This window comes from Bartonella sp. W8167 (assembly GCF_016100335.1).
GTDB classification, from domain to species: domain Bacteria; phylum Pseudomonadota; class Alphaproteobacteria; order Rhizobiales; family Rhizobiaceae; genus Bartonella; species Bartonella apis.
Genome location: NZ_JACFSQ010000001.1, coordinates 576,715 through 1,038,087, shown reverse-complemented (window position 1 = coordinate 1,038,087; position 461,373 = coordinate 576,715). Strand labels below are relative to the sequence as shown.

Here is a 461,373-nt window from a genome sequence, read left to right as displayed (position 1 = left end):
CAACAAGCCTGAAGACGATTTAATCGCGAAGTTTGCCATCTGATTTAAAAACCATTTTGAAAGCAGTTTTAAAAATGTAGTTTTTAAACTGGACAAAAATTATAAAGTTTAATGAAATCAATATATTAAATAAGTTTAAGTTTTAATTTTATCAATTCCATTCTATTTTCTGATGAAAAACAGAAGACAGGTTATGGCTCTTGATGAGAAACTTGAAAATTTCGTATTTTGTATTCATTTTCATTTGTATCGCGGTCTGGCTGGCAACCGGCGAATTCTACGGTATCAATAATGGTTATTTTGCTTTCAGGCGAGAAGCCATCCAACTCACTGGTCTTCTTGCCTTCGTGGCAATGAGTATTGATGTGGTGATAGCCTGTCGTCTTAGATTTATAGACAATGCTTTAGGTGGGCTTGATAAAGCCTATCGACTTCATAAATGGCTGGGCATCACCGCATTGGTTACGGCTATCGCGCATTTCCTTCTTACCAAGGGTACAAAATGGGCTGTGGGATGGGGGTGGCTCGAAAAGCCTGTTCGTCATCATGTCGATATAGCCAATTTGCCTCAAAAAGTTGGTCTTGAATATGTGTTCTCGATTTGCAGGAAGAATGCCGAGGTTTTTGGGGAATGGGCCTTTTATATAGCCGTTATTCTTTGCCTTGTTGCGTTGATAAAGCTTATTCCTTATAGGTTTTTTGCTCATGTCCATACAATTCTGGCAGCGGTTTATCTTGTTCTGGTTTTTCATGCCGTTGTGTTAACGAAATTTGCCTATTGGAACGAACCATTCGGTTTGTTGGTGGGGGTTTCATCAATTTTCGGTTCTGTCGCGGCAATTACGGTTCTGCTCAAACGTTTCGGCTTTGGCCGTCACATCGCGGCGACCGTTACGGACTATGCGATTGATAAAGCCAATGATGTTGTACGCTTGACTTTAAAAGTTACCAATAAATGGGCTGGTCACAAAAGCGGCCAATTCGCATTTGTTACATTGGATAAAGGCGAAGGCGCACATCCTTTCACAATAGCTTCCCATTGGAATCCGCAAAAACCCTTTTTGACGTTTTTTGTGAAAGGTTTGGGGGACTACACTGATAAACTCGTAAAACAGAATCTAACCGGCAGGAAAGCGCGCATTGACGGGCCTTACGGAAAGTTTTGTTTTAGCGACGACAAATCACACGAACAAATATGGATTGGCGCAGGCATAGGAATTACGCCATTTCTTGCAAGACTTGACGAGTTGGCTTCATCAAAGAAAAACAATAAAGCGCAAATAGACTTTGTTTATGTTGCCCAAACGATCAGTGAAAGCGAGAAACAAAAGCTTGTCGAATTGGCGCAATCGGCTGGTGTCAGGCTGAAAATTTGGCTAACGCCTGAAGAGGGAAGGTTCAATGGTTCTTTGTTGAGGCAGCTATTTGCGAACTGGAAACAATCATCAATATGGTTTTGCGGGCCTATAAAATTCGGTGAAACGCTGGAAGATGACATGGTTAAAAGTGGCTTTGCCCGTCAGCATTTTCATCGGGAATTATTTCAACTGCGATAGGTTCAATAGCTCCAAAAGGTTGTACAATTTTATTGTTGGAAAGGTGCAACCTTGTTCAGGAACGCCTTTAAATTGGATAGTTCAAGGCCGCGCTCTTTTTTCCGATTTTAGGGCACTATCAAGATTGCCTGTATTAAATCTGAAAAACTTTAACTTATGTCAGAGGGGAGAGCGCCTAATAGCATAATGTTGCGGGTGAAAAAAATTGGCGACAAATATAGATTTCGCCAAGCTTGATTCAGAATGGTTATTTGATTTCCTCCGGTCCGGTTTAAATTCCCCGAGGAGCTTTGACCCTAACCGGTGTCCTGAAGTCAATCTCCATCGCAAACTGCGATTAAAGCTAAGGAAGGTAGTGACTTCCGTACCAGACTGAAAATCGTGCTGGCCGCTTGGTGAACTTGACATACAGTAACCATCAAAATGCTAAACCCTGTTGATCGCCTCTAAAACGAGGTCCAACGCCCGTTCAACAGTCGCATGACGGATGTTTTCGCGACCAAGATCGCCAAATCGGGCTTCAAAATGAAGTGTCGGCTTATTCGTCAAAGCAACAGCCATATGGACAAGCCCCACCGGCTTTTCTGGGCTGCCGCCACCCGGTCCCGCAACCCCTGTAACCGAAACCGCAATATCGGCACCTGAGTGTGTGACACCACCTTTGGCCATTGCGATCGCGACCTGTTTCGATACGGCACCGAAGGCCTCTATCATATCGGAAGGCACACCGACGAGCCTATTTTTTGCTTCGTTCGAATAGGTAATGAAGCCACATTCCACAACGTCGGACGAGCCTGCAATATCGGTCAGGCTACCGATGATCAAACCGCCCGTGCAGGATTCCACAGTTGCGAGTTTCAAATGGTGTAAACGGCAGGCTTCAAGAACTTTTGTTGCCTTTGCTTCAGCAATAAGTGTCATTCTGGAACACTCCCCGGATAGATAACTGTCGCAGTTGCGATCGCAGCAATCCCTTCTTTACGCCCGACAAATCCCAATTTTTCGTTGGTTGTGGCTTTGACCGAGATACGGTCGGCGGATACGCCGAGCATATCCTTAAGTTTTTCGGTCATTTCCTTGCGGTGTGGACCGACCTTGGGAGCTTCGGCTATCAACGTAATATCCACATTGGCGATGCGCCCTTTGGCTTCTTTTATAATGGAGACCGCATGACGCACAAAAATATCGGACGAGGCACCCTTCCATTTCGGGTCGGAAGGGGGAAAATGTGTACCAATATCTCCGGCACCCCGTGTGGCAAGCAATGCATCAGTCAAAGCGTGAAGAGCAACGTCGGCATCCGAATGGCCGCTCAATTTCTTTTCATAAGCTATTTTTACGCCGCAAAGCGTTACTCCGTCGCCCGGTTCGAATGGATGAACATCATATCCGTTACCGGTGCGAACATCCGGAAGTTGGAAAGAAGCGGAGGTCTGATTTTCCTGATTTGTCATAGCTTCCCTTTTCATACGCAATTCGGCAATAGCAAGATCGGCAGGCCAGGTAATTTTCATATTTTCACTGCTGCCAGTGACAAGTTTTATACCGAACCCCGCCCATTCCGCCAAGGCGCAATCGTCGGTAAAACCGGTTAATCCGAGTTTCGCGGCTTCTTCATGCAACGCTAAAATTTTTAGAAAAGGAAACGCTTGTGGCGTTTGCGCCCCGAAGAGATGATCGCGCGGAACTGTCTCGACAACGATACCATTATCATCTGCACGTTTAAGTGTATCGGAAACGGCTACAGCAGGTAAGATTCCGAAATCTTGAGACAGCGCATCATTAATCCGTTCAAGAAGCGAATGTGAAACAAAAGGCCGTGCACCGTCATGAATAAATACATATTGAGGTTTGTTGGCTTCGCCCAAAGCATTCAACGCGCGGAGACCGCAAAGGGTCGATATCTGTCGTGTGCTTCCGCCATGAACAATAGTAATATGGTTTGCCAAATCGCCAATTGCTTTATGACAAAGCATTTCGTCATCGCGATGGATGACCAATATGATGGTTGAAAAGAACCCGCTATCTAGAAATCGCTTGAGCGTGTTAAAAATGACTGCGTGACCGCCGAGCGGTCGATATTGTTTGGGGCCATTTTCGGGCGAACCAATGCGTTCACCTCTACCAGCGGCTAATATGATGGCTGCGTTGGATATGATGCGCCCCCTTCACACACGACTATGACAACAAAACATCAAATTATAACGACAATACATGAAATGAAAACCAAATATCAGTTCAATACTTTCACGTTTTCATCATGCTCATGGATACCGAGACGCTCCCTGAAGGTTGGTCGTTGCAAATCAGCTATGGAAGTTGCCTTCAACACATCGAAAAAAGCTTTTAACGCCTTGCTCAAGGTCGCATTAAGACCGCACGAATTCACCAACGGACATTCGATGGCGCCATTTTCGAAACATTCTGCCATTGCAAAATTTTCTTCAGTGACTTTCACAACGTCGGAAACAAAAATCTGGTCTGCAGGTTTGGCAAGTTTGACACCACCGTTCCTTCCGCGCACCGTCTGCATCAAGCCGGCTTCCACCAGCGGGTGGAGAATCTTGAATAAAAACAGCTCAGATACCGAATAGGCCTTAGCTATTTCCGGCACGCGGCTCAATTCGCCTTCGTTAGCTGCGCAATACATCAACATCCGGATGGCATAATTCGTCTGTTTTGTGAGCCGCATTTCCGATCCTTTCAGTTTAAAAATATCTCTCTATAATTTAGAACGATTCTTAAAAATGTGAAGATGTTTTCTTTACTTTTTTGAGAAGGTTTTACTAAAGCATAACGGAAATGACTATTCCACCCCCCACTTCGAGGGGGAATCTAATAAAACAACGTTTTTTGCTTAAGCCGCTCAATTTTAACACCTTTCCGGTGTTTAATTGGCAATGCATTCATAGAAAGGCAAAATTCGGCTCTATAACTCCTCAATCGTTCACTGAGTGTGAACAACCAGAAATCAATCCGAACGGTAATTCAAAAATAGCTTGAGGAAGATTTTGACACGTTGCGCATGTGGCATCTGCGAGCGGTTTTCCGATGCACCATTAAGTCAATTTAACAAAGAGGAATGAAAATCTCTACCCATGAAATTATGTGCAAGCGGATAAACGTTTTTTATTCCAATTTAAATCCCATATAATTATAGAAAACCTAATTCAGGCGGGAAAGTTCCGTAATTGAAGGAGAGAGGTTCAGGGCATCATCAGGCCCAAGAATTCTCAAAACAGTTTGTTCAAATCCAATATCGCACTATTAATAAAACTTCTCTAACCGGTGTGCTGAACTTCCCAAATGCTTCCATGTTATTGTTCACAAGTAGAAAAATTTGATGATGACACGTAGAGAAGTGAATTGATTTGCCAGGTCAGGAAACAATCCCGACGCTCGGGAATAAAGATATAACGGCGTGCAAAAACTCCGTTTTCAATTTTGAAAACCGAAATTTGCGTATATTTGATGGTAGTTCGATTGTTTCTGTTGCATTTTCGCCACAAAGTGTTGCATCATTGATACGACAATTGCTCGAAACGGGAAGAATCGCAAATTGGCAAAGCCTGTAGAAAAAAGCGTATATAGCGGCAAGCGGCGCAATATGCACGCATTTTTCGGTATTATGGTCATTGCCTTGGCGCTACTGACAGCGGTCGTCTCTTTCACGATCATGTTGGGCTTTACGCCGATTATACCGAGTACTTTTGTTACTCTTGTTCTCATTGGCGTAAATAGCGTTTGGGTGCTCGGGCTCATAGCAATCGCCTGTTATGAATTGATGCCGATTATTCAGGCATGGCGGGCACGGCGGGCAGCTTCGAGACTGCACGTCAGAATTATTTCACTTTTTGCGCTGGTCGCGACACTTCCCGCCGTTGTGGTTGCAATTGTTGCCGGTGTCACGCTCAATCAGGGGCTTGATCGCTGGTTCGACACAACAACTAGACAAATTGTTGCTTCGTCGATTGATCTGGCGAATGGCTACGCTGATGAAACGCTACAAAATTTGAAAAATTCTTCATACGCTATGGCATTGGCACTCGACAATAGACAATTGCTTGCTTTGAATCCGACTGAATATCGTTTGCAACTGACCCGCCATGCAGCCGGTCGTGACTTGAGAGGCGCATTTTTGTTAAGCCCCAACGGCACGGTTTTTTTGCAAAGTAATCTCGGCGGCGAGGACAAGCTTCCGATCCCGCCAGCAAACCTTATTGTTCAGGCAACAAAAGGAAGTCCTTTTACTTTCCAACCGGGTGAACATGATTATTTCGGTATTATTCTGAAGCTCAATGATATTCCGAATACGTTTCTCTATCTGGTGCGGGATGTTGACCAGCGTGTTCTATCGGCTTTGCGCCTGACCGAAGCAAATACTGCCCGTTATCACGATCTTAACGAAAATCGTATTCCGACCCAGATTGCTTTTGCAGTTCTTTATTTGTGCCTTTTTCTGAGCTTGCTGATCTCGGCTATCTGGACGGGTATTGCGGTAGCTGACCGGTTGGTCCGGCCTATACGGCTGCTGATCGGTGCCGCCGATGATGTTGCATCAGGAAATATGGATGTCGTTGTTCCTGTAAGAGCAAAAGACGGTGATGTCGGCCAGCTGTCAAGAACGTTCAATTATATGGTGAGCGAGCTTAAAAGCCAGCGCAACGAGCTTATCGCTGCGCGTGACCAGATTGACGAAAGGCGCCGGTTTTCAGAAGCTGTGCTTGCCGGTGTTAATGCCGGTGTGGCAGGAATTGACGAAAATGGCGATGTGACAACGATCAATAGGGCTGCCCAGGTGATGTTCGATCTTGATCCGGAAAAGGTTGTCGGAAAAAGTCTGATGTCGCTCAATCCGGATATCGGACAGGTGTTTGAAGTTGCGCGTTCGTCAGGACGCAAAAACCATCGGGAACAGGTCACGCTTTCTCAAGACGGGCGCAACCGCGTCTATAATGTGCAGGTCACAATGGAGGAGAACGACGGGAACGGGCAGTCATGGGTTTTGACAATTGACGATATAACCGATCTCGTTGAAGCCCAAAGATCAAGTGCATGGGCAGATGTTGCCCGCCGGATTGCACATGAAATTAAAAATCCGCTGACCCCGATACAATTATCGGCCGAACGCATACGCCGTCGTTATGGTAAAGTCATTCTGGATGATCGGGAAGTTTTCGATCAATGCATTGATACAATCATAAGGCAAGTTGGCGATATTGGCAGAATGGTAGATGAATTCTCGTCTTTCGCCCGTATGCCTAAACCGGAAATGCACCTTCTTGATATGCGTGAGCCTTTAAGAGAAGCGTTTTTTCTTGTCGAAGTTTCACGCCACGATATTAAATTCGAGCGCGATTTGGGTGACACACCTTTAATGGGCGAGTTTGATAGCCGCCTTATCGGACAAGCCTTCGGAAATGTGATAAAAAATGCGAGTGAAGCAATTGATGCCATTGCAGCCGATAAGGTTGTCAAAGGGCATATACTTGTACGCTCTTACCGCGAGGGAGATAAACTCGTTGCCGATATTATCGATAATGGCAAAGGTCTTCCCAAGGAACAGCGGCAAAAACTATTGGAACCCTATATTACGACACGGGAAAAAGGGACAGGACTCGGACTTGCGATCGTGCGTAAAATTGTTGAGGAGCATGGAGGCTATATGGAATTACATGACGCACCACTGAATTTTTACAATGGACGTGGTGCCATGATTCGTATGGTCTTTCCGGCAGCAGAAACGGAAAAATCCGGTGCTGTTAAGGTAGACGTTGAGAAATAGGACGGTTAAGTGAGATGGCTTCAGATATTTTGATTGTCGATGATGAAGCGGACATACGCGAACTTGTCGGCGGAATACTTGAGGACGAAGGGCATGAAACGCGACTTGCGGCAAATTCCGATGAAGCGCTTCAGCAAATCGAAAATCGTGTACCAAGATTGATTTTTCTCGATATCTGGTTACAGGGAAGTCGTCTGGATGGCTTGGCTTTACTCGACAAGATCAAAACGCGTTATCCGGATTTACCGGTAGTGATGATTTCCGGCCACGGGAACATCGAAACGGCTGTTTCCGCAATTAAACGCGGTGCTTATGATTTTATCGAAAAGCCTTTTAAAGCAGATCGTCTGATTTTGGTTGCCGAGCGGGCGCTTGAAACGTCGAAATTGAAGCGCGAAGTTAGTGAATTGCGCAAACAATCGACTGTTACGCCGGAATTACTCGGCAAGTCGCTTGTTATGAATCATTTACGCCAAACGATTGAAAAAGTTGCACCTACAAATAGCCGCATAATGATTACCGGCCCATCGGGGTCGGGTAAAGAGACAACAGCTCGTGCAATCCATGCTCTTTCAAATCGTGCGAACGGTCCTTTTGTGACTATTAATGCAGCAACAATTACGCCGGAACGAATGGAAATCGAACTTTTCGGAACGGAAATGGATGGTGGTGAACGCAAAGTCGGCGCTCTTGAAGAAGCCCATGGTGGCATTCTCTATATTGACGAGATCGCTGATATGCCGCGCGAGACGCAAAACAAAATTCTGCGCGTTCTGACTGACCAGACCTTCGAGCGAGTAGGCGGGAGCAAACGCGTTAAAGTCGATGTACGTGTTATCTCTTCAACCGCCCAAAATCTTGAAGGTTTGATTGCCGAAGGGCGTTTTCGCGAGGATCTCTTCCATCGTCTGGCGGTGGTGCCGATTGCTGTTCCACCGCTTGCAAGTCACCGCGAGGATATTCCGGAACTTGTCCATTATTTTATCCATCAGATATCCGAACAGGCCGGTATAAAACCGCGCGAAATCGGCGATGATACGATGGCAATCCTGCAGGCTCACAACTGGCCGGGCAACATCAGACAGTTGCGCAACAACATTGAACGGCTGTTAATTCTTGCGCGCGGTGAAGGTGGAGATGGACCGATTACTGCCGAGCTTTTGCCTGCAGAAGTCGGGGATACTTTACCGCGAGCACCCACAGATTCCGATCTACATATCATGGCTCTACCGTTGCGCGAAGCAAGGGAGCTTTTTGAAAAAGAGTATCTTGTTGCACAAATCAACCGTTTTGGCGGTAATATTTCACGCACTGCAGAGTTTGTTGGTATGGAGCGTTCAGCTCTGCACCGTAAGCTCAAATCGCTCGGGGTTTCTTAAAATATGCGCGTAATCATTTGCGGTGCCGGACAAGTCGGCTACGGAATAGCAGAACGTCTTTCCAGTGAACAACATGATGTTACGGTTATTGATATTGAACCGAAACTGATCGAAAAAGTACGCGATACGCTTGACGTTCGCGGCATTGTGGGCCACGGTGCGCGACCGGATGTGCTTCGTTCTGCAGGTGCTGACGAAGCCGATATGTTGATTGCTGTCACATTATCGGATGAAGTCAATATGGTGGCCTGTCAGGTTGCTCATGCGCTTTTCAACGTGCCGACAAAGATTGCCCGCGTTCGCGATCAGTCCTATCTCGACCCGCAATATCAGGGGCTGTTCCAACGTGATGCGTTGCCGATTGATGTGGTCATTTCGCCCGAAATCGAGGTTGGCGAAATGGTGTTGCGTCGCATTGCATTACCGGGTGCATTGGACGTTCTCTATTTCAGTTATGACGAGATTGTGGCATTGGCTCTCGAATGTATGGAAGATTGCCCTGTCATCAACACACCGCTTAGACAGCTCACCGATCTTTTTCCCGACCTTTTGACGACTGTTACAGCTGTCAAAAGAGGAAAAAAACTATTCATTGCCCATGCCGATACCGAATTGAAAGTGGGTGACATCACCTATCTTGTGGCATCACGTACACAGGTTCGCCGAGCATTGGGGTTGTTCGGTCACGATGAGCAGGCAGCCAACCGGATTATCATTGCCGGCGGTGGTCATATCGGCCTTTATGTTGCCCGTGCTATGGAAAAGCGCCAACACAAAGCTCGGTTACGCATTATAGAGGCAGATAAAGCACGCGCTCTGGCAATTACCGACCAACTTGATCGTACGGTTGTACTGAATGGCAGTGCTCTTGACCCGGCAATTTTGCAGGAAGCGAATGTCGATCAGGCCGATCTTATTGTGACATTGACCAATCAGGATCAGGTCAATGTGCTGAGCGCGATTATGGCAAAAATGTTTGGCTGCAAGTCGAACATGGTGCTTATCAACAATATGGCTTTTCAGGAATTTACCAGAACTGTAGGCATCGATTCCCATCTTAATCCACGCAGCGTTACAATTTCCAAAGTGCTTCAGCAAATGCGCAGGGGGCGCATCCGCTCTGTCTATTCTGTCTCGAATGGAGAAGCCGAAATTATCGAAGCAGAAGCAATGCAAACTTCTCCTCTGGTGGGAAAACCTTTGTCCGAACTCGAACTGCCGGAGGGTTTACGTATCGGCGCGATTTATCGTGACAATACGATGATACGCCCGAAAGGGGATACGCGTGTTCTGGCAGGCGATATGGTCGTTATATTTGCAATGGCTGATGCTGTGCGTGATGTCGAACAATTGTTTCGGGTCAGTCTGGAATATTTTTAAAGGGGTTTTTGATGGACATCTGCACTTTTTGGTATGGAGACCGGTTGCGTCCCATTGATTGGCTATGTCTTTCTTCAATGGTGAAGACCGGCCAGCATGTCAAACTCTATAGCCACGGAAACGTTATGAATGTGCCTGAAGGGGTGGAACTTTTGGAGGCGGAGCCGATATTGCCGCTCTCGACACTTTATCGAATTGACCCAGCGTTCCCAGACTTCAAGCCTATCCGCACGATTGTTCAGCTTTCCGATTTGTTTCGGGTAAGATTGATGAAAAATCGGGCAGGGGTCTGGCTTGATACCGATGTTTATCTTGTCAAACAATTCCATCCGGAAGAAGGTAAAGTGTGGCTTGCGCGCGAAAATCGTTCGCGCGTTGGTGTTTCGGCGCTTTATCTTCCGGCCGACAATCCGATCATCAAAGAATACGACGACTATCTCGAGAGCGGCAAAATGGTACCGAACTGGCTCGGTTTCCACCGTGGTATTTGGCTTCCATGGCGTCTCAAAAGACAAAAATTGCCTGTTGTCCCAGGGCGTTTGGGAATTACGGTTTTTGGCAATGATGGAATTTCGCGCCTTGCAAAAAGATATGGCTTTTTCAAAGACGCAAAGGAAAAAGAAACATTCTATTACTGGACCGGACGCGACACCGAACGCATTTTTGATCCTGCTTATGGGCTTGAGCCATTGAACGATCCGCGTTTTATCGGCTTTCATGTTCACAAGAAAGAAAGAACGGCCGATCCGATAAAAGAGGGAAGCTTTTATGATTGGGCAACAAAAAGGATTCCCGGCTTTGACGGGATTCTTACGCAAGAAAAGGTGAAAACAACGATTTAAACGATGCCGGATTGGAACTGGTTCGTGGTGTTGTGAGTTTTTCAATTCGATATTCATTCATGCGAGGGGAGGGCGTTTGATAATGCAGCTTGTCCAACCTTGCGTTTCTGTCGATTTGGTCAATGTGAATGAAATATGTGAAATCCGCCACTGTTGATGAATTTGTATTTTATCACCACCCATTCAATTTTTTCAAAATCGGATGTTTATTTTGGAAAATAACGCATTTCAGATTAGAAAGTCACGCCACCAAAAAGATTGGAAAGACTTGAAGTCACAGGACTTGAAGCACATATGGTGGCTTCCCTTAACAATTTTAAAAATTGATGGTTTTGAAATAGCAGAAAAGTCGACTTTGTCGATTTTATGCGATTTCGAGTAAATCCGGCTCGAGACGCAAAACAACAATCTATTGATCTTCTAATAGTTTGATATTCTAGTTATAACGACATTTTAGGTCATAAACGACGATTCGTATGATATGGAAGTGAAAATGAGTGATCCGATCCAGACTGCCCTCAATCTTGTTCCGATAGTGGTCGAACAGACAAATCGTGGCGAACGGTCCTATGACATTTTTTCCCGCTTGTTGAAGGAAAGAATTGTTTTTGTCAATGGCCCCGTTGAAGACAATATGGCAATGCTTGTCTGTGCACAATTGCTGTTTCTCGAAGCAGAAAATCCGAAAAAAGAAATCAGTGTTTATATCAATTCTCCGGGTGGCGTTGTTACGTCCGGCATGGCGATTTATGACACAATGCAGTTCATTCGCCCCGCTGTTTCTACCCTTTGCATGGGGCAAGCCGCTTCAATGGGGTCACTATTATTGACAGCTGGCGCAAAAGGCCACCGCTTTGCATTGCCGAATGCGCGCGTCATGGTGCATCAACCTTCCGGCGGTTTTCAGGGGCAAGCATCCGATATCGAACGCCATGCCCAGGATATTATTAAAATGAAACGCCGTTTGAATGAAATTTATGTTCATCATACGGGTCAGGATTATGAAACAATCGAACGCACACTTGATCGCGATCATTTTATGACAGCCGAAGAAGCCAAAGAATTCGGACTGATCGACGAAGTGATCCAATACCGTGCCGAAGCGGAAGAAGAGAAAAACGATCAGGCATAAGATGTGTGATTGACGGCTATGAAAATGCACAAAAACGAGGTTCTTTTTTGTAGCCGTTTTTCGAGGTTTATAGAAAAATAACGTTTGGCATTTACGTATCGGAATGGGAAACAGTAGCGAGATAGATGATTGAACCTATTATTTGTGTTAGTTTCTTGGTGAAATGGTCTTGAAAAGTCTAACCGAAAAGGCAAAATATTTTATGCAATTCGGGCGAAAGGAAAGAAGTAATGAGCAAAATTGGTAATAACGGGGGCGATTCAAAGAATACGCTTTATTGCTCATTCTGCGGCAAAAGCCAGCATGAGGTGCGTAAACTGATCGCCGGACCTACAGTCTTTATTTGCGACGAATGTGTCGAGCTGTGCATGGATATCATCCGTGAAGAAAACAAATCTTCTGGTGTGAAGGCTCGTGATGGCGTTCCGACCCCTCAAGAAATCATGGCTGTTCTTGATGATTATGTGATTGGACAATCTCATGCCAAACGCGTTCTGGCTGTCGCTGTCCATAACCATTACAAACGTTTGGCCAATCAGTCGAAGAGCAATGACATCGAGCTGTCAAAATCGAATATTCTGCTGGTCGGGCCTACCGGTTGCGGCAAAACCTATCTTGCCCAGACACTTGCCCGTATCATTGATGTGCCGTTTACCATGGCCGATGCAACGACGCTGACAGAAGCCGGATATGTTGGCGAAGATGTCGAAAATATCATTCTGAAATTGTTGCAGGCCGCCGATTATAATGTCGAGCGTGCGCAGCGCGGTATTGTCTACATTGATGAAGTCGACAAGATCTCGCGTAAATCGGACAATCCTTCGATAACACGAGATGTTTCGGGCGAGGGTGTTCAACAAGCACTGTTGAAAATTATGGAAGGTACAATTGCTTCTGTCCCGCCTCAAGGTGGTCGCAAACATCCGCAACAGGAATTTTTGCAGGTTGATACAACCAATATCCTGTTTATTTGTGGTGGTGCTTTTTCGGGCCTTGAAAAGATTATTTCGGCACGCGGCGAGAAGACATCAATCGGCTTTGGCGCGACAGTCAAAGCACCGGATGAACGGCGTATTGGAGAAATCTTTCATGATCTGGAACCGGAAGATCTCTTGAAATTCGGTCTTATTCCCGAGTTTGTCGGTCGTTTGCCGGTTATAGCAACTCTGGAAGACCTTGATGTCGATGCTCTGGTTCAGATTTTGTCCAAACCGAAAAATGCTTTGGTCAAACAATATCAACGCCTGTTCGAGATGGAAGATGTCAAACTGACTTTCCATGATGATGCCTTGCGGGCCATTGCAAACAAAGCGATCGAGCGTAAGACAGGTGCACGCGGCTTGCGTTCCATTATGGAAAAGATTTTGCTTGATACCATGTTTGAACTTCCGACGCTTGAAGGCGTTCAGGAAGTGGTCATTTCGAGTGATGTTGTCGAAGGTAAAGCCCGTCCGCTTTATATTTATGCAGAAAGAGACCATCCGAAAGAAAACGCATCTGCGTGATCTTTCATTTGTCTCTGATATTGCATCAAGCTTCGGGCAGCTTCAAGTTTTCACCATTGAGTGGCTCTTGATTTATCAGTGGTCAATTACCACCTTATCTCTTTGTGCGTAGGCATTTGCTTCATGTAAGGAGTGCCCGCGTTGCAAACGAGCCTCAGGCTCCAGAAAGGAATTGTTATGCAACATGATTTAGAGAAGACGACGGATGTCGGCAAAAAGCTTTATGCCGTTTTGCCGCTTCGCGATATTGTTGTCTTCCCCCATATGATTGTGCCGCTATTCGTTGGTCGCGAGAAATCCATTCGTGCTCTTGAAGAGGCGATGGGTCAGGATAAGCAGATACTTCTGGCAACCCAGAAGAATGCCTCTGATGATGATCCGAAGGCCGACGACATTTATGATGTTGGTACATTGGCAAATGTACTTCAATTGTTGAAGTTGCCGGATGGTACAGTAAAAGTTCTGGTTGAAGGCGTGAAACGCGCCAAGATCAACGGTTTTTCCGATAATGCCGATTATCATCAGGCTTACGCAACGCCTCTTGATGAACCGGAAGAGGATAAAGTCGAAATTGAAGCGCTGATGCGTTCGGTCGTTTCGGACTTCGAAAATTATGTGAAATTGAATAAAAAAATTTCACCGGAAGTCATTGGTGCAGTTAGTCAGATTGATGATGCAACCAAACTTGCCGATACAGTTGCCTCTCATTTAGCTATCAAGCTTTCTGAAAAACAGGAAATGCTTGCGTTACTATCCGTTCGTGAAAGACTGGAAAAGGCGCTTGCCTTTATGGAAGGCGAGATTTCTGTTTTGCAGGTTGAAAAGCGCATACGCTCGCGCGTTAAACGGCAAATGGAAAAAACCCAGCGCGAATACTACCTCAACGAGCAGATGAAGGCTATTCAGAAAGAATTGGGCGATGGCGAAGATGGCCACGACGAAATTTCTGAATTGGAAGAACGTATTAAAAAGACAAAACTGTCAAAAGAAGCGCGTGAAAAGGCAGAGGGTGAAGTCAAGAAACTTCGCAGTATGTCTCCGATGTCTGCTGAAGCGACAGTAATCCGCAACTATCTTGATTGGCTTCTGGGTATACCGTGGGGCAAAAAATCCAAGATCAAGAATGATCTCAACTATGCTGAAAAAGTTATGGACGAAGAACATTTTGGTCTTGAGAAGGTCAAGGAACGTATCGTCGAATATCTTGCCGTTCAAAGCCGTGCAGCAAAGGTAAAAGGTCCGATTATTTGTCTTGTTGGACCGCCCGGAGTTGGTAAAACATCACTTGCACGCTCGATTGCAAAAGCGACAGGGCGCGAATATGTCCGTATGTCACTAGGTGGAGTGCGTGACGAAGCGGAAATTCGCGGTCATCGTCGCACTTATATCGGGTCGATGCCTGGCAAGATCATCCAGTCGATGAAAAAAGCGAAGAAAAACAATCCGCTTTTTCTTCTCGACGAGATTGACAAGATGGGGCAGGATTTCAGGGGTGATCCGTCCTCGGCGCTACTTGAAGTTCTTGATCCTGAACAGAACAATACGTTTATGGATCACTATCTTGAAGTCGAATATGATCTTTCGGATGTGATGTTTGTAACCACTGCCAATACGTTGAATATTCCAGAACCATTGATGGATCGTATGGAAATCATCCGTATTGCCGGTTACACGGAAGAAGAAAAGATGGAGATAGCCAAACGCCATCTTCTGCCTAAGGTCATGAAGGAGCATTCTCTTTCCAAGAAGGAGTTTGTTGTTAGTGATGAAGCGATCCGCTCGATCATCCAATATTACACGAGAGAGGCCGGTGTTCGCGGGCTCGAACGTGAGTTGATGAAACTTGCTCGCAAGGCAGTAACGGAAATTGTCAAGAAAGAAAAGAAAACCATCAAGGTTGACGATAGCAATATTGACGAGTTTCTTGGCGTCAAGATATTCCGTTACGGGCAGATCGAAGGTGAAGATCAGGTCGGCGTTGTTACCGGACTTGCCTGGACAGAAGTCGGTGGTGAGCTTCTTACCATTGAAGGTGTCATGATGCCGGGCAAAGGCAAAATGACTGTCACAGGTAACCTGCGTGACGTTATGAAGGAATCGATTTCGGCTGCTGCATCGTATGTACGCTCCCGTGCCGTAGATTTCGGAATAGAGCCACCTCTGTTCGAACGCCGCGATATTCACGTCCACGTTCCGGAAGGGGCTACGCCGAAAGACGGTCCGTCAGCCGGTGTTGCGATGGTTACCGCCATTGTTTCAGTCCTGACCGGTATACCTGTCCACAAGGATATCGCGATGACAGGCGAAATCACCTTACGCGGGCGCATTTTGCCAATTGGCGGTTTGAAAGAAAAACTGCTTGCAGCATTACGCGGCGGTATCAAGAAGGTTCTCATTCCGGAAGAGAATGCGAAAGACCTTGTCGATATACCGGATAATGTCAAAAACAATATGGAGATTGTCCCCGTAAGTTTTGCAAGTGAAGTTCTTGATCACGCGCTTGTTCGTCGGCCGGAACCGATCGAATGGGTAGAGCCTGCGACCCCGACGCTGACCGGCAATATGTCGGGCGAAGAGGATGGTGTCAGCTCTGTAGCACACTGAATCACGCAATAGGAAATGCTTAAAAAAGTTCTAGAAAAGGCGGTTTTAAGCCGCCTTTTCTTTTTATTTTTGTTTCGCTATCGGGGAATGTAGCATTTTTTCCGTTAATAACTGTGATTTTCCCCTGAAAACGGGCTTTTTTTAGTAAAATTGGCTTCTGTTTGCCATAGTTTTCAATAAACTCTCATCCAACCGGTTGAATCAATATTGTCCGGTGATAGAAAGAAAGGAATTATCCAATGAATAAGAATGAATTGGTCAGCTCTGTAGCTGAAAAAGCCGGCATCACAAAAACTCAGGCTGCTTCGGCCGTGGACGCATTCATTGCTTCCGTTACCGATGCTTTGAAAAAAGGCGGCGACGTTCGTCTTCCCGGTTTCGGTTCATTTGAAGTTTCCCACCGTGCAGCTACAAAGGGACGCAATCCTTCAACAGGCGCAGAAATCAACATTCCGGCTCGTAACGTTCCAAAGTTCTCGGCTGGTAAAGGCTTGAAGGACGCCGTCAACAACAAATAATAAATAGCTATTTAAAAAGCCCGACCTTTATCTTGAATGTCGGGCTTTTTATTGTCTCATTTTTAAGGTTGTCATCGGTTTTTCAAATTGACAAACGGCTTCAATGCGTCAATGAATTCCTGAAGTTCGTGAACATTTTTCGCGTGGTTATATTTTTGAAACCATTTGCGCACCGGAAAAAGTCCCGTTTCTCCAATTCCGTCAATCAATACAAGGGTCGGCTGACCATTCCTCGAGCTTAAAAGAATATTGTCGAATTTAAGATCGTAGCAAATAAAGCTCGTTGTCTTGACCCATAAAATAAAATCTTCGATTTCCTTGCGGTAATGCGGAATTTCGTTTTGGTAGACACCAAAAGGTTTTGCGTAGTTTCCAGACGAATCCCGTTCGGCTTTGACGAGTAATCCCCAACCGATATCTGTCGAGACGATTCCGGCAATTTGCATCAAATGTTTTTCATCCCGAGCCATATCCGGATCGGCAAAATGCCGCATATATTCCCGAATTTCACGGGTGTTGGGCGAATTGATATCAATTGCTTTTCTGAATTGTCTCAGGCGTGAAAATCCGGCAATTTTACTGCGCCAGGCCGGTGAGGGGACTTTTACAAGATAATCGGGATTTTGCTCGTCGATATAAACCGAGCGGGTCAACCCTTCAAATAAAGGCTTTTTATTCGATAAGGTAAGAATTTTATCCATTACGACTTTATCCCGCTTCCGTTTTTCCGACTAAACGCAGCTTTTTATCCTCGTGTTTTTAATTGATATATTTTGCTACAAGATCGGGGGTGAGTTCGTTGAAATGACTGATTATTTTTGTCGGATTGAAAGCGCTGACTGGTCTATCTGTATATCCGAAATCGACAGCTATAACCGGAATATCGGCGCTTTGTGCAGCAAGAATATCGGCTTGGCTATCACCTACCATCAGTGCTCTATCAGGGTTGCAACCGGCGCGTTCAATTGTGGAAAGGATGTGGCGTGCATCCGGTTTGTGATAAGCAAATGTATCACCGCCGACAATGGTTATGAACCGGCTGGCCTCACCCATGCCCTCCAACAGGTGGCGAGCCAGTTTTTCGTGTTTATTGGTACAAACAGCAAGCTTGTAACCGGCTTCCGAAAGTTTATCGAGTGCCAAATCAACGCCATCGAAAAATTGCGTTTTGCCAGGCATATTTTCTTCATAATGACGTAAGAAAGTTCCTAGCAACTTCTCTACATGCGCGTTGTCGGGGTTGATTTTCTGGAAAGTCAGCGCACGTTCTATCATGATGCGGCCACCCATACCGACGAGGCGGCGGATGTCATCGGGAGTGAAAGTTTTTAATCCGTCTTGTTTAAGAGAAAAATTGAGACTATCGAGCAAATCCGGTGCTGAATCGACGAGTGTTCCATCAAGATCGAAGATAATTATGGGCGAGATACTCATTGGATTTTCTCCTCGTTCAACCATGTTTTGCAATCGGCCAGTGCGCGCGCCGTTAGAGCTTGCTTTTTAGCCAGAATTTTTTCTTTTCCACGTAGACGTTTACCTTCTTTTTTCTCGACTTCAATAGGCGGGAAAAGACCGAAATTGATGTTCATCGGCTGGAAGGATTGTTTAGTTCCATCTTCAATTGCAATATGACCACGCGTTATGTGGTTAAGTAGCGCCCCGAAGGCTGTTGTAACGGGGGGTAATTTTTGTTCCAATCCTTTATAATCTGCAATCGCAAAGCGACCGGCCACAAGCCCCATCGCGGCCGATTCGACATAGCCTTCACACCCTGTCATTTGACCTGCAAAGCGTAACCGTTCAAGTTTTTTCAGCCTCAAAGTTTCATCGAGAAGAAGGGGCGAGTTGAGATAAGTATTGCGATGTATGCCGCCAAGGCGTGCAAATTCTGCATTTTCCAGTCCTGGAATTGAACGGAAAATGCGGGTTTGTTCGCCATATTTGAGTTTGGTTTGAAAGCCGACCATATTATAGAGCGTACCCAATGCATTGTCTTGTCTCAACTGCACAATGGCGTAAGCCTTTACAGTCGGATTATGGGCGTTTGTAAGTCCCATCGGTTTCATGGGGCCATGACGTAGCGTCTCGCTCCCGCGTTCAGCCATGACTTCAATTGGCAAACAGCCGTCGAAATAAGGCACTTTTTCAAAATCGTGAAATTCTGCTTTTTCACCTTCCATCAACGATTGTACAAAGTTTTCATATTGTTCTTTGTCAAGTGGGCAGTTGATGTAGTCTTTGCCGGTACCACCCGGGCCTACTTTGTCATAACGGGACTGGTACCAACAAATATCCATATCGATACTATCTTTATAGACGATCGGCGCGATAGCGTCATAAAACGACAGCGAGTGAGCACCGGTAATGCATGTTATCGCTTCAGCAAGACGGGGAGATGTGAGAGGACCTGTGGCAATGATCACGTTTCCCCATTCTTCCGGCGGCAGTTTCGCAATTTCTCCGCGGTCAACGGTAATTAACGGGTGGTTTTCTATCAGTTTCGTTATTGTTTTGGAAAAAGCTTCGCGGTCAACGGCGAGCGCACTGCCTGCCGGTACCTGATGATCATCAGCCACCTTCATAATGAGCGAGTGAGCAAGGCGCATTTCCGCGTGCAAAAGACCAACGGCATTGGTGGAAGCATCATCAGAGCGAAACGAGTTGGAGCAGACAAGTTCGGCAAGCTGCGAAGTTTTATGTGCCGGCGTTTGTTCAACCGGTCGCATTTCGTGCAAAATAACAGGAATGCCGGCTTCGGCAATCTGCCATGCAGCTTCACTACCAGACAGACCACCGCCAATAACGTGAAGCGGCTTCATTGAAAAATTCGACATCATCATTGTTTGCATCAAACCATAAAAATCAAGCGTGAGCCGGTCAATATCACCTTATGGTACAAAAAGCACGGAGACAATGACGGGTTTTCAGACTATTTATGCTGGTCTTCCAGATGATAAATCAGGCGCCTGAATGGTGATGATTTTTTTTAATATATGGCGTCAAAGGATTCATTTTTGAAAGCCAGATGTTTCCCTTGGACCAACTAACGGAAAACAGGCATAAGACGTATTTATATTTTTATCTCGTAATGGATAAATGCAATTATGACAGTCGGGAAAAGGGGCGAGACAGGTTAGAAGATTTGTTCTGCTTGACTGGCAACCTAGGTGTGACGACTGAACATCCAAACCGGCAATAATTGCTATGCAAGACTTCGCATGTTGCAATACAATGAATGGCCTTTTGCCGTTGTATTTAAATAACATGAAATCATTGAGTGAAGGAGGTAAGAACGTTTGGAACTGTTTATTCATTCCCGTTTTGATGGGGGGGCTTACCCAAGAATTTCCCCGATTGCTCTCTTTATAATTTTACGCATCAGGGTTTTGTTCTGTTTCTTTTTGCAAATATGGGTTAAAAATTGCACGAGTCGGCTTTTTTCCTTTGATTGATAGAAATTGAATGATATAGAGACGCCGCTTGCCTATGGTTTGTTGCAAACCTGATTATCAGGATTTGCGGATGTGGCGAAATTGGTAGACGCACCAGATTTAGGTTCTGGCGGGTAACCGTGGGGGTTCGAGTCCCTTCATCCGCACCACAGCAACGGCCTTGAATGCAAAGAGAATTTTTGCGGGGTTCCGCTTGAGGCGGAAGTCCGCTTCATGGTATTCTGACGCTTTAGTGTTAGAGCAGAATTGGTATCGGACAGGGCTTAAGTACTTGTCCTCAGAAAAAATGAAGGTTGTTCGATGCAAGTTACCGAGACGCTTAATAAGGGATTGAAGCGCGAGATCAAAGTAGTGGTCCCCGCTAAAGATCTGGAAGCAAAGTTGAATGAACGTCTTGACGACGCTAAAGACAAGGTCAAGCTGAACGGCTTCCGCCCTGGTAAAGTGCCTGTCAGCCATTTGAAAAAGATGTATGGCAAGTCCTTCATGGCTGATGTCATCAACGGGATTTTGAAGGATACACCGCGTTCAATTCTTTCCGATCGCAACGAACGTTCGGCTACACAGCCCGAAATCGATATGAGCGAAGACGAAAAAGAAGCGGAAAAAGTCCTGAACGGTGATGCCGATTTTGTCTTTACTCTCAAATATGAAGTTTTGCCGAAATTCGACCTTAAGGACGTATCCGGTATTGCTGTCACACGCGAAGTTGTTGAAGTACCAGAGGCCGATGTCGACAAACAGGTCGAGAGGGTCCTTTCGTCAACACGCACTTACACCGAAAAGAAAGGCAAGGCCGAAGATGGTGATCGGGTAACGATTGACTATCTAGGAAAGCTTGATGGTACACCTTTCGAAGGTGGTGCTGATAATGATGCACAACTTGTTCTTGGTTCCAAACAATTTATTCCGGGATTTGAAGAGCAACTCGTTGGCGTAAAAGCCGGAGACAAAAAGGTCATCACTGTAAAATTCCCTGATGACTATAATGCCAAGCATCTTGCAGGCAAGGAAGCAACTTTCGACATTACGGTGAAGGAAGTTTCAAAGCCTGACGAGCTTAAAATCGATGACGAAGCTGCAAAGAAGCTCGGACTCGAATCACTTCAGAAACTGCGTGATGTCATTCGCGAGCAGATCGAGAACCAGTATGGCACAATTACCCGTCAAAAAGTAAAACGCCAAATTCTGGACGCGCTCGACAATGATTATGATTTTGAAACGCCGGAACGCCTTGTAAACGTCGAGTTCAATAATATCTGGGCACAAATTACCAATGAATTGAAACAGGCCGGTCGCACTTTCGAGGATGAAGAGACAACCGAGGAAGCAGCGCGCGACGAATATCGCAAGCTTGCCGAACGGCGTGTCCGTCTTGGCCTTGTTCTGTCAGAGATCGGTGAAAAAGCCGGTATAACCGTTTCTGAAGACGAATTGCAGCGGGCTGTTTATGATCAGGTTCGCCAATATCCGGGGCAGGAAAAACAGATTATCGAATTTTTCCGCCGCACACCGGACGCCGTTGCCAATTTGCGTGCTCCGATTTTTGAAGAAAAGGTCGTTGATCACTTGCTGGGCAAGGTAAAGGTTACAGATAAAAAGGTAACTGCGGAAGAATTGGTAAAAGAGGAAGAAGACGAAACTTCTCCGAAAAAGTCGGCCACGAAGAAAAAGGCCGAGAGCAAGAAATCGGAAAGCAAAAAGTCTGACGATAAAAAAGCACCGGCCAAGGCTCATAGTGAGGAAAAAGCTTCCGCTAAAAAGACTGCAGCCAAAAAGACAACGAAAAAAGATTGATCGACTTTTTGAAGAAATAAACGAGGCCCGGTTTTACCGGGCCTTTTTTGTATGTATTGCACTCTTTGCTTGCACTTGACGCTTGTTTGGACTAGCCAATAGAAATAATTTTGTTTTTAAAGAGAATGATGGATTTCTAATGACACTCGTTGATGCCCGTACAGCTGACCCGAAACGTTTCATCTCCGGAGCTACCGGTGACTGGGAAGTCATTATAGGATTGGAAGTGCACGCTCAGGTAACATCCAATTCGAAGCTTTTTTCCGGCTCTTCCACAAAATTCGGGGCTGAACCCAATGCCCATGTTTCCTTTGTTGATGCGGCTATGCCCGGAATGTTGCCTGTTATCAACATTGAATGTGTGAAACAGGCAGTCAGAACCGGATTGGGATTGAACGCCAAAATTAACCTGAAATCCGTATTCGATCGCAAAAATTATTTCTATCCGGATTTGCCTCAAGGCTATCAGATTTCCCAGTTTGAACAGCCAATTGTGGGCGAAGGCAAAATTACGATTTCTGTCGGGCCCGATAAAAAAGGCGAGTTCGAAGATGTGGAAATCGGCATTGAACGGCTTCATCTTGAGCAGGATGCCGGAAAATCCATTCACGACCAACATCCGACGATGTCATTTGTTGACCTTAACCGCTCGGGTGTTGCGTTGATGGAAATTGTGTCAAAGCCGGATTTGCGTTCTTCCGATGAAGCAAAAGCCTATGTAACAAAATTGCGTACGATTGTTCGCTATCTTGGAACATGCGACGGCAATATGGACGAAGGTGCCATGCGTGCCGATGTAAACGTCTCCGTACGACGCCCCGGTGAAGATTTTGGCACCCGTTGTGAAATCAAAAACGTCAATTCGATCCGTTTCATCGGCCAGGCAATTGATTATGAAGCGCGTCGTCAGATAGCTGTTCTCGAAGATGGTGGCACAATCGATCAGGAAACAAGACTTTTTGATTCGGCCAAAGGCGAGACGCGGCCGATGCGCTCCAAAGAAGAAGCGCATGACTATCGCTATTTTCCCGATCCGGATTTATTGCCATTGGTTTTTGATCAGGCTTTTGTCGACGAGCTCAAGGCAGGATTGCCTGCATTACCGGACGAAATCAAATCAGACTTCATCAATGAAATGGGCTTGAGCGCTTACGATGCTTCCATTCTTGTAAGTGAAAAAGCGATTGCCGACTTTTTTAAAGAAGTAGCCAACGGCCGTGACGGCAAACTTGCAGCCAATTGGGTTATTAACGATCTTTTGGGCGCACTCAACAAAGCAAGTCTTGATATTTCACAATCTCCGATGAGTGCAAATCAGCTTGGTGGAATTATTGACCTCATCAAAGAAGGCACAATTTCAGGTAAAATCGCAAAAGATTTGTTCGAAATTGTCTGGAATGAGGGCGGGGATCCTGCAAAAATTGTTGAAGCGCGTGGCATGAAGCAGGTTACTGACACCGGAGCTATTGAAAAAACCGTGGACGAGATTATTTCTGCCAATCCGGATAAAGTGGCTAAGGCCAAAGAAAAACCGACATTGGCAGGTTGGTTTGTCGGACAGGTCATGAAAAAGACCGGTGGCAAGGCAAACCCGCAAGTCGTGAACAATTTGATAAAGGCAAAACTCGGGATTGAATAACGATCATGTGGATTCGCACTGCATCCAGGAATGATATCAATGCCATTCATGACCTTTTGGTCGAAACTTGGCATGCTACATTAGATGATCTTGTCGGGCGTGAAGAAGTAGATCGTAAAACCGCCCATGATTACACGACCGATATGTTGAAGAAAATGCTGAGCCGTCCGGCATCCGAATATGTTGTGGCGGACGACGGCGATATGCTTCACGGCGTGGCTTATGCTGCACAAGGAGCGGTAAAGGGCGATTCTGAGATAGCGCTTGTACTGCATTTATGCGTTAAACCTGAAAGTCGGGGACAGGGGATTGGTCAACGTTTGTTGATCGAACTTGAAGAGGCCTTTCCGGCAGCGCGGAAAATTCGTGTGGTACTCAATAAAAAAGATGTGCGGACACAAAAGTTCTTTGAAGAACAGGGGTATAAGCACCTCGGGAAAAGTGGTGACAACAAGTCGGATAATGATGTTGTCCTTGAGAAGACGCTGTTCTGATCACACGAATAATGACTTGCTTTTAATGCAGTTGGGCTGCATAACTGGAAAAGTGTATTTTTTCGTTTAAAGCTTATGGGCTGAATTGAAGGAGCTCGTACTGAAATGGCTGGTATCTGGAAACAGATTTTTACATGGTGGAATGGAAACACCATTAATACGCGGTTTTTTACGTGGCTCAATGGTAAGCGCGTCGGCGAAGACGAGTTCGGCAATGTTTATTACGAGGGTAGCCATCATAAAGATGGTTATACACGTCGTTGGGTAATTTATAAAAATTACTCCGAAGCTTCAACCATTCCTGCCGGTTGGCACGGTTGGATACACCATCGTACCGATACACCGCCGAGTGCAGAAGATTATCATGCACGTGAATGGGAAAAACCGCATATTCCGAATATGACCGGTACAAGCAAGGCCTATTCCCCGAAGGGGTCGATTGCTCACCATGGGCAGCGCCCGCATGTTACAGGCGATTATGACGCCTGGACACCCGGTAAATAACGAGTTCAACGGGAATGCATTCTGTTCTCCGTTGTAATGCCATAATTGTCAGTTAAGCGTGCAACCACTTTAAAGTCATTGTTGCGGTGCTATGAAATTTTTTAAACCGTTACCCACACATTGCCTGTTTGCTGTGGCCTGCCTGACTGGCTACCTTTCCGGTGTAAGTGCATCTTGTGCACAGGAAACAACGCGTCTGAGCAATCCTGTTGCAGTTTTCTCAGGTCTCGATAAAATTACCGGACGGATTACAACTTTCGATGTATATATCGGAGAAACATATCAGTTCGGGGCGTTACAGGTAACGCCACGTGTCTGCTATTCGAACTCGGCAGACGAGGCAACGCGCACGGATGGATTTGTCGAAGTCAACGAAATTACGCTGGATAAAAAAATCAAACGTATTTTTACCGGCTGGATGTTTGCCGACAGCCCTGGTCTTAATGCGGTTGAACATCCGATCTATGATGTCTGGTTGAAAGACTGCAAGCAGAAATCGAAAGTTCCGGCTCCCCAATAATCGTATTTAAAATTATATAGTTATATCGAAGGATGTCGCTGCAGCGTTGTGGGGCAATTCCGGCATTTGTGTTTGTTGAATTCTAAAAAAGATCTACCTTGGCAATCTTGAACATGATGTTTGTTGTTTGATTTTTACTCGGGCCTTCCCGATATTGAAAAAACTTTTCCGATAACAGTTCTTTTTCAATCCACCGGCAAAGGATTAACAGGATCATGCCCTTTTTGACCGCAATTTGCCGTCAAACCGTCTGGAATTTGCAACCGATATAGGGCCGGAAAAATCAAGTATCGGTTTGATTGGCGAAAATTTCATGCGACGGGTTGAAAACACGCAAAGATAACATCAGTCACAGCAAGACAAGGTTAAAAGTGTACTGAAAGTTTGTGCCTCACATGAATGCAGGCGGATATTGTCTCCCAAGCCTGTCGCGTTTTCCGGTTTTTTGCCGGATGTATGGACGATCTCGAAGTGGAGCAATATCTTTTTAAAAAAATTAAAGCTTCTCAAGCTTGGCGTAAGCATCGGGGGGTAATCTCGCCATTAATCAATCACAGTGTTGAAAGGCTGGATATGCCATCGCTTCGTCTGGTAAAAAGGATTTTATCCTGTTTGATTTTGGCTTCTTGTCTAACCGCTTGTCAGTGGACAACCGAACCGTCCACGACGCATGATTATTATACGCGTGTTACCGAGCTTAGTTCCAAAAGTTTCTATTTTACCAATAATCCGCTGATACAATTGGAAATGCAGGCGAAGTGGATTAGCAATCAGGGGTATGTGATCGATACAATAGCAACATCAACCAACAGCAATGATCTTGATATCAGTCTCGCATGGTCGCAAAAACGCAATTACCGCTATGTCGCGCGTGAAAAACTCAATATTGTATGTACTCTGGGATGCACAATGTCGGAAAAGGGACGCATCTTTATTCCTGAAGATGAATTTCGCCAATATGCAGTGAGCGGATTTATTTTCAAACTGGTTGGACGCGGAAATTATGTTGATGGTTTCCTTGATAAAAGAGCTTTCCAACAAGTTCTGGACCAAATGCAATCTATGCCAAAATATTAATCTTCACGATCATTTTATCTGATAACGAGTTAACGATTTTTTAACTTTTTGTTTCTTTTTTTCATCTTGACGCTTTAAGCTATTTCAGAAAATTGTTTGAAAATAGAGCGGGTGGGCTGAGATGTATTGGAAATTATCTTCTGTCTTAATTGAGGCGTTGTTTTTTTCATTTTCTGCGATGAATTTGGCTTCTGCCGACAATCTATTGGCTTTGGTTAATGTCTCGGATCAAACAATGACTGTTAAGAAGAATGGTAAAACACTCTATCATTGGAAAGTATCGACAGGGCGCAAAGGTTATGCGACGCCGAGCGGCACGTTCAGACCGGTCAGAATGCACAAAATGTGGCGAAGCCGCAAATATGACAATGCACCTATGCCTTATGCTATTTTTTATAATGAGGGCTATGCCATCCACGGGACGTCGTATGTAAGCAGGCTTGGTAGTCCGGCAAGCCATGGCTGTGTACGTCTTAATACTGCAAATGCTCAGATTCTCTACAAAATGTTGCAGGAAGAGGGGCTGGGGAACCTGAAAATTGTGATTAAATAATGGGTTACAAACGCTTTAATTGGCCAGATTTCTTCGAAAATAATCAAACAGTATTTTATACCGCAGCAATTTTTATTGGTATCGCTTTAGCCTGTTTTACGTCGATATCAAAGTTCTCCAATGCAGCCTTGAAACTCGTTTTACCCATTTTATTGTTCGTTACGTTTTTACAGGTGCCTTTTGCGTCTGTGATAAAGAGTTTCAGGAATGGACGATTTATAGTCGGACTGCTCATCGGGAATTTTGTTTTTATCCCGATTCTCGTTCTCGTGTTAGTCTGGCTCGGTCTGTCATTCTTGAATAGTCTGTTAGACATGCCGCCTTTGTCGAAATTAACAAGCGCCAACGGTCCATATCTTTATTTCACCGCATTCGGCGCCATGCTCCTTTGTGCACCTTGTGTCGATTATGTTGTATCCTTTTGTCGTTCGGGCAAAGGCGATATAGCAGCTTTGACTGCGGCACTTCCTGTTTTGTTGATCTTTCAATTTTGTTTGTTTGGATTTTTATTTGTAAGCCCTTTCGCGGGAACAAAACTTCCCGGGCTTGGTCACCAAAATTTAAGCATTTTGTTGCGTTCTGTTTTCGAGGTTCTGGTTATTCCTATATGCCTTGCTTGGTTTCTCCAGCGTTTTTCCTCTCGCAACCGAATGATTTCCGTTTCTACCTCCTTCATGAAAAACAGTGTTGTTATCGTCACATCGCTCACATTGGTGATTCTTGCCACTTATGCTTTTTCTCAGATTTTTTCGATATTCGGAGGTGATTGCCACGAGCTCACAACAGAAATGCCGTCACACAATGTTGTCGGTGGGCTAACGAACGGAGATTCGCTAACCACCCACACCGATGGTTTTGACGGGAGGTGTGAAAACCACAAACTGTTTGGCGCTCTTCTTTACGGCATAGTTTTCTATGGGATTTATGGGGGTCTTGCTCCATTTATCGGTTTTTTGGCAGCGAAATTGTTGAGGCTTCATGAAAAGCAGGCAATAGCGGTGAGTTTTAGTGTTTCGACGCGCAATTCACTCGTTTTGCTGCCACTTTTGTTATTTATCACACCCGCAAGTGCACAAACTTTGGTAGCGCTCGTTATTTTAACGCAAACTTGCGTCGAACTCGTTGCCGAAGTCTTTTATGTGCGCCTTATACCATTATTTGCAAAAAAGCATTTCAGGCATCAGGAGAGCGGATGTGAACAATGATTTTAATGACTATACGGGAAATCGAAAAACGCACACACCGCTGTTCAATATTCCTCCCGTTATCGTCACTATCGTTGCGATATGTGTATTGAGTTTTATTGTTCCGGAATATTTTTTTTCACCGCGACAATATGATATTTTTTACACTTACTTTTCGTTTGTTCCCGACTTCTTCCTGTCTGCTTTCATGAAATTCTGGTATACGCCGGTGAGCTACTCATTCTTGCACGCAAGTCTTATGCACGTAGCAGTCAATATGATGTGGCTTGTTATATTCGGCTCACCTCTTGCGAACCGGATCGGCAATATGAAATTTATTGTATTCTGGTTTGTTTGTTCGGCTGTCGCTGCATTTGCCCATCTTTATGTTTATAGCGACAGTTATGTGCCAATGGTCGGCGCATCGGGCGCAATATCCGGTATGATGGGGGCTGCTGCCCGCTACGGTTTTCGTCAGGTTCAAACCGTCGGACAAAACCAACGATCGGAATTTGCCGGGCCGATCCTGTCCATTTCCCGATCATTGACCTCGAAAAATGTGCTTGTCTTTATCGGTACTTGGATTGTTATTGATATCATCACAGGTGTTGCGACTCCTTCAATAGACGGAGAAGGGAGTACGATCGCCTGGGTTGCGCATCTTGGTGGCTTGGCGGCAGGCTTCTTTCTGATCGGATTATTCGATAGTCGCAGAAACCTCGAAATGTAAAACACGCAAAATCAGGCATCCCCGAAAAATCGTGCATGAGTTATGCTTTGGCCATCCGTCATGATATTTTGGAATCATTTTTTATCAAGATGATTACGTGCAGCATAAAGCGAAATAGCTGCAGCGTTGGACACGTTGAGCGATTTTATCGCGCCCGGCATATCCAGCCGTGCGAGCACTGAAACCGTTTCGCGTGTCTTTTGCCGCAAGCCTTTTCCTTCTGCTCCCAGAACCAAAGCAATATGGCCGCCTTTCAAACTTGGCTCGAGAGGAAGAGGACCTTCCGAATCAAGCCCGAAACTTGTGAAACCGGCTTTATGCAGTTCTTCCAGTGCCTCTGCGAGATTGCGCACGGTAATGTGGTCTATAAGCTCCAATGCACCGGAGGCTGCTTTTGCAAGGACTCCTGTCTCCTGTGCAGAATGTCTGTTTGTTGTGATAAGAGCACCGGCATTGAATGCAACGGCAGAACGCATGATAGCCCCAACATTATGGGGATCAGTGACCTGATCAAGCACAATGACAAGATCGGTATTCGAAAGCTCGTCAAGCGAACGCGGTTTCAACGCCTCTGTTTCAAGAACGATACCCTGATGCACGGCCTCGCTACCAACAAGCGAATCAAGCACTTTCGGGCTAACAATTTCCATCGGACAATTTATTTTTGATTCGTCGACGCCAAGCCGATCAAACGCATTTTTAGTGGCAAAAAGTTTAGTAAGCTTACGTTTTTTGTTCTGCAAAGCCGCTGCAACGGTATGAAGACCGTAAAGTCTGAGCTCTCCGGCACCGAAGGGGGACGGATCTACTTTTAACCGATTGGTTTTTTCCGCTCTTTTGCCAGTTCTGTCGCGATATTGACGGCGTAAGCGGGCATAATGGGAATCTTTGGGAGTTTTTTCATTCATGCTTTTCTATAGCCGATTGCGCGGCTTATCCGATACTAAAAAATGTCGAAAAAGACTTTTTTGTTATGAAATTGAAAAGAACGGAATTTAACCTGTTGACAGAGGCAATGGTAAACGGCATAACGCCCCACACAAACAGAACGAGTTCTTTATGTATTTGGTCTGGTTGTATATGCCTTATCGCGCAACTCCGCTAGGTATTTTTAATGGAGGGGTGCCCGAGTGGTTAAAGGGGACGGACTGTAAATCCGTTGCTTTATGCTACGTTGGTTCGAATCCAACCCCCTCCACCATTTACCGGAGCCGGAGTCAACGTGCGGGTATAGCTCAATGGTAGAGCAGCAGCCTTCCAAGCTGAATACGCGGGTTCGATTCCCGCTACCCGCTCCAGACGGTCGTTGGCGATAAAGCAATTAAAATGTGGGGTTGAACTCCATTGTGACCAGACGGAAGTTTCCGTCTTTTTAGATTTTAGCCGGTGTGAATTTTTATTCCGGCAATGTTCGGTTCTGAAGCCCCGGTTGGGGTGTAAACAAGACGAGAGATCGACGGCGATGGCAAAAAGCAAATATGAACGTACGAAGCCGCATGTAAACATCGGCACGATTGGTCACGTTGACCATGGTAAAACAACGCTGACAGCAGCGATTACAAAGTATTTTGGCGAGTTCAAGGCATATGACCAGATTGATGCTGCGCCGGAAGAACGCGCTCGTGGTATTACGATTTCTACAGCACACGTAGAATACGAGACAGAGAAGCGTCACTACGCACACGTTGATTGCCCGGGACACGCTGACTATGTCAAGAACATGATCACCGGTGCTGCGCAGATGGATGGTGCTATTCTTGTTGTTTCGGCAGCTGATGGCCCGATGCCTCAAACACGCGAGCACATTCTGCTTGCCCGTCAGGTTGGTGTTCCTGCAATTGTTGTTTTCCTGAACAAAGTTGATCAGGTTGATGACGAAGAGCTTCTCGAGCTCGTTGAACTCGAAGTTCGTGAACTTCTTTCGAAATACGATTTCCCCGGTGACGAGATTCCGATCGTTAAGGGTTCTGCTTTGGCAGCTCTTGAAGGCACCAATAAGGAAATCGGTGAAGATGCTGTTCGTTTGTTGATGCATGAAGTTGATGAATATATCCCGACTCCGAAGCGTCCGATTGATCAGCCCTTCTTGATGCCGATTGAAGATGTGTTCTCAATTTCCGGTCGTGGTACAGTTGTTACCGGTCGTGTTGAACGCGGTGTTGTCAAGGTTGGTGACGAAGTTGAAATCGTTGGCATTCGTCCGACGACGAAGACAACAGTTACCGGCGTTGAAATGTTCCGCAAACTTCTTGATGAAGGTGAAGCTGGCGACAACATTGGTGCACTTCTTCGTGGTATTGAACGTGAAGGTGTTGAACGTGGTCAGGTATTGGCAAAGCCCGGTACAGTTACTCCGCACACCAAGTTCAAGGCGGAAGCTTACATTCTGACAAAGGATGAGGGTGGACGTCACACACCATTTTTCACCAATTATCGTCCTCAGTTCTATTTCCGTACGACAGACGTTACCGGCATTGTAACATTGCCGGAAGGTACAGAGATGGTTATGCCGGGTGATAACGTAACGATGGATGTCACACTGATTGTTCCGGTTGCTATGGAAGAGAAGCTCCGCTTCGCTATCCGTGAAGGTGGCCACACTGTTGGTGCCGGTATCGTTTCTAAAATCATTGAATAATCTGATACAAGACAGACGTATCACTTTGTAATGCGTCTGTCTTTTCGTGAAGGGGTATAGCTCAGTTGGTAGAGCGGCGGTCTCCAAAACCGCAGGTCGTGGGTTCGAACCCTACTGCCCCTGCCATTTGCCTCGTAAAAACGATAGTCTATTTTTGAATCCGCTGGGGTGCGTTTTCTGTTTTGTGCGATTCTTAAAAACAGGGGACAGACAAAGCGGGATAGATAAAGTGTGCGGTCAAAGCAGATAGATTAGGTATGTTTCGGGTGATGCTATCTGTACTTATTTGCAGGTTTTACCCGGTGTCGGACATTTTAAGGCGCGATGTTTTTAACTCTGTGGAGCTTTAACTGAAGTTTTGGCTTGTGTTTTTATGAATAACGCTTTATTTAGTGTTAACAAGGAAATCGCGTGAGGCTTTATGAAAAGGCTTTTCGCGGTTTTGTCATGTTTAAAGTTGGCGTTGTGATTCGCGATAGTTTTTGAAAAATGATGTAGGAAAAGTGATGGCTGCCAAGACAAATCCCATTACCTTTATCAAGCAGGTTCGGGCCGAAACCGCAAAGGTTACTTGGCCGACACGTCGCGAAACTACAATTTCGACTATAATGGTTGTTTTGATGGCAGCGTTTGCAGCTGCATTCTTTTTTATCGCAGACCAGATTATGAATTTTGGCGTTTGGGAGAGCATTGATCTCCTGAAACGTCTTTTCAGCTAATAGTTCAAGGAAAGTAACCGTGGCTGCTCATTGGTACATTGTTCAGGCCTATTCCAATTTTGAGAAAAAAGTTGCAGAGGCTATTGAAAAAGAAGCGAAGCTGAAAGGCTTGGATCATCTGTTTGAAGAGATTCTTGTTCCGACGGAAAAGGTTGTCGAAGTTCGTCGTGGACGTAAAGTCGATTCGGAACGCAAGTTTTTTCCGGGCTATGTACTTGTCCGTGCTGATTTGACAGATGATGTATATCACCTCATCAAAAACACGCCGAAAGTAACAGGCTTTTTGGGTTCTGATTCTAAACCGGTGCCGATTACCGATCGGGAAGCCGAACAGATTCTTAATCAGGTGAAGCAGGGGATTGAACGGCCTAAGTCTTCTGTTTCATTTGAAGTTGGTGAGCAAGTTCGCGTTGCTGATGGTCCGTTTGCTTCCTTTAACGGGATTGTACAGGAAGTTGAAGACGAAAGGTCGCGACTTAAAGTCGAGGTTTCAATTTTTGGTAGAGCAACACCGGTTGATCTTGATTTCGGGCAGGTGGAAAAGCTCTAAAAATATTTTCCAATAGAACGACTTTAAATGCAGGAGTTTTTGGAATTTATAGTGGAAGGCGATTATAACTTTAGCCGGTTGTAAAAAGCCAGACCACGAAACTGCAAGGCCGGTTCTCCGGTCAATTAAACCGCCGGATTTCCGGCATAACAAAAGGCAGATTATTATGGCTAAAAAAATTGCAGGCCAGCTTAAGCTGCAGGTTCCAGCAGGCGCAGCCAATCCGGCTCCTCCTATCGGGCCGGCTCTTGGTCAGCGTGGCATCAATATTATGGAATTCTGTAAGGCTTTCAACGCGGCTTCACAGGAAATGGAAAAGAATTCTCCTATTCCGGTTGTTATAACCTATTATCAGGACAAGTCTTTCACATTTTCGATGAAGACACCACCAGTTTCCTATTTCTTGAAAAAGGAAGCAAATTTGAAATCCGGATCCAAAGAACCGGGCAAGACTGTTGCCGGCACGATTTCTCGTGATAAGGTTCGTAAAATTGCGCAAGCCAAGATGAAAGATCTTAATGCCAATGACGTCGAAGCTGCTATGCGTATGATTGAAGGTTCCGCCCGTTCAATGGGTCTACAGGTGGTGGGCTGAGATCATGACAAAAATTGCAAAGAGACTTAAGAAAATCCGTGAGGGCGTTGACTTTAATAAGTATTACGCTCTTGATGAAGCTGTTAAGATGGTCAAGGATCGCGCGATAGCCAAGTTCGACGAGACAATTGAGATCACAATGAGCTTAGGTGTTGACCCGCGTTATGCTGATCAGATGGTTCGTGGCGTTGTTAATCTTCCGAATGGTACCGGACGCAAGGTACGCGTTGCGGTTTTTGCACGCGGTGATAAAGCTGAAGAAGCTAAGGCGGCCGGAGCCGATATTGTCGGTGCTGAAGATTTGTTCGAAACAGTAAATGGTGGTACAATTGATTTTGATCGTTGTATTGCTACTCCGGACATGATGCCGTTGGTTGGTCGCTTGGGTAAGATTCTCGGGCCACGCAGCTTGATGCCGAACCCTAAAGTAGGAACTGTTACACCTGATGTTGCTGCTGCAGTGAAGGCTTCCAAAGGCGGCGCTGTAGAGTTCCGTGTTGAAAAAGCTGGTATTGTTCATGCCGGTGTCGGCAAGGCTTCTTTCAGTAACGAACAGATTGCTCAAAACGTAAAAGCTTTTGCTGATGCGGTTTTGAAAGCAAAGCCGTCAGGTGCAAAGGGTGATTATCTGAAACGCGTCGGTCTTTCATCAACAATGGGTATAGGTGTCAAGATCGATTTGGCTTCGGTTCGTCCCGAGCAATAAGAATTTAACCGGCTTTATGCCGGTGTACCAATCCGGGCTTTGAAAAGAAGCCCGGGTCATACCGGGGAAACCCGGAATGTCCTGTCCGAGATTGTGGGCGACACATTGAGTGTCTTAATAGAATTCGAGCCTGCATGAGACTGGGGTAATGACCTGGATGTTTTTAAGACTAAAAGGTTTGAACCAGCGTTGCCTTTGAGTGCTTTGAAAGCATGAAAAAGGGGACAGGATCCTCACTGATGATAGGAATGGTTCCTATTGTCGAAGGCAACCCGACGGGTTTTTAAATAAACCTGTTAAATGGAGAGAGACAGTGGATAGAGCGGAAAAACGCGAATTCGTCACATGGCTCAATGGGGCTTTAAAAGAGTCCGGTTCTGTCGTTGTGGCTCACTATTCCGGTCTGACAGTTTCACAAATGAACGAACTCCGTTCCAAAATGAGTGAAGCTGGCGGTTCCGTAAAAGTCGCAAAAAACCGTCTTGCCAAGATCGCTCTTAAAGGCACGGATTCGGAATCAATTTCAGGTTTGTTCACCGGACAGACGTTGATTGCGTATTCTTCGGATCCGGTGACAGCACCGAAAATTGCTGTCGAATTTTCTAAAGCTAATGACAAACTTGTCATTCTTGGCGGTGCAATGGGTACCACCAACTTGAACGCGGATGCTGTGAAGTCTTTGGCTTCATTGCCGTCGCTCGACGAGTTGCGTGCAAAACTGGTTGGAATGATTTCCACGCCGGCTACTCGCATTGCTCAAGTTGTCAAAGCACCTGCTGGTCAGGTTGCACGTGTCATTGGCGCATATGCCCGCAAGAGCGAAGCGGCTTAAGGCTGTTTCGCAAACCGATATTCGAAAAGGATAAAAATCGTTTTCAGTCGGTTCGCTGTTAAACAATTGGTTAAACCTTTTATTTGAAGGAATATAAAAATGGCTGATCTCGCAAAGATCGTAGAAGACCTTTCCAACCTCACCGTTTTGGAAGCTGCAGAGCTTTCCAAGATGCTCGAAGAAAAATGGGGCGTTTCTGCTGCTGCTCCTGTAGCAGTTGCTGCTGCTGCCGGTGCTGCTGCTCCTGCTGCTGAAGAAAAGACCGAATTTGACGTTATTCTTGTTGCTGGCGGTGCCCAGAAGATCAACGTCATCAAGGAAGTTCGCGGCATCACCGGTCTTGGCCTTAAAGAAGCCAAGGATTTGGTTGAGGGTGCTCCGAAGCCCGTTAAAGAGGGTGTTTCGAAAGACGAAGCCCAGAAGCTTAAAGAACAGCTTGAAAAAGCTGGTGCCAAGGTTGAACTTAAATAAGTTCGATAAACCGGTGGGGTTTTCCCACCGGTTCCACCCTTTAAGAGAGTGGAAATAAAACGAGTGAATTGAACCCTTTTCCTGACAGTTCGGTGGCTGTCAGGAAACGGGTTTAAACCGTTCAGGGACATGACAGTAGAATTAACGATTGGATGGTTAATCGTCGGTCTTTGAGAAAACAAGGCGCTCCGGTTGCATGGGGGTTGCCAATCTCCGTCCGGCTTTTCGGGTGGTAGATTTAAAATGAGTAAGATGTAGGTCATTTTTGATCTACTTGAACTGGTCTGCTTTATGCAGATTGATGATGTATTGCTCGTAAGGAGTGAAAGCTCCTGAAAGGCGCAAATCGAGGAGCGACGATGGCTCAGACCCTTTCATTTAATGGTCGCAGGCGCGTACGCAAGGTATTCGGAAAGATTCCCGAAGTGGCCAAGATGCCGAACCTTATAGAGGTTCAGAAAGCATCATATGACCAGTTCCTGATGGTTGATGAACCAGAAGGCGGAAGAAAAGACGAAGGCTTGCAAGCTGTATTTAAGTCGGTGTTTCCGATAACGGATTTTTCGGGTGCATCCATGCTCGAATTCGTCCGTTACGAATTCGATCCACCGAAGTTCGACGTTGAAGAATGTCGGCAGCGCGATCTGACTTATGCGGCACCTCTTAAGGTGACGTTACGTTTGATCGTGTTTGATATTGATGAAGATACCGGTTCCAAGGATATCAAAGATATCAAAGAACAGGATGTCTATATGGGCGATATGCCTCTTATGACAGATAACGGTACCTTTATTGTCAATGGCACGGAACGTGTTATTGTCTCGCAGATGCACCGTTCACCGGGTGTATTTTTCGACCACGATAAAGGAAAATCCCATTCTTCCGGTAAACTGTTGTTTGCCGCACGTATTATTCCGTATCGTGGTTCCTGGCTCGATATCGAATTCGATGCCAAGGATATCGTTTATGCCCGTATTGATCGGCGCCGCAAAATACCGGTTACGAGTATTTTGATGGCACTTGGTATGGATGGACAGGAAATCCTGTCAACATTCTACAACACGGTCACTTTCAAGCGTGTAAAAGATGGCTGGCGCATTCCTTATTCGGTAGAACGTTACAAAGGAATGAAGTTGCTTGCCGATCTTGTTGATGCCGATACCGGAGAAGTTGTTGCCCAAGCGGGCAAGAAACTTACGGCTCGTGCAGCAAAAATGCTTGCCGAAAAAGGCCTGAAAGAGATTAAGGCTACCGAAGACGATCTTTATGGTTCTTATCTGGCAGAAGATATCGTCAACTATCAAACCGGTGAAATCTATCTCGAAGCCGGCGATGAAATTGACGAAAAAACGCTTCAGGTTTTGCTTGACCAGAACGTTGACGAAATCAATGTTCTTGATATTGATCACGTCAATATCGGTGCTTACATCCGCAACACGCTTGCTGCCGATAAAAATCAGAGTAGGCAGGATGCTCTGTTTGATATTTATCGTGTTATGCGCCCTGGCGAACCGCCCACACTTGAAACAGCCGAAGCGATGTTCAATTCGCTGTTTTTCGATCCGGAACGCTATGATCTTTCGGCCGTTGGTCGCGTAAAGATGAATATGCGTCTTGATCTTGATTGCCCGGATACGATCCGTATTTTGCGGAAAGAAGATATTCTGGCAGTCGTCAAGACACTTGTTGAATTGCGTGATGGTCGTGGTGAAATCGACGATATCGATAACCTCGGTAACCGGCGTGTCCGTGCTGTCGGCGAATTGATGGAAAACCAGTATCGCATCGGTCTGTTGAGGATGGAACGTGCCATTAAGGAGCGTATGTCTTCTATCGAGATCGACACGGTTATGCCTCAGGATCTGATCAATGCCAAACCTGCTGCAGCGGCTGTACGTGAATTCTTCGGTTCATCCCAGTTGTCGCAGTTTATGGATCAGACCAACCCGCTTTCGGAAATCACCCATAAGCGGCGTCTGTCCGCATTGGGGCCTGGTGGTCTGACACGTGAGCGTGCCGGTTTTGAAGTCCGCGACGTGCACCCGACCCATTACGGTCGTATCTGCCCGATCGAAACACCGGAAGGTCCGAATATCGGTCTTATCAACTCGCTTGCAACATTTGCCCGTGTCAACAAATATGGATTTATCGAAAGTCCATATCGCAAGATCATTGATGGCAAAGTTACCCGCGAAGTTGTCTATCTATCGGCAATGGAAGAGTCGAAGCACTATGTTGCACAGGCAAACTCAAGCCTGACTGATGATGGTAAATTCGTTGATGAATTCGTCGTTTGTCGTCATGCAAATGAAGTGTTGATGGCTCCGCGTGAAAACATCGATCTCATGGACGTTTCGCCTAAGCAGCTGGTTTCTGTTGCAGCAGCGCTTATTCCGTTCCTTGAAAATGACGATGCGAACCGTGCTTTGATGGGCTCTAACATGCAACGTCAGGCTGTGCCTCTGGTTCGCGCCGAAGCACCGTTTGTCGGAACCGGTATGGAACCGATTGTTGCCCGTGACTCCGGTGCAGCAATTGCAGCCAAACGTGGCGGTATTGTTGATCAGGTTGATGCAACGCGTATTGTTATTCGTGCAACGCAGGATCTTGATCCGACAAAGTCGGGCGTTGATATTTATCGTTTGCATAAATTCCAACGTTCCAACCAGTCGACTTGTATCAACCAACGTCCTTTGGTTCGTGTTGGCGACCACATCGAGAAGGGCGATATCATTGCTGACGGTCCTTCGACCGATCTTGGTGACTTGGCTCTTGGACGTAACGTTCTCGTCGCTTTCATGCCATGGAACGGCTATAACTATGAAGATGCTGTTCTGTTGTCCGAACGGATGGTTGCAGAAGACGTATTTACCTCGATCCATATTGAGGAATATGAAGTCTCTGCACGTGATACAAAGCTAGGACCGGAAGAGATTACACGTGATATTCCTAATGTTTCGGAAGAAGCACTGAAGAATCTTGATGAAGCCGGCATTGTTTATATCGGTGCCGAAGTTCAACCTGGTGATATTCTTGTTGGTAAAATCACGCCGAAGGGTGAAAGCCCGATGACACCTGAAGAAAAACTCTTGCGAGCCATCTTCGGTGAAAAGGCTTCCGATGTTCGTGATACGTCAATGCGTATGCCTCCGGGGGCTTTTGGTACAGTCGTCGAAGTTCGTGTTTTTAATCGCCACGGCGTTGAAAAAGATGAGCGTGCTATGGCCATTGAACGTGAGGAAATCGAACGTTTAGCCAAGGATCGTGATGACGAACAATCCATTCTGGATCGCAGCGTTTATGCACGCCTTATCGATATGCTGAATGGAAAAACAGCTATTGAAGGGCCTAAGGGCTTCAAGAAAGGCACCAGCCTTAATGAAGCTGTCATGAATGAATTTCCGCGTTCCCAATGGTGGCAATTTGCCGTCGAGGATGAAAAGCTCCAGGGCGAGATAGAAGCATTGCGCAAGCAATACGACGAATCCAAGGATGCTCTTCAACGTCGCTTCATGGACAAGGTCGAAAAAGTCCAGCGTGGTGACGAGATGCCTCCCGGGGTCATGAAAATGGTCAAGGTTTTTGTCGCGGTTAAGCGCAAAATCCAACCGGGTGACAAGATGGCAGGCCGCCATGGTAACAAGGGTGTTGTTTCGCGCATTTTGCCGATTGAAGACATGCCGTTCCTTGCTGATGGTACACACGCTGATATCGTGTTGAACCCTCTGGGTGTTCCGAGCCGCATGAATGTCGGGCAAATTCTTGAAACCCACCTTGGTTGGGCTTGTGCCGGCATTGGTAAGCAGATTGGCGAATTGTTGGATGCTTATCGTAAAGGCGGCGATATCAAGCCGTTGCGTAAACGTATCGAGGATATTATCCCCGATAATGACCGTAACGAGCCGATCCGCGATTACGACGATCCGAGCATTGTTCGCCTTGCTGACCAGATGAGCCATGGTGTGTCGATTTCGACTCCGGTCTTCGATGGTGCACACGATGCTGATATCAACAATATGTTGAAAGAAGCAGGACTTGCAACTTCAGGACAGGTTCAGTTGTTTGACGGCCGTACCGGTGAACCTTTCGATCGTCAGGTGACAGTGGGCTATATTTATATGCTTAAACTGCACCATCTGGTCGACGACAAGATTCACGCCCGTTCGATTGGTCCGTACTCGCTTGTTACCCAGCAGCCGTTGGGTGGTAAAGCACAGTTCGGTGGTCAACGTTTCGGTGAAATGGAAGTCTGGGCACTGGAAGCTTACGGTGCCGCTTACACCTTGCAGGAAATGCTGACAGTGAAGTCGGATGATGTGGCTGGACGTACCAAAGTTTACGAAGCGATTGTTCGTGGCGATGATACGTTTGAAGCCGGCATACCGGAAAGCTTCAACGTTCTGGTTAAGGAAATGCGGTCTCTTGGGCTCAATGTCGAGCTCGATGATACTCGTGAATTATTGGCTCAGCAGCAAAACTTGCCGGATGCAGCCGAGTAATCGAGAGGGTGCGCCCGAAAGGGGCGCACCTCTATTGGCTTTTGTTAAGCCTAACCAAATAGATTTCTATTGAGATAGGTTTTTGTTCATCAATTGGCAAAATCGACTATCGCAACGGGTTTTTAGTAAAACCCCTGAAGGAGAACGGCATGAACCAAGAGGTCATGAATCTTTTCAATCCTCAGGCGCCTACACAGACGTTTGATTCCATCAGGATATCAATCGCCAGCCCTGAGAAGATTCTGTCCTGGTCTTATGGCGAAATCAAAAAGCCGGAGACCATTAACTACCGTACGTTCAAGCCAGAACGTGACGGGCTTTTCTGCGCGCGTATTTTCGGGCCGATTAAAGACTATGAATGTCTGTGCGGCAAGTACAAGCGCATGAAGTATAAAGGCATTATTTGCGAAAAATGCGGAGTTGAAGTTACCCTTTCACGTGTTCGTCGTGAACGTATGGGGCATATCGAACTCGCTGCTCCTGTCGCACATATATGGTTTTTGAAATCGCTGCCTAGCCGCATCGGTACGCTTCTTGATATGACCCTCAAGGATATCGAGCGCGTTCTTTATTTTGAAAACTATATTGTTACCGAACCGGGTTTGACCTCGCTCAAGATGCATCAGCTTCTTTCCGAAGAAGAATATATGATGGCTGTCGACGAGTTCGGTCCCGATCAGTTTACTGCTTTGATCGGTGCCGAAGCTATTTATGAGCTGCTCGCCGCGATGGATTTGCAGAAAATTGCTGCGGATTTGCGTGCCGAACTGGCAGAGACGACATCAGACCTGAAAATCAAGAAATTGATGAAGCGTTTGAAAATCGTTGAGAACTTCATTGAATCGGGAAATCGTCCGGAATGGATGATTATGAAAGTTATTCCGGTTATTCCGCCGGATTTACGTCCGTTGGTTCCGTTGGATGGTGGCCGTTTTGCGACTTCCGACCTGAATGACCTTTATCGCCGTGTGATCAACCGTAACAACCGTTTGAAACGTCTGATCGAGCTTCGTGCTCCCGGCATCATCGTACGCAATGAAAAGCGTATGTTGCAGGAAGCTGTTGATGCTCTGTTTGATAACGGTCGTCGCGGTCGTGTGATTACGGGTGCCAACAAACGTCCGCTGAAATCTCTGTCGGATATGCTGAAAGGAAAGCAAGGGCGCTTCCGCCAGAACTTGCTCGGCAAGCGTGTCGACTATTCAGGCCGTTCGGTTATTGTTACCGGACCTGAACTGAAATTGCATCAGTGTGGCCTGCCGAAGAAAATGGCTTTGGAACTGTTCAAGCCGTTTATCTACGCACGCCTTGACGCAAAGGGTTATTCCTCAACTGTCAAACAGGCTAAAAAGCTCGTTGAAAAAGAACGTCCGGAAGTATGGGATATTCTCGAAGAAGTTATTCGTGAGCATCCAATTCTTTTGAATCGCGCTCCGACCTTGCACCGCTTGGGCATTCAAGCTTTTGAACCAACCCTCATCGAAGGCAAAGCAATCCAGCTTCATCCGCTGGTTTGTACGGCATTTAACGCCGATTTCGACGGCGACCAAATGGCCGTTCACGTTCCACTGTCGCTTGAAGCCCAGCTTGAAGCGCGCGTTTTGATGATGTCGACAAACAATATTCTGCATCCGGCTAACGGCGCGCCGATTATTGTTCCTTCACAAGACATGGTTCTCGGTCTTTATTACCTGTCGATTGTCTGCGAACATGAACCGGGCGAGGGGATGGCTTTTGGTGACATGGGTGAATTGCAGCACGCTTTGGATAGCAAAGTAGTGACGCTTCACACAAAGATCAAAGGCCGTGTCAAGAGCCTCGACGCGGATGGTAATGTTGTGTCCAAAATATACGATACAACACCGGGTCGCCTTATCATTGGCGAAACTTTGCCGAAGAATCCGAATATCAAATTCGACATTGTCAATCAGGAAATGACTAAAAAGAACATTTCCAAGATGATTGACCATGTTTATCGTCACTGCGGGCAAAAAGAGACTGTCATGTTCTGCGATCGCATCATGTCTCTCGGTTTTGCCAATGCTTGTCGTGCCGGTATTTCGTTCGGCAAGGACGATATGGTTATTCCGGAAAGCAAAGCAAAACTGGTTCAGGAAACCGAGGCTTTGGCCAAGGAATATGAACAGCAATATAATGATGGTCTCATTACGCAGGGCGAGAAGTATAACAAAGTTGTCGATGCATGGGGTAAATGCACCGATCGCGTCGCTGACGAGATGATGAAACGTATTCAGGCGGTTGAATTCGATCCTGTAACAGGACGTCAAAAACCGATGAATTCGATTTATATGATGTCCCACTCCGGTGCTCGTGGCTCGCCGAACCAGATGAAGCAGTTGGGTGGTATGCGCGGATTGATGGCAAAGCCTTCGGGCGAAATCATCGAAACGCCGATCATCTCCAACTTCAAGGAAGGTTTGACCGTGAACGAGTACTTTAACTCGACACACGGTGCCCGTAAGGGACTTGCCGATACAGCTTTGAAGACTGCGAACTCCGGTTATTTGACCCGTCGTCTTGTCGACGTTGCACAAGACGCCATTATCTCCGAGGTCGATTGCGGAACAGATAAAGGCTTGACAATGCAGGCCATCGTCGATGCCGGTCAGGTTGTCGCCTCTCTCGGTCAACGTATCCTTGGTCGTACCGCGCTTCATGATATTATTCATCCGACCACGGGTGAAGTTATTGTTGAAGGTGGCCGCATGATCGAGGAAGCCGATGTTGCCAAGATTGAAGCTGCCGGCATCCAGTCTGTCCAGATCCGTTCGGCTCTGACTTGCGAAACCCGTGTTGGCGTTTGCGCCAAGTGCTATGGTCGTGATTTGGCACGTGGTACACCGGTTAATCAGGGTGAAGCGGTTGGCGTCATTGCGGCTCAGTCGATTGGTGAACCTGGTACACAGCTGACAATGCGTACATTCCACTTGGGCGGTACCGCACAGGTTGTTGATACCTCTTATCTGGAAGCATCCTATGAAGGTAAGGTCGAGTTACGCAATCGTAAGGTTGTTCGCAATTCGGAAGGCCATCTGGTCGTTATGGGTCGTAATATGGCCATTCTTATCAAGGATGAAAACGGCAAGGAACGCGCTTCACACCGCATTACCTATGGTGCTCGCATCTTTGTTGACGATGGTGACATCGTTAAACGCGGGCAACGTATTGCCGAGTGGGATCCGTATACCCGTCCGATCATGACCGAAGTTGAAGGTTATATCGGGTTCGAAGATATGGTTGACGGTCTATCTGTTACAGAAACGACCGATGAATCGACCGGTATTACCAAACGTCAGGTTATCGACTGGCGTGCTAACCCGCGCGGTGCAGATCTGAAGCCGGCCATTGTTATCTATTCTGATAAGAAAGGCAGCAAGATCGCCAAGCTTTCCAAGGGAGGCGATGCCCGCTACATGATGTCTGTGGAGACCGTTCTTTCGGTTGAACCGGGCGCTCATGTGAAGGCTGGTGACGTCATTGGTCGTTTGCCGATGGAAAGCGCCAAGACCAAGGATATTACCGGTGGTCTTCCGCGTGTCGCCGAGCTCTTTGAGGCCCGTCGTCCGAAGGATCATGCCATTATTGCAGAAATTGATGGCACCATCCGCTTCGGGCGCGACTATAAGAATAAACGGCGTATCACAATCGAACCGAATGACGACACGGTTGAACCGGTGGAATACCTCATTCCGAAGGGTAAACCGTTCCATCTGCAGGATGGTGACCAGATTGAAAAGGGTGATTACATCCTTGACGGTAATCCGGCACCTCATGATATTCTGGCAATCAATGGCGTTGAAGCCTTGGCTTCTTATCTCGTCAACGAGATTCAGTCAGTTTATCGTCTCCAGGGCGTCGTGATTAACGATAAGCATATCGAAGTTATCGTTCGTCAAATGCTGCAGAAGGTCGAAATTACCGATTCAGGTGATTCAAGTTATATTCCGGGTGACAATGTTGACCGGATAGAGCTTCAGGAGGTCAATGACCGGCTTATTGAAGAAGGTAAGAAACCGGCAAGCGGTAACCCCGTTCTGCTGGGTATTACCAAAGCTTCGTTGCAGACGCCGTCATTTATCTCGGCGGCATCTTTCCAGGAAACAACACGCGTGCTTACCGAAGCCGCTGTTGCCGGAAAGATCGATACGTTGCAGGGCTTGAAGGAGAACGTCATCGTCGGTCGCCTTATCCCGGCCGGTACCGGTGGCACAATTGCCCAAATCCGTCGTATTGCCACAGCTCGTGACGATCTCATCGTTGACGAACATCGCAAGGCAAGTGGTGGCGAAAAAGCAAATGCCATGTTGTCCGACATGACACGCCCGGCCGCTGAATAAGCTCATATTAAAATAAATAAAAAGCCCGGTTTTTGCCGGGCTTTTTTATTTTGGCATTTGAAACAAATAAGCGATTGCACCGCTTTTCAGATTTTAATGTAGATATTTATTGTAGATATTCTGAAATCTCGATAAAATTCAGATCCGGATCACGCACATAAACCGAACGTATTTTTCCTTTTGCACCGGTTCGCTCGACTGGACCTTCAACAATAGGGCAGTTGTTCTTTTTCAGGTGAGTAATGACTTCATCGATAGGAAGTTTTGATATGAAACAAAGGTCCAAACTACCTGGGACGGGCAGGTGAGCCTTGGGTTCATACTCTTTGCCATATTGATGCAGATTGATCTTCTGATTGCCGAAGCGGAGTGCAAAACGATTTTCCCCGAAAACTTCGAGCTTAAGCTCCAGAATTTCCGTGTAAAAACGCTTGGTTGCTTCGAGATCGAAACAAGTCATCACGATATGATCAATGTGATCTATGAACATAATGGGCCTTCGGTAAATTTGAAAATAGATAACAATGAATAAAATTGTTTCAGACGTTTTAGAAATATTACAATCTATTGTTTCAAGAAACATAAATTCGGTGTTTAAAATCTTTTACGAGTGGAAAATTTAGCGCTCGAAACGATGTAATGAATTGGAAAATTAAATATTTATATGGAAAATTGTATCTTTCACCTTCAAAAGAATGATTGAGTAACCGAAATAAATCGTTAAAAAAAGAACCTGAATTAATGGAAATTTTGACTGGAACCAATTGCAACAATTTTCCCTTCGGTTTTCCTGTACTTTTGCTACCCGAAAACGGTCGTTGTTTAATAGATAAGCTTGCGGGTGCTGGTTTCACGAGTGTTACTAGTAAAACGGTAAACGCATATCTTGCTAAAATTTGCGTGGCTTAGGGGCGTTTGAACAGTAATTGGCGTCATTCTCGCGGATGACCACCACTATATATATCGTTAAAAGTTCAATCATTTCGGAAATTCAAAGCGAAATAGTGATCTGTCGTCGCGAGGTTGAAAATCGTCGCATGGGTTGCGATTGGTTAAGTTTTGTCCCCGTCGGTATAGCTGCAATTAATGCTATTATGGGGACAGAACTTCCAAAAACGGATATCTGATGAAACTCTTTGCCGGAAAACGCTAGTTCTTGAACTTGGTGTATCGTTTCCCTTGATCGCAAAGAACGGCGACGACGACAATGATCGCCGAGCACATTAAAATTAAAGACACTGCGGATGTAGAATTGTTCGGTGAAGCTGCGACGAGCCCCAAGGCGCTCATTGGTGCCAAACCGCCTGCAATTGCTGTTCCGAGTTCACGACCCGTTCCGACGCCTGTGGACCTGGTTTCGACAGGAAATTGACGGCTTAAAAATGATCCTTGCGGCGCAAACATCATCGGCGCCAGGATACCTGTAGCGATAGCAAGTGCAAGGTAGATCAGAAGGTGATTGCCGCTTTCAAGCAACATCATGAAGGGATAAGCAAAGGCAATAGAGAGAATACCACCAGTAGCCAAAACAGCTTTGCTACTCCAACGATCGCATAACCAGCCGAATGCAGGAACGGAAAAAATGGCTATGAAGCTTGCAATTGTTATCGAAAGTGATGTGGTTTTCGCACTTACATGCTGATATTCGACAAGGTAAGCGAGTGAAAAAGTTTTAAAAATATAACTTAATGCATTGTATCCGATAGCTACGAAAAAGACGACTAAGAGACCTTTGTAACTATATTTGAATACGTCTTTTAAAGGCGTGTTGTGTTGGGTGTGTTCCTTTTTCATATCAACGAATTCGGGTGTTTCAGGTAATTGACTGCGAACCCATAAGCCGACAAAAACGAGTACAATCGACAACAGAAAGGGTATTCGCCACCCACCGGAGAGTAGAAAATCATCACCATGAATAGTTAGTATAAAGATAATTCCCGAAGATAGAAGAAGCCCGAGATTTAATCCTAAAGCGGGCCAGGCACCTTGCCTTCCACGTCTGGTCTTCGAAGCGTGTTCATATGAGGTTACAGCCGCTCCCGCCAATTCTGCACCGGCTCCAAGCCCTTGAATAATTCTTATTGCAACAAGTAGAACCGCACTCCAGATGCCCAACTTTTCATAAGACGGGATGAGACCAATCAGGGCGGTACATGTTCCCATCATACAAAATGTCACAAATAACATTTGTTTACGACCGTAACGATCTCCGAAATATCCAAAGAACATACCGCCGATTGGCCGAGCAAGAAAACCGATCGCAAAAGTGGCAAACGCTTTCAATGTGGCTGATTGTGTGTCTGAACTGTCGAAAAATACACGGCCGAATACGATTGATGCCATAGTTGCATACAGATAGAAATCATACCATTCCAACATCGACCCGACGATTGTGGCTGTCGCAACTTTTCTATTGCGCTTTTTTGCTTCAACTTCCGTTTCACCGATTATTACACTCATCTCAAGCTCCTCCCATACCGCGAACGTTGTCCTCTAGCGTGTGAATGGTATGCGCTGATGTAAAACGACCACTCAACTTTATCGCGATTAATATTGCCAGTTATCATGTTGTATGATAACTTGACAAGTCAATTTGATAATTATCAAAATGGAAAATCCGGTCAATTTTTCGGGAGGAAACAAGTGGCAGTTTATGATTTTTGTGTTGTCGGTGCTGGAATTGTCGGTTTGTCGACCGCTATGCAGTTATTGCAAAAATATCCGCAAAAGAAACTCGTCCTCATTGAGAAGGAGGAGGGGCCGGCATTCCATCAAACCGGGCATAATAGCGGGGTCATTCATGCAGGCGTGTATTACGCTCCTGGCAGTTTAAAAGCGCAATTTTGTAAAGAGGGATTGGCAGCGACTATCGCTTTTTGCAAGTCGCATGATGTCCGTTTTGAACAATGCGGTAAACTGATTGTTGCTACCAACCCGATAGAACTCGAACGGCTTGATGCACTCGAACAACGAGCAACTAAAAACGGTTTAAATCTCGAAAGAGTGGACAAGGGATGGATAAAGGAAAACGAACCATCTATTTCGGGTGTAAGCGGGTTGCTTGTTAAGGATACCGGTATTGTTGACTATCCCGGTATGTGTAAAGCAATGGCGAATGAAATTATTCGTTTGGGGGGAGAAATTCGCTACAATACGGCATGTTTGGCTATAGCAGAAAAAACCGATTGTGTCGTTGTAGGCAGTTCTTCCGGAACTATAGAAGCTCGATATCTCATTGTCTGTGGTGGACTGCAGGCGGATCGCCTCGCCAAAATGGCGGGTTTGAAGATAGATTTCCAGATTATCCCTTTTCGTGGAGACTATTTTCGTTTGTCATCGCGCTTAAAAAATTTGCCCAAACATCTTATTTATCCGGTACCTGATCCCGACCTTCCTTTTTTGGGGGTTCATCTAACAAGAATGATTAATGGTGCTACTACTGTCGGGCCCAACGCATGTTTGGCACTGGCACGCGAGAAATATTCCCGATTTGCTTTCAATTTTAAAGACGCCCTATCAATGGTGTCTTTTGCCGGTCTCTGGCACGTATTGTGGAACAATAGAAAGTCGGCTTTTTCCGAGCTGGAAAGCAGTTTTATGCCGAAACAATATCTCAAGTTGTGTCAGAAATACTGTCCCGAACTGAAAATTGAGGATTTGCAGCCTTATCCTTCAGGTATAAGGGCTCAAGCAGTTTTGTCCAATGGAGAAATGGTCCACGACTTCTTGATAAGACAGACAGCACGTATGATACATATTTGCAATGCACCTTCACCAGCAGCTACTGCATCATTACCGATCGGTCGGCACATCGTTTCTCTCGTTGAGAAAATGGATGTTTAAAACGATAAAATTATCTTCATTGAAAGTTTAAGCTCAAAATAAACGAAAGTATTTTGTATAAAAATTTATATTTGAAATATGACAAATATTATTTTTTAATTTCCAAAAAATCAGTTCCATCGCTTGAAATTGAAGGACAATATTGGATGTCGAAATATTTTTATGAAGTTTATTTGGAAAAATTATTGGAAGTAAAAATTCATTGTTGTTGAAATGCTCATTGGAAAAATGGCTAGAGTGAAGTCAATTTCCAGAGTCGTCAGACGGTAAATTCTTGTTTTGTTGAAAAAATTACGTAAATTGGAGTTGCAATGGCTATGTTGCAAGTTCTGGCGGGTGAACCAAAAGAAGAGTTTCGGGTGATGGACAAAAATAATTTAAAAGCCGCTACGACAAACGGCAAATCAAACGATACGACGAATTATCCACCAGTAAGAAGAAGAGCGACATTGGCAGATCAGATCGTTGATGTGTTGCGTTCCCGAATTACGTCCGGAAACTTGGCCGTTGGGGATCAACTGCCGACCGAACAACAACTTTCTGATGGTTTTCAGGTCAGCCGGGCAGTGGTGCGGGAGGCTATTGCACGTTTGAAACAAACAGGACTGATCAGAACACAGCAGGGCCGCGGAGCTTTTGTGATCAAGCCGAATAACTCGGCAGAATTTTTAAAACTCGATTTTCATTCGTGTATAGAACCCTCTCATGTGATGGAGCTAAGGCGTGTCATCGAAGTTGCCGCGGCCAGATTTGCTGCACAAAGACGTACGGATGACGATATTGCCCGTCTTGATCGCGAGATAGCAATTCTGGAAAATGCAGGTAACGATCTTGACCAGCGTGTAGAAGCAGATATTAGGTTCCACCAAGCTATTGCCGTAGCAAGTGGAAATCCGCTTTTTGTACTGGTTTTAGAAAAATTGCACGAAACAATGACGGATTTTTTGAAGCTTGCTCATGGGAACACAAGCAAAGTGGCCGGAGCGTTTCAAGCTGCGGAAAAGGAACATCGGGCAATTGCCGAGGCAATATTGAACGGCGATAAAGATAATGCGGGTAACGCTATGCTAAAACATTTGGAACGGTCGGCTATCAGGCTTTCCATTTTTAAATAATCTAGCTGATTTTTAAATTATATTTTTCATCAGATCAATGATTGTTCTCGTCGTGATCGTGGTCGCCGATCTCTATATTTGCGTCGTCAAGCGTGAGCTCGTGACGTTCGCAAGTTTCATACATCCAGTTGGTAAATTTCACTTTCAAACCGTTGAGAGAATAAAGGTCGGTATAGTAAATCCGGTTTGTGGCCATACACCATGGCACATCTTTTTCGTCGATGCCTGATTGTTTGTGAAGAAGCTCTGTCACATAAGCAATGCCTTCGTCGCAGCTCTTTGTACGACAGTAATTCTTATCTTGCGCAAATGCATAAAGTTCCGAGCGGCCAAGTTGGTTGACAAGGCTATCGAACGATAAAGGAATAGCGGCAATGATAACGACTACGACGATGCCAACGATCCATTTTTTTTTATGCATGATGGCACACCTCAGAAGGAGTGAATGATCAAACTTCGTAATTTTCATACATTAAACGGAATTCTAAACTTGTTGTAGAGCATAATTGCATCACTTTGGTTAAAAACGATGTGCCCATACTCCTATTGCTTGTCAAAAAGCGATCAATATTCACCCCTTTTTACTGATTGGAACAGTGGTCTCACTCGAACTATATATTGGAAAGCCGAAAGTATGATCGGGCATTTATTGCCCGACTGGCACTAGTCGTAAAATTATGACTGCTGTTTTCCGGCCGGAAGTTTTTAGCATATAATTGAACTTTGACGCGGTTTTTTATCGGCACTCTATTGCATCATTGCTTTTGGAAGCTATGGTAGAAGAAAAAGGGAAACATTTTGAGGCTCGACGAATTTACGACAATGCCTTGTCTGGTAAGCATATGCATGAATATTACTCGATAGGTGAACTCACACGGGAGTTTGGGGTAACAACGCGGACATTGCGTTATTATGAAGATCAAGGATTAATCGTTCCGATGCGTCGTGGTCGTACCCGGCTTTACACCGAGCTTGATCGTCATCGTCTTCAACAGATATTCAGGGCCAAGCGACTTAATTTTTCCTTGGCTGAAATTGCCTCGCTGCTCACTGTTACGAATGCGCCGCTTGACGACGCCATTGAAGTGGAGAATGTCCTTCAAGAGATTAAAGAAAAACGTGAGGATTTGCGACAGATGCGCCGTGATATTGATGATTCACTTCACGAGCTCGAGCGGATTGAAGAAATTTGTTTCGAGCGCTTGGCAGAACGTGATGTCAATCGCTAAGTGAACATTGTTTCACCGCGCTTGATCATAAATTTTACCAATGTTATTCCATTTTACCTATAATTCTTCCCCAGCATTCATTGACAGGCTTTTGTAGCCGGTCATCATCCTCGGTTATTTCACCTTTCGAGAAAGCCGGAATAAGGTTCTGTTCCTCTATTTTGTCAAATACGCAGCCACAAAAATTGGTACATAAGCGGTTATCGGGCTGGCTCTGATGACATTCGTTGACACAGGCATTTTCCATTGGTGCTCGCAATGCATCGGGTGAAGGAGGGAAGATGAGAGAAATGCAATATAAAACAGAAAGCAAGATTGGCTGGTGAACGAGATAGAATATCAGACTGTGGCGGCCGATCAGTTGAAGAAATGTGTTGAGCCAATGTGGAGCAATGCCGTTTTGCAAACAGGAAAGCAGGTCAAAACGATAGCAAATGCGTGCGACTGTTAGTCCGAGAAGTGCCGCAGCAAACCACGGAAAAACAGGAACATAGTCGAATGAAGGGCGGGGATAAGTCGAAAGTCCAAGCCACAAAAAATAGGGGGCATTGAATAGATCCGATTTGAACATCAATGGTAAAATTGCAAATATCGCAAGTGCTATAAAATTCAACCAGATTGGAGTGTAGAGAAAAAACAGCCCGATAATGCTTGCGAAAGCGATCTCGTGCAATATACCGAAATAGATAAAGCCTTGCGGCATTATAAAATAGGTAGCAAGTGACACAAGAAATGCAGCAAGAACAATAATAAGCAGACGACGGGAAAATGCCTTAGGATGGAGTTTTTTACCTTGGGCGAGGAACAGACTAAATCCCGAAATAAACAGAAAGCAAAAAGCAACGACGCGGGCGAGTAGACGTAGGCTGCCTTCGGCCGGAATTTGCGGCGCTAAATAGGAAAAATAGCTCAAATCCCAACTGAAATGGTAAATGACCATGCCGAGGAGAGCAAGTCCACGGAAGAGATCAACCTTTTGTAATCGCTTTTTAATCGTTTCAGGCTGGTTCATATTGGCATCCTTTGCTATCTATTTATCATAAAGTTCAAGCTTTGCTTGTCTGAAATAGAGTGGTTTACGCAATTTCCTGTGGGTGAAACGTTTAAAATGGCAAAGATCGAAAACTTTTATGATGTTGTGAAAAGCCGCAAATCAATTCGCGCTTACCTTGAAAAAGATGTCGACCGGAAATTGGTAGAAGAGATACTGGAGTTGTCTTCGCGCGCACCTTCCGGAGCCAATATTCAGGCTTGGCAAGTCATCGTGCTCCATAATGGAGCATTAATAAAGCTTGGTCGGAAACTTTTTGATATGTCGGTCGCAGGAATAAAAGAAGAGCCTGAATATCAATTCTATCCCAAATCATGGCGCGAGCCTTATCTGGCAAGGCGGCGCAAAGTTGGCTGGGATCTTTACCGTTCACTCGGTATAGCACGTGGCGAACGGAGCAAAATCGAACGCCAACAAGCCAGAAATTTTATGTTTTTCGGAGCACCCGTAGGTCTTATTTTTACGATGGATCGCGATATGGAGCTTGGAAGTTGGCTTGACCTTGGAGGTTTTATCCAAACAATCGCGCTTGTTGCCCGCAGTTTTGGCCTTGATAGCTGTATTCAGGCAGCGTTTTCGGAATATCACAAAACAATATCGAAAGAGCTTGATATTTCCCCGGAAAGGCAAATTATTTGCGGACTTGCTTTAGGATATAGGGATGAGAGTGCACCGGAAAACAACTTTCCTACAGAACGCGCGCCTTTGAAGGACTTCGTTCGCTTTATCGAGTGAATTATGTGGCGAGGATACCTTATTCTTAAGTCCGAAAGCTTGTTTGACCGCTAATAAAATTTTGTGGAAAAGAAAATTTTATTAATAATTTTTTATCGTTGTGTATTTCGCATTTCACAGTTATAGCATGCACCATTCACGACATATGTTGGTCATTTCACCGGCTTTGAAGGTGCTTTATGGATGAAATCATCGAAAAATCTTGTTGGAGCATCGCTATTAAAGCAACGATAGCTCTCGTTGCGATTATCCTGATTGTTTATCTGACTGTCGGTTTTTAAAGTAATCTCTTTCATTCAAGGTCACATCACTTTGAATGTTGATGTGTTCGTTTAATCCTATGTTTCTTTCAGTATTTGAACTTTTTAAAATCGGAATAGGCCCGTCGAGCTCTCATACAATGGGCCCAATGACGGCAGCCAATATGTTCCTTGAAGAAATTCTCTCGAATAATTGGCCGAAGCCGACCCATTCTTCAATTGTGCATTTGCGAGCGTCGCTCCACGGGTCACTCGCTTTTACCGGAATAGGTCACGCTACCGATCGGGCGGTTATACTCGGCTTACTCGGCGAAACGCCGTCGACCGTCAATCCCGATGCAATGGACGACCTTGTCCGGTCGGTTCGCGAAAAAAAGGAAGTCCATCCCGAAGGCCATCCCGCTTACCGGTTCGATCCTTCTACAGACTTGGTGTTCGATCGGAAAACACCTCTGCCGGGGCATACAAATGGCCTCGTTTTCGAAGGCCTTGACGAGTTGCAAAATGTTCTTTTGCGTCGCGTTTATTATTCGATCGGTGGCGGTTTTGTTTTGACCGAAGACGAGATAAACCGCGTTGAAATTACCAATACAAGTGACAACCGAGCAGTGCCTTACCCTTTCGCGAGCGCACGCGTTATGTTGGAAATGGCTGCAAAGTCGGGTATGACAATTGCCGAAATGAAACGCGCCAATGAAGAAACGCTTGTATCTCGTGAAAAGCTTGATGAGGGATTAGACAATATATTTTTTGCGATGAAATCATGTGTTGAACGCGGGCTCAGCCATGACGGAGAATTGCCGGGCGGCCTCCATATAAAAAGGAGGGCGAAAAAGCTTTACGAAAAGCTTGTTCATGATAGTAAAAATAACCAGTTAAGCCCTTTGGCTGCAAATGACTGGCTATCAACATATGCCATTGCGGTGAATGAAGAAAATGCCGCAGGAGGGCGTGTCGTGACAGCACCGACAAATGGTTCTGCGGGCGTCATACCTGCTGTGCTCAGCTATTATTTACGTTTTTGTGCAGGGGCGGGAAAGGGCGGCATTCGCGATTTTCTTTTAACAGCCGCGGCGATAGGCGGAATTATTAAATATAACGCCTCGATTTCCGGAGCAGAAGTTGGCTGTCAGGGGGAGGTCGGATCTGCCTCGTCGATGGCGGCAGCCGGCTTGACAGCAGCCTTGGGAGGTACACCGAAGCAGATCGAAAATGCTGCTGAAATCGCGCTCGAACATCATTTGGGAATGACGTGCGATCCTGTTGCAGGTCTCGTTCAGGTACCGTGTATCGAGAGGAACGCTATGGGAGCGGTCAAGGCGGTTACCGCTGCTTCGCTAGCTCTTCACGGTGATGGAAGCCACTTTGTTACATTGGATGCTTGTATCAAAACCATGCGGGAAACCGGTCATGATATGAGCGACAGATATAAAGAAACGAGCAAAGGCGGTCTTGCGGTGAACGTTACAGATTGTTAAATCATACAACATGACGCTTCACATGGTAAAATTATGCGTTGGTTGTTCTTCAATAGAGGAGCTTGCAGCCTGGATCGATTTTCGCTTTGGAGGGTTACGTGCGTCGAGCGAAAAGGAAGAACAATATCATATCACGCGTATGGTACCCAAAAGGATTGACGAACTTCTTGATGGCGGTTCACTCTATTGGGTTATGAAAGGCAATATTCAATGCCGACAAAGATTTTTGGATATACGGCCGTTTACTGATGATGAAGGTGTTCGTCGTTGCAAACTTGTGCTTGAACCGAAAATTGTCCCGACGGAATGGCAGCCAAGGAGGGCATTTCAAGGGTGGCGTTATTTAAAAGCCGACGATGCCCCGAAGGATGAACTCGACAATAGCAAAAATCGCATGCCTGCCGACTTGAAACAGGAGCTTGCCGATTTGGGGCTGTTATAGCCGCGACGCTGTTGTCTTCATCGTATATTTTCGTTCCAGCGGTGCCGGCATTCAAACTGTGCCGGTTTTTTTAATTATAGGCAGAGCATATTCAAATATTGGTAGATCCGAGGCGAAGTTTTACTCCGAATGATCCGCTAGGACTTGCCAAACGAAGGTGAATTCTTACCGGTGGTAATGCCATGCGACGGTTACGCTGGGTCTGGCAGATCAAAAGCCCCAAAAGAGAACGGGTGTTCAAACCGTTCGGGGCAGCTTTAAGGCTGTGCAATTTTAATGCCGCCTGTTGTAGCGACCGTAAAGTGAGGAGAGGGCTTTCAAAACCGTGAGAACGGAAGTTTGACGCCATATCAGTTGCATTTGCCATAGCTCGATTACCTTTTACGCAAAACTCAGACATTGTTATTGTGTTATCGCATAGCAGTTAAAATTTGCTTTCTTTAGAACGGCGCATGCGTCCCAAGCGGATTTTTTTGTATTAAAACCGACAAAACGGGCGCGATAGTAACGTTGCCCGTCTTTGTCGAAGATTTGGGTATAGGGTTTGGCATTCGAAAGGGCGGTGCGTGCGGCATCTGCTGCGCTGGAAAGCATATCGGTTGCCTGTTGCTGGTTAGGTAACGAACCGATCTGGATTGCCCAGCCATTTTGCCCGGAACCTGCGTTCGCAGGAGCCGATGCGGTAATGACCGGATCAATAGCGTTCGGCTCCGTTGATTTTTCTCGAGGTTTCGAAACGACCGCCTGATTGACTTGTTCGACAGCCGGAGCTGTCTTTGCAGAGGTATTGGCGAGCGCAGTCAAAACATCGGAACTTTTTGCAGTACTTTTGACATCCGACGAATTTTTAAGCGTTGCGATTTCATCTGTCTTGACGGCAGTTGTGTCGGATTTTGTAGGAGTTGCTACAGCCTTTGCATTGGCAACAATAACGGGCGCGTCGGCTTTAGCAGCAGGAATCGGAGCTTTATGTGCTTCCGGCAGATCATATTGCGTTGCAGCTATGAGAGGAGCACGCGTTTTTCCGCGACTGGCTTCCGGTAAATAGCGGCGCAAAAGTTCTGCCATATGCACGTCGCGCAAAGCTGACGAACGCCCACCCATGACAACTGCGACGATCGAACGCCCGTCAAGACGCATGGATGTTGCCAGATTTGATCCCGACATGCGTGTGTAACCGGTTTTAATACCATCGACGCCCTTCATATCGCGAACAAGGCGATTGTGTCCGTTGATGGTCTGTCCGCGAAACTGAAAACTTGTCGTCTTGAACCAGTCATACTGTTTCGGAAAATGTTCGCGTAAAGCAAGTGACAAAATGGCCAGATCGCGGGCGGTCGAATAGTTGTTTTCGTCCGGCAGCCCGGAGGCGTTGGCAAAATTGGTATTCATCATACCAAGTCGGCGTGCTTTTGCTGTCATAATCTGGGCAAAACGGGGCTCGGAACCGCCAAGATATTCACCAATTGCTGTTGCGACATCGTTTGCCGATTTTGTTATCAGTGCTTTCGCCGCAAGTTCGGCGGGAATTGTTTGACCGGGCCTGAAACCGATTTTTGTGGGAGGACGCGAGGCCGCGTAAGCAGAAACCGGAATCGGCGTGTTTGGCGTAACGCGACCGGATTGCATCGCTTCGAAAAGCAAATATAGTGTCATCATTTTAGTAAGTGATGCCGGATAGCGCCGGGCGTTACCGTTCACTTCAAACAGTGTTCGTCCGGTATTGGCATCAATTACGATGGCTGCATATTTATCGGCGTAGGCACTTTGCGGAGCAGCGTGTGCTACAGTAACCGAAAAAGAGAATACGAATGTTGCAATGGCGGCTTTTTTTATAAAGTTAGCTACTTTTTGGTAGGCTCTTTGCACTTTTAATAACCCTTGAATTCGCCAAACAGAATTTGCGCCAGAGTTATCCCCTGTCGCCTCGTTTTGCCGAACACTAGTCTGACAGCGTTACCAATTTATTTATAAGGGAATATTTTTTAACGAAAATTTGTCGATCAGGGGCTGCGGTTATTGGTGGAAAATGGTGTAAAGAGTTATCGAACTCGTTGGTCGAGGACTTATAATTTATAAAAAACCTATTACATAAAGTGCATCTCTTGGAAAGAAACGTTACGGTGGCAAAAGGTAATTTGGAAAAATTGAATGGCGGTCATAACGGGAAGGAAGGCGTGGATCAGGAGAGCTTTGAATCCGGAGTTGCGACAAAAACACTTCCGAAAGTAAAAAGGCCGGATTTTTATCGTGTTCTTCTGTTGAACGATGATTACACGCCTATGGATTTTGTTGTATTTGTATTGCAAAAATTTTTTCGCAAAAATCGCGAAGATGCAACACGGATCATGCTCAATGTCCACCACACAGGGGTCGGTGAATGCGGTGTCTATTCTTATGAGGTGGCCGAGACAAAAGTCGCGCAGGTCATGGATTGCGCCCGTGAAAACCAGCATCCTCTACAATGCGTTATGGAAAGAAAGTGAACGCCCATGCCCTCTTTTACAACCAGTCTTGAGAAGACTCTCCATAGAGCGCTTATGATAGCGAGCGACGCGCATCAGGAATATGCGACGCTCGAACATCTGTTATTGGCTTTACTCGACGACGTTGATGCAAAAGCAGTGATCGAGGCTTGCAACGTCGACATTGAACAATTGCGCTCGCGTTTAACGCAGTATGTACAGTCTGAACTTGATTCGCAAATCGGCGATGACGAGGATACGAAACCGACGAACTCGTTCCAACGCGTCATCCAGCGCGCTGTTATTCATGTTCAATCAGCAGGGCGCGATATTGTGACAGGGGCCAATGTGCTTGTGGCAATTTTTGCTGAACGGGAAAGTTTCGCTGCCTATTTTCTGCAGGAACTCGGAATGACGCGTTACGATGCCGTGAACTTTATTTCCCATGGAATCGCGTCGGAGAATGGAGCCGCCGGTTTTCCGCTTGATGATGCTGATGAAGAAGTATCCAATGCACAATCGGCATCGAAAGAAAACAGCGCGCTCTCGGCTTATTGTGTCAATCTCAACGATCGTGCGCGTCAAGGCAAAATTGATACGTTGATCGGTCGCAATAAAGAAATTGCGCGGACCATCCAGATATTATGTCGCCGTTCAAAGAACAATCCGCTTCTCGTGGGAGATCCCGGTGTCGGCAAGACTGCGATTGCCGAGGGGTTAGCCAAGCGCATAGTTGATGGTGAAGTACCGGAAGTTTTAAGCAATGCAAAGATTTTTTCACTCGATATGGGAATGCTTGTCGCAGGAACCCGTTATCGGGGTGATTTTGAAGAACGTTTGAAACAGGTTGTCAAAGAACTTGAAAATTATGACGGCGCCATTCTCTTTATTGACGAAATCCATACGCTCATCGGAGCAGGGGCAACGTCGGGCGGCAGTATGGATGCGGCCAATTTATTGAAGCCGGCACTCTCTTCAGGGTTAATCCGTTGCATAGGGTCTACAACTTATAAGGAATATCGCCAGATATTTGAAAAAGACCGTGCCTTGGCACGGCGTTTCCAGAAAATCGACGTGAATGAACCTTCTATTGACGATGCAATCGAAATATTGAAGGGTTTGAAGCCTTATTTCGAGAATTTTCATCAGATAAAATATACCGATGATGCGATGAAAGCGTCAGTCGAACTGTCGTCGCGTTATATGTCCGACAGGAGGCTTCCTGACAAGGCAATTGATGTCGTCGATGAGACTGGCGCAGCGCAAATGCTTTTGCCTAAAAACAAACGGAAAAAAACCATTGGCGTTAAAGAAATCGAGGAAACAGTTGCAACAATGGCGCGTATTCCTCAAAAAACGATTTCAAGGGATGATCGCAAAACTCTGGCAAATCTCGAAAAAGAACTGAAAAGCGTTGTTTACGGTCAAGATAAAGCGATCGCCGCACTGACGTCATCTATCAAACTTGCTCGTGCAGGACTCAGAGAGCCGGACAAGCCAATCGGAAGCTATCTGTTTTCCGGTCCGACGGGTGTCGGTAAAACCGAGGTTGCCAAACAGCTGGCGGCTTCATTGGGGATTGAATTGTTACGATTCGATATGTCGGAATATATGGAGCGGCATACCGTTTCGCGGTTGATCGGTGCACCGCCCGGATATGTCGGATTCGATCAGGGTGGTTTATTGACCGATGCTGTCGACCAAAATCCGCATGCGGTGCTTTTGCTTGACGAGATCGAAAAAGCGCATCCGGATCTTTATAATATCCTGTTGCAAGTGATGGATCACGGTAAACTCACTGACCACAACGGAAAACAGATTGATTTTCGCAACATCATTCTTATCATGACAACGAATGCTGGTGCAGTGGATATGGCAAAATCGGCAATCGGTTTTGGGAAAACCCAACGTGAAGGTGATGATGTAGAGGCGATCAATCAGCTGTTTCCTCCGGAATTCCGCAATCGTCTTGACGCTATCATTCCGTTTGCACCTTTGTCCGAACCGATTATCCATCAAGTTGTACAAAAGTTCATTTTGCAGCTTGAAGCGCAACTTGCAGATCGCGAAATAACTTTCGAGTTGAGTGAAGGTGCAACCAAATGGCTTGCTGACAAAGGCTATGATTCACGTATGGGAGCACGTCCTTTATCGCGGGTTATTCAGGAATATATCAAGAAACCGCTGGCTGAGGAAATATTGTTCGGAAAGCTCCGCCATGGTGGAACGGTAAAAGTCATGACTGATAAATCCGAAAAGAACAAGCTTGCTCTCGAAATTATCAGTAACGAACCGGATGCAAATAGAAAACCGGTAAGAGCTGCTAAAACAGCCAGGGCACGTGTGAAAAAACCGACACCGGCAGATTGAGCTGTTGATTATAACTCGTTATTCATATCGGGATTAGAGTTCTCCGGTTCAAATTGCCTATTAAAAAGCCTGTCTTAAAGTCCTTAAGACAGGCTTTTCCTGTTTTTATTGACGAGTGGATCTGTTTGTCAGATAGAAAACTCCGCGCTCTTTGAAATGTATTTAAAGAGCGGCACGAATTTTCGCTGCTGATTCTTCCAGTGTTTTTGTGTCAACCGGTTCGCCGCTATGCGGTTTTAGCGGTACATCGTTAAAGCGCGGAATAACGTGAAAATGAAGATGAAAAACGGTCTGTCCGCTTGCCGGTTCATTGAACTGCATAACTGTCACGCCATCTGCGTTGAAAGCTTTTTTCACAGCTTTGGCAATTTTCTGAACCACTTTGATAATTTTCGTAAGTGTTTCAGGATCTGCATCCAACAGGTTTCTCGAGCCTTTACGCGGGACAATCAAAGTGTGCCCTTTTCCCTGAGGCATAACATCCATAAAGGCAATGACATCATCATCTTCATAAACGCGAATGGACGGAATCTCTCCTCGGATCAATTTCGCAAAAATATTATTTTCATCGTAAACTTGCTGCATTTTTCTCCTCGCTTGATAAGTTAATAAAAATTTACAACTATTTCATTTTAAACACGAATTCATTGTTTCAAGGTTTGAAACTTTCAAATATCATCTGGTCGGCGTTGACTTTAGCCCGCTCCCATTCTGCCGGATTATGAATGGTCCATGCAAGCACAGGCATTGCAAGCTTTTCACGTGCAAATCTAACAAACGGGTTTGCCAACTGACGAAAATTGTAGGCAACGAACTCCATATCATGAGCAAACATTGCAAAGTGTTCCTCAATTTCGGATCGCCGGTTTCCTTCGGCTTTTATCCCGTGAGGAATTGCGTGATCGGCAAAACGCATGCGGCGCAATATATGGACATCTTGAGACATCATCGCCGAATTATTCGGATATGAGATCAAAAGCTCCGTCACCCGCGAGATAAGACCGGCATCTTCTCCGTCATTGCCTTCAAGATTTATGAGAACAGGCACTTTTCCCGATATATTTTGCAGAAGTTCTTCAAGTGTGAGAATGTGTTGCAAGTGCTTATCCGCACAAATTTTTGCAATTTCGGATGACCGCAAATCAATGATGCGCTTTTTTTGACCAAACAATTGTTCAAGCGAAGTTTCATTGAAGACCATGGGGACTCCGTCATGAGACAATTGGACATCACAACAAATGCTATAATCCTGAAGCGTTGCCAGCTCGAAAGCGGGCAGCGTATTTTCCAGAACCGACTTGTCAGTTCCATGAAGTCCACAATTTGCAAAGGGCCTTTTTGTTAACCAGTCAAGCCGCATCGCTCAGATTTCCAGAATTGCTTCGACTTCCACTGGAACGTCCATGGGAAGTGAAGCAACTCCGACAGCCGAACGGGCATGTTTTCCTTTTTCCCCCAAGACATTGACAAAAAGATCCGAGGCGCCGTTGGCAACTTGTGGAATGTCGGTAAAATTCGGATCGGTCGCTACAAAAGCGGTAACCTTTACGACTTGTTTGACTTTGCTCAAATCACCAAGCGCGGCTTTCGCTTGCGCGAGAATGTTGATTGCACAAGCTTCTGCAGATTTTTTTGCTTGTCCCGCATTCACAGTTCTGCCGACTTTACCAATTGCAACGGGTTTGCCGTTGCTCAGCGGAAGTTGTCCGGAAATATAAAGTTGGTTACCGGATTTTCTGGCTGTCACATAGTTGGCTACAGGTTGTACAGCAGCGGGAATTGTGATGCCAAGTTTTTGTAAACGGCTTTCAATCGTATCAGACATTTTTACCTCTTTTCCCGTTATTTATATTTTGCTCAATAACGCATTTCTTCGAACATGGAAATGCGATCTTGAAAAAAGAAATTTACTCGCTTTCAAACTAGCATATATGATAACCCCGAGCTTAAGTAAAAAACAGGAATATGCGGATGCCGAAATTTCTTTTAGCTATTATTTTATCTTTTATGGGGCTTGGCATTGCGCAGGCCGAAGATAAAATTCTTATGGTGCCGCATCTTGCCATCTATGATTTGCAGCTCGAAAATGCGTCGGATAAATCGGGCATTACCGGCCTGGTCGGTCGTATGGCCTATGAATTCAATGGCTCTTCTTGCGAGGGCTATACCACCCGTTTCAGGTTCGTGACGCGCATCAATATGGCCGATTCACCCGCCCGCTTGACCGACCAGCAGATGACCAGTTTTGAAGCGGCAAATGGCAAAGAGTTCCGTTTTGTAAGCAAAACGATTATTGATCAGGACGTAACAAGCGAAACGGATGGCGTTGCAAAAATTGCTAACGGCAATATGACCGTCAGTTTAAAGAAGCCGAAAGAGACAAAAGTCAAATTGAAATCGGCGGCATTTCCGACAATCCAGACCGAAGAGGTGATCCGTCAGGCAAAAGCCGGGCGCCATTTCTACCGTACAGTGCTATTTGACGGTTCCGATGATGCCGACCGATTGACAGAAGCCACCGTTGTTGTGGGGGATAAGGTTGAGGGAAAGCCCGATAATGAAACGAAAATGATGGGAAAACTCGGCAAAGAACCTTATTGGCCTGTAACTATTTCTTATTTCAACGATGATGAAAACCAGGATGGGCTGCCAGTCTATCGGACGAGCTTTTTTCTTTACGAAAACGGCGTGACGCGTGACCTTGTAATGGATTACGGAAATTTTTCAGTGAGAGGTAAATTACAAACATTCAAATTGTTCGACATACCGACGCAAAAAGACGGTTGCAAAGATTGAACGAATGTCAATTGCCTAACTGAAGCTGTTTAAATCAAGCGACGTTGTTTGAATTTTTGTCTCTTTTGACAGATAATTACCGGATTTTTCTGAAAAGACTTGAAACTTGTTTCGATATCACCTAACTAGCCAAGTATTCCACACACGGAAATAGGGTAATTGCGGGAGAAATCCGTAATTTTCCGCCGGTGGCAGGTTTTACTGCCTCATTCCGTGGAGGTTCAACCGGAAAGGATAAAGAAATGGCATTGCCAGATTTTACTATGCGCCAGCTTTTGGAAGCAGGTGTTCACTTCGGTCACCAGACACATCGCTGGAATCCGAAAATGGCTCCCTATATTTATGGGCAGCGCAATAACATTCACATTATCGATCTTGCACAGACGGTTCCATTGCTTCACAACGCTTTGAAGGTGGTTTCGGACACTGTTGCTCGTGGTGGTCGCGTGCTTTTCGTAGGCACCAAGCGTCAGGCATCCGACATTATTGCCGAAGCAGCAACCCGTTCGGCTCAATACTATGTCAATGCACGCTGGCTCGGCGGCATGTTGACCAACTGGAAAACGATTTCGAATTCTATTCAGCGTTTGCGCAAGCTTGACGGAATTCTTGCCAATGAAGCACAAGGGTTCACCAAAAAAGAACGCCTCAATATTGAGCATGATCGCGATAAACTTAATCGTGCACTTGGTGGTATCAAAGATATGGGGTCGGTTCCGGACCTTCTTTTTATCATCGACACAAATAAAGAGAAAATCGCAATTGACGAAGCCAAGCGCCTCGGAATTCCGGTGGTAGCAATTATCGATACCAATTGTGATCCGGATAATATCGATTATCCGATTCCCGGTAACGACGACGCATCACGTGCTATCGCACTCTATTGCGATCTTATTTCCAAGGCTGCACTGGATGGTATTGCCCGTCAGCAAGGTGCTATGGGCGTTGATCTTGGCGCTCAGGCGGAAGCACCGGCCGAGCCTGCTTTGGAAACCGAAACTAAAGAAGCAACTCCTGCCGCAGAATAAAGAATAAAACGGTGCCCTTATTAATAAGGGCATCTTAAATCAAAGATATTAGGTCGCGGGCGTGTTGAGGAATAATCCTTGCACGCTTTCGCTGTTATTAAGATTAAGAGGCAAATATGAGCATTACCGCAGCACAGGTGAAAGAACTTCGCGAATTGTCGGGCGCCGGTATGATGGATTGCAAGACAGCTCTGGCTGAAACAAATGGCGATATGGAAGCAGCTGTTGATTGGTTGCGCAAAAAAGGTATTGCCAAGGCTGACAAAAAAGCAGGACGTACTGCCGCTGAAGGTCTTGTCGGTGTCGCCTCTGATGGCAAAAAGGCCGTTCTCGTTGAAGTCAATTCGGAAACAGATTTCGTTGCGCGCAATGATGCATTTCAGGATATCGTTCGCAATATTGCGAAAGCCGCTCTCAAAACCGATGGAACGCTGGAAAAAATTTCGGTTTCCGTTTACCCGGGGTCGGATAAAACAGTTGCAGAAACTCTAAAAGATGCAATCGGGAAAATCGGCGAGAATATGACATTCCGCCGTTCAGCTGAGCTTTCTGTCGATAATGGTGTTATTGCAACATATATCCATAACGGCATCGGTGACGGTCTGGGCAAGATCGGCGTACTCGTAGCGATGGAGACAAATGGCGACAAAGAAGCAGCCGAACGTTTTGGCCGTCAAGTTGCTATGCATGTTGCAGCTACGAATCCTATGGCCTTGACAGCAGAAGAAGTGGATCCGGCTGCAGTCGAGCGCGAAAAAGCTATCTATTCAGAACAAGCTCATCAGTCTGGTAAACCGGCTAACATCGTCGAAAAGATGGTTGAAGGACGTATGCGCAAGTTTTACGAGGAAGTCGTTTTGTTGTCGCAGGCTTTTGTTATCAATCCCGACGTAACAGTAAGTCAGGCTTTGAAAGAAGCCGAAAAAGAAATTGGCGCTCCGGCCAAAATCAAGGGCTTTGTGCGTTTTGCACTGGGTGAGGGTATTGAAAAGGCTGAAAGCGATTTTGCAGCTGAAGTTGCAGCCGCTGTTAAGGGCTAATTTTGGACAAAATTCGGTTTATTTGCTTCAAAGCAGTGCTTTTAGCGTTGTGAGAAGCGGAAAAAACGTTGTAGAGAGGGCATCGCGTGACAATGCGGTGCCCTTCGTGTATCGAAGGCACAATGATCTATCATTCGGAGACTACTCATGACCAATAAGCCCCTCTATAAACGGATTTTGTTAAAAGCTTCTGGTGAAGCTCTTATGGGAGGGCAGAGTTTCGGTATTGACGTATCTGTTGTTGACCGTATTGCCAAAGATATAGCAGATGCCCATGATATGGGGGTCGAAGTTGGCGTTGTCATAGGTGGCGGAAATATTTTTCGCGGCGTTGCTGTCGCGTCGAGGGGCGGTGACCGTGTTACCGGCGACCATATGGGAATGTTGGCAACGGCAATCAATTCACTTGCTTTGCGCACATCGTTGACCAAATTGGGCGTCGAAGTGGTGGTCCTCTCGGCCATAGCAATGCCGCAGATTTGCGAGAGTTTTTCACAACGCAAAGCAGTCGGATATATAAGTCAGGGTAAAGTTGTTATCTTTGCCGGCGGAACCGGAAACCCATTCTTTACAACCGATTCGGCAGCGGCTTTGAGGGCCGCCGAAATCGGTGCAGACGTTTTATTGAAAGCAACTCAGGTGGATGGAATTTATTCGGCCGATCCGAAAAAAGATCCGAATGCGACGCGCTACGACCGTCTCACACATGAGGAAGTCATAAGAAAAGGTTTGGCTGTAATGGACACGACAGCCATTACTTTGGCACGCGAAAACCATATTCCAATTATTGTCTATTCCATCAGTGAAAAGGGTGGACTGGCAAATGTGCTGAATGGCACAGGAAGATATACAGTTGTTTCCGAATAATATCAGTTAAGTTGAAGGAGAATTAGCATGAGTGACGCTACAAATATCGACGATCTCAAGCGCCGTATGGAAGGCGCCATTTCATCATTCAAACATGAGTTGATGGGGCTGAGAACCGGTCGTGCATCGGCAAGCCTGCTTGAGCCGATTACGGTTGAGGCCTATGGTTCGACAGTTCCTCTCAATCAGGTTGCCAATATTGCGGTGCCGGAACCACGTATGTTGTCCGTTTCGGTTTGGGATAAGTCCATGGTGAACGCTGTTGATAAGGCTATCCGGGAGTCTTCCCTGGGATTAAATCCTATAACTGACGGCACGACTTTGCGCATTCCTCTTCCGGAACTCAATGAAGAACGCCGCAAAGAACTCGTCAAGATTGCCCACCAATACGCCGAGCAAGCTCGCGTTGCGGTGCGTCACGTTCGTCGTGACGGTATGGAAGGTCTGAAAAAAGCAGAAAAAGACAGCGAGATCAGTCAGGACGAAAGCCGGATCGCTTCGGATAAAATCCAGAAATTGACTGACGGAACGATTGGCGAAATCGATAAAATTCTTGCAGCCAAACAAGCAGAAATCATGCAAGTCTAAAGTTTATTGCGTTATACAGGTCGAGAATATGTTATATCCACGTCATATCGCCATTATAATGGACGGAAACGGCCGTTGGGCACGTGTTCGTGGATTGCCTCGTATTGCAGGCCATAAAATTGGCATGGAAGCCCTTCATCGGATTGTTCGCCATGCCAGTAGCAATGGTCTTGAATGGTTGACGGTATTTGCTTTTTCATCTGAAAACTGGTCACGGCCTGATGAAGAGGTCAATCATCTCATGGGGTTGTTGAAGCTGTTTATCAAACGTGACCTCGCGGAGCTTCGGGAAAGAAATGTGCGTATCCGGGTGATTGGCGAGCGCGCTGGTGTACCGTCCGAAATCGCTAAACTGCTTGACGAAGCCGAGAATACGACGAAACAGAATAATGGTCTCAATCTTGTTGTAGCTTTCAACTATGGTGGACGCGCCGAAATTGTCCGGTCGGCAAAAAAGTTGATAGAAGCGGTGCGTAGAGGCGATATCAAACCCGATGAAATCGATGAGACAAAATTTTCAAAATGTCTTGATACATATGATATGCCGGATCCTGATTTGATTATTCGCACCAGTGGCGAACAAAGGCTGTCAAATTTTTTGCTTTGGCAATCAGCGTATAGCGAACTTTATTTTGCCGCTTGTTATTGGCCTGACTTTAACGAAGAGCAGCTTGATATCGCGGTCTCCGATTACTGGTTACGTGAACGTCGTTTCGGGCGTGTTCATGAAACTGACAAACAAAACGGAGGTCGGTCTTGACCTTGCTTGATGCCTTCAATCCTGAAAGGTTAGGAAACTTTCGCCTGACAACGTCACCTTGGGAGTGGAAAATTGATGTCTAATCTTCTCATGAGAGTTCTGACTGCTGTCATTTTTGCGGCCGTGGCACTTTTTTTAACATGGGAAGGTGGTTTTCTATTTGCTTTCTTTGCATGGTGCGTTGGCGGCTTCGTGCTTTTTGAGTGGAGGGGGATTACCAAAAGCTGTTGGCGTCTTGTCGATGAAATTGTCGCAAGTCTGGCATATGTTATCTTTGGTGTACTCCTCGTTTTTGATTTTTCGGCGCCACTTGTTTTTAGTGTAATTTTTTTGTGTGCGATCATCCTCTCAATCATGTCGCTTAAAAATGCAGGATGGGTCGCAGGTGGCTTTATCTATGCAACGTTCCCAGTTGCCTCGCTTACCTTTATACGAGGTGAAGAGCCATTCGGTTTTGGAGCGATCATATTTCTCTTTGCTATTGTGTGGGGCACGGACATTGCAGCCTATTTCAATGGTCGTTCACTCGGTGGCCCGAAACTGGCGCCGAAATTTTCCCCCAACAAGACTTGGAGTGGTGCAATAGGTGGCGCTCTTGCCGGAACAGCGGGAGGGTGTCTTGTTGCATTTTATGCGCTTGATACTTCACCGGCTAATTTTTTTATTCCCGTCCTCTCGCTTGCATTGTCCATAATATCGCAAATTGGTGATATTTCTGAATCGTGGGTAAAGCGTAAGTTCGGGGTGAAAGATTCAGGCCATTTTTTACCCGGGCATGGCGGTTTTATGGATCGTGTCGACGGTTTGGTATTTGCTGCCATTTTACTCTATCTTGTCGGTGCAGTTGCTGCAGATATGGCTGTCCCTTCCAATATGTTTAATCTGATCTGAATGACGGAGTCTTTCTTGGAAACAACGAGTCTGATAACTGACATTGGTACACCGATATTGCGTATATTCGGTGTGATATGCGTCATTATGGTTATTATTTTTGTCCATGAGATGGGGCACTATCTTGTGGGGCGCTGGTGCGGCATCGGAGCAAGCACTTTTTCATTGGGGTTTGGTCCGGAAATTTGTGCCGTAACGGATAAACGCGGCACACGTTGGCGCATTGCACTGATACCTCTTGGCGGTTATGTAAAATTCATCGGGGATGAAGATGCTGCCGGTATGACGTCGAAATCGGATGCGGCAGCCCTTCCGGGCTCGTTTGCTGCGGCCAATGCATGGGCACGCGCGGCCACTGTGTTTGCAGGGCCATTTACCAACGCGGTTTTTACAGTTGTCGTTTTGTCATTCTTCTTCTTTTCTTATGGAAGAATAACAATTGAGCCGGTTATCGGTTCTTTGGTTGATGGCGCACCGGCAATGACTGCCGGATTGAAGCCGGGTGACCGCTTTATAGAGATGGACGGGCAGAAGGTCGAGAGTTTCGATGATCTTATCTCCTATGTTTCTCTTCATGGTGACGATCCGATCAATTTTTCCATGGAGAGAGCCGGTGCACCGTTTACGGTTACAATAACACCAAGACCGACTGAAAGAGACGACGGTTTTGGCAATAAGGTGCGCGTCGGTATGATTGGTGCAGGCGCTCCTGTTGATCCGAATAATTCGGGAAGGCTTGATCCGGCTTATGAAGGACATATCAGTTATGGATTATTTCCGGCAATTGGTGAGGCAATAGACAAGTCTGCTTTCATCGTCGTTCAAACTGTCCGCTATTTAGGACGATTGATTGAAGGAAGAGAAGATCGCTGCCAATTGAGCGGGCCATCAAAAACCGCAACGATTGCATGGCAGGTAAGCGAAACCGGTTTTATGTCACTCCTTAACTTTACAGCACTGTTGTCGATCGGAATCGGTTTGATCAACCTTTTTCCATTGCCTCCTCTTGATGGAGGGCATCTGGTGTTCTACGTCATTGAAGGAATTATCGGCCGGCCAGTTCCAAAAAAAATTCAAGAATCGATATTCACAATCGGCTTCATCGCTTTGATGGCTTTTATGTTATTTGCAATATCCAACGATTATTTATGCTGGTTCGGTTGATTTAGGTGTGTTAACAGTTTATCAAGTTGAGCGATGTTTCTTATTAAAAATGGTGTAAACTGTTTACCATATTTATGAAATGCCGTGGCATACATGCCACGGTGGGTAAAGAAGTAGGCAGAATTTAACGGAAGGCCTTGCTTGTATCAAAAAACCCGCTATTAGGGGTATATAAGCATTTTTGGATACAATGTGTCCGGAAACAAATAAACAAGGGTAAAGAAGCCAATGACGGCGAATTCGAAATTTCTTAGCGCAGCATCTGCACTGGCACTTACAGTAGCAATGGCCGTTCCGGCGACTGTAACTGTCTCGGTTCTGGGGATGGGAGTTGCACAGGCGGCTGTCGTTCACTCCATCGAGGTTCATGGTAACCAGCGCGTTGACGCACAGACGATTCGTGATAATACGGGCATCAAGGTTGGTAAAAACTTTTCCAATACCGATATTGACGAAGGGTTGAAGCGGCTTTTTGCAATGGGTCTGTTTTCCGACGTCAAGATGAAACAAATCGGAAGTACGCTTGTTGTTACCGTCAAGGAATACGAAGTCGTCAATCAGGTGCTCTTCCAAGGCAATAAAAAGGTCAAAGATCCGGATTTGCAGCGCGTCATCTCGCTCAAGCCCCGTGAAGCTTTCGATCCTGCCAAGCTTGCATCGGATGAGCAGGCTATTCGTGATGCCTATCGTTATGTAGGTCGCAATGACGCTGCAGTTTCCGCGCAGACAGTCGACCTCGGACAGGGACGTGTCAATGTTATCTTCAAAATCACGGAAGGTAAAAAGACCAAAATTGATGACATTACCTTCGAAGGAAATAAAGCCTTTGGTAACCGTCGTCTGCGTGATGTGATTGCTACAAAACGGTCGAACTTCCTTTCATGGTTGACACGCGGTGATGTTTACAGTGACGATCGTCTTCAGGCAGATCAGGAAGCACTCCGTCGTTTTTATTTCAATCACGGCTATGCCGATTTCCAGATTGTTTCGGCCGACGCAACCTTTGATGAAGCAAGCAATTCATACAAAATCAAGTTCGTTGTTGATGAAGGCGCCCGCTACAAGTTAGGCGACGTTCAGGTTGATAGCACGATCGAAGGTGTTGATACCCAATCAATGCAGAAAGTGCTGAAAACCCATGAGGGTGATGTCTATTCGGCAAAACGTATTGAAGACTCGGTATTGGCAATTAATGATAAAGTTGCTGATTCAGGTTATGCTTTTGCCAAGGTCGAGCCGCGTGGTGATCGTGATTTCAACAATCACACGATTTCCATCGTCTACAATATCGATCAGGGGCCTCGCGCTTATGTCGAGCGTATCGAGATTCGCGGTAACGATAAGACACGTGATTATGTCATTCGTCGTGAACTTGATTTGAACGAAGGCGATGCTTACAACCAGACAATGGTTCAGCGCGCCAAGCGTCGTCTTGAAGGACTTGGTTTCTTCCAGACAGTCAATGTATCGACGGCTCCGGGCTCAGAACCTGATCAGGTTATCCTTGTTGTTGATGTAACCGAAAAATCGACCGGTGAGTTCTCTATCGGTGGTGGTTATACAACCGGTGGCGATTCGCCGGGTGCTTCTGTTGAAGCTTCTATTACAGAGCGTAACTTTCTGGGACGTGGGCAATATGTTCGTATTGGTGCCGGTGCCGGCGAAGATGACGCACGTAATTATAACTTGTCGTTTACCGAGCCTTATTTCCTCGGCTATCGCTTATCGGCCGGTTTTGATATCTTCCGTCGCACATATCGTATGAATGACGATTATGATGTCAAACAAACGGGTGGTACAGTTCGTTTTGGCGTTCCGATTACTGAACAGTTGACCGGTAGCATTGCGTATAATTACGTTCAGGAAGAATATAATCTTGATCACAAGCATCGCTATGAAGATCGTGCGAGAGAGAACGGTACGACTAAAGAATATGAAGAGATGAGAGATTATTCGGGTGCCATTATTCAGGCTTCCGAAAATAGTCCGTGGATCCGGTCTTCGGTCAGTTACGGTTTGACCTATAACACGATCGACGACATGAAAAATCCGCATGATGGTCTCTTTATTCGTGGCATTCAGGAATATGCCGGTGTCGGTGGTGATGCCAACTTCTTGAAGACAACTGGCAAGGCCATGATGTACAAGACGATTTCCGAGACATACGATCTTGTCGGGTTGCTGTCTGTCGGTGGTGGTTATATCCACGAGATCGGTGATGACGGTGTCCGTATCTTCGATATGTTCAAGAGCAATTCGGATATGATTCGCGGTTTCAAATATAACGGCATTGGTCCACGTCAACGTTCTATGGATGGGGATAAGTACTTTCTTGGTGGCACAACCTACATGAATGCCACGGCGGAAATCCAGTTCCCGATGCCGGTTGTTCCGGATAGTTTGGGTATGCGTGGAGCATTCTTTGCTGATACTGCAACACTTTACGGCAACAAGTACGATCCGGTTTATGACTTTGAAAATGCGGTTACGGGTGATGACAGTGCATGGCGTGCATCAGCTGGTGTCAGCTTGATGTGGGCATCTCCGTTCGGTCCGTTGCGTTTTGACTATGCATGGCCTGTCGTAAAAGAGAGTGGTGATCGGACACAGAACTTCAACTTTGGTGTCTCAACCAAGTTCTAATTTTTCCTTTCTCCCGATCTTGACGGGTTGGGAGAGAAAGTGTTCTGATGGCGGATTCATTATTTTTTACGCCGTCCCGACAGTTGACTGTTGGCGAGGCGGCAGCTTTAACAGGTGCCGCTTTACGCAATCCTGAATTGAGTGGCTCGGTTATAGAGCATCTTTCCTCGCTTGATAATGCAGAGCCGGGTTCTCTGGTTTTTGTCGAAAGTAGAAAATTTGCAAAAGCACTTCGGGATAGTCGTGCTCTTGCAGTTTTCTGTTCGGAAGATGTCGCTTCCAAGGTTCCTGATAATATTGCTACGTTGGTTACGCCGTCGCCCCATCGCGATTTTGCGATGATTGGCCGGATTTTGTTTCCAACAGCTGCAAAACCTGCTCCATGGTTTGGCGAATATGGTATATCTCCTCAAGCCTTTGTTCATCCGGAAGCAAAACTGGAAGAGGGGGTTACCGTTGAAGCCGGTGCGGTTATCGGGCGTGGTGCGGAAGTGGGGAGCGGTACACTTGTTTCTTCGACAGCCGTGATTGGTGAAAATTGCCGCGTCGGGCGGGAATGTTACATTGCACCGTCGGTTTCAATCCAATACAGCTTCATTGGTAATCGTGTTCATCTTTATCCCGGTGTCAGAGTCGGGCAAGATGGATTTGGATATGTCGGCGGCCCGAGCGGAATTGAAAAAATCCCGCAACTTGGTCGCGTTATTATTCAGGATGATGTGGAAATTGGCGCCAACACTACTATTGACCGTGGTGCGCTAAAAGATACTGTGATCGGTGAGGGGACCAAGATTGATAATCTTGTCCAGATTGCTCATAACGTTCAAATCGGGCGCTATTGCCTTATCGCTGCACATTGCGGAATTGCCGGTAGTTCAACGATTGGTGATATGACGCAATTGGGTGGTAGCGTCGGTTTGGCAGATCACGTCAAAGTCGGAGCTCATGTTCAAATTGCTGCGGCTAGCGGCGTGATGAATGATATTCCGGACGGAGAAAAATGGGGGGGTAGCCCTGCAAGACCGATAAAGCAGTGGTTCCGTGAAGTTGCTGCACTCAGAAATATGACAAAGTTCAATAAGGAGAAATGACGAGATGAATGCTGCTGTTGAGAAAAACAGTCTGGATGCAGTTGATATACGCAAGCTCTTGTCAATATTGCCTCACCGCTATCCGTTCCTTCTTATCGATCGTATTGTTGATATTGATGGCGATCAATCGGCTACCGGTATTAAAAATGTGACAGTGAATGAGCCACATTTTACTGGCCACTTTCCGGAAAATCCGATTATGCCCGGGGTGCTTATCATTGAAGCTATGGCTCAGACCGCAGGAGCTATTTCTTTGCTCGTACAAGGTGATGAAAAACCGGGTGTCGTTTATCTCATGACCGTTGACAAGGCGAAATTCCGTAAGCCGGTTGTACCTGGTGATCAGTTAAAGCTTCATGTCAAGAAATTGAAACAACATGGCGGAATTAGAAGGTTTTCTTGCCTTGCAGAAGTTGATGGTAACCGTGTGGCAGAAGCGGAAGTCGCGGCCATGATTGCGGTTGCCGATAATAAAGAAGAATAGGGTTCCAGAATGTCCGGTGTTGAAATTCATCCAACTGCAATTGTAGAAAAAGGTGCAGAACTTGGTGCCAATGTAAAAATCGGGCCCTTTTGCACAGTAAGCGCCGACGCTGTCATTGGCGACGACTCACGTTTGTTGAGTCATGTCGTCATAATGGGTCCAACGACATTGGGTGCAAACGCTCTCGTCTATCCGAATGCGGTTTTGGGCGGCGATCCTCAAAATAATAAACACAAGGGTGGGCGTACCACTTTAGTCATCGGGAAGAATTGCATTATCCGTGAGGGTGTCACTATGCATCGTGGATCGGATACAAGTCGTGGAACGACGACTGTTGGCGATGATTGTGAATTTTTGGCGTACGCTCATGTGGCTCACGATTGTGCTTTGGGAAATCATGTTACATTTTCCAACAATGTGATGATTGGTGGCCACGTTGTTATCGGTGATTATGTGATTATTGGCGGCGGCGGTGCAGTTCATCAATTTGTTCGTGTCGGGCATCACGCTTTTGTTGGCGGTTTGGCGGCTCTGGTTGGTGATCTTATTCCTTATGGGTCTGCAATCGGCGTACATGCATGGCTTGGTGGCTTGAATATTATCGGCATGAAAAGATCAGGATTGCCTCACAGTGAAATTCATGCTGTGCGTCATGCTGTGCCAATGCTCTTTGACAGAACCAAGCCGATTGCCGAAAGGGCTATTGATGTGCGTAATGCCTATCGTGCTTCAAAAGCGGTATGCGATATTATCGATTTTGTTGAAGCTGATCACAAACGGGCATTTTGCACGCCAAAGCTGGATAAAACAAATAGCAGCGACGATATTGGATTTTGAATATGGGGAAGGGCGACATAAAACGTAGCCTTTCCGGTCGTACCGCAATTATTGCGGGTAGTGGTATTTTACCATTAGCAGTTGCCAAAGCAATTGAAGAAACAGCGGAAAAGCCTTTTCTTGTTCCGCTGAAAGGCGAAGCCGATCCGAGGCTTTACGCCTATGATCATTGTGAAATCTCGGTCGTACAGCTAGCAAAACTGATAAAAGCTTTGAAAAAAGCGAATATCACAAATGTTATATTGGCTGGTGGTGTCAAAAGTCGGCCCAATCTCGCTGATTTGCGCCCTGATTGGACGACTTTATCGGCATTGCCTAAATTGTTCCGTGCTTTAGGGCAGGGAGACGACGCACTTTTGAAAGCCTTCATTAGCGTTGTCGAAAAATATGGTTTTCACGTTGTGGGTGCCCATGAAGTCGTTCCGCAGTTATTGGCACCCAAAGGATTCAATCTGACAAAGAAACGCGCTGATGAGAAAAATTGGCGGGATATCATGCTTGCAGCAGAAGCGGCAGCAATTTTGGGAAAACTTGATATTGGTCAGGGAGCGGTTGCTGTAAAAGGGCGCGTTGTGGCAGTTGAAGGTGCGGAAGGTACCGATAACATGTTACGCCGTATTACCGAAATGCGTAATGAAAAACGCATTCCTCTAAAAGGTGGCGTGTTGGTCAAGCGAGCCAAAGAACAGCAGGATGAAAGAGCAGACTTGCCCACCATCGGGCCTGAAACAATTATTCACGCCAAACAATGTCATTTGGATGGTGTTGCAGTCGAAGCAGAAAGAACTTTTATCGTTTCTTTGAAAGAGACGGTTGAACAAGCGGATAAATGTTCGATTTTCATCGAGACCTTCGGAAAGAACGATTATGTCTGACGGTCCTATCAAAATTGCTATCGTTGCCGGCGAGGAATCGGGAGATTTGCTTGGAGCCGATTTGATATCGGCACTGGCCCGAAAAACCGGACGCAATATCAAATTGATAGGAGTTGGCGGTGCACATCTTGAAGCGTTGGGGCTTAAAAGTGTCTTCAATGTTGATGACATCGCACTGATGGGGCTCGGAGCAGTTTTGAAAAAACTGCCGAAACTTATCCTGCATATACATCGTCTGGCGCGTTATATTGCCGATGAAAAGCCCGATTGTCTTATCATTATCGATAGTCCGGATTTTACCCATCGTATTGCAAAAAAAGTACGGAAATTCGCACCTCGAATTCCTATTATAAAATATATCGCTCCTTCGGTCTGGGCATGGCGCCCCGAACGAGCCAAGGCAATGTGTTCCTATATTGACCACGTTCTCGTCGTGCTACCTTTCGAAAAAAAGGTTATGCATGATTTGCAAGGGCCCCCTGCAACTTATGTCGGTCATAGATTGTTGACCTATCCGCCATTGCTGACAATGGAAAAAATGCGATTGCGCCATTTGGAAGAGAAAAGGTCAGACCCGACAGTGGTCGTTTTACCAGGCTCAAGACATTTTGAAATTCGTGGCTTGATGCCTATTTTCGGGACGGCTTTGGAAATCTTGAAAAAACGGCAGCCAGCGATCAATTTTGTTTTGCCTACTCTGCCAAGACTTGTCGACAGTGTGCGTAAACTTATGAGTGAATGGCCGGTAAAAGTTGATATTGTCGTTGGTGAAGATGCAAAATGGGCTGCTTTTGCAAAAGCCGATGCTGCACTCGCTGCGTCCGGTACGGTTTCTCTGGAACTTGCACTCGCCAATATTCCGATGGTTCTTGGTTATAAGGCTGATCTTTTTTCAAAAACTTTCATATTGCCGCGGGTAAAAGTGTGGAGCGCTGCATTGCCCAATATCATTGCCGACCGACCGGTTGTTCCGGAATATTTTAATGAGTTTTTGCGTCCCGGTATGCTCGCCCGTCAGATTGAACAATTGGTTGTTGCGGGGCCGGTTCGTCAAGCGCAACTTGATGGATTTTCATTGATTAAAACGACCATGAAAACATCCGCACCATCCGGTGAAATTGCGTCGCAAGCCTTGTTGAAATATTTGAAGCTTCATTGAATAGTTTGCAGCTTATCAAGGCACTGGAGCTTCATCGAAGCAGGGCGAAATTGAAAACAACACCTGATCGAGTTCATTTTTTTAAAATAAACGCGTCTATGGCGTATATTTCTGCCGAAAATTCACAATTATCTACTTAATCAATTCCGGAATTGCTTGAGAGACTAAAATGCTTTGTGCTGAACGTTAAAATTTGTCGAAACAGGCGGATGAAACTGTTTCAGTCATCTTAGGGCGTAATTTCGTTGAAAAACGCCATTTATGACCCGGTTTAACATTCGAACATTAGTGCTTTATTTTTGCAAGAAAATCTTTAGCCCTTTGATTATCAGGGTTTGAGAAGAATTTATCAGGTGTTGTGTCCTCAAGAATCTTTCCATTTTCGAGAAAAAGAACACGTTCCGAAACTTCGCGCGCAAATCCCATTTCATGTGTGACGCAAAGCATGGTCATGCCGGTTTCGGCAAGCTTGACAATAACATCGAGAACTTCTCCGACCATTTCCGGATCAAGAGCCGACGTCGGTTCATCAAACAACATGACCTTGGGTTCCATGCAAAGAGCACGAGCAATAGCCACGCGTTGCTGCTGCCCACCGGACAACTGTGACGGATATTTTTCACTATGAGCTTCAATACCGACTTTACTTAAATATTTTATCGCGCGTTCTTTCGCCTCATCCTTTGTCAGTCCTTGAACGGTCATGGGAGCAAGAATGCAATTTTGCATGACAGTCATATGGGGAAAGAGATTAAAATGCTGAAACACCATGCCAACTTCGCGCAGCACCTTTTTCTGCTCTTGCGGTGCTGCACTCATGATATCGACACCATAAATTCGGATGCTTCCTTGTTCAGGCACTTCAAGCTGGTTTATGCAGCGGATAAGGGTCGATTTACCGGAACCGGATGGCCCACATAAAACAATGCGTTCTCCCGCTTTAACGTCAAGGGAGATATTATGAAGGGCCTGAAATTCTCCATACCACTTGTTCAATTCTTCAATGACAATGACATGTTCATCAGATTTGGCTTTATCGTTGTTCTTGTGCTGAACTGCCGCCATTGCTGTTGTTCTCCGTTTCTGGTTCTCAAAACCGTGTTAGACTGAAAGCATCAGGAGATGTCAATGGTTGTTCACCCGCCATTATCTCGGCAAGTAATTTTCCACTAACTGCTCCAAGCGTCAATCCATGATGCGCATGGCCGAAATTGAGCCAAAGACCTTTGTGTGCGGGAGCTTTTCCGATAATCGGGCGCATGTCCGAAAGACACGGGCGTTCACCGAGCCAAGGTTCGGTCTCGACATATTCACTAAGCGGAAAAATGTTTTTGGCAATTTTTTCAGCCTGCTTTAGTTGGGTCCAATAAGGCGGGGCTTTCGGACTTGCAAATTCGATTCCTGTCGTGAGCCGAATTCCTTGACGCATTGGCGCCAATACAAATCCGGCGACGGGGTCACATATCGAATGTTGAAGAACAGTCTTCTCGTCCACTTGGCGGAAGTGAATATGATAGCCACGTTTTACGGCAAAAGGAATATGACGATAGCCGAACTTGTTCAAAAACTGGATAGACTGGGGGCCAAGAGCAACAACAATTTCAGGCGCCCCGATTGATATGTCGTTATCGTTTATTTGCCAAAGTCCGTTATTATATTCGGTTTTCAAAGCATCGAGTGTCACGAAACTCCCACCTTGTTTGATGAAATAACGCGCATAAGCGGCGGTCAACCCGCCAGGGTCGTTGACAGTTTTCGGGTCAAGCCAATGAATACCGCCGACAAGCTGCGGACTGATAGACGGAACACGCCGGGTTAAAGCGTTCCGGTCGAGAACATCATAGTTGAGGTGAAAACGCTGAAGTGTAAAAAGATGGTTTTTCGCTTTATCAAAATCTTTATCGGTGCGGAATATCTCAAGCCAGCCCTTCGGCTCGATAAAAGAAGTAGCACCTGTTAATTCAGCTAAAAAATCATGTTCTTTGACGCTGTTTTCTATGAGTGGCAACAAAGCCAAAGTAGATTTTTCCAAATTCTTCGGTGATGATTGACGCCAGAACTTGAAAAGCCACGGTGCTATTTGCGGCAGGTAACTCCAGTCAAACCGAACATCGGTTTGATGATTGAACGCGTAAGCAACAAGTCGCGAAAATTCACGCGGAAAATGGTAAGGAATGACGCTTGATCTCTCGATCAGTCCCGCATTGCCGTAACTTGTCCCTTGTCCGGGGGCTTTTTTATCGACAAGGCAGACGTGATAACCTCTCAATTGTAGATGTAAACATGTGCACACGCCGACGATTCCGGCTCCGAGCACGATAACATCAAACTTTTTCATTTGAACGTAATCCTGCAATCCTCTTTTATTTGGCTGATATTAACGCAGATGACGCGTCAGTCTACGTTCTGTCATGCCGATTAAGCGTCGAACAATTTCAACGATAATCAGATAAAGTACAGCCGCCCAGATATAGACCTGAAAATCGAACGTCCGTGAATAGGCTAGTTTGGCAACGCCCATCAGATCATAGACCGTTACGAGAGATGCAACAGCACTGGCTTTGATCATAAGGATAAACTCGTTTCCCAAAGGACGTAACGCCATGATCATGGATTGCGGTAATATAACGCGGATGAAAGTGGTTTTCCGGCTAAGCCCCAATGCTTTGGCCGCTTCATATTGACCGGCGGGTACCGATTGCATGCTGCCGCGAAAAATTTCTGCCTGATAAGCAGAAGTATTCAGCGAGAAAATGAAGAGGCAGCACCACCACGAGCTTTGGAAAAACCACCACAAACCGACGCTTTTCCAAAAAACACTGAACGAGCCGATGCCGTAATAAAATAGAAATAGCTGTGCAAGAAGTGGCGAACCACGGAAGAAATAGATGTAAATACGCGCCGGTAAACTTAGCCACGAATGTTTCGAGCGCCACGCAAATGTTATCATGATGCTCAAGAAAAAGCCGACAGTATAGGAAAGTGCCACGAGCTTTATAGTGACGAAAAAACCGCCAATAAATTTCATGCCGTAGCGGCTCAAAATATCCGGATTGATGATAAAATGCAGGAAATCGGGTATCATCATGCGGATGCCTTTTCATAACAGGCATTGGCACGTTTTTCCATATGACGAATAATGGAAGAAGACACTGCCGAAAAGATAAGATAGATGACGCAGGCAGTCGAATAGAAAAACATCGGTTGTTTTGTTGCTGCAACTGCAAGATTCGTCTGGCGCATCACATCAACGAGCGCAATTGTGGATACCAGAGACGTATCTTTGAGAAGTGTCAGCCAATTATTGGAAAGGCCGGGCAGAGCATTGCGTGCGAGTTGCGGTAAAACCACGCGGAAAAATGTTGTCGCCGGCGAAAGACTTAAGGCTTTGGCAGCTTCATATTGTCCACTATCCAATACCTTGAAAGCACCAAGCCAGACTTCGCAGGAGAAAGCGGCAAAAACCATTCCTAGCGCCAACACACCGGCAAAAAAAGCATTGACAGAAAAGTTTGCCTCAATATCCAGATGAGCCATCAAAGATTGTACGAGGGTCTGCAATCCGTAATAGACAAGAAACAACGTCAATAATTCGGGTAATCCGCGGAATATTGCGGAAAATATTGTTGCAATGATCCGGAAAAATTTCACATCCGACTGAATCATGAGCGAGCAGATGAGACCGAGGGGAAGTCCCAAAGGTAGACAACAAAGCGCGAGTGACAACGTCACTCCCGCTCCGATGAGCATGACCATGCCCCAACCACCACTGCCAAATGACAGCAATGACAAATATTCGATCATCAATGAACGCTCCGGTTATTCGTTATCAATAGCCGATAGAAAAAATTTCAAAACGATTCAACCGGTTAATTAATAAATATCGGATTGAAAATATTTTTTGGCAATTTTGTCATAGGTACCGTCGGCACGAATATCATCAATTGCCTTATTCAGACGATTTTTCAAATCATCCGAGTTTTTTCGAATAGCAATGGAAATCGGCTCTCTTGTACCTTCAACTTCGCCAAGAAGTTTGCAGCAATCCTTGCCGTCTTTTTCAAGCCAGGTGAGAAGCGGGAATTTATCATGGATAATCGCGTCAAGACGGTGATTGATTAAATCACTATTGGCTTCCTCAGGTGTTGGATAAAGCTTCAGATTGGTTCCCTCGGGAGCATAATTATCTTCAGCATAGATCGCCTGTGTTGTACCAGCCTGCGCACCGAGATTTTTACCGTTGAGAGATTGCGGTCTTAGGTCCTTGATATCGGAATCCTTCGGGACAGCAACCGCAAGTGTTGTCGTATAATAGCGGTTTGTGAAATCGACTTTTTGTTTACGTTCTTCGGTCGGAACCATTGAAGCAATAATGGCGTCATATTTTTTTGCCAGAAGTCCGGGGATGATTCCTTCCCAGTCTTGCGCTGTAACGGTGCACTCGACTTTCATTTTGTCGCAAAGTGCATAGGCAATATCGACATCGAAACCATGAAGATTGTTGTTGGAGTCAACGTAACTGAACGGCGGATAGGCTCCTTCGGTTGCGATACGCAAGTTTTCAGCATGTGCGGAAAAGCTCATCATAAGGCTTCCTAAAACGAGTCCAGCTGCAAGGATTTTCATGTCGTACTCCTATTTTATTTTTTGTTTGAATGGTTCCACCTTGATAGTCTTAACGCTAAGTTGTGAAAAAGGGCAATTTAAAAACATAAATCCACCGATATATCCTTCAAAACCATCAACTTTTTCTTTCATGAAATGGCTATTTCTAAAGTTTTTTGCTTCTTCTAATTCTCCTAACATTGTCATCAAAAAGAGATGATAAATGAGCTAGCAGAACATTCCTCTTGCACCGACAAATCGGAACGCCCGAGAATACTTGCAGCCTAAGCCGGCCGTAATTGGCGATAAACGCAATCAAAGAGTCGTTGTCGCGCGTTAGAGCGTAGTTTTAAAAAGCAATGCTGACGCCTTAGCGCGTTGTCGTCGTAGGAACACGAATTGGGGGAACACGAATTGGGGGAACACGAATTGGGGCGGCGTTCTGTTAGGCGTGACTTCTGCCTGTTCCGTGATATCTCGCCTCATTGTGCAAAAAGCCGATATTTTTAAAGAGAGCATGGTGTAATGAAAAAGATATGTCACGAGTAGAAATTCAAGAACATACTCTACAGTATTTTTCTGAAAGCAGCTATTAGATGATCTGCCGGGATCAAATTCAACGATTATAGCGCTTTATTATGGTTTTGAATGTCTGAGCGGTTAAGGGAATTTTGCCGTTTTTTTACAAAATCGACCAAAAGTTGCAACGCTTCTTTTCTAATGGTTTTGCGATAGACAAACTCGAAATCGTATTGCCCGGAAAGTGATGGATGTTCATCAAGCCGAATTCCGACTGGGCAATTATAGCGCGAAATACTGGAAATGAACGTATAGCCAAGTCCGCTTAAAACCATTCCCAGACAGGCATTGAAATCGGTTGCACATGTAACAAGGCGAGGCCGGAAATTGGCCTTACGACATTCCGCAAATAGAAAGTCATAGAATTCCGGTGACATTTCTCGCGGAAAAAATAAACATTTTTGCTGTTCGAGCGAGTGCAGGTCTTTTTTGTTTTTAAAAATATTATTTTCAAAATTGCAGGCAATCAAAAGCCGGCATTTGTCAAGAAAAATACCTTCTTTTGTCGTATCTGCCTTGAGGCGCCAGGCCATGAAACCGGCATCAAGTGTTCCGTTGGTCAATCTTTCGGATTGACCAATAGCAAGCGTTGGTTCCAGAGAAAGATTTATGTCGGGATAGCACTTGCAAAAATCTCTGATAATTCCAACGACGATAGGATTCCATGTATAGGTAGGAGCAATGCCGATATGAAGCGTTTCCTTGATGCCGCTTGCTCTTTTGACATTCGTAATCGCAAGATTGAGTGCTTGTAAAATAGTTGAACTATCTTGCAAAAGTTGTTCACCGGCTTTGGTGAGTTCGATGCCTTTTTGACGTCTGATGAAAAGCCTCGCTCCCAGATGTCTTTCCAGTTCTTTGATCTGGCGGCTCAGCGCCGGTTGAACGATAAAGAGGTGTCTTGCTGCCTCGGAGATGCTGCCATATTGGGCAATCGCCTGAAAGTAGCGGATCTGTTTGATATCCAATATTGACTATCCCTTTTTATGAAATACTTACCCGATTAGCTTCGCAAAAATTAAAAGTCCATACCTTTTTGTTATGGTTCTTATCATAAAATAACAATCGAGGATTGTTTGTCTTTTCGTTACTCTACCTCAAGTATCCAGTTTCAAGGAGAATCCATGCAAAACGCCCAAGTTCAGGACGAACATTCGACAGGAAAAGAGACTAAAACCGTTTCGAGGAAAGTCATTATTGCTGCCGTTATGGGTGGCATGCTCGAATGGTATGATTTCGGTGCCTATGCACTTTTTGCCTATGTCATTTCCGACCAGTTTTTTCCGACCGGCAATGCAACGGTATCGATGCTACTCACCTTTATCACTTTTGCCATTGGCTTTTTGACGCGTCCGCTCGGCGCTATAGTTCTCGGTATCTATTCTGACAGAATTGGACGGAAATCGGCACTTTCGCTGACGATGATTCTGATGGCTATCGGCATGGGAATTATTGCAATATGCCCGACCTATGCTGAGATCGGCATATTCGCGCCGATCATTATTGTCATTGCCAGATTGATACAGGGCATCTCGGCGGGAGGGGAAATCGGTTCGGCATTATCGATCCTCGTTGAAACAGCACCGGCAAACAAACGGGGCCAATATGCTGCATGGCAACAGGTCAGTCAGACGGGTGCATTTCTTGTGGCTGGTATCATAGGCTGGGTAATTACGGCGTTTCTGCCGCGCGAAGATGTTGCACTTTGGGGCTGGCGCGTGGCATTTGCCTTTGGCATGCTGGTTGCTCCTGTGGGATTTTATGTTCGTCGACAAATTGACGAATCACCGGAATTTTTGGCCGAGCAGGGCAAAAGCATCAAAGAACATGTACCTTTTACCATTTTGCTCAAGAATAGCTGGAAGCCGTTATTGATAGGTATCGGCATTGTTATGATCTGGACGGTGACGAGCAAGACTGCAAGCTCCTTTATGGCAACTTATGCCATCAACAATTTGCATATGGCTTTAACGTCTCCTTATCTTGGTATGATCGTGGTGGGCGTTGTTTTATTGTTCTGTCCACTGGTTGGAGCATGGTCGGATAAGATAGGACGGCGTCCGATTATGATTGGAGCGGCCATCGCCATTCTGATTTTTGCTTACCCGTCATTCTGGATATTATCTGCCTATCCGAACCTATGGGTGCTTATCGGCCAACAATTTTTTTATGCAGTTCTGATGGTGCTTTATACGGCTCCCGCTTCAGCGGCCTTGTCGGAACTCTTCCCGACGGCTTTCAGGTCTTCGGGAATTGCACTTTCTTATAATATCGCGGTCACAATATTTGGTGGTTTTTCTGCAGCAATATCCACCGCTCTTATAGGCATGACGGGAGACAATCGTGCTATTGCCTATTATATCATGTTCGCTGCTTTTGTGAGTATCATTGCACTTTTATATTCTGGTAAAATATCGAAATTGAAATAGGAGAAAAATCTGGTGTGCCTCGCAAGAAAGGCACACCGGCTGTAATTGAAAATGATAGAAGATAGTCGTGAAGTTGCTGGTGCCATCAACGCTTATTTACCCGAGATGATGAAACTGAGGCATCAAATTCACTCCAATCCTGAAACCGGATTTGAAGAAAAGGCAACATCTGCCATCGTCAGCAAATTGTTGCAGGAATGGGGATTTGATGTTTCGCACCTTGCCGGAACCGGCATTGTGGCAACTTTAAAAGCGGGAAATGGCACAAAAACATTGGGGTTACGTGCCGATATGGATGCTTTGCCGGTTAATGAACAAACCGGCTTGTCCTATGCCAGTAAAAACTCCGGAAAGATGCATGCCTGCGGTCATGACGGGCACACGTCAAGCCTGTTGACGGCCGCCCGTTATCTGGCACGCACGAAACAATTTTCCGGTACAGTCAATCTTATTTTTCAACCGGCTGAAGAGGGCTTAGGCGGAGCCCGGCGTATGGTTGAAGAGGGAATTTTTGAAAAATTTCCATGTGATGCTATCTTCGGATATCACAATGTTCCGGGTGTACCGGCCGGAAATTTCTGCTTCATTCCGGGGGCTGCAACTGCGGCTTCGGATCGCGCACGGATTGTCGTCAAAGGAAAAAGCGGCCATGGTGCCCAGCCTGAAACAGCAATCGACCCGATTGTTGTCGGTGCTGCAATTGTCAGTTCATTGCAAACAATTGTTTCGCGTAATGTTACAGCGTTGAAGCCAGCTGTTGTGACCGTTGCAAGTTTCCATGCGGGTGAAGCTTACAATATCATTCCTGCAACGGCAGAATTGAAACTCACTATCAGAAGCTATGACGAAACAACGCGCAATCTTCTTGAAAAACGCGTAAGGGAAATTGCGGAATATCAGGCAAATGTCTTCGGGGCAAAATGTGAAATAGATTATTTCCACCTCAACCCTGCCTGCCAAAACAATAAAGAACTGACTGCTTTTGCCCGCAGTGTGGCCGAGGAGGCATTCGGTAAAGCTGCCATAGAAGACCGCTCGCAACCTTTCACGTTCAGTGAAGATTTTTCTTATATGCTGCAGAAAAAGCAGGGCTGTTATCTCTTTATCGGTAATGGAAATACTGCAAACCTTCACAGCGACCATTATAATTTTAATGACGACCTGTTGTTGCGGGCAAGTACCTTTTGGGTGCGTCTGGTTGAAAGTTATCTCTGCTAGAGCGAAAAGATTAGGTTGGTAGGCCCGTTTATTTTATGAGACCGGTCAAGTTTGTCACACCTTTTCTTGGAATTAATTAGAGACCCAAAAACCTTTCAAAATTTCGATTCCGACAGTTTCTTTCTAGCTACCGGAATCGAAAATAATGACGTGCCCGAACATTGCCGCCCGATCCCTGTCGAACGTGGTTATATCGGCAGTGGAAGCTCTAAAGCCGGAATTCTACGAAAGTCTGTTTTATCAGCGGATTTTTTTAAAGTCGTTAGCTTCCGGATGAAAGTTCTGAAAAAGCGTTTCGAATGAAGGTGTTATGGAACCTACATGATTCAACACTTGAAAATGTTTTGAAGTCGTGAGACAGATTAATCGTTAACAATATTCACCATACAGTGGCAACGGAATTCAGCCGTTCCAAAACGGAAAAATACACTTCTCTGACGTGATTTATTGTTGAAAGAGGCAAGTTCGGGGAGGCGACGGCTATTTCCTTGATCGCAAAGAATCTGTTAATGAAAAGCCATGAAAAATTATCTCGATCTTTTATCTTATGTTCTGGAACATGGCGTTGACCGGTCCGATCGTACCGGAACGGGAACGCGTTCGATATTTGGCTACCAGATGAGGTTTGATCTATCCAAAGGCTTTCCGCTTTTGACCACGAAGAAGCTTCATGTTCGCTCGATCATCTATGAGCTGTTATGGTTTTTGCGTGGTGACACCAATATCAAATGGTTGAACGATCACGGCGTTTCTATCTGGAACGAGTGGGCTGATAAAAATGGTGATCTTGGGCCTGTTTACGGGTATCAGTGGCGGTCTTGGCCGGCTCCTGACGGGCGTCATATCGACCAGATTGCCAAGGTTGTCGACATGATCGCCAAAACACCTTATTCCCGTCGACTTATTGTTTCAGCGTGGAACCCCGCATTGGTTGATGAAATGGCCTTGCCGCCATGTCATTGCATGTTCCAGTTTTATGTTGCCGATGGAAAATTGTCGTGCCAGCTTTATCAACGGTCAGCAGATATATTCCTGGGAGTGCCTTTCAATATTGCCTCATATGCCTTGCTCACCATGATGATTGCACAAGTCACAGGACTGAAGGCCGGAGATTTTGTCCACACTTTTGGCGATGCCCATCTTTATTCCAACCATTTTGAACAGGCAAAGTTGCAACTAACACGTAAACCATTATCGTTGCCGACGATGAAACTCAATCCGGATGTCAAGGATCTGTTCAAATTCGAATATGAGGATTTTACACTCGAAAACTATGTAGCAGCCCCGCACATAAAAGCACCGGTGGCTGTATAATGACAACGATCAGTCTCATTGTTGCTGTTGCCGAAAATGGTGTTATCGGTCGTGATGGTACGATGCCATGGAGATTGTCGACCGATTTGAAGAGATTCAAATCGATTACCGTCGGTCATCCGGTTATTATGGGGCGAAAAACATGGGATTCTTTAAAAAAACCGCTGCCGGAACGGGCAAATATTATCATCACCCGTGACAAGTCTTTTTCGCGCGAGGGCGCGATTGTTGCCCACTCTTTTTCCGAATCTCGAAAATTGGCCGAAGAAGAAGCAGTGAAAGCCGAAACGGATGAGATATTTGTTATTGGCGGTGGGGCAATTTTCAAAGAAGCATTGCCTTTCGCCGATCGTATGTATGTTACGGAAATATTGTCGTCGGTGGAGGGTGATACATTTTTTCCGCCTTTCAATCCGGAAAACTGGCGGGCATTATCCAGCGAAATGGTGCCGGAAGGGCTAAAAGACACATTTCCTACAAGATTTGTCGTTTATGAACGCCAATAAGCTTTAAAAAAAAGACAAAAGGTCGATCATTGCGTTGAAACGCGCTGGCGACATCCCTATAAAAGAGAAATTAAAAATATTGCGCAAGTGTTGCGTAGAGCAAGAGGTGATTATGCCCTGGAGCAATCAGAATGGCGGCGGCCCATGGGGAGGCGGCGGAAATAATGGTGGAAGCCCCTGGAGTAGTGGCGGAAACGACAACGGGAATAATAAAAATCCGTGGGGCAAAAAACCGCTCGGTTCGGGCGGCAATGGCGGCAGTAATAATGGTGGTAACGGTCCGGATATAGACGATATCTTGCGTAAAGGTCAGGATACGCTCAAGCAGTTCGGCGGTGGCGCTATCGTACTTGTTGTGATTATCGTCGCAATCATATTCTGGCTGTTCCAGTGTTTCTATATCGTCCAGCAAAATGAACAAGCCGTTGAACTGAGGTTCGGCGTACCGAAGCCCGGTATTATCAATGATGGCCTTCATTTTCATTTTTGGCCGATTGAAAATTATTTGAAAGTACCACTCACGGAAAAATCGATTGCCATTGGAGGTAAGCCCGGGCAGACACAACAGAGCGATGGTTTGATGTTATCAAGCGACCAGAATATCGTCTATGTCAATTTTTCTGTATATTATCGCATTTCCGATCCGAGCAAATATCTCTTCAATGTCAATGAACAGGAAGGCACTGTGCGCCAGGTTGCAGAAAGTGCCATGCGCGAAGTTATCGGACGCCGCCCGGTTGATGATGTTCTGCGTGACAAGAAAGAGGAAGTCGCCGATAACGTGAAAAAGATTATCCAGTCGACAGCCGATAAATATCAAGTTGGTGTACAAATCAATCGTGTTTCTATAAGTGAGGCCGCTCCGCCGACGAAAGTTGCTGCAGCCTTCAATTCAGTCCAGCAGGCTGAACAGGAACGTGGACGTATGATCGAAGAGGGTAATCGCGTACGGTTCAAGAAATTGGGGCAGGCCAATGGTGAGGCCTCGAAAGCACGCGAAGTCGCCAAGGGCGAAAAAGCCCAGATGATTGAAGAGGCAAAGGGGCGTGCAGAACGTTTTGAAGCGATCTCGCACGAGGCAGCTGTAGCTCCCGAGGCCAGCCGGTACCGTCTCTATATGGAAACAATAGGGAACATTCTCAATGCACCGGATAAATTGGTGCTTGACCAGAAGAACGGTGGACCCGTTTCCTATTTGCCTTTGAGCGAGTTGATGTCGGTTCAAAATCGGTCTTCAACAACTTCCACGGCGGCAAAGCCAACCCAATCTGGCGCTGATACCACAGGAGGGCAGCAATAATGCAGCAGAACCGTTTTTTCATTGTCCTTGGTGTCATTATTGTTGTGCTGCTAGCGATCTGGATGTCGGTATTTATCGTTTATCCTCGTCAGCAGATTGCAGTTAAACGTTTCGGGCAAATTGTCAGAGTCGAACAGGAACCGGGGCTCTATTTCAAAACACCTTTTATCGATCAGACTGTGATTATCGATAATCGTCTGTTGCGCTATGACGTTCCCACGCAATCAGTGCAAGTTCGCGGTGGGGCCTATTATGAGGTCGATGCATTTTTCATCTATCGGATAACCGATCCGAAATTGTTTTTGCAGCGCATCAGCTCGGGTCGTCCACAAGTTGCCGCAGAAGAAAACCTTGCGCCACGCTTCATTGATGCTTTGCGGGCCGTTTATGGAAAGCGCGAATTCAAAGCTGCCCTGTCGGATGAACGCGGAGCCATGATGGAAGAGGTTCAGCAGCAGTTTTCGGCTGACGCCGGTTCACTTGGCATTACCATTGTTGATGTCAGAATCCGGAAAACCGATTTGACAGATGCTGTGTCGGAAGACGTCTATCGTCAGATGGCAGCCGAACGTGAGGCAGCAGCAGAGAATATTCGCGCTCGTGGCCAGCAGGAACGGGATCGCATTGTTGCCGAAGCCAATCGCGAATACGAAGAAATCGTTGCAGCGGCCAAGCGTGATGCCGAGATTACCCGCGGTGAAGGACAGGCTGAAAGCATTCGGCTCTTGCTGGAAGCCAGAAAAACCAATCCGTCATTTTATGATTTCTGGTTGGCAATGGAAAATTATAAGAAGTTGAAATCGACGCCGATGGTCATCTCGCCTAATGAGGATTTCTTCTATTATTTCCACAATCCGCTAGCTACCGGTAAAGCAGTTTCACCGGCGAATAATTGATGAGCCTGTTTTTTACCGCGATTGGTCTTGTCCTTTTTATTGAGGGACTTGTTTATGCAGGCTTTCCGGCATTGGTAAAAAAGATGGCGTCACAAATACATGTGACGCCTGAACATGTTTTACGGGCGAGCGGTTTTTGCGCAATGGTTATCGGTTTGATCATTGTGTGGCTTTCGCATTCGTAAATGATAGGGTAAAACTTCGACATTGTGAAAAGGGGTAAAGTTTGGCCAGCTTCGAATTCTGCCGTTTCCCTTTGCAATGAAATGTTCTAAACCGTTTGATAACTTGGTTATTTTTGGTTGCTCTCGGATGGGATGATAATATGTTGTTCAGGCGCATGATGTTTGCTGTCTTTCTTTGCTCGGCATTCGGTTTTTTCCATTCCGAAAGCTTCGCAGAAGTGGCGCTTGAACATAAAGCTCCCGAGTCGGTTGCAAATTTGGCTTCCGGTCTGCTTGATGCAGTTGTTAATATTTCAACTTCACAGACTGTGAAGGGAACAGAGCAAGGTGATAAGACCGCGCTTCCCAAAGTGGAAGAGGGCGCACCGTTTCAGGAATATTTCAACGATTTTTTTTCTCCGAAAAATGATAAAGGTGAATTGAACCAGTCAAGAAAGGTTCAATCCCTCGGTTCCGGTTTTGTTATTGATGCTGAAAAGGGCCTTATCGTTACCAATAATCACGTTATCGTCGATGCCGATGATATCGAAGTCAATTTCACCGACGGTTCCAAGCTGAAAGCAAAATTATTGGGTAAGGATGCCAAAACTGATCTCGCTCTTTTACAAGTCGACTCGAAGGCAAAAAAGCTCACGGCCGTTTCATTCGGTGATTCAGAAAGTGCGCGCATCGGTGATTGGGTTATGGCAATAGGCAATCCATTCGGCCTCGGCGGAACGGTAACTGTAGGCATTATCTCGGCACGAAATCGCGATATCAGCGCTGGTCCTTATGATGATTTCATTCAGACCGATGCCGCGATCAATCGCGGCAATTCAGGCGGTCCGTTATTCGATATGAATGGTAAGGTTATCGGCATTAATACGGCAATTATATCGCCATCCGGTGGTTCGATTGGTATCGGTTTTGCTATCCCCTCCGATATGGCAACAGGCGTTCTTGACCAGTTGAAGGAATTTGGCGAGACCCGCCGTGGTTCTCTCGCAATTAGGATCCAGCCGGTGACGCAGGAAGTTGCTGATAGCTTGAAATTACCAAAACCGGAAGGTGCGCTTGTTGCCGGAAAGATTGACGACAAAACGGTCGATAATTCGCAGTTAAAAGACGGGGACGTTATCACACGCTTTGGTACTCATGCCATTAAAGACGCGCGTGAATTGCCGAGAATCGTTGCTGAAAGTCCCGTTGGTAAAATTGTCGACGTCACCATTCTGCGCAATGGTGAAGAAAAAACGGTGAAAGTCAAACTCGGACGTCTGAAAGAAAAGGAAGTTGCAAACGCGGAAACCGACGAGGGCGAGCACGAGGGAGAAGAGGACCAGAAAACCGAACAGGACAATTCCATCCATGCCATGGGCATGACATTGTCTACCATGTCTGACGAATTGCGAAAGCATTTCCATATCAAAGCAGGAATTGACGGTGTTGTTGTTACTTCTGTTACGCCCAATAGTGCGGCCGATGAAAAGCGTATCCGTGCGGGTGAAGTTATTGTCGATATCAACCAGCAACTTGTCAAAACACCTGAAGACGTTTCGAAGCAACTGGATCATTTGCGAGCCAATGGCCGTAAAAACGCTTTGTTGATGGTTGCCGGAGAAGATGGTGAATTGCGTTTTGTTACGCTACGCCTCGACTGATAGATAAATCGACATCATTCTGGTAGGATAACTGCTTTCGTCGTTAGCCTTTCCTTGAGGCCAGCCGTCTTTTTAAATTGTGATATTCAAATTGTATAAATTTAGAAAATCATGAGAAACTACAGAATGAACATTGGTTTGAAAGCAAATGCCCATCGTTTGTTTTAAAAAAATAATTCAGAGTTGGAAAATTAAAAAAACTGAAACGATCCTTGAAAACGACAATGTTTTAGGATGTTCGGGGAAAAATTTCGACATTTGCAACCATTCCGGTTTTTATCTAAAAAGCGGAATAATATTGTGAAAGCTGAAGCTTGTTCGGTTTCCGAACCCTTTCACAGAATGCCGGCTACAATGGTTCAAAAACCTCAAACGAAAATTGCTTCAGTTTCCGGCTGATTATGACTTTAAAAAGGCTCAACTGACGAAGTCGGACTTGCGGTATCCTTGCAAATAAAGAAGGGCCGTTAAATCGCCGTAATCAATGCGAATGGAGGCAGCTTCCGCTACGACCGGTTTGGCGTGCAGGGCGACACCAGAACCCGCTCGTTTTAGCATTGCGAGGTCATTGGCACCATCTCCAACCGCCATGGCGTCATCCGGCGAGATATTGAGCTTGTTACAAAGTGCTACCAGTTTTTCAACTTTTGCTTGTTTTCCCAAAATCGGCTCGTTAACGAGGCCGGAAAGATGATCCCCTTCGACGAGAAGTTCATTGGCATTGTGTTCGTCAAAGCCTATGGCACGGGCAATTTTTGAAGTAAATAATGTGAAACCGCCAGAAACAAGTGCCGTGTAAGCTCCATTTTTACGCATCGTTGCGACGAGTTCTTTTCCACCATTCGAGAGAGTAATGCGTTTTTCAATGACATCATCAATAATCGACAATGGCAGTCCTTTTAATAAAGCGACACGTTCGCGCAGTGCCGGTTCGAAGGCAATTTCACCATTCATTGCACGTCTTGTGATGTCTGAAATATAGTCTCTCAACCCCGCAGCATCAGCGAGTTCGTCAATACATTCCTGACCAATCATGGTTGAGTCCATGTCAGCAACAAGAAGTTTCTTCCGCCGCTTGTCCTGAATTTGGACGGCAACATCAACAGGTTCTCCCTGAAGGGCGATACGCAAAGCTTTTTGTGCTTCATCCGGACTGATTGTGTCATTGAGCGGAATGTCACAAGCAACGCCGTCACAAAGCCAATAGACAGTGCTTGCATTGATACTATGAGAGGCTTTATCAACGAGCTGTGGTGTTAAAACCGGTCTTTCAGGATTGGCAATCAACGTGGCCACAAGCAATTCACTTTGGGGCATGGAAAACTCCGCTCATGAAAAAAAGAACAATTACTTTGATAGCGGGACCGACGGCAAGCGGCAAGTCGGATTTTGCGTTAAAACTGGCGGAAGATAATGATGCCGTAATTGTGAATGCAGATTCAATGCAGATCTATGACGTTTTAAACGTTATTACAGCACGGCCGAGCGTAGAAGATATGGCACGTGTCCAGCATTATCTTTACGGTTATGTTTCTCCTGAAAAGCAATATTCTACAGGCAAATGGCTTAAGGATGTTGCAGAAGTCCTCAAAACGGTTGAAAGACCTCTCATTCTTGTCGGCGGCACAGGCCTTTACTTCAAGGCGTTAACCGAAGGGTTGGCAATAATCCCCGATATTCCGGAAGAAACAAGAAAAAAATGGCGCACAAGGTTGGAAGGAGAGGGGGCTCCAGAGCTTTATAAGTTGCTTCAGGGGATTGATTACGAACTTTCCCGCCGTTTAAGCGAAAAGGATGGACAGAGGATTATTCGGGCATTGGAAGTTCATGATGCAACCGGTAAAACTTTAAGCTATTGGCAAAACAAGAAAACAGAACCTTTACTTGAAACGGGCGATTTGAAAAAATTGCTTTTATTGCCGGAACGAGACGTCGTTTATCGTCGCATTGAACGGCGTTTTGATAAAATGGTTGAAAACGGAGCATTGGAGGAAGCTCGTGCTTTGGATGAACTGGGGTTAAATCCTTCAATGCCAGCAATGAAAGCTATCGGCATACCGGAATTTATAGATGTTCTGAAAGGCAAAAAGACAATCGGGGAGGCGATTGTCGAAGCGAAAACGAATACACGCCGTTACGCAAAACGCCAAATGACGTGGTTCAGGCATCAGTTAGGAGGGGATTGGGAAAAGATATGAGAATGCCGCTGTAAAAACAGAGAAAAATCATTTCCTGGAAGAGTGCGCTTGTCTTCAATTTTTTCACAACTTTAGATGGGAAGGTGTTCAGACCCTTTTGAAAGCTTTTGTATGAAACATCATGAAAGCCGATGTTTCATCCTGGCAAGAGGACAGTCACCGTCAAACTTGCCGGTTTCGTTTCCACTTTGTTACTCTAATTTTTCTATTTTGAATTTTTTAATATGAATAGCCAAGCCACTAACGGCCATAGCAGTTAAAAAAACGGCTCTTGAAAAAGAGCCGCTTTTAAAAATTATCAGATGTGAAAAGCAATCAGCTGCACCCGCTTGTTGCTCCGCAGGTATCGCATTTCAGGCAAGTGCCGTTACGTACCATTGTGAAGTTCTGGCATTCCGAACACATATCGCCAGTATAGCCTTGCATCATTGCTTGTTTTCTACGGTCGGAGTTAAGCTTTTTGGCTTCGGCAACTTCATTGGCCATTTCTGCTGCTTTTGCTTCAGCAGACGTATCGGCGTCGAATAAATTATCTATTTTGTTTTCTTCCTCGTTGAGATCACGTCTTAAAGCTGTGGCCCCTTGTGTTTCCAACGACGGAGCGGCTTTCGATTGAACCGCAGTAGCCGGTTTTAACGTGGTGACATTAGACTTTGGGGCAGCAGTTGCAATTTTTGCAACCGGTGCTTTTGGGTCAGCAAATTTCGGTTTGTAACCGCGTGTCCAACCTGTCGAAATCAGATTGGTTTTTCCTTCTTTCACACCTTTACCCAAAGCTGTGTTGGAAAAGTCCGATATATCGACATGGGCAAGATCATAGCGCCCGAGATACGAAACCGCGAGTTCACGAAATACATAGTCGAGAATTGATGTCGCGTTTTTGATTGCATCATTTCCCTGAACCATGCCTGCCGGTTCAAATTTGGTGAAAGTAAATGCATCGACATATTCTTCCAACGGCACGCCGTATTGCAGGCCAAGTGAGATAGCGATAGCAAAATTATTCATCATAGCGCGGAAAGCGGCGCCTTCCTTGTGCATATCAATGAAGATCTCGCCCAAGCGGCCATCACCGAATTCACCGGTTCTCAAGTAGACTTTATGTCCGCCAACGATTGCCTTTTGCGTGTAACCCTGCCGGCGATTAGGCAATTTCTCGCGTGCATGGACATATTTTTCGACAACTTTTTCGACGATCTTTTCAGTGACTTTTGCTGTACGCGCAGCCGCCGGTTGCTCGATAAGATTATCGACAGCATCTTCATCATCATCGTCAGCAATGAGAGAAGAGTTCAACGGCTGGGATAATTTGGAGCCGTCGCGATAAAGAGCATTGGCCTTAAGTGCAAGTTTCCATGACAACATGTAGGCATTGGCACAATCTTGAACAGTCGCATCGTTAGGCATGTTGATTGTCTTTGAAATAGCGCCGGAAATAAACGGCTGGGCCGCTGCCATCATGCGGATGTGACTTTCGACAGACAGGTAACGCTTGCCAATTTTACCGCAAGCATTGGCACAATCGAACACCGGATAATGTTCCTGCTTGAGGTGAGGGGCTCCTTCCAGAGTCATTGCACCGCAAACATGAAGGTTGGCAGCCTCGATATCTTTTTTCGAAAAACCGAGAGCAGGCAACATTTCAAATGAAACGTCATCAAGTTGTTCTTCGGTGAAGTTCAAAACATTTTTGCAGAAATCCTCGCCCAACGTCCATTTGTTGAAAACGAACTTGATATCGAAGGCACTTTTCATCGCCTCGTTCAGAACTTCGATCTTCTCATCTGTGAAGCCTTTGGCTTTCAATGTCGTCGGATTGATTGCCGGAGCCTGATTGATATTTCCGTGGCCGACTGCATAAGCCTCAATTTCAGCAATCTGGCTTTCCGAATAGCCAAGTGTCCGCAAAGCTTCAGGAACTGCACGATTGATAATTTTGAAATATCCGCCGCCGGCAAGCTTCTTGAATTTCACCAACGCAAAATCGGGCTCGATGCCGGTTGTGTCGCAATCCATAACAAGGCCGATTGTTCCGGTCGGAGCAACAACAGTGGCTTGCGCATTGCGATAGCCATAAAGTTTCCCGAGTTCCAGAGCTTTGTCCCAAGCTTTACGGGCCCGTTCAATCATTTTCTGGTCGGGACAGTCTTTGGCAATTAAAGCGACAGGATTGACTGACAGTCCTTCATAGCCTGAAGTTTCACCATAGGCCGCACGACGGTGGTTGCGAATAACACGCAACATATTCTCTTTATTAGGTTTGTAACCTTTGAAAGCTCCAAGTTCCTTTGCCATTTCTGCTGATGTTGCATAGGCAACGCCGGTCATGATTGCTGTTAATGCACCACAAATAGCACGACCTTTATCGGAATCATAAGGAATTCCCGATGTCATCAGCAGACCACCAATATTAGCATAGCCAAGGCCGAGGGTGCGGTATTCATAAGATCTTTTGGCAATTTCTTTTGATGGAAATTGTGCCATCATAACCGATATTTCGAGAACGATTGTCCATAGACGGACGCTATGTTCATAGGCTTCAAGATCATATGAACCATCGTGGTTGCGGTATGACAACAGATTGATCGAAGCAAGGTTACAGGCGGTATCGTCGAGGAACATATATTCCGAACAAGGATTCGAGGCGCGAATTGGCCCTTCGGCAGGTGACGTATGCCAATCATTCATAGTGGTGTTGAAATGGACCCCCGGATCAGCCGAAGCCCATGCAGCATAAGAAATCCGATCCCACAAATCGCGGGCACGCACTGTTTTATGCACTTTGCCATCTGTACGACGAATAAGGTTCCAATCACCATCCTTTTCGACAGCCCGTAAAAACTCGTCCTTCAAAGAAACAGAATTGTTCGAATTTTGCCCTGACACAGTAAGATAGGCTTCCGAATCCCAATCTGTGTCATAGGTATCGAATTCCATTTCGCGGAAACCTTGGCGCGCAAACTGGATAACACGTTGGATATAATTTTCCGGAACCTGATCTTTTTTTGCAGCGCGGATTTCCCGTTTCAAGGCAGGATTTTTATTGGGATCAAAACAATCTCCATTATCAGCTTCGCAATTAACGCAAGCTTTCATAATGGCTGTGAGGTGTTTTTTGACAATCTTGGAACCGGTAACCAGAGCAGCTACTTTTTGTTCTTCGTGCACCTTCCAGTCAATATAGGCTTCGATATCCGGATGATCGATATCAACGACAACCATCTTGGCTGCACGACGTGTTGTACCACCCGATTTGATCGCTCCGGCTGCTCTGTCACCAATTTTGAGAAAGCTCATCAAACCGGAAGACTTACCACCGCCGGAAAGCTTTTCGCCCTGACCGCGCAATTGCGAAAAATTCGAACCCGTGCCGGAACCGTATTTGAAAAGACGGGCCTCACGCACCCATAAATCCATAATGCCGCCCTCGTTCACGAGGTCATCGGCAACCGACTGAATAAAACAGGCATGAGGTTGTGGATGTTCATATGACGATTTCGATCTCGTTAATTCGCCGGTTTTCCAATCTACATAAAAATGCCCCTGACTTGGACCATCAATGCCGTAAGCCCAGAAGAGGCCCGTGTTGAACCACTGCGGACTATTTGGTGCTACGCGTTGGGTGGCGAGCATATAAGCAAGCTCGTCATGGAATGCTAAAGCATCACTCTCGGTATCAAAATATTTGCCTTTCCAGCCCCAATAGGTCCACGTTCCGGCAAGCCGGTCAAACACCTGACGCGCATCCATTTCAGAACCAAAGCGGCGGTCTTCGGCAATTTTTGCCAGTTCTTTTTCATCGGCGACCGATCGCCAGAGCCACGAAGGGACACCATTTTCCTCAACCTTTTTCAATGCAGCAGGAACGCCTGCTTTACGAAAATATTTCTGTGCCAGAATATCGGCTGCAACCTGACTGAATTGGCTCGGAACATCGATATTTTCGAGCCGGAAAACGATCGAACCATTAGGATTTTTTATTTCACTTGTAGCCTTATGGAATTCAATTCCTGTGTAGGGCGATTGCCCCTCCTTTGTGAAATGGCGTGCGATCTTCATAGCCTGTCCTTATTCAATATGTTGTGTTTGCCTCGCCTCCATAGCGGCAGCGTACAAACCTCTCTAAATCCTTTTCAACAAACAGAATGTATGGAAAGGATTTAACCCCTGATTTTTTTCGACGACACCGATCGGTGACAAATCGATAAAACAATCTGCCGGCTTCCGGTGCAAAAAAATGCATCTTTTTCTTAAAAAAGACGCGTGAACTATATCATGTGTATCTAGCCCCATTTAATACTACATATAGTAAATTTTCTATAAACACATAAGTTTTACACAACGTTTTTTGAACGTTTTTATGTGCATAAAACAACAAAAATGCGAGCCATAAATGCTCGCAATTACACCTGTTGACTGCACACAAAATTACGCATGATTACAAATCTGGAACGTAGTGCATTTTTCAATGCATCATCGTTTCAGCATAAAAGAACAAAACAGATTTGACGTCAAGGCGTCGTTTGTTCAAATCTTGAAACAACTAGATGTAGTAGTCGTGCCGGTGGACAATGTGTGAATAGCGGGGACTATAAAATTCAGCGCTTTATTTTTCCGCAAAATACGTGACTGTATTTGGAGCGAATTATAAACGGGATAAAACGCCGAATTTAAAAAACGTTGATAGAACGATAGGATAGGGAAATTACAAGAGCGAATCATTTAACCGGCGTAATTTTTTAGCCACGACTTCGTTAGCTGGATATTCTGCTCCATTAGCATGATGCACTCGTAAAAAGATGGTCTTAATGAGGGCGATAATCCAATAAAAGTTTTTTTAATTGCGGTTCGCCGACTCGGTGAGCCGCTTCTTCAGGGCTTACCCACTCAAAGATTCGTTGTCCGCGTTCTGGCCACTTTTTTTCTTGATGTGAATAGAGAACCGCAAATACGTCGACCGTAAAATCTCCATTCTCTCCGCCCGGCATGTCGGTTTTTGTATATTGATAGGATCCAATCGAAGCCGTTTCGGCAATACCTCGAACGCCAGCTTCTTCATATGCTTCCTGAAGTGCTGCCTGTGACAACGTGCGTCCAGGCATTGGCCAACCTTTCGGTATAATCCAGCGTCCGGTACCTCTGCTCGTAATAACCAGAAACTCGACAGCTTTTTTTTGCAAACGATAAACCAAAGCGCCAACTTGCAAAAAATGGTTGCCATCAACGACTATTTTTCTTTCTGCTGCAACGAGAGTACCATCGATTTCAGTTGATTGAGTCATATGTCTCCTTCTTTGAATTGCAGTGTCGTGGATTATCGACTTGGCTGTTCAAGGGGCTTTAAAGCCCGTTTATGCATATAAACATAATCAAGTTTCCGCTGGAAGATACCATCAAAGTTGCACCGGATAACGAAAGCTATCCGGTCTTATTTTATCGGCAATTATTTGAGCGAAGGGCAAAAACTTTTGGCAATCGCCCGAAACCCGTTTCCAGGATACATGCCTTCACGCATAAAAATATTTCTAAGAGGTGCGAAGTTTCGTAGCAGTTCGAGACCCGCACTGCGAATAAATTGGGCAGGTAACATATCGGAAAGAAGAGCTCTATTGAGTGCATGGACGGAACCGGTACGAACCCAGATATCGGTTTTGCGATATTTGTTATAATTCTCCATGACTTTATCGCTGCCGACGTCATGGCCGTCGCTATCGATTGCTTTGACCATATTGATCGCATCGCGAACACCGAGATTTAATCCTTGTGCACCAATCGGGGGAAACACATGGGCAGCTTCACCGACAAGAATTGTCCGTTTTGTTGCGAACGACTTCGGTACGATGCCCGATAATGGCCATGCCTGCGCTGGCGTAATGACTGTGACTTTACCAAGCATCGCTTGCATACGTTCTTCAATCGCTCGCCCAAGAGCTTCTTTACCCAATCCGAGAATTCTGTTTGCCCGCTCGGGATTGAGGACCCAAACCAGACTTGAATTGTTTCCAGGCAACGGGACTTGTGTGAACGGACCATCCTCGGTGTGAAATTCTGTTGAAATATTATTGTGAGGAAACTCATGAGCAAAACTCAGTATGACGGCTGTTTGTGGATAGTTCCATTGACGGCAATCAATTCCCGCAGCAATGCGTGCCTTCGAGTTTCTCCCATCGGCTGCAACAACAACGTTGACGACAAGTGATGAACCGTCATCAAGATTGATCGTTACATGATCATCGGAATTGACGATGGATTTTGCCGATTGATCCAGTCGCTTGATCAGTTTTGAGCTTGATACTGCATTATTGATTGCGTTGTTAAGCTCGACATTAGGCATATTATAGCCGAATGCTATTTCACCGATTTCGGAAGAGTGGAAACTTACGACCGGACTACGAATAAGTCTTTTTGTGCCATCAACGATTCGCATGGTTGAAAGCGCAGCAGCTTTATCCTGCAAATTTTTCCAAACGCCGAGCGAATCAAGAATTTTAATGGCGGGCATCATTAGCGCGGTGGTGCGAAGGTCATTCTTATTGGTATCAGGTCCGATGAGAAATGACCGATACCCTTTTTGTGCAGCTGCAAGAGCAGAAATCATGCCTGCCGGCCCCGCACCGATGATTGCTATTTTTGTATCATTTTCTTTTACCGGCGCTACTACCATAGCAAGACCTTTCTGATAGATTACATATTCAACCACCCGACGTTAAAGTTAGCACAATATGTGGATCAATCCAGCATTTACAAACAATTGTTTCAATTTTTGTTATCAGTGATAGAAAGAGCCTAAAAATTTACACACAGATGTGATAACGAGATTTGACAAGAGGGACTATTCAACTTTGAAAAACAATCTTGCCGGCAAAATTAAGAGTGGTGCGGAAAAGTTACGGCATAAAAAAGTAACAATGCCGCAAGCAAGGGCATTTTCTGTTCATTTGCTCACCGCGTCGGGATCATTTCTGGCCTTTTTGTCGTTGGTAGCAGCTTCTGAAAAACAATGGACAGCAATGTTTGGCTGGCTCGGTCTTGCATTGTTGGTCGACGGCATTGACGGTCCGATTGCACGTAAACTTCAAGTCAAATATGTTCTTCCCACATGGTCGGGCGAACTTCTGGACAATATTATCGATTATGTGACCTATGTTCTCATACCCGCATTCGCACTTTATCAAAGCGGCTTCATGGGGGAGGGGCTTTCGTTCCTGTCGGGAGCTATCATTGTGGTATCTTCTGCAATTTACTATGCCGATACAGGTATGAAGACCAAAGAAAACTTTTTTAAAGGTTTTCCTGTCGTCTGGAATATGTTGATTTTTACGTTGTTTATCGTAAAACCCGGCGAGTGGACTGCCTTTACCATTGTTGTGATTTCGGCTGTTATCTCGTTCCTGCCGATATATTTTCTACATCCCGTACGGGTAGCAAGATTGCGTCCGTTAAATCTCACGATTTTTCTTATATGGTGTGCATTGGGAGTTATAGGCATCTGTTACAGGCTTGATGCACCCGAATGGGTAAAAATCGGTATGACAATTTCCGGTTTGTATATTTATCTCATAGGGGCGGTTATGCAGCTATTTCCTCGTCTCGGCAGTCATGACGATCACGCCTAGAAATTTACCAAATATTAATTTTTAAGGGCAGCATCGGCTTCTATTTGGCAAGGTTGATTGATTTTACAGTCAATAATGATTTAAATAACGGCAACCTATCAGTGTTCCTAAGGAGTTTTGGGCGATGCAACTTGATTTTGGTGGCGGGAGCGAGGTCACGTTCTTGAAAGAAGGTCGCGCAGGAATTGTACGGCTGACACGCCCCGATGCCTTGAACGCGTTGAGCCTCAACATGGTTGTGGCAATTGAAAAAGCTTTGCGAAGTTGGGAAACTGATGACGATGTTCTGTGCCTAATCGTAGAAGGCGAAGGTCGATCCTTCTGTTCGGGCGGTGATGTCGTTTACGCTTATAAGGAAGGCAAGGGGGGGCGTCCGGCTTATGATTATTTTTCAGCCGAATATAAGCTCGACAGTTATATCGGCCGTTTTCCGAAGCCATATATTGCGATCCTCGATGGTATATGTATGGGTGGAGGAGCTGGTATTTCAGTCCACGGTTCCCATCGCATAGTGACCGAAAATACGCTTTTTGCTATGCCGGAAAGCGCAATCGGTTTCTTCCCCGACGTTGGTGCGGGTGACTTTCTGTCGCGTTTGAGTGGCCATTTCGGCATGTATATGGCTTTGACCGGAGCAAGGTGTAAATGGGGAGATTGCTTGCAAACCGGTTTGGCAACCCACGCAGTTGCTCAGGAAAATCTGGAAGATCTGCGCGCAAGTATTATTGAACAAGGTAATCCCCGTCCGGCGCTCGAAAAATATGCAGTTGAAGTCAACTACGAAACTTCTGCCGATTTGCGATCGTTGATAGCCGAGTGTTTCGGAACGGATTCGCTTGAAGCCTCTCTTAATCAATTAAAACAAAAAGCAGATGAGGGTAATGAATTTGCCAAGGAAACGCTGGACACTTTATTGAAGCGTTCTCCGACAAGTCTGGCGGTCATCTGGCGTTCAATGATGCAATGTAAGCCATTGGGCCTTGATGATTGTTTGAAAGTGGAAAACAGGGTTGCCCATCACATGATGGACAATCATGATTTTTACGAGGGTGTGCGGGCTGTTCTGATTGACAAAGACAATGATCCGCACTGGAAGCCCGACAGCTTGGCCGGTGTAACCGATGAAATTGTCGATTCATATTTTCAGCCGGTTGAGAAAGAATTGGAGATTTGATGGATAACCAGTTACGCCAAGTGGTTAAACCTGATCTGGTAGCATCGGCTTATTCAATTTTTCTTCATTGTCTTTCGATTGTGGCTCTGCTGTTTGCAATTTTTTATTGGATACGGCTTGTTGGCGTATTTCCCGGCGAGTTATGGCGTATTGACCGGATGCCATGGCTTTGGCAAGTTTTAACAGTTGTTCTTGCTGTTACTTATCCGATCGCGGCTCTTGGTTTATGGATGGGGTCGCTCTGGGGAATCATTTTGTGGTTTTTCGCGGCAATCACCGAATCTCTCGCTTTTACCCTCTATAGCTCCTATTTCATCCTGTTTCCGTGGCTCGCGATATTCCATTTTCTTGTCGCAATTCTTTTTGTCATGTTTCAAGTTATGCTTGTTCTCAAGAAAAACAAAAAAATACTATAGTTACATATTTTTAACGAGAAGCTCCCTATATATACCAGATGTTGAAGGTCGTTGTTTCTTTAGACATGATAAAGACACAAAATTGTATCAGTCTGGAAAAACACGATCATACTTCCATTGAATATTTTTTAGCATGACTGTCGATTTGCTATCGGCAAAGGCATGCCTGGAAAAATTGAGAATGACACATAAAAATATGACATCTGCCAAAAACTCGTTCATCGGCCGAAGGTTCTTTTTGCAATCATTGGCGACTGTAGCAGCTTTATCCTGTGCACCTCTGGTTGCCAAAGCAAATAATATGATGTTTGCCCAGTCAGGGAGAGCTCGCTGGGACGATCAATTTGATGCTGGTCCATCGGGTGGTGGAAAAGTTGCTTCAAACCAGCCGGTTTTGAGTTTTGCAACTGTGGAAGATACGCAACGGGCAATTGCCCAGTATGAAGATATCGTGAGCCGCGGTGGTTGGCAAAGGGTGCCGACCGAACAGGGGAAATTGCGAATTGGTGTAACGCATCCTGCGGTTATAGCACTTCGTCAGAGACTTGCAGCCTCGGGTGATCTTCAAAGCGGCGTCGGCATGTCTCAATCTTTCGATACTTATGTCGATGCCGCTGTTAAACGCTTTCAGGCCCGTCATGGTTTGCCGGCAGATGGTGTGACCGGTGATTCAACGTATAAATCGTTGAATGTCGATGCGCAGACCCGGCTTAACCAGTTGCATATCAATGTTGACCGTTTGAAACCGAAAGTAGACATGACATCGAAAGAACAACGTTTTGTCATGGTCAATATTCCGGCTGCCCAGATTGAAGCCGTTGAAAATGGTGTTGTTGTGCAACGTCATACTGCTGTTGTCGGCAAAATAGACCGGCAAACGCCTCTATTGGATTCAAAAATCAGCCAGATCATTCTCAATCCGTTTTGGACTGTGCCGAAGTCGATTATTCGCAAAGATATTATTCCGTTGATGCAGAAAAACCCGTCTTATCTTTCGGATAATAGTATCCACATATTCAACAGCCGTGGTGAGGAAGTCTCACCGGAAAGCATTGATTGGCATAGTGACGAAGCTGTAGGCATGATGTTCCGTCAGGATCCGGGCAAGATCAACGCGATGTCCTCTACAAAAATCAATTTTGCCAATCCTTATTCGGTTTATATGCACGACACGCCAATCCAGACGCTTTTTAACAGTTTGATGCGTTTTGATTCATCGGGTTGTATTCGCATTCAGAATATTCGGGATCTGAATGTCTGGATTTTGAAAAATACGCCGGGTTGGGATAGACAGCGTATGGAAGCCGTCATTGCTTCGCGGCAAAATACGCCAATCAACATTCCCGATCCGATTCCTCTTCATTTTGTGTACATTTCTGCCTGGTCAACGGGAGAAGGGGTCGTCCAATTTCGTGATGACATTTATCACATGGACGGGTCATCCCAATTGGCACTTGATACAGCCGGTTGACAGAATTGTTTTGATAAAAAAACCGCCTTTTTGGCGGTTTTATTTTGATTCTTTAAGGGGATAGTTACTCCTTCTGTTCTATCTGGATAATCATCGCTCTTTTACCAGTTGAACGGGAATGACAAGAGAAGCCGGAACGGACGAAAAATTCAAGTGTTTGAATCAGCAAAATATTATTTTGATTTTGCTGGCTACCGCATTTTGTTTTGTTCTCGCCGTCGCCTATTGTCTCTTGAAATCAGAGGTTTACGTCGCGACATTGGAATTTTCTGTCCAAAAAACAGACGGAACCTCTTTAGACGACAGCACCCGAAATAAAATCACATCCTTATTGCTATCCAGTTCGGCTACCCGGCCAATGGAAAGTTTGTCGGACATAAAACATAATGGAAAAAATTTCGAACTATTCAGTCGTTCATTTTCTGTAAAAGAATACCGCGATTATATCGAGCTAAGCTTTGCTGATAAAAATCCGACTTATGCGCAATCGTTTTTACAAAGACATTTTGATGACTTTCGGAATGATTTGTCAAAAGCTTTTCCGGATAAAACACAAAGTAAAATTGCTGCAATTCGCGAGAAGAGGAACAACCTTCTTCAGTCGGCTTTTGCTGATTTTGATCAATCATTCAAAAGTTCAAACCGACAGGAAACCAATTTCGAACTTTACGCTTCGCTTTTAAATGCAATAAATAATCGCATCGGCTTAGATGCATCAATCGAAGTCTTGAATGACTTGAAAATACACGACCAATCACCACTTGGGCTTGAATTTATCGCAAATGATCCTGCCGTTTTACGAACGACCGGCGAATTGGACAAATTGAACACAGACATAGCCCATATGGAAAACCGTTTGGGTAGCGTTCATCCTCAGATCAAAGCAATGAAGGCCGAACAAAACGAACTGAAGGATGAACTTGAAAATAACATAAATTTGGCGGTCAAACGGCTTTACACCGAAGCAAAACTTGCAACCAGAATTGAAAACAATTTGCGCGATGAATTGAAGTCGGCAGGCGAAGCGGGTCTTAAACCCGATCATCACATTTTTGAGAGGTTTGAAAAACAGCTGAAGTCGATTTGGAATGATTACGACAAAACAATAGAAGCTTCGGGGCTCATGAACGGGCAGGCTATTGTGGTTAATAGCCACCCGATCAGAATCGAAAAACAAGCATTTTTTAGCCGTTTCGGGACACCGATATCTGTGTTCACAATTCTGGTCTTTTTGTTTCTGTCGGTCATCACGCTGTTGGTTAGAAAACGCTTAAAGATCGCTATCCATGATAGAAAAATTGATGAAAAGCCGGTAGTGCAGGAAGGAAATCGTCCGATTCCGGCCGAACAGGATCCGTCAACTGAATATAACCATTTTGAAACACAAGAATTGGTGGAACGTTTACTCGAGATCAATGCGCAAATTGTTTCTATCGTCGGTAATGATGCAGCACAATCATCTGCACGCCTATCAATGGGGTTAAAGAAAAACGCAGCAGCCATTCTGCTTGTCGATGTTTCAACCAATGAAATCGGGAACCTGATTGGTCCACACCGTGGTTTTACCGATGTGTTAACGGGTGACGCGGATATTTCAGACGTGATCTACAATGATTATGACACAGGCGTTGATATTCTGCCTCAAGGCATTGCAAGTCTGCTTCGGGCCAGGGACTTTTCAAGAGATATTCCCGCTATGTTGAAAGGCTTGAAGGAGAAGTATTCTTTCATTCTGATCGCGATGTCGAAAGTTCCGGAATTCGGTGTGGAAGAGCTATTCCGGCAGAGCGACTGCCTTGTTATTTCTTCGGATGAAATAAAAGATCAAGAAAACTGGCGCAATTTATTTTCCGAATATTCCGTTCTGCCGGTTTTCACGCTTGTCGATAGTTGATAAAGACGGAAGACGCGACGGCTTGTCGCGGTCAACGCCCTTGTTTTCTTGGAAACATTGCTGCACCAATAGAAAAAAGAACCGGAAAATACCGGCGCATATTGTAAAGTGAAAGCGTCTCGTTATGACAATGACTGCAATTGATGAAACCGTGCCTAATGCCAGACAGGCGCGCAATCGCAAGATGATACAGATTTGGCTATATGCTGTTCTCATTCTGTGTTTGGCGATTGTCATTGTCGGAGGTGCCACACGTTTAACCGGCTCGGGTCTGTCAATTACTGAATGGAAACCCGTGCACGGTGTCATTCCGCCAATCGGAGAAGCCGAATGGCAGGATGAATTCGAAAAATACCAACAGATTGCCCAATATAAAGTTGTCAATCAGGGAATGACCCTTTCTCAATTCAAAGGAATATTCTGGTGGGAATGGGCGCATCGTCTATTGGCGCGTCTCGTCGGTGTCATCGCATTATTCGGTCTTATCTGGTTCTGGGCAACAAAGCGGATAGAAAAAACATTCCTTCCCCAGCTTATTGCCGTCCCCGTCATTATTGCTATTCAGGGGGCGATCGGTTGGTGGATGGTTGCCTCTGGTCTGGGAGCCAGTGATTTGACAAGTGTGAGCCAGTATCGCTTGGCAATTCACCTTGTTACTGCATGTATCGTTGTGATTTTTGTTACCTATGTTTCAAGAGGACTTGCCGATTATAGCGACAAACCTGCCAATCGAAGCATCCAGAAGTTTGCCGGTTGGCTTGTTGTGATGGTGTTGGTGCAGATTTATCTCGGTGCTCTCGTTGCAGGTTTACATGCTGGCAAAGTTTATAACACTTGGCCGCTGATGGATGGACAACTGGTTCCGGAAGGTTTGCTTGCCGATCAGCCCACATGGCGTAACTTTTTCGAAAACCGTCTCACTGTGCAATTTGTTCACCGTTGTTTTGCCTATCTTTTATTGCTGGCAGCACTTGTCCACGCTCTCAAAGTTGAAAAGCTCGCTTCCGGAACAACTCATGCAAGGCGTGCAATGCTTTTACTCTTGGCAATTGTAGTACAGGCAATCTTCGGCATTATCACACTATTGCTTGAAGCACCGATAAGCTGGGGATTGATACATCAGGGTGTAGCGCTTTTGGTGCTGGTTTTCGCAGTTGCACATTGGCGTGCTACAAAAGGTGCCTATCCTGTTGAAAAAGCATCAAAAAAGCTTTTAGACGAGAATTGATAACCGGTCGGTATAGCCGACCTCTCACGTTGAAAACCGAACCGGCCAGTAATCTAACCGGTCTTTCGTCAGGTTATTACCAGCTTTTTCAATCTTTACGGTTCTTGCCGATCATCAGGTCAAGATTTTGAACGGCCGCTCCAGAGGCACCTTTACCCAAATTATCGAGTACGGCACAGATATTGAAGAGACCATTTTTTTCGTCACCAAACACGAATATCTTCAATTCGTCTGTATTGGCGAGCAATTCGGCATCTAACCTTGCCAAACGGCTATTTTCTTCTTCACTTGCAACTTTCACGACTTTGCTTTCGTGATAATGAGCGTTAAAAATAGAGCGCAAATCAGTAAGCGAAACAGTTTTCTCGAGCAATTTATTGTGCAACGGAATGTTCACGATCATGCCTTGGGGAAATCGCCCGACGCTTGGTACGAAGATTGGCGATTGTGCCAGTTTTCCATGGACGCGAATTTCGGGCACATGTTTGTGCCTAAGGTTCAGACCATAGATGAAATAGTTTGCAGTAATACGGTCTTCACGAGATTGATCTTCCATTTGTCCAATCATTTTTTTGCCGCCACCGGTGTAGCCCGACACTGCATTGATCGAAACAGGAAAGTCTTCCGCCATGATACCCGCTTCACGTAATGGCCTGATAATGCTTAAAGCTCCTGTCGGGTAACAACCGGGATTAGCAACGAATTGCGCGGCTTCTATCCTCTCCGACTGACCTTTCGTCAATTCGGCAAATCCGTAAACCCATTGAGGACAAATGCGGTGAGCAGTCGAACTGTCAATAATTCGGAGTTTTTTATTGTTGGCGATGCTTTTTACCGTCTCGATTGCAGCATCATCCGGCAAACATAAAATTGCAATATCGGCAGCATTCAGTCGCTCAAGACGGGCGGTCTCATTGTGGCGGTCTTCCGCGGAAATCGAAAGAACTTCAAGATCGTTTCGTGATGCCAGACGTTTTCTGATCTGTAAACCGGTTGTGCCGTGTTCTCCATCAATAAAGACTTTTGTCCGCATTATCTTATGCCTATCGTTGGAATGTAGATTTTATCAAAAAATTGAATGCTTTTCGTTGTGAAAAAGCCAGAGAAAGAGAAGCCATGTAATCCGAAAAGGAAAGCGTTATTCTGCATGACCGCACAAAAAAATAAAGTTTTTTTTATGATGTCACAAAACTTAATAAAACAACGCAGGGGGAAGAGGTACAGGTTTTTCAGGCTTAGTCCGTTTCATTGGTAAATTTAAATTGGTTAAAACCGACTTTTTCCTGAAGATTTTTTCTGAGTTGTTGGCTATTCTATTGAAAGCGTTTAACATATCGCAACGCTGTGATAATCAATGAGCGGCTATTTTTTCTTTAATAGGACCTTTTTTCCCATGAGTGACCAACTGGATGCGACGCAAAAGCGTTTTTTTAATGACGATCTTGAAACAACTGATTCTGAAGTTTTTGATGCTATTCGCGGCGAGCTTTCCCGACAGCGTAATGAAATCGAATTGATTGCATCGGAAAATATCGTATCGCGTGCTGTGCTTGAAGCACAAGGATCGGTTCTTACCAATAAATATGCCGAAGGTTATCCGGGGAAACGTTATTATGGCGGTTGCCAATATGTTGATGTTGTGGAAAATTTGGCAATTGAGCGTGCAAAGAAGTTGTTCGGTGCTGCATTTGCGAATGTGCAACCGAATTCTGGCAGCCAAATGAATCAGGCAGTATTTTTTGCGCTGTTGAAACCCGGTGATACTTTCATGGGGCTTGATCTCAATTCCGGCGGGCACTTAACCCACGGCTCACCTGTCAATATGTCCGGCAAGTGGTTTCATGTCGTTTCTTATGGTGTGAGAAGGGATGACCAGCGAATAGATATGGATGAAGTCGCCCGTATCGCCCGCGAAAATAAACCCAAGCTTATACTTGCTGGCGGTACCGCCTATTCCCGTTTTTGGGATTGGAAGCGGTTTCGCGAGATTGCCGATGAAGTTGGTGCTTATCTGATGGTTGATATGGCCCACATCGCAGGTCTTGTGGCCGGAGGTGTTCATCCCTCGCCAGTTCCTTACGCGCATGTTGTCACTTCGACGACCCATAAATCATTGCGCGGCCCACGCGGTGGCATGATTCTGACGAATGACGAAGAGATCGCAAAGAAGATTAATTCGGCTGTCTTCCCCGGTATACAGGGCGGACCGCTTATGCACGTTATTGCCGCGAAAGCTGTCGCATTCGGCGAAGCTTTGCGTCCGTCTTTCAAGACTTACGCAAAAAATGTTGTTGCCAATGCGAAAACATTGTCGGCCCGTTTGATAAAGAATGGCCTTGATATTGTTTCCGGTGGCACCGATAATCATTTAATGCTGGTTGATTTGCGCCCTAAAAATGCGACAGGGAAACGCGCTGAAAGTGCTTTGAGCAGGGCTCATATCACATGTAATAAAAATGGCATTCCGTTTGATCCGGAAAAACCGTTTGTTACATCGGGTGTAAGACTTGGTACACCGGCAGGAACAACACGCGGTTTTGGCGAAAAGGAATTTGATGAAATCGGTGAATTGATTTCGGAAGTTCTTGATGGTTTGAAGGCCGCAAATTCGGATGAGGGAAATGCTGCAGTAGAGGCACATGTACGTGAAAAGGTTCAAGCATTGACTGAACGTTTCCCGCTATATCCTTATCTTGGCTGATTATTTGAACGGAGTAAAAAATGCGGTGTCCTTACTGTCAATCTGAAGATACTCAGGTAAAGGACTCGCGTCCGGCCGAAGATGGTTCGGTTATCCGTCGCCGCCGCATATGTCCCGTATGCGGCGGACGGTTTACTACTTTTGAACGTGTCCAGTTGCGGGAGTTAATGGTTACGAAGAAAAGCGGACGCCATGTCCCCTTTGACCGTGACAAACTGATGCGCTCGGTTGAAGTGGCGTTGCGCAAAAGAAATGTCGACCCTGAACGGGTCGAACGGGCAATATCCGGTATTGTCCGGCAGCTTGAGAGTTCGGGCGAGCCCGAGATACCATCCGAAGAGATAGGGCGCCTCGTCATGGAAGCATTGAAAGGCATTGATGACATCGCCTATATCCGTTTTGCGTCCGTCTATCGCAATTTTCGTAATGCCAGTGATTTTCACGATGTAATTGACGAGCTGTCAGATCGTAATGGCGAAAAAGAAAACACCAATAATGGCTGACGACAATACCGACCGTCGCTTTATGGCCGCGGCCATCCGTCTGGCTCATCGGCATATTGGTGAAACTGCCGAAAATCCTTCCGTCGGTGCACTTATCGTAAGCTGTGACGGCAAAACGATCATAGGTCACGGAGTGACAGCAATTGGCGGCCGGCCACATGCAGAAATGCAAGCGTTACAAATGGCGGGCGAGAATGCACGTGGCAGCACAGTCTATGTGACACTTGAGCCCTGTTCGCATTATGGGAAAACTCCGCCATGTGCAAATGCACTGATAAAAGCTGGCGTCAAACGCGTTGTCATTTCACTTTGTGATCCTGATAAAAGAGTTTCCGGACGCGGCATCAAAATGTTGGAGGATGCCGGCATTATTGTAGGAACAGGGCTGTTGGCGGACTATGCCTTTGAGGGATTAAGCGCTTATTTGGCAAACAGGAAACTTTCCCGCCCTGAAGTAACACTAAAAATGGCAATCTCCGCAGATGCTGGTATCGGGCTTTCTGGCAAACGGAACGTTTCGATCAGCAATGGAATATCGCATTCTGTCAGTCATATAATGCGTGCGGAAAACGACGCTATTATGGTTGGAAGCAACACAGTTATAACGGATGATCCGGAACTTGATTGCCGATTGCCGGGATTGGAAAAACGTTCGCCGGTACGCGTGGTTGTTGATCGGAGGCTTGAAATCGACGTCAACTGTCGAGTGGTTGAAACAGCAAGGCTTTTGCCAACTTGGGTGATTGTCGGAAAACACGCTGATCAAACAAAAATAGCAGCGTTCGAGAAAAAAGGCGTAAATATCTTTGTGTTAGATGACAGCAAAGGCTTGATAGCGCCGAAAGATATTCTTGCGGTCTTGTTTGATAATCATATTTCAAGCATTCTGCTTGAGGGGGGTACTCGACTTGCGTGTACCTTTCTGGATAAGCAGTACGTTGACAAAATTGTCCTTTTCCGTTCAACAATCGAATTGGGCAAGAATAGAATTCCCGCACCGGATTTTGAAAAATATCTCGGTCATTTTGACAAGGTCAACGAGGCCAGATTTGGCGAAGACATATATAACGAATGGAGATACCATCCTCAATGTTTACTGGAATAGTGACAGATATAGGAAAAATAGCCGGGATTGAACCTCTTAACGAAGGTTTACGACTAAAAATCGCGAACCATTACGATATAAACTCGATTGATATCGGAGCTTCTATCGCCTGTTCCGGCATATGTCTGACTGTGGTAGAAAAATCCGAAGACGCAAAAAATATGCAGTGGTTTGCAGTCGAAGCCTGGGAAGAGGCATTAAGGCTCACCAATATTTCAAGCTGGAAAGTCGGCCGGCATATCAATCTCGAACGGTCCTTGAAACTTGGCGACGAAATGGGCGGGCATCTTGTTTCCGGTCATGTTGACGGTTTGGCGGAAATAACCGACATAACCGATGAGGGTGACGCCAGACGTTTCAAACTCGAGACACCTCGGGAATTATCTCCTTTTATAGCGCGTAAAGGGTCGGTTGCACTGGATGGGACGTCGTTGACGGTCAATGCTGTCAAAGACAACATCTTTGATGTTCTGATTATTCGCCATACGCTCAACGTAACAACGTGGGGAGAACGTAAGAGGGGTGATTGTGTCAACCTTGAAATCGATCAGCTTGCGCGTTATGCGGCGCGCCTTTCCGATTTCAACAGGTAAGCTGAAAATAAATATTTTTCACTGCGGCATCTTAAGTCTTCAAATAACGTTCCAATGAAATCATTTTAGGAAAAGCAGCTTTCGCATTTTTGAAAACTGTTCTAAAGGGAATGATATTGGCTCAACCATTATGTTTATAATGGGCTTTGAGGGAAATAGAGTGTCAACCCTATTATTGAGTTATAGGATCAGATTATGACAAAGAAAAATGTGAAGAAGGCTCGTTTACTCATTGTAGAAGCCCGTTTTTATGATGAAATTTCCAACGCCTTGTTGAAAGGTGCAACAGAAACACTGAAAGCGGCAAATGCAGATTTTGATGTTGTAACTGTTCCGGGCGCATTGGAAATTCCGGCTGCGATTGCTTTTGCCGAAAAAAGTGAAAGAAATTATGACGGCTATGTCGCATTGGGATGCGTCATCAGGGGCGAAACATATCATTTCGAGATTGTGTCCAACGAATCATGCCGTGGTATTGCTGATTTGAGCGTGCGCAAGCGGCTGGCTATTGGCAATGGTATTATAACCGTTGAAAACGAGAAACAGGCTTGGGCTCGCGCGCTGCCGGATAAAAAGAATAAAGGTGGTTTTGCTGCCGAGGCAGCGCTACACATGATAGCGCTTAAAGCCAAGTTCGGAGCAAATCATTGAGTAATACTTCTGCCAATAATCATAATGGGTCGCGCCGTGCCAATAAACGTGGCGCGGCACGTTTGGCTGCTGTTCAGGCACTCTATCAGATGGACGTTGCCGGCACTGGAATTTTGGAAATAACATCGGAATACGAGACTTATCGATTAGGACAGGAAGTCGATGGCGAGCAATATCTTGAAGCCGATCCACAATGGTTCCGAGCAATTATAGCAGGTGTATTGGATGAACAACGGCTGCTTGATCCGATGATCCGCCAGCTTTTGCCCGAGGATTGGCCTCTGTCACGTATTGACTCGACTTTGCGTGCTATATTGCGGGCGGGCGCTTGGGAAATAAAAAATCGTAAAGATGTACCGATCGCAGTTGCAATAAGCGAGTATGTGGATATTGCCAAAGCATTTTTCGACGGTGAAGAGCCGAGAATGGTTAATGCTGTTCTCGATAAAATGGCAAAAGAATTGCGCAACTAATTAAGTTGCAAAAGCGGAAATTGCATTAGATATTTAAAAAAAGCTCTATCGAAAGATAGAGCTTTTATTTTTTGTCTGATGTTTTCCGGTCTTCAGTCACTGTAACGAAAGCTTTATTTTTTCATTAAAAACAGCTTCCCGGGCAGGAAATTTTACCTGCCCGTTTGTGGCAATTGCGGCACGCCTTTCGAGCCTTTGATGAGCTGTGACAGGAATGATTGGTCGTGACCACCCGTTGGTGTAGTCTGCGAAATGCTGTCGAAGACCTTTCCATCCTGCAAGCCATAATTTGCAATTCGTTCAACCTGTCCGTTTTTGTTGAAATAGATAGCAAGTATTTTACGATCAACAATTTTGGGCTTCATGAATTGCGCACCGCGATAACGCGTTTGAGAAATATAATAAAAAACTTCGTTGTCATACATCGCGGTCATAGATGGCGAACCAAGAGCAAGTAACACCTGATCGCGACTTGAGCCAACTGGTACAGAAGCAAGTGCCGACTCGTCGAGTACATAGCCTTCGTTATAGGTTTGGCTTGTCTTGAGTAAATCATGAGACTTACAGCCACTCATTGTAATTGCAGTAGCAGCCATTAAACCGATAAGTAACCCATGCTTAGCTCGGGTTTTAATGCGGATCGTGTGAAACAATGACATCTCCATCTAACGCATGGCAGGGAATTATTATTTTTCAATCTTTTTGCCTAAACCACCTTAAAGGCGTTTGCAATAGATTGCATCGCTGCCAAGTTGCAATTATTAACAATGACTGTGTTAAAATGTCTGAACTTTTGATGCGCTTCAAGTGCGGAACTTGGTGCCAAAAGTGGTAAATTGCACGGACAACCGAACCGACAAAGGCAGTCGAATTACAAAACGAGGTGCATTATGCACAATAATGACCACACAAGCGACAATGAACAACATATAATGAAGTTTGCAATCCATTATCCGGTTAATGTCCGTTCACTTCCGGTAAAAGGCGTGCGAATAAAGATCGAAGCTGATGAAAAAGAACGGCTGAAGTTGAAAGAAAATCATGGTCTTTTAGGTGTGGATTCTTTTCGTGCCGATGTTCACATCAGTCCATGGAAAAAACGTGGTGTGCGCGTCAAAGGCAAATTCGAGGCAGAAGTTGTGCAAGCCTGTGTCGTTACGCTTGAACCACTTCACAAGCATGTCGAGGAAGAAGTTGAGTCTGTATTTGTTCCCGAAGGATCAAAGCTTGTAAAATATGAAGAACTTGAAAATTCCGGAGAAGTTTTTGTCGACGCCGAAGGACCGGATACACCGGAAGTATTTCATGGCGACACAATAGATGTAGGTGCATTTCTTGAGGAGTTTTTCGAACTTTCATTAGACCCCTATCCACGAAAAGAAGGGGTTCATGGCGATTACATTGAAGATATGGAAAAAGAAGAGGAGCAGTCGTCACCATTTGCCGTTTTGAAACAATTGAAATGACCAACGCCACCAAAAAAACGATTTTTATAGTTGTATAATGGCTTAAAACCGGTATTTTCGGCTTAAAGTTTCACGAAGCATCGTCCTGAAACGATGCTTTTCTATATAAAATCAGAAACTAATAGGACATTTAAGAGTGATCAGAATTTCTGTGGATGCAATGGGCGGCGATTTCGGCCCGGAGATCACAATTGCCGGAGCAGCAATTGCGCAGAAACGTTTTCCTGAAATACGTTTTATTTTTTACGGTGTTGCAAGTGCAGTAGAACCGGTCTTGAAGCGCTATCCGGAACTTGCTTCCGCTTCGACATTCATTGCAACCGAAACCTATACCCGTATGGACGAAAAACCCAGCCAGGCATTGCGGAACGGCCGTGGAAAATCATCTATGTGGAAAACGATTGAAGCTGTAAAAAACGGTGAGGCAGACGCTTGCGTGTCAGCCGGTAACACCGGTGCGTTGATGGCAATGTCCTATTTTTGTTTAAGAATGATGGAAGAGGCCGATCGTCCCGGTATTGCAGGCGTATGGCCGACATTACGCGGTGAAAGTATTGTCCTTGATATCGGCGCTACAATCGGTGCTTCGTCAGATCAGCTTGTTGATCTTGCTGTGATGGGGGCCGGCATGTTCCGAGCACTCTATAATGTCAAACGTCCAACTGTCGGATTGCTCAATATAGGCGTTGAAGAGGTCAAAGGTCTTGATGAAATCAAGCAAGCAGGCATGATGTTGCGCGAAATCGGGCTGGATGGATTGGAATATAAGGGATTTGTCGAGGGCAACGATATCGGAAAGGGTACTGTGGATGTCGTTGTTACCGAAGGATTTTCTGGGAATATCGCATTGAAGGCGGCAGAGGGGACTGCCCGCCAGATGGCACAGATTTTACGCGTGGCAATGTCGAGTTCGTGGTTGACAAAACTGGGTTACCTTCTTTCGTTAAGTGCTTTCCGTCAGCTTAAACAGAAAATGGATCCGGGGCGCGTGAATGGCGGTGTACTGCTCGGACTTAACGGTGTTGTTATCAAAAGTCATGGCGGAACCGATGCGGATGGGTTTGCTTCTGCTTTACGGGTGGGCTATGAAATGGTTAACAATAAACTTCTCGAGAAAATCGCAGCCGATTTGAGGCATTTTCACGATAAAAAACCCGAGCTTCTTGAGCGTGGCACCCATGCAGGGCATGATTGAGAACGCAATTATACGTATGAACGACTGAATATTGATTCGCTGGTTGAGGATAGAACTGAATGATTCGATCTGCCATATGTGGCATAGGAAGTGCGCTGCCGAAAAAGAAAATGTTAAACAGCGAACTTGAAGGCATTGTCGAGACATCCGATGCATGGATCGTTCAACGGACAGGGATTCGCCAGCGTTATATAGCCGGAAAAGATGAAACAACTGTTTCACTCGGTGCCGCGGCCGCCCGGGCAGCGCTTGATAATGCGGGGCTTACTGTTGCCGATATTGATTGTATAATTCTTGCAACTGCAACGCCTAACCATACATTTCCTGCTTCTGCTGTTGAAATACAGAATGCATTGGGAATGTCGCACGGTTTTGCTTTCGATGTGCAGGCTGTATGTTCAGGCTTCGTTTTTGCAATGACAACTGCCGATCTTTATCTGAAAGGCGGCATGGCAAAGCGAGTTCTTGTAATCGGTGCAGAAACTTTTTCTCGTATCCTAGACTGGAATGACCGTTCAACTTGCGTACTTTTCGGAGACGGGGCAGGGGCCGTTATTCTTGAAGCAGTAGAAAATCAGAGCGGTACCAACAGCGATCGTGGCATCCTTGCATGTAAACAACGTTCTGATGGCGCATATGTCGATAAGCTTTATGTTGATGGTGGCCCGTCGACGACGCAGACAACAGGCCATTTGCGAATGGAGGGACGCGAAGTATTTAAACACGCTGTAGGCATGATCACTGATGTGGTCGATGAGTGCTTTTCCGCAACCGGTATTTCTCCTTCCGAACTCGACTGGTTTGTGCCTCACCAGGCAAATAAACGCATCATTGATGCATCTGCCAAAAAGCTCGGTATTGCGGATCATAAAGTTGTCATTACAGTGGATCAACATGGCAATACATCGGCTGCGTCAGTGCCTTTGGCGCTTGCGGTTGCAGTTAATGATGGTAGAATTAAAAAGGGTGATCTGGTCATGCTAGAGGCGATGGGCGGCGGATTCACATGGGGAGCTATTCTTATCCGCTGGTAACCTTACGGCAACTTGACCGGCAATGAATATTACGTATAAGTTTTTTAGCTTCAATTTTAAGAAGGCGATTGTTATGGCTGGTAACACAGTAACGCGTGCAGATTTGGCAGATGCCGTTTGCAGGAAAGTTGGCCTGTCACGTACAGAGTCGGCTTCGTTGGTTGAAATGATCCTTGATGAAGTTTGTGATGCAATTGTTAAGGGTGAAACTGTAAAATTATCTTCATTTGCAACTTTTCATGTTCGCAATAAAACCGAACGCATTGGCCGTAATCCGAAAACTGGTGAAGAAGTACCGATTTCACCCCGTCGCGTCATGACGTTCAAAGCATCGAATGTTTTGAAAAAAAAGATTTTGGATGGTCACCGTTCAAAGAAGTCCTGACCCGACACTATTGTTTTTCAGTTCTGTGAAAGTGTCTTTTATAAATGGCTGTTCTGTAATAAGAAATAGGTGAATTCACAGAGTTCGCCGAAGCACTTGGCAGCTTAACAGGATTCATTTGGAAGGGTTCAAGTTCAACATCGGGTTAGAGGTCGGTTTTAGTCGGCAAAGGTTAGAAAATGGATAAAAGTCCAGATGCTTTCCGTACAATTAGTGAAGTTGCTGAAGCGTTGGATCTCCCACAACATGTCTTGAGATTTTGGGAAACACGTTTTTCACAAATAAAGCCGTTAAAACGCGGTGGTGGTCGTCGTTATTATCGACCGGCAGACGTTGATTTGCTTAAAGGAATCCGACAACTTTTATATGAGCAAGGCTACACCATAAAGGGTGCACAGCGCTTGTTGAAGGAAAATGGCATTGCCTTTGTCATTGCACTCGGCAATGGCGACATCGCGGCGATTGATGCAATTACGCAGAAAAAAAAGGCCGAAGAAGAAGCCGAGAATACCCCACTGCCGGCAAAGCCGCAGCAATCAAAAGGGTTATTCAGCTTTATGAAATCGGATTCTGATGCTGAAGTGGGCGGAAGTAGCATCGGAAAAGGCAAAGACAATAAAACACTGCTTCAAGAGGCGTTATTCGAATTGATAGAATGTAAGAGAGTTCTTGATCGAGCCCGCTAAGTCAACGAACAAGATAATTTAGTTCATTGTGAGCCGATATTTAATTTATTGTGAGCCGATATATCGAGTATTGCTGTGTTAATCCGTCGCAAGTGTCAACCATGATGACTTGCTGTGGCAGTGAGATGGAGATTGTTTTTTCCTAGCCTTGGCATTTGTTATCGGCTCGATTTTTTCTATTTTTCTCTGTTGATACAATCCGGAGATTGAACAGAAATTGAAAGAGCGGCTTTACGACAATCTTTTCAGCACACAGAATTAAATTTTTGAATGTTAAATATCTCGATGAATCAATAAAATTTTGGGTTCTCTTATTTTGTAAAATTGATATTCAAAGGTTCCCACCCCGTGGATCGTTATCCCGATTCAAAGTGAATTTTTTAAGCTCATCCTACCGGATGTATAGGGATGAGCATAGGCCATTTTTTTAAAACTTAAACCGAACTCGTTGTGCTCTAATGAATGGGGGCAAGATTATTGGTAGTTTTCAACGGCATGGACGGAAAACGAAATTTGTTGATGCATTTCCTTGGAAGCGATTTTAATGATTTTTCAAGGCAAGTTCGCGGAACGGGAAAATTGATCGGCAACGCGGTTATCTTGTTCATGGGGTTCATTTTGTCGCATGCAGGGTGCTGAAATGGGCTCGTTATCCCAATGATTTTCATTTTATAAAAAATGGAGGAACGGTCCGCTTCCCGATTGACATGTTTGTCGCGTTTGAGTGAGAGCTTTCGGTCATTTCACCGGAACTGCGAACAGCGGCGTTCCGGAAACTGTGCCGTAATTGCAAGATGCTTGTTTTAAAGAATCGGTTTTTCAGGGTGTTAATTCCGGTTTTTCTCGAAGCCAAGTTTAATCCGGAATTAAAAGCGAAGTTTCAAACAGTTTTTGTTCAATGAGGCACACCGGAGAAAGGGAGGAACAGATGATCTCATGACCCCATATTGCCTCAAACAGATGCGAAGCATGAGTAAACGGTCTGGCTTTTAACACTCTGACCTATAGGCCGAAATTACCGGAAACCGGATTTAGACGGTCGGTTAAAAATATACCCTTTATTTGGAAAACAGATGGTGGGCGTGACAGGGATTGAACCTGTGACCCCTACAATGTCAATGTAGTGCTCTCCCTCTGAGCTACACGCCCATCTGACGTTGTTGCATACACCACAACAAAACCGTGAGGTCAATGCTTTTTTATAAAAAATAATCTAAAATTTGACGAAAATGATGATTTCAAAAACCGGTCTATCAAGCTGCAATCAACATTTTCTCGACTTCCGAGACAAGTTCGCGCAAATGGAACGGTTTGGACAAAACTTTTGCGTCACGAGGGGTGTTGCTATCGGAATTCAGCGCAACAGCGGCAAATCCGGTAATAAACATAACCCGCAAATCCGGATCAATTTCAGTAGCACGGCGAGCAAGCTCAATGCCATCCATTTCCGGCATAACGATATCGGTCAAGAGAAGTGAGAATGGCTCTTCTTGCAGCCGTTCATAAGCGCTTGCACCGTTATCGAAATCGGTAACTTCGTAACCGGCCCGTTCAAGGGCTTTTGCTAAAAAGCGACGCATGTCATTATCGTCTTCGGCAAGCAAAATACGTTTCATTATAGTGTCCAGCAATTGTTTATAAGAATTTGAACCTTATCTCTCTCTTATTCATACAATAAATCCAGTTGGTAAAAAAAGCGATAAACGCTGTTGGAGCGAGTTTGTTTTATATAATGGTTAATTCGTAGTTGCGAATGACGGGGCAGTCGGTTTACCTTTTTTAATAAATATACGATTGGTTTTAATAAAATTTACGATTGGCAGGTTTTTCAAATGGATTTAATGAGTGTCACAGCGTTCCAATATAGCGAGCCGGCTGAACTCAGAGTTCCGTTTCTGTTCAATTCCCCCCATTCCGGTCGCATATATCCGAAAAGCTTTTTGGAACAATCCGTTCTTGATAATTTCACGATCCGTATTTCTGAAGACAGCTACGTCGACTTGTTATTCAATGGGGTTGTCGGTCTTGGTGCAGCTTTTATGGCAGCAAATTTTCCCCGTGCATTTCTTGACGTCAATCGTGAGCGTTACGAGCTTGATCCCGATATGTTTTTTGAACCTTTACCGGAATCTGTCCCGAAGCCGTCCATGCGGGTTCTGGCGGGTTTGGGAACAATCCCGAAAATCGTAGCGACAGGTGTACAAATATATAATGGCCGAATTCATATTGATGATGCAATGGAGCGGATTGAAAAACTCTATGTTCCTTATCATGACCACCTTGCAGCCAAGCTTGGTACAATGAGAAATCGTTTTGGATTTGCAGTTCTTATCGACTGTCATTCGATGCCCGGAAAGTTGAAGTTTTTTGATGGAGGCGGGCAGCCGGATTTTATTCTGGGTGATCAAAATGGACAATCTTGTGCCAATGCGTTTGTGGAATATGCAGCCGAATGTTTGAGCCGAAAAGGCTATCAGGTCGCTCTTAATCGGCCTTACTCGGGTGGCTTTATTACCACCCATTATGGTCGACCATCCGAAAACATCCATGCTTTGCAGATAGAAATAAACAGAAGCCTGTATCTCGACGAGATTACGCGCGAAGCCAACACTAATTTCGATATATTACAGAGTGATCTGATTGCTTTTTCTGCCGACCTTATGGCCTTTCCTGAACAAGAATTGATGGTTTGTAAAGCCGCAGCGGAATAAATCCGAAGCCGTTGGAATTTGAGAAGTGGTGCTTTTGTTTTCGATTTATGTAAATTTTCTAAAAAAATTGCGGGAAACATATCACCGGATAATAACGCAAAAGACACACGTGATTATAAAAGCTGCTCTGATCGATGATTTTCCGTCTATCTTAAGCATTGAGAATTGGCACAAAAACGGGTTAAATGATTTGCATTGAGTTTTGTTTGAAATCAGGGTGGTCGAAAAAGCATGAGCAATCTTCCGGGGTTCGAATTTTTTAAAAAACTCTCCGATATCGTCGAGCACACTTCGCTCCCCTTTTTTCGACACCCGCTATCGATTGATAACAAAGACCTTAATGGTTTCGACCCCGTCACAATTGCTGATCGTGAAACCGAAATAGCATTAAGAGAATATATTCATCGGGAACGGCCTGATGATGGAATTTTGGGAGAGGAATTTCCAACGCTCGCGGGGCTGAATAACAATTTATGGGTAATTGATCCGATTGACGGGACGCGTTCTTTTATCACAGGTATGCCGACGTGGGGTAGTCTCGTTGGTTTGAAGACGGAAGGTAAGGCCGTTGCCGGTATGATGGCTCAGCCTTTCACACGCGAAATTTATTATAGTTGCGGCAAAGGCGCTTACCTTTACACAGAAAACGACGGGGATCACCGGAAACTATCCGTCAGCAATTGTAAATTACTTGATAAAGCGACAATGATGACGACTGCTCCGGAACTTTTCGACGGGAAAAATCAAAGCCGGTTTCAAAAACTTTCACAGAAAGTCCGTTTAACTCGTTACAGTGCGGATTGTTATGCTTTTGCGATGCTCGCGTCCGGGTTTGTCGACTTAGTGGTCGAGACAGACTTGAAGCCTTATGACATCACCGCGCTCATTCCGATTGTGGAACAAGCGGGCGGAATCATCAGACAATGGAACGGCAAAAAAGCTGAAGATGCCGGCAATATTATCGCTTCAGCAACTCCCGAACTTTTGGAGGCGGCCTTATCAATACTCAATGATTGATTTCATAGGCGTTGGTTCCTGGAATGAACGCGTCAAACAATGCCCAAAACTGTTTTTGGTAATTTTCTTTATCATTTAACAAGTCGTGTCCGGCGCCAATAAGTGTGATTGTATCGGCTAGCCTGACATTATGACAAAAGCGACGGACTTCGCTTGCATCGGTCAATCTGTCATTGTGTCCGGTGACAAACAAAGCGGGAAAACGAAGGTCATTTTTTTCAAGGCGTTCTTTTGCGTAAATTGCAGTGTCAAACACATGGGCAAGCCATCTCCTGTCAAGAACGGCGAAATCCTCTTCCTTATGATCGCCGCTGTCGGAGTAGCCTTTATTAAAGTGGTAACTTTGAAAAATCGATTTCCCTTGTCTCAACTTTATATGTCCGAGCCCGAAATCATTCATCATCTCACTGATCTTGTGTTCAAAACCACCGATCTTATGACCTAAAGGACTGAAGAAAGGTGAAATGCCGAGAAAGCGATTGCATTGGTTGTTGATAATATCAATGCTGGAGATCGCAATAAGACAGCCGATATCATAACCAAGAAAATAATAAGGCGGAGGGCAGTCCGCATAGACAATTTTGTCAAGAAATTCCTCAAGATCACCGATATGCCGGTTAATATCAAATGTGCGTTGAGCAGTTTCGCGCTCTTTTTCGTCGGATGGGATGGAAGCTCCTTGTCCATACCACTCAAACGATGCATAGGAAAAACCACGATCAACAAGTTTGGAAAACAGGTTTTTATACCGCCGCGAACTGTCGGCAATTCCTTGTAGAAAAATAACAGTTCCCTTTTGAAAATTATGTTTTCTTACGTTCTTGACGATGCCTAGACGCCTTTTATCAGACGTTTCCATAAACGACGAAAAGAGGAGAGCAGGTATCTTTTCGACTTTTGACGCGTTCAAGTGCAATTATTCAGGCTTTCTCTGTTACATGATAATTGGTCTATCCATTTAAATTGTAACATTTAAAAAAGCATTTCCTCAAGATTGAGGTATGACGAATAGTTCTAAAAATTGTCCGGTTCGTGAAGAAAAACCATTATGTGACGTCGCAACATGAGTGAAAAGGTGGAGGCGCAACACGTCAAAAGCTGACCTGTTGGTTCGGGAAGCGCAATTGGTAAAAAATGGTTTACTTCAATATTTTTAAAAGATTTTCACTGATGGGTTTTTCGGGATGGGGTTATCTCTTGAAAGATCAGAAAATAATAACCACATAAACTATGCGATCGCCGATACGGGGTCGCTGGTTATATGGGTCTGCCTTGAAGGAGATCGTAATAATCAAACATTCGTCGCTCTGAAGGAGGGCAATTATGATGCGTCAAGTAGATTTTTCACCATTATATCGTTCAACTGTCGGTTTTGACCGCTTGTTCAATATGTTTGATACAATGACACAGCCGGAGAGTGTTCAAGCTTATCCGCCTTACAATATTGAACGGTTGGGCGAAAATTCTTATCGGATTTCCATGGCGGTTGCCGGTTTTTCCGAAGATGAAATAGATATTGAAGCCCAAAGTCACCAACTCACCGTTAAAGGCGAGAAATCTCGTGAAGAAGAGAATGATGAAGGTGATTTTCTCTATCGCGGAATAGCTTCCCGGTCATTTGAACGTCGCTTCCAATTAGCGGATCATGTTGAAGTGGTCGGTGCACAACTACAAAACGGTTTGCTTCACATTGAACTCAAACGGGAAATTCCCGAAGAGATGAAGCCGCGGAAAATTGCGGTGCAGACATCGAAGGCTTCCAATACGAATAAACGTGTACAAAAACACGAAATGTCAAAACATGAAACGCCGAAACATGAGATGGAAGTCGAAGCGGCAGAATAATTATTCCCGAAAATTTATAACTATTGGCGTGGGACGCGCATGGAGGCGTGTCCCACGCTTTTTATTATTTTATATGCTTTTGCAGACTTTTCCACGGCTTTTATTGGCCTGATCATGCCGCTTTAAAAGTTGTGCGTTGTACAATATTTCAGAATATTGTTGTTGGCTTGAACGGTAAATAGAACCGTGAACTACGAGACACTATAGATAACTGTAAAAATTGTAAGACATCAGGGATTGAGTGCAATATTGCACTGATATCATATCGCTCTTAATGAGCGTATAAAAACAAATGAAATCAATAATATTCTCTAACGCAATAAACACAAAAAAAATTTAAAATAGTTGAAATAATATTTCATTTTTGGTTTTTGATGGTTGAAAACTTAGAACCTTTCTGACATAGCTTATAAAAAGTGAAATTTCACAGTGTTTCTTTTGCGACCGAAAGACTAGATGTTGTCGTTTTCTGTCGAAATTTCGGGTTTGGGTTTTGGAAAAAGGGCTTTCTAAATGTCGGATAGCGTAATTTCAGGTAATAAAATTACTCAAAACGGTTCGATAGCGTCATCATCGACAAATGAAGGTGTTGCTTCATCATATGGACTTCCTTCTGCTCAAGGGCTTTATAGTCCGCGTAATGAACATGACGCTTGCGGCGTCGGCTTCATCGCCCAATTAAAAAATGTGAAATCCCATAAAATTATTCAAGACGGGCTATTTATGCTTGAAAACCTCACCCATAGAGGTGCCGTCGGAGCGGATCCTCTGGTGGGAGACGGTGCAGGCATACTGGTACAGATACCCGATCGCTTTTTTCGCGAAGTGATGGCTGAACAGGGGGTCGAATTGCCAAAGGCCGGACAGTATGCTGTCGGTCATATATTTATGCCGCGCGACGAGGCAATGCGGGCTCATATCGAGCAGATTGTCAAGGAAGTTATTGCATCTGAAGGGCAGCATTTTATCGCTTTTCGTGATGTGCCGGTTGATAATTCCTCACTATCGAAAGCTCCTGCAATTGTTGCAACAGAGCCGGTTCATCGACAGGTGTTCATCGGGCGTGATCCGTCGATAAAGTCGGATGATGATTTTGAACGCCGTCTTTTTGTGCTTAGAAAAGTCATTTCAAACAGAATTTTTCATGAAACTGGCGGTCGTGATAACGGCTTTTATGTTGTGTGTCTGTCTTCACGCACGGTCATTTATAAAGGTATGTTTCTGGCCTTTCAGGTGGGTGCTTATTATAAGGATTTGCAGGATGAACGGTTCGAAAGTGCTTTAGCTCTTGTTCACCAGCGTTTTTCGACAAACACTTTTCCTTCTTGGAAACTTGCCCATCCATATCGAATGATCGCTCATAATGGCGAAATCAATACGTTGAGGGGAAACGTTAACTGGATGGCTGCTCGTCAGGCTTCAGTAGACTCGGAACTTTTCGGTAACGATATTTCCAAGCTTTGGCCTATTTCTTACGAAGGCCAGTCGGATACTGCGTGTTTCGATAATGCTTTGGAATTTCTGTGTCAGGGAGGGTATTCGCTTCCTCATGCAATGATGATGCTCATTCCGGAAGCTTGGGCAGGAAATAGTCTGATGAACGTCGAAAGGCGTTCATTCTATGAATATCATGCAGCACTGATGGAACCATGGGATGGACCCGCGGCAATTGCTTTCACCGACGGTCGCCAGATTGGAGCGACACTTGATCGTAATGGCCTTCGTCCGGCGCGGTATATTGTAACCGATAATGATTATGTCATTATGGCTTCGGAAGCCGGTGTCATTCCTGTTGAAGAAAAACATATTATTCGTAAATGGCGCCTGCAACCGGGAAAGATGTTGCTCATCAATCTGGAAGAGGGGCGCATTGTCTCTGATGAAGAAATCAAGTCGGAAATTGCGTCGAAGCACCCTTACCGGAAATGGCTTGATAATACCCAGCTTATACTGGAAGATCTTGCTCCCGTCGAACCTCGGTCGTTACGCAAGGATGTCTCGCTTCTCGACAGGCAACAGGCTTTTGGCTACACTCAGGAAGATAAGAAATTTCTGCTTTCGCCAATGGCAACGACAGGGCAGGAGCCTATCGGTTCAATGGGCGTCGATACGCCGATTTCTGCAATGTCCGACAAATCGAAACTGCTTTATACCTATTTCAAGCAGAATTTTGCGCAAGTTACCAATCCCCCCATCGATCCTATTCGTGAAGAATTGGTGATGAGTCTGGTTTCTTTCATCGGCCCACGTCCGAATATATTCGATTTGGTTGGAACCTCCCGTCGCAAGCGGTTGGAAGTGCGCCAGCCAATCCTGACCAACGGTGATCTCGAAAAAATCAGGGCAATCGGCCAGACAGAAGATCATTTCGATACAAAGACAATCGATATCACCTATTCAGTTCAGGAAGGGGCAGAAGGGCTTGAAGGTGCATTGGAACGCCTTTGTGAACGTGCTGAAGCCGCAGTCCACGGTGGTTATAACATTATCATCCTGTCCGATCGGCAGATTGGGCCGGATCGTATACCGATTCCCGCGTTGCTTGCGACAGCCGCAGTTCATCATCACTTGATAAGAAAAGGTTTGCGCACGTCTGTCGGCTTGGTTGTCGAAACGGGTGAGCCGCGAGAAATCCACCATTTCTGCTGCCTTGCAGGTTATGGCGCCGAAGCCATCAATCCGTATCTCGCATTCGACACTTTGAACGATATGTTCGAACGGGGTGAATTTCCAAAGGAAGTCGAAGAGCACGAGGTCATCTACCGCTATATCAAGTCGATTGGTAAAGGCATGCTGAAGGTCATGTCCAAAATGGGGATATCGACTTACCAGTCCTATTGTGGTGCCCAGATTTTTGATGCTGTCGGCCTGAAACAGTCGTTTGTCGACCGGTTCTTCACGGGTACAGCCACTACCATAGAAGGTGTCGATCTCGACCAGATTGCGACAGAAACTGTAAAACGCCATACGGCAGCATTCAGTAATGATCCTGTCCTTCTTCATTCGCTAGATGTCGGTGGTGAATATGCCTATCGTGTGCGTGGTGAAGCCCACATCTGGACACCCGACGCAGTTGCAAGTTTGCAGCATTCGGTGCGCACGTCCAATCCGGCGCTTTTCACCGCTTATTCACAGCGTATCAATGGAGAAACTGCGCGAGCCAAAACTATTCGTGGTCTTTTCAAGATCAAGAGTGCGGAAGAACGCGGGGCAAAACCGGTCGCAATAGAGGATGTCGAACCGGCAGCCGAAATTGTAAAGAGGTTCTCGACAGGTGCGATGTCGTTTGGCTCGATCTCTCGCGAGGCGCACACAACATTGGCTCGCGCCATGAATAAGATCGGTGGTAAATCCAACACAGGTGAAGGTGGCGAGGAACCCGATCGGCTCTATCCATTGCCGGATGGTTCTAAAAATCCGGAACGTTCGGCCATCAAGCAAGTCGCTTCCGGACGCTTCGGCGTTACAGCCGAATATCTCGTTAATGCCGATGTCATCCAGATTAAAGTGGCTCAAGGTGCCAAGCCTGGTGAAGGTGGACAATTACCGGGACACAAAGTCGATGCAATCATTGCGAAGACACGTCACTCGACACAAGGCGTCGGCTTGATTTCGCCGCCTCCGCACCATGATATTTATTCAATTGAAGATTTGGCTCAGCTCATCTTCGATTTGAAAAATGTCAACGAGTTTGCAGATATTTCGGTGAAACTTGTGTCTGAAGTAGGGGTCGGAACGGTAGCAGCCGGTGTTGCCAAAGCACGTGCCGACCATATTACCATTTCCGGTTATGATGGAGGCACAGGCGCTTCGCCTCTGACTTCGGTCAGAAATGCTGGATCATCATGGGAAATGGGGCTTGCTGAAACCCAGCAAACTCTAGTCCTCAACGGCTTGCGTTCTCGCGTTGCATTGCAGGTAGATGGCGGTTTACGTACAGGGCGCGATGTTATCATTGGCGCGCTACTCGGAGCCGACGAATTCGGTTTTGCAACGGCACCACTTATTGCTGCCGGCTGTGTAATGATGCGCAAGTGTCACTTAAACACATGTCCGACGGGCGTTGCCACGCAGGATCCTGTATTGCGCAAGCGCTTTAAAGGAACGCCGGAACATGTCATCAACTTCTTCTTTTATCTTGCAGAAGAAGTACGCGCGATACTGGCGCATATGGGGTTCAAAAAGCTTGATGACATTATCGGCCAGTCCGATTTGTTGGATAAGCAACCCGCAATCGACCACTGGAAAGCCAAAGGTCTCGATTTCAGCCGGATATTTTATAAACCGGATGCGGAAAAGAAACAGACAAGGCATACTGAACGCCAGCATCATCCGATTGACGATGTTCTTGACCGCAAACTGATCGAAAAGGCCGCACCGGCGCTGGAAAACAAAAAGTCGGTAGAGTTTGAAACGCTTATACGTAACGTTGACAGATCGGTCGGCGCAATGCTTTCCGGTGAAGTTGCAAGGCGTTATCGTCAGAAGGGACTGCCGGATAACACTATCAATATTCACTTCAAAGGTACCGCAGGCCAGTCGTTTGGTGCTTTTCTTGCCAGAGGTGTTACTTTTGATCTTATCGGCGACGGTAATGACTATGTCGGCAAGGGTCTTTCGGGAGGAAGAATCATTGTTCGGCCACCGGAAGACAGTAATGTCGTAGCCGAAGACTCGATTATTGTGGGTAACACTGTTCTCTATGGCGGCATCGAAGGAGAATGTTATTTCCGTGGTGTTGCGGGTGAACGTTTTGCAGTCCGCAATTCCGGCGTTGCTGCTGTCGTTGAGGGTGTCGGCGATCATGGTTGCGAATACATGACCGGCGGGGTTGTCGTGGTCATCGGCAAGACTGGCCGCAATTTTGCTGCCGGTATGTCCGGAGGCGTCGCCTATGTGCTGGATGAGGCAGGAGATTTTGCCCAGAGATGTAATATGGCAATGGTCGAGCTTGAACCGGTTCCGGAAGAAGATGATATGCTTGAGAAGCTTCATCATCATGGTGGCGACCTTATGCATAAGGGACGTGTCGATGTATCGGCCAATATGACCCATCATGATGAAGAGCGTCTGGCACAGATGATTGCAAATCATCTACACTATACGGGATCCGAACGGGCTAACGAAATCCTTGATAATTGGGATCAATACCGTCCGAAATTCGTGAAAATCATGCCGGTCGAATATCGCCGTGCTTTGGAAGAAATGGAACAGATGCGCATGGAAACGGCTGCCGAATAAAATCGGCAGTCCCAATCTCAAATGCAAAAGTCAGATACGGAAATAACAAATGGGTAAAGTAACCGGTTTTCTTGAAATAGATCGCCAATCTCAGAAGTATCAGCCAGCCTCTGATCGCGTCCGCCATTTTCGGGAATTTACAATCCCGATGTCCGAAGCAGAAGTTCAAAAACAGGCTGCACGGTGTATGGATTGTGGCATTCCTTACTGTCATGGTTCGACAGGATGTCCTGTCAATAACCAGATACCCGATTGGAATGACCTTGTTTATAAGGGCAATTGGAAAGAAGCTATAAGCAATCTTTTATCCACCAACAATTTCCCCGAGTTTACGGGAAGGGTTTGTCCATCACCTTGTGAAGAAGCTTGCACACTGAACCTTGAAGACGTGCCGGTAACCATCAAGACAATTGAACAAACGCTCGCCGACAAGGCATTTGCGCTCGGCTTTTTTGCTCCTCAGCCAAATGAGGCAAAGACGGGAAAGAGAGTTGCGGTTATCGGGTCGGGACCTTCGGGACTGGCTGCTGCCCAGCAATTGGCACGTGCCGGCCATATGGTTGATGTTTATGAACGGGAAAATCGCCCCGGTGGTCTTCTGCGTTACGGCATCCCCGACTTTAAAATGGAAAAACATCATATTGATCGCCGTGTCGAACAATTGGAAGGCGAGGGGGTAACGTTTTATTGCGGCGTCAATATCGGCGTCGATAAAGCTGTTGATGACCTTTTAGCCGAATATGATGCTGTTCTCTATTGTGGTGGTTCCGAAACTCCGCGCAAAATCGATATACCGGGTGTTCATTTCCACGGTGTACACGATGCTATGTGTTATCTTGTGCAACAGAATAAACGCGTTGGTCGTGAAAATATCGAGTCGGTTGGTTGGCCTTCACCATCTATCACAGCCGATGGAAAGCATGTTGTAGTCGTGGGCGGCGGTGATACTGCTTCGGACTGCATTGGCACGGCTTTCCGTCAAGGTGCTGTAAAAGTCACGCAGCTTGATATTCGCCCCCAGCCGCCGGCAAAAGAAGACAAACTTAGCGTTTGGCCTTATTGGGCATCCAAAATGCGTACTTCAACAAGTCAGGCCGAGGGGGCCGAACGGGAATTCCAGGTTGCTACCCTTGAGTTCATAGCTGAAAACGGCGAGCTGACGCATGTTAAATGCTGCCATGTTGACGAACAACGCAAACCGATTGCCGGAACTGAATTTTTTATCCGTGCCGATCTTGCTTTCATCGCGATCGGTTTTGCAGGGCCCTTCGAGACCGGCGTTTGCAGCGAATTGGGCGACCGGTTGAAGTTGCGAATCGACCGTCGTGGAGCTCGCTCTGTTCAGGCTGATACCAACAATTATAAAACCAGTGTGGATAAGCTATTCGCTGCCGGTGACGTCAGACGCGGTCAATCACTCGTCGTATGGGCAATCAGGGAAGGGCGCCAGGCTGCCCGCTCTATCGACGAATTTTTGATGGGTGAGACATTGCTCCCCCGTTAAATTGCATTACCAACGCGGGTAAGTGCCAAATTCTGCGTTTTAAAGCTCCGGATATTCCGGAGCTTTTTTGTTTACCTTGGCTTGGTTTAACGCCGGATACATCCAAAATATTCTGAAAAGTTATAAGATTTTTTAAATCTCAAAATTGCAGGTCGGCAGATGTCGTTTCCCAGCCTAACAATTGATGGACGCAACTTTGCGCGAACGCCTAAGATTTCATGCGAGTTAAACGGAAAAATTAGCAGAAGAAAAATGGTCGGAGCGGCGGGATTCGAACCCACGACCCCTTGACCCCCAGTCAAGTGCGCTACCGGACTGCGCTACGCTCCGAACCGTGAAGAAGGCCTAAAATACTAACGATATAAAGGCAAGTGAAAAATTTTTAAAAAAGGACAAAACAGCCAAAATTCGTTAGGTTTTCATCAGCCACGACGTGTTGAAGAGTTGTTTTATATACTTTAATTTTGCAATTTTTATTTGTTTTACGCTCGAGTCTGCCCAACATGGAATTCGATATAAAAAATTTTTGAATATCAATGTGTTGGACTGAATCGCATTGGCATTATGACACGCTACGATCTTATGAAAAGGAGGGCGATAAGTGCTTTTGGATTTTTTTGAAAGATGATTTTTAAGTCGTTACATTCAGTAGATTGCGATATTCATTTATCAATACCCCAATACGCCCTTGTGTGTGACCACAATCCCTATTCTTTAAAAAAATCAGGAAAAATAAAATGCCCTGTATCTTTTTTGATCTTCAATGAATTCGCACATTCCTTATTTTTTATCCGACTGAGGTAACACGGATTTTAAATATTCAATGAGGTCGTCAATATCCGAATCATTATTCAATCTGATTGATGCCATGCGCGTTCCTTTGACCAATCCTTGGGGATTATGAAGGTAGGTCATAAGTGTTTCTCGCGTCCAGATGAGACCATCTTTTCCGGCATTTACCATTGCAGGCGAATAGCGATAGCCGTCAAGTGACCCTGCTTTGCGGCCAATGATACCTTGAAGTGTCGGCCCGATACGATTATCGAGTTTGTCTGCATTATGGCAGGCTGCGCAACGTTTGAAGACGATTTTTCCATTTTCTATGTCAGCAGCATGTGTTGCAGACATGAGGGAAAAAAGAACAAAAATTGTGAAACTAAAAATATTGAATTGGCGCATTTGGATTTTTCAGATTCTACTTTAAGCTATCTATACGTAACAATTATTAGCACCAAATTCGGTGTTTTGGTATTCAAAGGCTGAATTCAATTCGCCTCCAATATAGAAGGCTAACTCTTGACGATAAACGTTCAAAATACCAAATTAGCCGAAAGAGTTTGAAGGATTATCTATTCCATGGCCGGATTTTCAGTAATTACAATGACCGACGCTGCCAAAAAACGTATTCGCGATATCATGCAAGATAACGATGCTTCTGGAATCATTGTAGGCGTGAAAAAAGGCGGTTGCGCTGGGATGGAGTACACTGTCGATCTTGCCAAATCTGCAATTGAAAATGCAGATGTAGCTGAAGATGGCGGTGCTCGCGTCTATGTGTCGCGTGAAGCAACTCTGTTTCTTTTGGGAACACAGATTGATTTCGAGGAAACGACATTGCATACCGGTTTCGTTTTCAATAACCCCAATCAGACATCTGCATGCGGGTGCGGTCTGTCAGTGGAAATTCGGCCTGTCGCTCAAGCCAAACTGGAGATGGCTCAAAAATAAGTGCGACCAAGGGCAATGGAATAGCATGTAGCTCCTTGCGGTCGCTTATTGCGTGTGTCTCCATTTCGCCGTTGAAAAACGTTTTACGCTGTCATCAATATGAACGTATTTAAGTTCTGCCGGTCCATTGCTCGATCAATGCTATTGTTCGCCTTTTTTTTCGGGCTTTTGATATTGTTCTAGCTTGGCTTCGTTCCAGAGATCTTCCATCTCGTCAAGGTTTGCGTCTTCCAACTTTTTGTTTTGTTTTGCCAAAGCCCCTTCAATAAAATTAAACCGATAGCGGAACTTGTTATTGGCCTGTTTTAATGCCTGCTCTGGCGTAATTCCAAGTCTTCTTGCGAGATTGAGCACGGTAAAATACACGTCGCCAAATTCATCACGTATATTTTCTTCGTTAACCGTTTCCAGTGCTTCTTTTAGTTCCAACAGTTCCTCATCAATCTTGTGAAAGATAGGTTTCGGCTCTGTCCAGTCAAAGCCGACTTCCGCCGCTCTTTTTTGTAACGCGACAGCTTCCTTTTCCACAGGCTGGGCAGTTTTAACCCCGGCGAGAAAGCCGGTTGGTGTATCATCCGGGAGGTTTGCTGCTTTGCGCTTTTTAAGCCGTTCGGCTTTTTCTTCTTTTTTGATCCGATCCCAATCGCCTTTGATAAGTCCCATTGCCCTCTGCTTTTCCGAACCGAAGACGTGTGGATGGCGGCGGATCATTTTTTTCGTTATTGCATAGACAACATCACCAAAATCGAAGCTTCCTTCTTCTTCGGCCATCTGGGCATAATAAACAACTTGCAAAAGCAAGTCTCCCAACTCTTCACAGAGGTCAAATTTATCGTTGCGGTCAATTGCATCGACGACTTCGTAAACCTCTTCAATCGTGTAGGGGATAATGGTTTTGAACGTCTGTTCTTTATCCCAAGCACAACCAGATTCAGGATCGCGTAGAGCTTTCATGATTTCGATTAGTCGGGTGATATTTTTGGATGGTTCCATTTTTATAAATCTTTCAGGCAGTAAAAAGCATTATAAAATATTATTAATCATGTCTTGTCAGTGATAAAGAATTCTTTCATAAAAGTTCCACATCTTGCGTTTTATAGGTTTTATTATGAATATTTTGGTAACGGGTGGTGCAGGTTACATTGGATCGCATTGTTGCGTCGCACTTATAAAAGCGGGTTATCGCGTCATTATTCTTGATAATTTCGGAAATAGTCATCCGGAAGTATTACGCAGGATAGAAAAAATTACCGGACGAGCACCGATTAACGAATCGGGCGATGTGAGGGACAGAAGTTTTGTCGAATATGTCCTTGACCATCATAAATGTGAGGCTGTCATCCATTTCGCCGGACTGAAATCGGTCGCCGAATCGGAAAAACAGCCTGATCTATACTATGATTGCAACGTTGTGGGTAGTTTAAGACTATTGCAGGCCATGAAATCGACTGGCGTCAAGAAAATGGTTTTTTCCTCAACGGCGACTGTTTATGGTGTACCGAAATATCTTCCATATGATGAAAGGCATCCGCTTAATCCCGTAAGCGTCTATGGGCGAACAAAATTGACGGTCGAAAATATGTTGCGTGATTTTTATGCGAGCGATCCGACCTGGGCTTTTTCGATTCTGCGTTATTTCAATCCGGTAGGGGCTGACGAAAGCGGATTGATCGGCGAAGAACCGAAAGGCATACCGAATAATCTTATGCCAATTATTGCACAGGTTGCATCAGGACGACGCGATAAAGTCATGATCTGGGGGAACGATTATGACACTGAAGACGGGACGGGGGTGCGTGATTATATTCATGTAAGCGATTTGGCAGAAGGGCATTTGCGAGCATTGAAAACACTGGATCACCCCGGTTGTGACGTCATCAATCTTGGGCGCGGACGCGGCTATAGTGTTATGGATGTCATCAAGGCGTTCGAACACATATCAAACAAAAAAATCAAATATGAAGTAGGACCGAGGCGTCCGGGTGATATTGGTGAATTTTTTGCCAACCCTTCAACGGCATTTGAAAAACTTCATTGGCGAGCGGAAAAAGATTTGGAAAAGATGTGCGCCGATATGTGGAATTTTCAGGTCAAGAACCCAAATGGTTATAAATAAACCATAGCTGAAAAGGAAACGTATGATGAAAATCAGTGCGCGCAATATTTTAAAAGGTAAAATTGTCGCTATTAAAAAAGGTGCAACAACAGCCCATGTCCAAATCGATATTGGTGGTGCAGTGGTAACAGCCTCCATCACGAATGAAGCCGTTGATGATCTCAAGTTAGAAGTGGGTGAACAAGCAGCAGCCGTTATTAAATCTTCCGACGTCATGGTCGCTGTTGCCGACTAGACTTGCTGACCAAAATAACTATTCGATCCATGCTGATCGCGCTAGCATCTTCTCAGGAATCTTCTTTATTTCGTGATAATTCTAACGTGATCGAGTGTCGCATAAAATTTGTAGAGTAAAACGTCATTTGGTTATTATGGCAATAACTCATATGTTTGTTCGTAATTGCTGGTCAATTGGGTTTTATACAAAATGCAGTTTGATGAGCTGTTAACCGAGAGGAAAAGGGGCGGAAATTCAACGCTATTACGCTTTTTTATGCGGCTAATCATTTGGCAGGATGCTGCCGATTGTAAGATTAAGCTAGGCGATCGGAATTTTATTTCATCCTCTGTCCGTTAAAACATTTTTTTGATCTGGTCTATTATAGTTAGTTCACGCCGCCGTAGGCCTAGTGACACCCCCACTTTTAACGGTGACTCCGACAATCCAAAAGCTGTTCACGTCAGTAAATTTCTTTCAAAGCTGTCTTGAAAAATTTATTCTCGGACCAAAACAGACTATACCAATCAATAGAAAGCCCGTCGGACGATAGCTATTCGGCGAATAGCTAAATAATAAGAACAGACCAGCAGATAGACACATTGACTGGACGTTTCATTGCCTTTTAACGCCCACAAAACCACAACAATTTAAGGCGCAGCTAACTCGTGATTAATGTCGGCTGATTAACCGCAATTTCTACAAGGTGGAAGGTTGTCACAATTTTTACTTGTGGGTAGCGGGAATAATCAATCGTCCCAACGTTTATGAAACCACATCCATTGTCCGGGATATTCACGCACCCATGCTTCAACCGTATCATTCAGCTTTTGTGCTGCTTTGACCTCATCAATATTACCGTCTTTATCTTTTGGCAAATCCATGCGTTCGTAAAGTTCAAGACGGTAACGCCCACCAGGCAAGCGGATAGAGCGGGCAGGGTAGACATCACAATCATATTGGCGGGCCAGTTTGATCAATAAGGGATTGGTTCTCACAGGTCTGCCAAAAAAAGTTCCCTTTATGCCGCGGCGGAATTTCTGGTCGACCAACATACCGACGTCTTCACCTTCGGCAAGCTTTCCTGCAAGTGCCCATGCCGCACCGGCTTTCGACGGGACGAGGTGCCCCATAGCAGTACGCCGTGCTTTCAAAACACGCTTCGCTATATAAGGGTTATTGGGAGGACGGAAAAGTGCCGTTACGTTAAGATCGAATGTCGCGGCACAAATAGGCAACAGTTCAAAATTACCGGTATGAGCTGTAAAAAATATGTGCGGTTTTTTTTCGTCCCTTAATCTGACAAAAATATCGATTCCATCGACTTCAACCAGTCCGGGCTTCTTCGCATTCGGGTCAAAGTCGAAAATTTTGTCAAGAAACACATATTCGGCAAACAGCCGCCCCATATTTTCCCACATTTCAAGAGCAGTTTTACGGATCCACTCGGGATCTTTTTCCGGATAGGCTTTTCGCAAATTATCCAGTGCTATTTGATGACGTGGGAGCAGAGGCCCGACAGTACGGGCAAACCATGCAAAAAAGCCGATGCCGGCTTTTGCAGGAAGATAGCGAATAAGCGACATCAATCCGGCAACAAAATGCGCCCACGACCAGTCCCACCAGTCTTTCAATTTTGTCCGGATACGAAAAACAATAAGCTTTACACGCAATTTCTGCATCAACTGATTTTCAGGATGATTTTACCGAACACGTCGCGACTTTCCATCCGTTTCAATGCTTTTTCAATGTCTCCAAAATCGACAATGGTGTCAACAACCGGATGAACGATGCCTTGCGCCATTTTTTGCATGGCATTCGCCATATTTTCCATTCGACAGCCGAACGAACCAAAAATTTTTAATTGCTGCTGGAAGAGTTGCATCAAATTCATCGAGGTTGACACACCCGATGTCGAACCACATGTAACAAGCCGACCGCCGCGTTTCAAACACAGCATCGAACCGGCCCAAGTGTCAGCACCGACGTGTTCAAAAACGACGTCGACGCCCTTTTTCTCGGTCAGTTTACGTACGACATGTTCAAAGCGATCGTCGCGATAGTTGATAACAACATCTGCGCCGAGAGCTTTTGCTTTATCGATTTTTCCATCAGAGCCGACTGTTGTAAAAACTGTACAGCCCATACGCTTTGCCAGTTGTATAGCAGCCGAGCCGATGCCGGATCCGCCAGCATGGACGAGAATTGTTTCACCGGGCTGAAGTTTTGCATTATCAAAAAGCATATGCTCGACAGTACCGAAAGTAATCGGAGCAACTGCGGCGTCAATCTCATCACAATCAAGCGGTGCCGGTACCAACAATCGGGCCGGTAAATTCACAGCTTCACAGGCAAAACCGTCAATATGAAAGCCGTGAACGCCACTGACATGCGTGCAAAGATTGTCCCGTCCTTCCCGACAGTTTTTGCACAGTCCACAGGTTTTCGCTCCATATATAGATACAAGCTGTCCCACTTGAAGATTACCGACGCCGGGACCGATTGATTGCACAATGCCGGATGCTTCTGCACCAATTGTAAGCGGTAATTTGCGTTTTGCAAAAGCCATGCCCCGCCAACCCCAAACATCGATGTGATTGAGGGCCACAGCCTTTATCTGAACCGTAACTTCACCGTTTCCGGGAGCCGGTGGCGGAGCTATTTCGGTTAATTCAAGACGTTTGTCGTCAAGCAATTGCAATGCGCGCATGACTATTCCTTCTTAAAAAAATTCGCCGGAAAATACTGCTAAACTGCGAGTTATCCGTTATACGCTCTGACAACAAGACTTTCGTTCTGTCCACCAAATCCGAATGAGTTCGAAAGCACGGACGTTACCTTCGCTTTTCGGCATTTGTTCGGCACCACATCAAGTGGAATTGCCGGATCCGGTTCGTCATAATTGATTGTCGGAGGCATAATCCCTGTTCTGATAGTCAGGAGTGAAAACACAGCTTCAATTGCTCCGGCGGCGGTCAAGGTATGACCGATCATCGACTTGTTTGATGAAACAGGAACTTTTTCAATATGGTCGCCAAACACATTTGATAAGGCCAGATATTCCATCTTTTCATTTTCTGGCGTCGAGGTTCCATGAGCGTTGATATAATCAACGTCATCAATACCGATGCCCGCATCTTCCAATGCTTTGCGCATAGATGCTGTAGCCGGAGACGCATCAGGTTTTGAACGTGTACGGTGAAAGTCGTCAGCAGTTTCACCACATCCTGCAAGAAATCCCAGAACCTTCGCTCCGCGTTTCAAGGCACTTTCAAGCGATTCAAGAACGAGTGCTCCCGAACCTTCTGCCATGACAAAACCGTCACGGCCTTTGCTAAACGGTTTTGACGCTTTTTCCGGAATCTGGTTTTGTGTAGACAGGGCAGACAACAACGAAAACCGTATCAGCGCTTCAGCCGAAACCGAACCATCTGTACCGATTGTCAATGCACGATCGGTTTCACCACGTCTTATTGCTTCGACGCCGAGTTGTATCGCCGTTGCACCTGAGGCACAAGCTGTTGACAAGGTAACCGGAAGGCCAACGGTTCCGAAACGGTCTTTCAAGCGTTCCGCAATATATCCGAATTGTGTTGTTTCAAAAAAACGTTGATGAGGATTTTTTGCACAGACTTCCAGAAATGCTTGATAAGACGGACTTTTTTGGCGATCAATTTCGTCATCAAGCGCAAAACGCGATTTCCAGTCAAGTTCAACGGGCGGTGCTGCCAGAAACAATGGCCCATTAAAGGCAGTTTCATCAAGTCCTGCTTCGCTGATTGCTTCATTTGCAGCAATGGTTGCGAGTTTCTCCGATAATGCCGAAGCACCAATGTGACTTTCTTCAAGAAAATCTACTGTACCGGCAATTTGCGTTGTCAAACCTTCAACCGGAAAGCGTGTGATGCGATGAATACCGCTCACACCATTAACAAGTTTTTCCCAGTTTTCTTTCTTTCCCTGACCGAGAGAGCTGATGACACCAGCTCCTGTAATTGCGACAAGTGGCCGCCCCAGATGATCGGTATATTTATCCATTACAAATCCTTTAGCCAGCTATAAGTCTTGCCATGCCTTCGGCTCTCGTCACACCGACAGTTGAAACGATAACGCTATCAATATCGTTGACCGGTTTCTCATCATCGCTCAATGCTTTGAAAGCTTGTCTTTTCTTTACTGCCATTGCACCCAATGCTAACGCGAGCGGAAATTGCGCTTCACGCCAATGGCCAAACAAAGTTGATACACCACGATAGGCAAGCTTGCTTTTATCCCAAAAGGCTTTTTCCGTTCCGGTTACGCCTTTTACGCCAGAAGCACCCGATACAACCAAGTTGTTTCTTTCTAAATTGGCTGTTTCGCCGGTTGTTCCATTGACATGTTCCAACATTGTTTCCAATGTCTTTTCGAGAGCTATCTTTTTACGGTTCGTCTGGTCTGCCACAAAATCTGAAATAATAGCGTAGATTTTTGCACCGCGTTTTTTGGCATATTCCAAACTCTCGAGCACCAGGAAAACGCCACCCGAGCCGGTTATAAGACCACCACCCTCACAGTTCTCACGCTGCCAGACAGGCGACCAGCCGTCCTGCTTCAAAAGTTGCCCTAATCCTTGCCCCAAAAGCATATCATAATGCTGGGCATTGTAAGAACCGCCGACAAGAGCATGTGTGCTCTGACCAGACCTAATCCTTGCAATTGCCACCATAAAAGCAGCAAGGCCGCTTCCTTCTTCCCCCATGAAACTGCGGGAAGAACCGATGACTTTGTGGACAATCGAAATATTTCCGGCCAAAAGATTGGATAATTGAGCAAGAAAAAGTGTCGGACGCAACTCAGTTGATAGAGTTTCATTCAGCATGACACCACGATCTTTTGTTGTGCGACCTTTGTTGAGTATTTCGACATCAACATTGATATCACGCTCACCGCCGCCTGCACCAACGATCATATCCATGGTCGAAGTTACATCCAGATCACCTTTGACTCCCGCATCTTCAAGAGCAAGACCGGCAGCATAAGTTCCCAACCTTTGCCAGGTTTCCATCTGTCGTTGATCGCTCCGCTTCGGGATTTGCTGACTCCAGTCAACTTCCCCCAGAGCATGAACAGTGTAAGGGGCAAAGTTCTCTGCATCAATATGCGGGGCAAGGGGAGATGTATTTAATAGCTCCCAGTGCTTTTCAACACCTTCACCCAGAGAACTTATGAGACCTATACCGGTGATGACGACAGAATGTTTTTTTTGCATTATACAGGATTATCCGGCGTTATTTTTGGCGGCAACAAGTTCGTCAATTTTGGCACAAAGATTTTTAAGGACAAAATATTCATCTGTCTCGACTTTGCCTTCGTTAACTTCCTGTGTCCATTGCTCTAGCGGTATTTTTATACCGAAAGCTTTATCTATAGCAAAAACAATATCCAGAAAGTCCAGACTATCAATACCCAGATCGTCGATGGTGTGGCTTTCCGGCGTAATTGTATTGCGATCAATTTCGCTTGTTTCAGCGATGATGTCGGCAACTTTGTCAAACGTAGAGGACAATGTGCAATTCCTTTTACTAGTTACGGCCATCAAGCGGCCTTCAGCGAATCTATCTAGCGTCTTTCTTGGTTAAAAAAAAGACTTAAAGCAAAGTTAGCATTTCTTAGTGCTTCCCGGAAACAAGAATCCATCTCTTCCACTGCTAAGCCGGTTCTATTTTTGCTTGTTTTTGGAAAAAGAGGCAAAATAACAACAAAAACAGATAAATCGGTTAAAAAACGATCGGTTTATCTCTATTTTCCGGTTCATCCTTGTTTAATGCGTTTCTGATTCTTTTTTGTATTCGCTTCAAGAACCGCCAATGCTGTCATATTGACTACACCACGAGAGGTAACCGATGTTGTCAGGATATGTGCCGGTTTCGCCGGACCTAACAATATCGGCCCGACGTGAAGTGCATCAGTCAGGTTTTTTACAACATTGAGTGTGATGTTGGCGGCATCAAGATTCGGGAATACGAGAAGATTTGCTTCGCCCTTCAAGCGGGAGCCCGGAAAAACACGGTCGCGCAAAATTTGCGAAAGGGCTGCGTCACCATGCATTTCTCCATCCGATTCAAGATCGGGATAACGTTCGGCAAGAAGTTCGGAAGCTCGGCGCATTTTCTTCGCCGACTCTGTGTCTTTCGAGCCAAAATTGGAATGTGAGAGAAGAGCAACTTTCGGTTCAATCCCGAACCCACGAACCTCTTCGGCGGCGAGAGCTGCCATTTCTACGATCTGTTCAGCGGTGGGGTCGGTGTTAACATAAGTATCAGTCAGAAACAGTGTTCCACGCTGCGAGATCAACAGGCTCAAAGCAGAAAATTGGCCAATATCTTTTTCAAGCCCGATAACCTGTTCTACAAGCTGGAGGTTCCTTCCGAATCTGCCGCCAAGCCCGCATATCATTGCGTCTGCCTCGTCGCGCATCACGGCAAGGGCTGCAATTGCTGTCGTGGAGGTGCGAACAATTGTTTTGGCCGCTTCCGGAGTAACACCACGCCGGCCGGTATAGTGAAGAAACAGATCCACATAATCACGATAACGGGGGTCATCTTGCGGATTGATAAGTTCGAAATCGACATTCGGTCTGATACGCAAACCGAAACGTTTCAATCTCGCCTCGACAACATCAGGTCGGCCAATCAGAATTGGCGTTGCGGTTTGGTCTTCAAGAACAATTTGTGCAGCCCGAAGTACGCGTTCGTCTTCACCATCTGCATAGATAACGCGTTTATGTTCGGCAGATTTTGCAGCAGCGAAAACCGGCTTCATAATAAGTCCGGAGCGGAAAACGAAACGGTTCAATTTATCAAGATAAGCATTCATATCTGTGATTGGCCGTGTCGCGACCCCCGATTTCATCGCCGCTTTTGCAACCGCCGGCGCAATGCGTAGGATGAGACGCGGATCAAAAGGAGAGGGGATAAGATAATTCGGGCCAAAGCTTAAAGCCTCGCCGGAATAGGCGCGGGCAGCGACATCGGAAGGTTCTTCTTTTGCCAAAGCAGCAATCGCATAAACAGCCGCTGCCTTCATCTCTTCATTGATAGCTGTGGCACCAACATCAAGTGCTCCGCGAAAAATATAGGGAAAGCACAATACATTATTGACCTGATTAGGATAGTCCGAACGCCCCGTGCAGATCATCGCATCAGGCCGTGCTTTTCGGGCATCTTCAGGCATAATTTCCGGTGTTGGATTGGCAAGAGCAAGGATGAGTGGCGTTTTAGCCATTTTTGCTACCATTTCTGGCTTTAGAACATTACCGGCAGATACACCCAGAAATATGTCCGCGCCGCCAATGATGTCGTCAAGCTTGCGGGCATCGGTTTTTTGCGCGTAGACGCTTTTCCAGCGATCCATTAAGGCCTCACGCCCTTCGTAAACCACTCCTTCGAGATCGCTCACCCAGATATTTTCTTTTTTTGCTCCAAGGCGGACAAGCAGATTAAGACAAGCAAGGGCAGCGGCTCCTGCACCGGAAGCAACGATTTTTACGTCTTCAATTTTTTTATGTGCAAGTTCAAGGCCGTTGATAACAGCAGCTCCCACGATAATGGCGGTGCCATGCTGATCATCGTGGAATACAGGAATGTTCATTTTTGCTCTGAGTTGTTCTTCGACCTCGAAGCATTCAGGCGCTTTTATATCTTCCAGATTGATTCCGCCGAATGTCGGCTCCAAAGCGGCCACTGTGTTGACGATATGGGGGATGTCGTTCGCTTTGATCTCGATATCAAAAACATCAATATTTGCGAATTTTTTGAATAGAACGGCTTTCCCTTCCATGACGGGTTTTGCAGCAAGTGGCCCGATATTGCCGAGGCCCAGAACCGCCGTACCGTTCGAGACTACGGCAACAAGATTGGAACGCGCAGTGTATTCGGCCGCAGTTTTTGGATCATCATGGATTGCTTCGCATGGAGCCGCCACCCCCGGAGAATAGGCAAGTGCGAGATCACGCTGGTTTCCGAGCGGGGTTGTGGGGTGTATCTCCAGTTTTCCTGGGCTTGGATAACGGTGATAAAAGAGTGCAGCTTCTTCGAGTTCTTCCTGACGAGGAGATTTAATTTTCTTTACCATTTTGCTAACCCAAATTTTAAAAAGCGCTTAAATAAGCACCGCCATCAATGATCAAATTTTGTCCGGTAATAAAACCGGATTTTTCAGAGCATAAAAAAGCACAAGCCTGCCCGAATTCATCGGGATTGCCAAATCGTTTTGCCGGATTCCGACTTTGTCTTTCTTTCATAATATCGTCTGTTGAAGCACTAATATGTTTTGAAGCAGCTTCAAAACTTTGTTTCAGCCGGTCGGTTAAAAACGGTCCGGGTAGCAGATTGTTAATTGTGACATTGTCAGCAACAACTGTTCGCGCAATTCCGGCAAGAAATGATGTTAAACCGGCACGTGCTCCGGACGAAAGATCAAGGCCTGCAATGGGAACATAGACAGACGTCGACGTGATATTGACAATACGTCCGAATTTTTTATCAACCATCTTGTCGATTACAGCTTTTATCAGTTCAATCGGCGTTACCATATTCTGCGTAACAGCGTCGATAATTGCTTTGCGATCAAGCTCGCGAAAATCGCGAAATTGTGGCCCGTGATTATTGGTAACGAGGATATCCGGATCAGGGCATTTATCGAGAATTCGTTGCTGTCCATCCGGCGTTGAAATATCACCGGTAACTTCAACTACTTTTGCACTTGTAAGTTTTTCAATTTCCAATGCTGTTTTATGAAGTTCATCAGCGTGTCGACCATTAATGACGACATCACATCCCTCGCGGGCCAGAGCTATTGCGCAAGCTTTTCCAAGACCTTTGCTGGAAGCACATATTATTGCTTTACGTTTGTTAAGTCCGAGATCCATGTTAAACTTTCATACAAATTAAAACGGTCAAATTAAAACGGAAAAAACAAATTTTTATATTTGTTTCGTTTCTTGCTTTAAATGCCCACGTTTTCTTTCGTCATATTTCGACTATAATCCAACGAAATGCTTGTGTCATGATTCACAGGAAGATGCATCTTACACGAATGTGTTATAGGCAAATATTTTATGGTTAATGACACATTAATCTTTCTGAATGATATTTATGATTGTAATGAAATGAATCGACGTTTCAACGGGTGACGGACGGGTTGGATGAGTGATCGCATAAAGTCGAAGGAAAAAGCACAGAAAAAACCGGCCATTGTGAAACACGATATTCACGATGGCATTTTGTCGGTTCTGTGTGGCGGCGTGTGGAACACTCATACCGTCTATTTAATCGACGATGATTTACGTGAGCTCGAAAGTGTCCAATGTAGCAAGGCAGTTCTCGACGCTTCCAGCCTTGATTCTCTTGATACTGCTGGCGCTTGGGTTTTGGAACGACTTTATGTCAAATTGAAAGAGCGCAACATTGACGTTGAACTGACAGGCACAAAAGAATCCTGGCATTCACTTCTGATCACCGTTGGAAAAAGTTTTTCTAACAAAGATGATACAATTAACGAACCGAAGCTGCCTGCATATATCCGCTTTTTTTCTACCTTGGGTGAACGGGTAATCAATAGTTACCACGATTTTTTGCTTGCGATGGATATTCTGGGTGCAACGATTCGTGGCTCACAGATGAAAAAGGGGCGGGGTTCCGGTGTAAGTTTACCGGCAGTTGTGACGCAGATTGACAGGATGGGCGTTGGTGCGGTTCCGATCATTGTTTTAATGTCTTTCATTGTCGGTGCCATTATTGCCCAACAAGGGGCATTCCAGTTGCGGCTTTTCGGAGCAGAAATCTTTGTTGTTGATCTGGTTGGTATTCTGGTTTTTCGTGAACTTGGTGTGCTTTTAACCGCAATTATGATCGCGGGTCGCTCGGGAAGTGCCATAACGGCCGAAATCGGTTCCATGAAAATGCGTGAAGAAACCGATGCATTGAAAGTTATGGGCCTAAACCCGATAGGTGTTCTAATTTTTCCGCGTCTTGTTGCTTTGGCAATTATTTTGCCATTGTTGACAGTGATTTCCGATCTGGCTGCATTGGTGGGAGCAGGAGTTGTTGCCAATCTTTATTCCAATATTTCTTATGAAGCTTTTATAACACGCTTGAACGACGCGGTTTATACAACTACTTATTTTGCGGGCCTTATCAAAGCTCCGTTTATGGCATTGATCATCGGCATTATTGCATCGGTTGAAGGTATGAAAGTTGGTGGAAGTGCGGAGTCATTGGGACAGCGTGTGACGAGTTCCGTGGTGAAATCGATCTTTGTTGTCATTGTTATTGATGGTTTTTTCGCTATCTTTTATGCTTCAATCAATTTTTAAGAGGTTTTTAAGGTGAGAAGAGCCAAACAAAACCACTCGACACTGGATCTTACGACCAACGAAATCATCTCGGTTCGGGATGTTACCGTGCAGTTTGGCAGCAAAAAAGTTCTGGATGGACTAAATCTTGATATCCACCGTGGTGAAATTTTAGGTTTCATCGGACCGTCAGGTGCGGGCAAATCGGTTTTGATGCGCACGATATTGGGGCTCAATAAAAAAGTTTCCGGCCATATAAAAATTCTGGGGCAGGATATTGATGAAATATCCGATCAGGAAAAGGTCGAAATTGACATGCGCATGGGAGTGCTGTTCCAGCACGGTGCGTTGTTTTCTGCATTAAATGTATTGGAAAATATTCAGGTTCCAATGCGTGAATATCTTGATTTGTCGCCAAAACTGATGGACGAACTGGCACGGTTAAAAATCTCGTTGGTCGGCCTTGAAGCCGATACCGCAGAAAAATACCCGTCGGAACTTTCGGGTGGCATGATTAAACGCGCTGCTCTTGCGCGCGCATTGGCTCTTGACCCGCATATTGTCTTTCTTGATGAACCGACGTCCGGTCTTGATCCGATTGGTGCAGCCGATTTTGATCTTTTGATTGAAGATTTACGCGACACAATGGGTTTAACCGTATATATGGTGACACACGACCTTGATAGTCTTTATGCAGTTTGTGATAGAATAGCAGTCCTCGGGCATAAGAAAGTTATGGTAGAGGGAACGATCGAGGAGATGTTGAAGTTTGACGATCCATGGGTTCAATCGTATTTTCGCGGCAAACGCGCGAGACAAATTGTTCCGCGTAATCGTCATCCAAAAACGTTAACAAAAGAGACGGCAGAGTAAGATGGAAACCAGAGCAGATTATGTGACAGTCGGTATCTTTACTGTGGTGACACTTATCGCCGCTTTTATGATCGTCTATTTCATTGCCAGAATGGGAGATTCGCACCAGCTTGAGCCATTGGATGTGCGTATTCCCGGTTCTGTCACCGGACTTGGTGAAAGCAGTCAGGTATTTTTTAACGGTATTCGCGTCGGAACAGTGCGCCGGCTTGTTCTTGATGACACAAACCCTAACATGGTTATTGCCAAAACGGAAATTAACGGCACGACACCGATAACCCGTTCAACAGTTGCAACGCTTGGTTTTCAGGGGCTAACCGGTCTTGCTTTTATTGAACTGAAAGGTGGCAGCCTTAAAGAGCCGAACCTTCTTGAAGAAGCAAAGAAAGAAGATACAGTCGCTCGTATTGATGCTGATCCGTCAACGTTCAATAACTTGCTTGCAACGGCACAGGATATTTTTGCGCGTGCCAATTCGACCTTGGGCGAGATGGAACAATTCATGAAAGATTCCCGTCAACCGCTTACCGAAACCATTAAAAACGCGCGGAATTTTTCGAATACTCTGAACAATAATACAGATAACATACAAAAAATTCTTGATGATACGCGACAGATGATGTCACGTCTCAATACAGCATCCGAAAAAGCCGATTCTATCATGGCCAAGCTCGACAATATGCTTTCTCCTGATAACCGGAACAGTGTGATTGTGCAGGCGCAACAGACATTGGCATCTATCCAGAAGGCTGCTGATACGATAAATGAGCATATCGGACCGATTGCCAATAATCTTGAAAAATTTTCCGGGCAAGGCTTGAGAAATGTCGAGGCTCTTGTAAGCGATAGCCGCCGCTCGGTGGATCGCATTGAAAGGGCAATTTCAGATCTGGAACGTGACCCTCAACGACTGATTTTTGGCGGGGCAGGGACTGTTCCGCAATATGATGGGAGAACTCGTCGATGATAGCCGAAAAGAACAAAGTGAGCAGAATTTTAGCTGCATCTTTCGGGCTTCTTTTTGCCTCCACTCTTTTATCAGCCTGTGGAGCTCCGGCACGCGACACTTATGATCTTTCCATTACAAATGTTACTGCAGCAGGAGCACCAAAACATCAAAAGATTCAAATTCTGGTAGAACAACCTGATGCGGTTAAGGCACTTGACGGACAAGACATTGTAATCAAGCAGGGCGGATCCATCGCCTATCTTAAAAAGGCCCAGTGGAGTGATCGCCTCCCTGATCTTGTGCAGGCACGCCTTGTACAGGCTTTTGATAATAGCAATCATTTTGGTGGCGTCGGTCGTCCGGGTGATGGACTGGCAATCAATTATCGAATTTTAACCGACATCAGATCGTTTGATGTAGCTATCGTCAATGGACATAATGTAGCGTCGCTCGAAATAGCCGTAAAAATTATGGATGACCGGAACGGTAATATAACAGCATCCAAGGTCTTTATAGCAGAGGCGCCTGTTTCCGGCACGGATAATAACCATTATGCCGCAGCATTGGATAACGCCTTCAAAAAAATAACCAATGATATTGTCAGCTGGACAGTTTCATCTATCTAAACTGCAATTCTTGTTGGATTTTGAAAATTATAAAGGCGTGAACTTTTCAACCTTAGGAACGGCGTTGTTTGCATGATATAATTTTGAACAAGCAGCTTGAAAATATTCCATTGAGATAGGTTGTAACAATTCCCGCACTAAGCGGTTATAGTAAATACTATCGCGACGATGCGGACAAATTTCCGGCATTTCAATCCGAATAACGGGATTCGCGGCGGCTATTTATCCTCAGATTTGCTCCGGGACACCAACAACATGGATTAGCCGATAAAGGCATCAACTTCGGAATATCAAATTATCTATTGGAAGGAAGAACATCCTTCTTCATAGAAATTCGATCTGAACGCCAGATATCACTGGAATATCTCTTTAAAAATACACCCATTTTTCATGTGTATTCACATGCACGCAAAATAGCAGGCATAGTCCGGATGCATCGGAGTTGAACAGTGTAGCAAAACCGGACAAAATAATTTCGCTATTTACCAGAGCTACAAAAAGTTGAGGATTGCGGCTGAATAAGAGAAGGCGTCTATTTGAGGTTTTCCGAATAGCAAGGAAAGCTTATTTTGATAAAGTGTCTCAAGACAAGGAAAAAGGGAGCTTCAAGCTCCCTTTTTTTAAATTACTGGATACGGCCGCTTGCGTGGGCAAGCATTGTATAAACTTTACCTGTATCCGAAGTCAGATATCTGCGGATTGTCTCGCGGTCTCCGGTTTCACGAGAGATATCCCTTAGCAATTTTTCAAAATCGGCAATATATTGGTTGACCGAACGGCGGAATTCACTGTCCGAAAGATATTTCTGCCGGATTTTTTCGAATGTTTTCTGGCCACTGATTGTGTAAAGGCGTTGAGTATAAATATTCCGTTGACCGCGGCGATAATGGTCCCAGAGCTGAACGGCTGCATTATGATCAATTGCACGGACAATATCGACCGACAACGAATTCAACGAATCGATGACGTGATTTGCCGGGCGAGGCTGCTCGACTTTCGTAAGCGTTGAAACATCCGGTTCGTCACCGCGGGAGGCGCGTGCCAGAAGGTTTGATACCCATCCGTCTCTCGACGCAGGTGTGGCTGCTTTTGCCGTCGCTACAGGTTTTACGGTAAATTCCGGCTTATAGGCGGGTGCCGTGCGTGGTCGTTCTGCATAAGATTGAGAAGCTGACAACGGGGGATTTACACTCATATTCTGTGTCGACGATGACAACGGGCGCGAAAAATTGTTGGTTTGGGCACTCTGTTGCATCAAAACCGACAGTTCTTGCAAAGCCTTTATCTGATCGGAAACCGCGTGGCGCATTTGGTCGGCAGATTCTTTTGTCTGCATCGGCAGCTGACGGATAGTCGAATTGAGACTCTGGCTTGTCTTTTCAAGTTCGGCTTTTATAGACTGCGTTGCACGTCGAATTTCATCTGTTGCATTGGAGAATTTGGAAGAGGCTACATCTACCATTTCATTCAGGCTCTGCTGGAGACGGAAAGCAGAATCACGAGCACTCTCGTCTGTTTCCTTCAAGGCAGATCCAATGGCTTGTTCATAATGAGCAATAACCTGATTGATTTCTTCCGATTTTGCCATCAATGCATTGCTCAATTGGGCCAGTGCATTCTGTTTTTCTTCAACTGTGCCACTGAACGAATTTTGTGATTGTTCGAGCATCTGGACAGCCTGAGTAAGGACGTTGGCATGCTGATTAAGGCTTTGGGACATCTGATTGATCTGTTCCAAAGTATTGCCGGATAGCCCCTGCAATAATTCAAAATTGCTGTTCAGCATCTGATTGGAATTATTCAGATTTTCAGCAATCTGATTGCTGTTTTGATAAAACGCGTTAGCCGTTTCACTGAATTGGCCGTCAATATTCTGGATTGATGTGATCAACGTGTTGGCATTGGCATTAATATTTTGCACCGATTGTTCCATTTGACCAAGCAATCCGGTTACATTGCCGACAAAATCATCCTTGACACCGGAAACAGCTTGCAAGGTTTCCGAAGTACGTTGTGCCAATGCATTCAACAATGCATCATTTTGTTCCTGCATACGTTGTCCGGCGTCTTGCGTTGCGGCATTCAACTGGTCATTGAACTGGGAGGCAAGGCTGCCAAGTGATTGAGTGGCTTGTTGCGCTGCTTGACCAAGATTTTCGGTAACACTTGTAAGTTGTTGAACGTCGCTCGCTATCTGGTTTGACACGTTGCCTACAACGTTATTAACGTTTTCACCAATGCTGTTTAGATGGTTACCGACGTTATCCTGCAATTGCTGCATTGTTTCGTTGAGTAGATTCGAACGGTCAGCCAAAGATTGTTCAATTGCCTGAGCCGATGTTTCAATAACGGAATTGAAGCGCTCTGCCTGTTGGTTGATTACGCCTTCGACTCTCGATATTTCGCTATCAAAGGACGTTGTAAGCGTCTGACCAGCTTCATTGAAGCGGGTCGCAGCTTCGTTGACCTTGTTATTGAGCGAAGAGAGAATATTATCGCCGGCGGTGGTCAACGCCTTGCCGATATTTTCCGATTGTGCAGTCAAGTTGGCGACAGCGCGTTGTCCGGAAGCTGATAGGACGCCTTCTGCTTTCACCGCAACATCGGCAAATGACGTTACGACTTCCTGACCGACGCCCATAATCTTTTCATGGACTTTATCGGTCTCGCTATTCAGTCTAGAAAGTATGCCATCGCTGATATCGGAAAGTGTGGATTGCAATTTGGTCGACTCGTCATTAAACGACGACAAAACGCGGTTTCCGGATTGAGAGAGCAGGGCAGAGGCTTTGTCAGCAACATCATTAAGGGAAACTTTCAACTCTTCATTGGAGTTTTCTAGAACCGATCGTGTTTTGCTGACCTCATCTGCAAGCGAAGTTGTCAAACCATTGCCGGTTGTTGAAATAATTTCCGAAGCTTTTTCGGTTGCGCTGTTCAATCCGGAAATGAGTTTGTCACTTGTTTCGTTCAATAAAGAGGTTGCCCTATCCGTTTCTGTAGAAAGATTTGTAACAAGGTTACCACTCGACTGAGAAATCAGTTCGGCGGCCTTTTTCGCTTCATCACTGAAAATCTCGGATGCAGCGGTGATATTGGTTCTAAGGTCGCCGGCAATTGAAACAGCCGAGTCTTCCAGTGCCGACTTTACATTATGAACACCGACTTCCAGTGCCTTTTGCATCGTCTGGGTGCGTTCATCCAATATGGCGGTCTGTTCAGAAAATGAGCGCTTTATGCCTTCGTTGTTTTCGGTAACAATATTTTTCAATTCGTTTGAACGTTGTCCGAGCAAGTTGCTTTGAACTTCAAGGGAGCGTGTTACTTCACCTAATGTATTTGTAAGGCTATTTTCCAGCTCTTTGGCCTGTTCGGTTATGGTATTGGAGCTTGTAGTTAAGCTTTCATTCATTGATCCGATACGTTCGTCGACAGATGCCAATAATGAATCATTCGAGGATGTCAGCGCTTTCTCGAGCAGTTCCGTATGGTTTTTCAATGTATCCAGATGGTTCGTAAACGTTGATTTCAACGATTCGCTGTTGCTCGTAATAGCGTCTTTAACAATCGCAACCTGATTGCCGACTGTTTCACTGAATGTCGCGTCTCCCTTTGCAATGACTTCTTTGATATAATCAATGCGTTCTTCAAGGACGCGTGCCTGATCTGCCAGAACTTCATTCAATGCCGAACTGTTAACAGTGAGCGAGTCTCTCAGTGCATCCGCCCTTGTTTCGATATTCTTTGTCTGGGTATCCATCAGCTCGTTAGCAGTTTCGAAGCTCTTTTCGATGGCTGCTTGCAATGAGCCGGTGCGTTTCTCAATCCCTTCAACATAATTTTGGGAACGCTGATCAAGCGTTTCGACATTCTTGACGAGTACCTGTTCGATGTTGCTTACATGCTGTGACAGGACATCGATTTGCCCCTTGACTGTTGCGGTAAGTTTATCGGTTTCGCCATCCAGCATGTTGGTGATGAGTTCACGACCTTCAGCGATCTGCGCTCTGAAATCTTCAGCCCGATTTTTGAGCATATCATTGAGCGAGATATCAAGACCGTTGATTTGATCGGCAAGCAGCTTCTTACCATCATCAACAGTCGTCAGTAAATTGTTGCGACCCGCAGTGAATGTATTGGCAATTTCGATCGTCCGCGCTTTAAGCGTTTCATTGATTTGCGTTGCTCTTGCATCAAGTATGCCACCGAGTTTTTCGGTGTTGTCTTCAAGCTCCTGAGCGCGCTTGATGAACGCATCTATAACTGTGTTGCCACGTTCGTCTAATGATTTATCAACATCGGCGAGACGCTTTTCGAATGCGGCAATTGCGGCTGTGGTCGCATTGTCAAAATGAGCCGATAATGTATTGGCATGCTCGCCCAGTTTGGACATTTTTGCGTCGAAATCCGATAGTGCACGTTCAGTTGCGGCCTGCATACGCTGGCTAAGCTCTTCGGCTCGTTGTTCGGCTTCCTCAGCCCCCTGATTAAAGCTTGTTGATATTTTTGCGCTGTTATTTTCCAGACGCTCGGTTGCAACATTCACACTTTGTTCAAGGTTGTTGTGCAATTCGGAATTTTGCCTCTGCAATTCCTCAGCTGTTCGACGGAATTTTTCTGCAAGATCGCCACTTACACCTTCACCGACCTTACCAAGGCGTTGAACCAGTTCTTCACCTTGTTGTTCAAGAGTTTTTGTAAGCGTTTTTGTGACGTTTTCGACGTTTGCAGAAATATTGGAGGTAATAGCCCCGAATTCTTTGCTTAATTCGTTTTGAGTTCCGCGGATAGTCGACTGGACGCGGTCGGCGTGACCAAGGATCGCTTCGCGTTCGGTGCTCAATTCGCTGATAAGATTACGAATGCGTGTTTCATTCTCGCTATAAGCCCGATCAAGATTTTGAACTTCACCTTGGATAAGAGCCTCGAGTTCGACAGCTCGCGAAAGGGTGCGTTCAATACCTTCGTTCATCGCCGACACTTCCTGACGGATTGTCTTACCAAGCGAAGCAGCATGTTCTTCCGAGGATTGAGGGTGGCTTAGACGTGAAGCAGCATCACTGACAGCCGCAGCAATGTTTTTGAGTTCGGTTGACCGTTTTGATAGTTGTGCAAATCCCCAGAACATCAAAATCGGAACAGCTGTTCCGGCGGCCACTGCCAAACCGGCCGGTGTCGCGGCAAAAGCGGCGAGGCTTGCCGGTGCCAATGTGTTTGCAACATAAGCACCACCCGCTGCCCAAAGTGCACTTAAAGCAGTTGTGCTCCAGTAAATACGTGAAGGTTTGTTTTTGTAGTTACCTGATGCATTAATCAGATTAAGGTCATCATTGGCGGGACGAGGCTGTTTTGCAATGAGGGTATCGTGAACTGTACCACCCGTCGATTCTCTAACCGGCTTTTTGCCGAATAGGCTTTCGGCTACGGATTCATCAACAGCAGGACCTTTGAGTTCGTCGCGCTTTGCTACCGGAGCGTTTTCGGCTGCAAGTTCTTCGGTTGCTTGTGCAATCTGTTCGGCAAGCTCGTCCAGATCTATCAGGCCATTAGTCGATTGTGCAGCACTGTCTTTTGTCGTGGCATTATCGAAATTAAAGTCCAAAGCCTGCTCGAGCGCTTCTTCAACTTCAACATCAATTTTTTCTGCCTTGGTTCTACGTGCCATCTTAGCCTCTTTACTCTATACACATTGAAAGACGGTGGTACTTTCAATAAAAGCGTGCCTATCCTAACCTTTAAGGAATTAGAAAGGAATACGTTCTTGGCTAAAGTTTGAAAAGTTTTAAGATAAAGTTAACGGCGCTTTGCCAAAGATGGAACATGTTCCATAAAAATAATAAAAAACAATAAGATAGGGTGAAACAAGTGGTAAATGTCTTATTCAAAAGTGAACGTGATAACCGGCAATTTGCTGTGGATAGCCCCTCAGGTATGACACTGATGGAGGCAGCATTGGACAATAATGTCCCCGGTATCGTTGCCGAATGTGGCGGCGCATGTTCTTGCGCTACATGTCATGTTTACATTGATGAGAAATGGCAATCTGCTGTCGGAGAGCCTAATCCGATGGAAGATGATATGCTCGATTTTGCTTACGATAGACGGGAAAATTCAAGACTTTCATGCCAAATTGTACTGGATGAAAGTCTGAATGGCCTTGTTGTCCATATTCCAGAACGCCAGAGCTGACAGTTAGTTTTTTGCCTGTTCAAGCCTTTGCAATCGTGCAACCAGCAAGTTGATAAACCGGTGATCGAAATTGACAGCTTCCGCCCGGTCAAACTGCCTTTGAGCATTTTCGTGGTCGGTCAATATATTATAGGTTGTTTTTTCGATATCCTGTTTTAACAGGTTGCAATCGGTTCTGTAGGGCAAGCTCTTGACCGCTCTCTCAATTTTCGATGCATGGGCTCTTGCAATCACAATGTGGCTTTCTTCATGGCGCTGGATGTCGCGCGACAATGTATCCCAAACGAGTGCCATCTCGATTGATTTTGTAGTTGCACGTTGTTTCCAGCGCGGCAGAGACATTTTTGCGTGCACGTCGACGCTAACAGAATCGACCTTGCAATAGCGTCCGTTCTGTACAAGCTTTAGCCGCGGATCAAAAGAGATAGTTGTGGCGCCGGGATGATGGCTTCCCGTGCTTTTGAGGTAGGGCCCCTTATGTGCAAGTGCTTTGTCGAGCTGGGCTGGAGTTGTACCCGACAAAGTGTAATAGCTGACAGTTTTGTAGATTTTTGCTGCATTGGCCGTCATAGAAAACGGGCTCAAGGAAAACGGTATCAAGAAAAAACATGTAGCAGCTAAAGTACTGATCGTTTTTTTGAACATTTTAATCTCTGTCGTTGGATATTATAAGTTATTCTAGACATTTACATGAATATGCTAAAAAACCGTCTACAAAATCGTATAATCTGGGTAGAAGCGAATTTTAACATGGAACGTTCCTGGTCGGTTGGCCATAATAAATCTATTTCTCTCGGCAAAACAGCAGTTTTAATGGGAATTTTGAATGTAACGCCGGACTCTTTTTCAGATGGGGGGGAACACAATTCTTTACAAGATGCCATCTTGCACGCACAGAAAATGTTCAGTGAAGGCGCAAAAATTATCGACATAGGGGGTGAGTCAACCCGCCCCGGATTTGACGAGATTACACTTCAAGATGAACAAGAACGCGTGTTGCCGGTTGTCAAGCAATTGAGTTTGATGGAAAACGTTTTTTTATCAATCGATACTTATCATGTAGAGACGGCGCGTCTTGCTCTGATGGAAGGTGCCAATATTATCAATGATATATGGGGGTTGCAGAAAGAACCGGAAATGGCAGCTCTCGTCGCCGAGGAACGGGCCGGCATCATCATCATGCATAATTCACGTCACCGGAATGTTCACCCCGATATTATCGAAGACCAGAAGTTCTTTTTTGATAAGTCTCTGGAAATAGCCAAAAAATCCGGAATACCAGATGACAACATCGTACTTGATCCGGGATTCGGTTTTGGCAAGGATTTTCAAACAAACCTTAAACTCCTTGATCGTGCTTCGGAGCTTGCTATGTTCGGCTTTCCAATGTTGGCCGCAACCTCGCGCAAACGATTTCTCGGGACTATAACGGGGCATTGTGAACCAAAAATGCGAGATATAGCGACATCGGCAACTTCGGTTCTTTTGAGAAAAGCCGGTTTTTCGATTTTTCGGGTGCACAACATCGCAGCCAATAGAGATGCATTGGCTGTTGTTGATGCACTTTCGGATGTTGAAAATAGTGTTATTTAAGGAAAGAAATGAACCGTGAAAAAGCCCTAAACGGGATATGGAAAAAAGCCTGGCTAGGAATGGGGGGAAATGTCGGAGATGTCATCGGAACGCTTGAGCATGCATTAAAAGATATCGAAAATTCGGCTGATGTCGAGCTCATTCGCGTGTCTTCATTTTATCGCACGCCACCGTGGGGAAAAACCGATCAGAATGAATTCGTGAATATCTGTTGCGAAATCAAAACCCGATTGTCTCCTGAAAAGCTGCTGCAAATCTGTTTAGCTATCGAGCAGAATTATGGACGTTTACGAAAAATCAAATGGGGCCCCAGAACCCTTGATATCGACTTACTGGCATTTGAAGATATTGATCAATATCATTCTCGGACTCTGACACTTCCACATCCTTTGATGACCGAACGTGCCTTTGTATTGGATCCTTTAAACGAAATAGCACCCGACCTCAAGATTAATGGAAGCACGGTCAAAGATTGGAAAAAAGACTGCAACGACGATGGTATTGTGGTACTTCCGACACACTTCGGGATCAGATGATGCCGATTTTTCATTATAGTGATGACGTGAGGGAAAAAAATCGTTAAAGGGCATTATAATTTGATAACTTTGCGAGCGTTGTCGAGAAGTCTAGCTGAGGTGGTCGTATGTCACGCGTTTTACTAAAATCCTTTTTTGCCGTTTCCGGTCTGGCACTTGTTTTGTCCGGTTGCACGACGACAACATCGACAAAACCGGCAACTGCGAATGCTTTGACAACTCCTGCGGCAAGCAATCCGGCGCCTAAGTTTCCTTCGTTTACCACACCCGCCCGCAGTGTCGCACCAGACCTTGCACAAGCATGTATCAACAGCGCCGCAAATAAATACTTTTTGCCGACAAGGGTTATCAAAGCGGTTGATTCTCGTAAACCCGGAGATGGTTCAACACAGGTTATTCTGAAAGTTGATTTACGTGACGCTGTCTGCACAGTCAGTGCAGGAGGTGTCGTGAAATCGGTTATTGATACGTCCCCGAAAAGTGCTGACCAGATAGCCGCAGAAGCACAAGCTGCTGCAGCTCCTAAAACAACATCACAAACAGCTACAGCAAATCCGGTTGCAAGAGCAACGCGGAAATCGGCATCTACAACCAAAACATCAAGTGGCGTTAAAAAGCGTTCACAAGCGACGGCTTCTTCAGGTCAATCGCTCTACTGACATTTTACTCAATAGTGTGATTAAGCGAATTGCGCGCTTATGAATTAGCGCCATCAGGATAAGAACGGGGCGTGTAGCACCATGATTTACCTGACTGTTGGAATGTGCGGGTTTGGCTCGAACCGATTATGACTACAGACCGGCTCGTCACGTCTTGAATATTGAAATCGGTAATTGTTGTCACCACTGTTTTCTCTCCAATTCGCCCGATATCTGTACCAATCATGATGATCCTGTCAGAAGGGCAAAATCGCTTTGCGATTTCGATTGCGTCCATAATTTTTGTGGGGCGCGCACGAGACACCGGATTATAGAGAGCTAAAACCATATCTGATGTTATTGCGGCGATTAATCGTTTTTCGATGATTGCCCAGGGTTTCAGATTATCAGATAACGAAATAATCGCGAAATCATGTCCCAAAGGTGCGCCAAGACGTGCTGCGGCGGACTGGGCAGCGGTGATGCCTGCTTCGACTCTGATTTCTACTTTGTCCCAGAGTGGCGAGTAATGTTGATCCAAAGTTTCGAAAATCGCGGCTGCCATAGCAAATATTCCGGGATCGCCCGAAGAGATCATCGCTACTCTTTTGCCGGATGCAGCCAGATCAAGCGCTTCCTTTGCTCTCGAGATTTCCTGCCGGTTGTCGCTGGGGTGCAAAACCTGATCATCCAGCAAAGGTGACGCCAATTTGATATAATAGTCATAGCCAAAAATATCGGTTGCCTCGGCCAAAGCATGTCGTGCAGAAAGAGTAATATTTTCTTCGTTACCAGGCCCCAGTCCGATAATGGTCAGAAGCCCCGTTTTCCCTGCGTTTCTATCATCATGTGTGTCGCGCTTCCGGTAAATCAGACAGGTTGCAGAACCTTTTATATGTCCGACATTGTCGTTGACTATAATTTTTAGTCTTGAATCGTGGTCCAAAGGAAGGGATCCGGTATGGAACCATCGATGGTCTCCTACCAGTTCGACTTTTTCTCCGTTCAAAAGCGCAGAAATGAAAGCTGAAGCATCTTCTTTATTAATGAGTTCCAGATCATCTGGAGGCAAAAGCAGATTTATTCCGAACCGTAAATATCCACTTGTGGTAATGGCGGCGTGCCCGTGAAGAATATCGGCGATTTCCACAGCAAGTTCGTTTGCACCCGCATTTCCACCTAATAGTGGCACAATAGATGAACCGTCATCGGCAATACACAAAACAGGAGGCTCATTAAATTTATTTTTCAACAATGGTGCAAGAATGCGAATAACGATGCCGGAAGAACAAAATGCGATAATTGGTCGGCCAGACTTGAATGCATTTTTCATCGCTTCGGATACTTCATCCACAATTATGAAGTCTTCACAGGCAACCCGATTTGTACGATATATTGTGGCCGCCTTACAATGCTTACTTAAAGCAATCGCAAATTCAGAACAAAAATTTGAAAACACAAATATTGCAATATGTTGAGAAGAAATATTTAACAATCACATTAACCTTTCTTCCCGTGAGGTTCACCGGGTATCAATATCAGCGAAAAATATGGCGATTGGTCGCTAACAACTTCGTCTATCGGAAGAATTTTCTGTTCTTCCATTGTCGCCCGCTCAATGTATAGAGCGCGTCCAAGAAGGCCGGTTATTTCAAGCGCGTCTCTGATCTTATCGAGATTACGGCCAACTTTGAGTATCGCGAAAGCATCGCCGTTTTTAAGACGTTCAACAAGTTCAGGCTTTTCCAAAACGCCGGATAGAACGGTAAAACTCTGGTTTCGATAGCATAATGGAACCTGAAGAGTAGATGCAGCGCCGAAAATTGACGAAATACCGGGGATAATTTCAGTGTCATACAGTTTTCCAAGCCGGTCATAAATATACATAAACGAACTGTAAAAAAGGGGATCACCTTCCGCTAAAACGACAACATATTTTCCATTTTTTAAAAACGAATCAATGAGTTGTTCCGAATTGTTGTAGAATTCCTTTAACCTATCCCTATATTTCTCCGATCGACTATCGGATTGCATCGTTACAGGATAGGTAAGTGGTTGCAGCCGTGCAGTTTCAGAGATCCACTGGCGTGCTATTTTCAGTGCATTGCTATTGTGTGTTTCTGTTTCGTGATAAACAATCACATCGGCAGACTTTATGGCCTTTACCCCTTTGACAGTGACAAGTTCGGGATCTCCCGGGCCAACACCGACGCCTGTGAGCTTTGCTTTTTTCCTGTTCATTCTTGTTCACTCGCTAGAGCATTGATCGCTGCTGCTGCCATAGCACTGCCACCGCGTCTTCCGTGAACAACGATATAGGGAATTGAAAATTGATTGTTTGAAAGCGCGAGTTTGGATTCTTTTGCACCGACAAAACCAACCGGACAGCCAATAATTAATCGTGGTTTTTCAAAACCTTGCTCGATCAAATCAAGAAGATGAAAGAGGGCGGTTGGCGCATTTCCGATTACCACAACAGAATTTTTGATGTAAGGCTTCCAGAATTCAACGGCGGCGGCTGAACGTGTGTTATGAATTTTCTTGGCGTAAGCCGGAACAGTTTCATTATTAAGTGTACAGATTACCTGATTGTTTGCTGGTAAGCGTTTTTTAGTAATTCCTTCGGCGACCATCTTTGCGTCGCATAATATTGCCGCGCCTTCTGCGAGGGCTGTACGCCCGATTGTTCCGGCACTATCGGAAAATGCCAGATCTTTGACAATGTCAATCATACCGCAAGCATGTATGACACGAACAGCAAGTTTTTCGAGGTCAGCCGGTATGTTACGTAAATCGGCCTCCGAGCGGATCGTGGCAAAAGACCGGTTATAAATCTCTTGACCGTCTTTGATATAATCGAACATTCATTCGCGCCTTTTATCTGATTGGTTGTTGTAGTTCTTCTATATAGCGCATGACGTCCGATATGCCGACGTTCTCGCATAAAAGTTGGCCGAATTTGTTTTTTTCTGCCGGATTTTTACGATAAAGATTATAAACGCCATCTTTGATTGCAAGAACGGTAAAAGGAAAAGGGACTGTTGCAACGCAAGATTTCGGGCAGCCTGTCAGATGAATGAGGGCTTTTGGTGGTGATGCAAAGTGATTGACAAGATATTTTCCATCACGTTGAACGTTTGAAAGTGCCGAATGACAAAGTGGAGCGCCGGCACAACAAAAAACATAAAAGGCCGGAGCATTTTTATCAGTTACCAAACCAAATTCGTGCAGTCTATCGCGGATAAATACTGCTTTTTCTTTTGTACAATCCGGTATAATCAATCCCTGATGATGGGTAAGCCGTATCGGCGTTTTGATAGCACGAGTTTTAATCAGTTTTGCAATGCCGTACAACACTTTCGACGATAATCGCCCGAGTTCCGGTCGTGCGCCGACGTAAAAAAGTCCCTTCCGTTTTTGTGCAAAAATGCCAGCAAGCGGTGACTCTTTTTGATGCATTCCGGACGACAATAATGGTTTCGAGATTTTGTGGTTAAAGCGCTTTTTCAATTCAGCCAGAAATTCATCAAATCTCTGATGGCTGCGAAGATGTTTCATGCGTGTTATCGTTGGATCAGACTTCGATAAAAAGATAAATGCATCGAGACAACATCTGATAAATTCCAGCGCTTCTTGAGCCGGTATGCTGCCTATCGCATTGTTTCCGTTGTCGGGAGTATCAAGGGCTGGAGAGGCGAAACCGAAATTATAAGCTACTCCGCCCGGCACAGCGGAAAACCAGATATCAGCAACATGGTCGAGAACGCGTGTGGTTTCACCACCATTGATAAGAAAAGAAAATTTGGGAGATAAAGAGGCAAACTCCTTATTCAGTTGTAACATTTCAAGAAGCTTGTTTCCCAGTAGTGTTGTATCGCACGACATATTCACATCTATACCGGCTGTCGGTGCAACCATCACATTTCTTATATCATCACCTTCAGGATTGAGAGGGCCGAGGCCGAGCTTCAAAAGCTTGTTTATCAACTTTTGTTCACTGGTCTTTTCAACCGCCCGTATTTGCAAATTAGCCCGTGTTGTAAGCTCGACATAGCCAGTCGAAAAATTTTGGGCAGCTTCTGCTATACCTTCTATTTGTTCGCCTGTGAGGCAACCAAGAGAAAGTTTTATCCGACAAATACCGCCATCATTCGCTAGAGGCATACGGAACAACCCCGGGCAGGCAAAACGTCTGTCCTGAACGGCTTTGATCTGGCGTTTATTTTCTGTGGCAGGAAGAGTCATCATTTTGCTTGCTCTCGGAGTAGGCGGATTCTAATAGTTCAACATAGGTACAAACAGCTTACTGATCAACTTGAATGAACAAAAAACCTTGGCTCACAATTATCGGTATCGGGGATGATGGCTGGAATGGCCTCACTCGCCGTCAGCAGGACATTATAACTGCCGCAAAATATATTTTCGGAGGAAAGAGGCATCTCGATTTCCTGCCTGAAACTTTGCAAGCGAAGTTAAAGCCTTGGCCCACTCCATTTTCGGAAGGTGTAAGCGAGATCATAGCGTTGAAAGGTCAAAGCATTGTTGCGCTCGTCAGTGGAGATCCTATGTTTTTCGGGGCAGGTGTAACGCTTCTTCGTTATTTACCAGTTGATGAAGTGCTGGTTCTACCGCATCCATCTTCATTTTCGCTCGCGGCTGCACGCCTCGGTTGGGCGTTGCAAGACGTTGATTGTCTTTCAATCAATGGTCGTCCTATCCGCACGGTTATCGGTCACTTGCAGCCATCAAGCCGGCTTATTATTCTTTGCGAAAACAAAGATAGTCCGGCCTTGCTTGCCAAAATTTTGACCGAGCAAGGGTTTGGCGCAAGCAAAATGATAGTTATGGAACATTTGGGCGGAGAAAAAGAAAAGATCCGTACGCAAAACGCCGATACTTTTCATCTCGATGAATGTGAGAATCTCGTTCTTGTAGCTGTCCAGTGTGTAGCTGATAATTGTGATGCCGGATATCCTTGCTATGCCGCTTTGGCGGACAAAAACTTTTTAAATGACGGGCAATTGACGAAGCAGGACATTCGGGCTGTCACAATGGCACATCTTGCGCCAAAGTGGGGTGAGGTCCTATGGGATGTCGGTGCAGGTAGCGGTTCGATATCAATCGAATGGTTGCGCGCAACGAAAGGTGCGCGTGCCTATGCGATTGAAAAAAATTCTGAACGACAGGATATTATTTCAAAAAATTCCGATCACTTTGGCGTTATCGGCCTTCATTTGATAAAGGGCGAGGCGCCGCTCTGTTTGAGCGGACTTGAAAGACCTGATGCCATATTCATCGGTGGTGGATTTACCCGACCCGATTTATTCGATTGCTGTTGGCAAAGTTTGAAGAGCGGCGGGCGGCTTGTTGTGAATGCTGTGACGCTTGAGACCAATGCCATCCTTCAATCGGAAGCGCGTAAAATCGGGGCCCGGCTTATACATATTTCACTTGCCGAAGCAGAACCGTTGGGAAATTTCCATGTATGGCGTGGTGCGTTACCAATCACGATGATGATTGCTCGCAAGACGTGAATGAAGCTTGATTTTCCGCTACCTAAAGCTGTGGGTGCGCTGATAGTTACACATTGACAATCGATAGTTTTTTGTTCGATATGGACAGAACAGAATTTTATGCGGTTCGAAATATAGGTATAAGAACAATGACAGAACGATCGCAGCATCTGCAGGATCTCTTTCTGAATGCAGTACGTAAACAGAAAATTTCTCTGACAATCTTTTTGGTAAACGGGGTCAAGCTTACCGGTATTGTAACATCATTTGACAATTTTTGTGTTTTACTCCGGCGAGACGGGCACTCCCAATTGGTTTATAAACATGCAATATCAACCATAATGCCAAGCCAGCCGGTGCAAATGTTGGATGATGAAGAGGATATCGAGACAGACGACGAATGATTTTGCTCGACAAAGGTATTTGCTGTTGGAAAAGAGTTTTTGCCGGGGAAAAAGCGGAGAGATCAGGTCGTTGTCCTTTACTGTTTAGCTTCACGGTTTGTTTGCCATGATGGACGATGATGACAAGGCTCATAAACTGATTTCGAGACAGACAGTTAAAACACGAGCAATCGTAATTGTTCCTATTATTTATGACAGGGAGAGCTCGCAAAAGAATTACGAGGCATCATCCCGTTCGCGGATCGAAGAAGCTGTAGGACTTGCTGAAGCTATCCGGTTGGATGTTATTGAAAAATTATCGGTCAATATCGAGAAGCCGCGTCCGGCAACGCTGTTAGGTCAGGGCAAAGTTGAAGAAATCGGCAAGATTATAGCGGATGAGAAGATTGATCTTGCGATCATTGATTCATCTGTAACGCCAATTCAGCAAAGAAATCTTGAAAAAGCCTGGAGCTGCAAAGTTATTGATCGTACAGCGCTCATACTCGAGATTTTTGGCGATAGAGCAAGGACAAAAGAAGGTGTCCTTCAGGTCGAGCTTGCGCATCTCAATTATCAAAAAGGTAGACTGGTCAGAAGCTGGACACACTTGGAAAGACAACGTGGCGGTAGCGGCTTTCTCGGCGGACCGGGTGAAACCCAGATAGAAGCCGATAGGCGTATTTTACAGGCGAAAATTGTCCGCATCAAACGTGAACTGGAAACGGTGGTGAGAACGAGAGCTCTCCACAGGGCAAAAAGGAAAAAGGTCCCTTATCCGGTTATTGCACTTGTTGGCTATACAAATGCCGGTAAATCAACATTATTCAACCGTTTGACAGGTGCAGACGTGCTTGCAAAAGACATGCTGTTTGCAACACTCGATCCGACACTGCGCAAGATCGTTTTGCCACGTGGGCAAACGGTTATGTTGTCGGATACAGTAGGTTTTATTTCCGATCTCCCAACTCATTTGGTCGCGGCGTTCAGAGCAACTCTGGAAGAGGTTGTCGAGGCGGATATCATTCTTCATGTTCGGGATATGTCGGACGCAGAAAACCATGCCCATGCGCAGGATGTATTGAACATTTTATCAAGTCTCGGAGTGAATGTTGACGATCCGGATCATATCATTGAGGTTTGGAACAAGGTCGATTTGCTTGATGACGTTTCGCTTGTTGCCTTACACGATTCAGCTCGTGCTTCCCTTAATCCGGTGGTCGCGGTTTCTGCTTTGACCGGTGAGGGCGTTGATAAACTTCTAGGAATTATTGAAAAACAAATATCCGGCGAAATGGTCAAACGTCAGATAACTCTTAAGCCGGATGAATACGGGCTTCTTGATTGGCTTTATAAAAATGGTGAGGTCATCAACAAGGCGTCAAAAGATGACGGTTCGGTTATTGTTTCGGCAAACTTGACCGGTCAGGCGAACGGCCGCTTCGATAATATCATCAAGACAAAACATCACGATTAACAGATATCTAACTGCGGAGTGGAACGGGAATGGCTTTTTATCGACTTGATGGTATTGATCCCGTTATTGAAGATACAGCCGAAATCTGGGTTGCAGAGAGTGCTGAAATTATCGGGAAAGTGACCTTGAAACCGCGTTCGAGTGTTTGGTTCGGAAGCGTTTTGCGCGGGGACAATGAAATGATCACTATTGGTGAGGGCACGAATATTCAGGATATGACCGTTGTTCATACAGATGCCGGCATAGATGTCTCTATTGGCAAAAATTGCACTATCGGGCACAGGGTTATCCTTCACGGTTGCACTATTGGCAACACCACTTTGATAGGAATGGGAGCCATTATCATGAACCATGCTATGATAGGAGAAGAATCTATCGTTGGTGCCGGTGCGGTGGTAACACAAGGAAAACAATTTCCGAGCCGGTCACTCCTTCTTGGAAATCCTGCCCGTTTTGTCAGAAAAGTGAGTGATGAGGAAGTCGGGAACATCAATAAATCTGCTGCCCATTATTATGCCAATGCCCGGAGATTTAAAAATAGTCTTACCCACCTTTCATTGCCTGAACAATTATAATGATAGTGTAAATTCCTGCATTTTAGCCGGATTGTTTCTTTTAAACTCCTGAAGAAGAATAACGACGATGAAGTTTTTGCCAGATAAGTTTTTATGTGCGCTCATCATTGCAATTATCATTGCAAGCGTTGCTCCTATATCCGGCAAAGCGGCAGAGTGGTTTTCTTTGCTTACGCAGATATTTGTCGGGTTATTGTTCTTTTTGCACGGTGCAAAATTGCCTTGGCAGGCGGTGGTTGCCGGTATTGTTCACTGGCGACTGCATTTGACAGTGTTTCTCGCAACCTTTGTTCTGTTCCCGGTTCTGGGTGTCCTTGCAGGTGCTATTGTTCCGGGATTAAAAGAATCCGCATTCTATGCAGGCATTCTCTATTTGTGTGTTTTGCCATCAACCGTACAATCATCGATTGCGTTTACGTCTATTGCTTCTGGTAATATACCTGCCGCAATTGTCTCGGCCTCTGCATCCAATATTTTTGGCATGTTTTTAACGCCGCTCCTTGTTGGGCTATTATTTTCCACAGGAGGCGGTAAAGCAGTCATATCAGCAACTGCGTTCGAAAGCATTCTTGTGCAGTTGCTTATTCCGTTTGTTCTCGGTCAATTATGTCAGCGCTTTATAGGAAATTTTATAATCCGCCACAAAGCTTTAACCTCTATTGTTGATCGGGGATCAATCATTCTGGTCGTTTATCTCGCATTCAGCGAGGCCACGACTAGCGGGTTGTGGCATACTACAAGCTGGCATGACCTGATTGTGATGATTGTGATTGATGTGGTTCTGCTTGCAATTGTGCTCGCTGTAACATGGTATGGATCAAAGCTTTTAGGTTTCAATGAAAAAGACTGTATAACAATTATGTTTTGCGGTTCGAAAAAAAGCCTTGCAAGCGGTGCACCGATGGCAAATGCAATTTTTGCAGGCTCGGGTGGTGCAATTGGTGCAATCGTGTTGCCACTTATGTTGTTTCACCAAATACAATTGATGGTATGTACGATTATTGCCCGTCATTTATCAGAAAGAAGAAAACAAAGTGGCGAAGACGAATAAAGCCAAGTTGGAACAGTTCTATAATCTAGGATTGTCACTCGAAAAGGAAGGCAAGTTCGATGAGGCTGCCGAAGCTTATCGGCAGGCACTCGAAGCAGATCCTGATGACTTTGGCGGTATAAAAGTAAGGCTTGCCTCTATCAATCGCGGTGAAACGCCGAAAACCGCTTCCAAAGCTTATGTCGCAACCTTGTTTGATCAAAACGCCGATATGTTCGATTATATTCTCGTTGATCAACTAGGCTATGATGTTCCGTTGCAGTTACGCGAACAGCTTTTAAAAGTTTTTCCTGATGTGACTTATGAGAAGATGCTTGATTTAGGCTGCGGTACTGGTCTTTCAGCAGATGCGCTTGATGACTTGACAAGCGACAAGACGGGTGTTGATCTTTCCGAGAATATGATCGAGATTGCCCATGAAAAGGGCGATTACCAGCATTTGTTTGTGGGCGATGCCGTAGAATTTGTTACACGTTCCAATGAAGAGTGGAATTTGATTATTGCAACCGATGTTCTGCCTTATATGGGCGATATCAATGTGTTTTTTGACAAACTATCCCACCGCCTTGCCCCCAAAGGCATTTTCGTCTTTTCGACAGAAACACTCACTGACAGAGCCTTTGACGGGAGTGACTATAAAGTAGGGCCGCACCAACGTTTTGCACATCATGAAAATTACATCAGAAAAGAACTGGTAAAAAACGGTATGGAATGCGTGAGCGTTAATAACATTGTTGTTCGTGCCGAGCAGGGAGAACCTGTACACGGGCAATTGTTTGTAGCGCAAAAGAGATCATGAGCTTCATCATTCTGAAGGCTCTTGATAAGCTATTATGCCCTTGTCAAGAATGATGGATGATTGATGATGGGGTGAGGCCGGAATTTGATTTTCCCAAATGACAATTTCGCAAGCATCAGTGTTTTCGTGGGTATGATCGTTGAATTATTGGTTATTGTCTTGAATGAATGCGGGCGATAAACCGGCGAACATTAAAAGATTTGATGGAAACAAAAGAACCCGAACTTTTCTCACATGGGTTGCCGAATGTAGTGGGCAAGGAAATCCACGAATACTGCAAAGCACCGAGATGTTCCAATGTCTAAAACGGCGTTTGGAACGAATTGTCGGATCGGGGTGACGGCTTTCCATTTCGTTACGGTTTCGAGTTTTACAAAATTGCGTTCGAAATGTCTTGATCAATATTTCAAAGTTACAATTTTAAACTTCTGTCATTGAATTTTAAAATTTTTGGATTGACGATGTCTCTTCAGCATAATAATGTTGCCGCCATGAAACAGATTATTCTAGTAGTGCGAACGCGTATGGGGCAAATGGTATAACCATTCGGCTAATAGCCACTCATACGCGAAACAGGCTCCCTCGGGGGCCTTTTTTATTACCTTATTGAATGCAGTCGACGAGTAGGAAAAATGAAAGAAGAACCAAAACCAAAAGACAGTTTCGATGGAAAAGCAATGTCTGGTGCGGAAATAGTAGTGCAAGCGCTTATCGATCAAGGCGTCAAGCATGTTTTCGGCTATCCGGGCGGAGCCGTTCTTCCGATTTTTGACGAGATTTATCAGCAAAGTTCATTTAGACATATTCTCGTTCGCCACGAACAAGCCGCTGGTCATGCAGCAGAGGGCTACGCCCGCAGTACCGGTAGAGCCGGCGTTATGTTGGTGACTTCCGGTCCGGGCGCTACAAATACCGTTACGGCATTGCAAGATGCTTTGATGGATTCTATTCCGCTTGTCTGTTTTTCGGGGCAAGTGCCCACAACGCTGATCGGTACAGATGGTTTTCAGGAAGCCGACACTGTCGGAATTACCCGCCCGTGCACGAAACATAACTGGTTGGTAAAAGACGTAAACGACCTTGCCCGCATCATTCATGAAGCTTTCTATATTGCCCAAACGGGACGACCTGGACCGGTTCTCATTGATATTCCAAAGGATGTTCAATTTGCGTCGGGAATTTATACCGCCCCGCGTTCTATGCCACGTCAGAGCTATCGTCCTCAGCTTGATGGAAACAGAAAAGCGATTGAATACGCCGTATCGTTGCTTGCTGAAGCGAAGAAGCCGGTTATCTATACCGGTGGCGGGGTTATTTCTTCAGGAAATGATGCTGTAAAATTCCTCCGTGAGCTTGTTGCTCTTGGAGATTTCCCTATTACATCAACGCTTATGGGGCTGGGAGCCTATCCTGCATCAGGAAAGAACTGGCTTGGCATGCTTGGCATGCACGGAACCTATGAAGCCAATATGACAATGCATGATTGCGATGTAATGTTGGCAATCGGTGCACGTTTTGATGACCGTATTACCGGTCGTCTTGATGCTTTTGCACCAAATGCAAGGATTATTCATATTGATATCGATCCTTCATCAATCAACAAAACCGTGCAGGTCGAAGTGCCGATTGTTGGTGATGTCGCACATGTTCTGGAAAATATGGTAATCGGTTTGCGTGCTGTAAAGCCGGTGCCAGACGAACAGGCAAGAAAAGCATGGTGGGATGAAATCAACCACTGGAGGGCACGCAATTGCCTGGCTTATAAGCACAGGTCCGATGTCATCATGCCGCAATATGCGATAAAGCGGCTTTATGAACTGACAAAAGACAAGAAGGCATATATCACTACAGAAGTTGGCCAACACCAGATGTGGACAGCGCAGTATTATGGTTTTGAGGAACCCCGCCACTTCATGACATCCGGTGGATCTGGTACTATGGGTTACGGTTTTCCCGCTTCGATCGGTGTGCAAATTGCCCACCCCGACGCATTGGTTGTTTGTGTTGCGGGCGATGCGTCAATTCAGATGAACATTCAGGAATTGGCAACGGCAATGCAACATAAAACACCCGTCAAAGTGTTCATACTGAACAACCATTATATGGGAATGGTGCGTCAATGGCAGCAACTTCTCCATGGAAACAGGTTGTCGAATTCCTACACGGATGCCATGCCGGATTTTGTGAAACTCGCCGAGGCTTATGGAGCCGTCGGTATCAGATGTTCAAAACCGGAAGAACTTGATGGGAAAATCAAAGAAATGCTTGAATGCGATAAGCCGGTTTTCTTCGACTGTGTGGTTGCCAAGCAGGAAAATTGTTTCCCGATGATTCCATCGGGTAGGGCCCATAACGATATGCTTCTTCCTGATGAAGCCAATGATGAATCAATTCAGAATGCCATTGATGCAAAAGGTCGCTCGCTCGTATAAGGGATAAGATGATGAACGCACAGAATTTAAGTTTTGGCTCGGCTTATTTTATCGAGCCGAATAATGACCCGATGGAAACGCATATGCTTGCAGTTCTCGTTGATAACGAACCGGGCGTGCTTGCCCGTGTTATCGGGATGTTTTCGGGACGCGGCTATAATATTGAAAGCTTGACAGTTTCCGAAACGGAACACGCGGAAAAGCTCTCCCGTATTACGGTTGTGACACGGGCAACGCCGCAGGTCCTTAACCAAATTCGTCATCAATTGGAGCGCATTATACCGGTTCATCGTGTGGTCGATTTGACTGTTCGTGCACGCGAACAGGGGCAAGACGGGCCTATCGAGCGGGAATTAGCGCTTATCAAAGTGGCGGGAGAAGGTGCCGATCGTGTGGAAGCTTTGCGTTTGGCCGAAGCCTTTCATGCCAAGGTGATTGATGCGACAGTTGAACATTTTATTTTCGAAATTACCGGCCGTTCCGCAAAGGTTGATCAATTTATCTCGATTATGGAACCCTTGGGATTGGTTGAAATATGCCGTACCGGTGTTTCGGCTATGAACCGTGGTCCGGAAGGTATGTGATAACGAAAAGCCAACCGATAAATGAAATTTAAGGTCGCTACCGCAAGGTGGCGGCCTTTTTTGTTTTTTAAAACGTGATCTTTATGACAATTGCATAGCCTGAAGAAATTCTTTTCTGAGGCAAGCAAGTAATTTCTTTGCGTCCATCGGTCGGGAAAAAGGAGCACCTTGTCCTGCCCAATAGGCACCGAATCCGAAGTCGTGTTTTTCTTTGGCAAGACCGGCAATTTGTTTTGCCGCATCATAGGCATAAGGATATGGAGGCACGTCTTTATCCGGCAGATGTCGGGTAAAATCGACAAAAGAATTATAAAGTGCACGCGCTGGCCGTCCCGAGAAAGTACGGGTCATGACTGTATGATATGCGGATTGACTGACGAGAGTTTGTTTATACCCTTTATCTGCTTGTGATTGGGGGCAAGCAATAAAAGCTGTTCCCATTTGCACGGCGCTTGCACCTGCTCTGATGCATTCTGCAATATCCTGACCATCCATTATTCCCCCGGCTGCAATGACGGGGATAGAAAGATTTTCCAAAATTATCTTTAAAAGTTGTTTGAGCGAAAGACCCGAGTCCGCTAAATTTTCATCAAACGCCCCGCGGTGCCCGCCGGCTTCATATCCTTGGGCGATAATTGCATCAAAACCGGCTTTTTTAATTGCGACAGCTTCATCAAGATTGGTTGCTGTTGCTATGAGATATATTCCGGCTTGCTTCATTGCCGAGATTTTATCCGGTTCAGGAAGTCCAAAATGGAAACTGACGATTGCCGGTTTTTCTTTTATAACGAGCTGAAACAGTTCGTCGTTCATATAAAAGCTGCTATAAATTTCCCTTAAGTTTCGAGGTGGCTCGGCATCGAAACGGTGGAATAGGGGGCCTAACTTCAAGAGCCAAGCGTCATCAATTTGTTTGTCGGGTTTAATAGGCTTATGGCAAAAAAAATTGATATTAAAAGGTCGCTTGGTTACTTTTTTCAATGCTTCGATTGCATGAGATGCAGTCTCTGGCGAGGATGCGCCCAAGCCCAGAGAGCCGATTGCACCATTGTTGCAGACTTCTGCGGCAAGCTCGGGCGTAGAAACTCCGGCCATGGGAGCTTGAATAAGCGGCATGTTGATATTGAAACGATGACAAAAATCGGTATAGGACATGTCTTCCTCCCTAAAAACACGAGCTTTGTTTTTAAAAGGACTATAATGGACTTGCTCTGAACCGTCGAATCCTGTTTGGATAAATTATGCAATTCTCACCACAACAAGATAAAGCACTGACCAGCGTAGCAACGTGGCTTAAAAATGGTCAGTCTCAAGTTTTTCGTTTGTTTGGCTATGCGGGCACGGGGAAAACGACCTTGGCACGCTATTTTGCTGAAAGCGTTGACGGCACGGTTCAATTTGCTGCTTTCACCGGTAAAGCGGCGCAGGTGTTACGCTCGAAAGGCGCAAGTAATGCGCGAACTATTCACTCTTTGATATATCGCCCAAGGGGTGAAGAAGAAGTTGCCGACGAAAATACGGGAAAAACATCAATGGCGCCGATGTTTTCACTCAATCGCCAAAGTCCGATTGCGCAGGCAAAACTTGTGGTCATTGATGAATGTTCAATGGTCGATGAACAACTCGGGCGCGATCTCATGAGTTTTGGAACTCCGATTCTTGTGTTGGGCGACCCGGGGCAATTGCCGCCGATATCAGGGGGAGGATTTTTTACCGAACATGAACCGGATTTTCTTTTGACGGAAATTCATCGTCAGGCGCGGGATAACCCGATTATCCGTTTGGCGATGGATGTTCGTGAAGGACGAGATATTGATTATGGCGATTATGGTGCGGCAAAAGTCATAACAAGAAAACAGGTTGACCAGAAGCTGGTTCTCGAAGCTGATCAGGTTCTCGTCGGTATCAACAGAACACGGCGCCTTTATAATAAAAGGCTACGGGAGCTTAAAGGATTTACAGCTGACTATCCTCAATCGGGTGATAAACTTGTCTGCTTGCGCAATGATCCTGCAAAAGGCCTGTTGAACGGATCGTTGTGGAAAGTGATGACTGCATCCAAGGAAACTGTAAAACCCGGAATCAGTTTGCTTGTCACTCCGGAAGATGACGATCGTGGTGTTGCAAAGATAAAGTTGTTGAAAGCGGTTTTTGATGATCCGGAAAGCGAAATATCATGGCAAATGAAGCGCCGTTATGATGATTTTGACTATGGCTATGCATTGACCGTTCATAAAGCCCAAGGTTCTCAATGGGATAATGTTGTATTGTTTGACGAAAGTTTTGCCTTTCGTGATACACGCGAACGTTGGCTCTACACGGCAATTACCCGTGCAGCAGAACAATTAACAATTGTAAGATAATCAATTCTTCTGATAAATATTAAGTGCTGTTATTTGAAATAAAATAACAAGTTATTGATGGCTATGAGGAGAATAATCATGCGGGTGAAAGACAAAGTTGCAATCGTCACCGGTGGTGCAAAAGGTTTGGGCGAGGCGACATCACGTCTTCTTGCCAAAGAAGGTGCAAAGGTTGTTTTAACCGATCTTGATGAAGTTCAAGGCTTGAAGGTTGAACAGGCAATCAAAAAAGCCGGCGGTACCGCGAAATATATGAAGCACGACGTTTCCAAGGAAGAACAATGGAAAAAGGTCGTTGACGACACCGTTCGTCTCTTCGGTCGGTTAGATATTCTGGTAAATAACGCCGGTGTCGGGCATTCTGCTTCAGCAGAAGATGAAACACTCGAAAAATGGCGGTTTCTGCAGTCGATCAATCTTGATGCGGTTTTTCTTGGCACCCGTGAAGCTATACGCGTAATGAAATCTCAAAAGAGCGGTTCGATTATTAATTTGTCGTCGATCGAAGGCCTGGTAGGAGATCCGACGCTTGCTGCTTATAATGCAAGTAAAGGCGGGGTTCGATTGTTCACCAAGTCTGCAGCATTACACTGCGCAAAGTCCGGTTACGGCATACGCGTTAATTCCGTCCATCCGGGTTACATCTGGACGCCGATGGTAGAAGAAAATGCCAAAGAAAGTGGCGACGTTGAGGAAAGAAAAGCAGCCTTGACCGCTCTTCACCCGATCGGAAAATTGGGTACGCCTGATGATATTGCTTATGGTATTCTTTATCTTGCTTCTGATGAATCGGGTTTTGTTACCGGTTCGGAACTGGTTATTGATGGCGGTTATACTGCTCAATAAAATAGTCTGTCGCGTGGCGAGAATTCTATGCTTATTTTGATGGGGCAGCCTCCAAGGCTGTTGACAAGGATGTCGAGAACTTTTCGACATGCGCCCGATTTAGAGTTTAGAGGTTTTAACGAATAGAAGTATAGTTACTTATCAATTTTTACATTACTCAGATTGCGATTATTGATAGCCAAAAAAAACGCCCATCGCAAAACATTGCGATGGGCGTTTAATTTTTAATTCAACGGCTATTTCGTTGAAAACTATTTGCGTTCGTTGATAGGAACATAGTCGCGGCGTGCAGCACCGGTATAAAGCTGACGCGGACGGCCAATTTTCTGTGCCGGATCCTCGATCATTTCTTTCCATTGAGCAACCCAGCCGACGCACCGTGCCAAGGCAAACAGCACCGTGAACATATCGGTCGGGAACCCCAAAGCTTTCAATGTAATGCCGGAATAGAAATCAACATTCGGATAGAGCTTCTTCTCGATGAAATATTCGTCGTTAAGAGCGATGTGTTCGAGTTCCATAGCGATGTCGAGAAGCGGATCATCTTTGATGCCAAGTTCGGTCAAAACTTCATGACATGTTTTCTGCATGATTTTTGCGCGCGGATCATAGTTTTTATAGACGCGGTGCCCGAATCCCATCAGACGGAAAGGATCATTTTTATCCTTGGCGCGGGCAATAAATTCCGGAATTCTATCAACAGAACCAATTTCCTGAAGCATTTTCAAGCAGGCTTCGTTCGCACCGCCATGAGCAGGCCCCCATAGACAGGCAACGCCTGCGGCGATACATGCAAACGGGTTGGCACCCGAAGAACCGGCAAGACGAACAGTCGATGTCGAAGCGTTCTGTTCATGGTCGGCATGAAGAATGAAGATGCGGTCCATGGCGCGTGCCAGTACCGGATTAACTTTATATTCCTCACAAGGAACTGCAAAACACATGCGCAGGAAGTTGGCCGCATAGCCCAAGTCGTTGCGCGGGTATACAAACGGTTGGCCGATTGAATATTTATAAGCCATTGCAGCCAATGTTGGCACTTTCGAGATCAACCGGATTGATGCGATCATCCTTTGACGCGGATCAGAGATATCAAGTGAATCATGATAGAAGGCTGACATCGCACCAAGGCATGCAACCATCACAGCCATCGGGTGTGAATCACGACGAAAACCATGAAAGAAGCGCGAAAACTGTTCATGAACCATAGTGTGTTCGCGTACTGTACGGTCGAAATCTTCTTTTTGTTTTTTACTTGGTAGTTCACCATAAAGAAGCAGGTAACAGGTTTCCAAGAAGTCGCCCTGGTCGGCGAGCTGGTCAATCGGATAGCCACGGTAAAGCAATACGCCTGCATTACCATCAATATAGGTGATTTTGGATTCACAAGAAGCTGTCGAGGTAAAACCGGGATCGTAAGTGAATGTTCCGGTTTCCTTATAGAGCGGAGCAATTTCAATGACATCCGGTCCCATAGTACCTTTACGAACTGGAAGTTCGATGCTTTTACCATCAACGGTTATATGTGCTTTATTATCTTTCATGTGTCTTCCCTTTCAGACCCTCCACCCCACAAACGATGAGGTACCGCGTTCACATTACAGGTAATGACTGCGGCTCATGTCCAATGCCTGTGTTGTTTTCCAGATTATCCGAAAAGCACAGTCTTGCAATCGTTAAGTTGTCTATTTTTGCGTTACCGGTGTCAATCTTGTGTGATTCAGGCTTGTGTGATTCAAACGTACTGACGTGATCAAGCAGGAAAGTATTGCGGTTGACAGGTAGTCTTGTTGAAGAGAGTTCGCCGGCATTCAAACTTTTTTGATAAAAAATGCCACAGCTTATTCAGAAAAAGCTGTGGCACCTAATCGAAATTCTCAGGCAGGCTTATTCAGCTGCGTTTTTCAATCAATCTGGTCATGAATTCGCCCGAGCGACTCTTGACGTCCGAGAATAACGAGAACGTCAAAAACACCGGGTGAGACTGCTCTGCCCGTTAATGCCGCGCGTAACGGTTGGGCAACTTTGCCAAGCTTTAGTTGGGCATCTTCGGCATACTGTCTGATGATTTTATCAAGCTGTTCCTTGTTCCAGTCGGTACAATTTTCAAGGGTCGGATACAGAGCTTTTAAAACGGCTTTACCGTCTTCATTCAAAAGATTTGCGGCCTTTTCATCAAGCTTCAATGGCCGTTTGGCAAAAATGAACGCTGCATTATCAATAAGCTCGACAAGGGTTTTTGCGCGCTCTTTCAGTTCCGGCATTGCCTTCAGGAATTCAGCACGATTTTTCTCATCAAGTTTTGCTAAAACTTCTTTGCCACCTTCAATTTCAGGCAGAATAGAGAGTGCTGCGTCGAAAAGCTCTTTATCATCGCTCATGCGCATATATTGACCATTGATCGCTTCAAGCTTTTTAAAATCAAACCGTGCTGCACCCTTATTGATGTCGTCAATATCAAACCAAGAGATCATATCTTCTGTCGACATGATTTCGTCGTCGCCATGGCTCCAGCCGAGGCGGACAAGATAATTCCGCAATGCAATAGGTAAATACCCCATAGCCCGATAGGCATCAACGCCAAGGGCGCCGTGCCGCTTTGAAAGTTTTGCACCGTCTGCGCCGTGGATAAGCGGAATATGGGCCATAACAGGAACATCCCACCCCATAGCCTTGAAAAGGATTGTTTGGCGAGCTGCATTGGTCAAGTGGTCATCGCCACGAATGACATGGGTGACTCCCATGTCATGATCATCGACGACAACGGCAAGCATATAAGTGGGGGTTCCATCCGAACGGAGAATAATAAAATCGTCCAGATCTTTATTCGGGAAATGAACATCCCCTTGAACACGGTCATGAACAACCGTTTCTCCTTGCTGCGGGGCTTTGATACGGATAACCGGTTTCACACCTTTTGGAGCTTCGGAAGGGTCGCGATCTCGCCATATACCGTTATAACGCGGCGGCTTTCCTTCAGCGCGCGCTTTTTCGCGCATTTCAGTCAATTCTGCCGGCGTTGCATAGCAATAATAAGCCTGACCTTTCTTGACAAGTTCTTCCGCAACCTCACGGTGGCGATCAACACGTGAAAATTGGGAAATGGGGTCACCATCCCATGTCAATCCTAACCATTTTAATCCGTCAATGATGGCATCGACTGCTGCTTTTGTTGATCTTTCGCGATCAGTGTCTTCAATGCGCAGCAGCATTTTGCCGCCAGTGTGTTTGGCATAAAGCCAGTTAAAAAGAGCGGTACGTGCCCCCCCGATATGGAGAAAACCGGTTGGTGAAGGGGCGAAACGTGTAACTACGGGCGTGGACATAATGTCTCCAGATTTCTACAAGTATTCCATTGTCAGCATGGCGTCGAACCATTAGCATAGACTCATTTTCATGCGCTAGCCATGCCAACGGGGACAGATAGAATTATAAAGCAGAGAAATGCATTAGAAAGCAAATCAAAAGCGCAAGGGTTGATCAGCCAATCCAGAAATTTCAAGACGACGTCTGCTGCGCAGCTTTACAGTCCGCTCGAACGGCATGTTGTGAGTCTGCCGGATGATATACCATTTATCGATCCTTATAGAACAGGGATAAAACGGTTTTACAAAAAACTCTCCGATCTATTTTTTAACGCCCACGCGTCATTTGTTTTCGAGTTTGAACAAGGATTATTGTTTTTATTAATCCCCGTCTTCATGACCATTGGTGCGGTGATTTATTTTACCCTTGATTATGAACCTGACGGTTTAAGAATCTCAGCCTATTGCGGTTTGATGACTGGTCTTCTTATTTTATCGCGCCATTATAGACTGGTCTTCTATTCGACAGGTTTGGTGACCTGTATTTTCCTTGGTGCTTTTTGTTCAAAGGTAGAAACATGGCGAACCGCCACCCCAATGCTTGGCAGCGATATTTCCACAACAATCAAAGGCCGCGTCGTTTCGATTGAAAAAGCAACAAAAGGGAAATCTGTTCTTGTTGTCGATTTGTTGTCGACGGAAAAGCCACATTTGAATTACGCTCCGGATCGGGTGAAATTGAGCGCCTCGATAAACAATATCATATTGGAACCTGGAGACGGCATCGAAGGCCGAGCAAAATTGCGCGCATCGTCGGGGCCAATTCGTCCTGACAGCTATGATTTCAGCTTTGCCAATTATTTTCAATCAATCGGTGCACAAGGATATTTTGTTGGGAAAACCACAAAAATCCGCATTGAACAGCCGTCTTCGTTGACAGAGCGTTTTTCTCTTGCTGTTTCGCGTCTGCGTCTGGCGATGACGACAAGAATAACCGATGCAATAAGCGGGGAAACAGGTAGCATCGCTTCTGCGCTTATTACCGGTCAAAGGGGCGGAATTCTTCCGCAAACCAACAATGCGTTACGTGTGGCAGGACTATCCCATATATTGTCAATTTCCGGTTTGCACTTGGCAATGGTCGCCGCCATGGTGTTGATTGTTATCCGAACAATGCTTGCGTTATTCCCGTCATTTGCTTCACTTTATCAATCGAAGAAAATCGCTGCCGCAGCTGCATTGGCCGTATCTGCCTTCTATCTCTTATTGTCCGGTTCGGACGTGGCCGCACAACGCAGTTTTGTAATGGTTGCCGTTATGCTCATTGCAATCATTTTTGACCGTTCAGCAATCACCATGCGTAATCTTGCTATCGCGGCAATTATCACTTTGGTTGTGGTTCCCCATGAAGTGTTGGGACCAAGCTTCCAGATGTCGTTTTCAGCAACTGCCGCTCTGGTAGCTGTGTTCGGTTGGTGGAGCAGGAGGCACAAATCCCATTCGCAAACTACACCGATGTTTTTTGGCGCTGGAATTATCCGCGTCATTTTGTTTCCCGTTATCTCGACGGCAGTTGCTTCCCTTGTTGCTGGACTTGCAAGCGGAATTTTTTCTGCCTACCATTTTTCAAATACGGCTCCGCTTGGCATTATCAGTAATGCTTTGGCATTTCCTGTAATGTCCTTAGTCGTCATGCCTTTTGCCTTGGTGGCGGTATTGGCGATGCCTTTTGGTCTCGAATGGTGGCCATTGCAAATTATGGGGGCAGGGGTCAAAATAGTCGAGAAAATTGCTTATGATGTTGCCGCTATTTCTCCAGACATTAATCCTGGCTTGATGCCTCCTATCGCGTTGATTTTTTTCTCGCTCGGGCTTGTTATCCTCTTATTTTGCAAAACGAGATGGTGTCTATGCTCAATAATTTTCTTCTCAATGGGGGTATTTTCTATCGCGGTTCAAAAAACGCCTTTTCTGCTTATCTCCGAAGATAAGGGAGCAATCGGGTTGGTGAGTGATAGAACACTTTATATAACTGATAATAAACCCACACAATTTACTGCGACAGTCTGGATGCGTTCCTTTCAATTAGACCAAATCGTCGGCCCTGCCGAAGCCGGTCAGCAAAGAGACGGGCAATTTCTCTGCGATAACGGCATTTGTGTGGCGCAAAAGACCAATGGTTTGAAAGTAGCTGTTATTGAAAAACAGGTGAATGGTGATCTTTCTTGTCCGGATGGCGATATTATCGTGTTGTCACCCAATATCCATATAGCCAATTGTCATCCGAGACAAAAAATTATCAATGAAAGTCTGTTGGCATGGAAGGGAAGTATACTGGTAACCGAGGATGGGAGAATTATATCGTCGATAAAATCCGGATCGTCACGTCCATGGAACGAACATCGAAGATATTTGCAAGCTTTAAAATGAGCATTAAAAAAAATCGAATTGAATTCAATTGATGTGTCTTGCTATATAACTCTTTGATTAGTCATGCGAACCTGTGTTAATTCGCATAAAATGCGACGAATGCCATAGCGGCGATTATGTAAATCGCATTTCAGGTTTATTCACGTGACGAGGTAATCAAGGCCTCAATTTCCGTTAACAATGTGTCATGTGAGAAACGACGAAAGTTCACACGCAGAATTCAATATTAAGAATGCAAATTGCAGCTTGAGTTTTTACTCATCGGATCAAATATCAGCCTGCATGTATTTTCAGATGTTAGAAGTCAATATTTTAAAATTTCTAATCTCGGTATCTTTAGATGAAAAGGTAAAAACCTGTCTTCAAAATATCTGCGAAACTTAAATTCATACACAAAATTAAAATATTAGAAAATAAAATAGCCAGCGCAGGATTGCGGTTCCCGCTCTGGCTCACGAAATAAAAAGTTATTCTTTGGCTTCTGCATGCTCTGCCGATCCGGCATTGAGCTGGCCATATTTTTCTTCGCCGATCTTATTGAGAAGAGCAAGTTGTGTTTCCAGAAAATCGATATGCCCTTCTTCGTCTTCCAACAATTCGTCAAACAATTTTTTCGAAATATGGTCGGAAAGTTCAGCACAAAGCTCACGGGCAACACGGTAAGCTTCTCTTGCCTCGTATTCACCGGCCAAGTCGCACTCAAGAACTTCCTTGATATTCTGCCCGATGCGCAAAGGTGCAAGCGTTTGTAGATTGGGGTGACCTTCAAGAAAAACGATACGTTTTACCAGCTTGTCAACGTGTCCCATTTCTTCAATGGATTCCTCACGTTCCTTATTGGCCAGTTTCGTATATCCCCAATCTTCAGTCAGGCGATAATGAATCCAGTATTGATTGACTGCCCCGAGTTCCAGAAAGAGTGCTTGATTAAGCCGCTCTATGACCTTTTCGTGACCTTTCATGTTGACCTATTCTCCTATATTTCAATCGCAATGCGCGCACACGATCAAGATAGGAGATAATTTCAGCCTCGTCCCGATTATGTAGGCGGTAATAGTTTTCCGATACCCGAATAATGGTTTCAAGTATATTCGGAAAGCAACAGCAACATTTGCCGCGCTTGGCAAGAACCTTATAAATTTTTCCGGGAACAATCAATTGCCAACAATCCTCTTCCAACAGAGAATTGATAACGTCTTCGATCTCTGATTGAGTTATCACGTTACACGAACAAACAATCATTATCGACAACCAAATGCAATTAATCCATACGACTCATATAAAACATGACAAACATATGAAGCTTTAAATCGAAAATCAACCTGAAACTAGATATTTTTTATCAACTATAAAATCGGGGTATAAAGCTATAATTCTGGTAAAAATGTCGGTTTTTACGCATATGACAATTGCAATTTATTAGCCAACACGTAAGAGGTAGGAACATTTTTCTTGGAAAACAGATCACGATGGATTCATTGGAGTTAAAAAAAGCCGCCGCAGCGAAAGCTGTCGAATTTGTCGAAGACGGGATGAAATTAGGAATTGGTACGGGGTCTACTGCCAATGAATTTATCCGTCTTCTAGCAGAGCGTGTCAAAGCTGGATTGCACATTACCGGCGTTGCAACCTCGAAACGCTCCGAAAAATTGTGTCGTGACCTTGGAATACCTGTTGCCACATTTGATGAAACACCTCATCTTGATCTCGATATTGACGGCGCTGATGAAATCGACCCTCATCTTGCCCTTATTAAAGGCGGTGGTGGGGCATTGCTCAGAGAGAAGATTGTGGCATTTGCCTCTTCACAAATGTTGGTTATTGCCGACAGCTCGAAGTTGGTGAAAACACTTGGCGCTTTTCCTCTGCCGATCGAGATTAATCCTTTCGGACTTGAAGCAACTAAAGAAGCAATTATAAAAGTAGCAGACCGTCTTGAGCTTCCGGCGAATATTAAGCTACGCGTTAGAGACGGCAAAACTTTTGTGACCGATGGCGGACATTTTATTCTTGATGCATCATTTGGCCGCATTTCTGATCCAGAAAGACTTTCCGAAGCACTTTTTTCGATACCGGGTGTCGTCGAACACGGTTTGTTTTTGAATTTGGCAAAGAAATCGGTGGTTGCTATGGCTAATGGTGAAATAAAAGTTTTGGAACCGTCGGATTTTTAGAGTAAATGTCTTTTTATCGGTATATTCTTGACGACAAAAAGGGCTAAGAATAATTGACCACAATTATGGAGTAATCACTGAATGAACACGGCATTTTCCATCCGCCGCCTTGCTGCAACCTTGGGAACAGTCGCAATTTTTAGTATGGGCGTCAATATGGCCTATGCTGATGATATTAGCGATGCCCAGTTGCAATCAGCTCAAAAAGCAATTGCAGCAATCCACGCAACCGACCAATTTGACGAATTTTTGCCAAGTACGGCTCGTGATCTTAAGGACGAATTGATGCGCAAAGATCCTAATCTTGCGAATGTCATTTCTGATACCGTCGACGAACAGGCAATGGCCTTGGTTAAACGTCGCGCTGATCTTGAAAAAGAAGCTGCACGTGCATACGCCAAGCACTTCTCTCAGGCCGAACTTGACCAGATTACCGCTTTCTATTCATCGGAAACCGGTAAAAAACTGCTGACAGAAGGTCCGGTTGCTGCGCGTGATATCCTTTCGGCCTATGATGTATGGCGTCAGGGAGTTGCCCAGGACCTGGCAACAAACGTTGGTAAAGCAATGGCACAAAAGGTTGGCCCTCAAAAGCATGCTGCTCCGGCCGCACCGGCAGCGCCTTCAAGTGCAAAACCGAAAGCACCGGTTCCTGCACAATAATAACGTTTTGGTGATTTCTAAAAATGGCGGCATAGTGAGCCGCCATTTTTTTTGCAAAATTTTTAAATTCGAGTATTCCTTCAATTGTTGAAAGCGGATCACGTTTTATTGGCTTAAAATTCAGGTAGGCTTTCACCATATTGAAGTTTGAACGGTTAAAATAAGTGTCTGAGAAGTTAAAGCGAAAGGAACAGCCTGTGTCATCATATGATTTTGATTTATTTGTAATAGGTGGTGGTTCGGGTGGCGTTCGTGCAGCGCGCTTGGCAGGAGCCCTCGGAAAAAAAGTGGCTATTGCTGAAGAATACAGAATGGGCGGGACCTGTGTCATTCGCGGTTGCGTGCCCAAGAAGCTTTTTGTTTATGCGTCTCAATATTCTGAAGAATTCAAGGATAGCAAAGGATTTGGCTGGAGCGTTGATAAGGTTCGGTTCGATTGGAAAAAACTTCTGGACGCAAAAAATAACGAAATATCAAGACTCGAGGGACTATATCGGAAGGGTCTTGATAATAATCATGTTAAAGTGTTTGAAAGTCGCGTTGTTTTCGTTGACGGACACACATTGAAGATCGAAAAAACCGGCGAGCATGTAACGGCGGACAAAATACTTATCGCAACAGGTGGACATGTTGCGAGTCATCCGGAGATCGTCGGACATGAATTCTGTATCAGCTCGAACGAGGCTTTCAATCTTGATGAATTGCCGGAATCGATTGTAATTGCTGGCGGGGGGTATATTGCGGTCGAATTTGCCAATATTTTTCATGGACTCGGTGTGAATACGACGCTCGTTTATCGTGGCGATCTTATCTTGCGTAAGTTTGATGCCGATTTGCGACAATTGTTGAATGATGCCATGCAGGAAAAAGGTATTCGCATCATCTATAATTCAACAATCGAGAGCGTGGAAAAACAAGGTGACGCGTTCAGTGTAAAACTGAACTCCGGTGAGATATTGAAGGCAGGCAAAGTGATGTTGGCTTTGGGGCGTTCACCCAATACTGAAGGGCTAAATCTCGACAAAGCCGGAGTGAACTGCAATTCCCGTCAGGCGGTTATTGTTGACAAATTTATGAAAACCACAGCAGATAATATCTGGGCGGTGGGCGATGTAACAGATCGTATACAATTGACCCCGGTCGCTATCCATGAAGCGATGTGTTTTATCGAAACAGTCTTCAAAAATAATCCTGTTGCACCTGATCATGAACTGATTGCAACGGCTGTATTCTCTCAGCCGGAAATTGGCACGGTAGGGGTGACCGAAGAAGACGCGGTAAAGAAATTTCAACGCGTTGAAGTCTATCGGGCTCTTTTCAGGCCGATGCGCAATACGCTTTCGGGAAACAGTGAAAAAATGCTCACAAAGCTTATTGTCGATGGCGAGTCCCGGATTGTTGTGGGGGCGCACATATTAGGTCACGGTGCCGCCGAAATGGCTCAACTTCTCGGCGTTTCGCTGAAAGGCAAATTGACAAAAGATGTGTTTGATAGAACCATGGCACTTCACCCGACTGCTTCGGAAGAACTGGTCACCATGTATCAGCCGAGTTATGTCTATGAAAATGGGAAAAAGTTGAATTAAAATATGAAATTCATGGGCCGAAAGTTGTATAATTTTTCAAGCACATTTATTGTGTCGTGTTTGAAAGCAGCAACTTGGCTTTGAATAGCATTTCTGTTTATATCAGAACCGGTTGGGTGAATTTCATGCCGAATGACCATTGTTCTGCATGAACTAAGCACCGGAACTGTATTTTATACTGTGAAGTGAGATAATAATGACTAAAAACTGGACGCCTGCATCTTGGAGATCAAAACCGATCAAGCAGGTACCGACCTATCCCGATCCTGTCGCGTTGGCTCATGTCGAGGGCGAACTGCGCCGTTATCCACCTTTGGTATTTGCCGGTGAAGCACGTAATCTGAAACATGAACTGGCTCAAGTTGCAGAAGGTAAGGCATTTCTGTTGCAGGGCGGTGATTGTGCGGAAAGCTTCGCAGAACATGAAGCGGATAATATCCGCGATTTCTTCCGTGTCTTTTTACAAATGGCAATTGCTTTGACATTCGGCGCCTCGAAGCCGGTTGTGAAAGTGGGACGCATTGCCGGCCAGTTTGCAAAGCCGCGGTCTTCTGATACGGAAACAAAGAATGGTGTAACGCTGCCGTCATATCGCGGCGATATTATCAATGGGATAGAATTCAATGCAGAATCCCGTACTCCCGATCCGCAACGTATGTCAGAAGTCTACAGGCAATCGGCTGCAACATTGAATTTGTTGCGTGCTTTTGCGCAAGGCGGTTATGCCAATCTCGACAATGTTCACAAATGGATGTTGGGCTTTATTGCCAATAGCCCGCAGGGTGAACGCTATAGTAAGCTTGCACAACGTATTTCCGAAACCATGGATTTTATGAGGGCGATCGGTATAACAGCCAAAACAAATCCTTCGTTACGCGAAACATCATTCTATACAAGCCATGAAGGACTTCTTCTCGGCTACGAAGAGGCTTTGACCCGTGTTGATTCAACATCCGGCGATTGGTATGCAACGTCGGGACATATGCTCTGGATTGGAGATCGGACCCGTCAAGCCGATTATGCCCATGTCGAATATTGTCGGGGCATCAAAAATCCGATCGGTCTGAAATGCGGACCATCACTTGACCCTGATGATCTATTGAAGCTGATCGATATTCTTAATCCCGAAAACGAGCCGGGAAGACTCACCCTGATTGCACGGTTCGGGTATGATAAAGTTGAAGAACACTTGCCACAACTTATTCGCGCTGTCGAACGCGAAGGTAAAAAAGTGGTTTGGTCATGTGATCCTATGCATGGGAACACAATAACGGCGAACGGTTACAAAACTCGTCCGTTCGAACGGATACTGAAAGAAGTTGAAAATTTCTTTGCTGTTCACCATGCTGAAGGAACATATCCTGGTGGTATCCATATCGAAATGACCGGTCGCGATGTGACCGAATGTACAGGCGGAGCGCACGCTATTTCGGCTGATCACCTTTCTGATCGTTATCATACACATTGTGACCCGAGACTGAATGCCGATCAGGCTCTTGAATTAGCATTTCTTGTTGCAGAATTATTGAAGAAAGAACGGGATGCCGAGACAAAACAAGCTTCCACTCATAATTGAGAGTGAAAGCAGTTTTTAAAACTGAATGGTGAGCGCATGGAGAGAATATTCAAAGCATTTCTGAATTCCCTTCATGCGCTTGAATATTTATTGACGCATGAAAAGGCGGTTATTCAAGAAGCCGCTTTTTTTGTCATTTCTATTCCGGTTGCGTTTTTCGTAACAAAAGATTGGGGAAACTTTCTTCTGCTGATCGGATCTATCCTTTTTGTTATTATTGTAGAAGTGCTTAATACAGCTATCGAAGCTTGTTGCAATGCTGTTACTCGCGATTATAGGGAAGATATCAAAATTGCCAAGGATGCAGGCTCATTGGCAGTGCTTCTATCTATAGTTTTAACGATATGTATATGGATAGCTGTCATTTTAAAAACGTTGTTTTTCATTTAATATATGACGTTGCAAGTAGAACCGTGACAGGTTAAATCAGGAACATGACCAAAAAGCTGATAGAAAATGATCTGACGCTCGCTGTGGCACAATTTAATCCTGTTGTTGGCGACATAGAAGGCAATTTGAATCTTGCCTTACGTGCACATGAACGGGCAAGTGTAGAGGGCGCCGATCTTCTGCTTTTCACCGAGCTTTTTATCAGCGGTTATCCTCCGGAAGATCTGGTTTTAAAGCCTTCTTTCATTGAAACTTGTGAAAATGCATTGACTAAACTTGCCATGGCGACGACCACGGGGAGCGGCATTATCGTCGGTGTACCAATATGTCGGAAAGGCCGGATCTACAACGCGGCTGTTGTGCTTGACGCTGGAAAGGTCGTTGCGGAATGCTTGAAATTCGATCTTCCGAATTATAGCGAATTTGATGAAAAGCGTGTTTTTTCGGCGGGGCCTCGTCCGAAACCGGTAGAGTTTCGCGGGGTTAAGATCGGTTTGCCAATCTGCGAAGATATCTGGAATGACGACGAAGTTGCAGCACGACTTGCCGAAAACGGGGCCGAAATTATACTTGTTCCCAACGGTTCTCCTTATGATCGTGAAAAACCGGAATTGAGATATGAAGTTGTTAAAAAACAAGTGCTGAAATCATCTTTACCGATTGTTTATGCAAATGAAGTAGGCGGTCAGGATGAACTTGTTTTTGACGGTGGATCTTTTGCACTTAATGCAAACGGCGCACCCGCTTTTCAAATGAAACATTTCCAAAGCGAGTTGGCATTCAGCCATTGGCAGAAACAGAACGGAAAATGGTCTTGTGTTTCAGGTCCGCAAGAAAAGTTGCTTCATGAGACCGCAGCCGACTATCAGGCTTGTGTCTTGGGATTTGGCGATTATGTCAATAAAAATCGTTTTAAAAGCGTGGTGCTAGGCCTTTCGGGCGGCATCGATTCAGCCTTATGCGCTGCTATCGCAACGGATGCACTCGGACCGGAACGGGTACATGCTATCATGCTTCCCTATAATTATACGTCTTCTCAGTCTATAAAAGATGCGGAAGAATGTGCAAAATTGCTTGGCTGTCGATATGACACGGTGCCTATTGCGAAACCTGTCGAAGGGTTCGAACAAGCCTTGAAGCCGCTCTTTCAAGGAACTGCAGCTGACACTACAGAAGAAAACTTGCAAAGTCGCGCACGCGGCACCATTTTGATGGCTATATCCAACAAATTTGGCGCAATGGTTGTTACAACCGGAAATAAATCCGAAATGTCTGTCGGCTACGCTACGCTTTACGGTGATATGAATGGCGGGTTCAATCCGATAAAAGATATCTATAAAATGCAGGTTTATGGGCTTTCAAACTGGCGCAATAATCATTTTCCTGCAAATGGCTTGGGGCCGAAAGCAGCGGTTATCCCTCAAAATATCATAGATAAGGCTCCTACGGCTGAATTGCGTGAAAACCAAAAAGACGAAGATTCACTTCCGCCATATCCGGTACTGGATGATATTTTGCGTTGTCTTGTTGATGAAGAGATGAGTATTTCGGAGATCGTTAAACGTGGACATCCAAGGGATTTGGTCCAAAAGGTTGAACATCTTCTTTATGTATCCGAATATAAAAGACGCCAATCGGCCCCTGGTGTGAAAATCAGTCACAAGAATTTCGGTCGTGATCGCCGCTATCCTATTACTAATCGTTTCCGCGATAAAAATTGAGTTATATTTATGATAAAAGTTCGTTTCGCACCATCACCAACAGGTTACATACACATCGGAAATACGAGAATTGCCTTGTTCAATTGGTTGTTTGCCAAAGCAAAAAGAGGCAAATACGTTCTACGTTTCGATGACACAGATATCGAACGGTCCAAGCAGGAATATATTGATGGAATAGGTGTTGATCTTGATTGGTTGATGATCAAACCGGACGAGATCTATTATCAATCCAAAAGATTTGACCGCTATAATGACGTGGTCAAAAATTTGAAACAACAAGGTCTGCTTTATCCTTGTTATGAAACGCAGGACGAACTTGAAAGACGACGTAAAATTCGGCTGTCACGTAAACTTCCTCCGATTTATGGACGTGAATCTTTAAAACTTACGCCGGAGGAAGTTAAAGCTTTTGAATCGGAAGGACGTAAGCCCCATTGGCGCTTCAAGCTTCCCAATTTTGATACTGATCCGTTCAAAACAAAACGTACGGAAGTCCATTGGGACGATGTGGTGCGCGGGCCTCAAACAATTGATCTTGCCTCAATGTCGGATCCGATTCTTATTCGCGAGGATGGAAGTTACCTTTATACATTACCGTCTGTAGTTGATGATATTGACATGGGAATCACCCATATTATCCGCGGCGACGACCATGTCACCAATACCGGTGTACAAATTGCGATTTTCGAGGCTCTTGGTGCGAAAGCACCGACATTCGGCCATATCAATCTTCTCACGACGATTTCGGGTGAGGGGCTCTCAAAGCGTAAAGGTGATTTGTCTATACGTTCGTTGCGAGAAGAAGGTTTCGAACCTATGGCTGTCGAATCGCTCGCCGTGTTGATAGGTACTTCGGAAAATGTGACAGCATGCCGGAATCAACAAGAGCTCCTTCAACATTTTGATCTTGCATCCGCATCAAAGTCTTCTGCAAAATTCGATCCGGCCGATTTGTTGACGCTAAACAAGCATATTGTGCATACGCTTGAATTTGACGAAGTAAAAGACCGGCTGGATAAGTTGGGAATCAAGGGAAAGGATGCGTCACCATTCTGGTATGCGGTAAGAGGCAATATCGATAAAGTCAACGACACCAAAGATTGGTGGTGCAGACTGGAAAAAGATGAAGCCTTCAAACCCGTTCCAGCTGAAGACCGGGATTACGTCCGGCAATCTGCTAAATTATTGCCGGAGGGTGAATTTGATGAGGTAAGCTGGAAAGTCTGGACCGACGCATTGAAAAAAGCGACCGGCCGAAAGGGTAGGGCACTTTTTATGCCCTTGCGTCAGGCCTTGACCGGGCTCGATCATGGGCCCGAAATGGCAGCATTATTGCCGCTTTTGGGTAGATCCAAGGTTCTTCAGCGTTTGCAATCGTGAATTTTTATTCATTGATCAATTGCTAAAAAAGGCAGGTCGAAAAATGGTGTCCTGCCTTTGTTTATAAAAAAATGCGAACGTTGCCCTATGTTTTACCCGTCTGACTGGCGATTAGCTATTGCGACACCGCTGAGTTATCCCATGAACTTTCGATGAATGAACCGGCGATGATCTTCAGGAGTTAGCCTCTCGTATCAATCAGCATAAAAGCAGGGACGTCATTTCCAAAGCCTTTTGGTGATGGCTGTTCCTTGGCATATTTGTCCTGATATTTCTTTTGAGGTTCTAACGAACGATCGGCAACAGCAGAAGGACGCTGACCTTCCGAGTCTTTGTTCTTTGTTTTGTCGGCAGGCGCGTTCCCAAGGTTTTTACGAACTTGTTTGCTATCCGAAGATGCTGCAAGCTTCTTGTCACTGTTTCCGGATCGAGAAGATGAAGATTTTGTATTCGTTCCTTGAGGTTTTGTATCATCTTCTGCTGCGTCACGTCGAAGCGAAGAAAGATCTCCATTATACCAATCGATTTTCTGGTTGCTCATTTTCTCGATAGCATCGACATATTTTTTATCTGCCGTCGTAACAATCGTAAAAGCTCTACCTGATTTTCCGGCACGACCGGTGCGTCCGATACGATGTACGTAATCTTCCGCATGAGTGGGGACATCGTAATTAAAAACGTGACTTACATCCGGAATATCAAGACCGCGGGCCGCAACATCCGATGCAACCAGTAAAGCGATTTTCCCGTCTTTGAAATTTGCAAGCATTGTCATGCGGGAACGCTGATCCATATCCCCGTGAAGCGCACCGACGCTGAAATTGTGCCGCTCAAGCGAGCGGAAGAGTTCCGAAATATCTTTTTTCCGGTTACAAAATATGATCGCGTTCTTTAAGTCATCGCCCTCGTTATGAATGACTTCACGTAATACGGCACGCTTTTCCCACGGCTTTCGGCCGGAAGCAACAAGCTTTTGCGTAATAGTGGTTGCAGTCGAAGAAGCTTTGGCAATTTCAATCCTGACCGGATTATGTAAGAACTGTTCGGTCAATTTTGTAATTTCCGGTGCCATTGTTGCAGAGAAAAACAACGTTTGGCGAGTAAACGGAATAAGCTTACAAATATGCTCGATATCAGGAATAAAGCCCATATCAAGCATCCGGTCTGCTTCGTCTATGACCAGAATTTCGACGCCTGTCAGCAATAGTTTGCCACGTTCAAAATGATCAAGAAGACGTCCAGGGGTAGCAATCAAAACATCCGCACCGCGGTCAAGGTTGCGATCCTGATCGTCAAATGAGACACCGCCAATGAGTAGTGCCACACTCAAGTGATGATTGACACCATATTGATCGAAATTTTCCTTGACTTGTGCGGCAAGTTCCCGCGTCGGCTCAAGGATGAGCGTTCGCGGCATCCGCGCCCTAGCACGTCCTTTTTCGAGTAATGTCAGCATGGGGAGCACAAAAGACGCCGTCTTTCCGGTGCCGGTTTGGGCAATACCCAACACATCTTCACGCTTCAACACGTGAGGGATGGCTCCAAGTTGAATTGGTGTCGGTTCTTTGTATCCAACGGATTTTACTGCTTTGAGAACCTTTTCAGAAAGGCCCAAATCACTGAAACTGGTCAAAGGCGCTATCACTCTTTCTCTATTTCGCCCAACTTTTATGACTATGGTCAGGACAAGTCAGCCAATTTTCACCACTCATAAAGGCGTTAAGGTGCATTGACAAAAAAGTCAACAAAAACCGTCTTTTGATAGGTATTTTCACCTATATTGCTCTTAATAACGGAATTGTTCAGACAATATACGTTCATCCCATGAATGGTTGGAATCAAATAAAATGGAGGCTTTTACGCCGTGCGCCAAGGAAATAATGACTGAACTTACAGATTTTACTTCAACGTTATCTGCCGCAGCATTCACGGGACGCTTATCCAATTCGAGCATATCAAAGCGGACGGTAACCGAATTCGGCAATAAAGCACCATGCCAACGTCTGGGGCGGAACGGGCTGACAGGTGTCAGTGCCAATAACGGTGCAAGAAGCGGCAAAATAGGCCCTTGTGCAGAAAGGTTATAAGCAGTCGAGCCAGCAGGGGTCGCAACCATCACCCCGTCACAATTGAGCTCCTCCATCCTTACTTTATCATCTATACTTATCTTGATTTTTGCAGCCTGATAGGATTGACGAAAAAGCGATACTTCATTGATTGCCAATGCTTCGACATGGCCTTCACAGGTGGAATCTGCAATCATTCGAAGCGGCTTAATGTCTTCCTTATGTGCCTTGGCTATACGTTGTGGCAAATTGGCTATTCGATATTCATTCATAAGAAAACCGACGGACCCGCGATTCATACCATAAATCGGTTTACCGGAATTCATAAAGTTATGAAGAACTTCAAGCATCGTTCCGTCGCCACCAAGAACAACAATGACATCAGCTTCATCAACAGTCGATTGCCCATAACGGTCGGTCAGTGCTTGTAAAGAATTTCGAGCTTGTTCGGTCTTGGAAGCAATGAAATGAAACCGCTCGATAGACTTATCTGCAAAGTCATCCTGCTTTTCAGGGGAACCGCTTTTTGAAGTATATGAATTGGAAGTTCGCACGCTATTATCCGACGTTAAAAATAAAACATCCAATATCTAATCTCTAACACGGCTTTTTTCAATCATTGAAGATTTTTGCTGACAAAGATCATGAATAATGGCAGGTGTTAATCAATGTCCGATGAAACATCCGGTCGTGCAAGGTATTCGGACCAGTTATTGTGGAAGGTGTATTCATGAAAAAGACGCTTTGTTTGATTTTACCTATCGCTTTTTTTTCTTTTTCATCTGCCTATGCAGAATCGACATTGAAAGGTTGTGCCGCTAAAAAACATCGCATCGAAACACAACTAGAATATGCCCGAAAATATAATAACAATGGTCAAATAAAAGGATTAGAGAAGGCACTTCAAGACAATATCAAAAATTGCGATGACGAAAAACTTGTATCCGAGCGTAAACAAAAAATAGAAGAAAAAATGAAGAAGGTCTCTGAAAGGGAAGGGGAACTTGAGGACGCCAAAGCTAAAGGCGATCAGAAAAAAATAGCCCGTAAGAAAGAGAAGTTGGAGAAGGCAAAACAAGAGCTGAAGGACGCTCAAGACGAATTGAGAAAATAGCCGAGTAGGAGAATTGGTCTTCTTTTATTTTGTTACTTACGAAGAACGTAACTTCCGAATTTACCGATGATTTTTCATCAGGGCAAAGCAGCAACGTGCTGGTGTAACGATTAAAAAGTTATTATTGAACGGAATATCGGAAATTTTGATAAACCCCTCATAAATAGTGAGGTATTTCTGCGGCTTGGAAAGGCGAGGTTTTTTAGCCGGTCGACTACAGATTTTTTACACAATGCAAAAGATGAAATCCAAAAAAGCCAATCAATTTTGTTTTTCGTGATTTCACTTGGTATTCAGCAGGAACATTTTAACAAGCTCTGCAAAAAAAATCCGAATTGATGTAAGTGCCGGCGCGTTGAGGCAATAAAAATGGCGTTTGAACTATGATTTTTTCCGCTGTTGTCAATCCGCTCTATATTTACCCTATCATAATTTCGCGACGCTGCTAATTTCTTTTGTTGTTGACATTATTCCGAACCCAAACAGGCTTCAAAATTGGCCGTTATTAATCGAGCCTCGTGCGTGGTAGGCTACTGATGGACGTATTGCTTGTTGTAAGCAATTCGCCCGCCCTTAAAAATTCATGAGTTTTTAAAAAGCAAAAGCTGGAATGATGGATAAGACTTAATTGGACACGCGGAGGCGTCCCGATGGATCCGTTAAGAAGAAATCCTTTTTCTCATTTTATTTTATTTTTCCGTTTATTGAATGCAAAAAGCATTTTTCACCATTGAACCATTCATTGTGATCGGCTAGAAAACGCACAATTAAATTGAATTTTATTCAATTCCGGTTTGCACCCGTAGCTCAGCTGGATAGAGCGCTGCCCTCCGAAGGCAGAGGTCAAGAGTTCGAATCTCTTCGGGTGCACCAATATATTTCCCGTTTAATAATTTTATTTTCAATAAACGCACCGATTTTTGAAATCGAAACATGTTGGAAACCATTCGACCTTTGTAAAAACCGAATGGCGTATGACATAACCGCTAGGGCTGGGATTAGTCAGACCGACTCTTGTTCAGATTTGATTAGGAGTGTTTTTTATCTCGAAAATTTCGCTAGCTGTTACACTCGGAATTCAAACTACTCATCTCAACGCGTCAAAAGGCAAAAGGAGTATGACGAAGTGTATCTGTGCGTTTAGGTCCAATGATAATGATTCAAGGAATTTGGCTAAAAACTTTTAATAAAATAGCCTGATGGGCGGAAGGGCATATTGGCGAAAATTGATAGACTACAAATGCAGGAATGAAGACCAGAGCGCTGATTGCCGGTGCGAGCGGGTTTTGATAATTACATAAAAGCCCCAAACGCAAATATTTTTTGCATTTTGGGGCTCGACATTAAATTTGAAGAATTTCATTTTTCAAGGTATCAAAAAAATCCTTTTCTTTGCCACCAACCGACGCGTTTCGGTTTTTTATCTTCATTTTCATCTGAAGATGTCACGACCGGTTCTGTCGTAGCCGTTTCGTTATTTTTTGCTGTTGTTGTTTTTACCCGGGTTGTTTTACGCGTAGATTTTCTTGCCGGTTTTTCCGCTTTGACCGCTGCATTTCCACTCGCCGTTTCGTTTGATTGTTCTTCGACTTTAGCTTTCCGTGAGCGCCTTGTAGTCTTTTTAGCGGGTTTTTCAGCTTCTTGCGGCATATCAATTTCTGTCGAAGTTACAACATTTTCTGTATCATCCGAACCGGTTTCAATTGTTTTTTCTGCCGTTTTTGTTTTCCGCTTGCGTCCACGTGAAGCAGGTTTTGCCGGTTTCTCAACTTCTGTACTTTCGACATTTGTGTCCACATTCGTTTCGGAAACTGCTTTGTCTTCCTCGGTAGAAGCTTTTTTCGTCCGTCTCTTGCGAGTTTTTGCGGGCTTTTTTTGCTCTATCTTTTGTTCTTCGTTAGAAACTTCCGGTTCCGAAGAAGTTTCTGGTTCCTGCTGCTCTTTTATCGCAACGGGCGTGACCTGAACCGCAATTTCCGTTGCTGAGAAACCGACCGGTTCTGCATGAGGAACACGGCGTTGGCGCCTTGCAGCAATGACTTCGGCCAATGCGCGTTCAGCAAAATCACCTACCGGTTCAGCATAGGGAATTCTACGGCGTTCGAAATCGTTATCACGATAGCGGCGGCCGCCACGACGGCCGCGACGGCGCCGACGTCTGTTGTCTTCCTCGCCATGTACAACTTCATCATCATTACGGACACGTTGAGGCTTTTCTTCATTGCGGTCGTTTGATCTACCGCGGTTACGCCTTCTGCGTCTTTGATTGTTCTCGTTATTATTGTCGTCTTTCGTTTCGTTGTCTGTCTCTGCAACAACTTCATCTTCGGCAATGTCGTCTTCTTCAGTCTCCTCAACGGGTGGCAACTGAGGAATAATAGCAGGAGTTCCTTCTGCGGCTGTACCTTTATAGATAGCCAGATTTTGTGCGCCAACTTCGTCATCAGCCTCAATGTTGATTGTGAGACCGAAACGATTTTCCAAATCCGATAAAGCTTGTCGTTTGTGGTTGAGCACATATAACGCAGTTGCAACCGATGTCCGCACAATGATGTTGAAATGCGGGTTACGCAAAAGATATTCCTCGATTGAACGCAGAACATGGAGCGCTAACGAAGAGTCGGAGCGTATATAACCCGTCCCGTTACAGTGCGGGCAGGGCTGCATCGTGCTTTCCAGAACGGAAGCGCGAATACGCTGCCTGCTCATTTCCATAAGCCCAAAATGCGAAATACGTCCGACCTGTATGCGTGCTCGATCGTCTTTCAGACAATCTTTGAGTTTTTTCTCGACCAGTCGGTTATTGCGTTTTTCTTCCATATCAATGAAATCAATGACAACAAGACCGGCAAGATCGCGTAATCGCAATTGTCTGGCCACTTCTTCTGCTGCCTCAAGATTGGTTTGGCAGGCAGTCTCTTCAATGGAATGTTCTTTGGTCGAGCGACCCGAGTTCACGTCGATCGCAACAAGAGCCTCGGTTTGGTTTATGACGAGGTATCCGCCGGATTTCAGTGTAACTTCAGGTTGAAGCATTGCGTCAAGTTGGCCTTCAATGCCGTTATGCGCAAAAATTGGCAACTGCTCACGATATGGCTGCACAACTTTTGCATGACTGGGCATTAACATACGCATAAAATCTTTGGCTTCACGGTAGCCTTGCTCGCCTGAAACCAGTATCTCGCTAATGTCTTTGTTATAGAGATCGCGGATGGACCGCTTGATGAGGCTACCTTCTTCATAAACAAGACAAGGTGCCACTGATTCAAGCGTCAGCGCACGGACATTTTCCCAAAGACGCATCAAATATTCATAATCACGCTTGATTTCAGCTTTTGTGCGATTTGCACCGGCAGTGCGTAAAATTACGCCCATGCCTTTTGGAACGTGAAGATCTTTGACAACTTCCTTGAGGCGTTTGCGATCCTGAATATTGGTAATTTTACGGGAAATACCGCCTCCACGCGCTGTATTCGGCATAAGTACGGAATATCGGCCCGCAAGAGACAGATAGGTTGTCATAGCAGCGCCCTTGTTGCCACGCTCTTCTTTTACAACCTGAACAAGAAGAATTTGGCGACGTTTGATGACTTCCTGAATCTTATATTGGCGACGAGGCGAACGTTCGCGAGTTGGCACCTCTTCCAATGCATCTTCAGCACCGACGAGCTCTACACTATCTTCAGTGTCTTCTACGGCTTGCTCTACGTCATCTTCATCATCGGCCGCCTCGGCGGTCGTTTCATTTTCGACATTTGCTGGTGCCGATTTAACTTTTTTTCGACGGTTGTTTTTGGAAGTTTTCTCGCTTTCCTGATCTTCTTCTTCGTCAACGAGAGCCGCTTTTTCTTCTTCCTCTAACAGAGCTTGCCTGTCAGCAACAGGAATTTGATAATAATCTGGGTGGATTTCGGAAAACGCGAGAAAACCATGACGATTGCCGCCATATTCCACAAAAGCTGCTTGCAGCGACGGCTCTACCCTTGTTACACGGGCTAGATAAATATTCCCCTTTAACAGCTTTTTGTGTTCGGATTCGAAATCGAATTCTTCAATACGATTACCGCGAACAACGACAACTCGCGTTTCCTCCGGGTGGGAGGCATCGATAAGCATTTTGTTTGACATTATAGAAAATCCTGCAGGCGACACGTATCGTAGAGCCGATAAGAAGCTTTGAAAGCCCTTCGGAAGTCGAAAAATACTGTCTGCCGATGAAAATAGGTTTTGCCAACGAACTATAGGTGGAATGGGCGCGCATATTCCCGCTTGCATGTGCCGCTATTGAAATATTTTCCATTGTCAGTTTTGTTTGACTCATATTCATCGAGTCTCCGGCAAAACGTTTTTGAAATAGTCCGGATGACCGAACCAGCGAAACTTAACTGTTACAAGCTCGTTTCCACTCCATTTTTCTCATGTGTAAAATGATGTAGAAAGCGCATCGCTTGTAGACTTTTTGGACAGAAATTTTTGAATGAACCTGTTTATAAGAACTTTTGTCCATTTTCTTTTCTGACCATTTAAGACATTTACGCTTTTAAGTCGATATTGTGTCTAACACAAGTAACTTTATAGGGGCACTTGACTTATTCGCTTGAAAAAGACGATTTTGCCGGTTTATGCGGATATCCATCATGTGGCATTTATGCAATCTTAAAATTGCCAAACAACCATTTTACCGCTCAGCAGGTTGGTGAATTTAAAATCACTGGAAAACGAGGATTTTTTTGCAATGAATCAACAAAGACAAAATATAAGGTTCATTGCCGCAATACGTAATACAAGATGGATTGTTTTTCTCGTTTCGCTATTTATGTGTATTTCGGGTTTTGTTGCTTCACATGTTGAAGCAGCCGGTACCTTGGAACTCATAAATATACGGGCGATCGGGGACAACACCCGTACAAGGCTCGTTGCCGTATTTTCAGCAAATCCTGCTTATTCTATCCAATTTCTTGATCGACCGTATCGCCTGGTCATTAATCTTCCAAGTGTCGATTTTTCTTCTCAAAAACAGCAGCCGCAAACGTTCGGAATGGTTTCCGATTTGCGCTATGGTACATCCGGTCCAGGCTCATCAAGAATTATCCTCACAGCCAAGGTTCCTTTTTCGATCGAAAAGAACAACGTTGAACAATTGGATAGTGGACTTTGGCAACTGGTTATCGACCTCACAAAAGACAATGAACAGAATTTTAAAAAAACAATAAATAATCAGAACGTAGATAACACGCGAAAAACAGACACTAAACCAATCGCACAAAAACCTTTCCGTGTTGTGATTGATGCCGGACACGGTGGCATTGACAGCGGGGCGGAAAGTATTTCCGGAGTATTCGAGAAAAATGTCACTTTGGCATTTGCCCGTTCATTGCGCGATGAACTGGAAAAAAATGTTAATCTTGAGGTATTTCTGACGCGTGATTCCGATGTCTTTTTAAGACTTAACGAACGTGTGCAAAAAGCGCGCGGTTATGGTGCGGATCTGTTTATTTCAATTCATGCCGACACAATCAATATGGCTGCAATGCGTGGTGCGACAGTCTATACGATTTCCGATCAGGCGTCGGATGATCTGGCAAAGGCTTTGGCCGATCGCGAAAACAAGGCTGATCTTGTTGATGGGTTACCTCCTGATGAATCGCCGGAAGTTACAGACATTCTGATTGATCTTGCTCGCAGAGAAACTCTGTCTTTCTCGGTTAATTTTGCCGATAGAGTGATTTCCAGCCTTCTTCAAGGTGACATCAATCTCATCAAAAATCCGCATCGCTACGCCGGTTTTCAGGTCTTGAAAGCACCGGACATTCCTTCTGTGCTTATCGAAATCGGGTATTTATCGAACAAAGAGGACGAACGGCTTGTTACCGATCCGTTATGGCGTAAAAAAGCCGCAGTGGCGATTTCAAATGCGGTGCAGCAATTTGCAAAATACCGGAATGGAAGTGGAAGTAATCCACAGCCTTGAAAAATGTATGAGAAAAACTGTATCGCCAGTCTTAACTTTGACATTAAAATACTAAATATTGCAATTTAGCCTTGTTTCTATCGCAATTCCGGTGCACACGCAACGAGGCTCACCATTGGAATCTCTCGCATTGTGCGAGTTCGGGAGAAAGCGATATCCGGGTATTATGATGAAGTTTTTTAATTTTTTTCTAGCCGCCGGCGTTGCTGTTGGTTTTGGTGTAACCCCGATGGGGTCGGCAATAGCCGAAAATGAACAGCAGGATGATGAACTTCCGGATTATCAGGTGCTCGCTGATTATGAACCACCGGTGATGACTCGTATTCACGCCGCCGACGGTGGTCTCATGGCAGAATTTGCGACCAATCGTCGTCTCTATTTGCCTATCCAATCTGTTCCGGATCTCGTAAAATCAGCATTTATTTCAGCTGAAGATAAAAATTTTTATAGCCATTTCGGGCTTGATCCGGAAGGCCTTGCCCGTGCATTGGTGAGCAACGTCAAAAATATTGGCTCGGGGCGCCGTCCCGAGGGGGCTTCAACAATTACCCAACAGGTTGCAAAGAACTTTCTTTTGAGCTCCGACGCAACAATGGAACGCAAAATCAAAGAAGCAATTCTGGCGATGCGTATCGAGAGGGCTTACTCGAAGGATCGCATTCTCGAACTTTATCTGAACGAAATTTACCTCGGGCGCGGCGCTTACGGCATTGCTGCCGCTGCTCTTACATATTTCAATAAGTCCGTAAATGAACTTACATTGGAAGAATGTGCTTACCTTGCATCTCTCCCGAAGGGACCAAGCAACTATGATCCGTTCAAACACACGCAACGTGCACTGGACCGGCGTAATTGGGTGATAGACCGGATGGTCGAAAACGGTTATGCAACGCAAATTCAGGGCGAACAGGCAAAAGTCAAGCCCCTCGGCGTAACTTTGCGTGGTGATGATACCTATATTTTTGCTGCCGACTATTTTACGGAGGAAGTCCGCCGCCAGCTTATCAATCGCTATGGCTCGAAAACACTTTATGAAGGCGGCTTGTCGGTTCGCACCACGCTTGACCCGAATTTACAAGTTATGGCTCGCCGGTCCTTGCAAGACGGTCTGGTCAAATACGACCAGAATCACGGCTGGCGTGGACCGTATAAACACATCGATATTGCAGATGATTGGGGTGTTGCACTTGGTGATGTTAGCGGATTTAGCGATGTTCCGGAGTGGCGTTTGGCCGTTGTGCTCAACGTTGCGTCGGATAAAGTGAAAATCGGCTTACAACCGAAGCGGGAAGTTTCCGGTGCACTCTCGGCGGAACGTGATGTTGCAACAATTAATGCTAGCGATATGCGATGGGCCTATCGCATGATTGGTAAAAATGACAGACATTCTTCGGCGACAAGTCCCGCTGGCGTTTTGCAGGTTGGCGATGTTGTTTTTGTCGAAAAGAAAGCCGGCAGCGAGGGTAGCTATTTGTTACGTCAACCGCCGAAGATCGAAGGGGCAATGGTCGTCATGGAACCACGAACCGGACGCGTTCTTGCTATGGTCGGCGGATTCTCATTTTCCGAATCGGAATTCAATCGCGCAACCCAAGCTTATAGACAACCGGGTTCTTCATTCAAACCGTTTGTTTATGCGGCAGCACTTGATAATGGCTATACGCCTGCTTCGGTTGTCCTTGACGGGCCTGTGGAAATCAAACAGCCGAACGGGGAAGTCTGGCGGCCGAAAAATTACGGCGGGACTTTTGCCGGACCGTCGACTTTACGTTACGGTATCGAACATTCGCGTAATTTGATGACAGTACGTTTGGCAAACGATCTTGGTATGCCGATTGTGTCTGAATATGCTGAACGTTTCGGAATTTATGATAAATTGCAACCGTATCTTCCTATGGCATTAGGAGCAGGCGAAACGACAGTTTTGCGGATGGTGACCGCTTACTCGGTTATTGCAAATGGTGGTCGCTCCATCTCACCGTCGTTAATTGACCGAATTCAGGATCGCTATGGCAGAACGATTTATCGTCACGACCAGCGTAAATGTGACGGTTGCAATGTCAAAGCATGGGATAACCAACCCGAGCCGACATTGATAGACGAGCGCGATCAAGTGCTTGATCCGATGACAGCCTATCAGATTACGTCCATGATGGAAGGTGTGGTTCAGCGAGGTACAGCTGCACGACTTTCATATCTGAACAGGCATATTGCCGGCAAAACGGGTACGACAAATGATTCAAAAGATGCATGGTTCATGGGATTTACACCCAATATCGTTGTTGGTGTCTTTATCGGATATGACCAACCGGCAACTTTGGGATATGGCGGCACTGGTAGTTCACTTGCAGTCCCGGTCTTCGGAGAGTTTATGGAAAATGCCATGAAAGGCGTTCCGGATGTCGACTTCAAAATTCCTGATGGTATGATGCAAATTGCAATTGACCGGAAAACCGGTATGCGGGCAGAACCCGGAAATAGCAATGTAATTGTAGAGGCTTTTAAACCCGGCACCGGACCGGCCGACGTTTATCAGGTTATCGGTGGAACAACTTCATTCAAAGAAGGTGTACCAACTGCACCGACCTCTCCTCAGGTTAACAAAGCCATTCAAAGCGGTTCCAGTGGCCTTTATTAAAATTCGAGTTTCGTCAAAAAAATGAGAAGTGAATATTGCAACAAAATTATAGATTGATAAAAGGCCTTTTGACAGAAATTGGAAACGTTACACGACGCGAAAATTTCCATGTCAACTATGAGAATTTAGATAAGTAAAATCGGAAAAAGATACAGTTATGCGAGCAGAAATTGAAACTTTGGTCGAAGAAATCAAGCAAGCTATTGCCTTGCTGAGGAGGCATCTTTGACTGGGATCAGTCGGTAAAACGTCTGGAATATCTCAATGAAAAGGCTGAAGATCCAAGCCTCTGGAATGACGCTGCGAAAGCACAGGAATTGATGCGCGAACGTCAGCAGCTGGATGACGGAATTAATAATATCAAGCATTTGACACAAACACTTAATGATAGTGTCGAACTCATTGCAATGGGAGAAGAAGAGGGGGATGACGATATCGTCAGAGATGCAGAAGCCTCTATCCATGCATTGAAGGGTGAACTTGATAAACGCCAGATTGAAATGCTGTTATCGGGCGAAGTCGACGGTAACGATACCTATCTTGAAATTCATGCCGGTGCCGGTGGCACGGAAAGTCAGGATTGGGCGTCGATGCTCTTGCGCATGTATATAAGATGGGCGGAAAAACATTCTATGAAAGTGGAAGTGTTGGAAGTCCATGACGGTGAAGAAGCCGGGATAAAATCGGCAACGATACTAGTTAAAGGGCACAATGCTTATGGCATGTTGAAAACCGAATCCGGAGTGCATCGTCTGGTTCGAATTTCGCCTTATGATTCTAACGCGAGGCGCCACACTTCCTTCGCCAGTGTCTGGGTCTATCCGGTGATTGATGACAATATCAAAGTCGACGTTTCGGAAGCGGATGTGAGAATTGATACTTACCGTTCGTCGGGTGCGGGTGGTCAGCACATTAACACCACCGACTCTGCAGTAAGAATCACGCACCTTAAAACGGGCATCGTTGTTCAATGTCAGGCTGAACGATCGCAACATAAAAACCGCGCAACAGCTTGGGCTATGTTGAGAGCCCGGCTTTACGAGGAAGAATTGAAGCGTCGCGAAGATGAAGCCAATGCGCTTGAAGCTTCAAAAACCGAAATAGGTTGGGGACACCAGATACGCTCCTACGTTCTGCAGCCTTACCAATTGGTGAAGGACTTACGTACGGGAGTCGAAAATACAGATCCGCAAGCAGTTCTTGATGGTGATCTTGATCAATTCATGGAGGCCGCCCTTGCTCAGAAGATTAAAGGTGGCGTTGAACACGTGGAAGATGTCACCTGAGAACTTGAATGTTTTGTGTCGAGCCCGTTACTTTTCGAATTTTACAGGCTTTTTCACTTATCTTATCAAACAAAATAATAAATTGCTTCACTCTTTGTACATCTCCGATGGCGGCTTTGGGGTGAAGGTTAAAACCGGACTGATTATTCGCAGTCAAAGTGAGCTTCAAAAAACTGTTTTGACTAAGATTAACCGCGAGGACCTGTTACAATCGGGTCAATGCCTGCATAGGGTTTGAAGACGATGTTTTCTGTTTTTGGAGCAGACAATTTAGGCATAGAAGGAAGCGTTTGACGAACAGATGATGTGCTAAGGGCATGTGTGTTGACAGTATCCTTGGCAAAAGGTGCAGCGGTGCCACCGGCTATACAAACAAATGATAAAACAAAAATTTTTACCAGATTTCTCATTTTGCCATACGTCCTTTTATGGCAACTATTAGCACACCAAAAAGTTAACAAATTCCTAACCACGTAAAATCAAGCTATTGCTTTTGCGCTTTCCAACACAATTTTTGCGTGCCCCGGCACTTTAACTTTGCGCCAGATTTCAGCAATTTTACCGTTTTTGTCGATCAGAAATGTACTTCTCTCGACCCCCATATATTTTCGGCCATACATCGACTTTTCTACCCATACCCCATATTGCTGCAAAGTCGTTTTTTCTTCGTCGGAAACCAGAATGATGCTTAGATCATGTTTGGATTTGAATTTGTCGTGTTTTTCCGGTTTATCAGGGGACATTCCGATGATTGTAACATTGATCTTGTCGAATTCGGGCTTCAACTCTGAAAAATCATGAGCTTCAAGAGTGCAGCCGCTTGTATCGTCCTTCGGGTAGAAATAGAGAACAACAGGGTGTCCGCGAAGTTCGGACAGTGTTTGTGTTTTTCCACTATCGCCCGGTAATTTGAAATCGGGAGCGATATCCCCTTTATTTAACATGGTCATTGAAATACCTTTCTTCTGTGGGAACAAATAAAATGACATCATAAAGCACAGGAATCAATATTGATTGGTGCTATAACGAGTCTCATATTATTCAACTTACGGCGCTTGATGCAGCGAGCAAAACGGGATTGGTTGTAATTTGACAGATCCGCATGAAGAGATTCGCTTTAAAAAAAGCGAAATAAAAAGCCTCGACCAATTTCCGTCATCCCGAGACGGGAACGGGGTGAAAGTTGATACCCCGCGTCGGCGTAAAAGACTGCTAAGACATCTGTTCCATATAGTATTCTGGGCAATATTGATTGTCGTCATAGTGTTAGGAGTGTTGTTTTCGCTGTTGAAAGTGGGGATTAGCGGCGAATATCTCACGCGAAAAATGCAGGCGACATTATCCCAACAACTGGGAGATTACGCACGCGTAAAAATTAACGACGCACGACTTTCGCTGGATGAAGACTATCATCTTGCTCTCGAAACCCAGAACGTCATGTTGGACGATATTAAAGATGGCGTGAAAGTCGATCAAATCGGTGTCTTTCGTGTTGGCTTTTCTTCATGGGCTCTGCTTTTTGGAAAACTCCAGATTGCGCAGATCGAACTCCACGATGCGAATGTGTTATTACCTCAGTCGCAAGGGCCAGGCCTGCTCGACCAGCTACCAAAAGATGAATACGGACGGATTGATCCGGATGCGACAGCCAATATTTTATTTCCGGCTTTCGATACTAGCGCGGAAAAATTGCGCTCAATGTCGATCAACGTTCTTGTTTTGAAAAATATTTCGCTCCACATGCCGGGTGAAAATGGAACCATTCTTGGCATAAAAGATCTGGATTTGCGTGTGCGCTGGAAAATGGCAACGCTCATATCCTCTTTAACTTGGAACGGCGAGAAAATCGGTGTCGAAGCCAACGCAAATTACGCCAATCGGCGTGCCAATGATATAACACTTAATGTAAAATCATTTCCGCTTCATTTGGGCGCGGCTGACGATGTTTCACCATTTTTGCCAAACGGTCATACAAATAACGGGCATTTCAGATTAAAAGGTAAAGCCAATTTCATTGTCGAAGCACACCGTAGCAATACAGACGATGAACCGATAGTACGTACCCAGCTTACGATGCCTGATGGCATTATGGATTTTGGCACAGAGCAGAATATACCGTCAAAAATTGACTTCAATTTGCTGCACACGCCTCACAGCAACAAGATCGAATTCGAGACTTCGCTTATTCAAATCGGCGGCTTGGTCATTCCTTTTAACGGAGCTCTAGGGTTAACACCGGTAGACCCGAAAATAGGTAGACCGGTTAATGATTATCGTTTTGAAATTGTTGCCCAACATGCGGTGAGTGCTTCGAATGAAGTGCCGGATGTAGCTCTCCGGTTCGAGATGAAACTAGCCGGCCAATATAACCTCGCCGATAAAAAAGCATTAATGGATGAAATCACAATCAACGCGCCACATGGGAATCTGATGGGACAGGGAAGCTTGAAATTTGGTGCAGGGAGTCCGGAAACCATCTTCGTTCTTCATGTTCCGCAAATGGACGTTGCTGAGGCCAAGCAACTATGGCCGGTAAATATTTCCCCTGGCGCGAGAAGATGGGTTGCATCGCATATTTTTGGTGGACAATTAAAAAATGGTTCGATCGAAATTGCCTTGCCGCAAGGTTATTTCCAATCGGGAATTCCTGCAGGCACACTTTCCGGCAATGAAGTAAAAATAAGAACGGATATCGTCAATACGCGTTCGGACCTTGTTGGAGAGTTGCCGGCTTTACGCGACGCATCGGGAAATGTTGCGATAGATGGCATGACAACCACCATAACGCTTGATAGTGGAGCGAGCTATCTTTCCAATGGACGCAAAGTAGAAGCAGTGGAAGGAACTTTGGTGATTCCGTGGGGCCCGCAAAGACCGGTTTTTGCCGATATGGATCTGGTTGCTCGCGGAGAGATAGATGCAGCCGGAGAAATGATCGGATATTCGCCGATAAATGCTCGCCATCGCTTACCTTTCAACACGGATAAGGCGCACGGGAATGTCGAGGCGGATATAAAACTTCGCTTTCCCGTCACCCACGACGAGCCGAAAGGAGAAATTACCTATAGTGCCCACGTTAATTTCAGCGATTTTTCTATGCCGGATCCAATTAAAAACAACATAGTGAGCAACGCTTCTGGTACTGCAGACGTTGATAAATCGGGAATTATCCTGCAAGCAAACGGTTTACTCAATGAGCTTCCAGCGCAGATAAAACTTGTTCAGCCATTCGAAAATTCCGATTTACAAAAAAGCGAGAAAATCACTCTCAATCTCGATGACAGTATTCGCTCGAAACATTTTGCGTTTCTCAACAATTTTCTCACAGGTCCTGTAAATGTCGAGGTTGGTGAAGACAATAACGGTAAACGCCATTTCAAAGCCGATTTAACCAATGCAGATCTCGAATTTTCGTGGGCAGGATGGAAAAAGGGTAAGGGCATGGCTGCCCATGCGCAATTCGAAATGCCGTCCAATATAAAAGACAAACCTGATTATACGATCGAAAATTTTTCGTTATCAGGGCAAAATCTGGATGTGGCAGGGCAAATCCATATCAAGGATAAGCAACTATTTGGAGCAGAATTTACCAAAGCCAATTTAAGTCGAAACGATGATCTCACACTAAAAGTTATAAGTTCAGGAAAATCATACCATATAGAGGCATCCGGAAAGAGCTATGATGGGCGTGCGCTAATCCAGCAATTGGGTAAAACGCAAAATTCCAATTCAGGTGGAAAAACGGCTATTTCTGTGCATGCGTCGATCGCAAGCCTTGCAGGTTTTTATGGTGAAGAGCTTTCAAATGTAAATGCGACTTACGAAATAACCGAACAGAAAGCAGCACAATTTTCATTAAGCGGTACAACGCATAATCGTCAGTCCGTCAATGTCGAAACGCAAAAAAGTTCAGGGCATCAAACTGTCACGGCGAGAAGTAATGATGCGGGCGCGCTGTTCCGCTTCATGAATTACTATGACAAAATCCGTGGAGGTGTTTTGAAAGCTGATTTAACTTCATCTTCCGGACAACCAATGTCAGGCCGTGTCAGTATTAGAAATTTTGAAGTGGTTGACGAACCCCGTTTGGCTGCGATTGTATCGTCACGCCCCAGAGGCGGTGGCAAAAGTTTGAATGAAGCCGTCAAAGGCAAAATCAATAGCTCCAGTATCGGCTTTGATCTTGCCTATGCTCATATTGCAAAAGGTGACAATTACCTTGTTCTTGATCGCGGTGTGTTGAGAGGGCCAACGGTAGGGGCAACTTTTCAAGGGGTTCTTTATGATGTGTCCGGAAATATGTCGATTACCGGCACCTTCATGCCTGCATATGGTCTGAACCGCCTGTTTGGAGATCTGCCAATTATCGGGCAGGTATTAGGAAATGGCCGCGATAGGGGATTGATAGGAATTACTTTTAAAATTGAAGGTAAGGCGAAGCACCCGCAAGTAATGGTCAATCCGATTTCCGTTATCGCTCCAGGCATTTTCAGGTCGATATTCGAATTCCAATAAACCTGAAAAGAATGGAATTTTTCAATAATTTTCAGTGCGTTTCGATGACTGACCAAATAGGCAGTAGCGTTTTTGACGCGACTTTTATCGTCCTAGTTTACTTATTTAACGACGTGTGAATCAGGCGTTCGCTGTCGCGCCGATTTCAAAATGGAACCAATTTGTATTTCTCTTTATTTAAAGGCGGCGAAAACGGGCGAGTGTGATGAAGCACTGGTGAAAATGAAAGTCATAAAGCTTTTTAAGCATGTTACCGGAAATGGAAACTTTGTTGTCGGTAATAAATCGGGAAATAAGTCTTAAGGCGGAATTAGCCACGCGACTTCATTAGGATTTGCGTTCCCAAACAGTAAAACAGTTACATTGGTTTGACGAGAACATGCTTCTTTTTACCGAAAGACAATTTGACAACACCATCGGCGTTGACATCATTTTCGGTGATTAAGCGCTTTTCATCCTCTACCAGCACGTCGTTCACACGTACGCCACCACCTTGTACGTGACGCCGCGCTTCGCCGTTTGATTTGGCAAAACCTGCTTTCACCAAGAGAGTGAGCAAACCAATTCCATCTTTAAGCTCGGTTGCCGGAACTTCTATTTTGGGAAGATCGTGACTGACTTCGCCTTCTTCGAATGTTTTGCGTGCAGTTTCTGCAGCTTTTTCAGCAGCATCGCGTCCGTGAAGCATGGCGGTTACCTCTGTCGCCAATATCTTTTTCACATCATTGATTTCGGATCCCTGGAGAGCTGAAAGCCGTTTTATTTCATCCATAGGTAAAGTTGTATAAAGTTTTAGAAAACGCGAAACATCGGCATCTTCCGTATTGCGCCAATATTGCCAAAAATCATATGGAGAAAGCATGTCGGCATTGAGCCAGAGAGCGCCATTAAGCGATTTTCCCATTTTGGCGCCTGATGCTGTGGTCAATAAAGGTGAAGTCAAAGCAAAAAGTTGGGGGGTATCCATCCGGTGGCCAAGATCAATGCCGTTTACGATATTTCCCCATTGGTCGGAACCGCCCATTTGCATCCGTAGACCATATCGTTTGTTGAGCTCGACAAAATCATAGGCTTGCAAGATCATATAATTGAATTCGAGAAACGACAGAGAATGCTCTCTATCCATCCGCAGTTTCACTGATTCAAAGGACAACATTTTGTTGACCGAGAAAAAGCGCCCAACATCACGCAGAAATTCAATATAGTTCAAATCTCTAAGCCAATCGGCGTTGTTCACCATAATTGCATCTGTGGCACCATCACCGAATTTGATATAGTTTGAAAACACTTTTTTAATACCGGCGATATTCGAGTCGATTTTGTCGACTGTGAGCAGTTTACGTGCCTCGTCTTTAAACGAAGGGTCGCCGATCATACCTGTTCCGCCGCCCATAAGGGCTATCGGGCGGTGTCCGGTTTGTTGCAACCAATGAAGCATCATAATCTGGATCAAACTGCCTGCATGAAGGCTTGCTGCAGTCGGGTCAAACCCGATATAACCGGTTACAACTTCCTTTGAAAGGAGAGCGTCCAGCCCCTTTTCGTCGGACATTTGGTGGATAAAGCCACGTTCGTTCATCACATTTAGGAAATCGGATTTAAAACCGGCCATCAAACTTTTCCCTGAAAATTCCTGCTTGGAAAGCAATATTCAACTGTTTTGTGGGCTTTATCATAGAATATATGTGATTCACAAGGAAACATCGTACAGGAAGCAAGCAATGGATGCGTTAAAAACGGCAATCGGCCTGATGAGTGGTACATCAATGGACGGAATTGATGCGGCTTTGCTCAAAAGTAACGGGCAGAACGAGATCGAAATTGTCGGTCATTTATCCCATGCTTATCCTGCGGTTTTTCGAAGCAAATTGAAACAGTCACTTGATAAAGTAGCCGGAGTGACCAAACGGGCAGACCTTCCGGAAACTGTTTTGAGTTTGGAACGTGAACTTACACTTGAACATGCAGCCATTGTTGATCAATTATTAAAAAAATATGCAATCCCGCCTTCCAAAGTTGATCTCATCGGTTTTCATGGACAAACTATTCTTCATAGACCGGATATCGGATTGACGATCCAATTAGGCGACGGGCCGTTACTCGCCAGAAAATGCGGAATCGATGTGGTTTTTGACTTAAGATCAAATGATATGAAGCACGGGGGCGAGGGCGCTCCGCTGGTGCCGGTCTATCATCAGGCATTGGCGCAAAAATTAAAGGATAAACTTGATTTTCCTGTTGCGTTTATCAATATCGGCGGAATTTCCAACCTGACTTTTGTCGGGAAAGATAATGAACTTTATGCTTTTGATTGCGGTCCGGGTAACAGTTTGATCGACCAGTGGATGTTTTTTAAAACCGGAAGCCCGATGGATCGCAATGGCGAAGCCGGTCTAAGCGGAACTGTTAATGACAAGATTGTCAATAGCTACGCAAGTCATCCCTTTTTTAGTGATAAAAAGCCTGGTTCGCTTGATTGGCGGAGTTTCAAGCCTTTGGTGAATGATGCCATTTCTGTCGAAGATGGGGCAGCCTCGCTGAGCTTCATAACGGCCTATGGGATAGTAAATTCTTTCAGACATTTACCGATGTTGCCGAAGACTCTTATCGTTTCCGGAGGAGGCGTTCATAACGGCGCAGTTATGAAGACTTTGAAGGAACTTACGCAAAAAAACGGAATCATCACATTAACAGCCCGTTCACTTGGGCTTTGCTCGGATTTCCTGGAAGCAGAGGCGTGGGCCTATCTTGCAATAAGATCAATCTATAACTTGCCTATCACCTTTCCGACAACGACAGGTTGCGATCGACCACGATCAGGCGGTGAATTGGCACGCCATCCGATTCAAGCATGACAATATATGTGAGACAATGGGGCTATGTTAAAAAGCGTTTTGGCAGTCGTGGACGTGGTTCTTTAAATTGTATGCTAGATATTGTTTGCTAGTCTTTTTGGAAAACGCATTGGAGATGTATTGATAAGAGAAACTTGTGATTGAACCTGACGTCTCACAACATTTAAAGCCGCACTATCATTTTAAGGACAGAATATTGCAGATAAAAAAAGGCTTTTGCCGGAATTTTGCAAAAGCCTTTTTAGCTCACAATTTCATATTAAAAGAGACGGTTTAAGATCGCCTACAACTTGAAAATTTATCTCAAACGCTTCATGCGCGGTTCGGCCAATTCGCCATTAAGACGCCGATCAAGATAGTTGGCGCAATCATCAATAAGCTCGTCGACCTGACCGGAAAAAAAGTGGTTTGCACCCTCAAGAATCTGTTGTGTGATTGTAATTCCCTTTTGTGTTTTAAGCTTGTCTACAAGACCTTGCACGTCTTTTGCCGGAGCAACACGATCGGCATCGCCGTGAATGATCAGCCCCGAAGAAGGACAAGGCGCAAGAAAAGAAAAATCGTACAGATTAGGCTGAGGGGCAACCGATATGAATCCTTCGATTTCAGGGCGTCGCATCAAAAGCTGCATGCCGATCCATGCGCCGAAAGAGTAACCCGCTACCCAACAATTTTTTGAATCAGGGTGTAGCGCCTGTACCCAATCCAGTGCGGCTGCCGCATCGGATAACTCGCCAGCACCATGATCGAATTCACCTTGACTGCGCCCGATACTGCGGAAGTTGAAACGCAATGTTGTAAAGCCGCGTTGTTGGAACATATAAAAAAGATCGTAAACGATTTTGTTATTCATCGTCCCGCCAAATTGCGGGTGGGGGTGGAGAATAATGGCTATAGGAGCATTTTTTTCCGGCGAGGGTTGATAACGGCCTTCAAGGCGACCCGCAGGACCATTGAAAATGACTTCAGGCATCAAGTACTCCTTACTATATCAGTTTGAACGTTCCATTTTTTGCAGAAATGGATATTGGCAAATTCAAACTGTTTCGATTGTTTGAATGTATCTTGGCTTTAGATAGTCTGTAATGGGTGCACTTTTCAAGGAAATTGCGCTATGGATGCGTTTGAAATAATTAAAAATTACGAGGCCTCATATGTCATCTTCAAGATGCTATCTCGATTATAACGCTACGACACCTTTGTCAGACGCAGCACGCGACGCCCTTGTAAGCGCCCTTGATGTTTATGGTAATCCTTCGTCTGTCCATCAGGAAGGGCGTGCCGCAAAAGCCTTGCTTGAAAAAGCACGGCGTCAGGTTGCCCACCGTCTTCATACCGAGCCGGATCACGTTGTGTTTACTTCCGGTGCAACAGAAGCAGCAATGACACTCCTTACACCCGATTACAAGATGGGACGTTCGGATGTTCATTTTTCAAAAGTTTATATTGGCGCAACCGAACACCCGTGCATTGGCAAGGGTGGGCGTTTTGGAAAAGACCAACAGGTAATTATCGGTGTTGATGAAAATGGCATCGTCAATTTAGACGAGCTTCAAAGCAAACTTTCCAATCACAATAAATCGGAAGGTCTGCCGATGGTTGCTATTCAGGCAGCTAATGGCGAAACAGGTGTTATCCAGCCGGTGAGAAAAATAGCAGATATTGTCAAACAAGCTGGTGGCGTTCTTGTTGTCGACATCGTTCAATATATAGGCAAACTTGCTGTTGATGTTGCAAGTTTCGGGGGGGATTTTTTTATCGTTGCAGCGCACAAAATTGGTGGGCCAAAGGGTATCGGTGCCTTTATTGCCACAGGAAGCGCCCTTATGCCACAAGCTCTGATATTGGGTGGAGGGCAGGAAAAGGGATTCCGTTCCGGTACAGAGTCGATTCCGCTTATTGCGGCTTTTGGGGCAGCGATGGAACAAAAACCGACTACTCAGGATTTGGATCATTCGAAAGCGCTTCAAATGCGTCTGGAACATGGGTTGCATCAATTGAGTAACAATCTTGTTATCTTCGGAGAAAAATCACCGCGTTTACCGAACACAACCTATTTTGCTGTCGACGGGTTAAAGGCGGAAACGTTGCAAATCGGCTTCGACCTTGCAGGATTTGCGGTTTCGGCCGGATCGGCCTGTTCATCGGGAAAAGTAAAACAAAGTGGCGTTCTGTCTGCAATGGGCTGTCATGTACCGGATGGAGCAATTCGCGTTTCCACGGGTAAACACACAAGCTTGAAAAACATCGACGATTTTCTTTCGGCTTTTGAAAAAATTATCCGGAATTCGAAAAATTGAAAAACAGCACTTGAAATCCTCTTTAGAACTGTTTTAAACAAAGTCAAATAAGCTTGACTAGATTTATCATGTTTTTCATTGAAGTCCGGCGACTGAAACCCTAAATCAGGTTATGCTTATTTTGGTATAATCGTAACTGCCGGTTTTTGACCCGGCCAGGAGGGAGACGCCCATGCCTGCAGCGCAGGAAACTATAAGTCAGGTCCGTGAAATTGACGTTGACCAGTATAAATATGGCTTTGAAACCAAAATCGAGGCGGATAAGGCCCCGCTAGGGCTTAATGATGATATTATCCGTTTGATCTCGGCAAAAAAGCAAGAGCCGGAATGGATGTTGGAATTGCGGCTCAAAGCATTCCATCATTGGCTGACAATGGAAGAGCCCCACTGGGCAAGGCTGGAAATCCCTAAAATAGATTTTCAGGCTATTTCATATTATTCTGCACCTAAAAGTCAAAATGCTCCCAAGTCGCTCGACGAAGTTGATCCTGCATTGCTCAACACCTACGAGAAGCTCGGGATTCCGTTAAAAGAACAAGAAATTCTCGCGGGTGTACGTAAGCAGGCAGAACCATCGAAATTGGACGATAATGTATATGCATCCGGTCGCGTTGCGGTCGATGCAGTGTTCGATTCGGTTTCTGTGGTCACTACATTCAAGAAAGAATTGATCCGTTCAGGTGTTATATTCTGCTCAATATCGGAAGCGATACGTGAGCATCCTGATCTGATAAAACAATATCTCGGCTCGGTGGTTCCTGCCGGAGACAACTTTTATGCGGCGCTTAATGCGGCAGTTTTTACTGATGGGTCATTTATTTACGTTCCTAAAGGCGTTCGTTGTCCAATGGAGCTGTCGACTTATTTCCGTATTAACGAACGCAATACCGGACAGTTCGAACGTACATTAATTATCGCCGATGAAGGAGCCTACGTATCCTATCTTGAAGGTTGTACAGCACCGCAACGCGACGAGAACCAGCTGCATGCGGCGGTTGTCGAACTCATTGCCCAGAAAGATGCGGAAATAAAATATTCAACCGTTCAGAACTGGTATCCGGGTGATAAAGACGGCAAAGGCGGAATTTTCAATTTTGTTACCAAACGCGGTGATTGTCGCGGCGACAATTCAAAAATCTCCTGGACACAGGTTGAAACCGGCTCGGCGATAACCTGGAAATATCCTTCATGCCTGTTGCGTGGGGATAATACACGCGGTGAATTCTATTCCATTGCAGTTTCCAATGGACACCAGCAGATCGATTCAGGCACAAAAATGATCCATCTTGGAAAAAACACATCAAGCCGTGTTATTTCCAAAGGTATTTCAGCCGGATTTTCCAATAATACTTATCGTGGACAAATCTCGGCCCATCGCAAAGCCACCAATGCCCGTAACTTCACCCAATGTGACAGCCTGTTGATTGGCAATAATTGTGGTGCCCACACAGCTCCTTACATTGAAGCGAAAAACGCGACGGCAAAATTCGAGCACGAGGCTACTACATCGAAGATTTCCGAAGATCAATTGTTCTACGTTATGCAGCGGGGCATTCCGGAAGAAGAAGCGATTGCTCTTATTGTAAATGGCTTTGTCAAAGAAGTTATTCAGGAATTACCGATGGAATTTGCTGTTGAAGCACAAAAGCTTATCGGTATCAGTCTTGAAGGTAGTGTCGGCTAACTGAAGCTGTTGTTTTTGTTGGGGGGCTTATCAGTGTCCGCAAAATAGGATTTAAAAATGTTAGAAATTAAAAATCTTCATGCACGTATAGCCGAAACCAAGACCGAAATTCTGCATGGTCTGGATTTGACAATCCATGATGGCGAAGTTGCAGCAATTATGGGACCGAACGGTTCTGGTAAATCAACGCTTTCATATATCCTTGCCGGCCGCGATGATTATGAGGTGACGGACGGAGAAGTTATCTTTAACGGTAAGTCGCTTCTTGATATGGATCCGGCAGAACGCGCGGCAACCGGTGTGTTTCTGGCTTTCCAGTATCCGATGGAGATACCTGGCGTTGCGACAATGGAATTTTTAAAAGTCGCAATGAATTGCCAGAGAAAAGCGCGCGGCGAAGAAGAATTGAAAGTACCCGAATTCTTGAAAAAAGTAAAAGCGGGCGTTACCGAGCTTGAGATGGATATGAGCATGCTCAAGCGTCCTCTCAATGTCGGTTTTTCCGGTGGTGAAAAGAAGCGCGCAGAAATACTTCAGATGCTATTGCTGGAACCGAAGCTCTGTATTCTTGACGAAACAGATTCAGGCCTTGATATTGATGCGTTAAAAATCGTGGCAAACGGTGTCAATGCTTTGCGCTCTCCGGACCGTTCGTTCATGGTCATCACCCACTATCAAAGACTTCTGGACTATATTGTACCGGATACTGTGCACGTCCTCTATAAAGGTAAAATCGTCAAGATAGGCGATAAGACATTGGCTATGCAGCTTGAACAAACGGGTTATGCCGACATTATCGACAAGGCAGAAGCGGAGGAAGAACATGAGTGAAACCTCCAAAGTCGATAAAAAACCGGAAATGACCGCTGCAGAACAGGCAATAGTCGATATCTTTGGTCAAAAACTGGGTGATTTTCCTGGAAATAGCGAGGTTATGTCAACGCGGGATAGCGTGGTAGAACAGTTCAAACGCGTGGGCATTCCTTCCAGAAAACGTGAATATTGGCATTACACCGATTTGCGTACCTTGTTGAAGACAATTCCGAACTTCAGTGATGAAGGTGACGGATTATCTCGCGACCCGCTTTTGCCAAAGGATTCTGTATTTGCGATTTTTAACGGCAAAACACTCGCTGCTCCTGAAGTAGATTCAGTCACTGTTAGACGCGTGGCCGATGAACTTGCTAACGAGCATTTCACTCTGAAACCGGATATTTCCGACGATGATTTTGTCGGTCAGGTTAATACCGCTTTTGTTAGTGATGGCTGGCTTCTCGAAGTAGCTGACGGCGCAAAAATTCCCGATCCGATTGAATTGCAAATGATCAATCCGGGTGGTCAGGCTCATGCCTATTCCCAAATCAAAGTAGGGAATAATAGCTCCGTTACTTTCATTGAACGACAATTGGGTGGAGAAAAGTCCACATTTGTAACTTCCGTGCAAGACCTCAAAATAGGCGAGGGTGCAGATGTAACCTGGATTATCATTCGTGATCGGGGGTTCGATGCAACGCAGTTTTCCAAGTTTCTTGCAAATCTCGACAAGAAAGCAAAACTGACCCTTTACATCGTGAATGTGGCAAGTGAGTTGAACCGGCAGGAAATAGACATCGAGATGCCGGGCGAGGGAGGAAACTTCCAATTGAGGACGATCAATCTCCTTGCAGGGGCTAGCCATAGCGACGTTACAATGTTTGTTCGTCACATTGGCGAAGATACTGTTTCGACCGAAATTGTTCGCAATGTTGTTACTGACAGCGCAAGAGGCGCGTTTCAGGGAATGATCAAGGTTTCCAGAGAAGCTCAGAAAACCGATGCCCGGATGACGTGCAACAGTCTTATCTTGTCAAATGACGCAGAATTCGATTCGAAACCGGAACTTGAAATTTTTGCCGATGATGTTGCTTGCGGACACGGCTCAACTGTTGCAGAGATCGATCACGAACAACTTTTTTATCTGATGGCACGCGGTATTGAAGAATCTGTCGCTCGCGGCTTGCTGGTAAAGGCTTTTGTCTCCCAGTTGATTGATGACGTGGAAAACGATCAAATGAAGGACATCATTGTTGCCCTCATCAATCAATGGTTGGAAAAGCACCTTTAAGAAGGAATAATGATGACAGACCAAACGTCTTCGTCTTTCGATATCGATCAAATACGGCGTGATTTTCCGATTCTTGATCAGAAAATTTACGGTAAACGCTTGGCCTATCTTGATAATGCTGCTTCGGCCCAGAAGCCGAGGCAGGTGCTCGAGGCTATGGACGAGGTCTATCGGACAAGCTACGCCAATGTTCATCGCGGCCTTCATTTTTTGTCGAACACTGCGACCGAACTTTATGAAAAAGCCAGAGAAAGCGTTCGTAAATTCATAAACGCTTCATCGCATGATGAAATTGTCTTTACCAAAAACGCGACTGAAGCAATTAATACTGTGGCATATGGATATGGAATGCCGCGTTTTTCGGAAGGTGACGAAATTGTTTTGACGATTATGGAACATCATTCCAATATCGTTCCCTGGCATTTTATACGCGAAGTCAAGGGCGTAAAACTTGTTTTTGTGCCGGTTGACGACGATGGAGTTCTCCATTTGGAGGATTTCGAAAAGGCATTGACTGAAAAGACGAAACTTATAGCAGTCACCCATATGTCTAACACCCTCGGCACAGTACCACCGGTCAAAGAGATGATAAGGGCCGCTCATGAGCGGAATATTCCGGTTTTGATCGACGGGGCGCAAGGGTCCGTTCATTTGACCGTTGATGTTCAAGATCTTGATTGCGACTGGTATGTGATGACAGGCCACAAGCTGTATGGGCCGACAGGTATCGGCATTCTTTACGGCAAAAAAGATCGATTGCAAGAAATGCACCCGTTTCAAGGCGGCGGCGAGATGATTGAAGACGTGAGCGTTGACAAGATCACGTATAACGAACCGCCCCACCGCTTTGAAGCTGGAACGCCGCCGATTGTTCAAGCTATCGGATTGGGTGTTGCTCTCGACTATATTATGTCGAAAGATCGTAAAGCACTTGAGGCTCACGAGAAAGCGTTGACGGCCTATGCCCATGAACGGCTGGGGGCGATCAACTCGTTGCGTATTTTCGGACATGATCCTGACAAGGGAGGCATTATTTCATTTGAGCTTAAGGGGATACATCCCCACGATGTATCGATGTACATTGACCGGCAGGGGGTTGCGGTGAGAGCGGGAACGCATTGTGCCCAACCTCTTCTTAATCGCTTTCATGTCACATCGACCTGTCGTGCATCTTTTGCAATGTACAATGATCGTGATGATGTCGATCAGCTTGCCGAAGCGTTGGAAAAGGCAAGGAGGTTTTTTAATGAGTGATTCCGACAACAAAATTCATGCTGCGGAGCCGGTAGGCGATTGGGGCGATAATGTTGTTACGACAAACACTTCAACGATTCCTCCTGCCGAACTCGATCGTATGACAGACGATATTATCAATGCTTTGAAGACGGTTTTCGACCCCGAAATTCCGGCAGATATTTACGAGCTTGGTCTTGTGTACAAGATTGATATCGAGGATGATCGCACAGTAAAGATAGATATGACATTGACTGCACCGGGATGTCCTGTCGCAGGTGATATGCCGAGCTGGGTTGAAAATGCAGTAGGCGCGGTGGAGGGCGTTTCACACGTTGAGGTTAATATGACATTTGATCCACCGTGGACACCGGATCGAATGTCCGAAGAAGCCCAGATTGCACTTGGTTGGTATTAACTTTCCGGCTTGATAAATAATTGTCGCCAAATGAATATGGGCGAAATTTTATCAATGATAATTTGTTCCTGTTATCGGATGGGTAATAAGGTGGTTCTATTATTGTCAAATTCGAAGGAGTGGGGCGGGTAAACGAAAGTTCAAAAAAACCGACGTTCGTCGGGCTAAATTGTTTTGATATAGGTTAATGCAAGTCAAGTGATGATGGTGCTTGTGTGGAAGTGGCGGATTTTTTGTCTGATCATCCGGCATGGAGTTTGGGGTCAAGCGAAATGCGCGGCCTTTCATTATTTTGAAAATAATGTTTTTTCTGCATTATCAAGCTTTGTCATCCGGTGCTTTGCGCACGGAAATATTTTTGCCGAATGTATAACCGGTTTCAATAGATTTATCTCCGAATTTGGCACGAAGTTTATCCATCGCGGTTTCGGCTATAGCGCGTTTGTGCTGAAATGGGTCGAGAAGATCATTATTTTGTAAACGAGAAGCCTTCGATAATTGCTGGACACCTATACCGAGTAGCCGGAATTTCGTTCCATCAAGTTCCTTCTGTAACAATCGCAACCCTACCCGAAAAATTCGATCAGCAGTCTGTGTTGGGTCGTCAAGGCTTTGGTTGCGTGTTCGTGTTTTGAAATCTTTGGTCTTTAACTTCAAAACAACGGTTTGCCCGGCAATTTCACTTGTCTTCAGTCGTGCTGAAACTTTTTCAGACAACATTCGTAAAACCGGTATCAGGTCTTCCGCATTTGATAAATCGCTCATAAAGGTTGTTTCAGATGATATGCTCTTCATTTCTCGTTCGGGTTGAACAGGGCGATTATCTTTCCCGCGTGACAAGCGATAAAGGCGCTGACCCATTTGCCCATAACGTTTGATTAGGAGCGCTTCGTCCAATTGTTGAAGTTCACCCACTGAGGTAATTCCGTCACGGGATAATTTTTGCGCTAATGCTGTACCGACACCCCATATTTTCGTTACAGGTTGTTTTGCAAGAAACGCGAGTGCTTCATGTTCTCCGATGATTGAAAAACCACGCGGTTTATCAAGATCGGAAGCAATTTTGGCCAAGAACTTGCAATATGACAAACCGATAGAAACAGTAACACCGATTTCTTGCTCGATACGCTTTGCAAAGCGTGCGAGTATATATGAAGCCGGCGCTTTATGGAGCTTTTCAGTACCACGCATATCCAGAAATGCCTCGTCAATTGAAATAGGTTCAACCAATGGGGTTAATTCGAACATAAGCTGGCGGATTTCCCGCCCTATGCTGGCATATTTTGTAATATCGGGAGGAATGACTATTGCATCTGGGCAAAGTTCCAGGGCCTTGAACATCGGCATTGCTGAGTGTACACCTGAAATTCTCGCAATATAACAGGCAGTCGAAACCACCCCGCGTTTGCTACCGCCGACAATAACCGGTTTGTTACGCAACTCCGGATGGTCACGCTTTTCAACGGAAGCGTAAAATGCATCGCAATCAATATGAGCCAATGTGAGAGAATAAAGTTCCGGATGGCGGATAAGGCGCGGCGAACCACATTTTTCGCAACGTTTACTGAACTTGTGCTGAATGGATAAACAATCCCGACAAAAACCATATTCTGGTTGATTAAACGGGCTTATAGCCATACAGGTTGTTCTCCGCCAGGAAGAAAGCTGACAGCTTCTCCGATTGATTGTGGGGGGTAACCCGACTGTTCCGAAAAAGCCATGAGTGTCGGTTCATGTGCCAATATGAATTGCAATACGCCAGCAAGGAAACCTTTCGATGCTGCTGCCGTACGAATATCGGAAGCATTTATACCTGTGATATTTAAAAAACGTGGCATAAGCTCGGGATCGTTCGCGATAAACAATAATGCGGATACCGCCAACTCTTCAGCTTCTTCACGATTGGTTATCAGTTTTTTCATATCATTTAGCCAAGTAGTAACCATAACAAGTTTACTCTTATAGTTACAAAGCTGGAAGAGCGGAGATTGTAGGATGTCAAAAAAAGTTATGATCGTGGAAGATAACGAACTCAATATGAAATTGTTCCACGATCTTGTCGAAGCCTGTGGCTATGAAACGGTTGAAACCCGCAGCGGTTTGGCTGCGTTGGATCTGGCTCGACAAAACAAACCCGGCCTTATTTTAATGGATATCCAATTACCGGAGGTTTCCGGAATTGACGTTATAAAACAATTGAAAGCAGACGATGAATTAAAATCGATTCCGGTTGTTGCGGTCACTGCTTTTGCCATGAAAGGTGATGAAGAAAGGATAAGAGCCAGCGGCTGTGAAGATTATATGTCGAAGCCGATATCGGTTGTTAATTTCATGGCTATGGTCAAACGATTTCTCGGGTGAGATACACTCGTAAAGACTTTTGAATTCGATAGATTACAAAAATAAAAAAGCCCCGCAAAAACAGGGCTTTTCGTAAAACAAAATAGAAATCAACGTTTCGAGAACTGGAAAGAACGGCGGGCTTTTGCCTTACCGTATTTCTTACGTTCAACAACGCGGCTATCACGAGTAAGGAAGCCGCCTTTCTTCAATACCGAACGGAGACCAGGTTCGAAATAGGTCAAAGCCTTGGAAATGCCGTGACGAACCGCACCGGCTTGACCCGAAAGACCACCACCGGCAACCGATGCAATAATGTCGAACTGACCATCCCGATTTGCAGCAAGAATTGGCTGACGCAAAATCATCTGCAAAACAGGGCGTGCAAAATATTTGTCAAAATCTTTACCGTTAACGACAATTTTGCCGCTACCTGGTTTTATCCAAACGCGTGCAATAGCGTCTTTACGTTTACCTGTAGCATAGGAACGTCCTTGAGCGTCAAGCTTACGTTCATGAACAGGAGCTTCCGGTGCTGCAGGAGCTACAACCGTTTCGGTTGCCGCACCAAGCTCGGAAAAAGAACTAATCTCGGCCATAATTAAGCAATCCTTTTATTTTTACGGTTGAGTGCACCAACATTGATAACTTCAGGTTGCTGGGCTTCATGAGGATGTTTGGTTCCAGCATAGACGCGCAAATTTTTCATCTGCCGACGGCCAAGAGGACCACGCGGAATCATGCGTTCAACAGCTTTCTCGATAACTCGTTCAGGAAAACGTCCTTCAAGGATTTGACGGGCCGTACGTTCTTTGACGCTGCCGATATATCCGGTATGCCAGTAATATTTTTTGTTATGAAGTTTTTTGCCAGTCAAAACGACTTTGTCGGCATTGATTACGATAACATTGTCACCATCATCAACGTGAGGTGTATAAGTTGGTTTGTGTTTACCGCGTAGCCGGTTGGCTACCAATGTGGCAAGACGACCTAAAACAAGGTTCTCTGCGTCAATAATGACCCATTTCTTGGCCACTTCAGCGGGCTTTTGTGAAAAAGTTGCCATTGAAGCTTTCCTTTTTAAAATCCCATGTTAAACAAGGGCGTTTTTTGTTGCTTAATGTTGTGATGATTTGACCACAACAAATGTGCCATCCATGACACGTGCGAGCTTCTTATAAGCTTAGAGCAATTACGTCAATCAAAAAAATTACATTAATCGAGAAATAAGCCAATATTTCCAATATTTTGCGATAGAGGTAATATTGTACCGCATAGTATTGATATGGCGTTGGCAAAGGAACTTACCCCAATATTCGCGAGGATATTGCTGGTGCGCTGTCTGACAGCGAAAAGGTTTTTATTACCCAGTTACATATATCGTTGAACTGGCCGTTAAAAACATCAGACATCCATCGAAAATATTTGCTGACTTTAGCAGGTTGACAGGTGGCAAAGTTCAAATGAATGGGGCGCACCGAATGCGCACACGAGTTCATAAGTTTCAGTCGGATATATCTAGTGGTATTTAGCGAAGCATTTATTGAAAAAGCATTGTTTGGAAAACTTGAACAAATGTATTAAAAAAATAATTCAATATGCTGTTATTGAACGTAAATCTAAAAAAATTTTCGGGCCCGCAATAATTGGAGACAGTCAAAGGATGTTTATCAACGCATGATCGGAGAATAAGCAATTAATCGCCCTACATCGGACCAATCGATAACAAGATAAGCATATTTTCGCCTTGAGCAATGTCCAAAACAGTTATTATCAATGATAAATCGCGGGGGGAGGGAAGCTGGATGATCATACGAGCGGGTAGAGGATCAACCACAAAGTCTAGCGAAAACGTTTCCCGTTAAAAGCGTTGAACGACAGTTGGACGGGAGAATGAAGTGAAAGACATCAACTCTTTACTGTGGATTGGGAATTTTATGTCGCTCACATACCTCCACCGTTGGTCTTTACCTTTTCAAGCTATGATTTTCATGTATGGCGTGCATTTATCAAATTCGATAAAGGCAGTTCATTCTTATGCATGTGTTGCATTTGATACGATACTAAAAGCAGGTAAATCAGTTTCAATAAAACGATTGAACATTCCCGATCTTAGCAATTCACGTGGTGTTTAGCCACCGCATGACTTTAACAGGCTTGCACGTTCGGTTATGTAGGTCGAAACGCTGCCGATAAAATCCAACCAAGCATATTATATTGGTTAAAAAATCCAGCTTAAGCGGTTTTGATAGGAAACGCGAGCGATTTTTATTCTGAATGTTCCAGATCAGACAGACTGCAAAATGTCGGAGTAAATAAATATCCGGACGAGTTAAATTGCGGGATAAAAATAGTGACAATTCAGGGATTAGAGAAATTGTTTTCTTGTGCCTCTACGCGGGTTCTTCTAGCTTCGTTGTAACAAAGATATTTCAAGATGCTTTATGGAGAAGCAAATGACAAAAGTAAAACCGGGAATAGAAACATTGGCAGTCCATGCGGGAACCGCTCCTGATCCGACAACAGGTGCCCGGATCACCCCCATCTATCAGACCACAGCCTATGTGTTCAAGGATGCCGATCAGGCAGCAAACCGCTTTGCCTTGACTGAACCCGGAAATATTTATGGACGTATTACAAACCCGACACAAGCGGTATTGGAAGAAAAAGTAGCAGCACTGGAAGGCGGTACGGCTGCCTTGGCAACCGCATCCGGTCATGCCGCAGAATTTCTTACATTTCATACGCTTATGGAACCCGGAGAAAATTTCGTTGCCGGACGGCAACTTTATGGTGGATCGATCAACCAATTCTCGAATGCGTTCAAGTCGTTCAACTGGCAAGTCCGTTGGGCTGATAGCGAAGAACCCGAGACGTTCGAGAAGCAAATCGACGACAAGACGCGCGCTATCTATATTGAAAGTTTTGCCAATCCGGGTGGAATTGTGGTGGATATCGAAGCAATTGCGAAAATTGCTCACGCTCATGGTGTGCCGCTCATTGTCGACAATACGCTTGCAACGCCTTATCTACTGCGCCCGATCGAGCATGGAGCCGATATTGTTATCCATTCGCTAACAAAATTTATCGGTGGTCATGGCAATTCTATGGGTGGTCTTCTTGTCGATGGCGGAACTTTTGATTGGGGAAAATCAGGGCACTATAAAAAATTGACCGAACCACGTCCCGATTATGCCGGACTCGTGATCTACGAAGCCACGGGGAATGCCGCTTTTGCAACGGCTGCGCGTGTTTTGGGTATGCGTGATTTTGGACCAACCATTTCGCCATTTAATGCATTTTTAATTTTGACAGGTGCTGAAACTTTGCCGCTGCGTATGCAAAAACATAGTGATAATGCTTTGGCTGTGGCACAATATCTGGAGAAGCAGAAAAAGGTATCATGGGTAAACTACTCAGGTTTGCCAAGCAATAAATATCATAAGCTTCAGCAACATTACGCGCCAAAAGGTGCAGGTTCTGTTTTCACTTTCGGCGTCAAAGGCGGATATGAGGCTGGTGTGAAATTTGTTTCTTCATTGAAATTGTTTTCGCTTTTAGCAAATATTGGAGACACGAGATCGCTTGTTATCCATCCGGCTTCGACCACTCATCGCCAATTGACCGACAGTCAAAAAATTGCTGCGGGTGCCGGTCCGGACGTTGTTCGTTTGTCTATCGGAATAGAAGACGTGAAGGACATTATTGGCGATATAGAACAGGCATTGGATAAAATTTGATAATAAAGATAGTATCATAAAAAGGGGAAGGCCTTCAGAGGAGAAAAAACACTTCTGAAGGTTTTTATTTATGTTGCTACGCGCACGTCTCTGAAAATTAAAGGAAATTTGAATTTGTGCGTCGCGTTGAAGGGCTTTTTGTTGTATCACATCAATCATGGCAGAGATTGAACAGAATTTTTTAGGTGTCGCCCGATCTGCAATCGGACGGAGATGGATTGCAAGCCTTGATCGGGAAGGGGTCAATGATGCTCTCACTATGTCGCAAAAATTCGGCATAGCAGAGCCTCTGGCACGCGTTCTTGCGGCGCGTTCGGTTCCTGAAGAAGAAGTTTTGAATTATCTAGACCCGACTTTGAAAGCATTGACACCTGATCCGGCGACTTTTATAGACATGGAAAAAGCAACAGAGCGGATTGTTCAAGCTATTGACCAAAAAGAAAAAGTTGCGATTTTCGGTGACTATGATGTCGATGGTGCATGTTCTTCGGCTATTCTCTATCAATTTTTGACTTTTTTCGGTCTCGACGTGGATATCTACATACCTGACCGCATCGTTGAAGGTTATGGACCCAATCCGCAAGCTATGAAAATGTTGGCTGATAACGGTGCAAGTTTGATCGTCACTGTGGATTGTGGAGCAAATAGCGCAGAGGCTATAAAAGCAGCACGGGAGAAAGGTGTTGATGTGGTTGTACTCGACCATCACCAGATGGGGGAAGTCCATAAGGAAGCCTATGCACTCGTTAATCCGAATCGTCCGGATGACCGTTCGGGACAGGGATATCTTTGTGCGGCCGGTCTTGTTTTTATAACAGTTGCATGGACGTTAAAAAAAATCAGACAGCAAAGAAAGCATCGCGATCTTCCGGATATTCTTTGTTATCTTGATCTTGTAGCGCTTGCGACAGTTTGTGATGTTGTGCCGCTTGTCGGAGTGAACAGGGCTTTCGTTACAAAGGGGTTAAAAGTTGCGCGTATGATGTCCAATCCCGGTATTGCAGCGCTTTCAAGAGTTGCCAGAATTGGCGAACCACTCAATGTGTTTCATCTTGGTTTTTTACTTGGGCCGCGGATAAATGCGGGAGGCAGAATTGGCGATCAGGCGCTTGGAGCGCGCCTGTTAACTACTAAAACCGAAGGCGAGGCCAATGCTATCGCGGAAGAACTCAATTCTCTCAATCAGGAAAGACAGGCTATAGAAGCAAAGCAACTTTTGGAAGCAGAAGGCGATCTGCAATCGTTAAAACTTGATGAAAGTCCAAGTGTGATCGTTGTTTCTCACGAAGGGTGGCACCCCGGTATCGTCGGAATTCTTGCAGCCAGATTGAAAGAAAAATTCAGGTGTCCGGCTTTTGCAATAGCAATCAAAGCTGATGGCAGTGCCACCGGTTCCGGGCGTTCGATTGCCGGAGTTAATCTCGGTGAGCTGGTGCGGGAAGCTGTTGAATTGAACCTGCTTGAAAAAGGCGGGGGACATGCTATGGCCGCAGGCGTCACAATTTTAAAGAGCAAAATAGACGAATTCCGGAAATGGCTTGAGCAGAAATTGTCGGACAAAGTCAATGATTTGCATGCCCACGAAACATTGTCGATAGATGGGCTTTTATCGGCCTCGGGGGCTACAAAAGAACTTTATGACATGATTGAAAAAGCCGGACCCTTCGGTTCTGGAAATCCGCTACCAATATTTGTATTACCGTCGCACCGCCTGTCAGATGTCAGAGAAGTGGGCAACGGGCATCTGTTGATGTCGCTATCAAATATTGAAGGGAAAAAACTGAAAGCCATCGCATTTCGCGCTGTAGGTACTAATCTCGGGGACTTTTTGATGGCGCATCTTGGAAAAAACATTCATATTGCGGGTAATCTGAACCTTAATTATTGGAACGGTCAGGCTTCACCCCAATTGAGGGTAATTGACGCAGCCGAGCCTGAATAAGGCAAAATTTATCGGGATATGTTCCAACGCGAAAATTGTTCACTTCTCCGGAAATGAGGACTCCGCGATGTGGTCCTTGGTAATTTTACATCGTCACAGTATTATTACGAATAAATATACGTAGAACTATGTTAGAAGAATAGTGACTAATACCATTATATTAATTAAAAATTAAAATAAATATATAAGATGAAAAAATAATTTAAATTATTTATAATATTATAAATATTATTAAAATTATGAATTTTATAGCAACAGTATTATATTTTAAAAAAATCTCTGACGAATGGTTATGCGTAAACCTTTCATGTTTTACTGTCATAATTTCAAGTTCAGGTAACAATCAATATTTTTAAATGAGCATTGGATCGAGACAAATCTATCTCATTCACAAAACTAAATGTGTATTCAACAGTTTGAAATTGGGAACATGAAAATCAAACCTTAATATTTCAATTTTAACGGTGTGAGATTTCAACGACGCTTTACGAGATTTTTTTTACAGTCAATTTTATTGGTGTGGTTCGCTAAACGTTTAATTTTTCGATAAATTATCAAATATCCAGATTATCGGCGAATTCCGCATTTTCCTGTATGAAGTGAAAACGGGCTTCAGGCTTTGATCCCATCAGGTCCTCAACGACTTTTTTAGTCTCCTGGTTGCTTTCGCTATCAATGTCGACTCGTAGTAAAGTCCTGTTTTTCGGATCCATGGTCGTTTCTTTAAGCTGATCCGAACGCATTTCTCCTAAACCTTTGAACCGACCGATTTCGATTTTTCCACGGCCGGTAAATTTTGTCTTTAATAGTTCATCCTTATGAGCATCATCCCGCGCATAGGCAACATTACCACCTTGCGAAATGCGATAGAGAGGCGGAACAGCTAAAAAAAGATGCCCCTTCTTTATAAGTTCCGGCATCTCCTGATAAAAAAAGGTAATCAGAAGCGAGGCAATATGGGCGCCGTCGACATCGGCATCTGTCATGATGATAATGCGGTCATACCGCAAATCGCTCTCTTTATATTTTGAATGCGTACCACAACCGAGTGCCAATATAAGGTCCGATATTATCTGGTTATTACTCAACTTGTCACGGCCTGCACTGGCAACATTAAGAATCTTTCCGCGTAGGGGTAACACCGCCTGAGTTGCACGATTTCTGGCCTGTTTTGCCGAACCGCCGGCTGAATCACCTTCGACGAGAAATAATTCCGCTCCCGCAGCGGAATTATGCGTACAATCAGCGAGTTTTCCTGGAAGGCGTAGCTTCCGCACAGCAGTTTTGCGACTGACTTCTTTCTCTTGACGCCTTTTTAATCGTTCCTCGGCTCTCTCGACAACCCAATCAAGAAGTTTGGTGGCTTCCTGAGGGGAATTGGCGAGCCAATGATCAAACGGGTCACGAATCGCGTTTTCGACGATTCGTTGTGCTTCGACGGTCGCCAAACGATCTTTGGTTTGTCCGACAAATTCCGGTTCACGGATAAAGACCGAAAGCATTACAGCCGCCGATATCATCACATCATCGGTGGTGATAACGGAAGCCCGTTTATTACCCGTCAATTCGGCATAAGCCTTTAATCCGCGTAGAAGAGCCTGTTTCAAACCTGCTTCATGCGTACCACCTTCACCCGTTGGTATAGTATTGCAATAGGAATGGATAAAACCGTCACCACCGTACCACGTGATCGCCCATTCGACAGAACCATGGCCACCGCGCTGTTCGGTTTTTCCGGCAAAAATATCCGAAGTGACTTGATATTCCCCGTCAAGAGATGAACTTAAAAAATCTTTCAACCCGCCCGGAAAATGAAAAACAGCTTTCTCGGGAATATTGTCTTTCCCGATAAGCTTTGCCGGATCGCAACTCCAGCGAATTTCAACACCGCCAAAAAGGTAGGCTTTCGAGCGTGCCATTTTGTAGATCCGTTCAGGATCGAAAGCAGCTTTTGGCCCAAATATTTCTGCATCCGGATGAAAACGGACGCGTGTACCACGGCGATTATGGATTTCGCCTAAATCTTCCAGACCTGACTTGGGAATCCCGCGGGAAAACCGCTGTCGGTAAAGTTTGCGGCCACGCGCTACCTCCACCTCCATGTCATCTGACAAAGCATTGACAACCGATATTCCGACGCCGTGAAGTCCACCTGATGTTTCATATGCCTTTCCGTCGAATTTGCCGCCTGAATGTAATTGGGTCATGATAACTTCAAGCGTCGATTTATCAGGCATTTGCGGATGGTTCTCTACCGGTATACCGCGTCCGTTATCGGTAACTGTTAAATACCCGTCGGCATCAAGCGATACTTCGATAAAATTGGCATAGCCTGCAACAGCCTCGTCCATCGAGTTATCAATAACTTCTGCGAAAAGATGATGAAGTGCTTTACTGTCAGTGCCACCGATATACATTCCCGGACGCAAACGCACCGGTTCCAACCCTTCCAGCACACGGATAGATGAAGCATCATAGCTATCTTCTGCATCGGTTGTTACAGTCAAGGATTTCAACGTTTGTTTATCTTTTTTTTCGAGATTCGCTTTTTTTGAAACGCCATCGGAAAGTTCTTTTGCCGTTTCTGTATTGCTTTGCAAATTTCCAAAAAGATCGTTATGTTTCTCGTCCATCGGTGTCGATTATCTATCCTAGGATTTATCTGAAGTTCAATTTGTACGAATCGTTCTATTTTTGCATATATGATGCGAAAAAGCGAGAATGTTCGTGTTCTGTTCGCAAGACTTTCAATTAAAATAAAATCATGTAAAAGATCTACATCAAGGGGTTTGTTTGCGGAATGCAAAGATGACAACAGTCACAGTAATTAGTCCGGTTTATAATGAAGGAAAAGGAATTGCGATTTTTGTCGACGAAGTCGCACGAGTATTTTCTAAACTTGAATATGATTTGACGATTATACTTGTCGACGACGGGTCTAAGGACACAAGCTGGTCGGACTTACAACAAATTATTCCTGAAAAATTCCGAATTCAGGGTATTCGGCTTGCAAAAAACTTTGGCAAGGAATCGGCAATCGCAGCTGGCCTTTCTTTGGCAGATAGTGACGTTGTCATAACGATTGACTGTGATTTGCAGCATCCACCGGAGTTGATGTCCAAAATGCTTGAATTGTGGGAAGAGGGGGCCGAAATTGTTTCGGCTGTGAAAGAGAAGAGACAACAAGAATCGTGTTTGGATCGCTTGGCAGCGGCAAGCTTTTATAAAATTTTTCACTGGATAACCGAAAATGATATTGGCGGAACGAGTGATTTTATTTTGCTTGACCGAAAAGTAGCAGATGCACTGAAATCACTACCGGAAAAGCTTTTCTTTTATCGAGGTGTTGTGCAATGGCTCGGTTTCAAGCAGGTAAGTGTTTCTTTTGTTCCTAAAAATCGTGAAATTGGGAAAAGCGGTTGGTCATTTTGGAAAAAACTGCGTTTAGCCATAGATTCGCTAACGGGTTTTTCAGCAAAGCCTCTTGTTTTCATCTGGTTTATGACTTTCTTGTTTGTGTTATTTTCTTTAGTTGTTGGTGGTGACGCTGTCATCTCTAAAATTATCGGGAAATCGGTCAGTGGTTTTTCAACTTTGATCCTTGTCATTTTGATTACCGGTGTTGCGGTGCTCTCTTGCTTATGTGTTTTGTCGGCATATATCCGTCAAATTTTTTATGAAGTAAAAAGTCGTCCGCGTTTTCTGATCAGTCAAAAAATAAATCTGGGAGGCGGAGAAGATTCCAAGAACAGGAAAGCGCGAAAATGACACTTTTCTGCTTGTTTAATGCGGACGACTTTGCTGTTGATCGCGGCTGCTCGAGCGCAATCGTTACAGCACTAGAAAAAGGTCGGCTACAGGGCACCAGTGTTCTTGCCGGCGGTGAAGACCAATCAAGCTACGAAGCTTTAGATAAAACAGGTTGCAAGTTTATCAATACACATCTCAACCTTCTTGAGGGTCGATCTCTTTCAGAAGGAGGGAGTGCGTTCGGATTGACCAGTGAAGATGGCTTTTTTTGTTTGTCACTGGGGCAATTGATAAAAAAACTTTATTTTTCTTCTAAGAAAAAGTTGTTACAAGAATGGATATTCAAAGAATTTTGCCAGCAAATTGAATTCGTCAATAACTGTTTTAGTGATAGGCAAATAAGGCTCGACGGTCATCTTCATATCCACATATTGCCGCCATTAAGACCAGTGATCGAAGAGCTTTTAAAAAAATATCCGGTTTCCTACATCCGCACACCATTGGAACTTGGATATAAGAGGCGGTCAAATATTGTCGATAATATCAAAGGAAATTTGCGCCGGCAATTATTGGCTTTTTGGGCAAAAGATACGAGAGTTTTAGTGAGTCGCTATCAGGTGCCCACTTCGGACTTTTTTTTAGGAGCGACTGCGAGTTGCAACCTCGCTTTGGATGATATTGATAAGGGGTTGGCGTTGATATCAAGCAAAACGTCAGATCGCAATGTGACTATCGAGATAATGACACACCCGGTTAATAACGAAGTTTCGGAAAGCAATTTTTATAAAGATAGCCGGTATCGTCTGGCTCATATGACAACTGAACGGCAAAAAGAACTTGAATTATTATTATCGGATGATCTTTTGGAGATCATGAGAAAATATAACGCTGTTTTTGTTGAATAATTCAAATAGAAATATCAGCCTATTTCATGCTTTTTTAAAAAATACAAAATGGTTTAAAAAATAATTGGCGAAAAGTCCTGCTAACGATCCGGCCGCAATAGCCAGGAATAAAGTCAATGGCGTAACATTGCCGGAGCTTTTTAACACAGTCATGCTCGCGCAGTAATTGAGCACACCGCCGATGGCTGCAAGCCCCATATAACTTCCCCAACCTTTCAGATTTTTGAAACGCGCTTCCCGACCTCGAAATGATATACGACTGTTGAATATCCAAGTGAAAGTAGCTGCAACAATAAATGCGCACGCTCTGGCAATCCATAGATTTAGACCAGATGTCTGTAATATCCAAAGAGTAAAAAAATCGATCCAGAATGCGATTGATCCGGAACATAAAAACAGCACAAACGACCTGTGATTCTTATAAATGTCCAAAACAACTTCATTCACATCCAAGCGTCGGGTCATTGGGTATCATCCCCGGTATTTTCATTATAATCGCTTAGGCACATATTTTTGCGTCCAAGCGAAATAAAAAGAAATTCGTCCAGGTCGAATATTCGATAATTCATAGTGTTGATATCAGGCAGCCGATTTTGGTTACATAATTCCGTAACCAGTTGAGCGGCGAGCCGCGTATTAGATATCATTTTTATGTTGTTATATCCGAATTCTTTTAATTGCGATGATAAGAGCCAGTCACTACCATGAGGTATCATCACCGCAATAAGGCGCATTCTTTCGGCAGTATCTTTTATGTAAGAAGATGTTCCCAATCCGCCCAGAATGTAAATGGGCTTCTCGGGAGGAAACGATTCTAAAGATGTAGCGATACGGTATAAGTAATAACGGTTCAAATCATTTTGAATCCTGACTGCGCTATTCAAAATATAGCTAAAAACAAGCGGAAATAGCAGGAAAAAGCCGATTATTCCCCAAGTTGCTTTTGTATTTGCAAAAGTAAGAGTACCCCCTTGATTTTCTAGCTTTTGTAAACGCGTGACAAATTGAATGAGAAGAAAAAGAACGCAAACAGAAAAGAAGATAGATTGGGGCATAACCCTCGGTGGGATGCCGCTGTCACCTACGATTCCATACAACACACCAAGCGAAATGGGTAGCATGAATAAATAAGCGATCGAGCAGATTGCCGCTCTCAAAACCGGTTTATCGAAGTGCGTATCGCGATAAAAGTGAAGTTGAATTTGTGCAAAACCGACGCAAATAGCTATGCCATACAATATTTTACCGGTTGTTGACAAAAAGCCGAAATAACGTGAAAAAACATTTTCAGTCGTCACTGCAATGTAGTGAGCTGCACCTTTCGAACTTTGAAAGATAAATTGGCCCTTCACCGCAGCATATTCATCGATAAATATTTTATCAAAAAAATAAAAGAAAACCGTGATTAATGCAGCAAAGATAACTGACTTTATGAAATATCTAATTGCAATGCTGATTTTTCTACCACGGTAAATATCAAATAGTGTTTCTACTAAAACAAGAATAATAAACATATTGATATAGGATTGGTAAAATCCCATAGAAATGAAGCAAAATATCGCAGATTTTATTTTTGAATTTTTGTAGTAGGCCCATCCCAACAAACTGCATGTCAATCCCATCGCCATTATCACACAATCAAAACGATAAAGATATGCAGCGAGTAGAAATGGATTGAAGATATATGCGACGAGCAGAGCCGCAGTTACCGCGTTAAACGGAATTGAACGGATCTTTAAACATAGACACGCTGATACGATAGTTAAACATAACGCAATGATAAGAAAAAAGGGGGATGAATCCGGCATCCATTGCCAATCAGCAGAAAGAAAGAATGCCAAAACGTCAGCAAATGGTCGTCCATATTCGCTCCATCCCGGAGTTTGACTAACAAGCCTTTCAAAATCATCTCTATAATAATAATTACTTAGTATGAGAGGAAAATAAAATAAAAGCGTGGCAATAATTGCCGTGATATAAAATTTCTTCTGGTCTGTATTCTCGCAGATCATTTTGTTGCAACCTAAGGTTTTACAGAAATTGTGGCGCCAAATATTCTTTCAAACGTTTGTCTCAGGACAATGTCAACATCTGCCATGGTGACGGGCAGACCAAGATCAACAAAACTAGTCACACCATGATCCGATATCCCGCAAGGAACAATTCCAGCATAATGTGACAAATTCGGTTCAACGTTTAACGCAATCCCATGAAAACTTACCCACTTGCGCAAACGTATTCCTATTGCCGCAATCTTGTCTTCCGCCGGCTCGTTTTTAATTGTCGACGGCCGGTCGGGACGCACAACCCACACGCCCACGCGATCTTCCCGACGTTCACCTTTGATATTGAATTCGGCCAGAGTTTGGATGATCCATTCTTCCAACGCCCCTATAAAAGCACGGACATCTTCTTTGCGACGTTTCAGGTCAAGCATGACATAAATTACACGTTGTCCTGGTCCATGATAGGTAAATTCTCCCCCACGTCCGGTTTGATAAACCGGAAACCGGTCAGGTGTTAAAAGATCACTTTTTTTGGCGCTTGTACCGGCCGTGTATACAGGCGGGTGCTCCAATAACCAAATTCGTTCACGAGCGTCTCCGGAAGCTATTCTGGCAATTCTCTTTTCCATTTCTTCGAGAGCAAACGGATATAGAACTAGCTCGTCGCTTATGACCCATTCTACGGGCGGGGAAGCTTTTGTCGGTAAAAAATGGTGATCTAGGTTTTGTCGGATTATATTGTTCATCATATCCAGCCGCGAAAAATTTTTCCACGATAATTTATTAGCCTATGAAACTTAAATCAAGGAATTAGATAGTCGGAGATTGAAGGATTAGGACAATAGAGTGAATTGTAATATGTTAAAAATTATTAATTTTTAAATTTACTCTCTAATTATAACAAGGTAATTTAATAAAATGTAAATAATAATTCATATAATTTATATTATTGGAAATATTAATAGAATTTAGAATATACCATAGAATATATTTTAAATTCAAGAAATACATAAGTTTAAATGTGTTCTTTAACGTTACAGAAAAATATCTGAATTGATCAAACAGTTTTTCCTGTAAAGCGTTTTTTCCGGTTTGCAAATCGGAATATAGAATACCACAAATGTGAAGCCTGGTTGCTTCAACGGACGAGGTTAGACGAGGAAGGTGCAATATCATAATTAGTGTTACGGTTGGCAAAAAAACAAACCGTTGGCGTACAACTGCTTAATATTAATTCGTACCGACACTGCGATCTCTGTTTACCAAATTCGGGTTTATTCTATCTATAAATTTAATGAAAAAGTTGGTGTTTTTTATGAATAACGATATAAGAGCCGAGAGCAAAGAATAAGCCCATGACAATGAATAAAATTGGAGTGGGGGCACAGGCTTGATAGCGTAGCAAACTATCTTGAAACAAACATACGGACAATAACGAATATCTGAAAGACAAATAAAGAGTTATCAGAGTTCAACAATATGGTCAGGCAATTCGTTATCTATATGGCTGCTTTCCGGAAAATAGCACGTTAGTATTTCACCAGACTTTTTTATCGCTTCCAAAAAAGCTTCGGTAAGTTCTCTATTTCGTGCCTTTTCCATCATGCCTTTAACGATCGCGTTCCATGTTTCCGGTGGTACTTTTTCCGAAATCTTTGTGTCAGCTATAACCTCGGCATAATGTTCCGCTTCTGAAATAAACAAGAGAATCCCGGTACGTTTTTTTGTCCGGTTGATATTTTGCGCCAGAAATTGACGCATAGCATTTTCGTGACAAATACGATTTTTAATCGAAGCGGGAGTTATTGCCAATCTTAAAGCCGGAATAATGGACAGATAGAATAAGCCTAAAAGATGTATGGTAAGAAAAATTGACGCGAAATAATGAAGCGGAATGTCATACCGCCAAAAACGCAGACAATAAGCAACTATGATCGAACAGAAAAAGACAAAGACAGTCCACATAAAAAACGAAATAATAAAATAGCTGTCGCTTCCTTTTGTAAATACAGCAAAAATTTCACCGCTGGTTGTTTTTTCGGCAGAATGAATTGCAGCGCTGATTCTATCGCGTTCAATCACATCCGATAAAGCCTGTTTATCCATTGATATTACCATCTTCCTGATGCGCCTCCGCCGCCAGACGAACCACCGCCGCCTCCGAATCCTCCATCGAAGCCGCCAGATCCCCCGCCGAAACCTCCTCCGAATCCTCCACCGCGACCCGATCCGAGAAACCAAAGTACAAAGACGATACCGAGCCAGCGATAGCGTCCAGGGCCAACTTTCGTTCCGAAAATTGAAGCCAGTATCGGAAGTACGACAAAGATGAAAAACACAATGAAAGTTATGGCATTGGCTATTAAATCCTGTTTTTGCTGCTGCTCGATCTTCTCCTGTTCGATTTGCTGGTAAGCTTTTATCCGGGAATCAAAGTCGGCTTTACTCCCTGTTAGAATGTCTTCGATTGCGTTGACGCCTTCACTTATTCCCCTATCAAAATTCCCATTCCTGAAATTTGGTATGATTATCGCATTAATAACAGTTGAAGACAGAGCGTCTGTAAGTATCGCTTCCAGTCCATATCCAACTTCAATTCGTACTTCCCGTTCATTCGGCGCTACTACCAATAGTACGCCGTTGTTTATTTGCTTTTGCCCCAAAGCCCAATGTCTGAATAAGCCGTTTGCATAAGTTTCTATATCGTAGCCGTAAAGGCTAGGAAGAGTGGCTACAACGATCTGGTCACCCGTCTTTTGCTCAAGTGACGCTAGCTTGGTACCAAGAGATGTTTTTGTTTCAGGACTAAGTAAATGCGCATTGTCGACGATGCGATTCGATAGTTCGGGGAAATTCAAGCCACCTGAAGAGGCATTGGATAAAGTCCAAACAGAACTAAAGGCCAATATTATGAAGAAAATTATCCTTATGAAAACTGGCCTAGGTAAAAGAATCATTTGTTGAACTCAACCTTGGGGGCTTTTTCGGCGGCCTCTTCGATTGAAAATGTGGGCATTGGTTTTGCATCACGATACCATAACCACGTCCATATCATAGTCGGCATCGTCTTGAGAGCTGTGTTATAGACACGCACTGCTTCGATATAATCTCGTCTTGCTACCGCAATGCGATTCTCGGTCCCCTCAAGCTGCGATTGTAATGCAAGAAAATTCTGATTCGCTTTTAGATCAGGATAGTTTTCAGCAACAGCCATCAAGCGGGACAATGCTCCCGTCAGATTGGACTGATTATTGATAAATTGTTGCATAGCTTCGGGGTTGTTGAGCATATCGGCGTTGATATTTGTTTGCGTTGCTTTCGCACGCGCCTCTACAACGCCGGTCAACACAGCCTGTTCATGTTGAGCATATCCCTTAACGGTTTCGACAAGGTTTGGAATCAGATCGGACCGCCGTTGATATTGATTTAATACTTCACTCCAAGCGGCATGTGCTTTTTCCTCATTGGTTGGAATTGTATTGAAACCGCAGCCTGCCAATACTGGAAGAAAAAGAGAGATCAATAAAAAGATAAAAGGCAATTTGACCGAATTTCGGTCGTCAACGAGATGAACGGCTTGCATAAAATCTTCTCCGAATATGAACACCATATTGATGCAGATAGGAAAAACTTCCCCTTCGGAAAGAGCTTTTGAAAAATTTTATGGCTTTTTTTTGAGACATTACGAACGACTCGTAAAAATTCACCCTTTAAATTGGTTAAAACCGGAAAATTGTTGAGTCTTACTGCATCACAGTACGAATGGTCCTGACAGAGCGCATTAACTGCAACGGTACCCCTTTGATAGCGAGACAGTCAGGTTATGATTCACCACTTCGTCGTGTATTGAAATGCTATGGAGATACGTGGAAACAGCTTACATGCGGAAAAAGTTATCCTGTTGACCTCGCTGTTATTATATCAGTTACCTTCATTAAGGAGTTGGAAAGTCACCAGAGACCGACAGTCATTACAACATGACGAGGGGGGGCAGGAATTCAATTAGGTGCGACAAACGATACAATTTTCCAAACGTCTGCGCTCAATAGATTTGATAAGCCAGTTAGTAAAAGGATGAAAATGGAGAATGGTAGGCGATGAGAGACTCGAACTCCCGACATCCTCGGTGTAAACGAGGCGCTCTACCAGCTGAGCTAATCGCCCGCCGTTACCGTGGGTTGGTAACAACTGACGCACTCTTTAGGCAAAACTTTTGCTAAACGCAAGAGAAAGATGACACTTAAAATAGATTTTTTGCTTAATTTTTTTTGGCGACGCTGTTTTTCCACGTTTTTCGCGAAAAAAACAATTTTTGTGAAAAAACTATCTGCTTGTCGCTTGACAGATGCAAGCGAACACCTTAAACGACCGCACACAGTCACAATGACTGAACTGAAAAGTGCGCGGGTGTAGCTCAGTTGGTTAGAGCGCCGGCCTGTCACGCCGGAGGTCGCGGGTTCGAGTCCCGTCACTCGCGCCATTTTTCAGATGGCTATTTTAGCTGATCATGGCTAATGTTTGACTTTTTGTTTAGATAGTCAAAGCCTTCGTTTTATTCTTTATTGCTCCCCCCTGATTTTTGATTAAACTTTTAATAGGTATGAGTTTGTATTTGGCTCTCCTGATAGTGAACCTGATGTCGAATGGCATATGGTGGTATAATTTGTGCCATTTTGGTCCAAAAGTGACGTAAATATTATCGTTCGCTAAAACGTGACTGAATGAATAAAAGATGAATTGTTTGAATTTTAGAGCGGAATAATCGCTGTAAAAAATATCCCAATATATTGTTTTTCAATTATTTTTTTCAGAATTGATCACTGTTATACAAACCTATGCTTGTAAAACTCGTTCTGGATTTTGCACAACTTACGATTTTATGATAGCGTTTGCTATTGCGTAAGAGCGTTTGGTGGGGTAACGCTTAACGCAGATTTTATCGCACGGCATGCCCTTTAAGCTGCACGGGCGGGATTAACTTACAAGCCGGTTTTGCTACGTTTCAGGTAGACTCCGGTAGTGTTAGTTCAGCACCTTTTAAAGGCAGAAGTGGACCATGACCGATCTGATAAGTTCTTATTTGCCAGTATTGATTTTTATAATCGTGTCGGCGTTGATCGCCGGTATACTGTTGATAATGCCTTATATCGTGGCGTATCGTTCTCCCGATCCGGAAAAACTTTCAGCATATGAGTGCGGATTTAATTCCTTTGATGACGCACGTATGAAGTTTGATATTAGATTTTATCTGGTTTCCATTCTGTTTATTATTTTCGACTTAGAAGTTGCGTTTCTATTTCCTTGGGCTGTGTCAATCGATGCGGTCGGTATGTTCGGTTTTGTTTCTATGTTGGTGTTTTTGGCCGTATTGACCGTCGGCTTTATTTATGAGTGGAAAAAAGGAGCACTTGAATGGGATTGATTCATGACAATTCGACACTGGTTGCTCCCAAACCAAAAGGTATTATAGACCCGAATACGGGGAAATTGATCGGTTCGGATGACGAATTTTTCAATAATATCAGCGGTGAACTTTCGGATAAAGGTTTTCTGGTAACCTCTGTAGATGCACTTGTTACCTGGGCACGTACCGGTTCGTTGATGTGGATGAGCTTTGGCCTTGCGTGTTGCGCGATCGAGTTAATGCAATGCTCGATGCCGCATTATGATAATGAACGTTTTGGTTACGCTCCACGCGCCTCACCGCGCCAATCAGATGTGATGATGGTGGCAGGAACCTTGACAAACAAAATGGCACCGGCGTTGCGTAAGGTTTACGACCAGATGCCGGAACCTCGCTACGTTATTTCTATGGGCTCATGCGCCAATGGAGGAGGGTATTATCATTACTCGTATTCTGTTGTACGCGGATGTGACCGTATAGTGCCAGTTGATATCTATATTCCTGGTTGTCCTCCAACGGCAGAAGCTCTCCTTTATGGAGTTTTATTGCTGCAAAAAAAGATACGTCGCACCGGTTCTATTGAACGGTGAGGGGAGAGCAAGTGATGAATAGTGAAGCGCTTAAGGAATTGCAGTCTTATCTCGCAGAACGGTTGGAGAGTGTAATTGATGAGTCTGTTTTTGCTTATAATGAATTGACCATTGTAGCTAAACTTGACGCCATTACTGATGTCCTTTCCCTCCTTAAGGACGATTCACATTGTCAGTTTGTCGGTCTTGTCGACATTTGCGGTGTTGATTTTCCCGAGAGGGAAAAACGTTTCGACGTCGTTTATCATTTATTGTCTCCTCGTCATAATTTACGTTTGCGCGTAAAAGTACGCACCGACGAAGATACTCCCGTTCCTTCTGCGTGCAGTGTTTATCCGGGGGCGGAATGGTATGAGAGAGAAGCTTACGACATGTATGGCATCTTGTTTTCGGGCCATCCGGATTTGCGTCGTATTTTGACGGATTACGGCTTTGAAGGGCACCCCTTACGCAAGGATTTTCCGACGTCGGGTTTTGTCGAGTGTAGATATGATAATGAATTAAAACGGGTTATTTATGAGCCGGTTGTGCTTCGTCAGGAAATGCGAAATTTTGATTTCATGTCGCCTTGGGAAGGGACAGACTATGTATTGCCGGGCGACGAGAAGGCCAGAGGAGCAAAATGAAATTGCAGACGTGTTTCCCGGGCATAAGTAGTCGTGATTTTGGTCGAAAACCTATTACTGTAATAGACAGGGTAGTTGTTGAATTGCAGCAAGGTAAAGGAGCAGGCCGTGGCTGAGGTCAATGTCCGTAATTTCAATATAAATTTTGGTCCGCAACATCCTGCTGCGCACGGTGTTTTGCGTATGGTGCTGGAACTTGATGGAGAAATAGTCGAACGCGTCGATCCTCATATCGGGCTTCTCCATCGCGGCACCGAAAAGCTTATGGAAACAAAAACCTATTTGCAAGCGACACCATATCTTGATCGGTTGGATTATGTTGCTCCAATGAATCAGGAGCACGCGTTTGTGCTTGCAGTCGAAAAATTGCTTGGTATTGAAGTTCCAAAGCGCGGTCAGCTCATTCGCGTACTTTTTTCGGAAATCGGTCGTATTCTCAATCATTTATTGAATGTCACGACGCAGGCTATGGATGTAGGCGCTTTGACTCCGCCGCTCTGGGGGTTCGAGCAGCGCGAAAAACTTATGATTTTTTATGAGCGCGCCTGTGGAGCAAGGTTGCACGCGAATTATTTTCGTCCCGGCGGGGTGCATCAGGATTTGCCGGAAAAACTGGTTGAAGATATCGGAAAATTTATTGATCCCTTTCTAGTCGCTTTGGATAAGCTTGATGCTCTTGTTACTCCAAACCGTATTTTTAAACAACGCAATGTCGACATCGGTGTAGTCAAGATTGAAGATGCGTGGGTGCGTGGATTTTCAGGTGTGATGGTCCGGAGTGCCGGGGTTCCGTGGGATTTGCGGAAGAGCCAACCCTATGAATGCTATGACGAAATGGACTTTGATATTCCGGTGGGGAAAAATGGCGATTGTTATGATCGTTATTTGATCCGTATGGAAGAAATGCGCCAGTCTGCACGTATAATGCGTCAATGTGTAGAGCGTTTGTTAAGCACTGAAAAAGACGGTCCGGTTTTGGCAGAAGATCATAAAGTTACGCCGCCCAGAAGAGCGGCAATGAAAAGTTCAATGGAGTCTCTTATCCATCATTTCAAACTTTATTCTGAAGGTTTTCATGTTCCCGCGGGTGAGGTCTATGCTGCAGTAGAGGCACCTAAAGGTGAATTTGGCGTGTACCTTGTTTCGGAAGGTAAAAACAAGCCTTATCGTGTGAAATTACGTGCGCCTGGTTATGCGCATTTGCAAGCGATGGATTTTTTAACGCGTGGACATATGCTTGCGGATGTTACAGCAATCTTGGGTTCTATTGATATTGTTTTCGGGGAGGTCGATCGCTGATGACTGTGCGCCGTCTTGCCAATGAAGCCGTCCAACCTGCTTCTTTTTCCTTTAATAAAGAGAACTTGAAATGGGCAGAGAAGACTATTGCCAAATATCCTGAGGGACGACAGAGGTCTGCTGTCATCCCGTTATTGATGCGCGCTCAGGAGCAAGAAGGGTGGGTGACCCGTGCAGCAATAGAATATGTCGCGGATATGCTTTCAATGGCATATATTCGGGTTTTAGAAATAGTGACGTTCTATACGCAGTTCCAACTCAAACCTGTTGGTACAAGGGCGCATGTTCAAGTTTGCGGAACGACACCCTGCATGTTGAGAGGTGCCGGAGAACTGATCAAAGTTTGTAAAAACAAGATCAATGAAGCGCCTTTTGAAACCAACAAAGATGGTACGCTTTCCTGGGAAGAGGTTGAATGTTTGGGTGCTTGTGCAAATGCACCTATGGTTATGATCTTCAAGGATACTTATGAAGATTTAACACCGGAACGTCTGGAAGAAATCATTGATGCATTCGAGGCAGGCAAGGGTGCGTCTATTCCGGTTGGCCCGCAAAATGGTCGAAAAACATCCGAGCCGATTACGGGACTTACTTCATTGTTGGATGGTGACCAGAAAACAACAAAGAGGAAATCGTCCGCAAAAAAAGCGGACGAGTGAGTTATTGCTTGAGGTTAAACTGAGATATTGAATTAGGAAGACTATTAATAAATCAGTTTAAAAAAGTTGAGTAACGTATTGAAACAAAGGAAAAAGGTGAGAAATGCTGGCTGATAGTGATCGCATCTTCACCAATATATACGGTTTAAAGGACAAGTCTCTTAAAGGCGCGATGTCTCGTGGCTGTTGGGACGGTACAAAAGCCATCCTTGAAAAAGGACGCGACTGGATTATTAACGAGATGAAAGCATCCGGTTTGCGTGGGAGAGGTGGTGCCGGTTTTCCGACAGGCATGAAATGGTCGTTCATGCCTAAACAGGATGATGGGCGTCCGCACTATCTGGTTGTCAACGCAGATGAGTCAGAGCCCGGTACCTGTAAGGATCGCGAAATATTGCGTCACGATCCTCATACCTTGATTGAAGGATGCGTAATTGCAACCTTCGCTATGGGGGCGCATACTGCGTTTATTTACGTGCGCGGTGAATATATCCGCGAACGCGAGGCCTTACAGGCAGCAATTGATGAATGCTATGATGCCGGGCTTCTCGGTAAAAAAACAAAACACGGTCATGCTTGCGATATTATCGTTCACCATGGCGCAGGTGCCTACATTTGCGGTGAAGAAACGGCACTTCTTGAAAGTCTGGAAGGTAAGAAAGGACAACCGCGTCTGAAGCCACCTTTTCCTGCCAATATGGGCGTTTATGGCTGCCCCACAACGGTGAACAATGTTGAATCAATTGCGGTTTCGCCGACGATTTTGCGTCGCGGGGCGTCGTGGTTCTCTTCTTTCGGTAGGCCTAACAATGTCGGGACGAAGTTGTTTATGTTCTCCGGACATGTCAATACGCCATGCGTTGTAGAAGAGAGCTTGGGACTAACCTTTCGCGAATTGATAGAAAAACACGCTGGCGGAATTCGCGGCGGTTGGGATAATCTTTTGGCAGTTATTCCGGGTGGCGCATCCTGCCCCGTTGTTCCGGGCGAGAAAATGCCTGAAGCAATCATGGATTTTGACGGCATGAAAGCCATAGGTTCATCGTTTGGTACCGGTGGTGCAATTGTAATGGATAAATCAACAGATATTATCAAGGCGATCTGGCGTATTTCCGCATTCTTCAAACATGAAAGTTGCGGACAATGCACACCGTGCCGTGAGGGTACCGGCTGGATGATGCGGCTTTTGGGACGTATGGTTGAGGGCAGGGCACAAAAGCGTGAAATCGACCTTTTGTTCGATGTTTCAAAACATGTTGAAGGACATACGATTTGTGCTTTGGGCGATGCTGCGGCTTGGCCGGTTCAAGCGTTGATCAGAAATTTCCGTCCGGAAATTGAAAAACGCATTGATGATTATACTCGTAATGCTGTTCAAAGTAAGAATATTGCTTTGGAAGCAGCCGAATAAAAGACGGATTGAAGTTTTAAGGTTAAGCGGTTTTTCCGCGGACTGGAATAACAATGGCGAAGATCAAAATTAACGGAAAAGAGATCGAAGTACCGGATCACTATACGCTTCTTCAGGCTGCAGAGGCAGCGGGCGCAGAGGTTCCACGGTTCTGCTTTCACGAACGTCTTTCGGTCGCTGGCAATTGCCGCATGTGCCTTGTTGAAGTGAAGGGGGGACCGCCCAAGCCAACAGCATCCTGCGCGATGGGTGTCCGCGATTTGCGTCCGGGTCCTAATGGCGAACCACCGGAAATGTTTACCAATACACCGATGGTAAAAAAAGCTCGTGAAGGAGTTATGGAATTTCTCCTTATCAATCACCCGCTTGATTGTCCTATTTGTGATCAGGGTGGCGAATGTGACCTGCAAGATCAGGCCATGGCTTATGGTCATGATTTTTCGCGTTATAAAGAGGATAAGCGGGCCGTCGAAAACAAGTACATTGGTCCTTTGGTTAAAACGGTGATGAATCGTTGTATTCACTGTACAAGATGTGTTCGTTTTACGACAGAAGTTGCCGGTATATCCGAACTCGGATTAATAGGACGTGGTGAAGACGCGGAGATTACAACCTATCTTCAACAGGCAATGACGTCCGAATTGCAGGGCAATGTCATTGATCTTTGTCCTGTCGGCGCATTGACATCTCGCCCTTACGCATTTCATGCCCGTCCGTGGGAACTCACAAAGACGGAAACGATTGATGTAATGGACGCATTGGGCAGTGCCATTCGTGTAGATACGCGTGGTCGTGAAGTCATGCGTATTATGCCCCGTGTCAACGATGATATTAACGAGGAGTGGATTTCGGATAAAACCCGCTTTATTTGGGATGGTTTGCGTACTCAGCGGCTTGACCGGCCTTATGTTCGTAAAGGCGGAAAATTGGTTGAGGCAAGTTGGGGCGAGGCATTTTCGGCAATAAAATCGGCTATCGATTTTGCGTCTCATGATAAGATCGGTGCTGTTGCAGGAGATTTTGCTACCGTCGAAGAGATGTATGCACTGAAACTGCTGTTGAAATCGCTAGGTTCGTCAGCCGTTGATTGTCGGCAGGACGGAAGTGTTTCCTCAAGCGTGACGGGGCGTTCTTCATATATTTTCAATCCGACAATTGCCGGCATTGAAGATGCTGATGCATTGTTGATCATTGGCTCCAATCCGCGATTTGAGGCGGCCGTAATGAATGCGAGAATCCGCAAGCGTGAACGGCAAGGCAATTTCCCGATTGGTCTTATCGGAGACAAGTTGGATTTGCGTTATCCTTACACCTATCTTGGTGCAGGCTCTGATACGCTATCGCAATTGCTTGATGGTAAGAACGAGTTTTTCGAAGTTTTGAAAAAAGCTGAAAAACCGTTAATTCTAGTCGGACAAGCTGCATTGGTGGGGCAAAACGGCGAAGCAATATTGAACGCGATCTCAAAGCTTTGTGACGAAGTCGGAGCATTGTCGGATACATGGAACGGTTTGGGTATTTTGCAAACCGCAGCGTCACGTGTTGGTGGGCTGGATATCGGCTTTTCATCCAATCTCGGCGCTGAAGATATCGTCAAGTCATCCGAGGTGTTATTCCTTCTTGGAGCAGACGAGATAAATCTTGATCAAAAGAAAGGATTTGTCATCTATATCGGTAGCCATGGTGACAATGGTGCGCAAAACGCCGATGTCATTTTGCCAGCTTCGGCCTATACGGAAAAATCAGGTATTTATGTCAATACCGAGGGCCGTGTGCAGATGACTGCGCGTGCTGCATTTGCACCAGGCGAAGCCAAGGATGATTGGGCGATTATCAGAGCCTTATCAGAAGTTCTGGAACATAAGTTGCCGTTTGATTCACTTGCTGACTTACGCAAAAACCTGTTCGAAAATTATCCGCATATGGCCAATATAAACGCCATCAAAGCGGGTGATTACAAAGAGGTAGAAAAGCTCGGTTCGCATCCTGTCAAACTTGGCAAGCAAGCTTTTTCGTCTTTGATAAAAGATTTTTATTTGACTAACCCTATTGCCCGCGCGTCGGCGGTAATGGCTGAGTGTTCAGCCCTAGCAAAAGCTCGACTGACAGAAGCGGCAGAATGAAAGTAGAGAGGAAAAATAAAGACAATGGGTGATTTCTTTATGACCTGGCTGCTTCCCCTGCTGATTATTGTCGGCAAAGCGCTGCTACTTTTGGTGGTTTTATTGATTATCATTGCCTATCTGCTTTATGCAGATAGAAAAATCTGGGCAGCAGTCCAGTTGCGTCGGGGTCCAAATGTTGTCGGGCCTTGGGGGCTGTTCCAGTCATTTGCAGACTTGATCAAGTTCGTCGTCAAGGAGCCAATTATCCCGGCAGGCGCAAATAAGGGTGTATTTTTGCTTGCACCTTTTATTTCTTCAACATTGGCATTGTCTGCTTGGGCAGTGGTGCCGGTCAGTGAAGGTTGGGCAGTTGCAAGTTTAAACATCGGGCTATTGTATATTTTGGCTATATCATCCCTTGAAGTTTATGGCGTTATCATGGGAGGGTGGGCTTCCAACTCGAAATATCCTTTTCTTGGCGCTTTGCGTTCGACTGCCCAGATGGTTTCATATGAGGTTTCGATAGGCTTCGTTCTGGTTACCGTCATTCTGGTGAGTGGTTCACTTGATCTGACAACTATTGTCAATGGTCAGAAAGCCGGCCTTGGTACAAATATCGGATTGCCGTTCAATACATTCCTTGATTGGAATTGGTTGGCGCTGTTTCCGATGTTCATCATCTTCTTCATCTCTGCCTTGGCTGAGACCAATCGTCCACCGTTCGATCTGGTTGAAGCAGAATCCGAACTTGTTGCCGGCCATATGATTGAATATTCCTCGACGCCTTATATGCTGTTCTTCCTTGGCGAATATGTAGCAATCGTCCTTATGTGCGCATTGACTACAATTCTTTTCCTTGGTGGTTGGCTGCCTCCGCTTGATGTTTGGTGGCTCAATTGGGTTCCGGGAATTATCTGGTTTGTATTGAAGGTTTGCTTCGTTTTCTTCTGGTTCGCCATGGTTAAAGCATTCGTTCCCCGTTATCGCTACGACCAGTTGATGAGATTGGGATGGAAAGTATTTCTTCCGATTTCATTGGCAATGGTGGTTATTACGGCGGCCTATTTGAAATTCGTAAGTTTTAGTTGAGGGTGAGGAATATGTCTGGTCTTTTTCAAGCAGCCAAGTCACTTCTTCTGATAGAATTCTGGAGTGCATTCTGGCTTTCCATGCGCCAGTTCGTCGCTCCGAAGCCGACGATCAACTATCCTTACGAAAAGGGAGTCGTATCTCCACGGTTTCGTGGCGAACATGCTTTGCGCCGTTATCCCAACGGTGAAGAGCGTTGCATTGCTTGTAAGCTTTGCGAGGCTATCTGTCCGGCACAGGCAATTACTATCGAGGCTGGTCCTCGTCGTAATGATGGTACACGCCGAACAGTGCGTTACGATATTGATATGGTAAAATGTATTTACTGCGGGTTTTGTCAGGAAGCTTGTCCGGTGGAAGCTATTGTTGAAGGACCGAACTTCGAATTTGCGACTGAAACCCGGGAGGAGCTTTATTATGACAAAGAAAAATTACTTTCGAATGGTGATCGTTGGGAACGCGAAATAGCAAGAAATATTGCTATGGACGCACCCTATCGGTGAGTTTGGAAAAATCTTGCAGTTGCGTTCATTGACGCGACAAAATTTAAATCGACGTAAATATTTTGCGTCAACGTGTTTGGTTTAACTTAGGGGAAACCAATGTTAACAGGTATAGCAGCGGCATTCTTTTATTTGTTCGCTTTCATTATGCTGGCAAGCGCAGTTCTGGTCGTTGCCGCGCGTAATCCGGTGCATTCGGTCTTGTTCTTAATTCTGGCATTTTTTAATGCGGCAGCGTTGTTTATCCTGACCGGTGCGGAATTTCTTGGTCTAATTCTGCTGGTTGTTTATGTGGGTGCAGTTGCTGTTTTATTCTTGTTCGTCGTAATGATGCTTGATGTGGATTTCGCCGAGCTTAAAAGAGGTGCGCTGAAATATGCACCGATTGGCGCTTTGATCGGAATTATTATCGCTGTCGAATTGATAGTCGTTTTTGCAAGTTCGCATTTTTCACCGAACTTGGCCGAGCACGTAACCGAGCCGATGCCGAGTTTAGCGGAACGTACAAATACGCAGGCGTTGGGTGATATCCTCTATACCGATTACGTTTTCTACTTCCAGCTTGCCGGGCTCGTTTTGCTCGTGGCAATGATCGGAGCGATCGTTTTGACATTACATCATCGCTCGGGCGTAAAAAGGCAGTCGATTGCAAAACAAGTTGCACGGATGCCCGAAGATACACTCGAAATTAAAAAAGTTGAATCTGGTAAAGGTATTTAACGGGAAGAATAATATGCACATTGAAATTGCTCACTATCTGACCGTTTCTGCATTGTTGTTCACAATTGGTGTCTTTGGCATTTTTCTGAACAGAAAAAACGTCATTATTATTTTGATGTCGATTGAGCTCATATTGCTTTCAGTCAATTTGAATTTTGTGGCCTTCTCTTCGGTTTTACACGACCTCGTAGGGCAAGTATTTGCGCTTTTTGTGTTAACCGTCGCCGCAGCGGAAGCCGCGATCGGCTTGGCTATTCTGGTTGTATTCTATCGTAATCGCGGTTCGATTGCGGTTGAAGATGTTAACGTGATGAAAGGCTGACGCGTTATGTTTTACGCTATTGTCTTCCTACCAATTCTGGGCTTTTTTATTGCCGGATTAGGTGGAAAAACGTTGGGTGCTCGCGCCGCCGAACTCGTTACTTGCACCTTTATGGTTATCGTCGCTATTTTGTCATGGATAGCGTTTTTCGATATAGCCTTGGGGACAGGTAAAACTGTTGATATACCGATCTTTCATTGGATTTTGGTCGGAGGATTGCAGTTTGACTGGGCACTTCATATTGATGCTCTCACAGCTGTTATGTTGATTGTCGTCAATTCAGTATCGGCATTGGTTCATATATATTCGATCGGATATATGCATTCCGATCCCTCTCGCCCAAGATTTTTTGCCTATCTGTCGTTTTTCACCTTCATGATGTTGATGCTTGTAACCTCGAACAACCTCGTGCAGTTGTTCTTCGGGTGGGAAGGTGTTGGCCTTGCGTCATATCTGCTCATTGGCTTCTGGTACCAACGGCCTTCTGCATGTGCTGCGGCAATCAAGGCATTTGTGGTCAACAGGGTAGGTGATTTCGGGTTCCTTATCGGTGTCTTCAGTATTTTTGTCCTGTTCAAATCAGTTAATTTCAACACGATTTTTGCAAGAGCGGCCGATCCGAGTTTCGTCGAACATATGACTTTCCTGAGTTGGCCGGTGAACGGCGATACAGCGATAACAGTTGCTTGTATTTTCCTGTTTATCGGTGCAATGGCTAAATCAGCCCAGTTTTTCCTGCATACGTGGTTGCCGGACGCTATGGAAGGCCCGACGCCCGTTTCTGCACTTATTCACGCGGCAACGATGGTTACAGCCGGTATCTTTATGGTATCCCGTATGTCGCCGATTTTCGAACTTGCACCCACCACACAGACACTTATCGTTATAATCGGAGCTACAACAGCATTTTTCGCTGCTACTGTCGGGTTGGTACAAAACGATATCAAGAAGGTCATTGCCTATTCTACATGCTCCCAACTTGGATATATGTTCGTTGCTCTGGGTGTCGGTGCATATAGTGCCGGTGTATTCCACCTCTTCACACACGCATTTTTCAAGGCGCTGCTGTTCCTCGGAGCAGGTTCCGTTATTCATGCGGTCTCAGACGAACAGGACATGCGCAAGATGGGTGGGCTAAGGAAATATATTCCGACAACTTACTGGATGATGGTTATCGGGACATTGGCACTTACGGGTGTGGGTATTCCCGGCACAGTCTTCGGTACGGCCGGTTTCTTCTCGAAAGATGGTATTATCGAAGCTGCATTTGCATCGCATAACGTGGCGAGTGGATATGCCTTCTGGCTTCTGGTTATTGCAGCACTCTTCACCAGTTTCTATTCTTGGCGTTTGATTTTTATGACTTTTCATGGAAAACCGCGGGCAACGGCCGACATCATGCATCACGTGCATGAATCGGGACCTGTGATGATTGTTCCGCTCATTATTTTGGCAATCGGTGCAATTTTCGCGGGTGTAATATTCCAACCGTATTTCTCTGGTGAACTCTATGATGCTTTCTGGAAAGGAGCATTGTTTACAGGATCTGAAAACCATATCCTGCATGCAGTTCACTCTGTTCCGGCATGGGTAAAATGGTCTCCATTTATTGTGATGGTAGTCGGTTTCGTATTGGCTTATCTCTTCTACATTGTTTCAACCGCAATACCGAAAGCGTTGGCTAATGCGTTTCCTTTCCTCTACCGTTTTCTACTCAATAAATGGTACTTTGATGAACTCTATAACGTAGTGTTTGTCCGTTCCGCTTTTGCAATCGGTCGTTTCTTCTGGAAGGTCGGTGACGGAAAAATTATTGACGGCCTTGGCCCGAATGGCGTCGCGGCCCGTGTTGTAGACATAACCAATAAGGTGGTTCGTATGCAGACTGGGTATCTGTATCATTACGCATTTGCGATGCTGATCGGTATCGCTGCGCTCATCACCTGGATGATGATCGGGAGCTTAAATTGATGACCGACTGGCCTATTCTTTCTACGGTCACATTTTTGCCGCTTGTTGGCGTTGTTCTGATCCTTTTGATCAAGGACGATGGTGAAACAGCAAAACGCAATATTCGTAATGTGGCGCTTTTTACGACTCTGTTCGTATTTGTATTGTCCCTGATTATCTGGGCAGGTTTCGACAACAGCAATTCTGGCTTCCAGATGGAAGAGAAGATCAGCTGGCTTGGTGGCGGCATCAACTATCATATGGGCGTTGACGGAATTTCGGTTTTATTCGTTGTTCTGTCGGGCTTCTTGATGCCGTTCTGTGTTTTGGCAAGCTGGGAAACAGTCAAGGATCGCCTTAAAGCTTATATGATTGCTTTTCTGCTCCTTGAAGTTGCCGTTGTAGGTGTCTTCTGTGCACTTGACGCAGTGTTGTTCTATGTTTTCTTTGAAGGCAGCTTAATACCGATGTTCATTATCATCGGTGTTTGGGGCGGCCCTAGACGCGTTTACGCAAGCTTGAAATTTTTTCTATACACCTTTCTCGGTTCGGTGTTGATGCTGGTTGCGATTATGGTGATGTATTGGCAAGCCGGTACACTCGATATTCCAACGCTTCTGCACTATAAATTTCCTGCGCATATGCAATTCTGGTTATGGTTCGCATTCTTCGCTTCATTTGCTGTGAAGCTACCTATGTGGCCGGTTCATACATGGTTGCCGGATGCGCACGTTGAAGCACCGACTGCCGGATCGGTTATTTTGGCAGGCATTCTTCTAAAACTTGGCGGCTATGGTTTTATACGTTTTTCGTTGCCAATGTTTCCGGTTGCTTCTGCAGATTTGGCACCATTTGTTTTCACGCTTTCGCTTATTGCAATTATCTACACCTCGCTCGTTGCTCTTGTTCAGGAAGATATGAAAAAGCTGATTGCTTATTCTTCGGTTGCGCATATGGGTTATGTAACGATGGGTATTTTTGCTGCGAACGAGCAAGGTATCGAGGGTGCCATTTATCAAATGCTTTCTCATGGCATCGTATCTGCCGCACTGTTTCTGTGCGTTGGCGTCATTTATGACCGCATGCACACAAGAGAGATCGCTGCGTTTGGTGGCCTTGCCAACAATATGCCAAAATACGCCGTCGCTTTCATGGTCTTCACAATGGCGAATATAGCACTGCCCGGAACATCCGGTTTTCTCGGTGAATTTCTGACTTTGATCGGCGTATTCCAGGTCAATAGTTGGGTTGCGGTCATTGCAACGACCGGTGTCATTTTGTCGGCGTCTTATGCTCTCTATCTCTATCGTCGTGTTATCTTTGGAAAACTCGACAAAGAAAGCTTGAAGACGCTTCTTGATTTATCGCCGCGGGAGAAATTCATTCTCTATCCGATGATTATTCTTACCGTATTTTTTGGTTTCTATCCGACGCCCATTCTCAACACGACTGCGGCGGCTGTAGAAGCGCTTGTTAACCAGCTGCACTAAAGAGGCGAATGTCCATGCATACTGATTTAATGGCTCAATTGCCGCTGATATTTCCCGAACTCCTCGTTGCTTTGGGGGCTTTGGTGCTGCTTTTGGTTGGCGTATACTCTGGCACACGTTCCTATGTGACGATCACCGGCTTATCTGTCGCACTTTTGGTTGCGACGATATTCGTGATTATTTTGTCGCCAAAAGATAGTGCATTTGCTACCAACGCTCTCATTATTGATGATTTTGCGCGTTACATGAAAGTACTTATGTTGGCAGGTGCAATATTCACGTTGATAATGTCGGTCGGGTTTGCCCGCTCTGACAAGCTCGCAAAATTCGAGTATCCGATTCTCATGCTTTTTGCCGTTCTCGGTATGATGTTCATGATTTCTGCCGGAAACATGCTCACACTCTATATGGGGTTGGAACTCCATTCGCTTGCTCTTTATGTGCTTGCCGCATTCAATCGCGATAATGTCAAATCATCCGAGGCAGGTTTAAAATATTTTGTGCTTGGTGCTTTGTCGTCAGGTATGCTGCTATACGGTATCACGTTGATTTACGGCTTCACCGGTCAGATCGGTTTCCACGAGCTTGCAACTGTTCTTAATGGTCAAGTACCCCAGCTTGGTGTTATATTCGGCATAGTTTTTGTTCTTGCGGGACTCGCCTTCAAGATTTCGGTTGTTCCTTTCCATATGTGGACACCGGATGTGTATGAAGGGGCGCCAACCCCCATCACTGCGTTTTTTGCAAGTGCTCCGAAAGTTGCAGCGATGGCACTTATTATCCGTGTTATAGTCGAAGCATTTATGCCGCTTTCCGGTGTACATGGAGCATTGTCCGCATGGCAACAAATACTGGTGTTCATGTCGATTGCCTCCATGATTTTAGGTGCTTTTGCTGCAATAGGGCAGGCTAATATCAAGCGTCTGATGGCTTATTCGTCAATCAGCCATATGGGCTACGCACTTGTCGGTCTTTCAGCTGGAACAGCGTTCGGCGTTGAAGGCGTTATCCTTTATATGACGGTTTATGTTGCAATGATCTTGGGATCTTTTGCATTTATACTCGGCATGCGCACGCGTGATGGAAATGTAGAGAGCATATATGATCTTGCAGGGCTTGCAAAAAATAACCCGTTTATGGCTTCGGTTATGACAGTTATGTTGTTCTCGTTGGCAAGTGTTCCACCTATGGCCGGATTTTTCGCTAAGTGGTATACATTTTCCGCTGCTGTTTATGCCGGATTGATACCGCTCGTTGTTATCGGTATGATCGCTTCGGTAATCAGTGCATTCTACTATCTGCGTGTGATAAAAATCATGTGGTTTGATGATGCACAACAAGCGAGCTTCCTGCCATTAACGAGCGAGCTTAAATTTGTTCTCACAATAACCGGCATATTTGTATTGTTTTATATCTTCTTTGGCATCTATCTTTCACCTCTGGCCGAGCAGGCAGCTGCATCGCTTTTTTAAGAAAGATGCAGTTTTCTCTTTCTCGAATTGCTAAAGAACATCAGTATAAGGTGGAGTCCTACGAGAGTGTGGACTCCACCAATCGTGTTGCTTTAGCTAAAGCACAAGATGATGAAGATAGGCTTTGGATTGTTTCCGATGAACAGACGGCGGGTAGAGCCCGGAGAGGCCGCCAATGGAGTAGTCCTAAAGGCGACTTATATGCGAGCTTGCTTCTTACGCGCAATATAGCTCCGGAAAACGCTGCCGAGCTCGGATTTGTAGCGGGTGTTTCTTTAGCCGAAGCAGTTAAAAATGTTCTCGCACATAATAGAGTGGCAAGTGATATCGTAACGCTGAAATGGCCTAACGATATGTTGTTAAAAGATGCAAAAGTATCGGGAATATTGCTTGAACTCCAGCACCTACCCCAATCGCGATACGCTGTGGTTGTTGGTATCGGGGTCAATATAATCCATGTTTACAAGGACGCTCCCTATGCAACTGAAGCGGTAGGAAATATGGGCGTAAAAACCAATAGTGCCGAGGTTTTTGAATTGCTCAGCACATTTTGGGCAGAAAATTATGACTTATACCTCTCACCCAATGGACGCGAAATAATTCGGAAAAAGTGGCTTGGCTATGCAGCCCACTTGGGCGAAGAACTTACAATCACGGGCAATAGCCGCGTCATTAAAGGAATTTTTTCCGGACTCGATGAAAAATTTAATTGCATCGTTACAGATTGCCACGGCGTTGAAACAAAGGTCTCCGCGGGCGATGTCCATTTCGGCAACGTTGCATCTTTGAATGCAGAACGTTAATAAGACTATAAGTCGGATAAATAAATATCGGAAAGCCGGATATCAGGGAGTCCCTCATGGCATCGCGTAAAAAAAATGATTTGGTTTTTTTACCTCTTGGGGGTGTAGGCGAGATTGGTATGAATCTCGGCGTCTATGGCTACGGTCCTGAAGACAACCGGCAATGGTTGATAGTTGATCTTGGCGTAAGTTTCGGCGGCCCTGAACTTCCGGGTGTTGACCTTGTGATGCCGGACGTCACGTTTCTTGAAAACGAACGACCCAATATATTGGGATTAGTCGTGACTCACGGGCATGAAGATCATTTTGGCGCGATATTGGATTTATGGCCGAAATTAAAAATTCCGGTCTACTGCACGGCATTTACAGCCGGATTGTTAGATACGAAACGAGAACTCGATTACAGTTCCTATGATGTGCCGGTTACAATTTTCAAAGCCGGCGACCAATTTGAACTTGGGCCGTTCTCGCTCGAAGCGATAGCTGTCGCGCATTCTATTCCTGAAGCGGTTTCGTTGGCAATCAAAACACCTCTTGGCACAGTTATTCACACTGGCGACTGGAAGATCGATATTGAACCATCACTGGGGTTACCGACTGATGAGAAACGTTTTAGAGAACTGGGGGATGATGGCGTACTTGCTCTTGTTTGTGACTCAACAAACGCGATGCGCGAAGGTGTTTCGCCAACAGAGCATGATGTTTCAAACAGTTTGGCCGAGATAATCTCCAACGAAAAAGGGCGCGTTGCAGTTACGACATTTTCGTCCAATGTCGGGAGAATTCTTTCGATAGCGCGCGCAGCCAAAGAGGCAGGACGTCAGGTATTGCTGGTTGGCCGTTCAATAAAACGCAGCGTCAGCGTCGCTGAAGAACTCGGCTATCTTGACGGCATTGATGCGTTTCTCAGTGAAGAAGACTATCCCTATATCCCGCGTGATAAAATTGTTATGGTTCTGACGGGAAGTCAGGGAGAGCAAAGAGCAGCCCTATCAAAATTATCGCGCGATGAAATGCGCTCGCTGGCGTTGACTGCCGGTGATACCGTGATCTATTCATCCCGAAGTATTCCCGGAAATGAAAGAGCTATTATTGATACCCAAAATCGCTTGACCGATATGGGCGTAAAAATAATTACCGATCACGACGCCCTCGTTCACGTTTCAGGGCATCCGCGGCGTAGTGACCTTAAGAAAATGTACGAATGGGTGAAACCGGATATTTTGGTTCCCGTTCACGGAGAAGCACTTCATCTTGCCGCACAGACTGCATTGGGCCGTCAGGTTGGTATCAAGCGTGTAGCTGAAATACGCAACGGTGACATGTTGAAATTGGCGCCCGAGCCAGTGGAAGTTATTGATGAAGTTCCGGTTGGTCTAATCTATAAGGATGGAAATCTTATTGGCAATGAAGACGAACTTGGCATTAGTGAGCGTCGTAAATTAAGTTATGTAGGCCAGGTTTCAGCATCATTTCTCCTGGATAAGCACTACAATTTGGCAGATGTACCTGAAGTTGTTAGCTTCGGTTTACCTGAAACAGATGACGAGGGTAATCTCATTGACGAGATTATCACGGATACAATCGAAACCACGATCGATAGTATTCCGCGAGCCAAGCGTAAAGACGATGACTTGCTACGCGAAGCTGTACGGCGTGCAATCAGGGCGGAAGTAAACGAAATATGGGGCAAAAAGCCGGTTTGCGCAGTCTTCATGAATCGCTTGAAGTGAATGCTCTAATCAAGGAGATCCAAGGGCAAATTTTTCGTCAAATAATAATCGTGTAAGAAATTGCTCTGGCAGTAATATTTTCTACTGCAATCAGAAATATTCCTTAAAGGGATTGTCGTCGCAATCACAATAATCAAGTTGGCGGATACCTGAAAACACATTTTTAGCAAAAAGCTCTTGATCCGGGATTGTTTCTATTTTCAAGCGTGTTGTTAGCCGCTATGGTTAACAAATACCGATAATCTGCTCCGATTCGAGGAGCAATAGATGGAATTTTTATAGTCGATGCGTCTATCTCGTTATTTTTTGCCGATACTGAAAGAAAATCCCAAAGAAGCTGAAATTGCTTCCCACCGCCTCATGTTGCGTGCTGGTATGATCCGCCAGCAGGCTGCAGGCATCTATGCCTGGCTACCGCTTGGGAAAAAAGTACTGGATAAAGTCTGCAACATTATTCGCGAAGAACAAAATCGCGCCGGTGCGCTTGAAATCTGGATGCCAACCATACAGTCGGCTGATTTGTGGCGCGAGAGCGGTCGTTACGACGCTTACGGATTGGAGATGCTGCGCATCAAAGACAGGCAAGAACGTGAACTTCTTTATGGCCCGACCAACGAGGAAGTCATTACTGATATCTTCAGGGCACACGTTAAGTCCTATAAAAATCTTCCGCTTAATCTTTATCATATCCAATGGAAATTCCGCGATGAAATCCGTCCTCGTTTCGGGGTCATGCGGTCTCGCGAATTCCTAATGAAAGATGGCTATTCTTTCGATATTGATTATGAGGGAGCAAAAGCCGCTTATAATCGTGTGTTTGTTTCCTATTTACGCACCTTCGCCCGCACAGGGCTGAGAGCAATTCCGATGCGTGCGGATACAGGACCGATTGGTGGTAATTTGAGCCACGAGTTTATCATTCTGGCTGACACTGGCGAAAGCGCGGTTTATTGCGACAAGCATTTTCTTGATATGGACGTTCCCCCGGCTGATGTTGATTTTTCTGACGATGCCACTATGGCTGATATTGTCAAAAAGTGGACAACACCCTATGCCGCAACCGACGAAATGCACAATGAAGAGCTTTGGGCCAAAGTCCCTCAGTCCGACCGGATAGCTGCAAGAGGAATTGAAGTCGGTCATATCTTCCATTTTGGTACCAAATATTCGCTTCCGATGCACGCCACAGTTATGGGGCCGGACGGTCAAGAACATCCTGTATCAATGGGATCTTATGGAATTGGTCCATCACGATTGGTAGCTGCAGCTATTGAAGCTTCGCATGATGAAAACGGCATCATCTGGCCACGTGCAATGTCACCTTTCGATTTCGGTATCATAAATATGAAACCGGGTGACGCGAAATGCGATAATCTAAGTGAGAAAGTCTATTCATCATTGACCAATGCAGGTTTTGATCCTTTGCTTGACGATACGCAGGAAAGAGCGGGCTCCAAATTTGCAACAATGGATCTTATCGGACTACCGACACAAATTATCATTGGTCCGAAAAATGCCGCTCAAAACGAAGTCGAAATAAAAGACCGCAAAACCGGACATAAAGAGGTTCTTCCGTATGATGCGGCTTTGAAACGCTTAACGGAGGCTTGATGACTACGAGAGCCAAGGGTGGTAACCGGTTAGGATTTTCGTCCTATGAATGGATGATTGCGTTTCGCTATATGCTTCCTAACAAGAAACAGATCTTTACATCGGTGATATCGATTATATCGCTGATTGGTATCATGCTTGGTGTTTTTGCGTTGATCGTGGTGATGGCCGTTATGAACGGTTTCAGAACCGAATTGCTTGATCGCATTTTGGGTATGAATGGCCACCTTGTCATTCAGGCAATCGATAGTGATTTTACCGATTACAACACTCTCATTCCGCGTATTGAAGGTGTTGACGGAGTCAAATTTGCGCTTCCGGTGATTGAGGGGCAGGCACTGGCGCAAGGCGATGCAACCGGAGGAACCGGTGCATTGGTTCGCGGGGTACGCAAGCAGGATCTAGACAAACTCACAACGGTTACAAAAAATATAAAATTTGGCAGTCTGGAAGACTTTGATAAGCAGGATGGAGTTGCAATCGGTAGTGGCATGGCTGAAAAGCTAGGACTTTCGGTGGGAAGTGATATCCGGATTATCACACCGGATGGAGATGTAACACCTTTCGGCGTTAATCCGCGTGTTAAAGCCTATAAAGTCTCGGCTATTTTTAATGTCGGCATGTCGGAATATGATACCATTTTTGTCTTTATGCCATTGAAAGAAGCACAAGCTTTCTTCAACTTGGGAAATAAAGTGCAATCTTTAGAAATCTTTTTGAATAATCCCGACGCAGTCTCTTCAATAACACCGGAAATTGAAAAAACTGTCGGAAGGCAAGTTTATTCTATTGATTGGCGGTCTAGAAATCAGGCGTTTTTTTCGGCATTGCAAGTTGAACGCAATGTTATGTTCTTTATCCTATCGTTGATTGTTCTTGTTGCGGCGTTGAATATCATTTCGGGTCTCATCATGTTGGTCAAGGACAAGGGGCACGATATTGCTATTTTGAGGACTATGGGAGCAAAACAGAGCGCCGTCATGCGCATATTTATCATGACGGGCATGGTCATTGGAGTGATAGGAACAATCTTCGGACTTCTGTTAGGTGTGCTGACATGCGAGAATATCGGCCATATTCAGGATTTTGTGTCTTGGCTGTTTAATGTCGATGTCTTCAACCCGCAGCTTTATTTCCTGACAAAACTACCGGCGCGTCTGGAATGGGGACAAACGTTGATGGTTGTATTCATGGCGCTTTTCCTATCCTTTCTAGCAACGTTAATACCGGCTTGGCGTGCTGCAAAGCTCGATCCGGTGCAAGCTTTGAGGTACGAATAATGGCCTCGCTGTTGCAACTTGTGAACATTGACCGACGTTATCTCGATAGTGATAGGCCTCTGGTTATTCTTGATAAAGCCAACTTTTCACTTGAACAGGGACAGACTGTTGCCCTTGTAGCTCCATCCGGTGCCGGTAAATCCACTTTGCTACATATTGCCGGACTTCTTGAACGTCCAAATGGCGGCGACGTCGTTTTACGCGGGCATTCCTGTTCCAATTTATCTGATAACGACCGTACGGCGATACGTCGCAACGATATCGGTTTTGTTTATCAGTTCCATCATTTGTTGCCGGAATTTACGGCTCTGGAAAATGTGATGATACCACAGATGATCGCCGGACTTAAGCGTTCTGAGGCTGCCGATCGAGGATTGAAGTTGCTGACTTACCTGAGGGTCGGCCATCGCGCCAAACATCGCCCATCAGAACTTTCCGGTGGCGAGCAACAACGTGTGGCCATTGCCCGTGCGGTTGCCAACGCACCGTCAATTCTCTTGGCAGATGAACCAACGGGTAATCTGGATCCTGTCACGTCGGCATATGTTTTTCAGGCACTGGCTGCTTTGGTTCGTCAATCGGGGTTGGCAGCCCTTATTGCGACGCACAATCTGTCACTTGCAAAGCAAATGGATCGGCGTATCACGCTGAAGGGCGGAAAAATTATCGAGCTTCCTTAAAAAGGGAGAAAAGCAATACCGGATAACTAAAATAATTCGGAAATTGATGCATATCCTATACATTCTGGAATAGCAGATAGGCGAATATACTGACGACAACTGTCACAAAAAGGCTTCGCGTCACCATACCTGCAATAAGCGAAACAATTGTACTTAAAAGCGCAACCGAAATGCCGAAGTTGGTTGTTTCCGGTTTTTCAAGAATTTCAGTAACGATGATTGCCGATAGCACAGCAGCTGGAACGAAATTCAGCCAATAACGAAAAAGTCGTGGAAATGGCCTGTGAGCCAACGCCATGATCGGTACGATTTTAATCAGTGCTGTAACCGCTGTTGCAACTGCAATGCCCAATCCGATATGTTCCATCATTATATCTTGTTACTCCCCGACTTGAGAAGCATAAACATACCAATAGTTGCAGCAATGAGAGTGGCTAAGATTGACGATGGATTTGCCGCAATTATACCATGTGAAAAAGTAACAATTGCCATTGCGACGATAATCACAACAATATCAATTTTTTTGGTCTGACTAGCATACCACCCAAGCAATAGAAGACCGACAAACATACCGACGAGGCTGAAACTCAAGGTGTCTTTTAACCAATCGGGTAGCGATGCCGCAAATATGGTTCCGACAAGTGTTGCAGCAATCCAGCTCAACCATGCTGTGATATTAAGTCCGAATAACCATGAAAATGGAAGAATATTACCGTGAGTTCGGGCATATTGTGACGCAACGCCAAAGGTTTCGTCGGTCATCAGAAAACCGCCGACAAGCTTTTCAAGTCGATTGGCATGAGAGAAATATTGCGCCATATAGGTGTTGATTAAAAGATAACGCATATTGATGAATAAAACACCTAATGCGATTTGCACCAGTCCGGCTCCTGTGGAAGCCATTGAATAAAACAGAAATTGCGCAGACCCTGCGTAGACAAATGTGCTCAAACAGAAAATCTGTAAAATCGTAAAGCCGGAAACCGCGCCAATTGCACCGCAAGCAAAACCAATCGCCCAATATCCGAGCAATGTCGGAATGCAGGCAACGACACCTTGTTTGAAAAGACGCCAGTGGCTTTTTTCCATCATTCAAAGACTCAATTCATATTCAACGTCTTTTGAAATGACGTCTTCATATACATGTTTACATATTTGGACTATTGTCAAACAACGAATTATTGAAAGCTGATCTCTAGCGTAATATAGAACAAGCTTCCATATCATGTTGAACCGGAGGATGCGATGACAGGCTCGAAAGTCGATAACAGTAAGCTGAACGCAAGGCAACGCCGGCTTGTGTTTCGTGCGTGGCATCGCGGAATCCGGGAAATGGATCTGGTTTTCGGACAATATGTTGATGCCCATATTATGAAGTTGGACGAAAAAGCCATGGATGAGCTTGAATATATTATGTCCTTTGAAGACAGGGATTTATTGACTTGGGTAACAGGTGAAGTGCCGGTACCTTATGATGTGGATTCGCCGCTTTTTCGCGATATTCTGGATTACCGCACGCGCATGGATTTTAACGCTTAAGTTATGTCGATATTCAAAAAAAACTTCGCTACTGAAAATTTACCACAATATCTGAGTTTTGATGGCGTCGTCTCCGGATACGAACCATTTGCGATATATAAAATAGCGGCTGAAATCGGCAAAAAGGGGCCAATTCTTTATATTGCGCGCGACGGGCAGAAACTTGATGATCTGACGCATGCTTTAAGTTTTATCGAGCCACAGATGCCGGTGGTGCAGCTGCCGTCATGGGATTGCCTCCCCTATGATCGTGTTTCGCCAAATCCCGCAATTTCGGCAAAGCGGATGTCAGCCCTGGCTAATATTTCAGCTCTATTCAGAAATCCGCATCCGGCAATTATCCTGACAACAGCCAATGCGATTATGCAGAAGCTGCCTCCGCATTCAATGGTTGAAGGCCAGTCAATTACCGCGAGACCAGGCCAAAACCTTGATATGGATAAACTCGTTCATCACCTTGAGCATAACGGTTTCGAACGTGTGTCAACAGTACGCGAAATTGGCGATTTTGCTGTAAGAGGTGGAATTGTTGATTTGTTTGCACCGGGAAGTGACGCGCCTGTACGGCTAGATTTTTTTGGTGATACGCTTGAAACAGTGCGAGCATTTGATTCGGCAAGCCAAAGAACAACAAAAACGCTTAAAGAATTCTCGCTGGAGCCGATGAGCGAGATAACTTTGACGCCCGAATTAATCAGCAAATTCCGCTCGAATTATATCAGATCTTTCGGTGCCGCCAGTCCGAATGATGCACTTTATGAAGCAATTTCGGAGGGCCGGAGATTTTCCGGAATGGAACATTGGCTGCCACTTTTTTACGATCATCTTGATACGATTTTTGATTATATCGGTGATATTCCGGTCGTGTTTGATCATCTTGCCGAAGAGGCAATGATAGAACGGAATAAACTCATTGAAGATTATTATCAGGCCCGCTTGGAACAACACGATTCTAAAGATTCTTCCACACCCTATAATCCGGTAAAACCCGAAGAGCTCTATCTAACCCCCGAAGATATTGCTTCATTATCCGAAAAAGTTAAGCATCGGATTGACCTTACGCCGTTTAACAAACCGGAGTCGTCAGGGCATCTGGTACTTCATAGCAATGTCACAATAGGGCGGGATTTTGTTGAAGAACGCACGTCGGAAAACAAGAATTTATTTGAAAGCGTTGTCGATCATGTTGCGGAACTCCGTTCAAAAGGCCACAAGGTGCTCCTTACCGGTTGGAGCGAAGGATCCTTGGAACGCCTGATACAGGTGCTTGATGAACATGGTCTAAAAGGAATAGAAAAGGTTACATCTCTTCATTCCGTAAAAGTCACACCACGCGATCATATCACAGCAGCAGTCGTAACAATCGAGCACGGATTTGTTGCCGACGATCTGGTTGTTGTTGCCGAACAGGATATATTGGGTGACCGACTTGTGCGGTCTGCACGGCGGCGCAAGCGTAATGCCGATTTCATTTCGGATATGACCACATTGAACAGCGGTGATATCGTTGTTCACGTCGATCACGGTATTGGTCGTTTTGTCGGTTTGAAGACAATCACAGCAGCCGGAGTGCCCAGAGATTGTTTGGAAATTCATTATGCCGATGAAGACCGGCTTTTTCTTCCCGTCGAAAATATCGAACTTTTGTCACGCTATGGCGGTGAAGGTACGAATGTTGTTCTTGATAAACTAGGTGGCGTTGCGTGGCAGGCGCGAAAAGCGAAACTTAAAAAACGTTTGCTTGAAATCGCCAGCCATCTTATTCACATTGCGGCCGAGCGCGAGATGCGTAATGCCCCCGTTCTTGTACCTCCGACCGGTAGCTACGATGAATTTGTTGCCCGTTTCCCTTACGATGAAACGGATGACCAATTGCGCGCTATTGATGCGGTTCTTGGCGATCTTGCGGCGGGAAAACCGATGGATCGGCTGATCTGCGGTGATGTTGGTTTTGGTAAGACAGAAGTTGCAATTCGAGCTGCATTTGTCGCTGCGTTAAATGGCTATCAGGTCGCCGTTGTGGTGCCGACAACGCTTTTGGCACGTCAGCACTTTAAAACATTTCAAGCCCGCTTTCAGGGATTGCCGGTAAAAATCGGACAAGCATCGCGGCTTGTCGGAGCCAAAGAACTTGCAGCCGTTAAAAATGGTGTGCGTGAAGGTACAATCGATATCGTTATTGGTACGCACGCACTTCTTGGGTCGACAATGCAGTTTTCACGACTTGGCTTGTTGGTTGTCGACGAGGAACAAAACTTTGGCGTTAAACAGAAAGAACGTCTGAAAGAGCTGAAAACCGATATTCATGTGCTTACCCTCTCAGCTACCCCGATTCCACGGACCTTGCAATTGGCTTTGACCGGTGTCAGAGAATTATCCCTTATTACAACGCCACCGGTTGATCGTATGGCAGTGAGAACCTTTGTTTCGCCGTTTGATCCCCTGATCGTGCGTGAAACATTGATGCGTGAACATTATCGCGGTGGACAAAGTTTCTATGTTTGTCCGCGAATATCGGATTTGAAAGATGTTCAGGAGTTTCTTGGCAATCATGTTCCCGAACTGAAGGTCACAGCTGCTCACGGTCAGATGCCGCCGGGCCAACTTGATGATATCATGAATGCCTTTTATGATGGGCAATATGACGTGTTACTTTCAACCAGTATTGTTGAATCCGGTCTCGATATTCCTTCGGCCAATACATTGATTGTTCATCGCGCGGATATGTTCGGTCTTGCTGCTCTTTATCAATTGCGCGGGCGGGTAGGGCGCTCCAAACAGAGAGCTTATGCATTGTTTACGCTTCCTAACCAGAAGGTTTTGACACCGGGAGCGGATCGTCGCCTCAAAGTATTGCAATCCCTCGATAGCCTTGGGGCCGGATTCCAGCTTGCAAGTCACGACATGGATATAAGGGGTGCCGGCAACCTCCTTGGCGAAGAGCAATCAGGGCATATCAAAGAAGTCGGTTTCGAACTTTATCAACAGATGTTGGAAGAAGCGGTTGCCGAATTGAAAGACGGTACGGCTGTGAATGAAAGCCAATGGTCGCCGCAGATTTCGGTTGGAACAGCGGTTATGATACCGGATAATTATGTTCCCGACCTTCCATTGCGCCTTTCGCTCTATCGCCGGCTCGCAGAAATTGAAGATTTGGGCGACATTGATGCGTTTGGTGCTGAATTGATCGACAGATTTGGTCCCTTGCCTGTTCCTGTACAGCACTTGCTCAAAGTCGTTTATATCAAGGCTCTATGTCGGCAAGCCAATGTTGAAAAGTTGGATGCTGGTCCTAAAGGCGTTGTTATCCAGTTCAGAGAAAACAACTTTGCCAATGGTGTCGGACTCATCAAATGGATTGGCGAGCAAGGAAGCATGGCCAAAATACGTCCTGACCAAAGCGTGGTCTTTATTCGTGATTGGCCGAATGCCGATCAGCGTTTGAATGGTGCTGCAACAGTCATGACACAACTCGTAAAACTTTCAAAAGAAGGCGCAACGAAATAGGCTTTACGTCTTCATTCGTAAGCTGTTTCTATCGCGATTTAACGGTGCTGTTGATCCCGCATTAAAACGTTTTTGAATTTTATTTTAATTAAAACGAATTGCGGGATTACAACTGAAACCTGTTTTAACGATCTTCGCTTGCTCCCGGTTCATAGCCGTCAGCAATTTGTTCGATCGTGTCGATTAAAACCTCGGTTGGTTGCGCACCCATAACCACATATTTTTTGTCAATAATAAATGATGGCACACCACGCACCCCGATATAATAGGAATGGGCGCTGTCCTGTTTGATGGTGTCTTTATCAATGTTCGTCTCAAGCAATTTTTCGACAACGTCGGAGCGCATTCCCACGCTTTTTGCGGCATCAATTAATACAGTATGATCACCAATATTCTGGCCTTGTTCAAAAAAACGGGAAAAAAGTTCGTCAATGAGCTTGTCCTGCATACCTGCTTTATCCTGCGAAGCCCAATAGACCACGCGGTGGGCATCAAGAGAGTTGGGCTCTGTTTTGATAGCAGCAAAATCGAATTCGATATCTTCCTGTTTACCAAGGTCAATTAACGTGCGCTCGGTTTCGTCAATTGCATTCTGGTTGCCTAGAACTTTCTTCATATGAATTGGATAGGGAATGCCTTCCGACTTCATATTTGGGTAAAGCTGGAACGGCGTCCATGAAAGTTTTATCGTAATTTCTGGTAGTGCTGCTATTGCTTTGAAAAGCCTCTTGCGTCCAATGAAACACCAAGGGCAAACAAGATCCGAAATCATATTGATATAAATTACTGGAGAACTCACGGTATTTTTCCTTTAGCGGTGCCACCAGGCCGGCAAGCGATATCCATAAAGCGGAGTATAGGCCGGATATTCTATACGTGACCAATGTGCAACCCATTGGTCAGGTAAATGATAAAGCGGAAGATAGTAACTCCCCGAGATGAGTACACGATCAAGAGCTCTGACGGCTGCTGTAAAATCTTCATTCGAGCGGGCATCAAGCAATGCTGAAATCATGGCATCAATTGCCGGATCGGATGTTCCTGCAAAATTGAAACTACCTTCAAGGTCGCGGGAAGAAGAGCCCCAACGATTAAGCTGCTCATTACCGGGCGAGAGCGACGCTTTTAATTTTCCGACGATCATGTCGTAATCAAAAGACGTTAACCGGTTTTGATATTGCGTGTCATCAACCGTTCGCACGTCCACCCCGACGCCAATTCTCACCAGTGAACGTTGATAGGCGAGTGCGATTTTTTCTTCTTCCAATGATTGGGTCATAATTTCAAAGTGAAGCGGTTGACCGTCCGGGCCAATTGCTCGCCGATTTTGCAGTTTATAGCCCGCTTCCCGCAATAATTGCCAGGCTTTTTCTGCAGAGGCCCGATCAATGCCGGAACCGTCGGTTTTTATATTATGCCACGTGCCGTCCATGACCTCGGGTAAAACGGCGTCAGGGTAGGGACTTAAAAGTTGTTTTTCTTTGTCTGACGCGGGCCGTCCAACGGCAGAAAGAGTCGACCCACACCAGAAACCTTCCGTGCGGCTATAGACATCGTTAAAGAGATTATGATTGACCCATTCAAAGTCGAACACAAGCGAAAGTGCCTGCCTTACCTTTCTATCTTTAAAAATCGGCTTTCTGGTATTGAACACGAAGCCAATCATATCGGCCGGTGTTCCTTTTTTAAAACTTTCTTTGATAACATCGCCATGACGCACAGCCGGAAAATTGTAGGATAAACGCCAACGGTTGGGATTGGCCGGTTCTTCAAGAAAAACGTCCAAAATTCCCTTTTTGAAAGCCTCGAAACGGGTGTTGTCATTACGGAAATATTCGATCTGCACTGTATCAAAGTTATTTAAACCGCGATTTACCGGCAAATCTTTCCCCCAATAATTGGGGTCACGTTCGTAAATGATGCGTTCGCCTGCATCAATATGCGAGATAATATAGGGGCCACTTCCTGGAATAGGGGTAAGGCCATTTTTCTCGAAATTTTGCACGTCGATTGCATGTTTTGGAAGAACTGGCATGCTGCTTGCCAGAATAAAAGGAAATTCACGATCTTTCGAATGTGGAAATTCCATTTTTACTGTCTGCTCGTTGAGCCTTTCAATATGTTCGATGCGCTTCATATAACGGTCGAAAGGCGGTCGCCCCTTATTTTTTAAAAGATCGACTGTAAATAAAACATCATCAGCCGTAATTGCTTTACCGTCAGAAAATCTGGCCTTTGGGTTGAGATGGAATGTTATTTCGGTACGATCGTCATTCAATATAACGTTATCAGCTATTAAACCGTAGAGCGTAAATGGTTCATCACGCGTGCGAACCATCAAGCTTTCATAAACGAGCCCGCCAAACTGTTCATCGGCGAACAAACCGCGCGCGGTTGTCCGGAAACTGCGAATAACGAAGGGATTAAGTCCGTCAAATGTGCCAACCACACCGTAAGTGATCTTGCCACCTTTAGGAGCATCGGGATTGGCATAGGGGAAGTGGTCAAAGCCGGCACCTAGAGCCGGCGATCCGTGCATCGCGATTCCGGTTTCGTTTGCCTGACAAAATTGTCCAAAACTCGAACAAAGAATCATGAAAAACAAAAAGAGTTTGTAGACAATGTTCATTTGAAACCCTTGGAAGCCAAATATTTCCGATTCGCCCGGTTTTAACCTGCCAGCGAGTAGTTGGGGGAGATTTATAATCAATTATACGAAAAATTGCCATTTTTAACCGCTATTCATTAAATGGAGTGTGATTGGAAAAACACAAAGATCGGTGCAATTTATATTTTGTTCGCTTCTAACGCTGGATTTTTTGATTAATCTTGTGTAAATGCGGCTGTAAAGGAAGGAAACGTCATCCTGTTGCCCTAATTCTGCGTAGAGCTGTCATTATAGAGGTTGATATTTACCTTTCGGGATTATTTTTTTGCGCATTGAAAGGATTTGCCTGATCATGTCCCATAAAAGAACCTACGCTGCTATTTCCGCATTGGCTGGCGCTGCTGCTCTACTCGTTGCGTCACATAGCACCGCCAATGCTCAGGGCATGCCTCAGGGGTGGTATAAGGTTTGCAGCAAGCAACAGGATGTTGATGTTTGTAACACAATGAATACCGTTGTTTCCAACACCGGACAACCGCTGACGGCTGTGAATTTGGTTGAAGTCAAAGGAAAGCAAAATGAAAAGCGTATCGGTATTCAGGTGCCGACAGGCCGTTTTATTCCTGAAGGCGTTCACATTCAGGTCGGTGATGGCCCTGTGAAAAAGATACCTTATGTTATCTGCAACGGCCCGAGCTGCATTGCCAATGATACATTCGACGATAAACTCATCAATGCTATGAAGACAGGTCAGAAATTGGTGGTAACAACCATTAACTTCCGCGGCACTCCTAACCCGATTGAAATTTCGCTCGACGGTTTCAGTGCTGCTTATACCGGTCCGGGTATGCAAGAAAAAGATTTTGAAGCCGAGCAAATGAAGCTTCAAAAAGCTGTCCAAGCCAAGGAAAAGCAGTTTGAAGACAAGATGCGAGCCGAACAGGAAAAAGCCAAGTCCGGCAATTGATGCTTCAATCAGTATTCAAATAATAGAAGGCCGCTTGCGGCCTTTTATTTTGCCTGAAATTGAAGAATTCGGTTTATTCAATCAAAAAATAATCAATTCGCGTTTGCCGCAAAACCTCAAAGGGCGCTTGGCCCGGTTTTCGCGCTGACAATCAGGTTGATTTCTCAGCTATAAAAGCTATCCGATCCGGTTTTCCGTCTTGTGAACAACAATGCTATAGCAACATCATTCTCAAGTTAGACGTGATGTCGATATCGAAAGCGAAAAATTCGGGCTTTTAAGCTGGACGGCTTTAAAAATGGCGAATGAAGCCAAAAACTATAATCGGGTTTCAAGATAATACCGCTTGAGTGGCGCATTCTCTTTGCGGAAACGCCGTCTTGATGAATTGTTGTTTAATGTATTTTTATTTAAAAAATAGGAAAGGCTTCAAGATAATCAAATCCTGAAGCCTGCTCATTTTAATTCGATCGTGTGAATAAATTAAAAAATGAACCGAAGGAGAGGCGGTTCAACCTTCAAAACCGTTATAGGTCGCGTCAACCCGCATGTGAATCGGCAATCGGTTTTTGAAAAGCATATCCCATATCCCATGGGAAATAGATCCATGTGTCCTGACTGACTTCGGTTACAAATGTATCGATTAACGCACGCCCCTTGGGCTTTGCATAAACCGTAGCGAAATGTGCCTTCGGTATCATGTTGCGGACAATTTGCGCAGTTTTTCCGGTATCGGTAAGGTCGTCTACAACCAGAACACCTTCGCCGTCATTGACTTTGACATTATCACTAATGCCTTTGAGAATTTGCATTTCAGACTGGTGGCGATAATCGTGATAAGAAGCAATGCAGACAGTTTCAATAAGTCGAATGCCGAGCTCACGACAAATAATGGCAGCAGGGACCAATCCACCGCGTGTAATAGCAACCATCGAGCGCCATTCTTTTTTCTGGTCTGCAATGCGCCAAGCCAGCGCACGGGCGTCTCTATGAAATTGATCCCAACTCACGGGGAAAGCTTTATCCGGAAGCGACATACCAAGCTCCTAAATTTTCCAAAAATTGATTTTGCCTTGTAATCCCATTTAATTGCCTATTTCAAGCTTATAGGCATGGCTTTTTCGCGCATGCAGGAGTTCAAACCCGGTATTACAACGATATGAGCACCATAAACTCCGCCAACGGTATTTTTTCACGTTAGTGATTCGCAAACACATTCATCTCCCACTTCCAGCACATAGGTGTTTTCACTAACAATAGCGGTGTAAAACAACAGCTTAGGAATCGAAAAACGAAAAATTTATGTCGAAAAATTTCCGTCTGGTAATGCATAACAAGATAATGGGAAAACGTTTATTTTGTTCCCGCATCGGGCAATAAACATCCCTTAAATGTGACCAGTAATGAACAACCTCCGACCTAAAAGTTCTCTGGCGAGGTTCATTACCACAACCGGACCGCATTTTCCCATTAGAGTAAGAATAATGACCTTGAAAAACCGCAAAAATTTGTAACGAGAAAAATTTTTTTGCTAAAAGGTGTTGACCTGACGCGATCTCGCCCGTATGTTCCGCCCACTTTCATCAGGTAGTTACCTTAATGGAAGAGCGCGTAGCTCAGCCGGTAGAGCAACTGACTTTTAATCAGTAGGTCCAGGGTTCGAATCCCTGCGCGCTCACCACTTCAAAATTTGTTAATCAGCATCTCCATACATCGTGTTTTTAAACACTTTTGTCGAGGGCTTTTCGTTCAAAGCGCATATAGCCGCAAACTTCATTGCTTTGTTTGACCTGTAGCCTGCGCAATCATGGTCAAGCAAACGAAGATAACCGCGCCGCTAAATCAGGGCGGTAAAATTTCTCAGAAATTTATGTTTGGATTTGTTGCAAAATTGGGTTGATCGCGTAACAGGCTTGTCTTTTAGCGTAACCTAACAGCATTTCTGATAAACTTATGATTTCGTCTTTTACATTAAGGCCGGTTCGCTCAATCTATTTCTTTTAGTTTCTACCGTCCCCCTAATGGTAAATAGGCGGACGAATTTTCAGGCATCAAGTTCGACGCAGCGTTTGAAGGCAAAATAGCTGGAACCACGACTCCTTGGTTTGTTTTTGTCGTTAACGATATTTTAAGAAACATGGCGATTGCCCGTATACACTTCTTAAACAATTATTAAAGATATGTTAATTGCTCCGCAGGAAATGGTTTTCGCCTTTTAAAAAAGCAGGAAACGGCATCCCGAGTTTAGCTTGGAATTTGCCTGTTTCGGATAGCTTAACGGCGGCTTTACTGAACGGAACGTTGAATGTCGTTAGAATTTGAAAAGAACAAAAAGAACAGTTGCCAATTGCTTGTTCGTGGAATTTTCGTTTCATTATCTACAATGATGCTCGCAGCGTGTGCCAATCATGCGAAAGATGTTGCCAGTGCAACACCCGTAAAAACAGTGAGTGATCAGGAAAAGGTGTATTCGGTCGTTCCGACTGCAAAACCGGTTGTAAATCATCATAAAAAAAATGGCGCCTCTCGGCAGGCTAACAATGTTGAAAGCACCAAGAACAACGAAGTTGCTTATCTTTCTCCATCCGAAAGAGCATATAAAAAAGTAGGCCGTGCATCCTGGTATGGTGCAGCTTTTAACGGCCGTTTGACTGCAAATGGTGAAGTTTATGATATGCACAATCTCACCGCAGCCCACCCGACAATGCCTTTACCAAGCTATGCACGTGTCACCAATCTGGAAAACGGCTCGTCAATCATCGTTCGCGTCAATGATAGAGGGCCATTCGCCGCCGACCGAGTTATTGATCTATCGCAACAAGCAGCAACAATGCTTGACTATAAAGATGACGGTCTAGCAGATGTTAAGGTCGAATATGTCGGTCGGGCACCAATTGAAGGGCACGATAGCGAATTCCTTTTGGCATCTTATAAGCCCGGCAATATTACTCCCGATACTCTGCTTGCAATGGCAGGCGTGAGCCTGACTTCTCCGGTTCCCGAAAATACAATGCAGGATATGACGTCGCCCAATTATTCAGGGTTGAATAATCCGGCAATGATTGGTGTAACTTATCCGAAATTGCCTGATGTTGGCCCTCTGCCTGCTTTTAAACCTGACAACTCTCAACTGTTGGCTTTTGCCGGCGAAACTTCAACCGATGGCAAGGCTGTCGTTTTCAATAGCATTTTGACGCCGTCAAACAACGCTAATTCGTCCGAAAATGCATCTCGTTCAACGAACAAAGTTTCGACTAAAACAGCAAAACCGAAATCTGCTAATGACGTGAACGCTGCAGCCAGAACAGGAAATGTGGCTTCCAATTCCGCGAAAGTAATAACAGTCCAAGAAAATCCCTCCGGAAATTTTGAACGCAAAACTGAACGGGCATTGGAAATTGCGTGGGCAACGGGTGTAAGCGAAGCTTTTAGTATTGGTAGTGAACGTTAAGCACTTGAGTGAGCGAGTGGTTTGTGCTGAAAACAGGCCACGGAGATCAAATATGCGCTCAACCATCATTCATCTTTTGTTGTTCATTGTTTTAGGCGGTGTAACAACACAATCATTCGCCCAGAATTTTGAGGTTTCAGCTACTCAGGCCATGATGATTGATGGTGAAACGGGTTCGATACTTTATCAGAAAAATTCGCGAACAAAGTTTGAACCGGCGTCTCTCACCAAGTTGATGACTGCGGAAGTGGTTTTTCATTTGCTCGAGAGTGGTGCGTTACATGAAGACCAACTTTTTCATATCAGTGTTAATGCATGGCGGACTGGCGGTGCACCATCGCGGACAAATACAATGTTTGCGCCAGTAAATAGCGATATCAGTGTTCTTGATCTCCTGCGCGGCATGATTGTTGCAAACGGAAATGACGCAGCAATTGCCTTGGCTGAAGGTATTTCCGGTAGTGAAGAAAAATTTGCGGATCTTATGAATGAACGCGCCAAGGAATTGGGGCTGAACTCAAGCCATTTTGTCAATGCAACCGGATTGCCGCAAAATGGACAATACACCACCGCGAGCGATGTTATCTGTTTGTCGCGATATATCGCGACGCATTATCCGAAATATTTCAAAATTTATTCCGAACCGGAAATAACCTGGAGCAAGATTACCCAACGTAATAAAAATCCGTTTTTTGCAATGGATATCGGTGCTCAAGGTTTGGCAAATGCCTATAGCGACAGTTCAGGATTCTCGACTTCGGTAGTTATACAGAATAATAACAGACAACTTTTTTTAGTTTTAAACGGCATTAAAAAAGAAAAGGATCGGCCGATTGAAGCAGCAAAATTATTGAATTGGGGAATGAATGCATTCGAATTCAAACAGGTTTTTCCGAAAGATGTAATTGTTGGTTACGCACGTGTTTTTGGCGGCGTGAAGCCGGTTGTCCCGCTTTCGGTCAAGGAGCCTGTCGACATTTTGATGAATGTCGAAAAAAAACCGGTCATATCGGCCAGGATCATTTATCATGGACCACTGGACGCGCCTATATCGCCTAATGTTGAAGTCGGTAAATTACAAATATTGGCGAATAAAACCGTTCTTCTGGAAAAGCCGGTTTTTACTGCTGATGAAGTTCATGAGACAGGACTTGTCGGAAAAGCCAAAGATGCCTTATATGAACTGACAATCGGTTGGCTAAGAAAATATATTTGATTATTATTGATGACGTTCAGGATTTCATTGTGAGTGGCTATTTTTTTACATTCGAGGGTGGAGAGGGTGCTGGAAAGTCTACTCAAATCAATATATTAGGACAATTCCTTAAACAAAAGGGTTATGACGTGGTTGTTACCCGTGAACCCGGTGGAACTGAAGGTGGTGAGGCGATAAGGCATGTCCTTCTTTCGGGAAGCGCTTTAAAAGCCGGTAAACTTTTCGAAGCTACACTTTTTGCCGCCGCACGCATTGATCATGTGAACGAAGTCATCGAACCGGCATTAAAAGAAGGAAAAATTGTCCTGTGTGACCGGTTCATTGATTCGACGAGAGTTTATCAGGGGGCAAATGGCGAGAATATCAATCAATATCTCAAGATACTCGAGAAATCGGCAATTCATGGGCATATGCCCGATATCACTTTTATACTGGATTTACCCGCAAAAGCGGGTATGGAAAGGGCAAATAAGCGGCGTGGAAAGGCCGTAAAAGTGGACCGTTTTGAAAAAGACGCTCTTGCAGTTCAAGAAGCGCGTCGGCAAGCCTTCCTCAAAATAGCGGAAGCAGAACCGCAAAGATGTTATGTTATCGATGCAACCCGGGATATTAATGACATCGCGAAAAAAATAGAAAATATAACTTTGCTTTTTTTGGACAGGAAAAAAGATGCCAGAACTTGAAACGCCAAGACAATATGATGACATTGATGGCGTTATCCGCCCTTCGCAAAACACACATATTTTTGGTCATAATGGCGTAATAAGCTCGCTCGGCAGCATGCGCAAAGAGGGGCGTCTCCATCACGCCCTGTTGTTTGAAGGCCCGCTTGGTATCGGAAAGGCAACATTAGCTTACCATCTAACATGGAATATTCTTTCCTCGGCTTCCGGAGATTTTATAGCACCCGATGATAGCTCGCCGATTTGGCGGCAAATTGCTCAAGGCAGTCATCCTTCCGTTATCCATATTTCAAGGCGATATGATAATAAAACAGAACGCTTCAATACCGGTATAACGATTGACGATATAAGAGAAATCAACCGGTTTTTAGGTCAAACCTCCTATAATGGTGGCTGGCGAGTCGTGATCATCGATACCGCTGATGATATGAATAGAGCTGCCGCAAACGGCGTTTTGAAAACCCTTGAAGAACCACCGGAAAAAACACTTTTTATCCTTATATCGAATTCGTCGGGACGTTTATTGCCAACAATCCGCTCGCGTTGTCACTTAATCAAATTTCGTCCACTTGATTACGATAATATGGAAAAAGCGCTCCATCATATTCTGGTAAACCAGTTACCACAGACATCTGAATTGGACGCAATCATAGCAGAATCCGAGGGAAGTGTCAGAAAAGCAGCTCTATTGATATGTTATGGCGGAATGGAAATTATCCGTGTTCAACGGGAACTATTGAATGGGTCGGTCTTTGATGTCGTTAAAGCTCAGACAATTGCGCAAGCCTTATCGGGGCGCGACGCTATCATTCAATTTCACCAGTTTTGCGATAATTTGCTTTCTATTATCTCATCAAAAGCGATGAAAGCAGGCCTTGGCGGGAATTCGTTGCTAAGTAACCGCTATGCCGATGCTTGGAAGAATATTGCCGACGAGATCGCAAAAACAGAAGCATTTAATCTGGATAAAAAACAATTTGTGATTAATGTTCTTTATAAACTTCATAAATTGATTGCGGAAGATGTCTGACTATTTGGTTTTTCCGTGACAAGTGCCTCAACTATCGCTATGTCAGATGAAAAGCTGATATTGATATAGTTGGATATCCGATGCGTGAAAAATTTTATATAACAACACCGATTTTTTATCCGAATGGCAATCCCCATATAGGTCATGCCTATAACGCTATTGCAACAGATGCTATGGCACGTTTTGAACGCGCCAATGGCAAGGATGTGTTTTTTCTTTCCGGCACCGACGAGCATGGTTTGAAAATGCAGCAGACTGCCGAAAAACTGGGATTGACGCCACTGGAGCTGGCGGACCGCAACAGCGCCGTATTTCAAAAAATGCTCAAGACATTGAACGTCTCGAATGATGACTTTATTCGCACAACCGAAAAGCGCCATTATGATGCCTGTCAGGCCATCTGGAAGTTGATGGAAGAAAACGGCGACATTTATCTTGATCGTTATTCGGGCTGGTATTCTGTGCGTCAGGAAGCTTACTATGACGAGAGCGACACTGAAGTAGGGGAAGATGGAATCCGGCGGGAGAAAGAAGTCGGTTCACCGGTGGAATGGAATGAAGAGGAAAGCTATTTTTTCCGTCTGTCTAAATATGAAGATCGTTTATTGGAATTTTACGAAAAAAATCCCAACTTCATTGGTCCGAATGAGCGCCGGAACGAAATTATCAGTTTTGTGAAATCCGGTCTGAAAGACCTTTCTATATCCCGTACAACATTCAATTGGGGAATACCGGTACCGGGTAACCCCAAACATGTCATGTATGTGTGGGTGGATGCATTGACAAACTATCTGACAGCCACCGGCTTTCCGAACAAGAATACGCCAAGGTCGGATTTTTGGCCTGCGAATGCCCATATCATCGGTAAAGATATTATTCGCTTTCATGCAATCTATTGGCCGGCATTTTTAATGTCGGCGGGGATTGCGCTTCCAAAGCGTGTTTTTGCACACGGATTTTTATTGAACCGTGGGGAAAAAATGTCGAAATCCGTCGGAAATGTTATCGACCCGTTCAAGATGGTTGAACATTACGGCCTTGATCAGGTGCGCTATTTCTTTCTGCGGGAAGTGCCGTTCGGTCAGGATGGAAGTTATAGTCACGATGCTATTGTCAATCGGACAAACGCTGATCTCGCCAATGATCTTGGTAATCTCGCGCAGAGATCACTTTCGATGATTATGAAAAACTGTGATGGCCTTGTACCGGTTCCTGACAAATTTCTTAAGCAGGATAACGAGCTTTTGGATAAATGCAAAAACGCGCTTCAAACAGCTCGTGAAACAATGGCAAAGCAAGCACCGCATTTGGCTTTAAGTGCCATTTTCGCAGTTATTTCGGATGCGAATCGTTATTTTGCTGGCGAAGAACCGTGGGCACTAAAAAAGACGGATTTCAAACGCTTCTCGACGGTTCTTTATGTAACAGTTGAAGTACTGAGAGAAGTTGGCATTTTGCTTTGTCCTTTCATTCCGCAATCAGCTTCAAAACTCCTTGATTTGCTGGCAATTGATCAAAACGAACGTATGCTTGATGATATAGTTAGCCGGAAAATTGTTCCGGAAACGAAATTGCCGGCACCAGAGCCGGTATTTCCACGTTACGTTCCCACAGAAGACGAAGATTGACCATGCTTGTCGATACACATTGCCATCTGGATTTCGAGACTTTCAGCAAAGAGCTCAATGAAGTCGTCGATCGTGCTCATAAGGCCGGCGTGGCTCGGATGATCACTATTTCCACGCTTGTTCGGGATATGGACAAGCTGTTGGATATAACAGAGCGGTTCGCGGATGTGTATTGCTCGGTTGGCACACATCCGAGTTCTTCACATGACGAAAATGACACGACAGCCGAAAAACTTCTGGAATTTGCAAAAAATCCGAAAGTCGTGGCGATAGGCGAGGTGGGGCTCGATTACCATTATGACGATGCTACACCCGCGGAGCAAAAACGTAATTTTCACGAACATATCGTTGCCGCCCGCGAGAGCCTTTTGCCACTCGTTATCCATACACGCGATGCCGACAATGACACACGCGACATTCTGGTTGAAGAAACAAAAAAGGGAAAATTTCCATTTATTCTTCATAGCTTTTCATCCGGAGCAGAGCTTGCACGAACGGCGCTGGAACTCGGTGGATATATCTCGTTTTCAGGCATATTGACGTTCAAAAATGCTGGAAACGTCCGCCAGATTGCCAAAACCGTGCCAATAGAACGAGTGTTGGTCGAAACCGATTCACCTTATCTCGCGCCGGTGCCATTCAGGGGCAAGACAAATGAACCTTCCTTTGTCAAACAGACTGCGTTAATATTGGCCGAAGTGCTTGGCGTTCCATTTGATGAATTAGCCAAACACACAACGGAGAATGCTTTTCGTGTTTTCTCCCAGATGAAATAGGACAAGATTTATGCATGATCGCTACAAGTTTACAATACTTGGTTGCGGCTCCTCGCCGGGCGTTCCCCGGGCTAATGGTGATTGGGGGGCATGCAACCCCGATAATCCAAAAAATTATCGTTATCGCGCGTCTATATTGATTGAACGTATCAAAGAAAATGGTGAGCGTACAACTGTCGTCGTCGACACAGGTCCGGACTTTCGTTCGCAAATGGTCGACCATAATGTTCATGAAATAACATCTGTCGTCTATACTCATCCACATGCAGATCACATCCACGGAATTGATGATCTGAGAACTTACGCAATAAGCCAGCATCACCTTATGAATGTTTATGCCGATGACGAGACATATCAGAGGTTATATGAGGCATTCGGTTATTGTTTCAAAACGCCGGAAGGTTCGAATTACCCTCCAATACTGAATCGGGAAAAAATTATCCCTTACGAGAAATTTACAATAGACGGAAAGGGCGGATCAATTACACTTATGCCTGTTTTACAGATCCACGGGGATATCCACTCTCTCGGTTTCAGACTGGATAATGTCGCCTATTGCACCGATGTAAACGAATTTCCTGAAAAAACGCCACAATACCTCGAAAACCTTGATGTCCTCATTATTGGTGCGCTGCAATATCGTCCTCATCCAAGTCATTTTTCCGTCGAACAAGCCGTCGAATGGGGTCGAAAACTCAATGCAAAGCGGGTTATTTTGACTCATATGCATATTGCTTTGGATTATGATGAAGTGATGAAATACACGCCTGACAATGTCGAACCGGCCTACCAAGGCTTAACTTTCGAGGTCGACGCAAAATAGGCGATTGAATAAAATTGCCGGCACTGCAACCTTGATTGGAAAACAGCCTAATGTCGGCATTCCATTTGTTGGTCGTCCTAACATATTCCGATTTTGCAGTATGAAAACTTTTCTATTCGGATAACGAGCCAAACAGTCTTGAGGACCGATTAATAATCGCTGTCAATCAACGGTTTTGATCTTGTTTTGATTATCAATTTTCTCTCCAAGAAAATCGGTAATTAAAAAAACGGCAGAATTCTTCGGAAAAATCCGAAGCTCATATTTTACCTCATTTCCGTACGTTTCAAAACAGTTATATTTGATGAACGATTATGTTGGTAAACGAAGTTGGATAGCAAATACAATTGCTATGGGCATCAATTTCATACGAAAATTCGCTCACTTGATATGCCGGAAATTCTAATATTTCCGCAGCTATAATAGGGACAGATGTCACCGGCAAAATTCCGCATACCCGTGGACAATCAGCATAGCCCTTAAACGAGCAAACCGACATCGAACACTATTCGTATATTTTCGGTAATTTTTTAAGATTGCAAACTTGAGAATTTTTATATAGTTTACGCCCTAAAATAAATTGAGGGCGATATGAAACTGGAGTTGAACAACGTCAAAGCCGGATATGGCAAGTTAACAATCTTGCATGATATTTCCGTCGATTTCGTGCCTGGTGAAGTGACAGCTCTTATAGGTCAAAATGGTTGCGGTAAATCAACATTGCTCAAGGCAATAATGGGGTTTTTGGATCTTCGGGGCGGCACGATTACTTTGGATGGCCGCGATATCAGAAGCTTTTATCGCAAAAACCTCGCACAGCTTATTTCTTATCTTCCTCAAGAGAGTTTTTGTCCGGATTATCTGACATTGGGGCAACTTATAGAGCTTTCCTCTTATGCACGACATTCATTATTGTCTGGCCCGTCTGCCAAAGATCGTCAATATTTTAATGAGGTTCTTGAAATTGTCGGGCTCGCGGATAAGGCACATTTGCCTGTTAATTCTCTTTCAGGCGGGCAAAAGCAACGAGCATGGCTTGCGTTAGTTCTGGCACAAAAAACCGATATGATATTGCTTGATGAACCGGTCAATCATCTTGATGTGAAATATCAATACGCCATTTTAAAGCTTGTTCGTGAATTAAGTTGCGAACTGAAAAAAACAATCATCGTTGTTTTGCACGACATCAACCTCGCCACCTATTTTGCCGATTATGTTGTTATGGTGAAAGCAGGAAATATCCATGCGAATGGGCGAACTCAAGACGTAATAACCGAAGAAAATCTACAGCAGGTTTTTGGAATTCCAGCCGAATTATTCCAGCACAACGGGCATCTCATTTGTCAGCCTTATCCCGACGAGGCCCGATCTGTTCGTTATATGGACGAATAAAATGCATTTTTTCAGGTTCTGGTCGGGTGGTGTGGTTCTATTTGTCCTTGTCTTCTATCTTAGCATAGCGTGGGGGGGAACTTTTTCTTCTCCATCAGATGTTTTTCAGGTGTTGATAACGCGCGAGCCAAACAATTACGGTCAAGCGTCGATTCTTTATCAACGTTTTCCGCGAGCGCTTATCGCAATTTATGCCGGACTTATCATGGCAAGTTCGGGATTGGTATTTCAAGGCTTAATCCGCAATCCGCTGGCTTCGGCTTCATCACTCGGAATAAATGCGGGTGCGACACTTTTTGTCGTGGGCGGTGCGCTTTTATTCGGCGCAAATCTGCCAGAGCAGGGGGTATCCGCTTTATGCGGCGGACTTTTCGGTTTTCTTCTCTGTGCTCTTATTGCCCGCATCGCCGGTAACAATGAAAAGACCACCGGTCTCATGCTGATTTTATCAGGTTCGCTTGTAACCATGCTGCTCATTGGCCTAAGCAATGCACTGTTATTGTCTTACGCCGATAGAAGAGGTGAATTCCTCTCCTGGATTGCCGGCAATATCAACCATGCCTATATCGATCGCCTATATCAATTCTGGTGGATTGGCTTAATAGCACTGGCATTGGTTTTTGTGCTGTCAAAGCCGCTCACCCTTATCCTCCTCGGAAATGAAAAAGCTGCTTCAATGGGGGTCAAAACAGTTGCTATTTCACGATTTGCCATGGCATGTGCAATTGTTGCATCGTGTTCGGCTGTTGCTGTCTGCGGGCCAATCAGTTTTATAGGCCTCATCGTTCCGCATATGGTAAAACCTCTGGTCGGTCAGGACTTTCGCGTAACTTTACCGGCATCAGCATTAATCGGTGCGATTTTATGCCTTTTGGCTAGCACTATTTCACAGAATGCTTTTCAGCCTTATGTTGTCAATACCGGAATTATTCTGGATTTATTCGGCGGTATTGTTTTCATTTTACTCATACGGAAATTCTATGTTTCTCCAAAAAACAGGAGCAACATATGAAGATATCCAAAACACTTGATGGGCGGCTTTCTGTTCTTTTTTTAAATGGAAAAGAGCTTGTTATACGCAATTTCGTTGTTGCAATAGCGCTCCTGTTTTTCTCGGCTTTTCTTTTTTTAGTCTCGCTGAATATCGGAACAATTGATACCGGCCTCATTGATTTCTGGAAGCTCATTAAAGGAGACGAGATTAATCAACAATCCTACTTTGCTTTATGGGATGTGCGGCTTCCGCGATTGGCTTTGGCATTTTTGATTGGCTGGAGCGTTGCAGTTTCGGGAGCTATATTACAGCCGATTGCTCGTAATCCTTTGGCTGATCCGGGCCTATTCGGTATTAGTCACGGTTCTTTAACAATGACAATCGTTTTGCTTGCGTTTATTCCCGGTGCTTCTCGTATGCTTATCACATTGGCCTCTCTTGCCGGCGGCTTGGGAACAGCATTACTTTTGCTCGCTTTGGTCGGCAACCGGCACTCCGGTGGGTTGGTCATTCTGTTGATGGGAATTGCCGTTGCAACAGTGCTTGCTTCTATCAACTCATTCCTTATACTTTATCTGCCAACCGAAGCATCCTACAATGCATCAAGTTGGATGGCCGGTTCTCTATTTCAGGCAAACTGGTTAAGTGTTTCGGCTTTTACACCGCTTTTTGTATTCAGTCTTTTGGGAATTTTTCTGGCCGGACATTCTCTCAATCGTTACGACTTGGGAAACGAGCTCGCACAATCGCTTGGTGAGCCGGTTATTGTTTCTCGTCCCCTGTTATTGTTATTCGCAGTTCTATTAAGCGCAGCTTCGGTGACAATTGTCGGACCACTTGCTTTTTTGGGTATCCTTGCGCCGCAAATTGCAGAATTTCTGACTGGAGCGAATGGTAGCGCCAGACTTTATATTTCCGGTCTCGTGGGTGCCGATATCGTCATCGGAGCCGATATTATTTCAAAAAATGCCACAACTATTTCAATGCCTCTCGGGTTGACCACAACCATCATAGGCGTTCCGCTGTTCATTATCGTTTTACGGATAAGAACTCTTCGTCAATATTTTCAAAAATAAGGAAATATTCCATGCGTATCAAATATTCAGGTGCCTTAATTGTAATCCTTCTGTCAACAATTTTCACGGCGGCCGAAGCGCGGGAAGTCGTTGATACTATGGGGCGAAATGTTAATATTCCGGATCATCCCGAGAGGGTAGTTGTCATGAGTGAACCTGCCATCGCTGTTCCGATGATAGAGCTCGGTGTAACACCTGTCGGCAGTTTCGGTAGGGCAGATGACGGCACCTATCAAGTTGGCGCAGATTTTATTGATATCCTGTTCGGACCGAACCAGAAAAAACCTCAAGGCATAGGCAATAACCGTCAGGTCGATCTTGAAAAACTTTACTCAATGAAACCGGACCTCATTATAGGCACCGAGTTCGACGTTGATAAGGTCAAACAGCTTTCTTCAGTCGCTCCTGTTTATATGCAACATTATACAACCGGACATCTTGATAATTTTGCAATTGAAGAAAACCTTGCAAAACTTTTCGGCAAAGAAGACACATTTCAGAATTTGAAAGCAAAATACGTTGAAGACGTTCAGGAGACAAAAAAGCAACTTCCTGAAAATCTTGTAAACAAGACATATTTACCGGTTATCATTATGGACCAGATCAATATCGTGGGAGAGGGGATCGGTGTGTCTCAACCCCTTAACGATTTGGGGATGAAACCTTTTGAAGTTTCGAAAGATGCAACGCATTCGGATGGATCACCGAAAATTGTATTGCCGATAAGTGCTGAAACTTTCGGTTCTCTTAACCCTGATATCCTCGTGGTTATCATCAATTGGGGCGCCCCCGACAAAAGCGCTTCGGCAACACGAGAAGCTTTGAACAAGCTGGTGCCGGGGTGGGAAAATTACATGAAACCGGCCCGTGAAGGACGTGTCATTTATCTTGACGGTTCCAAGGTTTTTACACCCGGTTTTGTCAGTGCCCACTATACATTAAGCGAGGTAAGAAAGTGGGCCAAAACGCGATAAAATAATTTATTTCACCATATAAAAAAATTATTGACTCGAGATATAACATGAGTAATAAACTCATCTTTAATTTATTTCGCCAAAGAGGGTTTTATCCGATGTCAGTAATGTTATCGAAAACGACGTTCCTTGTCTCGTCGGCTCATTGCCAGCTATTTTGCAGTTTTGTTTTTTTATCGTGCGCAATACCTTCTGCCTTTGCAGAGGAGGGTGAGAATACGAAAGAGACACAATCAACTGTATTGGAGAAAGTTGTCATCAGTGGCGAAAAATCCTTAAAATCACTGCAACACACGGCTAGTTCGGTGACTGCTATAAGTGGCGACCGTATTGAGGAAAGACCGGCGGTAACGACGTTGACCGATCTTTTGAAAGGTACGCCGAATGTTCTTTATACGAACGATAGTGATGCACCTATCATTCGCGGCGTGGATACCAAAGGGCCGCTGGTCAAAGGTAATGCTTATCTGGCTAATCCGATTCCGCGCGCGACCATCAGTGTCGATGGGCGTTATCTAAGTTCCGGAGAATTCGGGATAGGGGCCGCACCGATTTGGGATGTGGAGTCGGTCGAAGTTTTTCGCGGACCGCAAACAACAACACAGGGAGCAAACGCCATTGCCGGTGCAGTTGTTATCAAAACGAAAGATCCGACATTTACACCGGAAGCTGAAATACAATCACTTTATGGCACGAGAGCACAAAAACGCGGTTCTCTGATGGCTTCCGGCCCGATTACGCAGGAACTCGCAGGACGTGTTGCATTGGATTACAGTGGGCGCGACACGTTTATCAAATACACCAATCCGCAGTTTCTGGATTCGGATATGGATAACGATCCAAGAAATGTTAATGGTCGCGTAAAACTGCTATGGCAACCTTCTGAATTACCGGGTTTTGAAGGAAAACTTATCTATTCCCATATGGATGTGAAACGTCCCGCTTTCGAAATTGCGTCTCACCCCTATGATCAACTCCACGATACGCGTAATAGTACTGATAACATACAGACCAAGACCGATGCCGGCATACTCGACACGAAATATGATCTCGGAAATACGGTTATATTGTTTAACCAATTGCAATATTCAAATGGCACTTATGATTATAATTTCGGTCGTTCGTTTAATGGCACTGCCTCAAAAGATTACGACAATGTGTCGAATGAGTTCCGCGTCAATTTCGGCGACGAAACAACGACATTTAGCGGCCTTGGCGGTGTGTTTTATTCAAAAAGCAATTCAGAAAACCACATGTTGCATGATTTTGCATCGACCGATTTTACGGTTGATCAGGATAGTGTCGGCGTTTTCAGTGAATTGACCTATAGGTTTGCTGAAAAATGGGCTTTGACGGGTGGTTTGCGTTATCAATATGATGGAATTCGGCATGACGGAGTCGCAAGCTACGTTCCCGGGGTCCGTCACATCTATGATGAAAGTTTTGATGCTGTTCTTCCGAAAGTTTCTCTTTCTTACGATATTCGAGACGACATAACAGTTGGCGTCATGGCATCTCGCGGGTACCTTCCAGGCGGCACAGGTCTGAACTTTTCGGGCAAACGCTACTACGATTTTGACGCTGAAAAGGCATGGAATTACGAAATCTTCTCCCGTATCACAGTGCTTGATAGCAAGCTTTCATTGACGCCGAATATTTTCTACACGCGTTACACGGATTCGCAGCGTTCTGTTACCGATTACATGAACGGCAAACAATTCGGTTCAATCATTGTTAATGCCGACGAAGCAAAAACCTATGGTGCAGAATTGGGAGCTGATTATCAGGTTCTGGATAATGTGTTATTGCGGGGTGGGTTAGGGCTTCTCCACACTGATACAAGTGAATTTGGTGACACACGCGGCAATGTGTTTAATGGGAAGAAATTTGCCAAAGCACCGGGTTATATGTTCAATGTCGGTGCCGATTGGGACATAATCGAGAATTTGAGGCTGAGCGGAGATGTTCGCTATACGGATGATTATTACTCGACAGACGAAAATGATCCCGATTTACGGGTAGGGTCCTACGCTATCGCAAACATGCAGCTTTCTTATAAACCCAACGACCATATGGAAATATTCGGCTACGCGAAAAATTTGTTTGACGAACGTGTACCGACAGAAAAGAATCGTGATCGCATTGCTGGAATTCAAGCATATATGACAGAGCCGCGCGAATTCGGTGTGGGACTAAGAATGAAGTTCTAATCGGGTTGTGACAAAGGTCATGATCTGATCAATATGGAAAAAGCCATATAGCGCTCTAGCTATATGGCTTTTTCGCGTTTTTTGAAAAATTCTCGCAGTTTGTGTTGCGAAGATATTGATCAATAGAATTCGTGAGATAACGAAGTCATGAGGGGCTAGAAAACCGCGCTTCAAAAAACGGTATGAGTTAGTTGTTCCAAGAAATGCATAAAAGACAAAGGGAAAAAATTAACCGATAGAACATTTGACGTTGTTTCAGCTGCTACAATCGTGGGCCGGAGCTTTACAACCAATCGGGTAAGCAATCTGAAGTGCTGAAGATTGCCGCCGCGCTAACCGATAGAAACATTAACGGGATTTTGAAAAAAGAAATATGCGTTGATTGTGTCACTCAATTATTCGTGATAGATTTAAACTAGATACTATTGTTCAACCTTCGAAACTTCTCTTCTCTAATGACTGAACCAGCCAAAAAACTTTCACGGGGAAGACCTCCCACAATCAGTCGGGATAGAATAATAAAAGCGGCAATAGAAATAGGGCTTCCTAAAATCACATTCGTCGGCGTGGCCGAAAAATTGGGCGTAAGTCACATGGCGCTTTACAATCACGTTGACGGGTTGGAAGCGCTAAAGAAGTTGGTTGCAGAAACGATTTTTCTAGAATGGAAATTGCCTCAGTTTCAATCCGGCATTTCGTTACATGACTATCTGGTGAGCCTTGCATCATCAATGTGGAAGTTGGTCGAAACATACCAAGGGATTACGCCCTACCTTTTACGTCGGGATATGATTACGCCAGCGATTGAACAAAAAATTACCGAGCACCAGCATAAACTTGCAACTGCTTACCAGCTTCCATTTATTCAAGCGCATTGGCTGGCATTCACTATTTCCTACCATACGCTATCTATTGCCGACAGCGTTTTACCTGATAACAAAGATGAAGACGACTTGACCCGTTATCGTTCAAGCTCGGGAATCCCGAACATCGACGATGAATATGCAGTCGGATTACATGCACTCATTATTGGCAGTCTTTCCATTCTCGACCGGATATCCGAAAAGAGCAGGTGACAGAGTTAAGATTGCGCTATCAGTTTTTGCAACTTGCCAAAGCAGATTAAGCCAATTCAAAATTCATGTTTATTAAAGCTGCGGCAGATTGAGGTTGTGTGCCAAAAATAACGTATTCGAGTTCTGATTTTCAATTAATCATCAGACTTAAGGATAAGTTGAAAAATCGGTGCTTATGGCAGATACACAACAACCAGGCGGCGTTTCCCTACGACGCTTGCCATCAATAGGTTTAACGAATCCGTTTTTGATAATTTTCAGGATGTGTTGCGGCTCTTAGAAAATTGTATTTTTCGTTAGGTACATTTGTGGCGAGTGGGTAAGCAGCACCTGTTGTTTATAACTCTGGCATGTCGATATCCATATAAGGAAGCGTATCATCGTTAATTGCATAAGATATATTATGGAACTTTTTATTATTATGGGGAGGTTGAGCAGGCGATTTATGCTCTCACACCAAAATCGCAGTATATTGGCCAATGCCGCAATGTTGTGTATTGGTTTTCAATCAAACTGAAAAGCTCGCACTTTTGATAATCTCATTTTAAAAATCTGGCCTAACCTGCGACCTGATTCAGCAATAGCTTTATTGCGCAATGAAAATTGATTTTGCGTCGCAGTTTTCTAAAGTCGCCTACAATAATAGTTCGGACTCGGCCTATATAACGTCGCTTCCGGTTGAAATTGAACCTGAATTGAATTGTTCATTGCATCTTCTGGTGGGCTTTGCGCAGAAAATCGAACAAAAGACAAACAGTCTTACCAATAAACGATAGTTTCTAGCGTTCTCAAAAAACCAAGGATAAGGTTCGAAGAACGGTTTCAAGTTATATTCGTCTGTCAATTTTATTTGGATGGTGATTTACTGAACATAAGTATTCCGACGTTGAAGAAATTATGTTGATGTTTCATTTTTGTTTCAAAACTCTAATACAAAAAGCTCCTGTCTCGACGAAAAACTCCAAGCTTCAAAAAACAATTTAGCTTGTGGAACAATAACGGAACATATAGTGTACGTTCTGGTTTTGTTTTCATGTTGATTCGTATCACGGGAGAATTTTATGCTAACCCGCAAGCAGTATGAATTGCTTCTTTTCATTCACAACCGGCTTAAAGAAACCGGTATTCCGCCTTCTTACGACGAGATGAAAGAAGCACTCGATCTTGCGTCAAAGTCCGGCATCCACAGGCTGATAACGGCTCTGGAAGAACGTGGCTTTATTCGTCGGCTTCCTAATCGTGCGCGGGCATTAGAAGTGCTGAAGCTTCCAGAAACAATGAATCCTTCTGCGAACACGGTGCGGAAATTTTCTCCTAATGTTATTGAAGGTTCCAAGAGCAGACCGATAAAAAATGTCATTCCCGTTGACTTGTCTAGTGGTGAAGCCGGTCAGGCTGCAAATGTAAATGTTCCGGTTATGGGCAGGATTGCAGCAGGCGTTCCTATTTCAGCGATTCAGAACCAGACAAATATGTTGTCCCTACCCTCGGATATGGTGGGAAGTGGTGAACATTACGCACTTGAGGTCAAAGGCGATTCAATGATTAATGCCGGAATTTTTGACGGCGATACCGTCATCATCAAACGCGGTGACACTGCAAATCCCGGCGAAATTATCGTTGCACTTGTTGATGACGAGGAAGCAACGTTGAAACGTTATCGGCGCAAAGGCGCTTCTATTGCTCTCGAAGCCGCCAATCCGGCCTATGAAACAAGAATATTCGGCCCAAATCGGATAAAAATACAAGGAAAACTGGTCGGCTTGATCCGCCGCTATTAAATTTAGCTGGCGACTGTTTTTCCTGATTTAGGTGCATCTAGTGAACAGAGTTCCCGAAACTGCATCGGGATGCTCATGGCAATCTTTCGTTTCTAAAGCCAACTTGTTTTTCATTGATCTGGAATAAAACATAGATGTTTCAGGACTTTTATTACTAGATGATGAGAATAAAAGTGACATCAAAATAATAATGATCGCGCCACTACAATGGTATGATTTTTTGCAAAACAGCCTTGTATTTTCATTAAAATAGATTAGGTCAACAGCCGAACGTTTTTCAAAAAATTGCATATCTGCAGGAAATAATATGTCAGCCCCTCGTGTTAGTTTCGTATCTTTAGGTTGCCCCAAGGCGCTCGTTGATTCTGAACGCATCATTACAAAATTACGTTCGGAAGGTTATGAAATCGCACCCAAGCACGATGGTGCCGATCTTGTTATCGTGAATACATGCGCTTTTATTGATTCCGCACGGGATGAATCGCTTGCCAATATCGGCGACGCGTTAAAGAAAAACGGCAAAGTCATTGTAACTGGTTGTCTTGGTGCAGAACCCGAAGTCGTAACAAAAACCTACCCCAACGTTTTGGCTGTAACGGGGCCACAGGCTTATGAAAACGTTATGGATGCTGTCCATAAAGTAGCGCCGCCGGTTCATGATCCCTTTGTTGATCTTGTTCCGCCACAAGGTATACGTTTGACGCCGCGGCATTATGCTTATTTGAAGATTTCGGAAGGCTGTTCAAACCACTGCAGCTTTTGTATCATCCCGCAATTGCGGGGAAATCTGGTCTCGCGTCCCGCTTCCGATGTGTTGCGCGAAGCCGAAAGGTTGGTGAAAGCAGGGGTCAAAGAGCTTTTAGTAATATCTCAGGATACCAGTGCTTACGGGCTTGATCTCAAATATAGTGAAAGTCAATGGAAAGACCATTCGGTGCGTGCCCGCTTTTATGATCTGGCAAAAGATTTGGGCGATATGGGCGTATGGGTGCGCATGCATTACGTCTATCCCTACCCTCATGTAGACGACGTAATCGAGCTGATGGCTGAAGGAAAAATTCTGCCCTATCTGGATATTCCATTTCAACATGCGTCTCCAACGGTACTCCGCAATATGAAGCGTCCGGCACATTTGGAGAAGATCAATCAACGCATTGAAAAATGGCGTTCTATTTGTCCGGATATCGCTTTGCGATCAACATTCATTGTTGGATTTCCGGGTGAAACGGAAGACGATTTCCAAATGCTTCTTGATTGGATGAGCGAAGTCAAAATAGACCGGGCAGGATGTTTCAAATATGAACCCGTAAAAGGTGCGACCGCAAATGATATGGGGTTGGAAGTGGTCCCCGATGACGTTAAGGAAAGTCGTTGGAACCGTTTTATGGCGCATCAAAAATCCATTTCCTCCAGACTTTTAAAGAAAAAAGTCGGTAAACGTCTGCAGGTGCTTGTCGATCAAGCCAATGGTCATACCGGCATTGGACGCACAAGATACGATGCACCGGAGGTTGATGGCGTTGTGCATTTGTCCTCACGCAGACCAATTCGGGTTGGTGAGCTGGTTACTGTGAAGATTGAGCAATCGGATGATTACGACCTTTATGGCATAATCGTCTAAAGTATTAGTTGCAGTTTTACTATTGTACCCTTGAAGGTTTAGCTTCTGCGCTATAGTTGTAATACTATGAGTTTTTTTGTTTCATGGTATTATTACAAATGCGCGAAATATGACAAACAGTAACGACGATGAACCGCAATTTTTTCTGACTGCTCCGGCTCCCTGCCCTTATCTTGCCGAGCGTTGGGAAAGAAAAGTGTTTACCTATCTTACTGGTCAATCTGCAAACAGCAAGAATAGTGTTTTGACACAATTAGGTTTTCGACGGTCCCAAAACATAGGTTATCGTCCTGTTTGCGACGGCTGTAACGCGTGTATATCGGTCCGCATTGTTGTTGACGATTTTACCCCCGACCGCACGATGAAGCGTATCATCAAGAAAAATTCCGGCCTCTCTTGCGAAGTTTGTCCACCAAGAGTGACAAATGAACAATACGCACTTTTTAAACGATATCTGGATGCGCGTCATTCTGGTGCCGGAATGAGCGATATGAAATTTGATGATTATAAGACGATGGTGGAAGAAACAGTTGTCGACACATCCCTTGTCGAATATCGCAGAACACCATTGGACAAGAGTTCTTGCGAAGATAATAAATCACCTCTAATAGCGGCCGCGCTCACGGACAAAGTGGATGACGGTCTGTCAATGGTTTATTCATTCTATTCCCCTGATGAAAGTCATGCCTCGCTTGGTGTTTTTATGATTTTGGATCACATCCGGCAGGCTCGCCAGTTGGGGCTCCCTTACGTCTATCTTGGTTATTGGGTTAAGGGGTGCAGAAAAATGAACTATAAATCGCGTTATAGCCCCCAAGAACATTTGACATCTCGCGGCTGGAAGTTAACAAAAGAGTAGGAGCAAAAAGTTAATCCTGCGAGGAAATCCATATGCTGAACGAGATGATTGAACTGAAGGGGCGTGAACCGCAATTCAAAGGGAATGCACGTTTAGTCTTCATTCATCCTGATAACCCTGATTTGTTGGTGAAGGTTCTTCGACCGGAATGGATAGACAAAACAAAGCAGGTACCGGAATGGAAAAAACGGTTCAAGCCTTTGGGCGCTAACTCTGTCAACATGCATGAATTGTTTGAAATTGTGCGCGTTAATCCCCATGCGGAAAGCATCCAACCGCATATGTTTACCGTCGTTGCTCTCCAGCAAACCGATCTTGGTTGGGGACTGGTTGTTAAAGCGGAAAAGGACAAGAACAACAACTACGCTAAACCGCTTGCAGCTTTTGCTAAAAATATGGACGAAATTCGCACAGCTTTAGATGAATTCGAGAATTGGGTGAAAGAAACCAATGTCGTTCTATATGACCTCAATCCTTGGAATTTGGTTCTTGCTTATCGCGGCGAAAAAGAAGAGGTCGTTATCATAGACGGTATATCGGAAAAATCGGCGTTAAAGGTCAGGACCTACTTTCCTTCGGTCAATAAGAAGAAAAATCTTAAAGTTTATGCGCGTTTTGAACGTTTTATGGATAGAATAAAAAACGAAAAAAACTGATGGGCTTTACAGTCATCAGCGCCTTTGGTAGCAAGGGCATACCGGTCGCAGCCCACCCGGTTTTTTAAAACAAGGGATAAAATGAAAACCTATCTTATCTGTTCAGGCGGACTGGATTCCGTAACACTTGCCTATCGCCTTGCCCACGAACAAAGCCTCAAAGGAATAATCTCCTTTGATTATGGCCAGCGTCATAAAAAAGAGCTCGTTTTTGCTCAAAAATGTGCTTCAAAGCTTGGGGTCGACTATTATCCGATTGATATATCCGCAATTGGAAAAAATCTTTCGGGATCTTCACTTACCGATAATATTGCTGTTCCTGACGGCTATTATTCCGAAGACAACATGAAATCGACTGTTGTTCCCAATCGAAATGCCGTCTTTTTATCGATAACCTTCGCTATTGCCGCAGCAAAACATGGCGATAGCGTCGCTATTGCTGTGCATGGCGGCGACCATTTTATTTACGCCGATTGCCGTGCAGATTTTATTGATACATTCAACAAGATGGAACAATTATCCTTGGAAGGACAATGTAAGCTTTTAACGCCTTATCTTGATCAGGATAAATCGGAAATTGTAAAAGATGGTGTGAAATACAATGTTCCTTTTGGAGATACTTGGTCATGCTACAAAGGAGGCGAACACCATTGCGGCCGCTGCGGAACATGCGTTGAACGCCGGGAGGCTTTTGCAATAGCGGGTGTAGAGGACCCCACAATATACGACGACAATTCATTTTGGATCGAGGCGGTCAATCGTAACAAAGGAAAAAAGCTCGGGTAGCATTCCCTACAAAATCAACATTTTTTCAAGGTTCAATTCAATGGCATCCGATCATTCAATTTATGAAAATTTAAAGCAATTGGGAAAAAAGACTCCTTTTCCGGAATCCCCCGAGAAAGCGGTGCTTGAGCGTGTTGCTAACCCGCAGGCAGATGTAAAATATTGTGTCCGCTTTACAGCACCGGAGTTCACATCATTGTGCCCAATCACTAGCCAGCCAGATTTTGCTTATCTGATGATTGACTATGTGCCGGATAAATGGCTGGTTGAGAGCAAGTCTCTTAAACTTTATCTGGGATCCTTCCGCAATCATGGAGCTTTTCACGAAGATTGTACGGTCACCATAGCACGTCGACTTGTAGAACTTTTGTCACCTCATTGGTTGCGCATCGGTGGGTATTGGTATCCGCGAGGAGGTATCCCTATTGATGTCTTCTGGCAAACAGGAAAAATGCCTGATGACGTATGGATTCCCGACCAGAATGTTTCCAATTATCGCGGACGCGGCTGATAAAACACTTTAAAAAATTTTTCTAATACACCGGAACATATCGTTTTTCTATCACTTCGTACCGGATCGGGCGCTTGGAATAATATCCGGATTAGCCCGAAAATTTGCCGGATCTCGGAAAGCCCTTTGGTACCATCCGCCCTGCTCCGGCGCGTGTTCCTTGCCATTCAATCAATTCTGATGCGCTACGGCTATATGTTCGATCAGCCGTATCATGCCAAGTGAGTCCTTCTTCCAATTTAAAGGTAACCGCATCGCTCACTCCACCATCCTTGTAGCGTTGCAAACGAACTCCCTTGCCACGTGTCATTTCCGATATCTGTTCGAGAGGGAAGATAAGCATTTTTCTATTCTCGCCAACTATGGCGAGATGATCTCCTTCAACCGGCAGGCATATTTTTGCTTCGTCGGGCAATTTTACATTCATCACCTGCTTGCCCTTGCGCGTCGTTCCAATGACATCGTTCTCAGAGACGATAAAACCGTTCGCGTGGTAAGAAATAAGCAATAACTTTCGATCCGGCACATGAACAAATGCCGTCAAAATATCTTCGTCATTACCCATATCGACCAAAATACGGATCGGTTCACCATGTCCCCTTCCACCTGGTAATGAATTGGCGCCTATGGTAAAAAATTTCCCACCAGTAGTCAGGACAATGATTTTATCCGTTGTCATCGCAGGAAATGCGATTTTTAACCTGTCATCTTCCTTGAATGTAAGGGTGGAATAATCTGTCAGATGCCCCTTTAATGCTCTTAGCCAGCCTTTTTCGGAAATAACAATCGTTACCGGCTCTTTCTCGATCATTGCCTGTTCTATATCTTTAATGTCATGATCGGGAGCATCCTCGAATGTGGTGCGCCGTTTACCTAAAGGTGTGTCAGGACCAAAGATTTTTTTGACCTTGGCAATTTCGCCGGCTATCGCTTTCCATTGCTTTGTATTCGATTGCAAAAGAGCATCAAGCTCGGCTTCTTCGGCTTTCAACGCGTCAAATTCTTTTCGGATTTCCATTTCTTCAAGCCGACGTAACGAGCGCAATCTCATATTGAGGATTGCTTCGGCCTGATTTTCCGTCAGTGAGAAGCTTGTCATCAATTGGTTCTTCGGTTCATCCTCTTCCCGAATAATCCGGATAACTTCATCCAGATTGAGATATGCGATGAGATACCCCTCTAAAATCTCGAGACGGCGTGTTATTTCCCCGAGTCGATATTTTGAACGGCGTACGAGAACGTCTTTGCGATGATCCAGCCATTGCTGTAATGCCTGCCCCAAAGAGAGGACATTTGGAATTTTCCCGAGAGTTAGAACATTCAGATTGAGTGGCACGCGCACTTCGAAATCTGTCAACTTGAAGATCGATTCCATCAACAATTCCGGGTCGACAGTTCTTGTTTTCGGCTCCAAAACAATGCGGATATCTTTTGTCGATTCGTCACGTATGTCGTCGAGCATTGGTAGGCGACGGGCAAGCAAAAGCTCTGCAGTCTTTTCGATAAGCCGCGATTTTTGTACCTGATACGGAATTTCGGTAACAACGATAGAATATGTGCCGCGGCTCCCCTCTTCCTTGTGCCAGCGCGCCCGCAAGCGAAATGTACCCCGTCCGGTCCGGTAAGATTCACGAATGCTTTCAGCTGGCTCGACGAGAATTCCTCCCGTAGGAAAATCGGGACCCCGTACATATTTGACGAGATCATCGTTTGTCGCATCGGGATGCGCAATCAAATATGTCGCAGCGTCGCAAAGCTCGGCAACATTATGGGGTGGAATGGACGTGGCCATTCCGACAGCTATGCCCGATGAACCGTTAGCAAGAAGATTTGGAAAAGCGGATGGTAATACGACCGGTTCCTCATCCTCTTCATTATAAGTAGGACGAAAATCCACTGCATTTTCGTTTATACCATCAAGCAGCAACGTTGCGACCGCTGTCATGCGCGCTTCTGTGTAACGCATTGCAGCTGCATTATCGCCGTCGATATTTCCGAAATTACCCTGCCCGTCTACTAGAGGATAGCGAACTGCAAAATCCTGAGCCAAGCGCACAAGTGCGTCATAAATAGACGAATCACCATGTGGGTGGAACTTGCCCATGACATCGCCGACAATACGCGCGCATTTTGCATAAGCTTGATCCGGATTGAGCTTCAACAATCGCATTGCATGAAGGATGCGCCGATGCACCGGTTTTAATCCATCACGAACGTCGGGGAGCGCACGATCCATAATCGTCGACAGTGCATAAGCCAAGTAGCGCTCTTGCAAAGCAGAACGCAGTTCTATCGGCTCAACATGATCTTTTTCGGATAATCGAATCACTTTACTTGGCATGATTATCGAATAGCAATTCGTTGAATCTACCGCAAGTCATGGACCTGTTTTCGCTTTTATTTAACTGTGATAGCAATTAAACTTAGACAGGACTAATCCTCAAGGCGTCCGACGAGAGAAGGTATCTTCCAATGAGACAATTCAAAAGAGCATTAATACTTACAACTTGCACTTTTTTTGCTGCAACAACGGTTCACCTAAACTCGTGGGCAGTTGATCCGAATGCATTCAATTCTCGTTTACAAGACCGTATAAAAACCACCGAATTTGCAATTTCTGCCTCTCGCAGTGAAGCTGACGGCAATGACATTGTGTTGCGAGATGTAACGATAAAAATTCAAGGCTTGGACAGCACCGGAAAGCGGGCAAAACAGTCTTCTTCAGATGAACCATCTCAAGAACAGGAGGACGGTAATAAGCCTGACGAAACGTTGGTTTTTGACAAAATTGACAACCTTCGTTTTAAAAATGTAACGGAAGGTCAGGATGGCACTTATTTTGCGGAAAAAGTTTCCATCCCTCTGCTTAAAAGCACGAATTCAGGTGTTACGACGAATTTGCAAGACATCTCGATAGATAAAATCAGGCTTGCACCGAATAAAGATGCTAACCCCCTATTTGTTCATTTTCCCTATGAGAGTGCAACAATAGATCGGGTTTATTTGACGGGCGTTGACCAGACATTCTTCAATGCTGAAGATCTAAAGATGGTGTATCTTTTAAAAGCCGGCACAAAAAGCGTAGACATCACAGGCAGCATAAAATCTGTCAGTTACGAGCCAAATAAGACCGGCATTCCTGCGGCGTCGAAATGGCTAACCGATATTGGCTATGACAAACTGTCCGGTTCTTTGAATTTTCATGCCAACTGGGATATCGAAAGCGGTAAATATGTTGGCGACCGCAACGAGATTACCATTGATAACGGCGGAAAACTTGCGATCAGCACAAATGTCGATGGACTTACGGAAGATTTAGTCAATAATCTCGGCGTTTTGAAGCAATTGAATGGCTCGAACAACACTGACGAGACGACAGCCGAAATGTTGAGTGTTTTGGGAATTGTCCAACAGTTAAAATTTGGCGATGTTTCTATACGTTATGATGATAATTCCCTGACCAATAGGATCCTCGACTATTATGCAAAACAAAATGGTGTAACGCGCGAAGACTTTATAACCCAACTCAAGGCTACGCTGCCGCTGATCGGCGCTAAAATTGAGGATCCGGAATTCGTCAAAAACACCTCTGAACAAATAGGAAATTTCCTCGATAATCCAAAATCGCTAACCGTTAGTGCAACGCCGGGAAAAACAATTCCTATAACTGTGCTTTATGCCACAGGAAGCATTTCTGCCGCAAAATTGATCGACTTGTTAAAAGTCAAAGTGGAAGCAAATAAATAATAACGCTCGTTATGAAAAACCCGGCCGTAGCCGGGTTTTTTGTTTATCTGCTTTTATTCAATTGTTCTTTTTTAACGGTGCAATACGAAGTGATAGTTCGCTTAGTTGTGCTGCAGTCACTTCCGATGGGGCTCCCATCAGAAGATCAAGAGCCTGTTGATTCATCGGGAAAAGCGAAATTTCGCGCAGGTTCTTCACACCAAGAAGCAACATGACCATACGATCAATCCCGCAAGCCATGCCACCGTGCGGCGGTGCGCCATAGTGGAAAGCCCGATAGAGTGCACCAAAACGCTCTTCAACAGTTTCTTTCGACAAACCGGCAATCTCGAAAGCCCGTACCATAGTCTCGGGTGAATGGTTACGGATGCCGCCTGATCCAAGCTCGAAACCGTTGCAGACGACATCATATTGATAAGCTTTGATATTTAACGGCTCTTCACTATCCAAAGCTTTTTTGCCACCCTGAGGCATAGAGAAAGGATTATGAGAAAATTCGATGTGCTTTTCGTCCTCGTTCCATTCAAAAAACGGGAAGTCAACAATCCAGGCCAGCGAAAATTGATCGCGGTCGACAAGATTAAGTTCTTCGCCTGCCCGTGTCCTCGCGGCTCCTGCAAAAAGTGCAAATTTACGCGGGTCGCCAGCTACGAAGAAACAGGCGTCACCATCAGCAAGTTTTAGTTGGTTGCGTAGTGCTTCGGTGCGCTCGGGTCCGATATTTTTTGCAATCGGGCCAGCTCCTTGAATTTTGTCACCCTCTCTACGCCAAAAGATATAGCCCAGTCCCGGTTGGCCTTCGCCTTGGGCCCATGAATTCATACGGTCGCAGAACGCACGACTACCACCGTTTTTGACAGGTATACCCCAGACTTCTGCTTTGGCATCACTCTCCAATATATTTGCGAATACCTTGAATCCTGAACCGCGGAAATGGTCGCTTACCTCGTCCATGACAATGGGATTGCGTAAGTCCGGTTTATCCGAACCGTATTTTCTCATTGCTTCGTTATATGGAATACGCGGAAATTTTTGTGTTACCGGTTTACCATTGGAAAACTCTTCGAAGATACCACGGATGATCGGTTCCATAATTTGCAAGATGTCTTCCTGCTCGACGAAGCTCATTTCCATATCGAGTTGATAGAATTCCCCCGGAAGCCGGTCGGCACGAGGATCTTCATCGCGAAAACATGGGGCAATCTGAAAATAACGATCGAAACCCGACATCATCAAAAGCTGTTTATATTGCTGAGGCGCTTGCGGCAAAGCGTAGAACTTTCCTGGATGGATGCGACTCGGCACCAAAAAGTCTCGCGCACCTTCCGGTGATGAAGCTGTCAGAATTGGTGTCGAAAACTCGGTGAATGCGGCTTCTTGCATACGACGACGGATAGCTGCAATGATTTTCGTCCTCTGCAAAATATTTTTGTGCAAAGTTTCGCGGCGCAAATCCAGAAAACGATATTTCAAGCGAATATCTTCAGGGTAATCGGGTTCACCAAAAACTGGCAAAGGCAACTCGTCCGATTTCGACAGAATTTCGATTTCGTTGGCGAATACCTCGACTTCTCCGGTCGGAAGATTGGTATTGATGGTGTCATCGGAACGTGCCCGGACCTCACCATCAACCCGCAAAACCCATTCACTTCGTACCATTTCGGCGATTTTGAAAGCCGGCGAATCCGGGTCGGCGACGATTTGTGTTATGCCGTAATTATCACGCAAATCGATGAACAATATTCCACCATGGTCACGGACGCGATTAACCCATCCGGAGAGTCGAACTTTTGATTTAACATCGCTCTTACGAAGAGCGGCACAGTTATGACTGCGATAACGATGCATAGTCTTGCCTTTTTGTTTCACGCATTCTGAAATAATCAACTTGTGGGCAAAAGCGCATTTTGCCGCACATTTGTCAAGCTATGGAAGGATTGTGTATGAAAAAATATAGCAAAAGACAAATCATATATATTAAGTTATAGCCTTGGATATGAAAGTTATTACCACTACCTCTGTTCTCGAAGACGTTATTTCAACGCTTGTTAAATCGGATTTCGTAACGGTTGATACCGAATTTATGCGTGAATCAACTTACTGGCCACAGCTATGCCTGATTCAGTTGGCTTCACCTGATATCGCCGTAGTCGTTGACCCGCTTTCCAACGATATCGATTTAACTTCGTTGTTCGAATTGATGAAAAATGAAAACGTCGTCAAAGTTTTCCATGCTGCAAGACAAGACGTCGAAATCATATATAAACTCGGAAAAGTTATTCCTGTGCCGTTGTTTGACACCCAAGTTGCCGGTTCTGTTTGCGGTTTTGGTGAAAGCGTTTCTTATGAACAAATTGTGGAACGCATTACGGGTGAGCATATTGATAAATCCTCCCGTTATACCGATTGGAGCCGCCGGCCACTTAACGACAAACAATTGTCATATGCATTGGCTGATGTAACCCACTTACGGGATGTTTATAAATATCTTAAGAAACAACTTGAGAAAAACGGTAGAACCCATTGGATTGATGACGAGATGTCAGTTCTCACATCACCAAAAACCTACATTATGCCCAATGACGAAGCCTGGAAAAGGATCAAAGGACGTATTCGTAAGCCACGCGAACTCGCAGTTCTTCAACAGATAGCAGCTTGGCGAGAACAGGAAGCAAAGAATCGCAATGTTCCACGCGGGCGCGTTCTGAAGGATGAATGCCTTATCGAAATTGCAACTCAACAACCGAAGAATGAAATGGCGCTTGCGCGATTGCGCAGTATCCCCAAAGGTTGGGAGCGTTCCAGCAGCGCTAGTGAATTGTTGAACGCGGTGCAGGTAGGTCTTTCAGTGGATACAAACAATTTACCACCGATACATAAACATGTAGCGCTCGCTAACGGAACCGCAGCAGCAATCGAACTCTTACGTGTTCTTTTGAAACTTGTTGCCGATGAAGAAAATATTGCACCCCGTATTATAGCAAATAACGATGATCTGGAAAAAATTGCGAAGCAGGAAAATTTGGTCGCCCTTCCGGCAATGGAAGGATGGCGGTATGATATATTTGGGAAGAAAGCTCAAAAGATGTTGGATGGCCATTTGGGGTTTTACTTTCAGAACGGTAAGATATTGACAAAAGAAATCTAGCCATAAAGAAATAATCAACTTAACCTGTCTATATTTTTAAAACATATACGCTTTATATGCAGAGGCAGATGATGGAAAAAGTCCTTACAGTAACATTCAATCCCACTGTTGATGCAGCCAGTGAAGCAGAGGTTGTGCGTCCAACCCACAAAATTAGAACATCTGATGAAAGCTTTCATCCTGGTGGTGGCGGCATCAACGTTGCCCGCGTTATTCATCGCCTTGGTGGAGATGTTAAAGCGCTTTACGCGAGCGGCGGTATTATGGGTAATGTTCTAAATCATCTTATGGATGATCGCGGCATTCAGTGCATTAAAATTGCTATTTCCGGCAACACCCGCGTCAATAACGTTATTCACGAAAGAGCTTCCGGCATGGAATATCGCTTCATCGCCGAAGGGCCGATCATGCAAGAGACGGAATGGAAAGCCGTCGTCAAAGAAACTGAAAAACTCGAGTGGGATTGGATTGTTGTAAGCGGCAGCCTTCCACGAAACGTTCCAATCGATGTATACGATTTATTGATCAACATTGCAAAAAAGCGAAATGCACGTATCGTCATTGACACGTCGGGTGATGCCCTCAAGCACGTCCTTGATAAAGGCGGTTTGACACTGGTAAAGCCAAGTCAGGGTGAATTTGAGGCCGTTACCGGAAAAACATACAATCTGACTGACGATATTGCCAAAGCTGCACAAGAATATTGCATCAAAGGTGCGTCTGAAATCATTACCGTTACGCTAGGACATCAGGGGGCAGTTTTGGCTACCAAGGATAAGACACTTTATCTTCCCTCCCCCCATGTGCGTGTTATCAGTGCGTCCGGTGCGGGCGACAGCTTTGTAGCTGGTATGGTTCATGGCTTGGCTTCCGGATGGGAAGCTGAAGATGCTTTCCGATTGGCAACCGCCTGTGGAACAGCAGCCGTAGCTGAAAAAGGCAATGGTCTTTGTCAATTGCCGAATATCAAGCGGCTCTATAATTATCTCGCTCGCAAAGGTAAAAATATCAGTTCTGCATCACTATCAGACGATTAGGGGGAAATTCGAGCGGATACCTTTCAACCACGTGACCAATGCCAAGCGACACGCTGCTATTATTTTTAATAATTAATAATTGTCTTGTTCACCAGTCCAGCTTTGGCTCGGAGAAGTTCGGTAAGAATTAACCGATTTCAAGTTATCTATAACTATTATTTATAAAAAACAAATTGTAGATCACAGCCACATTTTAAAAATTATAAATTCCAAAATTAATTACTATAAATATTTATTAACTTTATTTTTATTTTAGTATCTGGATAATATTTATAATACCAATAATCTAAATAATTATTATATAAGTTTTTCTTATAGAGGGGACAATTTTCGAATAAAAACATTTGCGTAAACCGCTTATCGAAACGGAATTTCACGAAATATCCCTCTCCCCCTGCAACAATAATCAATTTGTCCAGAAAAATGAACCTATCATTTGCAATCGGGATTAAACAGCTAACAGTTATTATCAAACGACAAGATAGCTCAAATCTTTATTTGTGGCTTTTCCAAGTTGTTGCAAACGTCCTATCGGCCGCTCGGCAATAAGATCAGCGTGGCGTGCAGGTACAGTCAAAACTATTTTCTTATCCTGAGTTTTCCATATCAAATCAGGCAGGATAGCGGCAGTGGACGCAGAAAAAAGATTTGCTACCCGCATAAGACCACCTAAAAAGCGCGCCCGTCCGATTGTTTCTTTGTCAGCCAATTTTATGATTTCCGGCGCATCATCGTCTACAAAGAGTCCCTCGTTACGGTAGAACACTGACAATGCTACGTAAACGCGCCCTTCATGTGATATTCCAGGATAAGGTCCGAACGCTACCTGATTAGCAGATTGATCACCGCGATAATCAGGGTGGAAACGCCAACCTATGTCGGCAAGCAGGCAGGCTGCCTCGCGATATCGCCTCTGCTCTTCAGTTTCCTGAATGCCGAAGGTGTCAAAAGCATTTTTTGTAAAACCGATCAGGTCATAAGCCTGTGCCGGAGAGCGGGCACGCAATGTTGCCATTTCTTGACATGCTGCAATCAGGGGATCTTCATCACGCAATTTCGGTGTTAGTTCAGAAAACAAAAAACCTTCACGCACTCCGGCGCCGGAAAATATGATTTTCTTCGGCATCAAACACCGCAATACTTCTATCATAACAGTTGCGCCGTAAGAGAGAAGCTGACGACGATTTTTGGAGATGGTTGAAATAGTTTTAAGCTGTTCAACCTCGCCTTTGGTGATACGGTGAAGAAAGGATTCCATATCCGGGCCCTTCACTTCATATCCGTGCATCACGGGGAGAGGATAGTGCTTGAATGCTATATGGAGTTTTGCAATGTTGCGCCACGTACCACCAACAGCGTAAAAATTTCTACCTTTGTTTTTACTCAGAATTTCGCTGTTTTTAAGATATTTCCGAGCGATTTTCGTGGCTTCTGAAAGGTTGTTATCAGACATATCCTGAAGGCGTAAACCGCCAAGCGGCAAAGTAATGCCATCATTAGCAACAGTCGTTTCGTGGATGTCAACCAATTCGAGACTGCCTCCACCGAGGTCGCCCGCCACCCCATCGGGGTGATGAAAGGTCGAGATAATCCCGTAAGCCGAATATGTGGCTTCTTCTTTACCGGTTAAAACCCTCACCTCGTTCTTAAGGATTTTTTCAGCTTCATCAATGAAGGCAGGACCATTTTTTGCTTCGCGCGATGCGGCCGTTGCTAATGTATGAACCGCCGAAACGCCGATTTGATCACAAATTGCATGAAACCGACGCAACGTCCTTAATGCCATGTCAACCGACTCGTTTTCAAGGCAGCCCGTTTTTGCTACGCCTTTGCCAAGGCCGCAAAGTATCTTCTCGTTAAATAGCACAGTGGGCGAGCGAACCAATCCCTCATAGACAACCAAACGAACCGAATTTGAGCCGATGTCGATAACAGCAACCGGTTTTCTGCCCTTCAAGCGGCCTTGAGCCAAAGAGTTATCCATTTATGTGTCAGTCTTTTTTCGTTGTTTCGGTGCTTGTTGTATCAGTCTTTTGGCGGCGTAATGCAATAATACGAGGAGCTGATGACCGCAGCGATTTTCCACGTCCCGAAAGACTGGGGTTGGTCATAAAATATTCCTGCGCATTGAAAGGCTTCTCGCCTTTAAGCGGTACGATGCGGCGCGAGGTCCCGTCGCTCAATATCTCGAAACTTTGTTGGTTATCGATGATATTTGCCAACATGATTTGGGAAAGTATCTGCTGGTGGACGGTTTTATTGAATACCGGTACCAATGTCTCGACACGTCGGTCGAGATTTCTCGTCATCATATCGGCAGAGCCAAAATAAACGATAGCATTTTCATTCGGTAGATCTTCCCCATTGCCGAAACAGAAAATACGGCTGTGTTCCAGAAAACGGCCAACGATAGATTTTGCACGTATATTTTCCGAAAAACCGGGAATACCTGGACGCAAGCAGCAAATGCCGCGAACCACAAGATCAACCTGAACACCGGCTTGCCCTGCCCGATACAATGCATCGATGATTTGTGGGTCCACCAGAGAATTCATCTTCATCCAGATTGCTGCAGGTTTTCCTTCTCTTGCATGCGCAATTTCATCCTCGATATGTCCAAGAATACGCCGTCGCAAAGTCAAAGGAGAAAATGCGAGTTTCATCGGTTCATCCGGCTGTGCATAACCGGTAATAAAATTGAAAATAAGCTGAACGTCGTGTCCGATATCATCGTCTGTTGTAAAGAAAGAGAGGTCCGTATAAATCTTGGCAGTAATCGGATGGTAATTTCCTGTTCCAAGATGGACATAGGAACGCAACCTGTTTTCCTCGCGACGCACAACCAGAGACATCTTGGCATGTGTTTTTAACTCGATAAAGCCAAAAACAACTTGCACCCCTGCCCGTTCCAGATCCCTTGCCCAGCGAATATTCGCTTCTTCATCAAAACGGGCTTTAAGTTCGACCAAAGCCGTAACCGATTTTCCGGCTTCGGATGCGTCGATTAACGCGCGAACGATCGGACTATCATTCGATGTTCTGTAAAGCGTCTGTTTTATCGCCAACACATCCGGATCAGCAGCTGCTTGTCTTAAAAACTGTACGACTACATCAAACGATTCGTAAGGATGATGAACAACAATATCTTTTTCCCTGATTGCTGCGAAACAGTCTCCGGCGTGTTCCCTTATCCTTTCTGGAAAACGAGGATTATAAGGAACAAATTTCAAATCCTCACGAGGTATCGAAACAATCTCGGAAATCATATTGAGTGCCAGCAATCCATCAAGGACGCTCACCCGATTATCGGGCACGCCAAGCTCCGTTGTAACAAATTGACGTAAATCATCGGGCATTTCCGCATCAAACTCAATGCGGATCACCTGCCCGCGGCGCCTCCGTTTCAGAGCTGTTTCAAAGAGGCGAACGAGGTCTTCCGCTTCTTCTTCAACTTCAATGTCACTATCGCGAATAATGCGAAATGTACCGGCGCCATTAATTTCATAACCTGGAAAAAGCTTGCCGATAAAGAGACTGACGATATCCTCAAGCGAAATGAAGCGATAGCCGTGCCCTTCGTCCGGTAACAATGTAAAACGTTTCAAAGCTGTTGGTAGCCTCAATAGTGCCGTCATCGGCTGACGGTCGGCGCGGCGCAACAGATGAAGGGCGATCGAAAATCCTAAGTTGGGAATGAAAGGAAATGGATGGGCAGGATCAATTGAAAGCGGTGTGAGTACAGGAAAAATTGTTTCCAGAAAGTGGTTTTCGAGCCAAGTCTTTTCATTTTCACTCAAACGGTCAGGGCGAATGATCGCAATCTTTTCCTGTTCGAGTTCATGTCGCAAAGCCCTGAGTTCCGTTTGCTGATTGGCTTGTAATCGCGCGACCTCGGCAAGCACAAAATCAAGCTGTTCCTGCGGGGTACGTCCGTCAGCACTACGAGTCACAATTCCTGCACGGACTTGTCCTGCAAGACCAGCGATACGAACCATAAAAAATTCGTCAAGATTGGTGGCTGATATCGATAGGAAGCGCAAACGTTCCAGAAGTGGATGTTTTTTATTAGCCGCTTCCATGAGTACACGATTGTTGAATTGCAGCCACGAGAATTCCCGATTAACAAAACGTTCCGGCGTCTCCATATTGATTGTGTCAGCATTAGGCTGCTTAACCTCTGAATTCGACGAACTTTTTGTGCGTAAAGCCATATTGCTTTTCCCTTCATTCTCATGTCTTGATGCTGCAATCAACTTGACCACACCACCCTGCTGTGAACGGAATAATTTTGAATCATATCATTCTGTAATCATCGAAAGTTTACAACGGCGAAACAATAATGACAAATCCTATATCCGTATTCGGATTGCTGATATTTCCATATTTCATACATTAAAGCCTAAGGTTTACGAAGTCTGATTATATTCAAAAAAAATTAAATTAACTGTAATTGAAATTCGTATATTAATTTTTATTAATTCTTAATTCCAATCGCAATTGTGGTTATTCATCTCCGCTATTATAAGTGCTTTACTTTTTCATGATTGCCATAAGTGAATTTTTGGTTCGAAATCCGGACTGACACAAACGTCGCATTAAATGATACGGGCTACAAACCTCGTGAACCTTGAAAAATTCCAAGGTTCTCAAACGAGCAAGAAGAACGTTAACGTTATCTTTGTCTCGAACCACTTGCAGTTCTTATGGTTTCGACAATAATAGATCAAATAACAATTTATCGATAAGCGTTGCGTGCCGTCGGGCCTGATTTTCTCGCTCGTGGTGAAGATTTGTAGCTACCTGTATTCATATTATCTTCTGCTTACCAAGTTTCCCGCTCTCCCAATACATTTTTATTAATGCAAACGAAATCGCTCTCGATAAATGGTTGGACATGAAGATCGACAATATCTTTTAATAATACGTCGATTAATAGCGCGAATGCGATGCAGCAATATGAGATGGAAAGCATCAAAAACAGATGAAAGACATAATTGCACAACTTTTAGTAGATCAGGTTATGTTAAAGTGATCGAAACGCGCAGACATTTGACACAAAATGTTGGCTATCAGGTATCAATTAGGCTATAGAAAAAGACGTTATCAATGGTAGTGCAATATTGCGCTTTGAAAATTTACTTATGGCATGGAGTTTTGACATGGCTGATCATCACATTCCTCATTTTCAAAATGACGGCGGATATAAAATGATTGAAATCGGCGTGAAGAAGTTCATGTGCGTTGGAGCCAATCCGCCTTTTGACCATCCTCATATATTTATTGATATGGGTGCAGATAACGAGAAGATTTGCTCTTATTGTTCAACGTTGTACCGGTATAACCCATCACTTTCGGAGATGGAAACAAATCCGGCCAATTGCAGTTTTGACCCTGAGCAAAGCGCGATCAAGGTCGCTAGTTAATCAACATTAAAATACGAGGAATAGCTATGGATTGGCAAAAACACGAAAAACCAATCATAGTGGGGGCTGGAATCGCCGGATTAAGCTCGGCGTTAGCATTATCCGATAAGGGTATAAGTAATCTTGTTCTGGAAAGTCGGGATCATCTCGAAGAAGTAGGCGCCGGTATTCAATTGGCGCCGAATGCTACTCGATTGTTAAAAAAATGGGGTGTCCTTGATCGCCTTGTAGAAGTCGGGGTAAAGACGCATTTTCTCGAATTGAGAGATGGACTTTCTGCCAAAACGCGGATGCAGGTTGATCTTCAGGATGTGTCGGAACGCCGCTGGCATGCACCATATATCACGATCCATCGTGCTGATCTTCAAAATGTGCTTTATGAAAAAGCAAAACAAAACTCTCTTATCGATATACGATTTGATGAAAAAGTAATTGCTGTTTCGAAAGAAACACCGGAACTAGCTGAAGTTCACACCGACCATCAGGGCTCGGAACATGGCTTTGTCACACCGCTCATCATCGGATGTGATGGTGTGTGGTCGAAATTGAGACAATTTCCGCCGCTTGACGACCACGCGAGTTTCAGTGGTTATATTGCTTGGCGTGCCACAATCGATGTTGACGCACTTCCCAAGGAATTTATTCGGACTTTTACCGATATAAAAACTGTCGTTGCATGGATGGGACCAAACAATCATCTCGTTGCCTATCCACTGAAAGCAGGCAAATCTTTCAACTTCGTTGCTATTACGCACGGAAACAATCCGGGCGAAATCTGGTCGCGCGAGGGGAATAAAGCAGATCTTTTAAAACATTTTAAAGATTGGCATCCCGCTATAAGAAACATTTTTAATCTCATCGACACATGGACATTTTGGCCGTTATTTCAAATGCTTCCGCAGCGTTTTTCAGATAATGGTTTACGTGTTTTTGTGGGCGACGCTTCGCATGGATTTCTACCTTTTGCAGCACAGGGAGCGGCGATGGCAATCGAGGATTCAGCCGCCCTTTCCGAACTGTTGGCAGACAAGGACATGTACCTTTCTGAAGCCATGAGCCGATATAGCAATATTCGTGCGCCGCGTGTCGCTGCTGTGAACAAGAGAGGCGTATTTAACAGTTTTGTCTATCACGCGACCGGTCCCGTTGCTGTTGCCCGAAATCTGGTTATGAAGATGCGTTCGTCAGAAAGCTTTATGGCAAGCCTTGATTGGCTTTATGGGTATGACGCAGCGCGTGCGGTACATAACCTTAAGTAACATCATAAAATCTGGCTTAAAAATGCCTTTGCTCTTTCATGCACCGGATGATCAAAAAATTCATCCGGTGGTGCTACCTCTAGAATTTGCCCCTCGTCCATAAAAATAACCCTATCGGCAACTTGTCTCGCGAAGCCCATTTCGTGGGTAACGCAGAGCATTGTCATGCCATTCTCGGCAAGATCAATCATCGTATCCAGCACCTCTTTGATCATCTCTGGATCCAATGCTGATGTTGGCTCGTCAAACAACATGACGCGCGGCTCCATACAGAGTGAACGGGCAATTGCAACACGTTGTTGCTGGCCTCCTGAAAGCTGCCCCGGATACTTATGGGCCTGATCGGGAATCTTCACGCGTTCCAGATAATGCATTGCCTGTTCTTCTGCCTTGCGACGGCCAATATGTTTTACCCAGATAGGTGCCAGCACACAGTTTTCGAGTACCGTCAGATGCGGAAACAGATTGAAGTGTTGAAAAACCATGCCGACGTTCCGGCGAATTTTATTCAAGCTCCACATTCCGTGTCTAAGTGGAATGCCTGTTACTGTTATTTCGCCTTCTTCTGCCCGTTCCAAACCATTGATGCATCGTATCAATGTGGATTTTCCAGAACCGGAAGGGCCGGATATAATGATTTTTTCTTTAGGCTTTACTTCGAGTTCGATGTTGCGCAACACATGCAATCCGCCATACCATTTATTGACATGGTGCATTGAGACTTCCAATTGGTCATCAAACTTATCCGAATGCATTTTCAAATATTCATCCTTCCGCACCATTGGTTTTTGGAGAATTCAAGCGTCTCTCTATAAAATGCGCATAACGCGACATGCCAAAACAAAATACCCAGAAAACAATGCCAATAAAGACCATGCCTGTCAGGGGTGTTTGCGGTGTGCTCCATTGGGCTTGCTGGATTGCTTGTCGAACAATTCCCAAAAGATCGAACATGCCGATGATGTAAACAAGACTGGTTTCTTTAAACATACCGATAAGCACATTGATAATGCCCGGTATAACAAGGCTATAGGCTTGTGGTAGAATGACAAGCAACATTGTTTTTAGATATCCGAGGCCGAGTGCTTCCGCGGCTTCGTATTGGCCGCGGGGTATTGCCTGTAAACCGCCACGTACAACTTCTGCAATATAAGCTGACGTAAAGAGGGCAACACCGATCAACGCACGTAGAAATTTATCAAATGTCATGTCCTGAGGCAAAAATAGCGGAAGCATGACACTCGCGATGAACAACACCGCAACAAGCGGTATGCCGCGAACGGTTTCGATAAAAATCATTGATATGAGGTGAACAACCGGCATTCGGGAACGTCGCCCGAGTGCAAGCAAACTGCCCAGAGGAAGGGATATCGTGATGCTACAATAGGCGATTGTCAAAGTGACAAGCAGTCCGCCCCATAATTGGGTTTCAACGAGCGGCAAACCAAAATGCCCGCCAAAAAGAAAAAAATAGCCGATAACCGGAACCACAAACAGAGATATCAGAGCATTGATAATTTTAAATGGGCAAGCCGGAATAAGGAGCGGCAGATTTATCACAATCACAATTAACGCCGTCACGTTAACGCGCCAACGTTCACTGTCAGGATACCGACCATAAATGAATTGCCAAAAATTCGCTTTGACAAACGCCCAACACGCACCGTTCCATCCGTCCGGCATATATCCGCCTTGCGTATTTGTGGTACATGCCTTGCGGTCGCTTCCGCTCCATACGGCGTTGATAATCAGCCAATTAACGAGAGGGATAGCAAAGTATACAATTGCGAGTACGAGCGTGACACTCACCACACAATTTAAAGGGGTGGAGAAGAGATTCTGACGCAACCAATGCCATACCCCCCTCTCAAGCACAGGTGGGGGCGATGGCGGAATAAACTTGGTCTGGACATAACGCTCAATCATTCTAGCGCTCCACCAAGGCCATATGCCGGTTGAACCAGTTCATGAACAACGACACGACGATGCTTAATCCGAGATAGACTTCGATCCAGATAACCGCAAGTTCAACGGATTGCCCGGTTCTTTCCATAATGGTGCTTGAAACCATCATCAGTTCCGAATAACCGACGGCCGCGCCTAGAGATGTATTTTTTACTAGATTCATATATTGACTGGCTAGTGGCGGAATAATAATGCGTAAGGCCAATGGCAAAACGATTAAGCGCATAATCAAACTGTTTGAAAAGCCCAAAGAGGCTCCTGCTTCAAACATGCCTTTATCTACACCTTGAATTCCCGCGCGGATTGTCTCGGCAATCAATGCACCTGTGTAGATTGACAAGGCAAGATAAAGTGACAAAAATTCAGGCGATATGTAATATCCGCCGCTGAAGTTGAAGCCTTTCAAAGTGGGGATTTCCCAGGAATGGGGATAGGCAAAAATAAAAAACAGAACAAGCGGGCACAACAAACCGATTACGGCGCAATGCCACCATTTGACACGTGTACGACCCGTCTCTTTAATCATCCTTTGCGCATAGAGATATAAAAATCCGGCTATTGCTATCAAGATGACCGTGGATACGACGAATAATCTCACATGTTCACCCCAGACGGGACGGGGAAGATAAATTCCTCTTATATTAATTGCGATCGTCCCCCAATGGAGACTTTGTCTTGCTGGAGGCAAAACTTGCATAACGCCGATAGACCAGAAAAACAGAAGAACAAGCGGAGGAATATTCCGGAAAAATTCGACATAGCAAAGCGATAGTTTGGCAATGAGCCAATTATTCGACAACCGCCCTATTCCGATAAAAAGCCCGATTAAGGTAGCTGTTATAAGGCTGATAACAGAGATAAAAACCAGATTGACAAGGCTTGCCAGAATGACCTCGCCGTTTGTGTCATTGTCATCATATTGAATAATACTCGAAGGCTGGTTAAATCCCGCACGTTTATCCAGAAAATCAAAACCGGAAGCGATTCCGGACGCACGCAGGTTGATTATCGTATTATGGGTAATCCAACGAACAAAAAGAAAAAGCGCTATAATAACAAGACATTGAACTGCGAACGATAAAACCGAACGGACGTTGAAAAAGGCAGCCATTTCTGCCTTTAACGAACGTTCAGCGAAACTTATCTTGTGTTCTACCATCGGGAGAAATGCGGCAACAAACAGTTATCAACGAATTGGCAAGCCATATTGCAGGCCACCTTTTGTCCAAAGAGCATTGATGCCACGTGAAATTTTCAACGGCGTATTCTGACCGATATTGCGCTCGAAAATTTCGCCATAATTGCCGGTCGCTTTAATAATTTTTACGACCCAGTCATTATCAAGCCCCAAGTCTTTACCAATAGTATTTCCTTGTTCTACTCCAAGAAGACGGCGGATATCCTGATTGTCGGATTTTAGCATATCATCGACATTGGTTTGCGTAATGCCGAATTCTTCGGCATTCAAGAGTGCATTATGTGTCCAACGTACGACATCAGCCCATTGTGGATCACCCTGTCTAACAGCCGGTCCAAAAGGTTCTTTCGAAATGATTTGAGGTAAAACGACGTGGTCTTCAGGATTCTTTAGTTGCAAACGCAAACCGTAAAGCGAAGACTGGTCAGTTGTATAGACGTCACAACGACCCGCGTCATAGGCCTGATTGACTTCGGTGAATTTGTCAAAAACAACCGGTGTATATTCCATTTTATTGTTGCGGAAATAATCGGCTAGCGTGAGTTCCGTCGAAGTACCGGATTGGACACAAATCGAAGCCCCCGATAATTGAAGAGCCGACGTTACTCCTTCAAGGTTCTTTTTATTGATCATGAAGCCCTGTCCGTCGTAATAATTGACACCGACAAAATCCAAGCCCAATGCTGTTTCCCGATTGATCGTCCAGGTGGTATTGCGGATTAAAACGTCTATTTCACCCGATTGCAGCGCTGTGAAACGCTCTTTGGAGCTTAACGGAACAAATTTGACCTTATCTCCACTTCCGAAGATAGCGGCAGCAACAGCACGACAATAGTCGACATCGAACCCCGTCCAATTACCCTTTTCATCGGGAATGCTGAAGCCGGCCAGTCCGGTACTTACGCCGCACTGCAGATATCCGCGTGCCTTAACGTCATCCAATGTTCCTGCCGATGCAGTAACAGTACCAAACGCTGTAAGCGCAACACCAATCGCGGCGATATAAGTTTTAAAAAACATAAAGTCCTCTCCTGCGTTTGCAAAAACTTGTCCTGACAGCTATCGAAAAGCATTATCCATATCAGGTCAAGCAAATAGCGTGCTATAATAACCGTGAAAAGCAAACAGATTTTGCTTGACCACCGATATATTTTATCAATGCTAAAATATAACGTGGCTTAAAAAATTGGAAAGTACACTCGATGACGTCAAATGATTTTTCTGAAAAGTCTGGTGTAAACACAAAACTTGCTCATTGTGGAAATGATCCGGCCGACTATTTCGGCTTTGTTAATCCACCTGTTGTTCATGCTTCGACTGTATTGTTTCCTGATGCCGAAACACTGAAGAGCGAAAATCAGCGCTATACATACGGGACCCATGGTACGCCGACAACCGATGCTTTGTGCGAAGCGATAAATTCTCTGGAAGGTGCTAAAAAAACCGTATTGGTACCATCCGGCCTTGCGGCCATCACAGTCCCGCTTTTGGGCGTTTTGTCGCAAGGTGATCATGTGTTGATAACTGATTCCGTTTATGGTCCGACGCGTCGTTTTGCAGATAATATGTTAAAAAAAATGGGCGTCGAAGTCGAATATTACGATCCAACAATCGGTGCGGCAATCGAACGTTTGATGAAGCCTCAAACCAAGGCGGTTTTCACCGAATCACCCGGATCAAATACGTTTGAAATTCAGGACATACCGGCGATTTCCTCAGTTGCACACGCACATGGTGCAGTTGTGTTGATGGATAATACGTGGGCAACCCCGCTCAATTTCAAGCCGCTCGATTACGGTGTCGACATTTCAATTACTGCCGGAACGAAATATCCTGCCGGTCATTCCGATATTCTGATCGGTTTCATTTCTGCGAACGACCGGACGAAAAGAATTGTCGAAGATGCACATAAATTCTTGGGAATGAGTGTCTCGGGTGATGACGCCTATAACACGTTACGGTCTATGCGCACGATGGGCATTCGTTTAGCCCATCAAAGCAAAACTGCTTTTGCTTTGGCTCAATGGTTGGAAACCATGCCGCAAGTTGCGGAAGTGCTTCATCCTGCATTGGAAAGCCATAAAGGCCATGAAATATGGAAGCGCGATTTCAAGGGTGCCTCGTCACTATTTTCTATTGTGCTGAAAGGAGGACGCGAAAAAGAAGCCCACGCTTTTTTGAATGCGCTTAAAATTTTCAAACTTGGATATTCATGGGGTGGATATGAAAGTCTGGCTGTCGAAGTCCACCTTGATGATCGTGTTTTCAAACATCAATATTTGGGTTCACTTCTGAGGCTTCAAATCGGCATTGAAGATTTTGATGATCTGAAAGTCGATTTGGAGCAGGCTTTAATCGCAACAAAACTCTGAAGGAAATCTCGAAAAATAATGGAAGCGCAACCTGAGGCAGGCGACAAATTCGCCCACCCTCGTTTATCCCGTGTTTTTTTATTTTAATTTAACGCGTTATCTGTTTTTATTAAACCTGTCTAATAAATAAAACTAGACAAGTTCGACATCAACGACGCCTTGAATGGCTTTCATAGCACCGGCCACCTGTGGTGTTACGCGATATTTGTGCGGGAGCGAAACTTCTATCTCGCGTGCCCCATTATCCTTGATAATAATAAAGCCTACATCTCCGTCACCACCACGTTCGAGGCTACTGCCGATTTCTTCTATCATATCCGCATTACGGACGAATATACGCATTGTTTTATGGATACGTTCTGCTTCATGTTCCAATGACTGGACGGTTTCTATGCGTAAACTGATCCCTTCGGGACGGTTTTCGGCATTGACTGTGATCACGACAGATTGCCCAGGTTCCAGCATGTCTCCATAAGCGCTTAATCCTTCCGAAAAAAGAATTGCTTCGAATTGTCCGGTCGGGTCAGAAAACTGGATAATACCCATTTTCTTTCCCGATTTTGTCTTTCTTACCTGTTTTGCACTGACAGTGCCAGCAAGACGGCCGGCATTAGCCCCTCGCCGCACAGCATTGGAAAAATCAATCCAGCTTTGAACGCGCAGTTTCTGCAAAACATCCTCATATTCATCCAATGGATGAGCCGATAGATAGAAACCGATAGCTTGAAACTCGTGATGAAGCTTTTCAGCCGGTAACCACGGCTTCGCCTGCGGCAATAGAAGCGGTTCTTTTGGTCCGTCGCTCATTCCGAAAATATCGGTTTGACCGCTCCGGTTATCGTCAAGTACGCGCATTGAACGGGCATTGATAACGTCGATTCCTGCAACCAGTACTTCACGAGGAATATGGAAGCAGTCAAACGCACCGGCATGGATAAGACTTTCCATCACCCTTTTATTGACAATACGAGGATCCGTGCGTTCGCAAAAATCTTCAAGATCTTTAAAAGGTTTGTTGCCCCTTCTTTCCACAATATGATTGACTGCCGGATCTCCAACCCCCTTGATTGCAGCAAGCGAATAATAAATGCGATTTTCGCCGACTTCGAACGCACGATAGGATGTCTGGACGGAAGGAGCGACAACCTCAATTCCGAGCCTTTGTGCTTCACGCCGAAAATCATTAAGCTTTTCGGTGTTGCCCATTTCGTAAGTCATGGAAGCCGCTAAAAATTCAACCGGATAATGAGCTTTCAAATAGGCAGTTTGATAAGAAACAAAGGCATAGGCTGCCGCGTGAGATTTATTAAAACCGTAATCGGCAAATTTTGCCAGCAAATCAAAAATTGAATTTGCCTGATTTTTATCAACCCCCCGTTCAACGGCTCCGGCGACGAAATGGACACGCTGACGCTCCATTTCTTCGTGAATTTTCTTACCCATTGCGCGGCGCAAAAGATCAGCTTGTCCAAGTGAATATCCCGCAAGTACCTGAGCAATCTGCATCACCTGTTCCTGATAGATGATAACACCTTGGGTTTCCTTCACGAGATAATCTATTTTCGGGTGAATGGAAGCAATCTCTTCTTCACCGTGCTTACGCGCAATATAGGTCGGAATATTCTCCATAGGTCCCGGTCGATAAAGCGCAACAAGGGCAGTAATATCCTCGATACGGTCAGGCTTCATCCCGATAAGCGCTTTGCGCATACCTGTACTTTCAACCTGAAACACAGCAACTGTTTCACCGCGCGTCAGCATGTCATAAGTCGGTTTGTCATCAAGCGGAATGTGAGAAAGATCGATCTTTATACCCTTACGGGCAACAAAATCGACAGCCGTCTTCAAAACTGTGAGGGTTTTTAACCCCAGAAAGTCGAACTTGACCAGCCCCGCCTTTTCAACAAATTTCATATTGAATTGCGTAACCGGCATGTTCGAGCGCGGATCACGATACATCGGTACCAATTGCCACAACGGCCGGTCACCGATAACAATGCCGGCGGCGTGTGTTGAAGTATGACGATAAAGTCCCTCGAGCTGAAGTGCGATATCAAGCAAGTGCCCCACCAATGGATCTTTTTTCTTTTCTTCCTCGAATTTCGGCTCATCCTTGATGGCTTTTGCAAGCTCCACATTATTTCCGGGAGTTTGCGGCACCAATTTGGAAAGATAGTCTACCTGACGATAAGGCATTTCGAGAACACGGCCGACATCGCGAATAACTGCTCGAGCCTGCAATTTACCGAGTGCAATAATTTGTGCAACTTGTTCACTGCCATATTTTGATTGCACATAATGGATAACTTCTTCGCGTCGATCCTGACAGAAATCCACATCAAAGTCCGGCATAGATACGCGTTCCGGATTGAGGAAACGTTCAAACAGCAATGAAAAACGCAACGGGTCTATATCGGTAATTGTCAAAGCATAAGCAACAAGCGAACCCGCACCTGATCCACGCCCCGGCCCTACAGGAATATCATGCGCCTTTGCCCATTTGATGAAGTCGGAAACGATCAGGAAGTAGCCAGGAAACTGCATTTTGGTAATAATGGATATTTCATATTCCAGCCGTTCTTCATAATCTTTGGGCGTATAGCCTTCCGACGGTCCGGCTGTTTCAAGGCGCATTTTCAGTCCTTCTCTTGCCTGACGTATCATTTCGTCAGCTTCTGCTTTGACGGCTGCTGCAGGATCATCCGATTGACCGGTAAAACGTGGCAAAATCGGCTTTCTCGTGGGCGTATAAGCATGACACCGCATTGCAATTTCAACGGTATTGTCGATTGCCTCCGGAAGATCGGAAAACAGCTTGACCATTTCATCCTGAGACTTCAGATAATGGTCGGGTGTGACACGTCTTCTATCCGGATTGGATACAATTTGTCCTTCTGCAATTGCCAACAACGCATCATGTGCTTCATAGCCGCTTTTATCTTTGAAGAAAGCTTCATTTGTCGCAACAAGGGGAATGCCATATTTATAGGCGAGTTCGACAATTTCCGCTTCTGTTGCGTGATCATAATTGCCGTGCCGCTGTAGCTCCATATATAGTCGATCACCGAATGCTTTTTGCAGACGTTGCAAACGTTCTATGGCGCGATCTTTTTTATCATCAACGATTGAACTATTTATCGGACCGTTCGGTCCACCGGTTAAGGCAATAATGCCGTCACTTAATTCCTCGACCCATTCAATTCTAGCATTTGCGGGGTCAGTCTCGCTTTTATCAAGATAGGCACGGCTTACGAGATGTACCAGATTCTTGTAGCCCGTTTCAGTGGCTGCAAGCAGAACGATTGACGTGAAGTCTGAAGGATTACGCCATTTTGTAACACGCGGGTCGTAACCGACATCTTCAAAATCTATAGCCAATTGACAACCGATAATTGGTTGAATGCCGTCGGCAAAACAATATTGAGTAAATTCCAGTGCACCAAAGAGATTATTTGTATCGGTAATTGCAATAGCAGGAGCGTGGTCATGAAGCGCATATTTTATAACTTCTTTGACCTTTATTGCGCCTTCCAACAATGAATAGGCCGAGTGAATCCTCAAATGGATAAACCGTGGACGTTCGATTTCCTCTTTTTGTTTTTCAGTATTACCGTCAGACACGTTCCGTCTTCCCAATAATTGTTCTCGATTGCTATGACAAAAATATAAGTGATTCTGCTAGACGTTATCATGATCCCTGCACGTCTAAATCACCATTACACTCGGCACCGGATGGCTTTCATAGCTTTCGACGAAAGCCGCAACTCGCAAAATCACATCTTAATTTTAGAACGTTATTAACCAGATTCCTATCGTTGTCACGAACAAACTTACGGAAACAAATGACAACACATCATATAAAATATCGGACATCAGCTTTTCCTTTCTTGTTATGTATTCTTTATGTTCTCGTTTTGTTCTTTTTTCAAGTTATAATTTTCGCCGTACTCGTCATGGTTAATGATTTATTTTCATGAGTGACATTTCTTCCTCAATTTCAGTGCAGGGAAATATCCTAATCAGGACCTAATTGTAATGATTTGGGTTCAAGCACATATCAAATTTAGAAATCATCGAAAGATACGATCTTCCCGGTCTCGCCTAATCCTGAACTGACAAACGAAAAGTTCCGCTAAAGCGGTTTTCGTTTGCATTCATTGCAATGATCAGCCGAACGTTTTGTGCCTTGAAATATCCAGTGCGCGCAAAACCGTAAACGAGTGTTTCAAACTTCCGGAGTGATAAAAACCGGCTCCGATCGGCCCCAAAAATCTTGTCAACAATCAGAATAAATAAAAGTGTTTTTGCATAATCATCAATTAGAATTTATAATTCTCAAAAATTCGGTCGGCAGTGATCCGATTGAAAACTTCGCCTAATAGCTCTCCAAACCGGTTTCATGGTTTAAACTGCTGCAGCACATTTTTGATTGCAAAAATGACCAAACGACCAGTTAATCCGGCATAAGCTGTTTCACATGGATATCAATGATCATGATCTCAAACGCATGAAATTTGTTCGATTGTTCAACTTTTGAAAAATTTAAAAGCTATTGTCGAGACTGCTTTAATATCAAAAGGTTTTAGCAGACGAATCGGATTTTGATACTGGTAAAAATCGTTTCTCGCCGTTAAATTCATAGTCATGCGACCGACATTACTTGACCCATTTTTTGCGACGATAAGAAGCCTTTCCGGCATAGGGCCCAAGGTCGGTTTAACGATATCCAAACTTCTTGATATTGATCCGACACAAGGCGAACCGAGACTTATCGATCTTATCCAGTTAATGCCGTATTCTGTTATCGATCGCAGGCAGCGCCCCGGTGTCGCTTTTGCAATAGATGGTGCTGTGACGACTGCCGAGATAGTCGTTGACTATCATCAGGCGCCCCCAAACAACAATAAACGTCTTCCCTATCGCATATTTGGTCATGACAAGACAGGCGAAATAATTTTGGTGTTCTTTCATGCCCAAGCAAACTGGTTGCAAGGCCAATTGCCTGAAGGCGAAAAAGTTATCGTTTCGGGGAAAGTGGAACGATTTAACGGTCATGTTACCATGGTTCATCCGGATTATATTGTTCCGGCTGGACACAGCGAAAAACTACCACTTATTGAACCTGTTTACCCGCTAACGGCAGGCTTATCAGGAAAAACGCTGGGACGCGCGATAGGCGAAGCACTTAACCGGATCCCCGTGTTACCGGAATGGATTGATCACACAATGATGAGACAATCCGGTTTTCCTTCCTTCGGCGTCGCTTTACGTAGAATTCACCTGCCGGTGGATCCCGCCGATGTCAGTGTCGATAGTTTATCCAGAAAGCGCCTCGCCTATGATGAATTTCTGGCTGGTCAATTAGCGCTTGGGTTGGTACGGCACAAAACCAAGAAATTGGCTGGCAAAGCCAGTCCTCCAAAAGGCACCTACACAAAAAAACTCCTGCACGCCCTGCCCTTCACCTTGACGAAAGGTCAAGAAGTTGCAATTGGCGAAATATCGCGAGACCTTGCTTCCAACGAGGCTATGTTGAGGCTGCTGCAGGGAGATGTGGGATCAGGTAAAACTGTGGTTGCTTTTATGGCAATGGCGCAGATTGCCGAAAATGGCGGTCAATCTGCGCTCATGGCTCCGACTGAGGTTTTGGCACAGCAACATTTTGCAACAATTGCGCCTTTGGCTGAAAAAATAGGCCTAAAAACGGTTTTGCTGACAGGCCGCGAAAAAGGTAAAAGCCGCGAAAAAATTATTGCCGACATCAAAACCGGTAAAACTGCGATTATCATCGGAACGCATGCACTTATTCAGGACAGTGTCGATTATCATAACCTTTCGCTTGCAATTATTGACGAACAGCATCGTTTTGGTGTCCATCAACGTCTTGATCTTTTAGCCAAGGGCATCAGACCCGATATGCTTGTCATGACCGCCACCCCAATTCCACGAACATTGGTCATGACCGCATTCGGCGACATGGATGTTTCACAACTGAAAGAGAAGCCATCGGGTCGAAAACCTGTAACCACAGCTATTTTACCGAAAGAGCGATTGGGCGAGCTTCTCGAACGGGTAAGTGTCGCGCTTAATCGTGGTGACAAGATTTACTGGATATGCCCCTTGGTCGAGGAGTCCGAAAGTCTGGAGCTCACGTCGGTTGAAAAACGATTTGAATTTCTTCATAACCGGTTTGGCAACATTGTCGGAATTGTTCATGGCAAAATGGCTCCCACTGAAAAAGATCAGGCAATGCAGGATTTCAAGCAAGGCAAAACGCGTTTGCTTGTTGCCACTACCGTTGTCGAAGTAGGTGTGGATGTCCCCGACGCATCAATCATGATTATCGAGCATGCCGAGCGCTTCGGCCTTTCCCAGCTTCACCAGTTACGTGGAAGAGTAGGAAGAGGTGACAAACAATCATCTTGTATTTTACTCTATAAGGCACCGATTGGCAAAATTGCCGAGGCAAGACTGAATGTCATGCGTGAAACGCAAGACGGTTTTCGTATAGCTGAAGAAGATTTGCGACTTCGTGGCGAAGGTGAAGTATTGGGAACCCGACAATCCGGAGTTCCCGAATTTCATATGGCGGATCTTGAGGCGCACAGCGATTTGTTGGCAATTGCCAGAAAGGATGCGCGCCTCATTCTGGAAAAAGACCCGCAACTTGTTTCGGAACGTGGTCAGGCATTACGACTGTTGCTTTATCTTTTCCGTCAAGACGGGGCAATAAAATTACTGCGAGCCGGTTAAATTATGAAAAAGAACCATATCATCACGCCGCTGTTGATAACGCTGACCGGAATATTGGTAACAGTGGGAAGTTTTATGTTTTTCAGGCAAATACCAACGTTAGAAAAGCCTGATAGCACCACCACACATGGTTCCAATCCACCCATTATAATCGAACCACAACAACACGGCCAAAAGACCGAAGAAGCACAAGAACAAACTGCTAAACACAATTTCTGCTACCACCAGAAATTCGAAAACAAGTCTTATATTGTCTGCGAGGTCGATCCGGAAAAATATAATATTTCGCTTTTCCTTGATGACTCAAACGGTCAACCTTTCAAGTATTTTCGCAACGTTGAAAAATATTTACGTGAACAAGGAAAAACGATTGCGTTCGCTGTCAATGGCGGCATGTACCACAAGGATTTTTCGGCGGTCGGACTTTATGTTGAAAACGGCAAAACTATTCATCCCGTTTCGACAAAAGATGGACCCGGAAATTTTCATATGAAGCCTAACGGAATTTTCTTTATCGAAAGGCAAAAAGCCGGTGTTCTGGATACAGACAGATTTCTGAAATCAGAAATCAAACCCGATATCGCTACTCAATCGGGACCAATGCTCGTCATCGAAAATAAGATTCATCCGCGTTTTATTGTCAACTCGCCTTATCTCGAATATCGAAACGGCGTTGGCGTCAGAACAGATGGAACAGTTGTTTTTGTCAACTCTGAAGGACGAGTGAACTTTGATGAATTCGCACGATTTTTTCGTGATGAAATGAAAACCCCGAACGCACTTTTCCTTGATGGATCAATATCAAGCCTCTATGCCCCCGAACTGAAACGTTATGACTGGTGGTACGGACTTGGTCCTATTATCGCTGTCACTATCCCCTTTAAACCACAGGAACAGGTTTTAAAATCAGGAAACTGATATCATTTCTCCTCATAAGCGGGGAGAAATGACTGTTTGTACGTAAATTGAATTCAGGCCTTATTCAACGGTTACCGATTTAGCAAGATTGCGCGGCTGATCGACATCTGTGCCAAGCAACACTGCTGTATGATAAGCAATCAATTGCACCGGAACTGCATAGACAATAGGAGCAATGAATTCCGGAACATCTGGCATAACAATCGTCGACAGACTACTTACTCCAGCTTTAGTGGCACCATCCTTATCCGTAATCAGAATGATCCGGCCACCACGGGCAGCGACTTCCTGCAAATTGGAAACAGTCTTGTCGAACCAACGATCATGTGGTGCAACGACAATAACAGGCATCGTTTCATCAATAAGTGCTATTGGGCCATGTTTCAATTCGCCAGCTGCATAACCTTCAGCATGGATATAGGAAAGCTCTTTAAGCTTGAGCGCACCTTCCAATGCGATTGGATAGGACGTACCGCGACCGATATAAAGGATGTTCTTCACCGTCATTAACTCACGGCATATTTCCTCGATATCACTATCAAGTTTCAGAACATCTGTCACAATCCTTGGAAGTTCTGCAAGTTGCTGAACCATTTTTTGTTCTGTTTTCCGGTCGAGCATTCCACGGTGTTTGGCCGCCGTCAGAACGACCGATGCCAGAGCAGACAACTGACAGGTAAAAGCCTTTGTAGAGGCAACACCGATTTCAGGTCCGGCTAGTGTAGGAAACATAAAATCTGCTTCCCTTGCCATGGTCGATTGCAAAACATTGACCACGGTTGCTGTTTTTATCCCCTTCGCATGACAATATCGCAAAGATGCAAGCGTATCGGCTGTTTCCCCTGACTGCGACACAAACATTGCTAAGGTTTTGTCGGTCATCGGTGGTTCACGATATCTGAATTCGGAAGCAACATCGTTTTCTACAATCAGCCCGCATAATTTTTCAAACCAGTAACGCGCGACCAATGTCGAATAAAAAGCTGTTCCACAACTTGCGAAGATCAAACGGTCAATATTGGCCCAATCTATCGGATTGGCAGCTTCGTTGACCTTGCCAGCACCCAAATCCACATAATGAGCCAGAGTATGTGAAATGACTTCCGGCTGCTCGAACATTTCCTTGTGCATGAAATGGCGATGATTACTTTTCGAAACGAGAAACGCGTTCCCCGAAGATGTCGAAATCTCACGTTCAACAATCTGGTCATCCGCATCATAGATTGTCGCACTGTTGTGGGTGAGAACAACCCAATCACCGTCTTCAAGATAGCAAATCCGATCAGTGAAGGGGGCAAGTGCGATAGCGTCCGAGCCAACAAACATCTCGCCTTTACCGTAACCGATAGCAAGTGGAGGACCAAAGCGCGCCGCGATCATCAGGTCTTCTTCACCTTCAAAAATAAGGGCAACGGCATAGGCACCGCGCAGCCGCTTGAGACTGACGCGCATCGCCTCGACAGGCGTCAATCCACCGTTTATTTCTCTCGTTACCAGATGAGCCAATACCTCAGTATCTGTGTCAGATTCAAAAACGCAACCATCAGCGACAAGCTCGTCACGCAATTCGGCAAAATTTTCGATGATGCCGTTATGGACCACAGCTACCTTGTTAGTCATTTGCGGATGAGCATTACGTTCAACCGGTGCACCATGAGTAGCCCAACGTGTATGGCCGATGCCAATTTCGCCCTTTAATGGGTTTTTTTGTAACTTTTCTTCAAGATTAACGAGTTTTCCGGGGGCTCTCAGACGCCCTAGACGTCCTTGGTAAACGGTAGCGATTCCAGCCGAGTCGTACCCCCGATATTCAAGCCTTTTTAACCCGTCGAGCAACAGAGGTGCCACGTCTCTATGACCAAGGATTCCGATAATTCCACACATATAAAACTTCGCTCCGGGTTAATATTAATTCGATGACTTATAACACGCTGATTAATAATTTATCAGCATCTTTGTTCCCAGCCGTTTCAGTCTCGAATATTTTAGAACGCAAAATCATTCCAAGTTTTTAAATCTTAAAAATGGCATTTTTGCCATTACTCTTTTTTATTTTTTAATGCGGAAAAACGCTTTCTCAAAGCAATCGCGCGTCCTTCCTTGTTTATCTGTCTTGCACGACCAAATGCAACACTGTTTTCGGGAACCTGATCGGTTATTACACTGCCGGAAGCAACGTAAGCCCCGTCGCCAATTTCGACAGGTGCAACTAATGCCGAGTTGGATCCGATAAATGCATTTTCGCCGATAATCGTTTTCCATTTATTGAAGCCATCATAATTACAGGTTATTGTCCCTGCTCCTATATTGGTATGCCCACCAACGACAGCGTCACCGATATAAGTAAGGTGGTTGACTTTCGCACCTTCGCCAATTTTCGCGTTTTTGATTTCACAGAAATTGCCAACCTTTGAAGAATTTTCAAGAATCGCTCCGGGACGCAATCGTGCGTAAGGCCCGATCTCTGATTGCGCTTTGACAATTGCTCCTTCCAAATGGCTGAAACCATGGATGACAACACCTGTCTCCACTTTCACATTAAGGCCAAAAAATACGTTCGGTTCAATAACAACATCCCCTTCGATTGCGGTATCATATGAAAAATACACTGTCTCGGGTCTCAACATAGTTACTCCGGATAGCATAAGCTCTCTTGCTCTGCGTTTTTGCCACAATGCTTCAGCTTCAGAAAGCTCAACACGTGTATTTACGCCTATGACATTCTCAAAGGGGATGGAAATTGCTCTCACTTCAAGCTCGCGGGATACTCCGATCTTCACAATGTCGGTGAGGTAATATTCTTTCTTTGCGTTTTCATTTTTGATTTGCTCAAGCAATGAAAGAGCAAGTTTGCCATTCAACGCCATAACACCACCATTACAGAATTTTATCTTTTTCTGTTCGGTAGTTGCATCTTTTTCTTCAACAATTTCTTGAAGCTTTCCGTCTTTTTCGATCAAACGCCCATAACCTGACGGATTTTCGGTTACAAAACCCATGACAACAATATCGGCACCGTGCGCGAGCTCGTCTCTCGCGCGTTCCAACGACTTCGCTTCGATAAGCGGTGTATCGCCAAAAACAATCAACACATCATCATAATTCTCGCCCAACATCTGACGTGCCGAGAGAACCGCATGTGCTGTTCCAAGACGTTCTTTTTGCAGATAGATATTTGCAGTTTTCGAAAATTCTTTTACAGCCGATGATACGTCATCTGCGCCGCGTCCAACGACAACAGCAATATCACTCTTCCCGATCAATTGAACCTGTCGAACAACATGACAAACGAGCGGTAAGCCCGCTATTTTATGCAGCACTTTTGGCAAAGACGATTTCATCCGTGTGCCTTCACCCGCTGCTAAAATTATTGAAAGACAACTGCGGTCCATCATTTACCTCGTTAATGATTAGAAGAGATTTCGGAAAAAAGACACGATATCCGACCAGCTTAATGCTTCTATACTGCTTAGCGACGGATATTTTTCCAGAAGCCAGAATGAAACATTCTGCATTTCTCCGGTTAAGAACAGAATGCCGGCAATAATAAGCAAAATTCCGATGATTTTTTCGACTTTCCCCAAATGCATTCTGAATGAGCTTAAAAACCACATAAAGAAGTTCGAAAACAACGCAGCCAAAATGAAGGGTATAGCCAATCCGAGCGAATATATGCCTAGAAGAAAAGCTCCTTCACCAACTGATTCTTTAGTTCCGGCGAAAGTTAGAATAGGACCAAGGACCGGCCCCACACAGGGTGTCCATCCAAAAGCGAAAGCCAACCCGATAATATAGGCACCCAAAGGGCCTGCCGGTGTTTTTCGAGTCTGAAAACGAACTTCGCGTGCAAGCAATCCAATTCTGAATACACCTAAGAAATTGAGACCGAAGATTATAATGATAACACCGGCAATCATCGCCAATATATCTCGATATTGTCCGATAAAATGCCCGACTGTACTTGCGGTGGCACCAAGTGCGATAAAAACTGTTGAAAAGCCCAATGAAAAGGCGATTGCGGCAATAAACAATGCTAGACGGACAGGCTGTTTTTTCCGGGTGTCGCTGTTGCGAAAATCTTCAACACTAACACCGGCCATATAACACAGATAAGGAGGTACGAGTGGCAAGACACAAGGCGACAGAAATGAAAGTGCACCACCTAAAAATACCCCGAATGTCGATAATTCTGAAAACAATTGTCTCGTTCCGTAACGTTTGCATCGGTATTATCTTATATTAAGCTCTGTGAAAACCTTCAAGCGTACGAAACTTGCAGTTTTAAAAACCGGTTCATCCACATAAAGATGACAAATTCAATTCGTAAAATTTCACAGATAGTGGTTTAAGTCTGCGACATAACAAACTGATCAATGGTCTAAAAGGATTCACATGACGAGCGAGAATAAACTGGATGAAAATGCGGCTGGTACCACTCCACCAAAAGAGCCGTCGCGTCTTCTACATCTGGCCAAAACTTCTATTGTTCCCTTGTTCGGCCTGTTAATCGCAGCCATTTCCTTCTTTGTTCTATGGGAACTTTTAAAGACCACTTCGAGACATGACACAATTGAAGCTTTCAAAAGCTATACGACTCCCACTTTACTAACCGCGCTATTTTTTACCGCACTGAGTTTTTGCGGCATCGCGCTTTATGACGTTGTGGCCGCGCGCACCATTGCTCCGGGCAAAATTACTATGCCTGTCGCAGCACTCGCAGGATCTGCCGGTTATGCTGTTTCCAATGCACTCGGTTTTTCTTTCCTTACGGGGGGAGCATTACGTTACCGCGTTTATGCTGGTGAAGGTGTGGGACTTGCCGATATCGGACGTATCATAAGCATGTCGTGGTTTTCGATGTGGTTTGCTTTACTCACAGTCATCGGATTTGCACTTGCCTTCGAGCCCGAAAACCTCCCCTTCCTTGGTACGCTCAATTTAACCGGCGACCGAATTGCCGGCTTCGCCATCATCATTCTTTTGGTTGCTCTCATTTTATGGCTTTACGGTGGTGCAAGAGAATTGAAAGTCGGCCCGCTGTCATTGAAACTCCCCGGCTCCCGCGGTGCTTTGATGCAAATTTTTGCGGGTCTTGTTGATATTACGTCGGCATCTGCCACACTTTATGTGCTGATGCCTGCCGATTTGCAAATCGGTTTTCTTGCTTTCAATCTCGTCTTTGCAGTTGCTATTGTTATCGGCGTCGTAAGCCATTCTCCGGGCGGCCTTGGTGCTTTTGAAGCCATTCTGATTGGTGGACTTGGACTTGCCGGAAATGCACAAGGTGTGGCTGCTCTTTTAACTTACCGATTGATTTACACCATTTTGCCACTCGTTATTGCAATTATCGGCATTGCATTCTGGGAAATGTTCAGGCAACGCAAGCGGGTCTCGGCACGCGCTGCCCAGGTATCACGCATTATCGAACCGATGATACCTTTTACTTCTGCCGGCCTTACTTTTCTTGCCGGTGTTGTGATGTTGATATCGGTTGTTACACCGGGGCGCCGGATAAGGCTTGACGTCCTTTCCGACATATTGCCCCTGATATTTATAGAGACATCGAATCTCGCTGCCAGTCTCATTGGTGTGACGCTTCTCGTTGTTTCATACGGATTGGCGCGACGCCTCGTCAATGCATGGTTTGTTACTATTTTCCTATTGCTGGCAGGTGCGGTTTTCTGTCTGACCAAAGGACTCGATTGGGAAGAAGCAACTATTCTGTGCGTGTTTGCTTTGATTCTATGGGGGTTCAAGCGCTCGTTTTATCGTCGGCCATTAAATAATGGTTTGACTATCAGTTGGGGCTGGCTTGCCAGTATTGCAGCTTTTGTATGTGCTGTCATATGGCTCGGCTTTTTTGTTTACCGCCACGTCGAATATTCAAATGAATTATGGTGGAGCTTTGCATGGAACGCCAATGCGCCGCGTTTCCTAAGAGCAAGCGTAGTTATATTTTCGGTTGTATTTATCGTAGCTCTCTACAACATTATCCATAGGCCGCTGCGCAAGCGCTCTAAACGCGAAACGGCAATTCCCGAGTGCATACCGGAACTTGTTGCCCAATCTCCATTGTCGGATACGGCTTTGGCTCTTTTGGGCGACAAACAATTTCTGATTTCGCCAAATAAAGATGGTTTCATTATGTACAGCAAATCAGGTGGTAGCCTGATTGCTTTAGGCGAACCGGTCAGCAACGACGAGAAAGTTTTTAGCGATCTTGCCTGGGAGTTTCGAAAACACGCAGATGATGCGGCATTACGGACCGTTTTTTATGGCGTGGGGCCAAGTCACTTACCGCTCTATCTTGATATGGGGTTGACAGCTATCAAACTGGGTGAGGTGGCAAAAGTTCACCTACCGGATTTTTCGCTTGAGGGGCCGAAACGTCAACCTTTCCGTTATGCCGAACGTAAAGCTGCGCGTGAAGGTCTCGTGTTTTCCATTATTCCGGCAAACGAGGTGGGCAATCATCTGGTCGCACTTCGCCATGTGTCTGATACCTGGCTTGCTTCCAAATCGGGTGCCGAAAAACGCTTTTCTATCGGTTATTTCAATGAAGAATTTTTAAAGCGTTATGATGTTGCAGTTATGACAAAAGATAATCAGATAGTCGCATTTGCAAATGTTTGGAAAAGCGGGAATCATAACGAAATAACTGTCGATATGATGCGTTATCTTCCTAATGTATCCAAAGTGATGATGGACGCATTATTCGCTAATCTGTTGCTTTACGGAAAGGAACAGGGTTTTCAATGGTTTAATCTGGGCGCGGCTCCCTTAGCCGGTCTATCGACAAATAGGCTTGCTGCCCGTTGGCAACGCATAGGATCGTTCATTTATCGCAGGGGGCGCGATCTATATCATTTCGACGGCTTGAAAGCTTTCAAAGATAAATTCGATCCTGTTTGGTCTCCACATTACCTCATTTGTCCGGGAGGATTCGAAACGGCAAAAGTTCTTTTTGATGTTACAACACTGATAAACGGCAACCCTCTGGAGTTCTTACGCAAATGACAATCAGACGTATACTTTTACTGGTCTTGGCGGTTATAGTCGTTGCAGCAGCAACATATGGCATTCTTCACCGTGGGAAAATCAACCGTTTATGGGCAAGTTTCATTGGCTCCACTGCACCGGTTGTTTACGCTGAAGGTGAACGCTTTACCGATATTCCGGTATATCTTCCGCAAGGGGAAATCCGGGGACTTGCTGTCGTCGTTTCGGATGCAGGAGGTCCAAAAACCCGTGAAGCCGATATAACGGCTGCACTTTTGAAGAGAAATCTCATCGTCGCATCGGTCAATTTTGACCGCTGGCGGGAAGAACTTGATAAAGAAGATGGCGATTGCGTCTACCTCGTGTCCGATTTGGAAGCATTATCGAAAGACATCCTTCGTCGTTTGGATCTCGACGTGTATTTTCACCCCGTCGTCGTAGGAATCGGTGAAGGGGGAATAGTATCCTACGCTGCCGCCGCTGACTCTCCGGAAAATACGTTGGCCGGAACGGTTGTCATTGATCCCTCCCAATCTTCGCACACACGTTTACCTTCCTGCACGGAAGCCGCAGACGCCACCAAGATGCCCGACGGAGGTTACAGTTACGAAATTGGGGCGAAAGTCCCCTCACCTGTGACAATAATAACAAACAAGCTCGAAGCAAACGATGTAAAGCAAGCAGCACGCGATAAAATCGCCGCTATTGTCAATGATCCGGCTTTTGAAACGAGAGTTAAGATCACTGTCGATACAGCACTCGACTATGCTATTCGTGATGCGGCAAACGCTGATTTGCCTATTGTTGACATGCCTTCCAAAAATCCGGCAAAAGCTCTCGTTATTTTCTTTTCCGGCGATGGCGGCTGGCGTGATATCGATATGGAAATCGGCGACTTGTTGCAAAGTGAAGACATCCATGTCATCGGCATTGATTCACTGCGTTATTTTTGGAGTACACGCACTCCTGAAGAAATCGCCAAGGATATCGAACAACTTGTTCAGGAGGCGGATCCTCAACAACGCTTGCCTGTTGCGCTTTTTGGCTATTCTTTTGGTGCCGATGTATTGCCTTTCGCATGGGAAGTCCTTGATAACTCGGTGAAAGATCAAACTGTCATGATTGCCTTGATGGGACTATCCAAAACTGCAGATTTCCAAATCTCGATTGATGGATGGCTTGGTGGGGCTGGTGACACGCCGGTTCTTGATCAGATGCAATATGTACCTGCAGAGAAAACAGTGTGCGTTTACGGCGAAGACGAAGATGATACGGCCTGTACCGATGAAGCTTTGGACCGCATGCAACGTCTCAAACTTCCTGGTGGACACCATTTTGATGAAGACTATAAAAGTCTCGCAAGATCTCTCCATACAATTTTGATCAATAAAATAAAATCGAACAAAAACGCTACAAAGTCGCCGGATGAAGCGAAGGAATAGTATCGGCATAAAAATTTAAAATGCGACAATGCTTATGACCACTTATGAGATGTCAGTTGCAACATTTTCGCTGGTTTCGTTTATGAGTTTCGGGAGCCTGTTTTTTTGATGGATGATTGAGAAGCGACTTCCGAAACCTCAGGCGATTGAAACGTTGTTCTAGTACGCCGATAAACTGTCAGATTACCGACATTGATATGGTATCGGCTTTTTCGAGTTTTTCGATATTTACAATCAGGCTATTCGCAATGATTGTTACAGCAATTTAAAAAGCCTTTGAAGTTCTTCTAGACTGCCGTTAGCAACGTTAACCTGGTATTCCAATTGAAAGAACGACGGAGGGTTGTTCGTCTCAAAAACGACAGCATACGCTTCTCATTTTGGGCAGCTCTATAATGCAGACAAACGCCTGTGAATACCCAATTTTTGATAGTTTTTTAATGTGCCCCTTCAGGTGCATTCCGTTACCAGCATATTCCTCGTCATTGATCAAATATGAACGCTAAAGCAATTCCCAATTTTATTGTCTATTTTTGTTAGTTAATATCAATTTCAACGCAGAATTTTTTGGTAGATCCAGAGGGAACAATTAAACCAACTGTCTTTTTCGTATGTACAATCGTTGACATTTTTAAACCGAACGGACTTCAAAAAACAATACGACAATCAAAAGCGATATCCATATAAAGGCCGGAAGAGGCGGGTTCCCTTACCGGCAATGATACGGGCTTTCACTCTTCAATTCCTGATTAGTATTGCTGTCGCGGATACGAATGACTGCACCGGGGTAAACCGAACACATGCTATTTCTTACAGTGTATATCCCTGATCCCTCGGCATATAAGTCAAGTTTTGTATTGATCGGCTTGCCATCTTTGTCTTCAACTGTAATCCGATAGGAACCATGTAACGTCAAACATCCTGTGAGCATTACCAAGCTCGTCAACAAAACTTTCTTCCACATATCATCCTCCACGTGGATAAAACTGATTACACTTACCCAATTATTCTACGATTTCGTTCGGTCAACAGCATTTAAAGCCACCCTTCCCTCCATATCTTGCTTCCTGACGTTCACGAAAAAATTCGTTATAAGACATCGGTCGTTGATCCGGATGAACCGATTTCATATGGCAAACGTAAGTATCATAATCCGGCACCCCGACCATGAGCTTTGCTGTTTTGCCGAGAAATTTCCCGACATTTAAAAAATTCAAGCACATAACCAAATTCCTTTACGTAGACTATAAACTGTTTCCTAAAATCCCTTAGACTTTTACTTTCCGAAGCGTTCCAATCACTTGATTTCGACCGGTTTTGTTGGAAATGGTTCATAGGGCAATTCATTGACGATAGGTTTATCGGATTTTAGCGCGTTTAACGCTGATCTAATGGCAAAGAACGTTAAAGCCAGAACGACGAGCATGAATAAAGCCGTTAAAACACCATTTATATAATTACCAAGTGCTAACTGGCTATTTGGTGCTTTGCTCGCGGCAACAAAAAAGCTGAGTTTTGCATCAAATACCTTTTGCCAACCGGCTGTCATTGTACAAACAAACAACCATGCGGAAGGCAGAATTGCTACCCACGCATAACGTTGTTGTTTCATCTTGAACAAAACAACCGTACACAGAAGTAAAGCCACAGCCGCAAGCATCTGGTTTGCTATGCCAAACAACGGCCAAAGCGAATATATGCCGCCTTTCGGATCAACAGCTCCCTGATATACGAAATACCCCCACATCAAGACAACGAGCGCGGTAGCAACAAGGTTGGCAAAAAGATTATCGGTTTTGCGCATATGCGGAAATGCAATGCCCATCAGGTCTTGAAGCATAAAACGAGCTGAACGCGTACCGGCATCGACAGCTGTAAGAATGAACAATGCTTCGAACAAAATGGCAAAATGGTACCAGAAGGACATACTCATCCAGCCACCTAATGCATTGTGCAAAATATGCGCCATTCCAACCGCCAGCGTTGGTGCGCCGCCCGTTTTTGCAACAATAGATTTTTCGCCGACTTCATGAGCAATATTGGTGAGCATGTCCGGAGTTACTTGAAAGCCCCATCCGGAGACAACCGTTGCAGCAGATTGAACAAGGTCTCCCGTTCCTGATGGAAGAAGGACACTCAACGGTGCGTTCATCGAAAAATATACACCCGGATTGATCACACTTGCCGCGATCAACGCCATAATGGCGACAAAGGATTCCATCAACATGCCACCATAACCAATGAAGCAGGCTTGGTCTTCATTAGCCAACATTTTGGGTGTGGTTCCCGAGGAAATAAGTGCGTGAAAACCCGAAACAGCACCGCAGGCAATGGTAATGAACAAAAATGGAAAGAGGTTTCCACCCCATACGGGTCCGCTACCATCCACATATTTGGTGAGAGACGGCATTTCCAACATCGGTCGTACCGCTATTATTCCCACTGCCAAGGCAACAATCGTTCCGATTTTAAGAAAAGTAGACAAATAATCACGCGGAGCAAGCAATAGCCAGACCGGCAAAACCGCCGCAATAAACCCGTAAATTATTATGAAGAGGGTTAACGTTGTTGCTTCATACGTAAACCAGCTTGCATAGGTACTATCTTTTATCCAACCGCCTGAAACGATTCCGAACAATAAAAGCACCAAGCCGATTATTGACACTTCACCAATTCGTCCCGGACGAAAATAGCGTAAATAGACCCCCATAAAAAAAGCCAGCGGGATTGTAAAACCAACGGTATAAGTGCCCCAAGGGCTTCCCGCCAACGCCTTGACAACAACCATTGCCAAAACGCCGAGAATGATAATCATAATCATGAAACAGGCAATCAGAGCAATCACACCAGCGACGTTACCCATTTCTTCACGAACAAGTTCACCCAGTGAACGCCCGTCATGGCGTGTCGATATAAACAACACCATAAAATCTTGTACGGCTCCGGCAAGAACGCAGCCGGCTAAAATCCATAAGAGGCCTGGTAAATAGCCCATTTGTGCGGCAAGTACCGGACCAACGAGTGGTCCGGCACCAGCAATAGCGGCAAAATGATGCCCAAAAAGAATTTTTTCGTCCGTTGGTACATAATCAAGACCGTCGTTACGACGGTAAGCCGGCGTCATCCGCGTATTATCGGCTTTCAGCACAATATTGGAAATAAAAAGCCCGTAAATGCGATAAGAAACAAGATAGACACAGACCGCTGCAACGACGATCCACATCGCGTTAATCGTTTCGCCTCGTTCGAGTGCTATATATCCTAATGAAAAAGCACCCAATATCGCCAACGAAATTAATATGATTGTCTGTCTGAACGACAACGGAATTCTTTTGGTGGCCATATTCCCCTCCTCCGGTAAATATTCCTGCCAGAAATAAGCTGCTCTTTGCTACCTCCACTGCAAACAAAAAGCATCCGATTATTTATTATTAACCGGATAGATTTGTCTACAGTATTGACGAAAACAAAAATTTTACCTGTGAATAATATCAAAAGGCCAGTTATACTTTCGGTTATTATCTATCACCCGGTTAAACCGGATTTTCCGTGCCCGATACGACGATGACTAATGGCAAAATCTTATTTTCAATACGCCATTCATCGGGAAATTATCTCTGATAAGCCGTTTTAAAATCTGCTGAAATTCATTCCGAATTAGCGGTCGTGGGGCATCTTTCAGCCCTGACATGAAACTCTTGAAGATAAATAAATATTGCGATTTCGGATATTGAAACTATTTTACCAGTTAGATGCTACGGTTTTAATTAACGAGCGAAATATAGTATGCATCACTAAAATGGACGGTGCCAGTACCGCTCTACCCGCTTCTTCAGCGGTTATAAATTTTTATAATCGAACGGGAAAAATCGGGAGAGTTCGTCGGTACCAACATTTTTTTAAACCAACGAGAGTTTTTAAAAAAACGGGCCCAAAAAATCAGGCCCGTAAAATTTTGATATCGAAATTTTTTAAGTTTTATTTTGTCATATCAAGGACCACACGTCCCTCGATCTTTCCTGCCATCATATCATCAAAGATGTGATTGATGTCAGAAAGTTTATCAGTCGAAATATGCGATTTGACCTTACCCGCAGCTGCGAAATCCAGAGCTTCCTGTAAATCAAGTCGAGTGCCGACGATTGACCCGCGAAGGGTTACACCATTGAGCACCATATTGAAAATCGAGACGGGGAAACTACCAGCCGGAAGGCCGTTCATCGCCAGTGTTCCGCCACGCCGGACCATGCCCAAAGCTTGTTCAAAAGCCTTTGGTGATGCAGCCGTAACAACCATACCGTGAACGCCACCGTCGGTCAGTTTACGCAATTCGGCAGTCGGATCACTATATTTTGTCACATTGATGCCGATATCGGCACCCAGCTCTTTGGCAAGTTCTATCTTGTCATCGGCTACGTCGATTGCTGCAACGTTGAATCCCATAGCTTTGGCATATTGGACAGCTAAATGTCCAAGGCCACCAATTCCCGAAATTCCTACCCAATTGCCAGCCTTGGCATCGGTAACTTTCAAACCTTTATATACAGTGACGCCGGCACACAGGATCGGGGCAATTTCATTAAACCCGATATCCTTCGGTAAATGTCCGACGTAATTCGGATCGGCAACGACGTAATCGGCAAAAGCACCATTAACCGAATAACCTGTATTTAGCTGATTTTCACAAAGGGTTTCCCAACCGGCAAGGCAGTGTGAACAACATCCACATGCCGTATAAAGCCATGGCACGCCAACCCTGTCGCCTTCTTTTACATGTTTGACTCCTCGGCCAACTGCAGAAACATAGCCTACCCCCTCATGCCCCGGAATAAACGGAGGATTCGGTTTTACGGGCCAGTCGCCATGTGCGGCATGTAAATCTGTGTGACATACGCCGCATGCCTGGACACTCACCTGGATCATTCCGTCCCCGGGTTCGGGAATCGGTACTTCATCAATGGTAAGGGGCTTTCCAAATTCACGCACAACCGCGGCTTGCATCGTCTTTGCCATGATGGTCTCCTTCATTGGCTAGGAACACATGAATATTTTCCGAACTCGTTCAGATGGTCCACGCATTCCAACAGTGGTTTTTTGACGAATTTTACAGTGGGCGCCCGAAAGCGCACCCTTCGAGATATGGATTGTTTTTGTAATCAAACAAGTTGTTTTTTTGATTATTTCGAACTTATTATCGAAAATATATATTGGAATTTGTATTGATAAAAATATAACTGCCACCTCAATCATACTGTTATATTTTTAACTTTTCTATATTGTTTCGTTTATGAAAAAAAGGCGAATGCATACCTAAAATTATTGAATTTTCAAAATTTATCAATTGTTGAAAATAAATTTTTTAATAATCCGGACAACTTATGTTCCGGATCATGATCCGAAATATTTTTTTGGTCAAAATAATCTTTGGCTGACTTTTATACACTCTACGGTTGATTGACTGATACTTTCAAACAGCCAGCTATTTTAATTATTCCCTCTTTTCATGAAATCAAAAAACCCGAGGTTACCGACAAAATGTTCCCTCACACTCAGCGTAGCTCGACCAAATTTTTGAAGTTTTTTTAAGATGTCTACATCCGGATGATCGCGTATCCGACCGTATGAACGGGATTATCAGATGAGAGGGCGATGTTGAACGAACCTTAAATTGGTGAGTAGCCATGATTTCTCCACCATTACCGAAGTTTTATGCAAAAAGGGATGAGAATAATAACGGCACCGAATTAAAGACAGATAGACCGGTCACTTCTCATAGGCATTCCAAGCAAATGACGGACAATAACCATGACAGTATAATTTAGAAAACAAACCATGCTGAGCATAACTGATTGATATTCGCTATGCGGATTTTACCGATACCAAAATTATGAGGTCGGAATCAGTAAAAATAAATGATGTTAAAAAACTTGTGCTTAAAAATCAGCTTTTCCGATTTTTCTTGTTGTGAAAATTATTAATGTACCAAAATTGGATACCTTCGTTACACATTTTTTGGTAATTGATAATTGTTGACTCACAACTTGCTGTTTTTTCAGCGTATTTTAATTTTTTTATTTTTTTGGGAAAAATTTTTTCTGTCACGAAATAGTGATATTTTGCAACTATAAATAGTTCGTTGCGTTTATGTAACGCAAACCGGAGTGCTTGCCTGTTTTGGAGGTAGAAACAGGATTAAAGGTCACGAAGAGAGAAATTGAATATAATGTTGTATAGAAGGATGCCAAAAATATGAAACGGCTAACCCGATGGTTTTTGGTCCTTGTTGTAATAGGGATCGTAGGTTTTTTTGTCCTTACCTCCCCGATCACTTGGTCACTTACTCATCCCACACGAGACGTTGCTGACAATTCTGCGCCGGATTTGGAAAATGGGCGCATTGTGTTTGTCGCCAGTGACTGCTCGACTTGCCATGCTTCGCCCAATCAGGATAACCCGTTAAAACTGGGTGGCGGGCGTGCATTGGACACAGAATTCGGGCGTTTTTATATGCCTAATATTTCGTCGGATAAAAAGGACGGCATTGGTAACTGGACGCTTGAACAGTTCACTAAAGCGGTCCGTGAAGGTGTAGGGCCGAATGGCATCATGCCCGATGGACAAAACCTTTATCCGGCATTTCCATACACGTCATATCAGCGTTTGACAGCAAATGACGTTCGCGATCTTTTTGCCTACATCAAATCGCTCGAACCTGTGCAAGGTGTTGCACCTGATCATGATTTAAAATTCCCGTTCAATATGCGTCGCGGCATTGGTGTTTGGCGCCTGGCTTTTCTTGATGGCAAACCGTTGTCACCAATGAAAGTTACTCCGACCACTGACACGAAAGACACTAAAGATGAACAGGCTCTTCTTGAGCGTGGACGTTATCTGGTTGAAGGTGCCGGACATTGTGCAGAATGCCATTCGACACGTAATTTTATCGGCGTGATAAAGAGCAATCTGCGTTATGGCGGCGGTTCTACTCCTGATGGTAAAGGGCATTTCCCGAACATCAGTCAGGATGATACAGGCATTAAATTCTGGGCTGAAAATTCGATTTTCAACTATTTGAAAACCGGTCAAAGCCCGATTAACAAAATCGCCGGTGGTGATATGGCGGAAGTCATCAAAAATACGAAACAACTTCCTGACGGGGATCTTCGTGCTATGGCTGCTTATATCAAAACATTGCCGGGTGTTGATCTGCCGGCTCCCGGACAGCCTGAATCCAACCATACTTCAAAGCTTGTTATGCTACCCACGACAAACAAACTTGATGTTACTTTGCCGACATCGACAGATAGCGCGGTTAAAGGTGCAGACACACTATATGCAGTCTACACAAAACCGTTCTATATTGACGAAAATGGTTCAGGGGACGAGGACGGTAAACTTCTGGCCGCAGCAAAACTTGCCGTGCTCGACCACAAAGGCGATAAGCTGAAAGTTCGCCTTGACGGTTGGCAAATGGCTGGCGCCCCCTCGGTTGTCTATGCTTTACAGGGCCAACGCATTATGTATGCGGTGTTGGGTGACAAAGCGATGGCGTCCTACAAGCTTGGAAAAGCCGTTGTAGATCCCGAGACAAAGCAAACGTGGTACCCTGTCAGTGTCGAACTGTGGACAAGTGACAAGGATGTCAACGTTTCGATCGGTGATATGTGGTCTTACACGTCGGATCTTTTCAGTGCGACGTGTAGCGTTTGCCATTCACTACCTGAACCTGGGCATTTGCTTGCCAACCAGTGGATCGGTAATCTCAATGCAATGAAGCGCTATACTTCATTGACTCCCGATCAATACCGGTTGCTCCTAAGCTATCTTCAGAACCATTCAAAAGACGTGAATGAAGATCAAGAGGTACACTAATGGCTGTTGCTCAATCAGAAACGTCGTCGGTCGAAAATCGACAAATATCCACTCAAGAAGATCAGGCTCAGGCCACAATTATCGACTGGTTTGCCCAGTTGTTTATTGCACCGCCCGGCATCGAAACAGTTGAGAAATGTCGTTCACTTCCCGTTATGACTTTTCTGGGCGAATTTGGTGAAGAGCTTCAAGCTGTTGAATTGACAACAATGATTGCGGATTTTTTCCGCAATCATTCGGTCGAAGAGCTCAACCACCTTCTTTCGCAACAATACATAAGTTTGTTTGATGGCGCTTCCGGACCTCTTTCGGTTCCTCCCTATGAAAGCTATTATCGGGATGAAAATGGAAGATTGTTTCAAGCGCCTTATGTTGAAATGTTGGATGTGCTGACGAAACTTGACGTTTCGGTAAAGTCTTCCTGCAAGGAACCGGCCGATCATATAGCTTTGGAATTGGCCGCTTTGGCCGAAGCTTTTCGCCAACATGACACGGATGCCATTGCCGACATGATAGCACGTCTGGCTTTATGGCTACCTGAAATGAATGCAGCGCTGGGTAAAGTGGCCAGTCACAGTCTCTATGCCCATTTGGTCGAGTTGCTTATTATTTATCTTTCGTCTTTTAGTCGCCTCTTTGGCAACCAAGACAACATTAAACACTAGGAGAATGCGATGTCATTCGACAAAACAAAAATTACCCTACCGGAAATGAACCGCCGTTCATTTCTTAAAAGTAGTGCTATGTTGACCATGGTCGGTGCCGCGAGCGGTTCACTTCTCAGCCGCGGTGCACAGGCTCAATCAGCCTCCAAATTGACTATGTCCGGCAGTCACTGGGGTGTTTTCCGCGGTCGTGTTGACCATGGCCGTTTGGTTGAAGTTACACCTTGGGAACATGACCCGCATCCAACGCCAATGTTGGAAGGTATGATGGATTCTATCTATTCACCTTCACGTATTAAATATCCGATGGTTCGTCGTGCCTGGCTCGAAAAAGGTCCGGGTGCCGATCCTGAAGGGCGTGGGACAGGTGACTTCGTTCGCGTAAGCTGGGATAAGGCTATTGACCTTGTTGCCGGCGAATTAACCCGCGTTCGTAAGAAATACGGCTCTAACGGAATTTTCGGCGGTTCATACGGCTGGAAAAGCGTTGGCAAGTTCCACAACTGCCGTACATTGTTGCGCAGAATGTTGAAGACGACTGGCGGCTTTGTAAACTCGCTCGGCGATTATTCAACCGGTGCTGCTCAGGTTATTTTGCCCCACGTTGTCGGGTCTCTTGAAGTTTATGAACAGTGCACATCATGGGACGTTGTACGAGATAATACCAAGACGCTCGTATTCTGGGGATGTAATCCGGTGAATACGGACCAGATTGGTTGGTTGATTGCCGACCATGGCGCATTTGTTGGTCTTGAAGAAGTCAAGAAAGCCGGTATCCGCGTTATTTGTATTGATCCTATCAAAACAGAAACCTGCCAATATCTTAACGGCGAGTGGCTAGCTCCCCGCCCGCAAACCGACGTTGCCATGATGCTTGGTATTGCCCATACACTCTACGCAGAAAAGCTTCATGACGAAGATTTTCTGAAAAAATATACCGTCGGTTTTGATAAATTCCTCGCCTATCTGATTGGCGAAGAAGATGGTACTCCGAAAACGGCCGAATGGGCATCGAAAATTTGTGGTATTGATGCCGACATAATCAAACAACTTGCTCGCGATTTTGCCAAAAACCGCACAATGATTGCTGCCGGTTGGTCTATCCAGCGTCAGCATCATGGCGAACAAGCCCACTGGATGTTGGTCACCCTCTGCTCGATGCTTGGACAAATCGGTTTGCCTGGTGGCGGATTTGGTTTCTCCTATCACTATTGCAGTGGTGGCTCACCGACTGCAACAGGCCCAATTCTCGGTGGTATCACTGACGGTCCGGCTGCTAGTGAAGCAGAATTGCCCGCAGGCTGCCATGTCGGGGCGACAAATTCGGCCTGCCAGCCAAAATCGAACTCGATTCCGGTTTGCCGCCTCGTTGAAGCGCTGCTCCATCCGGGCAGAACCATAAAATATAACGGATCCGACATTGTCTTGCCTGAAATTCATATGGTTTACTGGGCTGGTGGTAATCCGTTCTCGCACCAACAGAACCGCAACGAAATGGTCGAAGCCTGGAAAAAACTCGACACATTTGTGGTCCATGACTTCCAATGGACTGCATCGGCACGTCATGCGGACATCGTTTTGCCTGTTACAACCTCTTACGAGCGCAATGACATTGAGCAAATGGGCGATTATGCATTGAGCCACATTGTTCCTATGAAGAAACTTGTCGAGCCAATGTATGAGTCACGCTCCGATTTCGACATTTTCAGCGATATCTGTGAACGTCTTGGTAAACGTGATGAATATACCCAGGGCATGAACGAAATGGACTGGATCAAGAGCTTCTATGAGTCAGCCCGTCTTGAATCTCGTGCCAAAGGCATGGAGATGCCGGTATTTGACACTTTCTGGCAGAGCGAGGAAGCACTCGGTTTCCCTGTAAAGGAAGCACAAAAACAGTTTGTCCGTTATGCCGATTTCCGTGAGGATCCGCTGCTCAATGCTTTGGGGACGCCTTCCGGAAAAATCGAAATCTACTCGCTTAATATCGAGAAGATGCATTATGACGATTGTCCGCCCCACCCCACATGGATGGAGCCGATTGAACGTCTTGATGGACCGACAACAAAATATCCGCTTCACATTGCATCCAATCACCCGATTTATCGTCTTCACTCACAATTGTGCGGTACTAAATTGAGAGAAAAATATGCAATAGGTGGACGCGAACCGTGCTGGATCAACCCGAAAGATGCAGAAGCACGTGGTTTGAAAGATGGCGACATTGCTCGTGCCTATAATGATCGCGGACAGATTTTGGTCGGCATCAAAGTAACCGACGTTATCCGCCCCGGCGTTATCCGTATCAATGAAGGCGGCTGGTATGATCCGGTAAATCCGAGAGAGCCCCATTCGCTCTGTCGATACGGCGATGTTAACAACCTGACGACCAGTGTATCGACTTCAAAATTGGCTCAGGCGAATTGTGGTCAAACTGCTGTAGTAGAAATCGAAAAATTCACCGGTACACTTCCTCCGGTTGAAGTCTTCGTTGAGCCACGTAAAGCAGGCTGAATGCGATAAAAATAAAAGGAGGCGAATTTCGCCTCCTTTTTTGTTTGTTTTTAAAGAATTAAGACGATAATTTAACTGAATTGAAAATCGCTCTTGATCTTCTAGGCGTTGCACTTTAATACCGCCTACAATGTAATGGACGTTCCATTCGCCAAGGGGCTATAGCTCAGCTGGGAGAGCGCTTGCATCGCACGCAAGAGGCCAGCGGTTCGATTCCGCTTAGCTCCACCAATTCCCTCTCTACTTTCTGAACAACAATATTGAGCCGATAGGATTAATCGGATTGAGCGATTCTGCCGGAATCTAAATCAATAATGGGTATCGGTTTGAGAATAAAACGGCAAATGGATTGCTAGCGAAAAACATAGGTCGAGCACATAATCAGTAAAATCCATTTTCTGTAAAAGTTTTGCGAATTCAATTTTTTAAAATTTTTTGTACGCTTGAATTGCTCGTTCATCGTTTAATTATTGGCGCTAAAGATTTTCAGAAAAATTTACACGCATCCAAAATAGATGACGTTCAATATCGATGGAAATTTTTCCTACTTCATTTACGTCTTCAGTCAACAACCGTCTATTTCAATGAAAGCAAGCCGACACAATTTGATATATAAAATTCTCTCCGGCTTAAAATCGAAAGTGCAAAACAGAAATTGTCTGAGGCTTAATCCATCAATCGTATAATGGTCTATTTTCCGTTCTTGGCTATTTATTTGCCGAAATTGCAAGGTTAAGCTCGCGCACGAATTCTTTCGGACTAAGCTTTCCTGATATGGCAAGCATAATGACGGGTAATTTGTCCATTGGAGTTGATGAAATTTCCAATGAACGGGGTGTGTCCAGATAGGCTGTTACGGCTTTTTGGGCTTCATTTTCAAAATTCGTGCCCTTTGCAAAAGAAAGCCAGCCCGGAAGCCCCGTTTTCCATTTTGCTTTAAGCGCATCAGCACTTATTCCCAATCTCTTTGCTTCGGTATTAACAAGCTTTTGCGTAATGGAGTGGTCTTCAAACTTTAATTTACCACCATAAAAATTATAACGCTGAACTTGAGCAAGCATACCTAGCCACATTTGGGTAGACTTGATATGACCGCGTTCATTTTCGCGTTGAAGTGTGACAACGGTTAAAAGTGAGTCAAGTGTCATACCATCCATTTTCAGGCTGACGTCGAGCACTCCACCTTTATCAAGCACAAGATGGAAATGTTTCAAATCCATCATAGCAAGATAACCACCATATGCCCCCGAGATATCCAATCGCCCGGTCGCATTTTTATATCCCATTGCAATAAAGTCTTTTTTAGTCGAACCATCCGGAAAATTATCGACAAAAACAGTTATTTTCTTGATATTGATTGTAAAATCTATAGGGTTTTCGCGAATAGAGGGATGAAGAGAAACCGAGCCTTTTTCCAGCATAGCCAAACGTTTTTTGGCGTTGTCCTGCAATTCCAACTTGTTGAATTGACCATTCTGATACCGGAAACCGATATTCTGGTTATAAAGGCCTTTGTTCGGAGGTAGTGTCACATTGCTAAAGGTGACATTGGCAACTTTAATCGTGTTTCCTTCGTAAACATAGGAAATTTGGGGTATTGCTACTTTTTCAATGGAATAACCGCCATGGTCTTCTTCCTTGATACCAGAAAATTCCACTTTACCCAATGATGTATCGGGTGAAATCGGTGTACCTGTTATCCGGACATTATCAAGTGTAAGATGATCACCGTCGCCAAGCACGTTGCCATAGGAAACAGTAACAGATTTTCCGAAAGATTCCGAAAAACGTTTAACAAAAGCATCGTTGTCAATTGCATAAGCCGATGGTGCAGCAATTGAGGTGGCGACTATAAGCACGAGCGTAAGTGGAAGTAGCCGGTATAGTCTTAAAAACACTTTAATGAAACAGACCAATTGCAAAGAAACGAAACCTCTTGCATTTATTTTTAATCATTGTACGGCGTTTTCAACTCTGTCAGACATCAATTCTGGCTAACAGCTGAAATTATTCTGGCCGGAGTGTAGAAAATGAGATTGGTTGTGCCGCGCAATATATTTCCACTATCGTCAATCATTTGCTGACCGCCCGTCTCGCTTGTTTCTTTCATCATAGAAGTCGAAAGTGACCCGTCATGGGCAAGAGCCATCAAAGTCGGCGACGAAGCAAAGACATTATGTGCACCGCCATCAACATCGGACAAATCCAGAACCGCAATGCCATTTTTTTGTAACAACGGTATGCTTGAACCATCTCCGACACGAGCGTGCCCACCAACCAACCGTCCGGACACTGCTAAGGCCTTGTCTTTGCGGGAAACAAGTACTGCAGTTGGTTGTGGCATTTTTTTGACATCTTTGAGCTGGCGCTCGAACACGTCAACGTCAATATCCGGTGCTGCCATAAGGAAACTTGATATTCTGTCGATCGGATAGCGTTTACCCTGAAGCGAGAGGCTACGTAACGCTTCCATTGTTACGTAATTTCCCATGGAATGGGCGACGACAGTAATTTCGTTAGCTTCCGTTTCACTCAACAATGTCAGAAGATCAGCAAGCCCGTCGCGCGCAAAATCCGCGCTGTCACGGTCATAGACATAAAGCGGGATTGATCCACCCGAAGGCCATGAATAATGAACAGTAACGGCGTTCAGCGAATAATCATAAGAAAATTGCGCTGCGCGGAATGTGCTATCGGCAAAATTGTTGTTGTAGCCGTGTATGAAGAGAAATATTTCTCTTTTCCCTTTCGGCTTTTGGTCAAGCGCTTTATTAAGCTGCTTTTTGAATTCGTCGCGGCCACTATACCTGACCATATTGACAGCCGAAAAATATTTCTTCAGGTCGGGCCGATAGCCGTTCGTTTCGACCAGTCCCTTTTTATGCTGTTGCGGTATTCCGACATCAACGCGTGCATAGTTCAAAGTGGTCGATCTTTTTGTACCAAAAGGTTCCGAATAATCATTCTGCGCTTGCCTGCTCGTTGCAACGTAGACAGGAATCACCGCCTTCGGTTTCCCCGGCTTCTCGATTGCAGCATTACGAGCACCAACTGTGGCAGGGGTTGCATTCTTCCCATGCCACAATACAGCGCGTGACCCACCGCAGCTTGCGAGAAAAAGAATACAGACCAAAAGACCGAAATAGCGAGCCAGAATGTTTTTTATCATTTAAGTGTAGCCCTGAAACGATTGAGCGAGAAGGCAAATAGCACAGATCCTATCACTGCTAAAGCCGCAAAATTTTCCCAAACAACCGTAAATCCGGCTCCACGATAGAGAATTGATTGAGCCATCATAATAAAATGCGTGTTTGGTGCCGCAAGCATTATGTTCTGAATAAATTCAGGCATACTTTCACGCGGAGTTATGCCACCTGACAAGATTTGTAACGGCATCAGAACCAGCATAAGCAACAGGCCAAACTGGGGCATAGAGCCGGCAACAGTTGCGAGAGCAATTCCCATTGATGTTGTGGCGAAGAGATGTAACACGGTACCGGCGAGAAACAACATTACAGAGCCCTCTATCGGCACTTTCAACAATCCTTCGACAATAACAACCAAAGAAAATGTCGCCGCGACGAGCACAATAAGCCCCATTGACCACACTTTTGATATCATAATTTCCGTCGGCGTCACCGGCATAACCAGAAGGTGCTCCACAGTTCCATGCTCGCGTTCACGAATAAGAGCAGTCCCCGTCAAAATTATGGATAACATCGTCACATTATCAATCACATTGATAATCGAGCCAAACCATGATTTTTCCAGTTCGGGATTGAACCGTGCGCGCAAAGTCAACGAAACCTGCTGTGGCTCTTTCGAGCGATAGTGCGAGACAAACTCGTTGACTTCCGAGTCGACAATTTGCTGTATGTATTGCGAGCCCGTCAACGCCTGTGTTGTGCGTGTTGCATCAACATCCAATTGGATGGCCGGTGAGCGCCCCGCGAGTACATCGCGCTGGAAGTTAGGCGGAATATCGACGGCAAATGTATCAATCCCCTGATCCATACGCGAATCAAGCTCGGATTGATTGATGTCTTCCGGAGTAATGAAATAAGGCGGCAAAAACGCAGTAGCAATGCGCGTTGATAAAGGTGAACTATCTTCGTCAACAATAGCGATAGGCGTTTTGTTCAGTGTTTCGGGTGTCGCATTTGCAGCAATATAAATCGATATTGTGAAAGCATAAATGATCAAGACCAGCAACATCGGATCGCGAAAAACGCCGAGTAATTCTTTGATTCCGAGATCAAGTATATGATTGAGCTTCATGACTTTACTTCGCCTGTTTCTTTGTAAGCCACGAGGCTATTATGACCAGAATTGGTCCGGCAAGGAAAAGCGGGATGAATGAGCTGACCAGATCGTGGAACTGGAGTGCTTTCGCAAAAGTACCACGCGAAATCAGAATAAAATAGGTTGTAGGATAAATATCTCCAATCAAACGACCCGTTCCCTGAAGCGAGCTGACCGGATCCATCAAACCACAAAACTGTGTTGCCGGTAAAATAGTGAGAACTGCGGCGCCAAAAATTGCGGCAATCTGGCTGTTCATGAATGTTGAAATCAACAGTCCGAAAGCCGTCGAGAAAGCCACATAGAGAAGCCCCGCCAACATGAAGGTTAAAATCCCGCCTGTGAAATGCACGCGGAATATGAACACAGCAAATAACCACAGCAATATACAGTTGATGAGACCAAGTCCGATATAAGGAAGTTGTTTACCAACCAGAAATTCGAGCCTTGTTACAGGCGTCACATAGAGATTGATAATCGAGCCCATTTCCTTTTCGCGCACGACAGACAAAGCTGCAAGCATAGCGGGAATGATAAGAAGCAAAATAGGTATAACAGCCGGAACCATAGCTGTAAGACTTTCGATACCCGGATTATAGAGATATCGGACCTCAAGCCTGTAGTCCCCCATAGTTGCGGCTTTTCCGTTCAACGTCCTGGCTTTGTTCTGCAGCCATAGGGCGTGCATCCCCTGCACGTAACCGCGAACGGTTTCCGCACGAAGCGGCATAGCGCCATCAATCCATGCTCCGACTTCGACATTGCGTCCCCTCTCCATATTCTTCCCGAATTCGGGAGGAATTTCGATCGCCAGACTTATCTCGCCCGAACGCATCCGTTCATCAAGATCATCGTAATCAACAATGTCTTTTTTTTGAATAAAATAACGCGAACCCGAGATTTGTTGGACATAGTCACGACTGATAACCGACTGGTCATGGTCAAGCACCGCAAAAGTCAAATTCTCGACTTCGGTGTTTATGCCGTAACCTATCACGAACATCAAAATGACGCTGCCGAGCAACGCCATTGTTGCCCGAATTGGATCGCGGCGCAATTCGAGTGCCTCGCGATTGGCATAACTCATCATCCGCATAAAATCGAAGCGTCGTTTAAAGCGTTTTCCATGCGATTGAGTGACATTAACCGGTTTGTTGCTATTTTTACCGTCCGTTTTATCTTCAACTGCTTCAACTTTTTTAAGTGCGCCAGCGTCTTCCTTTTTGGCGGAAGCATTTTCCTTTGCTTTCTTTTCGGCATTTTGCTTATCGATTGCGTCTTGCAAATATTCAATAAATGCCTCTTCGAGCGAATCGGCATTTTTGGATTTGACAATCGCCGAAGGCTTGTCGGTAATCAGCACTTTACCCGCATGCATGAGCGAAATACGGTCACAACGTTCCGCTTCGTTCATAAAGTGTGTTGTAATGAAAATCGTTACATTATCGTTGCGTGATAATTCACCGAGTTGTTGCCACAGCTGATCGCGTGCAATCGGATCCACACCCGATGTCGGTTCGTCAAGTATCAGAATTTCCGGTTCATGCAGTAATGCAACGGCGAGCGACATGCGTTGCCGGATACCAAGCGGCAATGAATCCGGCATCGCATCGAGCACATCCTTAAGCTCGAAGCGGTCAATCATTGCCTGCATACGCGCCTTGACTTTATCAGCCGGAATTTCAAAAAGCTTTGCGTGCAGCTCCAGATTCTCGAGCACAGTTAATTCGGCATAAAGCGAAAAGGCCTGACTCATGTAACCGACATGGCGACGCGTCTCCATGTCGTTGGCGTTAATCTGTCTGCCAAACAGTTTTGCTGTACCTTCTGTCGCGGGTAACAGCCCTGTCAACATTTTCATCGTGGTGCTTTTACCGCACCCGTTCGAGCCCAGAAATCCGAAAATTTCACCTTTTTTTATACGAAAGCTGACATGATCGACGGCAGTAAAATCACCAAAACGCTGTGTTAATCCATCTGCTTCGATAGCTATATCCTCGTTGCCGGATTCTTTTCGCGGAGGAATAATAACTTCTACATGCCCTTTTTGTTCTTCGGCGGGCATCAGAGCGATGAATGCTTCATCGAGATTAGGCGTTCCAGTTTTTTTAAGCAGCTCGTCGGGTGTACCTGTTGCAAGAATTTTGCCATTATACATGGCGATCAACCAGTCAAACCGCGCAGCTTCCTCCATATAGGCTGTAGCAACCATCACGCTCATATCTGAGCGCTCTTTCCGGATATCATCTATCAGATCCCAGAATTGTCTTCTGGAAAGCGGATCGACACCCGTCGTTGGTTCATCAAGTACAAGAAGCTTCGGGTCGTGAATAAGGGAGCAAATAAGGCCGAGCTTCTGTTTCATGCCGCCTGAAAGCTTTCCCGCAGGGCGACTTTCAAAGCCGTTGAGACCGGTCCTTTCGCAAAGCTCAGCAATCCGCGTCTCACGTTCTTTTCTATCTTGCCCGAAAAGCCTTGCAAAGAAATCGGCATTTTCCTGAACAGACAGGGTTGGATACAAATTTTTTCCCAGTCCTTGCGGCATATAGGCAATATCCGGACAGACATCGAGCCTATGTTGTTTGTCCCGCATATCGCCGTCCAAAACGCGGACAGTCCCATCCTGTATCTCGCGTGCACCGGTGATGAGTGACAATAGACTCGACTTCCCGACGCCATCAGGACCGATCATGCCAATCATTTTTCCCGTTGGCACCTCAAGATCGATCCCGTCAAGCGCAACTTTTTCACCATAAACCAAGCGGACACCGCTCAGTTTTACAACTGGTGCATTAGTTGGCTGTATTTTCGTTTCGGTTGAGTCTGTCATTTAACTACAGGTGTACTAACAATCTTCGGCCATTTTGCATTGGGATCAGTTCTGACATAAGCCACACCGGGCAAACCGGTCTTGACCTGTTTGATATATTTTTCCAGCAAATCTTGCGGGATTTGTGCACGAACACGAAACATCAGCTTTGCACGTTCTTCAGCTGTTTCAACCGTTTTCGGCGTAAATTGCGCAACATCGGACACAAATGAAATATTAGCTGGAATGACATACTGCGGTGCTGCATCAAGCACAATTCTCGCTTCGGTGCCGATAGCAATTTTCCCGACCGTTTTTGTGGGCAAGAAAAACGTCATGTAAACATCACCGAGATCGACGAGGTTAAGCACCCGACCGCCTGCTGCCACGACTTCTCCCGGTTGAGCAATACGGTATTGTATGCGACCGGATCTCGTCGCCTTAAGCTCGCTATCATTAATATCCGATTGAATGCGTTCAATCGTTGCCTTGGCTGCATCAACAGCCGCTTCGGCATTTACAACATTCGCTTTTGCCGTTGAAACGGCAACTTTCGCTGCAGCAAATTGGGCCTTTGACGCTGCAACTGCGGCAAGTGCGCCGTCATATGTTGCCTGATCATCGTCCCGAACCTGCGTCGATACAGTGCCTTTTTGCTGCAATGTTGCTGAACGTTGATAACGTCTATTGGAATTATCCCGCTGGACTTCATTTTGTGCAACAGTCGCTTCGGCTGCTTCTTGTTCAGCCTGACGCTGTTCGACTTCCATCTTTGCAGTATCGACATTAATGACTGCCCGTTTTAATTGCGCTTCAGCTTCCCGTAATTGAGCTCTCAAATTATCGGTATCCATATGCGCGACGACGTCACCGATATGGACAAAGTCGCCCTCTCTCACGGTAATATCCTGAATACGTCCAGCGAGTTTCGAAGCGATATCGATTTCTGTGGCCTCTATACGCCCGTTCCCCATAGCAATGCCTTCAGGCAATCCCGGGTGAAGATAGGTTTTCAAGCCGCTATAGGCTGCAACTACAACAATCACACCGACTGCTATCCAACCCCATTTTGTCTTACCTTTTGCAGCCATAAAACAGTCTCCATTCTAATTCCATCAAACAGGAATGTATCCAAAACCAAGCTCGGCGCGTCACATTATCATTCATCATTGTGTTTGCAAAGTTGCCTTTTATTAAACAAGTAGTTGAAAATAACAATGTGAACGCCAAATTCAAAAAATATAGCGATGATACGTGCGATAATATGTCTGTCGTTATGAATATTTTTCAAATTCATTTGCGAATAAAGAAAATATAGGAATTAATTTCTATTGAAAAATTAAACATTTACTAAAACGATACGTAAAGCAAAAAGTAATTGGCTGAAAACAAAAATGTAGTTGGCAATTTTATTAATTTAAAATTTTAATGCCGATTTTCTGAACTGTAAACGCTCGGACGCTGTTTTAAATTAATAAAAAGAAGATTTTCTTCCACACAATAAAATTGGGTTTCATTCAAAAGATTAAAAATTAATAAAGTGACGGAATCGTGATTTCCATACTTTCGGGAACAAATTTCAGTTGGGTAAATAGCACTTTAGAGGCTGAAAGTTTTTCAACCCCGATCCCAAAAATTTTCGCCCCTCGCCCCAAAAGAAAATGGTGCGGTCGAGAAGACTCGAACTTCCACGGGTTTCCCCACAGCGACCTCAACGCTGCGCGTCTACCAATTCCGCCACGACCGCACGTGGTAGGAGCCGATAATTTATCAGCTGGCGGCATTTAACAAATCGACAGAAGCAAAACAAGACCTTTTTTGAAAAAAGGGGAATATTTATTCGAACATTCCCGTAAAAATCGGTTTTGACCATGATTGTCCTGCGAATTTCAGGTTTTATAAACCTCATCAGGATCGAACATGAGGTTCTTATCATCTTCTTCGAGCGTGGCAACGCCATTACTCATTTCCAAATGCCGATAAAAGCAACTTTTATGACCTGTGTGGCAGGTTGCACCGGCACCCTGCACATGGACTTTGAGCCAGAGTGCATCCTGATCGCAATCAACCCGAATCTCTTCAATTTTCTGAAGATTTCCCGAGCTCTCACCTTTTTTCCATATTTTTTGGCGAGATCGCGACCAATAATGTGCAATCCCTGTCTCAAGAGTAAGCGCCAATGCTTCTTCATTCATAAATGCAACCATCAGAAGATTACCGTCAGTTGCGTCGGTAACCACTGCAGTGACGAGACCCTTTTCATCGAATTTGGGGGAAAATTGTGTTTCCTCTTCCCGATTACATTGTTGTTCAGACAATTTTTATCCTCGTCACCATCAGAAGCCGCGTATCATTTTAACAAAATTGACCTGCGCCTCGACGTTGTCTTTGTAATAGCCTCGATATGTTGCTGTAATTGTCGTAGAGCCCTGTTTTTTTACGCCGCGCATTGCCATGCACATGTGTTCGGCTTCGATAAGTACAGCAACACCGCGCGGCTTCAAATATTTGTAAAGGGCATCCGCAACCTGCGCAGTTATGCTTTCTTGCGTTTGCAAACGTTTGGCATATACATCGACCACACGCGGTATCTTGGATAGACCGACGACTTTACCATCAGGCAAATAGGCGACGTGGGCTTTTCCGATGATCGGCACCATATGGTGCTCGCAATGGGAGTAGAATGGAATATCTTTAATCAGGACAGGATCATTATAGCCTGATACTTCATCAAACACCGTCCCCAAAATTTCTTCCGGCGATTGGTTATAGCCGGCAAACATTTCTTCATAGGCCTTGATAACCCGCTTTGGAGTATTGACAAGTCCCTCTCTCTCGGGATTTTCCCCTACCCACAGTAACAAAGTGCGTACTGCAGCTTCTGCTTCTTCCCGGCTAGGACGTTGGTTCATCGCCTGATTAACCGAAAGGGGTGCACTTTTTCGAACAGATTGCATAAATAGACTCCAATTGACTACCAAAGAAACTTGGTAGTTATAACGACTACTCCTATATAAACACATATATCGAGAATCAAAGTGAGATCACAAAAAACAGGTTTTTTTTCGAGCAACAAAATATGATTGACGAAATTTATAACGATAAAATTCTGGGTTACGCGGCACATATAGATAAAATTGGCCGTTTGGATAAGCCCGACGCAACAGCCCAAAAACATTCGAGAATCTGCGGCTCGACTGTGACCGTTGATCTAAAAATGAAAAATGGTGTCGTAACAGAGTTTGCCCATGTTGTGCGTGCATGTGCATTGGGGCAAGCTTCATCTTCGCTCATGGCAAGTCACGTTATCGGCCTAAGTGCGAACGAGCTACGCTCTTTGCGAGATACGGTCTACCGCATGCTGACAGAAGATGGGCCCGTTCCAACTGGAAAATTTGCGGACTTTGCCTGCCTAGAACCGATAAAGAATTATAAAGCCCGTCAGCCCTCGACTATGCTTACTTTTGACGCGGTGGTCGATTGTATCGATCAGATTGAATCCCGACAAAATGGCTGAAAAGAAGGCAACACCGGTAATCCGGAACTATCAAGGTCCTTGGCGAAAAACTCCGGGGCGACTAATCGGAACGTCTCTTATCCGTCTTTATCAACTCACACTTTCGGGCTTCATCGGCAACCAATGTCGCCATTTACCCACATGTTCCGAATATACTTATGAAGCAATTGCAAGATATGGGCTTTGGGCCGGTTCATGGATGGGATTATTCCGCATTATGCGCTGCGGCCCGTTCGGAACGCATGGCTTCGATCCTGTGCCAACACGGCTTGGCGCAACTTATCACTGGTATATGCCGTGGCGTTATTGGAAAATAGCCACAAAGAAGCAGTAATTAAGGCTTTCTTTTTATCAAAAGAAAAATTAAAAGGACTTTTCATTAAGCCGCTTCGTTTTCAGTAAATGAAGCAATCGACACCCCCACCCGCATTCGTTGGCGGGACTGGATTAGGAGTAATTTTATGTCTTCCACGGTTTCTATTTCATTTCCCGACGGTTCAAAACGCGATTATCCGGCAAATATGACCGGACTGGAACTTGCTCAATCAATTTCCAAATCTTTGGCAAAAAATGCTGTTGCCTACAGTTTTGACGGCGTCTTGCGTGATATGTCCGACCCTTTGGGGCAATCTGGTTCGATCGAGATTGTTACACGCGATGATCCCCGTGCACTTGCACTCATCCGTCATGATTGTGCGCACGTTCTTGCCGAAGCTGTGCAAGAACTCTTTCCGGGTACACAAGTCACTATTGGCCCGGTTATTGAAAACGGCTTTTATTATGATTTTGCTCGTAATCAGCCTTTTACGCCTGAAGACCTGCCGGTAATTGAAAAGAAAATGCATGAAATTATCCGGCGCAATGCGAAATTTACGAAAGAAGTATTGCCGCGTGAAAAGGCCAAAAAGATTTTTGCGGATAAAGGCGAGCTCTACAAGGTTGAATTGGTAGATGCAATTCCGGAAAACGAGGATGTAAAAATCTATCACCAGGGAGACTGGTTTGACCTTTGTCGCGGTCCTCATATGCAATCAACAGGGCAGATCGGAAATGCCTTTAAATTGATGAAAGTCGCCGGTGCCTATTGGAGAGGCGATTCGAATAATCCGATGTTAACCCGCATTTACGGTACCGCCTTTGCTAATGAAAAGGACCTTGCTGCCTATCTACATATGCTTGAAGAAGCCGAAAAACGCGATCATCGCCGTTTAGGGCGTGAAATGGATCTATTCCATTTTCAGGAAGAAGGTCCGGGCGTTGTTTTCTGGCATGCAAAAGGCTGGAAAATGTTCCAGAATCTCGTGAGCTATATGCGCCGTCGCCTCGATGATCAGGGATATGCGGAAGTCAATGCGCCGCAAGTTCTCGATAAATCCTTGTGGGAAATATCGGGGCACTGGGAATGGTATAAAGAAAACATGTTCAAGGTAACGCCAGCCGGTGACGACGCCGATGACGATCGCGTTTACGCTTTGAAGCCGATGAATTGCCCTGGTCATGTGCAAATTTTCAAACATGGGCTTAAATCTTACCGCGAATTGCCTATCAGACTTGCCGAATTCGGTGTAGTCCACCGTTATGAACCATCCGGTTCTCTGCACGGCTTGATGCGTGTTCGCGGTTTCACACAGGACGACGCACACATTTTCTGCACTGACGAACAGCTTGCAGACGAATGCCTCAAAATTAACGATCTGATTTTAAGCACCTATGCTGATTTTGGTTTTAATGAAATTACTGTAAAATTATCAACGCGTCCGGAAAAACGCGTGGGATCCGACGAATTGTGGGATCATGCAGAAAGCGTCATGTCGGACGTTCTGAAAACAATTGAAGAAAAATCGAATGGACGTATCAAGACCGGCATTCTTCCGGGTGAAGGTGCATTTTATGGTCCTAAATTCGAATACACGCTAAGAGATGCGATCGGTCGTGAATGGCAATGCGGAACTACGCAGGTCGACTTCAATTTGCCGGAACGGTTCGGCGCTTTCTATATCGATAAAGATTCCGAAAAACGTCAACCTGTCATGATCCACCGTGCAATTTGTGGCTCGATGGAGCGCTTTCTCGGAATTCTTCTGGAAAACTATGCAGGACATTTACCCTTATGGTTCTCACCTCTTCAAGTTGTCGTTGCAACGATTACATCGGAAGCTGACGATTATGCCAAAAAAGTCGTCAAAAAACTCAAAGCTGCCGGTCTAATTGCTACAACTGACCTCAGAAACGAGAAGATCAACTATAAGGTACGCGAACATTCGCTACAAAAAGTACCGGTTATTCTGGTCTGCGGCAAAAGAGAGGCTGATGGTGGCTCGGTAAATATGCGACGCCTGGGTAGTCAGGAACAGGTGTCTTTACCGCTTGAAAAAGTCATTGCTACCCTGAAAGAGGAAGCAACGCCACCCGACCTTCGCCGCTCTAACGAAGAAGATTGATTGATTTTGAGTATCTGGCAGATGAATCATTTGTCTGCCAGATTTTTTTAAAGTCGCGTTTTTGGACACAAGATGAGGACCGAAAACGGGCCTTTTTCAGTAAACGCTATGTAAGGAATTACATCAGTTCTATGCGCTTTGCGCAGCTTGCTTAGAGCTTTCCTTGAATGTCAGTCAGGCAAAAGAGTCGCATTGTTTAGGACTTCAACATGAAGCCATGACATCATTATCAGCAATTTGATTGCTGATTCTAACCTCCCCATTTTGTGATGCTGTCCGAGGCTTTACGCCCGTCAATAAAAGAGCTTTCAATCCATTGAATCGTCAACCGGTGGAGCAGGTTGGGCGGTTGTAACGACATCGACATCTTCATCGCGTCCGGAAGTCACAGAAAATTCTTTCTGATAAATTTGATCTTTGTTCTTCGCGATTGCAATATAATCACCCTCGGCAAGGACAAGAGTGGCATAAGCGCCGACAGTTTCACGAATAATATCGCCAGAATCATTTGTTATTGACCAACTTGTGTCTGCCAGTGCTTCGCCCCCTTGCTGGCGAACAAGTTTCAAAGTGATAAGCGCAGCATGATGCTGCATTGTGGCTTCAGTAATTTTCCCGGCATCAACTCTGATATCAGAGCGCGAAATGGCGTTGGCAGATCCATAATTTGAGACGATATGATAGGCACCGGTTTTCAATCGTATAACTTCGCCTGCTTTTACGTCTGACAAAATCAACGCGGTATCGTCATTTTCACTATCATCCGAATAGATTGAGAAGCGTAAATATTGCGGGTTGATTTTACCTTCGGGCATTGTCGCATTAAGTTTTAAACCACCTGCATCCAAGACCAGTGTTTCCGACAATTTTTGCTCGGCACGAACAGTTATCCGGCGCATTACACTGGCATGACCGAATGATACATGGACGATATAACTCCCCGGATCGAGGGAGAAATGGGCGCTGCCCCCTTCAGCGGAAGTAACAAGTGGCAATTTGTTATCAACCCCGTAGATCGGCTCATAAATACGCCAGATCAATCCACGCGAGATATCGGAACCTTTATCGGTCAAACGGGCGTTGAGAGTAAGCTCGGCCTTTTGCTGTGTGTTAACCGGTTGTTGTGCTTCCACCGGGTCAGTTGAAATGTTCGGCGTCTTATTCGTTGCCGGACTATGCACAGTTGTCGACGTATTTGCACCTTTAGGGTCGCTGCCCTGTTTTGGCTTATTATCCTGATCAGTCTGTTGCGGCGCTGCAAAATTCAATTCCGGTTTTTTGTCTTCGGCATTTGCATTAAAAACACTTAAGACGCCCCATAAAGCAAAAAAACTTGCCGGAACGACTATCCTTGCAGTGCATTTGAGGCGAGATTCAAGTGTCATCTGTTTTTCTGTCAGCGTTATAAAATGTTGGCGTTAACGGAGTTAAATTAAAAATCGGTCACAACCGCTTAATTTTCAAAAAATGCGACTATATTGAAAAACTTGCACCACAGCCGCAGGACGAAACAGCATTGGGATTGTTGATTTTGAATGCCTGCCCCATAAGGTCGTCGACGAAATCTATTTCCGATCCATCCATAAAGGATAGAGATACCGAATCTATCAATATTGTTGCTCCGTCTTTTGTGATTACCAGATCGTCATCTGCGGGAGGTTCGCTGACAAGATCATATTTGTAGGAAAAGCCGGAACACCCCCCTCCTTCGACAGAAATGCGCAACGCGGTTTTGTCCGGTTCACCAGCCAAAATCCGCGCTATACGTTTAACCGCCGAATCGGTAACTTCAATACCCATAATCAATACTTCCTTGCATCAGACTGTTTTCGTAACCCCGAATATCGGATAAAAGATATCCGTTTATGAATCTAGGTCTCGATTGGAAAACTTGCAATGGATATAAATGAGATAGGCTTCGGTTATCGCCCGCGTGCACCCTATGCGAGTGATCCCTCAAAAAGTCGTGGACGGCTTGTTGACGAACCGTCCAGTCCGACACGTACCCCATTCCAACGTGATCGCGACCGCATCATCCATTCGAACGCGTTCCGACGGCTCAATCATAAAACGCAAGTTTTCATTGCTGACGAAGGTGATCTTTATCGCACGCGTCTCACACATAGTCTTGAAGTGTCACAAATCGCTCGAGCGCTCGCGCGGGCATTGCGTCTCGACGAAGACCTTGCCGAAGCGATTGCGCTTGTTCACGACTTCGGACACACGCCATTCGGGCATGCCGGTGAAGACGCATTAAACGAAAAAATGAAGCCTTTTGGCGGTTTTGACCACAATGCCCAAGGCCTGCGCATTGTCACATCACTTGAACATCGCTATCCGCGTTTTGACGGACTAAACCTCACATGGGAAACTCTGGAGGGGCTTGCAAAACACAATGGCCCGCTTACAGGTCCTGCTGCCAAAAGCCCGATGATACCGGTTACTCTCATTGAATATAATAAACTTCAGAACCTTGAACTTGATAGGTTTGCCAGTCTTGAAGCGCAATGCGCAGCAATAGCAGATGATATTGCATATAACGCTCATGACATCGACGACGGTTTACGATCCGGCCTTCTTTCTTTGACGCAGTTTGAAAATGTTGAATTGACATCCAATATTCTTGGCAGCATCAAACGAGATTATCCCGATCTTGATAGAACACGTAGAGGCTACGAGCTTGTCCGTCGGCAAATAACCCTGATGGTTGAAGATGTCATCAACCATTCACTTGAACTCATCGACGAGCTTTCGCCTGTCAGCATCGACGATATTCATAATGCCGGTCACCAACTTGTCCGGTTTTCTCCTAAAATGGCAAAAGCCGAACGTGGGCTTAAACGCTTTTTGTATGATAATCTGTATCATCATGAATATGTTTGGAATCGTAGAAGCGAAGCGGAAAAAATTGTTTCCGAGTTGTTCGACTTTTATTATGAACACCCTGATGCAATGCCGGAAGAATGGTATAATACGACAATAAACTTGAATACCGATAAACGGGCACGAATAATTTCCGACTTCCTTTCAGGCATGACAGACAATTATGCGCTGCGCGAATATCGACGATTGTTTGACCGCACGACTCTTTTGTCCTAAACGAAGGTGAGAACAACACGGATTCCCATGATGAATATATTTAATGAATTCGAGCAAAAAATTAAAGAATTGCTTCAACATTCTGATATCAAAACCAAAGACGGTTCGCCTCTTGATTTGAGCCGAATGAGTATTGAAGCACCGCGCGACCCTTCACATGGCGATCTTGCAACAAATGCTGCAATGGTTTTATCCAAATCGGTCGGCTGCAATCCACGAGCCTTGGCCGAAAGGATTGCTACTCTTCTTGAAACAGACAAAGATATCGAATCTGTCAATGTCGCTGGCCCAGGATTCATTAATTTGAGATTGACGGACGGATTTTGGCGAAACGTATTAAAAACCATTATTAAATCGGGTAGCAGTTTCGGTCGTTCGGAGCTTGGACTCGGAAAGAAAGTAAATGTTGAATATGTTTCTGCCAATCCGACCGGACCGATGCATGTCGGTCATTGTCGTGGAGCGGTTGTCGGTGATGTTCTCGCCAATCTTTTGTCATTCACCGGCCATGACGTTGTAAAAGAATATTATATCAATGATGCCGGCGGGCAGATTGATGTATTGGCAAAATCTGTTTTTCTACGCTATCGCGAAGCACTGGGAGAAAATATCGGTAAAATTCCCGAAGGCCTTTATCCTGGTGATTATCTTGTACCGGTTGGTGAAGCCCTAAAAAAAGAATTCGGTGACAAACTTCTCGCAATGTCCGAGGAAGAGAGGTTACCGCTTATAAAAGAACGTTCAGTTGATGCGATGATGCGGATGATCCGTGATGATCTTGCAGCACTTAACGTACATCACGACGTCTTTTTTTCAGAAAAAACCTTGCATGCCGATAACGCCAAGGCAATCCGCAGTACCATCAACGATCTTACTTTGAAGGGCTATGTGTATAAAGGCACACTACCACCCCCAAAGGGGCAAGCCTCAGAAGACTGGGAAGACCGGGAGCAGACATTGTTCCGCTCGACGGATGTTGGTGATGATCAGGATCGGCCACTTATTAAGTCTGACGGCTCTTACACCTATTTTGCAGCAGATGTCGCCTATTTCCGGAACAAGTTCGAACGTAGATTCAACGAAATGATTTATGTTCTAGGTGCCGACCATGGTGGTTATGTCAAACGTCTGCAAGCAGTCGCAAAAGCTATATCGGGTGGTAAAGCCAAGCTGACAGCGCTTCTTTGCCAATTGGTAAAATTGCTTCGCGATGGACAGCCGGTTGTCATGTCAAAAAGAGCTGGCTCTTTTGTTACGCTGCGCGACGTTGTCGATGAAGTGGGCAGAGATCCTGTCCGTTTCATGATGATTTACAGAAAAAGCGATGCGCCGCTTGACTTTGATTTTGCAAAGGTAACAGAGCAATCAAAAGATAACCCCGTTTTTTATGTTCAATATGCTTGTGCGAGATGTCACTCGACGTTCAGAAAGGCAGAAGAACTTCTCAATCTCTCCAACTTTTCAAGAGAAGAACTTGTCTCGCACCTGGAAAAATTGACAGATGCGGGCGAGATTGCTCTCATAAAGAAGCTTGCCGAGTATCCTCGCGTTATTGAGCAAGCAACGCTCAATTATGAGCCACACCGGCTGGCATTTTATCTTTATGATTTGGCCTCTTTCTTCCATGGTCACTGGAATAAAGGGACAGAAAATGAGGATTTACGTTTTATCAAGCTTAACGATAGAGAATTGTCTTTAGCGAGACTAGGTTTGATTCAGGCCGTATCCGATGTTCTGTCATCTGCTTTGGGTATCATTGGCGTCGATGCTCCGGTAGAAATGCGCTGATAACGACGACGAAAAGACAAGCTTGCATAGCTTTGACTTGATTGGCGTTATCTAGTATATATATGATATTAAAACAGAATTTCGGATTATTAGGGTGAATCCGCTTGATGTCCGGCAGAATGCAATAGATAACAGATTGCGTAACCGACTATGTGGGAAAAACTATGACCGATAATGATCGCAATGCTTCTCGTCCCGAGAGACCGGCCACGAAAGATCAAGATCCACTTCTTGAGCTTACGCGCCTGTTCAATCTGGATTTTAATGCGAACGGAAATAGCCCCGCCCGTCAACCGGATACAAGCGCAAATTTGACGCCCCGCCCCCAAGTTGGAAGTCAAAATGATGCCGATCTGCCTTTTCTTGAAGATCATCCGCAAGGTACCGGCTCTTTAGACAATGCTCGTCAGACGGGTAACGAAAACGCTTCCGGGAATACTGACCTCGATTTTTTGCCGCAAGATGACAATCTTGGCAATGGGCAACAGCAACATGAGCCCGACTTACCTTTTAACGAGCTTTACGACACGCCGTCATTCACGCCGCAGGCGCGTGCCCCGGGTACACCGATCGAGCCGCCAGCCGGGTTTTCTGGGGCCGAGTTTGATACATTACCTGATTTACCTATTGGCGATGAACCTTCGGCGCCCACTTATCCGACCGGACAGAATTATAACAATCAAACACAAAATCCGCCTGCATCCGGAAATTTCGGTTTTCCTCAGGAACAGACGCAACATACGCCGACAAATACAAATAATTTAAATAATACAAGAGGCATCGACAACGCGTCGTTTGTAAATCCCGTAAATATTGCGCAACCGGATAATCCGCAGAATTTCGCTCCTCAGCCTCTACAGGAAACGTCACAAAACACGAATTCCTATCAAACAACGTCTGAAAATGGCCGAATTCCCCCCTTGAATCAAGCGCAGAACCGTCAGGATCCTGTTTTTGATGAAATGAGTTTTGATAAAGAGCTCGAGAATCTGCTCGTCAACGATCCTCTGCCCGCATTTAACGAACCAAACCAGCCACAACAATTGAATGATGGGGCCCAGCCACAAGCACCTCAAATAAATAATAACTACAATTTTGCTTCTCCGGCGCAAAATGACTCGAGTGGTTCAACCTCGCAGCTGGGCCAACCTTCTGGTGGTAGCGAAAATTTCAACAGACACGGTACAGAAACAAATTCCGGTGTGGAAAACAATGCGGAATTTTCTCCGGCTCAGTGGAATGGAGCCAGTCCGTCTAGTACTTCTCCCGAAAATTATTATGCTGGAAATGCAGCAAAGACGACGGCTCCGTTACCCTATACGCCACCACAGAATAGTCAGAATTCGCCCGAAAATGATTTCTTGAATGGTGATGACCCATTCGGTTTTGATGATGTTTTTTCGGACAATCAACATCAAAATCCGCCGGTAGCGCAGACTAATTCGGGTTCAAACACGACACAACAACCGGTCGCACAAAGTAGCGATCCATTCGGTCTGGAAGACCTTTCAACTGACGAAAATATTATCGTCAATCCTCCAGTAGAACAAAACCAATTTCAGGATACATCAGCTGACTCCGACCAATCTTATCCGGAAGCAGCTGAAACTGTGAACGAACAACCACCTCTACCTCCAATACCGCCGGAACCAGAGCCGGAATTTAGAGAGCATTCGGAACCACAGCAGCAATATGCACCACGTTCCGGAAATCAAAATGCAGATCAATCACCACAAAATCATGGTGATTATCCTGCCCAACCTGTCGAACAGAATTACAATCCTGAAGAGCATGTTGCTTTCGCTCATGAAGAGCAAACTGCCGCAGAAAATTATCCTGCCAATACGCAACAGACGGCAAAGAATCTTGACGAAAATAACGCCAACCTTCCGCCGGATGTCGATACATATAAATTTGCCGACGAAATCGTTGAGCAAACAGAACCGGTAGATGTACCTGAAATACCCTATCCGGCTGAAGAAAACGCCCCACAGAGCGACGCATTGGAAAACGAGTTTGCCGATGTTTTCAGCGTTGGTAACAAGCAGGAAACACCGAACACTCCAAAAGAGCAGGATGATTTCTTTGCTGAAGCTTATGCCCAGTCCGGTTATAATCAGAAGCAAAATCAATTTGAACAAAATCCTGACGTCCCGCAGGGGCAATATGGCCTCCAAAATAGCGGCAATGTTTATGCAGAAGACAATCCGGCTTATTCGGAAAATGAACAGACGCTGATTGGAACAAATGCACCGTTTGCAGAGATGCAAAATCAACCTCGCACAAAATCCTTGGCGAAAAAACTGACTGTTAGCGGCGTTGCTTTATTCATCCTTCTCGGCGGCGGTTATGCTGCTATGAAATATTTTCTGCCATCTCAAGGAGATGGCGCATCAACTGTCATTCATGCCGACAATGCGCCTTATAAAGTGCAGGCTGAACAAACGAACACCAATAATGAAAGCCAAAACAATCAGGACGTGTATAATCAGGCTAATGGAGAGACTGACGATAAAGGTAATCAGGAAAAGCTTGTCGATCATTCGGAAACTCCGGAAGATCTGACGGCTTTAAATGACGCTGCTTCTTACGCGGATTCGTCGAACGTCGAGGATGCGATCGCTGCAGCATCAAATCAAAGTGTGCCGACAAGAGAAGTCCAATCCGTCGTCGTTAATCCGGATGGAACAATATCGCCAACTACCAATTCAGCCCCTTCACAGGTCGAAGCGAGTGGAAATAATGCCGAAAAGTCTCAAAGTGACAATCTGGCAAATGTTCAAAACGGTTCAAAGCAATCGCAATCCAATGCGAAAGCATCATCCGAACCTGAAATGTCCGAAACTGATTCTGAACTGACAAAAATTATCAATGACGACGCCCAATCGAATAAAGACACCGACAATGGCACTTCAAAAGATTTGAGCAGCTCACAAAATAAATTGAGTGGTATTAATACAGTATCGTCCCCTAAGCCCCAACAACAAGCGCAACCTGTTGAAACGGCAGAACAGACAACACAAAAGCCGGCAGCGCTTCCTAATACTGCCTCAACCCCGTTGACCAAGGTTGAACCGAAGGCTGCTCCCATAACAGCAAGTGTCGGAGCAGGCGGTTACTATGTACAAATAGCTTCCCAGCCGACGCAAGAATCGGCGACTGCGTCGATGAATAAAGCAAAAAGTCTGTTTGGTTCACTCATCGGTTCATTGCCGTTAAGCATCCAACCCGCTTCCATTCCGGGTAAAGGGACATATTATCGCGTCAGGGTACAAGTCGGCCCGCGTGATAATGCTGTCAGCCTCTGCGAAAAGATAAAGAGCCAGAATGGAAGCTGTTTCGTCGGTAAATAGAACTCCATCCGACCGTTTTTGGTAGTTAATGAACTTTCGGGAAGGGTTTTGGGGGCTTTAGGGAATTAGGTAAATTTATCAATCTGTCCTGATATGCCTTTTTCCTAAGCAGATCTGATAAGACTTCGACCGTCCAGCACAACCGGAACTCGTTTTGACTTAACCATTTGCTTATTTCGAAAGCCAATCAGCCTATTAAGAGCAAGCTACAGAGGCGAGGAGAAAACCAATAAGACATTTCTAGAGCTTGGTAACGCCCTAACCCTGATCAATTTGTAAAAAATATGAGCTACGGTTGATAAAATATGTGGCTTTCCACATCGGTCACTCAGATTTTCGGATGTTGATTGTGCCTTCGGCTTAAGGCAATAGCCAACAATTTCAATGTCCAACTCGTTCAAATTTTGCGCCTATTCGGCGGCAATTGATAGAACATTAGTTGACAATCGTTTATTGCCACAATCGCGATCGATATTTAATGTTTATTCCGTCGATTTCACTGTTATTCTGATAAATAGTCCTTCAAATTTTGTCACTATAAATTTGCAACCAGATTAATTTACAACCAGTTGGTCATCATCGCTGGACGCCGCCAAAACCAGTCAATTTTTGCGTTCCCGAAGCGCCAAGATGGAGCTAACAGCAAACGTGATGTAATCAATGCGTGTCGGTGTTCATTTTTCTTTTGCTCCCTACTCTATCCCGCTTCTACCTGATGTTATCTTCGTTGCTATTTACAATTAAAATCGTGCGAAGAATGGTCTTAAGGTCCCTATTTTTAGCCGACATATCGCAGATATTGAAGTTCAATCAGTTGAATATGTTATCGTTAACAAAACGACATAAAGGTTATTGTTAGTATCGTCCATGTAAATAAAGCCGATACTGTAAACACAATAAATGCTTCGAATAATGCACGATTAAAAAGTGGAATCATGAAGGCCCGAAAGGCTCCGAAAAGGCTATTTTTATGCATTATAACGCTACTCTCTTTTTAATTTTCTACGAAAAAATACTTAGTCACGCTGGAAAACCATATTTTATTTTCTCACCCCATTTTCCTGAATGTTTGAAACTTTGTTATGTTCCGTCACTAGTAGTGAATAACTATTGGTCGCAAACGAACGAAAAATTTTCACAATCTTGTTGTTCTGGTTCTCCAAAGTTCTAAAAGCATTGACATTAACGGCAAACAAACTCTAATGTTCACGCCTTATTGCTATACCGATGCAGATCATTGGCAAATGAGTAATAAGATGAAGATACATTTCAAAAGGTTATTGTCATGACAGGTTCCAGTACTGTTCTTCCATTTAAGATAGAAAAAAACACAAATCCCGTTAGCGCCGAGAAGCGCACGGAACTATTGAAGAATCCTGGATTTGGTCGCGTGTTCAGCGACCACATGGCAGTGGTGCAGTGGACTGCTGGTAAAGGTTGGCATGATGCGGTTATAACTGCGCGCAAACCTTTTCAGATTGATCCAGCAAGTGCTATTCTTCATTACGGTCAAGAAATCTTCGAGGGGCTGAAGGCCTATCGTGCGCATGATGGCCGTATTCTTCTTTTCCGTCCTGAAGCAAACGCGGAAAGATTCCACAATTCGGCAATACGTCTTGCAATGCCGCCAATCGGTAAGGATGTATTTCTTGCAGCGATCAACGAACTTGTAAAAATTGACCGTAATTGGATTCCGGAAGCTCCAGATTCCAGTTTGTATTTGCGTCCATTCATGTTTGCCAACGAGGCATTTTTAGGCGTCCATCCGGCGAAAGAGTATATCTTTAGCGTTATCGCCTCACCGGTTGGTTCCTATTTCAAGAGTGGATCAACCAAGCCGGTTAGCGTTTGGCTCGATACAGAATTCAGCCGTGCTGGTCCCGGAGGTACCGGTGAAGCCAAATGCGGTGGTAACTATGCTTCAAGCTTGTTGGCACAAATCAACGCCGAGAAAAACGGCTGCGATCAGGTTCTTTTCCTTGACGTTGTCGAACGTAAATGGATTGAAGAACTTGGCGGCATGAATGTTTGCTTTGTTATGGATGATAATCGACTGATCACTCCGAAGCTTGACGGAACAATCCTTCATGGCGTTACCAGAATGTCTATTCTGCAACTTGCAAAAGACAATGGCATGAAAGTTGAAGAACGCAGCTATTCTTTTGACGAGCTGAAAAAAGACGCAAAAAGTGGACACCTCAAAGAAGTATTTGCCTGCGGCACTGCCGCTGTTATCACGCCAATTGGTGTGTTCAAATATAAGGGTGGTGAAACAGTTATCGGAAATGGTAATGGTGGGGAGATTACCCAGCATCTTCGCGATCAACTCATCCATATTCAAAAGGGTGAAGCCAAAGATCCTTATGGTTGGGTCAAAACTGTAAAAGTTGACTAATTCCCCTATCAAATTAAAGTGCAGCTCAAATGAGCTGCACTTTTCCTGCTTTATGAGTTATTTCGCTCGTGTAATAGCGACATCAAGTATAGATTGAATATTCTATTCTGAATAAAAATTTTATTGTCGATCTAAAATCCTGATATTCTTTTCATAAATAATAATTCAATACTTATTCGGGCTCATCTGCCGCAAATGAATCGATAATTCGATCATTGATGAAAGCATCTTTATTACGAATGTCTAATTTTGCCGCTCTATCGGAAAATCGTTAGCCGAGAAAATATTTTTTATTTCGCCTTGATCAATGTCAGGCCGTATTAAATTACCTTTCCAATTAATAGATGTTCTATATTTTAACATTAATTGTCATATTTCACTATTACGTAACAATATTTAATTCCATTTTTATACGTCATTACTTGTCAATATACTCGCTTCTTTGAGGAAGTTATGTTTTTATCTGCCAGACGGTCCAACACTATAATCGTTATGCTCCACGCGCATTGTCAAGTTTCTTAAAATCGACACTTCTCTTCTTGAAAAAATGACAAAGAGCGGGACTATTCGCTTAGTCCAGATAATCCATATGAAAAAAGGCGTGTTTCATGAGAGAAAACGCGCCTTCCGAAGGATGTAAGTTTTGTGTTACCGGCAAAGCTTGCTTGCCCGATCCATTCAGTTAAATTTTGTCATATCCTGATGGCGAGCAATAATATTGCGAATTGTTCCGCTGTGTGAACGCATGACAATTGTGTCTGTCTGGATATAATTTTTCGCGAATTTCACACCCGAAAGCAGATTGCCATCCGTGACACCGGTCGCAGCAAAAAGTACGTCGCCCTTTGCCATTTCTTCCATAGTGTAAACTTTGTTGGGATCCTTAACGCCCATTTTGGCTGCACGTTCGATTTTTTCTTTTGTGTTCAACTGTAAACGACCCTGCATCTGCCCACCGATGCAACGAAGTGCAGCAGCGGCGAGAACACCCTCCGGAGCGCCACCAATTCCCATATAAATATCAATACCGGTTTCATCCGGGTCTGTCGTGTGGATAATACCGGCAACATCTCCATCACCTATCAACCGTATCGACGCACCGGTCGTACGAACCGCCTCGATAAGCTTGGCATGGCGTGGTCTGTCCATGATGCAGACAGTAATCATATTCGATTTCACGCCCTTTGCTTTGGCAAGCGCGTTAATATTGTCTACAGGACTGGCATCAATATCGACAACACCGTTTGGATAACCCGGCCCGATTGCAAGTTTTTCCATATAAACGTCCGGTGCATAAAGCAAATTACCTTTTTCTGCCATAGCTATAACAGCCAACGAATTCGGTAAATTTTTGGCACAAATGGTGGTGCCCTCCAATGGATCAAGTGCAATATCGACCGCCGGTCCCTCTTTGGTACCAACTTTTTCACCGATATACAGCATCGGAGCTTCGTCGCGTTCACCCTCACCGATCACAACCGTGCCGTCAATGGGCAGACGATTCAATTCCTTGCGCATTGCATCAACGGCCGCTTGGTCAGCTGCCTTCTCGTCTCCACGTCCCCGAATACGTGCCGCGGCCACTGCCGCACGCTCGGTTACGCGAACGAGCTCAAGTGTTAAAATACGATTGAGTCCATGTAATGTATGGTCAGCCGAGTTCGACATATGATTGATCCCATCGGATAATTGTTACAGAAAAACCGACGTTGTTTACAACGTTATACTAAAGCTTTTGGCAAAGACTTCTGCACTCTGCAAGAGGGAACACGATCAATTCGTGAATTATTATTGAAACATAAGTGATAGTAGAATGACCAGTCTTAAAAAACTTATTTTCAATTGGGACTTTTCAATTGGGACGTTCAATCCGGATCATTTGCGGTTTATCCACGAGATGTCCATCCTCCATAATGGACATCAATGCTTTTCTCACAGACGATTCCGTCGTTTCGTGAGTAACAAGGACAATATTTTTGGTATTTGGCTGGATATTTTCCGCTAATGGGCGCTGAACAATCGATTCAAGAGAGATCGAATTTTCAGCCATTCGTTTGGCAACGCTTGCAAAAACTCCAATTTTATCATCAACAGTCAAACGAATAAAATATCCGCCTGCATGAGCTCGCATACGCGCTCTTTTATACGGCGAAAGAGCCTGCGCAGGCGTCCCGAAAACCGGACCATGTTGAAAACCGGGGTGCGATTTTGCAATATCGGCTATATCACCGATGACTGCCGAAGCAGTCGCATTACCACCAGCACCTGGTCCCGAAAGCAACAATTCTCCCAGAAGATCGGTCTGGATGGAAACCGCATTTGTGACACCTTGAACCTGCGCAATAACCGTCGATGTCGGAACCATAGTCGGGTGAACACGCTGTTCAATACCGGTATCGGTTTTTACAGCAACTCCCAATAATTTTATCCGGTAGCCAAGTTCATCCGCTGCATGAATATCCGCAAGCGAAATGTTGCTGATTCCTTCTACGTAGATATCATCAACTGATATCACACATCCGAATGCAAGACTTGTAAGAAGCGCAAGTTTATGGGCCGTGTCATATCCTTCAATGTCAAATGTCGGGTCTGCCTCTGCATAGCCCAGTTTCTGAGCTTCCTTAAGACACTCCTCAAAAGAAATACCTTCCGAAAGCATACGAGTCAGAATGTAGTTACACGTACCGTTCAGAATTCCGTAAACTCTTGAAACGCTGTTTCCCGACAACGACTCACGCATTGCCTTGATGACAGGAATACCGCCAGCCACAGCCGCTTCGAAATTTAATAGAACACCCTTTTTTTCGGCAATTTTGGCAAGAGCTACACCATGACGCGCAAGAAGAGCTTTATTTGCTGTAACAACATGATGACCATGCTTAAGCGCCTCCTCGACACAAAAACGTGCTATCCCCTCTTCTCCGCCAATAAGCTCGACAAAAACATCAATTTCTTTACTGGCAGCAAGCACCAACGGGTCGTCGACCCATTCTATACCTTGAAGGTCGATGCCTCGCTCGCGTGTCTTGTCTCGTGCACTGACACAAACGACATCAATAGGTCTGCCACATTGCTTGGTCAGCAAATCCTTTTTTTCTTTCAATACCCGGACAACAGAACTTCCGACTGTCCCCAGTCCGACTATGCCGATTCTCAGCGCATTTACCATTGATCAGGCTGCCTTGTTTTTTTCTTCCGAGAAAAACCGTTTGATGTTGCGTGCAGCTTGTCTCAAACGATGTTCATTTTCAACAAGGGCAATACGTACGTGATCATCACCCTGTTCACCAAAACCGATACCGGGCGAAACCGCGACATCAGCTTTCTCGATAAGCAGCTTCGAGAAAGCGAGAGAACCAAGATGCCTATACTGTTCCGGAATGGGTGCCCACGCAAACATTGTGGCTTCTGGAGAAGGTATATCCCAACCGGCACGATGGAAACTTTCTACCATAACATCGCGACGCTTTTTATAGACCGAACGTACATAGGCAATGTCGGAACCATCGCCATTCAAGGCGTAAGCGGCAGCAACCTGAATTGGAGTAAACGCACCATAATCAAGATATGATTTGACGCGCGTCAGAGCGGCAATAAGCCGCTCGTTACCAACAGCGAACCCCATGCGCCACCCCGGCATAGAAAATGTTTTTGACATTGAAGTAAATTCGACAGCAACGTCAATCGCACCCGGAACCTGCAAAACTGACGGTGGCTCTTTATCACCAAAATAAATTTCGGCATAAGCGAGGTCCGACAGCAGGATAATGTCATTCTTTTTAGCAAAATCGACGACTTCCTTATAAAAGTCGAGATCGGCAACATAGGCAGTCGGATTCGAGGGGTAATTCAATATAACCGCAATCGGCTTCGGTATTGAATGTTTGACAGCGCGGTCAAGAGCCTGCAACAATTCCTCCCCCGGATACGCAGGCATAGAGCGAATAACCCCGCCCGACATGATAAACCCGAAAGAATGGATCGGATAAGTCGGATTCGGGCATAAAACAACATCACCGGGAGCAGTGATTGCTTGTGCCATGTTAGCAAAACCCTCTTTTGACCCCAATGTGGCAATTACCTGCGTATCAGGATCGAGTTTCACGCCAAAACGGCGTTCGTAATATTTTGCCTGCGCACGTCTTAGCCCGGGAATTCCGCGCGAAGCCGAATAACGGTGGGTTCTTGGATCCTGAACGACTTCACAAAGTTTATCGACAATGTTTTGGGGCGTGGGCAGATCAGGATTTCCCATCCCGAGATCAATAATATCGGCTCCCTTCGCTCGCGCCGCTGCCTTCAGGCGATTAACCTGTTCAAATACATAAGGCGGCAAACGACGAATTTTATGGAATTCTTCCGACATTTTATAATCCGGTTCTAAAAGTTAATGTTAAAGTTGAAGTTTGAAGACAAGCGACATTTCAGTGATTAATCCTGTTTGCCGCTCTGTTCAATTTGGCGGACGGTTTCTTCCGCTTCGCGACGGGCATCATCCTTGGCTTTGGCCAATTTGGACGCGCTGTTGGCAGAAGGACCAGGCACTTTTTTCAAAGCCGTAGCCTCTGAATCAAGTTTGTTGGTCAGAGATTGTTTTTCAGCTTCGGAAAACTGTACAGTAGCCGCTCTGGGTTTATTGGAAAAACGGGGATAAACTTCCTCGTGAGATGCTCCCGCCTGCTCCGGCGCGGTAAATTCGGCTCCACGGGCGCAGCCCATTAAAACGACCGCAACCATCGTTAGAACAATACCTGGCGTCTTTTTGAACGGCATCTTCATCTTATTTCTATATTCCCATCGCTATAATAAAAGTACTCTTTATCATGAGATATTCACAAAGCCAACGTCAAGAGATGTTGGACGACATTCATGCCAATTTGTTGTTTTGTCGTAATTGTGTGGTTAAAGTGTCATATATTACAATTATGAATCGAAACTTGATAAACATTTTTCATCTTTAAAATAAATTAGACGCATTCGATTGCCATACGATGCTTCGAGTTTAATTTTAACTATTACGCTGAAGTGCATTAAGCATTGGGGCACAACAAGAGGTTGCCGATTGTTAACTTGTAGCCACATTTTCTGTAAGACGAAAAAACAGCATCGGCTTGTTGGCAGTCACTTATTTCGTTCAGGCTTGTTGCTATCATTAATAGTCGCATTTACGGCATGTACGTCCAGTAATGGTGGCCTCGGAACATTGGAGAAGCCGACAAATAGCGCAGAAATGCAGGCTCCGGACGGCAATCCACTGCCAGAGAACACGGGTGGAGACGGCGCCAATTCCACCGATCCAAATTCTACCAATCCAAACCAGCAGACTTCAAACATCCCCGTTCCGTCGGCATATTCCGGTGACCGGTCAAACAAAGTGCCATTGCCAACGCCTTTGCCTTTACAGGAAAAACAGCAAGCGAATGTGCAACAGCTAGCTGCATCTGGCAATAAACAGGTAGCATTTCAGGCTGCATCCCAGCCTGAAGCGAGCGCCCAATCTCCGGAAGCTCCGCAAGCAACCACAACAGAAGAACAAAAGCCAAAAAAAACGGCTCTGTTTTCTTTCGGACGGAAAAAAGAAGAATTGGCTCAGCCGGTAGATGCGCCTCGCAGCGATGATGTTGCGCCGGCGCAAACAGTATCGACAGATAATGGCACACCCTCTTCGACCACTTCGACTGTTGCTCCGCTACAGAATACGATAGCTACCCCGCAAAAGCCGACGAGTGATAAAAACAGTCAAGCTACTACCGAAGCACACACAGACCCAACCGAACCCCCTGCTCCGGCACCAGAACACGATGCAACAAGCCAGGAAAAAGGCGGGTTGATGCGTCTGTTCGGACATTCGGATAATAAGAAGGGAAACAAGCCCGTCGACAACGAAACAAAAACCGCGCTTGTGCCTTTACCGAAAAAAGATCCGCACGAATATAACGATGTCCTACCGGGTGTGCGTCCTAATGGCGGAATTGTTATCAAACATCGTACGAGTCTTTATGACGATACCGATATTGATGCGAATGAAATTGATTCGCCATCGCTTTATACGCTTGCATCGGTCAGTATGTATGGTCGTTCGCTTCCGAACGGATTGAAAGTGGCACGTAAAGACGTCGAAGTATCTTGCCTGAGGCCCCAGCTTGTCGCTATTTTGAAAACGATTGAACGTCGATTTAATAAGCCGGTTATTATCACTTCGGGATATCGTAGCCCCGCCTATAATCAGAAGGTCAACGGCGCAAAGCGATCGATGCACATGTCCTGTGCTGCCGCAGATATACAAGTTCCCGACACAAACAAATGGGATGTTGCAAAATTTGTCCGCGCTTTACCTAATCGCGGTGGTGTCGGAACATATTGCCATCAATCAATTCACGTCGATGTAGGACCAAAACGTGATTGGAATTGGAGTTGTTCAGCAAAAAATTAAAAAAAATTGCAAACAGGGCTTGCGATTAAAAAATATCCTCTCTATAAGCCGTCTCACCGACACGCGCCCATCGTCTAGTGGTTAGGACGCCGCCCTTTCACGGCGGAAACAGGGGTTCAAATCCCCTTGGGCGTACCACTTCTCCTGTGAGTATAAAATTCGAGATAATTGCCAACCACTTTGGTCATTGACCATTAGGTTAGTGATTTCTAACGTCTTCCGGTAGTCCTCGCCGAAATTACACGTGCTTTTGAAAGCACGTTATCCTACGGTCCGAGCTTTAGCGTTACAGCAATCGGTTGTTCTGACAGGAAGAAAAATAACTTTTCACCGCGCCCATGATTCGTAGCCACCGAATATATTCGTAACAATCTGAAGTATTCTTGCGTTGGACAGAATTCCAAGAATCAGCTTTGCTCAACGTTTTTTGCTGCCCCATTAAATTGAAGAGCTCGACATATGCGAAAAGGCCTTGTCCTCGAACTTCGGGGGAAGATTGAGTTTTAATTAAAAAAGTTGGTCACTTTTCAAGAGTGAAAAATCCAATCAACTTTTAATGTCACCGCTGTTTTGAAGGTAGAATTGAAAGCTATTCGTCACGACAAGCTTGCGTCAAAAATCATTTTAAAACGAGATTAACATTCAAAAGGCACAGTCAAACAATTGAACGACAATAATCAGGTGAACTTCCAAAAGGACATCGAAACGCTCGTTTTAGCAGCAAATATTACCAACTTTTTTCTGGCTCATGCCGGAACACCACAACTGGAGAAATATCGATTTTACACTGACACCTTGTCACGGTGTCGCGAGTTAATTTCACGCTTAAAACGAAAAATTAGTTTTTATGGCAACGATTTTAGACAACGGACAGCCTGAAATTATTATTCCAAAGAGAAGTTCACGGGAATTTTCCGGACTTTCATCGCTACAATTCAGTTTTATTACGGTGAAAAATTGCAAATTTCCGGTTTGTCACAATAACAGTCTAACGCTCTGATAAGACAAAGTTATTAGATACCACCAATTTTCCAGAAAAAGTTATGGCGATCCCGACAGGATTCGAACCTGTGACCCACGGCTTAGAAGGCCGTTGCTCTATCCAGCTGAGCTACGGGACCAAAAAAATATTTAAGAAAATGAATAGCCTCAATGTGTCCAGGGAACCTGACGATCACTCCGGAAATTATCGGAATATGCAACCCGCTTGCGCGTGACAGCATGTGGCTCTTCCAATCGGTAAGCGATTCCGTTTTTTGTTGCGTACGAAATTGCTTCCTCTTGCGTGTCAAACGTCAACCTGATTTGGCTTTTCATATCGGCCGATGATGTATACCCCATAAGCGGATCAATCATTTTAGCTTCATTAGGTTCATATTGGAGAACCCAAAAGCCGGTATTCGCTTTTCCGGATTGCATGGCTGTTTTAGCCGGACTGAAAATTCGTGCTACCATGATTTTTTCCCTTCGGATCATGCTGTGGCCAAATTATAAACTGTTACGACCACTTTGTCGCATCATCTTTTTGTCAAATCAAGTTATGGTCGGAGCGATAGGATTCGAACCTACGACCCCCTGATCCCAAATCAGGTGCGCTACCAAGCTGCGCTACGCTCCGACATTGTCACGTTCGACGCTCATTCCCTAAATTTTTCCACGGTGAAGTGCAAGGTCAAATCGTATTTTTTGCGGTTTATCCTGCAATTTTTTTAGCCGATAACTTTTCAAAAACAATTTCGTGCCAAAATTTGCCAAGTGAAAGGATTGATTATGGCGGTGAAACGGACAAAGCCAAATAAAAATCGGCAACGCACGACGCAAAAAAAACGTTCGTCGGTACTGAGCTATTTTTTGCTCGGCGGGTTAACCCTCTTAGGTGGTGCCGGTTGGTATCATAACACATATGAAGTCAAATCGGCCGGAGAGCAGAAAACTGCTACTAGAGAAGCAATAAGTCCTACTCCCAATCAAAAACCGTCTATCGTCTCTGCTTCATCCCATGACATTGCTCTACAGCCAGCGCAGAAAATACCCACTCCTGTCACGGCGGTTCCTGTGCAACCAAAGATAGCGTTGGTAGTTCCAAAAATGGCACCGTCACCGGTTCCCTACAAACCCGATACCACATTACCTCCGAAAGCCCGTTTTGCTGCCAACAATGCAGCCAACGTCATATACGCAAAAAATGCCACAACAATTTATGCAAATGCTGATTCGCAATCTAAAATTGTTGCTACTGTAAAAGCCGGTCAAGAAATGCGTTCCTACGAACATCAGGGTTCATGGCATCGGGTGGTCGTACCAACAACAGACATTATCGGCTGGGCAAATGAAGCAAGCCTCAGCACAAAGTCGCCCGCCATTTCGAATTTGATCGACAGAGCTTTGACAGGTTCAATAAACCGTTAGAAACATTGCGAAACTAGAGTGCGTTTGATTCGCCGCGAACTGCCAAAGCTTCCGACACAAGAGCTTTGGTGATTTTACTTTTTCTTTGCAAGGCCAAACGGTCGATTTGATCAACAGTTTTTCCCAACGCAAAAAGTGACCGCTCCGACCGGCTCACTAAAAACTCCACAACCGAAGGATCGACTGTTATTTGTCGATCGGAAAACAATTTGAAAGCGACCGCATTAAGCAATTCGTCGTCGGGCTGTTCAAGTGTTGCCAACGTTACGGATCTTAACCGGCTTGCAAGATCATCAAGCTTTACATTCCAATTCGACGGCCCCTTGCGAGCAGTTATCAGTAATGTGGTTTTCGGATTTATAACGTGGCTTTCTTTGACCGAATTGATTAGGTGGAAAAAGACAACCTCATTGAGATCAAAACCATCCATATCCTCGACAAGAACCGGAATGCCTTTTTCTATAAAGGTGATAGCTTGATCAAGCTGGTCGGGCTCAATTTTTTGTGCTTTTGAAATATCTGCCCAAACAGTTGCAAAATGTGTTTTACCAGACCCATCCGGCCCGACAAGTACTGCGACAGGCATTGGCCAATCCGGCCAGCGTTCTATCAGTTCGTAAGCAGATTTGTTGCTTTTTGTTACAACCAGATCATCGGAATAAAAATCAGTTGGATGTGAAAGCGAGAGCGGCAATTGCTCTAACCTTTTATTCATTCCTTTTCTCCGACATGGTCGCTTGAAGAACTGCCGCTCGGTGAATAAAGCGGCGACTCAAGATAGGTATGGAGAGCAAACCGTACAAGAACCCCGACTGCTGCAGCCGCGGGAACTGCAATGAGCATGCCGGTAAAACCGAAAAGTGAGCCAAAGGCGAAAAGTGCGAACATTAGCCAAACCGGATGGAGGCCGACAGATTGACCGACCAGTTTTGGCTGTAAAACATAACCTTCTAGGAATTGTCCGACAAAAAATACACCCATAACAACGACAATCCGTTCCCAATTTTCCGGATAAAATTGTACCCAAGCGACACCAACCGAAAGAACAAATCCGGTCATGGAGCCAACATATGGGATGAAGCTTATAAAGCCAACGAACAGCCCGATCAATAAACCGAAATTCAAACCTGAAATTGTAAGTCCGGCTGCGTAGTAAACACCAAGTGCGAGGCAAACAGATGTCTGCCCACGAATAAATCCCGCGACGGCCCTATCCATTTCGTGAAAAATGCCGCGGACAGTTTCTAAATGGTTACGAGGTATCCACGAATCAATCGTCTTGATCATGCGTTCCCAGTCAAGAAGCATATAAAATGCAACGACGGGGGCCACGACAAACAGGCTTACCAGATTTACCAGTGATTTTCCTGAATCCAATACGGAATTCAAGACCGACTTTATGAGATCCGAACTTTGCCCCAACATGGTCTGAATATTCGCCTGAATTTCGGAGGCGTCGCTCCCGATATATTGTTTGATCCATTCGAAACTGTGATTGGCAAAGAAAGCCTGTATACGATTGACATAAACCGGTAAGCCTTCACGGATAAATTGTTGCAATTGTGAAGTTATAACAGGAATAAGAATTGTTAAGGCAATAACGAGGACAAGAACGATAGCAATCGTAATAAGAACCGTCCCCCACATACGCGAAATTCCTATCCTTTCAAGCAATTCGACGATCGGGTTAAGAAAATAGGCGAGCACAATTCCGGCCACAAAAGGCAGCAGAATCGAACTGAAAACAAACATAAAAATAACGAAAAAAAGAAGCGTCAAAAGCCAGAATATAGCTTGCTTTTTAACATTTCCCCGAAAAGCGATATTTGCATAAGCGGGGATATAAACGGTTTTCTTGTCCCGTTTGAATCTCAAACCTCTTTTGACATTTTTCGTCGATTTCCCCTTCGTTGGGTTATCAAAATCCGTATCGCTCATGGACGTCCACTGAATTTGTTGTTTTTAAAGGATATGCAGCTTCGTATAATAACGTCAAGAAACAATCGTTTATATCTTTTTTAAACGCCTGATAAAACTTGCGGGGCACGCATGAACGTGGCATTGGTCACACGTGTTCAAGAGCGTAATTAAGGACAAATCCGATGGGCGACACACATCACCTTCAAAACAACCTGACTTATGCAGATGCAGGTGTTAATATTGATGCTGGAAATCTGATGGTCGAAAAAATCAAGCCGATTGTTAAGACGACGCAGCGCGCCGGTTCGGATACCGAACTCGGAGGTTTTGGCGGTTTGTTTGACCTCAAGGCCGCAGGTTTCAAAGATCCTGTGCTGGTTGCTGCCAATGATGGTGTCGGAACGAAATTGAAAATCGCCATTGATGCCGGAATTCATGATACTGTCGGGATTGATCTTGTTGCTATGTGCGTCAATGATCTCGTCGTTCAAGGTGCCGAACCACTTTTCTTCCTCGATTATTTTGCGACCGGAAAACTACAGCCCGACGAAGGAGCTGCCATTGTCTCGGGTATTGCCGAAGGATGTAGGCAAGCCGGTGCAGCACTGATAGGTGGCGAAACAGCCGAAATGCCCGGTATGTATAAAAACGGCGATTATGATTTGGCCGGCTTTGCTGTTGGCGCAGCTGAACGTGGTACGCTTCTGCCATCCGATAATATAAATGAAGGCGACGTCATATTGGGTCTCACGTCCACAGGACTTCATTCAAACGGATTTTCGCTTGTCCGGCGGATCGTTGAAAAAAGCGGCCTTGATCTCAAGTCTCCAGCACCATTTGATAAAAAGGTCTCGCTTGGCGAAGCTCTCTTAACGCCAACGAGAATTTACGTCCGATCACTTCTTGCAGTTTTAAAAAAATATCGCGGTATCAAGGCTCTTGCACATATCACAGGTGGCGGTTTTCCGGAAAATATCCCGCGGGTTTTGCCCAAAACTCTTGCCGCAGAGTTGAACCTCTCTTCCATCCACGTACCGCCGGTATTTTCATGGCTTGCAGAACAAGGCAATATTGCCGAGCATGAAATGTTGCGCACATATAATTGCGGTATCGGAATGGTTGTCGTCGTCGAGGCAAAAAACGCTGCCGATATTTCTACCGCGCTTGAACAACAAGGCGAAAAGGTTACGAAACTCGGGTCGATCGCATCCCGGACAGATAAAGGCGTAATCTATAAGGGACATCTCGACTTATGAAAAAAAAAGTAGTCATTCTCATCTCGGGCAGCGGTACAAATATGGTGTCGCTCGTTGAAGCAACAAGAACAAATGACTTTCCGGCAGAAGTCGTTGCAGTCATAAGCGACAATAAAGATGCAAAAGGTATTGAAAAGGCCCGCATATTGGGCCTGTCTACCTACATTATCGAGCGCAAAAATTTTACCGATAAGCAAACCTTCGAGACCGCACTTCTTGATCGGATCAATGCTTGCCAACCGGACATTGTTTGCCTTGCGGGCTTTATGCGGTTGATTTCCCAACGCATCATTGGTCCTTATGAGGGACGAATACTCAACATTCATCCTGCCCTTCTTCCTCTTTTTAGAGGATTACATACCCATCAACGTGCTCTTGACGCCGGCGTAAAAATAACCGGTTGCACTGTTCATCTGGTAACCGAAGGGATGGATGAGGGAACTATATTGGGGCAGGCCGCTGTTCCCGTATTGGAGAATGACACTGCCGATAGTCTTGCTGAACGAGTTCTCAAAGTCGAACACAAGCTTTATCCTGCAACACTCCGTGCGTTTATCGAAAAGCCGCATAAAGAAGTAAATGCTGACCAGCAAATCATTTCATATTGAAATATAATAGTTTAAGGTCTTCCCGAATCCCCAACAAGAAAGACTGGAAACTGCTCGGGAAAAATCGAGTGTCATTTCTATCCCGAAAGATAAAAGTCCTCGGAAAATAATCAATAATAGTTGCAACGACAAATAGCTGCAGCCTGATATCTTTCCAATTCTATAACTCAATTATACCATACCAATTTTTCGACGCACGATCATTGCCAAACGAGAAAACCGGTTGAATTCGGATGTCCTGATTGGGTAGTTAGCAAGATTGAAGAGAGCACGTCACTTCCTGCAAGTGTGCTTTACCTCTTTACAACTTGTCAACCAATTAACCACATAATAGCCGATGGAGCTTTTCGTAGGATCGAGCTATTGTGTTAAAAACAAAGACCATTTTTTTAATCAGCTGCTGTGCATTTATAGGCGGATGCATGTCGGATTCACTGCAGTCCCTGCAATGGTCTTCATCAAAGCCATCAAGTGAGACAACCTCCAGTATCAGGCCGGCAAGCCCCTTAAAAACGGCTGGTAATAGTGACTACGACGCTTGGCGAACAGCTTACAACGCCTACAACAAACAGGCATCCGTTTATTGGGAACAGATCAGCGCAAAGCGCAAATTACGTAATGAAAAACGCGCTCGTGGGCAAACTGTGGAACTGACAGATTACGTTCTTACACAACCCCCACTTTATAATGGGCCTGCTAAGCCTTCGACCGGTGGTTCTACCGGCTCTCGTCGCTCTATACCGGGTGTCGAGGATTTTGTAGCAGCTTCAAAACGTGTGTACGGCTTCCAACCTGAACGCCCATCCAACGAAAGTGAATTCATGCGTACCTATGTCAATGCTGCGCGTGAAATAGGCCTCAATCGCGAACAACTTGTCTCTATCTATGCATTTGAAACCGGTGGAGATGGAACCCACGATCTCCAGTCGGGAATGACTAAGGGAAAAGCAAACGCCCGACCGGCATCGACTGCCATCGGTTACAACCAGCTTGTTGCCACTGCGAGTGTAAGCCTGATGTGGGAATATGGTAGCGATATAGCCAAAGAATTGCGTCAAAAAGCTCAAACAGCATCAGGAACAGAAAAAACTAAACTACTTGAAAAAGCCGCTGTTGTAGACCGTATGACGGCTAAAGCAAGAACCGTACCTCACAATTGGGGAGCACAAAGCGAACTTGCAAAGACCGATGCAGGCCTTGGAATGCATGCTATGACCATGGATAAAGACGTGGGACCGCTTTTGCAGATTCACAAATTGAGAACATCAATAACTTTTTTACGTAGAAAAGGTGTCACCCGTCCACTTTCGGGCGCAGAGCTCGAAATGCTAAACCTCACCGGAGACGGCAATGGCTACGACATGGTAACAATGCCTCAACAATACCGGAACAAGGTTCCTACGGCCAATTTCTTCTTGCGCCCCGGTTATGAAAGAAATCCTGTTGCCATTCGTAATAATACCGTTGCTTCTCTGCTTGATGCGACCGAAAATAAAATGCAGGCAAATATGCAAAAAGACGGTGCGCAAATGCTCGACCGGATTTTCCAGTCAACTGCACTTGCGAGCAACTAACTTGCGACATAACGGATTCAAAAATATACGCATCTCATGGATTGGATGCATAAAAAAGGCGGCTTAAAGCCGCCTTCTATATGTCAACCGATTGTTTTTTACCGTTCACTTTATTCGGCAGAAACAATCTCGCCATTATGCCACTTATACATCGAGAACACTTTTGACGTTATGTCACCACGATCGCCATAAGTAATCTCACCCAAGGTTGTTTTAATCGGTTCGCCGGATTTGATCGCAGTTGCCACAGCTTCTGGATCAGTTGACGACCCGGCTTTTTCAATGCCAAAGGCCAGAACCTGTATAGCTGCATAACCATTGATTGCAAAAGTTTCCGGCGGAATATTCTGGGCTTTCAATGCGTTAATTGTTTCTTGTGCATCCGGATTGCTCTTGACATCTACAGAATTGGTAAACATCGTCCCTTCAGCAGCATTCCCTGCGATCGACCATAATTCGGATGTATTAAATCCATCACCACCGATAAGCGGCGCTTCAAGCCCTTGCTCACGCATTTGTTTTAACAAAAGGCCGGCTTCGGGATGGTAGCCACCAAAATAGACGTAATCGACTTTTTCTTGTTTTAGTCGGCTCACCATAACCGAATAATCTTTTTCTCCCGGAGTGATATTGCCATAAAGGACTTCCGTTACGCCACCCTTGTTCAAAGCAGCTTTGAACGCATCTGCAAGACCTTTACCATAGGTCGCACGATCATGAATGATCGCAATACGTTTGTCTTTTAAATGTTGAACGTAATAATCTGCTGCATAGTCACCCTGCTGATCATCACGTCCTATTGTACGGAAAACATTCCATAACCCACGACTTGAAAGTTCGGGCGTCGTCGAGGAAGGTGTTATCATCAATACGTCATTTTCTTCCAAAATATTTGAAACGGGTAACGATATATTCGATGTAACCGGTCCTATCACATATTGAATTCCCTCGCCTATCAACTGATTTGCCGCAGATACCCCCTGCTTTGGCTCGGCACCGTCATCGAAAACTTTGAGCACCAGCTTCTCCCCGTTGATGCCGCCATTTTTATTCAACTCGTCAACGGCAACTTTCGCGCCATTATTAGCCTGAATGCCGTAGGCCGCCACTGGACCGGTAATCGGTCCCATAAAGCCGATAATAATATCGGCATAAGCTGACGACATGAAGAGACTACCAGTTAACGCCAAGGCCGAAACTGTAGAAATCAGAATTTTACGCATGGTTCACCCTCTTTACCGAATTTAACGACTTTTATCTTGCATTAGATCGCGAGGATTTCAATCACCTAAACGCAATGTTTTCGATTAAAATCGAAAAACACGCTTTAATGAGAGACATCCTTGCCGGAGAGCATTTCTTTCACTTTCATCGCCAACTGCTTCAATGTGAACGGTTTCGATAGAAAGCCGAACACTGCATCCGGCGGCAAATTCTTTGCAAAAGCATCCTTTGCATATCCGGAAACGAATACAAATTTGATGTCCGGATATTTTTTACGCATTTCACCCAGTAAAGTCGGTCCATCCATTTCCGGCATAACAACATCAGAGACAACAAGATCGACGGCACCGTTATGCTCGGCAATGACATCAAGCGCTTCAACACCGTTTTCGGCTTCCAGTACGGTATAGCCTCTTGACTGTAAAGCACGTAAGCCGCCCATTCTTACAGCTGCTTCATCTTCCACCAGCAACACTGTAGCTGTTCCCGAAAGATCGGCATTTTTTTCGACTTTTAATTTTTCCGGCTCAACTGTTTTCTGGTCGTTCCGAGCAATTTCGGCGATAAACCGCGGCAAAAAGATACGGAATTTGGTGCCCTTCCCCTCTTCACTTTCGCAATAAATATAGCCGCCTGTTTGCTTGACTATCCCATAAACCATTGAAAGACCAAGCCCGGTACCTTTCCCGACTTCCTTGGTTGTAAAAAATGGCTCGAACATTTTTTCTTGTACAGCTTTCGGAATTCCGGTTCCGGTATCCTCGACATCGAGTTCGACATAATCCCCGGTGTCAAGACCATCAAAAGAAAGATCAGCTATTTGTTGGCGAGCAACATTTGCCGTGGAAATCGTAATAGAGCCACCATCGGGCATTGCATCACGTGCATTGATCACAAGATTCATCAGCACACGTTGGAACGACGCCTGATCAACCTTGACATCCCATAAATCTCGCCCGTGATTGAATTTCAAATGGATATTGCTTCCTAAAAGCGGCATCAAAAGGTTTCTGACATCTGAAAGCAATTCGGTAAGGTCTACGACTTCCGGTCGTAGCGTCTGGCGGCGCGAAAATGCCAATAATTGTTGAACAAGAGATGCTGCACGATTGGCATTATTTTTGATATTGATAAGATCGGCATGTGCAGGATCGGAGCTACGATGACTTGCAAGTAGAAGATCACAAGACATTATAATTGCTGTAAGAACATTATTAAAATCGTGCGCAATGCCTCCGGCAAGCTGTCCAACAGCCTGAAGCTTCTGACCTTGTGCCATTTTGTCTTCCAACGTTTTTTGCGCTGTCGTTTCAATGACAGACAAAATGGCCATTTCATTTTCCGGCTGGTCGATTTCTTTGGATACCTTCAAGAAAAATAGTCTGAAATGTCGATTTTCATTGGTTGAAGAACTTACTTCAGTGGTGAGATTACCGGCTCTGTTTGCTGATAATTTCCGGAGAATTTCACCAATGTCCCGTTTTCCTGCGTCGGTAAAGAATTCGCTGACAGATTTTCTGTTTAAATCATCCTGATTTACATTGATTAAAAGTTTAAAAGGCTTGTTAGCAGCTAGTAATTTTCCCTCGCGATCGATTGTTGCAATTGCGAGTGGTGAATTTTCAAAATAATAGCGCAGAACTTTAAACGTCGCGTCTGGGCCCGGATCCGAAACAGAACGCGAAGACGCAGGCACCAGCACCAGACGATAAATCGACTCGTCTTCGTCATCACCAGCTTGTTTTGCAGCCAAAATAATAAAAGTTGTGCGGTCATCTTGCGTATTATGCCAATCCACCGAAAACCGGTAGTTATTGCCGCTCTCGTCGATATGCTTCTTTATGTCTACCCAGCTTGGCGCCTGCCCGCTTGTTTTGAATAGGCTATCAAATGTCAATTCGCCCGTTTTGAATTTGGATAAATCAATATTTAATGCATTCGACAATGTTGCATTGAGGTAGATGATCGAACCGTTATGATCGACCGAGAGAAAACCGGCTGGCGCCTGATCCAGATGATTGATTGCTTCCTGAAGATTACGGAAAAGCGGCTCGTTCATATCACGGGCAAAACCGATATCTTCGAGCCTCCATACAAAAAAGACCAAGCCGTGAAGTTTTATGGGCTTAACAGCCAGACTGTACCACGCTTGATTGCTGCCGGAAGTGCTTTTCCATAGTGATCGGGCGGCATGCGTTTCCTCATGCGCCGCTGTCCCCGCGAGAGCTTTCGCGCTCAAGCGATAAATAACTTGTTCAGCGTCTTGAAGAAGTGAAAAGAGTCCAAAAACCGTTTTTGCATTTTCGAACCCTAAAAGTTTCCTGCAACTTGCATTGGCCGTAATAATGTGACCCGCTGTATCAGCAAGTAGTACTGCATCATCCAGACTATCGACAGGAATTCTGCACTCCTTCCCTTGGTTTTTACCAACCCCGTTGAACACGCCGGACAAAAACGCGACCATAACGGAAAAGCCGACAACGGCAAGAAATAAGAAAACAATTTGGGCAAAAAGATCAATTTGGTGACTATGGACAAAAAAACTGATAATCGAGACAATGATTGCGATCAACACAATTACAGCAACAACAAACCTCATCAAAACAGTTTGTCTTCCCGAAAAAGCCCATATACGGTTTGATTGTTCCGGCCTTTTCATAGCTTGATAATGCCTCTTTGGATCAAGATTGATTCTTAAGTTCATTTTACCTTTAGATTAGGCTATCCATGACAGCTTTAATAGAAAGAAGTAGAATTTTCATAAACATCTCTTTACTCGACGAATGCAATTCCCGGTCCATATGTTAAAAAACAGTTATCCATTCCATTATGCTGACGTTTTTAATTGTTAAAAACCCAAACATGAAGGTAATAGAATAGTTAAGATTACGCTCTTCCAACAGGAGATAGAGAAAGTATGCATGCTTGGTTAGAAAACCAGATCGGACAATCGGCTGCCAATATCATTACCAGTCTTGTTGTACTCATTATCGTCATTGCGGCAATAGCAATCACGATTTCGCTTTTACGAAAATTCAATAACGGTACATTTGTCGTAGGCGGAAAATCCCGCACTCCACGCTTGTCAGTGCGCGATGCAGCTGCGGTTGACCGCACGCGCCGATTGGTATTGGTGCGTCGTGACAATGTCGAACATCTGTTGATGATTGGTGGTCCCACTGATATAGTCATCGAAACCAATATAAAAATTGGCGAACCAGCTGCTAGAAACGAGGATCCCGCTATTGCAGAAATGAATTCAGTCCGGGGTACCCGCCCGACATCGAGCTATCGCGAACCAACGTTAACGAAACCGTCACGCTCGGCTAACAATAGTTCGATTTCACCCAGCAGACCTATCTCGTCAGACCGGCGCTTTACAACGGATTATTCAACAGTTAAAATCAATCCGTCATCTGGCGAACTTAACGTTGCTCCAGCGCCGGACAACGCTCGCACAACGCCAGAATTCAACAACTATTCCTCTACGGATGTATCTTTAAACCCTAATTTACAATCACCTCTATCGGCTCCAAAAGAACCTTCAATCGGTGATTTTTCCCCTACGAAAGATGACCGAATGTCACTACGTCCTGCTCCAAAGCAGTATATCTCACCCGATATTAGACCGACGTTAAAAGATTCTGCTGTCAGCGCTGAAATAGAAGGTCGACGTGAACCTGCCCTCGACGAGCCTCGAAAAAATACTGACACATCTGTCAATCTTGATGATGACTTCGATCATATGTTCGAAAACGAGCTAAGTAACGCAATAAAAAATGAAAAAATAAAGCCGTAACTTCCCCCCCTAGCCAGTTAACATCGTTTATTGATTGGTTTTAACGTGGTGAATTTAAGACAGCATTTTTCAATGTTTTGGATTACAGATTTAATGTTCCATCTAAAATGGAAGTTAAGCAGAACTTCGCGCTTCACTGGTACATAATAAAATTACAACTTTAACTACAGCGAGAATAAGCCTGATAGAATTTTCAAGCAATTTGAAAAGGTCGACAGAAGATGGATCCAATTAACACAGATGAATGCTGAAGATAAAAGCTCTTGGAAATCCAATGCCCTCCACATTTACTCGTGGTGAGTTTTTTCGTCGATCTTGGTAACGTCAACTACAAATATTTAAACATGAATTCTGTGCACCATACTTTTCAACTGTCCTTTATACAAAGATTTGGTAACGATTATCCGCGTTCGAGACTATTAAATATCACCTTAACCGGGAAAAGCGGGAAATTTTGGAACCAACTTGATCGTGACTAAATGACCTTTAAAGCACCAAGAGCTTAGCATAAAATACTGCCATTCATGGTGGGCGCAATTTTACGCAATTTCATATCATCCAAACTGTAATTTTCGATGATTTTTTGCGGTACAAAATTTTGTTTTCACGCGTGTAGCCGAATTGGATAAGCTTAAGTTTGTCAAAAAAGCCTGTGTCAATTCGCAATTTGACACAGGCTCAAGTGATCCGTTTATAAACTTATTTTATTCGTCTTTATAAACTTTCTCGCGTTTTTCATGGCGCTCCTGCGCCTCGATCGAGAGAGTAGCAATCGGACGCGCATCAAGACGCTTAATGCTTATCGGCTCGCCCGTTTCCTCGCAATAACCATATGTGCCATCATTAAGCCGCTCCAACGCAGCATCAATTTTTGCAATCAGTTTTCTTTGACGGTCGCGGGCACGCAATTCAATGGCTCTATCCGTTTCCGATGATGCGCGATCAGCCAAGTCCGACTGGTTGGCATTCTCTTCCTGTAGATTTTCGAGCGTTTCTCTTGCTTCGCGTAAAATGTCGTTCTTCCAAGCAATTAGTTTCGCCCGAAAATAGACTTTCTGCCTTTCACTCATGAAAGGCTCATCTTCAGTAGGATGATACTCGGCGTTCTGTGTTTCGCTCATAGTCAAAGCCTCCACATGTTGTATGTGCGGCTCTATATATTGTGCAAAAAAATCGAACACAAGACAAAAAATATCTTTTTGACAAATTTTTCTAAACATTAATACTATATCATATTCAATGATAGTATAAATATGAGAAAGATAAAATCTTCTTTACCAGAAATTTCGATTACTGTTTTTTCTTATTTGTCAAATGACGAGTTCACCACAAAATTTGATCGCTCTTATGCGTCACGGCGAGGCTGTAGCTACCGCAAAAACGGTAAAAGATTTCGATCGACTTTTGTCAGAACAAGGCTTACTTGAAGCAAAAGAAATTGGAGAAATACTTATACAGAAAAATTTCCGTCCTTCAACGGTGCTATGTTCTCCGGCATTACGCACGCGACAAACGCTTGGCGCGCTCCATCTCGGTTCAAATATAAAACCCGAATTTGTTAAACTATTATATCATGGCAGTGGCAAAGACTATGTTTCGGTAATTATTTCCGTACTCCCAAAAAGTCTTCCGTTGCTTATCATTGGGCACAACCCATCCATAAGCACCGCCATCAACAAACTTTGTAATTCTACCGAGATCGAATTACCGCGCCCTTTAATTCTAGGCACCGTCAATCTTGCCTTATTAGAATTTTCTTCGATACCCGTTTATCAATCAACCGGCTTTCATGACCAATTATCCGGAAGAGGACACCTCGTCAGCATTCTGAAGCCTTGAACATCGTCATCACCTTGCGGACGTGAATTTTGTACACCATATTCTATGACCGTTAAATTAATCAAAAAAGCTAGTTCTAACCAACTCGGGAAAATCGTTAATTGCCTTCATTAACATCATTAAAAGACGAAGCCGCCATTGCATTCGATACATTGAACGATCGTGCAAGAAGCGTTTTCAACCCGACTCTCAAACTTGGCGTTACGGGGCTTTCGGGTGCAGGAAAAACGGTTTTTATTACGTCGTTGATTGAAAATCTGTTGCATTCCGATCGGTTGCCGGTCTTTGAGGTGGTACGTGAAGGAAGGCTGCTCAGCGCTAAACTGGCAGAACAACCTGACAGTAAAATTGCTCGCTTCGAATTTGAAAAGCATATTGATTGTCTGATCAATAAAAGGAGCTGGCCACAGTCGACACGCTCTCTCTCGCAGCTCAGGTTGAAGTTACAATTTCTCCCGCGTTCGCAAACATTTTCAAGTTTAAAGCAAACAAAACTCAATATCGATATTATCGATTATCCGGGAGAATGGTTACTTGACTTACCACTTCTTGATAAGAGTTACCGCACTTTCAGTGCCCAGTCGATCGAGAGAGCCAATTCTCCGGCTCACAAACAACATGCAAAAGCTTGGCTCGGTGCAATTCAAAGTATCAATTTTTTGAGCGAAGCAAATGAAAAAGACGTTAAAACCTTGTCTGACAGTTTCAAAGATTACCTCAAAACCGCAAAGAATTCGGGGAACATGATTTCGGCTCTTCCTCCAGGGCGTTTTTTAATCCCCGGTCGTTTTGAAGGTGCTCCGGTTTTGGCGTTCTCGCCACTGCCCGATTTAGGTATAACAGAATTTCCTGAAAATTCGATCGCGAAAGTCATGGAGCAGCGATATGAAGCCTATAAAACTTTTGTTATCAAGCCTTTCTTTAGAGAATATATCGCTAGGCTCGATCGTCAGGTCGTTCTTGTAGATTCTCTTGATGCAATCAACGGAGGGAGAGACTCAATTCTGGAGATGCAGAACGCATTGAGCGAAATTCTCGTCTGTTTTCGCGCGGGTCGCAACGGTCTTTTTGGAAGACTGATAAAACACAAGATCGATCGCATTTTGGTAGCGGCGACAAAAGTCGACTATCTTCACCATATTGACCACGAACGTCTTGAAAAAATTACCGAACAAATTGTCGATGAAGCTCTCAATAATGCGAAACTGAATGGTGTCCTGACAGATACATTAGCTGTCGCGTCATTGCGTTCCACAAAAGAGGGTACAAGTGAAAAGCGCGGACAGAGTCTACCCGTTGTCATCGGTACGCCAATCAAAGGTGAAAAAATTGGCGATACGGTTTTTGATGGAAAAACTGAAACCGCCATATTTCCGGGTGATTTGCCTCAATCCTTTTCCGAACTTGTCAGTGAAGATTTGCGCGACCGGCTTCAATTCGTTCGTTTTCTGCCACCAAAACTGGAAATGAATTCACCATTTCCGCAAATCCGTCTTGATCGTGCTATGGAATTTCTGTTTGGAGATTATCTTATATGATTGATCGTAAACCTCAGGCAATCAACGACCTTGATTCAATTGCGGAGGAGCAAAGTGATCCGTTTCTTGAAGAAGCACTGAACGAGCTCAACGACCTTGATTATGAAAAGGTTGATAACCAAAAACCGAAATTCTCAAGTGGCAAAGTATTTCTATCGGCGGTGTTTCTGTTAGTTATTTTAAGTCTCGGACTATGGACGAGTGATCTCATAAATACCCTATTTGAAAAATATGAGCTTGCGGGTTTTATTGCGCTTCTAATTACAATCATCGGGTTGATTGCACTGATTTTCTTTGTCATCGGAGAAGTAAGGGCGATCATGCGTTTGGCATCTGTCGACAAAATACGGCTGAACGCCGAAGAAGCAACGAAAAAGGATGAAATCGCCCTTGCCCGTCATTCGGTTGATGAATTGATCCGTTACACTGCTCATAGTCCATATATCACCCGGGGCCGGAAAACGATGCAGTCACATCGTCAAGATATTATTGATGGCAAAGCGCTTATTCATCTTGCTGAATACGAGCTCCTTAGACCCATTGATATGGAAGCACGAAAGCTCATCCTTAATTCAGCAAAACGAGTGTCGGTTGTCACTGCTGTTAGTCCGCGCGCTATCATTGACCTCGGCTATGTTCTTTACGAAGTGGTCGGCCTCATCCGGCGGCTTTCTACGCTTTACGGAGCACGTCCCGGACGGTTCGGATTGTTTGCGCTCATCAAACGGGTGATCTCCCACTTGGCTGTCACAGGAACTCTTGCTGTCGGTGACGGTCTCGTCGAACAATTTATCGGGCAAGGTCTCGCAACACGCCTTTCCGCAAGACTGGGAGAAGGTGTTGTCAACGGCCTCATGACAACGCGCATCGGAATTGCGACTATGGATGCTTTACGACCGTTTCCTTTCGATGGTGAAAAACGTCCGGGAATTAGTGATTTTACTGGCGACCTCATCGGGTTGAACCGGAATAGAACCAAAGAAAATTTGAAAAAAGCAACTTCGTCAGGCGGAAAAGAATAAAGAATTAACCATTTTTTCCCATAATGGCACGTAATGATTACCTCTCAGGTTCATATCTTTTCCTTTCTGTGTTGAGTAAAAGGCAGAGTAACGCCATTATGAAAAAAATAGTTTCGGCTTTTGTTGGATTGACTATCGCCACGTCGGCTTCTGTAACGGCAAGTCGGGCTGCCGACAGTGATGTCGAATTCTTCCATTCGATCGAAGGAAGCTGGGCTGGCCCGGGAGAGGTTGTGGCCGGAAAATATAAAGGAACGAAATTTACTTGTACTTTTGCCGGCACATCGGAAATTTCCCAAGTCGGGATGACTCTTGATGGCAATTGCCGTGTTGGCGTTTTTTCACAACCTATGAAAGCCACAGTATCAAGAGGTCCTTCGGGCTTTTCCGGTGAGTTCAATGACGGTTCGAAAGGTGACGGGTTGGACGTTGTTTCCGGGAAGGTTGGAGCCGATAGAATGGTATTCGGGCTTAACCGCAAGCAGTTGAACGGCGCAATGATGGCACGCCTTGAAGATAAAAACTCGATGAACATCACTGTCTCTGTCAAAATTCAGGACGATTTAATTCCCGTTGTCGGAATGAAGCTGAAAAGGACAGGCGATGTTCCACGCGATTTTGCTAAAAAGTAAAAAATAAATCGGGTTTAGCGCACTTGTCGTATTTTATGCTTTGGTCACAGCAATGGTAGTGTGCGATAAGCGCGATCAAGATACATAAGTGCGTCAACGCCGGGATTTCTTTTCACCGCGACAACTTCCCCGATGAGCACGTAATGGGTAGCATGGACATGCCAGCCTACCAGTTGGCAATCCAGTGCAACAAGTGCATCGGATAAAACCGGTGAACCGGTTTTCAGCATTTGCCATTTGCCATGCGAAAATCGCTCCGGCTGCGTCAGTCCCCCGCGACCAGCAAAAATATCGGATAAATTTTTATGATGTCCAGCTAAAGTGTTGACACAGAATTTTTCGTTTTCGATAAAAATCCTGTTTTCCTCGTGTTGTCGCATAAGACAGACAAGAACAGTTGGCGGATCATCGGATAGAGAACAACAGGCTGAAATCGTAACTCCACGTTTATTTCTTGCCCCGTCGGTCGTCACAATATGAACTGCACCGGCAAAATGGCTCATGGCATCGCGATATTCCACGGATGACACAGTGACTATCGGTTTGTCTGAGGAGATTAGATGTGTCGAATGTTCAGTCATAATTCAATATTCGAAGAGGCCGGTTCATAATTTTTGAAATTTTCGGTTAAAATTTCCAGTGCATTAGTACGCAAATTTTTCCTAAAATGCTAGCAATCTCGGTTAAAATAACTTTGATAATGAACGGGTTCTTATGTGGATCTGCCGAAAAACGGGTTTTATCTCGGATGAGCTCCGTGGTAGGAAACACCAGCCAAGGAGATTGATATGTCTTTTCAACAAGTAATCGCCCCTTCTATCCTCGCGTCGGACTTTTCACGTCTTGGTCAGGAAATTACCGACGTCGTCGCTGCCGGCGCTGATTGGGTTCATGTCGATGTTATGGACGGTCATTTCGTACCGAACATAACATTTGGTCCCGATGTTGTGAAAGCAATCAGGCCAGTTACAGAAGCAATCTTTGATGTTCACCTGATGATTTCCCCCGTTGATGGCTATCTTGAAAGCTTCGCCAAAGCGGGAGCTGACATCATAACGGTTCATGCAGAATCGACCCCCCACCCCCATAGGTCCTTGCAGGCTATAAAAGCACTGGGCAAGAAAGCCGGCATTTCGCTTAATCCAGGCACACCTGAAAGTGCGATAGAGTATCTTCTGGATCAAATTGATCTCGTCCTTGTAATGACAGTCAATCCGGGTTTCGGCGGCCAGAGTTTTATTCCGGCGATGATTGAAAAAATCAAAAAATTACGAGCCATGATCGGTGAACGCCCCATAACATTGGAAGTTGATGGTGGAATCACCGTCGAAACAATTCAAAGCGCTGCAGGTGCCGGCGCTAACGCGTTTGTTGCCGGATCTGCAATATTTAAGAACGGCAATAAAGAAATTTATAAATCACGTATTGAAGCCTTGCGCAAAGCGGCAAGAAACTGAACAGAAGGAACTCGATCATGATACCGCGTTATTCCCGTCCTGAAATGGTTGACATCTGGTCACCAGAAACAAAATACCGCATATGGTTCGAGATTGAAGCACATGCTTGCAGAGCGCTTGCAAAAATTGGAGTGATTCCGGAGGAAGCTGCGAAAAATATCTGGGAGAAAGGGAGCAAGGCAAAATTCAATGTTTCCAGAATTCAAGAAATCGAAGCCGTCACAAAGCATGATGTCATCGCATTTCTCACTCATCTTGCCGAATTTGTCGGTCCCGATTCCCGCTTCATTCACCAAGGTATGACGTCTTCTGATGTGTTGGATACAACTCTCAATGTCCAGCTGATGAGAGCGTCCGATATTCTTATCAAAGATATGGATCAACTTCTCGCAGCCCTGAAAAAACGCGCCTTCGAATTCAAAGACACTGTCATGATCGGCCGGAGCCACGGTATCCATGCCGAACCAACAACTTTCGGACTCAAGCTAGCGTTTGCATATGCAGAATTTTCGCGCTGTCGCGCCCGTCTTGTTGCTGCCAAGGAAGAAATTTCAACATGTGCAATTTCGGGAGCTGTTGGAACTTTTGCAAATATTGATCCGCGTGTTGAAGCTTATGTAGCTAATCAATTGGGTATGCGTCCGGAACCGATTTCGACGCAGATCATCCCTCGCGACAGACATGCAATGTTTTTTGCAACTCTTGCCGTCATCGCTTCGTCTATCGAACGTTTGTCGATTGAAATTCGCCACTTGCAAAGAACAGAAGTTCTTGAAGCTGAAGAATATTTTTCTCCGGGGCAAAAAGGTTCCTCTGCAATGCCGCATAAACGCAATCCGGTTTTAAGCGAAAACCTTACCGGGCTGTCGCGTATGATACGGTCTTTTTCTATGCCAGCTATGGAAGATGTCGCTTTATGGCACGAGCGCGACATTTCGCATTCGTCGGTTGAACGTTTTATCGGTCCTGATGCAACAATCACTCTTGATTTCGCATTGGCTCGGCTTACTTCGGTAATTGATAAGCTACTCGTCTATCCGGAAAATATGATGAAAAATCTGAACAAGTTCCATGGATTGGTCAACTCGCAACGGGTACTTTTGGCTTTAACGCAAAAAGGTGTCAGTCGCGAAGATGCCTACCGGATCGTACAACGCAATGCGATGCAGGTTTGGGAACATGGCAAGGATTTCCTTCACGAGCTGTTGGCTGATCCGGATGTCCGACGCGTTTTGAGCGAAGAAGAAATCCGTGAAAAATTCGATCTCGGATACCACACAAAATATGTTGATACTATCTTTCATCGTGTATTCGGATAAAACAGTTCTGATAAGTCGATAATCTACATGTTGATCAACATACAAGTTGGTCAACATGTTATATGTTGTTAACGCTTATGTTGCATCGACCTGTTGATCTATCGGGTCACAACTGTCGCTGTCCGGACGATTATAAACTCACAGTCAAGAGGTTTATTGATGAAAGCAAATCAGGTTGATATCCTCATTGTCCCTGGCTATCAGGGGTCGGGCCCCGATCACTGGCAAACGCGGTGGGAACAAAAGCTTTCGACAGCCCATCGGGTGGAACAAGCCGAATGGTCCAAACCTGTTCGGGAAGACTGGACAAGAGAACTCATCAAGGAAGTAGAAGCAGCCGAAAAACCTGTCGTTATTGTTGCCCATTCACTCGGCGTACCAACATTTATTCTTTCAGTGCCGTTTCTCGGTAAAAAGGTGCGTGGTGCGTTCCTCGTTGCACCGCCAGACGTATCAAACCCCGATATTCGTCCTAAGCATCTCATGACATTTGGCCCCTACCCGCGTAACCGTCTGCCGTTTCCGTCGATTGTTATTGCCAGTCGTAATGATGAATATTGCGAGTTTTGCGTTGCCGAAAAGATTGCGGAAGATTGGGGTTCGCTATTTATTGATGCCGGTGAAGCCGGCCACATCAATAAAGCTTCCGGCTATGGTCCATGGCCAGAAGGACTTATGGTGTTTTCGCATTTTCTGGCAAAGCTTTAAGTTAACAAAAAACCGCCTCGGATAAAGTGACAGGGCGGTTGGACTGCAAGAATTTCAATATAGATTTTTTAGCTGTTTTTGACGCGTTCGATAGCTTCTCTGAGAAGTTGAGCCATTTTGTTACGCAACTTGCTTTCGTCAATTTCAACATTGGATGCATGAAAGTCGTGGACGATTTTTTGAACAACAGCTTCTTCATTACCACGCTGGAATGATGCGTTCACGACTTCTTTGGCATATTCATCAGCGGCTTCGCCGGTTTTTCCCAGACGGTCGGCGGCCCAAAGGCCGATCATACGATTGGAAAGGGCATTAGCTTTGAAACGAAGTTCCTCATCGATCATATACTTCTGTTCGAAAGCGTCCGCACGCTCTTTCATCCCGTCCATGAGAATCTCTCCTAATTTTTGCCATGATCCGGCTTACGCGCATGTTCTTGCAACATTTAATTCATGTTAGCAATAGTATACGTGAAATTAACTTGTATCAAAATTGGAAATTTTGGTGTCTATCACGTGGAAATGATTGTGGAATCCCACGAATTGCGTTAGGGAAACATCAAGCTAATTTATCAGCTTTAATTAAGGAAAAAGCCATGAACCGTCGTCACCGCATTTATGAAGGTAAAGCCAAGATTTTGTATGAAGGGCCGGAACCGGGGACATATATCCAGTTTTTCAAGGATGATGCTACCGCTTTTAATGCAAAAAAGCATGAAGTCATCGACGGTAAAGGCGTTTTGAATAATCGTATATCCGAGTATATATTTACGCAGCTTGCACGCATCGGAATTCCAACCCATTTTATCAAACGCGTTAACATGCGCGAGCAGCTCATCAAAGCTGTGGATATGGTGCCTCTGGAAGTCGTTGTGCGCAATGTTGCTGCCGGCTCGATATCAAAACGTCTTGGCATTGAGGAAGGAACTCCCCTTCCCCAGTCAATCATCGAGTTCTATTATAAAAAAGACAAGCTCGATGACCCCATGGTATCCGAAGAGCATATTACAGCGTTTGGCTGGGCTACCCCTGCCGAGCTCGAAGACATCATGCAATTGTCAATACGAATTAACGACTTCCTGACCGGTCTTTTTGTCGGCGTTGGTATTGAACTCATCGACTTCAAAATGGAGTTTGGCCGTTTATGGGAAGGCGATGTCATGCATATCGTATTGGCAGACGAAATTTCTCCGGACTCGTCAAGACTTTGGGATATAAACACCAAAGAAAAAATGGATAAAGATAGATTTCGCCGTGATATGGGCGGCTTGATTGAAGCCTATCAGGAGGTTGCAAAACGTCTTGGAATCATGAATGAGAATGAGCAATCGCGGCCGAACGGTCCCGTTCTTGTAAAATAATTCTTCAGGCGGCTTTAAAGCCGCCTTACCTTTTTGGCAAAAAATGCAGGAATAAATCATGAAAGCGCGTGTAACCGTCACTCTCAAGGCTGGCGTTCTTGATCCTCAGGGTAAAGCAATTGTCGGCGCATTGGACAGCCTCGATTTCAAAGGTGTCCGATCTGTCAGACAAGGAAAGGTCTTCGATATTGTATTGGATGGCCTTACTAAAGACGAGGCAAAAAAACAGCTCAAAGAAATGTGCGAACAATTGCTCGCCAACACAGTTATAGAAAATTACCAGATTGAACTTTTATAAACGGAAACGGATGGCGTGATGAAAACTGCAGTAATCCAGTTACCGGGGCTAAATCGTGACCGTGACATGGTTGACGCTCTGCGTCTGATAACCGGCGTGGAACCACTTAAAATCTGGCAGACAGAAACGACTATACCGAACGTCGATCTCATCGTGATCCCCGGCGGTTTTTCTTACGGTGATTATTTGCGTTGTGGAGCAATCGCAGCAAGAATGCCGGTTATGAAAGCCGTATGTGAACAAGCCGAACGGGGAACAAAGATCATAGGCGTCTGCAACGGTTTCCAGATTCTGGTGGAGGCCGGACTACTTCCCGGTGTATTGATGAGGAATGCTTCGTTGCGGTTTGCCTGCCGCGAAATAAAGTTGCAAATTGTCAACGAAAAGACGGTATTCTCAAGGGCTTACGATAAAAACGAGATCATTCGTTGTCCGGTTGCCCATCAGGATGGCAACTATTATGCCGACAAAAATACGATAGACCGGCTGGAAGGTAATGGACAGGTCGTCTTCCGTTACGCCGAAGGCACAAACCCGAACGGATCGATTGATGACATTGCGGGCATCGTCAATGAAAAGGGTAACATCCTCGGCATGATGCCCCACCCCGAAGACCTAGTAGAGCCCGCTCATGGCGGCACAGATGGTAAAAGACTTTTTGCCGGTGCATTAGGAATTACAGCATGAAAATTCGAAAGATAACGACGTGTTCGGTTTTATTACTAAGCCTGGGGCTTTATGCCTGCACTCAAAAAACCGGTCCCGGAAATATTGAACTTGCAAGCGGTGAGCCTGCACTCAAAACGATGGAACGTGTCGCGTTGGCAGCTAATCGTTGCTGGTTCAAATCCGACAAAGCAGAATTCAAACGCTATGGTTTCGAACCTGAACTCCAGTCTTATTCCGGTCGGCCGCGCATGCTCATTGTTCCGAAGAGTACACCGGGTGGCAAGCCGATACTTGTGGTTGAAGCCGAAGGCAATCCCGCAAAAGTTTCAGTTTACGGTCCACTCATGGCAACGCCTCACGGCAACGCAATTGGTGAGGACATTGATCGTTGGGTTAAAGGCGACAACCAGTGCTGACAGTAACCCACTTGTTTATATTGAATTCGAAGTTGTTTGATGGAGCCAACCAATGAGCGTGAAAAACGACATTGCCATTACGCCGGCAATTATTGCTGCCCACGGTTTAAAACCCGATGAATACGCACGCATTCTAGAGCTCGTTGGTCGTGAGCCGACATTTACCGAGCTCGGGATTTTTTCGGCGATGTGGAACGAACATTGCTCTTATAAATCGTCCAAGAAATGGCTCCGCACACTCCCTACCAAAGGAGATTGCGTTATTCAGGGGCCTGGCGAAAATGCGGGCATTGTTGATATCGGCGATGGTGAATGTGTAGTTTTCAAGATGGAAAGCCATAATCACCCCTCTTATATCGAACCCTATCAGGGAGCAGCCACAGGTGTTGGTGGTATTTTGAGAGACGTATTCACGATGGGCGCCCGACCTGTCGCGGCAATGAATGCATTGCGTTTTGGAGCTCCCGACCACCCACGCACAAGACATCTCGTTTCCGGCGTTGTGTCCGGTGTGGGTGGTTATGGGAATGCGTTCGGTGTTCCGACGGTAGCCGGTGAAGTCAATTTCGACAAAAGCTATAATGGCAATATTCTGGTCAATGCATTTGCTGCCGGAATTGCTAAGACCAATGCACTTTTTTATTCGAAAGCGGAAGGTGTTGGCCTTCCTGTTGTATATCTCGGTGCAAAAACCGGTCGTGATGGCGTTGGTGGAGCCACTATGGCTTCTGCCGAATTTGATGACACAATCGGTGAAAAACGCCCGACTGTTCAAGTTGGTGACCCGTTTACCGAAAAATGTCTGTTGGAAGCGTGTCTTGAACTTATGGCTTCCGGCGCAGTTATAGCGATCCAGGATATGGGAGCTGCCGGTCTTACCTGCTCTGCCGTTGAAATGGGCGCAAAAGGCGATCTCGGTATCGAACTTGATCTTGATCGTGTTCCCGTTCGAGAAACCAACATGTCAGCTTATGAAATGATGCTTTCGGAAAGCCAGGAACGTATGCTGATGATTTTGAAGCCGGACCTTGAGAAAGAGGCTGCCGCGATCTTCAAAAAATGGGGTCTCGATTTTGCAATTGTTGGGAAAACGACCGACGATCTAAGGTTTCGTGTCCTTCAACATGGCAAAGAGGTTGCCAATCTACCTATCAAGAAGTTGGGCGACGAAGCACCCGAATATGACCGCCCATGGGTCAAGCCGCAAGAAGCTTCACCCGTCAAGTTGGAAAATATCAAAGAGGTTAATCTTCAAGATGCATTGCTGAAACTTGTCGGCTCGGCCGATCAAAGCTCGCGGCGCTGGGTTTACGAACAATATGACACTCTTATTCAGGGGAATAGTCTTGTGCGTCCCGGTGGTGATGCAGGTGTTATCCGTGTGGAAGGAAATCCGCATAAAGCGCTTGCATTCTCTTCCGATGTGACACCGAGATATTGTCAAGCGGATCCCTTTGAAGGTGGTAAACAGGCTGTAGCAGAATGTTGGCGCAACCTTTGTGCAACAGGTGCAAAGCCGCTTGCCTGTAGTGATAATCTGAACTTCGGCAATCCTGAAAAGCCGGAAATTATGGGCCAGCTTGTCTATGCCATCAAAGGTATTAGCGAAGCGTGCAAAGCTCTCGACTTTCCGATCGTATCGGGAAATGTTTCGCTTTATAATGAAACCAACGGCGAAGGAATTCTGCCTACACCAACGATGGCCGGTGTTGGTCTTATCAATGACTGGCAGAATATGGCAAGAATCGATGGTATGAAAGACAATGATACCATCCTTATCGTTGGCGGTTGCGGTTCCCATCTAGGACAATCGATATATTTACGCGATATTCTCGACATGGAACAAGGTACGCCTCCTCATGTCGACCTTAAAAAAGAAAAGACCAATGGTAATTTCATAAGAAATCTGATAGAAAACAAGGACGTTGATGCTTGCCATGATCTTTCTGATGGTGGTTTGGCAATTGCACTGGCAGAGATGGTTATCAAATCCCGCCGTGGTGTGAAGATTGCATTGACTGGAAAGACGCCGGCTCATGCTGAACTCTTTGGTGAAGATCAGGCACGCTACCTTATTGCTGTTAACTGTAAAAAACTTGAAAAAGTTAAGGAACAGGCGAAAAAAACAGGCGTCGAACTTGACCAATTAGGAACTGTCACTGGTGATAATCTTGTTGTTGAAGGGCAGATAAAACTGTCTGTCAACCAACTTGAAAATGCCTATGAGAGCTGGTTTCCCGATTTCATGGAAAATAAGTAACAAAACTTCGATTACAAACCTGGCTTGTGCTATTCTTTAAGTCCGAAAATATAGGAGATGCATTATGGCAATGGACGCACATGAGATTGAAAAGCTCATTCGTGATGGTATTCCCGATGCCAAAGTGACAATCCGCGATCTTGCCGGTGATGGAGAGCATTATGCAGCCGAAGTTGTTGCTGAAAGCTTCCGCGGTAAAAATCGCGTCCAGCAACACCAGATGGTCTACAATGCTTTGAAAGGCAATATGGGAGGCGTTCTCCATGCACTTGCCTTACAGACCAGTGTGCCGGATTGAACCACATCAGTATGAAGGGACTTGTTTCGCTTCTGCTTTAACCATACATATAAATCGATTTTTCGACAGCCTTAAAAGGCTTAGACGGAAGGAAAAGAAATGACCGCTGCACGCGATTTTATTGATAACGAAGTCAAGTCCAATGACATCGTGCTTTTCATGAAGGGTACACCGGGGTTTCCACAATGCGGATTTTCCGGGCAGGTTGTCCAGATTCTGGATTATCTCGGTCTTGATTACAAAGGCGTGAATGTACTGACATCCGACGAACTGCGTCAGGCTATTAAAGATTATTCAAACTGGCCAACGATTCCGCAACTCTATGTTAAAGGCGAATTTGTCGGCGGCTGTGATATTATTCGGGAAATGTTCCAGAACGGGGAATTGCAGAATTTTCTTGAAGAGAAAGGTATAGCTGTTAAAACTGCGTGAAATCACATTAAGACTATTGCAGTTTAATCATTGTGCCGGTCTTAAAGATCGGCACTTTTGTTATAGGGAACTCATGTCACATCATTTGAGCGAACGGCAGCATATAGATGCGGTAAAAGCTACTCTCGGCTACAAAGAATTTATCGTCATGATTGCAACACTCATGGCAACCAATGCGATAGCCATTGACATCATGTTGCCTGCGATGAGTGATATGTCTCTTAGCCTGAAAATGTCTGGCCAGAACGACCAGCATTATATTATTTTTTCCTATCTTGTCGGCTTCGGTTTGTCGCAATTGTTGTTTGGTCCTATAAGTGACCGTTATGGCCGACGCAAGCCTATTATTGCCGGTTTGATATTCTATTCCCTCTCTTCTGCTGCATGTGCATTCGCTCCGAATTTCGGATGGCTATTGGCTTTGCGTGCTATTCAAGGAATTGGTGCGGCCGCGACCCGTGTCCTAACCATTTCAATTGTGCGGGATATTTATGGTGGTCGTCAAATGGCCGAGGTTATGTCCATTGTCATGATGGTCTTCATGATCGTACCGGTCGTCGCCCCCGCAGTCGGTCAGGCCATTATGTTTTTTGGCCATTGGCAACTTATCTTTCTATTCATGGCAATCGCAGGAATAGCCATCGCAATCTGGGTCTATTTTCGTCTTCCCGAAACTTTATATGAGAATCGTCCCCTTACATTTTCCTCTGTCGGAGAAAGCCTTTGGATGGTTGTCTCGAACCGCGTGTCGCTTTGTTATACATTGGCGTTCTCACTGGTTCTTGGTGGTCTCTTCTGTACTCTTAATACCTCGCAACAGATTTATGATGGCATATATCATTTGGGCCCCTGGTTTCCTGCAGCTTTCGCACTTGTCGCAGCGTTCCAGGCGCTTTCTTCCTTTCTGAATTCGCTGTTTGTCGGTCGTTTCGGAATGCGTAAAATTTCTCACACATTGCTACTGATTTTCTGCATTGCTTCTTTAGTCTGGTTTATTGGCTCGATATACGGGGGAGGAGCAACTCCATTCAGTTATTTTATGCTGTTGCTCGTCATCATTATGTTTTCTTATGGCGGGCTTGGCGCCAATTTCAATTCCCTTGCTATGGAGCCCCTCGGCAAGGTTGCTGGAACTGCCTCTTCTGTATTCGGTTTTTTACAAACAATTATCGGCGCCGGATTGGGGTTCATTATTGCCCAACAGTTTGATGGTACAACCATCCCGATTGCAGGCGGTTTTTTCCTTCTCTCATGCGGGTCAATTTTGTTGATCCTTATTGCAGAAAAGGGAAAGTTGTTCTCGGGACATCATCATGAGTCGCACGTAACAGTTATAAAAACGGATGATAAATGAAGGTCTTCCGATCATTTTTACATCTGTCGAGGTTAATTTTCCGGATCGGGTTCCATCCATATTCTTGATATGAGTTAATCTAGAAGACGTTTAATGAACCAATTATTGTCACGGGGATGTCATTCATCATCCGTCTATTCACATCCATTTTTAATTCGAATTGGATGCAAACCGTCATTATTCGAAGCCGTTAACTTGCAACAAGCGAACGATCTTTATCGTAAGTAAAAGTGAGCGATTCAAAAAGCACTGAAATCAAAGATTTTTTTATCTAAAAGATGACTTGGACGAACATTCGTCAAAGCACGGATCATCGTATCTTTGCGGCCAGGCATTTTTGCTTCGATATCATTCAACATTTTTTTCATTGCGTTACGCTGAAGACCATCCTGACTGCCGCAGAGGTTACAAGGAATAATCGGAAAACGCATGGCTTCAGCAAATTTGGCGAGGTCTTCTTCTGCCGCGTAAACAAGCGGGCGCAAAACCAGCATATCACCTTCATCATTGACGAGCTTGCCCGGCATTGCTGCTAATCGACCACCATGAAACAGATTCATAAAAAATGTTTCCAGCACATCATCACGATGGTGGCCAAGAACCAAAGCCGAACATCCTTCTTCGCGTGCAATCCGGTAGAGATTACCGCGGCGCAAACGCGAACAAAGAGAACAATAGGTTTGTGTATTATCCAGTTTTTCGGTGACTATTGAATATGTATCCTGATATTCAATCCGGTAGGGAATCTCGTAATGTTCCAAAAAATCCGGCAATACATTTTTTGGAAAACCGGGTTGCCCTTGGTCAAGATTGCAGGCCAAAATATCTACTGGTAGTAAACCGCGCCACTTCAAATCCAGAAGTAAAGCAAGTAGACCATAGGAATCCTTGCCACCGGACAAGGCAACAAGCCATTTCTGTCCCGGTTTAATCATTGAAAAATCATCCAATGCTTGACGCATATGCCGCAGCAAACGTTTTCTCAGTTTATTGAATTCTACTGTTGAAGGTGCATCGCGAAATAGCGGATGGCAACCATCTACAGCATCGTCGATATCATTCAGCTCGGCCATCTCACCTTCCTTCAAAATATGTCGCAAACAAAAACAGGGAGCCGATGGGCTCCCTGCTTGAACAGATTATCTGATTCACGATTAACGTGAATAAAATTCGACGACAAGATTCGGTTCCATCTGGACTGCATATGGAACGTCGGCAAAAGCCGGAATGCGTGTATAGGTTGCTTTCATCTTTGTGTGATCTGCTTCGATGTAATCTGGAACATCTCGTTCAGGCAACTGTGTTGCCTCAAGAACGAGTGCCAATTGCTTCGACTTTTCACGAACCTCAATCACATCGCCGGGCTTGCAACGGTATGACTGGATGTTGGTACGACGACCATTTACATTTACATGACCGTGGTTGATGAACTGACGTGCAGCAAAGATTGTCGGAACGAACTTTGCACGATAAACGATTGCATCAAGACGTGATTCGAGAAGACCGATCAGATTTTCGCCGGTATCACCACGGCGACGACCTGCTTCTTCATAGATACGGTGGAATTGTTTTTCCGAAATATCGCCATAGAAACCTTTCAGTTTCTGCTTGGCACGCAATTGGGTGCCATAGTCGGAAAGCTTGCCTTTACGGCGTTGGCCATGTTGACCCGGGCCATATTCACGACGGTTAACCGGCGATTTCGGCCGGCCCCAGATATTTTCGCCCATACGGCGGTCAATTTTATATTTCGTAGTTTCGCGCTTGCTCATCGCATTTCCTTAAGATCGAATAAAAGGCAAATTACTGCCTCAGGGAAACGCGCCCTCCTCTGCCCATAAAATTTCATGGACTGACAGGACAAATCGCGCACGCTTTGCGCAAATGTCCACGGGACACGTCGGTTAAAGCTTTATCGTCAACCGAAAAAACTTGTGGGCTTCTTTAATTAAATTATCAGCCGAAGTCAAGCGGACGGACCAATATCCGTTGAAAAACAGCGGCGATTTCCTGCAAATTTTGGTACAATACAAAAAGTATTCAGTAATTTTGGTTTCAAAAACAATTTTATAGTCGTGGCGTGTGCCTGAATGCAGGTTGAAACATTCAAAACCGTTTTACCTGCTAACCTGAATTAGCTGCGATCTCTATTGGGCCCTGCTTGCTTCCTCTTCAATGTTAACGGAGCCAGTCCTAACGGATACGATCTTGTGCTTTATCCCTCCATTCAACGCGGCACAAAACTGTGCGCTAGCCCGATTCTAAAAGTCGATGGTCACTCTTGACCAAGCGGCGTCAAACGCAAACCGAATCCGTGAAGTAATCTGTTGGTCGCATAATCGGTTCTGCCCGAAGTAAAGTGTGCAAGATCCAGATGTTCGGTAAGAGTTTGGACCTGATCGGCATCCGGTAACAAAGATAATGCACGTTTTGCTACTGCTTCTGCCGGATCGATCCAGTCAACCGGCCACTTAGCGTTTTTTCGGAACAAATTGACCAGAAACGGATAATGGGTGCAGGCAAGTACAACAATGTCTGTATGATGACCATCTTTTTCTACAAAGCACGGCGCTATCTCTTCCTTCAGAGAAGCGCGATCAACCGGCTTCCTTCTTAAATAATCTTCTGCAAAGCCCGCAAGTTTGGCACTTCCAACCAGTCGGACATGACATTTCGATGCAAAAGACGAAATAAGGTCATGCGTATAGGCGCGTTTGACAGTTCCAGGCGTCGCCAACACCGATATCAAACCCGAACGGGTCTGCTCGGCAGCCGGTTTGATTGCAGGAACTGTCCCGATAAAAGGAACATCAGGATGAGCACGGCGCAAATCCTTTAAAACCAATGTTGATGCCGTATTGCATGCAACAATGCACAAAACAGGATGATAAAGGTCAAGCAGTTTCGCAAATAGTTCGATAATATGGGCTTTAAGTGCATCTTCTTCCCAATTTCCGTAGGGAAAAGCTGCGTCGTCAGCTATATAGATAAATTTGCGATCGGGAATAAAAATACGAGTCTCACGTAAAACCGTAAGACCGCCGATGCCACTGTCAAAAAACAGTATAGGGTGTTCACTCATCTTTTTTATCAATATCCTTCGCACGTTTACGGTGATCAGGCGACCCGGCACCGCGTGGCAATTTCGGTGAAAAATGGTCCAGCGACGCAACTACGCCACGCAACAGTCGAACTTCCGGCTCGCTAAACGCTGCACGTGTCAAAACTGACCGTAAGTTCTCTGCCATGATTTCCTTGCGTTCTTTCGGGCGAAAATACCCGCGAATATCCAACGCCTCTTCCAATTGATCAAAAAGGCCATAAAGGGTGGCTTTATGCGCCGGTTCCATCTCTTCGTTACGAAAAGCTGTATCGGTTTGTTTTTCGAGACCGGATTTCATCCATTCGTAAGACATAAGCAAGACCGCTTGTGCAATATTGAGAGAAGCAAATGCAGGATTAACAGGAAAAGTCACAATTTCATCCGACAAACTGATTTCTTCATTATTCAGCCCCCACCTTTCGCGACCGAAAAGTATAGCTGTCCGCTCTCCCGACGATTCTTTTATTCTTAACGTTTCTGCAGCTTCTACTGCACTTCTTACCGGTTTGAAACCGTCACGCTCTCGAGCTGTCGTGGCAAAGACAAAATTGATATCCGAAATGGCCTCTCTCAACGTATCATAAACGCGTGCGCCATTAATTATGTGATCGGCTTTGCTAGCGGTTGCGATAGCTTTATCGTTCGGGAATTCTTCGCGTGGATGAACAAGGCGCAGTTCCGACAAACCGAAATTGGCCATTGCACGTGCTACCATACCGATATTTTCCGGCAATTGTGGCTCGACCAATACGATGACGGGGCCACCTGTCATATTTTCTCTTTTTCTATCTGTTCCAGCCATTTTATTCACTTCTCTGGTTTTGATGCCTTTTAGTGCGTCTTTCAAGGAACCTCAACCAAACATTAACTTTAATTTCAAAAAGAACCTGAAATTGCCTTTTTCATGCCTAAATCCGGTCATCTTTGCGATTGATATAAACGTCGTAAAGCCTGTTGCTGAAGGGGGTTCACGGAAAATGAATATTGAACTTAAGACCACAATTACTCTTATGGCGGTCGCAATTGTCACGACGATTATGGTTTTTTGTGCAAATATGACAATCAGCGATCTTTTAGCTGCGCTCTGATTTGGCTGACTATTTCTCCCCTCAACGTTGAAGCAGCTTCCTGTTTCCAAGCTCTCGACTTTGCTGATCAGTTTGGTATCCCGCAGCTTTATACCATGTTTTCATTAAGAGCCTTAACATGAGCTTTATTTTATAGAACAATACAGCCAAAATCGGGTTCGCATAAATTTCCTCCCCATCCAAAAGCCGGTTATCGCGGCATAATAATACGTTTTGCTACAAACGGTTTCCAATTTAGTTCGATTTTGATCAGTTTCTGTTGCCTGAATATAATTGCGTTTCCTCTGAATATCTGATCTCTTGATCTTTTGTCGGCTGGTCGTTGAATCCAAAAACGGTATTTCAAGTTCATATTGAAAAAATATCTGTAGACAGACGAAATCCCGTGCCGGTCAAAAATACGTTATTCTGCGTTCAATTCATAATTCTCACTTATAAATATCGTGCAATCAGCTTCATCACCGGCTATGCTCTTTGTGATTCAATGGGAAGATGATAATTTGAATGTGCCTTCTTCAGGAATTCACACTACATTGGTTCCGTTGGAAGCGAGAGCTGAAAATTGGCCAATGGAATATTAACTCGATATTCCGGATACGTAAATTTGTGACACGTATGGTCGATGTCAAAGGATAGAAACAGTTAGGCAAATGGTTAGTTACGTCAATTATAAAGATGCACCGGTAAAATACACCGGACAAATTCGTATTTACGATGAAGAAGCTTTTGTGGGAATGCGCAAAATCGGCCGGATAGCGGCAGAATGTCTTGATGCATTGGTCGATATTATCAAACCCGGCGTGACGACTCAGGAAATTGACGACTTCGTTTTTGCTTATGGGGCAGATCGGGATGCCCTGCCCGCAGACCTCAACTATCGCGGTTATACCAAATCATGTTGCACATCGATCAATCACGTTGTCTGTCACGGAATTCCGGAAAATAAACAGCTTCATGCCGGTGATATTGTCAATGTCGATGTTACATTCATTAAAGATGGCTGGCACGGCGATACCAGCCGTATGTATCCGGTAGGCCCGTTAAAAAGAGCTTCCGAACGTTTACTCGAAGTCACACATGAATCTCTTATGCGTGGCATCGCCGCAGTTAAACCTGGCGCCACGGTCGGTGATATTGGTGCTGCAATCCAGCGTTACGCGGAATCGGAACGTTGTTCTGTTGTACGTGATTTTTGCGGCCACGGCGTTGGTCTTATATTCCATGATGCTCCCAACATCCTCCACTATGGAAAGCCCGGTGAAGGACCGGAATTGCGCGAGGGAATGATGTTTACAATCGAGCCCATGATCAATCTCGGAAAACCGGGGGTCAAAATACTCAATGATGGATGGACTGCTGTGACGAGAGACCGTTCACTATCGGCGCAATATGAGCACACAATGGCTATTACAAAAAATGGTTGCGAGATATTCACACTTTCGCAAAACAACACTTTTTATGTGCCGGTAACCGGAGCATAAAAAGGCGCCTCCATCATGGGAAAAAATACGGATAAAAATGAATTTGCCGAAAAAATGATGGCGGCTTTATTATCCGGTTCCCATCAGGATAAAGCGAAAACAATAAGAGGGAACCGGTCAGCTAGTAAACAAAACACATCTGCTGACACAAAGGGACATCGGGAACGCTTGAGGCAACGTTATTTCGATACGAAAGGCGTTGGTTTTCCTGATTATGAATATCTGGAACTTTTATTGTTCCGCTCTATCCCTCGTGCCGACACAAAACCTTTGGCCAAAGCGTTGCTAAACCGCTTTGGCAATCTTGCCGATGTGCTCGGCGCAGATATCAATCTTCTGCAAGAGGTTCAAGGGTGTGGTCCCGCTGTGGCGCGCGACCTTAAGATCCTTGCGGGTATCAGCGAACGTGTAAACCGTGCAGAACTTCACAAACGTGATGTTTTTTCGTCTTGGGACAAAGTTTTAGCTTACTGTAAAGCAGCCCTTGCGCAAGAAACACGCGAACAATTCCGTGTACTTTTTCTGGATAAAAAAAACGGCCTTATTGCGGATGAAATCCAGCAAGTCGGTACGGTAGATCACACGCCGGTCTATCCAAGGGAAGTAGTGAAACGTGCTTTGCAGCTTTCTGCCAGCGCACTTATCCTCGTCCACAACCACCCTTCAGGAGATCCAACGCCGTCGCGCGAAGATATTTCAATGACACATGTGGTCAAAGATGTTGCCAACGCTTTGGGAATTACTGTTCACGACCATATCATCATAGCCCGTAACGGATATACGAGCTTCAGGGCACAAAAGTTGCTTTAGCCCGGGTAAAAAGATTACATCGGGCAGAGAATACAAAAGGCCGTTAAATAGTTTAGCGACCCTTCCAGTCACAACCGGAAATTTAATCGTAAAAACAAAGGTTAAGACTATCGACTATTCGTCAAGGTCGATATCAAGAATTGCCATCGAGAAATTATATGACAATTCTCCTTCATCCTCGTCGCGATAAATGACCCCGAGAAATTCATCATCAAGGTAAACCTCGCAAGAATCATCCTTACGTGGTCTTGGTTTTACGTGCAGTGACTGGTTTTGAAATTTGCGCTTAAAGTAGCCATCAAGTTTCTTGATTTCGTCCGGCTTCACAGCGTTCTCCTAAAATTGCAACGGTTAAACAGACTGCCAGATAAGGCAGGACCCGACTTCTGTAAAGATGTCGGCTCGTTATTTCACTCATTAATTGATTGATCCATGCTTAATGCCGGCTCTCGATCTTCTATCTTTCCAACCACTTTCGCAGGAACACCGGCAACAGTAGTATAAGCTTCAACCGGTTTCAGCACAACCGAACAAGCTGCAATCTTTGCACAATCGCCGACCGTTATGTTGCCAAGCACTTTGGCACCGGCGCCAATTAGCACCCCATGACCAATCTTGGGGTGCCGATCGCCCGATTCTTTACCTGTCCCACCTAACGTAACATCCTGCAATATGGAGACGTTATCACCAACAACAGCAGTTTCACCGACAACAAATCCTGTCGCATGATCAAGGAAAATACCTTTCCCAAGCCGGGCTGCCGGATGAATATCCGTTTGAAAAATACTGGATGAACGCCCTTGCAAAAATAAGGCAAGGTCTTTTCTGCCTATAAGCCACAAATTATGGGCAAAACGGTGGGACTGGATTGCCAAAAAACCTTTCAGATAGAGTACCGGCTCAATGAACCGGTTACATGCCGGATCACGATGAAAAACCGCAGATATATCGCGGGCAATAATTTCTTCCAGATCCTTTATACCGCCAATCTGTTCGTTAAAGATTTGATTGAGTATCTCTTCGTTGAGTTCCCTCGTCCAGAGCCTTGCTGCCACGCGACCGGCAATCATTTCGGAAAGGCTTTGATGATCAAGAATTGCGTGCTGGAAAAATACACTCAATGCAGGATCCTGTTCCTGTGCTTCCATTGCTTCTTGCTTGAGACTTTCAAGAAGCAAGCCAGCGTCGATAGCCTCACCCTTTTGTTCACAGCACGGCAATTTTATTCCCTTTCCCTGTATTCAGGATGGAAAATCCGAGATCGACACCATCCGTTGCATAAATGCGATCAAGGTAGACTAATCGGATGCTTTGCAAGAAAGCTGATAACACCTTTTTTATAGACCGGATCGCCAACAGCCAGCATATGATCACGATTCGGAATGATCAATGCTTCACCATGTGGTAACAAAGCCACGAGCGGCTCGGCATCACCAGATATTTCATCCAATGTACCAACGGCAACCAAGGCAGGTTGTTTTATTGAATGAACCTGAGCTGCCGTCAACTCCTGTTTCGATGTAATGACACATGCTGCAAGTGCCTTACGGTCGCTTTTTGTTCTGTCGGCAAAGGTTCTGAACATCAAACCGCGTTTATTGGTAATTTTCGAAACATCGTCGGCAAGAAGCGCTTCAGCAACCGGCTCCCAATTACCTGCGCCCGTAACCATACCGATTCCCAATCCTCCGAATATCGCGCTATTGACATAATCCGGATATAGGATCGACATATAGGCAGTTATTCTGGCTCCCATTGAATAACCCATAATCTGGGCTTTTTTAATACCGAGATGGTCAAGCAACGCAACCGCATCTCCTGCCATTGCCTGGGGCGTATAAACCTTTGGGTCATGACTTTTATCAGAAAAACCATGGCCGCGATTATCAATGGCAATTACACGATATCCGGCTTCGTTCAATGCACGAAACCACCCCGGTGCATACCAATTTACATAGGATGAGGACGCAAAACCGTGGATTAATAAGACGGGATCTCCTTCTCCTTCTTCCCGATAGGCCAGTTTGAACCCCTCATGATTGAAATATTGAACGTCCTCTGCATTCATTTTTAATCCACCTTACATCCACCACATATCGCAGGATGAAACACCCTGTCGCCAACTTTGATCCTGTTTTTTTGCACGTCACCAGCATTCACTTCGATTGTAAAGGCTGCGAACACGTGTGAAGATACAATTTTAGTTGAGTAAGGTATGGTGTTTTGGGTAATGGATTCAATTATGCCGTTTTCGTCCAGAAACAACATATCAAGAGGAAGAGGTGTGTTGGCCATCCACATTGTCACGATACGTTTTTCGGGAAAAACAAACAACATGGCACGGTTAGCCGGAAAATCGGTCCGATACATCAAACCCGATTCATTTTGTTGAGGTGTTTTTGCAACCTCTACATCATAAGAAATTTTACCAGTCCCGGTGATGATAACGAGGGGCGCCGGATCAACCGGTAACCGCATGGGTTCTTCCGAATAAGCGTTCGAACTTAGACCAAATATCAGAAATATAAGTCCGACAAAAAACCTCTTCATCATTAGCCTACTTCCAACTGGGCTTAAACGGTAAACAGTCTGACAGTAACCGGCAACAACTCGTCGCAAAACGAAAAATAGAAAAGATTGTTTAATGTGTTGGAAAAGGTATCGCAATGTCGGGATGGATTTCCGCGGCCATCAGACCTTTTTCACCTCGCCCGAAACGAACCAGAACAACCTGCCCCGGACGCAATTCCGCAAGACCGAAACGACGGAGCGTTTCCATATGGATAAATATATCTTCAGTCCCCTCGCCGCGGGTGAGAAAGCCGAACCCCTTCTCGCGATTGAACCATTTGACAATTGCGCGTTCCAAACCGCTTTCGGCTTTTACAACCACATGCGTGCGAGCCGGTAATTCTGATGGATGTACCGCTGTAGAAAGGTCAATTGATTTGACCTGGATGCACTGCAGCCCCCGCTCACCTTTTTTGACCAGACATACAATGCGTGCACCTTCCAGTGCAGTGTGAAAACCGTCACGTCTCATCACAGTTACATGGAGGAGGATATCCGGAACACCGGCAATATCCGGCACGATGAAACCATAACCCTTGCTAACATCGAACCATTTGATGGTGCCACTCACTTCGGCAACATCTGTTGCTGCTGTTTCAGAACTATCTTGAGATGGAAGGCAGCCTTCCTCTAAATCATCGCTCGCCATAATTCTCACAGTCCTGTCAATATCTTCTAATCACGAATGATTCTCTTGAACTCCAGTAAATATTGTTCACTCATTGCGACGCAAGCCCCGAGAACAGGATTTCCCCAAATTGTCGACGCCTGCATAAAGAAAATCACCTGGTTTCGTTTTTTACCCCCGATTGCGATGAATGTCAGTCATGATATTCACTTTGGTTGCAAAAACCGGTAAAACTTGAAAATCAAAGAAAGTGAGAAAAATATGCGTTATCTACACACAATGGTTCGCGTCAAAGACCTCGAACAATCACTCCATTTCTACTGCGATATTTTCGGCCTTGAGGAAACACGGAGGATAGAAAATGAAAAAGGACGTTTTACACTAATCTATCTGGCAGCCGCTGAAGATGTAAATACGGCTCATTCTCACCACTCTCCGGAACTTGAACTTACTTATAACTGGGACAAGGAAGACTATCAGGGGGGGCGTAATTTCGGGCATTTGGCCTATGAAGTCGACAATATTTACGAGACTTGTAAAAATTTGGCCGATCAGGGAATCGTCATCAATCGGCCGCCCCGCGACGGTCATATGGCATTTATTAAATCACCAGACGGTATCTCCATCGAGCTCTTACAAAAAGGCGAGAAACTTGCACCGCAAGAACCATGGGTTTCCATGAAGAATACTGGAACATGGTAAAACTCGACGTGAGTTTAAAATATAAACGGATTTTGTCACTGTAACTTGTAACGTAAGTCAGTTTATATTATGAAATTACTATAAATAATAAAACAGAGGGATAAACAAACATGGCTTTCAAGCAATTGATTGCAGCAGTGATTGCTGCCACAGCACTGAATTTCAGTGCTCTCGCCGAAGACCCTATCAAAATAGGGGTATTTCTTCCACTGACAGGGCAAAACGCATTCGGAGGACAACTGGAGCTTGAAGGCGTCGAGCTAGCCAACAAAATCAAGCCGGAAGTGCTCGGACACAAAGTCGAACTTGTCGTTGTTGATAACAAATCCGACAAAGTAGAAGCTGCAAACGCTGTAATGAGACTTACTGCTTCCGATAAAGTCAACGGCATTATCGGAACTTATGGCTCGTCTTTGGCACTTGCTGGTGGCGAAGTTTCGGAGCCTGCAAAAACACCAGCAATCGCGACATCTGCAACCAACCCGCTCGTTACCCAAGGCAAAAAATATTATTTCCGTGCATGCTTTATTGACCCCTATCAGGGCGCTGGAGCAGCAACATATGCTTTCAATACGTTACACGCCAAAAAAGCGGCCATTCTGAAAGATGTTTCCAACGATTATGCAATCGGCCTTGCAAATTTCTTCGATACCTCGTTCAAAAAACTTGGCGGCGAAGTTGTAGCAAACCTCAATTATAATTCGGGTGACCAGGATTTTTCGGCAGCCCTCACCCAGATTATCGCCGAACAACCGGATGTCCTTTTCATTCCGGCTTACTTTGCTGAAGGTGCGATTATCCTGAAACAGGCTCGTGAACTTGGTGCAACTTTCCGGATTATGGGCGGCGACGCCATGGATAATCCTGAAACAGTTACAATCGGTGGAAGTGCTGCCGAAGGTTTTCTTCACACAACTTTCCCTTATGACGCAAATATGCCGAATATGCCTAAAGCAGCAGCTGAATTCACCAAGGATTGGAAAGCAACCTACCCTAACAAGGAACCGAACGTAAATGCGGTTCTCGGCTACACTGCCTACATGATGTTTATGCAGGCTATTGAGAAAGCCGGTAGCGGCGACCGCGAAGCGATTACGTCCGAACTTGCAAAGCTCAAAGACTTCGAAACACCGATCGGAGCTATGACTATGGATAAAAACCATAATCCTGAAATTCCGATCGGCGTTATCGAGATCAAGGATGGAAAACGCGTTTATCTCGGTGAGGTTAAACCCGCTCTATAAACGAAAAACCTGTTAAAAAACAATCATCCGGCCGAATAAAACTCGACCGAATGATTGAAGTTATATATGGAGCTTCTCCACTCAACCCTCTATGACATCTGGAAGGCTTAGACATGAGCACGGAAATGTTCATCCAACATTTCTTTAATGCTTTGGCGTTAGGGGCGCTTTATGGTCTGATAGCCATTGGCTACACAATGGTTTACGGCATCTTACGCCTTATCAATTTCGCGCATGGCGACATTTTTATGCTTGGCGCCTATTTTGTTTTTTTCTCTACTATAAGTTTCATGCCTGCCTGGGCGGCAGTGCTTCTGATTATACTCGCTATTCTTGTTTATTATTCCGTCTTCATCGGCTTTAAAACACGCATTAAATCCTATTGGGCAGCACTTTTCATTATTCTTATTCTGGCACTTGCCTATTACAGTTTTATTCATCCGCAGGATTTTACACCTATCTGGCTACTTGCCGTCTGTTTTGCGGTCTTTGTTACCAGTGCCGGAGGTATCGCAGTCGACCGTATCGCTTACCGTCCTTTACGCGATGCCCCGCGTATTTCAGCGCTTATCAGTGCAATCGGCATGTCGTTTCTTATCGAGAATCTCGCAACCGTTTTGTTCACTGGCGTGCCAAAAAGCGTCAAACAACCCGAACTGCTGGTAACTCCTATCCAATGGCATTTTGGAGAAGGTGCTCAAGGTATCATCCGCATCGTTCCAATGGCTCTGATCGTTCCCATTGTTTCACTATTGCTTGTTGTTCTTCTCTTGTGGATTATCAATAAAACCAAACCGGGTTTGGCCATGCGAGCAATTTCTCGCGATATCGAAACCACCCGATTGATGGGCGTTTCTGTAGATAAGATTATTGCATTTACGTTCGGCCTCGGATCTGCCCTTGCTGCAATAGCCGGTATCATGTGGGCACTCAGATACCCTCAAATCAACCCGTATATGGGGGTTATTCCCGGGTTAAAAGCGTTCATTGCCGCAGTTATTGGTGGTATCGGTTCTGTTGAAGGTGCAATGCTTGGAGGATTGCTTTTAGGTTTTATAGAAATCATGATCATCGCATTTTTCCCGTCACTTTCCGGCTACCGTGATGCGTTTGCTTTTATCATGCTCATCATGATCCTGCTCGTCATGCCGACTGGACTTATGGGTAAGAAAAGCGAGGAAAAAATTTGATGTCAAAATCCTCACAAATTATCCTTTCACTGATTTCGATCGGCTGCCTTATTGCGTTTTTGTTTTATGCGCAGAACCATTTTGATGCTTATACCGTGCGCATTTTGAACCTCATTGCAATCAATGCGATTCTGGCTGTATCACTCAATCTTATATATGGTTTTACCGGAATGTTCTCTTTAGGACATGCCGGATTTATGGCTATTGGCGCTTATGTTTGTGCTATCTTGCTTTTATCACCCGAACAAAAGCAGATGATGTGGATTTTGCAGCCAATGTTCGGTCCACTCCAGAATCTGCAAGTACCGTTTTTCTTTGCTGTTATTTTGGGCGGCATATGCGCTGCTGTTCTCGGCCTTGTCATTGCCCTACCGGTTTTGCGCCTGGGTGGGGATTACCTTGGCATTGCAACTCTTGGATTTGCCGAAATTATACGTGTTGTCATTACCAATGCGACGCCGATTACGAATGGCTCGCTTGGCATAAAAGGTATACCGCAATATGGCAATTTATGGTGGAACTATGGCTGGCTTGCGTTCACTGTCGCCTTTATTGTGCTGCTTTTAAAAAGCAACACAGGAAACGCTCTTTGCGCAATACGAGATGACGAGATTGCTGCAAAAACTATGGGCGTTAACACGTTTTTCTACCGGTCATTGTCTTTCACAATCGGTGCATTTTTCGCCGGCGTCGGAGGTGCACTGACTGCAGCGCTTATTTCAACAATCGATCCCAAAATGTTCAATTTTCTTTTGACATTCAATATTTTGATGATCGTTGTTGCCGGTGGCCTCGGTTCGATTACCGGTAGCATCATTGGTAGTGTCATCATTACCGTGATGCTGGAATGGTTACGCATTGTCGAGCAACCGATTAATTTCGGATTCATTCATATTCCTGGAATTCCGGGGCTTAGAATGGTCATTTTTTCGATATTGCTCATGGGCATAATCCTGTTTTGGAGAAGCGGCTTGCTCGGCACACGTGAATTTTCCTGGAATGGAATTTACCGCTTTTTCAAAAAACGTTCCGAGGTAAAGAGCGGAGATCAATCATGAGTGACACGATATTGAACCTCGATCATGTCACAATGCGCTTCGGCGGATTAACGGCAGTCAATGACATCAACATCGCTATTGAACGGGGAAGCATCGCCGGCCTCATTGGCCCTAACGGTGCCGGTAAAACCACCGTTTTCAACATGATTTCGGGCTTTTACACCCCGACAAGTGGCACAATTACATTTGACGGCAAAAAAGTCTCAGGTCTTCACCCCAATGTTGTTTGCAAACGTCATATTGCCCGCACATTCCAAAACATCCGCTTGTTTACCGGATTGAGCGTTTTGCAAAATGTCATGGTTGGGGCGCATGTGCGCCAAAAAAGCCCGTGGTTTGCTAGCGCTCTATTCATCCCTTCGGCAGTGAGAGAAGAAAAACACATTCGTGAACAAGCACTTGAACTTTTGGATCGAGTTCACCTTGCTGACCTTGCTGACCAGCCTGCAACAGCGCTCCCCTACGGTGCTCAAAGACGTCTGGAAATCGCCCGTGCTTTGGCAACCGAACCGGAATTGTTGCTTCTTGATGAACCGGCAGCCGGTATGAACCCTCAGGAGAGTGAAGAATTACGCGCCTTTATTTCAAAAATAAGGGAAGAATTCCGACTTACTATTCTGCTCATCGAACACGATATGCGCGTTGTCATGGGGCTATGTAACCGCATTTGGGTTCTGGAATATGGCGCACTTATTGCAAATGGAACTCCGGACGAAATCCGCAACAATCAAAAAGTTATCGAAGCCTATCTTGGCGGAGAAATTCATGAATATTCTTGAGATTAACGACCTTCGTGTGAATTATGGGGCAATCAAAGCCGTACAAGGCTTATCCATGTCTATCAAGGAAGGCTCGATTGTCACATTGATTGGAGCAAATGGCGCAGGAAAAAGCAGTACCGTCCGCTCGATCGCGGGGCTCAACAAATCGGTAACCGGTGAAATCATCTATAAAGGTGAAAATATCCTCGGAAAACAGCCTGAAGAAATCCTGAAAAAGGGAATTGCCTTGAGCCCCGAAGGACGACGTATCATGCCACATTTGACCGTTTTTGAAAATCTGGAACTCGGTGCTTATATCCGCAAAGACAAAGACGGAATCAAGCGGGATATCGAATGGATTTTTGATCTTTTCCCAAGGCTCCGCGAACGGTCGAAACAATTAGGCGGAACAATGTCGGGCGGCGAACAGCAGATGCTTGCGGTCGGACGGGCACTTATGAGCAATCCCGAACTTGTCATGCTTGACGAGCCGTCTTTGGGCCTTGCCCCCATTCTCGTTCAGGAAATTTTCTCTATAATCCGGAAAATCAACGAGATGGGCAAAACAGTGCTGCTTATTGAACAGAATGCATTTGCTGCATTATCGGTCGCCAACTATGCGTATATTCTGGAAGTTGGTAAAATCATTCTCGAGGGTGAAGGCAAAACTATGCTCAAAGACCCGCGGGTGAAAGCAGCTTATCTCGGGGGGTGACAATCCTGTCCCCCGTTTAACCGGCTTATCCTGAAATAAATTAGCACTCCGAATTTGACCACCATTTTTGTAATGCAACAATTAGGGCTCGATTTTTGCCAGACACGGAGTTAGCTACTCGGTTTGTTTTATCGGTATGAGAAAGTCAATCATCAGTTGTTTAGATAATTTTCGAAAGCGATGGCCTTTATCTTGATATGAAAATATTGCGAGGCTACATTGACGTTTCAATGTGGAAAATCTCGCCGGTAAAACACCGACAAACATTGAACCACACCCTAATTGAATACGTCAACAAGCCCAACTTTTTTACCGGTCTTATTTGAGAATCTTGAAAGTGTACTTAATCCCGGTTATTGACGATCTCGTATCGTTAATATTTAATTATAACAAACACTCATAACTTACTGATAATATGTGTTTTTATTGATTCAAAAATTTATCGCATCCCTAAGACCAAAGCTTTTGGACCGTTAAGCAACTGATATTTCATTCCCTTGCCACATAGCTTTCATTGTTGAATACGCGACACGTAGGCAAATAAAAACACGGCAAGGAAGTTGCCGTGTTCAACAGATTTAATAGCGAATGCCGATATGGGCAGATATCAACGATTGCTTACCACCATTTTTCGGGAGAAAACTTTCCAGCCGCCTGTTCAATAACATTGGCAGTCTGGAACAATTGTTCCTCACCAAAAGGCTTGCCAATAAGCTGCAAACCTAAAGGTAGCCCGTCCTTTGAAAGTCCGGCCGGTAAAGAAATTCCCGGAAGTCCTGCCATATTGACTGTAACCGTAAAAATATCATTGAGATACATAGCTACAGGATCGTTTTTCAGTTTTTTATCGGCAATTCCGAACGCCGCAGTAGGTGTGGCAGGAGTCAAAATAGCATCAACGCCGGCGTCAAAACATTTATCAAAATCTTGTTTGATGAGCGTGCGAACCTTTTGTGCTTTTAGATAATAGGCATCATAGTAACCGGCCGACAACACATAAGTGCCGATGAGAATACGCCGTTTGACTTCGTGGCCGAAACCTTCGGAACGCGTGTTTTCATACATTTCGATAATATCTTTGCCGGGTACCCGAAGTCCGTAACGTACACCGTCGTAGCGGGCAAGGTTGGATGATGCTTCCGCAGGTGCAACGATGTAATAGGCAGGCAATGCGTACTTGGTATGAGGAAGCGAAATATTGACGATTTCAGCCCCGGCCTCTTTCAACCAATCTATGCCTTGTTGCCAAAGTGCCGTTATCTCTTCCGACATACCGTCAACCTGATATTCCTTAGGAATACCGATTTTCATACCCCTAACCGATTTTCCGATGGATGCTTCATAATCGGGAACCGGCAGATCAACCGAAGTCGAATCCTTCTCGTCAAATGACGCCATGGATTTCAACAAAATGGCGCAATCCCGTACATCACGGCCAATGGGGCCAGCTTGATCAAGCGAAGAAGCAAAAGCGATAATTCCCCAACGCGAGCAACGTCCATAGGTTGGCTTGATGCCGACAGTACCGGTAAATGCAGCAGGTTGACGAATGGAACCGCCAGTATCGGTTGCCGTCGCACCAGCGCACAAACGAGCTGCAACAGCGGCAGCCGACCCGCCGGAAGAACCACCGGGCACCAATTTTTCTTCCGAACCTTTGGCGCGCCACGGATTGACAACGGGACCGTAATAGGATGTCTCATTGGACGATCCCATTGCAAACTCATCCATGTTGAGTTTCCCGAGCATAACCGCACCGTCAGCCCAGAGATTATTTGTTACAGTCGACTCATATTTCGGTTTGAAGTTGTCAAGGATATGAGAACACGCCTGGGTGTGGATATCATAGGTTGCGTAAAGGTCTTTCACGCCAAGCGGGATCCCTTCAAGTGCACCTGCCTTATTTTGAGCAAATCTTTCATCGGAGACTTTTGCCATCTTTCGTGCGTGATCGGCTGTTACCGAAACATAGGCATTGATAGCAGGATTGGATGCTTCAATGGCATGGATATATGCATCCGCAAGTTCGGTTGCCTTGAAGTCGCCCTTCTTAAGCGCGTCACGAGCCTCGGCTATTGTCAGCTTCGTCAAATCGGTCATATCATGCCTCAAAAATAAATATTCAAATTGCTATTCGATAACTTTTGGAACGAGGAAAAAATTGTCTTCGCTCAAAGGTGCATTGGCGACAATATCAGCCGCTTTGTTTCCGTCAGTGACCACATCTTCACGTGTACGCAAAGTCATCGGAATAACAGATGTCAAAGGCTCGACATTGTCGACATTGACTTCGTCAAGCTGCTCGACAAATCCCAAAATAGCGTTCAACTCTTTTGCCATACGTTCTGCTTCGTCATCTTTCACAGCAATGCGCGAAAGACGGGCAACACGTTTGACCGTTTTAATATCTACAGACATTAGGTAAATCCCGTATGAAAGACATTTTGTATAATGAAGCTATACAAGCCGAAGCCCTCAAGAGCAAGAAAAGACGTGCAGAAATTGAGCGTTTCACCGACTTTTGGTATTTCTAAAACTGTTTTTCCATCTGCAACGCCGAAAACGAGGCATTCCGGTCTTTGATTAAGAGAAGGAAAAGCGCTCCGATAGCATGGAATCGCGGTCTTAAAATAAGACTATATTCCAATTAAAGTCGGCGACAGCTCCCCCATGACATAAATGTTGCCAATGACAACTACCCCTATTTCTGGAGCATAAATCCGTTATCAATTTTCTATCGTCAGAGCTTTCAAACCAAGTGGTAATTGATGGTTCAGGTGGGGGCATGGTTACCCCGCGCGCAGACAAACTGTTTCGGGTAGAAGACGACAATGAGCCAGGATTTTTATAAGTTAAATCCTACTTATCCTTGATCTGTCTTTCCCATTCAAAAATCACGCAAAAAACGCCCGCTATAAGAGTGGTGACCGAGTTATTAAGATTGGCTAATCATCCTTATTGTATTGACCTTGCCGGTTATATTGATTTTGCCGGTAAACATTGAAGTTCAATTTTTAAGAATTTGATATTAATCGAAAACACGTATTTGGCCATCATTCCAAGTTCCAACATAATAACGATGCTTGAAATAGGCTAAAGCTACAGCCCCATCTAAATGATTAACGAGCAGTTTTGTTTCCCCTGTATCAACATTCACTAGCCGAACAGCCCCTGCGCCATTATCAATGACAGCAACTAAATGGTCAGAAACAGTCACAATCCCCACGCCAGGCCGATCAAAGCCGGAACCTAGCGGCTTATGAACGCCTGCTGCATTAATATGCGTTAAATTCCCGCTATATTGTGAAACGACCAAATCGCCATTAGGCAATTGTGCCACGCCAACGGGTAAGCCAAGTTTTGACGCTACTATCTTTTTTGCACCCGTTTCAACATTGACGGATACTATTTCGCCAGATGAACGATTAGTGACTAATAATTCATCGGTAATTGACCAGGCGATCCCCGTGGGAGTATGAAAACCGCTCGCGATTTTTGACGCATTACCGACGTTATCTATCTTTAAAATATAATTGTCTTGATAAGATGCAACATAGATATCATCGTTATGATCAACAACAATGCCCGCTGGAGCGCTTATGCCAGAATAAACAACTTGCTGCTTTCCTTGTGTCGTTATTTTAACGACGGAATTTCCAGACCAGTTGGTAACTAGCATTTCTCCTTCATTATTAAATGCTATGCCTGTTGGCGCGTGTAATGATGTGGCAACCACCTTTGTTTGAGCCATTCCAAATGTTCCATAAGTTAGAAAAATAAGTAAAAAAGCAATTTTTATGAAGCTTTTTTTCATCGTTGTTTTCCGCCAAAAAATATTATTTAGCTGGTTGGTTTTCAGGAATATTGCCCGGATAAGGTAAAACGCTGTTTTTCATAAAAAATGAAAAGTCTTTTGTACTGCTCCCAACGATAGTATATTTACTGTCATAAAGCGTTAGTCAAAATCCGGCCATCTGATAATCCGTCACATTGTTAGCAAACTTTCGATACCCGATCTTTGTTGCTGCTGGTGCAAGCTCTTTAGCGTTTAAATGCATTGGTTGCTTTTACCGCATACGATAATCCTTCAGTAAATGCACTGACAAAAAACTTTGTGGCACAATAGGTCCCTCATCTCCATCAAGTTGCTCAACAAAGTTTGGAATCGTACTCTGTCCATACGTTCCGCTTAATCGCCTTTCACCACTATGCGCGAAAGATGGGCAACACGTTTGACTGTTTTAATATCTATAGATATTAGGCAAATCCCGTATGAAAGGCATTTTCGCTGACGAAAAGTATAAAGGCCAAAGCCCCAAGAGCAAGAAAAAACGTTCAGAAATCGAGCGTTTCACCGACTTTTGGCAATGCAACTGTGGTTTTTGTTCCTTTCATACCCTTAACAAACCGTTCCGGCGTCTGATCAAGAACCGGAAAAGTGCCCCAGTGACAAGGTATCGCTGTTTTGAAATGGAAATAACGTTGACATGCGAGAGCTGCGACGGCACCCCCCATTGTGAAAAAATCGCCAACGGGCACAATGCCGATTTCCGGCTCGTGCAATTCGTCAATTAATTGCATATCGGAAAAAATATCTGTGTCACCCATATCATAGAGCGTCGGTGCATCATTAAAATGGAATACCAGCCCGTTAGGATTGCCAAGACATTGCGAGACACCGTTTTCAGTGAGCATGGCCGACGAATGAATGGCATTGACAAAAGTAATGCTATAGCCGTCATGAGCCTGCGTACCACCTGCATTACCGGGAATGACGTTTTTCACACCTTGCGACTGGAGCCAGGCAGCAAGATCGGCATTTGCTGTTACCGGTACATTTTTTTCCTTTGCAATAGCAATTGTATCTCCGACATGGTCACTATGACCATGAGTGAGGGCTATATGGGTTACACCTTCGACAGCCTTTTTGATATCAAGGTCTTTTGCAGCCGGATTACCGGTCAAAAAAGGATCTATAAGAATAACCGCTTTGCCAACTTCGACGCGAAAGGCTGCGTGCCCGAGCCATGTGATTTTCATACCACTACCCTTGTTTTTTATTGGAAGTTCCATCTTTTACCGTATATTGAACGCAAAATCCTAAAATGCCAAGTACCTGCTTGTTTGAGCGGAATATTTGATAAAGGCGAGCCTCAATGTCGGTTATAGATATTACTGAAATTCCTGATCTCGGTCTTAAGGACAAAAATATTATTGGCCTTGATTTGGGGACAAAAACGATAGGCATCGCTGTATCCGATCTCGGTTGGCGTTTTGCCACCCCCCGCCCTGTATTGAAACGCAAAAAATTCTCCGTCGACGCTCATGACCTCATGAAAATTTTTCTTGAAGAAAATATCGGCGTAGCAATTATTGGCCTTCCCAAAAATATGGATGGCACAAGCGGCCCACGCGTTCAGGCAACGCGTGCTTTTGTTCATAATATGAATGGTTTAACACAAATTCCTTTTGTATTCTGGGATGAGCGGCTGTCAACAGTGGCGGCAGAACGCGGCCTTCTCGAAATGGATGTTTCGCGTGCAAAACGTGCTGACAGAATTGATTCAGCAGCAGCCGCTTTTATTTTGCAAGGAGCACTCGACAGACTTCAAAGTTTAACTCGAACTGAAGAATAAAGGTCGAGCGCTTAAACAGCAGGATAAAGTGTATCCAATATATGTCCTGCGTGATGACGCGCACTCAACATTCCATAGGATGAGCGCCACTGTCCTCCAAGACGGCTTTCTATATAGGCAGCAGTGATATGATTCATATCGGCTTGTTGCAAAGCGGCTGCTGCACCGGCATAGGCCATCTGTTCGATAAAAAGTCTGCCGGCACCAATGTCATTTGCAGCCACTCGTGCAGCTGCATTGAGTATTTCGACAGTTTTCGGACCGGCTGGACCGATATCACGACCAATCTGGTCAAGTAGCCCCTGAAACAGACCGGGTGCCCTTTCTCCCAAACGGATCGTATCAATCACAATATCATTACCACCATTTCCCTTCATGCTACGCATCGGTGCATCAACAAGCATTCTGGCCATCCGACTGTCGAACATATATGCCTGCGCTCCCATTTGAGCAATAATTTCTCCCACAACCGGAACCACAAGCTCATTGATGTGGATGGCAACGATCGGTGTCATGATACGAGCAAATGCCGCTTCTCCGCGATTTGATGCGGCATTGTCGAACGCACGGGCAAGCCGCATAACAAGGCATTGTGAAGCAACCACGTCGAGAGCAAGATCGGCAAATATACGTTCTGTCAATGGTGGTAAAACTTGTCGCGGATTGAAGCGCCTGAAAAAATTGATGCCTGTTTGAAGTGCTGCACGAAGTACGCCTGCAGAAATAACTGCCTGATCAAAACGCGTCATCGTCTCGACATCTCTGACGACCCTATCGCCTTCGCCAATCTTGCCGATCAACCAACCGAGACTATTGTGAAATGAAACCTGTCCTTCGGGAGCCGAGCATTCACCAGCGCGGTGGACAAGAAAATCTACAGAGATATTTCCGTTCAATGCACCATTTTCAAGAAAGCGCGATACAAAGAAACAACATTTTTGCCCGCCGACCTCGGCTGTTACAAAATATCCGTCGGCCGTCGGATTTAATACTGATTGCTTGACAGCATCTATACGATAGAGATCACGCCCACTTGCCGAATCAAAGGAAATCCGCGTCGCAGCCGATACTTGCGCAGGATTTTGCAAATTATTTGTGATATCGTCGTTGGCAAAGGTAAGCGTTGCTGACCGTTTTGCTGTAATGGCACGCGCCGAATAATCATGTTGGCGGGATAATAACACATTTTTCCAACCGGAAAATAAATCCGATTCACCGATAAGTGCGGAAATTCCTGCACTTGTTGATGTAATCTCGTTAAGATGCCCTGTCTCGAGTCCTGCCATCAGAAAAAGTCTGATTGCCCGTGACTGATAACGCACGCCATTTTCGGCCGGTCCATTTTCCCATAGAGAAGAACATAACCCTGCCTGACGGGAGCGGCGCAGCAAAGCATGGTAAGCCGGATGGATTTCCAGTTGTTGTAGATTGTCCCCCCATTCATTCTCACGCCTGAGAATGGGTCTATGAATATTGGCGAGTCTTGCAAGGTCTTGCGCTTCCCTGCTTGCAACAAATGCACCTATTTCCTCGAAACCTGCTAAAAGCGGGGTTGGCAAAAGCGACGAAAAACGGAACAGAACCGCGTCATCCAAAAAAGCATTTTTTCGCATAATATTCTGATTGGGTAAGGTACTCACAATTTATTCCTGATTCCGTCAATTAATAATATTGCTATCTGGAAATTTAGTTTTTTATGCGGTTAAAACAGAGATTGCATAAAAAGCAAGCCTTGTTGTAGTGTCACTCAGTTTCTTTAGGAAATTTCTGCTATGACTCAAATAACTTCTTTCCCTATTTTTCCCCATCGCCACCTCCTCGGCATAAAAGGCCTCAGTGCTCAGGATCTTACTACACTCATTGATCGCGCCGACGCCAATGTCGCAGTATCACGCCAGATTGACAAGAAAAAAACATCGATGCGCGGTCGAACACAGATCAATCTTTTTTTTGAGAATTCTACACGTACGCAATCATCCTTTGAACTTGCAGGCAAACGACTTGGTGCCGACGTCATGAATATGGCTGTCAGCCATTCATCCGTAAAAAAAGGTGAAACACTTATCGACACCGCAATGACATTGAATGCCATGCATCCTGATATTCTGGTTGTGCGCCACAAATCGGGTGGTGCGGCGGCGCTACTAGCTCAAAAGGTAAGTTGCTGCGTTGTCAATGCCGGTGATGGTGCGCATGAACATCCAACCCAGGCTCTCCTTGATGCATTGACAATCCGTCGGGCCAAAGGACGGATCGAGGGTTTGACTATCGCTATATGCGGCGACATATTGCACTCGCGTGTCGCCCGCTCCAATATTTTAAGTCTTAATGCGCTCGGAGCACGGGTACGCGCCGTCGCACCCACGACGCTTTTACCCTATGACATCGGACATATGAGCGTTGAAGTTTTCACAACAATGCAGGAAGGCCTGAAAAACGCAGATGTTGTCATGATGCTAAGACTACAACGAGAACGCATGTCCGGAGCATTTATTCCCTCGGTTAGAGAATATTTCCGCTTTTTCGGTCTTGATAAACAAAAACTGGCACTTGCAAATAAGGATTGCATTGTCATGCATCCGGGGCCAATCAACCGCGGGGTCGAAATTGCATCGGATATTGCTGATGGTCAGCAAAGCGTTATTCATACACAAGTTGAAATGGGCGTTGCTGTCAGAATGGCTGTTATCGAGGCTCTCTTGGATCCACGCCGCAGCGAAGGAGATATCCAATGATAAAACCCTTGGTTTATAAAAACGCTCGCATCGTTGACCCTTCCTGTGACAAGGACGAATTGGGAACGCTCATCATCGTCGACGGCATCATTAAAGCTTGTGGCAAAGATGCACAAAATCAGGGCATTCCCGACGGTGCGGAGGTTATTGATGCACATGGCAAAGCAATTCTACCGGGGTTGGTCGACGCGCGCGTCTATGTCGGTGAGCCGGGTAACGAACATCGGGAAACCATTCGTTCGGCAAGTCATTCTGCTGCAGCGGGCGGCGTAACATCCTTTGTCATGATGCCGGATACCCATCCGGTCATAGATGACGTTGCACTGGTCGAATTCGTCAAGCAAACAGCGCGTGAAAATGCCTCGGTTCATGTCTATCCTTCAGCTGCAATTACCAAGCAACTTGAAGGGCAGGAAATGACCGAGTTCGGTCTATTGAAAGAGTCCGGTGCAATAGCCTTCACGGACGGACACAAAACAATCGAGAATTCATTGGTATTGAGACGTGCCATGACTTATGCCCATGACTTCGACGCCCTTATCATCCATGAAACGCAAGATAAATGGCTAACCGGCGACGGTGTCATGAACGAGGGGCTCCTTTCAAGCTGGCTTGGCCTTGCGGGTATTCCGAAAGAAGCGGAAGTCATCCCGCTTGAACGTGATTTGCGTCTGGCTGCTTTAACCCGTTGCCGTTATCACGCAGCAGAACTTTCAACGGGAATGTCGGCTGAAGCCATCCGTTATGCAAAACAGAATTTGACCAATGTTACAGCCGGCGTTTCAATCAATAATCTGACATTGAACGAAAATGACATTGGAGAATACAGGACATTTTTCCGGCTCTCGCCGCCGCTCAGGTCGGAAGATGACCGTCATGCGATGATTGAAGCCGTTCGTGATGGAACAATTGACATTGTCGTATCCAGCCATGATCCTCAAGGTGCCGATACCAAACGCTTACCCTTTGAAGATGCGGAAGCTGGCGCGGTAGGAATGGAAACATTGCTTGCAGCAGCACTCCGGCTTTACCATGATCATTCGCTATCGCTTGGCAAAATAGCGGCTTTACTTTCCACCAATCCTGCAAAGATTTTGGGGATTGATGCAGGAACTTTGCAAGTTGGAAAACCTGCGGATTTCATTTTGGTCGATCTTGATGAACCTTGGGTCTTAACTCTTGATATGCTTCATTCCAGATCCAAAAATACGCCATTCGAAAATGCCCGTTTTCAAGGACATGTCCTAAAAACCTATGTTGCCGGCAAACTGGTATATGAATACCGGAACTGAACGATCTAACGGCAAATCTTGAAAAGGATATTTTTATGGCCGATATAGGTTTATCTCCAAAGATGGTTTCGTGGCTGACACTGATAATTTGTTATCTCATCGGTTCGATCCCTTTCGGGCTGTTATTCACCCGCTTAGCCGGCCTCGGAGATGTGCGCAAAATTGGTTCCGGAAATATAGGCGCCACCAATGTCTTGCGAACGGGAAACAAAAAAATCGCTCTATTGACATTATTATGCGACATGTTCAAAGGGACATTGGCGGTTTATTTCGCCTCTCTATTATCGTCGTTCGATTATAACAATATCGTCATTGTCACTTTAGGCGGTTTTGCTGCCTTTATCGGTCATATCTACCCCGTCTGGCTCAAATTCAAAGGCGGCAAAGGCGTTGCCACCTACCTCGGTGTATGCCTCGGATTTTACCCACCGGCTGCATTGGTTTTTATATGCGTCTGGTTGCTCACCGCATTCATTACGCGTTATTCCTCGCTTTCGGCACTTTTCGCAGTTATCCTAGTGCCTGTTTTTATTCTACTTTTCATGGATAGCACAGCGCAAAATCTTTTTGCGCTCGTTCTTTCGGTGATGAGTATCATCGTTATCTTGAAACACCATGCGAATATCAGACGCTTGCTGAACGGAACTGAAAGCAAGATCGGCGCAAAGAAACAATAGAGGAAAGCTCTGTAACCGAGATGGAAAAACGTAAAGGGATTGTCCTTACCGATGCTCAGCGGCTGAGTTGGCTACAACTCATACGCAGCGAAAACGTCGGTGCTGTTACTTTCATTAACCTCATAGAGCATTTCGGTTCGGCTGCAGCGGCTCTTGATGCTCTGCCGGAGCTCAGCACGATGGGAGGCAAAGGTAAACCGATACGGATTGCCAGCAAACAGGATGCAGAACGCGAGCTCGAACTTGCGGGTAAAATTGGTGTACGTTTCATAGGAGTGGGCGAGCCTGATTATCCACCCTATTTGCGAGCTATAGAAACTCCCCCTCCTCTGCTTGCAGTCAAGGGTAACCCCAAATGTTTCTTTTCGCCTTCCGTAGGTGTTGTGGGCTCTCGTAACGCCTCGGCAACAGGCAAAAAATTGACTGCACTTTTTGCGAAAGAACTTGGTGAAACAGGATTTACTATCATTTCAGGACTGGCGCGTGGCGTCGACACAGCTGCCCATCGCGCAAGTCTTGATACTGGAACTGTTGCCGTTATGGCAGGTGGAATCGATCATATCTATCCGCCGGAAAATAGCGACCTTTATGAAGCCATATTGGATAAAGGTGGGGCAATTGTCAGCGAAATGCCGATTGGCACGCAACCACGCGCCCAAGATTTTCCGCGCCGCAATCGAATCATTGCGGGTTTATCTTTAGGAATTCTCGTGTGCGAGGCAGCAAACCGTTCTGGCTCTCTGATTACTGCAAGATTGGCGGCCGAGATAGGACGCATTATCTTTGCTATCCCCGGTTCGCCTTTGGATCCGCGTGCACAAGGAACAAATAATCTTATCAAGGAAGGCGCCCTGCTCGTAACCCGACCTGAAGATATCATAGAAACACTTGGCCCCTTGGCACCATCAACTGCACCTCGACTGCCGCTGTTTGATAACGACGAAAAAGACGAATCATTCAAGCAATTCTCCGAGCACAAGAATGAAGAAAAAAATCGCAATGTTGACGCAAGCGACTTCGACAGAAATGCAATAATGGATGCGCTTTCAACAACACCAATTGACATAGAAACGCTCTGTCTTGCGTCCGGTGTGCCGATAGACAAGATTTATCTTATACTCGTTGAACTTGATTTGGCCGGGAAACTCGTCCGTCACAGCGGCGGACTTGTATCATTGGTGATCAACGATTTTCCTTGTTGACCGTATCGTTTTTTAAGATGTGCTGCCCTTCTTTTGCGACCATTTCCAACAAATAAGCCAAAAATGGAGAATTGGCGTTATTCGCCATAATATTCATTTGACGGGACATATCGACAATATATCCGATGATTTCAACGCGCTCTAGAGACATGTAACCTTCTCCTTGTTACACAAGTTCCCCTCATGTATTGCTCCTGATTGACGGTAGAAATTTTCGAAAGTAGTCCTAAATAAATGTTAAATTAGTTAGTTAGCTTAGCTATAATAACGTGTATTTTTTAATTACGCAATCAATAGTTGCACATGTGTTTTTTTATTATTTAGCCTTGACCAATGGGAATAAGCCGGTCAATTGAGAGTACAGTAAAATCATTGGTTCAGGGAAGCGGATATCATTATGGATGTTGTCGTCGTCGAATCACCGGCAAAAGCTAAAACAATCAATAAATATCTAGGACCCAATTATAAAGTTCTCGCGTCCTTCGGGCATGTACGTGATCTTCCTGCAAAAGACGGCTCTGTTCTGCCGGATGAAGATTTTGCGATGAAATGGGACACGAGTTCAACCGGTGCAAAACGAATCGCAGAAATATCGAAGGCTTTAAAAGATGCCGATGGCCTCATTCTGGCAACTGACCCGGACCGTGAAGGGGAAGCTATTTCCTGGCACGTTCTTGATATTTTACAGCATAAAAAGCTTTTGAAAGGTAAACCTGTCAAACGCGTTGTCTTTAATGCGATTACAAAACACGCCGTTCTTGATGCTATGGCTCACCCGCGTGATATCGACATTCCCCTTGTTGACGCCTATATGGCGCGTCGTGCACTTGATTACCTTGTCGGCTTCACCTTATCGCCTGTCCTTTGGCGCAAACTTCCCGGAGCCCGTTCGGCCGGTCGTGTGCAATCAGTTGCGTTGCGCCTCATTTGCGATCGGGAATCGGAAATCGAGCGTTTCAAGCGTGAAGACTATTGGTCAATAGAAGCCAAGCTTGCAACAAAAGCAAACGAGAGCTTCCTGGCTAATCTGACGAATTTTAACCGAAAAAAGCTCGCCAAGCTCGACATTAAAACAGAAGATCAGGCAAAAAATATCCGCAACATGTTGGATGGAGCAAGTTACCGGATCACAAGTGTCGAATCAAAACCGACAAAACGCAATCCGGTACCACCATTCACAACGTCAACATTACAACAAGCGGCTTCATCAAAACTCGGATTTTCGGCCTCGCGCACCATGCAAGTGGCACAGAAACTCTATGAAGGTATAGACATTGGCGGCGAAACAACCGGCCTCATCACTTATATGCGTACTGATGGCGTACAGATCGCCCCCGAAGCCATTGAAGCGGCAAGAAATGCCATTCATGATACATTCGGTGCAAATTATGTGCCCGAGAAACCCCGTTTCTATTCGACTAAAGCAAAAAACGCGCAGGAGGCGCACGAGGCTATACGTCCAACCGATTTCAAACGTAAACCGGACGACATTAAAAAATTTCTCGATAGCGACCAGTTCAAACTTTACGAGCTTGTATGGAAAAGGGCGATCGCCAGTCAGATGAAGTCTGCCGATATCGAGCGCACCACTGTCGAGATTGAAGCAATAAACGGTTCCGACCATGCAAATTTGAGAGCTGTCGGGTCGGTAGTAACATTTGACGGATTTATTGCTGCCTATTTTGATCAGAAAGATGACGACTCTGCCGATAGCGAAGACTCGATGCGGCTGCCGAAGATGGAAGCGGATGAAGAGCTCAAAAAAGTGTCGATTGACGCTCTCAAACATACGACCGAACCTCCTGCCCGTTATTCCGAAGCAACCCTGATCAAAAAACTGGAAGAACTTGGAATCGGTCGCCCGTCGACTTATGCCTCGACCCTTGCCACTTTACGTGATCGCGATTACGTCACGATAGACAAGCGCCGGCTTATTCCCGAGGCGAAAGGGCGCATTGTTACAGCATTCCTTGAAAACTTCTTCAATCGGTATGTCGAATACGATTTTACTGCCGATCTTGAAGAAAAGCTTGATCTCATCTCCGACGGCAAGTTGTCCTGGAAGCAGGTATTGCGCGAATTCTGGGACGCGTTCAATGCTTCGGTTTCCGATATTAAAGAATTACGCGTGAGCAATGTGCTTGATGTGTTAAATGACGCGCTTGCACCACTCGCATTTCCCCCACGCGAAGACGGCAGTGATCCCCGCTCCTGTCCGCTCTGCCATGAGGGGCGTCTATCTCTTAAACTCGGCCGTTATGGTGCCTTTGTCGGTTGCTCCAATTATCCCGATTGCAAATATACCAGACAATTGGGAAGTGAAGACGCCAAGGATGGCAACACAACCGAGCAGGATGGCCCTACAATACTAGGCAAAAACCCTGATAATGGCGAAGACGTAACACTCAAAATCGGTCGTTTCGGCCCCTATGTCGAGTGTAAACATGGCGAGGAGCTGAAACGCGCCGGCCTTCCGAAAAGCTGGTCGCCAAGCGAAATGAATTTGGAAAAAGCACTTGCTCTTTTATCTCTACCGCGTGAAGTGGGAATACATCCTGAAACCGGGAAGCCGATTATGGCTTCTATCGGCAGATATGGCCCTTATGTGTCTCATGATGGTCAATATGCCAATCTTGAAACGCCGGAAGAGGTTTTCGATATCGGCATCAACAGGGCGGTAACTGTTTTAGCTGAAAAACAGGCACGTGGAGGCGCACGGAGGGGATCTACGCCCAAAGCTATTGCCACCCTTGGACAACATCCCGATGGTGGCGATGTGACAGTCCGCGACGGCCGTTATGGACCTTATGTCAACTGGGGCAAGATCAATGCAACGTTACCAAAAGGCAAAGACCCGGCATCGGTAACTTTGGAAGAGGCCTTGGAACTCATTTCACAAAAAGCAGCTTCTCCCAAAAAAGGCCGTAAAGCCACAGTAAAAAAATCTGCAACAAAAAATGCGGCAACCAAGAAAAGCGTCACCAAAAAGACGGTAAAAAAGGCGGCAACCAAGAAGGCAACCTCCAAGAAAGCAGAATAACCCGTGAAACGGGATGGAAAATAGAGCTATGAAACAACATCCCGTAAGCAGGAACAAACTTTCACACTTGCCCACAAAGGATGATATTCTTTCTTTCATCAAAGAAAATCCCAATTTGTCCGGGAAGCGGGAGATTGCCAAGGCTTTCAACCTCAAAGGGGATGCGCGAATTTGGCTTAAAGGCCTCTTGCGTGAACTGAAGGCCGAAGGTGCCGTCTCTAAACAACGCAAAAAAATTGTTCCGAAACACATGCTTCCACCTGTCGCGGTTCTCGACGTTAAAGGGCGCGATCATGATGGCGGCTTTATCGCTGAGCCTTCCGAATGGGATGGTGAGGATGCGCCGCTTGTCGCTCTTCATCCCGCACGACACACAAAAGGACCGGCCATTGGCGTCGGCGACAGAATCCTTGCCAAAATTTTCCGCAATAAAAGAGAGGAGGGACCTTCTTATACCGGCCGCGCTATTAAGAAAATTGATAAGCGTGATTTTACCACTATGGGCGTTCTTCGTGATCTAGGCCAAGGTAAATGGCGTCTTGAGCCGATCGACCGAAAAGCACCCGAAGTTGCCGTTGATCTCCCCCCGGATAGCAAGGCAAAAGCCGGAGACCTCGTCGAAGTAGAGATCGGTCGTGACAAACGTTACGGCTTGAAACGCGGCGTCGTCAAAAATATTCTGGGCAGTGTCGATAGCGAAAAAGCGCTATCGATGATTGCGATCATTTCTCACGATATTCCGCATATTTTTCCTGACCGCGTCCTCGAAGAAGCGGAAGAAGCTAAACCTGCTACAATGGAAAATCGGGAGGATTGGCGCGACCTCCCGCTCGTAACCATTGATCCCGAAGATGCAAAGGATCATGACGATGCCGTTTGTGCAAATATGGATGATAGCGAAGACAATAAAGGCGGGGTTGTCGTGACGGTTGCTATTGCAGATGTCGGTTATTATGTCCGCCCCGACAGTGCAATGGATAAGGAAGCCTTAAAACGCGGTAATTCGGTCTATTTTCCCGATAGGGTTGTACCGATGTTGCCAGAACGAATTTCGAATAACTTTTGTTCTCTGCGCGAAGGCGAAGATAGGCCTGCTATGGCCGTTCGCATGGTTTTTGATAGTCACGGGAAAAAACAAAGTCACAGTTTTCACCGTATATTGATGCGCTCGTGTGCCAAACTTTCTTACGAACAAACGCAAAGGGCTATTGACGGCAAGCCTGACGAAAAAACTTTGCCAATACTTGAAAACGTATTGAAGCCCCTTTGGGCAGCTTATGATTTGCTGAAAAAAGCGCGTGACGAACGGCAACCGTTGGAACTTGATCTGCCTGAAAGGAAAATTATTCTTGATGAAAGCGGACGCATTAAAGACGTGGTCATCCCGCCACGCCTTGATGCCCATAAACTTATTGAAGAATTTATGATTCAGGCCAATGTATCGGCAGCTGAAACCCTCAAATCCAAACATCAACCTTTGATCTACCGTATACATGACCAGCCGTCGCTCGCAAAACAAGAAGGCTTGAGAGAGTTTTTGGCGTCCCTTGGTCTTTCACTTTCCCGCGGCGCGGAGCTTACGCCGGAACGCTTTAATAGAATTCTTGAGCGGGTGAAAGATACCGATCAACAAGAGCTGGTTAATCAGGTGGTGTTGCGTACCCAATCACAAGCAGAATATGCGCCCGAGAATATCGGTCATTTTGGCCTCAACTTACGTAACTACGCCCATTTCACTTCGCCTATTCGCCGTTATGCGGATTTAATCGTTCATCGTGCCCTGATCAAATCACTGAAGCTCGGCAATGACGGTTTAACGAACGAAGAAGAAAAAAATCTTGATGAAATTGCAGTAGCTATTTCTCTTACAGAGCGCCGCGCAATGGCTGCCGAACGAGAAACAATCGACCGGTTGGTTGCGCATTTTCTCGCAGATAAAATTGGCACTGAATTTACCGGTCGCATTGCCGGTGTCACAAAATCGGGCTTATTCATTTCACTTGACCGATTGGGAGCCGACGGTTTTACGCCTATTTCAACTCTGGCAACCGATTACTATGTATTTGACGAGGCGCGTCACGCTTTGATAGGCGAGAAAAGCCATAAAGGTTACCAGCTGGGAGATAGTGTCAGTGTACGTCTCGTCGAAGCACAGCCAATTGCCGGGGCGATGCGGTTTGAAATGCTAAGCGCGCCACGGCCATTACCATTGTCACCGGTTTCTCATCATAAAAGCAAGACGGGCGCGCGCCGCTTCAATCGATCATCACGAAAAGCCCGCCGTTCTATTTGATCGACTTCGTGATCGAATAACCTTTGGTCTATTTTCAATAATTATTAAAAGCCCGATTTTTATGATTTGCTGATAATGTTGAAAGTCAATTGTATCTGCCCCGACGGGTAAAATTTGAAACCGGATTGTGCCGTTTGACTTGAAGTGTAGGAGTGGATAAATCTGTAAGCATTCTAAATTTTAAAACTTATCCAGCATAAATGGCATTTAACGCACTTGCCAAAATCCAATAAAGTTACTTCAAGCAGAAAACTCCTCTGCAAAGCCTATATGAGTGATGACAGAATAGTCCATGATGCAATCCGATTCATCCTCTCAGAATGCAAAGCCCTGGCGCGCGATTTCAGCTGCAACAGCAACAATCGGCGCTGTTGGAATAGCTTTGGGATTGGGAACGCAGCTTATTTCAATCCTGATGGCCGCACGAGGTTTTTCCAGCAGTGTCATCGGCTATAGTGGTACAGTAGGTGGTATTGCCACAATAATCGCGGCGGTCTTTAGCGCCCGCATTGCAAAAAAACTCGGCGTTGCACGTTCAATTCTGACAATGATGGCCGTCGGATGTGCAAGTTTTTTAGGCTTCTATTATTTCCAATCGATTGTCATCTGGTTTATTTTGCGCTTCACCCTGCATTTTGCAATCACCGTGATGTTCGTTCTATCCGAATTCTGGATAAATAGTTCCGCGCCCCCTGCAAAACGCGCCACGATTCTTGCTATCTATGCAATTACACTGGGTCTCGGTTTTACTATCGGCCCTACCCTTCTAGCCCATGTTGGTAGTCAGGGATTCACGCCATTCGGTACCGCCTGCTTTTTGATTGCAATTGCTGCAATACCGATCATCGTTGCCTGGAACTTGAGCCCGCAATTCAAAGATAGCGATCATGTCGCATTTTTCAGATATATTTTTGCTGTCCCGAGTTCCACAATGGCAGTTCTCGTATACGGCGCCATACAGATGGGTGCCTTAACACTTATCACACCATTCAGTCTCAATCTCGGTTATAGCGAAGGCGAAGCGGCAAAATTCATGTCCGTTCTAGCATTGGGAAATGTGCTGCTGCTTATTCCCATTGGCATTATTAGCGATTTTGTGACCGACCGTCGTTATCCGTTAACGGGATGCGCAATCATCGGCTTGATTGGCACCTTGTTGATTCCCTGGATTGCCAATGTAAAATGGATGTTGACACTCGACCTATTTATTCTCGGCGGCGTCTCTGCCGGACTTTATACGATCGGTCTTGCTCAACTAGGCTCAAGGCTGAAAGGTTTCGAACTTGCAGCCGCCAATTCGGCGTTTATTTTCTGCTACGGCATCGGGATGCTGATAGGACCAACAGCCATCGGTAAAGCCATGGATATTTTTCCGCCCTTTGGCTTTTCAGACACAATGGCTACATTTTTCGGACTTTATATTATTTTAGTGGTCTCAAGAGTGGTGTTAAAGCTAATCCGCTCTTGACTTTTTGTATAACATCCTTAGTGTCGCGGCAAAATCCACTTGCATCGGAATATCGCGTCCGGTTTGAAGGTGGTGAATTTATATTCAGGAACAGGATCCTTAATTATGGCTAAAGCAGCATCCATTAAAATCAAGCTTTTGTCGACTGCAGATACCGGCTTTTTCTACGTTACAAAGAAAAATAGCCGTACAATGACAGAAAAGATGACAAAACGTAAATATGACCCGATTGCCAAAAAGCATGTCGAGTTCAAAGAAACCAAAATTAAATAATTGTTTTTTTACTACAAAAAAAGCCGCTTCTTTTTAACGAAGCGGCTTTTTTATTTGTTTTTTCGTAATGGTTGACAGTGAGCTTGGCTCAGTCGTCCCTATCCGGATAGTCATTTACATTCACACATTAACGTGTTGCTTGGCGCATCTCCGATATCAAGAAGAGTCTCGTCGGGTAAAGTGTTTCTGACAGTTATAAAAAGCCACTCAGGCGATATGATTTTTACCGTAAGATATGATTGCAGATGGCAACCCGATATTGCTAGCAAGAGATAATTTCGACTGTGAAGAGCGACTATCTCTTTACTAACAACTTTATACGTTTATTCAAAAGCATCCTCCAAACCCGCTTAATATGCCGGATGGAATAAGCGCAAGAAAGCGCCATTTACAAAAGTTGGAGAAAACAGCCTCGCTTTTGAGGAAAGAGGCCTAGCAATTTTATTCCGGAATAAATCTTACCATACACTAGGTCAAACACACTTTGTTCCAAATTCATCATGGCATTTTTTGAGTTGCGCTATAAAGATGTTTTTCAAGGACGGGAAAAAACATGAAAGCAATTGCGAAAGTGGTCGTTTAAAACAATATCCACATGCTTAAATCTGAACCGACAACAATCCCGGCGATTTAAAGGATATGTAACTTACGCTTAAACTTGTCAGTTGAACGAGCTATGTTTGGCCGCGTCCAGTCGGGGCTATTCCTTTTTAGCTGTATTGAAAGTGGCTGTCGAAATAGTCGGCACACTATTTACAAAAGTCGGAATTTTATGGTGTCTAAATGTCCGATTTTCGGACTGACTCTGTTTTTGTAACGGCACCCGCCATCAACTCGTCACGGCCGTAAATATCATCATAATAATTAATCTTGCCACTTTTCAGATCTGGCCAGGCAGTAAAATAGGTGAGGTAAACCGGAACAGGTTCACTTAATGACAAGCTCCGCTCGCCTTTTGCAAAATAGGGCTTTAAATCATCAACATTTTTGCCGAGTACTGCTGCTGCCATTTCCCGCGGATATTCAAGACGCACACATCCGTGGCTTAGAGCACGCATGTCGCGGGAAAAAGCTGTCTTATTGGGCGTATCGTGAAGATAGATATCATGCTTGTTTGGAAAAAGTATTTTGAGTTCGCCAAGAGCATTGTTCTTCCCCGGTGTCTGGCGAATACTGATTCCACGTCCTTTGTTAGCTACTTGTTGCCAATTGACTGATGATGCTGAAACCACTCTGCCCGAACTATCATAAAGTTCATAATTGTTGCGTTGCAGATAACCTGAGTCCTGCATGATACGCGGGAGCATTTCATTGACAACTATCGAATGGGGTACGCCCCAAGACGGATTGAATGTAACCAGTCTTATTTTATCATAGAAAAAATAGGTTTGCCTTTGAGGGCTACCAACCACAACCTTCATATCAAGTTTGACTGCGTTGTTTTCGACATATTGCCCTCTGTACGCTGCCTGATTGATGAACACATAACGGGAACCGAAGTCGTGCGGAAGCCAGCGCAATCGTTCCATCGAATCAACAATTTTCTGTCTTTTTATTTCAACAGTATTGTTTGCCAAGGTTGCAACCGTTGCGGGCCCGATAACACCATCCGCCGTTTTGCCAACGAATTTTTGATAGTCTCTGACACACTCTACCAATTGGTCATTATAGCTGGTTTCTTGCAGAAACCTTTCCAACTTCATTTTATGATCGGAGAGATAACCGGACGGTGCCCGTTTCAGAAGCAGACTCGTAAAGAGCGGCAAGTCCTCGTTCGTTTCACCGGGTTTAATGACCGTCTTGAGTGATATTTTCACATTGTCTGCATGGTCGCTCTTCGGCATTTGCGCCAGAGCATGTTTCAATGCTTTGTATGAATCGGATTGTGGCAGGTAAGCCTCTAAATCGGCGACAGGATTTTCACTTGTTGCCAATCTGCCCAATTCTCTTTCGAAATCGATCTGGCGACGTGGTAAATCATGAAACGGCGAGAGACGATCGGCGATAATACGACCATTCGATGCGTCCTGAATGTAACGAAGGACGCGGCTTGTCAGAGCGACATCAAAATTGGTGAATGCAAGATTGCGTTCTTCGCCCACAAGATTTTCATCTGGTAGCTTTACAAAATAATCCTGTGGCTCCAACCCGTCCTCGTCGACTCTAGCCAAAAAGCGCATCACGTCTCTGGCTTTGTCAGTAACTTCGCCCGCTACAGACCACATGAGATCGGGCTTATTCACGTAATGTCTGGTCACTGAATCGGCAAGCGAGTCTTCTATTTTCACATCAATATGAGAAAAATCCGATTTTAAAGATTGGTCTATATCGGTATTTTGCCCTGAATTAACGCCTTCCAGAATAACGTTATAAGGCTCTGACAACGGCAATCGGGCTGGACCTGCCGATTTCATCGTCGAATTTGTTTCAATAAAATCAATATTCGAGAACTCTACCGGAACAAGGCGTTCAGGCCTATAGTTAAAAGTTTTCGGGCTTGCGACAGTTACACGGTTAGTCAAATCGATATTATTTTTTTTCGCAGGTGCACCTTGGGGTGTACCGGGCACAGTGTTTTGGGATTTGTTAACTGCTTTACCTTGCGTGTCGGACTGATGACCCGACTCGGGTTGCATTTCAAGTACGGGCGCAGGTTTCTGTTTTTTGCTGAAGAGCTCCATCAAATTATTGATCGCAGCAGCCTGCTCCACGCCATAATATGGGGAGGCATAAAGGACCGAACTGGCAAAAAACATAAAAATGAGGCGCGAAATGCGTTTTTGAAACATGGTCTGGGGTATCCGAGAAATTACAAAAATCTTTTAAAAGATTTTCGTAACCAAGCTCTTAAACGAACGGCGACAATTAAAAAAAATTCTATGCCGATTTGTGGCACTCCTACCGAGATTTTAATCGCCTGAAGCAGCACAATTCTTATAAAGATCAATTGTCACAAATCGGTGCAAAACTAATTTTGATCCATGTTAAATACGCCTTTATTGAATTTTCCGTGATTTTCTCGTGAAACGTCAATCGAAAAAGCTCATTCGGTTCGTTCCGGATACCCCGCTGATATTGTTCGCTTTTACCTGTTTTTAAAAAATTGACTTCGCTGATAATATTGGAAGTCAATGACAGTTACGCGGTATTTTTATCGACTTTACCCCATTCATCTTCTAGAATTGGTATCCGAAAAAGATAGCGGTGCGATTGGATGTTATTTTTAGAAAATGACACATTCGATAAAAACCTGATTATCGGATTTTACGTTCTGGTGTTGATCAACGTTGTTAGGATGAGATTTCCGAGTTGAATCTATGAAAATTTTAGGATTGATATTGGCAGGGGGACATTCGTCTCGCATGGGGCGGGATAAAGCGGGGCTTGAATTTGACGGAAAAAGCCTCATTCAAAACCAGATCGAGACTTTCAAAAACCACGGTTTTCCGATTGCCATCAGCTCAAACACTTATAGTCTCGACGTGTTTGAACCTATTCCGGTTCTCGAAGACCCTGCAGAAATCCGATATGGTGGCCCGCTTGCAGGCGTTTATGCGGGGCTTAATTATGCTTTTGCAAATAACTACGATTTCGTTCTGACAATGCCCGTGGATTGTCCGATTATACCGGAAGAGTTTTTTGCGAGAATCACGTCGGATATTGACAAAAACACCACTTTGAGGATGGCCTCTACACCTTCGGGTCTCCAACCGACATTTGCACTTTGGCCAACGAACCTCAGATCCGATCTTTTCGAATTCTTGAAAGGGTCAGAAAATAAAAGTATCCGGTCATTCGCTTTTGCTCATAATGTGTCTATAGTGCGGTTTGACAATATCTATTCTGAAGGTGCATTCTTCAACGTCAACACGCCGGAAGATTATCAATATTTACAGGATAAATTCGGGATAAAAAATGAAACCAAAGCTTAAAGTATTTGGCGTAACCGGCTGGAAAAATAATGGAAAAACGACAATGGTTGTACGCCTTGTCGAAGAGTTGACCTCACGCGGTTACAAAATCTCAACGGTCAAACATGCACATCATGATTTCGATATTGACCATGAAAATACCGATTCATGGCGTCATCGCAAATCCGGAGCTCAGGAAGTTGCTGTTGTGTCTTCAAGGCGCTTTGCACTCATTCATGAAAACAAAGCGGAAGAAGAAACTCCGCTCTCAAGAATTCTCGAGCTTTTATCCCCCTGTGATCTTGTGATTGTCGAGGGATACAAGCGGGATAGCCACGACAAGTTGGAAGTTCGTCGTACCGGTGGAAAAGTTGGCGAACCCCTTAACAAATCAGATCCTCATATTGTCGCTATTGCATCGGATAAGCCGGTGGAAGAAAAGCATTTGCCGTATTTCAACATTGATGATGTACAAGCAATTGCAGATTTCATTGTTGACCATATGAAACTCGAACACAAACAAGAGGCATAGAATGCTCGTACTGTGGGGACGCCCTACGTCCAGCAATGTAAAAAAAGTTCTTTGGACACTCGAAGAAATCGGGCTCGACTATCAGTTCATAAAAGCTGGTGGCCCGTATGGCGGATTGGATACACCCGAATTTTTAGCACTCAATCCGAATGGCTTGGTTCCCACTATTAAGGACGACGACTTGGTTCTTTGGGAATCCAACACAATCGTACGTTACCTCGCTGCCCGTTATGGCAAAGGGGTGTTGTGGATTGAAGATTGCGGCAAACGAGCCGCAGCTGAAAAATGGATGGATTGGACAATGGCAACGTTGTTTAACCCGTTTGTCGATCTTCTTATGAATGTCGTGCGTCTTGCACCGGAAAAACGCGATCAACAAAAAGTAACTGATAGCGTTGAAAAGTTTGAAAAAGGGCTATCCATTATGGATGGCGAATTAAAGAAACAGCCTTTTCTTTCCGGTGAAAATCTGGGCATTGGCGATATTATTCCGGGTGTTTTTGTATATTATTATTATGCAATGGAATTACCACGCAAAAACAAATTCAGCAATGTCGAGGCTTGGTACCAAAAATTGCAGGCGCGGCCGGGCTATAAAAAACATGTCATGGTACCGATCAGTTAAAGTCCTGTTTTGAAAAGTTCTCTTCCCGTTTTTTCAAAACATGAACAACAAAATCCATGATGCGTCGAAATATCAATTTAGTGGATATTGTCACGGCATTGGCGGTTGTTGCCATTGCCGCCTATCTTTATTTTTCTGATACGAAGAAATCTGTCGTTCAAGACGAACCTTCCTATCAACCTGAAAAAGTCGAAATCATCCGCGGGAAAACACAACTCTCAGATGGTGATTCCCTCCATCTTGCTGGACAAAAAGTCCGCCTTTTAGGGATTGATGCTCCGGAACTTCACCAATTTTGTGACAAAGACGGTGCCTCCTACCCTTGTGGTGAAATGGCCAAACAACATCTTGCAGCATTGATCGGTGGAAATGAAATCAGTTGCACGTCAACAAAAAGAGATAAATTCGATCGTCTATTGGCTAAATGTCGCGCCGGAGACCATGACTTGAACCGCGAAATGGTGAAAGATGGCTGGGCGGTCAGTTATTACGATTATAAGCAGGAAGAAGCGGATGCACGTAAACAAAAACTGGGCATATGGGCTGGTTCGTTCGAATGGCCTCACACTTGGCGACGCGCCCATCCTCGTTGATTCTTTCGAGCCTGAACCAAGTGGTATTTCAAAGAAATCAAAACATATCGATACAGTTATCGCTGTATCGGATTGAAGCATTTTTTAATAGAACATGCCTTTTATAACCATCGGAACGTCTTCAAATAGCAATTCAATCTATTGTTTTTATTCTCTCACAACTTGCGGCCGAGTTAGCGCCACGCCCGCAGAGAACCGGTGATTGACTGACATTGTACATAATCATCTTTGTTAACGTGACTGGCTTTGCAAGTTTTGAACAGAGATGTTTATCGACTCGTTTTAAGACTTATACTTATCCTACCCAAATACCGTTGTTATTTTCAAAGAAATTTAATGACATAGTGAATTAACTAAATTTATTATTATAAATATTTTTATTATACAAACTATATATAATTACATTTTTATTTGATATCATTTGATGATGATTTAATTTATTAAATTATGTGATCAAGAATTTCTTACGTTTTCATTCCGATATTCTTTTTTAATTCAGCTGGCTGACATTATATTTGACAATTTTCATATCCGATGGTCGTTTTTTCGTGAACGCGTGAGTGTAATCATTGAAGGAATATCCTCATTGGCTCATATTGCAATTATGACAAAGGAACTTCAAACAAACTCTCAAGAAATCACGCGTTTGGAAAAACAGATTTCGGCCTGTCGCATTTGCTACGATAAACCGCTGTTCTTACCACGACTTCCACAGGAACCTCGACCTGTGGCCTATCTTTCGTCCACGGCTCGCATTGTCATTGCTGGACAAGCTCCGGGTATGCGCGTTCATAAAACCGGCATACCTTTTAATGATCCTTCAGGAGACCGCTTGCGAGAATGGCTCGGCGTGGACCGCGACAGCTTTTACGATAAAAATAAATTTGCCATCATACCAATGGGATTCTGTTTTCCCGGTTACAGCAAATCGAAAAGCGACCTTCCACCGAGAAAAGAATGTAAATTGACCTGGCACGAGCGTGTGTTCAAATTAATGCCGCAAGTAGAACTGGTTATCGCAATAGGTGGCTATGCCCAGAAATATCACATTTCCAATCTTGAAGAAAAATCGGTTACCGATACCGTTAAAAACTGGAAAAATATTCTCTCAATAACGCAGCCAAGAGGATATCACGTTCTTCCTATCCCCCACCCGTCATGGAGAAATACTCATTGGGTTAAATGTAATCCTTGGTTTGAACGTGAATTACTACCCACGCTTAAAAGACTGGTGGATACCTACATTCGATAAATTGTAGAATAATTTTTATTTATTGCTATTAAAAAGAATTTATTTTCTATATATAGAATTGAAAGCTTGTTTTATTAATTTTTTTGGATGCGATAATGGATCGTCTTGATAGGAAAATTCTTCGTCTCTTGCAGGAGGACGCAACGCTTGCCGTTGCAGATATTGCCAAAAAAGTGGGTCTTTCTACTACACCTTGTTGGCGGCGTATACAAAAACTGGAAGAAGACGGGGTGATTCAACGCCGCGTCGCAATTCTATCACCAGAGAAGGTCAATACCCGGGTCACAGTTTTCGTTTCGGTTAGAACCGGCGCCCATAATCATGAATGGCTGAAAAGGTTTTCAGAAGTCGTTCACGCTTTTCCCGAAGTTGTGGAATTTTACCGGATGAGTGGCGACGTGGATTATTTGCTACGCGTGGTCGTCCCTGATATCGCTGCCTATGATGTTTTTTACAAAAAACTTATCGCTAAAATTGACATCAGGGATGTGTCTTCAGCATTTGCGATGGAACAGATAAAATATACAACAGAGCTGCCACTTGATTATATGATGATCGAAAAGGAAGTGAATCATCTTTAAAAATGCTATTCGAGTTCGATAAACGCATCAGTCTTCTGAAATTGAGGGAAAAATGCCCTCTCATTCAATGTATAACCAATGAAGTTGCGATGAATTTCTGTGCCAATGTGCTCAATGCCGTTGGAGCATCACCGGTTATGTCCTTTGCGCCCGATGAAGCAGCCGAGTTCGTCGATAATGCTGATGCTGTTACAACCAATATCGGCACATTAACACTTGAAAAATACGCAGGCATGCGACTCGTAATGGAGCGAGCGAAAGTATTGGGCAAGCCGGTTGTGTTCGATCCCGTAGCGCATTTTGCAACGTCTTTCCGGACGAATGCTACAGCACATCTTCTCACTTTGTCCCCCCGTATTATAAAAGGCAATGCCTCTGAAATCATTGCCCTTACCTCGACAACTACAGCTCACGGAGTTGACAGCCAAGACGATGGTGCAAATAGTTTTTATGCTGCGATAGCGGCAGCCCAAAAGACAAAGGCAGTTATTGCCATGTCCGGCAAAAGTGATTTTATCACTGATGGAAAACGGCACGTATTGATTGAAGGCGGAAATAGCCTGATGTCGAAAGTTTCTGCTTGCGGATGTGCGCTTACTTGTGTGACAGGAGCATTTGTCGCACTTGCACCTGACAAACCGTTCGACGCAGCAGTCAAAGCTTTTTCAACCTTTTCAGCCGCAGGCACACTTGCCGGCCGCACCGCCAAAGGCCCCGGCACTTTTGTACCACTTTTCATTGATGCACTCGCAACAATTGACGACAAAACTGTAGAAGCTTCCGCTTCCGTCACCCCTTGGCAAGAACAATAGCGGAATCAAATGAAACTAAAGGCTGTATAAAAGAGAGCCTATCAGATTTTAATTCCGGCTTGCTCGAATGTTGCCATTTGTGAGTGGGTGAGCACAGCTGCTTTTACAACACCTGCAGCAATTGCAGCGCCCGTCCCCTCACCCAATCGCATCCCGAGGTCGAGAAGCGGTTTTTTGCCTATTTTATCCAACAAGCGGCGATGTGCCGGTTCAGCTGAAACATGGCCTGCTATGCAATGATCAAGTGCATGTGGATTTATTTTATGTAAAAGAGCTGCTGCTGCAGTCACTACAAAACCGTCGAGAATAACGGGAATTTTTTCCATTCGAGCTGCAAGAATAGCGCCCATCATAGCTGCTATTTCACGCCCGCCGAGACGTCGCATAACCTCGAACGGGTCATCAAGATGATCTTTATGAAGTTCGACAGCCTTTTTTACAGCCGCAATTTTGCGCCGATAATAATCACCTTTGGAACCTGTGCCCGGCCCTGTCCATTCTTCGGCCTTACCACCATAAAGTGCAAGAGAAATTGCCGAGGCAATTGTCGTATTGCCTATCCCCATTTCGCCCAAGCACAATAAATCGGTGCCGCCGGCAATTGATTCCATACCGAATGCCATTGTTGCGGCAGCACCACGCATATCCATCGCCGCATCTTTGGTGATATCCATCGTAGGATAATCCAGAGCAAGATCAAATATTTTCAAGCCGAGATCATAAGCGACACATATTTGATTGATCGCAGCGCCACCGGCAGCAAAATTCTCGACCATCTGTTGGGTGACAGCGCGGGGAACCGGTGTAACATTTTCATCTGTCACACCATGGTTTCCGGCAAACACCGCGACCAGAGGACGTGTGACAATGGGTTTTTCTTTTCCTCTCCATCCCGCATACCAAAGCGCAATGTCTTCAAGCCTTCCCAGCGAGCCTTCCGGCTTTGTGAGTTCCGACTGACGTTTTCTCGCCAATTTTATGGCGTTTTCGTCCGGATCAGGCAAACTGTTCAGTAAAGCACGAAAATCATCAAAAGGACTGGAAGCGGTCACGGAAACACCCTTCAAACAAAATGAACAAATAGAATCTCATCAAGGATTGTTCTATAAGCAATTTAAAATCACTTTAACAGGAGTAAGAGAAATCTTGAGCGATTTTCTTGGCCCATCGATGCGTGCATTAGGCTTTCTCACGCGTTTACCTGTAAAAAGTCATTGGTTTTCGCCCGAGCATTCAATTTCTAGCGAGGCACATTATTTTCCGATTGCCGGTTTGTTTATCGGTCTTCTATCCGGATTGTGTCTGGCACTTGCCCACTTTATCGGCTTGAATATATGGGTGTCAGCGGTTTTTTGCGTTCTCTTCACAACGATGCTCACCGGTGCACTTCATGAAGATGGATTGGCAGATGTAGCCGACGCCTTTTTTGTCGCAAAATCGAAAGAAGATCGCCTGGCGATTATGAAAGACTCGCGTAACGGTACTTATGGTACGTTGGCGTTGACTTTCGCCGTGCTTTCAAAAATAGCGCTTGTCGGGTCAATTGAGATAAATCTTGGCCTCTATCGTGCAATTATTGCTTTAATGGTGTGTGAAGCGGTAAGCCGTGGCGGCATGGTATGGTTCTGGACGAGGCTTCCACTTGCACGCAAAAACGGCACAGCCGCCGCCGCGGGTGAGCCATCAATCGAAATTGCGCGCAAATCATTGATTGTTTCGGGTATCATTCTGCTGATTGCAGGCCTTTGCTTTTTTTGCTTCAGCTGGATAATAATTTCCATTGCCGCTTCATTCTTGTTTATTTACGTCTTTACACTGGAGTGTGAGAAACGCATTGGCGGCTATACCGGCGATACTTTAGGCGCTGTCGAGCAGTGCCTGACAATTATATTATTGGCAATAACAAGCCTTGTCGGTTAATTGTTGCCATCCCTGACTGACTGGAGAGAAAGCACCATGAAACCATTCTGGCTTATTATCTCTGCCGCCGCTTTAATTATCATTTTACTGCTTGCATTTAGCGATAGTGCTCCCAATGCAACAACCGACAAGATTGCCAATCTCGGTTATTATGGAATATGGGGACTAGCAGCAACCTCTGCTTTGTTGGGATCAAAGATAAAGTTGGCCGATGCTGCACGAAATATTGCAATATGGTGCGTTATTATATTCGCCCTCATGTGTGGCTATAGTCTGCGTTACGAAATACAGGATCTCGCATATCGTGTAACTGGCGGCATTATTCCAGGAAGTCCTGTTACGCGCTACAGTGAAAACGGCAAAACCGTTAGCCTCGAACGTTCCGCAAATGGACATTTTCTAACAAACGCAGCTGTTAACGGTAAGACATTGAGCCTCACGATCGACACGGGTGCTTCTGCTGTTGTTCTAACCTATGACGATGCAATTGCTGCAAATATTGATGTTGGAAGATTAGGATTTAATATACCGGTCGAGACTGCAAATGGCAGTACGAATGCCGCGCCTATTATTATTGATAATCTCAAAATAGGTGATATCGAACGCAGCAATGTACGAGCGCTAGTTAGCCGTCCCGGTGACCTTTCAGGAAGTTTATTGGGCATGAGCTTTCTTGATCGCCTTACCGGTTACTCGGTGCGCGGAGACCGGCTCATTCTGGTCGATTGAACTGGCAGAACGGGTACATTTTTGCATTAAAAAAATGGAGCCTGAATGAAAATTCCACTTGATTAAACTATTCGATATACGAATAAGCTGCGCGTAAAATGGATGACTGCGCATTTTCCCGATTGGCTTCGGTCGAAAGTGTCTGCCGCCATTTTCTGGCACCTTTACGGCCGGAAAATAGCCCTATCATATGGCGGGTGACGTTGGAAAGCTTGCCGCCATTCATGATATAGCGATCAATATATTCGCACATTGCTTCAATAACCGAACCGTCATCAAGCGGAGCCCGATCATCATGATAAATTTTCGCGTCAACTTCGCGAAGAGATGAAGGATTTTGATAGACATAGCGCCCGACCATCACTCCATCTACATGTTCCAAATGGTCAGCTGCTTTATCTATTGTTTGAATACCACCATTTATCCCGATGAAATGACTTTGATTTTTCAGCTTCAAATCATAAACGCGTTGATAATCAAGCGGCGGTACGTCACGATTTTCTTTTGGGCTCAAACCTTGAAGCCATGCTTTTCGTGCATGAACCCACAATGCATCCGCGCCGCTTTGCCATGCTGCTGCACTCAAATTATCAAGAGCGACTTGAACATCCTGGTCGTCAACGCCAATGCGACATTTTACGGTAACCGGAATTGAAACAGCCCGTTTCATTTTTTCAACGATTTTTCCAACAAGATCGGGCTCCAACATAAGGCACGCACCAAACGCACCCGATTGCACGCGATCCGAAGGGCAACCGACGTTGAGATTGATTTCATCATAGCCAAAACCGGCGCCGATTTTCGCGGCTTCCGCGAGCTTATCGGGCGAAGATCCGCCTAATTGTAAAGCCACTGGATGTTCGCACCCGTCAAACTTCAAAAGTCGCTCTCTGTCACCGAAAATTGCGGCATCCGCAACCACCATTTCCGTATAAAGCAGAGAGTGTTTTGTCAGCAAACGGTGAAAATAGCGGCAATGCCGATCGGTCCAATCAAGCATCGGCGCCACAGCAAAATTCGGCTTTTCTGCCATTTCGTAAATTGACATATTTCAGGACATTCCTGTTTTTTCCGTCGAAAAATTCCTTAGCGCAACCACTTATCAAGCCGCACTAACGCCTCGTCTATTGCTTTCGGTGCACCCGCGTAAGAAAAGCGCATTGTTCGTCTTCCCTCCAGTGTATCAAAATCTATACCCGGCGTTGCAGCCACATTGGTTTCTTCAAGCATTTTGCGCGCAAACTCTGTGCTATCATTGCTGAATTTGGAAATATCGCAATAGGCGTAAAAAGCGCCATCCATCGGTGCCAGCAACTGCAAACCCAACGCGGGCAAAGTTTTTGTCAAATGTTCACGATTGATGCGATAACTATCTTTTATTTTTTCAAGTTCGGATGTCGCATCGAAGGCGGAAATTGCAGCTATTTGTGAAAGTTCAGGTGCCGAAATATAGAGATTTTGAGATATCCTCTCGACCGACCTTACCGCATTTTCTGGCAACACCATCCAGCCAACACGCCATCCGGTCATACAGTAATATTTGGAAAACGAATTGATGACGGTGACATCGTCACTAAAAGATAATGCCGTCACGTCTGGAGCAGAAAAGTTCAGTCGATGATAAATTTCATCAGCAATCACTGTAATATTATGGTCGTGGCAAAATTCGATAATATTTTTCAACTCTTCCGGTTTAAGTGACGCACCGGTCGGATTACTCGGAGAGGCAAACAAAATACCTTTCAGTGGCGCACGTGATTGTGTTTCTTCAAGCATTTTTAAATCAGGAAGGCCGCTTCCACCGGTATCAATCTCTACGACCTCAAGTCCAAGTGCCTTCATGATATGGCGATAGGCCGGATAGCCCGGACGCGTTATTGCAACCCTGTCACCCACATCGAAAAATGCTAAAAAGGCAAGATTGAATGCCGCTGATGATCCGGTTGTAACAGCAACACGTTCCGGAGATACTGACAGTTTATGATGTTCTTCATAATAGGCAGCTATTTTTTCACGCAAAGCCGCCAAGCCAAGCGAATCGGTATAGCCGATATGACCATCTTTCAGTGCCCGCCCGGCTGCCTCTAATACCTGCGCCGGACAGGGCGCGGCCGGCTGACCGATTGCCATTGAAATAACCGGCTCACCCGCCTTCATTTTTTTATTGGCCGCCGCAAGCACGTCCATTGCAAAAAAAGGATCGACATTACTCCTTCTTGATAGACAAATCATGCTGGTCTCCACATAAAAAAACATATAAGTTCGAACAACGTGCCGTAGAAAAGCCTGAAAGGCGTGGCTAGAACAATAAAGACATCGTATCTATGCTCTGAGCACTCAGGGGATTATCTATGAAAATAGAGTTGCAAACTTCAAGACAAAAAGTCTGTTCATTTACAAAACGATCGATAGTTTTCTTTCTTCACTTCGGTTTGGCTATGTTATTGGTGTTTGCACCATCTATCGGTGTTGCGCAAGCCCAATCTCAATCGGTACCGATCATCCGCGACGCTGAAATCGAACAATTGCTTTATGATTACACAACACCGATTTTCAAAGCCGCCGGCATACGCAACAAAATACAAATCATCGTCGTAAACGATCAAAGCTTCAATGCTTTTGTCGACGGGCAGCGTATGTTTGTCAATATAGGTGCATTGATGCAGGCAGAGACACCGAATGAACTTATCGGTGTCATCGCCCACGAAACGGGTCACTTGGCAAATGGTCACCAACAACGTTTGCGCGAACAGATCAAACGCGCCCAGACAATGGCTGTTATCGGTATGCTGCTTGGTATCGGCGCCGGTGTAGCCGGTGCATCGACTGGCAACACATCTGCCGCCGGTGCGGGCGGTGGCATTGCTGCCGGTAGTAGCGAAATGGCTATGCGCACATTGCTTAACTATCAACGCAGTGAAGAAGCTGCTGCCGATAGAGCCGCCGTCAACTATCTGAATGCAACCGGTCAGTCTACAAAAGGAATGCTTGTTACTTTCGAACGTTTTTCCAATGCTCTTGCCCTCTCGGGAACGAAGGTTGACCCTTATAGAGTTAGCCACCCGCTTCCCCGTGAACGTATTGCAGCCTTGGAAACACTTGCAAAACAGAGCCCCTATTATGACAAAAAGGATTCCCCCGAATTACAGTTACGTCATGACATGGTACGGGCAAAGATAGCAGCCTATACTGATCACTTCACCGAGTTGCGCCGTATGTTTAAAGATAATCCGCGAGGACTTCCGGCGCGTTATGGAGAAGCTATATTGGCTGTTCAAAGTGGTTCGCCCAAAACAGCTGTCGAGAAAGTCAAAGATCTTATAAAAGATGAACCCAAAAATCCGTATTTTCAGGAACTGTTGGGGGACGCATTGATAAAGGCTAACGACCCTGCAGGAGCGGCGAGCGCTTACAAACGTTCCGCTGAAATCGACCCGCGTGGTTCTAGCCTTCTTAAGGTGAGCTATGGACATGCACTGCTTTTAACAAATGATCCTAAAAATGTCCCGACTGCGATAACCGAAATACGCAATGGCATCGCCAAGGAACCGGAATTTGCCGCCGGATATGGATATCTTGCACTTGCCTATGGCAGAAGCGGACAGGTTGCACTTGCCGATCTTGCAACTGCCGACATGCATTATTATAGCGGAAACCGCATGCAAGCCCGCATTTTTGCAACCCGCGCCAAGCAAAAACTAACACCCGGTTCAGCCGAGTGGTTGCGTGCACAAGATATTCTCAATACAACGCAACAAAAGAAATGATATCTACAGAAAGCCTCACGATGAAAATTTTTAAACCGTTTTTTAATAAAAATCATTCCATTTGCGCAGGCGCAATGGGGGCGATACTGTTGCTATCTCCGTTAAGTGAAACCGGTTTTGCTGCCTCTGGCAACAACACTACGCAAGCAGCCGAAATCAAAAGTGAGCTTCTCAATGATCAAAGTTTCATCAAAGCGGTGGGCGAGGCTTTAAACAAACAATCGTCGGACGATCATATCCGTGAAGTGGTCAAAGATTATCTCGTTAAAAATCCTGAAGTCATGATTGAAGTTCAGGAGGCACTCGCTAAAAAGCAAGCTCAAAAAGTAGCCGAAAACCAGACATCGACCATAGCGGCAATGAAAGACGAGATTTTTAACTCGCCAAACGATGCTGTGATTGGTAATCCCAAAGGCAAAGTATCGCTCGTTGAATTTTTTGATTATAATTGCGGCTATTGTAAAAAGTCTTACCCTGACATTCAGGCACTTTTAAAAAACAATCCGGATTTGCGAATTGTGCTTAAGGATTTTCCAATATTAGGACCCGATTCGGTAAAAGCACATATCGTTGCACGTGCGTTTTTAAAGTTAATGCCAATGAAATACCCTGCCTTTCACGCCGAAATGTTGACGAGCGAAGGTCGTGCGAATGAAGAAAAAGCAATGAAAGTTGCTGTAAAACTTGGCGCCGATGAACAAAAACTGCGTGAGGCCATGAATGATCAAAAGCTTCAGCAAGCTTTTGTAGAAAATGGTCAAATTGCTTATGCTCTCAATATCAACGGCACACCGTCTTATATTTTGGGTAACGAAGTTCTGGTCGGCGCAGTGGGTGAAAATATTTTGAAGCAAAAAATCGGACTTCTTGATAAATAGATTATATTGATTGTCTTGATCACTTCAAACTTTTGTCAAAGTTCTGCCTAGGTCAGGGAATTTGCACTTTCGCTTTTTCCCCAACATGCTTATAAGCGTTTTTGAGTTTTGAACTGTAATTAAAAATGTTACAGTTGAAATAGTTGGATTTTTAAAGCCGTCTTTGGTTTTGCCAGAGGATGGTTGTTGATTGAGCTTGAAAAGTTCCGATCCTGAATATTAGAACGGTCATGAAGATCGAGGAGTAAAAGAAAAAGATGGCTACAAAAACAACAAGTACCGTCAAAAACACAGGTGTAAATAAAGATCTCATCCGCGATCTCGCCGAAATACTCAATGATACAAACCTTTCGGATATTGAAGTCGAACAAGGGGATTTACGTATCCGCGTTTCCCGCCAGTTAAGTGGTGGCGTACCGGTGCAAACAACCTATGCACCTGCCGCTCCGGCAGCTGCTCCTGCTCCGGCCGAACCCAAAAAAGAAGATTTGACGAAAAACGCAGTTACCTCCCCCATGGTTGGTACTGCCTATCTCGCACCGGCTCCGGGAGCGCGCCCGTTCGTCGAAGTCGGACAACAGGTTTCCGAGGGGCAAACTCTTATAATTATTGAAGCAATGAAAACAATGAACCAGATATCTTCGCCGCGTGCAGGAACGGTCAAAGCTATTTTGGTTGAAGATGCGCAACCGGTTGAATTTGGTGAGCCGCTGGTCGTTGTTGAATAAGACAGGATCACGAAATGTTTCAGAAAATCCTGATAGCCAACCGTGGCGAAATTGCACTCAGAGTTCTGCGTGCATGTAAAGAGCTTGGTATTAAAACCGTCGCTGTTCATTCGACAGCCGATGCTGACGCCATGCATGTGAGGCTCGCTGATGAAAGCGTCTGCATTGGTCCGCCTCCTTCACGCGATTCCTATCTCAATATCCAGCAAATAGTTGCTGCTTGCGAGATTACCGGTGCAGATGCCATTCATCCTGGCTATGGGTTTCTTTCGGAAAACGCCAAATTTGCTGAAATTCTGGAAGCTCATTCGATTACTTTTATTGGCCCGACTGCCGCTCATATTCGTATTATGGGCGATAAAATCGAAGCCAAGAAAACAGCTAAACGTTTAGGCATTCCCGTGGTTCCCGGTTCCGAAGGCGGTGTTACAGATGACGACGAAGCCTATAAGGTTGCTGATAAAATCGGCTATCCTGTTATCATCAAAGCTTCTGCCGGCGGTGGCGGACGCGGTATGAAAGTAGCGCGCTCTCCAAAAGAGCTTTCAATTGCTCTTAGTACCGCGCGTAGCGAAGCTGCTGCTGCGTTCGGTGATGACGCTGTCTATATTGAAAAATATCTTGAGAAACCGCGTCACATCGAAGTTCAGGTTATGGGTGATGGCGCCGGAAATGCAATTCATCTCGGTGAACGGGATTGCTCTTTGCAGAGACGTAACCAGAAGGTTTGGGAAGAAGCCAATTCCACAGTGTTGGACGAACAAGCACGGCAGAAAATCGGCATGATTGTTGCCAACGCCTGTGCCGAATTAGGTTATCGCGGCGCCGGAACGATTGAATTCCTTTATGAAAACGGCGAATTCTATTTCATTGAAATGAATACCCGTCTTCAGGTCGAACATCCGGTAACTGAAGCCGTAACCGGCATTGACCTTGTTCACGAACAAATTCAAGTTGCAGCCGGCGAAGGGCTGTCGGCAAAACAAAGTGATATCCACTTTTCAGGCCATGCGATTGAATGTCGTATCAATGCCGAGGATCCGGTCAACTTCACCCCTTCCCCCGGATTGATTACCCATTTCCATACACCGGGTGGTCTGGGTGTGCGCGTTGATTCAGGCGTTTATTCCGGTTATCGGATACCGCCTTATTATGACAGCCTGATCGGCAAACTGATTGTTCATGGAAGAACGCGGCTTGAATGCATGATGCGGCTAAGGCGCGCTCTTGACGAGTTCGTTGTCGACGGTATCAAAACGACCCTCCCGCTTTTCCGTGATCTTATTGGCAATGAAGATATAGCCAAAGGAAATTATGACATCCACTGGCTGGAAAAATATCTTGCCGATAAAGCAGCATCGAATAGCTGATAGCTTTGTCTGAAAAAGAAAAAGATAAATTAACCCCTGCGTTACTGCTGAGCGCATATGCGCAGGGAATTTTTCCTATGTCGGATGATGCAGAAGATCCTGACATTTATTGGATACGTCCCGAACGGCGTGGAATTATTCCTTTGGACAATTTTCACATTCCGAAAAGTCTGAAGAAAACTATGAAGAAAAAGCCGTTCAACATCGTTATTGATTCCGATTTCGAAGGCGTTATTTCCGGCTGCGCCGAATCAAAGCCTGGACGTGAAACAACATGGATCAATCACCCCATTCGTAAAGCTTACGGAGAGTTATTCGACCTCGGTTTTTGCCATACAGTTGAAGCTTGGCAAAACGAAAAGCTTGTCGGCGGTTTATATGGTTTGGCTCTGGGGCAAGCCTTTTTCGGAGAAAGCATGTTCTCTCGCGTTACTGATGCTTCCAAGATATGTCTTGTGGCGCTTGTAGACCATTTAAAAAGCCATAACTTCATTCTTCTTGATACACAATTTACAACACCACATCTTGAGCATTTCGGCGCGATAGAAATTACGAGACAAGATTATGAAATGCGCCTGAAAAAAGCCCTATCCGGCCGCGCCGAGTTTTAAAATCTTTTTATTACCCCACAAATTGCTCGCTAACGATTCTCTGTCGAGATTTACGACAACATAGAACGTTGTCTCCATCGACGCCTTGATCTATTGTTTGGGGAAATTAAATGACGTTTCTTTTGAGATAATATATTCAATAATTTTTTGATTTTGCTGAACAAATCAATGGTGCCCCCAGAGAGACTCGAACTCCCGACCCCCTGATTACAAATCAGGTGCTCTACCAACTGAGCTATAAGGGCGCCGCATTGCAACTAGCATAAACTTTACCAAAGGCAAACAGAAAAATTGCCAAAACAACAATCTTTTTTATGTTACAAAATTTTTTAGAAAACACATATGATTTCAGCATTCATGATTATCAATTCTCTTGTCTGTAGACCTTCGTTGCTGCAGAAAAAATACGTCTCCCCTTACGGAATAGCAGATTTCTCAAATAAGTTTCTAACCCTCGAATATCGTTTATTAATAGGACTAAATCCCTTTTAATCTTTTAAGCCTTGCTGCCATAAATGCAAACCGATTGTGGTCATACAGGTTTGCCGCGTAATATTGTCCCTCCCCCGAAAGGAGATCACAATACAAAAGTGTTCTGACGCCGTTATAGCGTTCTACGAAGTCCAGCCTGTCGAGGTTCTCAATGAAGACACCTACCATGTCCATTACGTACAGGTATATATCAACACTGAGCGCGTCCATTTTGCTATAATTAAACTCGCGTATAAGCGGTTGAACGGTTATTCCTCGCCAATCTTTCGGGACTATATCACCTCAATTGCCAGACTTACCGGAATTTGGTCAGCCATTTAGCTTATTAACTAACAGGTTATCACCTCCGTTATATGGCTGCTGATTTCTATCTGTTGGTTCTCGTCTAATTTCCAACATGCGTATCACGAAAGTAATTTTCACCTTAAAATATCAATCTCGTGATACTACATTTTTTCGGCTGGAGCAGATTGAGTGTGTTTGGCTAAACTCCGGTGTTGGCACGAGCCGTAATCCAACATGATAAAGCGGATGATAAAGCGGATGAATGCGAGCGAGACCTGCAGCCGATAGATATCGTGTCCGCTTTTGCCGATACGACAACCGTGGAGTGACGCAAAAGGCCGCAACCACCGAGTGATGTTAAGTACCTTTCCTTACAATCTAACCTCGGCACTAACGTCAATATGCTTTCCAAAGTTGCTAAAAATATCATTTGGACTTACGCAAATCGGAAGCAAATCGGGAACATATCGAGACGATTCGCATACAAAGCAAAGCACTTATTGGCGCTTAAAAAACCGTTGTTGAGGCTCAAGCAATTTTCGATGGTGTCACATGGATATCGAGATAAATCCATTTTGAATAAAAGTTTTTGATAACCCCTATTTTTTCGGAGAACATCTGTTATAAGTCCTCCCCACAAGACGAAAAAGGGGATGTGTTTTGTACGTAAAAGATATCTTGAAAAGAGAAAATAATAATTTTGATCTCTTGAGAATAATCGCTGCATTATTAGTTATTTATGGTCATTCAAATGTATTTGTTACGAAGAAGACTCATGATTTTTTAAATCATTAATTTTTTATGATTATTCTGGAGGGGTTGCAGTAAAGGTATTCTTCTTTTTAAGTGGACTTTTTGTTACAAACAGTATTCTAGTAAAACGCAATCCTTTCGGGTTTGCTATTTCACGAATATTTCGTATTTTCCCTGCGTTAATTTTTGTTGTATTTTTAACTACATTCTTAATTGGATCAATATTTACAAATTTATCATTAGGAGAATACTACGCTAATCAAGAGACTTACTCATACTTTTATAAAAATGTTCTATTATTTTTGTCATATAGTTTGCCCGGTGTTTTTTCGAGCAATTTAAGCGCTGGTGTCAATGGGTCTTTATGGAGTCTACCTTATGAATTTTATTCATACGCATTATTACTTTGCTTATTTGTCTTCGGTATTTTTAAAAATCGTAAATTGGCAACATTAATAGGAATCGGAATTATTATTGATGCGTTTATGGGTAATAAGTTCATATTTACATGGATCCAACCTAACGACATCGATAGACAATTCTTATGCTTAAGTTTTGTATTCGGTTGTCTATTAGCTTTATGGAAAGATAAAGTGAAAATAAATATAGAACTTATTTTGGCTTCGTTCATCATATGTTATTTATTCAGGAATACTTCACTTACGCCTTACCTAATGTATATTTCAATTTTTTTAACATTAACATACTTGTTTACAAGAAATTTTATTGTTCATTTGAAACCTCGATATGATTTGTCATATGGCGTTTACCTATGGGGTTGGGTTATCCAGCAAATTTGGGTTTCTTTAATGCCAGGTCTGAGTTCATTAAAATTGACTGTACTTTCCTCTTTTTCCAGTGTTTTAGTTGGTTACCTTTCTTGGAAGATAGTTGAAAAACCGTTTATTAATTATGGGAAAAAACTTAGTAAGATATTTGATAATAAAGAGAACAACACTTTGTTATGATTGCTGAAGATTTAAGAGATAAGCTATTTTTAAAACTTCACTTAGGCGAAGTTTTTTATACATAAAGGAAAGATGGAAGAATACACACTTGGTCGATACACGACTATTAACAAAAAAGGATCAAGCTGGTGTATTGTGCAATAAAATGGCTTATATCTTTGCTATAACTTATCGTAAGACTGCCGAAACCATGAATTCTATGAATGAACGGGGTCGCAAAACATATTTTCGTTCAAAAGAATATTACCTAGTAAAAGTTATGAATTGTGATCCTCTTCATTCGATTGCATCGTAAGTATCAAAGAGTCATGAAAGTCAGTACAAATGGATAAAGATAAATTAATTGACGTTAAGCAAACGTTTGCTCTCTGGTGTGCATTAACTGCAGCTCGATCTTCTCCGAAATGTCGATTTTCAAATGACGAAGGTGCAAAGATTGCTAGGAACAACTTGCTTTTGAAGTTTAGGACTTTAGACGATTTACCTGACCCGATAAAATTTGATGATTGCCATAGAAAACTACGACAAAAAATATGTCTAAAGGCCGAAAATATCATAGAAGACAAAACGATGCATTTCACGCATGGCGTAGCTGCAAAATTTATAAACGTATATTTCAAGGCTATGTTCCTAAATGATGTTCCACCAGAATGCATCGTTCAAGAGATGAGAATAAACGCTTTGCATCCACCAATAGACAGGCGTTTATTGAAAACTTTAGCCAAGGAAAAAGTTGGCGGCCTTGAAAAATTTTGGCGGGAAAAAGCAAATAAAGGATGGTCCAATTTTTCATCTAACGATTATGAAGATGTTATACGACATATAAAATATGTAACCAAAGGTCGTTTATGGGAAATTGAAGAGTATTGGAAAATATTTGAAAAAAAAAGAAAATAACTAAGATGACAATAATTCAAAACGACGTTGTTTATAAACCATAAATGCAAAACGATGTTTCATAACGGCACATCTCAATGATGCTTCCCCTCTCGCGTCCGATGGCTTTGTGTATTAACCTCTGGTGTAAATCCGTAAGTAAAATATTTTTATCTGTTTTTTGTATTTTAAGAATATTGATCAATTGAATCGACACGACCACAGTGGGCGATACAACTGCAAAGTTGACGGTAGTAACTAATGCTTTCAAAGTTATTATACGCAAAATAGATCACCTATGCTTTAGTTTTTCTTGATTGTTCAATCGGAACGACCGACGTCAAACTTCGAACAAAAGATCATACAATCCATAGTCAGGATCGGCCATCTCTATTGATAAAAAACTACCGCGCTCAAATAACAACTAATGGGGCAAAACGCCCACACAACCACGACCAAGAAAGTCAACCTGGCCTGCAATACGCTGTAACGGAGACGTCAAAAAGTGGACCATTTATTTCCTGTATAATTTAAATACTGTGAAACAACCAACATAGAAGTTCGCGTCTTCAAGATAACAAAAGAGGCAAATATCTTTTCGAATAACTTTTAAAATCAAGAAGCATCAAATTTAAAATTGAATTAGAACCCAAGATCCAATGTAAAGCAGCCAATTCGATGACGTCAAATAAACTATCGTTGCTGTTTCATCACTTAACCCTTCTCGTATGCCAATTCATTATCTGTGCCAGTTCGAGAGTTAGCTGCCTAAAACAAAATAGATTGGATGCTGCAATGGAGTTCCGTTATATTTTTGTCCTTCATTGTCTATTGCGTAAGGAACAGCACACGTATCAAAATGATGGAATTTTTCTTTTTCGTTTGCAAAATAGCAACAAGGAACGTCGTAACTAAATTGATCGCTAGTCTCAAGTTTGGCGGGCAATCTAGCAGCATCATTCTCATAATCGACAGGTTTTGACAGTTTAGGCTCAACGGACGGATCATATTTCAAGCCTATTTCTTTAATAGTGATGGGTCTTAGTGATTTATTAACAACGGTTATGGTCGCAATATTTGCTTCAACATAAGATGACTGTATAAAATTAGCTTCAATATAGAGTTCTTTTTTATCTCGTTTCCTCATATGCCAAAAATTAAGGCTCGAAAGGACCGCACCATAAATGGCTAGAACCGTCGTTATTACACCCACTATATTATCCCAAAGCCAAGCCATTATTCACTCCTCAAATGGTTAACCAGCTTAGATTGTAATCGTTATGTTGAAACGTCTATCCGAACAAGAATAGCTCGAACAATTAATTCAGCAATATGAACCGGCTATTCGCAAGGCATTTCTGGAAGCCATTGAGACAATACATTTTGATGCGGTGATTGAAGAGATCACTGAACGCTTACAAAAAGCCAATGTTACAGGTAAGGTGAATGCAATACCAGTCTATAACACGGCATTTAATCCGATAGCAGAATCCATTAGAGCAACATTCAATGCCGGTGGAATAGCAGCTTTATCAAAATTACTATGGCTTAAAAGCCCTTCCGGACATAAGGTTGTGGTTCGGATTTGATGCGAAAAACACACGACTGAATAAGTATGAAGTCTCACGGTTAAAGCTTCGTGGCGACACAGTTGACAGAACCGAAGAATCGGAAAGCTTGCATGATCCACCGCAAGACGTATTGGAACAGTCACTCGACAATATATTCTATATCGATCAGAATGTTCAACGGCAATGAAAAATATCCGGTAATCGTGCAAATGATTGTCGTGTCGCTATGAATGGACAGATTATAAAACGGCAACAGATGCTATTCATTACGCAAGATGGATATAAGATGGAAATATCCATACGATCGTAGCTCTGGAGTACCGGAGAACGGAACAATAACTTATCAATGCATCCAAGCGGTTCGGCCCGATTATAACAAAGCTATAGACAAGGGTTACGTACTGTATTTGGATTCGCACTACTTTTATTGCCTTTGACATCGTTGCCAACTCTACTCAGTGCATTTGTTATGCAACATTCCTTTAACGCTCAGATAGAACAATAACTTTGGAAATCTCAAGCTTCAAATGCTAACAACATTTCGAGACTGTGAGGGCAATATACATGTATAGCGGATGATAGGCGTTATTTATGTACTAGCCCAACGGTTAAGCTTAAGCCCTCCGCCCCTTTGAGATCAAATAACGTTCCGTCTAGAAGTGCAACAAGGAACAGACAGCATATAGATACCCAGCCACTAACCACTGCAGCCTCAAAAATCGGGCAAACAATCTATGCATCATACACGGCAGCAACTGCACTTCCTAACGCATTGGTTCGCCAAACGCTTGGACGCTTTCAAAAGAGCTGTTCTATTTTTCAGTCAATTTCCACGGTGCGGCTTCATTATGTTGCCAAATACCACTCTTGTTTGATTGTGCCTGTTTTTCTGAAACGCCGTAAAAACCATTGGAATATTTCGGCCAATCGATCGCATAGCCGTTGCGAACCATCCAGCCTGCTATGTCATCCCCAGTTGAGGTATAGCAAATTGCAATCGTATTGCCTGAATTATCATTGCCACGCGGTTCGCAGCGCACAGGTTGCAATTCTGTCAACCATTGCGAAAGTGCAGATGCGGCTTCTTTTCCACAATCATAACCGGCATCCTGACCATTTTTACATGTCTGGTTAAGTTCCGGAGCATCTACTCCCCACAATTTTATACGTTGATTTTGAATTTCGAGTGTTTCCCCATCAATAACTTGGATAGCTCCGATTATTGCAGTACGGCTTTCAGCCAAGGCAGGCAATGACAAAATACACAACAGAAATGAAATAAAAAAGCGCATCGTTCACACCATACTATCTTTCGAGAGCTGTCGGAGTTTAAACATTTCTCGCATTATTTCAAAGAACAAATTCGCGCCAAAATAGATTCCATAACGCAACATTATTTTGTCTTGAGAAAACGCTATGCAAACATGCACGAAAATTCCATTGCACCGCGGCATTCAACCGAGTCGTCGTCCCTTTAAGCCAGAGACAGGCTTTTTTCGATTTATTCCCAAGAAAAACATTCGGAAAGAAGATTGAGGTTTTCAACGTTTTCCAAATACCTCTATTTTCCACACGAAACGCAGCAAAAATTCACATTAAGATTTTACATATAAAAATGGCCCAACACCTATCATGAATTGGGCCATTGGATTCAGGAATAGAAAATCAAGCTTTAATAAACAATTGCAAAATGGATTGAACCGATTGCACCGGCAAAAATTTGTTTACCATCTTGAGCCACCTGTTGAACAGCTTTCTGGTCAATAGCATTGCGATCCCACATTGTACCGCCAATGCTTCCCTGCTTCCAGTCAACCGGTTTACCAAGAAGATTTTCAGAATCCTTCTGGTTATAGATCTTTGCCGTATCATTTTGCAGTGCTTTGAACAAAGCATCATCGCCATTTGGAAGACCACCAAGCTGGGCAGTGGATTTGACAAGATCTTTCAGTTTGTCGTCACTGATTTCAGGCGGCGTAAATACCTGAAAACTGCCAGTCGGAACACCCTCGAACCCGGCATATTTAGCCGCATCGGCGTCGTTCAAAGTGCCGGTAAAATATTGCGGATTGGTCATGTTCGTATTGACTTGCTGACTGATAATGCCGGATGCATTAATCCCCTTTTCAACAAGTTCCTGTATACGTGACAAAGCATCGGAAATACGTGGCGACATTACATTACGATCATCGACACGCACGGTTTGTGTGGCGTTGTTCTGCGATTGGACAATTTCTTGTATGTTCTGGGCTGCACGTAGTCCCGGAACATCAAAACCATGATTGACCAAATTCATATCAGTTGATGTGATCGATACCATTTTCGCCTCCGATATAATGCCAGACTTTTGGCACTATTCTCTGTGAACAATATAGTTCAATTAGCGGCCGGATGCAAATAATGCAGCGCAAGCAAGCTTGCTATTTAGAGTTAATAGTCGCGTTGAATAGAAAATTCATCATTTTTCCGGCAATTTTACAAAAACAATTCTGATTGAACAGCTTTGATCTACAATTATTCCGGTTTTCAGCGGTAGTGAACTGCTCGAAAATGACTGGCAATCAAATAAAACCATTGGCAACCGAATGGACATCATCCACTTTGCTTTTGAGACCGGCCGTCATTTTGCGACCTTTCCTATAGGTTGCTGTTGCCCGAGCGTGAAACGACTGACATCCGTTTTACCAACAGACAATGATTGCAATGGTAATTCCATTTCTCCGGTCCAACTATTTTAGGACATAAATAACAATTCCGACGAGCTCGCACAGATTCTGCTGTCTTCAATTTTACTTTGCTTTTCCGATCGATTGTTTTGGGGTAGAGTGTAAAAAGTCTTGATACTACTGCCGCTAAGACCAGAAAAAACTCAACAGTGCGAGGAAATTTTCGATGAAACTTTACTATTATGACCATTGCCCGTTTTGTACCCGCGCCAAAATGGTGGCCGGATATAAACGTGTTCGTGTCGAATATGTTGTTTTGCTTAACGATGATTCCGACACATGCATGCGGCTCGTTCACAAGAAACAGGTGCCGATTTTGGAATTCGACGATGGGACTGCTATGGTTGAAAGCCTCGATATTGCCCATAAGTTCGATGAAATCGGTCAAAAAAATCAGGTTATATCACCAGCAAGCGACCATCAGAAAGTAGTAACCGACGAGCTTTCGGCGATATCAGCCGATATCAATGCATTGCTTTATCCGCGAAATGTAAAAGCGTCACTTCCGGAATTTGCTACAAAATCAGCCATTGATTATTTTCAGGCAAAAAAAGAAAAATCACTTGGCAAATCATTCGATCAGGCAATGAGCGAAACTGCCGATCACAAAAAGAAGGTTGAAGACAAACTTGTTACCTTATCTTTCCATCCCGATAATAAAAATCAGCGCCTGAGCTGGGATGATGTTATGATATTTCCGACATTGCGCAATCTGACGATTGTGAAAGATATCAAAATGCCACAAATCATCGAGGAATATGTCAAACATATTTCTACTCTAACAGGCATCGAACTTTATTACGATCGCGCTTTATAAAATTCGCCGGTTTATCAAAATGCAGATTTTACCCTATATCGTGCCAATCGGCTTATTGTTGTTATCGAACATTTTCATGACCTTTGCCTGGTACGGGCATCTGAAATTCACCAACAAGCCATTAATGCTCGTCATCATCGTAAGTTGGGGAATTGCATTTTTTGAATATTGCCTTGCTGTTCCCGCAAACCGCTTGGGACATACTGTATATAGCGCCGCGCAGCTTAAAACGATTCAGGAAGTGATCACGCTTCTGATATTTTCCGGTTTTTCTATCCTTTATCTTGGTGAAAAACTCACTGTTAATCACTTTGTCGGCTTTGCTCTTATCGTTAGCGGAGCCTACTTCATCTTCAAAGGTCCGTTATAATCACGGTTTAGGGCTTTCCAGTTTACGACTGCCAATGTTATAACGGCAAAAATATTAAAACTACGGAAGAGGAATATCTAATGGCAAAGATCAAGGTCGCAAATCCGGTCGTCGAACTCGACGGCGATGAGATGACACGCATTATTTGGCAATATATCAAGGAAAAATTGATCCATCCCTATCTCGATGTAGATCTGAAATATTATGATCTTTCGATAGAAAATCGTGATGCGACCAACGATCAGGTAACAACCGACGCTGCAAATGCTATCAAGAAATATGGCGTTGGCGTTAAATGCGCGACAATCACGCCGGATGAAGCACGCGTCAAAGAATTCAATCTGAAAAAAATGTGGAAGTCACCGAATGGTACAATTCGTAACATTCTTGGTGGCGTTATCTTCCGTGAACCAATTATTTGTAAAAATGTTCCTCGACTTGTCCCACACTGGACAAAACCGATCATTATCGGCCGTCATGCTTTTGGTGACCAATATAAAGCAACAGATTTCAAATTTCCCGGCAAAGGCAAACTGACAATTAAATTTGTCGGTGAAGACGGAACAGTTATCGAGCATGATGTTTATGATGCACCCGGTGCCGGTGTTGCATTAGCCATGTATAACCTTGACGCATCAATTCGCGATTTTGCCCGTGCGTCGTTCAATTATGGTTTGCAACGCAAAGTTCCGGTCTATCTGTCGACAAAAAATACCATTTTGAAGGCCTATGATGGCCGTTTCAAAGATATCTTTCAGGAAGTTTTCGATAAAGAATTCAAGTCTGAATTTGATAAATACCATCTCACTTACGAGCATCGTCTGATTGATGATATGGTGGCCTCGTCACTTAAATGGTCCGGAGGATATGTCTGGGCATGTAAGAATTATGACGGTGATGTCCAATCCGACACAGTGGCTCAAGGTTTCGGCTCTTTGGGGCTCATGACATCGGTTCTTATGACGCCGGATGGCAAAACGGTTGAAGCCGAGGCAGCACATGGAACAGTAACCCGCCACTATCGCCAGTACCAGCGCGGCGAAGAAACATCGACCAACTCGATTGCTTCGATCTTCGCTTGGACTCGCGGTTTGGCTCACCGTGCAAAGCTCGACAACAATGACCAGTTGAAGCACTTTGCCGATACACTTGAAAAAGTATGTGTCGACACGGTTGAATCCGGTTTCATGACCAAGGATCTTGCCCTTCTCATCGGACCGAACCAGAAGTGGCTTTCAACAACCGGTTTCCTTGACAAGATTGCGGAAAATCTTGCCAAAGCACTTGCTTGAACGTTTCAAATTTGAAAAGCCGAAAGCCCCGTTTCAAACGGGGCTTTTTCTTTTGGCGGGAACAAAAATTGCTGATCAAAGTTTCGTTCCTTGGCTCCATGGTCTTATGAGGTTATTTAGAAGGCCGACACTGATTCTAATAAAAACATAGGGATAACAATGAATGAACAAGGCTGGTCAACACTTCTTTCAGGTAGAAATGGTGTCCGCTCTGTAACACTTGCAGGCGGGGTTGCTCTGCATGCGGTCAATGTCTATATTGTTGTCACTATTCTCCCTTCCCTTGTTGCCGATATTCACGGTGAACAATATTATTCGTGGGCAGCAACAATTTTTGTAACAGCATCGCTTATCGGTGCGTCGCTCGCAGCAAAATTGCTAGCCCGTTTCGGACCGAAAACAGCTTACGTTCTTTCGGCACTCCTCTTTGCCTTTGGCACCCTTATCTGTAGTGTCGCTCCGACTATGGCGGCATTCCTGTTTGGTCGGCTCATTCAAGGTTTCGGCGGCGGATTTTTGTTGTCACTGTCCTATTCCATGGTCAGAATTGTATTCGACCCTGCCTTATGGCCACGTGCCATGGGGCTCATTTCCGGCATGTGGGGCATTTCAACATTACTTGGCCCCGCCATTGGCGGCATTTTTGCCGAATACAGCACTTGGCGCGCTTCATTCTGGACAGTTGGTATTCTGGCACTTTTATTTTCCGGCGTTGCACTTAAAGTTTTGCCTGCCTCGGCAAAACTTAAGAATGCTTCGGAACGGCTTCCTGTTATCCAACTTGCTGTTTTGACCGTTATGGTTCTTGCCATTTCCGCAAGCAGTGCGGTTGCCGACAACAACATTAAAATTGCCGGTATTATTATCGGTGCTATCCTGCTTTTAGTTCTTGGGACTATCGATAATCATTCTGAAAACAAAATGCTTCCCGAAGGTTCATTTTCTATTCAATCGATATTCCTGCCGCTTTACGGCCTGATGGTTATTATTTCGGTCGCCGTAAACGGTGCGGAGCTTTATCTTCCCCTGTTTCTTCAGGAACTTCACGGGCGTGGACCACTTGTTGCAGGCTATATTGCCGCGCTTATGAGCATCGGCTGGACTTGTGGTTCATTGCCAAGTGCCGGAGCCTCTCCGAAAATTGTGCGCAAAATCATCATTCTCGCGCCCGTGATTGATATGCTTGGAATGGCAACTTTGTTTTATTTCATCCCCTCCGAAATGCAATCATCGGGATTTCTGATTTCGATTTGTATTGCCCTTTTCCTGATCGGTGTCGGGGCTGGAACATCGTGGCCGCATTTGCTTACCCGCGTATTACAATGTGCTTCCGATAAAGACGCCACGCGTGCCAGTGCATCTCTCACAACAATCCAATTGTTTTCAACGGCTTTAAGCGCAGCACTCGCCGGAAGCATTACCAATCTTGCCGGATTATTTGATCCGGGTGGTGTCAGCGGTATGATTGCGGCTTCCAAAGTGCTGTTTATCTTTCTGATTATTATATTGCTACTTGCTGTACCGCTCGCCTTTATTATTTCGCGCGATATGTTCAACCGTCCCGATGGAAAACATTCAAACAACCAAAACGATCAGAAACAGCACCAGAATAATTAAAAATAACACATCCATCAAACGCTTGAAGAGCCGGATAGCACGATAAATATCGGCGGGACCGGCCATTGTCCCGCTATCATTCTGGAAAGGTTCATCAACGGCTTTGCCTGAATAGATTCTCGGTCCCAAAAGCTTGACATCAAGGGCGCCTGCAAAGGCGCATTCGGGAAAACCGGCATTGGGCGAATGATGGTGCCTCGCATCTTTTTTCACCACTTCGAGTGCTTTTGCTGCAGCTTTCCAATTGATAAAAAGTCCGGATGTCAGGATAACGATAAACGCTGTCACTCTTGCCGGTATAAAATTGACAACATCGTCAAGTCGTGCCGAAGCCCAGCCGAAATCCTTGAAGCGCTCATTTTCATAACCGATCATCGAGTCGGCAGTGTTCACCAATTTGTAACAAAAAAGGCCGGGAAGACCGAGGATAAGAAACCAGAATACAGGTGCCACAACGCCATCAGAGCTATTTTCGGCGAGGCTTTCGATAGCTGCACGGCAAATTGCACTTTCATCGAGATTTTTTGTTTCCCGCCCGACAATGAGTGAAACGGCGCTTCTCGCTTCGGCAAGCGAACCTTGTTTAAATGCTTGTTCCACTTTACCAACGTGATCGACAAGGCTTTTTTGCGCAATGAAGATGGAGGCTACCAGCGCTTCAATGATTACTCCAGCACCCCCTAATCCTAGCAGAAGCTTATGAATAAAAAGGCCAACAACAAAGCTTGCCAGCAATAGGATAAGAATGGCAATAATGCCGAACCATTTCCTGCGGCGGGGAGACATCGACTTTCTGTTAAATCGCGTTTCAAACCACTTTATCCCTGCCCCGAATGCCGCTACCGGATGAGGAACTTTACGCCATATCCAATCGGGATCGCCGATTGACCGATCAATCAGGAGCGCCAATAAAAGGACAAAACAAAGACGCCCCACCGGTATCACACCTGTTTTGATGCTTTGGCCTGATCACGCTTATCGACGTACCACGACGCTGCAAAGATCAACACGCCGCAAAAGGTAAGGCATCCGCCCAAAATCGCCGTATCCTGATAACCGAAACCTAGCCGCAAGATTTCTGCACCCGATTCAGCACCCAAAGCATTGGCGACATTATAGGCCGATTGCATCAGTGCTCCTGCAAGTGTCTGGGCATTGGCTGCGACATCCATCACGCGTGCCTGAACTGACGGCATACTGGCAAATGATGTACCGATGAGAAAACAGCCGATGGCAGCCGTGATACCAGAATGACAGAGGAAGAAAAACAGAAAGAATGTAATTGTGCTCCACAGCATTGCATAAAATATCATCTTCATCGGACCAATTTTTACCGCTATTTTTGGTCCGAAAATGTTGCCTGTTACCATGCCAAGACCGATAAGCGGCATGATAAATGGTACCCAGGCAATTGAAACACCGGAAACGACAGTCAAAGTCGATTTGATGTAGCTGAAGACAGCAAAGAGGCCGGCTGTGCCAATCGCTACCATTGCCAACATGAACCAGACCTGCTTTTCTTTTAAAGCGCTAAGCTCGGTAAGGGGACTTGTCCCCAATGCGGTCGGCAAACTGGGTAGAAAGAAAAACACCAAAATTGCACAAAGAGCACCGATGCTACCAACCAGCACAAAAGCCATTTGCCATCCAAGTTGCTGACCAAGCCAGGTTGCAAAAGGTGCGCCGACAACTGTCGCAATTGTCAACCCCAGCATCACCGCCCCGATCGCCTTGGGACGATTTTTCATCTCCACCATGGAAGAAGCGGCAATAGAGGCAACACCGAAATAGATGCCATGCGGCAAACCGCTCATAAATCGCAAGCCGACCAGCGCGTGAAAGCTCGTCACACAGGCACTGGCAATATTGGCAAAGGCATAAAACAGCATCAAAGCAATCAGAACATATTTCCGTGGAAATTTTGCAGTTGCTACAGCCAGAACCGGTGCACCGACAACAACCCCCATCGCATAGGCTGAAATATACTGACCCGCAGTCGGTATATCGACACCCGAACTTTTGGCCATTTCCGGTTGCAACCCCATTGAAACAAATTCTGATGTACCAATTGCAAAGGCACCGACAGCAAGAGCAAGTATGCTGATACGGCGTGTTCTTGCGTTAACTGCGGAAGCAACATTGAGCTTATCAATTTCATATTTCATAATTAACGGACGAATCCCTTAATGCGATTGTTTCAAATATCCGGTTTGCCATTTCACATCACATTGGTGCAAGAAAATATCTTCCAAATTCAATGTGTTCACGGCAGTTTGTTTCCAGCATCATCGCCTCTCCTCATCTTCTGATAAAAAGTCGCAATGACAGAGTTTTTAGTAAATTTACTCGAAAACACATCAAACAGTTACGCCGCATTTTCTTTACGCGTGTAGGATATTTTTTCAACCTTCAATATCTATCAAATGAATAAAAGAGCCGGCAACATTGTTTATTCTCATTCCGCTTGTACCTACAGAATTGTCAAGTGCATCATAGGCTTTAAAAAGTGGTTTATCGACTTTTTCATCTATAATGGAGGCATAATGGAATTCATGGCCCCGAAAGCGGTTTTTTCCGAAAAACTCTCCTTCCGGAACCAATCGGCGATAGCCTAAATGCAGTTTCTTCTGTTTGAAGCTGGTATTGAGAGGCAACAAACCAAGCATCGGGTGTTTAATCCCTTCGCTATCTTCCAATGTTTCCGCCAAAGTCATATAACCACCGCATTCGCCATAAACGGTTTTTCCGGCTTTTGCTATATCAATCATCGTTTTTTTGAATTTGTCGGCTGTAGCCAGTTTTCCGGCAAAAAGTTCCGGATAACCACCACATAAATAAACACTATCACAATCCTTATCCGGCACTTCATTCGCCAAAGGCGAAAAGAATGTGATTTCGGCACCGGCTTTTCTCCAGCCATCAAGCAGGTGTGGATAAGAAAAGCGGAAAGCATCATCACGGCTCACCGCAATGCGTTGTCCAAGTGGCGGGATATAATCAATCGTCGCACTAGCAACATTCACACGATTTGAAGTCGATAATGCGATCATCTCATCAAGATCAACGCTTTCCTTTATGATTTCTGCCGCTTTTCCGATAAAACCATAAAGGTCGGTTCGTTCGGAAGCCTGAACAAGTCCCAAATGACGTGAGGGGAGTGTCAGCGCGTTGTTTCTGTAGACAGCGCCAACCACCGGAATATCAAGCGGTCGCAAGGCTGCGCGAAGCATGGCTTCGTGTCGAGGACTTCCAATTTTATTCAGTATAATTCCGGCAAAACGCAATCCCGGCATAAATTCAGCAAAACCTTTGACAAGTGCTGCTACCGAATGTGATTGGCTTGTCACATCAACGACAAAAAATACCGGCAAATCCAACAAACGGGCAAGTTCGGCAGACGACCCCTTGCCGTTAATGGCGCCATCATAAAGCCCCATCATGCCTTCGACAACAAAAAACTTCTGCTCCGAAGTGTCGGTAAAATTGATATTTCTTATGAGCGCGTCGCGCATTGCCCAACAATCGAGATTGTAACTATCCTCGCCTGTTGCCGCTTTATGAAATGCCGGATCAATAAAGTCGGGCCCCGCTTTTCGGGGAGCAACGGCTAACCCCATTTCTTTCAGGGCTCGCATCAATGCCAGAGTGATAACAGTTTTACCGGCTCCCGAATTGGCAGCGCTCACCATAAAGCCATTCATAATGATCTGTTATCCAATTCGTCTCTAACAATTTCCGGCGAGAGTTTACCAGCAAGCGAAACAACTTTACCAACGACAACAATTGTCGGTGGTTCGATATTATGCTCTTTGATTGTTTGTTTTATATGGCCGAGTTCGGTTTTATAAATCCGCTGATTGGAGGTGGTCGCATGGGTGATGAACATGACCGGTTCGTCATTCTTGCGACCCCCTTTGATAAGGTCATCGGCAATTTCATCAATGTGTTTCATCGCCATATAAAACACGAGAACCGGCGCAGCGCGGGAAATTGCTTTCCAGTCAAAAGACTTCGGCACTGTTCCGTCAGCATCATGACCGGTTAAAAACAATACACTATGATTGACCGAACGATGCGTTACCGGAACACCTGCATAGGCAGGCCCTGCTATTCCTGCTGTTATTCCGGGAAAAACGCGAAAGGGAATATGCGCCTCTATCAAGGCAAGCGCTTCTTCACCACCACGCCCGAAAACAAAAGGATCGCCGCCTTTCAAACGCAAAACCCGTTTGCCTTCTCTGGCAAGGCAAATCATGCGGTCGGTGATTTCCTGCTGTTTAAGCGAGGGTTTGCCACCGCGTTTACCGGCAAATTCTAAAATTGCGCCTTGTTTTGCAAGCTTGAGGCACGAATGATCGACCAGCGCATCATAAAGGATGTGGTCTGCCTGTTTAAGTGCATTGACACAATGGAGTGTGAGAAGTCCGGGGTCACCTGGCCCCGCGCCCACCAACCACACATGCCCGGCAATGAACTGTGGCAATTTGAATGGCAAATCTGCCGTCATTTCGGGTCCTTTTGATGGTAAAATCTATAGAAATCAAGAATCAATGCATTATATGTGTTATCTATTGTGCAGTTTCCAACCACTGTAAACGTTTAATTTTCAAGAAATATTGTCAAAATGGCAGACTTGCAAAGCACATTGAAACG

At 44.9% G+C, this 461,373-nt stretch carries 381 protein-coding genes, 16 tRNA genes and 1 pseudogene (2 of these 398 cut by a window edge); 255 read left to right on the top strand and 143 right to left on the bottom strand.

Features of this window, described 5'->3' with window-relative positions; all coding sequences use genetic code 11:
- Nucleotides 1–12: the final stretch of a type II toxin-antitoxin system RatA family toxin gene (locus H3V12_RS04250; protein ID WP_198213006.1), read on the top strand. It extends 450 nt beyond the left edge of the window; only the last 12 of its 462 coding nucleotides appear in the window; its start codon lies beyond the left edge, outside the window; it ends in the stop codon at nt 10–12.
- Nucleotides 13–203: 191 nt separating this feature from the next.
- A complete protein-coding gene (locus tag H3V12_RS04245; RefSeq protein WP_198213004.1) occupies nt 204–1,556 on the top strand; it encodes a ferric reductase-like transmembrane domain-containing protein in 1,353 nt (450 codons plus the stop codon).
- Nucleotides 1,557–1,982: 426 nt separating this feature from the next.
- Here the strand turns inward: H3V12_RS04245 and H3V12_RS04240 are convergent, their stop codons facing one another.
- From H3V12_RS04240 to rirA, 3 genes are all read right to left on the bottom strand, one after another.
- Entirely contained in the window at nt 1,983–2,477 is a 495-nt protein-coding gene (locus tag H3V12_RS04240; protein ID WP_198212996.1) for a CinA family protein, read from the bottom strand.
- On the bottom strand, nt 2,474–3,715 hold the full coding sequence (locus H3V12_RS04235; RefSeq protein ID WP_343211712.1) for a bifunctional 2-C-methyl-D-erythritol 4-phosphate cytidylyltransferase/2-C-methyl-D-erythritol 2,4-cyclodiphosphate synthase: 1,242 nt from the start codon (nt 3,713–3,715) through the stop codon (nt 2,474–2,476). The genes H3V12_RS04240 and H3V12_RS04235 overlap by 4 nt, the downstream gene beginning before the upstream one ends.
- 74 nt (nt 3,716–3,789) lie before the next feature.
- Nucleotides 3,790–4,248: an iron-responsive transcriptional regulator RirA gene (gene rirA / locus H3V12_RS04230; RefSeq protein ID WP_075869986.1), complete on the bottom strand. Its 459-nt coding sequence runs from the start codon at nt 4,246–4,248 to the stop codon at nt 3,790–3,792.
- 867 nt (nt 4,249–5,115) lie between these two features.
- On the opposite strand from rirA, the gene H3V12_RS04225 reads away from it, so the two are divergent.
- The 8 genes from H3V12_RS04225 to H3V12_RS04190 all read left to right on the top strand — a co-directional run bounded on the left by H3V12_RS04225 (nt 5,116) and on the right by H3V12_RS04190 (nt 16,701).
- Nucleotides 5,116–7,341 carry a PAS domain-containing sensor histidine kinase gene (locus H3V12_RS04225; RefSeq protein ID WP_246787480.1) on the top strand — a complete coding sequence of 742 codons (2,226 nt, stop codon included), beginning with the start codon at nt 5,116–5,118 and terminating at the stop codon, nt 7,339–7,341.
- Between the two features lie 14 nt (nt 7,342–7,355).
- Nucleotides 7,356–8,720 carry a sigma-54 dependent transcriptional regulator gene (locus tag H3V12_RS04220; RefSeq protein ID WP_075869983.1) on the top strand — a complete coding sequence of 455 codons (1,365 nt, stop codon included), beginning with the start codon at nt 7,356–7,358 and terminating at the stop codon, nt 8,718–8,720.
- Between the two features lie 3 nt (nt 8,721–8,723).
- A complete protein-coding gene (trkA, locus tag H3V12_RS04215; protein WP_075869982.1) occupies nt 8,724–10,100 on the top strand; it encodes a Trk system potassium transporter TrkA in 1,377 nt (458 codons plus the stop codon).
- An 11-nt stretch (nt 10,101–10,111) separates the two neighbouring features.
- On the top strand, nt 10,112–10,942 hold the full coding sequence (locus H3V12_RS04210) for a hypothetical protein (RefSeq protein WP_198212994.1): 831 nt from the start codon (nt 10,112–10,114) through the stop codon (nt 10,940–10,942).
- A 493-nt stretch (nt 10,943–11,435) separates the two neighbouring features.
- Nucleotides 11,436–12,074: an ATP-dependent Clp endopeptidase proteolytic subunit ClpP gene (clpP, locus tag H3V12_RS04205; protein ID WP_075870386.1), complete on the top strand. Its 639-nt coding sequence runs from the start codon at nt 11,436–11,438 to the stop codon at nt 12,072–12,074.
- Between the two features lie 230 nt (nt 12,075–12,304).
- Nucleotides 12,305–13,579, top strand: coding sequence for an ATP-dependent Clp protease ATP-binding subunit ClpX (gene clpX, locus H3V12_RS04200; RefSeq protein WP_075869979.1), 1,275 nt, complete (start codon nt 12,305–12,307; stop codon nt 13,577–13,579).
- A gap of 177 nt (nt 13,580–13,756) precedes the next feature.
- Entirely contained in the window at nt 13,757–16,183 is a 2,427-nt protein-coding gene (gene lon / locus H3V12_RS04195; protein WP_198212992.1) for an endopeptidase La, read from the top strand.
- A 239-nt stretch (nt 16,184–16,422) separates the two neighbouring features.
- Nucleotides 16,423–16,701: an HU family DNA-binding protein gene (locus H3V12_RS04190; RefSeq protein ID WP_075869977.1), complete on the top strand. Its 279-nt coding sequence runs from the start codon at nt 16,423–16,425 to the stop codon at nt 16,699–16,701.
- A 71-nt stretch (nt 16,702–16,772) separates the two neighbouring features.
- Here H3V12_RS04190 and H3V12_RS04185 read toward each other — a convergent pair whose 3' ends face one another.
- Genes H3V12_RS04185 through trmFO form a run of 3 tightly spaced genes read right to left on the bottom strand, consistent with a single transcriptional unit; the run spans nt 16,773 to nt 19,538 of the window.
- Nucleotides 16,773–17,402, bottom strand: coding sequence for a YrbL family protein (locus H3V12_RS04185; protein ID WP_198212990.1), 630 nt, complete (start codon nt 17,400–17,402; stop codon nt 16,773–16,775).
- 58 nt (nt 17,403–17,460) lie between these two features.
- Nucleotides 17,461–18,135: a phosphoglycolate phosphatase gene (gene gph / locus H3V12_RS04180; protein ID WP_198212988.1), complete on the bottom strand. Its 675-nt coding sequence runs from the start codon at nt 18,133–18,135 to the stop codon at nt 17,461–17,463.
- On the bottom strand, nt 18,132–19,538 hold the full coding sequence (gene trmFO / locus H3V12_RS04175; RefSeq protein WP_198213790.1) for a methylenetetrahydrofolate--tRNA-(uracil(54)-C(5))-methyltransferase (FADH(2)-oxidizing) TrmFO: 1,407 nt from the start codon (nt 19,536–19,538) through the stop codon (nt 18,132–18,134). Before trmFO ends, gph begins: the two co-directional genes overlap by 4 nt.
- Nucleotides 19,539–20,219: 681 nt before the next feature.
- Here trmFO and H3V12_RS04170 point away from each other — a divergent pair.
- The 10 genes from H3V12_RS04170 to H3V12_RS11175 all read left to right on the top strand — a co-directional run bounded on the left by H3V12_RS04170 (nt 20,220) and on the right by H3V12_RS11175 (nt 28,651).
- A tRNA-Leu gene (locus H3V12_RS04170) sits at nt 20,220–20,302 on the top strand.
- A gap of 151 nt (nt 20,303–20,453) precedes the next feature.
- The gene (tig, locus tag H3V12_RS04165; protein ID WP_198212979.1) at nt 20,454–21,950 is read left to right on the top strand and encodes a trigger factor; all 1,497 of its coding nucleotides are present in this window, start codon (nt 20,454–20,456) and stop codon (nt 21,948–21,950) included.
- Nucleotides 21,951–22,089: 139 nt separating this feature from the next.
- Nucleotides 22,090–23,589, top strand: coding sequence for an Asp-tRNA(Asn)/Glu-tRNA(Gln) amidotransferase subunit GatB (gene gatB / locus H3V12_RS04160; protein ID WP_198212977.1), 1,500 nt, complete (start codon nt 22,090–22,092; stop codon nt 23,587–23,589).
- Between the two features lie 5 nt (nt 23,590–23,594).
- Nucleotides 23,595–24,083: a GNAT family N-acetyltransferase gene (locus H3V12_RS04155; RefSeq protein ID WP_198212975.1), complete on the top strand. Its 489-nt coding sequence runs from the start codon at nt 23,595–23,597 to the stop codon at nt 24,081–24,083.
- A gap of 105 nt (nt 24,084–24,188) precedes the next feature.
- On the top strand, nt 24,189–24,587 hold the full coding sequence (locus H3V12_RS04150) for an NADH:ubiquinone oxidoreductase subunit NDUFA12 (RefSeq protein ID WP_075914628.1): 399 nt from the start codon (nt 24,189–24,191) through the stop codon (nt 24,585–24,587).
- Nucleotides 24,588–24,678: 91 nt separating this feature from the next.
- Nucleotides 24,679–25,107, top strand: a complete 429-nt coding sequence (locus tag H3V12_RS04145; RefSeq protein ID WP_198212973.1) for a DUF2155 domain-containing protein — start codon at nt 24,679–24,681, stop codon at nt 25,105–25,107.
- A 399-nt stretch (nt 25,108–25,506) separates the two neighbouring features.
- Entirely contained in the window at nt 25,507–26,184 is a 678-nt protein-coding gene (locus H3V12_RS04140; protein WP_246787479.1) for a division/cell wall cluster transcriptional repressor MraZ, read from the top strand.
- 178 nt (nt 26,185–26,362) lie between these two features.
- Nucleotides 26,363–26,737, top strand: a complete 375-nt coding sequence (locus H3V12_RS04135) for a L,D-transpeptidase (RefSeq protein WP_225867811.1) — start codon at nt 26,363–26,365, stop codon at nt 26,735–26,737.
- The gene (locus tag H3V12_RS04130) at nt 26,737–27,942 is read left to right on the top strand and encodes a hypothetical protein (protein WP_198212967.1); all 1,206 of its coding nucleotides are present in this window, start codon (nt 26,737–26,739) and stop codon (nt 27,940–27,942) included. Before H3V12_RS04135 ends, H3V12_RS04130 begins: the two co-directional genes overlap by 1 nt.
- Entirely contained in the window at nt 27,932–28,651 is a 720-nt protein-coding gene (locus tag H3V12_RS11175) for a rhomboid family intramembrane serine protease (protein WP_198212965.1), read from the top strand. The genes H3V12_RS04130 and H3V12_RS11175 overlap by 11 nt, the downstream gene beginning before the upstream one ends.
- 74 nt (nt 28,652–28,725) lie before the next feature.
- Here the strand turns inward: H3V12_RS11175 and H3V12_RS04120 are convergent, their stop codons facing one another.
- Entirely contained in the window at nt 28,726–29,559 is an 834-nt protein-coding gene (locus H3V12_RS04120) for an RNA methyltransferase (protein WP_198212963.1), read from the bottom strand.
- Nucleotides 29,560–29,767: 208 nt separating this feature from the next.
- Here H3V12_RS04120 and H3V12_RS04115 point away from each other — a divergent pair.
- From H3V12_RS04115 to rpoC, 12 genes are all read left to right on the top strand, one after another.
- Nucleotides 29,768–29,852, top strand: a tRNA-Tyr gene (locus H3V12_RS04115).
- A gap of 23 nt (nt 29,853–29,875) precedes the next feature.
- A tRNA-Gly gene (locus H3V12_RS04110) sits at nt 29,876–29,949 on the top strand.
- Between the two features lie 164 nt (nt 29,950–30,113).
- A complete protein-coding gene (tuf, locus tag H3V12_RS04105; RefSeq protein WP_078040400.1) occupies nt 30,114–31,289 on the top strand; it encodes an elongation factor Tu in 1,176 nt (391 codons plus the stop codon).
- 50 nt (nt 31,290–31,339) lie between these two features.
- A tRNA-Trp gene (locus H3V12_RS04100) sits at nt 31,340–31,415 on the top strand.
- 380 nt (nt 31,416–31,795) lie between these two features.
- The gene (gene secE, locus H3V12_RS04095; protein WP_075870854.1) at nt 31,796–32,008 is read left to right on the top strand and encodes a preprotein translocase subunit SecE; all 213 of its coding nucleotides are present in this window, start codon (nt 31,796–31,798) and stop codon (nt 32,006–32,008) included.
- Nucleotides 32,009–32,027: 19 nt separating this feature from the next.
- A complete protein-coding gene (gene nusG, locus H3V12_RS04090; protein WP_075870853.1) occupies nt 32,028–32,558 on the top strand; it encodes a transcription termination/antitermination protein NusG in 531 nt (176 codons plus the stop codon).
- Between the two features lie 166 nt (nt 32,559–32,724).
- Nucleotides 32,725–33,153 carry a 50S ribosomal protein L11 gene (gene rplK / locus H3V12_RS04085; RefSeq protein WP_075870852.1) on the top strand — a complete coding sequence of 143 codons (429 nt, stop codon included), beginning with the start codon at nt 32,725–32,727 and terminating at the stop codon, nt 33,151–33,153.
- Nucleotides 33,154–33,157: 4 nt separating this feature from the next.
- Nucleotides 33,158–33,859, top strand: a complete 702-nt coding sequence (rplA, locus tag H3V12_RS04080) for a 50S ribosomal protein L1 (RefSeq protein WP_075870851.1) — start codon at nt 33,158–33,160, stop codon at nt 33,857–33,859.
- A 313-nt stretch (nt 33,860–34,172) separates the two neighbouring features.
- A complete protein-coding gene (gene rplJ, locus H3V12_RS04075) occupies nt 34,173–34,691 on the top strand; it encodes a 50S ribosomal protein L10 (RefSeq protein ID WP_075870850.1) in 519 nt (172 codons plus the stop codon).
- Nucleotides 34,692–34,790: 99 nt separating this feature from the next.
- Entirely contained in the window at nt 34,791–35,162 is a 372-nt protein-coding gene (gene rplL / locus H3V12_RS04070) for a 50S ribosomal protein L7/L12 (RefSeq protein WP_075870849.1), read from the top strand.
- 359 nt (nt 35,163–35,521) lie between these two features.
- On the top strand, nt 35,522–39,661 hold the full coding sequence (rpoB, locus tag H3V12_RS04065) for a DNA-directed RNA polymerase subunit beta (RefSeq protein ID WP_198212961.1): 4,140 nt from the start codon (nt 35,522–35,524) through the stop codon (nt 39,659–39,661).
- Nucleotides 39,662–39,810: 149 nt separating this feature from the next.
- Nucleotides 39,811–44,019: a DNA-directed RNA polymerase subunit beta' gene (gene rpoC / locus H3V12_RS04060; protein WP_075916908.1), complete on the top strand. Its 4,209-nt coding sequence runs from the start codon at nt 39,811–39,813 to the stop codon at nt 44,017–44,019.
- A gap of 106 nt (nt 44,020–44,125) precedes the next feature.
- Here rpoC and H3V12_RS04055 read toward each other — a convergent pair whose 3' ends face one another.
- A complete protein-coding gene (locus H3V12_RS04055) occupies nt 44,126–44,512 on the bottom strand; it encodes a VOC family protein (protein WP_198213788.1) in 387 nt (128 codons plus the stop codon).
- A gap of 656 nt (nt 44,513–45,168) precedes the next feature.
- Entirely contained in the window at nt 45,169–46,479 is a 1,311-nt protein-coding gene (locus H3V12_RS04050; protein WP_075914326.1) for an MFS transporter, read from the bottom strand.
- Between the two features lie 183 nt (nt 46,480–46,662).
- Between H3V12_RS04050 and lhgO the strand changes: the two genes are divergently transcribed.
- Nucleotides 46,663–47,862: an L-2-hydroxyglutarate oxidase gene (lhgO, locus tag H3V12_RS04045; protein WP_075870902.1), complete on the top strand. Its 1,200-nt coding sequence runs from the start codon at nt 46,663–46,665 to the stop codon at nt 47,860–47,862.
- 311 nt (nt 47,863–48,173) lie between these two features.
- Complete coding sequence (locus H3V12_RS04040) at nt 48,174–48,977, top strand: FadR/GntR family transcriptional regulator (protein ID WP_198212959.1); 804 nt, start codon at nt 48,174–48,176, stop codon at nt 48,975–48,977.
- 34 nt (nt 48,978–49,011) lie between these two features.
- Here the strand turns inward: H3V12_RS04040 and H3V12_RS04035 are convergent, their stop codons facing one another.
- Nucleotides 49,012–49,398 (bottom strand): hypothetical protein, encoded by a 387-nt coding sequence (locus tag H3V12_RS04035; protein WP_198212957.1) that lies wholly within the window; start codon nt 49,396–49,398, stop codon nt 49,012–49,014.
- A 421-nt stretch (nt 49,399–49,819) separates the two neighbouring features.
- Here H3V12_RS04035 and H3V12_RS04030 point away from each other — a divergent pair, with 421 nt between their 5' ends.
- Nucleotides 49,820–50,206: a MerR family DNA-binding transcriptional regulator gene (locus H3V12_RS04030; RefSeq protein ID WP_198213786.1), complete on the top strand. Its 387-nt coding sequence runs from the start codon at nt 49,820–49,822 to the stop codon at nt 50,204–50,206.
- Nucleotides 50,207–50,249: 43 nt separating this feature from the next.
- Here H3V12_RS04030 and H3V12_RS04025 read toward each other — a convergent pair whose 3' ends face one another.
- A complete protein-coding gene (locus H3V12_RS04025) occupies nt 50,250–51,218 on the bottom strand; it encodes a heparan-alpha-glucosaminide N-acetyltransferase (RefSeq protein ID WP_198212955.1) in 969 nt (322 codons plus the stop codon).
- 96 nt (nt 51,219–51,314) lie between these two features.
- Here H3V12_RS04025 and H3V12_RS04020 point away from each other — a divergent pair, with 96 nt between their 5' ends.
- The 3 genes from H3V12_RS04020 (at nt 51,315) to H3V12_RS04010 (ending at nt 54,172) form a co-directional block, all read left to right on the top strand.
- Nucleotides 51,315–51,992 (top strand): nitroreductase, encoded by a 678-nt coding sequence (locus H3V12_RS04020; protein ID WP_198212953.1) that lies wholly within the window; start codon nt 51,315–51,317, stop codon nt 51,990–51,992.
- 340 nt (nt 51,993–52,332) lie between these two features.
- Entirely contained in the window at nt 52,333–53,730 is a 1,398-nt protein-coding gene (locus tag H3V12_RS04015) for an L-serine ammonia-lyase (RefSeq protein WP_198212952.1), read from the top strand.
- A 10-nt stretch (nt 53,731–53,740) separates the two neighbouring features.
- Complete coding sequence (locus tag H3V12_RS04010) at nt 53,741–54,172, top strand: DUF1489 family protein (protein WP_198212950.1); 432 nt, start codon at nt 53,741–53,743, stop codon at nt 54,170–54,172.
- Between the two features lie 91 nt (nt 54,173–54,263).
- Here H3V12_RS04010 and H3V12_RS04005 read toward each other — a convergent pair whose 3' ends face one another.
- Nucleotides 54,264–54,539, bottom strand: coding sequence for a hypothetical protein (locus H3V12_RS04005; RefSeq protein WP_198212948.1), 276 nt, complete (start codon nt 54,537–54,539; stop codon nt 54,264–54,266).
- 35 nt (nt 54,540–54,574) lie between these two features.
- On the bottom strand, nt 54,575–56,041 hold the full coding sequence (locus H3V12_RS04000; RefSeq protein ID WP_198212946.1) for a D-alanyl-D-alanine carboxypeptidase: 1,467 nt from the start codon (nt 56,039–56,041) through the stop codon (nt 54,575–54,577).
- A gap of 236 nt (nt 56,042–56,277) precedes the next feature.
- On the opposite strand from H3V12_RS04000, the gene clpS reads away from it, so the two are divergent.
- Nucleotides 56,278–56,658, top strand: a complete 381-nt coding sequence (gene clpS / locus H3V12_RS03995; RefSeq protein WP_198212944.1) for an ATP-dependent Clp protease adapter ClpS — start codon at nt 56,278–56,280, stop codon at nt 56,656–56,658.
- A gap of 6 nt (nt 56,659–56,664) precedes the next feature.
- Nucleotides 56,665–59,007 carry an ATP-dependent Clp protease ATP-binding subunit ClpA gene (gene clpA / locus H3V12_RS03990; RefSeq protein ID WP_198212943.1) on the top strand — a complete coding sequence of 781 codons (2,343 nt, stop codon included), beginning with the start codon at nt 56,665–56,667 and terminating at the stop codon, nt 59,005–59,007.
- Between the two features lie 162 nt (nt 59,008–59,169).
- Here clpA and H3V12_RS03985 read toward each other — a convergent pair whose 3' ends face one another.
- The 3 genes from H3V12_RS03985 to H3V12_RS03975 form a co-directional block, all read right to left on the bottom strand.
- Entirely contained in the window at nt 59,170–59,592 is a 423-nt protein-coding gene (locus H3V12_RS03985) for an HIT family protein (RefSeq protein WP_075870837.1), read from the bottom strand.
- Nucleotides 59,593–59,659: 67 nt separating this feature from the next.
- Nucleotides 59,660–60,367: a glycerophosphodiester phosphodiesterase family protein gene (locus H3V12_RS03980; RefSeq protein ID WP_198212941.1), complete on the bottom strand. Its 708-nt coding sequence runs from the start codon at nt 60,365–60,367 to the stop codon at nt 59,660–59,662.
- Between the two features lie 3 nt (nt 60,368–60,370).
- Nucleotides 60,371–60,832 carry a RidA family protein gene (locus tag H3V12_RS03975; protein WP_198212939.1) on the bottom strand — a complete coding sequence of 154 codons (462 nt, stop codon included), beginning with the start codon at nt 60,830–60,832 and terminating at the stop codon, nt 60,371–60,373.
- A gap of 146 nt (nt 60,833–60,978) precedes the next feature.
- Between H3V12_RS03975 and H3V12_RS03970 the strand changes: the two genes are divergently transcribed.
- From H3V12_RS03970 to lpxB, 14 genes are all read left to right on the top strand, one after another.
- Nucleotides 60,979–61,803 (top strand): cell envelope integrity EipB family protein, encoded by an 825-nt coding sequence (locus H3V12_RS03970; protein WP_198212937.1) that lies wholly within the window; start codon nt 60,979–60,981, stop codon nt 61,801–61,803.
- 242 nt (nt 61,804–62,045) lie between these two features.
- A complete protein-coding gene (gene rpsB, locus H3V12_RS03965; protein WP_075870897.1) occupies nt 62,046–62,831 on the top strand; it encodes a 30S ribosomal protein S2 in 786 nt (261 codons plus the stop codon).
- Nucleotides 62,832–62,947: 116 nt separating this feature from the next.
- Nucleotides 62,948–63,871, top strand: a complete 924-nt coding sequence (gene tsf, locus H3V12_RS03960; protein WP_198212935.1) for a translation elongation factor Ts — start codon at nt 62,948–62,950, stop codon at nt 63,869–63,871.
- Between the two features lie 147 nt (nt 63,872–64,018).
- Nucleotides 64,019–64,738 carry a UMP kinase gene (pyrH, locus tag H3V12_RS03955; RefSeq protein ID WP_075870833.1) on the top strand — a complete coding sequence of 240 codons (720 nt, stop codon included), beginning with the start codon at nt 64,019–64,021 and terminating at the stop codon, nt 64,736–64,738.
- Nucleotides 64,739–64,765: 27 nt separating this feature from the next.
- On the top strand, nt 64,766–65,326 hold the full coding sequence (frr, locus tag H3V12_RS03950) for a ribosome recycling factor (RefSeq protein ID WP_075870832.1): 561 nt from the start codon (nt 64,766–64,768) through the stop codon (nt 65,324–65,326).
- Nucleotides 65,327–65,339: 13 nt separating this feature from the next.
- Complete coding sequence (locus H3V12_RS03945) at nt 65,340–66,086, top strand: isoprenyl transferase (RefSeq protein WP_343211713.1); 747 nt, start codon at nt 65,340–65,342, stop codon at nt 66,084–66,086.
- Between the two features lie 75 nt (nt 66,087–66,161).
- Nucleotides 66,162–66,977 carry a phosphatidate cytidylyltransferase gene (locus H3V12_RS03940; RefSeq protein WP_198212932.1) on the top strand — a complete coding sequence of 272 codons (816 nt, stop codon included), beginning with the start codon at nt 66,162–66,164 and terminating at the stop codon, nt 66,975–66,977.
- Nucleotides 66,978–68,141, top strand: a complete 1,164-nt coding sequence (gene rseP, locus H3V12_RS03935) for an RIP metalloprotease RseP (protein WP_198212930.1) — start codon at nt 66,978–66,980, stop codon at nt 68,139–68,141. It begins immediately after the preceding gene.
- 228 nt (nt 68,142–68,369) lie between these two features.
- A complete protein-coding gene (bamA, locus tag H3V12_RS03930; protein WP_198212928.1) occupies nt 68,370–70,784 on the top strand; it encodes an outer membrane protein assembly factor BamA in 2,415 nt (804 codons plus the stop codon).
- Between the two features lie 47 nt (nt 70,785–70,831).
- Nucleotides 70,832–71,875 carry a UDP-3-O-(3-hydroxymyristoyl)glucosamine N-acyltransferase gene (lpxD, locus tag H3V12_RS03925; RefSeq protein ID WP_198212926.1) on the top strand — a complete coding sequence of 348 codons (1,044 nt, stop codon included), beginning with the start codon at nt 70,832–70,834 and terminating at the stop codon, nt 71,873–71,875.
- A 4-nt stretch (nt 71,876–71,879) separates the two neighbouring features.
- Complete coding sequence (gene fabZ, locus H3V12_RS03920; protein ID WP_198212924.1) at nt 71,880–72,359, top strand: 3-hydroxyacyl-ACP dehydratase FabZ; 480 nt, start codon at nt 71,880–71,882, stop codon at nt 72,357–72,359.
- A 9-nt stretch (nt 72,360–72,368) separates the two neighbouring features.
- Nucleotides 72,369–73,196, top strand: coding sequence for an acyl-ACP--UDP-N-acetylglucosamine O-acyltransferase (gene lpxA / locus H3V12_RS03915; protein ID WP_075870825.1), 828 nt, complete (start codon nt 72,369–72,371; stop codon nt 73,194–73,196).
- Between the two features lie 2 nt (nt 73,197–73,198).
- Nucleotides 73,199–74,071, top strand: a complete 873-nt coding sequence (gene lpxI, locus H3V12_RS03910) for a UDP-2,3-diacylglucosamine diphosphatase LpxI (RefSeq protein WP_198212922.1) — start codon at nt 73,199–73,201, stop codon at nt 74,069–74,071.
- A complete protein-coding gene (lpxB, locus tag H3V12_RS03905; RefSeq protein ID WP_198212921.1) occupies nt 74,064–75,230 on the top strand; it encodes a lipid-A-disaccharide synthase in 1,167 nt (388 codons plus the stop codon). The genes lpxI and lpxB overlap by 8 nt, the downstream gene beginning before the upstream one ends.
- Nucleotides 75,231–75,515: 285 nt before the next feature.
- On the opposite strand, the gene H3V12_RS03900 is transcribed toward lpxB, so the two are convergent.
- The 6 genes from H3V12_RS03900 to H3V12_RS03875 form a co-directional block, all read right to left on the bottom strand.
- Entirely contained in the window at nt 75,516–76,295 is a 780-nt protein-coding gene (locus H3V12_RS03900; protein WP_198212919.1) for an amino acid ABC transporter ATP-binding protein, read from the bottom strand.
- Between the two features lie 25 nt (nt 76,296–76,320).
- A complete protein-coding gene (locus H3V12_RS03895) occupies nt 76,321–77,568 on the bottom strand; it encodes an FAD-binding oxidoreductase (protein ID WP_198212917.1) in 1,248 nt (415 codons plus the stop codon).
- 39 nt (nt 77,569–77,607) lie between these two features.
- Nucleotides 77,608–78,315 (bottom strand): ABC transporter permease, encoded by a 708-nt coding sequence (locus H3V12_RS03890; RefSeq protein WP_198213784.1) that lies wholly within the window; start codon nt 78,313–78,315, stop codon nt 77,608–77,610.
- Nucleotides 78,315–79,034 (bottom strand): ABC transporter permease subunit, encoded by a 720-nt coding sequence (locus H3V12_RS03885; RefSeq protein WP_198212915.1) that lies wholly within the window; start codon nt 79,032–79,034, stop codon nt 78,315–78,317. The genes H3V12_RS03890 and H3V12_RS03885 overlap by 1 nt, the downstream gene beginning before the upstream one ends.
- 69 nt (nt 79,035–79,103) lie before the next feature.
- Nucleotides 79,104–79,856: a transporter substrate-binding domain-containing protein gene (locus tag H3V12_RS03880; protein ID WP_198212913.1), complete on the bottom strand. Its 753-nt coding sequence runs from the start codon at nt 79,854–79,856 to the stop codon at nt 79,104–79,106.
- A 602-nt stretch (nt 79,857–80,458) separates the two neighbouring features.
- Nucleotides 80,459–81,382, bottom strand: a complete 924-nt coding sequence (locus H3V12_RS03875; protein WP_198212911.1) for a LysR family transcriptional regulator — start codon at nt 81,380–81,382, stop codon at nt 80,459–80,461.
- A gap of 156 nt (nt 81,383–81,538) precedes the next feature.
- On the opposite strand from H3V12_RS03875, the gene H3V12_RS03870 reads away from it, so the two are divergent.
- The 8 genes from H3V12_RS03870 to H3V12_RS03835 all read left to right on the top strand — a co-directional run bounded on the left by H3V12_RS03870 (nt 81,539) and on the right by H3V12_RS03835 (nt 89,902).
- A complete protein-coding gene (locus H3V12_RS03870; protein ID WP_198212909.1) occupies nt 81,539–82,843 on the top strand; it encodes an MFS transporter in 1,305 nt (434 codons plus the stop codon).
- Between the two features lie 51 nt (nt 82,844–82,894).
- Nucleotides 82,895–84,061, top strand: a complete 1,167-nt coding sequence (locus H3V12_RS03865; RefSeq protein ID WP_198212907.1) for a M20 aminoacylase family protein — start codon at nt 82,895–82,897, stop codon at nt 84,059–84,061.
- A gap of 519 nt (nt 84,062–84,580) precedes the next feature.
- On the top strand, nt 84,581–85,375 hold the full coding sequence (locus tag H3V12_RS03860) for a thymidylate synthase (protein WP_198212905.1): 795 nt from the start codon (nt 84,581–84,583) through the stop codon (nt 85,373–85,375).
- A complete protein-coding gene (locus tag H3V12_RS03855; protein WP_198213782.1) occupies nt 85,372–85,881 on the top strand; it encodes a dihydrofolate reductase in 510 nt (169 codons plus the stop codon). Before H3V12_RS03860 ends, H3V12_RS03855 begins: the two co-directional genes overlap by 4 nt.
- Before the next feature lie 112 nt (nt 85,882–85,993).
- Entirely contained in the window at nt 85,994–87,181 is a 1,188-nt protein-coding gene (gene hflK, locus H3V12_RS03850; RefSeq protein ID WP_198212903.1) for an FtsH protease activity modulator HflK, read from the top strand.
- A complete protein-coding gene (locus H3V12_RS03845; RefSeq protein WP_075914353.1) occupies nt 87,181–88,077 on the top strand; it encodes a protease modulator HflC in 897 nt (298 codons plus the stop codon). The genes hflK and H3V12_RS03845 overlap by 1 nt, the downstream gene beginning before the upstream one ends.
- Entirely contained in the window at nt 88,077–88,262 is a 186-nt protein-coding gene (locus H3V12_RS03840) for a DUF2065 domain-containing protein (RefSeq protein ID WP_075870810.1), read from the top strand. Before H3V12_RS03845 ends, H3V12_RS03840 begins: the two co-directional genes overlap by 1 nt.
- A gap of 155 nt (nt 88,263–88,417) precedes the next feature.
- On the top strand, nt 88,418–89,902 hold the full coding sequence (locus H3V12_RS03835) for a Do family serine endopeptidase (RefSeq protein ID WP_246787478.1): 1,485 nt from the start codon (nt 88,418–88,420) through the stop codon (nt 89,900–89,902).
- A gap of 417 nt (nt 89,903–90,319) precedes the next feature.
- Here H3V12_RS03835 and serB read toward each other — a convergent pair whose 3' ends face one another.
- Nucleotides 90,320–91,219 carry a phosphoserine phosphatase SerB gene (gene serB / locus H3V12_RS03830; protein ID WP_075870808.1) on the bottom strand — a complete coding sequence of 300 codons (900 nt, stop codon included), beginning with the start codon at nt 91,217–91,219 and terminating at the stop codon, nt 90,320–90,322.
- Between the two features lie 14 nt (nt 91,220–91,233).
- Between serB and miaA the strand changes: the two genes are divergently transcribed.
- Nucleotides 91,234–92,100 carry a tRNA (adenosine(37)-N6)-dimethylallyltransferase MiaA gene (gene miaA / locus H3V12_RS03825; protein WP_198212899.1) on the top strand — a complete coding sequence of 289 codons (867 nt, stop codon included), beginning with the start codon at nt 91,234–91,236 and terminating at the stop codon, nt 92,098–92,100.
- Between the two features lie 315 nt (nt 92,101–92,415).
- On the opposite strand, the gene H3V12_RS03820 is transcribed toward miaA, so the two are convergent.
- The 3 genes from H3V12_RS03820 to H3V12_RS03810 form a co-directional block, all read right to left on the bottom strand.
- Complete coding sequence (locus H3V12_RS03820) at nt 92,416–96,159, bottom strand: vitamin B12-dependent ribonucleotide reductase (RefSeq protein WP_198212897.1); 3,744 nt, start codon at nt 96,157–96,159, stop codon at nt 92,416–92,418.
- A 746-nt stretch (nt 96,160–96,905) separates the two neighbouring features.
- Entirely contained in the window at nt 96,906–97,382 is a 477-nt protein-coding gene (locus tag H3V12_RS03815; RefSeq protein ID WP_075870805.1) for an NUDIX hydrolase, read from the bottom strand.
- Between the two features lie 161 nt (nt 97,383–97,543).
- Complete coding sequence (locus H3V12_RS03810; RefSeq protein WP_198212895.1) at nt 97,544–98,764, bottom strand: UbiH/UbiF family hydroxylase; 1,221 nt, start codon at nt 98,762–98,764, stop codon at nt 97,544–97,546.
- 178 nt (nt 98,765–98,942) lie between these two features.
- Between H3V12_RS03810 and pcsA the strand changes: the two genes are divergently transcribed.
- The 6 genes from pcsA to H3V12_RS03780 all read left to right on the top strand — a co-directional run bounded on the left by pcsA (nt 98,943) and on the right by H3V12_RS03780 (nt 105,899).
- Nucleotides 98,943–99,716 (top strand): phosphatidylcholine synthase, encoded by a 774-nt coding sequence (pcsA, locus tag H3V12_RS03805; RefSeq protein WP_279098375.1) that lies wholly within the window; start codon nt 98,943–98,945, stop codon nt 99,714–99,716.
- A gap of 124 nt (nt 99,717–99,840) precedes the next feature.
- A complete protein-coding gene (locus H3V12_RS03800) occupies nt 99,841–100,890 on the top strand; it encodes an enoyl-CoA hydratase/isomerase family protein (RefSeq protein WP_198212893.1) in 1,050 nt (349 codons plus the stop codon).
- Complete coding sequence (locus H3V12_RS03795) at nt 100,890–101,306, top strand: DUF6163 family protein (protein WP_075870801.1); 417 nt, start codon at nt 100,890–100,892, stop codon at nt 101,304–101,306. The genes H3V12_RS03800 and H3V12_RS03795 overlap by 1 nt, the downstream gene beginning before the upstream one ends.
- 181 nt (nt 101,307–101,487) lie before the next feature.
- The gene (locus H3V12_RS03790; RefSeq protein ID WP_083639864.1) at nt 101,488–102,777 is read left to right on the top strand and encodes a L,D-transpeptidase family protein; all 1,290 of its coding nucleotides are present in this window, start codon (nt 101,488–101,490) and stop codon (nt 102,775–102,777) included.
- A 358-nt stretch (nt 102,778–103,135) separates the two neighbouring features.
- Nucleotides 103,136–104,671 carry a hypothetical protein gene (locus tag H3V12_RS03785; RefSeq protein WP_198212891.1) on the top strand — a complete coding sequence of 512 codons (1,536 nt, stop codon included), beginning with the start codon at nt 103,136–103,138 and terminating at the stop codon, nt 104,669–104,671.
- A gap of 124 nt (nt 104,672–104,795) precedes the next feature.
- Entirely contained in the window at nt 104,796–105,899 is a 1,104-nt protein-coding gene (locus H3V12_RS03780; RefSeq protein WP_143238832.1) for a COX15/CtaA family protein, read from the top strand.
- Nucleotides 105,900–105,987: 88 nt separating this feature from the next.
- Here the strand turns inward: H3V12_RS03780 and argC are convergent, their stop codons facing one another.
- A complete protein-coding gene (gene argC, locus H3V12_RS03775; protein ID WP_198212889.1) occupies nt 105,988–106,932 on the bottom strand; it encodes an N-acetyl-gamma-glutamyl-phosphate reductase in 945 nt (314 codons plus the stop codon).
- A 360-nt stretch (nt 106,933–107,292) separates the two neighbouring features.
- Between argC and glyA the strand changes: the two genes are divergently transcribed.
- From glyA to nusB, 6 genes are all read left to right on the top strand, one after another.
- Nucleotides 107,293–108,600 carry a serine hydroxymethyltransferase gene (glyA, locus tag H3V12_RS03770; protein WP_075870798.1) on the top strand — a complete coding sequence of 436 codons (1,308 nt, stop codon included), beginning with the start codon at nt 107,293–107,295 and terminating at the stop codon, nt 108,598–108,600.
- A 20-nt stretch (nt 108,601–108,620) separates the two neighbouring features.
- Nucleotides 108,621–109,103 carry a transcriptional regulator NrdR gene (gene nrdR / locus H3V12_RS03765; protein WP_075870797.1) on the top strand — a complete coding sequence of 161 codons (483 nt, stop codon included), beginning with the start codon at nt 108,621–108,623 and terminating at the stop codon, nt 109,101–109,103.
- The gene (gene ribD, locus H3V12_RS03760; RefSeq protein WP_246787477.1) at nt 109,096–110,208 is read left to right on the top strand and encodes a bifunctional diaminohydroxyphosphoribosylaminopyrimidine deaminase/5-amino-6-(5-phosphoribosylamino)uracil reductase RibD; all 1,113 of its coding nucleotides are present in this window, start codon (nt 109,096–109,098) and stop codon (nt 110,206–110,208) included. The genes nrdR and ribD overlap by 8 nt, the downstream gene beginning before the upstream one ends.
- A complete protein-coding gene (locus tag H3V12_RS03755) occupies nt 110,193–110,801 on the top strand; it encodes a riboflavin synthase (protein WP_198212887.1) in 609 nt (202 codons plus the stop codon). Before ribD ends, H3V12_RS03755 begins: the two co-directional genes overlap by 16 nt.
- A 195-nt stretch (nt 110,802–110,996) precedes the next feature.
- Nucleotides 110,997–111,452 (top strand): 6,7-dimethyl-8-ribityllumazine synthase, encoded by a 456-nt coding sequence (locus tag H3V12_RS03750; protein WP_198212885.1) that lies wholly within the window; start codon nt 110,997–110,999, stop codon nt 111,450–111,452.
- Nucleotides 111,449–111,925, top strand: coding sequence for a transcription antitermination factor NusB (gene nusB / locus H3V12_RS03745; protein ID WP_075870794.1), 477 nt, complete (start codon nt 111,449–111,451; stop codon nt 111,923–111,925). The genes H3V12_RS03750 and nusB overlap by 4 nt, the downstream gene beginning before the upstream one ends.
- A 152-nt stretch (nt 111,926–112,077) precedes the next feature.
- Here the strand turns inward: nusB and H3V12_RS03740 are convergent, their stop codons facing one another.
- Nucleotides 112,078–112,521 carry an outer membrane protein assembly factor BamE gene (locus H3V12_RS03740; RefSeq protein WP_246713170.1) on the bottom strand — a complete coding sequence of 148 codons (444 nt, stop codon included), beginning with the start codon at nt 112,519–112,521 and terminating at the stop codon, nt 112,078–112,080.
- Nucleotides 112,522–112,815: 294 nt separating this feature from the next.
- On the opposite strand from H3V12_RS03740, the gene H3V12_RS03735 reads away from it, so the two are divergent.
- The 5 genes from H3V12_RS03735 (at nt 112,816) to H3V12_RS03715 (ending at nt 116,691) form a co-directional block, all read left to right on the top strand.
- A complete protein-coding gene (locus H3V12_RS03735) occupies nt 112,816–113,391 on the top strand; it encodes a DUF177 domain-containing protein (protein ID WP_198212883.1) in 576 nt (191 codons plus the stop codon).
- Between the two features lie 136 nt (nt 113,392–113,527).
- A complete protein-coding gene (gene plsX, locus H3V12_RS03730; protein WP_198212880.1) occupies nt 113,528–114,586 on the top strand; it encodes a phosphate acyltransferase PlsX in 1,059 nt (352 codons plus the stop codon).
- 59 nt (nt 114,587–114,645) lie between these two features.
- Nucleotides 114,646–115,620, top strand: coding sequence for a beta-ketoacyl-ACP synthase III (locus H3V12_RS03725; RefSeq protein ID WP_075914366.1), 975 nt, complete (start codon nt 114,646–114,648; stop codon nt 115,618–115,620).
- A gap of 73 nt (nt 115,621–115,693) precedes the next feature.
- Nucleotides 115,694–116,005, top strand: a complete 312-nt coding sequence (locus H3V12_RS03720) for an integration host factor subunit alpha (RefSeq protein WP_075870789.1) — start codon at nt 115,694–115,696, stop codon at nt 116,003–116,005.
- Between the two features lie 179 nt (nt 116,006–116,184).
- Nucleotides 116,185–116,691, top strand: a complete 507-nt coding sequence (locus H3V12_RS03715) for a MerR family transcriptional regulator (RefSeq protein ID WP_075870788.1) — start codon at nt 116,185–116,187, stop codon at nt 116,689–116,691.
- Nucleotides 116,692–117,765: 1,074 nt separating this feature from the next.
- Here H3V12_RS03715 and H3V12_RS03710 read toward each other — a convergent pair.
- Together H3V12_RS03710 and H3V12_RS03705 are read right to left on the bottom strand one after the other, a co-directional pair.
- Nucleotides 117,766–117,840, bottom strand: a tRNA-Val gene (locus tag H3V12_RS03710).
- A 104-nt stretch (nt 117,841–117,944) separates the two neighbouring features.
- A complete protein-coding gene (locus tag H3V12_RS03705; RefSeq protein WP_075870787.1) occupies nt 117,945–118,307 on the bottom strand; it encodes a response regulator in 363 nt (120 codons plus the stop codon).
- 216 nt (nt 118,308–118,523) lie between these two features.
- On the opposite strand from H3V12_RS03705, the gene H3V12_RS03700 reads away from it, so the two are divergent.
- Both H3V12_RS03700 and H3V12_RS03695 read left to right on the top strand, forming a co-directional pair.
- On the top strand, nt 118,524–119,402 hold the full coding sequence (locus H3V12_RS03700) for an N-formylglutamate amidohydrolase (protein WP_198212878.1): 879 nt from the start codon (nt 118,524–118,526) through the stop codon (nt 119,400–119,402).
- Between the two features lie 231 nt (nt 119,403–119,633).
- Nucleotides 119,634–120,419 carry an inositol monophosphatase family protein gene (locus H3V12_RS03695; RefSeq protein ID WP_198212876.1) on the top strand — a complete coding sequence of 262 codons (786 nt, stop codon included), beginning with the start codon at nt 119,634–119,636 and terminating at the stop codon, nt 120,417–120,419.
- On the opposite strand, the gene H3V12_RS03690 is transcribed toward H3V12_RS03695, so the two are convergent.
- A complete protein-coding gene (locus H3V12_RS03690; protein ID WP_198212874.1) occupies nt 120,409–121,329 on the bottom strand; it encodes an alpha/beta hydrolase in 921 nt (306 codons plus the stop codon). The two genes, H3V12_RS03695 and H3V12_RS03690, sit on opposite strands and share 11 nt — an antisense overlap.
- A gap of 416 nt (nt 121,330–121,745) precedes the next feature.
- On the opposite strand from H3V12_RS03690, the gene H3V12_RS03685 reads away from it, so the two are divergent.
- From H3V12_RS03685 to H3V12_RS03675, 3 genes are all read left to right on the top strand, one after another.
- The gene (locus H3V12_RS03685; RefSeq protein ID WP_075870892.1) at nt 121,746–122,264 is read left to right on the top strand and encodes an Hsp20 family protein; all 519 of its coding nucleotides are present in this window, start codon (nt 121,746–121,748) and stop codon (nt 122,262–122,264) included.
- A gap of 513 nt (nt 122,265–122,777) precedes the next feature.
- Nucleotides 122,778–127,505: a glutamate synthase large subunit gene (gene gltB, locus H3V12_RS03680; protein ID WP_198212872.1), complete on the top strand. Its 4,728-nt coding sequence runs from the start codon at nt 122,778–122,780 to the stop codon at nt 127,503–127,505.
- A 49-nt stretch (nt 127,506–127,554) separates the two neighbouring features.
- On the top strand, nt 127,555–129,009 hold the full coding sequence (locus tag H3V12_RS03675) for a glutamate synthase subunit beta (RefSeq protein WP_198212870.1): 1,455 nt from the start codon (nt 127,555–127,557) through the stop codon (nt 129,007–129,009).
- Nucleotides 129,010–129,262: 253 nt separating this feature from the next.
- On the opposite strand, the gene H3V12_RS03670 is transcribed toward H3V12_RS03675, so the two are convergent.
- Together H3V12_RS03670 and H3V12_RS03665 are read right to left on the bottom strand one after the other, a co-directional pair.
- Nucleotides 129,263–129,339: transfer RNA gene (locus H3V12_RS03670), tRNA-Pro, on the bottom strand.
- Between the two features lie 450 nt (nt 129,340–129,789).
- Nucleotides 129,790–130,137: a cytochrome c family protein gene (locus tag H3V12_RS03665; RefSeq protein ID WP_198213776.1), complete on the bottom strand. Its 348-nt coding sequence runs from the start codon at nt 130,135–130,137 to the stop codon at nt 129,790–129,792.
- A 228-nt stretch (nt 130,138–130,365) separates the two neighbouring features.
- Between H3V12_RS03665 and H3V12_RS03660 the strand changes: the two genes are divergently transcribed.
- Nucleotides 130,366–130,737 (top strand): iron-sulfur cluster assembly accessory protein, encoded by a 372-nt coding sequence (locus H3V12_RS03660; RefSeq protein WP_198212868.1) that lies wholly within the window; start codon nt 130,366–130,368, stop codon nt 130,735–130,737.
- Between the two features lie 141 nt (nt 130,738–130,878).
- On the opposite strand, the gene mazG is transcribed toward H3V12_RS03660, so the two are convergent.
- The gene (gene mazG, locus H3V12_RS03655; protein ID WP_198212866.1) at nt 130,879–131,730 is read right to left on the bottom strand and encodes a nucleoside triphosphate pyrophosphohydrolase; all 852 of its coding nucleotides are present in this window, start codon (nt 131,728–131,730) and stop codon (nt 130,879–130,881) included.
- 115 nt (nt 131,731–131,845) lie between these two features.
- On the opposite strand from mazG, the gene galE reads away from it, so the two are divergent.
- The gene (gene galE, locus H3V12_RS03650) at nt 131,846–132,853 is read left to right on the top strand and encodes a UDP-glucose 4-epimerase GalE (RefSeq protein WP_075870778.1); all 1,008 of its coding nucleotides are present in this window, start codon (nt 131,846–131,848) and stop codon (nt 132,851–132,853) included.
- A 25-nt stretch (nt 132,854–132,878) separates the two neighbouring features.
- Entirely contained in the window at nt 132,879–133,088 is a 210-nt protein-coding gene (locus tag H3V12_RS03645) for a TOBE domain-containing protein (RefSeq protein ID WP_075870891.1), read from the top strand.
- A gap of 731 nt (nt 133,089–133,819) precedes the next feature.
- On the opposite strand, the gene H3V12_RS03640 is transcribed toward H3V12_RS03645, so the two are convergent.
- The 7 genes from H3V12_RS03640 to H3V12_RS03610 all read right to left on the bottom strand — a co-directional run bounded on the left by H3V12_RS03640 (nt 133,820) and on the right by H3V12_RS03610 (nt 141,981).
- On the bottom strand, nt 133,820–134,752 hold the full coding sequence (locus H3V12_RS03640) for a lipid A biosynthesis lauroyl acyltransferase (protein ID WP_198212864.1): 933 nt from the start codon (nt 134,750–134,752) through the stop codon (nt 133,820–133,822).
- Nucleotides 134,752–135,780: a zinc-binding dehydrogenase gene (locus H3V12_RS03635; RefSeq protein ID WP_198212862.1), complete on the bottom strand. Its 1,029-nt coding sequence runs from the start codon at nt 135,778–135,780 to the stop codon at nt 134,752–134,754. The genes H3V12_RS03640 and H3V12_RS03635 overlap by 1 nt, the downstream gene beginning before the upstream one ends.
- 50 nt (nt 135,781–135,830) lie before the next feature.
- Entirely contained in the window at nt 135,831–137,108 is a 1,278-nt protein-coding gene (locus tag H3V12_RS03630; RefSeq protein WP_198212860.1) for a beta-ketoacyl-ACP synthase, read from the bottom strand.
- 10 nt (nt 137,109–137,118) lie between these two features.
- On the bottom strand, nt 137,119–138,321 hold the full coding sequence (locus H3V12_RS03625; RefSeq protein WP_198212858.1) for a beta-ketoacyl-ACP synthase: 1,203 nt from the start codon (nt 138,319–138,321) through the stop codon (nt 137,119–137,121).
- 9 nt (nt 138,322–138,330) lie between these two features.
- A complete protein-coding gene (locus H3V12_RS03620; RefSeq protein ID WP_075870773.1) occupies nt 138,331–138,618 on the bottom strand; it encodes an acyl carrier protein in 288 nt (95 codons plus the stop codon).
- A gap of 245 nt (nt 138,619–138,863) precedes the next feature.
- Nucleotides 138,864–141,185, bottom strand: coding sequence for an NADP-dependent malic enzyme (locus tag H3V12_RS03615; protein WP_198212856.1), 2,322 nt, complete (start codon nt 141,183–141,185; stop codon nt 138,864–138,866).
- A gap of 16 nt (nt 141,186–141,201) precedes the next feature.
- The gene (locus H3V12_RS03610; protein WP_198212853.1) at nt 141,202–141,981 is read right to left on the bottom strand and encodes an SDR family oxidoreductase; all 780 of its coding nucleotides are present in this window, start codon (nt 141,979–141,981) and stop codon (nt 141,202–141,204) included.
- A 276-nt stretch (nt 141,982–142,257) separates the two neighbouring features.
- On the opposite strand from H3V12_RS03610, the gene H3V12_RS03605 reads away from it, so the two are divergent.
- The 4 genes from H3V12_RS03605 to H3V12_RS03590 are packed head-to-tail and all read left to right on the top strand — an operon-like array spanning nt 142,258 to nt 145,854.
- Nucleotides 142,258–143,427, top strand: coding sequence for an ABC transporter permease (locus H3V12_RS03605; RefSeq protein ID WP_075870770.1), 1,170 nt, complete (start codon nt 142,258–142,260; stop codon nt 143,425–143,427).
- A gap of 12 nt (nt 143,428–143,439) precedes the next feature.
- Nucleotides 143,440–144,279, top strand: coding sequence for an ABC transporter ATP-binding protein (locus H3V12_RS03600; protein ID WP_075870769.1), 840 nt, complete (start codon nt 143,440–143,442; stop codon nt 144,277–144,279).
- A 1-nt stretch (nt 144,280) separates the two neighbouring features.
- A complete protein-coding gene (locus H3V12_RS03595; protein ID WP_198212851.1) occupies nt 144,281–145,246 on the top strand; it encodes an MlaD family protein in 966 nt (321 codons plus the stop codon).
- The gene (locus H3V12_RS03590; protein WP_198212850.1) at nt 145,243–145,854 is read left to right on the top strand and encodes an ABC-type transport auxiliary lipoprotein family protein; all 612 of its coding nucleotides are present in this window, start codon (nt 145,243–145,245) and stop codon (nt 145,852–145,854) included. Before H3V12_RS03595 ends, H3V12_RS03590 begins: the two co-directional genes overlap by 4 nt.
- 625 nt (nt 145,855–146,479) lie before the next feature.
- Here H3V12_RS03590 and H3V12_RS03585 read toward each other — a convergent pair.
- A complete protein-coding gene (locus H3V12_RS03585; protein ID WP_198212848.1) occupies nt 146,480–151,519 on the bottom strand; it encodes a hypothetical protein in 5,040 nt (1,679 codons plus the stop codon).
- 200 nt (nt 151,520–151,719) lie between these two features.
- Here H3V12_RS03585 and H3V12_RS03580 point away from each other — a divergent pair, with 200 nt between their 5' ends.
- Nucleotides 151,720–152,043 (top strand): 2Fe-2S iron-sulfur cluster-binding protein, encoded by a 324-nt coding sequence (locus H3V12_RS03580; RefSeq protein ID WP_075870890.1) that lies wholly within the window; start codon nt 151,720–151,722, stop codon nt 152,041–152,043.
- A gap of 3 nt (nt 152,044–152,046) precedes the next feature.
- Here H3V12_RS03580 and H3V12_RS03575 read toward each other — a convergent pair whose 3' ends face one another.
- The gene (locus tag H3V12_RS03575; RefSeq protein WP_198213774.1) at nt 152,047–152,613 is read right to left on the bottom strand and encodes a DUF922 domain-containing protein; all 567 of its coding nucleotides are present in this window, start codon (nt 152,611–152,613) and stop codon (nt 152,047–152,049) included.
- A 180-nt stretch (nt 152,614–152,793) separates the two neighbouring features.
- Between H3V12_RS03575 and folP the strand changes: the two genes are divergently transcribed.
- From folP to H3V12_RS03560, 3 genes are all read left to right on the top strand, one after another.
- On the top strand, nt 152,794–153,636 hold the full coding sequence (folP, locus tag H3V12_RS03570; RefSeq protein ID WP_198212846.1) for a dihydropteroate synthase: 843 nt from the start codon (nt 152,794–152,796) through the stop codon (nt 153,634–153,636).
- 8 nt (nt 153,637–153,644) lie between these two features.
- Nucleotides 153,645–154,172, top strand: a complete 528-nt coding sequence (gene folK / locus H3V12_RS03565) for a 2-amino-4-hydroxy-6-hydroxymethyldihydropteridine diphosphokinase (RefSeq protein ID WP_198212844.1) — start codon at nt 153,645–153,647, stop codon at nt 154,170–154,172.
- 107 nt (nt 154,173–154,279) lie between these two features.
- Entirely contained in the window at nt 154,280–154,831 is a 552-nt protein-coding gene (locus tag H3V12_RS03560) for a hypothetical protein (RefSeq protein ID WP_246785122.1), read from the top strand.
- A gap of 37 nt (nt 154,832–154,868) precedes the next feature.
- Here H3V12_RS03560 and cobJ read toward each other — a convergent pair whose 3' ends face one another.
- The 4 genes from cobJ to cobG form a co-directional block, all read right to left on the bottom strand.
- The gene (cobJ, locus tag H3V12_RS03555; RefSeq protein WP_343211618.1) at nt 154,869–156,164 is read right to left on the bottom strand and encodes a precorrin-3B C(17)-methyltransferase; all 1,296 of its coding nucleotides are present in this window, start codon (nt 156,162–156,164) and stop codon (nt 154,869–154,871) included.
- Nucleotides 156,165–156,310: 146 nt separating this feature from the next.
- Nucleotides 156,311–157,051, bottom strand: a complete 741-nt coding sequence (locus H3V12_RS03550; RefSeq protein WP_198212841.1) for a precorrin-2 C(20)-methyltransferase — start codon at nt 157,049–157,051, stop codon at nt 156,311–156,313.
- A complete protein-coding gene (locus H3V12_RS03545) occupies nt 157,048–157,674 on the bottom strand; it encodes a precorrin-8X methylmutase (RefSeq protein ID WP_198212839.1) in 627 nt (208 codons plus the stop codon). The genes H3V12_RS03550 and H3V12_RS03545 overlap by 4 nt, the downstream gene beginning before the upstream one ends.
- Before the next feature lie 13 nt (nt 157,675–157,687).
- Nucleotides 157,688–159,058 (bottom strand): precorrin-3B synthase, encoded by a 1,371-nt coding sequence (cobG, locus tag H3V12_RS03540; RefSeq protein WP_198212837.1) that lies wholly within the window; start codon nt 159,056–159,058, stop codon nt 157,688–157,690.
- Nucleotides 159,059–159,129: 71 nt separating this feature from the next.
- Here cobG and cbiE point away from each other — a divergent pair, with 71 nt between their 5' ends.
- From cbiE to ilvN, 8 genes are all read left to right on the top strand, one after another.
- Nucleotides 159,130–160,344 carry a precorrin-6y C5,15-methyltransferase (decarboxylating) subunit CbiE gene (cbiE, locus tag H3V12_RS03535; protein WP_198212835.1) on the top strand — a complete coding sequence of 405 codons (1,215 nt, stop codon included), beginning with the start codon at nt 159,130–159,132 and terminating at the stop codon, nt 160,342–160,344.
- 128 nt (nt 160,345–160,472) lie between these two features.
- Nucleotides 160,473–160,727 (top strand): RNA chaperone Hfq, encoded by a 255-nt coding sequence (gene hfq, locus H3V12_RS03530; RefSeq protein ID WP_075870888.1) that lies wholly within the window; start codon nt 160,473–160,475, stop codon nt 160,725–160,727.
- A 106-nt stretch (nt 160,728–160,833) separates the two neighbouring features.
- Nucleotides 160,834–162,183: a GTPase HflX gene (gene hflX / locus H3V12_RS03525; protein ID WP_198212833.1), complete on the top strand. Its 1,350-nt coding sequence runs from the start codon at nt 160,834–160,836 to the stop codon at nt 162,181–162,183.
- Between the two features lie 29 nt (nt 162,184–162,212).
- Nucleotides 162,213–162,758 (top strand): gamma carbonic anhydrase family protein, encoded by a 546-nt coding sequence (locus H3V12_RS03520; RefSeq protein WP_075870756.1) that lies wholly within the window; start codon nt 162,213–162,215, stop codon nt 162,756–162,758.
- Between the two features lie 67 nt (nt 162,759–162,825).
- Nucleotides 162,826–163,809 carry a bile acid:sodium symporter family protein gene (locus H3V12_RS03515; RefSeq protein WP_075870755.1) on the top strand — a complete coding sequence of 328 codons (984 nt, stop codon included), beginning with the start codon at nt 162,826–162,828 and terminating at the stop codon, nt 163,807–163,809.
- Nucleotides 163,793–164,608, top strand: a complete 816-nt coding sequence (locus H3V12_RS03510; RefSeq protein WP_198212831.1) for a methyltransferase domain-containing protein — start codon at nt 163,793–163,795, stop codon at nt 164,606–164,608. Before H3V12_RS03515 ends, H3V12_RS03510 begins: the two co-directional genes overlap by 17 nt.
- Before the next feature lie 632 nt (nt 164,609–165,240).
- Nucleotides 165,241–167,040 carry an acetolactate synthase 3 large subunit gene (locus H3V12_RS03505; protein WP_198212829.1) on the top strand — a complete coding sequence of 600 codons (1,800 nt, stop codon included), beginning with the start codon at nt 165,241–165,243 and terminating at the stop codon, nt 167,038–167,040.
- Between the two features lie 11 nt (nt 167,041–167,051).
- Nucleotides 167,052–167,624, top strand: coding sequence for an acetolactate synthase small subunit (gene ilvN / locus H3V12_RS03500; protein ID WP_075870886.1), 573 nt, complete (start codon nt 167,052–167,054; stop codon nt 167,622–167,624).
- A gap of 81 nt (nt 167,625–167,705) precedes the next feature.
- Here the strand turns inward: ilvN and H3V12_RS03495 are convergent, their stop codons facing one another.
- Nucleotides 167,706–168,779: a nitronate monooxygenase gene (locus H3V12_RS03495; protein ID WP_198212827.1), complete on the bottom strand. Its 1,074-nt coding sequence runs from the start codon at nt 168,777–168,779 to the stop codon at nt 167,706–167,708.
- Nucleotides 168,780–168,865: 86 nt separating this feature from the next.
- Here H3V12_RS03495 and H3V12_RS03490 point away from each other — a divergent pair, with 86 nt between their 5' ends.
- Both H3V12_RS03490 and H3V12_RS03485 read left to right on the top strand, forming a co-directional pair.
- Entirely contained in the window at nt 168,866–169,987 is a 1,122-nt protein-coding gene (locus tag H3V12_RS03490) for an ATP-dependent RecD-like DNA helicase (RefSeq protein WP_075870752.1), read from the top strand.
- 78 nt (nt 169,988–170,065) lie between these two features.
- Nucleotides 170,066–170,833 (top strand): glucose 1-dehydrogenase, encoded by a 768-nt coding sequence (locus H3V12_RS03485; RefSeq protein WP_246787476.1) that lies wholly within the window; start codon nt 170,066–170,068, stop codon nt 170,831–170,833.
- A 251-nt stretch (nt 170,834–171,084) separates the two neighbouring features.
- On the opposite strand, the gene gltA is transcribed toward H3V12_RS03485, so the two are convergent.
- Nucleotides 171,085–172,377, bottom strand: a complete 1,293-nt coding sequence (gene gltA, locus H3V12_RS03480; protein WP_075914393.1) for a citrate synthase — start codon at nt 172,375–172,377, stop codon at nt 171,085–171,087.
- Between the two features lie 360 nt (nt 172,378–172,737).
- On the bottom strand, nt 172,738–174,159 hold the full coding sequence (gltX, locus tag H3V12_RS03475; RefSeq protein WP_198212825.1) for a glutamate--tRNA ligase: 1,422 nt from the start codon (nt 174,157–174,159) through the stop codon (nt 172,738–172,740).
- 81 nt (nt 174,160–174,240) lie between these two features.
- Here gltX (H3V12_RS03475) and H3V12_RS03470 point away from each other — a divergent pair, with 81 nt between their 5' ends.
- Entirely contained in the window at nt 174,241–176,568 is a 2,328-nt protein-coding gene (locus H3V12_RS03470; protein ID WP_198212823.1) for a ComEC/Rec2 family competence protein, read from the top strand.
- A 467-nt stretch (nt 176,569–177,035) separates the two neighbouring features.
- Here the strand turns inward: H3V12_RS03470 and bfr are convergent, their stop codons facing one another.
- On the bottom strand, nt 177,036–177,530 hold the full coding sequence (gene bfr / locus H3V12_RS03465; protein ID WP_075870748.1) for a bacterioferritin: 495 nt from the start codon (nt 177,528–177,530) through the stop codon (nt 177,036–177,038).
- On the bottom strand, nt 177,496–177,810 hold the full coding sequence (locus H3V12_RS03460; protein WP_198212815.1) for a (2Fe-2S)-binding protein: 315 nt from the start codon (nt 177,808–177,810) through the stop codon (nt 177,496–177,498). Before H3V12_RS03460 ends, bfr begins: the two co-directional genes overlap by 35 nt.
- A gap of 227 nt (nt 177,811–178,037) precedes the next feature.
- Between H3V12_RS03460 and rpiA the strand changes: the two genes are divergently transcribed.
- From rpiA to gltX (H3V12_RS03425), 7 genes are all read left to right on the top strand, one after another.
- The gene (gene rpiA, locus H3V12_RS03455; RefSeq protein ID WP_198212813.1) at nt 178,038–178,742 is read left to right on the top strand and encodes a ribose-5-phosphate isomerase RpiA; all 705 of its coding nucleotides are present in this window, start codon (nt 178,038–178,040) and stop codon (nt 178,740–178,742) included.
- Between the two features lie 81 nt (nt 178,743–178,823).
- Nucleotides 178,824–179,405 (top strand): DUF2059 domain-containing protein, encoded by a 582-nt coding sequence (locus H3V12_RS03450; RefSeq protein WP_075870745.1) that lies wholly within the window; start codon nt 178,824–178,826, stop codon nt 179,403–179,405.
- Nucleotides 179,406–179,602: 197 nt separating this feature from the next.
- Entirely contained in the window at nt 179,603–180,991 is a 1,389-nt protein-coding gene (gor, locus tag H3V12_RS03445; protein WP_198212811.1) for a glutathione-disulfide reductase, read from the top strand.
- 196 nt (nt 180,992–181,187) lie between these two features.
- A complete protein-coding gene (locus H3V12_RS03440) occupies nt 181,188–182,567 on the top strand; it encodes a 3-deoxy-7-phosphoheptulonate synthase class II (protein ID WP_075914398.1) in 1,380 nt (459 codons plus the stop codon).
- 36 nt (nt 182,568–182,603) lie between these two features.
- Nucleotides 182,604–182,957, top strand: a complete 354-nt coding sequence (locus H3V12_RS03435) for a diacylglycerol kinase (protein WP_075870743.1) — start codon at nt 182,604–182,606, stop codon at nt 182,955–182,957.
- A 44-nt stretch (nt 182,958–183,001) separates the two neighbouring features.
- The gene (locus tag H3V12_RS03430; RefSeq protein ID WP_198212809.1) at nt 183,002–184,678 is read left to right on the top strand and encodes an NAD+ synthase; all 1,677 of its coding nucleotides are present in this window, start codon (nt 183,002–183,004) and stop codon (nt 184,676–184,678) included.
- Between the two features lie 9 nt (nt 184,679–184,687).
- The gene (gene gltX, locus H3V12_RS03425) at nt 184,688–186,058 is read left to right on the top strand and encodes a glutamate--tRNA ligase (RefSeq protein WP_198212807.1); all 1,371 of its coding nucleotides are present in this window, start codon (nt 184,688–184,690) and stop codon (nt 186,056–186,058) included.
- A gap of 181 nt (nt 186,059–186,239) precedes the next feature.
- On the opposite strand, the gene H3V12_RS03420 is transcribed toward gltX (H3V12_RS03425), so the two are convergent.
- Complete coding sequence (locus H3V12_RS03420; RefSeq protein WP_198212805.1) at nt 186,240–187,703, bottom strand: DEAD/DEAH box helicase; 1,464 nt, start codon at nt 187,701–187,703, stop codon at nt 186,240–186,242.
- A gap of 141 nt (nt 187,704–187,844) precedes the next feature.
- Nucleotides 187,845–188,606 (bottom strand): NAD kinase, encoded by a 762-nt coding sequence (locus H3V12_RS03415; RefSeq protein WP_075870883.1) that lies wholly within the window; start codon nt 188,604–188,606, stop codon nt 187,845–187,847.
- A 248-nt stretch (nt 188,607–188,854) separates the two neighbouring features.
- On the opposite strand from H3V12_RS03415, the gene H3V12_RS03410 reads away from it, so the two are divergent.
- Both H3V12_RS03410 and H3V12_RS03405 read left to right on the top strand, forming a co-directional pair.
- Nucleotides 188,855–189,238, top strand: a complete 384-nt coding sequence (locus H3V12_RS03410; protein ID WP_198212803.1) for a DUF1090 domain-containing protein — start codon at nt 188,855–188,857, stop codon at nt 189,236–189,238.
- 796 nt (nt 189,239–190,034) lie between these two features.
- Nucleotides 190,035–190,111 (top strand) — tRNA-Arg (locus H3V12_RS03405).
- 501 nt (nt 190,112–190,612) lie between these two features.
- Here the strand turns inward: H3V12_RS03405 and H3V12_RS03400 are convergent.
- Nucleotides 190,613–193,366: a ribonuclease E/G gene (locus H3V12_RS03400; RefSeq protein ID WP_198212801.1), complete on the bottom strand. Its 2,754-nt coding sequence runs from the start codon at nt 193,364–193,366 to the stop codon at nt 190,613–190,615.
- 607 nt (nt 193,367–193,973) lie between these two features.
- On the opposite strand from H3V12_RS03400, the gene H3V12_RS03395 reads away from it, so the two are divergent.
- The 3 genes from H3V12_RS03395 (at nt 193,974) to prfB (ending at nt 199,133) form a co-directional block, all read left to right on the top strand.
- Entirely contained in the window at nt 193,974–195,209 is a 1,236-nt protein-coding gene (locus tag H3V12_RS03395; RefSeq protein ID WP_246787475.1) for an N-acetylmuramoyl-L-alanine amidase, read from the top strand.
- Between the two features lie 166 nt (nt 195,210–195,375).
- Nucleotides 195,376–197,847 (top strand): penicillin-binding protein 1A, encoded by a 2,472-nt coding sequence (locus H3V12_RS03390; RefSeq protein ID WP_198212799.1) that lies wholly within the window; start codon nt 195,376–195,378, stop codon nt 197,845–197,847.
- A 157-nt stretch (nt 197,848–198,004) separates the two neighbouring features.
- A protein-coding gene (gene prfB / locus H3V12_RS03385; RefSeq protein ID WP_143238708.1) for a peptide chain release factor 2 occupies nt 198,005–199,133 on the top strand; the annotation gives its coding sequence in 2 pieces (ribosomal slippage) (nt 198,005–198,073 and nt 198,075–199,133; 1,128 coding nt in all).
- A gap of 188 nt (nt 199,134–199,321) precedes the next feature.
- On the opposite strand, the gene H3V12_RS03380 is transcribed toward prfB, so the two are convergent.
- Complete coding sequence (locus H3V12_RS03380; RefSeq protein WP_075870734.1) at nt 199,322–199,543, bottom strand: hypothetical protein; 222 nt, start codon at nt 199,541–199,543, stop codon at nt 199,322–199,324.
- A 69-nt stretch (nt 199,544–199,612) separates the two neighbouring features.
- A complete protein-coding gene (gene bcp / locus H3V12_RS03375) occupies nt 199,613–200,083 on the bottom strand; it encodes a thioredoxin-dependent thiol peroxidase (RefSeq protein WP_198212797.1) in 471 nt (156 codons plus the stop codon).
- Between the two features lie 226 nt (nt 200,084–200,309).
- Between bcp and H3V12_RS11320 the strand changes: the two genes are divergently transcribed.
- Entirely contained in the window at nt 200,310–203,648 is a 3,339-nt protein-coding gene (locus tag H3V12_RS11320) for a DUF3971 domain-containing protein (protein WP_198212795.1), read from the top strand.
- 358 nt (nt 203,649–204,006) lie between these two features.
- On the opposite strand, the gene tyrS is transcribed toward H3V12_RS11320, so the two are convergent.
- Nucleotides 204,007–205,260, bottom strand: coding sequence for a tyrosine--tRNA ligase (tyrS, locus tag H3V12_RS03365; protein WP_198212793.1), 1,254 nt, complete (start codon nt 205,258–205,260; stop codon nt 204,007–204,009).
- 109 nt (nt 205,261–205,369) lie between these two features.
- Here tyrS and H3V12_RS03360 point away from each other — a divergent pair, with 109 nt between their 5' ends.
- Nucleotides 205,370–206,503 (top strand): anhydro-N-acetylmuramic acid kinase, encoded by a 1,134-nt coding sequence (locus H3V12_RS03360; protein WP_198212791.1) that lies wholly within the window; start codon nt 205,370–205,372, stop codon nt 206,501–206,503.
- A gap of 298 nt (nt 206,504–206,801) precedes the next feature.
- On the opposite strand, the gene H3V12_RS03355 is transcribed toward H3V12_RS03360, so the two are convergent.
- Complete coding sequence (locus H3V12_RS03355) at nt 206,802–207,476, bottom strand: alpha/beta hydrolase (RefSeq protein ID WP_075914413.1); 675 nt, start codon at nt 207,474–207,476, stop codon at nt 206,802–206,804.
- 181 nt (nt 207,477–207,657) lie between these two features.
- Here H3V12_RS03355 and H3V12_RS03350 point away from each other — a divergent pair, with 181 nt between their 5' ends.
- The 6 genes from H3V12_RS03350 (at nt 207,658) to H3V12_RS03325 (ending at nt 214,242) form a co-directional block, all read left to right on the top strand.
- Nucleotides 207,658–208,803: a cysteine desulfurase family protein gene (locus H3V12_RS03350; protein ID WP_198212789.1), complete on the top strand. Its 1,146-nt coding sequence runs from the start codon at nt 207,658–207,660 to the stop codon at nt 208,801–208,803.
- Nucleotides 208,804–208,975: 172 nt separating this feature from the next.
- Nucleotides 208,976–210,487 (top strand): Fe-S cluster assembly protein SufB, encoded by a 1,512-nt coding sequence (gene sufB / locus H3V12_RS03345; RefSeq protein ID WP_075870727.1) that lies wholly within the window; start codon nt 208,976–208,978, stop codon nt 210,485–210,487.
- 57 nt (nt 210,488–210,544) lie between these two features.
- Nucleotides 210,545–211,318 carry a Fe-S cluster assembly ATPase SufC gene (gene sufC, locus H3V12_RS03340; RefSeq protein WP_198212787.1) on the top strand — a complete coding sequence of 258 codons (774 nt, stop codon included), beginning with the start codon at nt 210,545–210,547 and terminating at the stop codon, nt 211,316–211,318.
- Entirely contained in the window at nt 211,311–212,591 is a 1,281-nt protein-coding gene (sufD, locus tag H3V12_RS03335; protein WP_198212785.1) for a Fe-S cluster assembly protein SufD, read from the top strand. Before sufC ends, sufD begins: the two co-directional genes overlap by 8 nt.
- Before the next feature lie 12 nt (nt 212,592–212,603).
- The gene (locus H3V12_RS03330; protein WP_198213768.1) at nt 212,604–213,845 is read left to right on the top strand and encodes a cysteine desulfurase; all 1,242 of its coding nucleotides are present in this window, start codon (nt 212,604–212,606) and stop codon (nt 213,843–213,845) included.
- Nucleotides 213,838–214,242 carry an SUF system Fe-S cluster assembly protein gene (locus H3V12_RS03325; protein WP_198212783.1) on the top strand — a complete coding sequence of 135 codons (405 nt, stop codon included), beginning with the start codon at nt 213,838–213,840 and terminating at the stop codon, nt 214,240–214,242. Before H3V12_RS03330 ends, H3V12_RS03325 begins: the two co-directional genes overlap by 8 nt.
- A gap of 318 nt (nt 214,243–214,560) precedes the next feature.
- On the opposite strand, the gene H3V12_RS03320 is transcribed toward H3V12_RS03325, so the two are convergent.
- Both H3V12_RS03320 and H3V12_RS03315 read right to left on the bottom strand, forming a co-directional pair.
- On the bottom strand, nt 214,561–215,880 hold the full coding sequence (locus tag H3V12_RS03320) for a DNA polymerase IV (protein WP_198212781.1): 1,320 nt from the start codon (nt 215,878–215,880) through the stop codon (nt 214,561–214,563).
- The gene (locus H3V12_RS03315; protein ID WP_198212779.1) at nt 215,871–216,164 is read right to left on the bottom strand and encodes a DUF3572 domain-containing protein; all 294 of its coding nucleotides are present in this window, start codon (nt 216,162–216,164) and stop codon (nt 215,871–215,873) included. The genes H3V12_RS03320 and H3V12_RS03315 overlap by 10 nt, the downstream gene beginning before the upstream one ends.
- A gap of 73 nt (nt 216,165–216,237) precedes the next feature.
- Here H3V12_RS03315 and H3V12_RS03310 point away from each other — a divergent pair, with 73 nt between their 5' ends.
- On the top strand, nt 216,238–216,603 hold the full coding sequence (locus tag H3V12_RS03310) for a response regulator (protein WP_075870720.1): 366 nt from the start codon (nt 216,238–216,240) through the stop codon (nt 216,601–216,603).
- A gap of 89 nt (nt 216,604–216,692) precedes the next feature.
- Here H3V12_RS03310 and rpsI read toward each other — a convergent pair whose 3' ends face one another.
- The gene (rpsI, locus tag H3V12_RS03305; RefSeq protein WP_075870719.1) at nt 216,693–217,181 is read right to left on the bottom strand and encodes a 30S ribosomal protein S9; all 489 of its coding nucleotides are present in this window, start codon (nt 217,179–217,181) and stop codon (nt 216,693–216,695) included.
- Nucleotides 217,182–217,183: 2 nt separating this feature from the next.
- Entirely contained in the window at nt 217,184–217,648 is a 465-nt protein-coding gene (gene rplM / locus H3V12_RS03300) for a 50S ribosomal protein L13 (RefSeq protein WP_198212777.1), read from the bottom strand.
- 1,390 nt (nt 217,649–219,038) lie between these two features.
- Between rplM and H3V12_RS03295 the strand changes: the two genes are divergently transcribed.
- Both H3V12_RS03295 and recJ read left to right on the top strand, forming a co-directional pair.
- Complete coding sequence (locus H3V12_RS03295; RefSeq protein WP_198212775.1) at nt 219,039–220,322, top strand: O-acetylhomoserine aminocarboxypropyltransferase; 1,284 nt, start codon at nt 219,039–219,041, stop codon at nt 220,320–220,322.
- Between the two features lie 157 nt (nt 220,323–220,479).
- Nucleotides 220,480–222,264, top strand: a complete 1,785-nt coding sequence (recJ, locus tag H3V12_RS03290) for a single-stranded-DNA-specific exonuclease RecJ (RefSeq protein WP_198212773.1) — start codon at nt 220,480–220,482, stop codon at nt 222,262–222,264.
- A gap of 554 nt (nt 222,265–222,818) precedes the next feature.
- Here recJ and parE read toward each other — a convergent pair.
- A complete protein-coding gene (parE, locus tag H3V12_RS03285; protein WP_198212771.1) occupies nt 222,819–224,897 on the bottom strand; it encodes a DNA topoisomerase IV subunit B in 2,079 nt (692 codons plus the stop codon).
- A gap of 175 nt (nt 224,898–225,072) precedes the next feature.
- Between parE and H3V12_RS03280 the strand changes: the two genes are divergently transcribed.
- Both H3V12_RS03280 and H3V12_RS03275 read left to right on the top strand, forming a co-directional pair.
- Entirely contained in the window at nt 225,073–226,032 is a 960-nt protein-coding gene (locus H3V12_RS03280) for a glycosyltransferase family 2 protein (RefSeq protein WP_198212769.1), read from the top strand.
- Nucleotides 226,029–226,919 (top strand): ChbG/HpnK family deacetylase, encoded by an 891-nt coding sequence (locus H3V12_RS03275; protein ID WP_198212767.1) that lies wholly within the window; start codon nt 226,029–226,031, stop codon nt 226,917–226,919. The genes H3V12_RS03280 and H3V12_RS03275 overlap by 4 nt, the downstream gene beginning before the upstream one ends.
- Before the next feature lie 24 nt (nt 226,920–226,943).
- On the opposite strand, the gene H3V12_RS03270 is transcribed toward H3V12_RS03275, so the two are convergent.
- The 7 genes and pseudogenes from H3V12_RS03270 to H3V12_RS03240 form a co-directional block, all read right to left on the bottom strand.
- Nucleotides 226,944–227,384 carry a GtrA family protein gene (locus tag H3V12_RS03270; protein ID WP_198212765.1) on the bottom strand — a complete coding sequence of 147 codons (441 nt, stop codon included), beginning with the start codon at nt 227,382–227,384 and terminating at the stop codon, nt 226,944–226,946.
- A complete protein-coding gene (locus tag H3V12_RS03265) occupies nt 227,381–228,931 on the bottom strand; it encodes a glucosyltransferase domain-containing protein (RefSeq protein ID WP_198212763.1) in 1,551 nt (516 codons plus the stop codon). Before H3V12_RS03265 ends, H3V12_RS03270 begins: the two co-directional genes overlap by 4 nt.
- Before the next feature lie 11 nt (nt 228,932–228,942).
- Nucleotides 228,943–229,617, bottom strand: a pseudogene (lipB, locus tag H3V12_RS03260) (lipoyl(octanoyl) transferase LipB); the annotation flags it as partial.
- Between the two features lie 772 nt (nt 229,618–230,389).
- The gene (locus H3V12_RS03255) at nt 230,390–231,043 is read right to left on the bottom strand and encodes a TPM domain-containing protein (protein ID WP_198212761.1); all 654 of its coding nucleotides are present in this window, start codon (nt 231,041–231,043) and stop codon (nt 230,390–230,392) included.
- Nucleotides 231,037–231,882 (bottom strand): TPM domain-containing protein, encoded by an 846-nt coding sequence (locus tag H3V12_RS03250; protein WP_198212759.1) that lies wholly within the window; start codon nt 231,880–231,882, stop codon nt 231,037–231,039. The genes H3V12_RS03255 and H3V12_RS03250 overlap by 7 nt, the downstream gene beginning before the upstream one ends.
- Nucleotides 231,879–232,508, bottom strand: a complete 630-nt coding sequence (locus H3V12_RS03245; RefSeq protein ID WP_075914602.1) for a LemA family protein — start codon at nt 232,506–232,508, stop codon at nt 231,879–231,881. Before H3V12_RS03245 ends, H3V12_RS03250 begins: the two co-directional genes overlap by 4 nt.
- A gap of 505 nt (nt 232,509–233,013) precedes the next feature.
- A tRNA-Val gene (locus H3V12_RS03240) sits at nt 233,014–233,089 on the bottom strand.
- A gap of 239 nt (nt 233,090–233,328) precedes the next feature.
- Between H3V12_RS03240 and H3V12_RS03235 the strand changes: the two genes are divergently transcribed.
- From H3V12_RS03235 to H3V12_RS03140, 20 genes are all read left to right on the top strand, one after another.
- A tRNA-Asp gene (locus tag H3V12_RS03235) sits at nt 233,329–233,405 on the top strand.
- A gap of 576 nt (nt 233,406–233,981) precedes the next feature.
- A complete protein-coding gene (locus tag H3V12_RS03230) occupies nt 233,982–234,347 on the top strand; it encodes an NADH-quinone oxidoreductase subunit A (protein WP_198212757.1) in 366 nt (121 codons plus the stop codon).
- Entirely contained in the window at nt 234,338–234,919 is a 582-nt protein-coding gene (locus H3V12_RS03225) for an NADH-quinone oxidoreductase subunit B (RefSeq protein ID WP_075870705.1), read from the top strand. Before H3V12_RS03230 ends, H3V12_RS03225 begins: the two co-directional genes overlap by 10 nt.
- Before the next feature lie 14 nt (nt 234,920–234,933).
- On the top strand, nt 234,934–235,545 hold the full coding sequence (locus H3V12_RS03220; protein WP_198213764.1) for an NADH-quinone oxidoreductase subunit C: 612 nt from the start codon (nt 234,934–234,936) through the stop codon (nt 235,543–235,545).
- Between the two features lie 108 nt (nt 235,546–235,653).
- A complete protein-coding gene (locus tag H3V12_RS03215) occupies nt 235,654–236,844 on the top strand; it encodes an NADH-quinone oxidoreductase subunit D (RefSeq protein WP_198212755.1) in 1,191 nt (396 codons plus the stop codon).
- The gene (gene nuoE, locus H3V12_RS03210; RefSeq protein WP_198212753.1) at nt 236,844–237,503 is read left to right on the top strand and encodes an NADH-quinone oxidoreductase subunit NuoE; all 660 of its coding nucleotides are present in this window, start codon (nt 236,844–236,846) and stop codon (nt 237,501–237,503) included. The genes H3V12_RS03215 and nuoE overlap by 1 nt, the downstream gene beginning before the upstream one ends.
- Before the next feature lie 103 nt (nt 237,504–237,606).
- Nucleotides 237,607–238,914 carry an NADH-quinone oxidoreductase subunit NuoF gene (gene nuoF / locus H3V12_RS03205; RefSeq protein WP_075870701.1) on the top strand — a complete coding sequence of 436 codons (1,308 nt, stop codon included), beginning with the start codon at nt 237,607–237,609 and terminating at the stop codon, nt 238,912–238,914.
- A gap of 53 nt (nt 238,915–238,967) precedes the next feature.
- A complete protein-coding gene (gene nuoG, locus H3V12_RS03200; protein ID WP_198212751.1) occupies nt 238,968–241,037 on the top strand; it encodes an NADH-quinone oxidoreductase subunit NuoG in 2,070 nt (689 codons plus the stop codon).
- 24 nt (nt 241,038–241,061) lie between these two features.
- Nucleotides 241,062–242,108, top strand: coding sequence for an NADH-quinone oxidoreductase subunit NuoH (gene nuoH / locus H3V12_RS03195; protein WP_075870699.1), 1,047 nt, complete (start codon nt 241,062–241,064; stop codon nt 242,106–242,108).
- 11 nt (nt 242,109–242,119) lie between these two features.
- Nucleotides 242,120–242,611 carry an NADH-quinone oxidoreductase subunit NuoI gene (nuoI, locus tag H3V12_RS03190; RefSeq protein ID WP_075870698.1) on the top strand — a complete coding sequence of 164 codons (492 nt, stop codon included), beginning with the start codon at nt 242,120–242,122 and terminating at the stop codon, nt 242,609–242,611.
- A gap of 99 nt (nt 242,612–242,710) precedes the next feature.
- The gene (locus tag H3V12_RS03185; protein ID WP_075870697.1) at nt 242,711–243,331 is read left to right on the top strand and encodes an NADH-quinone oxidoreductase subunit J; all 621 of its coding nucleotides are present in this window, start codon (nt 242,711–242,713) and stop codon (nt 243,329–243,331) included.
- A 13-nt stretch (nt 243,332–243,344) separates the two neighbouring features.
- A complete protein-coding gene (gene nuoK / locus H3V12_RS03180) occupies nt 243,345–243,653 on the top strand; it encodes an NADH-quinone oxidoreductase subunit NuoK (protein WP_075870696.1) in 309 nt (102 codons plus the stop codon).
- Between the two features lie 6 nt (nt 243,654–243,659).
- Nucleotides 243,660–245,624: an NADH-quinone oxidoreductase subunit L gene (gene nuoL, locus H3V12_RS03175; protein WP_075870695.1), complete on the top strand. Its 1,965-nt coding sequence runs from the start codon at nt 243,660–243,662 to the stop codon at nt 245,622–245,624.
- Nucleotides 245,624–247,093 carry an NADH-quinone oxidoreductase subunit M gene (locus H3V12_RS03170; RefSeq protein ID WP_075870694.1) on the top strand — a complete coding sequence of 490 codons (1,470 nt, stop codon included), beginning with the start codon at nt 245,624–245,626 and terminating at the stop codon, nt 247,091–247,093. Before nuoL ends, H3V12_RS03170 begins: the two co-directional genes overlap by 1 nt.
- A gap of 14 nt (nt 247,094–247,107) precedes the next feature.
- Entirely contained in the window at nt 247,108–248,565 is a 1,458-nt protein-coding gene (gene nuoN / locus H3V12_RS03165) for an NADH-quinone oxidoreductase subunit NuoN (protein WP_075870693.1), read from the top strand.
- Nucleotides 248,566–248,570: 5 nt separating this feature from the next.
- On the top strand, nt 248,571–249,368 hold the full coding sequence (locus H3V12_RS03160; RefSeq protein WP_198212749.1) for a biotin--[acetyl-CoA-carboxylase] ligase: 798 nt from the start codon (nt 248,571–248,573) through the stop codon (nt 249,366–249,368).
- 56 nt (nt 249,369–249,424) lie between these two features.
- Complete coding sequence (locus tag H3V12_RS03155; RefSeq protein ID WP_198212747.1) at nt 249,425–251,101, top strand: ribonuclease J; 1,677 nt, start codon at nt 249,425–249,427, stop codon at nt 251,099–251,101.
- 285 nt (nt 251,102–251,386) lie between these two features.
- Nucleotides 251,387–252,712, top strand: a complete 1,326-nt coding sequence (proS, locus tag H3V12_RS03150; RefSeq protein ID WP_198212745.1) for a proline--tRNA ligase — start codon at nt 251,387–251,389, stop codon at nt 252,710–252,712.
- Entirely contained in the window at nt 252,712–253,992 is a 1,281-nt protein-coding gene (locus H3V12_RS03145; protein ID WP_075870689.1) for a lipoprotein-releasing ABC transporter permease subunit, read from the top strand. The genes proS and H3V12_RS03145 overlap by 1 nt, the downstream gene beginning before the upstream one ends.
- On the top strand, nt 253,992–254,672 hold the full coding sequence (locus H3V12_RS03140) for an ABC transporter ATP-binding protein (RefSeq protein ID WP_075870688.1): 681 nt from the start codon (nt 253,992–253,994) through the stop codon (nt 254,670–254,672). The genes H3V12_RS03145 and H3V12_RS03140 overlap by 1 nt, the downstream gene beginning before the upstream one ends.
- Before the next feature lie 55 nt (nt 254,673–254,727).
- Here the strand turns inward: H3V12_RS03140 and H3V12_RS03135 are convergent, their stop codons facing one another.
- On the bottom strand, nt 254,728–255,042 hold the full coding sequence (locus H3V12_RS03135; RefSeq protein WP_198212743.1) for an AzlD domain-containing protein: 315 nt from the start codon (nt 255,040–255,042) through the stop codon (nt 254,728–254,730).
- Nucleotides 255,042–255,764: an AzlC family ABC transporter permease gene (locus H3V12_RS03130; protein WP_198212741.1), complete on the bottom strand. Its 723-nt coding sequence runs from the start codon at nt 255,762–255,764 to the stop codon at nt 255,042–255,044. Before H3V12_RS03130 ends, H3V12_RS03135 begins: the two co-directional genes overlap by 1 nt.
- Before the next feature lie 153 nt (nt 255,765–255,917).
- Here H3V12_RS03130 and H3V12_RS03125 point away from each other — a divergent pair, with 153 nt between their 5' ends.
- Both H3V12_RS03125 and mfd read left to right on the top strand, forming a co-directional pair.
- On the top strand, nt 255,918–256,211 hold the full coding sequence (locus H3V12_RS03125; protein ID WP_075870685.1) for a succinate dehydrogenase assembly factor 2: 294 nt from the start codon (nt 255,918–255,920) through the stop codon (nt 256,209–256,211).
- A 3-nt stretch (nt 256,212–256,214) separates the two neighbouring features.
- Nucleotides 256,215–259,718 carry a transcription-repair coupling factor gene (gene mfd, locus H3V12_RS03120; RefSeq protein ID WP_198212740.1) on the top strand — a complete coding sequence of 1,168 codons (3,504 nt, stop codon included), beginning with the start codon at nt 256,215–256,217 and terminating at the stop codon, nt 259,716–259,718.
- Between the two features lie 124 nt (nt 259,719–259,842).
- Here mfd and H3V12_RS03115 read toward each other — a convergent pair whose 3' ends face one another.
- Nucleotides 259,843–260,517, bottom strand: coding sequence for a DsbA family oxidoreductase (locus H3V12_RS03115; protein ID WP_198212738.1), 675 nt, complete (start codon nt 260,515–260,517; stop codon nt 259,843–259,845).
- Between the two features lie 12 nt (nt 260,518–260,529).
- Entirely contained in the window at nt 260,530–262,257 is a 1,728-nt protein-coding gene (locus H3V12_RS03110; RefSeq protein WP_198212736.1) for an extracellular solute-binding protein, read from the bottom strand.
- 421 nt (nt 262,258–262,678) lie between these two features.
- Between H3V12_RS03110 and H3V12_RS03105 the strand changes: the two genes are divergently transcribed.
- Complete coding sequence (locus H3V12_RS03105) at nt 262,679–263,293, top strand: invasion associated locus B family protein (protein ID WP_075870681.1); 615 nt, start codon at nt 262,679–262,681, stop codon at nt 263,291–263,293.
- Nucleotides 263,294–263,832: 539 nt separating this feature from the next.
- Here H3V12_RS03105 and gpt read toward each other — a convergent pair.
- Nucleotides 263,833–264,330 carry a xanthine phosphoribosyltransferase gene (gpt, locus tag H3V12_RS03100; RefSeq protein WP_075914442.1) on the bottom strand — a complete coding sequence of 166 codons (498 nt, stop codon included), beginning with the start codon at nt 264,328–264,330 and terminating at the stop codon, nt 263,833–263,835.
- 568 nt (nt 264,331–264,898) lie between these two features.
- Here gpt and H3V12_RS03095 point away from each other — a divergent pair.
- From H3V12_RS03095 to queF, 20 genes are all read left to right on the top strand, one after another.
- Nucleotides 264,899–264,974, top strand: a tRNA-Lys gene (locus tag H3V12_RS03095).
- A gap of 624 nt (nt 264,975–265,598) precedes the next feature.
- On the top strand, nt 265,599–266,744 hold the full coding sequence (locus tag H3V12_RS11255) for a septal ring lytic transglycosylase RlpA family protein (protein WP_281432011.1): 1,146 nt from the start codon (nt 265,599–265,601) through the stop codon (nt 266,742–266,744).
- 52 nt (nt 266,745–266,796) lie between these two features.
- On the top strand, nt 266,797–267,960 hold the full coding sequence (locus H3V12_RS03085; RefSeq protein WP_198212734.1) for a D-alanyl-D-alanine carboxypeptidase family protein: 1,164 nt from the start codon (nt 266,797–266,799) through the stop codon (nt 267,958–267,960).
- A gap of 29 nt (nt 267,961–267,989) precedes the next feature.
- On the top strand, nt 267,990–268,643 hold the full coding sequence (gene tmk, locus H3V12_RS03080) for a dTMP kinase (RefSeq protein WP_198212732.1): 654 nt from the start codon (nt 267,990–267,992) through the stop codon (nt 268,641–268,643).
- On the top strand, nt 268,630–269,673 hold the full coding sequence (locus H3V12_RS03075; protein WP_198212730.1) for a DNA polymerase III subunit delta': 1,044 nt from the start codon (nt 268,630–268,632) through the stop codon (nt 269,671–269,673). The genes tmk and H3V12_RS03075 overlap by 14 nt, the downstream gene beginning before the upstream one ends.
- An 80-nt stretch (nt 269,674–269,753) precedes the next feature.
- Complete coding sequence (gene metG, locus H3V12_RS03070; protein ID WP_198212729.1) at nt 269,754–271,301, top strand: methionine--tRNA ligase; 1,548 nt, start codon at nt 269,754–269,756, stop codon at nt 271,299–271,301.
- A gap of 2 nt (nt 271,302–271,303) precedes the next feature.
- Nucleotides 271,304–272,077 (top strand): TatD family hydrolase, encoded by a 774-nt coding sequence (locus H3V12_RS03065; RefSeq protein WP_198213760.1) that lies wholly within the window; start codon nt 271,304–271,306, stop codon nt 272,075–272,077.
- A gap of 10 nt (nt 272,078–272,087) precedes the next feature.
- Nucleotides 272,088–272,900 carry an MBL fold metallo-hydrolase gene (locus tag H3V12_RS03060; RefSeq protein ID WP_198212727.1) on the top strand — a complete coding sequence of 271 codons (813 nt, stop codon included), beginning with the start codon at nt 272,088–272,090 and terminating at the stop codon, nt 272,898–272,900.
- 591 nt (nt 272,901–273,491) lie between these two features.
- Nucleotides 273,492–274,292 carry an ABC transporter ATP-binding protein gene (locus H3V12_RS03055; protein ID WP_198212725.1) on the top strand — a complete coding sequence of 267 codons (801 nt, stop codon included), beginning with the start codon at nt 273,492–273,494 and terminating at the stop codon, nt 274,290–274,292.
- Nucleotide 274,293: 1 nt separating this feature from the next.
- The gene (locus H3V12_RS03050; protein ID WP_198212723.1) at nt 274,294–275,304 is read left to right on the top strand and encodes an iron ABC transporter permease; all 1,011 of its coding nucleotides are present in this window, start codon (nt 274,294–274,296) and stop codon (nt 275,302–275,304) included.
- Entirely contained in the window at nt 275,301–276,362 is a 1,062-nt protein-coding gene (locus tag H3V12_RS03045; protein WP_198212721.1) for an iron ABC transporter permease, read from the top strand. Before H3V12_RS03050 ends, H3V12_RS03045 begins: the two co-directional genes overlap by 4 nt.
- A gap of 11 nt (nt 276,363–276,373) precedes the next feature.
- Nucleotides 276,374–277,336, top strand: a complete 963-nt coding sequence (locus H3V12_RS03040; RefSeq protein ID WP_198212719.1) for an ABC transporter substrate-binding protein — start codon at nt 276,374–276,376, stop codon at nt 277,334–277,336.
- A gap of 47 nt (nt 277,337–277,383) precedes the next feature.
- The gene (locus H3V12_RS03035) at nt 277,384–279,546 is read left to right on the top strand and encodes a TonB-dependent receptor (protein ID WP_341462567.1); all 2,163 of its coding nucleotides are present in this window, start codon (nt 277,384–277,386) and stop codon (nt 279,544–279,546) included.
- Nucleotides 279,547–280,001: 455 nt separating this feature from the next.
- Nucleotides 280,002–280,622, top strand: coding sequence for a TetR/AcrR family transcriptional regulator (locus H3V12_RS03030; RefSeq protein ID WP_198212715.1), 621 nt, complete (start codon nt 280,002–280,004; stop codon nt 280,620–280,622).
- Between the two features lie 1,061 nt (nt 280,623–281,683).
- Nucleotides 281,684–282,403, top strand: a complete 720-nt coding sequence (lexA, locus tag H3V12_RS03025; protein ID WP_075870665.1) for a transcriptional repressor LexA — start codon at nt 281,684–281,686, stop codon at nt 282,401–282,403.
- 307 nt (nt 282,404–282,710) lie between these two features.
- Nucleotides 282,711–284,024: a 30S ribosomal protein S12 methylthiotransferase RimO gene (rimO, locus tag H3V12_RS03020; protein WP_198212713.1), complete on the top strand. Its 1,314-nt coding sequence runs from the start codon at nt 282,711–282,713 to the stop codon at nt 284,022–284,024.
- Nucleotides 284,025–284,133: 109 nt separating this feature from the next.
- Nucleotides 284,134–284,883: an arginyltransferase gene (locus H3V12_RS03015; protein ID WP_075870663.1), complete on the top strand. Its 750-nt coding sequence runs from the start codon at nt 284,134–284,136 to the stop codon at nt 284,881–284,883.
- A gap of 32 nt (nt 284,884–284,915) precedes the next feature.
- Nucleotides 284,916–285,539 (top strand): YrbL family protein, encoded by a 624-nt coding sequence (locus tag H3V12_RS03010; RefSeq protein ID WP_198212711.1) that lies wholly within the window; start codon nt 284,916–284,918, stop codon nt 285,537–285,539.
- A gap of 81 nt (nt 285,540–285,620) precedes the next feature.
- Nucleotides 285,621–286,325, top strand: a complete 705-nt coding sequence (gene queC / locus H3V12_RS03005; RefSeq protein WP_198212709.1) for a 7-cyano-7-deazaguanine synthase QueC — start codon at nt 285,621–285,623, stop codon at nt 286,323–286,325.
- A gap of 40 nt (nt 286,326–286,365) precedes the next feature.
- Entirely contained in the window at nt 286,366–286,836 is a 471-nt protein-coding gene (gene queF / locus H3V12_RS03000) for a preQ(1) synthase (protein WP_198212702.1), read from the top strand.
- 91 nt (nt 286,837–286,927) lie between these two features.
- Here queF and parC read toward each other — a convergent pair whose 3' ends face one another.
- The gene (parC, locus tag H3V12_RS02995) at nt 286,928–289,177 is read right to left on the bottom strand and encodes a DNA topoisomerase IV subunit A (RefSeq protein WP_198212700.1); all 2,250 of its coding nucleotides are present in this window, start codon (nt 289,175–289,177) and stop codon (nt 286,928–286,930) included.
- Between the two features lie 131 nt (nt 289,178–289,308).
- Between parC and H3V12_RS02990 the strand changes: the two genes are divergently transcribed.
- Nucleotides 289,309–290,583: a hypothetical protein gene (locus tag H3V12_RS02990; RefSeq protein WP_198212698.1), complete on the top strand. Its 1,275-nt coding sequence runs from the start codon at nt 289,309–289,311 to the stop codon at nt 290,581–290,583.
- A gap of 57 nt (nt 290,584–290,640) precedes the next feature.
- On the opposite strand, the gene aspS is transcribed toward H3V12_RS02990, so the two are convergent.
- A complete protein-coding gene (gene aspS / locus H3V12_RS02985; protein WP_198212696.1) occupies nt 290,641–292,431 on the bottom strand; it encodes an aspartate--tRNA ligase in 1,791 nt (596 codons plus the stop codon).
- 148 nt (nt 292,432–292,579) lie between these two features.
- Between aspS and rnd the strand changes: the two genes are divergently transcribed.
- Both rnd and H3V12_RS02975 read left to right on the top strand, forming a co-directional pair.
- Nucleotides 292,580–293,731 carry a ribonuclease D gene (gene rnd, locus H3V12_RS02980; protein ID WP_075917109.1) on the top strand — a complete coding sequence of 384 codons (1,152 nt, stop codon included), beginning with the start codon at nt 292,580–292,582 and terminating at the stop codon, nt 293,729–293,731.
- A gap of 68 nt (nt 293,732–293,799) precedes the next feature.
- Nucleotides 293,800–294,768 (top strand): 1-phosphofructokinase family hexose kinase, encoded by a 969-nt coding sequence (locus H3V12_RS02975; protein ID WP_179057534.1) that lies wholly within the window; start codon nt 293,800–293,802, stop codon nt 294,766–294,768.
- Between the two features lie 469 nt (nt 294,769–295,237).
- Here the strand turns inward: H3V12_RS02975 and ppx are convergent, their stop codons facing one another.
- Nucleotides 295,238–296,752, bottom strand: coding sequence for an exopolyphosphatase (gene ppx, locus H3V12_RS02970; RefSeq protein WP_198212694.1), 1,515 nt, complete (start codon nt 296,750–296,752; stop codon nt 295,238–295,240).
- Nucleotides 296,753–296,759: 7 nt separating this feature from the next.
- The gene (locus tag H3V12_RS02965) at nt 296,760–298,979 is read right to left on the bottom strand and encodes an RNA degradosome polyphosphate kinase (RefSeq protein WP_075870653.1); all 2,220 of its coding nucleotides are present in this window, start codon (nt 298,977–298,979) and stop codon (nt 296,760–296,762) included.
- Nucleotides 298,980–299,927: 948 nt separating this feature from the next.
- On the opposite strand from H3V12_RS02965, the gene H3V12_RS02960 reads away from it, so the two are divergent.
- Entirely contained in the window at nt 299,928–300,191 is a 264-nt protein-coding gene (locus H3V12_RS02960; protein ID WP_198212692.1) for a zinc-finger domain-containing protein, read from the top strand.
- A gap of 26 nt (nt 300,192–300,217) precedes the next feature.
- Nucleotides 300,218–301,450: an FAD-binding protein gene (locus H3V12_RS02955; protein ID WP_198212690.1), complete on the top strand. Its 1,233-nt coding sequence runs from the start codon at nt 300,218–300,220 to the stop codon at nt 301,448–301,450.
- A 2-nt stretch (nt 301,451–301,452) separates the two neighbouring features.
- On the opposite strand, the gene H3V12_RS02950 is transcribed toward H3V12_RS02955, so the two are convergent.
- From H3V12_RS02950 to H3V12_RS02935, 4 genes are read right to left on the bottom strand one after another with little or no spacing between them, the layout of a single operon-like run.
- A complete protein-coding gene (locus H3V12_RS02950) occupies nt 301,453–302,205 on the bottom strand; it encodes an amino acid ABC transporter ATP-binding protein (RefSeq protein WP_198212688.1) in 753 nt (250 codons plus the stop codon).
- Between the two features lie 10 nt (nt 302,206–302,215).
- Nucleotides 302,216–303,376, bottom strand: a complete 1,161-nt coding sequence (locus tag H3V12_RS02945; protein WP_198212686.1) for an amino acid ABC transporter permease — start codon at nt 303,374–303,376, stop codon at nt 302,216–302,218.
- A 1-nt stretch (nt 303,377) separates the two neighbouring features.
- Nucleotides 303,378–304,574, bottom strand: coding sequence for an ABC transporter permease subunit (locus tag H3V12_RS02940; protein ID WP_246785129.1), 1,197 nt, complete (start codon nt 304,572–304,574; stop codon nt 303,378–303,380).
- A gap of 27 nt (nt 304,575–304,601) precedes the next feature.
- Entirely contained in the window at nt 304,602–305,633 is a 1,032-nt protein-coding gene (locus H3V12_RS02935; protein WP_075870647.1) for an amino acid ABC transporter substrate-binding protein, read from the bottom strand.
- Between the two features lie 182 nt (nt 305,634–305,815).
- Here H3V12_RS02935 and metC point away from each other — a divergent pair, with 182 nt between their 5' ends.
- Complete coding sequence (gene metC / locus H3V12_RS02930) at nt 305,816–306,985, top strand: cystathionine beta-lyase (RefSeq protein ID WP_198212684.1); 1,170 nt, start codon at nt 305,816–305,818, stop codon at nt 306,983–306,985.
- A 132-nt stretch (nt 306,986–307,117) separates the two neighbouring features.
- On the opposite strand, the gene dnaE is transcribed toward metC, so the two are convergent.
- Nucleotides 307,118–310,606 carry a DNA polymerase III subunit alpha gene (gene dnaE / locus H3V12_RS02925; RefSeq protein WP_198212682.1) on the bottom strand — a complete coding sequence of 1,163 codons (3,489 nt, stop codon included), beginning with the start codon at nt 310,604–310,606 and terminating at the stop codon, nt 307,118–307,120.
- Between the two features lie 1,023 nt (nt 310,607–311,629).
- On the opposite strand from dnaE, the gene recG reads away from it, so the two are divergent.
- Nucleotides 311,630–313,738, top strand: coding sequence for an ATP-dependent DNA helicase RecG (gene recG, locus H3V12_RS02920; RefSeq protein ID WP_198212680.1), 2,109 nt, complete (start codon nt 311,630–311,632; stop codon nt 313,736–313,738).
- 3 nt (nt 313,739–313,741) lie between these two features.
- The gene (locus tag H3V12_RS02915; RefSeq protein WP_246787474.1) at nt 313,742–314,656 is read left to right on the top strand and encodes a phosphodiester glycosidase family protein; all 915 of its coding nucleotides are present in this window, start codon (nt 313,742–313,744) and stop codon (nt 314,654–314,656) included.
- A gap of 60 nt (nt 314,657–314,716) precedes the next feature.
- On the opposite strand, the gene glmS is transcribed toward H3V12_RS02915, so the two are convergent.
- The 3 genes from glmS to H3V12_RS02900 all read right to left on the bottom strand — a co-directional run bounded on the left by glmS (nt 314,717) and on the right by H3V12_RS02900 (nt 318,855).
- Entirely contained in the window at nt 314,717–316,540 is a 1,824-nt protein-coding gene (gene glmS, locus H3V12_RS02910; RefSeq protein ID WP_075870642.1) for a glutamine--fructose-6-phosphate transaminase (isomerizing), read from the bottom strand.
- Nucleotides 316,541–316,695: 155 nt separating this feature from the next.
- Nucleotides 316,696–318,051, bottom strand: coding sequence for a bifunctional UDP-N-acetylglucosamine diphosphorylase/glucosamine-1-phosphate N-acetyltransferase GlmU (gene glmU, locus H3V12_RS02905; protein ID WP_198212678.1), 1,356 nt, complete (start codon nt 318,049–318,051; stop codon nt 316,696–316,698).
- Nucleotides 318,052–318,066: 15 nt separating this feature from the next.
- Complete coding sequence (locus H3V12_RS02900) at nt 318,067–318,855, bottom strand: cytochrome c biogenesis CcdA family protein (RefSeq protein ID WP_075870640.1); 789 nt, start codon at nt 318,853–318,855, stop codon at nt 318,067–318,069.
- Between the two features lie 193 nt (nt 318,856–319,048).
- Between H3V12_RS02900 and mprF the strand changes: the two genes are divergently transcribed.
- Nucleotides 319,049–321,673, top strand: coding sequence for a bifunctional lysylphosphatidylglycerol flippase/synthetase MprF (gene mprF, locus H3V12_RS02895; protein ID WP_198212676.1), 2,625 nt, complete (start codon nt 319,049–319,051; stop codon nt 321,671–321,673).
- On the top strand, nt 321,670–323,097 hold the full coding sequence (locus H3V12_RS02890; RefSeq protein WP_198212674.1) for a virulence factor family protein: 1,428 nt from the start codon (nt 321,670–321,672) through the stop codon (nt 323,095–323,097). The genes mprF and H3V12_RS02890 overlap by 4 nt, the downstream gene beginning before the upstream one ends.
- Before the next feature lie 709 nt (nt 323,098–323,806).
- On the opposite strand, the gene H3V12_RS02885 is transcribed toward H3V12_RS02890, so the two are convergent.
- From H3V12_RS02885 to adhP, 4 genes are all read right to left on the bottom strand, one after another.
- The gene (locus H3V12_RS02885) at nt 323,807–324,061 is read right to left on the bottom strand and encodes a hypothetical protein (RefSeq protein WP_075917124.1); all 255 of its coding nucleotides are present in this window, start codon (nt 324,059–324,061) and stop codon (nt 323,807–323,809) included.
- A 61-nt stretch (nt 324,062–324,122) separates the two neighbouring features.
- Nucleotides 324,123–324,320 carry a YbdD/YjiX family protein gene (locus H3V12_RS02880; RefSeq protein ID WP_075917226.1) on the bottom strand — a complete coding sequence of 66 codons (198 nt, stop codon included), beginning with the start codon at nt 324,318–324,320 and terminating at the stop codon, nt 324,123–324,125.
- Nucleotides 324,321–324,394: 74 nt separating this feature from the next.
- Nucleotides 324,395–326,440, bottom strand: a complete 2,046-nt coding sequence (locus H3V12_RS02875) for a carbon starvation CstA family protein (protein ID WP_198212672.1) — start codon at nt 326,438–326,440, stop codon at nt 324,395–324,397.
- Nucleotides 326,441–327,075: 635 nt separating this feature from the next.
- Nucleotides 327,076–328,110 carry an alcohol dehydrogenase AdhP gene (gene adhP, locus H3V12_RS02870; protein ID WP_075914604.1) on the bottom strand — a complete coding sequence of 345 codons (1,035 nt, stop codon included), beginning with the start codon at nt 328,108–328,110 and terminating at the stop codon, nt 327,076–327,078.
- 1,236 nt (nt 328,111–329,346) lie between these two features.
- Between adhP and H3V12_RS11315 the strand changes: the two genes are divergently transcribed.
- The 4 genes from H3V12_RS11315 to H3V12_RS02850 all read left to right on the top strand — a co-directional run bounded on the left by H3V12_RS11315 (nt 329,347) and on the right by H3V12_RS02850 (nt 334,379).
- Complete coding sequence (locus H3V12_RS11315; protein ID WP_198212670.1) at nt 329,347–330,969, top strand: c-type cytochrome; 1,623 nt, start codon at nt 329,347–329,349, stop codon at nt 330,967–330,969.
- Nucleotides 330,969–331,634 (top strand): molecular chaperone TorD family protein, encoded by a 666-nt coding sequence (locus H3V12_RS02860; RefSeq protein ID WP_075870633.1) that lies wholly within the window; start codon nt 330,969–330,971, stop codon nt 331,632–331,634. The genes H3V12_RS11315 and H3V12_RS02860 overlap by 1 nt, the downstream gene beginning before the upstream one ends.
- A 9-nt stretch (nt 331,635–331,643) precedes the next feature.
- On the top strand, nt 331,644–334,148 hold the full coding sequence (gene torA / locus H3V12_RS02855) for a trimethylamine-N-oxide reductase TorA (protein ID WP_198212668.1): 2,505 nt from the start codon (nt 331,644–331,646) through the stop codon (nt 334,146–334,148).
- A gap of 155 nt (nt 334,149–334,303) precedes the next feature.
- A tRNA-Ala gene (locus tag H3V12_RS02850) sits at nt 334,304–334,379 on the top strand.
- A 476-nt stretch (nt 334,380–334,855) separates the two neighbouring features.
- Here the strand turns inward: H3V12_RS02850 and H3V12_RS02845 are convergent.
- From H3V12_RS02845 to folE, 8 genes are all read right to left on the bottom strand, one after another.
- Complete coding sequence (locus H3V12_RS02845) at nt 334,856–336,070, bottom strand: hypothetical protein (protein ID WP_198212666.1); 1,215 nt, start codon at nt 336,068–336,070, stop codon at nt 334,856–334,858.
- A gap of 62 nt (nt 336,071–336,132) precedes the next feature.
- On the bottom strand, nt 336,133–337,317 hold the full coding sequence (locus tag H3V12_RS02840) for an alpha/beta fold hydrolase (RefSeq protein WP_198212664.1): 1,185 nt from the start codon (nt 337,315–337,317) through the stop codon (nt 336,133–336,135).
- On the bottom strand, nt 337,314–338,426 hold the full coding sequence (locus tag H3V12_RS02835; RefSeq protein ID WP_075870629.1) for an ABC transporter permease: 1,113 nt from the start codon (nt 338,424–338,426) through the stop codon (nt 337,314–337,316). The genes H3V12_RS02840 and H3V12_RS02835 overlap by 4 nt, the downstream gene beginning before the upstream one ends.
- Before the next feature lie 4 nt (nt 338,427–338,430).
- A complete protein-coding gene (gene rbbA / locus H3V12_RS02830) occupies nt 338,431–341,280 on the bottom strand; it encodes a ribosome-associated ATPase/putative transporter RbbA (protein ID WP_198212662.1) in 2,850 nt (949 codons plus the stop codon).
- The gene (locus tag H3V12_RS02825) at nt 341,277–342,350 is read right to left on the bottom strand and encodes an HlyD family efflux transporter periplasmic adaptor subunit (protein WP_198212660.1); all 1,074 of its coding nucleotides are present in this window, start codon (nt 342,348–342,350) and stop codon (nt 341,277–341,279) included. The genes rbbA and H3V12_RS02825 overlap by 4 nt, the downstream gene beginning before the upstream one ends.
- 571 nt (nt 342,351–342,921) lie before the next feature.
- Nucleotides 342,922–343,006, bottom strand: a tRNA-Leu gene (locus tag H3V12_RS02820).
- 142 nt (nt 343,007–343,148) lie between these two features.
- Entirely contained in the window at nt 343,149–343,577 is a 429-nt protein-coding gene (gene hisI / locus H3V12_RS02815; protein WP_198212658.1) for a phosphoribosyl-AMP cyclohydrolase, read from the bottom strand.
- Nucleotides 343,578–343,595: 18 nt separating this feature from the next.
- A complete protein-coding gene (gene folE / locus H3V12_RS02810; RefSeq protein ID WP_198212656.1) occupies nt 343,596–344,216 on the bottom strand; it encodes a GTP cyclohydrolase I FolE in 621 nt (206 codons plus the stop codon).
- 122 nt (nt 344,217–344,338) lie between these two features.
- Between folE and H3V12_RS02805 the strand changes: the two genes are divergently transcribed.
- The 3 genes from H3V12_RS02805 (at nt 344,339) to thrS (ending at nt 347,217) form a co-directional block, all read left to right on the top strand.
- Entirely contained in the window at nt 344,339–344,776 is a 438-nt protein-coding gene (locus tag H3V12_RS02805; protein WP_075870624.1) for an iron-sulfur cluster assembly scaffold protein, read from the top strand.
- Nucleotides 344,769–345,110, top strand: a complete 342-nt coding sequence (gene yidD, locus H3V12_RS02800; protein ID WP_198212654.1) for a membrane protein insertion efficiency factor YidD — start codon at nt 344,769–344,771, stop codon at nt 345,108–345,110. The genes H3V12_RS02805 and yidD overlap by 8 nt, the downstream gene beginning before the upstream one ends.
- A 127-nt stretch (nt 345,111–345,237) precedes the next feature.
- The gene (gene thrS / locus H3V12_RS02795; RefSeq protein WP_198212652.1) at nt 345,238–347,217 is read left to right on the top strand and encodes a threonine--tRNA ligase; all 1,980 of its coding nucleotides are present in this window, start codon (nt 345,238–345,240) and stop codon (nt 347,215–347,217) included.
- 308 nt (nt 347,218–347,525) lie between these two features.
- On the opposite strand, the gene H3V12_RS02790 is transcribed toward thrS, so the two are convergent.
- Together H3V12_RS02790 and H3V12_RS02785 are read right to left on the bottom strand one after the other, a co-directional pair.
- A complete protein-coding gene (locus H3V12_RS02790; protein WP_246787473.1) occupies nt 347,526–348,602 on the bottom strand; it encodes a hypothetical protein in 1,077 nt (358 codons plus the stop codon).
- Between the two features lie 88 nt (nt 348,603–348,690).
- Nucleotides 348,691–349,020 (bottom strand): iron-sulfur cluster assembly accessory protein, encoded by a 330-nt coding sequence (locus tag H3V12_RS02785; protein WP_198213754.1) that lies wholly within the window; start codon nt 349,018–349,020, stop codon nt 348,691–348,693.
- A 93-nt stretch (nt 349,021–349,113) separates the two neighbouring features.
- Between H3V12_RS02785 and H3V12_RS02780 the strand changes: the two genes are divergently transcribed.
- From H3V12_RS02780 to H3V12_RS02765, 4 genes are all read left to right on the top strand, one after another.
- Nucleotides 349,114–350,316, top strand: coding sequence for a deoxyguanosinetriphosphate triphosphohydrolase (locus tag H3V12_RS02780; RefSeq protein ID WP_198212649.1), 1,203 nt, complete (start codon nt 349,114–349,116; stop codon nt 350,314–350,316).
- 30 nt (nt 350,317–350,346) lie between these two features.
- Entirely contained in the window at nt 350,347–352,104 is a 1,758-nt protein-coding gene (gene argS / locus H3V12_RS02775) for an arginine--tRNA ligase (protein ID WP_198213752.1), read from the top strand.
- A gap of 164 nt (nt 352,105–352,268) precedes the next feature.
- Nucleotides 352,269–355,457, top strand: a complete 3,189-nt coding sequence (locus H3V12_RS02770; protein ID WP_198212647.1) for an SPOR domain-containing protein — start codon at nt 352,269–352,271, stop codon at nt 355,455–355,457.
- A 1,285-nt stretch (nt 355,458–356,742) separates the two neighbouring features.
- Nucleotides 356,743–357,852 carry a branched-chain amino acid aminotransferase gene (locus tag H3V12_RS02765; protein ID WP_198212645.1) on the top strand — a complete coding sequence of 370 codons (1,110 nt, stop codon included), beginning with the start codon at nt 356,743–356,745 and terminating at the stop codon, nt 357,850–357,852.
- A 678-nt stretch (nt 357,853–358,530) separates the two neighbouring features.
- On the opposite strand, the gene glpX is transcribed toward H3V12_RS02765, so the two are convergent.
- From glpX to H3V12_RS02745, 4 genes are all read right to left on the bottom strand, one after another.
- Nucleotides 358,531–359,520, bottom strand: a complete 990-nt coding sequence (glpX, locus tag H3V12_RS02760; RefSeq protein ID WP_198212643.1) for a class II fructose-bisphosphatase — start codon at nt 359,518–359,520, stop codon at nt 358,531–358,533.
- Between the two features lie 184 nt (nt 359,521–359,704).
- The gene (locus tag H3V12_RS02755; RefSeq protein WP_198212641.1) at nt 359,705–361,021 is read right to left on the bottom strand and encodes a homoserine dehydrogenase; all 1,317 of its coding nucleotides are present in this window, start codon (nt 361,019–361,021) and stop codon (nt 359,705–359,707) included.
- Between the two features lie 3 nt (nt 361,022–361,024).
- Nucleotides 361,025–362,218, bottom strand: a complete 1,194-nt coding sequence (locus H3V12_RS02750; RefSeq protein ID WP_198212639.1) for an LL-diaminopimelate aminotransferase — start codon at nt 362,216–362,218, stop codon at nt 361,025–361,027.
- 65 nt (nt 362,219–362,283) lie between these two features.
- The gene (locus tag H3V12_RS02745; protein ID WP_075870613.1) at nt 362,284–362,631 is read right to left on the bottom strand and encodes a hypothetical protein; all 348 of its coding nucleotides are present in this window, start codon (nt 362,629–362,631) and stop codon (nt 362,284–362,286) included.
- 364 nt (nt 362,632–362,995) lie between these two features.
- Here H3V12_RS02745 and H3V12_RS02740 point away from each other — a divergent pair, with 364 nt between their 5' ends.
- Both H3V12_RS02740 and H3V12_RS02735 read left to right on the top strand, forming a co-directional pair.
- Nucleotides 362,996–364,285, top strand: a complete 1,290-nt coding sequence (locus H3V12_RS02740; RefSeq protein WP_246787472.1) for a D-Ala-D-Ala carboxypeptidase family metallohydrolase — start codon at nt 362,996–362,998, stop codon at nt 364,283–364,285.
- 63 nt (nt 364,286–364,348) lie between these two features.
- Nucleotides 364,349–364,423, top strand: a tRNA-Glu gene (locus tag H3V12_RS02735).
- 906 nt (nt 364,424–365,329) lie between these two features.
- Here H3V12_RS02735 and H3V12_RS02730 read toward each other — a convergent pair.
- The 3 genes from H3V12_RS02730 to H3V12_RS02720 form a co-directional block, all read right to left on the bottom strand.
- Nucleotides 365,330–365,406: transfer RNA gene (locus H3V12_RS02730), tRNA-Arg, on the bottom strand.
- Nucleotides 365,407–365,434: 28 nt separating this feature from the next.
- Complete coding sequence (locus H3V12_RS02725; protein ID WP_075870876.1) at nt 365,435–365,740, bottom strand: ETC complex I subunit; 306 nt, start codon at nt 365,738–365,740, stop codon at nt 365,435–365,437.
- An 86-nt stretch (nt 365,741–365,826) separates the two neighbouring features.
- Nucleotides 365,827–365,903, bottom strand: a tRNA-Pro gene (locus H3V12_RS02720).
- A gap of 152 nt (nt 365,904–366,055) precedes the next feature.
- On the opposite strand from H3V12_RS02720, the gene H3V12_RS02715 reads away from it, so the two are divergent.
- Entirely contained in the window at nt 366,056–366,694 is a 639-nt protein-coding gene (locus tag H3V12_RS02715) for an SH3 domain-containing protein (protein ID WP_198212637.1), read from the top strand.
- Nucleotides 366,695–366,707: 13 nt separating this feature from the next.
- Here H3V12_RS02715 and H3V12_RS02710 read toward each other — a convergent pair whose 3' ends face one another.
- Together H3V12_RS02710 and H3V12_RS02705 are read right to left on the bottom strand one after the other, a co-directional pair.
- Entirely contained in the window at nt 366,708–367,409 is a 702-nt protein-coding gene (locus H3V12_RS02710; protein ID WP_198212635.1) for a hypothetical protein, read from the bottom strand.
- Nucleotides 367,406–368,632 carry an AI-2E family transporter gene (locus tag H3V12_RS02705; protein WP_198212633.1) on the bottom strand — a complete coding sequence of 409 codons (1,227 nt, stop codon included), beginning with the start codon at nt 368,630–368,632 and terminating at the stop codon, nt 367,406–367,408. The genes H3V12_RS02710 and H3V12_RS02705 overlap by 4 nt, the downstream gene beginning before the upstream one ends.
- A 164-nt stretch (nt 368,633–368,796) precedes the next feature.
- Between H3V12_RS02705 and purM the strand changes: the two genes are divergently transcribed.
- From purM to H3V12_RS02690, 3 genes are all read left to right on the top strand, one after another.
- Entirely contained in the window at nt 368,797–369,870 is a 1,074-nt protein-coding gene (gene purM / locus H3V12_RS02700; RefSeq protein WP_198212631.1) for a phosphoribosylformylglycinamidine cyclo-ligase, read from the top strand.
- A complete protein-coding gene (purN, locus tag H3V12_RS02695) occupies nt 369,867–370,478 on the top strand; it encodes a phosphoribosylglycinamide formyltransferase (protein ID WP_198212630.1) in 612 nt (203 codons plus the stop codon). The genes purM and purN overlap by 4 nt, the downstream gene beginning before the upstream one ends.
- 422 nt (nt 370,479–370,900) lie before the next feature.
- Nucleotides 370,901–372,052, top strand: coding sequence for a hypothetical protein (locus tag H3V12_RS02690; RefSeq protein ID WP_210326773.1), 1,152 nt, complete (start codon nt 370,901–370,903; stop codon nt 372,050–372,052).
- Nucleotides 372,053–372,162: 110 nt separating this feature from the next.
- Here the strand turns inward: H3V12_RS02690 and H3V12_RS02685 are convergent, their stop codons facing one another.
- Together H3V12_RS02685 and H3V12_RS02680 are read right to left on the bottom strand one after the other, a co-directional pair.
- On the bottom strand, nt 372,163–373,218 hold the full coding sequence (locus H3V12_RS02685; protein ID WP_246787507.1) for a branched-chain amino acid ABC transporter substrate-binding protein: 1,056 nt from the start codon (nt 373,216–373,218) through the stop codon (nt 372,163–372,165).
- Nucleotides 373,219–373,379: 161 nt separating this feature from the next.
- Nucleotides 373,380–375,935, bottom strand: coding sequence for a PAS domain-containing sensor histidine kinase (locus H3V12_RS02680; protein WP_198212624.1), 2,556 nt, complete (start codon nt 375,933–375,935; stop codon nt 373,380–373,382).
- A 258-nt stretch (nt 375,936–376,193) separates the two neighbouring features.
- Here H3V12_RS02680 and H3V12_RS02675 point away from each other — a divergent pair, with 258 nt between their 5' ends.
- Entirely contained in the window at nt 376,194–377,075 is an 882-nt protein-coding gene (locus H3V12_RS02675; RefSeq protein ID WP_198212622.1) for a flagellar biosynthetic protein FliO, read from the top strand.
- A gap of 704 nt (nt 377,076–377,779) precedes the next feature.
- On the opposite strand, the gene dksA is transcribed toward H3V12_RS02675, so the two are convergent.
- Nucleotides 377,780–378,196, bottom strand: a complete 417-nt coding sequence (gene dksA, locus H3V12_RS02670) for an RNA polymerase-binding protein DksA (protein WP_198212620.1) — start codon at nt 378,194–378,196, stop codon at nt 377,780–377,782.
- 226 nt (nt 378,197–378,422) lie between these two features.
- Here dksA and H3V12_RS02665 point away from each other — a divergent pair, with 226 nt between their 5' ends.
- The 4 genes from H3V12_RS02665 to H3V12_RS02650 all read left to right on the top strand — a co-directional run bounded on the left by H3V12_RS02665 (nt 378,423) and on the right by H3V12_RS02650 (nt 382,106).
- Nucleotides 378,423–378,914 carry a histidine phosphatase family protein gene (locus H3V12_RS02665; RefSeq protein WP_198215814.1) on the top strand — a complete coding sequence of 164 codons (492 nt, stop codon included), beginning with the start codon at nt 378,423–378,425 and terminating at the stop codon, nt 378,912–378,914.
- A gap of 101 nt (nt 378,915–379,015) precedes the next feature.
- Nucleotides 379,016–380,452 (top strand): YcjX family protein, encoded by a 1,437-nt coding sequence (locus H3V12_RS02660; protein ID WP_198212610.1) that lies wholly within the window; start codon nt 379,016–379,018, stop codon nt 380,450–380,452.
- A complete protein-coding gene (locus tag H3V12_RS02655) occupies nt 380,449–381,474 on the top strand; it encodes a TIGR01620 family protein (RefSeq protein ID WP_198212608.1) in 1,026 nt (341 codons plus the stop codon). The genes H3V12_RS02660 and H3V12_RS02655 overlap by 4 nt, the downstream gene beginning before the upstream one ends.
- Before the next feature lie 98 nt (nt 381,475–381,572).
- The gene (locus tag H3V12_RS02650) at nt 381,573–382,106 is read left to right on the top strand and encodes a hypothetical protein (RefSeq protein ID WP_075917145.1); all 534 of its coding nucleotides are present in this window, start codon (nt 381,573–381,575) and stop codon (nt 382,104–382,106) included.
- Between the two features lie 44 nt (nt 382,107–382,150).
- Here the strand turns inward: H3V12_RS02650 and H3V12_RS02645 are convergent, their stop codons facing one another.
- Nucleotides 382,151–382,687, bottom strand: coding sequence for a flavin reductase (locus tag H3V12_RS02645; RefSeq protein ID WP_198212606.1), 537 nt, complete (start codon nt 382,685–382,687; stop codon nt 382,151–382,153).
- A gap of 207 nt (nt 382,688–382,894) precedes the next feature.
- On the opposite strand from H3V12_RS02645, the gene rpe reads away from it, so the two are divergent.
- The 3 genes from rpe to H3V12_RS02630 all read left to right on the top strand — a co-directional run bounded on the left by rpe (nt 382,895) and on the right by H3V12_RS02630 (nt 385,590).
- Nucleotides 382,895–383,563 (top strand): ribulose-phosphate 3-epimerase, encoded by a 669-nt coding sequence (gene rpe, locus H3V12_RS02640; RefSeq protein WP_198212604.1) that lies wholly within the window; start codon nt 382,895–382,897, stop codon nt 383,561–383,563.
- A gap of 17 nt (nt 383,564–383,580) precedes the next feature.
- Nucleotides 383,581–384,882 carry an adenylosuccinate lyase gene (purB, locus tag H3V12_RS02635; RefSeq protein ID WP_198212602.1) on the top strand — a complete coding sequence of 434 codons (1,302 nt, stop codon included), beginning with the start codon at nt 383,581–383,583 and terminating at the stop codon, nt 384,880–384,882.
- 159 nt (nt 384,883–385,041) lie between these two features.
- Nucleotides 385,042–385,590, top strand: a complete 549-nt coding sequence (locus H3V12_RS02630) for an alpha/beta hydrolase (RefSeq protein ID WP_198212600.1) — start codon at nt 385,042–385,044, stop codon at nt 385,588–385,590.
- A 68-nt stretch (nt 385,591–385,658) separates the two neighbouring features.
- On the opposite strand, the gene H3V12_RS02625 is transcribed toward H3V12_RS02630, so the two are convergent.
- Nucleotides 385,659–385,979 (bottom strand): DUF1476 domain-containing protein, encoded by a 321-nt coding sequence (locus tag H3V12_RS02625; RefSeq protein WP_198212598.1) that lies wholly within the window; start codon nt 385,977–385,979, stop codon nt 385,659–385,661.
- A 206-nt stretch (nt 385,980–386,185) separates the two neighbouring features.
- Between H3V12_RS02625 and purC the strand changes: the two genes are divergently transcribed.
- The 8 genes from purC to H3V12_RS02585 all read left to right on the top strand — a co-directional run bounded on the left by purC (nt 386,186) and on the right by H3V12_RS02585 (nt 392,677).
- A complete protein-coding gene (purC, locus tag H3V12_RS02620) occupies nt 386,186–386,950 on the top strand; it encodes a phosphoribosylaminoimidazolesuccinocarboxamide synthase (protein ID WP_075870594.1) in 765 nt (254 codons plus the stop codon).
- A gap of 58 nt (nt 386,951–387,008) precedes the next feature.
- A complete protein-coding gene (gene purS, locus H3V12_RS02615; RefSeq protein ID WP_198212596.1) occupies nt 387,009–387,248 on the top strand; it encodes a phosphoribosylformylglycinamidine synthase subunit PurS in 240 nt (79 codons plus the stop codon).
- Between the two features lie 18 nt (nt 387,249–387,266).
- Nucleotides 387,267–387,935 (top strand): phosphoribosylformylglycinamidine synthase subunit PurQ, encoded by a 669-nt coding sequence (gene purQ, locus H3V12_RS02610; RefSeq protein WP_075870592.1) that lies wholly within the window; start codon nt 387,267–387,269, stop codon nt 387,933–387,935.
- Complete coding sequence (locus tag H3V12_RS02605; RefSeq protein ID WP_075870591.1) at nt 387,932–388,333, top strand: hypothetical protein; 402 nt, start codon at nt 387,932–387,934, stop codon at nt 388,331–388,333. The genes purQ and H3V12_RS02605 overlap by 4 nt, the downstream gene beginning before the upstream one ends.
- 52 nt (nt 388,334–388,385) lie before the next feature.
- On the top strand, nt 388,386–390,593 hold the full coding sequence (purL, locus tag H3V12_RS02600) for a phosphoribosylformylglycinamidine synthase subunit PurL (RefSeq protein ID WP_198212593.1): 2,208 nt from the start codon (nt 388,386–388,388) through the stop codon (nt 390,591–390,593).
- A gap of 64 nt (nt 390,594–390,657) precedes the next feature.
- Complete coding sequence (locus tag H3V12_RS02595) at nt 390,658–390,891, top strand: BolA family transcriptional regulator (RefSeq protein ID WP_075870589.1); 234 nt, start codon at nt 390,658–390,660, stop codon at nt 390,889–390,891.
- 99 nt (nt 390,892–390,990) lie between these two features.
- Nucleotides 390,991–391,323: a Grx4 family monothiol glutaredoxin gene (gene grxD / locus H3V12_RS02590; protein WP_075870588.1), complete on the top strand. Its 333-nt coding sequence runs from the start codon at nt 390,991–390,993 to the stop codon at nt 391,321–391,323.
- Between the two features lie 73 nt (nt 391,324–391,396).
- The gene (locus H3V12_RS02585) at nt 391,397–392,677 is read left to right on the top strand and encodes a multidrug effflux MFS transporter (protein WP_198212591.1); all 1,281 of its coding nucleotides are present in this window, start codon (nt 391,397–391,399) and stop codon (nt 392,675–392,677) included.
- A gap of 239 nt (nt 392,678–392,916) precedes the next feature.
- Here the strand turns inward: H3V12_RS02585 and ttcA are convergent, their stop codons facing one another.
- From ttcA to H3V12_RS02565, 4 genes are all read right to left on the bottom strand, one after another.
- Nucleotides 392,917–393,750 (bottom strand): tRNA 2-thiocytidine(32) synthetase TtcA, encoded by an 834-nt coding sequence (gene ttcA, locus H3V12_RS02580; RefSeq protein ID WP_198212589.1) that lies wholly within the window; start codon nt 393,748–393,750, stop codon nt 392,917–392,919.
- An 81-nt stretch (nt 393,751–393,831) separates the two neighbouring features.
- Nucleotides 393,832–394,449, bottom strand: coding sequence for a 30S ribosomal protein S4 (gene rpsD / locus H3V12_RS02575; protein ID WP_075870585.1), 618 nt, complete (start codon nt 394,447–394,449; stop codon nt 393,832–393,834).
- Between the two features lie 503 nt (nt 394,450–394,952).
- Entirely contained in the window at nt 394,953–395,759 is an 807-nt protein-coding gene (gene murI / locus H3V12_RS02570; RefSeq protein ID WP_198212587.1) for a glutamate racemase, read from the bottom strand.
- Complete coding sequence (locus H3V12_RS02565; RefSeq protein WP_198212585.1) at nt 395,752–396,582, bottom strand: RNA methyltransferase; 831 nt, start codon at nt 396,580–396,582, stop codon at nt 395,752–395,754. The genes murI and H3V12_RS02565 overlap by 8 nt, the downstream gene beginning before the upstream one ends.
- 936 nt (nt 396,583–397,518) lie before the next feature.
- On the opposite strand from H3V12_RS02565, the gene map reads away from it, so the two are divergent.
- Together map and radC are read left to right on the top strand one after the other, a co-directional pair.
- Nucleotides 397,519–398,349, top strand: a complete 831-nt coding sequence (gene map, locus H3V12_RS02560) for a type I methionyl aminopeptidase (protein WP_198212583.1) — start codon at nt 397,519–397,521, stop codon at nt 398,347–398,349.
- Nucleotides 398,350–398,364: 15 nt separating this feature from the next.
- Nucleotides 398,365–399,159 carry a DNA repair protein RadC gene (gene radC / locus H3V12_RS02555; RefSeq protein WP_198212581.1) on the top strand — a complete coding sequence of 265 codons (795 nt, stop codon included), beginning with the start codon at nt 398,365–398,367 and terminating at the stop codon, nt 399,157–399,159.
- A 114-nt stretch (nt 399,160–399,273) separates the two neighbouring features.
- Here the strand turns inward: radC and H3V12_RS02550 are convergent, their stop codons facing one another.
- The 5 genes from H3V12_RS02550 to H3V12_RS02530 all read right to left on the bottom strand — a co-directional run bounded on the left by H3V12_RS02550 (nt 399,274) and on the right by H3V12_RS02530 (nt 402,379).
- On the bottom strand, nt 399,274–399,486 hold the full coding sequence (locus H3V12_RS02550) for a DUF3126 family protein (protein ID WP_075870580.1): 213 nt from the start codon (nt 399,484–399,486) through the stop codon (nt 399,274–399,276).
- Between the two features lie 83 nt (nt 399,487–399,569).
- Nucleotides 399,570–400,379 carry a serine O-acetyltransferase gene (gene cysE, locus H3V12_RS02545; protein WP_246787471.1) on the bottom strand — a complete coding sequence of 270 codons (810 nt, stop codon included), beginning with the start codon at nt 400,377–400,379 and terminating at the stop codon, nt 399,570–399,572.
- Nucleotides 400,380–400,447: 68 nt separating this feature from the next.
- Nucleotides 400,448–401,227 carry an alpha/beta hydrolase gene (locus H3V12_RS02540; RefSeq protein WP_198212579.1) on the bottom strand — a complete coding sequence of 260 codons (780 nt, stop codon included), beginning with the start codon at nt 401,225–401,227 and terminating at the stop codon, nt 400,448–400,450.
- Nucleotides 401,228–401,229: 2 nt separating this feature from the next.
- Nucleotides 401,230–401,712 carry a DUF192 domain-containing protein gene (locus H3V12_RS02535; protein WP_075870577.1) on the bottom strand — a complete coding sequence of 161 codons (483 nt, stop codon included), beginning with the start codon at nt 401,710–401,712 and terminating at the stop codon, nt 401,230–401,232.
- An 88-nt stretch (nt 401,713–401,800) separates the two neighbouring features.
- Nucleotides 401,801–402,379 carry a cold-shock protein gene (locus H3V12_RS02530; RefSeq protein WP_075870576.1) on the bottom strand — a complete coding sequence of 193 codons (579 nt, stop codon included), beginning with the start codon at nt 402,377–402,379 and terminating at the stop codon, nt 401,801–401,803.
- A 240-nt stretch (nt 402,380–402,619) separates the two neighbouring features.
- On the opposite strand from H3V12_RS02530, the gene H3V12_RS02525 reads away from it, so the two are divergent.
- The 6 genes from H3V12_RS02525 (at nt 402,620) to H3V12_RS02500 (ending at nt 408,028) form a co-directional block, all read left to right on the top strand.
- Entirely contained in the window at nt 402,620–403,060 is a 441-nt protein-coding gene (locus tag H3V12_RS02525; RefSeq protein WP_198212577.1) for a VOC family protein, read from the top strand.
- 110 nt (nt 403,061–403,170) lie between these two features.
- The gene (locus H3V12_RS02520) at nt 403,171–404,304 is read left to right on the top strand and encodes an ABC transporter substrate-binding protein (protein ID WP_198212575.1); all 1,134 of its coding nucleotides are present in this window, start codon (nt 403,171–403,173) and stop codon (nt 404,302–404,304) included.
- Nucleotides 404,305–404,417: 113 nt separating this feature from the next.
- On the top strand, nt 404,418–405,494 hold the full coding sequence (locus H3V12_RS02515) for a branched-chain amino acid ABC transporter permease (protein ID WP_075870573.1): 1,077 nt from the start codon (nt 404,418–404,420) through the stop codon (nt 405,492–405,494).
- On the top strand, nt 405,494–406,552 hold the full coding sequence (locus tag H3V12_RS02510; protein WP_075870572.1) for a branched-chain amino acid ABC transporter permease: 1,059 nt from the start codon (nt 405,494–405,496) through the stop codon (nt 406,550–406,552). Before H3V12_RS02515 ends, H3V12_RS02510 begins: the two co-directional genes overlap by 1 nt.
- Nucleotides 406,549–407,331: an ABC transporter ATP-binding protein gene (locus H3V12_RS02505; RefSeq protein ID WP_075870571.1), complete on the top strand. Its 783-nt coding sequence runs from the start codon at nt 406,549–406,551 to the stop codon at nt 407,329–407,331. Before H3V12_RS02510 ends, H3V12_RS02505 begins: the two co-directional genes overlap by 4 nt.
- A complete protein-coding gene (locus H3V12_RS02500; protein ID WP_198212573.1) occupies nt 407,318–408,028 on the top strand; it encodes an ABC transporter ATP-binding protein in 711 nt (236 codons plus the stop codon). The genes H3V12_RS02505 and H3V12_RS02500 overlap by 14 nt, the downstream gene beginning before the upstream one ends.
- 618 nt (nt 408,029–408,646) lie before the next feature.
- On the opposite strand, the gene gatA is transcribed toward H3V12_RS02500, so the two are convergent.
- The 4 genes from gatA to H3V12_RS02480 form a co-directional block, all read right to left on the bottom strand.
- Nucleotides 408,647–410,128 carry an Asp-tRNA(Asn)/Glu-tRNA(Gln) amidotransferase subunit GatA gene (gatA, locus tag H3V12_RS02495; RefSeq protein ID WP_198212571.1) on the bottom strand — a complete coding sequence of 494 codons (1,482 nt, stop codon included), beginning with the start codon at nt 410,126–410,128 and terminating at the stop codon, nt 408,647–408,649.
- A 30-nt stretch (nt 410,129–410,158) separates the two neighbouring features.
- Complete coding sequence (gene gatC, locus H3V12_RS02490; protein ID WP_075870568.1) at nt 410,159–410,446, bottom strand: Asp-tRNA(Asn)/Glu-tRNA(Gln) amidotransferase subunit GatC; 288 nt, start codon at nt 410,444–410,446, stop codon at nt 410,159–410,161.
- 610 nt (nt 410,447–411,056) lie between these two features.
- Nucleotides 411,057–411,842 (bottom strand): hypothetical protein, encoded by a 786-nt coding sequence (locus H3V12_RS02485; RefSeq protein WP_198212569.1) that lies wholly within the window; start codon nt 411,840–411,842, stop codon nt 411,057–411,059.
- A 521-nt stretch (nt 411,843–412,363) separates the two neighbouring features.
- The gene (locus H3V12_RS02480; protein WP_198212567.1) at nt 412,364–413,068 is read right to left on the bottom strand and encodes a metal-dependent hydrolase; all 705 of its coding nucleotides are present in this window, start codon (nt 413,066–413,068) and stop codon (nt 412,364–412,366) included.
- A gap of 116 nt (nt 413,069–413,184) precedes the next feature.
- Between H3V12_RS02480 and ruvX the strand changes: the two genes are divergently transcribed.
- Nucleotides 413,185–413,664 carry a Holliday junction resolvase RuvX gene (ruvX, locus tag H3V12_RS02475; protein ID WP_198212565.1) on the top strand — a complete coding sequence of 160 codons (480 nt, stop codon included), beginning with the start codon at nt 413,185–413,187 and terminating at the stop codon, nt 413,662–413,664.
- An 11-nt stretch (nt 413,665–413,675) separates the two neighbouring features.
- Here ruvX and H3V12_RS02470 read toward each other — a convergent pair whose 3' ends face one another.
- On the bottom strand, nt 413,676–415,304 hold the full coding sequence (locus H3V12_RS02470; RefSeq protein ID WP_198212563.1) for an acyl-CoA dehydrogenase family protein: 1,629 nt from the start codon (nt 415,302–415,304) through the stop codon (nt 413,676–413,678).
- A gap of 132 nt (nt 415,305–415,436) precedes the next feature.
- On the opposite strand from H3V12_RS02470, the gene H3V12_RS02465 reads away from it, so the two are divergent.
- From H3V12_RS02465 to dprA, 4 genes are read left to right on the top strand one after another with little or no spacing between them, the layout of a single operon-like run.
- Complete coding sequence (locus H3V12_RS02465; RefSeq protein WP_198212561.1) at nt 415,437–416,399, top strand: aspartate carbamoyltransferase catalytic subunit; 963 nt, start codon at nt 415,437–415,439, stop codon at nt 416,397–416,399.
- The gene (locus tag H3V12_RS02460) at nt 416,396–417,691 is read left to right on the top strand and encodes a dihydroorotase (protein WP_198212559.1); all 1,296 of its coding nucleotides are present in this window, start codon (nt 416,396–416,398) and stop codon (nt 417,689–417,691) included. The genes H3V12_RS02465 and H3V12_RS02460 overlap by 4 nt, the downstream gene beginning before the upstream one ends.
- A gap of 35 nt (nt 417,692–417,726) precedes the next feature.
- Nucleotides 417,727–418,368 carry a glycerol-3-phosphate 1-O-acyltransferase PlsY gene (plsY, locus tag H3V12_RS02455; protein ID WP_198212557.1) on the top strand — a complete coding sequence of 214 codons (642 nt, stop codon included), beginning with the start codon at nt 417,727–417,729 and terminating at the stop codon, nt 418,366–418,368.
- A 20-nt stretch (nt 418,369–418,388) separates the two neighbouring features.
- The gene (gene dprA, locus H3V12_RS02450; RefSeq protein ID WP_198212555.1) at nt 418,389–419,570 is read left to right on the top strand and encodes a DNA-processing protein DprA; all 1,182 of its coding nucleotides are present in this window, start codon (nt 418,389–418,391) and stop codon (nt 419,568–419,570) included.
- Here dprA and H3V12_RS02445 read toward each other — a convergent pair.
- On the bottom strand, nt 419,551–419,721 hold the full coding sequence (locus tag H3V12_RS02445) for a hypothetical protein (RefSeq protein ID WP_179057536.1): 171 nt from the start codon (nt 419,719–419,721) through the stop codon (nt 419,551–419,553). The two genes, dprA and H3V12_RS02445, sit on opposite strands and share 20 nt — an antisense overlap.
- Before the next feature lie 246 nt (nt 419,722–419,967).
- Between H3V12_RS02445 and topA the strand changes: the two genes are divergently transcribed.
- From topA to rpmG, 4 genes are all read left to right on the top strand, one after another.
- The gene (gene topA / locus H3V12_RS02440; protein WP_198212546.1) at nt 419,968–422,610 is read left to right on the top strand and encodes a type I DNA topoisomerase; all 2,643 of its coding nucleotides are present in this window, start codon (nt 419,968–419,970) and stop codon (nt 422,608–422,610) included.
- A 28-nt stretch (nt 422,611–422,638) separates the two neighbouring features.
- Nucleotides 422,639–424,903: a ribonuclease R gene (gene rnr, locus H3V12_RS02435; protein WP_246787470.1), complete on the top strand. Its 2,265-nt coding sequence runs from the start codon at nt 422,639–422,641 to the stop codon at nt 424,901–424,903.
- 295 nt (nt 424,904–425,198) lie between these two features.
- Nucleotides 425,199–426,371 carry an MFS transporter gene (locus tag H3V12_RS02430; RefSeq protein ID WP_083639856.1) on the top strand — a complete coding sequence of 391 codons (1,173 nt, stop codon included), beginning with the start codon at nt 425,199–425,201 and terminating at the stop codon, nt 426,369–426,371.
- 105 nt (nt 426,372–426,476) lie between these two features.
- Complete coding sequence (gene rpmG, locus H3V12_RS02425) at nt 426,477–426,644, top strand: 50S ribosomal protein L33 (protein ID WP_075870557.1); 168 nt, start codon at nt 426,477–426,479, stop codon at nt 426,642–426,644.
- Nucleotides 426,645–427,423: 779 nt separating this feature from the next.
- Here rpmG and H3V12_RS02420 read toward each other — a convergent pair.
- Nucleotides 427,424–429,433: a L,D-transpeptidase family protein gene (locus H3V12_RS02420; protein WP_198212542.1), complete on the bottom strand. Its 2,010-nt coding sequence runs from the start codon at nt 429,431–429,433 to the stop codon at nt 427,424–427,426.
- 528 nt (nt 429,434–429,961) lie between these two features.
- On the opposite strand from H3V12_RS02420, the gene H3V12_RS02415 reads away from it, so the two are divergent.
- The 7 genes from H3V12_RS02415 to thiM all read left to right on the top strand — a co-directional run bounded on the left by H3V12_RS02415 (nt 429,962) and on the right by thiM (nt 434,950).
- Entirely contained in the window at nt 429,962–430,576 is a 615-nt protein-coding gene (locus H3V12_RS02415; RefSeq protein WP_198212540.1) for a molybdenum cofactor guanylyltransferase, read from the top strand.
- Nucleotides 430,560–431,087: a molybdopterin-guanine dinucleotide biosynthesis protein B gene (gene mobB, locus H3V12_RS02410; RefSeq protein ID WP_075917175.1), complete on the top strand. Its 528-nt coding sequence runs from the start codon at nt 430,560–430,562 to the stop codon at nt 431,085–431,087. The genes H3V12_RS02415 and mobB overlap by 17 nt, the downstream gene beginning before the upstream one ends.
- A 1-nt stretch (nt 431,088) precedes the next feature.
- Nucleotides 431,089–431,712, top strand: coding sequence for a glutathione S-transferase family protein (locus H3V12_RS02405; protein WP_075870554.1), 624 nt, complete (start codon nt 431,089–431,091; stop codon nt 431,710–431,712).
- Between the two features lie 56 nt (nt 431,713–431,768).
- Nucleotides 431,769–432,305 carry a thermonuclease family protein gene (locus H3V12_RS02400; RefSeq protein ID WP_198212538.1) on the top strand — a complete coding sequence of 179 codons (537 nt, stop codon included), beginning with the start codon at nt 431,769–431,771 and terminating at the stop codon, nt 432,303–432,305.
- Nucleotides 432,306–432,909: 604 nt separating this feature from the next.
- Nucleotides 432,910–433,557, top strand: coding sequence for a uracil-DNA glycosylase family protein (locus H3V12_RS02395; protein ID WP_198213746.1), 648 nt, complete (start codon nt 432,910–432,912; stop codon nt 433,555–433,557).
- Nucleotides 433,558–433,652: 95 nt separating this feature from the next.
- Nucleotides 433,653–434,138 carry an Lrp/AsnC family transcriptional regulator gene (locus tag H3V12_RS02390; RefSeq protein WP_075870551.1) on the top strand — a complete coding sequence of 162 codons (486 nt, stop codon included), beginning with the start codon at nt 433,653–433,655 and terminating at the stop codon, nt 434,136–434,138.
- 2 nt (nt 434,139–434,140) lie between these two features.
- Nucleotides 434,141–434,950: a hydroxyethylthiazole kinase gene (gene thiM, locus H3V12_RS02385; protein ID WP_198212536.1), complete on the top strand. Its 810-nt coding sequence runs from the start codon at nt 434,141–434,143 to the stop codon at nt 434,948–434,950.
- Nucleotides 434,951–434,991: 41 nt separating this feature from the next.
- On the opposite strand, the gene cobT is transcribed toward thiM, so the two are convergent.
- Complete coding sequence (cobT, locus tag H3V12_RS02380) at nt 434,992–436,002, bottom strand: nicotinate-nucleotide--dimethylbenzimidazole phosphoribosyltransferase (RefSeq protein WP_198212535.1); 1,011 nt, start codon at nt 436,000–436,002, stop codon at nt 434,992–434,994.
- Between the two features lie 94 nt (nt 436,003–436,096).
- On the opposite strand from cobT, the gene cobS reads away from it, so the two are divergent.
- On the top strand, nt 436,097–436,870 hold the full coding sequence (gene cobS / locus H3V12_RS02375) for an adenosylcobinamide-GDP ribazoletransferase (protein ID WP_246787469.1): 774 nt from the start codon (nt 436,097–436,099) through the stop codon (nt 436,868–436,870).
- 36 nt (nt 436,871–436,906) lie between these two features.
- Complete coding sequence (locus tag H3V12_RS02370; protein ID WP_198212533.1) at nt 436,907–437,599, top strand: TIGR02281 family clan AA aspartic protease; 693 nt, start codon at nt 436,907–436,909, stop codon at nt 437,597–437,599.
- A gap of 67 nt (nt 437,600–437,666) precedes the next feature.
- Here the strand turns inward: H3V12_RS02370 and dusA are convergent, their stop codons facing one another.
- Together dusA and H3V12_RS02360 are read right to left on the bottom strand one after the other, a co-directional pair.
- Complete coding sequence (gene dusA, locus H3V12_RS02365) at nt 437,667–438,647, bottom strand: tRNA dihydrouridine(20/20a) synthase DusA (RefSeq protein WP_246787468.1); 981 nt, start codon at nt 438,645–438,647, stop codon at nt 437,667–437,669.
- A gap of 38 nt (nt 438,648–438,685) precedes the next feature.
- On the bottom strand, nt 438,686–439,831 hold the full coding sequence (locus tag H3V12_RS02360) for an aminotransferase class I/II-fold pyridoxal phosphate-dependent enzyme (RefSeq protein WP_198212531.1): 1,146 nt from the start codon (nt 439,829–439,831) through the stop codon (nt 438,686–438,688).
- A gap of 206 nt (nt 439,832–440,037) precedes the next feature.
- Here H3V12_RS02360 and H3V12_RS02355 point away from each other — a divergent pair, with 206 nt between their 5' ends.
- The 5 genes from H3V12_RS02355 (at nt 440,038) to aat (ending at nt 444,953) form a co-directional block, all read left to right on the top strand.
- A complete protein-coding gene (locus H3V12_RS02355; RefSeq protein WP_341464149.1) occupies nt 440,038–441,366 on the top strand; it encodes a M48 family metalloprotease in 1,329 nt (442 codons plus the stop codon).
- 20 nt (nt 441,367–441,386) lie between these two features.
- Nucleotides 441,387–442,244, top strand: coding sequence for a DsbA family protein (locus H3V12_RS02350; RefSeq protein WP_198212527.1), 858 nt, complete (start codon nt 441,387–441,389; stop codon nt 442,242–442,244).
- A 257-nt stretch (nt 442,245–442,501) separates the two neighbouring features.
- Nucleotides 442,502–442,972, top strand: coding sequence for an acetyl-CoA carboxylase biotin carboxyl carrier protein (accB, locus tag H3V12_RS02345; protein WP_198212519.1), 471 nt, complete (start codon nt 442,502–442,504; stop codon nt 442,970–442,972).
- A 14-nt stretch (nt 442,973–442,986) separates the two neighbouring features.
- Complete coding sequence (gene accC, locus H3V12_RS02340; protein WP_198212517.1) at nt 442,987–444,342, top strand: acetyl-CoA carboxylase biotin carboxylase subunit; 1,356 nt, start codon at nt 442,987–442,989, stop codon at nt 444,340–444,342.
- A gap of 5 nt (nt 444,343–444,347) precedes the next feature.
- Nucleotides 444,348–444,953: a leucyl/phenylalanyl-tRNA--protein transferase gene (gene aat / locus H3V12_RS02335; RefSeq protein ID WP_198212515.1), complete on the top strand. Its 606-nt coding sequence runs from the start codon at nt 444,348–444,350 to the stop codon at nt 444,951–444,953.
- Nucleotides 444,954–445,122: 169 nt separating this feature from the next.
- Here aat and H3V12_RS02330 read toward each other — a convergent pair.
- A tRNA-Thr gene (locus H3V12_RS02330) sits at nt 445,123–445,198 on the bottom strand.
- Between the two features lie 2,577 nt (nt 445,199–447,775).
- On the opposite strand from H3V12_RS02330, the gene H3V12_RS02320 reads away from it, so the two are divergent.
- Complete coding sequence (locus H3V12_RS02320) at nt 447,776–448,348, top strand: hypothetical protein (protein WP_198212513.1); 573 nt, start codon at nt 447,776–447,778, stop codon at nt 448,346–448,348.
- A gap of 739 nt (nt 448,349–449,087) precedes the next feature.
- Here the strand turns inward: H3V12_RS02320 and H3V12_RS02315 are convergent.
- The 3 genes from H3V12_RS02315 to H3V12_RS02305 all read right to left on the bottom strand — a co-directional run bounded on the left by H3V12_RS02315 (nt 449,088) and on the right by H3V12_RS02305 (nt 452,218).
- Entirely contained in the window at nt 449,088–449,564 is a 477-nt protein-coding gene (locus H3V12_RS02315; RefSeq protein ID WP_198212511.1) for a hypothetical protein, read from the bottom strand.
- 1,146 nt (nt 449,565–450,710) lie between these two features.
- Nucleotides 450,711–451,190, bottom strand: a complete 480-nt coding sequence (locus H3V12_RS02310; RefSeq protein WP_198212509.1) for a thermonuclease family protein — start codon at nt 451,188–451,190, stop codon at nt 450,711–450,713.
- Nucleotides 451,191–451,570: 380 nt separating this feature from the next.
- Nucleotides 451,571–452,218, bottom strand: a complete 648-nt coding sequence (locus tag H3V12_RS02305) for a hypothetical protein (RefSeq protein WP_198212507.1) — start codon at nt 452,216–452,218, stop codon at nt 451,571–451,573.
- Nucleotides 452,219–452,790: 572 nt separating this feature from the next.
- Between H3V12_RS02305 and grxB the strand changes: the two genes are divergently transcribed.
- The 4 genes from grxB (at nt 452,791) to H3V12_RS02285 (ending at nt 456,720) form a co-directional block, all read left to right on the top strand.
- The gene (gene grxB / locus H3V12_RS02300) at nt 452,791–453,441 is read left to right on the top strand and encodes a glutaredoxin 2 (protein WP_198212505.1); all 651 of its coding nucleotides are present in this window, start codon (nt 452,791–452,793) and stop codon (nt 453,439–453,441) included.
- Between the two features lie 19 nt (nt 453,442–453,460).
- A complete protein-coding gene (locus H3V12_RS02295) occupies nt 453,461–453,811 on the top strand; it encodes a DMT family protein (RefSeq protein ID WP_075870536.1) in 351 nt (116 codons plus the stop codon).
- An 80-nt stretch (nt 453,812–453,891) separates the two neighbouring features.
- A complete protein-coding gene (locus H3V12_RS02290; RefSeq protein WP_077973559.1) occupies nt 453,892–455,103 on the top strand; it encodes an NADP-dependent isocitrate dehydrogenase in 1,212 nt (403 codons plus the stop codon).
- Between the two features lie 159 nt (nt 455,104–455,262).
- Nucleotides 455,263–456,720: an MFS transporter gene (locus tag H3V12_RS02285; protein ID WP_198212503.1), complete on the top strand. Its 1,458-nt coding sequence runs from the start codon at nt 455,263–455,265 to the stop codon at nt 456,718–456,720.
- On the opposite strand, the gene cbiB is transcribed toward H3V12_RS02285, so the two are convergent.
- The 4 genes from cbiB to cobA all read right to left on the bottom strand — a co-directional run bounded on the left by cbiB (nt 456,679) and on the right by cobA (nt 461,227).
- Nucleotides 456,679–457,656: an adenosylcobinamide-phosphate synthase CbiB gene (gene cbiB, locus H3V12_RS02280; protein WP_198212501.1), complete on the bottom strand. Its 978-nt coding sequence runs from the start codon at nt 457,654–457,656 to the stop codon at nt 456,679–456,681. The genes H3V12_RS02285 and cbiB overlap by 42 nt on opposite strands.
- 5 nt (nt 457,657–457,661) lie before the next feature.
- Nucleotides 457,662–458,885 (bottom strand): MFS transporter, encoded by a 1,224-nt coding sequence (locus H3V12_RS02275; protein ID WP_198212499.1) that lies wholly within the window; start codon nt 458,883–458,885, stop codon nt 457,662–457,664.
- A 237-nt stretch (nt 458,886–459,122) separates the two neighbouring features.
- On the bottom strand, nt 459,123–460,421 hold the full coding sequence (locus tag H3V12_RS02270; protein WP_198212497.1) for a cobyrinate a,c-diamide synthase: 1,299 nt from the start codon (nt 460,419–460,421) through the stop codon (nt 459,123–459,125).
- Nucleotides 460,418–461,227 carry a uroporphyrinogen-III C-methyltransferase gene (gene cobA, locus H3V12_RS02265; RefSeq protein ID WP_198212495.1) on the bottom strand — a complete coding sequence of 270 codons (810 nt, stop codon included), beginning with the start codon at nt 461,225–461,227 and terminating at the stop codon, nt 460,418–460,420. Before cobA ends, H3V12_RS02270 begins: the two co-directional genes overlap by 4 nt.
- Before the next feature lie 117 nt (nt 461,228–461,344).
- Between cobA and H3V12_RS02260 the strand changes: the two genes are divergently transcribed.
- Nucleotides 461,345–461,373 carry the 5' portion of a cobalt-precorrin-5B (C(1))-methyltransferase gene (locus tag H3V12_RS02260; RefSeq protein ID WP_198212493.1) on the top strand. Its footprint extends 1,075 nt past the window's final position, so only the first 29 of its 1,104 coding nucleotides appear in the window; its start codon is at nt 461,345–461,347; its stop codon lies beyond the right edge, outside the window.

Excerpts from the sequence above, each read along its gene's own strand:
- H3V12_RS04245 (WP_198213004.1), top strand. The coding sequence starts at position 204 with ATGAGAAACTTGAAAATTTCGTATTTTGTATTCATTTTCATTTGTATC.
- H3V12_RS04240 (WP_198212996.1), bottom strand. The coding sequence starts at position 2,477 with ATGACACTTATTGCTGAAGCAAAGGCAACAAAAGTTCTTGAAGCCTGC.
- rirA (WP_075869986.1), bottom strand. The coding sequence starts at position 4,248 with ATGCGGCTCACAAAACAGACGAATTATGCCATCCGGATGTTGATGTAT.
- H3V12_RS04220 (WP_075869983.1), top strand. The coding sequence starts at position 7,356 with ATGGCTTCAGATATTTTGATTGTCGATGATGAAGCGGACATACGCGAA.
- trkA (WP_075869982.1), top strand. The coding sequence starts at position 8,724 with ATGCGCGTAATCATTTGCGGTGCCGGACAAGTCGGCTACGGAATAGCA.
- H3V12_RS04210 (WP_198212994.1), top strand. The coding sequence starts at position 10,112 with ATGGACATCTGCACTTTTTGGTATGGAGACCGGTTGCGTCCCATTGAT.
- clpP (WP_075870386.1), top strand. The coding sequence starts at position 11,436 with ATGAGTGATCCGATCCAGACTGCCCTCAATCTTGTTCCGATAGTGGTC.
- clpX (WP_075869979.1), top strand. The coding sequence starts at position 12,305 with ATGAGCAAAATTGGTAATAACGGGGGCGATTCAAAGAATACGCTTTAT.
- lon (WP_198212992.1), top strand. The coding sequence starts at position 13,757 with ATGCAACATGATTTAGAGAAGACGACGGATGTCGGCAAAAAGCTTTAT.
- H3V12_RS04190 (WP_075869977.1), top strand. The coding sequence starts at position 16,423 with ATGAATAAGAATGAATTGGTCAGCTCTGTAGCTGAAAAAGCCGGCATC.
- H3V12_RS04185 (WP_198212990.1), bottom strand. The coding sequence starts at position 17,402 with ATGGATAAAATTCTTACCTTATCGAATAAAAAGCCTTTATTTGAAGGG.
- gph (WP_198212988.1), bottom strand. The coding sequence starts at position 18,135 with ATGAGTATCTCGCCCATAATTATCTTCGATCTTGATGGAACACTCGTC.
- trmFO (WP_198213790.1), bottom strand. The coding sequence starts at position 19,538 with ATGATGTCGAATTTTTCAATGAAGCCGCTTCACGTTATTGGCGGTGGT.
- tig (WP_198212979.1), top strand. The coding sequence starts at position 20,454 with ATGCAAGTTACCGAGACGCTTAATAAGGGATTGAAGCGCGAGATCAAA.
- gatB (WP_198212977.1), top strand. The coding sequence starts at position 22,090 with ATGACACTCGTTGATGCCCGTACAGCTGACCCGAAACGTTTCATCTCC.
- H3V12_RS04155 (WP_198212975.1), top strand. The coding sequence starts at position 23,595 with ATGTGGATTCGCACTGCATCCAGGAATGATATCAATGCCATTCATGAC.
- H3V12_RS04150 (WP_075914628.1), top strand. The coding sequence starts at position 24,189 with ATGGCTGGTATCTGGAAACAGATTTTTACATGGTGGAATGGAAACACC.
- H3V12_RS04145 (WP_198212973.1), top strand. The coding sequence starts at position 24,679 with ATGAAATTTTTTAAACCGTTACCCACACATTGCCTGTTTGCTGTGGCC.
- H3V12_RS04140 (WP_246787479.1), top strand. The coding sequence starts at position 25,507 with ATGCAGGCGGATATTGTCTCCCAAGCCTGTCGCGTTTTCCGGTTTTTT.
- H3V12_RS04135 (WP_225867811.1), top strand. The coding sequence starts at position 26,363 with ATGAATTTGGCTTCTGCCGACAATCTATTGGCTTTGGTTAATGTCTCG.
- H3V12_RS04130 (WP_198212967.1), top strand. The coding sequence starts at position 26,737 with ATGGGTTACAAACGCTTTAATTGGCCAGATTTCTTCGAAAATAATCAA.
- H3V12_RS04120 (WP_198212963.1), bottom strand. The coding sequence starts at position 29,559 with ATGAATGAAAAAACTCCCAAAGATTCCCATTATGCCCGCTTACGCCGT.
- tuf (WP_078040400.1), top strand. The coding sequence starts at position 30,114 with ATGGCAAAAAGCAAATATGAACGTACGAAGCCGCATGTAAACATCGGC.
- secE (WP_075870854.1), top strand. The coding sequence starts at position 31,796 with ATGGCTGCCAAGACAAATCCCATTACCTTTATCAAGCAGGTTCGGGCC.
- rplK (WP_075870852.1), top strand. The coding sequence starts at position 32,725 with ATGGCTAAAAAAATTGCAGGCCAGCTTAAGCTGCAGGTTCCAGCAGGC.
- rplA (WP_075870851.1), top strand. The coding sequence starts at position 33,158 with ATGACAAAAATTGCAAAGAGACTTAAGAAAATCCGTGAGGGCGTTGAC.
- rplL (WP_075870849.1), top strand. The coding sequence starts at position 34,791 with ATGGCTGATCTCGCAAAGATCGTAGAAGACCTTTCCAACCTCACCGTT.
- rpoB (WP_198212961.1), top strand. The coding sequence starts at position 35,522 with ATGGCTCAGACCCTTTCATTTAATGGTCGCAGGCGCGTACGCAAGGTA.
- rpoC (WP_075916908.1), top strand. The coding sequence starts at position 39,811 with ATGAACCAAGAGGTCATGAATCTTTTCAATCCTCAGGCGCCTACACAG.
- H3V12_RS04050 (WP_075914326.1), bottom strand. The coding sequence starts at position 46,479 with ATGAGTGTAATAATCGGTGAAACGGAAGTTGAAGCAAAAAAGCGCAAT.
- H3V12_RS04040 (WP_198212959.1), top strand. The coding sequence starts at position 48,174 with ATGGCTATGTTGCAAGTTCTGGCGGGTGAACCAAAAGAAGAGTTTCGG.
- H3V12_RS04035 (WP_198212957.1), bottom strand. The coding sequence starts at position 49,398 with ATGCATAAAAAAAAATGGATCGTTGGCATCGTCGTAGTCGTTATCATT.
- H3V12_RS04030 (WP_198213786.1), top strand. The coding sequence starts at position 49,820 with ATGCATGAATATTACTCGATAGGTGAACTCACACGGGAGTTTGGGGTA.
- H3V12_RS04025 (WP_198212955.1), bottom strand. The coding sequence starts at position 51,218 with ATGAACCAGCCTGAAACGATTAAAAAGCGATTACAAAAGGTTGATCTC.
- H3V12_RS04020 (WP_198212953.1), top strand. The coding sequence starts at position 51,315 with ATGGCAAAGATCGAAAACTTTTATGATGTTGTGAAAAGCCGCAAATCA.
- H3V12_RS04015 (WP_198212952.1), top strand. The coding sequence starts at position 52,333 with ATGTTTCTTTCAGTATTTGAACTTTTTAAAATCGGAATAGGCCCGTCG.
- H3V12_RS04010 (WP_198212950.1), top strand. The coding sequence starts at position 53,741 with ATGACGCTTCACATGGTAAAATTATGCGTTGGTTGTTCTTCAATAGAG.
- H3V12_RS04005 (WP_198212948.1), bottom strand. The coding sequence starts at position 54,539 with ATGGCAAATGCAACTGATATGGCGTCAAACTTCCGTTCTCACGGTTTT.
- clpA (WP_198212943.1), top strand. The coding sequence starts at position 56,665 with ATGCCCTCTTTTACAACCAGTCTTGAGAAGACTCTCCATAGAGCGCTT.
- H3V12_RS03985 (WP_075870837.1), bottom strand. The coding sequence starts at position 59,592 with ATGCAGCAAGTTTACGATGAAAATAATATTTTTGCGAAATTGATCCGA.
- H3V12_RS03980 (WP_198212941.1), bottom strand. The coding sequence starts at position 60,367 with ATGCGGCTTGACTGGTTAACAAAAAGGCCCTTTGCAAATTGTGGACTT.
- H3V12_RS03975 (WP_198212939.1), bottom strand. The coding sequence starts at position 60,832 with ATGTCTGATACGATTGAAAGCCGTTTACAAAAACTTGGCATCACAATT.
- H3V12_RS03970 (WP_198212937.1), top strand. The coding sequence starts at position 60,979 with ATGCCGAAATTTCTTTTAGCTATTATTTTATCTTTTATGGGGCTTGGC.
- rpsB (WP_075870897.1), top strand. The coding sequence starts at position 62,046 with ATGGCATTGCCAGATTTTACTATGCGCCAGCTTTTGGAAGCAGGTGTT.
- tsf (WP_198212935.1), top strand. The coding sequence starts at position 62,948 with ATGAGCATTACCGCAGCACAGGTGAAAGAACTTCGCGAATTGTCGGGC.
- pyrH (WP_075870833.1), top strand. The coding sequence starts at position 64,019 with ATGACCAATAAGCCCCTCTATAAACGGATTTTGTTAAAAGCTTCTGGT.
- frr (WP_075870832.1), top strand. The coding sequence starts at position 64,766 with ATGAGTGACGCTACAAATATCGACGATCTCAAGCGCCGTATGGAAGGC.
- H3V12_RS03940 (WP_198212932.1), top strand. The coding sequence starts at position 66,162 with ATGTCTAATCTTCTCATGAGAGTTCTGACTGCTGTCATTTTTGCGGCC.
- rseP (WP_198212930.1), top strand. The coding sequence starts at position 66,978 with ATGACGGAGTCTTTCTTGGAAACAACGAGTCTGATAACTGACATTGGT.
- bamA (WP_198212928.1), top strand. The coding sequence starts at position 68,370 with ATGACGGCGAATTCGAAATTTCTTAGCGCAGCATCTGCACTGGCACTT.
- lpxD (WP_198212926.1), top strand. The coding sequence starts at position 70,832 with ATGGCGGATTCATTATTTTTTACGCCGTCCCGACAGTTGACTGTTGGC.
- fabZ (WP_198212924.1), top strand. The coding sequence starts at position 71,880 with ATGAATGCTGCTGTTGAGAAAAACAGTCTGGATGCAGTTGATATACGC.
- lpxA (WP_075870825.1), top strand. The coding sequence starts at position 72,369 with ATGTCCGGTGTTGAAATTCATCCAACTGCAATTGTAGAAAAAGGTGCA.
- lpxI (WP_198212922.1), top strand. The coding sequence starts at position 73,199 with ATGGGGAAGGGCGACATAAAACGTAGCCTTTCCGGTCGTACCGCAATT.
- lpxB (WP_198212921.1), top strand. The coding sequence starts at position 74,064 with ATGTCTGACGGTCCTATCAAAATTGCTATCGTTGCCGGCGAGGAATCG.
- H3V12_RS03900 (WP_198212919.1), bottom strand. The coding sequence starts at position 76,295 with ATGGCGGCAGTTCAGCACAAGAACAACGATAAAGCCAAATCTGATGAA.
- H3V12_RS03895 (WP_198212917.1), bottom strand. The coding sequence starts at position 77,568 with ATGAAAAAGTTTGATGTTATCGTGCTCGGAGCCGGAATCGTCGGCGTG.
- H3V12_RS03890 (WP_198213784.1), bottom strand. The coding sequence starts at position 78,315 with ATGATACCCGATTTCCTGCATTTTATCATCAATCCGGATATTTTGAGC.
- H3V12_RS03885 (WP_198212915.1), bottom strand. The coding sequence starts at position 79,034 with ATGATCGAATATTTGTCATTGCTGTCATTTGGCAGTGGTGGTTGGGGC.
- H3V12_RS03880 (WP_198212913.1), bottom strand. The coding sequence starts at position 79,856 with ATGAAAATCCTTGCAGCTGGACTCGTTTTAGGAAGCCTTATGATGAGC.
- H3V12_RS03870 (WP_198212909.1), top strand. The coding sequence starts at position 81,539 with ATGCAAAACGCCCAAGTTCAGGACGAACATTCGACAGGAAAAGAGACT.
- H3V12_RS03865 (WP_198212907.1), top strand. The coding sequence starts at position 82,895 with ATGATAGAAGATAGTCGTGAAGTTGCTGGTGCCATCAACGCTTATTTA.
- H3V12_RS03860 (WP_198212905.1), top strand. The coding sequence starts at position 84,581 with ATGAAAAATTATCTCGATCTTTTATCTTATGTTCTGGAACATGGCGTT.
- hflK (WP_198212903.1), top strand. The coding sequence starts at position 85,994 with ATGCCCTGGAGCAATCAGAATGGCGGCGGCCCATGGGGAGGCGGCGGA.
- H3V12_RS03845 (WP_075914353.1), top strand. The coding sequence starts at position 87,181 with ATGCAGCAGAACCGTTTTTTCATTGTCCTTGGTGTCATTATTGTTGTG.
- H3V12_RS03840 (WP_075870810.1), top strand. The coding sequence starts at position 88,077 with ATGAGCCTGTTTTTTACCGCGATTGGTCTTGTCCTTTTTATTGAGGGA.
- H3V12_RS03835 (WP_246787478.1), top strand. The coding sequence starts at position 88,418 with ATGATGTTTGCTGTCTTTCTTTGCTCGGCATTCGGTTTTTTCCATTCC.
- serB (WP_075870808.1), bottom strand. The coding sequence starts at position 91,219 with ATGCCCCAAAGTGAATTGCTTGTGGCCACGTTGATTGCCAATCCTGAA.
- miaA (WP_198212899.1), top strand. The coding sequence starts at position 91,234 with ATGAAAAAAAGAACAATTACTTTGATAGCGGGACCGACGGCAAGCGGC.
- H3V12_RS03820 (WP_198212897.1), bottom strand. The coding sequence starts at position 96,159 with ATGAAGATCGCACGCCATTTCACAAAGGAGGGGCAATCGCCCTACACA.
- H3V12_RS03815 (WP_075870805.1), bottom strand. The coding sequence starts at position 97,382 with ATGACTCAATCAACTGAAATCGATGGTACTCTCGTTGCAGCAGAAAGA.
- H3V12_RS03810 (WP_198212895.1), bottom strand. The coding sequence starts at position 98,764 with ATGGTAGTAGCGCCGGTAAAAGAAAATGATACAAAAATAGCAATCATC.
- H3V12_RS03800 (WP_198212893.1), top strand. The coding sequence starts at position 99,841 with ATGCAACTTGATTTTGGTGGCGGGAGCGAGGTCACGTTCTTGAAAGAA.
- H3V12_RS03795 (WP_075870801.1), top strand. The coding sequence starts at position 100,890 with ATGGATAACCAGTTACGCCAAGTGGTTAAACCTGATCTGGTAGCATCG.
- H3V12_RS03790 (WP_083639864.1), top strand. The coding sequence starts at position 101,488 with ATGACACATAAAAATATGACATCTGCCAAAAACTCGTTCATCGGCCGA.
- H3V12_RS03785 (WP_198212891.1), top strand. The coding sequence starts at position 103,136 with ATGGAAAGTTTGTCGGACATAAAACATAATGGAAAAAATTTCGAACTA.
- H3V12_RS03780 (WP_143238832.1), top strand. The coding sequence starts at position 104,796 with ATGACAATGACTGCAATTGATGAAACCGTGCCTAATGCCAGACAGGCG.
- argC (WP_198212889.1), bottom strand. The coding sequence starts at position 106,932 with ATGCGGACAAAAGTCTTTATTGATGGAGAACACGGCACAACCGGTTTA.
- glyA (WP_075870798.1), top strand. The coding sequence starts at position 107,293 with ATGAGTGACCAACTGGATGCGACGCAAAAGCGTTTTTTTAATGACGAT.
- nrdR (WP_075870797.1), top strand. The coding sequence starts at position 108,621 with ATGCGGTGTCCTTACTGTCAATCTGAAGATACTCAGGTAAAGGACTCG.
- ribD (WP_246787477.1), top strand. The coding sequence starts at position 109,096 with ATGGCTGACGACAATACCGACCGTCGCTTTATGGCCGCGGCCATCCGT.
- H3V12_RS03755 (WP_198212887.1), top strand. The coding sequence starts at position 110,193 with ATGTTTACTGGAATAGTGACAGATATAGGAAAAATAGCCGGGATTGAA.
- H3V12_RS03750 (WP_198212885.1), top strand. The coding sequence starts at position 110,997 with ATGACAAAGAAAAATGTGAAGAAGGCTCGTTTACTCATTGTAGAAGCC.
- H3V12_RS03740 (WP_246713170.1), bottom strand. The coding sequence starts at position 112,521 with ATGGCTGCTACTGCAATTACAATGAGTGGCTGTAAGTCTCATGATTTA.
- H3V12_RS03735 (WP_198212883.1), top strand. The coding sequence starts at position 112,816 with ATGCACAATAATGACCACACAAGCGACAATGAACAACATATAATGAAG.
- H3V12_RS03725 (WP_075914366.1), top strand. The coding sequence starts at position 114,646 with ATGATTCGATCTGCCATATGTGGCATAGGAAGTGCGCTGCCGAAAAAG.
- H3V12_RS03720 (WP_075870789.1), top strand. The coding sequence starts at position 115,694 with ATGGCTGGTAACACAGTAACGCGTGCAGATTTGGCAGATGCCGTTTGC.
- H3V12_RS03715 (WP_075870788.1), top strand. The coding sequence starts at position 116,185 with ATGGATAAAAGTCCAGATGCTTTCCGTACAATTAGTGAAGTTGCTGAA.
- H3V12_RS03705 (WP_075870787.1), bottom strand. The coding sequence starts at position 118,307 with ATGAAACGTATTTTGCTTGCCGAAGACGATAATGACATGCGTCGCTTT.
- H3V12_RS03700 (WP_198212878.1), top strand. The coding sequence starts at position 118,524 with ATGGATTTAATGAGTGTCACAGCGTTCCAATATAGCGAGCCGGCTGAA.
- H3V12_RS03695 (WP_198212876.1), top strand. The coding sequence starts at position 119,634 with ATGAGCAATCTTCCGGGGTTCGAATTTTTTAAAAAACTCTCCGATATC.
- H3V12_RS03685 (WP_075870892.1), top strand. The coding sequence starts at position 121,746 with ATGCGTCAAGTAGATTTTTCACCATTATATCGTTCAACTGTCGGTTTT.
- gltB (WP_198212872.1), top strand. The coding sequence starts at position 122,778 with ATGTCGGATAGCGTAATTTCAGGTAATAAAATTACTCAAAACGGTTCG.
- H3V12_RS03675 (WP_198212870.1), top strand. The coding sequence starts at position 127,555 with ATGGGTAAAGTAACCGGTTTTCTTGAAATAGATCGCCAATCTCAGAAG.
- H3V12_RS03665 (WP_198213776.1), bottom strand. The coding sequence starts at position 130,137 with ATGTCTGCAACACATGCTGCTGACATAGAAAATGGAAAAATCGTCTTC.
- H3V12_RS03660 (WP_198212868.1), top strand. The coding sequence starts at position 130,366 with ATGGCCGGATTTTCAGTAATTACAATGACCGACGCTGCCAAAAAACGT.
- mazG (WP_198212866.1), bottom strand. The coding sequence starts at position 131,730 with ATGGAACCATCCAAAAATATCACCCGACTAATCGAAATCATGAAAGCT.
- galE (WP_075870778.1), top strand. The coding sequence starts at position 131,846 with ATGAATATTTTGGTAACGGGTGGTGCAGGTTACATTGGATCGCATTGT.
- H3V12_RS03645 (WP_075870891.1), top strand. The coding sequence starts at position 132,879 with ATGAAAATCAGTGCGCGCAATATTTTAAAAGGTAAAATTGTCGCTATT.
- H3V12_RS03640 (WP_198212864.1), bottom strand. The coding sequence starts at position 134,752 with ATGCAGAAATTGCGTGTAAAGCTTATTGTTTTTCGTATCCGGACAAAA.
- H3V12_RS03635 (WP_198212862.1), bottom strand. The coding sequence starts at position 135,780 with ATGCGCGCATTGCAATTGCTTGACGACAAACGTCTTGAATTAACCGAA.
- H3V12_RS03630 (WP_198212860.1), bottom strand. The coding sequence starts at position 137,108 with ATGGATAAATATACCGATCATCTGGGGCGGCCACTTGTCGCAATTACA.
- H3V12_RS03625 (WP_198212858.1), bottom strand. The coding sequence starts at position 138,321 with ATGCAAAAAAAACATTCTGTCGTCATCACCGGTATAGGTCTCATAAGT.
- H3V12_RS03615 (WP_198212856.1), bottom strand. The coding sequence starts at position 141,185 with ATGGTAAAGAAAATTAAATCTCCTCGTCAGGAAGAACTCGAAGAAGCT.
- H3V12_RS03610 (WP_198212853.1), bottom strand. The coding sequence starts at position 141,981 with ATGGATCTCGGACTTAACAAACGTAAAGCAATAATATGTGCTTCCAGC.
- H3V12_RS03605 (WP_075870770.1), top strand. The coding sequence starts at position 142,258 with ATGAGTGATCGCATAAAGTCGAAGGAAAAAGCACAGAAAAAACCGGCC.
- H3V12_RS03595 (WP_198212851.1), top strand. The coding sequence starts at position 144,281 with ATGGAAACCAGAGCAGATTATGTGACAGTCGGTATCTTTACTGTGGTG.
- H3V12_RS03590 (WP_198212850.1), top strand. The coding sequence starts at position 145,243 with ATGATAGCCGAAAAGAACAAAGTGAGCAGAATTTTAGCTGCATCTTTC.
- H3V12_RS03585 (WP_198212848.1), bottom strand. The coding sequence starts at position 151,519 with ATGGCACGTAGAACCAAGGCAGAAAAAATTGATGTTGAAGTTGAAGAA.
- H3V12_RS03575 (WP_198213774.1), bottom strand. The coding sequence starts at position 152,613 with ATGACGGCCAATGCAGCAAAAATCTACAAAACTGTCAGCTATTACACT.
- folP (WP_198212846.1), top strand. The coding sequence starts at position 152,794 with ATGGAACGTTCCTGGTCGGTTGGCCATAATAAATCTATTTCTCTCGGC.
- folK (WP_198212844.1), top strand. The coding sequence starts at position 153,645 with ATGAACCGTGAAAAAGCCCTAAACGGGATATGGAAAAAAGCCTGGCTA.
- H3V12_RS03560 (WP_246785122.1), top strand. The coding sequence starts at position 154,280 with ATGTCACGCGTTTTACTAAAATCCTTTTTTGCCGTTTCCGGTCTGGCA.
- H3V12_RS03550 (WP_198212841.1), bottom strand. The coding sequence starts at position 157,051 with ATGAACAGGAAAAAAGCAAAGCTCACAGGCGTCGGTGTTGGCCCGGGA.
- H3V12_RS03545 (WP_198212839.1), bottom strand. The coding sequence starts at position 157,674 with ATGTTCGATTATATCAAAGACGGTCAAGAGATTTATAACCGGTCTTTT.
- cobG (WP_198212837.1), bottom strand. The coding sequence starts at position 159,058 with ATGATGACTCTTCCTGCCACAGAAAATAAACGCCAGATCAAAGCCGTT.
- cbiE (WP_198212835.1), top strand. The coding sequence starts at position 159,130 with ATGAACAAAAAACCTTGGCTCACAATTATCGGTATCGGGGATGATGGC.
- hfq (WP_075870888.1), top strand. The coding sequence starts at position 160,473 with ATGACAGAACGATCGCAGCATCTGCAGGATCTCTTTCTGAATGCAGTA.
- hflX (WP_198212833.1), top strand. The coding sequence starts at position 160,834 with ATGATGGACGATGATGACAAGGCTCATAAACTGATTTCGAGACAGACA.
- H3V12_RS03520 (WP_075870756.1), top strand. The coding sequence starts at position 162,213 with ATGGCTTTTTATCGACTTGATGGTATTGATCCCGTTATTGAAGATACA.
- H3V12_RS03515 (WP_075870755.1), top strand. The coding sequence starts at position 162,826 with ATGAAGTTTTTGCCAGATAAGTTTTTATGTGCGCTCATCATTGCAATT.
- H3V12_RS03505 (WP_198212829.1), top strand. The coding sequence starts at position 165,241 with ATGAAAGAAGAACCAAAACCAAAAGACAGTTTCGATGGAAAAGCAATG.
- ilvN (WP_075870886.1), top strand. The coding sequence starts at position 167,052 with ATGAACGCACAGAATTTAAGTTTTGGCTCGGCTTATTTTATCGAGCCG.
- H3V12_RS03495 (WP_198212827.1), bottom strand. The coding sequence starts at position 168,779 with ATGTCCTATACCGATTTTTGTCATCGTTTCAATATCAACATGCCGCTT.
- H3V12_RS03490 (WP_075870752.1), top strand. The coding sequence starts at position 168,866 with ATGCAATTCTCACCACAACAAGATAAAGCACTGACCAGCGTAGCAACG.
- H3V12_RS03485 (WP_246787476.1), top strand. The coding sequence starts at position 170,066 with ATGCGGGTGAAAGACAAAGTTGCAATCGTCACCGGTGGTGCAAAAGGT.
- gltA (WP_075914393.1), bottom strand. The coding sequence starts at position 172,377 with ATGAAAGATAATAAAGCACATATAACCGTTGATGGTAAAAGCATCGAA.
- gltX (WP_198212825.1), bottom strand. The coding sequence starts at position 174,159 with ATGTCCACGCCCGTAGTTACACGTTTCGCCCCTTCACCAACCGGTTTT.
- H3V12_RS03470 (WP_198212823.1), top strand. The coding sequence starts at position 174,241 with ATGCCAACGGGGACAGATAGAATTATAAAGCAGAGAAATGCATTAGAA.
- bfr (WP_075870748.1), bottom strand. The coding sequence starts at position 177,530 with ATGAAAGGTCACGAAAAGGTCATAGAGCGGCTTAATCAAGCACTCTTT.
- H3V12_RS03460 (WP_198212815.1), bottom strand. The coding sequence starts at position 177,810 with ATGATTGTTTGTTCGTGTAACGTGATAACTCAATCAGAGATCGAAGAC.
- rpiA (WP_198212813.1), top strand. The coding sequence starts at position 178,038 with ATGGATTCATTGGAGTTAAAAAAAGCCGCCGCAGCGAAAGCTGTCGAA.
- H3V12_RS03450 (WP_075870745.1), top strand. The coding sequence starts at position 178,824 with ATGAACACGGCATTTTCCATCCGCCGCCTTGCTGCAACCTTGGGAACA.
- H3V12_RS03440 (WP_075914398.1), top strand. The coding sequence starts at position 181,188 with ATGACTAAAAACTGGACGCCTGCATCTTGGAGATCAAAACCGATCAAG.
- H3V12_RS03435 (WP_075870743.1), top strand. The coding sequence starts at position 182,604 with ATGGAGAGAATATTCAAAGCATTTCTGAATTCCCTTCATGCGCTTGAA.
- H3V12_RS03430 (WP_198212809.1), top strand. The coding sequence starts at position 183,002 with ATGACCAAAAAGCTGATAGAAAATGATCTGACGCTCGCTGTGGCACAA.
- gltX (WP_198212807.1), top strand. The coding sequence starts at position 184,688 with ATGATAAAAGTTCGTTTCGCACCATCACCAACAGGTTACATACACATC.
- H3V12_RS03410 (WP_198212803.1), top strand. The coding sequence starts at position 188,855 with ATGAAAAAGACGCTTTGTTTGATTTTACCTATCGCTTTTTTTTCTTTT.
- H3V12_RS03400 (WP_198212801.1), bottom strand. The coding sequence starts at position 193,366 with ATGTCAAACAAAATGCTTATCGATGCCTCCCACCCGGAGGAAACGCGA.
- H3V12_RS03395 (WP_246787475.1), top strand. The coding sequence starts at position 193,974 with ATGAATCAACAAAGACAAAATATAAGGTTCATTGCCGCAATACGTAAT.
- H3V12_RS03390 (WP_198212799.1), top strand. The coding sequence starts at position 195,376 with ATGATGAAGTTTTTTAATTTTTTTCTAGCCGCCGGCGTTGCTGTTGGT.
- H3V12_RS03380 (WP_075870734.1), bottom strand. The coding sequence starts at position 199,543 with ATGAGAAATCTGGTAAAAATTTTTGTTTTATCATTTGTTTGTATAGCC.
- bcp (WP_198212797.1), bottom strand. The coding sequence starts at position 200,083 with ATGACCATGTTAAATAAAGGGGATATCGCTCCCGATTTCAAATTACCG.
- tyrS (WP_198212793.1), bottom strand. The coding sequence starts at position 205,260 with ATGGCCGGTTTTAAATCCGATTTCCTAAATGTGATGAACGAACGTGGC.
- H3V12_RS03360 (WP_198212791.1), top strand. The coding sequence starts at position 205,370 with ATGGATGCGTTAAAAACGGCAATCGGCCTGATGAGTGGTACATCAATG.
- H3V12_RS03355 (WP_075914413.1), bottom strand. The coding sequence starts at position 207,476 with ATGCCTGAAGTCATTTTCAATGGTCCTGCGGGTCGCCTTGAAGGCCGT.
- H3V12_RS03350 (WP_198212789.1), top strand. The coding sequence starts at position 207,658 with ATGTCATCTTCAAGATGCTATCTCGATTATAACGCTACGACACCTTTG.
- sufB (WP_075870727.1), top strand. The coding sequence starts at position 208,976 with ATGCCTGCAGCGCAGGAAACTATAAGTCAGGTCCGTGAAATTGACGTT.
- sufC (WP_198212787.1), top strand. The coding sequence starts at position 210,545 with ATGTTAGAAATTAAAAATCTTCATGCACGTATAGCCGAAACCAAGACC.
- sufD (WP_198212785.1), top strand. The coding sequence starts at position 211,311 with ATGAGTGAAACCTCCAAAGTCGATAAAAAACCGGAAATGACCGCTGCA.
- H3V12_RS03330 (WP_198213768.1), top strand. The coding sequence starts at position 212,604 with ATGACAGACCAAACGTCTTCGTCTTTCGATATCGATCAAATACGGCGT.
- H3V12_RS03325 (WP_198212783.1), top strand. The coding sequence starts at position 213,838 with ATGAGTGATTCCGACAACAAAATTCATGCTGCGGAGCCGGTAGGCGAT.
- H3V12_RS03320 (WP_198212781.1), bottom strand. The coding sequence starts at position 215,880 with ATGGCTATAAGCCCGTTTAATCAACCAGAATATGGTTTTTGTCGGGAT.
- H3V12_RS03315 (WP_198212779.1), bottom strand. The coding sequence starts at position 216,164 with ATGAAAAAACTGATAACCAATCGTGAAGAAGCTGAAGAGTTGGCGGTA.
- H3V12_RS03310 (WP_075870720.1), top strand. The coding sequence starts at position 216,238 with ATGTCAAAAAAAGTTATGATCGTGGAAGATAACGAACTCAATATGAAA.
- rpsI (WP_075870719.1), bottom strand. The coding sequence starts at position 217,181 with ATGGCCGAGATTAGTTCTTTTTCCGAGCTTGGTGCGGCAACCGAAACG.
- rplM (WP_198212777.1), bottom strand. The coding sequence starts at position 217,648 with ATGGCAACTTTTTCACAAAAGCCCGCTGAAGTGGCCAAGAAATGGGTC.
- H3V12_RS03295 (WP_198212775.1), top strand. The coding sequence starts at position 219,039 with ATGACAAAAGTAAAACCGGGAATAGAAACATTGGCAGTCCATGCGGGA.
- recJ (WP_198212773.1), top strand. The coding sequence starts at position 220,480 with ATGGCAGAGATTGAACAGAATTTTTTAGGTGTCGCCCGATCTGCAATC.
- parE (WP_198212771.1), bottom strand. The coding sequence starts at position 224,897 with ATGGACGAGAAACATAACGATCTTTTTGGAAATTTGCAAAGCAATACA.
- H3V12_RS03280 (WP_198212769.1), top strand. The coding sequence starts at position 225,073 with ATGACAACAGTCACAGTAATTAGTCCGGTTTATAATGAAGGAAAAGGA.
- H3V12_RS03275 (WP_198212767.1), top strand. The coding sequence starts at position 226,029 with ATGACACTTTTCTGCTTGTTTAATGCGGACGACTTTGCTGTTGATCGC.
- H3V12_RS03270 (WP_198212765.1), bottom strand. The coding sequence starts at position 227,384 with ATGACCCGACGCTTGGATGTGAATGAAGTTGTTTTGGACATTTATAAG.
- H3V12_RS03265 (WP_198212763.1), bottom strand. The coding sequence starts at position 228,931 with ATGATCTGCGAGAATACAGACCAGAAGAAATTTTATATCACGGCAATT.
- H3V12_RS03255 (WP_198212761.1), bottom strand. The coding sequence starts at position 231,043 with ATGGTAATATCAATGGATAAACAGGCTTTATCGGATGTGATTGAACGC.
- H3V12_RS03250 (WP_198212759.1), bottom strand. The coding sequence starts at position 231,882 with ATGATTCTTTTACCTAGGCCAGTTTTCATAAGGATAATTTTCTTCATA.
- H3V12_RS03245 (WP_075914602.1), bottom strand. The coding sequence starts at position 232,508 with ATGCAAGCCGTTCATCTCGTTGACGACCGAAATTCGGTCAAATTGCCT.
- H3V12_RS03230 (WP_198212757.1), top strand. The coding sequence starts at position 233,982 with ATGACCGATCTGATAAGTTCTTATTTGCCAGTATTGATTTTTATAATC.
- H3V12_RS03225 (WP_075870705.1), top strand. The coding sequence starts at position 234,338 with ATGGGATTGATTCATGACAATTCGACACTGGTTGCTCCCAAACCAAAA.
- H3V12_RS03220 (WP_198213764.1), top strand. The coding sequence starts at position 234,934 with ATGAATAGTGAAGCGCTTAAGGAATTGCAGTCTTATCTCGCAGAACGG.
- nuoE (WP_198212753.1), top strand. The coding sequence starts at position 236,844 with ATGACTGTGCGCCGTCTTGCCAATGAAGCCGTCCAACCTGCTTCTTTT.
- nuoF (WP_075870701.1), top strand. The coding sequence starts at position 237,607 with ATGCTGGCTGATAGTGATCGCATCTTCACCAATATATACGGTTTAAAG.
- nuoG (WP_198212751.1), top strand. The coding sequence starts at position 238,968 with ATGGCGAAGATCAAAATTAACGGAAAAGAGATCGAAGTACCGGATCAC.
- nuoH (WP_075870699.1), top strand. The coding sequence starts at position 241,062 with ATGGGTGATTTCTTTATGACCTGGCTGCTTCCCCTGCTGATTATTGTC.
- nuoI (WP_075870698.1), top strand. The coding sequence starts at position 242,120 with ATGTCTGGTCTTTTTCAAGCAGCCAAGTCACTTCTTCTGATAGAATTC.
- H3V12_RS03185 (WP_075870697.1), top strand. The coding sequence starts at position 242,711 with ATGTTAACAGGTATAGCAGCGGCATTCTTTTATTTGTTCGCTTTCATT.
- nuoK (WP_075870696.1), top strand. The coding sequence starts at position 243,345 with ATGCACATTGAAATTGCTCACTATCTGACCGTTTCTGCATTGTTGTTC.
- nuoL (WP_075870695.1), top strand. The coding sequence starts at position 243,660 with ATGTTTTACGCTATTGTCTTCCTACCAATTCTGGGCTTTTTTATTGCC.
- H3V12_RS03170 (WP_075870694.1), top strand. The coding sequence starts at position 245,624 with ATGACCGACTGGCCTATTCTTTCTACGGTCACATTTTTGCCGCTTGTT.
- nuoN (WP_075870693.1), top strand. The coding sequence starts at position 247,108 with ATGCATACTGATTTAATGGCTCAATTGCCGCTGATATTTCCCGAACTC.
- H3V12_RS03160 (WP_198212749.1), top strand. The coding sequence starts at position 248,571 with ATGCAGTTTTCTCTTTCTCGAATTGCTAAAGAACATCAGTATAAGGTG.
- H3V12_RS03155 (WP_198212747.1), top strand. The coding sequence starts at position 249,425 with ATGGCATCGCGTAAAAAAAATGATTTGGTTTTTTTACCTCTTGGGGGT.
- proS (WP_198212745.1), top strand. The coding sequence starts at position 251,387 with ATGCGTCTATCTCGTTATTTTTTGCCGATACTGAAAGAAAATCCCAAA.
- H3V12_RS03145 (WP_075870689.1), top strand. The coding sequence starts at position 252,712 with ATGACTACGAGAGCCAAGGGTGGTAACCGGTTAGGATTTTCGTCCTAT.
- H3V12_RS03140 (WP_075870688.1), top strand. The coding sequence starts at position 253,992 with ATGGCCTCGCTGTTGCAACTTGTGAACATTGACCGACGTTATCTCGAT.
- H3V12_RS03135 (WP_198212743.1), bottom strand. The coding sequence starts at position 255,042 with ATGATGGAACATATCGGATTGGGCATTGCAGTTGCAACAGCGGTTACA.
- H3V12_RS03130 (WP_198212741.1), bottom strand. The coding sequence starts at position 255,764 with ATGATGGAAAAAAGCCACTGGCGTCTTTTCAAACAAGGTGTCGTTGCC.
- H3V12_RS03125 (WP_075870685.1), top strand. The coding sequence starts at position 255,918 with ATGACAGGCTCGAAAGTCGATAACAGTAAGCTGAACGCAAGGCAACGC.
- mfd (WP_198212740.1), top strand. The coding sequence starts at position 256,215 with ATGTCGATATTCAAAAAAAACTTCGCTACTGAAAATTTACCACAATAT.
- H3V12_RS03110 (WP_198212736.1), bottom strand. The coding sequence starts at position 262,257 with ATGCACGGATCGCCGGCTCTAGGTGCCGGCTTTGACCACTTCCCCTAT.
- H3V12_RS03105 (WP_075870681.1), top strand. The coding sequence starts at position 262,679 with ATGTCCCATAAAAGAACCTACGCTGCTATTTCCGCATTGGCTGGCGCT.
- gpt (WP_075914442.1), bottom strand. The coding sequence starts at position 264,330 with ATGTCGCTTCCGGATAAAGCTTTCCCCGTGAGTTGGGATCAATTTCAT.
- H3V12_RS11255 (WP_281432011.1), top strand. The coding sequence starts at position 265,599 with ATGTCGTTAGAATTTGAAAAGAACAAAAAGAACAGTTGCCAATTGCTT.
- H3V12_RS03085 (WP_198212734.1), top strand. The coding sequence starts at position 266,797 with ATGCGCTCAACCATCATTCATCTTTTGTTGTTCATTGTTTTAGGCGGT.
- H3V12_RS03075 (WP_198212730.1), top strand. The coding sequence starts at position 268,630 with ATGCCAGAACTTGAAACGCCAAGACAATATGATGACATTGATGGCGTT.
- metG (WP_198212729.1), top strand. The coding sequence starts at position 269,754 with ATGCGTGAAAAATTTTATATAACAACACCGATTTTTTATCCGAATGGC.
- H3V12_RS03065 (WP_198213760.1), top strand. The coding sequence starts at position 271,304 with ATGCTTGTCGATACACATTGCCATCTGGATTTCGAGACTTTCAGCAAA.
- H3V12_RS03060 (WP_198212727.1), top strand. The coding sequence starts at position 272,088 with ATGCATGATCGCTACAAGTTTACAATACTTGGTTGCGGCTCCTCGCCG.
- H3V12_RS03055 (WP_198212725.1), top strand. The coding sequence starts at position 273,492 with ATGAAACTGGAGTTGAACAACGTCAAAGCCGGATATGGCAAGTTAACA.
- H3V12_RS03050 (WP_198212723.1), top strand. The coding sequence starts at position 274,294 with ATGCATTTTTTCAGGTTCTGGTCGGGTGGTGTGGTTCTATTTGTCCTT.
- H3V12_RS03045 (WP_198212721.1), top strand. The coding sequence starts at position 275,301 with ATGAAGATATCCAAAACACTTGATGGGCGGCTTTCTGTTCTTTTTTTA.
- H3V12_RS03040 (WP_198212719.1), top strand. The coding sequence starts at position 276,374 with ATGCGTATCAAATATTCAGGTGCCTTAATTGTAATCCTTCTGTCAACA.
- H3V12_RS03035 (WP_341462567.1), top strand. The coding sequence starts at position 277,384 with ATGAGTAATAAACTCATCTTTAATTTATTTCGCCAAAGAGGGTTTTAT.
- H3V12_RS03030 (WP_198212715.1), top strand. The coding sequence starts at position 280,002 with ATGACTGAACCAGCCAAAAAACTTTCACGGGGAAGACCTCCCACAATC.
- lexA (WP_075870665.1), top strand. The coding sequence starts at position 281,684 with ATGCTAACCCGCAAGCAGTATGAATTGCTTCTTTTCATTCACAACCGG.
- rimO (WP_198212713.1), top strand. The coding sequence starts at position 282,711 with ATGTCAGCCCCTCGTGTTAGTTTCGTATCTTTAGGTTGCCCCAAGGCG.
- H3V12_RS03015 (WP_075870663.1), top strand. The coding sequence starts at position 284,134 with ATGACAAACAGTAACGACGATGAACCGCAATTTTTTCTGACTGCTCCG.
- H3V12_RS03010 (WP_198212711.1), top strand. The coding sequence starts at position 284,916 with ATGCTGAACGAGATGATTGAACTGAAGGGGCGTGAACCGCAATTCAAA.
- queC (WP_198212709.1), top strand. The coding sequence starts at position 285,621 with ATGAAAACCTATCTTATCTGTTCAGGCGGACTGGATTCCGTAACACTT.
- queF (WP_198212702.1), top strand. The coding sequence starts at position 286,366 with ATGGCATCCGATCATTCAATTTATGAAAATTTAAAGCAATTGGGAAAA.
- parC (WP_198212700.1), bottom strand. The coding sequence starts at position 289,177 with ATGCCAAGTAAAGTGATTCGATTATCCGAAAAAGATCATGTTGAGCCG.
- H3V12_RS02990 (WP_198212698.1), top strand. The coding sequence starts at position 289,309 with ATGAGACAATTCAAAAGAGCATTAATACTTACAACTTGCACTTTTTTT.
- aspS (WP_198212696.1), bottom strand. The coding sequence starts at position 292,431 with ATGCATCGTTATCGCAGTCATAACTGTGCCGCTCTTCGTAAGAGCGAT.
- rnd (WP_075917109.1), top strand. The coding sequence starts at position 292,580 with ATGAAAGTTATTACCACTACCTCTGTTCTCGAAGACGTTATTTCAACG.
- H3V12_RS02975 (WP_179057534.1), top strand. The coding sequence starts at position 293,800 with ATGATGGAAAAAGTCCTTACAGTAACATTCAATCCCACTGTTGATGCA.
- ppx (WP_198212694.1), bottom strand. The coding sequence starts at position 296,752 with ATGGATAACTCTTTGGCTCAAGGCCGCTTGAAGGGCAGAAAACCGGTT.
- H3V12_RS02965 (WP_075870653.1), bottom strand. The coding sequence starts at position 298,979 with ATGGCTTTACGCACAAAAAGTTCGTCGAATTCAGAGGTTAAGCAGCCT.
- H3V12_RS02960 (WP_198212692.1), top strand. The coding sequence starts at position 299,928 with ATGGCTGATCATCACATTCCTCATTTTCAAAATGACGGCGGATATAAA.
- H3V12_RS02955 (WP_198212690.1), top strand. The coding sequence starts at position 300,218 with ATGGATTGGCAAAAACACGAAAAACCAATCATAGTGGGGGCTGGAATC.
- H3V12_RS02950 (WP_198212688.1), bottom strand. The coding sequence starts at position 302,205 with ATGCATTCGGATAAGTTTGATGACCAATTGGAAGTCTCAATGCACCAT.
- H3V12_RS02945 (WP_198212686.1), bottom strand. The coding sequence starts at position 303,376 with ATGATTGAGCGTTATGTCCAGACCAAGTTTATTCCGCCATCGCCCCCA.
- H3V12_RS02940 (WP_246785129.1), bottom strand. The coding sequence starts at position 304,574 with ATGGTAGAACACAAGATAAGTTTCGCTGAACGTTCGTTAAAGGCAGAA.
- H3V12_RS02935 (WP_075870647.1), bottom strand. The coding sequence starts at position 305,633 with ATGTTTTTTAAAACTTATATCGCCGCGATTGGTGTTGCGCTTACAGCG.
- metC (WP_198212684.1), top strand. The coding sequence starts at position 305,816 with ATGACGTCAAATGATTTTTCTGAAAAGTCTGGTGTAAACACAAAACTT.
- recG (WP_198212680.1), top strand. The coding sequence starts at position 311,630 with ATGCGACCGACATTACTTGACCCATTTTTTGCGACGATAAGAAGCCTT.
- H3V12_RS02915 (WP_246787474.1), top strand. The coding sequence starts at position 313,742 with ATGAAAAAGAACCATATCATCACGCCGCTGTTGATAACGCTGACCGGA.
- glmS (WP_075870642.1), bottom strand. The coding sequence starts at position 316,540 with ATGTGTGGAATTATCGGAATCCTTGGTCATAGAGACGTGGCACCTCTG.
- glmU (WP_198212678.1), bottom strand. The coding sequence starts at position 318,051 with ATGATGGACCGCAGTTGTCTTTCAATAATTTTAGCAGCGGGTGAAGGC.
- mprF (WP_198212676.1), top strand. The coding sequence starts at position 319,049 with ATGACGAGCGAGAATAAACTGGATGAAAATGCGGCTGGTACCACTCCA.
- H3V12_RS02890 (WP_198212674.1), top strand. The coding sequence starts at position 321,670 with ATGACAATCAGACGTATACTTTTACTGGTCTTGGCGGTTATAGTCGTT.
- H3V12_RS02885 (WP_075917124.1), bottom strand. The coding sequence starts at position 324,061 with ATGTGGAAGAAAGTTTTGTTGACGAGCTTGGTAATGCTCACAGGATGT.
- H3V12_RS02880 (WP_075917226.1), bottom strand. The coding sequence starts at position 324,320 with ATGTGCTTGAATTTTTTAAATGTCGGGAAATTTCTCGGCAAAACAGCA.
- H3V12_RS02875 (WP_198212672.1), bottom strand. The coding sequence starts at position 326,440 with ATGGCCACCAAAAGAATTCCGTTGTCGTTCAGACAGACAATCATATTA.
- adhP (WP_075914604.1), bottom strand. The coding sequence starts at position 328,110 with ATGGCAAAGACGATGCAAGCCGCGGTTGTGCGTGAATTTGGAAAGCCC.
- H3V12_RS11315 (WP_198212670.1), top strand. The coding sequence starts at position 329,347 with ATGAAACGGCTAACCCGATGGTTTTTGGTCCTTGTTGTAATAGGGATC.
- H3V12_RS02860 (WP_075870633.1), top strand. The coding sequence starts at position 330,969 with ATGGCTGTTGCTCAATCAGAAACGTCGTCGGTCGAAAATCGACAAATA.
- torA (WP_198212668.1), top strand. The coding sequence starts at position 331,644 with ATGTCATTCGACAAAACAAAAATTACCCTACCGGAAATGAACCGCCGT.
- H3V12_RS02840 (WP_198212664.1), bottom strand. The coding sequence starts at position 337,317 with ATGATAAAAAACATTCTGGCTCGCTATTTCGGTCTTTTGGTCTGTATT.
- H3V12_RS02835 (WP_075870629.1), bottom strand. The coding sequence starts at position 338,426 with ATGAAGCTCAATCATATACTTGATCTCGGAATCAAAGAATTACTCGGC.
- rbbA (WP_198212662.1), bottom strand. The coding sequence starts at position 341,280 with ATGACAGACTCAACCGAAACGAAAATACAGCCAACTAATGCACCAGTT.
- H3V12_RS02825 (WP_198212660.1), bottom strand. The coding sequence starts at position 342,350 with ATGGCTGCAAAAGGTAAGACAAAATGGGGTTGGATAGCAGTCGGTGTG.
- folE (WP_198212656.1), bottom strand. The coding sequence starts at position 344,216 with ATGCAATCTGTTCGAAAAAGTGCACCCCTTTCGGTTAATCAGGCGATG.
- H3V12_RS02805 (WP_075870624.1), top strand. The coding sequence starts at position 344,339 with ATGATTGACGAAATTTATAACGATAAAATTCTGGGTTACGCGGCACAT.
- yidD (WP_198212654.1), top strand. The coding sequence starts at position 344,769 with ATGGCTGAAAAGAAGGCAACACCGGTAATCCGGAACTATCAAGGTCCT.
- thrS (WP_198212652.1), top strand. The coding sequence starts at position 345,238 with ATGTCTTCCACGGTTTCTATTTCATTTCCCGACGGTTCAAAACGCGAT.
- H3V12_RS02790 (WP_246787473.1), bottom strand. The coding sequence starts at position 348,602 with ATGACACTTGAATCTCGCCTCAAATGCACTGCAAGGATAGTCGTTCCG.
- H3V12_RS02780 (WP_198212649.1), top strand. The coding sequence starts at position 349,114 with ATGGATATAAATGAGATAGGCTTCGGTTATCGCCCGCGTGCACCCTAT.
- argS (WP_198213752.1), top strand. The coding sequence starts at position 350,347 with ATGAATATATTTAATGAATTCGAGCAAAAAATTAAAGAATTGCTTCAA.
- H3V12_RS02770 (WP_198212647.1), top strand. The coding sequence starts at position 352,269 with ATGACCGATAATGATCGCAATGCTTCTCGTCCCGAGAGACCGGCCACG.
- H3V12_RS02765 (WP_198212645.1), top strand. The coding sequence starts at position 356,743 with ATGACAGGTTCCAGTACTGTTCTTCCATTTAAGATAGAAAAAAACACA.
- glpX (WP_198212643.1), bottom strand. The coding sequence starts at position 359,520 with ATGTCGAACTCGGCTGACCATACATTACATGGACTCAATCGTATTTTA.
- H3V12_RS02755 (WP_198212641.1), bottom strand. The coding sequence starts at position 361,021 with ATGGTAAATGCGCTGAGAATCGGCATAGTCGGACTGGGGACAGTCGGA.
- H3V12_RS02750 (WP_198212639.1), bottom strand. The coding sequence starts at position 362,218 with ATGTCGGAAGAATTCCATAAAATTCGTCGTTTGCCGCCTTATGTATTT.
- H3V12_RS02745 (WP_075870613.1), bottom strand. The coding sequence starts at position 362,631 with ATGAAGATGCCGTTCAAAAAGACGCCAGGTATTGTTCTAACGATGGTT.
- H3V12_RS02725 (WP_075870876.1), bottom strand. The coding sequence starts at position 365,740 with ATGGTAGCACGAATTTTCAGTCCGGCTAAAACAGCCATGCAATCCGGA.
- H3V12_RS02715 (WP_198212637.1), top strand. The coding sequence starts at position 366,056 with ATGGCGGTGAAACGGACAAAGCCAAATAAAAATCGGCAACGCACGACG.
- H3V12_RS02710 (WP_198212635.1), bottom strand. The coding sequence starts at position 367,409 with ATGAATAAAAGGTTAGAGCAATTGCCGCTCTCGCTTTCACATCCAACT.
- H3V12_RS02705 (WP_198212633.1), bottom strand. The coding sequence starts at position 368,632 with ATGAGCGATACGGATTTTGATAACCCAACGAAGGGGAAATCGACGAAA.
- purM (WP_198212631.1), top strand. The coding sequence starts at position 368,797 with ATGGGCGACACACATCACCTTCAAAACAACCTGACTTATGCAGATGCA.
- purN (WP_198212630.1), top strand. The coding sequence starts at position 369,867 with ATGAAAAAAAAAGTAGTCATTCTCATCTCGGGCAGCGGTACAAATATG.
- H3V12_RS02690 (WP_210326773.1), top strand. The coding sequence starts at position 370,901 with ATGTCGGATTCACTGCAGTCCCTGCAATGGTCTTCATCAAAGCCATCA.
- H3V12_RS02685 (WP_246787507.1), bottom strand. The coding sequence starts at position 373,218 with ATGTCGTCAGCTTATGCCGATATTATTATCGGCTTTATGGGACCGATT.
- H3V12_RS02680 (WP_198212624.1), bottom strand. The coding sequence starts at position 375,935 with ATGAAAAGGCCGGAACAATCAAACCGTATATGGGCTTTTTCGGGAAGA.
- H3V12_RS02675 (WP_198212622.1), top strand. The coding sequence starts at position 376,194 with ATGCATGCTTGGTTAGAAAACCAGATCGGACAATCGGCTGCCAATATC.
- dksA (WP_198212620.1), bottom strand. The coding sequence starts at position 378,196 with ATGAGCGAAACACAGAACGCCGAGTATCATCCTACTGAAGATGAGCCT.
- H3V12_RS02665 (WP_198215814.1), top strand. The coding sequence starts at position 378,423 with ATGCGTCACGGCGAGGCTGTAGCTACCGCAAAAACGGTAAAAGATTTC.
- H3V12_RS02655 (WP_198212608.1), top strand. The coding sequence starts at position 380,449 with ATGATTGATCGTAAACCTCAGGCAATCAACGACCTTGATTCAATTGCG.
- H3V12_RS02650 (WP_075917145.1), top strand. The coding sequence starts at position 381,573 with ATGAAAAAAATAGTTTCGGCTTTTGTTGGATTGACTATCGCCACGTCG.
- H3V12_RS02645 (WP_198212606.1), bottom strand. The coding sequence starts at position 382,687 with ATGACTGAACATTCGACACATCTAATCTCCTCAGACAAACCGATAGTC.
- rpe (WP_198212604.1), top strand. The coding sequence starts at position 382,895 with ATGTCTTTTCAACAAGTAATCGCCCCTTCTATCCTCGCGTCGGACTTT.
- purB (WP_198212602.1), top strand. The coding sequence starts at position 383,581 with ATGATACCGCGTTATTCCCGTCCTGAAATGGTTGACATCTGGTCACCA.
- H3V12_RS02630 (WP_198212600.1), top strand. The coding sequence starts at position 385,042 with ATGAAAGCAAATCAGGTTGATATCCTCATTGTCCCTGGCTATCAGGGG.
- H3V12_RS02625 (WP_198212598.1), bottom strand. The coding sequence starts at position 385,979 with ATGGACGGGATGAAAGAGCGTGCGGACGCTTTCGAACAGAAGTATATG.
- purC (WP_075870594.1), top strand. The coding sequence starts at position 386,186 with ATGAACCGTCGTCACCGCATTTATGAAGGTAAAGCCAAGATTTTGTAT.
- purS (WP_198212596.1), top strand. The coding sequence starts at position 387,009 with ATGAAAGCGCGTGTAACCGTCACTCTCAAGGCTGGCGTTCTTGATCCT.
- purQ (WP_075870592.1), top strand. The coding sequence starts at position 387,267 with ATGAAAACTGCAGTAATCCAGTTACCGGGGCTAAATCGTGACCGTGAC.
- H3V12_RS02605 (WP_075870591.1), top strand. The coding sequence starts at position 387,932 with ATGAAAATTCGAAAGATAACGACGTGTTCGGTTTTATTACTAAGCCTG.
- purL (WP_198212593.1), top strand. The coding sequence starts at position 388,386 with ATGAGCGTGAAAAACGACATTGCCATTACGCCGGCAATTATTGCTGCC.
- H3V12_RS02595 (WP_075870589.1), top strand. The coding sequence starts at position 390,658 with ATGGCAATGGACGCACATGAGATTGAAAAGCTCATTCGTGATGGTATT.
- grxD (WP_075870588.1), top strand. The coding sequence starts at position 390,991 with ATGACCGCTGCACGCGATTTTATTGATAACGAAGTCAAGTCCAATGAC.
- H3V12_RS02585 (WP_198212591.1), top strand. The coding sequence starts at position 391,397 with ATGTCACATCATTTGAGCGAACGGCAGCATATAGATGCGGTAAAAGCT.
- ttcA (WP_198212589.1), bottom strand. The coding sequence starts at position 393,750 with ATGGCCGAGCTGAATGATATCGACGATGCTGTAGATGGTTGCCATCCG.
- rpsD (WP_075870585.1), bottom strand. The coding sequence starts at position 394,449 with ATGAGCAAGCGCGAAACTACGAAATATAAAATTGACCGCCGTATGGGC.
- murI (WP_198212587.1), bottom strand. The coding sequence starts at position 395,759 with ATGAGTGAACACCCTATACTGTTTTTTGACAGTGGCATCGGCGGTCTT.
- H3V12_RS02565 (WP_198212585.1), bottom strand. The coding sequence starts at position 396,582 with ATGGCTGGAACAGATAGAAAAAGAGAAAATATGACAGGTGGCCCCGTC.
- map (WP_198212583.1), top strand. The coding sequence starts at position 397,519 with ATGGTTAGTTACGTCAATTATAAAGATGCACCGGTAAAATACACCGGA.
- radC (WP_198212581.1), top strand. The coding sequence starts at position 398,365 with ATGGGAAAAAATACGGATAAAAATGAATTTGCCGAAAAAATGATGGCG.
- H3V12_RS02540 (WP_198212579.1), bottom strand. The coding sequence starts at position 401,227 with ATGAATGCAGAGGACGTTCAATATTTCAATCATGAGGGGTTCAAACTG.
- H3V12_RS02535 (WP_075870577.1), bottom strand. The coding sequence starts at position 401,712 with ATGATGAAGAGGTTTTTTGTCGGACTTATATTTCTGATATTTGGTCTA.
- H3V12_RS02530 (WP_075870576.1), bottom strand. The coding sequence starts at position 402,379 with ATGGCGAGCGATGATTTAGAGGAAGGCTGCCTTCCATCTCAAGATAGT.
- H3V12_RS02525 (WP_198212577.1), top strand. The coding sequence starts at position 402,620 with ATGCGTTATCTACACACAATGGTTCGCGTCAAAGACCTCGAACAATCA.
- H3V12_RS02520 (WP_198212575.1), top strand. The coding sequence starts at position 403,171 with ATGGCTTTCAAGCAATTGATTGCAGCAGTGATTGCTGCCACAGCACTG.
- H3V12_RS02515 (WP_075870573.1), top strand. The coding sequence starts at position 404,418 with ATGAGCACGGAAATGTTCATCCAACATTTCTTTAATGCTTTGGCGTTA.
- H3V12_RS02510 (WP_075870572.1), top strand. The coding sequence starts at position 405,494 with ATGTCAAAATCCTCACAAATTATCCTTTCACTGATTTCGATCGGCTGC.
- H3V12_RS02505 (WP_075870571.1), top strand. The coding sequence starts at position 406,549 with ATGAGTGACACGATATTGAACCTCGATCATGTCACAATGCGCTTCGGC.
- H3V12_RS02500 (WP_198212573.1), top strand. The coding sequence starts at position 407,318 with ATGAATATTCTTGAGATTAACGACCTTCGTGTGAATTATGGGGCAATC.
- gatA (WP_198212571.1), bottom strand. The coding sequence starts at position 410,128 with ATGACCGATTTGACGAAGCTGACAATAGCCGAGGCTCGTGACGCGCTT.
- gatC (WP_075870568.1), bottom strand. The coding sequence starts at position 410,446 with ATGTCTGTAGATATTAAAACGGTCAAACGTGTTGCCCGTCTTTCGCGC.
- H3V12_RS02485 (WP_198212569.1), bottom strand. The coding sequence starts at position 411,842 with ATGAAAAAAAGCTTCATAAAAATTGCTTTTTTACTTATTTTTCTAACT.
- H3V12_RS02480 (WP_198212567.1), bottom strand. The coding sequence starts at position 413,068 with ATGAAAATCACATGGCTCGGGCACGCAGCCTTTCGCGTCGAAGTTGGC.
- ruvX (WP_198212565.1), top strand. The coding sequence starts at position 413,185 with ATGTCGGTTATAGATATTACTGAAATTCCTGATCTCGGTCTTAAGGAC.
- H3V12_RS02465 (WP_198212561.1), top strand. The coding sequence starts at position 415,437 with ATGACTCAAATAACTTCTTTCCCTATTTTTCCCCATCGCCACCTCCTC.
- H3V12_RS02460 (WP_198212559.1), top strand. The coding sequence starts at position 416,396 with ATGATAAAACCCTTGGTTTATAAAAACGCTCGCATCGTTGACCCTTCC.
- plsY (WP_198212557.1), top strand. The coding sequence starts at position 417,727 with ATGGCCGATATAGGTTTATCTCCAAAGATGGTTTCGTGGCTGACACTG.
- dprA (WP_198212555.1), top strand. The coding sequence starts at position 418,389 with ATGGAAAAACGTAAAGGGATTGTCCTTACCGATGCTCAGCGGCTGAGT.
- H3V12_RS02445 (WP_179057536.1), bottom strand. The coding sequence starts at position 419,721 with ATGTCTCTAGAGCGCGTTGAAATCATCGGATATATTGTCGATATGTCC.
- topA (WP_198212546.1), top strand. The coding sequence starts at position 419,968 with ATGGATGTTGTCGTCGTCGAATCACCGGCAAAAGCTAAAACAATCAAT.
- rnr (WP_246787470.1), top strand. The coding sequence starts at position 422,639 with ATGAAACAACATCCCGTAAGCAGGAACAAACTTTCACACTTGCCCACA.
- H3V12_RS02430 (WP_083639856.1), top strand. The coding sequence starts at position 425,199 with ATGCAATCCGATTCATCCTCTCAGAATGCAAAGCCCTGGCGCGCGATT.
- rpmG (WP_075870557.1), top strand. The coding sequence starts at position 426,477 with ATGGCTAAAGCAGCATCCATTAAAATCAAGCTTTTGTCGACTGCAGAT.
- H3V12_RS02420 (WP_198212542.1), bottom strand. The coding sequence starts at position 429,433 with ATGTTTCAAAAACGCATTTCGCGCCTCATTTTTATGTTTTTTGCCAGT.
- H3V12_RS02415 (WP_198212540.1), top strand. The coding sequence starts at position 429,962 with ATGAAAATTTTAGGATTGATATTGGCAGGGGGACATTCGTCTCGCATG.
- mobB (WP_075917175.1), top strand. The coding sequence starts at position 430,560 with ATGAAACCAAAGCTTAAAGTATTTGGCGTAACCGGCTGGAAAAATAAT.
- H3V12_RS02405 (WP_075870554.1), top strand. The coding sequence starts at position 431,089 with ATGCTCGTACTGTGGGGACGCCCTACGTCCAGCAATGTAAAAAAAGTT.
- H3V12_RS02400 (WP_198212538.1), top strand. The coding sequence starts at position 431,769 with ATGATGCGTCGAAATATCAATTTAGTGGATATTGTCACGGCATTGGCG.
- H3V12_RS02395 (WP_198213746.1), top strand. The coding sequence starts at position 432,910 with ATGACAAAGGAACTTCAAACAAACTCTCAAGAAATCACGCGTTTGGAA.
- H3V12_RS02390 (WP_075870551.1), top strand. The coding sequence starts at position 433,653 with ATGGATCGTCTTGATAGGAAAATTCTTCGTCTCTTGCAGGAGGACGCA.
- thiM (WP_198212536.1), top strand. The coding sequence starts at position 434,141 with ATGCTATTCGAGTTCGATAAACGCATCAGTCTTCTGAAATTGAGGGAA.
- H3V12_RS02370 (WP_198212533.1), top strand. The coding sequence starts at position 436,907 with ATGAAACCATTCTGGCTTATTATCTCTGCCGCCGCTTTAATTATCATT.
- dusA (WP_246787468.1), bottom strand. The coding sequence starts at position 438,647 with ATGTCAATTTACGAAATGGCAGAAAAGCCGAATTTTGCTGTGGCGCCG.
- H3V12_RS02360 (WP_198212531.1), bottom strand. The coding sequence starts at position 439,831 with ATGATTTGTCTATCAAGAAGGAGTAATGTCGATCCTTTTTTTGCAATG.
- H3V12_RS02355 (WP_341464149.1), top strand. The coding sequence starts at position 440,038 with ATGTTATTGGTGTTTGCACCATCTATCGGTGTTGCGCAAGCCCAATCT.
- H3V12_RS02350 (WP_198212527.1), top strand. The coding sequence starts at position 441,387 with ATGAAAATTTTTAAACCGTTTTTTAATAAAAATCATTCCATTTGCGCA.
- accB (WP_198212519.1), top strand. The coding sequence starts at position 442,502 with ATGGCTACAAAAACAACAAGTACCGTCAAAAACACAGGTGTAAATAAA.
- accC (WP_198212517.1), top strand. The coding sequence starts at position 442,987 with ATGTTTCAGAAAATCCTGATAGCCAACCGTGGCGAAATTGCACTCAGA.
- H3V12_RS02320 (WP_198212513.1), top strand. The coding sequence starts at position 447,776 with ATGGATAAAGATAAATTAATTGACGTTAAGCAAACGTTTGCTCTCTGG.
- H3V12_RS02315 (WP_198212511.1), bottom strand. The coding sequence starts at position 449,564 with ATGGCTTGGCTTTGGGATAATATAGTGGGTGTAATAACGACGGTTCTA.
- H3V12_RS02310 (WP_198212509.1), bottom strand. The coding sequence starts at position 451,190 with ATGCGCTTTTTTATTTCATTTCTGTTGTGTATTTTGTCATTGCCTGCC.
- H3V12_RS02305 (WP_198212507.1), bottom strand. The coding sequence starts at position 452,218 with ATGGTATCGATCACATCAACTGATATGAATTTGGTCAATCATGGTTTT.
- grxB (WP_198212505.1), top strand. The coding sequence starts at position 452,791 with ATGAAACTTTACTATTATGACCATTGCCCGTTTTGTACCCGCGCCAAA.
- H3V12_RS02295 (WP_075870536.1), top strand. The coding sequence starts at position 453,461 with ATGCAGATTTTACCCTATATCGTGCCAATCGGCTTATTGTTGTTATCG.
- H3V12_RS02290 (WP_077973559.1), top strand. The coding sequence starts at position 453,892 with ATGGCAAAGATCAAGGTCGCAAATCCGGTCGTCGAACTCGACGGCGAT.
- H3V12_RS02285 (WP_198212503.1), top strand. The coding sequence starts at position 455,263 with ATGAATGAACAAGGCTGGTCAACACTTCTTTCAGGTAGAAATGGTGTC.
- H3V12_RS02275 (WP_198212499.1), bottom strand. The coding sequence starts at position 458,885 with ATGAAATATGAAATTGATAAGCTCAATGTTGCTTCCGCAGTTAACGCA.
- H3V12_RS02270 (WP_198212497.1), bottom strand. The coding sequence starts at position 460,421 with ATGAATGGCTTTATGGTGAGCGCTGCCAATTCGGGAGCCGGTAAAACT.
- cobA (WP_198212495.1), bottom strand. The coding sequence starts at position 461,227 with ATGACGGCAGATTTGCCATTCAAATTGCCACAGTTCATTGCCGGGCAT.